The sequence below is a fragment of the Aquirhabdus parva genome (assembly GCF_003351745.1).
GTDB classification, from domain to species: Bacteria; Pseudomonadota; Gammaproteobacteria; order Pseudomonadales; family Moraxellaceae; genus Aquirhabdus; species Aquirhabdus parva.
On the sequence record NZ_CP031222.1, the window covers coordinates 1,440,290 to 1,901,662 of the forward strand.

405 protein-coding genes, 4 tRNA genes and 5 pseudogenes (1 of these 414 running past the window's edge) are annotated in these 461,373 nt (G+C 43.1%); 187 read left to right on the forward strand and 227 right to left on the reverse strand.

Translation table 11 applies throughout. The features are described from left to right. Both purL and HYN46_RS06470 read left to right on the forward strand, forming a co-directional pair. Positions 1-1,140, forward strand: the 3' end of a protein-coding gene (gene purL / locus HYN46_RS06465) for a phosphoribosylformylglycinamidine synthase (protein WP_114898611.1). The gene continues 2,706 nt to the left of window position 1, outside the view; the window shows 1,140 of its 3,846 coding nt (coding positions 2,707-3,846); the start codon falls outside the window, past its left edge; the stop codon is at positions 1,138-1,140. Between the two features lie 22 nt (positions 1,141-1,162). Beyond that, complete coding sequence (locus HYN46_RS06470; RefSeq protein ID WP_114898612.1) at positions 1,163-1,477, forward strand: NGG1p interacting factor NIF3; 315 nt, start codon at positions 1,163-1,165, stop codon at positions 1,475-1,477. A gap of 66 nt (positions 1,478-1,543) precedes the next feature. Here HYN46_RS06470 and HYN46_RS06475 read toward each other — a convergent pair whose 3' ends face one another. The 8 genes and pseudogenes from HYN46_RS06475 to HYN46_RS06510 form a co-directional block, all read right to left on the reverse strand. Next, positions 1,544-2,332, reverse strand: a complete 789-nt coding sequence (locus HYN46_RS06475) for an enoyl-CoA hydratase-related protein (protein ID WP_114898613.1) — start codon at positions 2,330-2,332, stop codon at positions 1,544-1,546. Between the two features lie 83 nt (positions 2,333-2,415). Continuing rightward, on the reverse strand, positions 2,416-3,153 hold the full coding sequence (locus HYN46_RS06480) for a tetratricopeptide repeat protein (RefSeq protein WP_162818103.1): 738 nt from the start codon (positions 3,151-3,153) through the stop codon (positions 2,416-2,418). Positions 3,154-3,334: 181 nt separating this feature from the next. Further along, the gene (cysE, locus tag HYN46_RS06485; protein WP_407640794.1) at positions 3,335-4,210 is read right to left on the reverse strand and encodes a serine O-acetyltransferase; all 876 of its coding nucleotides are present in this window, start codon (positions 4,208-4,210) and stop codon (positions 3,335-3,337) included. 60 nt (positions 4,211-4,270) lie between these two features. Next, the gene (locus HYN46_RS06490; RefSeq protein WP_228254911.1) at positions 4,271-5,131 is read right to left on the reverse strand and encodes an RNA methyltransferase; all 861 of its coding nucleotides are present in this window, start codon (positions 5,129-5,131) and stop codon (positions 4,271-4,273) included. Positions 5,132-5,202: 71 nt separating this feature from the next. Continuing rightward, complete coding sequence (locus tag HYN46_RS06495) at positions 5,203-5,538, reverse strand: Hpt domain-containing protein (RefSeq protein ID WP_114898616.1); 336 nt, start codon at positions 5,536-5,538, stop codon at positions 5,203-5,205. Between the two features lie 297 nt (positions 5,539-5,835). Further along, positions 5,836-9,330, reverse strand: a pseudogene (dnaE, locus tag HYN46_RS06500) (DNA polymerase III subunit alpha); the annotation flags it as partial. A 565-nt stretch (positions 9,331-9,895) separates the two neighbouring features. Further along, entirely contained in the window at positions 9,896-10,444 is a 549-nt protein-coding gene (locus HYN46_RS06505; RefSeq protein WP_114898618.1) for an Lcl C-terminal domain-containing protein, read from the reverse strand. A 205-nt stretch (positions 10,445-10,649) separates the two neighbouring features. After that, positions 10,650-11,867, reverse strand: a complete 1,218-nt coding sequence (locus HYN46_RS06510; RefSeq protein ID WP_114900656.1) for a pyridoxal phosphate-dependent aminotransferase — start codon at positions 11,865-11,867, stop codon at positions 10,650-10,652. Between the two features lie 617 nt (positions 11,868-12,484). Here HYN46_RS06510 and msrB point away from each other — a divergent pair. The 6 genes from msrB (at position 12,485) to HYN46_RS06540 (ending at position 20,751) form a co-directional block, all read left to right on the forward strand. After that, entirely contained in the window at positions 12,485-12,880 is a 396-nt protein-coding gene (gene msrB / locus HYN46_RS06515; protein WP_114898619.1) for a peptide-methionine (R)-S-oxide reductase MsrB, read from the forward strand. A gap of 61 nt (positions 12,881-12,941) precedes the next feature. Beyond that, the gene (locus HYN46_RS06520; protein ID WP_114898620.1) at positions 12,942-13,427 is read left to right on the forward strand and encodes a glutathione peroxidase; all 486 of its coding nucleotides are present in this window, start codon (positions 12,942-12,944) and stop codon (positions 13,425-13,427) included. 241 nt (positions 13,428-13,668) lie between these two features. Beyond that, complete coding sequence (gene lysS / locus HYN46_RS06525; protein WP_114898621.1) at positions 13,669-15,231, forward strand: lysine--tRNA ligase; 1,563 nt, start codon at positions 13,669-13,671, stop codon at positions 15,229-15,231. A 6-nt stretch (positions 15,232-15,237) separates the two neighbouring features. After that, positions 15,238-18,699 carry a transcription-repair coupling factor gene (gene mfd / locus HYN46_RS06530; protein ID WP_114898622.1) on the forward strand — a complete coding sequence of 1,154 codons (3,462 nt, stop codon included), beginning with the start codon at positions 15,238-15,240 and terminating at the stop codon, positions 18,697-18,699. Between the two features lie 305 nt (positions 18,700-19,004). Next, a complete protein-coding gene (locus HYN46_RS06535; protein ID WP_114898623.1) occupies positions 19,005-20,195 on the forward strand; it encodes an ammonium transporter in 1,191 nt (396 codons plus the stop codon). 211 nt (positions 20,196-20,406) lie between these two features. After that, positions 20,407-20,751 carry a DUF805 domain-containing protein gene (locus HYN46_RS06540; protein ID WP_114898624.1) on the forward strand — a complete coding sequence of 115 codons (345 nt, stop codon included), beginning with the start codon at positions 20,407-20,409 and terminating at the stop codon, positions 20,749-20,751. An 85-nt stretch (positions 20,752-20,836) separates the two neighbouring features. On the opposite strand, the gene HYN46_RS06545 is transcribed toward HYN46_RS06540, so the two are convergent. Continuing rightward, positions 20,837-22,162: an NAD(P)/FAD-dependent oxidoreductase gene (locus HYN46_RS06545; RefSeq protein ID WP_114898625.1), complete on the reverse strand. Its 1,326-nt coding sequence runs from the start codon at positions 22,160-22,162 to the stop codon at positions 20,837-20,839. Between the two features lie 255 nt (positions 22,163-22,417). Between HYN46_RS06545 and HYN46_RS06550 the strand changes: the two genes are divergently transcribed. From HYN46_RS06550 to HYN46_RS06560, 3 genes are all read left to right on the forward strand, one after another. Further along, a complete protein-coding gene (locus HYN46_RS06550; protein ID WP_114898626.1) occupies positions 22,418-24,280 on the forward strand; it encodes a M61 family metallopeptidase in 1,863 nt (620 codons plus the stop codon). A 150-nt stretch (positions 24,281-24,430) separates the two neighbouring features. After that, positions 24,431-26,221, forward strand: a complete 1,791-nt coding sequence (locus HYN46_RS06555; RefSeq protein ID WP_114898627.1) for an AMP-binding protein — start codon at positions 24,431-24,433, stop codon at positions 26,219-26,221. Between the two features lie 58 nt (positions 26,222-26,279). Beyond that, a complete protein-coding gene (locus tag HYN46_RS06560) occupies positions 26,280-27,725 on the forward strand; it encodes a cryptochrome/photolyase family protein (RefSeq protein WP_114898628.1) in 1,446 nt (481 codons plus the stop codon). A 42-nt stretch (positions 27,726-27,767) separates the two neighbouring features. On the opposite strand, the pseudogene HYN46_RS06565 reads toward HYN46_RS06560, so the two are convergent. Further along, a pseudogene (locus HYN46_RS06565) lies at positions 27,768-28,301 on the reverse strand (pseudouridine synthase); the annotation flags it as partial. A gap of 419 nt (positions 28,302-28,720) precedes the next feature. Between HYN46_RS06565 and icd the strand changes: the two are divergent. Further along, positions 28,721-29,977, forward strand: coding sequence for an NADP-dependent isocitrate dehydrogenase (icd, locus tag HYN46_RS06570; protein ID WP_114898630.1), 1,257 nt, complete (start codon positions 28,721-28,723; stop codon positions 29,975-29,977). Between the two features lie 74 nt (positions 29,978-30,051). On the opposite strand, the gene HYN46_RS06575 is transcribed toward icd, so the two are convergent. Further along, on the reverse strand, positions 30,052-30,396 hold the full coding sequence (locus HYN46_RS06575; protein ID WP_114898631.1) for a low molecular weight protein tyrosine phosphatase family protein: 345 nt from the start codon (positions 30,394-30,396) through the stop codon (positions 30,052-30,054). A gap of 26 nt (positions 30,397-30,422) precedes the next feature. Next, positions 30,423-30,986, reverse strand: a complete 564-nt coding sequence (locus HYN46_RS06580; RefSeq protein WP_210009435.1) for an NADPH-dependent FMN reductase — start codon at positions 30,984-30,986, stop codon at positions 30,423-30,425. Positions 30,987-31,171: 185 nt separating this feature from the next. On the opposite strand from HYN46_RS06580, the gene polA reads away from it, so the two are divergent. From polA to HYN46_RS06600, 4 genes are all read left to right on the forward strand, one after another. Beyond that, the gene (gene polA, locus HYN46_RS06585; RefSeq protein ID WP_114898633.1) at positions 31,172-33,964 is read left to right on the forward strand and encodes a DNA polymerase I; all 2,793 of its coding nucleotides are present in this window, start codon (positions 31,172-31,174) and stop codon (positions 33,962-33,964) included. 108 nt (positions 33,965-34,072) lie between these two features. Then, positions 34,073-34,621: a YcxB family protein gene (locus HYN46_RS06590; RefSeq protein ID WP_407640774.1), complete on the forward strand. Its 549-nt coding sequence runs from the start codon at positions 34,073-34,075 to the stop codon at positions 34,619-34,621. 361 nt (positions 34,622-34,982) lie between these two features. Then, on the forward strand, positions 34,983-37,004 hold the full coding sequence (locus HYN46_RS06595) for a reprolysin-like metallopeptidase (protein ID WP_114898634.1): 2,022 nt from the start codon (positions 34,983-34,985) through the stop codon (positions 37,002-37,004). Between the two features lie 289 nt (positions 37,005-37,293). Further along, entirely contained in the window at positions 37,294-39,315 is a 2,022-nt protein-coding gene (locus HYN46_RS06600) for a M12 family metallo-peptidase (protein WP_114898635.1), read from the forward strand. A gap of 83 nt (positions 39,316-39,398) precedes the next feature. Here HYN46_RS06600 and metK read toward each other — a convergent pair whose 3' ends face one another. Further along, a complete protein-coding gene (gene metK / locus HYN46_RS06605) occupies positions 39,399-40,559 on the reverse strand; it encodes a methionine adenosyltransferase (RefSeq protein ID WP_114898636.1) in 1,161 nt (386 codons plus the stop codon). Between the two features lie 224 nt (positions 40,560-40,783). Between metK and tkt the strand changes: the two genes are divergently transcribed. Together tkt and HYN46_RS06615 are read left to right on the forward strand one after the other, a co-directional pair. Continuing rightward, positions 40,784-42,808, forward strand: a complete 2,025-nt coding sequence (gene tkt, locus HYN46_RS06610; protein WP_114898637.1) for a transketolase — start codon at positions 40,784-40,786, stop codon at positions 42,806-42,808. A 190-nt stretch (positions 42,809-42,998) separates the two neighbouring features. Then, positions 42,999-44,006 carry a type I glyceraldehyde-3-phosphate dehydrogenase gene (locus HYN46_RS06615; RefSeq protein WP_114900658.1) on the forward strand — a complete coding sequence of 336 codons (1,008 nt, stop codon included), beginning with the start codon at positions 42,999-43,001 and terminating at the stop codon, positions 44,004-44,006. Between the two features lie 16 nt (positions 44,007-44,022). Here the strand turns inward: HYN46_RS06615 and HYN46_RS17410 are convergent, their stop codons facing one another. Next, a complete protein-coding gene (locus HYN46_RS17410; RefSeq protein ID WP_210009437.1) occupies positions 44,023-44,172 on the reverse strand; it encodes a hypothetical protein in 150 nt (49 codons plus the stop codon). Between the two features lie 81 nt (positions 44,173-44,253). After that, a complete protein-coding gene (locus HYN46_RS06620; protein ID WP_114898638.1) occupies positions 44,254-44,691 on the reverse strand; it encodes a PaaI family thioesterase in 438 nt (145 codons plus the stop codon). A gap of 169 nt (positions 44,692-44,860) precedes the next feature. Between HYN46_RS06620 and HYN46_RS06625 the strand changes: the two genes are divergently transcribed. Then, positions 44,861-45,286 (forward strand): organic hydroperoxide resistance protein, encoded by a 426-nt coding sequence (locus HYN46_RS06625; RefSeq protein ID WP_114898639.1) that lies wholly within the window; start codon positions 44,861-44,863, stop codon positions 45,284-45,286. Positions 45,287-45,362: 76 nt separating this feature from the next. Here HYN46_RS06625 and HYN46_RS06630 read toward each other — a convergent pair whose 3' ends face one another. Continuing rightward, positions 45,363-46,649: a cation:proton antiporter gene (locus HYN46_RS06630; protein ID WP_114898640.1), complete on the reverse strand. Its 1,287-nt coding sequence runs from the start codon at positions 46,647-46,649 to the stop codon at positions 45,363-45,365. A gap of 343 nt (positions 46,650-46,992) precedes the next feature. On the opposite strand from HYN46_RS06630, the gene miaE reads away from it, so the two are divergent. From miaE to HYN46_RS06665, 7 genes are all read left to right on the forward strand, one after another. Then, a complete protein-coding gene (miaE, locus tag HYN46_RS06635) occupies positions 46,993-47,625 on the forward strand; it encodes a tRNA-(ms[2]io[6]A)-hydroxylase (protein ID WP_114898641.1) in 633 nt (210 codons plus the stop codon). 163 nt (positions 47,626-47,788) lie between these two features. Next, entirely contained in the window at positions 47,789-48,856 is a 1,068-nt protein-coding gene (gene hemE / locus HYN46_RS06640; protein ID WP_228254930.1) for a uroporphyrinogen decarboxylase, read from the forward strand. 392 nt (positions 48,857-49,248) lie between these two features. Next, positions 49,249-50,598, forward strand: coding sequence for an ATP-binding protein (locus tag HYN46_RS06645; RefSeq protein ID WP_228254912.1), 1,350 nt, complete (start codon positions 49,249-49,251; stop codon positions 50,596-50,598). Positions 50,599-50,661: 63 nt separating this feature from the next. Then, entirely contained in the window at positions 50,662-51,618 is a 957-nt protein-coding gene (locus HYN46_RS06650; RefSeq protein WP_114898643.1) for a response regulator, read from the forward strand. Positions 51,619-51,826: 208 nt separating this feature from the next. Then, positions 51,827-52,495: a ribose-5-phosphate isomerase RpiA gene (gene rpiA, locus HYN46_RS06655; protein ID WP_114898644.1), complete on the forward strand. Its 669-nt coding sequence runs from the start codon at positions 51,827-51,829 to the stop codon at positions 52,493-52,495. Between the two features lie 16 nt (positions 52,496-52,511). After that, positions 52,512-53,252 carry a M48 family metallopeptidase gene (locus HYN46_RS06660; protein ID WP_114898645.1) on the forward strand — a complete coding sequence of 247 codons (741 nt, stop codon included), beginning with the start codon at positions 52,512-52,514 and terminating at the stop codon, positions 53,250-53,252. A 320-nt stretch (positions 53,253-53,572) separates the two neighbouring features. Beyond that, positions 53,573-53,959 carry an SCP2 sterol-binding domain-containing protein gene (locus HYN46_RS06665; protein WP_114898646.1) on the forward strand — a complete coding sequence of 129 codons (387 nt, stop codon included), beginning with the start codon at positions 53,573-53,575 and terminating at the stop codon, positions 53,957-53,959. Between the two features lie 96 nt (positions 53,960-54,055). On the opposite strand, the gene HYN46_RS06670 is transcribed toward HYN46_RS06665, so the two are convergent. Beyond that, positions 54,056-55,066, reverse strand: coding sequence for a hypothetical protein (locus HYN46_RS06670; RefSeq protein ID WP_114898647.1), 1,011 nt, complete (start codon positions 55,064-55,066; stop codon positions 54,056-54,058). Between the two features lie 216 nt (positions 55,067-55,282). On the opposite strand from HYN46_RS06670, the gene HYN46_RS06675 reads away from it, so the two are divergent. From HYN46_RS06675 to HYN46_RS06700, 6 genes are all read left to right on the forward strand, one after another. Next, positions 55,283-56,077, forward strand: coding sequence for a 3-hydroxyacyl-CoA dehydrogenase (locus tag HYN46_RS06675; RefSeq protein ID WP_114898648.1), 795 nt, complete (start codon positions 55,283-55,285; stop codon positions 56,075-56,077). 65 nt (positions 56,078-56,142) lie between these two features. After that, positions 56,143-56,652, forward strand: a complete 510-nt coding sequence (locus HYN46_RS06680) for a YaiI/YqxD family protein (RefSeq protein ID WP_114900660.1) — start codon at positions 56,143-56,145, stop codon at positions 56,650-56,652. A gap of 22 nt (positions 56,653-56,674) precedes the next feature. Continuing rightward, positions 56,675-58,306: a glycerol-3-phosphate dehydrogenase gene (gene glpD, locus HYN46_RS06685; RefSeq protein ID WP_114898649.1), complete on the forward strand. Its 1,632-nt coding sequence runs from the start codon at positions 56,675-56,677 to the stop codon at positions 58,304-58,306. 258 nt (positions 58,307-58,564) lie between these two features. Continuing rightward, on the forward strand, positions 58,565-59,227 hold the full coding sequence (gene nfuA, locus HYN46_RS06690) for a Fe-S biogenesis protein NfuA (protein ID WP_114898650.1): 663 nt from the start codon (positions 58,565-58,567) through the stop codon (positions 59,225-59,227). A 1,103-nt stretch (positions 59,228-60,330) separates the two neighbouring features. After that, the gene (locus HYN46_RS06695; RefSeq protein ID WP_114898651.1) at positions 60,331-60,765 is read left to right on the forward strand and encodes an HIT domain-containing protein; all 435 of its coding nucleotides are present in this window, start codon (positions 60,331-60,333) and stop codon (positions 60,763-60,765) included. Between the two features lie 218 nt (positions 60,766-60,983). Then, positions 60,984-62,450: an adenylate/guanylate cyclase domain-containing protein gene (locus HYN46_RS06700; RefSeq protein ID WP_162818104.1), complete on the forward strand. Its 1,467-nt coding sequence runs from the start codon at positions 60,984-60,986 to the stop codon at positions 62,448-62,450. A gap of 14 nt (positions 62,451-62,464) precedes the next feature. Here the strand turns inward: HYN46_RS06700 and fdx are convergent, their stop codons facing one another. From fdx to HYN46_RS06740, 8 genes are all read right to left on the reverse strand, one after another. Next, complete coding sequence (fdx, locus tag HYN46_RS06705; protein WP_114898653.1) at positions 62,465-62,803, reverse strand: ISC system 2Fe-2S type ferredoxin; 339 nt, start codon at positions 62,801-62,803, stop codon at positions 62,465-62,467. A 63-nt stretch (positions 62,804-62,866) separates the two neighbouring features. After that, positions 62,867-64,750 carry a Fe-S protein assembly chaperone HscA gene (gene hscA, locus HYN46_RS06710; RefSeq protein WP_114898654.1) on the reverse strand — a complete coding sequence of 628 codons (1,884 nt, stop codon included), beginning with the start codon at positions 64,748-64,750 and terminating at the stop codon, positions 62,867-62,869. Positions 64,751-64,828: 78 nt separating this feature from the next. Then, complete coding sequence (gene hscB, locus HYN46_RS06715; protein WP_114898655.1) at positions 64,829-65,359, reverse strand: Fe-S protein assembly co-chaperone HscB; 531 nt, start codon at positions 65,357-65,359, stop codon at positions 64,829-64,831. Positions 65,360-65,410: 51 nt separating this feature from the next. After that, positions 65,411-65,749: an iron-sulfur cluster assembly protein IscA gene (gene iscA / locus HYN46_RS06720; RefSeq protein WP_114900661.1), complete on the reverse strand. Its 339-nt coding sequence runs from the start codon at positions 65,747-65,749 to the stop codon at positions 65,411-65,413. A gap of 102 nt (positions 65,750-65,851) precedes the next feature. Beyond that, a complete protein-coding gene (gene iscU, locus HYN46_RS06725; protein WP_114898656.1) occupies positions 65,852-66,247 on the reverse strand; it encodes a Fe-S cluster assembly scaffold IscU in 396 nt (131 codons plus the stop codon). A gap of 176 nt (positions 66,248-66,423) precedes the next feature. Beyond that, the gene (locus HYN46_RS06730; RefSeq protein ID WP_114898657.1) at positions 66,424-67,641 is read right to left on the reverse strand and encodes an IscS subfamily cysteine desulfurase; all 1,218 of its coding nucleotides are present in this window, start codon (positions 67,639-67,641) and stop codon (positions 66,424-66,426) included. Positions 67,642-67,710: 69 nt separating this feature from the next. Continuing rightward, positions 67,711-68,202: an Rrf2 family transcriptional regulator gene (locus tag HYN46_RS06735; RefSeq protein ID WP_114898658.1), complete on the reverse strand. Its 492-nt coding sequence runs from the start codon at positions 68,200-68,202 to the stop codon at positions 67,711-67,713. 250 nt (positions 68,203-68,452) lie between these two features. After that, a complete protein-coding gene (locus HYN46_RS06740) occupies positions 68,453-69,145 on the reverse strand; it encodes a hypothetical protein (protein WP_114898659.1) in 693 nt (230 codons plus the stop codon). 433 nt (positions 69,146-69,578) lie between these two features. On the opposite strand from HYN46_RS06740, the gene HYN46_RS06745 reads away from it, so the two are divergent. From HYN46_RS06745 to HYN46_RS06790, 10 genes are all read left to right on the forward strand, one after another. Next, a complete protein-coding gene (locus HYN46_RS06745) occupies positions 69,579-70,067 on the forward strand; it encodes a phasin family protein (RefSeq protein ID WP_114898660.1) in 489 nt (162 codons plus the stop codon). Positions 70,068-70,230: 163 nt separating this feature from the next. Beyond that, positions 70,231-70,503 carry an HU family DNA-binding protein gene (locus tag HYN46_RS06750; protein WP_114898661.1) on the forward strand — a complete coding sequence of 91 codons (273 nt, stop codon included), beginning with the start codon at positions 70,231-70,233 and terminating at the stop codon, positions 70,501-70,503. Between the two features lie 133 nt (positions 70,504-70,636). Beyond that, a complete protein-coding gene (locus HYN46_RS06755; RefSeq protein WP_114898662.1) occupies positions 70,637-72,535 on the forward strand; it encodes a SurA N-terminal domain-containing protein in 1,899 nt (632 codons plus the stop codon). Positions 72,536-72,711: 176 nt separating this feature from the next. Next, the gene (locus tag HYN46_RS06760) at positions 72,712-73,875 is read left to right on the forward strand and encodes an alpha/beta fold hydrolase (protein WP_162818105.1); all 1,164 of its coding nucleotides are present in this window, start codon (positions 72,712-72,714) and stop codon (positions 73,873-73,875) included. Further along, the gene (locus HYN46_RS06765; RefSeq protein WP_114898664.1) at positions 73,872-74,441 is read left to right on the forward strand and encodes a nitroreductase family protein; all 570 of its coding nucleotides are present in this window, start codon (positions 73,872-73,874) and stop codon (positions 74,439-74,441) included. Before HYN46_RS06760 ends, HYN46_RS06765 begins: the two co-directional genes overlap by 4 nt. 70 nt (positions 74,442-74,511) lie before the next feature. After that, the gene (locus HYN46_RS06770) at positions 74,512-75,591 is read left to right on the forward strand and encodes an NAD(P)H-dependent glycerol-3-phosphate dehydrogenase (RefSeq protein WP_114898665.1); all 1,080 of its coding nucleotides are present in this window, start codon (positions 74,512-74,514) and stop codon (positions 75,589-75,591) included. A 52-nt stretch (positions 75,592-75,643) separates the two neighbouring features. Beyond that, a complete protein-coding gene (sixA, locus tag HYN46_RS06775; RefSeq protein WP_114898666.1) occupies positions 75,644-76,120 on the forward strand; it encodes a phosphohistidine phosphatase SixA in 477 nt (158 codons plus the stop codon). Between the two features lie 16 nt (positions 76,121-76,136). Next, complete coding sequence (gene gspL / locus HYN46_RS06780) at positions 76,137-77,408, forward strand: type II secretion system protein GspL (protein WP_114898667.1); 1,272 nt, start codon at positions 76,137-76,139, stop codon at positions 77,406-77,408. Beyond that, positions 77,405-77,923 (forward strand): type II secretion system protein GspM, encoded by a 519-nt coding sequence (gene gspM, locus HYN46_RS06785; RefSeq protein ID WP_114898668.1) that lies wholly within the window; start codon positions 77,405-77,407, stop codon positions 77,921-77,923. The genes gspL and gspM overlap by 4 nt, the downstream gene beginning before the upstream one ends. 42 nt (positions 77,924-77,965) lie before the next feature. Further along, positions 77,966-78,415, forward strand: a complete 450-nt coding sequence (locus HYN46_RS06790) for a DUF4870 family protein (RefSeq protein ID WP_114898669.1) — start codon at positions 77,966-77,968, stop codon at positions 78,413-78,415. 1 nt (position 78,416) lies between these two features. Here the strand turns inward: HYN46_RS06790 and HYN46_RS06795 are convergent, their stop codons facing one another. Next, positions 78,417-78,911, reverse strand: a complete 495-nt coding sequence (locus HYN46_RS06795) for a nuclear transport factor 2 family protein (RefSeq protein ID WP_114898670.1) — start codon at positions 78,909-78,911, stop codon at positions 78,417-78,419. A gap of 16 nt (positions 78,912-78,927) precedes the next feature. After that, positions 78,928-80,007, reverse strand: a complete 1,080-nt coding sequence (locus tag HYN46_RS06800) for a M14 family metallopeptidase (protein WP_162818106.1) — start codon at positions 80,005-80,007, stop codon at positions 78,928-78,930. 294 nt (positions 80,008-80,301) lie between these two features. On the opposite strand from HYN46_RS06800, the gene HYN46_RS06805 reads away from it, so the two are divergent. Genes HYN46_RS06805 through HYN46_RS06815 form a run of 3 tightly spaced genes read left to right on the forward strand, consistent with a single transcriptional unit; the run spans position 80,302 to position 83,227 of the window. After that, positions 80,302-81,423: a Re/Si-specific NAD(P)(+) transhydrogenase subunit alpha gene (locus tag HYN46_RS06805; RefSeq protein WP_114898672.1), complete on the forward strand. Its 1,122-nt coding sequence runs from the start codon at positions 80,302-80,304 to the stop codon at positions 81,421-81,423. Between the two features lie 40 nt (positions 81,424-81,463). Next, on the forward strand, positions 81,464-81,802 hold the full coding sequence (locus HYN46_RS06810) for a proton-translocating transhydrogenase family protein (protein ID WP_114900662.1): 339 nt from the start codon (positions 81,464-81,466) through the stop codon (positions 81,800-81,802). A 21-nt stretch (positions 81,803-81,823) separates the two neighbouring features. Next, a complete protein-coding gene (locus HYN46_RS06815; protein WP_114900663.1) occupies positions 81,824-83,227 on the forward strand; it encodes an NAD(P)(+) transhydrogenase (Re/Si-specific) subunit beta in 1,404 nt (467 codons plus the stop codon). Positions 83,228-83,284: 57 nt separating this feature from the next. Here the strand turns inward: HYN46_RS06815 and HYN46_RS06820 are convergent, their stop codons facing one another. Continuing rightward, positions 83,285-83,734, reverse strand: a complete 450-nt coding sequence (locus HYN46_RS06820) for a nucleoside deaminase (RefSeq protein ID WP_228254913.1) — start codon at positions 83,732-83,734, stop codon at positions 83,285-83,287. Between the two features lie 283 nt (positions 83,735-84,017). On the opposite strand from HYN46_RS06820, the gene HYN46_RS06825 reads away from it, so the two are divergent. Continuing rightward, a complete protein-coding gene (locus HYN46_RS06825) occupies positions 84,018-85,502 on the forward strand; it encodes a sodium:solute symporter family protein (protein WP_114898674.1) in 1,485 nt (494 codons plus the stop codon). An 82-nt stretch (positions 85,503-85,584) separates the two neighbouring features. Here HYN46_RS06825 and queE read toward each other — a convergent pair whose 3' ends face one another. The 4 genes from queE to aroQ all read right to left on the reverse strand — a co-directional run bounded on the left by queE (position 85,585) and on the right by aroQ (position 88,730). Next, positions 85,585-86,298, reverse strand: a complete 714-nt coding sequence (gene queE / locus HYN46_RS06830) for a 7-carboxy-7-deazaguanine synthase QueE (protein WP_114898675.1) — start codon at positions 86,296-86,298, stop codon at positions 85,585-85,587. 32 nt (positions 86,299-86,330) lie between these two features. Next, entirely contained in the window at positions 86,331-87,689 is a 1,359-nt protein-coding gene (gene accC, locus HYN46_RS06835; protein ID WP_114900664.1) for an acetyl-CoA carboxylase biotin carboxylase subunit, read from the reverse strand. Between the two features lie 52 nt (positions 87,690-87,741). Then, positions 87,742-88,167, reverse strand: coding sequence for an acetyl-CoA carboxylase biotin carboxyl carrier protein (gene accB / locus HYN46_RS06840; protein ID WP_114898676.1), 426 nt, complete (start codon positions 88,165-88,167; stop codon positions 87,742-87,744). A gap of 122 nt (positions 88,168-88,289) precedes the next feature. After that, positions 88,290-88,730 (reverse strand): type II 3-dehydroquinate dehydratase, encoded by a 441-nt coding sequence (gene aroQ, locus HYN46_RS06845; protein WP_114898677.1) that lies wholly within the window; start codon positions 88,728-88,730, stop codon positions 88,290-88,292. Positions 88,731-89,094: 364 nt separating this feature from the next. On the opposite strand from aroQ, the gene HYN46_RS06850 reads away from it, so the two are divergent. From HYN46_RS06850 to rhlB, 3 genes are all read left to right on the forward strand, one after another. Further along, positions 89,095-89,307 carry a hypothetical protein gene (locus HYN46_RS06850; RefSeq protein ID WP_162818107.1) on the forward strand — a complete coding sequence of 71 codons (213 nt, stop codon included), beginning with the start codon at positions 89,095-89,097 and terminating at the stop codon, positions 89,305-89,307. A 169-nt stretch (positions 89,308-89,476) separates the two neighbouring features. Further along, complete coding sequence (locus HYN46_RS06855) at positions 89,477-89,689, forward strand: cold-shock protein (RefSeq protein ID WP_114898679.1); 213 nt, start codon at positions 89,477-89,479, stop codon at positions 89,687-89,689. Positions 89,690-89,970: 281 nt separating this feature from the next. Beyond that, a complete protein-coding gene (gene rhlB / locus HYN46_RS06860; RefSeq protein ID WP_114898680.1) occupies positions 89,971-91,119 on the forward strand; it encodes an ATP-dependent RNA helicase RhlB in 1,149 nt (382 codons plus the stop codon). 62 nt (positions 91,120-91,181) lie between these two features. Here the strand turns inward: rhlB and HYN46_RS06865 are convergent, their stop codons facing one another. From HYN46_RS06865 to HYN46_RS06875, 3 genes are all read right to left on the reverse strand, one after another. Then, on the reverse strand, positions 91,182-91,667 hold the full coding sequence (locus tag HYN46_RS06865; RefSeq protein WP_114898681.1) for a winged helix-turn-helix transcriptional regulator: 486 nt from the start codon (positions 91,665-91,667) through the stop codon (positions 91,182-91,184). 306 nt (positions 91,668-91,973) lie between these two features. Further along, entirely contained in the window at positions 91,974-93,575 is a 1,602-nt protein-coding gene (locus HYN46_RS06870) for a rhodanese-related sulfurtransferase (protein ID WP_114898682.1), read from the reverse strand. Further along, the gene (locus tag HYN46_RS06875; protein ID WP_114898683.1) at positions 93,572-94,180 is read right to left on the reverse strand and encodes a cysteine dioxygenase family protein; all 609 of its coding nucleotides are present in this window, start codon (positions 94,178-94,180) and stop codon (positions 93,572-93,574) included. The genes HYN46_RS06870 and HYN46_RS06875 overlap by 4 nt, the downstream gene beginning before the upstream one ends. A gap of 108 nt (positions 94,181-94,288) precedes the next feature. On the opposite strand from HYN46_RS06875, the gene HYN46_RS06880 reads away from it, so the two are divergent. From HYN46_RS06880 to HYN46_RS06910, 7 genes are all read left to right on the forward strand, one after another. Next, positions 94,289-95,212, forward strand: a complete 924-nt coding sequence (locus HYN46_RS06880; protein ID WP_114898684.1) for a LysR family transcriptional regulator — start codon at positions 94,289-94,291, stop codon at positions 95,210-95,212. A gap of 343 nt (positions 95,213-95,555) precedes the next feature. Further along, positions 95,556-96,434 carry an ABC transporter permease gene (locus HYN46_RS06885; protein WP_114898685.1) on the forward strand — a complete coding sequence of 293 codons (879 nt, stop codon included), beginning with the start codon at positions 95,556-95,558 and terminating at the stop codon, positions 96,432-96,434. 6 nt (positions 96,435-96,440) lie between these two features. After that, complete coding sequence (locus HYN46_RS06890) at positions 96,441-97,217, forward strand: ABC transporter ATP-binding protein (protein ID WP_114898686.1); 777 nt, start codon at positions 96,441-96,443, stop codon at positions 97,215-97,217. Beyond that, positions 97,214-98,431 (forward strand): acyl-CoA dehydrogenase family protein, encoded by a 1,218-nt coding sequence (locus HYN46_RS06895; protein WP_114898687.1) that lies wholly within the window; start codon positions 97,214-97,216, stop codon positions 98,429-98,431. Before HYN46_RS06890 ends, HYN46_RS06895 begins: the two co-directional genes overlap by 4 nt. Beyond that, positions 98,428-99,387 carry a D-isomer specific 2-hydroxyacid dehydrogenase family protein gene (locus tag HYN46_RS06900; protein WP_114898688.1) on the forward strand — a complete coding sequence of 320 codons (960 nt, stop codon included), beginning with the start codon at positions 98,428-98,430 and terminating at the stop codon, positions 99,385-99,387. The genes HYN46_RS06895 and HYN46_RS06900 overlap by 4 nt, the downstream gene beginning before the upstream one ends. After that, positions 99,387-100,238, forward strand: coding sequence for a class II aldolase/adducin family protein (locus HYN46_RS06905; RefSeq protein WP_228254914.1), 852 nt, complete (start codon positions 99,387-99,389; stop codon positions 100,236-100,238). The genes HYN46_RS06900 and HYN46_RS06905 overlap by 1 nt, the downstream gene beginning before the upstream one ends. 32 nt (positions 100,239-100,270) lie before the next feature. Beyond that, positions 100,271-101,242 (forward strand): ABC transporter substrate-binding protein, encoded by a 972-nt coding sequence (locus HYN46_RS06910; RefSeq protein WP_114898689.1) that lies wholly within the window; start codon positions 100,271-100,273, stop codon positions 101,240-101,242. 4 nt (positions 101,243-101,246) lie between these two features. Here the strand turns inward: HYN46_RS06910 and HYN46_RS06915 are convergent, their stop codons facing one another. The 10 genes from HYN46_RS06915 to HYN46_RS06960 form a co-directional block, all read right to left on the reverse strand. Continuing rightward, positions 101,247-102,581, reverse strand: coding sequence for an LLM class flavin-dependent oxidoreductase (locus HYN46_RS06915; protein ID WP_210009442.1), 1,335 nt, complete (start codon positions 102,579-102,581; stop codon positions 101,247-101,249). Between the two features lie 108 nt (positions 102,582-102,689). Further along, on the reverse strand, positions 102,690-104,231 hold the full coding sequence (locus HYN46_RS06920) for a DHA2 family efflux MFS transporter permease subunit (protein ID WP_114898690.1): 1,542 nt from the start codon (positions 104,229-104,231) through the stop codon (positions 102,690-102,692). A 9-nt stretch (positions 104,232-104,240) separates the two neighbouring features. Next, positions 104,241-104,987 (reverse strand): tRNA-dependent cyclodipeptide synthase, encoded by a 747-nt coding sequence (locus tag HYN46_RS06925; protein WP_114898691.1) that lies wholly within the window; start codon positions 104,985-104,987, stop codon positions 104,241-104,243. A gap of 12 nt (positions 104,988-104,999) precedes the next feature. Further along, a complete protein-coding gene (locus HYN46_RS06930) occupies positions 105,000-105,779 on the reverse strand; it encodes a 2OG-Fe(II) oxygenase (RefSeq protein WP_114898692.1) in 780 nt (259 codons plus the stop codon). A gap of 11 nt (positions 105,780-105,790) precedes the next feature. Continuing rightward, on the reverse strand, positions 105,791-106,798 hold the full coding sequence (locus HYN46_RS06935; protein WP_114898693.1) for an aliphatic sulfonate ABC transporter substrate-binding protein: 1,008 nt from the start codon (positions 106,796-106,798) through the stop codon (positions 105,791-105,793). Between the two features lie 20 nt (positions 106,799-106,818). After that, entirely contained in the window at positions 106,819-109,341 is a 2,523-nt protein-coding gene (locus tag HYN46_RS06940; RefSeq protein ID WP_228254915.1) for a TonB-dependent receptor plug domain-containing protein, read from the reverse strand. 11 nt (positions 109,342-109,352) lie between these two features. Further along, positions 109,353-111,881, reverse strand: a complete 2,529-nt coding sequence (locus HYN46_RS06945; RefSeq protein WP_114898694.1) for a TonB-dependent receptor plug domain-containing protein — start codon at positions 111,879-111,881, stop codon at positions 109,353-109,355. Positions 111,882-111,883: 2 nt separating this feature from the next. Next, positions 111,884-112,408: a RidA family protein gene (locus HYN46_RS06950; protein WP_114898695.1), complete on the reverse strand. Its 525-nt coding sequence runs from the start codon at positions 112,406-112,408 to the stop codon at positions 111,884-111,886. Positions 112,409-112,541: 133 nt separating this feature from the next. After that, entirely contained in the window at positions 112,542-114,131 is a 1,590-nt protein-coding gene (locus HYN46_RS06955) for a flavin monoamine oxidase family protein (protein WP_114898696.1), read from the reverse strand. A 327-nt stretch (positions 114,132-114,458) separates the two neighbouring features. Continuing rightward, the gene (locus tag HYN46_RS06960) at positions 114,459-115,235 is read right to left on the reverse strand and encodes an aspartate/glutamate racemase family protein (protein WP_114898697.1); all 777 of its coding nucleotides are present in this window, start codon (positions 115,233-115,235) and stop codon (positions 114,459-114,461) included. A gap of 325 nt (positions 115,236-115,560) precedes the next feature. Here HYN46_RS06960 and HYN46_RS06965 point away from each other — a divergent pair, with 325 nt between their 5' ends. The 6 genes from HYN46_RS06965 (at position 115,561) to HYN46_RS06990 (ending at position 123,063) form a co-directional block, all read left to right on the forward strand. After that, positions 115,561-118,533: an insulinase family protein gene (locus HYN46_RS06965; RefSeq protein WP_114898698.1), complete on the forward strand. Its 2,973-nt coding sequence runs from the start codon at positions 115,561-115,563 to the stop codon at positions 118,531-118,533. 167 nt (positions 118,534-118,700) lie between these two features. Further along, entirely contained in the window at positions 118,701-119,393 is a 693-nt protein-coding gene (locus tag HYN46_RS06970; RefSeq protein ID WP_114898699.1) for a paraquat-inducible protein A, read from the forward strand. Further along, positions 119,380-120,114, forward strand: a complete 735-nt coding sequence (locus HYN46_RS06975; protein ID WP_114898700.1) for a paraquat-inducible protein A — start codon at positions 119,380-119,382, stop codon at positions 120,112-120,114. Before HYN46_RS06970 ends, HYN46_RS06975 begins: the two co-directional genes overlap by 14 nt. Before the next feature lie 19 nt (positions 120,115-120,133). Further along, positions 120,134-121,786, forward strand: coding sequence for a PqiB family protein (locus HYN46_RS06980; RefSeq protein ID WP_228254916.1), 1,653 nt, complete (start codon positions 120,134-120,136; stop codon positions 121,784-121,786). Next, entirely contained in the window at positions 121,783-122,463 is a 681-nt protein-coding gene (locus tag HYN46_RS06985) for a PqiC family protein (protein ID WP_114898702.1), read from the forward strand. Before HYN46_RS06980 ends, HYN46_RS06985 begins: the two co-directional genes overlap by 4 nt. A gap of 165 nt (positions 122,464-122,628) precedes the next feature. Then, complete coding sequence (locus HYN46_RS06990) at positions 122,629-123,063, forward strand: VOC family protein (RefSeq protein WP_114898703.1); 435 nt, start codon at positions 122,629-122,631, stop codon at positions 123,061-123,063. Between the two features lie 99 nt (positions 123,064-123,162). Here HYN46_RS06990 and rimO read toward each other — a convergent pair whose 3' ends face one another. Then, positions 123,163-124,509 (reverse strand): 30S ribosomal protein S12 methylthiotransferase RimO, encoded by a 1,347-nt coding sequence (gene rimO / locus HYN46_RS06995; protein WP_114898704.1) that lies wholly within the window; start codon positions 124,507-124,509, stop codon positions 123,163-123,165. Between the two features lie 495 nt (positions 124,510-125,004). On the opposite strand from rimO, the gene glnL reads away from it, so the two are divergent. Further along, positions 125,005-126,111: a nitrogen regulation protein NR(II) gene (glnL, locus tag HYN46_RS07005; RefSeq protein WP_114898706.1), complete on the forward strand. Its 1,107-nt coding sequence runs from the start codon at positions 125,005-125,007 to the stop codon at positions 126,109-126,111. 3 nt (positions 126,112-126,114) lie between these two features. Further along, positions 126,115-127,611 carry a nitrogen regulation protein NR(I) gene (gene glnG / locus HYN46_RS07010; RefSeq protein ID WP_114898707.1) on the forward strand — a complete coding sequence of 499 codons (1,497 nt, stop codon included), beginning with the start codon at positions 126,115-126,117 and terminating at the stop codon, positions 127,609-127,611. 212 nt (positions 127,612-127,823) lie between these two features. Here glnG and HYN46_RS07015 read toward each other — a convergent pair whose 3' ends face one another. The 14 genes from HYN46_RS07015 to HYN46_RS07080 all read right to left on the reverse strand — a co-directional run bounded on the left by HYN46_RS07015 (position 127,824) and on the right by HYN46_RS07080 (position 143,208). After that, positions 127,824-128,264: an RHS repeat domain-containing protein gene (locus tag HYN46_RS07015; RefSeq protein ID WP_322887821.1), complete on the reverse strand. Its 441-nt coding sequence runs from the start codon at positions 128,262-128,264 to the stop codon at positions 127,824-127,826. A 66-nt stretch (positions 128,265-128,330) separates the two neighbouring features. Beyond that, positions 128,331-128,780 carry a hypothetical protein gene (locus tag HYN46_RS07020; protein WP_114898709.1) on the reverse strand — a complete coding sequence of 150 codons (450 nt, stop codon included), beginning with the start codon at positions 128,778-128,780 and terminating at the stop codon, positions 128,331-128,333. Positions 128,781-128,782: 2 nt separating this feature from the next. Beyond that, positions 128,783-133,402 (reverse strand): RHS repeat-associated core domain-containing protein, encoded by a 4,620-nt coding sequence (locus HYN46_RS07025; protein WP_114898710.1) that lies wholly within the window; start codon positions 133,400-133,402, stop codon positions 128,783-128,785. 89 nt (positions 133,403-133,491) lie between these two features. Continuing rightward, positions 133,492-133,689 carry a hypothetical protein gene (locus HYN46_RS07030; RefSeq protein WP_114898711.1) on the reverse strand — a complete coding sequence of 66 codons (198 nt, stop codon included), beginning with the start codon at positions 133,687-133,689 and terminating at the stop codon, positions 133,492-133,494. A gap of 545 nt (positions 133,690-134,234) precedes the next feature. Continuing rightward, a complete protein-coding gene (locus HYN46_RS07035; RefSeq protein WP_114898712.1) occupies positions 134,235-134,450 on the reverse strand; it encodes a hypothetical protein in 216 nt (71 codons plus the stop codon). Beyond that, positions 134,447-135,010 carry a hypothetical protein gene (locus HYN46_RS07040; protein ID WP_114898713.1) on the reverse strand — a complete coding sequence of 188 codons (564 nt, stop codon included), beginning with the start codon at positions 135,008-135,010 and terminating at the stop codon, positions 134,447-134,449. Before HYN46_RS07040 ends, HYN46_RS07035 begins: the two co-directional genes overlap by 4 nt. 17 nt (positions 135,011-135,027) lie before the next feature. Then, complete coding sequence (locus HYN46_RS07045; protein ID WP_114898714.1) at positions 135,028-137,463, reverse strand: hypothetical protein; 2,436 nt, start codon at positions 137,461-137,463, stop codon at positions 135,028-135,030. Positions 137,464-137,466: 3 nt separating this feature from the next. Continuing rightward, positions 137,467-137,658 (reverse strand): helix-turn-helix transcriptional regulator, encoded by a 192-nt coding sequence (locus HYN46_RS07050; protein WP_114898715.1) that lies wholly within the window; start codon positions 137,656-137,658, stop codon positions 137,467-137,469. Positions 137,659-137,811: 153 nt separating this feature from the next. Beyond that, entirely contained in the window at positions 137,812-138,537 is a 726-nt protein-coding gene (locus tag HYN46_RS07055) for a hypothetical protein (protein WP_114898716.1), read from the reverse strand. Between the two features lie 125 nt (positions 138,538-138,662). Beyond that, a complete protein-coding gene (locus HYN46_RS07060) occupies positions 138,663-139,991 on the reverse strand; it encodes a tyrosine-type recombinase/integrase (RefSeq protein ID WP_114898717.1) in 1,329 nt (442 codons plus the stop codon). A 164-nt stretch (positions 139,992-140,155) separates the two neighbouring features. Further along, positions 140,156-140,240 (reverse strand) — tRNA-Leu (locus HYN46_RS07065). 87 nt (positions 140,241-140,327) lie between these two features. Next, a complete protein-coding gene (locus HYN46_RS07070) occupies positions 140,328-140,753 on the reverse strand; it encodes a hypothetical protein (protein WP_114898718.1) in 426 nt (141 codons plus the stop codon). A gap of 110 nt (positions 140,754-140,863) precedes the next feature. Continuing rightward, on the reverse strand, positions 140,864-141,688 hold the full coding sequence (gene dapD, locus HYN46_RS07075; RefSeq protein ID WP_114898719.1) for a 2,3,4,5-tetrahydropyridine-2,6-dicarboxylate N-succinyltransferase: 825 nt from the start codon (positions 141,686-141,688) through the stop codon (positions 140,864-140,866). A 203-nt stretch (positions 141,689-141,891) separates the two neighbouring features. After that, positions 141,892-143,208, reverse strand: a complete 1,317-nt coding sequence (locus tag HYN46_RS07080) for a cytochrome-c peroxidase (protein WP_114898720.1) — start codon at positions 143,206-143,208, stop codon at positions 141,892-141,894. A 269-nt stretch (positions 143,209-143,477) separates the two neighbouring features. On the opposite strand from HYN46_RS07080, the gene HYN46_RS07085 reads away from it, so the two are divergent. The 3 genes from HYN46_RS07085 (at position 143,478) to HYN46_RS07095 (ending at position 145,913) form a co-directional block, all read left to right on the forward strand. After that, positions 143,478-144,218, forward strand: a complete 741-nt coding sequence (locus tag HYN46_RS07085; RefSeq protein WP_114898721.1) for a hypothetical protein — start codon at positions 143,478-143,480, stop codon at positions 144,216-144,218. 18 nt (positions 144,219-144,236) lie between these two features. After that, positions 144,237-145,214 carry a metallophosphoesterase gene (locus tag HYN46_RS07090; RefSeq protein ID WP_114898722.1) on the forward strand — a complete coding sequence of 326 codons (978 nt, stop codon included), beginning with the start codon at positions 144,237-144,239 and terminating at the stop codon, positions 145,212-145,214. Between the two features lie 144 nt (positions 145,215-145,358). Next, positions 145,359-145,913 carry an NADAR family protein gene (locus tag HYN46_RS07095; protein WP_228254932.1) on the forward strand — a complete coding sequence of 185 codons (555 nt, stop codon included), beginning with the start codon at positions 145,359-145,361 and terminating at the stop codon, positions 145,911-145,913. A gap of 38 nt (positions 145,914-145,951) precedes the next feature. Here HYN46_RS07095 and lipA read toward each other — a convergent pair whose 3' ends face one another. Beyond that, positions 145,952-146,968 (reverse strand): lipoyl synthase, encoded by a 1,017-nt coding sequence (lipA, locus tag HYN46_RS07100; RefSeq protein WP_114900668.1) that lies wholly within the window; start codon positions 146,966-146,968, stop codon positions 145,952-145,954. Between the two features lie 273 nt (positions 146,969-147,241). Between lipA and sthA the strand changes: the two genes are divergently transcribed. Continuing rightward, positions 147,242-148,660: a Si-specific NAD(P)(+) transhydrogenase gene (sthA, locus tag HYN46_RS07105; protein WP_114898724.1), complete on the forward strand. Its 1,419-nt coding sequence runs from the start codon at positions 147,242-147,244 to the stop codon at positions 148,658-148,660. A 62-nt stretch (positions 148,661-148,722) separates the two neighbouring features. Here the strand turns inward: sthA and HYN46_RS07110 are convergent, their stop codons facing one another. The 3 genes from HYN46_RS07110 to HYN46_RS07120 all read right to left on the reverse strand — a co-directional run bounded on the left by HYN46_RS07110 (position 148,723) and on the right by HYN46_RS07120 (position 151,427). Further along, entirely contained in the window at positions 148,723-149,496 is a 774-nt protein-coding gene (locus HYN46_RS07110; RefSeq protein ID WP_114898725.1) for a lysophospholipid acyltransferase family protein, read from the reverse strand. A 68-nt stretch (positions 149,497-149,564) separates the two neighbouring features. Continuing rightward, positions 149,565-150,767, reverse strand: coding sequence for a formate-dependent phosphoribosylglycinamide formyltransferase (gene purT, locus HYN46_RS07115; protein ID WP_114898726.1), 1,203 nt, complete (start codon positions 150,765-150,767; stop codon positions 149,565-149,567). A 138-nt stretch (positions 150,768-150,905) separates the two neighbouring features. Further along, positions 150,906-151,427 (reverse strand): GNAT family N-acetyltransferase, encoded by a 522-nt coding sequence (locus HYN46_RS07120; protein ID WP_114898727.1) that lies wholly within the window; start codon positions 151,425-151,427, stop codon positions 150,906-150,908. A 124-nt stretch (positions 151,428-151,551) separates the two neighbouring features. Between HYN46_RS07120 and HYN46_RS07125 the strand changes: the two genes are divergently transcribed. Further along, positions 151,552-152,190, forward strand: coding sequence for an HD domain-containing protein (locus HYN46_RS07125; RefSeq protein ID WP_114898728.1), 639 nt, complete (start codon positions 151,552-151,554; stop codon positions 152,188-152,190). A gap of 189 nt (positions 152,191-152,379) precedes the next feature. Beyond that, positions 152,380-154,554 (forward strand): malate synthase G, encoded by a 2,175-nt coding sequence (locus tag HYN46_RS07130; RefSeq protein WP_114898729.1) that lies wholly within the window; start codon positions 152,380-152,382, stop codon positions 154,552-154,554. Positions 154,555-154,680: 126 nt separating this feature from the next. On the opposite strand, the gene HYN46_RS07135 is transcribed toward HYN46_RS07130, so the two are convergent. Further along, positions 154,681-156,009 (reverse strand): OmpP1/FadL family transporter, encoded by a 1,329-nt coding sequence (locus HYN46_RS07135; protein ID WP_114898730.1) that lies wholly within the window; start codon positions 156,007-156,009, stop codon positions 154,681-154,683. 561 nt (positions 156,010-156,570) lie between these two features. Here HYN46_RS07135 and HYN46_RS07140 point away from each other — a divergent pair. Then, complete coding sequence (locus HYN46_RS07140; protein WP_407640775.1) at positions 156,571-158,607, forward strand: oxidoreductase; 2,037 nt, start codon at positions 156,571-156,573, stop codon at positions 158,605-158,607. A gap of 98 nt (positions 158,608-158,705) precedes the next feature. On the opposite strand, the gene HYN46_RS07145 is transcribed toward HYN46_RS07140, so the two are convergent. Beyond that, complete coding sequence (locus tag HYN46_RS07145; RefSeq protein WP_114898731.1) at positions 158,706-159,218, reverse strand: OsmC family protein; 513 nt, start codon at positions 159,216-159,218, stop codon at positions 158,706-158,708. 533 nt (positions 159,219-159,751) lie between these two features. On the opposite strand from HYN46_RS07145, the gene HYN46_RS07150 reads away from it, so the two are divergent. Together HYN46_RS07150 and HYN46_RS07155 are read left to right on the forward strand one after the other, a co-directional pair. Continuing rightward, positions 159,752-159,958, forward strand: coding sequence for an antitoxin MazE family protein (locus HYN46_RS07150; protein WP_228254917.1), 207 nt, complete (start codon positions 159,752-159,754; stop codon positions 159,956-159,958). Continuing rightward, positions 159,955-160,305, forward strand: a complete 351-nt coding sequence (locus tag HYN46_RS07155) for a type II toxin-antitoxin system PemK/MazF family toxin (protein ID WP_114898733.1) — start codon at positions 159,955-159,957, stop codon at positions 160,303-160,305. Before HYN46_RS07150 ends, HYN46_RS07155 begins: the two co-directional genes overlap by 4 nt. Positions 160,306-160,375: 70 nt before the next feature. On the opposite strand, the gene HYN46_RS07160 is transcribed toward HYN46_RS07155, so the two are convergent. Then, complete coding sequence (locus HYN46_RS07160) at positions 160,376-161,116, reverse strand: phosphoadenylyl-sulfate reductase (protein WP_114898734.1); 741 nt, start codon at positions 161,114-161,116, stop codon at positions 160,376-160,378. 274 nt (positions 161,117-161,390) lie between these two features. Between HYN46_RS07160 and thrH the strand changes: the two genes are divergently transcribed. Both thrH and HYN46_RS07170 read left to right on the forward strand, forming a co-directional pair. Continuing rightward, a complete protein-coding gene (gene thrH / locus HYN46_RS07165; protein WP_114898735.1) occupies positions 161,391-162,008 on the forward strand; it encodes a bifunctional phosphoserine phosphatase/homoserine phosphotransferase ThrH in 618 nt (205 codons plus the stop codon). A 315-nt stretch (positions 162,009-162,323) separates the two neighbouring features. Then, positions 162,324-162,665, forward strand: coding sequence for a YXWGXW repeat-containing protein (locus HYN46_RS07170; protein ID WP_162818108.1), 342 nt, complete (start codon positions 162,324-162,326; stop codon positions 162,663-162,665). 84 nt (positions 162,666-162,749) lie between these two features. On the opposite strand, the gene HYN46_RS07175 is transcribed toward HYN46_RS07170, so the two are convergent. Further along, positions 162,750-164,456: an FMN-binding glutamate synthase family protein gene (locus HYN46_RS07175; RefSeq protein ID WP_114898737.1), complete on the reverse strand. Its 1,707-nt coding sequence runs from the start codon at positions 164,454-164,456 to the stop codon at positions 162,750-162,752. 325 nt (positions 164,457-164,781) lie between these two features. Between HYN46_RS07175 and argJ the strand changes: the two genes are divergently transcribed. After that, positions 164,782-166,002, forward strand: a complete 1,221-nt coding sequence (gene argJ / locus HYN46_RS07180) for a bifunctional glutamate N-acetyltransferase/amino-acid acetyltransferase ArgJ (protein ID WP_114898738.1) — start codon at positions 164,782-164,784, stop codon at positions 166,000-166,002. A gap of 65 nt (positions 166,003-166,067) precedes the next feature. Here the strand turns inward: argJ and HYN46_RS07185 are convergent, their stop codons facing one another. The 12 genes from HYN46_RS07185 to HYN46_RS07240 all read right to left on the reverse strand — a co-directional run bounded on the left by HYN46_RS07185 (position 166,068) and on the right by HYN46_RS07240 (position 180,637). Next, a complete protein-coding gene (locus HYN46_RS07185) occupies positions 166,068-166,961 on the reverse strand; it encodes an EamA family transporter (protein WP_114898739.1) in 894 nt (297 codons plus the stop codon). Beyond that, the gene (gene phnX, locus HYN46_RS07190; protein ID WP_114898740.1) at positions 166,962-167,792 is read right to left on the reverse strand and encodes a phosphonoacetaldehyde hydrolase; all 831 of its coding nucleotides are present in this window, start codon (positions 167,790-167,792) and stop codon (positions 166,962-166,964) included. 40 nt (positions 167,793-167,832) lie between these two features. After that, complete coding sequence (locus tag HYN46_RS07195; protein ID WP_162818109.1) at positions 167,833-168,423, reverse strand: HD domain-containing protein; 591 nt, start codon at positions 168,421-168,423, stop codon at positions 167,833-167,835. Then, positions 168,420-169,559, reverse strand: a complete 1,140-nt coding sequence (gene phnW / locus HYN46_RS07200) for a 2-aminoethylphosphonate--pyruvate transaminase (RefSeq protein ID WP_114898742.1) — start codon at positions 169,557-169,559, stop codon at positions 168,420-168,422. Before phnW ends, HYN46_RS07195 begins: the two co-directional genes overlap by 4 nt. A gap of 172 nt (positions 169,560-169,731) precedes the next feature. After that, entirely contained in the window at positions 169,732-170,895 is a 1,164-nt protein-coding gene (locus tag HYN46_RS07205) for a TIGR03364 family FAD-dependent oxidoreductase (RefSeq protein WP_114898743.1), read from the reverse strand. Positions 170,896-170,982: 87 nt separating this feature from the next. Further along, on the reverse strand, positions 170,983-172,155 hold the full coding sequence (locus HYN46_RS07210; RefSeq protein WP_114898744.1) for an OprO/OprP family phosphate-selective porin: 1,173 nt from the start codon (positions 172,153-172,155) through the stop codon (positions 170,983-170,985). 261 nt (positions 172,156-172,416) lie between these two features. After that, positions 172,417-174,126, reverse strand: a complete 1,710-nt coding sequence (locus HYN46_RS07215) for a putative 2-aminoethylphosphonate ABC transporter permease subunit (protein WP_114898745.1) — start codon at positions 174,124-174,126, stop codon at positions 172,417-172,419. Next, on the reverse strand, positions 174,120-175,373 hold the full coding sequence (locus HYN46_RS07220) for a putative 2-aminoethylphosphonate ABC transporter ATP-binding protein (protein WP_162818110.1): 1,254 nt from the start codon (positions 175,371-175,373) through the stop codon (positions 174,120-174,122). The genes HYN46_RS07215 and HYN46_RS07220 overlap by 7 nt, the downstream gene beginning before the upstream one ends. Before the next feature lie 176 nt (positions 175,374-175,549). Further along, complete coding sequence (locus tag HYN46_RS07225) at positions 175,550-176,575, reverse strand: putative 2-aminoethylphosphonate ABC transporter substrate-binding protein (protein ID WP_114898747.1); 1,026 nt, start codon at positions 176,573-176,575, stop codon at positions 175,550-175,552. 187 nt (positions 176,576-176,762) lie between these two features. After that, positions 176,763-177,509 carry a UTRA domain-containing protein gene (locus HYN46_RS07230; protein ID WP_228254918.1) on the reverse strand — a complete coding sequence of 249 codons (747 nt, stop codon included), beginning with the start codon at positions 177,507-177,509 and terminating at the stop codon, positions 176,763-176,765. Between the two features lie 305 nt (positions 177,510-177,814). After that, positions 177,815-178,999 (reverse strand): DUF1501 domain-containing protein, encoded by a 1,185-nt coding sequence (locus HYN46_RS07235; RefSeq protein ID WP_114898749.1) that lies wholly within the window; start codon positions 178,997-178,999, stop codon positions 177,815-177,817. 12 nt (positions 179,000-179,011) lie between these two features. Beyond that, positions 179,012-180,637, reverse strand: a complete 1,626-nt coding sequence (locus HYN46_RS07240; RefSeq protein ID WP_162818111.1) for a DUF1800 domain-containing protein — start codon at positions 180,635-180,637, stop codon at positions 179,012-179,014. 494 nt (positions 180,638-181,131) lie between these two features. Between HYN46_RS07240 and HYN46_RS07245 the strand changes: the two genes are divergently transcribed. After that, positions 181,132-183,336, forward strand: coding sequence for an OsmC domain/YcaO domain-containing protein (locus HYN46_RS07245; RefSeq protein WP_114898751.1), 2,205 nt, complete (start codon positions 181,132-181,134; stop codon positions 183,334-183,336). Positions 183,337-183,362: 26 nt separating this feature from the next. Beyond that, positions 183,363-183,779: a DUF2721 domain-containing protein gene (locus HYN46_RS07250; protein WP_114898752.1), complete on the forward strand. Its 417-nt coding sequence runs from the start codon at positions 183,363-183,365 to the stop codon at positions 183,777-183,779. A 167-nt stretch (positions 183,780-183,946) separates the two neighbouring features. Here the strand turns inward: HYN46_RS07250 and HYN46_RS07255 are convergent, their stop codons facing one another. From HYN46_RS07255 to HYN46_RS17235, 3 genes are all read right to left on the reverse strand, one after another. After that, positions 183,947-184,900 (reverse strand): lysozyme inhibitor LprI family protein, encoded by a 954-nt coding sequence (locus tag HYN46_RS07255; protein WP_114898753.1) that lies wholly within the window; start codon positions 184,898-184,900, stop codon positions 183,947-183,949. A 327-nt stretch (positions 184,901-185,227) separates the two neighbouring features. Then, the gene (locus HYN46_RS07260) at positions 185,228-185,881 is read right to left on the reverse strand and encodes a DUF4145 domain-containing protein (protein ID WP_114898754.1); all 654 of its coding nucleotides are present in this window, start codon (positions 185,879-185,881) and stop codon (positions 185,228-185,230) included. Next, entirely contained in the window at positions 185,878-186,045 is a 168-nt protein-coding gene (locus HYN46_RS17235) for a hypothetical protein (RefSeq protein WP_162818112.1), read from the reverse strand. The genes HYN46_RS07260 and HYN46_RS17235 overlap by 4 nt, the downstream gene beginning before the upstream one ends. 587 nt (positions 186,046-186,632) lie before the next feature. Between HYN46_RS17235 and HYN46_RS07265 the strand changes: the two genes are divergently transcribed. Continuing rightward, positions 186,633-188,102, forward strand: coding sequence for a hypothetical protein (locus HYN46_RS07265; protein ID WP_210009444.1), 1,470 nt, complete (start codon positions 186,633-186,635; stop codon positions 188,100-188,102). 458 nt (positions 188,103-188,560) lie between these two features. Here the strand turns inward: HYN46_RS07265 and HYN46_RS07270 are convergent, their stop codons facing one another. The 3 genes from HYN46_RS07270 to HYN46_RS07280 form a co-directional block, all read right to left on the reverse strand. Further along, a complete protein-coding gene (locus tag HYN46_RS07270) occupies positions 188,561-189,175 on the reverse strand; it encodes a hypothetical protein (RefSeq protein ID WP_114898755.1) in 615 nt (204 codons plus the stop codon). A 469-nt stretch (positions 189,176-189,644) separates the two neighbouring features. Continuing rightward, on the reverse strand, positions 189,645-190,055 hold the full coding sequence (locus tag HYN46_RS07275; RefSeq protein WP_162818113.1) for a VOC family protein: 411 nt from the start codon (positions 190,053-190,055) through the stop codon (positions 189,645-189,647). Between the two features lie 123 nt (positions 190,056-190,178). Continuing rightward, complete coding sequence (locus HYN46_RS07280; protein ID WP_114898757.1) at positions 190,179-190,838, reverse strand: haloacid dehalogenase-like hydrolase; 660 nt, start codon at positions 190,836-190,838, stop codon at positions 190,179-190,181. 277 nt (positions 190,839-191,115) lie between these two features. Here HYN46_RS07280 and HYN46_RS07285 point away from each other — a divergent pair, with 277 nt between their 5' ends. Further along, entirely contained in the window at positions 191,116-192,282 is a 1,167-nt protein-coding gene (locus HYN46_RS07285; RefSeq protein WP_114898758.1) for a lactonase family protein, read from the forward strand. A 65-nt stretch (positions 192,283-192,347) separates the two neighbouring features. On the opposite strand, the gene HYN46_RS07290 is transcribed toward HYN46_RS07285, so the two are convergent. Genes HYN46_RS07290 through HYN46_RS07300 form a run of 3 tightly spaced genes read right to left on the reverse strand, consistent with a single transcriptional unit; the run spans position 192,348 to position 196,194 of the window. Further along, positions 192,348-194,141, reverse strand: coding sequence for a GMC family oxidoreductase (locus HYN46_RS07290; RefSeq protein WP_114898759.1), 1,794 nt, complete (start codon positions 194,139-194,141; stop codon positions 192,348-192,350). Between the two features lies 1 nt (position 194,142). Beyond that, on the reverse strand, positions 194,143-194,850 hold the full coding sequence (locus HYN46_RS07295; protein WP_114898760.1) for a gluconate 2-dehydrogenase subunit 3 family protein: 708 nt from the start codon (positions 194,848-194,850) through the stop codon (positions 194,143-194,145). An 18-nt stretch (positions 194,851-194,868) separates the two neighbouring features. Continuing rightward, entirely contained in the window at positions 194,869-196,194 is a 1,326-nt protein-coding gene (locus tag HYN46_RS07300; RefSeq protein WP_114898761.1) for a cytochrome c, read from the reverse strand. Between the two features lie 489 nt (positions 196,195-196,683). On the opposite strand from HYN46_RS07300, the gene HYN46_RS07305 reads away from it, so the two are divergent. The 8 genes from HYN46_RS07305 to pal all read left to right on the forward strand — a co-directional run bounded on the left by HYN46_RS07305 (position 196,684) and on the right by pal (position 203,460). Next, positions 196,684-197,685 (forward strand): adenosine kinase, encoded by a 1,002-nt coding sequence (locus HYN46_RS07305; RefSeq protein WP_114898762.1) that lies wholly within the window; start codon positions 196,684-196,686, stop codon positions 197,683-197,685. 46 nt (positions 197,686-197,731) lie between these two features. Then, positions 197,732-198,046 carry a Rieske (2Fe-2S) protein gene (locus HYN46_RS07310; protein WP_407640795.1) on the forward strand — a complete coding sequence of 105 codons (315 nt, stop codon included), beginning with the start codon at positions 197,732-197,734 and terminating at the stop codon, positions 198,044-198,046. Between the two features lie 259 nt (positions 198,047-198,305). Then, positions 198,306-198,800 (forward strand): hotdog domain-containing protein, encoded by a 495-nt coding sequence (locus tag HYN46_RS07315; RefSeq protein WP_114898764.1) that lies wholly within the window; start codon positions 198,306-198,308, stop codon positions 198,798-198,800. A 118-nt stretch (positions 198,801-198,918) separates the two neighbouring features. Continuing rightward, positions 198,919-199,587 (forward strand): protein TolQ, encoded by a 669-nt coding sequence (tolQ, locus tag HYN46_RS07320; protein WP_114898765.1) that lies wholly within the window; start codon positions 198,919-198,921, stop codon positions 199,585-199,587. Next, the gene (gene tolR, locus HYN46_RS07325; RefSeq protein WP_114898766.1) at positions 199,588-200,037 is read left to right on the forward strand and encodes a protein TolR; all 450 of its coding nucleotides are present in this window, start codon (positions 199,588-199,590) and stop codon (positions 200,035-200,037) included. Between the two features lie 90 nt (positions 200,038-200,127). Continuing rightward, entirely contained in the window at positions 200,128-201,336 is a 1,209-nt protein-coding gene (gene tolA, locus HYN46_RS07330; protein ID WP_114898767.1) for a cell envelope integrity protein TolA, read from the forward strand. Between the two features lie 95 nt (positions 201,337-201,431). Continuing rightward, the gene (gene tolB / locus HYN46_RS07335; RefSeq protein ID WP_407640796.1) at positions 201,432-202,670 is read left to right on the forward strand and encodes a Tol-Pal system beta propeller repeat protein TolB; all 1,239 of its coding nucleotides are present in this window, start codon (positions 201,432-201,434) and stop codon (positions 202,668-202,670) included. 247 nt (positions 202,671-202,917) lie between these two features. After that, positions 202,918-203,460, forward strand: coding sequence for a peptidoglycan-associated lipoprotein Pal (gene pal, locus HYN46_RS07340; RefSeq protein WP_114898769.1), 543 nt, complete (start codon positions 202,918-202,920; stop codon positions 203,458-203,460). Between the two features lie 90 nt (positions 203,461-203,550). On the opposite strand, the gene HYN46_RS07345 is transcribed toward pal, so the two are convergent. Next, positions 203,551-204,693 (reverse strand): acyl-CoA dehydrogenase family protein, encoded by a 1,143-nt coding sequence (locus HYN46_RS07345; protein WP_114898770.1) that lies wholly within the window; start codon positions 204,691-204,693, stop codon positions 203,551-203,553. Between the two features lie 200 nt (positions 204,694-204,893). Here HYN46_RS07345 and HYN46_RS07350 point away from each other — a divergent pair, with 200 nt between their 5' ends. Then, positions 204,894-205,910, forward strand: a complete 1,017-nt coding sequence (locus HYN46_RS07350; protein WP_114898771.1) for a glycosyl transferase family protein — start codon at positions 204,894-204,896, stop codon at positions 205,908-205,910. A 143-nt stretch (positions 205,911-206,053) separates the two neighbouring features. On the opposite strand, the gene HYN46_RS07355 is transcribed toward HYN46_RS07350, so the two are convergent. Continuing rightward, the gene (locus HYN46_RS07355) at positions 206,054-206,926 is read right to left on the reverse strand and encodes an ATP-binding protein (protein ID WP_114898772.1); all 873 of its coding nucleotides are present in this window, start codon (positions 206,924-206,926) and stop codon (positions 206,054-206,056) included. A gap of 168 nt (positions 206,927-207,094) precedes the next feature. Between HYN46_RS07355 and HYN46_RS07360 the strand changes: the two genes are divergently transcribed. The 3 genes from HYN46_RS07360 to HYN46_RS07365 all read left to right on the forward strand — a co-directional run bounded on the left by HYN46_RS07360 (position 207,095) and on the right by HYN46_RS07365 (position 208,981). Next, positions 207,095-207,170: transfer RNA gene (locus tag HYN46_RS07360), tRNA-Thr, on the forward strand. A 165-nt stretch (positions 207,171-207,335) separates the two neighbouring features. Next, positions 207,336-207,473, forward strand: coding sequence for a hypothetical protein (locus tag HYN46_RS17240; protein WP_162818114.1), 138 nt, complete (start codon positions 207,336-207,338; stop codon positions 207,471-207,473). Positions 207,474-207,739: 266 nt separating this feature from the next. After that, positions 207,740-208,981 (forward strand): DUF1615 family protein, encoded by a 1,242-nt coding sequence (locus HYN46_RS07365; protein WP_114898773.1) that lies wholly within the window; start codon positions 207,740-207,742, stop codon positions 208,979-208,981. Positions 208,982-208,995: 14 nt separating this feature from the next. Here the strand turns inward: HYN46_RS07365 and proB are convergent, their stop codons facing one another. From proB to HYN46_RS07385, 4 genes are all read right to left on the reverse strand, one after another. Beyond that, positions 208,996-210,111, reverse strand: a complete 1,116-nt coding sequence (gene proB / locus HYN46_RS07370) for a glutamate 5-kinase (RefSeq protein ID WP_114898774.1) — start codon at positions 210,109-210,111, stop codon at positions 208,996-208,998. A gap of 179 nt (positions 210,112-210,290) precedes the next feature. Next, complete coding sequence (gene cgtA / locus HYN46_RS07375) at positions 210,291-211,502, reverse strand: Obg family GTPase CgtA (protein WP_114898775.1); 1,212 nt, start codon at positions 211,500-211,502, stop codon at positions 210,291-210,293. A gap of 161 nt (positions 211,503-211,663) precedes the next feature. Continuing rightward, positions 211,664-212,569 (reverse strand): ImmA/IrrE family metallo-endopeptidase, encoded by a 906-nt coding sequence (locus HYN46_RS07380; protein WP_114898776.1) that lies wholly within the window; start codon positions 212,567-212,569, stop codon positions 211,664-211,666. Positions 212,570-212,571: 2 nt separating this feature from the next. Beyond that, on the reverse strand, positions 212,572-212,889 hold the full coding sequence (locus HYN46_RS07385; protein ID WP_114898777.1) for a helix-turn-helix domain-containing protein: 318 nt from the start codon (positions 212,887-212,889) through the stop codon (positions 212,572-212,574). 237 nt (positions 212,890-213,126) lie between these two features. On the opposite strand from HYN46_RS07385, the gene HYN46_RS07390 reads away from it, so the two are divergent. Next, positions 213,127-213,855, forward strand: a complete 729-nt coding sequence (locus tag HYN46_RS07390) for an HORMA-1 domain-containing protein (protein WP_162818115.1) — start codon at positions 213,127-213,129, stop codon at positions 213,853-213,855. A gap of 56 nt (positions 213,856-213,911) precedes the next feature. Here the strand turns inward: HYN46_RS07390 and HYN46_RS07395 are convergent, their stop codons facing one another. Both HYN46_RS07395 and cysS read right to left on the reverse strand, forming a co-directional pair. Further along, positions 213,912-214,580, reverse strand: coding sequence for a class I SAM-dependent methyltransferase (locus HYN46_RS07395; RefSeq protein ID WP_114898779.1), 669 nt, complete (start codon positions 214,578-214,580; stop codon positions 213,912-213,914). 88 nt (positions 214,581-214,668) lie between these two features. Further along, complete coding sequence (gene cysS, locus HYN46_RS07400; protein ID WP_114898780.1) at positions 214,669-216,129, reverse strand: cysteine--tRNA ligase; 1,461 nt, start codon at positions 216,127-216,129, stop codon at positions 214,669-214,671. A gap of 321 nt (positions 216,130-216,450) precedes the next feature. On the opposite strand from cysS, the gene HYN46_RS07405 reads away from it, so the two are divergent. The 6 genes from HYN46_RS07405 to HYN46_RS07430 all read left to right on the forward strand — a co-directional run bounded on the left by HYN46_RS07405 (position 216,451) and on the right by HYN46_RS07430 (position 221,075). After that, positions 216,451-217,452, forward strand: a complete 1,002-nt coding sequence (locus HYN46_RS07405) for a KpsF/GutQ family sugar-phosphate isomerase (protein WP_114898781.1) — start codon at positions 216,451-216,453, stop codon at positions 217,450-217,452. Continuing rightward, complete coding sequence (gene kdsC, locus HYN46_RS07410; protein ID WP_114898782.1) at positions 217,453-218,034, forward strand: 3-deoxy-manno-octulosonate-8-phosphatase KdsC; 582 nt, start codon at positions 217,453-217,455, stop codon at positions 218,032-218,034. It abuts the gene before it with no gap. Then, the gene (lptC, locus tag HYN46_RS07415; RefSeq protein ID WP_114898783.1) at positions 218,031-218,588 is read left to right on the forward strand and encodes an LPS export ABC transporter periplasmic protein LptC; all 558 of its coding nucleotides are present in this window, start codon (positions 218,031-218,033) and stop codon (positions 218,586-218,588) included. The genes kdsC and lptC overlap by 4 nt, the downstream gene beginning before the upstream one ends. Beyond that, the gene (gene lptA / locus HYN46_RS07420; RefSeq protein WP_114898784.1) at positions 218,569-219,138 is read left to right on the forward strand and encodes a lipopolysaccharide transport periplasmic protein LptA; all 570 of its coding nucleotides are present in this window, start codon (positions 218,569-218,571) and stop codon (positions 219,136-219,138) included. Before lptC ends, lptA begins: the two co-directional genes overlap by 20 nt. Before the next feature lie 110 nt (positions 219,139-219,248). Then, a complete protein-coding gene (gene lptB, locus HYN46_RS07425; protein ID WP_407640776.1) occupies positions 219,249-220,022 on the forward strand; it encodes an LPS export ABC transporter ATP-binding protein in 774 nt (257 codons plus the stop codon). A gap of 210 nt (positions 220,023-220,232) precedes the next feature. Next, entirely contained in the window at positions 220,233-221,075 is an 843-nt protein-coding gene (locus HYN46_RS07430) for a hypothetical protein (RefSeq protein ID WP_114898786.1), read from the forward strand. Positions 221,076-221,121: 46 nt separating this feature from the next. On the opposite strand, the gene HYN46_RS07435 is transcribed toward HYN46_RS07430, so the two are convergent. Genes HYN46_RS07435 through HYN46_RS07445 form a run of 3 tightly spaced genes read right to left on the reverse strand, consistent with a single transcriptional unit; the run spans position 221,122 to position 227,079 of the window. Beyond that, positions 221,122-222,003 (reverse strand): crotonase/enoyl-CoA hydratase family protein, encoded by an 882-nt coding sequence (locus tag HYN46_RS07435; RefSeq protein WP_114898787.1) that lies wholly within the window; start codon positions 222,001-222,003, stop codon positions 221,122-221,124. A 35-nt stretch (positions 222,004-222,038) separates the two neighbouring features. Next, positions 222,039-225,788 carry an AAA family ATPase gene (locus tag HYN46_RS07440; RefSeq protein ID WP_114898788.1) on the reverse strand — a complete coding sequence of 1,250 codons (3,750 nt, stop codon included), beginning with the start codon at positions 225,786-225,788 and terminating at the stop codon, positions 222,039-222,041. A gap of 58 nt (positions 225,789-225,846) precedes the next feature. Continuing rightward, positions 225,847-227,079, reverse strand: a complete 1,233-nt coding sequence (locus tag HYN46_RS07445; protein WP_114898789.1) for an exonuclease SbcCD subunit D C-terminal domain-containing protein — start codon at positions 227,077-227,079, stop codon at positions 225,847-225,849. A gap of 302 nt (positions 227,080-227,381) precedes the next feature. Here HYN46_RS07445 and HYN46_RS07450 point away from each other — a divergent pair, with 302 nt between their 5' ends. Continuing rightward, positions 227,382-228,473 carry a YheT family hydrolase gene (locus HYN46_RS07450; protein ID WP_114898790.1) on the forward strand — a complete coding sequence of 364 codons (1,092 nt, stop codon included), beginning with the start codon at positions 227,382-227,384 and terminating at the stop codon, positions 228,471-228,473. Between the two features lie 25 nt (positions 228,474-228,498). Here HYN46_RS07450 and HYN46_RS07455 read toward each other — a convergent pair whose 3' ends face one another. The 9 genes from HYN46_RS07455 to HYN46_RS07495 all read right to left on the reverse strand — a co-directional run bounded on the left by HYN46_RS07455 (position 228,499) and on the right by HYN46_RS07495 (position 242,075). After that, positions 228,499-229,254, reverse strand: coding sequence for a tetratricopeptide repeat protein (locus HYN46_RS07455; RefSeq protein WP_114898791.1), 756 nt, complete (start codon positions 229,252-229,254; stop codon positions 228,499-228,501). Positions 229,255-229,417: 163 nt separating this feature from the next. Continuing rightward, complete coding sequence (locus tag HYN46_RS07460) at positions 229,418-231,193, reverse strand: alpha/beta hydrolase family protein (RefSeq protein ID WP_114898792.1); 1,776 nt, start codon at positions 231,191-231,193, stop codon at positions 229,418-229,420. A gap of 338 nt (positions 231,194-231,531) precedes the next feature. Continuing rightward, complete coding sequence (locus HYN46_RS07465; protein WP_114898793.1) at positions 231,532-233,169, reverse strand: alpha/beta hydrolase family protein; 1,638 nt, start codon at positions 233,167-233,169, stop codon at positions 231,532-231,534. Between the two features lie 75 nt (positions 233,170-233,244). Next, entirely contained in the window at positions 233,245-233,979 is a 735-nt protein-coding gene (cobB, locus tag HYN46_RS07470) for a Sir2 family NAD+-dependent deacetylase (RefSeq protein ID WP_114898794.1), read from the reverse strand. An 8-nt stretch (positions 233,980-233,987) separates the two neighbouring features. After that, positions 233,988-234,707, reverse strand: a complete 720-nt coding sequence (locus tag HYN46_RS07475; protein ID WP_114900671.1) for a pseudouridine synthase — start codon at positions 234,705-234,707, stop codon at positions 233,988-233,990. A 123-nt stretch (positions 234,708-234,830) separates the two neighbouring features. Next, entirely contained in the window at positions 234,831-236,642 is a 1,812-nt protein-coding gene (locus HYN46_RS07480; protein ID WP_114898795.1) for a DUF885 domain-containing protein, read from the reverse strand. A 120-nt stretch (positions 236,643-236,762) separates the two neighbouring features. Further along, positions 236,763-238,214, reverse strand: coding sequence for an amidase (locus tag HYN46_RS07485; RefSeq protein WP_114898796.1), 1,452 nt, complete (start codon positions 238,212-238,214; stop codon positions 236,763-236,765). 147 nt (positions 238,215-238,361) lie between these two features. Continuing rightward, positions 238,362-240,986 carry a bifunctional aconitate hydratase 2/2-methylisocitrate dehydratase gene (gene acnB / locus HYN46_RS07490; RefSeq protein ID WP_114898797.1) on the reverse strand — a complete coding sequence of 875 codons (2,625 nt, stop codon included), beginning with the start codon at positions 240,984-240,986 and terminating at the stop codon, positions 238,362-238,364. A 339-nt stretch (positions 240,987-241,325) separates the two neighbouring features. After that, positions 241,326-242,075, reverse strand: coding sequence for a 4'-phosphopantetheinyl transferase family protein (locus HYN46_RS07495; protein ID WP_114898798.1), 750 nt, complete (start codon positions 242,073-242,075; stop codon positions 241,326-241,328). 140 nt (positions 242,076-242,215) lie between these two features. Here HYN46_RS07495 and HYN46_RS07500 point away from each other — a divergent pair, with 140 nt between their 5' ends. After that, positions 242,216-246,286 (forward strand): Pls/PosA family non-ribosomal peptide synthetase, encoded by a 4,071-nt coding sequence (locus HYN46_RS07500; protein ID WP_114898799.1) that lies wholly within the window; start codon positions 242,216-242,218, stop codon positions 246,284-246,286. 66 nt (positions 246,287-246,352) lie between these two features. On the opposite strand, the gene HYN46_RS07505 is transcribed toward HYN46_RS07500, so the two are convergent. Both HYN46_RS07505 and HYN46_RS07510 read right to left on the reverse strand, forming a co-directional pair. Then, positions 246,353-247,774, reverse strand: a complete 1,422-nt coding sequence (locus tag HYN46_RS07505) for a glycosyltransferase (RefSeq protein ID WP_114898800.1) — start codon at positions 247,772-247,774, stop codon at positions 246,353-246,355. 240 nt (positions 247,775-248,014) lie between these two features. Next, entirely contained in the window at positions 248,015-249,472 is a 1,458-nt protein-coding gene (locus tag HYN46_RS07510) for a glycosyltransferase family 4 protein (protein WP_114898801.1), read from the reverse strand. A gap of 486 nt (positions 249,473-249,958) precedes the next feature. Between HYN46_RS07510 and HYN46_RS07515 the strand changes: the two genes are divergently transcribed. The 3 genes from HYN46_RS07515 (at position 249,959) to HYN46_RS07525 (ending at position 252,618) form a co-directional block, all read left to right on the forward strand. Continuing rightward, on the forward strand, positions 249,959-250,642 hold the full coding sequence (locus HYN46_RS07515; RefSeq protein ID WP_162818116.1) for a TetR/AcrR family transcriptional regulator: 684 nt from the start codon (positions 249,959-249,961) through the stop codon (positions 250,640-250,642). 340 nt (positions 250,643-250,982) lie between these two features. After that, entirely contained in the window at positions 250,983-251,912 is a 930-nt protein-coding gene (argF, locus tag HYN46_RS07520) for an ornithine carbamoyltransferase (RefSeq protein WP_114898803.1), read from the forward strand. A 67-nt stretch (positions 251,913-251,979) separates the two neighbouring features. After that, complete coding sequence (locus HYN46_RS07525; protein ID WP_114898804.1) at positions 251,980-252,618, forward strand: DedA family protein; 639 nt, start codon at positions 251,980-251,982, stop codon at positions 252,616-252,618. 173 nt (positions 252,619-252,791) lie between these two features. Here the strand turns inward: HYN46_RS07525 and HYN46_RS07530 are convergent, their stop codons facing one another. Together HYN46_RS07530 and HYN46_RS07535 are read right to left on the reverse strand one after the other, a co-directional pair. Continuing rightward, complete coding sequence (locus tag HYN46_RS07530) at positions 252,792-257,393, reverse strand: translocation/assembly module TamB domain-containing protein (protein ID WP_114898805.1); 4,602 nt, start codon at positions 257,391-257,393, stop codon at positions 252,792-252,794. Further along, positions 257,393-259,801 carry a BamA/TamA family outer membrane protein gene (locus HYN46_RS07535; RefSeq protein ID WP_114898806.1) on the reverse strand — a complete coding sequence of 803 codons (2,409 nt, stop codon included), beginning with the start codon at positions 259,799-259,801 and terminating at the stop codon, positions 257,393-257,395. The genes HYN46_RS07530 and HYN46_RS07535 overlap by 1 nt, the downstream gene beginning before the upstream one ends. 132 nt (positions 259,802-259,933) lie before the next feature. Between HYN46_RS07535 and HYN46_RS07540 the strand changes: the two genes are divergently transcribed. The 3 genes from HYN46_RS07540 (at position 259,934) to HYN46_RS07550 (ending at position 263,573) form a co-directional block, all read left to right on the forward strand. After that, positions 259,934-261,247: an MFS transporter gene (locus tag HYN46_RS07540; RefSeq protein WP_114898807.1), complete on the forward strand. Its 1,314-nt coding sequence runs from the start codon at positions 259,934-259,936 to the stop codon at positions 261,245-261,247. A 5-nt stretch (positions 261,248-261,252) separates the two neighbouring features. After that, complete coding sequence (coq7, locus tag HYN46_RS07545; protein WP_114898808.1) at positions 261,253-261,888, forward strand: 2-polyprenyl-3-methyl-6-methoxy-1,4-benzoquinone monooxygenase; 636 nt, start codon at positions 261,253-261,255, stop codon at positions 261,886-261,888. Between the two features lie 218 nt (positions 261,889-262,106). Next, positions 262,107-263,573, forward strand: a complete 1,467-nt coding sequence (locus tag HYN46_RS07550) for a mechanosensitive ion channel family protein (RefSeq protein ID WP_114898809.1) — start codon at positions 262,107-262,109, stop codon at positions 263,571-263,573. Positions 263,574-263,581: 8 nt separating this feature from the next. On the opposite strand, the gene HYN46_RS07555 is transcribed toward HYN46_RS07550, so the two are convergent. The 7 genes from HYN46_RS07555 to ppsR all read right to left on the reverse strand — a co-directional run bounded on the left by HYN46_RS07555 (position 263,582) and on the right by ppsR (position 269,563). Further along, positions 263,582-263,986 (reverse strand): 2-amino-4-hydroxy-6-hydroxymethyldihydropteridine diphosphokinase, encoded by a 405-nt coding sequence (locus tag HYN46_RS07555; protein ID WP_114898810.1) that lies wholly within the window; start codon positions 263,984-263,986, stop codon positions 263,582-263,584. Then, on the reverse strand, positions 263,958-264,338 hold the full coding sequence (folB, locus tag HYN46_RS07560; RefSeq protein WP_114898811.1) for a dihydroneopterin aldolase: 381 nt from the start codon (positions 264,336-264,338) through the stop codon (positions 263,958-263,960). Before folB ends, HYN46_RS07555 begins: the two co-directional genes overlap by 29 nt. Positions 264,339-264,383: 45 nt before the next feature. Further along, the gene (locus tag HYN46_RS07565; protein ID WP_228254919.1) at positions 264,384-265,682 is read right to left on the reverse strand and encodes an ABC1 kinase family protein; all 1,299 of its coding nucleotides are present in this window, start codon (positions 265,680-265,682) and stop codon (positions 264,384-264,386) included. 83 nt (positions 265,683-265,765) lie between these two features. Next, entirely contained in the window at positions 265,766-266,518 is a 753-nt protein-coding gene (locus HYN46_RS07570; protein WP_114898813.1) for a HesA/MoeB/ThiF family protein, read from the reverse strand. Continuing rightward, positions 266,512-267,390 carry a peptide chain release factor N(5)-glutamine methyltransferase gene (gene prmC, locus HYN46_RS07575; RefSeq protein WP_114900672.1) on the reverse strand — a complete coding sequence of 293 codons (879 nt, stop codon included), beginning with the start codon at positions 267,388-267,390 and terminating at the stop codon, positions 266,512-266,514. Before prmC ends, HYN46_RS07570 begins: the two co-directional genes overlap by 7 nt. 1 nt (position 267,391) lies before the next feature. Further along, positions 267,392-268,492 (reverse strand): peptide chain release factor 1, encoded by a 1,101-nt coding sequence (gene prfA / locus HYN46_RS07580; protein WP_114898814.1) that lies wholly within the window; start codon positions 268,490-268,492, stop codon positions 267,392-267,394. A gap of 210 nt (positions 268,493-268,702) precedes the next feature. Further along, positions 268,703-269,563 carry a posphoenolpyruvate synthetase regulatory kinase/phosphorylase PpsR gene (ppsR, locus tag HYN46_RS07585; protein WP_114898815.1) on the reverse strand — a complete coding sequence of 287 codons (861 nt, stop codon included), beginning with the start codon at positions 269,561-269,563 and terminating at the stop codon, positions 268,703-268,705. Between the two features lie 520 nt (positions 269,564-270,083). Between ppsR and ppsA the strand changes: the two genes are divergently transcribed. From ppsA to HYN46_RS07655, 14 genes are all read left to right on the forward strand, one after another. Further along, a complete protein-coding gene (gene ppsA, locus HYN46_RS07590; RefSeq protein ID WP_114898816.1) occupies positions 270,084-272,450 on the forward strand; it encodes a phosphoenolpyruvate synthase in 2,367 nt (788 codons plus the stop codon). A 209-nt stretch (positions 272,451-272,659) separates the two neighbouring features. Beyond that, positions 272,660-273,490, forward strand: coding sequence for an RDD family protein (locus HYN46_RS07595; RefSeq protein ID WP_114898817.1), 831 nt, complete (start codon positions 272,660-272,662; stop codon positions 273,488-273,490). Between the two features lie 127 nt (positions 273,491-273,617). Beyond that, positions 273,618-274,925: a hemolysin family protein gene (locus HYN46_RS07600; protein ID WP_114898818.1), complete on the forward strand. Its 1,308-nt coding sequence runs from the start codon at positions 273,618-273,620 to the stop codon at positions 274,923-274,925. Positions 274,926-274,936: 11 nt separating this feature from the next. Further along, the gene (locus HYN46_RS07605; RefSeq protein ID WP_114898819.1) at positions 274,937-275,605 is read left to right on the forward strand and encodes an RDD family protein; all 669 of its coding nucleotides are present in this window, start codon (positions 274,937-274,939) and stop codon (positions 275,603-275,605) included. Between the two features lie 43 nt (positions 275,606-275,648). Continuing rightward, on the forward strand, positions 275,649-276,782 hold the full coding sequence (locus HYN46_RS07610; protein WP_114898820.1) for a sterol desaturase family protein: 1,134 nt from the start codon (positions 275,649-275,651) through the stop codon (positions 276,780-276,782). Positions 276,783-277,039: 257 nt separating this feature from the next. Next, positions 277,040-277,432: a 30S ribosomal protein S6 gene (gene rpsF / locus HYN46_RS07615; RefSeq protein WP_114898821.1), complete on the forward strand. Its 393-nt coding sequence runs from the start codon at positions 277,040-277,042 to the stop codon at positions 277,430-277,432. Between the two features lie 13 nt (positions 277,433-277,445). Further along, entirely contained in the window at positions 277,446-277,673 is a 228-nt protein-coding gene (gene rpsR / locus HYN46_RS07620; RefSeq protein WP_114898822.1) for a 30S ribosomal protein S18, read from the forward strand. An 11-nt stretch (positions 277,674-277,684) separates the two neighbouring features. Next, entirely contained in the window at positions 277,685-278,131 is a 447-nt protein-coding gene (gene rplI / locus HYN46_RS07625) for a 50S ribosomal protein L9 (protein ID WP_114898823.1), read from the forward strand. Positions 278,132-278,407: 276 nt separating this feature from the next. Then, positions 278,408-279,901 (forward strand): replicative DNA helicase, encoded by a 1,494-nt coding sequence (gene dnaB / locus HYN46_RS07630; RefSeq protein WP_114898824.1) that lies wholly within the window; start codon positions 278,408-278,410, stop codon positions 279,899-279,901. A gap of 62 nt (positions 279,902-279,963) precedes the next feature. Then, positions 279,964-281,031 (forward strand): alanine racemase, encoded by a 1,068-nt coding sequence (gene alr, locus HYN46_RS07635; protein WP_114898825.1) that lies wholly within the window; start codon positions 279,964-279,966, stop codon positions 281,029-281,031. 197 nt (positions 281,032-281,228) lie between these two features. Further along, complete coding sequence (locus tag HYN46_RS07640; RefSeq protein WP_114898826.1) at positions 281,229-282,080, forward strand: lytic transglycosylase domain-containing protein; 852 nt, start codon at positions 281,229-281,231, stop codon at positions 282,078-282,080. Between the two features lie 3 nt (positions 282,081-282,083). Further along, the gene (locus HYN46_RS07645) at positions 282,084-282,446 is read left to right on the forward strand and encodes a hypothetical protein (protein ID WP_114898827.1); all 363 of its coding nucleotides are present in this window, start codon (positions 282,084-282,086) and stop codon (positions 282,444-282,446) included. Between the two features lie 131 nt (positions 282,447-282,577). After that, positions 282,578-283,753: a macrolide transporter subunit MacA gene (gene macA / locus HYN46_RS07650; RefSeq protein ID WP_114898828.1), complete on the forward strand. Its 1,176-nt coding sequence runs from the start codon at positions 282,578-282,580 to the stop codon at positions 283,751-283,753. Between the two features lie 3 nt (positions 283,754-283,756). Next, positions 283,757-285,784, forward strand: coding sequence for a MacB family efflux pump subunit (locus HYN46_RS07655; RefSeq protein WP_114898829.1), 2,028 nt, complete (start codon positions 283,757-283,759; stop codon positions 285,782-285,784). 11 nt (positions 285,785-285,795) lie between these two features. On the opposite strand, the gene HYN46_RS07660 is transcribed toward HYN46_RS07655, so the two are convergent. From HYN46_RS07660 to HYN46_RS07695, 8 genes are all read right to left on the reverse strand, one after another. After that, positions 285,796-287,034, reverse strand: a complete 1,239-nt coding sequence (locus tag HYN46_RS07660) for a methyltransferase domain-containing protein (RefSeq protein ID WP_114898830.1) — start codon at positions 287,032-287,034, stop codon at positions 285,796-285,798. A gap of 40 nt (positions 287,035-287,074) precedes the next feature. After that, the gene (locus HYN46_RS07665; protein ID WP_114898831.1) at positions 287,075-287,647 is read right to left on the reverse strand and encodes a hypothetical protein; all 573 of its coding nucleotides are present in this window, start codon (positions 287,645-287,647) and stop codon (positions 287,075-287,077) included. A gap of 102 nt (positions 287,648-287,749) precedes the next feature. Continuing rightward, positions 287,750-288,541, reverse strand: coding sequence for an enoyl-ACP reductase FabI (locus tag HYN46_RS07670; RefSeq protein ID WP_114898832.1), 792 nt, complete (start codon positions 288,539-288,541; stop codon positions 287,750-287,752). Positions 288,542-288,673: 132 nt separating this feature from the next. After that, on the reverse strand, positions 288,674-290,317 hold the full coding sequence (locus tag HYN46_RS07675) for a dipeptide ABC transporter ATP-binding protein (protein WP_114898833.1): 1,644 nt from the start codon (positions 290,315-290,317) through the stop codon (positions 288,674-288,676). Beyond that, complete coding sequence (locus HYN46_RS07680; protein ID WP_114898834.1) at positions 290,295-291,323, reverse strand: ABC transporter permease; 1,029 nt, start codon at positions 291,321-291,323, stop codon at positions 290,295-290,297. The genes HYN46_RS07675 and HYN46_RS07680 overlap by 23 nt, the downstream gene beginning before the upstream one ends. Next, positions 291,320-292,408 (reverse strand): microcin C ABC transporter permease YejB, encoded by a 1,089-nt coding sequence (yejB, locus tag HYN46_RS07685; protein WP_114898835.1) that lies wholly within the window; start codon positions 292,406-292,408, stop codon positions 291,320-291,322. Before yejB ends, HYN46_RS07680 begins: the two co-directional genes overlap by 4 nt. Before the next feature lies 1 nt (position 292,409). Further along, the gene (locus tag HYN46_RS07690; RefSeq protein WP_162818117.1) at positions 292,410-294,149 is read right to left on the reverse strand and encodes an extracellular solute-binding protein; all 1,740 of its coding nucleotides are present in this window, start codon (positions 294,147-294,149) and stop codon (positions 292,410-292,412) included. A gap of 113 nt (positions 294,150-294,262) precedes the next feature. Then, positions 294,263-297,115 (reverse strand): LysM peptidoglycan-binding domain-containing protein, encoded by a 2,853-nt coding sequence (locus HYN46_RS07695; RefSeq protein ID WP_114898837.1) that lies wholly within the window; start codon positions 297,113-297,115, stop codon positions 294,263-294,265. Positions 297,116-297,443: 328 nt separating this feature from the next. On the opposite strand from HYN46_RS07695, the gene dnaQ reads away from it, so the two are divergent. The 3 genes from dnaQ (at position 297,444) to nudC (ending at position 301,728) form a co-directional block, all read left to right on the forward strand. Next, entirely contained in the window at positions 297,444-298,955 is a 1,512-nt protein-coding gene (dnaQ, locus tag HYN46_RS07700; RefSeq protein ID WP_114898838.1) for a DNA polymerase III subunit epsilon, read from the forward strand. Between the two features lie 255 nt (positions 298,956-299,210). Next, positions 299,211-300,908 carry a hypothetical protein gene (locus HYN46_RS07705; RefSeq protein ID WP_114898839.1) on the forward strand — a complete coding sequence of 566 codons (1,698 nt, stop codon included), beginning with the start codon at positions 299,211-299,213 and terminating at the stop codon, positions 300,906-300,908. A 124-nt stretch (positions 300,909-301,032) separates the two neighbouring features. Continuing rightward, entirely contained in the window at positions 301,033-301,728 is a 696-nt protein-coding gene (gene nudC / locus HYN46_RS07710; protein WP_407640797.1) for an NAD(+) diphosphatase, read from the forward strand. Here the strand turns inward: nudC and galE are convergent. After that, positions 301,725-302,729 carry a UDP-glucose 4-epimerase GalE gene (gene galE, locus HYN46_RS07715; protein WP_114898840.1) on the reverse strand — a complete coding sequence of 335 codons (1,005 nt, stop codon included), beginning with the start codon at positions 302,727-302,729 and terminating at the stop codon, positions 301,725-301,727. The two genes, nudC and galE, sit on opposite strands and share 4 nt — an antisense overlap. A 90-nt stretch (positions 302,730-302,819) precedes the next feature. Here galE and tusD point away from each other — a divergent pair, with 90 nt between their 5' ends. The 4 genes from tusD to HYN46_RS07735 all read left to right on the forward strand — a co-directional run bounded on the left by tusD (position 302,820) and on the right by HYN46_RS07735 (position 304,349). Further along, positions 302,820-303,191 (forward strand): sulfurtransferase complex subunit TusD, encoded by a 372-nt coding sequence (gene tusD, locus HYN46_RS07720; protein ID WP_114898841.1) that lies wholly within the window; start codon positions 302,820-302,822, stop codon positions 303,189-303,191. 92 nt (positions 303,192-303,283) lie between these two features. Beyond that, the gene (locus HYN46_RS07725; RefSeq protein ID WP_114898842.1) at positions 303,284-303,643 is read left to right on the forward strand and encodes a DsrE family protein; all 360 of its coding nucleotides are present in this window, start codon (positions 303,284-303,286) and stop codon (positions 303,641-303,643) included. A gap of 5 nt (positions 303,644-303,648) precedes the next feature. Beyond that, positions 303,649-303,975: a hypothetical protein gene (locus HYN46_RS07730; RefSeq protein WP_162818118.1), complete on the forward strand. Its 327-nt coding sequence runs from the start codon at positions 303,649-303,651 to the stop codon at positions 303,973-303,975. After that, positions 303,963-304,349 carry a TusE/DsrC/DsvC family sulfur relay protein gene (locus HYN46_RS07735; RefSeq protein ID WP_407640777.1) on the forward strand — a complete coding sequence of 129 codons (387 nt, stop codon included), beginning with the start codon at positions 303,963-303,965 and terminating at the stop codon, positions 304,347-304,349. The genes HYN46_RS07730 and HYN46_RS07735 overlap by 13 nt, the downstream gene beginning before the upstream one ends. A gap of 74 nt (positions 304,350-304,423) precedes the next feature. On the opposite strand, the gene tsaD is transcribed toward HYN46_RS07735, so the two are convergent. Next, on the reverse strand, positions 304,424-305,440 hold the full coding sequence (tsaD, locus tag HYN46_RS07740; protein ID WP_114900675.1) for a tRNA (adenosine(37)-N6)-threonylcarbamoyltransferase complex transferase subunit TsaD: 1,017 nt from the start codon (positions 305,438-305,440) through the stop codon (positions 304,424-304,426). A 270-nt stretch (positions 305,441-305,710) separates the two neighbouring features. On the opposite strand from tsaD, the gene rpsU reads away from it, so the two are divergent. Both rpsU and HYN46_RS07750 read left to right on the forward strand, forming a co-directional pair. Beyond that, positions 305,711-305,926 (forward strand): 30S ribosomal protein S21, encoded by a 216-nt coding sequence (gene rpsU / locus HYN46_RS07745; RefSeq protein ID WP_114898844.1) that lies wholly within the window; start codon positions 305,711-305,713, stop codon positions 305,924-305,926. Between the two features lie 154 nt (positions 305,927-306,080). Beyond that, the gene (locus tag HYN46_RS07750; RefSeq protein ID WP_114898845.1) at positions 306,081-306,530 is read left to right on the forward strand and encodes a GatB/YqeY domain-containing protein; all 450 of its coding nucleotides are present in this window, start codon (positions 306,081-306,083) and stop codon (positions 306,528-306,530) included. A gap of 125 nt (positions 306,531-306,655) precedes the next feature. On the opposite strand, the gene HYN46_RS07755 is transcribed toward HYN46_RS07750, so the two are convergent. Then, positions 306,656-308,179, reverse strand: coding sequence for a M48 family metalloprotease (locus HYN46_RS07755; RefSeq protein WP_162818119.1), 1,524 nt, complete (start codon positions 308,177-308,179; stop codon positions 306,656-306,658). Between the two features lie 178 nt (positions 308,180-308,357). Between HYN46_RS07755 and HYN46_RS07760 the strand changes: the two genes are divergently transcribed. The 3 genes from HYN46_RS07760 to HYN46_RS07770 all read left to right on the forward strand — a co-directional run bounded on the left by HYN46_RS07760 (position 308,358) and on the right by HYN46_RS07770 (position 310,363). Continuing rightward, positions 308,358-308,594 carry a sulfurtransferase TusA family protein gene (locus tag HYN46_RS07760; RefSeq protein ID WP_114898847.1) on the forward strand — a complete coding sequence of 79 codons (237 nt, stop codon included), beginning with the start codon at positions 308,358-308,360 and terminating at the stop codon, positions 308,592-308,594. Positions 308,595-308,866: 272 nt separating this feature from the next. Beyond that, a complete protein-coding gene (locus HYN46_RS07765) occupies positions 308,867-309,694 on the forward strand; it encodes a mechanosensitive ion channel family protein (RefSeq protein ID WP_114898848.1) in 828 nt (275 codons plus the stop codon). A gap of 81 nt (positions 309,695-309,775) precedes the next feature. Further along, positions 309,776-310,363 (forward strand): GNAT family N-acetyltransferase, encoded by a 588-nt coding sequence (locus HYN46_RS07770; protein WP_114898849.1) that lies wholly within the window; start codon positions 309,776-309,778, stop codon positions 310,361-310,363. Here the strand turns inward: HYN46_RS07770 and HYN46_RS07775 are convergent. The 12 genes from HYN46_RS07775 to HYN46_RS07830 form a co-directional block, all read right to left on the reverse strand. Next, positions 310,340-310,765 (reverse strand): NfeD family protein, encoded by a 426-nt coding sequence (locus HYN46_RS07775; protein WP_114898850.1) that lies wholly within the window; start codon positions 310,763-310,765, stop codon positions 310,340-310,342. The two genes, HYN46_RS07770 and HYN46_RS07775, sit on opposite strands and share 24 nt — an antisense overlap. Continuing rightward, on the reverse strand, positions 310,762-311,727 hold the full coding sequence (locus HYN46_RS07780) for an SPFH domain-containing protein (protein WP_114898851.1): 966 nt from the start codon (positions 311,725-311,727) through the stop codon (positions 310,762-310,764). The genes HYN46_RS07775 and HYN46_RS07780 overlap by 4 nt, the downstream gene beginning before the upstream one ends. Before the next feature lie 166 nt (positions 311,728-311,893). After that, positions 311,894-312,634: a pyridoxine 5'-phosphate synthase gene (gene pdxJ / locus HYN46_RS07785; protein ID WP_114898852.1), complete on the reverse strand. Its 741-nt coding sequence runs from the start codon at positions 312,632-312,634 to the stop codon at positions 311,894-311,896. 234 nt (positions 312,635-312,868) lie between these two features. After that, a complete protein-coding gene (recO, locus tag HYN46_RS07790; protein WP_114898853.1) occupies positions 312,869-313,558 on the reverse strand; it encodes a DNA repair protein RecO in 690 nt (229 codons plus the stop codon). A 32-nt stretch (positions 313,559-313,590) separates the two neighbouring features. Next, the gene (locus HYN46_RS07795) at positions 313,591-313,818 is read right to left on the reverse strand and encodes an NF038104 family lipoprotein (RefSeq protein WP_114898854.1); all 228 of its coding nucleotides are present in this window, start codon (positions 313,816-313,818) and stop codon (positions 313,591-313,593) included. 32 nt (positions 313,819-313,850) lie between these two features. Next, the gene (era, locus tag HYN46_RS07800; protein ID WP_114898855.1) at positions 313,851-315,002 is read right to left on the reverse strand and encodes a GTPase Era; all 1,152 of its coding nucleotides are present in this window, start codon (positions 315,000-315,002) and stop codon (positions 313,851-313,853) included. 125 nt (positions 315,003-315,127) lie between these two features. Next, positions 315,128-315,835 carry a ribonuclease III gene (gene rnc / locus HYN46_RS07805; RefSeq protein WP_114898856.1) on the reverse strand — a complete coding sequence of 236 codons (708 nt, stop codon included), beginning with the start codon at positions 315,833-315,835 and terminating at the stop codon, positions 315,128-315,130. Between the two features lie 41 nt (positions 315,836-315,876). Next, on the reverse strand, positions 315,877-316,251 hold the full coding sequence (locus HYN46_RS07810; protein ID WP_114898857.1) for a DUF4845 domain-containing protein: 375 nt from the start codon (positions 316,249-316,251) through the stop codon (positions 315,877-315,879). 45 nt (positions 316,252-316,296) lie between these two features. Beyond that, positions 316,297-317,118 carry a signal peptidase I gene (gene lepB / locus HYN46_RS07815; protein WP_114898858.1) on the reverse strand — a complete coding sequence of 274 codons (822 nt, stop codon included), beginning with the start codon at positions 317,116-317,118 and terminating at the stop codon, positions 316,297-316,299. 89 nt (positions 317,119-317,207) lie between these two features. Further along, positions 317,208-319,028 (reverse strand): translation elongation factor 4, encoded by a 1,821-nt coding sequence (lepA, locus tag HYN46_RS07820; RefSeq protein WP_407640778.1) that lies wholly within the window; start codon positions 319,026-319,028, stop codon positions 317,208-317,210. Positions 319,029-319,193: 165 nt separating this feature from the next. Then, positions 319,194-319,637 (reverse strand): acyl-CoA thioesterase, encoded by a 444-nt coding sequence (locus tag HYN46_RS07825; protein WP_114898859.1) that lies wholly within the window; start codon positions 319,635-319,637, stop codon positions 319,194-319,196. A gap of 66 nt (positions 319,638-319,703) precedes the next feature. After that, on the reverse strand, positions 319,704-320,336 hold the full coding sequence (locus HYN46_RS07830; RefSeq protein WP_162818120.1) for a YceI family protein: 633 nt from the start codon (positions 320,334-320,336) through the stop codon (positions 319,704-319,706). A gap of 351 nt (positions 320,337-320,687) precedes the next feature. On the opposite strand from HYN46_RS07830, the gene HYN46_RS07835 reads away from it, so the two are divergent. The 7 genes from HYN46_RS07835 (at position 320,688) to HYN46_RS07865 (ending at position 326,620) form a co-directional block, all read left to right on the forward strand. Then, positions 320,688-321,176, forward strand: coding sequence for a rubrerythrin family protein (locus tag HYN46_RS07835; protein WP_114898861.1), 489 nt, complete (start codon positions 320,688-320,690; stop codon positions 321,174-321,176). Between the two features lie 207 nt (positions 321,177-321,383). Beyond that, complete coding sequence (rubA, locus tag HYN46_RS07840) at positions 321,384-321,548, forward strand: rubredoxin RubA (protein WP_114898862.1); 165 nt, start codon at positions 321,384-321,386, stop codon at positions 321,546-321,548. A 300-nt stretch (positions 321,549-321,848) separates the two neighbouring features. Beyond that, entirely contained in the window at positions 321,849-323,021 is a 1,173-nt protein-coding gene (locus HYN46_RS07845; RefSeq protein ID WP_114898863.1) for an NAD(P)/FAD-dependent oxidoreductase, read from the forward strand. 208 nt (positions 323,022-323,229) lie between these two features. Further along, complete coding sequence (locus tag HYN46_RS07850; RefSeq protein ID WP_114900677.1) at positions 323,230-324,177, forward strand: alpha/beta fold hydrolase; 948 nt, start codon at positions 323,230-323,232, stop codon at positions 324,175-324,177. 3 nt (positions 324,178-324,180) lie between these two features. After that, positions 324,181-325,077: a hydrogen peroxide-inducible genes activator gene (locus tag HYN46_RS07855; RefSeq protein ID WP_114898864.1), complete on the forward strand. Its 897-nt coding sequence runs from the start codon at positions 324,181-324,183 to the stop codon at positions 325,075-325,077. 260 nt (positions 325,078-325,337) lie between these two features. Then, a complete protein-coding gene (locus tag HYN46_RS07860) occupies positions 325,338-326,003 on the forward strand; it encodes a class I SAM-dependent methyltransferase (RefSeq protein WP_114898865.1) in 666 nt (221 codons plus the stop codon). A gap of 59 nt (positions 326,004-326,062) precedes the next feature. Continuing rightward, positions 326,063-326,620 carry a DUF3617 domain-containing protein gene (locus HYN46_RS07865; protein ID WP_228254934.1) on the forward strand — a complete coding sequence of 186 codons (558 nt, stop codon included), beginning with the start codon at positions 326,063-326,065 and terminating at the stop codon, positions 326,618-326,620. A 62-nt stretch (positions 326,621-326,682) separates the two neighbouring features. On the opposite strand, the gene ppk1 is transcribed toward HYN46_RS07865, so the two are convergent. After that, positions 326,683-328,764, reverse strand: a complete 2,082-nt coding sequence (ppk1, locus tag HYN46_RS07870; RefSeq protein WP_114898867.1) for a polyphosphate kinase 1 — start codon at positions 328,762-328,764, stop codon at positions 326,683-326,685. Between the two features lie 204 nt (positions 328,765-328,968). Further along, positions 328,969-329,646 carry a monofunctional biosynthetic peptidoglycan transglycosylase gene (mtgA, locus tag HYN46_RS07875; RefSeq protein ID WP_114898868.1) on the reverse strand — a complete coding sequence of 226 codons (678 nt, stop codon included), beginning with the start codon at positions 329,644-329,646 and terminating at the stop codon, positions 328,969-328,971. A 195-nt stretch (positions 329,647-329,841) separates the two neighbouring features. Here mtgA and HYN46_RS07880 point away from each other — a divergent pair, with 195 nt between their 5' ends. The 5 genes from HYN46_RS07880 (at position 329,842) to HYN46_RS07900 (ending at position 333,610) form a co-directional block, all read left to right on the forward strand. After that, entirely contained in the window at positions 329,842-330,126 is a 285-nt protein-coding gene (locus HYN46_RS07880; RefSeq protein ID WP_114898869.1) for a glutaredoxin family protein, read from the forward strand. A gap of 13 nt (positions 330,127-330,139) precedes the next feature. Continuing rightward, positions 330,140-330,916, forward strand: a complete 777-nt coding sequence (locus HYN46_RS07885; RefSeq protein WP_114898870.1) for a rhomboid family intramembrane serine protease — start codon at positions 330,140-330,142, stop codon at positions 330,914-330,916. Positions 330,917-331,148: 232 nt separating this feature from the next. Further along, positions 331,149-331,532: a DUF2237 family protein gene (locus HYN46_RS07890; protein ID WP_114898871.1), complete on the forward strand. Its 384-nt coding sequence runs from the start codon at positions 331,149-331,151 to the stop codon at positions 331,530-331,532. A gap of 188 nt (positions 331,533-331,720) precedes the next feature. Further along, complete coding sequence (locus HYN46_RS07895) at positions 331,721-332,749, forward strand: class 1 fructose-bisphosphatase (RefSeq protein WP_114898872.1); 1,029 nt, start codon at positions 331,721-331,723, stop codon at positions 332,747-332,749. A gap of 66 nt (positions 332,750-332,815) precedes the next feature. Continuing rightward, positions 332,816-333,610 (forward strand): TrmH family RNA methyltransferase, encoded by a 795-nt coding sequence (locus tag HYN46_RS07900; protein ID WP_114898873.1) that lies wholly within the window; start codon positions 332,816-332,818, stop codon positions 333,608-333,610. A 16-nt stretch (positions 333,611-333,626) separates the two neighbouring features. Here the strand turns inward: HYN46_RS07900 and HYN46_RS07905 are convergent, their stop codons facing one another. The 4 genes from HYN46_RS07905 to HYN46_RS07920 all read right to left on the reverse strand — a co-directional run bounded on the left by HYN46_RS07905 (position 333,627) and on the right by HYN46_RS07920 (position 338,161). Then, positions 333,627-334,139 carry a DNA-deoxyinosine glycosylase gene (locus HYN46_RS07905; RefSeq protein ID WP_114898874.1) on the reverse strand — a complete coding sequence of 171 codons (513 nt, stop codon included), beginning with the start codon at positions 334,137-334,139 and terminating at the stop codon, positions 333,627-333,629. A gap of 32 nt (positions 334,140-334,171) precedes the next feature. Continuing rightward, complete coding sequence (locus HYN46_RS07910) at positions 334,172-335,602, reverse strand: nicotinate phosphoribosyltransferase (RefSeq protein WP_114898875.1); 1,431 nt, start codon at positions 335,600-335,602, stop codon at positions 334,172-334,174. A gap of 100 nt (positions 335,603-335,702) precedes the next feature. Then, the gene (locus tag HYN46_RS07915) at positions 335,703-336,776 is read right to left on the reverse strand and encodes a bifunctional nicotinamide-nucleotide adenylyltransferase/Nudix hydroxylase (protein WP_114898876.1); all 1,074 of its coding nucleotides are present in this window, start codon (positions 336,774-336,776) and stop codon (positions 335,703-335,705) included. A gap of 116 nt (positions 336,777-336,892) precedes the next feature. Beyond that, positions 336,893-338,161 carry an O-succinylhomoserine sulfhydrylase gene (locus HYN46_RS07920; protein WP_114898877.1) on the reverse strand — a complete coding sequence of 423 codons (1,269 nt, stop codon included), beginning with the start codon at positions 338,159-338,161 and terminating at the stop codon, positions 336,893-336,895. 367 nt (positions 338,162-338,528) lie between these two features. On the opposite strand from HYN46_RS07920, the gene HYN46_RS07925 reads away from it, so the two are divergent. The 4 genes from HYN46_RS07925 (at position 338,529) to HYN46_RS07940 (ending at position 341,983) form a co-directional block, all read left to right on the forward strand. Then, a complete protein-coding gene (locus tag HYN46_RS07925) occupies positions 338,529-339,671 on the forward strand; it encodes an alpha/beta fold hydrolase (RefSeq protein ID WP_114898878.1) in 1,143 nt (380 codons plus the stop codon). Positions 339,672-339,732: 61 nt separating this feature from the next. Further along, positions 339,733-340,878, forward strand: a complete 1,146-nt coding sequence (gene earP, locus HYN46_RS07930) for an elongation factor P maturation arginine rhamnosyltransferase EarP (protein WP_162818122.1) — start codon at positions 339,733-339,735, stop codon at positions 340,876-340,878. A gap of 136 nt (positions 340,879-341,014) precedes the next feature. After that, positions 341,015-341,581 (forward strand): elongation factor P, encoded by a 567-nt coding sequence (gene efp, locus HYN46_RS07935; protein ID WP_114898880.1) that lies wholly within the window; start codon positions 341,015-341,017, stop codon positions 341,579-341,581. 99 nt (positions 341,582-341,680) lie between these two features. Then, positions 341,681-341,983 (forward strand): helix-hairpin-helix domain-containing protein, encoded by a 303-nt coding sequence (locus tag HYN46_RS07940; RefSeq protein WP_114898881.1) that lies wholly within the window; start codon positions 341,681-341,683, stop codon positions 341,981-341,983. On the opposite strand, the gene upp is transcribed toward HYN46_RS07940, so the two are convergent. From upp to HYN46_RS07965, 5 genes are all read right to left on the reverse strand, one after another. Next, complete coding sequence (gene upp, locus HYN46_RS07945; RefSeq protein WP_114898882.1) at positions 341,976-342,617, reverse strand: uracil phosphoribosyltransferase; 642 nt, start codon at positions 342,615-342,617, stop codon at positions 341,976-341,978. The genes HYN46_RS07940 and upp overlap by 8 nt on opposite strands. A 53-nt stretch (positions 342,618-342,670) precedes the next feature. After that, entirely contained in the window at positions 342,671-343,603 is a 933-nt protein-coding gene (locus tag HYN46_RS07950; RefSeq protein ID WP_114898883.1) for a DMT family transporter, read from the reverse strand. Positions 343,604-343,764: 161 nt separating this feature from the next. Next, entirely contained in the window at positions 343,765-344,502 is a 738-nt protein-coding gene (locus HYN46_RS07955; protein WP_114898884.1) for an amino acid ABC transporter ATP-binding protein, read from the reverse strand. Next, positions 344,499-345,287: an amino acid ABC transporter permease gene (locus tag HYN46_RS07960; protein ID WP_114898885.1), complete on the reverse strand. Its 789-nt coding sequence runs from the start codon at positions 345,285-345,287 to the stop codon at positions 344,499-344,501. The genes HYN46_RS07955 and HYN46_RS07960 overlap by 4 nt, the downstream gene beginning before the upstream one ends. Before the next feature lie 67 nt (positions 345,288-345,354). After that, a complete protein-coding gene (locus tag HYN46_RS07965; RefSeq protein WP_114898886.1) occupies positions 345,355-346,137 on the reverse strand; it encodes an ABC transporter substrate-binding protein in 783 nt (260 codons plus the stop codon). A gap of 488 nt (positions 346,138-346,625) precedes the next feature. Here HYN46_RS07965 and HYN46_RS07970 point away from each other — a divergent pair, with 488 nt between their 5' ends. From HYN46_RS07970 to HYN46_RS07980, 3 genes are all read left to right on the forward strand, one after another. Beyond that, positions 346,626-347,501, forward strand: coding sequence for an NAD(P)-dependent oxidoreductase (locus HYN46_RS07970; protein ID WP_114898887.1), 876 nt, complete (start codon positions 346,626-346,628; stop codon positions 347,499-347,501). Between the two features lie 67 nt (positions 347,502-347,568). Continuing rightward, positions 347,569-348,060, forward strand: coding sequence for a GNAT family N-acetyltransferase (locus tag HYN46_RS07975; RefSeq protein ID WP_114898888.1), 492 nt, complete (start codon positions 347,569-347,571; stop codon positions 348,058-348,060). Between the two features lie 36 nt (positions 348,061-348,096). After that, positions 348,097-348,798: an aspartate/glutamate racemase family protein gene (locus HYN46_RS07980; protein WP_114898889.1), complete on the forward strand. Its 702-nt coding sequence runs from the start codon at positions 348,097-348,099 to the stop codon at positions 348,796-348,798. Here HYN46_RS07980 and HYN46_RS07985 read toward each other — a convergent pair. The 25 genes and pseudogenes from HYN46_RS07985 to mnmG all read right to left on the reverse strand — a co-directional run bounded on the left by HYN46_RS07985 (position 348,795) and on the right by mnmG (position 375,320). Then, positions 348,795-349,424, reverse strand: coding sequence for a hypothetical protein (locus HYN46_RS07985; RefSeq protein ID WP_210009454.1), 630 nt, complete (start codon positions 349,422-349,424; stop codon positions 348,795-348,797). The two genes, HYN46_RS07980 and HYN46_RS07985, sit on opposite strands and share 4 nt — an antisense overlap. A gap of 107 nt (positions 349,425-349,531) precedes the next feature. Then, entirely contained in the window at positions 349,532-349,813 is a 282-nt protein-coding gene (locus HYN46_RS07990; protein WP_162818123.1) for a hypothetical protein, read from the reverse strand. A gap of 611 nt (positions 349,814-350,424) precedes the next feature. Next, positions 350,425-351,885, reverse strand: coding sequence for a threonine synthase (thrC, locus tag HYN46_RS07995; RefSeq protein WP_114898891.1), 1,461 nt, complete (start codon positions 351,883-351,885; stop codon positions 350,425-350,427). A gap of 99 nt (positions 351,886-351,984) precedes the next feature. Continuing rightward, complete coding sequence (locus HYN46_RS08000) at positions 351,985-352,581, reverse strand: GNAT family N-acetyltransferase (protein ID WP_114898892.1); 597 nt, start codon at positions 352,579-352,581, stop codon at positions 351,985-351,987. Positions 352,582-352,608: 27 nt separating this feature from the next. Beyond that, positions 352,609-353,754 carry a beta-ketoacyl-ACP synthase III gene (locus HYN46_RS08005; protein WP_114898893.1) on the reverse strand — a complete coding sequence of 382 codons (1,146 nt, stop codon included), beginning with the start codon at positions 353,752-353,754 and terminating at the stop codon, positions 352,609-352,611. Positions 353,755-353,825: 71 nt separating this feature from the next. Next, positions 353,826-357,716 (reverse strand): ATP-dependent RNA helicase HrpA, encoded by a 3,891-nt coding sequence (gene hrpA, locus HYN46_RS08010; protein WP_114900679.1) that lies wholly within the window; start codon positions 357,714-357,716, stop codon positions 353,826-353,828. Positions 357,717-357,811: 95 nt separating this feature from the next. Next, positions 357,812-358,414, reverse strand: coding sequence for a 6-pyruvoyl trahydropterin synthase family protein (locus tag HYN46_RS08015; protein WP_114898894.1), 603 nt, complete (start codon positions 358,412-358,414; stop codon positions 357,812-357,814). A gap of 196 nt (positions 358,415-358,610) precedes the next feature. Then, the gene (gene gspK / locus HYN46_RS08020) at positions 358,611-359,624 is read right to left on the reverse strand and encodes a type II secretion system minor pseudopilin GspK (protein WP_162818124.1); all 1,014 of its coding nucleotides are present in this window, start codon (positions 359,622-359,624) and stop codon (positions 358,611-358,613) included. Position 359,625: 1 nt separating this feature from the next. Then, entirely contained in the window at positions 359,626-360,507 is an 882-nt protein-coding gene (gspJ, locus tag HYN46_RS08025) for a type II secretion system minor pseudopilin GspJ (protein WP_114898896.1), read from the reverse strand. A gap of 7 nt (positions 360,508-360,514) precedes the next feature. Continuing rightward, the gene (gspI, locus tag HYN46_RS08030) at positions 360,515-360,928 is read right to left on the reverse strand and encodes a type II secretion system minor pseudopilin GspI (protein ID WP_114898897.1); all 414 of its coding nucleotides are present in this window, start codon (positions 360,926-360,928) and stop codon (positions 360,515-360,517) included. Then, positions 360,928-361,530: a pilus assembly FimT family protein gene (locus HYN46_RS08035; RefSeq protein WP_114898898.1), complete on the reverse strand. Its 603-nt coding sequence runs from the start codon at positions 361,528-361,530 to the stop codon at positions 360,928-360,930. Before HYN46_RS08035 ends, gspI begins: the two co-directional genes overlap by 1 nt. A gap of 3 nt (positions 361,531-361,533) precedes the next feature. Next, complete coding sequence (locus tag HYN46_RS08040) at positions 361,534-362,136, reverse strand: TetR/AcrR family transcriptional regulator (protein WP_114900680.1); 603 nt, start codon at positions 362,134-362,136, stop codon at positions 361,534-361,536. A 137-nt stretch (positions 362,137-362,273) separates the two neighbouring features. Further along, positions 362,274-363,050: pseudogene (locus HYN46_RS08045) on the reverse strand (TatD family hydrolase); the annotation flags it as partial. Between the two features lie 59 nt (positions 363,051-363,109). Continuing rightward, positions 363,110-363,454 (reverse strand): PilZ domain-containing protein, encoded by a 345-nt coding sequence (locus HYN46_RS08050; RefSeq protein WP_114898900.1) that lies wholly within the window; start codon positions 363,452-363,454, stop codon positions 363,110-363,112. Positions 363,455-363,612: 158 nt separating this feature from the next. Then, a complete protein-coding gene (locus HYN46_RS08055; protein ID WP_114898901.1) occupies positions 363,613-364,593 on the reverse strand; it encodes a VTT domain-containing protein in 981 nt (326 codons plus the stop codon). Positions 364,594-364,788: 195 nt separating this feature from the next. Next, positions 364,789-365,829 (reverse strand): DNA polymerase III subunit delta', encoded by a 1,041-nt coding sequence (holB, locus tag HYN46_RS08060; protein WP_114898902.1) that lies wholly within the window; start codon positions 365,827-365,829, stop codon positions 364,789-364,791. Between the two features lie 58 nt (positions 365,830-365,887). Then, positions 365,888-366,649, reverse strand: a complete 762-nt coding sequence (kdsB, locus tag HYN46_RS08065) for a 3-deoxy-manno-octulosonate cytidylyltransferase (protein WP_114898903.1) — start codon at positions 366,647-366,649, stop codon at positions 365,888-365,890. A 36-nt stretch (positions 366,650-366,685) separates the two neighbouring features. Beyond that, on the reverse strand, positions 366,686-367,735 hold the full coding sequence (lpxK, locus tag HYN46_RS08070; RefSeq protein WP_114898904.1) for a tetraacyldisaccharide 4'-kinase: 1,050 nt from the start codon (positions 367,733-367,735) through the stop codon (positions 366,686-366,688). Positions 367,736-367,792: 57 nt separating this feature from the next. Next, positions 367,793-369,535, reverse strand: a complete 1,743-nt coding sequence (msbA, locus tag HYN46_RS08075) for a lipid A export permease/ATP-binding protein MsbA (protein WP_114898905.1) — start codon at positions 369,533-369,535, stop codon at positions 367,793-367,795. Then, positions 369,536-369,958 carry an ExbD/TolR family protein gene (locus tag HYN46_RS08080; RefSeq protein ID WP_114898906.1) on the reverse strand — a complete coding sequence of 141 codons (423 nt, stop codon included), beginning with the start codon at positions 369,956-369,958 and terminating at the stop codon, positions 369,536-369,538. Then, on the reverse strand, positions 369,955-370,704 hold the full coding sequence (locus tag HYN46_RS08085) for a MotA/TolQ/ExbB proton channel family protein (RefSeq protein WP_114898907.1): 750 nt from the start codon (positions 370,702-370,704) through the stop codon (positions 369,955-369,957). The genes HYN46_RS08080 and HYN46_RS08085 overlap by 4 nt, the downstream gene beginning before the upstream one ends. A gap of 84 nt (positions 370,705-370,788) precedes the next feature. After that, a complete protein-coding gene (locus HYN46_RS08090; protein ID WP_114898908.1) occupies positions 370,789-371,691 on the reverse strand; it encodes a ParB/RepB/Spo0J family partition protein in 903 nt (300 codons plus the stop codon). Then, on the reverse strand, positions 371,688-372,494 hold the full coding sequence (locus tag HYN46_RS08095; RefSeq protein ID WP_114898909.1) for a ParA family protein: 807 nt from the start codon (positions 372,492-372,494) through the stop codon (positions 371,688-371,690). The genes HYN46_RS08090 and HYN46_RS08095 overlap by 4 nt, the downstream gene beginning before the upstream one ends. A 79-nt stretch (positions 372,495-372,573) precedes the next feature. Beyond that, positions 372,574-373,212 (reverse strand): 16S rRNA (guanine(527)-N(7))-methyltransferase RsmG, encoded by a 639-nt coding sequence (gene rsmG / locus HYN46_RS08100; RefSeq protein ID WP_114898910.1) that lies wholly within the window; start codon positions 373,210-373,212, stop codon positions 372,574-372,576. A gap of 230 nt (positions 373,213-373,442) precedes the next feature. Continuing rightward, the gene (gene mnmG, locus HYN46_RS08105; protein WP_114898911.1) at positions 373,443-375,320 is read right to left on the reverse strand and encodes a tRNA uridine-5-carboxymethylaminomethyl(34) synthesis enzyme MnmG; all 1,878 of its coding nucleotides are present in this window, start codon (positions 375,318-375,320) and stop codon (positions 373,443-373,445) included. Positions 375,321-375,996: 676 nt separating this feature from the next. Here mnmG and HYN46_RS08110 point away from each other — a divergent pair. Beyond that, the gene (locus HYN46_RS08110; protein WP_114898912.1) at positions 375,997-376,305 is read left to right on the forward strand and encodes a hypothetical protein; all 309 of its coding nucleotides are present in this window, start codon (positions 375,997-375,999) and stop codon (positions 376,303-376,305) included. A 488-nt stretch (positions 376,306-376,793) separates the two neighbouring features. Here the strand turns inward: HYN46_RS08110 and HYN46_RS08120 are convergent, their stop codons facing one another. Both HYN46_RS08120 and HYN46_RS08125 read right to left on the reverse strand, forming a co-directional pair. Further along, the gene (locus HYN46_RS08120) at positions 376,794-377,186 is read right to left on the reverse strand and encodes a YbaY family lipoprotein (protein WP_114898914.1); all 393 of its coding nucleotides are present in this window, start codon (positions 377,184-377,186) and stop codon (positions 376,794-376,796) included. Positions 377,187-377,713: 527 nt separating this feature from the next. Next, the gene (locus HYN46_RS08125; protein ID WP_407640779.1) at positions 377,714-379,750 is read right to left on the reverse strand and encodes an FAD-dependent oxidoreductase; all 2,037 of its coding nucleotides are present in this window, start codon (positions 379,748-379,750) and stop codon (positions 377,714-377,716) included. Positions 379,751-379,990: 240 nt separating this feature from the next. Between HYN46_RS08125 and HYN46_RS08130 the strand changes: the two genes are divergently transcribed. Beyond that, positions 379,991-380,644 carry a TetR/AcrR family transcriptional regulator gene (locus tag HYN46_RS08130; RefSeq protein WP_114898915.1) on the forward strand — a complete coding sequence of 218 codons (654 nt, stop codon included), beginning with the start codon at positions 379,991-379,993 and terminating at the stop codon, positions 380,642-380,644. A 37-nt stretch (positions 380,645-380,681) separates the two neighbouring features. Here HYN46_RS08130 and HYN46_RS17245 read toward each other — a convergent pair whose 3' ends face one another. Beyond that, the gene (locus HYN46_RS17245; RefSeq protein WP_162818125.1) at positions 380,682-380,837 is read right to left on the reverse strand and encodes a hypothetical protein; all 156 of its coding nucleotides are present in this window, start codon (positions 380,835-380,837) and stop codon (positions 380,682-380,684) included. Between the two features lie 277 nt (positions 380,838-381,114). Between HYN46_RS17245 and HYN46_RS08135 the strand changes: the two genes are divergently transcribed. Both HYN46_RS08135 and HYN46_RS08140 read left to right on the forward strand, forming a co-directional pair. Continuing rightward, entirely contained in the window at positions 381,115-381,873 is a 759-nt protein-coding gene (locus HYN46_RS08135) for an ion transporter (protein WP_114898916.1), read from the forward strand. 221 nt (positions 381,874-382,094) lie between these two features. After that, positions 382,095-382,171: transfer RNA gene (locus HYN46_RS08140), tRNA-Val, on the forward strand. 222 nt (positions 382,172-382,393) lie between these two features. On the opposite strand, the gene HYN46_RS08145 is transcribed toward HYN46_RS08140, so the two are convergent. Next, the gene (locus HYN46_RS08145; protein ID WP_114898917.1) at positions 382,394-382,954 is read right to left on the reverse strand and encodes a phage tail protein; all 561 of its coding nucleotides are present in this window, start codon (positions 382,952-382,954) and stop codon (positions 382,394-382,396) included. Between the two features lie 134 nt (positions 382,955-383,088). On the opposite strand from HYN46_RS08145, the gene HYN46_RS17605 reads away from it, so the two are divergent. The 6 genes and pseudogenes from HYN46_RS17605 to HYN46_RS08170 all read left to right on the forward strand — a co-directional run bounded on the left by HYN46_RS17605 (position 383,089) and on the right by HYN46_RS08170 (position 385,478). Continuing rightward, positions 383,089-383,562: an SOS response-associated peptidase family protein gene (locus tag HYN46_RS17605; RefSeq protein ID WP_114898918.1), complete on the forward strand. Its 474-nt coding sequence runs from the start codon at positions 383,089-383,091 to the stop codon at positions 383,560-383,562. Further along, positions 383,520-383,636: pseudogene (locus HYN46_RS17610) on the forward strand (hypothetical protein); the annotation flags it as partial. The gene HYN46_RS17605 and the pseudogene HYN46_RS17610, both read left to right, overlap by 43 nt. Before the next feature lie 102 nt (positions 383,637-383,738). After that, the gene (locus HYN46_RS17250) at positions 383,739-384,182 is read left to right on the forward strand and encodes a hypothetical protein (RefSeq protein ID WP_162818127.1); all 444 of its coding nucleotides are present in this window, start codon (positions 383,739-383,741) and stop codon (positions 384,180-384,182) included. A 263-nt stretch (positions 384,183-384,445) separates the two neighbouring features. Then, positions 384,446-384,583 carry a hypothetical protein gene (locus HYN46_RS17255; protein WP_162818128.1) on the forward strand — a complete coding sequence of 46 codons (138 nt, stop codon included), beginning with the start codon at positions 384,446-384,448 and terminating at the stop codon, positions 384,581-384,583. A 58-nt stretch (positions 384,584-384,641) separates the two neighbouring features. Beyond that, positions 384,642-385,229 carry a hypothetical protein gene (locus HYN46_RS08165; protein ID WP_114898921.1) on the forward strand — a complete coding sequence of 196 codons (588 nt, stop codon included), beginning with the start codon at positions 384,642-384,644 and terminating at the stop codon, positions 385,227-385,229. Positions 385,230-385,277: 48 nt separating this feature from the next. Continuing rightward, positions 385,278-385,478: a hypothetical protein gene (locus HYN46_RS08170; RefSeq protein WP_114898922.1), complete on the forward strand. Its 201-nt coding sequence runs from the start codon at positions 385,278-385,280 to the stop codon at positions 385,476-385,478. A gap of 2 nt (positions 385,479-385,480) precedes the next feature. Here the strand turns inward: HYN46_RS08170 and HYN46_RS08175 are convergent. Next, positions 385,481-385,681 (reverse strand): annotated as a pseudogene (locus tag HYN46_RS08175) (N-acetylmuramidase domain-containing protein); the annotation flags it as partial. A 269-nt stretch (positions 385,682-385,950) separates the two neighbouring features. Further along, positions 385,951-386,775, reverse strand: coding sequence for a DHHA1 domain-containing protein (locus HYN46_RS08180; RefSeq protein ID WP_114898924.1), 825 nt, complete (start codon positions 386,773-386,775; stop codon positions 385,951-385,953). Positions 386,776-387,163: 388 nt separating this feature from the next. On the opposite strand from HYN46_RS08180, the gene HYN46_RS08185 reads away from it, so the two are divergent. Continuing rightward, positions 387,164-387,364 (forward strand): hypothetical protein, encoded by a 201-nt coding sequence (locus HYN46_RS08185; RefSeq protein ID WP_114898925.1) that lies wholly within the window; start codon positions 387,164-387,166, stop codon positions 387,362-387,364. Between the two features lie 61 nt (positions 387,365-387,425). On the opposite strand, the gene HYN46_RS08190 is transcribed toward HYN46_RS08185, so the two are convergent. From HYN46_RS08190 to HYN46_RS08210, 5 genes are all read right to left on the reverse strand, one after another. Next, complete coding sequence (locus tag HYN46_RS08190; RefSeq protein WP_162818129.1) at positions 387,426-389,465, reverse strand: transglutaminase family protein; 2,040 nt, start codon at positions 389,463-389,465, stop codon at positions 387,426-387,428. Between the two features lie 5 nt (positions 389,466-389,470). After that, positions 389,471-390,415, reverse strand: a complete 945-nt coding sequence (locus tag HYN46_RS08195) for a DUF58 domain-containing protein (RefSeq protein ID WP_114898927.1) — start codon at positions 390,413-390,415, stop codon at positions 389,471-389,473. A gap of 103 nt (positions 390,416-390,518) precedes the next feature. Beyond that, complete coding sequence (locus HYN46_RS08200; RefSeq protein ID WP_114898928.1) at positions 390,519-391,451, reverse strand: DUF808 domain-containing protein; 933 nt, start codon at positions 391,449-391,451, stop codon at positions 390,519-390,521. Positions 391,452-391,498: 47 nt separating this feature from the next. Continuing rightward, a complete protein-coding gene (locus tag HYN46_RS08205) occupies positions 391,499-392,476 on the reverse strand; it encodes an AAA family ATPase (protein ID WP_407640780.1) in 978 nt (325 codons plus the stop codon). 189 nt (positions 392,477-392,665) lie between these two features. After that, a complete protein-coding gene (locus HYN46_RS08210) occupies positions 392,666-394,018 on the reverse strand; it encodes a Do family serine endopeptidase (protein WP_114900682.1) in 1,353 nt (450 codons plus the stop codon). A gap of 505 nt (positions 394,019-394,523) precedes the next feature. On the opposite strand from HYN46_RS08210, the gene nadB reads away from it, so the two are divergent. Then, complete coding sequence (gene nadB, locus HYN46_RS08215; RefSeq protein WP_114898930.1) at positions 394,524-396,197, forward strand: L-aspartate oxidase; 1,674 nt, start codon at positions 394,524-394,526, stop codon at positions 396,195-396,197. Between the two features lie 154 nt (positions 396,198-396,351). Continuing rightward, positions 396,352-397,353: an LLM class flavin-dependent oxidoreductase gene (locus tag HYN46_RS08220; RefSeq protein ID WP_114898931.1), complete on the forward strand. Its 1,002-nt coding sequence runs from the start codon at positions 396,352-396,354 to the stop codon at positions 397,351-397,353. Between the two features lie 89 nt (positions 397,354-397,442). Here the strand turns inward: HYN46_RS08220 and tuf are convergent, their stop codons facing one another. From tuf to HYN46_RS08245, 5 genes are all read right to left on the reverse strand, one after another. Then, the gene (gene tuf, locus HYN46_RS08225) at positions 397,443-398,633 is read right to left on the reverse strand and encodes an elongation factor Tu (RefSeq protein WP_114898932.1); all 1,191 of its coding nucleotides are present in this window, start codon (positions 398,631-398,633) and stop codon (positions 397,443-397,445) included. A 176-nt stretch (positions 398,634-398,809) separates the two neighbouring features. Continuing rightward, positions 398,810-400,948, reverse strand: coding sequence for an elongation factor G (fusA, locus tag HYN46_RS08230; RefSeq protein ID WP_114898933.1), 2,139 nt, complete (start codon positions 400,946-400,948; stop codon positions 398,810-398,812). A 379-nt stretch (positions 400,949-401,327) separates the two neighbouring features. Beyond that, positions 401,328-401,798, reverse strand: coding sequence for a 30S ribosomal protein S7 (rpsG, locus tag HYN46_RS08235; RefSeq protein WP_114898934.1), 471 nt, complete (start codon positions 401,796-401,798; stop codon positions 401,328-401,330). 199 nt (positions 401,799-401,997) lie between these two features. Beyond that, positions 401,998-402,372, reverse strand: a complete 375-nt coding sequence (rpsL, locus tag HYN46_RS08240) for a 30S ribosomal protein S12 (RefSeq protein WP_114898935.1) — start codon at positions 402,370-402,372, stop codon at positions 401,998-402,000. Positions 402,373-402,574: 202 nt separating this feature from the next. After that, entirely contained in the window at positions 402,575-403,564 is a 990-nt protein-coding gene (locus HYN46_RS08245) for an EcsC family protein (protein ID WP_114898936.1), read from the reverse strand. Between the two features lie 406 nt (positions 403,565-403,970). On the opposite strand from HYN46_RS08245, the gene fabA reads away from it, so the two are divergent. The 6 genes from fabA (at position 403,971) to HYN46_RS08275 (ending at position 408,447) form a co-directional block, all read left to right on the forward strand. Continuing rightward, entirely contained in the window at positions 403,971-404,483 is a 513-nt protein-coding gene (gene fabA, locus HYN46_RS08250; protein WP_114898937.1) for a bifunctional 3-hydroxydecanoyl-ACP dehydratase/trans-2-decenoyl-ACP isomerase, read from the forward strand. Between the two features lie 108 nt (positions 404,484-404,591). Next, positions 404,592-405,818: a beta-ketoacyl-ACP synthase I gene (gene fabB / locus HYN46_RS08255; protein WP_114898938.1), complete on the forward strand. Its 1,227-nt coding sequence runs from the start codon at positions 404,592-404,594 to the stop codon at positions 405,816-405,818. 66 nt (positions 405,819-405,884) lie between these two features. Further along, positions 405,885-406,256, forward strand: coding sequence for a CopD family protein (locus HYN46_RS08260; protein ID WP_456061860.1), 372 nt, complete (start codon positions 405,885-405,887; stop codon positions 406,254-406,256). A gap of 67 nt (positions 406,257-406,323) precedes the next feature. Continuing rightward, a complete protein-coding gene (locus tag HYN46_RS08265) occupies positions 406,324-407,010 on the forward strand; it encodes a CPBP family intramembrane glutamic endopeptidase (protein ID WP_162818130.1) in 687 nt (228 codons plus the stop codon). 99 nt (positions 407,011-407,109) lie between these two features. Then, positions 407,110-407,994 carry an AraC family transcriptional regulator gene (locus HYN46_RS08270; protein WP_114898941.1) on the forward strand — a complete coding sequence of 295 codons (885 nt, stop codon included), beginning with the start codon at positions 407,110-407,112 and terminating at the stop codon, positions 407,992-407,994. Between the two features lie 105 nt (positions 407,995-408,099). After that, complete coding sequence (locus tag HYN46_RS08275) at positions 408,100-408,447, forward strand: GFA family protein (protein ID WP_114898942.1); 348 nt, start codon at positions 408,100-408,102, stop codon at positions 408,445-408,447. A 5-nt stretch (positions 408,448-408,452) separates the two neighbouring features. Here HYN46_RS08275 and HYN46_RS08280 read toward each other — a convergent pair whose 3' ends face one another. From HYN46_RS08280 to HYN46_RS08335, 12 genes are all read right to left on the reverse strand, one after another. Next, positions 408,453-409,640 (reverse strand): vWA domain-containing protein, encoded by a 1,188-nt coding sequence (locus HYN46_RS08280; RefSeq protein WP_114898943.1) that lies wholly within the window; start codon positions 409,638-409,640, stop codon positions 408,453-408,455. Between the two features lie 114 nt (positions 409,641-409,754). After that, a complete protein-coding gene (locus tag HYN46_RS08285; RefSeq protein ID WP_114898944.1) occupies positions 409,755-410,627 on the reverse strand; it encodes an AAA family ATPase in 873 nt (290 codons plus the stop codon). A 70-nt stretch (positions 410,628-410,697) separates the two neighbouring features. Continuing rightward, on the reverse strand, positions 410,698-411,036 hold the full coding sequence (locus HYN46_RS08290; RefSeq protein ID WP_114898945.1) for a hypothetical protein: 339 nt from the start codon (positions 411,034-411,036) through the stop codon (positions 410,698-410,700). 31 nt (positions 411,037-411,067) lie between these two features. Next, entirely contained in the window at positions 411,068-411,388 is a 321-nt protein-coding gene (locus HYN46_RS08295; protein ID WP_114898946.1) for a YcgL domain-containing protein, read from the reverse strand. 123 nt (positions 411,389-411,511) lie between these two features. Then, a complete protein-coding gene (locus HYN46_RS08300; RefSeq protein ID WP_114898947.1) occupies positions 411,512-412,654 on the reverse strand; it encodes a ribonuclease D in 1,143 nt (380 codons plus the stop codon). A gap of 126 nt (positions 412,655-412,780) precedes the next feature. After that, on the reverse strand, positions 412,781-413,416 hold the full coding sequence (recR, locus tag HYN46_RS08305) for a recombination mediator RecR (protein WP_114898948.1): 636 nt from the start codon (positions 413,414-413,416) through the stop codon (positions 412,781-412,783). 39 nt (positions 413,417-413,455) lie between these two features. Then, positions 413,456-413,788: a YbaB/EbfC family nucleoid-associated protein gene (locus HYN46_RS08310; protein ID WP_114898949.1), complete on the reverse strand. Its 333-nt coding sequence runs from the start codon at positions 413,786-413,788 to the stop codon at positions 413,456-413,458. Between the two features lie 238 nt (positions 413,789-414,026). Then, positions 414,027-414,662: a DUF2057 family protein gene (locus HYN46_RS08315; RefSeq protein ID WP_162818131.1), complete on the reverse strand. Its 636-nt coding sequence runs from the start codon at positions 414,660-414,662 to the stop codon at positions 414,027-414,029. 105 nt (positions 414,663-414,767) lie between these two features. Then, the gene (locus HYN46_RS08320) at positions 414,768-417,176 is read right to left on the reverse strand and encodes a CSLREA domain-containing protein (protein WP_114898951.1); all 2,409 of its coding nucleotides are present in this window, start codon (positions 417,174-417,176) and stop codon (positions 414,768-414,770) included. After that, on the reverse strand, positions 417,173-419,044 hold the full coding sequence (gene rbtA / locus HYN46_RS08325) for a rhombotarget A (RefSeq protein WP_114898952.1): 1,872 nt from the start codon (positions 419,042-419,044) through the stop codon (positions 417,173-417,175). The genes HYN46_RS08320 and rbtA overlap by 4 nt, the downstream gene beginning before the upstream one ends. A gap of 217 nt (positions 419,045-419,261) precedes the next feature. After that, entirely contained in the window at positions 419,262-419,981 is a 720-nt protein-coding gene (locus HYN46_RS08330) for a DnaA regulatory inactivator Hda (protein ID WP_114898953.1), read from the reverse strand. Beyond that, the gene (locus HYN46_RS08335) at positions 419,982-421,265 is read right to left on the reverse strand and encodes an AI-2E family transporter (protein WP_114898954.1); all 1,284 of its coding nucleotides are present in this window, start codon (positions 421,263-421,265) and stop codon (positions 419,982-419,984) included. 449 nt (positions 421,266-421,714) lie between these two features. Between HYN46_RS08335 and purM the strand changes: the two genes are divergently transcribed. From purM to ggt, 3 genes are all read left to right on the forward strand, one after another. After that, complete coding sequence (gene purM, locus HYN46_RS08340; protein ID WP_114898955.1) at positions 421,715-422,809, forward strand: phosphoribosylformylglycinamidine cyclo-ligase; 1,095 nt, start codon at positions 421,715-421,717, stop codon at positions 422,807-422,809. Then, the gene (gene purN / locus HYN46_RS08345) at positions 422,806-423,447 is read left to right on the forward strand and encodes a phosphoribosylglycinamide formyltransferase (RefSeq protein ID WP_114898956.1); all 642 of its coding nucleotides are present in this window, start codon (positions 422,806-422,808) and stop codon (positions 423,445-423,447) included. The genes purM and purN overlap by 4 nt, the downstream gene beginning before the upstream one ends. A 140-nt stretch (positions 423,448-423,587) precedes the next feature. After that, on the forward strand, positions 423,588-425,303 hold the full coding sequence (gene ggt, locus HYN46_RS08350; protein ID WP_114898957.1) for a gamma-glutamyltransferase: 1,716 nt from the start codon (positions 423,588-423,590) through the stop codon (positions 425,301-425,303). Positions 425,304-425,460: 157 nt separating this feature from the next. Here the strand turns inward: ggt and HYN46_RS08355 are convergent, their stop codons facing one another. Then, the gene (locus tag HYN46_RS08355; protein ID WP_114898958.1) at positions 425,461-426,054 is read right to left on the reverse strand and encodes a GNAT family N-acetyltransferase; all 594 of its coding nucleotides are present in this window, start codon (positions 426,052-426,054) and stop codon (positions 425,461-425,463) included. Positions 426,055-426,154: 100 nt separating this feature from the next. Here HYN46_RS08355 and ilvA point away from each other — a divergent pair, with 100 nt between their 5' ends. Both ilvA and HYN46_RS08370 read left to right on the forward strand, forming a co-directional pair. Then, entirely contained in the window at positions 426,155-427,690 is a 1,536-nt protein-coding gene (gene ilvA, locus HYN46_RS08360; protein ID WP_114898959.1) for a threonine ammonia-lyase, biosynthetic, read from the forward strand. 691 nt (positions 427,691-428,381) lie between these two features. Beyond that, positions 428,382-428,864, forward strand: coding sequence for an FKBP-type peptidyl-prolyl cis-trans isomerase (locus HYN46_RS08370; protein ID WP_114898961.1), 483 nt, complete (start codon positions 428,382-428,384; stop codon positions 428,862-428,864). 81 nt (positions 428,865-428,945) lie between these two features. Here the strand turns inward: HYN46_RS08370 and HYN46_RS08375 are convergent, their stop codons facing one another. Both HYN46_RS08375 and HYN46_RS08380 read right to left on the reverse strand, forming a co-directional pair. Further along, the gene (locus HYN46_RS08375) at positions 428,946-429,806 is read right to left on the reverse strand and encodes a MaoC family dehydratase (protein ID WP_114898962.1); all 861 of its coding nucleotides are present in this window, start codon (positions 429,804-429,806) and stop codon (positions 428,946-428,948) included. Positions 429,807-429,964: 158 nt separating this feature from the next. Then, positions 429,965-431,356: a 3-oxoacyl-ACP reductase gene (locus tag HYN46_RS08380; protein ID WP_114898963.1), complete on the reverse strand. Its 1,392-nt coding sequence runs from the start codon at positions 431,354-431,356 to the stop codon at positions 429,965-429,967. A 523-nt stretch (positions 431,357-431,879) separates the two neighbouring features. On the opposite strand from HYN46_RS08380, the gene HYN46_RS08385 reads away from it, so the two are divergent. Both HYN46_RS08385 and hemP read left to right on the forward strand, forming a co-directional pair. Beyond that, positions 431,880-433,481 (forward strand): acetyl-CoA C-acetyltransferase, encoded by a 1,602-nt coding sequence (locus HYN46_RS08385; RefSeq protein WP_114898964.1) that lies wholly within the window; start codon positions 431,880-431,882, stop codon positions 433,479-433,481. A 262-nt stretch (positions 433,482-433,743) separates the two neighbouring features. After that, positions 433,744-433,905 carry a hemin uptake protein HemP gene (hemP, locus tag HYN46_RS08390; RefSeq protein ID WP_114898965.1) on the forward strand — a complete coding sequence of 54 codons (162 nt, stop codon included), beginning with the start codon at positions 433,744-433,746 and terminating at the stop codon, positions 433,903-433,905. A gap of 33 nt (positions 433,906-433,938) precedes the next feature. Here the strand turns inward: hemP and HYN46_RS08395 are convergent, their stop codons facing one another. The 6 genes from HYN46_RS08395 to HYN46_RS08420 form a co-directional block, all read right to left on the reverse strand. Next, entirely contained in the window at positions 433,939-434,544 is a 606-nt protein-coding gene (locus tag HYN46_RS08395) for a hypothetical protein (RefSeq protein ID WP_114898966.1), read from the reverse strand. A gap of 113 nt (positions 434,545-434,657) precedes the next feature. After that, the gene (locus tag HYN46_RS08400; RefSeq protein ID WP_210009458.1) at positions 434,658-435,821 is read right to left on the reverse strand and encodes an MFS transporter; all 1,164 of its coding nucleotides are present in this window, start codon (positions 435,819-435,821) and stop codon (positions 434,658-434,660) included. Positions 435,822-435,863: 42 nt separating this feature from the next. After that, positions 435,864-437,069 carry an acyltransferase family protein gene (locus tag HYN46_RS08405; protein WP_114898967.1) on the reverse strand — a complete coding sequence of 402 codons (1,206 nt, stop codon included), beginning with the start codon at positions 437,067-437,069 and terminating at the stop codon, positions 435,864-435,866. 86 nt (positions 437,070-437,155) lie between these two features. Further along, entirely contained in the window at positions 437,156-438,256 is a 1,101-nt protein-coding gene (gene aroC, locus HYN46_RS08410; RefSeq protein WP_114898968.1) for a chorismate synthase, read from the reverse strand. A gap of 76 nt (positions 438,257-438,332) precedes the next feature. Beyond that, the gene (gene prmB, locus HYN46_RS08415) at positions 438,333-439,352 is read right to left on the reverse strand and encodes a 50S ribosomal protein L3 N(5)-glutamine methyltransferase (RefSeq protein ID WP_114898969.1); all 1,020 of its coding nucleotides are present in this window, start codon (positions 439,350-439,352) and stop codon (positions 438,333-438,335) included. Positions 439,353-439,570: 218 nt separating this feature from the next. Then, positions 439,571-439,816, reverse strand: coding sequence for a hypothetical protein (locus HYN46_RS08420; RefSeq protein ID WP_114898970.1), 246 nt, complete (start codon positions 439,814-439,816; stop codon positions 439,571-439,573). Between the two features lie 231 nt (positions 439,817-440,047). Between HYN46_RS08420 and HYN46_RS08425 the strand changes: the two genes are divergently transcribed. Next, entirely contained in the window at positions 440,048-441,127 is a 1,080-nt protein-coding gene (locus tag HYN46_RS08425; protein WP_114900684.1) for a type II asparaginase, read from the forward strand. Positions 441,128-441,183: 56 nt separating this feature from the next. Here HYN46_RS08425 and HYN46_RS08430 read toward each other — a convergent pair whose 3' ends face one another. Further along, positions 441,184-441,975 carry a fatty acid desaturase CarF family protein gene (locus tag HYN46_RS08430; protein ID WP_114898971.1) on the reverse strand — a complete coding sequence of 264 codons (792 nt, stop codon included), beginning with the start codon at positions 441,973-441,975 and terminating at the stop codon, positions 441,184-441,186. A 223-nt stretch (positions 441,976-442,198) separates the two neighbouring features. On the opposite strand from HYN46_RS08430, the gene alaS reads away from it, so the two are divergent. The 4 genes from alaS (at position 442,199) to HYN46_RS08450 (ending at position 447,016) form a co-directional block, all read left to right on the forward strand. After that, a complete protein-coding gene (alaS, locus tag HYN46_RS08435) occupies positions 442,199-444,862 on the forward strand; it encodes an alanine--tRNA ligase (protein WP_114898972.1) in 2,664 nt (887 codons plus the stop codon). 104 nt (positions 444,863-444,966) lie between these two features. Continuing rightward, a complete protein-coding gene (locus tag HYN46_RS08440) occupies positions 444,967-446,247 on the forward strand; it encodes an aspartate kinase (protein WP_114898973.1) in 1,281 nt (426 codons plus the stop codon). A gap of 231 nt (positions 446,248-446,478) precedes the next feature. Continuing rightward, the gene (gene csrA, locus HYN46_RS08445) at positions 446,479-446,718 is read left to right on the forward strand and encodes a carbon storage regulator CsrA (protein WP_114898974.1); all 240 of its coding nucleotides are present in this window, start codon (positions 446,479-446,481) and stop codon (positions 446,716-446,718) included. A gap of 222 nt (positions 446,719-446,940) precedes the next feature. Continuing rightward, positions 446,941-447,016, forward strand: a tRNA-Arg gene (locus HYN46_RS08450). A 20-nt stretch (positions 447,017-447,036) separates the two neighbouring features. On the opposite strand, the gene HYN46_RS08455 is transcribed toward HYN46_RS08450, so the two are convergent. Next, complete coding sequence (locus HYN46_RS08455) at positions 447,037-447,360, reverse strand: hypothetical protein (protein ID WP_114898975.1); 324 nt, start codon at positions 447,358-447,360, stop codon at positions 447,037-447,039. Positions 447,361-447,783: 423 nt separating this feature from the next. Between HYN46_RS08455 and HYN46_RS08460 the strand changes: the two genes are divergently transcribed. Further along, entirely contained in the window at positions 447,784-449,490 is a 1,707-nt protein-coding gene (locus HYN46_RS08460) for a proline--tRNA ligase (protein WP_114898976.1), read from the forward strand. Between the two features lie 110 nt (positions 449,491-449,600). On the opposite strand, the gene HYN46_RS08465 is transcribed toward HYN46_RS08460, so the two are convergent. The 6 genes from HYN46_RS08465 to hpt form a co-directional block, all read right to left on the reverse strand. Further along, positions 449,601-449,990 (reverse strand): acyl-CoA thioesterase, encoded by a 390-nt coding sequence (locus HYN46_RS08465; protein WP_114898977.1) that lies wholly within the window; start codon positions 449,988-449,990, stop codon positions 449,601-449,603. Between the two features lie 68 nt (positions 449,991-450,058). After that, the gene (locus HYN46_RS08470) at positions 450,059-451,240 is read right to left on the reverse strand and encodes an alpha/beta hydrolase (RefSeq protein WP_228254776.1); all 1,182 of its coding nucleotides are present in this window, start codon (positions 451,238-451,240) and stop codon (positions 450,059-450,061) included. Positions 451,241-451,305: 65 nt separating this feature from the next. Further along, positions 451,306-452,358: a YdcF family protein gene (locus tag HYN46_RS08475; RefSeq protein WP_114898978.1), complete on the reverse strand. Its 1,053-nt coding sequence runs from the start codon at positions 452,356-452,358 to the stop codon at positions 451,306-451,308. Next, positions 452,345-453,391, reverse strand: a complete 1,047-nt coding sequence (gene murB / locus HYN46_RS08480; protein WP_114898979.1) for a UDP-N-acetylmuramate dehydrogenase — start codon at positions 453,389-453,391, stop codon at positions 452,345-452,347. Before murB ends, HYN46_RS08475 begins: the two co-directional genes overlap by 14 nt. After that, positions 453,388-453,888 (reverse strand): low molecular weight protein-tyrosine-phosphatase, encoded by a 501-nt coding sequence (locus HYN46_RS08485; RefSeq protein WP_114898980.1) that lies wholly within the window; start codon positions 453,886-453,888, stop codon positions 453,388-453,390. Before HYN46_RS08485 ends, murB begins: the two co-directional genes overlap by 4 nt. A 223-nt stretch (positions 453,889-454,111) precedes the next feature. Next, a complete protein-coding gene (hpt, locus tag HYN46_RS08490) occupies positions 454,112-454,675 on the reverse strand; it encodes a hypoxanthine phosphoribosyltransferase (RefSeq protein ID WP_228254777.1) in 564 nt (187 codons plus the stop codon). A 303-nt stretch (positions 454,676-454,978) separates the two neighbouring features. On the opposite strand from hpt, the gene HYN46_RS08495 reads away from it, so the two are divergent. The 3 genes from HYN46_RS08495 to HYN46_RS08505 all read left to right on the forward strand — a co-directional run bounded on the left by HYN46_RS08495 (position 454,979) and on the right by HYN46_RS08505 (position 457,232). Next, entirely contained in the window at positions 454,979-456,169 is a 1,191-nt protein-coding gene (locus HYN46_RS08495; protein WP_114898982.1) for an iron-containing alcohol dehydrogenase, read from the forward strand. Then, entirely contained in the window at positions 456,166-456,612 is a 447-nt protein-coding gene (locus HYN46_RS08500) for an acyl-CoA thioesterase (RefSeq protein ID WP_114898983.1), read from the forward strand. Before HYN46_RS08495 ends, HYN46_RS08500 begins: the two co-directional genes overlap by 4 nt. A 77-nt stretch (positions 456,613-456,689) precedes the next feature. Next, positions 456,690-457,232 (forward strand): GNAT family N-acetyltransferase, encoded by a 543-nt coding sequence (locus HYN46_RS08505; RefSeq protein WP_114898984.1) that lies wholly within the window; start codon positions 456,690-456,692, stop codon positions 457,230-457,232. On the opposite strand, the gene dnaX is transcribed toward HYN46_RS08505, so the two are convergent. The 3 genes from dnaX to HYN46_RS08520 form a co-directional block, all read right to left on the reverse strand. Next, positions 457,221-459,302 carry a DNA polymerase III subunit gamma/tau gene (dnaX, locus tag HYN46_RS08510; protein ID WP_114898985.1) on the reverse strand — a complete coding sequence of 694 codons (2,082 nt, stop codon included), beginning with the start codon at positions 459,300-459,302 and terminating at the stop codon, positions 457,221-457,223. The two genes, HYN46_RS08505 and dnaX, sit on opposite strands and share 12 nt — an antisense overlap. Before the next feature lie 203 nt (positions 459,303-459,505). After that, positions 459,506-460,054 carry a 3'-5' exonuclease family protein gene (locus tag HYN46_RS08515; protein ID WP_114898986.1) on the reverse strand — a complete coding sequence of 183 codons (549 nt, stop codon included), beginning with the start codon at positions 460,052-460,054 and terminating at the stop codon, positions 459,506-459,508. Beyond that, positions 460,051-461,325, reverse strand: a complete 1,275-nt coding sequence (locus tag HYN46_RS08520; protein ID WP_228254778.1) for a serine hydrolase domain-containing protein — start codon at positions 461,323-461,325, stop codon at positions 460,051-460,053. The genes HYN46_RS08515 and HYN46_RS08520 overlap by 4 nt, the downstream gene beginning before the upstream one ends. Positions 461,326-461,373: the final 48 nt, after the last annotated feature.

A 461,373-nucleotide genomic window follows, 5' to 3' on the forward strand; every position in this document is an offset into this window, starting at 1 on the left:
CTTAAGCTCGGTAGCAATCCAATCGCAGAGTTATTTGCTGAAGAAGTCGGCTGTGTTGTTCAAGTACGCACTCGTGATTGGGCTGAATTACAGTCTGCGCTGAGTGGTTCTCCACTAGCAACTGCAGTGAGCGTCATAGGCTCGGTGAATGATAGTGATACGTTAACTGTTGCTGGGTTGAGTTTGCCTCGTGCTGAGTTGCAATCGGCGTGGGCTAAGGTGAGTCATCAGATTCAACGCCAACGTGATAACAGTGAATGTGCTGATCAAGAGTATGCCCTGATCAGTGATGCCTCCCACCAAGGTTTGATTGCAAAAGCAACCTTTGATCTCAATGAACCTGTTGAAGCTCCCTTTTTGAATCTCAGCCAACCTAAAGTGGCGATCTTGCGTGAGCAAGGTGTCAACGGTCAGCTTGAAATGGCCGCTGCTTTTGATCGTGTTGGCTTTGAGACTTATGATGTTCACATGAGTGATTTGTTAGCTGGACGCGTGCGCTTAGATGATTTCCAAGGCTTAGTAGCGTGTGGCGGTTTCAGCTATGGTGATGTCCTAGGTGCAGGGGGTGGTTGGGCAAAATCTGTTATGTATCATGCAAAACTTCGTGATCAGTTTGAGAGTTTCTTTCATCGTAGTGAAACGTTTACGCTTGGTGTTTGTAATGGTTGTCAAATGTTATCGCAGTTGAAAACGTTGATTCCTCAAGCAGAGCTTTTCCCGCGTTTTCGCCGTAATACTAGTGAATCATTTGAAGCACGTGCGGTTAACGTTCGTGTTGAAAAATCTCGTTCAGTTTTACTGGAAGGCATGGCTGGTTCGATTCTACCGATTGCGATTGCACATGGTGAAGGTCGTGTTGATGCAACAGCAGATCAATTGGCGGCATTAAATGCACATGAACAAGTGACTATGCGTTTTGTTGATAGTCATGGAGCACCTACTCAAATCTATCCTTTGAATCCTAACGGCTCTCCTGAAGCAATCACTGGAGTGACATCCGGTGATGGACGGGCAACATTAGTGATGCCTCATCCTGAGCGTAACTTCCGTGCATTGCAACATAGCTGGAAGCCAGAGGATTGGACTGAAGATGGTGCATGGCTACGTTTATTTAGAAATGCTCGTAGTTTTGCTGGTTAAGTCTTAAAACAGTGCAAAGTTAATGTATAAATTGACCTTTTATGTTCCGGACACTCATGTTGAAGTCGTTAAAAGTGCGATTTTTGCTGTGGGTGCTGGACGGTGTGGGTCATATGATTGTTGTTGTTGGCAAGTACAAGGCCAAGGTCAGTTCAGAGCATTAGCAAGCTCAAATCCTTTTCTGGGTGAAGTTGGTAAACTTGAAACTGTAACTGAGTGGCGTGTGGAAACGATTGTCGAAGACCATGATATCCATGTTGTTATCGGGGCACTCAAAACATCACATCCATATGAAATGCCCGCATTTGATGTCGTGAAAATCGAGTTTTATCAGTAAAGTGATATCGTTAGAAAATAAAAAAGACACGTAATGACGTGTCTTTTTTATTTTCTAACGATATTCTTAATCAAACTGTCTAAAGTTTGGGGCGCGTTTTTCTTTAAAAGCCGTTAGGGCTTCTTTCATCTCTGGTGTTTTGACGCGCTGAACAAATTCAATGGCTTCTGAGTTAATACGTTCGACAACGGTTGTAGGAGCTGTATCACGCAGCATCGCCTTAGTAAGCTTGATTGAAGCAAGCGGCAATTGAGTAATGCGTACAGCTTTTTCACGTGCATATGCATAAACATCATCAGGAATGATTTGATTGACGAGTTTTGCATTTAGTGCAGCTTCTGCATTAAACGGTTCAGCCAAAAGTAAAAATTCAGCCGCTTTTAAATAGCCCGCGCGCTGAGGAAGCAGCAATGTTGAAGCGCCTTCAGGCGATAGCCCTAAACTTAAAAATGGCATTTGAAAGCGGGCAGTTGCATCGCAATAGACCAGATCTGCATGAAGCAATAACGTGGTACCAATCCCAACAGCAACGCCACGAACTGCAATGATCAAAGGCTTAGTCAACGATGTCGCTGCGCGAAGAACGCGGAACGGTGGCGCATCAATTCCTGAAGCAGGTGAGTTTGCAAAATCCTGTAGATCATTCCCTGCACTAAAATCCTGCTCCCCCCGGAGTAAGACGACACGTACAGCTGGATTTTGATCAGCCTCAAGAATCGCTTGTTCCAATGCTAAATAAAACTCACCGAAGAGCGCATTCTTTCGCTCTGGACGATTAAGGACGAGCTCTAGTATTCCATCTTGTATGGTTGCGTTGAGGTTTGGATGGGGTTGGGTGATACAAGTCAGGGACATAAAGCTTTCTCAATGAATAGTATAGAATTTCATATCTGGTATTGTACTACGCGTCTATCCAAAAACGCGTAGTACGGATCATTTTACCAAATTGAAGCTTTATCCGTTTTCACGGCATCTACCATCTCAGGTATACGTGCATCATCAGGTACTAGACGTTTATAGCTTTCTAATGCACTTAATGCTTTTGCTTTTTTATTGAGAGATAGATAAGCATTGGCGATAGACAGATAGGCTTCAGAGTAGCCACCCTTTGCTGCTTTGTTCAAATAAGGAATACCCTCATTCATACCGCCGCCTTCTGACAACAGAACACCAAACCAAAAATTTGTTTCAGGATCATTAGGCTTCATTTTCAGAGCGCGGCGCATAAAATTATTGGCGTTAGTGGTCGTGTCTTTGCCTACATCTAAATTACGTGCAAGTCCATTGGCTTTGAATCCTTGCAATAATTGTGCATGGGTCGCTTGGGGGTTATTTGCGATAACGTTGAGCGTTTCTGCCAGATCTTTTGCTTCAACTTCAGCGGCACGTCGTGCACGCTTATTGTCAAAGTGCGGTGGATAATGCTTTGCATATTTAGCAAGTAGCGCGATGCGACCATCATAATCGCTGCGATCAATCGCTTTAATTTGGAGTGCGAGCGGATCTTCATCAACAACCGGTGCTGCCGGGGGAATAAGTAGGTTACGATTATATTCGGCCGAAAGCGGGACATTATTTACAGGAATTGGCGGAGGGGTTTGCTGGCACGCACCCAGTGCAAATGCGGCAAGAATAGAGACACTAAGTAGGTGAGGTTTCAAAGTAAGTGGTCGCATATTTTCTAAGATCATCCCAATCAGAATTGAATTTATATAAGGGACTCTAAGCCCTGTAAAACTGTACGCACAGTTTGCATTTCACCCTGAAGACTATAGCGAAAAAAATCCAAATAACAACTTAAAAACCGTATCTAATGCGTATTAATTACAGCTATTTAGAATGTTGAACTGGTTATCTTTATGAGGATTTTTGTCTTCTTTTCATGGGTTTGGTTTGTGAAGTTGCACTGATATCTTGGATAATAGGCAAGTCATCAGCTTGGATGGGGTGATTCTTTTTATCACAGAAAGAAGGATTCAGTTCTTGCATCGTCTGACACATGGTATCGATTCTACGATCGGTTGACTGCATATGATTCAGTAATATGCGAAAGGCTTCAGCGACCGGGTCTGGTAGATTTGGAGCAATTGCATAGGGTTGGAAACCAATAGACTTTGCATAATCTATAATCGTATTTGGGTTTGCTTCTTGATCGGTATTGCCAAGTAAGGGGGAGGGTGACTTAGTCATTTTTTTTTCGACATAACGAGCTGGATTGCCTACGACCGTCACATCCGAAGGGACTGCTTTAGTAACCACGGCATTAGAGCCAATTTTAGCATTTTTACCTACAATGAACGGTCCTAAAATTTTAGCGCCAGCACCCACAACCACGCCATCCTCTAAAGTTGGATGACGTTTGCCTTTTTGCCAAGTGGTACCGCCAAGTGTTACACCATGATACAGCGTTACATCGTTACCAATTTCAGCGGTTTCTCCGATGACAACACCCATGCCGTGATCAATGAATAATCGACGGCCTATTTTTGCAGCAGGATGAATCTCGATACCAGTAAGAAAACGGTTGAAGAGGGATAGCCCTCGAGCCGTCGTTTTGAACTGATGCTGCCAAAGTTGATGCGCAGCACGGTGCATAAGAACCGCATGGATACCTGGATAGGTGAGCAAGACCTCAAGTGTATTACGAGCTGCGGGATCGCGATCAAATACGGCTTGAATGTCTTCTTGAAGCTGCTTAAACATCACGGGATGCCTGTGGGAATTGATCATTATCAATTCTAATATTTCTGCTATCGATATTGTTAATTTTTATATCGATATTTCGTTTTTTAATTAATGATCTGAAGTCTTCTCAGTTTTTTGTGCATCCGTCAACGATTGCGGAGGCCATGTTCCTTTACTGAGTGCTTGCACTCGACCAAAAATACCTCGAAGTAAATTATATTCCATCCGATCCAGTCGAATACGTCCAAATAAACGGCGTAAGCGTAAAGGGAGTAAGCGAGGATTGTTGGGATCCAGGAAGTCAATATTGGTCAGCATGGCCTCAAGGTGACTGTAAAATTGCTGCATCATGCTTTGATCGACTAGGGGTTCATCCCACGCCATATGGCCTAAGAGCGGCATCATATCTGTCGTGGTTTGCTGATCTATTTCAGGTAGGTTTTCTAAACTCAAGGCATGCATGCGCAATTCATAACAGATCACTTGAATGGCGGCAGCCACATTCAGTACGCCATATTCCTCATTAACTGGAATCGTCAAATGATATTGAGCTTGCGCTAGCTCCTCATTGGTTAACCCCCGATCTTCTCGGCCAAAAACAATCGCAATATTGCCGTTGACGGTTTCATCAATTGCAAGCTTAGTTGCAGCTCTAGCTTCAAGCAAAGGCCAAGGAATGGTACGACTTCGGGCACTGGTACCAAACACCAATACACAGTCTGAAAGTGCTTGTTCGAGTGTATCTACGATGGTTGCATTTTCAACAACATCTGCCGCCCCTGAAGCGAGTGCTATCGCATCGGGACTTGGAAAAATTTTGGGATTAACTAAGGTGAGTTGAGAGAGTCCCATGGTTTTCATGGCTCTAGCCGCTGCCCCAATGTTAGCGGGCAGGGTGGTGTTAACCATGACAATGCGAATACGATTTAATACTAAACGATGATCAATAACATTTTTTTCAGAAACCAAAACACAAACTCACTCAAAATCAAGGGAAATGGTTTTAATCGACTCGCATTTAAAACCATCGGAATAAGCTTTTATAGTAACTCACGCAGAGAACTATTTACTTTTTGCAACTCATCTTGAATTGCTTGAATAATAACATCACTATTTTTTAATTGACCGGCTTTGAATTCAATTTCTAGTTTTTGACAAAGTGTTCCGAGCTCTGTTGCACCGATATTTGCGATTTCACCTTTGAGTGAGTGAACTGCGGTTAAGCCCAATGCATTGTCATTTTGCTCATAAGCGGATTGAATTGTTTTCATATAGCTTTGGCTATCGTTGAGGTAACTACTTAAGAAGCCCTGAAAACCATCTTTTCCAAGTAAACTTTGAAGTTCATTAATTTGTGCGTTATTTGATATTGACATCACAGTTCTCGATTTATTGTCTATGAAATGATAAGTGTTCTTTGGGACGCACTAAATTAAAAAATTATTAATGACGTGTCTGCACACGAAAAAGACTTCGTGTGAAACTCCAGTTTTCATATGACATCCTGTCATTTTTAGATTATTTACTTGCTGTAAACTATACTCAAACTAATGCTTTTTTTAATTAAGGTAAATACTATCATCTGTTGATGACATAATTATTTACAATGTAAGAATTGGAATATGTCTACAGGGTATCACTTTATCTTAATTTGAATGTGCAGTGATTGTATTCTCAGTCGCATGTGTTTTACGTTGATAAACAATACTGACGGCATGCTTACCGAAGTGCTCACGGAGATGCTTCAGTAACTCATCTTCTGGTCGTACGTACCAGCGTTCACCTACACTGAGGGTGGCTTTCGCATAGGTATGATCAATCTGAAAATGAATGGGAATTCGTCTTTGTTCAGTGTTTTCTTGATTGAAAAGCGGCAATGTTTTCTGTAATTGTTGTACGAGGTCTTGATTCAAGCCTTTTGAAACGAGATCTAATACAATGGCCTCTGCACGTCTTGAGCGGATATCGTTCATTGTAAAGACTTTGCGCAAGCGTCCGATTGGGCGATCATATCCCTCCCGTTCACTGATTTCTCCCTCAATAACAACAATCGTTTCAGGTTTTAATATTTCTTTATAACGCATGAAATTTTCATGCTGACAATTAACATCAATACGTGCCGTACCATCATCTAAAGTAATGACAACTCGGTTTGGAAAATTTGCAACATCAATAACCAATCCTGCAAATATCGTTGTTACGCCGCGCTTAGTTGCTTCAATGTCTGCAAGTTTACATTTAATGAAATTTTTAAGTTCAGGATTATAGACGTCGATGGGATGTCCCGTGAGATAAAGACCTAAGGTATCTTTCTCACCTTTTAAGCGAACCTCATCAGACCATATGATTGATTTCGGTGGAGCTTTACGCGCAGGAACTTCAATTTCACCAAACAAATCAAAAATGCCGCTATCGAGATTTTGACGATTTTGTTCTGCTGCTTGCACTGCCTCTTCTAGTTGATCAGCAAGCACCGCACGATATTCACCTTTACTATTTTCGATTTTATTGGATGGGCATAAGCAATCTAATGCGCCTGATCGAATCAATGCCTCGAGTGTACGCTTATTGGCTTTTTTGAGGTCAATACGTTGGCAAAAGTCGAAAATATCTTTAAATTCGCCACCTTCTTTTCGCGCTTGCATGACTGATTCCATCGCAGCCTCACCAACACCCTTAATCGCGCCCAAACCATAAATGATCGTGCCTGAGTCCGATGCTCTGAAACGGTAATCAGACCAGTTTACCGAAGGAGGCAGGATCTTTAATCCGAGCTCGCGACAATCGCTGATCATGAAAACGATCGTATCGGTATTTTGCATTTCAGATGTGAGAACCGCAGCCATAAACTCGGCTGGATAGTGTGCTTTCAGCCATGCAGTATGATAGGAGAGGAGTGCATAGGCGGCGGCGTGAGATTTATTAAAGCCATAGCCCGCAAACTTCTCAATATAGTCAAATATTTCGTTTGCTTTTGCTTCATCAATCCCTTTGGTTGCAGCGCCTTCGACAAAGGTGACACGTTGCTTCACCATTTCTTCGGGTTTCTTCTTACCCATTGCTCGGCGCAGCAAATCTGCACCACCCAAAGAGTAACCCGCGCAAACCTGCGCGGCTTGCATAACCTGCTCTTGGTAGACCATCACGCCATAAGTAGGCTTGAGGACATCGGTGAGGAGCGGGTGCAGATATTCGAATTGTCCACCATGCATACGGTAGATAAAGTCTGGAATCAGGTCCATGGGACCTGGACGATAAAGTGCAACAAATGCAATAATTTCTTCAAATTTACTGGGTTTTGCTTCTTTGAGCATCCGTTTCATGCCACTACTTTCAAGCTGGAATACTGCGGTTGTTTTTGCATCCTGAAGAATTTTAAAGGCTTTTTTATCATCAAGCGCGATATGTTTGAGATCGAGTATCGGCTCATTGTTTTGTTGATTGCGTAAGTTGATCGCTTCAACGGCCTGGTCAATCACCGTTAAATTCCGCAGTCCCAAAAAGTCGAACTTAACAAGCCCTACTTTTTCAACGTCATCTTTATCAAACTGACTGACCCGTGAGCCTTCTTCATCACAATAGACTGCGGAGAAGTCGCTGATTTTGCTCGGTGCAATGAGCACGCCACCGGCATGCTTACCGACATTACGTGTAATGCCTTCCAGCTTGGTTGCCATTTCCCAGATTTCAGTCACATCATCATAGTCATTACCTGTTGGATTGGTGACTAAGTCTTTGAGTTGAGGCTCAACTTCTAGCGCTTCAGAAAGTGTTATGCCTGGTGGTTTGGAAGGAATTAGCGCTGAAATACGATTACCTAGTCCAAAGGCTTTACCCAGTACTCGAGTGACATCTCGTACTGCGCCTTTAGCGGCCATAGTTCCAAACGTAATGATCTGAGATACTGCTTCACGACCGTATGCTTGGGCAACATACTCGATCACACGGTCCCGACCGGCAATACAAAAGTCAATATCAAAGTCGGGCATGGATACCCGCTCAGGATTTAAGAAGCGTTCGAAGAGAAGATCATATTTCAGCGGATCAAGATCAGTAATACCCAGACTATATGCGACCAGAGACCCTGCACCCGATCCACGACCTGGTCCTACTGGGACGCCGTTATTTTTAGACCATCGAATAAAGTCCATAACGATCAAGAAATAACCGGGGAAGCCCATATCGTTAATGGTCTTGATCTCGAAATTTAAACGATCATCATAGACTTTGCGACGCTCGAGCCAGTTTTCATCGCGTTCGGACTCTGGGTAGAGCTCACCTAGTCGAATATTGAGCCCCTCTTGAGAGGTTTCTGCAAAGAACCTTGCAATGTCATAGCCTTCAGGAACAGGGAAGTCAGGTAAATAGTTTTTACCGAGCTCAATAGTCACCGTACAGCGTTTCGCAATTTCAATCGTATTTGCGATAGCTTCGGGTACATCCGCAAATAATGCGACCATTTGCTCGGTATTTTTAAAATACTGCTCACTGGAGTATTCGCGCGGGCGGCGCTCATCGGCTAGAACGTGACCACTTGAAATACAAACTCGGGCTTCATGGGCATCAAAATCATCTGTATGCAAGAAACGAACATCATTATGGGCAACCACTGGAATCTGTAAACGTTCTGCTAACTCAAGCACCGCGTCAACATAAGCGGCTTCACCTGGGCGGTCCGTGCGGGTGATTGCAAGATAAACGCGATCGCCAAAATGTTCACGCCATGCTTCAATAAGAGTTTCTGCACGCTCTGGTGTTGCACTTCTAAGAGCCTGGCCGACATCACTATATTGTCCCAATATAGCAATCAATCCGTTATTTTTATGAAAAATCCAATCTGTTTTGATCAGCGGTAGACCTAGACTTAGGCCCTCAATAAATCCTTGAGAAACAATTTCGGTCAAGTGGCGCCAGCCCACTTGATTCATGGCCAATAGTGTTACACGGCCTTGTGCGTCTTCAAGGCGTAATTCACTGCCTAAAATGGGTTTAATGCCTTTGTTGCGACAGCCTGTATAAAACTTTACAGCAGCATATAAATTGGATAAATCTGTAAGTGCAAGCGCAGGCATATTAAAGGCTGCAGCTTGTTTGACCAAGTCGCCAACGCGTGCAATCGAGTCCGTTATCGAGAATTCGCTATGCACACCAAGATGAATAAAAGTCATAACCGCTCCACGCCAACCACTTAAGCTTCCTTGTTATTAAGGAAAGCGAGATGATAACACGAGAGAATTCATCTATCCGATAGGATGGTGGAATGATCGTAATAAATGCTGAAAAAATGAATGCAGATTGGTTGAATAAAACCTAAGAGTTATTGATTTTATTTCTAAATTTATCGCCAGTGATTCATCGCATGCGGCTTAAAGTTAAAGAAGCAAGACCTATACTTACAGATCCTGCTCCATACGAATGTTTTGTGATCATAATGTATGATGTTATTGGACTTTGGGTGACTAATCGTAATAGCCATGATGATGGTGTCCAGGCGGGACAATAATACAACCACTTAAGAATAAGACAACCAGCATCGGTATGAGAATTTTTTTCATAATACACCTCTAGATTACGCTATAAAAAAAGCGAACTGATGTTATCGGTTCGCTTTTGAGTATAGGCCTGAAAATAGAGAAACTACTTGTTCAGCACAACACCATCACTTCATTACAATCTAAACCACATAGTGTGGAGAACGTGTAGAAAAATGATGGAGAGGGCATGATCATTGATTTAATCACGGCGAACGAGGAATGTGCGCAGTTCCCGTGATTTGTCTAAAGAGTCCCATTTGTCTGAATCGAGATCAACACCCCAAGCTAAGCTTCCTCCAAAATAGCTATAAGGCGTGGATGACCAATTCCAGCCGTAACCTTCTGTAGATTTAAAAAACCACGGTGCGTTACAGGCTTTTGCGGGGTTAGACATTTCTCTAAGTTTTAATGCTTTTAGTTCATACAAGGTCGGTAAGCGCCAGCCATATTTTCCAGCATATTTAACTTTACTGACTTCGTCTTTAGCATCTTTCCAGCTTAATTTAACAGGTTCACCTGTACACACGTCTCCTGCCCATTCCTGACCCAGTGCACAACGAGACCAGATCAATTGAGTGTTAGGGTCTTTCCACATACCTTGTGACGCAAGAGTGGGTTCGGTGGTTTCTGTTGGTGCTGCAGGGGCAGGGCAGTTAGCAGGTAGCTGTGCATCATCGGCAAGCGCCAAATTATTGGCTGATCCCAATGACACTACAACGAATAAAGCGCTTAACAATTTATTATACATATCATGCCCCCATGCTGATTTTTTCAATGATTGAAAAAAGAAAATTAGAAAAAAAACTTTGGATATATACTGCTCTAATTTAGAGAAACTGGCAATACATAACGTGATGCAATACTCATTTTTTAGATGGAAAGCATGGATGTTCGGAGCAGCTCTTTGCTGTAACGTATCTGCCCTCGATTTTGAGGGCAGATTACTTTGTTGTTTATCTACGGGTGGCTAAAAAACGACTAATTCGATTCATGGCTTCTTTCAATTCACTTTCTGCGGGTAAAAACACCACGCGGAAGTGATCAGGTGTGGGCCAATTGAAACCGGTGCCTTGGACGAGCAATACTTTTTCAGCCTTTAATAAATCAAGCATAAAGGCGGTGTCATCTTCTATGGGGTAAACATTAGGATCCAAACGCGGGAAGCAATACAGTGCGCCTTCTGGTTTCACACAAGAAACACCAGGGATTTCATTCAGCATTTGCCAAGCAATATTGCGCTGCTCATAAAAACGTCCGCCAGGGCGAATTAAGTCGTTAATACTTTGATAACCACCCAAAGCGGTTTGGATTGCATATTGCGCTTGAACATTGGCACATAAGCGCATGGAGGCCAGCATGTCTAAGCCTTCAATGTAATCACCCGCTTTGGATTTATTCCCAGAAATCAGCATCCACCCAGAGCGAAAGCCAGCTACGCGATGTGATTTTGAGAGTCCATTGAACGTCACACAGAGCAAATCGGGTGCGAGGGTAGCAACAGAGACCTGCTCAATTCCATCGTAGATAATCTTGTCATAGATTTCGTCCGCGAAAAGAATCAAATCATGTTTCCGTGCGAGATCGACAATCTGCTGCAGAATGTGTCTTGGATATACCGAACCTGTTGGATTGTTTGGGTTGATGATGACAATACCGCGAGTATGTGCAGTAATCTTCGATTCCATATCCGCAATATCAGGATACCAGTGATTTTCTTCATCGCATTTGTAATGAACAGCCTGTCCACCTGCTAGATTGACTGACGCCGTCCACAGTGGATAATCCGGCATTGGAATCAACATTTCATCGCCACTATTCAGTAAGGCTTGCATGGACATGACGATTAATTCAGAAACACCATTACCAATATAGACGTCATTGACGTTGACGGCTTCGGTCATCCCTTTTTGTTGGTAATACTGTAAGACTGCCTTACGGGCAGAGAATATTCCCTTAGAGTCGCTATAGCCAACTGCATTCGGAAGATTAAATGCGATATCAGATAAGATTTCTTGTGGTGCTTCAAAGCCAAATGGGGCAGGGTTGCCAATATTCAGTTTAATAATTTTATGCCCTTGTTCCTCCATCGCATTCGCCGCTTTAAGCAAAGGTCCTCGAATGTCATAGCAAACTTTGTCTAGTTTTGAAGATTTATTAATAGAACGTGACATGGTTGGTCTCTTTGTGTCAGAGGTGATAGAGGTTGCAGTTATTGAATTTGAATGACTGATTGTTTGTGGTATTTTTTTTTGTTGCTTTAGCTCATCAAGTTTGATTTCTATTTTTTTTCTAAGTTGATGTTTGTATGTCTGTGTTTCAGCATCATCTTCAGGATGAGCTGTAATATTTTGCATTAATAAGGTAGATAGTTCTAGGCTATCTATCTTTATGGTTCCTAGATTTTTGGACTTCGTTCTTTTTTTATCTGCATCATATCCAGCATATACAAGAACTTGAATGTGATTTTTTTTGTTAACAAAATACATGAAGCCCTCCGTAGAGCCTAGTAAAGCATCTAATTTCAGATAAAGTATCACGGTAGATAGTTAATATCAATCTCTAAATAGTCGGGACGATGGTTGCAAGCACAAATAGACAACACTATTTTGGTAGTTTGGAAGGGTCACTATCTGTCTAATTTTCTTGCTATCTATCTTTTGCGGTTTGTTTTCAAGGAGGTTCTCTGAATTAACCGATTTAACACACGCTTAGATTTGAATTTATGGCAAAGTTAACCAAAGCAATCTGAGTGTTTAGGCAATAGTTTTAATTTAATAGAGGTGCCCGTATGGCAATCCAGAAAACAGAGCAGGAGTGGAAGCAAGAGCTTTCGCCTGAAGACTTTCATATCTTACGTGAAAAAGGTACTGAGCCTGCATTTACAGGGATTTATTGGGATAATCATGCCGCAGGGATTTATCGTTGCAAGGCATGCAATGTCGAGCTGTTTGAATCTACCAGTAAATACGATTCAGGCTGTGGTTGGCCGAGCTTTACTCGTCCGTTTGATGAGCATGTTATTGATGAGCACGAAGACTTAAGTTTTGGTCGTGTTCGCACTGAGGTTACTTGCCATAATTGCGGCGGGCATCTTGGTCATGTGTTTCCTGATGGTCCACAAGATCAGGGCGGCTTGCGATATTGTATAAATTCAGCATCCATAAAACTGGATGAGGAAAAGTAATCAAGGTAAACTCTATGTGGTTAAGCTATTTCATTTAATGAAGTGAACAAGGACATTAAAAATGACAACCGTATATGATTTTAGTGCTGAAAAACTTGAAGGTGGTGAGCAGAGTCTTGCAGATTACAGGGGTAAAGTTCTATTGATTGTAAATACCGCAAGTAAGTGTGGATTTACTCCGCAGTTTGAGGGGTTAGAGCACGTATTCAAAGAATACCAAGATCGTGGTTTAGTAGTTTTGGGTTTCCCATGTAATCAGTTTGCCTCTCAAGATCCAGGTTCAAACACTGAAATCGGAGAGTTCTGCCAACGCAATTATGGTGTCAGCTTCCCGATGTTTGCCAAAGTTGATGTGAATGGCGATGACGCGCATCCACTCTATAAATACCTGACAAAAGAAGCGAAGGGCATTTTGGGTACTGAAGCTGTGAAGTGGAATTTTACCAAGTTTTTGGTTGGTAAGGACGGTAATGTGATTGACCGTTATGCGTCTACCACTAAACCTGAATCTATGGTTGGTGATATCGAAAAGGCATTAAGAGCCTAATTTCGCAGTTTAGTTTTAGCAATATAAAAATACCTGTGTTTACTCACGGGTATTTTTATATCAATCTGTTTCACGCAAACATTGCAGCAAATCTTTCTAGCCACATGAACCAGAGTCTTAAATCTGCTATCCTTGCCGTTTCGTTTTTTAATGATTTTAGTTTTACAGCTTAGCTTTAACAGTTTGATGAGCAAGTCAGTTTTATTTTTTCCGATTCATATAGATCAACACGAGACACACCATGACGCAGCAAGGGCAATTTCCAGCTAATTCCGAAAAATCAGTAACTACCGAACCTCAAGTTTCAGAAAATGAACTGATTGCCCAGCGTCATGCCAAGTTAAAAGCAATTCAAGAAAAAACTGCGCTGTCTGGTGGCAATGCATTTCCAAATACTTTTCGCCGCAACCATTATGCGCAGGATTTGCATGAGCAGTATGCTGATGTGACTCAGGAGCAATTCGCAGAGCAAGATAAAGTTGTGGTGCAACTGGCTGGTCGTGTGATGCTCAAGCGCGTCATGGGTAAAGCAAGCTTCCTTACCATTCAAGATATGAGTGGCCGCATCCAGCTTTATGTCTCTAAAAATGAGATTGACGAAGCGACCTATGATGACTTTAAAACATGGGATTTAGGCGATATCGTGGGTGTAGAGGGCTATGTATTTCGCACTAAAATGGGCGAATTGTCTGTTCATGCAACCCGCATTGAGCTCCTGACCAAATCGTTGCGCCCATTACCCGATAAGTTTCATGGTTTGAGTGATACCGAAGCAAAATACCGTGCACGTCATTTAGATCTCATCACCAATGATGAGACACGCAAGACTTTTATGATTCGCGCGCAAGTTATTGCGGGTATTCGTCAATTCTTGCTGAATGAGCGTTTCATGGAAGTAGAAACGCCGATGATGCATATTATTCCTGGCGGTGCTGCTGCACGTCCATTTGCAACTCATCATAATGCACTTGATATGCCGCTGTACTTGCGTATTGCACCTGAGCTTTATTTAAAGCGCTTGGTTGTTGGTGGTTTTGAGCGCGTGTTTGAGATCAATCGTAACTTCCGGAATGAGGGTGTTTCTACCCGTCATAATCCCGAATTCACCATGATTGAGTTTTATCAGGCGTATGCAGATTATAAGGACTTGATGAAACTGACTGAAGATATGCTTGAGCATTTGGCACTGCAGATTTTGGGCACGACTGATGTGCCATATCAAGGTGAAGTGTTCAGTTTCAAAGGCGAATATAAAAAGATTTCGATGGCTAATGCGATTTTGGAACATAATCCTGAAATCAATGCAGAGCAAGTGAATGACCGTGAGTTCTTGGCAAATTTTGTACAAACTGTACTCAAAGAAAAAGTTAAAGATGGTTTTGGTCTAGGGAAACTGCAAACAATCGTTTTCGAAGAGACCGTTGAAACTAAACTGCGTCAACCCACTTTCATTACGGAATATCCTGCGGAAACTTCGCCGTTGGCTCGTCGTAATGACCATAACCCGCATATCACAGACCGCTTTGAATTCTTCATTGGTGGGCGTGAGCTTGCAAATGGTTTCAGCGAGTTGAATGATCCGATTGATCAAGCGGAACGCTTCCGTCAACAAGTGGCAGAGAAAGATGCAGGTGATGATGAGGCGATGCATTTCGATGCTGACTTTGTTGAGGCGCTGGAATATGGCTTACCACCGACTGCGGGGCAAGGGATTGGGATTGATCGTTTGGTGATGCTATTTGCAGACGCTGCAAGTATCCGGGATGTGATTTTGTTCCCTCATATGAGACGTAAAGAAGGCTAATTTCCGATGACGCTTGCGGTATTGTCTGACCTTAATCAAATCACAGAAACACTTATTCAAATTCCCGCTGGTGAACGTCGCTGGCTAGGTAATTTGACGGGTGCTTTACCGTCACTGGTTCTTGCTGAACTGGTTCAGCGGACTACGAGTCTGGTTGTGATGGTTGCAAAAGACAGTGCTCAAGTCAGTCTGATTGATGAAGAGTTACGTTTTTTTGGCGTGACACCATATATTTTCCCTGACTGGGAAACACTACCTTATGATCGTCTTTCAGTTCATCAAAGTATTATTTCTGAGCGTTTATCTTTGCTGTCGAATATGCCTCAGCAAGGTGTGGTTTTAGTTGCAGCCACAACTCTGGCTCAACGTATTGCACCGCCAAAATGGTTATTGGGTCAGCACTTTGATATTCGTAAAGGTCAGAAGCTTAATTTTGAAAGTCAGCGTCAGCGATTAAGCCGTGCAGGGTATCGCGCGGTTGAAACCGTCTTTGAACCCGGAGAATATGCACTTCGTGGTAGCCTCATGGATATTTTCCCGATGGGGCAGACTCAACCCATTCGCATCGAGCTTTTTGATGATGAAGTGGAGTCGCTGCGGTTATTTGATGCTGAGACACAACGTACAACGACACATATTGAAAATTTTAGACTTTTACCCGCACAAGAGTTTCCGCTGATTGATGGGCGCGGTATGTTTCGTGAGCGTTTTGGAGACTTATTCCCTGATGCGAGTCCGAAGCGTATTCCCTTTTATCAGGATGTTTTAAATGGAGTATCTGCCCAAGGACTGGAGTATTACCAGCCCCTATTCTTTGCACGTGACGAGTTTATTGAAGGCGGGACTTTATTTGATTACCTTCCGGAATCTTCGCTGATTGTTTCTGATCAAGAAGTTGATCAAGTATTAGATCATTTCTGGGTGGATATTAATCAACGCTATGAAGATCGTCGCCACAATGCCGAGCTTCCGATATTACCCCCCAATGAATTATTTTTAACGGTCAATGAACTATTTGGCCGGCTTAAAGCATTTGGCCGACTGGTGCTATCCGAGCAGCCATTTAGCCCACGTCAGGGCACGTATAATGTCGAAGCGCATGTTCCCCCGTTATTACCAATTGATCATAAGAGTCAGTATCCATTACAAGCCTTGTCGAGCTTTGTCGGGACTTTTAAGGGGCGAGTATTAATCATTGCCGAAAGTGCAGGCCGACGTGAGACGCTCAAAGAGCTGATTAGCCCAGCGCTGGGGAAAATGCCCGTTGTTGAGAGCTTGGACGAGTTCTTAAATGGCAAAATGCCTATTGCGCTTGGCACGGCAGCCCTTGAACGCGGATTGTTGCTCGATAATCAGCTTGCTGTTATTGTTGAAAATCAACTATTTGGTCAACGGGTCATTCAGCGCCGTCGTCGTAAGGTCTCCGAAGTCTCCGAAGAATTTCTGGTAAAAAGTTTATCAGAATTGTCTATTGGTGCGCCTGTAGTTCATATCGATCATGGAGTTGGACGTTACGGTGGGTTGGTTGCCCTAGAAATCGATAATCAAACGCATGAGTTTGTGCAACTTGATTATGCGGATAATGCTAAGGTTTATGTTCCCGTTGCCAACTTGCAACTGATTAGCCGTTATAGCGGTGGTGATCCCGATCATGCGCCACTGCACAAACTAGGCACGGATACTTGGAATAAAGCCAAGCGTAAGGCATTAGAAAAAATCCACGATGTTGCTGCCGAATTGCTCAATATTCAAGCGCGTCGGCAAGCGCGAGAGGGGCATGCCTTTGTGGTTGATGAGCATGCCTACGACATCTTTTGTAGCCAATTTTCGTTTGAAGAAACCCCAGATCAGGCCAATGCGATCACGGCAACGCTGCATGACATGGCACAATCAAAACCTATGGATCGTTTGGTGTGCGGGGATGTTGGATTTGGTAAAACTGAAGTCGCTATGCGTGCGGCATTTGTTGCAGTTCATGGTGGAAAACAAGTCGCTGTATTGGTTCCAACGACTTTGCTTGCACAACAGCACTATGAGAACTTCGTAGATCGTTTTGTCGATTGGCCAGTGCGCATCGAAGTTTTATCGCGTTTTGGCAGTAAGAAAGACCATAATAAGATCCTAGCAGATCTTGCGGCCGGTCAGGTGGATATCATTATTGGCACCCATAAGCTGATTCAAGAGGGGGTAGAATTCCACGATCTAGGACTCATGATTGTTGATGAAGAACATCGTTTTGGGGTCCGGGATAAAGAAAAAATTAAAGCAATTCGCGCTGATGTGGATATGCTGACATTGACGGCTACACCGATCCCGCGAACGTTAAATATGGCTTTTTCAGGCATCCGTGATCTGTCTATTATTGCGACGCCACCTGCGCGTCGTCTCGCGGTTAAAACTTTTGTGCTAGAGAAAACCAGCGCAGCGCTGAAAGAAGCAATTTTGCGTGAGCTACTCCGTGGTGGACAAGTTTATTTCTTGCACAATGATGTTGATAGTATCGAGCGCGCGGCAACAGAACTACGGACATTGATTCCTGAAGCGCGTGTTGCCGTTGCTCATGGCCAAATGCGTGAGCGTGAACTTGAGCAGGTTATGCAAGCGTTCTATCACAAGCAAGCCAATATCTTGGTCTGCTCAACGATTATTGAGACCGGGATTGATGTCCCTAATGCCAATACCATCATTATTGAACGCGCAGATAAATTGGGCTTAGCACAATTGCATCAATTACGTGGACGTGTAGGTCGATCTCATCATCAAGCTTATGCTTACCTTATGGTGCCTTCGGTTAAAAATCTGAAAGGGGATGCTGAAAAGCGCCTTGATGCAATTCAGCGTGCATCGACGCTTGGTGCGGGATTCATTTTAGCGACTGAGGACTTGGAAATTCGTGGGGCAGGAGAGCTTCTCGGCGAAGAGCAAAGCGGCAATATGCAAGCCATCGGTTTTAGTTTGTATATGGATATGCTCGAACGTGCAACGAAAGCCATTCAAAATGGTAAAGCCCCAAATCTCGATGCACCGTTATCGTTGACCAGTGATATTAATTTAAATTTACCGGCTTTAATTCCAGATCAATACTTAGGCGATGTGCATCAGCGACTATTATTTTATAAGCGTATCAGTCATGTTTCTGATTCCGAATCACTCAATGAAATTCGCGTCGAAATGATGGACCGGTTTGGCATGTTACCAAATCAGGCACAAAATTTATTTCATGTCCATCGCTTAAGGATTCAGGCAGAAAAGCTGGGTATTGAGAAAATGGATTTTAATGCGAAAGGCGGCATTATTGAGTTCTCAACGGAAACACCTGTTGAGGCGATGACCATCATTAAAATTATTCAAGCTAAACCGAAATTTTTTAAGATGGAAGGTGGTCGCCGTTTGCGCGTGACAGCGAATCTTATCGATGAAAAAGAACGTTTAAACTTTGCAAAAGAGCTCCTTGAGCAAATGGGTTAATTTTTTTTCATAGTTCAGAAGATCTATGCAGTGTAGCCAAATCGTTGAAGAGAAAGTTTGAAGCCCCTCCTTTTTTAAGTAGGGGCTTTGCTTTATTCCATCATCAAGAAAAGCATCACTATTTTGACTAGCCTATCACTTAATAAAAAAAACTGTAAAAGTTTCTTGTCGAATTGCACAGCTTTGGGGCAATATGACGCTCTTTTTTGGGGAACATCTGAGGGTCTTAAATTGCATAGTTTTGGTGCGGTTAAGGTGCTCTGAAGTCTTTTCCTACAATATTGATTGAGCAATGAGGGGGTGAAATGAATAGCAGTAGTGATGTGCTGTTTATACTGTTAGGCGCTGTGATGATTTTGGCCATGCATGCAGGCTTCGCTTTTCTTGAATTAGGGACGGTGAGAGTCAAGAATCAAGTGAATGCATTGGGTAAAATCATGACCGATTTTTCAATCTCAGCAATTGCTTATTTCTTTGTCGGATATTGGTTGGCATACGGTATCACCTTCTTTGATTCTGCAACGATTTTGACGGCGGACAAAGGGTATGGATTAGTTAAGTTTTTCTTTCTATTGACGTTTGCTGCTGCTATTCCAGCGATTATCTCCGGTGGTATTGCTGAGCGCGCAAAATTCCATCCGCAATCTATTGCGACTCTACTGTTAGTTGCTTTTGTTTATCCATTTTTTGAAGGTATTAGCTGGAATAATAACTTTGGTGTGCAACAGTGGCTTACAGATACCTTTGGTGCACCATTTCATGATTTTGCTGGCTCAGTGGTTGTGCATGCCGTTGGCGGCTGGATTGCACTCGTTGCTGTACTGCTACTGGGTGCTCGTCGAGGTCGCTATGGAAAAGATGGGCGTGTTGCGGCGCATCCGCCGTCATCCATTCCTTTCCTTGCACTGGGTTCATGGATTTTAATTGTGGGCTGGTTTGGATTTAACGTGATGAGTGCACAACGTTTAGATGCCATTTCAGGTTTGGTTGCGATTAACTCATTGATGGCGATGGTCGGTGGTACTTTAGCAGCCAACCTTGCTGGCAAGAATGATCCAGGTTTCATGCATAATGGTCCATTAGCAGGTTTAGTTGCAATTTGTGCAGGATCCAATATTGTGCATCCTTTAGGCGCACTTGTGATCGGCGCAATCGCAGGTGGTTTATTTGTTTATCTTTTTACCTTCACTCAAAATCGCCTAAAAATAGATGATGTGCTTGGTGTATGGCCATTGCACGGTGTATGTGGTGCTTGGGGAGGCATTGCTGCCGGTATATTTGGTATTCAAGCCCTAGGTGGTTTAGGCGGCGTCTCCATCTTCTCGCAAATCATTGGCACTGTTTTAGGTATCGTGATTGCATTGGCTGGAGGCTTTGTTGTCTATGGTGTGCTGAAGGTGACCATGGGATTACGCTTAACCCCAGAGGAAGAATACGAAGGCGCTGATCTGACGATTCACAAAGTTTCTTCGACTTTTGAGCGTGAGACTTTTTAAGAAACTCTTATCAATAAAAAACGCATCTTCAAGGGTGCGTTTTTTTATGGCTTAAATATTTCAAGAAAATTATGTCCACTCTATATTGAAATCTCTTTATTTGCTGTATAAACGAGAATACGGTGCTGGGTGTTTTTTGGCCATTTATTTCATGTTTTAATGCTAACCGTATCATTGATCTTAAATAGTAGAATTTATAAAGGATAGAAAAATGAACTGGTATCTCGATGTGTTAAAAAATCGATATGCACAATTTGAAGGGCGTGCACGTCGTGAAGAGTTCTGGATGTTTATACTGGTCTATATTCTGATCAGTATCGCCGTAAATGTCGTTGATGCAATTTTGGGAACACGGATTTTAGGAGCCATTTATTGGCTAGCGCTTTTGGTTCCTTGTATCGCTTTAAGCGCACGCAGACTGCATGACACGAATCGAAGTGGATGGTGGCAGTTAATTGGCCTTATCCCCATTATTGGTACCATTATTCTTATTGTCTGGTTTGCAACCGAAGGTCAATCCGAAAGTAATCAGTATGGGATGAACCCTAAAGCTTAGTAGCAGTCGACCAATCAACTATCGGATTTTAGAAATTAAAAAGCCATTGGGATATCCCAATGGCTTTTTGACAATTCTATCAATTTTAATGTAACTTCAGGGTGGGTCCAGAATTACGGGAAAGTAAATCTTTGAACATCAGTACACCGGTTTTGAAAACGCCGTGCAGTGCGACCTGATGTAAACGATATAAAGACAAGTACATGATGCGTGCAAAGAAGCCTTGAACGTTAATCTTTCCAATCAAGTTACCGACAGTATTAGTCTCACCCAAAGAAATGAGCGATCCTTTATCACTGAAGCTGAAGGTGGGTAGAGGTTTACCTTGAAGTTTTGCTTTGAGTATTTTTGCCAATACAATCGCTTCTTGATTAGCCACCTGCGCGCGCGGAGGTACTGCACGCTCTGCACCTTCGGGGGTAAAGCTCGCACAATCTCCAAATGCAAAGATCGAGTCATCACGCGTTGTTTGAAGTGTAGCGCGGACAACAAGTTGATTAATACGGTTGGTCTCAAGCCCTGCGATATCTTTTAAAACATCTGGTGCTTTGATGCCTGCTGACCAGACTTTCAGCGTAGCGGGTATAAAAATGTCGCCGTCACATTCGACAGAGTCTTTATGAATCGCGGTCACACGACGGCTAGTCAGTACCTGTATATTAAAATCCACCAATTGATCCGTTGCTGTGGATGAGGTATGTTTTGACAGGACAGGGAGAATACGATCTGCGGCTTCAATTAGGGTGATTCTGACATTACCTGGATCAATGCTATTGAGCCCATATCGAGTAAATTCATGCGCAGCATGGTGTAGCTCCGCAGCCAGTTCTACGCCCGTCGCGCCAGCCCCAATAATGGCAATATTGAGATCTTGAGGACTAGGATTCTCAATTGCACGTGCTTGAGCTTGTAAGTAGAGATTTAGAAATTCACGCTGGAAGCGGTCCGCTTGGGCACGTGAATCGAGAAAAATGCAATTCTCTTTTGCCCCAGGAGTACCGAAATCATTGGATGTTGAACCGATAGCGATCACCAAACTGTCATAACGTAGACTGCGTTCAGGAGCAATCTCATGACCCGTCTCATCAGTTAGAGGCTCTAAAATTAGCCGCTTATCTACACGATTAATATCTTTCATTCGTCCTAGATGAAACTCGAAATAATTTTTTGAAGCATGTGCAAAGTAATTTAGTTCGTCTTCAAAGGAATTAATCGTCCCGGCCGCAACTTCGTGCAATAAGGGCTTCCAGATGTGAGTTAATGTAGCATCAACAAGGATAATCTTTGCTTTACCTTGTTTCCCTAAGCTTTTTCCAAGCCGTGTTGCTAGTTCTAAACCACCTGCACCACCTCCAACAATAACAATGCGATGCTGTGAGTTCGAAGATTTTGTTTTAGTGGATTGCGTCATGTTAAAACACCTAGTTTTGAGAAAGCTTTAATATTTACGGAGGCTCAAAAATGAAAGTAGCCCAAAAAGATAATTGTGATCAGTATGCCTATCGCTAAAATAATATGACAGTTATAGGGTTAAATAAATTTGCCAATTGTTCTACAATTAGCGCATGATTCCCGCCATTATTGCGCTAATGGCTTAAGACTAAAAATGAATCATAATCATCGTCGTATAGCAAAGAAGCTGACTGGCGAATGGAGTAAAGCATAAATGATGGCAGATGATGCGATGAATACCCAGCAGAATTCAGAAGTAGATACTCTGATTAAAGATCATATCGCTAAACATGCAGTACAGCCAACCATTGCTTATGCATTGTCTTTTGAAAACGTTGGGCAACATTTGATTGATGTTGTGATGACGTTTACCGCGCAAGCACACCAAGAGTTATGGCTACCGGCATGGGTGCCTGGAAGCTATTTAATTCGTGAATTCTCGCGTCATGTCAGTACACCCGTTGCAAAGTCCATTCGGAATAATCTTTCAGTTACGAAGTCGATTTTTATCGAGAAAATCAGTAAAAACCATTGGCGTCTTGATACTGCTGCGGGTGAACACATTGAAATACGCTATCAAGTATATGCTTTTGATTTATCTGTACGTGGAGCTTATCTCGACCAAACGCGGGCTTATGCCAATCCAGCCTGCATATGTCTTGCTGTCGCAGGGCAGGAGCATCAGTCTATTTTACTGACGATTGATCCTGGTAGCGCATTTGCCAACTTGCCAATAGCATGCTCTTTAGATCCGCTAAATGTTAAAGATAAAACAAGTCAGCAGAATCATGAGACTCATCATAAGTTCCATTTTGAAGCACTAAATTACACTCACCTGATTGATCATCCATTTGAAATTGCTGCGCAGACACTCGCTCAATTCGAAGTCAGCGGGATCCCACATCAGATCGCAATCTCTGGTCGACATCGTACTAACATTAAACGTCTGACAGAGGATCTGTTAAAAATTTGTCGTTATGAGATTGAGTTTTTTGGCAGTGCACCGTTTCCTCATTATTTATTTATGGTCATGGCGACGGGGTCCAGTTATGGAGGGCTTGAGCATCAAGATTGTACGAGTCTGATCACACCTCGTGAAGATTTACCACAGCCTAATGAGCCAGAACAACCATCTGCTTCTTACCGCCGTTTTCTAGGATTATGCAGCCATGAATATTTTCATTCGTGGTTAGTCAAATTTATTCGCCCGCAAGAGTTTGCGGTGTTGGATCTGGGGCGGGAAGTTTATACGCGGATGCTTTGGGTCTTTGAAGGGTTTACCTCTTATTATGATGATTTGATTCTTTATCGCAGTGGTGTTATTGATCAGAAATCTTATTTAGAGTTGTTGGCAGAGCAATTGACTCGTTATTTACAGAATACAGGACGAGCGCATCAGAGTGTGAGTGACTCAAGTTTTGATGCTTGGATCAAGTATTATCGACCTGATGAAAACTCTCAGAATGCAAGTACAAGCTATTACAATAAAGGTGCATTAATCGCGTTATGCTTAGACTTGAAATTACGTGCAAATGGCAGTTCTCTTGATGTCATTATGGTCAAACTTTATGAACTTGCACAGCAAGGACTTTATCTCAATACAAACACTCTTCCTGATTTATGTGAGGCTTTGATTGGTGATCGCCTAACGGATTTTTGGTCTGATTTTGTTGATGGGACCGTAGAGCTGCCCGTTGTCGAATTATTAAGTGAAGTCGGTGTTAAAACTCACCTAGAGAATAAAACATGGCCGCTGGGACTTAAAGTAGTGGATTCGTCACATGGGCTTTTGATTCAACAGGTTTTGCGTAATTCAGTCGGTGCTCAAGCTGGATTATCTGCACAGGATGTACTGATTGCGATTGAAGGAATACGTGCATCCTCAACTTTATTAAACCATTGGGCAGATGTCTCGGGCTTTAATGCTGAAGCAACTCTATCCACTGGCGAGTCCATAACATGCCATGTATTTCGACGGGATGAGTTAATGGCGATTCAAGTGAAGCCTGTTGCATCTGTAATTCCTCATGTCTCTTTTACTGTTGAGGATACAGAGCGTTCAGCGAAGTGGTTATAAGGTATTCGTTGCGTGTAAGTTTTAGCATTGAAGGGGCGTTGATCAATGGAATATCTAGGATAATCATTCAAGGCGAAATCCTATGAGAGCAGTTTTTAGATCATTTATTGTCTCGGTAACCTTCAGTGATTTATTGCGTGAGGGTATCTAGTGGCGCAAGCAAAAAAAAATGCTCCATCTGTAGTTGCCCGCTCTAATCGGGATGTGGCGTTATACGTTGGTCGTGGGCGAATTGCATTCAATGGGCAAAAAACTTTACTTGATCTATTCTCAAAAGCCATTGAGGAAACCTTAGATTCACCTGCGATAACCTTTGAAAAAGACACGCTCAGTTATCGTGAGCTTTCTATGAGTGCCAAGACACTTGCAGCCTGGATGATTCACGAAGCACATATTAAGCCCGGTGATCGGATTGCCATTTATTTACCCAATAGTTTGTCCTATGGTGTTGCGCTCTATGCAGCATGGTTAGCTCGTGCTGTGGTGGTGAATCTTGGTGTTGCTGTGGTCCATCACGATGTTTTGTTCCAATTACAAGATTCCAGTGCCAAACTTCTGATTACCACACCCAATTTATTAGCCGATATCCAAACCACGCTTTTGCAAACAGGTGTGCGCCATATCGTTACAACGCGTAGGAATGATTATTCGAGCGTGCAATCTATTTTGCGTGAGCTTGTATCTCCCAAGCGCTGGCTGCAACTCATCCAAAGTAAAGAAACATTGCTAACGCATACGCGATTACGTGAAATTTTGTCAAAACGTAGCCATCGTGTTGAGTGGCCTGTGGTCGAATCTGAAGATTTGGCGGTATTACAATATACAAGTGGAACGACAGGACGAGCTAAAGGAGCATTGTTAACGCATGGCAGTTTGCTTGCTAGCCTTCGTCAAGGACAGCATGTTTTAGGTAAAAGTCTAGAGTCGGGTAGTGTCATTTTATGCCCCGTAACACTGCAGCATATTCTTGGATTAAGTACGTTCTTATTGACGGTGAGCGTGCGAGGTACATTGGTTTTGTCCACGATCAGTGCATTAATGGATAATCCTAAGGTTTTATTAGAAAAGCCTTACGATGTGATGTTAGGCATCCCATTACTTTACGATCAACTGTTAAAGGTATCGACTAATTTTAAAGTTAACCCGAAGCTTAGATTGTTTATTTGCGGTGGTGGGTCAGCCAGTCTAAGCTTGCAAAAACAATGGCATGAACATACTGGTAATTACATTATTGAAGGCTATGGGTTGAGTGAAGCTTCTCCGCTCATATCTGCGACACCTCCACATCGTGTACGCATTGGTACTTCGGGTGTTATTACGCCAGAAACAGAAGTTCGAATCGTATCCAATCAAGGTGATCCGCTAGGTTTCAACCAAGCCGGAGAGCTATGGGTCCGTGGTCCACAGCTTATGCGTGGCTATTGGCAGCTTCCCCAAGCAACGAGTGAAGTGCTTACGCATGATGGTTGGCTTCGGACAGGCGATATTGCCTCCTTAGATGAAGATGGTTACCTTAGGGTACTTGAACGAAAAAAAGATGTATTTTGGGTACATAATGAACTTGTTTTTCCACAAGAAATTGAAAGTGCGGTTGCAGAGCATGAAGATGTTGTGGATTGTGTCGCAGTACAAGAAATACTGAAAAATGAGCAAGGCGATGATGCGACACAGCGAATTATTAAGTTGTTTGTGGTTGCCCGAAATGGCCTGACACCAGAACGCTTATCTGCTTATCTACAAAGTCATCTTAAAACGAATGAAATTCCCGATAAAATCGTATTTGTCGATAAAGTCCCGCGTGGCCCAATGGGAAAAGTTCTACGTCGCCTTTTTCAGGAGTTACCTGCATCAGTCGTTTCAAAAGTAGGGAGTGTATTGAAAATGGACGAAATTGTTGCAAAAACGGCAGATGATAAACCAGATCCAGATAAAGAGAAGTAATCAGTTACCTCCCAATTCTGAAAAAACATAATTTACTCAAGTCTCTCGGATAATCTTTATGCGGCGTGCACTGTTTTGGTTTCGTCGTGATCTACGTTTAGAGGATAATTGTGCACTTTATCATTGCTTAAAAGAGAATGATCAGGTCATTCCTATCTTCATTTTTGATCAAGAAATTCTCAGCGGTTTACCCAAGCAAGATAAACGTGTCGAGTTCATCTGGTATTGTGTCCAAAATATAAAGAAACAATTGAATGAACAAGGTTCAGACTTAGTTGTAAATTATGGTACGGCTCTTGATGTTGTCGAGCTGGCAAAACGATTTAATGTCAATGCGGTCTATTGTAATGAGGATTATGAACCTTCTAGTATCAATCGGGATGACAATATTAAAAGTGCGTTAGGGCAACTGAAGATTGCTTTCTATTCTTATAAAGACACTGTGATCTTCGCAAAAAAAGAAATATTGACGCAACAAGATGAACCCTATCATGTCTATACCCATTATAAAAACGCATGGCGTAAGCGGCTTGAGTCTGCAGATTATTTATCTTATCCCAGCTTAAAACTGTTGGGTAACTTTGAAAGACTTGATCCGGCACCTATGCGGGCTCTAGACCATTTTGGTTTTGTCGAGGCTGGTATTGCTGATGCTAAAATCTCAAAGGCGACACGACATGCCGAATTCCTTTTTGAACAATTCAAAGCGCATAAGATTCTTCTTTATAAAAATGACCGCGAGTTTCCGAGTCTCAATGGCACATCATTTCTATCGGTACATTTACGCTTTGGGACCATTTCCATTCGCAAAATTGTTCGTGATGTGGTCCGGCTTTCTCAAGCACTAACCGGGGATCAAAAAGAGAGTTGTGAGGTATGGTTAAATGAGTTGATCTGGCGAGATTTTTACTTTCAGATACTGTTCAATTATCCTCATGTTGTTACTTTACCTTTTAAAAAACAATATATCGATTTCCCTTGGGGCGATAATCCTGCGGGCTTCGAGGCTTGGTGTAATGGGCAAACAGGCTACCCCTTAGTCGATGCCGCTATGATGCAGCTTAATACCTTAGGTTTTATGCATAATCGCTTGCGCATGGTGACGGCTTCATTCCTGATCAAACTCATGCTGATAGATTATCGTTTGGGTGAACGCTATTTTGCTTTAAAATTATTAGATTTTGATCTGTCAGCAAATAACGGAGGGTGGCAGTGGTCAGCATCGACAGGCTGTGATGCGCAGCCTTTTTTTAGGATATTTAATCCTATGACCCAAAGTCAGAAATTTGATCCCATGGGGATATTTATCAAAAAGTATCTGCCTGTATTTGCAGATGTTCCTGCAAAATTCCTGCATGCACCTTGGCAGTATCAAGCAGAATTACTCCATTATGGTATTGAGTTGGGTCGAGACTATCCATTACCAATCGTAGACTATGTACACGCACGAAAACATGCGTTAGCGGTATTCGAACATTTCATGATGGTTAAAAAATCAAGGTAAGACCTGATTAAGGGAATTTGTTCAAACTCAAACCGCAATATAATCGACAATTCGCCATTCACCCGGTGCAATATCATCAAGTTGATAAGGTCCAATCTGTGCACGAATCAGACGTAGTGTAGGATGTCCGACGGCTGCAGTCATACGTCTTACTTGACGATTCCGACCTTCACAAATTTGAATCTCAAGCCATGTTGTCGGAATCTGAGCCCGAAAACGTACGGGTGGATTCCGAGGCCAGATAGTTGGTGTATCCATCCTTTTGATTTTTGCTGGGAGAGTCATACCATCATTGAGCCTAACACCAAGCCTGAGTGCAGCTAGAGATTCTTCGGTAGGGTCACCATCAACTTGTACCCAATAGGTCTTGAATTGTTTTTGTTTGGGCTGTGTCAGTCTTGCGTTGACTACACCATCATTAGTTAATAGCAATAAACCCTCGGAGTCCCGATCTAAACGACCCGCAACCCGTAAAGTGGGATCATGAATAAAATCAGCAAGTGTTCTACGTTCCCCTTCGGCACGAAACTGAGTGAGAACATCATAAGGTTTGTTAAAAAGCACGATTTTAGGCATGGGATTTTTTTCAGCAATTGGTTTTAGCGGTATTACACACTGAGGGTTTTGTATCGTTGAATTTTAAAATATGCAACTATTGAGAATAGTTTAACGATATTTAGTGAAAAATTCTTGTATTAGCACTTTTTTTGATCGAATTGGGGTTGACTATCATCTTTGAAAATATCTCTATTTGTTATCTAAATTCCGAATGACCGTGACTTTGTTTACCATAGCTCGTGGCTGGAAAGAGGATTAAAGATCATTGGTTTTAATCTACTGACCGCGAAAAGTTCTCGTAAAGTATGACTTAAAAAATTAAGTTATAGCGTCTAAAAGTTTTGCTGTAGTTGTTTTTTACTGTGCTATAGATATTCAAACATCTGTGTCATGGTTATAAATCTAAGCTTGTATCTGAAAAAGGGAGCGCCTCTATAATGGGTTATCAGAAGATCGTGGTTCCAACTGATGGTGACAAAATCACCGTAAACGCCGACCTATCCCTGAATGTCCCCAATCACCCGATTATCCCTTTCATTGAAGGTGATGGTATTGGTGTCGACATCACTCCCGTTATGATCAAAGTCGTTGATGCGGCAGTACAGAAAGCCTATAGCGGCAAACGTGCGATTGTGTGGATGGAAGTCTATTGTGGCGAAAAAGCCAATAAAGTATATGGCACCTACATGCCAGAAGAAACATTTGAAGCACTTCGCGAATTTATTATTTCGATTAAAGGTCCTTTGACAACGCCAGTTGGTGGCGGTATGCGCTCTTTGAACGTTGCGATGCGTCAAGAATTGGATTTATACGTTTGTGTGCGCCCAGTACGTTGGTTTGAAGGGGTTCCAAGCCCAGTTCAACACCCTGAATTAACCGATATGGTGATCTTCCGTGAAAATTCAGAAGACATTTATGCGGGTATCGAGTGGAAAGCGGATTCTCCTGAAGCGATTAAAGTTATCAAGTTCTTAAAAGAAGAAATGGGCGTGACTAAAATTCGTTTCGATCAGAACTGCGGTATCGGTATTAAGCCTGTTTCAAAAGAAGGTACACAGCGTTTAGTACGCAAAGCGATTCAGTTCGCGATCGACAATGATAAGCCAAGTGTGACACTCGTTCACAAAGGCAACATCATGAAATATACCGAAGGGGCATTTAAAGAGTGGGGCTATGAGCTCGCTCGTGAGCGTTTTGGCGGAGAGCTGATCGATGGCGGTCCTTGGGTCAAAATTGTGAATCCAAGAACAGGTAAAGACATCATCATCAAAGATGTAATCGCTGATGCGTTCTTGCAACAAATTCTAATGCGTCCAGCAGATTACTCTGTGATTGCAACATTGAATTTGAATGGCGACTATATTTCTGATGCCTTGGCCGCTGAAGTTGGTGGTATCGGCATCGCGCCAGGGGCAAATATTGGTGGTGCGATTGCTGTTTATGAAGCAACGCACGGTACGGCACCGAAATATGCAGGCCAAGATAAAGTTAACCCAGGCTCAATCATTCTTTCTGCTGAAATGATGCTGCGTGATATGGGCTGGACTGAAGCAGCTGACTTGGTTATCAAAGGAATTTCGAATGCCATTGCTGCAAAGACAGTGACGTATGACTTTGAGCGTTTAATGCCTGGTGCGACATTGATGCGTAGTTCTGAATTTGGTGATGCTATAATCGAGCATATGGATGACTGATTTTTCAGTGATCTGAATATAAAAAACCAGCGCAAGCTGGTTTTTTATTGGATGAATCATGGGCATACAATTATCTAGGGTAATTCTAGAATACCGTTGACAGATTGTTTGAGCAGTTCAATTAATTCAGAATCCATGAATTGATATTCATCAGGAATATCGAGGACATAAACTTTTTTACTGTTTAAGAGTGTACGAAAAGAAGCAGTAAGCCTTACCTTATGTGTTTCCTCCATGACCCATATTATGTCTGCCCATCGGATGTCATTGACTGAGACGACGTGTCTTGCACTGCGACTTGTGCCGCCCGAACGTACTGAGTAATTCGGATGGTTATACCAAATTTGCTCAGCGGTTGGGCTACGCCATTGATTTCGGCTACAGACAAAAAGAATATTTTTTCGGGCGAAACTTGGCAAATGGATACCTCTATCAATATTTGAAACTAATTTTGAACCCACTCCGCGAGTCCTGCACCTAGAGCGAAAACTTGTTGTTCTAAGCGTTCATCCGTAATTTTGCCTTCATGCACTTTCTGTCCAGTTACAGCCACCTGCTCAGGCAAAACAAGAAAGTTTAGGTTGCTTAGATACATACGGACCATCATTAAACTGCGAAGACCGCCGACAATTCCTGGACTTGAAGAAAGCAATGCAACAGGGTAGCGTTTAAAAACTCGCATACCATTTCGTCCATCGGGTTCATTACGCGTCATCCAGTCAAAGGTATTTTTAATCAATGGGGTAAAGAAACCATTATATTCTGGTGATGCAAGCAGTAAGCCGTCATGCTCCTCAAATAAGCGCAGTAGTTTTTGAGTGGTCTCAGGCATACCGTGGGCCTGTTCATCATCTCCGTTATAGAGCGGCATAGGGTAGTCGTTCAAATTAATGAGCGTCACGGTACATCCTGCAATGGATTCTGCACCTGCAATTGCAGTCTGTAGCACTTGGCTGTTTAATGAGCCGTGACGGGTGCTGCCTGAAAAAGCGAGAAGACGTGTAGTCATCAAATTCTCCTAAAATTATTTTAATCACCTAAAACTGCATTGAGTCTAACCACTTATTACATCAATACAAGAAGAAACCGCAATAAACAACAGCAGTATTTTGATTTCTACTTTAAAATCTATTCATTCAAATTTATCCTGTCATTTATTTTTATCTTATAAAGACATCGCATCTGGAGAGCCCAATGCCCCCGTTTATTTTAGTCGATGGCTCATATTATTTATTCCGTGCATTTCATGCCTTACCACCATTAACAACATCGCAAGGTCAAACAACCAATGCGATTAAAGGGGCTTTGTCTGCGCTACAGAAATTGATGCGCCGTATGCAACCGACCCATATGGCTGTGGTGTTTGATACGCCTGAACCGACATTTCGTCATCAGCTTTCCCCCGAGTACAAAGCCCATCGACCAGCAATGCCATCAGAGCTGTCGACACAGATTCCTTACCTCCATGCAATTATTAAAGGTTTAGGGATTCCATTATTATTGCTGCCGGGTGCAGAAGCTGATGATTTGATTGGTACTTTGGCTAAACGTGCTGTGACTGAAGGTCATCACGTGTTGATTTCAACAGGTGATAAAGATATGGCGCAGTTGGTCAATGACCATATCAAACTAGAAGACAGTTTTCGTGATCAGGTACTGGATCATGATGGCGTTATCGCAAAATTTGGGGTGCGTCCAGATCAAATCATCGATTACTTAACATTGATGGGCGATGCCTCTGATGGTATCGCAGGCGTACCGGGTGTGGGCAAGGTCACAGCGGCTAAGCTCTTAAATCAATATCAAACGATTGGTGGCATTTTAGAAAATGCCCATCTCATTAAGGGTAAAGTCGGTGAGAGCATTCGTGAGAATGCCGACAAAATTCCCTTGAATCATCAACTGGCCAGTATCGTCTGTGATTTACCTCTGGCATTAGATTGGCATGAATTAAAACTGGGTAAACCTGATGTACCAGCACTGAAGAAGCTTTATGCCGAGCTTGAGTTCAGAGCTTTATTACAATCGTTAGAGCATCCCAATAATCCTGATAATCAACCAGACTACACACAGCGTAATGAGTCTTCAGTACCATCTCAGACAAAAGAAAAAGAGGATATCCCGCAGGTTTTAAATGTTGAATCAATGGCTGTATTGGAAAGCAGTACACCGATTACTGAAGCGAAATACCATACCATCTTGGATCAGTCAGCGTTTTTGGCTTTGGTTGAGCGTCTAAAGATAGCACCTCGTTTTGCAGTCGATACTGAAACGACGAGTCTGGATTATCGCCTTGCTCGAATTGTGGGGATCTCCGTAGCGCTAAAAGCAGGGGAGGCCTATTACATTCCCATTGGGCACGATTATATGGGTGCGCCAGAGCAATTGGATGCAACCTTCGTGTTCGAGACATTAAAGCCAATTTTAGAAAATCCAGCAATTGGTAAAATAGGTCAACATATGAAATATGATGCTCACCTATTTAACAATCATGGGATTAGCTTACAGGGCTGGGCCTTTGACACAATGCTCGCATCCTACGTCTTAAATCCTACTGCAACACGCCACGGCATGGATGATTTGGCGCAATATTATTTAGATTATAAAACAACGACATTTGAAGAGATTGCGGGTAAGGGCGTCAAGCAGCTCACTTTTAATCAAATTGAATTAGAGCGTGCTGCTCCCTATGCAGCAGAAGACGCTGATATCACTTGGCGGCTCTATGAGCATTTCTCTAAAGAGCTGGCAAAGATCCCGAAACTCCAGCGTTTGCTACTCGATGTTGAAATGCCTACAGCGCAAGTGTTGTATGAGATGGAAAATAATGGTATTCGCTTAGATATAGGTTTCTTGGCGGAATTAGGGCAAAAATTTGGTGAGCAAATTCATGGCCTTGAAGCTCAAGCAATAGAAATTGCTGGGCAACCTTTTAATGTGTCATCTCCAAAGCAACTTGGTGAAATTTTATTTGATAAGCTGGGGATCGCTGGCGGCAAAAAAACTGCTAGTGGGCAGTATGCAACTGGAGAGGCAATTTTAGAGAAAATTGATCATCCAATGATTGCGACGATTTTAGAGTATCGTTCATTGTCTAAGCTAAAGAGCACTTACACCGATAGCTTAATTGCACAAAGTGATCCAGTCTCACATCGTGTGCATACCAGTTATCACCAAGCAATTGCTGCGACAGGGCGTTTATCTTCTACAGATCCTAACTTACAGAATATTCCGATTCGAGGTGAGGTTGGGCGTCAGATTCGCCAAGCTTTTATTGCGCCTCCGGGTCGGATTATTTTAGCTGCCGATTACTCACAAATTGAGTTGCGTTTAATGGCACATTTTTCACAAGATGCTGCATTACTGACAGCCTTCCGTGAAGGGCGTGACATCCATCAGGCAACAGCTGCTGAAGTAATGGGTATTGATCTTGCTGACGTCACTTCAGATCAACGCCGTCAAGCAAAAGCCATTAATTTCGGGCTGTTATATGGCATGTCTGCATTTGGTTTGGCTAAGCAATTGAATCTATCACGCGCAGAAGCTCAGGAATACATCACGCTTTATTTCTCTCGCTATCCCAGTGTGCACGACTATATGGAAAATACGCGTACGCTTGCAGCCGAGCAGGGATATGTTGAAACGGTTTTAGGTCGCCGCTTGTATATGGAAAATATCCGTGCAGGGAATGCGATGGTTCGTCAAGCCGCAGAGCGCGCTGCAATCAATGCGCCTTTACAAGGTTCAGCAGCTGATATTATTAAGCTCGCAATGATTTCTGTAGATCAAGCTTTACCTAAACAATATGCTAAAATGCTACTGCAAGTGCACGATGAATTGGTCTTCGAAGTGGATGAGGACAAAGCGGATGAAGTCACTGCGTTGTTAAAAAAGTTGATGCCTGCAGTCTTAAAAGGACGAGCTGAGATTGATGTGCCTCTTGAAATTGAAGTTGGACGCGGCATTAATTGGGGCGTTGCACATTAAACCATTTAACCGCTAAGTTACCCGCATGAGGATAATTTGGTGATTTGATTTCAAAGCTATAATGGTTTGGATTTTTTAGTTATTTTAAATTTTAGGTGCTTTATCGTTATGTCGTCACCCTATGCTTACACGCTACAACCCATTCCCTATGAGATTACTGCTGCTGAGCAACGCGAGGCTCAATTCGCAGCTTGGAAAAAGAACAATCGCATTAGTACCAAAGTCTGGGCTATTCTCGCTGCGATTTGTGTAGCTGCAATCGCAGGAATTGGATTTTTAAGAGGCTATTCCACGGTGTTTTTTTGGATACTATTAGTGGGTGTGGCACTATATTTAATTTTGCGTGTTTACGGCATGGCGTGGTATGTCAAACGTGAAATTGCAAAATATTCAGTGCAAGACATTAAAGGCATTAAAATTGGTGTGCAGCCTCAAGGGCTGATTATGATTCAAAAAATGGGCTTGCAAGAAGGCCGTGGAATCATCGAATGGAAGCAAGTCACGGAGTGGCAGGAAACGGATAAGTTCATATTTATCACTGCAAGTCAAAAGGGGCAGACGAGTGCGCAGATTTTGCCTAAGCGTTTAGCGGCCCAAAAATTTCCGTTTGATACCGTGCGTAAGCATTTGATAGAAGTGGTCGGGCAGGCGAAGTAACCTTGGTGTCTGACCTCCCCAGTAATGCTACTGTGATTTATCCAGTAGCATTATTTTTATTAAATGGTAAAATGTGATGTATTGTGCATTATTTACATGTGAAGTGAAAAATATATTCGTTTTTTTATTATATTTACTAAATGTTGATCAGTTAAATTTCTAATTTAATATGCCTACTTGATCTCAAAAAGGCTAACTTTTCTATTTCATTTTTATTTATAGTATTGATAATAAATAACTTTTTATTTTTTTTAATTCGATTGCTGATATTGGGAAAATTTCAAAAAATATGCTAAGTTGCTAAAGTTATCAATGTAATAACAACATTGATACTAAATTAGGCTTTAGGGATGCATAAGGAATGAAAAAATCCACTTTTATTTTAACGTCGTTATTGTGCAGTATAACGACTAGTCTATATGCGGCACCGCTTTTTTCACCTGCTTTTTCTAGTAATAGTGATGCCCTTCTTCAGCCTTCCCAATCTAAGCAGTTGGCCACGGTATTAAATGATCCTGCTGTAAAAAACTATAGCTTGGTTCGAACCGACCTTAATGCGCTGACTCAACCCAATGTTGGTGTAAATCTTACCGCTAGTGATGCTTCAACGACAACGAGTCAAACGACGATTAAGCGGTCGGCTAACAATTATTCATGGTTTGGTAAAACGGTAGATGGTAATACCATCATCAGTGTGAATGGTTCTGCTGTTGAAGGCATTATTCATAAAGGATCTAAAGTATTTCGACTCCGTACTTTAGGGGATGGGTTACAAGCCCTGACAGAGATAGACCAGTCCAAATTTCCAAGTGATGAGCCGCTCGGCATTAAGATGCCCTCTGGCAAAGTCGCTAAATCAGCCGCCTCGCAATCATCAGATGCGACAAGCCGCTCTTCAGATGCAGTTGTAACGCCTACTGTTGCGGCTGATCCTAATCCTGTCGTAGATGTGCTTGTGGGTTATACAGCTGCGGTCAAGGCATTGTATAACAACAGTGATGCGGACGTTTTAGCACATATTCAGTTAGCCATTGATGATGCAAACCAAACATATATTAATAGTGCCGTGAACTCTCAACTCCGCTTAGTCGACACCCAAGCAGTTGATTATGTCGAAACGACAGATCTGGGTGTCAGCTTGGCTGCTTGGAAGGGTACGACTGATGGTCAAATGGACAACATCCATGCTCGTTTAAATACGGTGGGTGCTGATATTGCGATCTTAATTACCAGTAAGTCGGGTGCAAATTCTTGTGGTCTGGCATACGTTGGTGCAAACTCTACAGCGTATGCATTTGGCATCGTTGAGGATTCTTGCGCGATTGGTAATCACTCATTTGCCCATGAGATTGGACATCTCTATGGTGCTTTACATGATGTTGCCAATTCTAGTGCAGGAGGGATACCTTATGCGCATGGTTTCCATTATAAGAGTGAGTGGCGTACGGTTATGGCGTATCCTGCTGCATGCCCAGGACAATATAGCTGCCCGCGTATTCCTTATTGGTCTAGTCCAGATATCCTCCACTCGACCATTGCTGATGGGAATGTTCCCATGGGAACAGTCGCCGTTGAGAATAATGCTAAGGTTTTGACTGATAATGCAGGTGTTCTGCAAGGTTTGCGTGCGCATAAGAATTGGAACTGTTTTAATACGCCAAATATCAATCAGCCTTACTTCTTGATCCAAGGCACGACCTTATGTCCATTGGATACGATGACCTCACCGAATGGTCAATATAAACTGACGGTCCAAGAGAACGGCAACTTAGTGATCAAGAATAGTTCGAATGTCCAAATTTGGACCTCGAATACCACGCCGATTGATCCACTGGTTCCAAAAACAGAAATACGTGCAGTACTTGAGCCGACAGGAAATTTTGCAATTTATGATCGTTCCGATGCTACCAAATGGGCAGCTGGAACATCAGTAACCACACCATTGTTATTGCTCCAAGACGATGGCAATCTAGCGGTTTACTCCGTACTCGTACCATTTAGTGCAGGCTTCTCAGACCCATCTGCAGGCACCAGTGCCACAGGTCCTTACGTGATCGCTCCGGGTCAAACATTGACATCAGGTCAAAGTGGAACTTCAGGAAATGGTAAATTCAAGATTACCATGCAAGCAGGTGGGAATCTTGTTGTTACTCGTGTATCCAACTCGGCGGTAATCTTCAGTAGTGGTACATCAGGTGCAGGGAATCGTGCAGTGATGCAGCAGGATGGGAATTTTGTAGTTTACTCACCGAAAAATGTGCCGCTATGGAATACGAAAACTGCTGGCAAAAAAGGAGCGTACGCGCTGCTTCAAGATGATGGTAACTTTGTCGTTTACTCTTTAACTCCTAAATGGAGTTGGAAAACTGGGGCAATTAATTAATTTTGTTTTTGTTATAAAAACACCCTCTATTTAGAGGGTGTTTTTATACGTCTCGTTGTCCATCGTGGTATAGGGTGACCTAGGTTTTTTTTATCGGTTTGACAATCGGATTATTTGTGTCAATTGGTTCGCGTATTTAAAAAAATAATATAAATAAGTTAGTTATAAAGAATTAATGATATATTTTTGATTGAGTTTTTGCCATAATCTTCATACATGCGCTACTGATTGGTCAAAGGAAGACATCGCGATTTATCAGTGTTTTGAGCTAACGTGGAGATATTCAAGGATGACAAAGATCAAATTTTTACTTACCGCATTTGCTTGTTGTTTTGCAACAGGGGTGTATGCGGCACCATTATTTTCCCCCGCCTTTCCAAGTAATGCGGATGCATTACTGATACCCAGTCAAAAAGCACAGTTGGCGAAGGTTCTAGGTGATCCTGGGGTTAAGAGTTATCAGTTCGTTAAAATGAATCTCAAAACATTAGACCAAGCAAGTGTGGACATCAATCCAACCCAAGCTGATGTCTTGCCTGCAACCAACTACATGACAGTCAAACGCTCACAAACAAACTATTCATGGTTTGCAAAGACAAGTGAGGGCAGTACGATACTCAGTGTAAATGGCGATGCTGTCGAGGGCATTATTCATCAAGGCCCTAACGTCTATCGTGTTCAATCACTCGGCAAAGATTTACAGGTCATTACGGAGATTGATCAATCGAAATTTCCTGAACGCTATGATCGACCTGATACCGTTCAACCTGATAAAGCACTCAATCAAAAATTAGTGTCCTCTCCCAGTACCTCATTAGATGTTTTGCCAGCAAGTTCAAAAGACACCAAGCCTGCTACTGCGCAAGATTCCGTGCCGATAGTAGATGCAACACTCGTTTATACTCCAGAAGTTGAAGCGCGTTACACTGATAAAGCTGCGTTGATGGCACATCTACAACTAATGATCGACGATGCCAATCAGCATTATGCTAACAGTGTTATTAATGCACAAATGCGTTTAGTGGATGTCATTCGTGTTGATTATGTTGGCACAACGGATCTGGGGCAAAGTTTAAATGATCTCAGAGGCACCACAGATGGTAGCTTAGATGATATTCATGCAAGAGTCAGTAAAACAGGGACGGATATCACGGTTTTGATCACCAGTAAAGTGGGATCAAATCTTTGTGGTATTGCGTATGTGGGTGTTAAAAATACTGCGTATGCATTTGGTGTTGTTGATGATGGTTGTTCTATATCCAATCATACATTTGCTCACGAAACAGGACACATCTATGGCGCAGGACATGATATCGCAAACAATTCTGCTGCAGGGGTTGCGCATGGCTTATTAGTCCCTGGTAACTGGCGTACTGTGATGGCTTATGCATGTACTTCAGGTGTCTGTCCAAAAATCCCTTACTATTCAAATCCAGATATTACGCACTCTGCTACCATTGATGGTGTCAAAAAGGATATTCCGATTGGAACTGTCGCTCAGGAAAATAACGCAAAAATTCTGAATGACAATGCGGCGACTTTAGCGGGTTTGCGTGCGCATAAGAATTGGAACTGTTTTAATACGCCAAATATCAATCAGCCTTACTTCTTGATCCAAGGCACGACCTTATGTCCATTGGATACGATGACCTCACCGAATGGTCAATATAAACTGACGGTCCAAGAGAACGGCAACTTAGTGATCAAGAATAGTTCGAATGTCCAAATTTGGACCTCGAATACCACGCCGATTGATCCACTGGTTCCAAAAACAGAAATACGTGCAGTACTTGAGCCGACAGGAAATTTTGCAATTTATGATCGTTCCGATGCTACCAAATGGGCAGCTGGAACATCAGTAACCACACCATTGTTATTGCTCCAAGACGATGGCAATCTAGCGGTTTACTCCGTACTCGTACCATTTAGTGCAGGCTTCTCAGACCCATCTGCAGGCACCAGTGCCACAGGTCCTTACGTGATCGCTCCGGGTCAAACATTGACATCAGGTCAAAGTGGAACTTCAGGAAATGGTAAATTCAAGATTACCATGCAAGCAGGTGGGAATCTTGTTGTTACTCGTGTATCCAACTCGGCGGTAATCTTCAGTAGTGGTACATCAGGTGCAGGGAATCGTGCAGTGATGCAGCAGGATGGGAATTTTGTAGTTTACTCACCGAAAAATGTGCCGCTATGGAATACGAAAACTGCTGGCAAAAAAGGAGCGTACGCGCTGCTTCAAGATGATGGTAACTTTGTCGTTTACTCTTTAACTCCTAAATGGAGTTGGAAAACTGGGACAATTAATTAATTTTGTTTTTGTTATAAAAACACCCTCTATTTAGAGGGTGTTTTTGCAAGATAGAAGCTTGGGGGGGAGATAGCGTCAGATTTTTACAGTGCTGCTTTCAGATCCGCAGCTTTATCAGTACGTTCCCAACTGAAGTGCAAACCATTAGCCTGACGACCAAAGTGACCATAGCTCGCTGTTTCTTGATAAATGGGGTGAAGCAAATCAAGCATACGGCTGATACCGTATGGACGCAGATCGAAGTGTTCACGGACTAGCGCGATGATGATCTCATCACTGACCTTTCCAGTTCCAAAAGTATTGATTGAAATGGAGGTGGGTTCTGCAACACCAATAGCATAGCTGACTTGGATTTCGCATTTATCAGCAAGTCCTGCCGCAACGATATTCTTCGCAACATAACGGCCAGCGTAAGCTGCAGAGCGGTCTACTTTAGATGGGTCTTTACCAGAGAATGCGCCGCCGCCATGACGCGACATACCGCCATAAGTATCTACGATAATTTTACGACCTGTTAGTCCGCAATCGCCTACAGGACCACCGATCACAAAAATGCCTGTCGGATTAATGTGGTATTGGGTTTTGGCATGAAGCATTTCGCTAGGGAAGATTGATTTAACGATCTCTTCCATAACGGCCTCTTTTAATGCCGTTTGAGAAATTGAAGGATCATGCTGTGTCGAGAGTACAATCGCATCAACGTATTTAGGCACACCATTTTCATAGTGAAAGGTCACCTGGCTTTTTGCATCGGGTCTTAACCAAGGCAAGGTTCCATTTTTACGCAGTTCGGCTTGTTTCTCGACAAGACGGTGTGCGAAGCAAATCGGAGCTGGCATCAGAGAGTCTGTTTCGTTAGATGCATAGCCAAACATGAGTCCTTGGTCACCTGCACCTTGGTCTTCCGGTTTTTGACGATCAACGCCTTGTGCAATATCTGGTGACTGTTTGCCTAAAATGTTTAGGACGGCACATGTCGAACCATCAAAACCTAAGTCTGAATGGTTGTAGCCGATACTATTTACGGTATCACGTGCAATTTTTTCAAAATCGACGTTGGCGGTAGTTGTGACTTCCCCAGCTAAAACGACAACACCGGTTTTTACCAATGTTTCACAGGCCACACGTGCATGTTTATCTTGGGCTAAAATTGCATCAAGGATAGCATCGCTGATTTGGTCAGCCATTTTATCAGGGTGGCCTTCACTGACCGATTCAGAAGTAAAAACAGAGTATTCACGCATGTAAAAACCACTTGCTTATCAAAAGTATTATCCGAGTCATGATAACGCGATTTTTTACGAGCGACTAGCATTGATCATGTAAAAACGCACTACAAACGACCGATATCGCATGTACACTCATACTAAATGTGTTTCTTTATCAAGAATGCTTTACCCACTATGCCAATTCAACGACAATAGCCCATCATATTTTTGCGCAACGATCTGCCCCCTAGGTGTTTGTTATGAATCAATCAACCCACTCTCATAGTCAGCCAGTTTTTAACCCACCTTTGAATCAGCGCCCTCTTGCAAATGCTATTCGTGCACTTGCTATGGATGCCGTTCAAAAGGCTAATTCAGGTCATCCTGGTGCGCCCATGGGCATGGCAGATATTGCTGAGGTGCTTTGGCGTCAGATTTTACGTCATAACCCCAGTAACCCAGATTGGGTGAACCGTGATCGTTTTGTGTTATCCAATGGTCATGGCTCCATGCTGCAATATGCACTGCTACATTTGACAGGCTATGATGTGTCCATTGAGGACATCAAACAATTTCGTCAACTACATAGCAAGACGCCAGGTCACCCTGAGTATGGTTATACCGTTGGGGTTGAAACAACGACAGGCCCATTGGGTCAAGGTATTGCAAATGCCGTAGGTTTTGCTGTAGCAGAGAAAACCTTAGCAGCACAATTTAATCGTGATGGTTTAGCTGTTGTTGATCACTTCACTTATTGCTTCTTAGGCGATGGCTGTTTGATGGAAGGCATCTCACATGAAGTATGTTCCCTGGCAGGCACATTGCAATTAGGCAAGCTGATCGCATTCTACGACGATAATGGCATTTCTATTGATGGCGAAGTTGAAGGCTGGTTCAGTGATGATACACAAAAGCGTTTTGAGTCATATGGCTGGCATGTCATCAAGGTTGATGGTCACGATGCACATGCAATTCGTGAAGCAACACTTGCTGCTCAAGCAGAAAGCGCTAAACCATCATTGATCATTTGTAAAACGATCATTGGCCTAGGCTCACCCAATAAACAAGGTAAAGAAGAGTCTCATGGTGCACCTTTGGGTGCTGCTGAAATTTTACTGGCCCGTGAAGAACTCGGTTGGACCGATGATGCTTTTGTGATCAGCGATGAAATCTATGAAGCATGGGATGGCAAGGCCAAAGGTGCTGCACTTGAGCAGCATTGGGATTCTGTGTTTGATATTTATCAATCACGTTATCCAGAACTGGCAGCAGAATTAAAACGCCGCTTGAGTGGTACTTTACCCGCTGATTTTGAAGAAAAAGCAAATGCCTTTATCGCAGACTGCAATGAAAAAGCAGAGACCATCGCAAGCCGTAAGGCAAGTTTAAATACACTCAGTGCTTTGGGTCCAATTTTGCCGGAGTTATTGGGTGGTTCTGCAGATTTGGCAGGTTCAAACTTTACGATCTGGAAAGGCTGCGAAGGTATTCAGGATAATCCCGCGGGAAATTACATCCATTACGGTGTCCGCGAGTTTGGTATGACAGCCATGGCTAACGGCATTGCACTGCATGGTGGGTTTATTCCCTATGTCGCAACTTTCCTGATTTTTATGGAATATGCACGCAATGCGGTCCGCATGTCGGCACTGATGAAACAACGCGTCATTCATGTTTATACGCATGATTCGATAGGCTTGGGTGAGGATGGTCCAACCCATCAACCTATTGAACAAATTGCATCTTTGCGTGGTACACCAAATCTGCATCTCTGGCGTCCTGCAGATACTGTTGAATCAGCAGTTGCTTGGAAACTTGCACTCCAGCGTCAAGATGGTCCAACTGCACTGATTTTCTCACGTCAAAACCTCCCTTTTCAAACTCGATCAGTGGCCCAATTGGCGGATGTCGCTAAAGGTGGTTATGTGCTTGCTGCAGAGAAAGGGGTACTTAAAGCGATCATCATTGCAACGGGTTCTGAGATTGCTTTGGCGATGGAGGCTCATGCTCAGCTTGACGGCGTACGCGTCGTATCCATGCCGTCATGTGAAGTCTTCATTGAGCAATCTGCAGAATACCGCGAGTCGGTATTACCAAGTGCTGTTCGTGCTCGTGTTGCTGTTGAAGCTGCGCATGTGGATTACTGGTGGAAGTTTGTAGGGTTAGATGGTCGTGTAATTGGTATGCGCTCATTCGGTGAGTCTGCACCCGCAGGAAAACTATACGAACATTTTGGCATCACAACTCAGGCCGTTGTTGATGCTGTTAATGAGTTGGTGGGCTAATCGTTTAATTTTGCCTAATTTTTATAATTAGGCTTTAGATTAATGAATACAGACAATATAAATGAGAGTAGGGAAGGCAGTTAACATTTATTGCACTTCCTGATCTCATTTTTTATTTGTATCTCAATTTTTTGGCATCTTAAAGGAATTAAACTTGAAACCCGCTATAGATCAAATTACTCCAAGACCTTTGCGCGTCGCAATTAATGGCTTTGGTCGGATCGGTCGCAATGTCTTGCGGGCATGGTTTGAAAACAATTGCATTCCTGATATTGAAATCGTTGCCATCAATGATATTGCCTCATTTGATATCTTGGCGCATCTCTTGCGTTTTGACAGTGCGCATGGACGGTTTCAAGGCACTGTTGGGCTAGAAGGCTCGGAATTGATTGTAGCAAGTTCACAGCAAATTCGGCGAATTCAACTATTACAGCAAGCCGATCCTTCATTGTTACCTTGGGCTGATTTGGAAATCGATTTAGTTCTAGAGTGCAGTGGTCACTTTCGGTCCCGAATTGATGCATCAAGGCATTTATCTGCCGGTGCTAAGCGCGTGATTATCAGTGCGGCACCTTTTGATACGGTAGATGCTGCCATTGTATTTGGGGTGAATGAGACGCTGCTAAAACCGTCAGATAAAGTGATTTCGAGTGTATCGTGCACGACACAGGCTCTCGTTCCCTTGGTCAAGATATTGGATGATGCCTTTGGTATAGAGTCCGCATTGATGACTGAAATTCATGCTATGACGGCGGATCAATCGGTACTCGATCATGCGCATCGTGATCCCCGTCGTGCGCGCGCGTCTGCTCAAAATATCATTCCCACGACATCCAGTGCACTCGGGGCTTTAAAGCGTGTCTTACCGCATATGGAGCACCGTATCGAAGGCTATTCCATTCGGGTACCGACATTAAATGTCGCTGCGATTGATCTTTCTTTTGTGATGGAGCGTCCAGCGACGATTGAGCAAATCAATCAGACTTTAATCGACGCGGCGCAAGGTCATTATCGACATATTATGGATGTGACCGACCAGCCTTTGGTTTCGAGTGACTTTAACCATCAGTCGTTTTCGCTGGTGGTGGATAGTTTGCAGACGATGGTTGCAGGGCGACAAGCCAAAGTATTGGCTTGGTATGATAATGAGTGGGGTTATGCAAATCGGTTATTGGATTTATGTGGGGTGATGGGATAAAGACCAGTTTCTTCTTTTAATGTTTTAAGATAACAAAATAATAGATGATATAAAGCCAGCTTAAAAAGCCATGAATAATAGCCCATAGAATGGAGTGGTTAGCACTCCATGATAAGGCAACTGCAATCACCACACCTAAGCTAAAGCCCGTGCTACTTTTATTCATCGAAGGCTCCTCAAACTCTACATAGCTAACCGTTTTATATTATCAGTTTGGCATCGTTCGCATCGCATTTGTATCGTAATCTTAAATCACCAACGCATAAGTCCCCGTTGCAAATGCAACTAACTTCTTCTCACTCTCACTGGCCACACTATAAATATCTACCCGCATTACGACACTGCGTCGACCTTGTTTAACCAATGTCACAATCGCTTGTAAATCCTGCGCTGCTGCAGGGCGCGCCAAGAAGTGAATATGCAAATCCTGCGTTACAGACATGCGCTGCGTATCATCTAAAGCCAAAATTAATGCATACATTGCTGCATCGGCAAGCATCATCATCGTTGGACCAGATATTGTATTACCGGGACGGATCTGCTTTGCGTGAAAAGGCAAGATACAGGTTACTGTTGGTAAATCCACTTGATCCACGCGAAAGCCACTGGCGTTCGATGCAGGTATTCCTTCTAAAATCAGTTGATTAATATGAGCAGCCCGGTTATTGGGTCGGTTTTCTTCCATAGTGTTCATTTTCCAAATTACGAATGTGTTTTGTCGTTGGGCTTAAGTATGATTGTGTTATCGAGTGCATTGCAATCGCAAAAACTATGACATGTTATGGCACAGTTTGCATGGAATATGAGTTATTGACGTTTAATTCGTTTAACTATTCATCAAAGGAAGTCGCATCATGTCTCTAGATAAAACGCTCTATACTGCCGTCGCAACCGCTACTGGTGGTCGTGATGGAACCGTACGCTCAAATGATGGTGTGATTGATTTTAAGTTGACCATTCCAGAAGAAATGGGAGGCAATGGTGCTGTAGGTACCAATCCCGAGCAGCTCTTTGCTGCAGGGTATTCCGCGTGCTTTATTGGCGCTTTGAAAGTGGTCGCAGGGCGCGAAAAAGTAAAGCTACCGCAAGACGTTTCCATAGAGGGTCATGTGGGTATTGGTCCAGTTGGGCAAGCCTTTAGCATAGAGGCGACACTTAATATTTCGATTCCCGGTGTGGAGCGCGCTATTGCAGAAGACTTAGTGGCAAAGGCTCATCAAGTTTGTCCTTATTCCAATGCCACACGTGGCAATATTGATGTCACACTTAATGTCGTCTAAGAAGTGAGCCTGATCAAATAAAAAAGACACGCATCGGCGTGTCTTTTTTATGAACTTGATCTTGCGGATCAAGCGATCAGATCCCTTTGCCATCGGAAGTACCCAGCGCATCCGCTTCTTTTAAACGTGGGGCAACCACAGGTTTAATGATCATTCGCAATACCACCGGTGCAAAGACGGTCGTAGCAATAATCATCACAACGATTTCGGCAAACAATTTATTATCAATCAATTGCGTGCTAAGCCCGATACCTACCACAATCAATCCGACTTCACCGCGAGGCACCATGCCGATACCTACTTTATTGGCAACCTCAAAGCCTTGCTGAGGTGCAATCGCCAGTCCGCCCAACCATTTTCCAAGGATGGCAATGATGGTCAGAACTGCACCATTCCAAAGCACTTCACTATCGGCAAGGAGCGCGAGCGGCAATTGCACACCAACCATAGCAAAGAAGACAGGTGCAAGAAAACTCTCGAGAGCATGAACTTTGTCCTGGAAATCATAATTGTCGCTGACTTCGGCAAGTACCATCCCGATCAGGAATGCACCTATAATCGGTGCCAGTCCGACGACACCAGATAATGCGGCAAAGCCTAGACTCAGAGAAATAATGAGACCAAAGCCACCGGAAATTTTTTGCGGGTTTAAGTGAGATTGAATACGACGAATCAGTGGAACACCAACCAGAAGAACGGCAAAAACGAATCCTAGTGAAATGCCTAGTGTAGTCGCTACGCCAATGGCTGAAACTTCCTCACCGCTAGCCATACCCGATACAACACCGAGAATTGCTAGACCTAAGATATCGTCAATCACTGCAGCACCGAGGATAATTCGGGCATATTTACTGTTAATCACGCCAAGATCATTTAAGACCTGAGCGGTAATTCCAACACTGGTTGCAACCATAGCCGTACCGATGAAGATACTTTGGATCTGCGATAAATCGTGAAAGAAGCCAAAGCAATAGCCCCCAAGCATGGGCAAACTAATGCCGAGAATCGCCACGATCACGGCTTCTTTGCCTACAGCAAGTAGGTCGCGTAGGCGATTCTCAAGGCCTACGGCGAACATCAAAAAGATCGCACCAAATTCAGCCAAGGCTTGCAAGGTGAGATTGACATGTACAAACCCTAGTAAGCTAGGACCTACGAGAACACCGGCCAAGACTTGTCCAATCACACGAGGTTGGCCTAATCGTGAGGCAAGCCAACCGAGTACTTGTGCGGAGAAGACCAAACAGAATAGTGAGAATAGAATCCCACCTAGTTCACCATGCGCATCTGCTGCGGCATAACTGATCGAGGGCACGAGCAATCCACTCAAAAGAATATAGAAAGCGAGATAGAGTTTTTTCATGCGTAAGTTCCCTGCTAAAGTAAATGCCTTGTCTTATTTCAATACGATTGAATGATTCTGTTCATGATCAGACAATATGATATGCAAATAAATAGTTCTAGTTAATTGATGCATCAAGAATAATACGCGAACTGTGAAGCTTTTAGTATTTTCATATGGTTAAAATGATCATAGCATTAGAAGTGCTCAAGCAACCTTGAGCATTTCTAATGCTGTTCGAACTGCTAAGCTTAGTTGCTTGTTGATGTTATCGTATTCAGTATGAATAAATCTCAATAATGACTCCACATTGATGTCAGTTTTTTTTACCATAGCGTCCTTTTATAAATATCGAGCAAGTTGCATGAGTTTTCAGGTTGATTTATTAAAGCCTATATATGATTTTCTGGCGTGCCGTACACCGCAAGCATGGGTAGATGCTGCTTGTCAAAATATCCCTCTATTGCTACAAGACCATGCAAATTGTGAAAAAAAAGCTGCTGGTACGGCAATGAATTTGATGTTTCGCTACGGAGCTCACACTGAATTACAAGTCAAACTGGCACAGCTGGTTCGTGAAGAAATGTTGCATTATGAACAAGTCATAGAAATCATGCGTCAGCGTGGTCAAGTATGGGAGGCGGTTAGTGCGAGTCGATATGCGTTGGGTCTGCGTAAACATATTCGTACCCATGAGCCTGCTGCATTAGTTGATGTACTGATCGTCGGGGCTTTTGTGGAAGCACGTTCTTGTGAACGTTTTGCAGCGTTGGCACCATACGTCGATGAGGAGTTGGCAAAATTCTATCGCTATCTATTAAAGTCTGAGTCGCGGCATTTTGAGGATTATCTGACTTTAGCCCGTACTTTGGTTGCAGATTCGGAGCGTATTTCGATTGATGAACGTATTGCGTTGTTTCGCGATGTTGAGCGAGAGCTGATTGAATCAACAGATAACGAGATTCGATTTCATAGTGGCGTACCCCTTTTAAATTAATCCATATGGATCAATTCACATTTTACGTATTAACCATAATATGTGAATCAATGATTTGCTATGATTATGCACGCCTTTTGAGTCTGATAACGGGCTAACAATTTTGAACGTATAACAGTAGAGTGTGATGATGAGTGATGTGAGCACAGCCGAAAAGCCAGCGCTGAAAAATGATCGTTTTATTCGCGCATTATTACGCCAGCCTGTTGATACAACACCCGTGTGGATGATGCGTCAAGCAGGTCGTTATCTACCTGAATATAAGGCAACGCGAAGTCAAGCTGGTGATTTTCTTTCATTGTGTAAAAACACAGACCTGGCTTGTGAAGTAACGTTACAGCCTTTACGTCGTTTTGCTCTTGATGCTGCGATTTTATTTAGTGATATTCTGACAGTACCTGATGCAATGGGCCTTGGACTTTATTTCGAAGAGGGTGAAGGTCCAAAGTTTAAAAAGACTGTACGAACCGAAGCCGATATTGTCGCATTACCGAAAATTAACCCTAATGATTCCTTGCAATACGTCATGGATGCGGTCAGTACTATCCGCTCTGCACTAGGTGGTAGCGTGCCATTGATTGGCTTTTCGGGAAGCCCTTGGACACTTGCAACATATATGGTGGAAGGAGGAAGTTCTCGCGAATTCCGTCATACTAAGGAAATGCTATATCGCACACCGGAATTGTTGCATGCCTTGCTAGAAAAACTTGCAGTTGCAGTCACAGACTATTTAAATGCCCAGATTCTGGCGGGTGCTCAGGTTGTGCAGATTTTCGACAGCTGGGGTGGGGCACTTGCACATCGCGAGTATGTTGAGTTCTCACTGAAGTATATGACAAAAATCATTTCGGGTCTGATCCGAGTGCATGAAGGACGCTCAGTCCCTGTCATAGTATTTACCAAAGGTGGGGGGCAATGGATACCACAAATGATCGACAGTGGTGCCGATGCACTAGGTCTAGATTGGACGACATCGCTTGCTGATGCACGCAAGATTGCTGCATCTAGGGTAGCGCTTCAAGGGAATCTAGATCCAAATACGTTATATGGCTCTCCTGAGCAAATTCGCAAATCTGTTGCAGCAATGCTGGCTGATGCATATGCGAGCAATCAAGAACGCACGGGATATGTTGCTAATTTAGGTCATGGGATAACACAGTGGGTTGATCCGAATCATGCAGGTGTCTTTGTTGATGCCGTTCATGAACTAAGTGCGATTTATTTTAAATAAGACTTTTTTGAAGACCTTCTTTTAAATATAAAAGAGGGTCAATGTGTGTGCTGGTTATCATTTTTGTTCTTTTTAAATCAATAATTTACAATACTATTAATAATTAATACGAAAGCCTTGAGTTGTAACTAAATTGTCATATTGACGTTTTATGATCCTCGTTGAAATTTTATTTTGAAATTTTCATATCCTCATTTTGCCTTACTTTCTGTAAGTCAAAACGTTTTGTCTTCGCAGTTATTATTTTGTTGATGATTGACTCATCTGAAAAGATATAGCCAAAGCAGACTCATTTCGACCACATGTGTAACCGCTCCAACATCAATGCATGTGTAGTCAGTCGTTGCAAGAAAGGATGTGAAGCCAGAACATGGAAATGGAAGAGCACGTTTATGAGTAATATGATGACCAATACTGGTAAAGCTGGGTCAAATAATGCTGCGGATATATACTCGCTTGCTTTGCATATTCCTCCATTTTCTCCAACCGATACCGTGAATGATGTGGCTGCACAATTTATGCAGCCAGATTATCAGGTAATTCTTTCTGCGCCTATCGTACATGATGGTATTCCTGTTGGTGTCATTACACGTTACCAACTGCATAACATCTTTATGAAAAACTTTGGTCGCGAGCTATTTGGCCGCAAGCCAATTGCTGAGTTTATGCAAAAAAACTTTTTGGTCGTCGATGTTCATATGCCAGTTGCTGATGCCGCCAGTTATATCTCTGCAAACATCCAGCAGCCGCTATCGGAAGATTTTGTCATAACGGAGCAGGGGCGCTATCTCGGACTAGGTTCTGTAATTGCGCTTCTAGGTGCCATGGAGCGCCAAGTCACCCAGAATGCTCATGAACTTTCAAATGCTTATCGTGAATTAAAGTCCTCTCAAGCCCAATTGGTACAGTCTGAGAAAATGGCGTCACTCGGGCAGATGGTTGCTGGTGTAGCTCATGAGATTAATACGCCTCTAGGTTACGTCAAAAATAATGTTGAGATTGTTCAAGAATTCATTGAACAGCTACGCCAAATGAATGGCATGCATCAGGATTTAGTTGGCGTGATTCTATCCCCAGAAGGCAATGACGTTGCGATTGCTGAGAAGTTAGCTGAACTTGATGACTTACAAAGCATGATTCAACCGGAGTTACTTTTTGAGGATATGCTGGCGATCTTTAATGATACCAACTATGGTTTAGAGCAGATCAATGAGTTAGTTTTAGGACTTAAAAACTTTAGCCGACTTGATCAGGCGATGACAGATAGCGTATCGCTTAATGATTGTGTGAATTCATCACTGCTCATTGCTAAAAATACTTTGAAAAATGGAATTCAAGTGATCAAGCAATTTGGCGATTTGCCTAAAATTTCTTGTGCACCGTCGCAAATTAATCAGGTGTTATTAAATCTCTTGACCAATGCGGCTCAAGCCATGAACGGTAATGGCAAAATTTTGATCAAGACGTGGTCAGATGAGAGCAATGTTTATATTTCTGTCCAGGATACGGGAAAAGGGATGCCACCCGAAGTACTTGCCAAAATTTTTGACCCGTTCTACACCACCAAACCGGTGGGAGAAGGGACGGGTCTGGGTTTGTCAATTTCATACCAAATTATTGAACAACACGGCGGTCGTATTCGAGTTGCATCAGAAGTAGGACGTGGCACACGTTTTGGAATTACGTTACCAAGAAAGCAGAAAGCGGTCCCCGTTATCCAAGCCGTTTTAGCCGAAGTCTAATGAGCCAACTAAAATTAAGCGTCATGACTAGTCACAAGCCAATACATCGGCAGGAGTAATAAGATGCAAGAAAAACCAAAGATTTTGCTGGTGGATGATGAAGAGCGTATCTTACGTTCACTCAGTATGCTACTCCGTACACAATATCAAATCTTTGCAACGAGCGATGGTCACGAAGCGCTACGAATTTTGGGCCAAGAAAAAATTCACGTGATTATTTCCGATCAGCGTATGCCAATCATGACCGGCACAGAGCTGCTCAGTAAAGCGAAAGAGATTGCACCGGATACCATTCGCATTTTATTGACGGGTTATTCTGATGCTGATGCTGCATTAGATGCACTGAATGATGGTGAGATTTTCCGCTATATCAATAAGCCTTGGGGACCTAAAGAGTTGCGAGAAACGATTGCGCAGGCTGCAAATATTGCTGGAAAACTTGAAGCCTTACCGAGTGAGCCTTTATTACAGCAAGTTCCGATATTGCGAGCAGAAATTATAAGCAATCAGGGATTGGTTTGCTTGGTTTTAGATCGTGATGAAAATACTTATCTCGTCGTGAAAGAAATATTGGGAAACTCCCACGAAGTGGTCTGGAGTCAAGATGTCAATTCTGCTTTATCCGTTTTGACCAGCCGCTCCGTGGCTATTATGGTGACCGAACTGAGTTTAGGGGATGTGGATCTGAGCACAATGATCAAGACGCTCAAGCAAGAACATCCTGAATTATTGACCATTATTCTGACCAATTTTAAAGATACTGCGCGACTCGTTGAGTTGATCAATCAAGCTCAAGTGTTTCGTTATTTGCCAAAACCAGTTCGGAAGGGTCTACTCGGTAAGAGTATTGAATCGTCGATCGTACGTTATCGTACGTTAAATGCCCAGCCAGAACGCCTTGAAACACAAGTTGTAGAGAGCATTCAAGATCCGTTACAAAAGGCGGAGTCGAATAAGGTAGCAGACTTTCTTGCTCAGTTACGTGCGAAAATTAATCGTAGCTTAACTGCGGGGCTTTAAGCGTTTAAAATAGTGCACTCCTTCAAGACAACATGTTTGTTCCTGTGGAGGGGTGTCATTTCCAACTGAAGCTAATCCTATAATACTTTCTACAGCAGCACATTTTTCACGGATTAAAACTGTGTAATCCTTTAGCCTGAACACGAATTCATATAAACTATCGTATATTCAAAACATGTCATGTTTCAATATTTTCGAGTACCTTTGTATGTCCGATACCAACCAACAAAATTTATTAAAACAAGCTGTTGCACAAGCGGCGTTGGCTCATTTGCCCAAAGGGGGAGTGATTGGTGTTGGTACAGGAAGTACGGTTAATTTTCTCATTGATTTGCTCCCTCAGCTTAAACTAGCTGGCGCTGTTGCGAGCTCTAAAGCCACAGAAGATCGCTTAAAGGCTGTTGGTATTGAGGTTGTTGAGTTAAATCAAGTGGGTAGTTTGGATGTTTATATCGATGGTGCTGACGAAATTGATCGTCATTTGCATATGATTAAAGGTGGCGGCGGCGCACTAACACGTGAAAAAATTGTCGCATCAGTCGCTAAACGATTCATCTGTATTGCGGATGAATCTAAATGGGTCGAACAATTGGGTCGAGCTTTTCCCTTACCTATAGAAGTGATCCCGATGGCGCGTTCGGCGGTAGGTCGTAAGCTTGTCACCTTGGGTGGATCCCCTGCTTATCGTCAAGGCTTCGTGACCGATAACGGCAATTTGATTTTGGATGTTCATAATTTGAATATCTTAAATGCGATTGCTTTAGAGAGTGAGCTGAATGATATTGCTGGCGTGGTATGCAATGGGCTGTTCGCGAAGCAAGGCGCAGATTTGGCATTACTCGCAGGACCCAATGGGGTGCGCGAAGTCTCTCGTTAAGTGGTAGGTTAAAACATTGGTTTTTTGGGGTCGCAAAGCGGCAGATGATGAGACTGATTTACCTGAGATTGAGTGGCGGGTAAACTCAAGGGCTAAACGTTTACGCTTAACCCTCAAATCTGGTCGAGTATGGGTCACGATACCACCGCGTACATCAGACACAACTGTCAGAAAATTTTTGAAAGAAACCCAGCTTTGGCTTAAAGAGAATTGGGCAAAGCAACTGCAAATCAAAAGACAACATGAGCAGCATTTGGCTGATCATCCTCAAGATGTCAGTCAATCGATTACCAATAATACGGAGCTTAGTCTTCCTGCGCTTAATCAAACTTGGCGTTTGGAAATTTCAGATGCACATAAAAGAGTAACAGTACGCGGCGAAACGATTTTTATCCCAGAAGTCAATGCGTCAGCTTCTTTAAAGCAATGGGTAAAGCACCAAGCACAGTCTTATCTCCCTCTTCGTTTGGCAGAGCTTGCTACAATTCACCATTTTCAATATACGGGCTGCACGATACGTCATGCTCGTACGCGTTGGGGAAGTTGTACACGTCAAGGTAAGATCAACTTGAATGCGTCATTGATCCTACTTGCTCCGGAGCTTCTGGATTATGTGTTACTGCATGAACTTTGCCACACCCGACAATTTAATCATTCACCGTTATTTTGGGCTGAGATGATGGCAGTTTGCCCAACTTTTGCGAACGATCGGCAATTGTTGAAGAAAACGGTGCTACCGCAGTGGTGGAGTGCCTGATCTCTCAGTTTATTTAAAATAGGTATTCCTGATCGAAGTTTAAGTCATGAAGAAGCATATTGTTTTGCACATCTCATATCCATTTATATCTTCAACCCCTCACGAATGACTAAATTGATCATTCTTCCCTATAAAAACAACAGATGTGCTATATCGCTTATTCAATGATTTTGTTATAAAGCCATGTGCATTTTAGTAAGGGCAGGATTGTCCTGCATTATGGCAATGATAGACTCGATGATGTTCATGCAATTTTAGGATAGCGTGGTAAATTGGGTTTATTAAATACTATTTAACGACATATAAAACGAGGAATGGACATGGCAACTTTTTTGACAAATGAATGGTTTGACAAAGTTGATCAACTGACTCAGGCAGCTGGCGATCTTAACCTCCCACCTGCACTTGCCAATTTGGCATTGAATATGAACGTCAGCGGTGGTGCTGATGGTGATGTTGATCTGGCACTTGATGGTGGAAAAATTGTCAAAGGTCTGTCCCCAAATGCAAAAGCAACATTGCAATTAGATGCAGCAACTTTGCGTAAAGTATTTTTGGAGTTTGATATGGCTGCAGCAATGCAAGCGTTCATGTCAGGTAAAATCAAAGTACAAGGCGACATGACTCAATTGATGGCGTTGCAAACTGCTCGTCCAAGCCAAGAACAAAAAGACTTGTTCAAAAGCGTATTGGCAGAAACTGAATAATTGAGAGGAAGATTCTCTAGCAAATGCTGATGGGATACTCTCTAAAAATAAACCCGCTTCTTCAAGCGGGTTTATTTTTTCTCAAAGATGCTTTATTTACATTCTTTCTATTGGGGCATAGACTGCAGCTTGCAGCCAGATGTTACCGCGGATAAATTCACCCGCTTGAATGTTTGCAGGTGCCTCACCACGCGGGAAATAAGCAATTTGAATGATCAAAGGTTTCGCATCAGGCTCGCGTAGAATAACGACATCAAGTAGCTGTCCAGCTTCTGACATGAAGTTCAGGGGTTGTACACCTAACACTTCTCCTTGGAACCATGCTTCATCTTCCTGACCGAAATTCTCACCGAATAAATAAGCCACCATATTGGATAAATCTAAGGTGACTGGTGCTTCATCATCGGGTGTTTTGGCTTGCCATGCGGCTAGTTTTTCTTGGAGATCATCAGGCGCAACACCGTTGTTATTCGCGAGAATTTCATTGAGTGCGCGGTGGTGACGTATCGCAGCTGGATCGTCGACAACGATGGTCTCCCCACTACCAACGCGTTCAATCTCATAAGCAAAAGCCCCTAGATACGCGTGATAAATGACTTTGCTCTGGTAGCGATGTTGATTGACTGCATAGAGTGCATCGAATGCATAGAGTGTGGCACCATCAGACGTTTCTAAGGTCAATACAGCCTCAAGAGAATGCTCACAATGTAGTACGCGACTTACGCGGACTTCGGTATACCACTTACTGTCCAAGAAAGGATAGGCGCTGCGAACTGCGGTAGGACGACCATCCTTGACATCTAATATCTGTGCGACTTGAATTGTGCCTTCTGGACCTGTAATCAGCCAGTGTGCGGCTTGATCATCTGTATTGGGATCAACATCAAAAGCTAAACCTCGAGGCATCACCGCATCATCAATGGAGTGTTCCAACCATTTAGGCACGACGACGTTTATGTTATCGGTCAGGATTTCCCAGTGTGCACCATGATCGCCTAATGTTGCACAATCGACTTTTAAAAGTTCTGGCGGGGAGTTATGTGATCTAGATTGCTTTGATTCCGATTGTGCTAAGTGATTTATAGTTTGATTCAGCTGTTCGGTCATTCTTAGCTCCAAGCGGGGTTATGTAGTGCAATGTATCAAGGCCTATGTACTGATGATCAGGTCAATAACGGTTTAAACAATCTTATCCATCAGACTGACAAAAATAGACAAAATCACCTAAGCTACTATAGTCATAATCAGTATTCATTTAATATCAATGATTCTTGCAATAGATATATGCAAAGTCATCACACATTGTTAATAGGGATAGTCCAGATGGATTTCAACGATACATTACAACAGAAAGTTGCGCTGGTCACGGGTGGTGCATCAGGTTTAGGTCTAGCAACTGTAAAGCAACTGGCTGCTAAGGGCGCCAAAGTGGCTATTTTTGACCTCAACCGTGATCAAGCCGATCAGGTTGCGTCTGAATTGGGGACAAATGTCCGTGCTTATACTGTGAATGTCAGTGATGAAGTCTCTGTTAAAACTGCAATTGATCAAGTTGTAGAGGATTTTGGTGGCCTGCACATTGCGGTGAATTGCGCTGGAATCGGATCGGCGAGTCGCACAGTGGGAAAAAATGGACCGCATTCATTAGAGCTTTTTAGCAAAGTAATTACCATCAATTTGATTGGTACCTTTAATGTAACTCGTCTTGCAGCTGAAGCCATGCAGCATAATACGCCAGACAGTACAGATGAGAATACGGACTATGAGCGCGGTGTGATTATTAACACAGCCTCAGTTGCAGCATTTGATGGTCAGATTGGGCAGGTTGCCTATGCCGCTTCTAAAGGAGGAGTAGTCGGGATGACTCTGCCTCTCGCTCGGGATCTTGCCGTGATCGGAATTCGCGTAAATACCATTGCACCGGGTATTTTTAATACCCCTTTGATGAATGCATCGCCTGATAGTGTGAAATTACCGTTGATAGAAATGACTCAATTTCCAAAGCGTTTAGGTTATCCAGAAGAGTATGCGAAGCTTGCTTTGCATATCATTGAAAATCGTTTTATGAATGGTGAGACGATTCGTTTAGACGGTGCCATCAGGATGCAACCACGCTAATGAGCCATACACCAGTTAATCCATCCCCTCAACCTTCAGTTGAATCGTCGAGTATTTCGCCGACGATGACATTATGGATTGATGCGGATGCGTGCCCCCGAATCCTACGCGAAGTGATTTTTCGTGCAGCGGATCGCCACCGATTACCGACGATTTTTGTAGCGAATCAACCTGTAGGTATTACACCTTCGACATTGATCAGATCAATTCAGGTTTCTGGCGGTGCAGATATGGCGGATCAAGAAATCGTATCGCGTATGAAAGCCGGTGATTTAGTGATGACTCAGGATATTCCTTTAGCAGCACAAGTGATTGAGAAGGGGGGTACAGCTTTACATCCTAGGGGGGAGGTGTTCACCACAGAGAATGTTCGTGCTCGACTGCATTTACGTGATTTTATGGATAGTCTTCGTGGTGCTGGGGTTCAGACTGGTGGGCCGCCCCCACTCAATGATCGTGACAAAAAACAGTTTGCTGATGGCTTAGAAAAAACCATTGTTCGTTTAAAGCGTATCGCACAGCAGCAATTGCTTGCGGAACAAGCAAAGCTTGCAAATAGTGACTCAAAGGATTAAACACGGAAAATACATATCCATTATGACAAACGATAGCTTGGCAGCAGAACCTGATTTGAATGATTCAATCTACGATTTGGTCGTTATTGGAGGTGGTATTAATGGCGTGGGAATAGCACGCGATGCAGCAGGTCGTGGTTTACGTGTATTGTTGGTTGAAAAAGGGGATTTTGCTGGAGCGACATCGAGTGCATCCAGTAAGCTTATTCATGGTGGTTTACGTTACCTTGAATATTATGAGTTCCGTTTAGTTCGCGAAGCCTTGGCTGAACGTGAGCGACTCCTTGCCATTGCCCCTCATATCGCATGGCCGATGAGTTTTGTTATGCCGCATATCGCAGGTTTACGTCCGCGTTGGATGATCCGTACAGGGCTTTTTTTGTATGATCGATTGGGTGGTCGCATTTCCTTGGCAAAATCTAAAGCGGTCACCTTGACGAATACCCTTTTGGGAAAGCCGCTTAAAGCCTTATTCAGTCAAGGGTTCACATATTCAGATGCATGGGTTGATGACGCGCGACTTGTTGTATTAAACGCGCTATCTGCGCAGCAGCATGGTGCGCAATTGTTGCCGCGAGTGAGTTTTGAGCAAGCCAAGCGGGTAGGTCATTTTTGGCATATCGAGGTTAAGCCGACAGAAATTCATCCATCACCAGAACAGATACCCACCCATATCCGAGCTCGAATGCTGGTCAACGCCAGTGGTCCGTGGGTAGAAAGCGTGAGAGCTCGTATTGAGCTGAATGATTCTATTCTTGATGAAGGGATTCTTGAATCGAACATCAAGACTCAAAAGCAGGCGGGGCTTGGCCAATTACGATTAGTACAAGGTTCGCATATGGTTGTTGCACAATGTTATGAAGGAAATCATGCTTATATCCTTCAGCATACTGATCGACGAGTTATTTTTATGCTGCCCTATGAGCATGATTATACCTTGATCGGAACGACTGATTTACCGCTTACTGATCCAAATCAACAGCCAACAATGACGGATGCTGAAGTTGAATATCTGTGTGATGCAGTTAATCAATATCTAGAGCACCCTGTCAAACCACAAGATGTCATCTGGCGCTATAGTGGCGTGCGTCCACTCATGGATCAAGGGGATACGGATAATCCATCCGCAGTTTCTCGTGATTATGAACTTAAAATCGAGGCATTAAATGAGGTAGTGCCGTTACTGACGGTGTTAGGCGGGAAACTGACAACCTATCGTAAACTCGCAGAACATGCGCTGGATGACTTATCTGACTTCTGTATAGATTTGCCTAAAGGTTGGACAGATCAGGAAGTCTTACCTGGTGGGGATATTCCTGATGGTTGGCATGGTTTTGAGGCTTGGCAGACTCAATTTATCGCGCAGTATCCAGATCTCGATTCGGAGTGGCTTGCCAGTATAACTCGGCGGTATGGTACGTTGATACCTCAAGTTCTCAGTAGCCTTAAATCACAGTCAGCGCCCTTTGGTGTAAGTGATTTAGGCTTGCACTTTGGTGGTGGCTTATATGAATGTGAAGTTCGTTATTTAAGACAAAACGAATGGGCTTGGCAAGCAGAAGATATTCTTTGGCGTAGAACGAAATGCGGTTTACACATGACCGTTGATGAGCGCATTTCCTTTGAAAAATGGTTTAAGCAACACAATCTTTAAAGCGTGGATGATTTAGAAGTCATTTGTTTCTGCAACAGTAGCATTTTGATAACGCTCATATGATATCGCGGGAATTAATATCACATCATCACGAAAATGCACCTTGCCAAATCCCCAGTGAATCCCCATAAATGTTATAATAGAAAGCATTGATGGATACTGCTGAGATTAGGTGATTGATAATCTAGCGTGTAGAGATCACCAAATACGTTTCAATTCAGTTTGCACAGTGCAAACTAAATATTGCGAGGAATCAAAATGTCAGATGTAGAAAGCGAAACTGCTATTTTAGATGCTCTAGAGACGATTACGGTAGACACGACCCCTAATATGGTCATCACCCCATCGGCGCAGGAATATCTAAAAGATCTACTCGCCAAACAAAATACGCCTGGCATTGGTGTACGTATTTTTGTTGAAAATGCAGGTACACCACGTGCGGAATGCTGCATGGCATACAGCACACCAGGTGAGGAAGATTTTAATGATGCCAAGATTGATTATGCCGATTTTTCTGCATATCTTGATAACCCAAGCATCCCGTATCTTAAGGATGCAGTGATTGATTACAACAAAGATCGTTTTGGTGGTCAGCTCACATTTAAAGCACCGAATTCAAAGATTCCTCGTATCGGTGCAGATGCATCTATTGAAGAGCGTATTGGTTATGTTTTGCAAGCCGAAATTAATCCGGGCTTAGCGGCACATGGCGGGAATGTTTCATTGGTTGAATTGTTTGATGATCCTGCCGATGGGCTAACGGCTGTACTGCAATTTGGCGGTGGATGCCAAGGGTGTTCTGCTGTAGATATGACCTTAAAGCAAGGTGTTGAGACATCCCTGAAAGAACATATACCAGAGCTTGGCAGAGTTATTGATAAAACGGATCATACCAAACGTGAAGGTGCATATTTTAAATAATGCCCTGATTGCCATCGGGATGGCTGCTTTATCAATGTCGCTTAAGAACAGACCAACTGTAGTGATTTCGCAGTTGGTTTTTTTTATGGGAAAATGATTTGAATCTTCCATGTATGTGGCATCAAAAATATTCCTTTTTAGAAATATTTGGTATAAATATTGCTGATAAATTTATAGTGTTTATACGTTGTTGCGCTTGACCCGTCATTACAATCGACGGTATAAATATAAAAGGTTGGCGTTGTTTGGTGAGAAGAAGTTACCAAACTACTGAAATGCAAAGAACTAGATATTGTTATCCTTCCGAGATTGGATTGCAGCCAGCTTTATACAAGATATAAGACCTACATGCCTAGATAGCGATGAGTTGTTTTCATTCAATTGCAATGAATATGTCACATTAATATCATGCAAGTATGGTTTTATGGGACCGTACCTTTTTGGTGCTTGGCAATGACAACACAGTTAACGTGTTGTGTCGTATATGCTGTAAGTGGTGGTTAAACCCCTTCGTAAGATCTATACGACAAAAAATAATGAATCGGTTGATATTTTGACACCTGATTAAATGTTTGATTTTGATTGGTTATATTGATAACTAAATGGTGGTAAATACCCCTCGTGGCACTGGTCAGGAGGATCTCGATACAGAATATCGAGACCTATCATCATTAAGTTCATCTCAAGAGCTTCGATTCATTCATTTTAGTGATCAACGTACGACCGTCACTTTAAAATAGAAATAGTGAGGAATATGGACTATGTTAAAAATGAATATCAATGCCGCATTCGAATATGAAGTTGAAGAGCTAGATTTGGAGTTTGAAAATGGCGGTTATGACGTGGCTGATGATGCCGTAGAGCTGTAATCAACGTATAGACGCTTTTGTAAGGTTGCAACAAAAGCGTCAATCTTCAAGATCATGTTTATTTAAAGTATTTTTATTTTTTGGATAATTTCTTTTATTAAAGAAACATGAATACAACATATAAGTTCATCTAATTGTATAGATAAAGTACTCCTTTGTAGGGTCTTACTTACACGATAGTATGAGAGCTGTGGTAACATTACTGACTTTGAAATTCTTGACTTTGGTTTGTTTATGTTTAGTTTGCATCCAAAACTCGCACAGGATACATTCCTGATCGGCGACTTTCCGTTATCAACCTGTCGTTTGATGAATGACATGCAGTTCCCTTGGCTGATTCTGGTTCCACGAGTACCTCAGATCACCGAGCTTTACGAATTGTCTCAGCAAGATCAAGCTCAATTTTTGCGCGAATCAAGCTGGCTATCAAGTCAGTTGGCGCGTATTTTTCGTGCAGACAAAATGAATGTTGCTGCCTTGGGTAATCAAGTCTCTCAATTGCATTTCCACCATATAGTTCGTTATCAGAATGACCAAGCTTGGCCAAATCCAGTTTGGGGCAATCGTTCTGTCGATTATACAGTGGAGGCATTGGCAAGAATGCGTCAGACATTGATGCTCGCGTTAAGAGGGCAAAGTGAAATGCCTTTTGATTGGAAGATGGATTAAGGATTATCGAAAATGTGACAGAATTCTGTTACATTTGGGGTGGATATAATTCTTAATGATTTGTTTCTTACAGTTTGCCAGCAGCTGTAAAACAAAGCTCTTTGATTTTTTCTATTTTGAATGAGCGACAATCAGCATTTCATGATAAGAATCTTCATAATGCAAATAAAAATAGCGTTATCGCAGATATCATTTAAACTAACACGAGCATGACGACGATGGCATCTGATACTCCAATCAGCTTCTTACAGCGGTTTGGCCAACAACGCCGTATCGTCGCATATTTGGTATTCGTAGTAGTTTTCTTAATCAGTTTAAATGACCGCACTGATATTTCACTTTTAAGTTTTAAGTCTATTTTTTTTCTAGTACTGATGCTTGCAATGCCTTATTTGCAGTTCAAACTGGCAAATTATCTGCTCAAGCGGCATGGTAAAAATCATCAAATCGTCGCATCGACAACCTATACCGAATTTGATCACTCTAAAAACATTCAACTGATGTGGCCAATCGTTTGCATTGATGCGATTTGTGTCGGTTTGGCGATAGGCTATTTGCAGTTCTCTCTGACCCCTTCGATGATCTTTATGGTGATGTTGATTGTCAGATTGGTTGAATTGAATAGTCTGTTATTTTCTATCGTGAGCGTCTTGGTATGCATTTTGAGCGCCTATATCTCTGCATATGTTTTGGGGGTAAATACCCATACATTTGCTCTGCATGAAGGGGTGTCTGATGGGTCTGCGCTATTGCGCGTAGGGAGTATCGTCTGTTTCGCCACTTATATCGTTTTTGCGTTGAATTATGCTGAAAAGCATGTGGCGGTTTTGAAGAAAAAATTCATTGAGTCTGAAAAGAAAAACCATCAATACATTAAGATGGCCAATAAAATTGCTCGCTATGCCCCAAGTCAGGTGTGGCAAGCCATAGTGAATGGAACATTTGAGTCTAGAATTTACAACAAGCGTAAAAAGCTCACCATATTTTTCTCCGATATTGAGGGGTTTACTGAGTTATCGGATCGCCTTTCTTCCGACGATCTAGCTGCTTTGCTCAATACTTATTTTGAGAAGATGTCCAATATTGCACGTAAATATGGCGGCACCATTGATAAGTTTGTTGGTGATGCTTTGGTTATCTTTTTTGGTGATCCAACCAGTAGTGGTACCAAAAATGATGCGATTGCATGTATCGATATGGCCATTGCGATGCAGCAAGAAATGAAGCGTTTACGACAGAAAAGTAATAATTCAGAGTTAGGTCAACTACACGTTCGGATGGGCGTCACAACGGGGTATTGTCACGTTGGCAACTTTGGTAGCGCGTCTAGAATGAGTTATACCGTGATAGGTCGGGAAGCAAATCTTGCCGCACGTTTGCAAGCAGCAGCTGCGCCAAATGAAATTTTGATGTCACAAGAGACCTATGAACAAGTTCGGGATCAGGTCAACTGTATCGATCAAGGGGAAATCATGCTTCGTGGTATTGCTCAACCTGTGCAGGCTTGGCAAGTAGCGGGTCGGTACGAGAATGTACCGACGCATCAGCGACGCTGGAGCGAATACGAGCTAGAAGGATTTAACCTACAGTTGGATATGGATCTGGTGAAATCTTATGATCGAGATCGGATCAAACGTGCGTTACAGCATGCGATCGAGAATCTCGACCGCCCTGGTCTTAATTAGAACGGTTTATATTTTTAATGACGTTCTGATGCGTGATTAATGGTATAGCGTGGGATCTCAATCAACAGATCCGTATCATTGACTTCGACTTGGCAGGATAGGCGAGAGTCTGGCTCTAAACCCCAAGCACGATCGAGTAAATCGGCCTCAACATCATCCATCTCTTCTAGCGCATTAAATCCTTTACGAACGACCACATGGCATGTCGTACAAGCGGCTGACATATCGCAGGCGTGTTCGATTGAAACACCATTATCGAGTAATAACTGACATAAATTTTGCCCAGCTTTCGCTTCAAATTCTGCACCCTCTGGGCAGAATTGAGCATGTGGCATTACTTTGATACGCGTCATAATCGCAAGCTTCCAATTCGTTTTCGTTTAATATCTACAATCTATTGCTTATTGAGCCGACGTTTAACGCCAATCACTTAAAGAAGTACCCTTCAAGGCCTGACTCACACTTCGATTCATTCGATGTGCTGCAAACTCATCGCTATACCGTTTTAGAGCATCTATTGCATTTTGAATTGCAGGTAAATCGTCTGTCTTCAGTACTTCTTTAAGCGCTGTAATCGCATGTTTCAATGCGGTGAGTTCATCGTTTGTCAGTAGTGCACTATCTTGATGTATTGCTTGCTCAAGCGCGAGAAGCTCACGTTCAGCCTCCACTTTGGTCTCAGAAAGGCTGCGTAAGTCCTTATCTCTTTGCGCATTCTGGAATCCCTCCGTAAGAAAGCGTTCCGCATCTTCGTGAGATAGGCCGTAAGATGGCTTGATCACAATCTCACTTTGGATGCCTGTTGTCATTTCTTTCGCTGAGACTGAGAGTAAACCATCTGCATCAATTTGAAAGCTGACTTGGATGCGTGCAGCACCAGCCATCATCGGTGGGATTCCACGGAGTTCAAAGCGACCTAAAGAGCGATTGTGTTCAACTGTTTCTCGCTCACCCTGTAACACGTGAATGAGCATTGCACTTTGACCATCTTTATAGGTTGTAAACTCTTGTTGACGTGTAATGGGGATGGGGGAGTTCCGTGGGATTAATCGCTCAACTAATCCCCCCATGGTTTCTAAGCCGAGTGATAGAGGCGTTACGTCGAGTAGGAGTGCGCCATCTTTACCATTACCAACCAATTGATCTGCCGATATCGCAGCACCTAATGCAACGACTTGATCAGGATCAAGCGTACAGAGTGGTTCTCGTTTGAAGAAATGAGCGACAGCGCGTTGAACGAGTGGAATTCGAGTAGAACCGCCAACCAATACAACTGCATCTACTTCATTTATAGAGTGTTTGGAGTCACGAAGTGCACGTTTACATACAGCGATCGTACGTTCGATGAGCGGGCTAATCAGTGTTTCAAGAATCGTTACAGTTAACACTATTGATTTGTTTTTAATGGTTACAGTAACGTTTTCTTGACGACTTAATGACTCTTTCGCATGCCGCGCAGCTTTAAGCAGGGCTTGTTGATCTGAGCGGGATGGATTGGTTAATCCGATTTCTTTACTTAACCAAGTTACGATCAAACGATCAATGTCGTCACCACCCAGCGCAGTATGCCCACCCGTTGCCAGCACTTCATAAACACCCTTACTTAAGCGTAATATGGACACATCAAATGTGCCACCGCCAAAATCATAGACGACTTGAATGCGCTCACTTTGAGCATCGGTGGTATCGAGTACTTGATCGAGTCCGTAGGCAATCGCAGCGGCTGTGGGCTCATTTAAAAGACGGAGAACATTGATTCCTGAGAGTTCAGCAGCATCGCGTGTGGCTTGGCGCTGCGCTTCATCAAAATAAGCCGGAACAGTGATGACTGCACCTATAAGCGCACCACCTAAGGCGAGTTCGGCACGTATTTTTAGTGTTTTTAGAATTTCAGCAGAGATCTCAATGGGAGTTTTCCTGCCCTGTACAGTGATGAAAGCTGGCATTTCATCATCTTGGCCTATGAGTTCGTATGGATGCTCAAACTGGATATCATTTTTCGAACGCCCCATAAAGCGTTTGATTGAGATCAGCGTATTTGTTGGATCAAGGACTGCGGCATCAAGTGCTTTATGCCCAACAGAGATTTTGGACGCTAAATGTTCATCTGAACCACTGAGTTCATAGCGAACAACAGAAGGCAGCAACAAGTCGCCTTGTTCATCGGCTAGAATCACGGGTCGGCCAGAGCGTACGCTTGCCACCAAAGAGTGAGTTGTTCCCAAGTCGATACCCACCGCAAGACGATGTTGGTGTGGGGCTGTCGTTTGACCGGGTTCTGCAATCTGAAGCAAAGCCATGGCGCGGTTAAATCCTAAATATATAATGGGGAGTCGGGTGACTATTAGTTTGCGAATAATTAATGAAAATGTAGTGGCTTAGTATAAGTCATCAAGATCATCAAATCGGTCTTCAGCAGAATCAATATCGTTTAAAATACGCTGCATGAAGGCTAGCTTTCTACTGGTATCCCGTGCTTCTGGCCAGTCTTCTGCGGCGTAATCGATCTTGAATTCATTCGATAGTGCACTGATCCATTGGTTGATCTCTAAGCGTAAACTTTCGAGTGCATCCGCAGAGTCTGCTTCATCTAATTGTTCTCGTACTTCCAGAGCATTGGATAGAAAGTCCACATCACCAATGGATTGCTCTAATGCGGTGGCTTGTCCTTTCAGGTCAAGTAGATAAGCTGCGCGTTTGGCTGCGATGCGGAGTGTATCGTATGCATCATTGACTAAAGCGGAATTAAGAGCATCGGATAGGACTGCGGAGGAGTCAGTATCTTGAGATTGCGTATGTTGGATTTGATCGGGATGATGCTGGCGTTGTAGTTCGCGGTAGCGCGCCGTAAGATGACCCGCGTCGAGATCAAATGCCGGCGTTAAATTGAAGAGTTCAAAAAAATTCAAAGCAAATACCTATTGTTTTCGCACAGGTTTTTCGGAGGTGAAGACTGTGTCTTAAACCGTAAATGATTCGCCGCAGCCACACTCGCCTTTTTTATTTGGATTCTCGAAACGAAAACCTTCATTCAAACCATCTTTCACATAATCCATTTCTAATCCATCCAAATAAACCATGCTTTTTGGATCGATAAAAACGTTGACACCATGTGCTTCAAATTTCTGATCATGTGGGTCAACCTGATCAACAAACTCAAGTACATAAGCGAGTCCAGAGCAGCCAGATGTTTTTACACCGACACGGATACCTTCACCTTTACCGCGATGGGTCAGGTAGTCACGTACATGTGCGGCTGCGCGTTCGCTTAGGCTAATGCCTGAAGTCGCTGTTACCATTGATGTCATCTGGGTTACTCCTACATTCTCATAACACCTTACCCAATCAAGGGTAAGATTATTGATCTAATCGCGCTGTAATGATGATCCAGCAAAATATAATCAAACAACTTCTTTGATCTGCTTTTTGCTGCGATAGTCTTCAATTGCAGCTTTGATCGCATCTTCTGCCAGTACTGAGCAATGAATTTTCACTGGCGGGAGTGCTAATTCTTCAGCAATCGCAGAGTTTTTAATTTGACTGGCCTCATCCAGATTTTTGCCCTTTAACCACTCTGTAACGAGTGAGCTTGAAGCAATTGCTGAACCACAGCCGTAAGTTTTAAAACGAGCATCTTCGATAATGCCAGCATCATTGACTTGGATTTGTAAGCGCATTACATCGCCACAAGCAGGGGCGCCAACCATACCTGTACCAACATCCGCTGAGTTTTTATCCAACACGCCAACATTGCGTGGGTTTTCGTAGTGGTCGATGACCTTGTCACTATAAGCCATGATACGTCTCCTGTTTTCCCATAAAGGGATGAGTAGCGTCTATCTAATTACTATATGGGGCGTATTATGCAAAAATGCATGTGTAATACGCCCCGCTCAATTGTATTTCTACCGCATTTATTCAAAAATTTCTGTTACATGTATCTTGGATTGTGATACATGTAACGTGCAAGTGATTAATGTGCAGCCCACTCAACTGTTGATAAATCAATACCTTCCTGATGCATATCCCAAAGTGGGGATAATGCGCGGAGTTTATCAACTGCGAAACGTGCAAAATCGAGGACTTGATCGATTTCTTCTTGAGTGGTGAAGCGACCTATGCTGAAGCGTATTGAACTGTGAGCCATTTCATCTGAAAGACCTAAGGCGCGTAACACGTAAGAAGGTTCAAGCGTTGCTGAGGTACAGGCCGATCCGCTGGAAACAGCGAGATCTTTCAGTGCCATCATTAGTGACTCACCTTCAACAAAATTAAAGCTTACATTCAAATTATTGGCAACGCGTGCTGTTGCGTCACCATTTAAATAGACTTCTTCCAGTGTTTTGAAGCCGTTCCATAGTTGGTCGCGTAAAACTTTTAGGCGTGCTTGCTCAGCAACCATTTCTTGCCCAGCAATTTCAAAGGCCTCGCCCATACCAACAATCTGATGAGTCGGGAGTGTACCTGAACGCATACCGCGTTCATGACCGCCGCCATGCATTTGTGCTTGTAAACGTACGCGTGGTGAGCGGCGTACGAAGAGCGCACCGATGCCTTTTGGACCATACGTTTTATGTGCAGAAAAACTCATGAGATCGACTTTCAGTTTCGATAAATCAATCTCAACTTTACCTGTCGCTTGTGCAGCATCAACATGGAGGTAGATACCACGTGCACGGGTCAATTCACCAATTGCTGCAATATCGGTAATAGTTCCAATTTCGTTGTTCACCATCATCAATGAAACCAAGATGGTGTCTTCGCGGAAAGCTGCGGCTACAGCACTGGGGTGGATTAAACCGGTAGTAGGTTCTGGATCCAGATAAGTAACGTCGTAGCCTTCATCTTCAAGCTGGCGGCATGGATCAAGAACAGCCTTATGCTCGATCTTGCTGGTAATTATATGCTTGCCTTTTTTAGCATAAAAATGCGCAACACCTTTGATTGCTAGATTATTTGATTCCGTTGCGCCAGAAGTCCACACGATTTCTCGCGGATCAGCTTTGACCAAATTTGCGACCTGATCACGAGCGTGTTCAACTGCTTCTTCTGCTTGCCAGCCGTAGCCATGCGAACGTGACGCTGGATTACCAAAATCGCCATCTAAGGTCAGAAATTGCATCATACGCTTAGCGACTCGTGGATCAACAGGGGTAGTCGCAGCATAATCAAGATAAATTGGGCGTTTCATATCAAGCACTCGTTGGGTGTTCAAGCAATTATTAATCAATGACAATTATTTCAAACAATATATTCAAAATCACAAACTGGGAACGCTGGACTGTTGAGCATGAGGAATCAGCCCAGTAATCACATGAACACTACCTTTGAGGTCATTCGCAGAGTCGGCCTGATCAACAAGATCAGCAAGTGTGACACCTGCAAGGTAGTTTTCGATTTGCATGGATAATTGGTGCCAGAGATCGTGAGTCAAGCATTTCGCACCTTTGCGACAATTACCTTGACCTTCACAAGCCGTAGCGTCAACCGACTCATTAACAGCTTCAATGATATCTAGAATGGCAATTTCATGACTGGGTTTAGCGAGTCGATAACCACCCAAAGCTCCGCGACTACTTGCAACTAGACCTTGGCGTTTCAGCTTGCCAAAAAGCTGTTCTAGATAAGCAATAGATATCGACTGACGATCCGCAATTTCAGCAAGCGTTATAGGCTGCTGTTCGGAAGATTGCTGGAGCGTTAAGTCAAGCATGGCGGTCACAGCGTAACGACCGCGAGTGGTCAGGCGCATAAGCTTAAATTCCAGACCTAAAGATCTGTTTTGAGTGAGACTATGCTTATTTTAGTTAATTCCGACTAAATTAGTCAAGATTAAAATAGAAGATAATTGTGACAGGTGGGTAGGCTCTGAATAGTCATCCACACGCTAGATATGGGCATACTATTCTTTACATAAGTTCTGGTGCGGCGCAGATGATACAAGAAATTGATACTAAATAAAATCATTAGCAAGGCGATTGTGGTTTAAGTTGATGGGTAGCTTAAGTTAAGAAGTAAATCAGAGTACCGATCAGACTAGCAATTAAGCAGCCCATTAAGACTATGCCGGCAATGATGAGCATTTTAATTTGTCGATTCAATTGATGAATAACGAAAGCATTTTCTTTGGCTTGTAAGCTCATCTGATCAACTAAGATCTGTTGTTCATTGAGTTTTTTGAGTAGCTGTCTATGGCGGTTTGAGGCGCGACCATGATGGGCAATAGGCTCGCCATTTTCATCAATATCTTTAGTTGGCAGAAGTAAAGACTTAAACCAGTCTGATTGAATCCAGTGGTTAATAATTTGCTGTAAGTTAAAGCTACCCATGAGTACCCTCAAATCATCAATAAGTTCAATCGGACCATCAATATCAATTTTTTTTAGTGATGAAGCTGGCGCAGTCATAAAGCTATGTAGTAAATCTTTAAATGAAGCTGAAATAACGGCATCAATGGGCCGCGCGGGTTTTTTTGCATCAAGCAGAACGCCACGTGAAGTAAATGTCACAAATATGATCATCGAAGGCAAAGATGTTCTGAGCTCTACTAGCGCTTGCTGTTTGATGAGATTTTGCGCAAGTTTCTTTGATTCTTGATCGGATTTCAGTAAAAAAGTTAATAATGCTTCCAAAACGATCAGCACAATTGATTGCACTAAATCCACAAGACTTATGTGCTCTGATCGATCTACCATGAACATCCAGCTCCATCAACAAAGTCAGCTAGCATACAAGCTTAGTAGGCTGATCAAATTCTAATTTTTGATGTGACATAGTTGTACTTTTGTCAAACAATCTCACGAGTGTGCCAAAGATATCACAAGCCCTCTCTTGACGCTAACATAAGTTAGCGGGTTTTTTTAGTAGCTTCAATTTAAGCGCAAGGGATTGCGGGTATCAGACTCATATTGTTGCAAATAAAAATGATCCTTTTTTTGCACGACTCACCAAGAGAAATGGTCTATGCTACAATTGAGCGAGCCAATACTGTTTATTGAACGTTTGAAGTTGTTGTAAAGGCTTGCCAATCTTGGTGGACCCATCAATTTCATGCCGTGCTTTATTGAACTGTAAATGTGACATGCGCCTCTAATCAGCACGATTCATGCAAAGGATAGATTTGTAATTATGAACCAAAAATCTTCAAAAGACCAAAATCTACAAATAGAAAATGATCAAAGCATTACTGAGACAGATGCGTCTGTTCAGGATGAGCCGCCGCGTCGCAAAGCTGGTCTTGATTTTAGAAAATACACCCAGCAAATTTGGTTGGCGGGCTTAGGTGCTTTCTCGCGTGCAGAGGAGGAGGGGACTCGTCTTTTTGATTCTTTGGTCAAAGTTGGTGAAGAGTTAGAATCAAAAACTACAGAAATTGTTGATACAACAACAGAAGCGGTTGATGAAGTGCGTGAAAAAGTGAATGAGCGTGTGACTGGAACACGAAATAAAGTTGAAAAAGCTTTAGATGACAGTATTAATCAGGCTATTTCTCGTTTAGGATTTGCTTCACATCGTGAAATTAATGAGTTGACAGCCAATATTCAAAATTTGACTGCTCAAGTTGAAAATTTAACGAAGGATATTAATGCATTACAAGATTCATTTAGGAAAAAATGATTTTGCATATGATTCTATACTTCTAATCAGTATGTAATAATATTCATCTTATTTCTAACGTTCTGCTCAGGTATTGCTTGCCAAGCCTTAAACTCATTGATATAAAGGGCGCACGTCCCTTGTAGGACACAATTTTTTAACAACGATATAGGATATTTTTTTTATGAACAAATCTGAACTGATTGACGCGATTGCCTCTACAGCTTCTCTTTCTAAAGCGGACGCGACTAAAGCATTGGATGCTGTAATCTCTTCTGTAGGTGAAGCGCTAAAGAAAGGTGATACTGTGACACTCGTAGGCTTTGGTACTTTCAGTGTTAAAGAACGTGCGGCACGCACAGGCCGTAATCCTAAAACTGGCGCTGCAATTCAAATTGCTGCAAGCAAAGTTCCAGGCTTTAAAGCGGGTAAAGGTTTAAAAGATATCGTTGCTTAAGAAACAATTCACTCTTATGGATTAAGAGTAGAATATCTTGAGGCTACGCTTTCTCAGTTGTTGTGTTTCAAGAGGCGCGCCCATTGGCGCGTTTTTCATTTTTTAATTGCCTGCTGAACTGGAAATAGGATTTATGGAAGGCTTTAGAACATTAGTACGAGGTTGGCTGGGCAAAGTGCTCATGGTAATTCTAGCTTTACCATTCGTATTATTCGGCGTTGAAAGTTACTTCAGTGGCGGTAGTACCAATAGTGAAATTGCCGCGACCGTTGATAAAACTAAGATCACAAGACTTGAGCTTGAGCAGGGTGTCAGCAATGAACGCAAATCCTTGCTGGCTAAAGTGGGTGGTAATGACGATTTGATCGATGAGACTGTGTTGAATCAGCAAATCTTAGATAAAATGATTGCACAGAATGTGGTTCTTGCCAAAGCGCAGCGCTTAGGCTTTACCATGAGTGATAATCAGATTATTGGTGTAATCCATAAGGTACCAAATTTTCAGCAGGACGGTAAGTTTTCTGAAGAGCTATTTCAAGCGTATTTAAAAAATAGTGGAAATGACCGTAATTCACTTTTTAAAATGATTCGTGATCAGTCTGCTCAGAATTTGTTGATTGAAGGGATCTCGCATTCTAGCTTGATTAGCGGCCCTGAGACTGATCGTATTTTGGCATTAGAGTCTGAAAAGCGTGATGTTGAGCTTGCTACAGTCTTGGCCTCTCCCTATCTTCCTCAAGTGAATGTTACTGATGCGCAAATTGCGAGTTATTACAATACGCATAAAACTGAGCTGAAGAGTACGGAGCAAGTCAATCTGGATTATTTGGCTTTAGATAGCAGTAGCTTAAATGAACAAGTGAAAGTGACTGATGCTGACTTGCAAGCACGTTATCAAGATATGATTAAGGCTTCGGCAGGTGACGAGCAACGCCGTGCTCAGCATATCTTGGTTTCAACCGATAAGCTAAGTGCGGATGCAGCCAAAAAGAAAATCGATGGTATCGCTGCTCAGCTTAAAGCTGGCGCAGATTTTGGTGCTCTGGCAAAAGCAAATTCGGATGATCCAGGTTCAGCGGCAAACAATGGTGATTTGGGTTTCGCTGGTCACGGGATGTATGTTCCCGAGTTTGAGAAAACTTTGTTTGCTTTGCAGCCAAATCAGGTTTCTGAACCGATTAAAACTCAATTTGGTTACCACATTATTAAGTTGCTTGAAATTAAAAAGGGCAATGCCCCTTCGTTCGATAGTGTGAAAGCGCAACTTGCAACTGAGGTGCATCAAGCCAAATTAGATGCAATTTATGCGGACACGCTCAGTCAGATTAATGAGCAAGCCGCAAGTTCAGATTCACTTGTCGATTTGGCTAAAGCGCATAATCTTTCAATTTCTCATTCTGGGTTGATTGGTCGTGTCGGTGGTAGTGGTGATTTTGCAAACAAAGATTTACTGAGTACTGCATTCAGTGATGAAACCGTTAAGGATCGTAAAGTAACGAGTGGTATTACTGTTTCTCCTACGCGCACTGTCTGGTTGCAAGCGACCCAATACTTACCTGTGAAGCCGTTAACGCTAGTAGAAGCATCGCCGAAAATTCGCACGATATTGCAATTGCAAGGTGCTTTAGCAATTGCGAAAGCAAAAGCTCAGGAGATTGCAGCAGCTTTAAATTCTGGAAAGTCGCTGGCTGAAACTGCACAAACGTTTGCGACAACCTTTCAGAATATGACTGGGGTAGGACGCCAAGGGGGGTTACCAACCAAGGCGTTGTCGCAAGCGGCGTTTAGTTTGGCTGCACCTGTGGATGGTCGCGTGAATGCAACTGTTGTTGAAGCGCCTAGCGGTGTGACAGTTGTCGCCGTGAGTAAAGTGACTAGTGGAGTTTCTCCTGAGATGCTTCAGCAACGTCCGCAACTACAGAAGTCTTTGAATAGCTTAAGTGGTCAGCTAGAACTTGATGATTATGTTGAATACTTGAAAGGTCACGCCAAAATTGAAAAATTCAGCGCGAAGAGTAAAAGTGGTTCTTAATCACTACTGATCTTTTGATTGATAAAAAAACCTATCTTGTGATGGGTTTTTTTATTTTTAAGGATTCGTTATTTCAATGATTTCATCTCACTAATTAACGCTTTGCATCTTGCACATGGTCTTAAATTCCCTACAATGAAAAAAGGAAATTAATGCATAAGTATAAGGCGAAACGAATGCCCTCCATATTGAAACCCATCACTTATATTTTTAGACAGACTCGCATGGGGCTGCGCAATTCAATCAATCGTCGTAGCCACCCTGAACGGTATTGGCTACAAGATAAGACAGAGCGGATTGAGCTTTTACGTGAGGGTTTATTTTCTGTTCATTATTATCCACCGTTACCAGAGAATCGCGTTGATATCGAGGGGGAAATCCTGCCTGTCAACAAAAAGCATTTTTCGATTCCCTTAATACTTGTTCCGCCATTGGGAGTATATGCGTGGATTTTTGATTTAATGGCTGAGCGTTCATTGGTACGGTATTTTCTAGTCCGTGGTTTTCAGGTTTATTTAATTGATTGGGGGAAACCGGGTCGGGGCGAAGCAGAATTGTCATTAGAAACCTATACACTGAACTGGTTTCCAAAAGCTGTTAAAGCCATACAAGCCCATAGTGGTCAAACTGAGGTATCCGTTTTAGGGTACTGTATGGGGGGATTGTTATCTTTGATGTATACCGCAGCTCGGGGTACGGATGTTGTGCGGAATCTCATTACGATTGCGTCACCTGTGAATCTGCATCAAATGGGAAATGGGATTGGGAAGTTATCGTTGTTAATTTCTGGGCCGACAGGGTTAATTAGACGGGTAACAGGGTCTCAGCTTTCTAAACTTGACCCAAATTTATTTCATGTGGACGGTAAGATTCTATCTGTTTTGTTTAAGGCCTCATCACCTGCTGCTACGGTATTAAGTTATATCGATTTAATTAAGAATTTAGCAGATGATGATTATGTCAGCCGTTATATGACGATGAATGAGTGGTTTAGCAATATGCCTGATTATCCGGGAGCGACAGTGCTTGAACTGATTCAAAAACTTGGTATTGCTAATCGTATGAATCGGGGACATTTTAATTTGGGTGGCCATGAGGTGAGCTTTAGCCGTATAAAAAGTGCTTTGTTGGCTTTCGCCGGAGATCGTGACGCTATTACCAGTATTTCTTCTGCTAGTGCGGTCATGAATGTTGTGGGTTCGTTAGACAAGACTTTTCAGGTCGTTTCTGGCGGCCATGCTGGGATTTTTACGGGAAGTCGCGCAGCACATTCCACATGGGTGATTGCCGCGGATTGGCTTGAGTTAAGGTCTGATCTTGCAGAAGTTGAACCCATATGAAAACAAAGGCCGATACGTTATTTGACATGATTAACGCGCGTCAATCCGATGGAATGTTGTCTGCACCTGCGCCAAGTTCGCATGAGTTGCAATTAGCTGTGCAGGCTGCATTGACCGCACCAGACCATCATCGACTGCAACCCTGGCGTTTTTTGACAGTCAGTGGGGATGCACGACTAAAAATGGGTGAGGTTTTAAGGCAAGCCTTAATTGCACGCGGTGAGACTGATGAAGCAGCTTTGAATAAGGTTCGTGGGCAACCCTTGCGTGCACCAATGATTTTGGTTTGTGTTGTTGATACGAAAGAACACCCTAAAGTTCCTCAAGTCGAGCAAGTTTTGAGTATGGGGGCAGCAATTCAAAATATATTGTTAATGTTAAAAGCATTAGGCTATGGTTCGATGTGGCGTACGGGGGCGATTACAGAGTCTCCAGTAGTGAAAGCCGCGTTTGGATTAAAAGAACATGATGTGATTGCGGGCTTTGTTTATATTGGTTCCTTATCGCGTGAGATTGCAGCACGTGAGCTACCTGATGTTAATCACTTTCTCCATGAGTGGATTTAATGCTGATTAAATGAAGAAATAATAGTATTTGCTTTAAATTTATTGATATTAAAATGGATATTTGAGATTTATGACTGATATTGCGATTGAGAAAAAACCTTCACCTGAGACTCCCAGTCTGAAAGTTCCGATGCGTGTTACGGTTCTGGGTGGTGGAAGCTTTGGAACAGCAATGGCAAATGTCGCATCACGCAATGGTTGTGATACGCGTATGTTCATTCGGGATCCGGCTATTGCCAAAGAAATGCAGGAGACTCGCCGTAATCAGCGTTATTTACCTGATTTTGTAATGGATGAGAACTTGTCGTTTACCAGCGATATTGAGTATGCCGTTCGGGATCGTGATCTCATTTTAGTTGCAATACCTAGTAGTTCATTTCGAGAGGTGTTGCGCCAAATCGCACCGTTTATTTCAGGACAAGCGATTGTTTCTCTGACTAAAGGTATAGAGCCCGATAGTTTTGCGTTGATGAGTGATATTATTCGGGAAGAGTTACCGCAAGTGGCTTATGGCGTATTGTCTGGTCCTAATCTTGCTAAAGAACTGATGGCCGGTATTCCTGCTGGAACTGTTATTGCAAGTCCGAGTGAGGCTGTACGCTTTGCTGTGCATCAAGCACTTGCAAGTGCTTTATTCCGTGTCTTTGCGAATACTGATGTACAAGGTGTAGAGCTTGGAGGCGCTTTAAAGAATATCTATGCTGTAGCGATGGGTATGGGAGCCGCATACCATGTGGGTGAAAATACGCGCAGCATGTTGTTGACACGTGCCTTGGCTGAAATGAGTCGTTTTGCCGTTCGACTCGGTGCAAATCCCTTAACCTTCTTGGGCTTATCCGGTGTCGGCGATTTAATCGCGACATGTAGTAGCCCTTTAAGCCGAAACTATCAGATTGGTTTGGCCCTTGGACAAGGGAAGACACTTGCTGAAGCAGTTGAAGCATTAGGGCAAACCGCAGAAGGGATTAATACGATTCGTCAAGTGCGTGCTCAGGCAGAAATTTTAGATGTGTATATGCCGATTACATGTGCATTATACGAAGTCATTTATGAAGGTAAGCCACCGCTTGGCATCGCGTTGGCGCTTATGCAAAATGGTCATAGAAGTGATGTTGAATTTGTGTTACCTAATACAACGCCAGCATCTTAATTTCAAGCTAGCGCTATTTATTGAAGTAACTCCCTAAGGATAATCATCGGTTATGCAGTTAATTTTAATCCGCCATGGTGAGGCGGAGCCCTATCAGGCTGACGATGCTGGACGAAATCTGACTGCACGTGGTATTAGCCAAGCCCAGTGGACAACCCAACAAATCTTGGCTCAATATTCGCCCGATTTATTGGTTGTCAGCCCGTATCGAAGAGCACAACAAACGCTCCTGTCTTTTCAGGACCAATTACCCACTGTTCCAGTCAAAATTTTGGACAGCATCACCCCAGATTCGGATCCTCGCTTAGCATTGGATCAATTGTCGATGCTGCCTTCCCAGTATGCAGCGCAGTGTATCGTTGTGGTTTGTCACATGAATGTTATTGCTTATATGGCGGGGCTATTGCTTGATGAAGATCCGGAAGGCTTTGATTTAGCAGAAGCTCGTGTATTTGAGCAATCTTTAATTTTGTTAGGATTTTCTGTTGAGCGTGCGCGTTTCGTGCCATCTGCGGATGTAGGCCGATGAGCCGGAGAGGAAAATAATGCTGTATTTATGGATGCCGGAACGCAGTGCTTTTCATCCGAGTGGTGATGGTGGGGGCGTACAAGATATATTTCGCTGGCGCGTTTCTCGCGAAGTGTCCAAGAGCAATGATTTAGTTGTCGGTTGGCAAACTGCCGTGGGGTGGGATGCTCTGCTGGCGGCCACAGCACCTGAAGCTCAATCTGAGGTCGTGGTGTTTTTCCCAACTTCAAGTGTTCAAATGCTAAATCAACCCATGACACGCCAACAATTACGTCAGATTGGAACGGAAGGGGTGCGCTATTTACTTGAAGAGTTTTCATTGACGCCTATTGATCAACTCGATGTGCGCTATCAGCTTCGCGATAATCTGCTGACGGTTCTTGCGAAACCCCAGCATGATGTGGCAACACTTTTATCAGCTTTAGGATTAATGCCTTGGCGGGTGGTTGGGTTGTTACCGGACTTTTTACTATTACCACTGACTCCCGGACGTGCGACTTTGTTTCTGGATGGACATAATCGTATTCTCAGACTAGATGAGTCCTATGCAGTATCTGCTGATCATTTAGATATTACGTTAGCGCGTCTTAGTCAAGTTAAAGAAATCCAGGTTATCGGGGAGCTAACAGAGGCTGATCGAGTTATTTTGGATGCACAGAAAAATATCAGTGGTTTGGACTGGAACTTGTTAGAAACGCCAATATCTGAAGTTTTCTCGGTCGATCAAAAGGTGACTAAGCACGCCTATAATTTAGTCACCAATGTGCAAGAGAGTAGTCTGTCGTCGTATTGGAAGGTGGTTATTGCAGTTTTTGTGGCCGTAATCGCCGTTCAGATGATCTATGACGCAGTACGAATCTGGCGTTACCACGCTGTGGAGATTGCGACGAAAGCCCAGATTGAACAACAGTATCGCCAATGGTTCCCTGATGAACATCGTATTTTAAATATTAAACGTCAAATGCAAGCTCATCTCGTCGGGGCTGGCGGTGTTGATATGACTGCATTGACATTGTTGAGTCAAGTGGGGCCTGTACTGAGTCAAGCGAATTTGCCTGCCAAGAAGATTCATTTTACAAGTTCAAGTGCTGAAGGTGCTAAAACAGGACAGTTGGAACTTCAAATCAACGCTTCAAGTCTACCGGCATTAGAGAGTCTCCGAACACAGATTGCTGCACAAGGGTTGGTCGCCGAGCTAGGCTCTGCCAACTCGGCTTCAGGTAAGTCCGCAGGCCCAAATCAAGCTACCTCTGGTCAGGTCTCAGGCATTATTCGGGTGAAACAATGAACAATATCTTTAAAACGTCGATAGCAAAGATCGAGACCAGTTCATTGGTTGTCTCAATGAATGCAAAGTTGGCACAATTACACGCAGCTTTTGAGCAATTGCCAAAGCGTGATCAACTGGCTTTAAAAATCCTAGGCGGTTTTTTGGCAATATTCATTGTTTTTGGCGGTGGGTATTGGTTACATCATAAGGCTGAAGTGACCAAAGAGAATGCAGATCAGGCTCGTCAACTATTATTATGGATGCGTGGCCAAGCTCCGCATCTGCAGGCGACCACGGGTGTTTCTCAACCGCTTTCAACAATTATTCAAGACGCTGCAGCCCAGCAAGGATTAACCGTGACTCAAACCGAAACTGCAGGGAAAATTGCAGTGAGTACGAGTCATCAAAGTTTTGCAGTATTGGGTAGCTGGCTGACCAGACTTGCACAATCAGGCATACAGGTCGATCAGTTAGATATTGAGCAACAAGCTGGCGGCGTCTTGCAGCTACAAGCGACTTTAACAAAGCCATAAAGCGCTTGAATTTGAGTTTTCATTCATTGATGAGAAGGGGAAATGATGATGAGTAATGTCACTACAAACCAGACACAGTTGTTATCCCCAAATGATGATGGCTTGGTCTTTATCAACCATATTACTTATGCACTTTACTTCTTGAGTTATTTTACTGCAGGGCTGACTTGGCTTGTTGCGATTATCATCAACTATGTTAAACGTAGTGAAGCACAAGGATCCTGGCTACAAAGTCATTTTGATTGGCAGATTCATACGTTTTGGTACAGTATTGTTTTTGCAGTCGTCGCGACTTTTCTATTGATTTTGGGGTTGCCCACAGGATTTGCCGCAGTGTTCTCTGATGATGCAGTGACAGGATTTAGTTTATTCTCTCTAAGTGGGATACTGGTGTTTGCGGGTGTTTTACTTTGGATATTTGTGATTTTTTGGCATCTTTATCGGATAGTGCGTGGATGGTTGGCCTTGGCTTCCAGAAAGAGCGTACCTTAAGCTAATTATTGGGGCGATGACCATAACTGATAACCCGGGTAATTTGCCATTGATCATTTTGATGACGCCAGATGATTATAAAGTTGGCGATACCATCACAGGTATGGGTTGCCAGTTGACAAAAACGATGCGTACCTTGTTCGATCGCGCCGAATCCTTTGATTGGAAAAACTTCTAAGCTATTGGCAATCAGTTCACGCTGAAACTTCCCACAGACATATTTTTCAGTATTCGCAAGCATCTCTTGGCGAGTCCATGTCACACCGCCAGTATCATGATAAAACTCAACGTCTGACGAAAAGTAGCTTGCATGTTTTTGGAGTTGTTCAGAAACTTCACAATGATTAAAGGTATCGAATACCTGCTGATCAAGACTTGAGATTGTTTTGAATAACGGCGCATCGTTTGGCAGAGAGCCTGATTGATGTCCGATAGAGGTACATCCGCTAAGCCAGGATAGGGCAGCAATCAAAATAAATAGGGTGGTTTTCTTCATATGACGCTCTTCATCATTAAGATTTTGTACTTAACCCATTAATCGCTTGCTCGACCAATGTAATGGCTTGTCTAATGCAGTCTTTGCGCCAACTTGCGGATTTTGGACAAAACAACTCGACTAAGCGTTGCCTAGTATATTCTGTTATGCGGCTATTTGGATTACCCCAAAAATAGCTTTGGTTTTCGGCTCGAAGTCCGGCAAGGACTTGTAATCCTTTGTAGGTTCCAAACTCTGCTAAAGCACATATATAGTCACGATCTTTTGCATGCGTCTTACAGAAATGCCCTAAACCGCCTTTCCATCCCGATTGTTCATCACTAATGGCTTCGACAGATTCGTTGCCAAAATAAGATTTTAACCATGCATATTGGTTATCACTGAGTGGATGGTCGAAGAGTAATTTATAAGTTGCCCAAGCCCCCAATCCTGTGTGAAAGTCCAGATGTATTACTTTTTGGCTTAAGCCTAACCAGCGGTCTAGATTGTCGCTTAGTATTTTACTTAAATGAGAAGGTTCTGTTCCTCCGTAAAAGAGTCCCTGAGGATAGTCATATTGACCAGCAGTGATTGCTTGCTCAAGAATCGCTTGTCCATGTTTAGCCGTAGGGCATATCAATCTAAAATTGATCCAATCCCAACGTGACGGCGGGCGTTTGGGATTCAAGATATGGTCTATATCTTTATAAATGGCTGGACTACCACGAAAGGATTCACAGGAGAGAATAAGATTTCGATTTAGATCGACATTATCCTCATTTGCACGGCGGCGCCATGCAAAACCATAAGGATTTAGGGCGTGGATTAAAATAAGTCGTTGTGTGGGGCGTAAGTGCGGATCATCTTGCCATTTTTTCATGACGGCTAATTGGACTGCAGAGCCAAAAAAACCTTCGACTCCATGTAATCCACTGGAAATAAGCAGAGCCTGATCAGGCATACTTCCGGATTGAATAGCGACATCAATGCTAAGCATTTCTCCATTGGGCCCGAATTGGCCGATAGGGATACTTTCCAGTGTCATTCCTAAATTTTTGGCTGATTGCTTAAAATGTTCGCGTGCAATTGCATAATTCTTAGAAAAGAAAGCGTCCACGACCATTGTCTTCCTGAATTCGAGTTCTTTGAAAAGTTATCACGGTTCTAAAAAGCATACAATTGATAGATTATTGCATGTTGATAGTTTCAATATTATTAAAATAAAACAAAAGGTTATTTTATTCATATAGACAATTTTGGTCACTACGTAAACATTTATAAAAAAATATCGTCATTCACTGGCAAAATAGGTAGTATTTTGCAGTACAATCACACGCCTTTGTGTAGGACTTAGCACGAAAGATTTTTATCAAAAGCTTTCATACCCACAATCATAGCTTGAGGAATACTCATGCAAATCGGAATACCAGCCGAAAGCGTTGCAGGCGAAACTCGCGTCGCTGCTACCCCTGAAACCGTTAAAAAGCTCATTGCAGCCGGTCATACCATTGTTGTCGAACGTGGTGCAGGCGTTAAAGCCTCATACATCGATAGCGCATTTGAACAAGCCGGTGCAAAGATTACGGATGATGCCTATCAAGGCAGCCAAATTATTTTGAAAGTTCGCGCGCCTAAAGCCGAAGAAATTCAAAAGATTAGTGCAAACACCATCGTGATTGGGATGTTTGATCCGTACCGCAATCCTGATTTGGATGCATTTGCGGCTCAAGGTGTCTCTGCGTTTGCACTAGAGTTGTTACCTCGCACATTGTCACGTGCACAGAATATGGACGTCTTGTCCTCGCAAGCCAACTTGGCTGGTTATAAATCAGTTCTATTGGCAGCAAATGAATACCAGCGTATGTTCCCTATGCTCATGACTGCAGCAGGTACTGTGAAACCTGCACGTATCGTCATCATGGGTGTCGGTGTTGCTGGTCTGCAAGCAATTGCAACCGCAAAACGTTTGGGTGCAGTGGTTGAAGCAACTGACTTGCGTCCAACCGCAAAAGAACAAGTCGAGTCGCTTGGTGCTAAATGGCTTGATGTACCTATGTCGGATGAAGAGAAAGCCAAAGCATTGGGTACAGGTGGTTATGCTTGGATTCCTTCTGAGCAATATGTACAAGATCAAGCGGTTATTGTTGATAAAGCGGTTTCTAATGCGGATATCGTTATTACAACAGCTTTGATCCCAGGCCGTAATGCACCACGTCTCATCAAAGCAGCTACCGTTGCTAAAATGAAACCCGGTTCTGTCATTCTCGATATGGCTGTTGAAACGGGTGGGAATGTTGAAGGTTCCGTTGTTGGCGAAACCGTAATGACTGAAAACGGCGTTAAAATTTTAGGGATTCCTAATATTCCTGCAACGCTTGCGACTGAGTCATCTGCGTTGTATGCGCGTAACGTTTTTAATTTTGTATCAACACTCTTTGATAAAGAAGGCAATCTGCAACTTAATCAAGAAGAAGAGATCCAAAAGGCATTGCTTGTCACTCATGGTGGTCAAGTACTACTGAAGCGCGGTTAAGGAGAAAGACATGAATCCTGAAGTTCTTCCTGTTGAAATCATGAATCAAGCCGTTGCTCATGCAGCCAGTGTTCCATTCGTGAGCATATTCACTATTTTTGTTATGGCAATCTTCGTGGGTTACTACGTGGTTTGGGGTGTTACACCTGCATTGCATACGCCTTTGATGGCAGTAACGAACGCACTTTCTGGTGTTGTTATTGTAGGTGCGATGCTGCAGGTTGTTAGCAGCGGTGCGGGCACTGATCCAGCAGCATTTAAAGATATTACCCCGACCAGCTTGCTGGGTGCATTTGCCGTATTCTTGGCTAGCATCAATATATTCGGGGGCTTTGCGGTCACCGAACGTATGCTTGCTATGTTTAAGAAAAAGAAATAAGGAGAATACGAATTGTCAGCACTGCATGATTTTGTATCGCAATACGCCGATTGGTTTTACCTCGTTGGTGCCGTATTGTTTATTCTGACCTTACGTGGTTTGTCTGGTCCAAAAACAGCGATTCAAGGTAATCGCTACGGTATGATCGGGATGACTATCGCGATTGTTACGACTTTCTTCGTTGTTCCTGCTCCTGCAAGTCCAGTTGTTTGGCTGATTATTGCTGCCATGGTTGCTGGTGGTGCGATTGGTTTTTATCGCGCGCGCACCGTAGCTATGACTCATATGCCTGAAACTGTGGCGATGATGCACTCTGCAGTGGGTCTGTCTGCGGTCTGTATCGCGATTGCTGCTGTTTTGCATGAAGGCGTTTACCACGATGGTATCCATCGCTTTGAATTGTTCATTGGTTGTTTTGTTGGTGCGATCACCTTTACCGCATCATTATTTGCTTACGGTAAATTAGCAGCTAAAAAATGGGCAAAAACCATCAAGGGTGGCTGGGTTAAACCTGTACAAGCGATCTTGTTTGTTGCCATGATTGGTTTTGGTATTCATTACTTCACCACTGAATCAATGACATCGTTCTACGCCATGACTGCATTTGCCTTGGCATTTGGTTATGTGTGGATCGCTCCTATTGGTGGCGGTGATATGCCCGTGGTTGTGTCTTTACTGAATTCATTTTCAGGTTGGGCAGCAGCAGGTATTGGTTTCACGCTGAACAACTCAATGTTGATCATTGCGGGTTCTCTTGTTGGTTCATCAGGTGCGATTTTGTCGTATGTGATGTGTCGTGCAATGAATCGTTCATTGTTCAACGTATTGTTTGGTGGCTTTGGTGCAGCAGCTGTTGCTGAAGTTGCTGAGGGTGAGCAAAAGCAAAAGAACTACCGTTCTGGTTCTGCAGAAGATGCTGGTTTCTTAATGTCTAATGCGGACAGCGTAGTGATTGTACCGGGTTATGGTATGGCCCAAGCACGTGCGCAGAATGCGGTTAAAGAACTTGCTGATACCTTGAAAGAAAAAGGCGTAAAAGTACGCTTTGCAATCCACCCTGTAGCTGGTCGTATGCCTGGTCATATGAACGTTCTATTGGCTGAAGCAGACGTACCTTATGAAGACATTCTTGAAATGGATGAGATCAACTCTGACTTTGCTGGAACTGATGTTGTACTCGTTATTGGCGCGAATGACGTCGTAAACCCTGCAGCAAAAGATGATCCAAGCTCACCAATCTATGGGATGCCGATCTTGGAAGCCAGCAAAGCCCGTACAGTCATGATCATTAAGCGTTCTATGGCGACAGGTTATGCAGGTCTGGACAATGATCTGTTCTATCTCGATAAATCAATGATGGTTTTCGGTGATGCGAAGAAAGTTATCGAAGACATGTATAAAGCAGTTAATGGCGGCGGTCATTAATTTCTAAGTCTGTCGAATGAAAACCGCTCTGATTAGAGCGGTTTTTTTATGCAGAGCCTATAACTCGCCAATGTCTTCATTCCAAATCTCAGGATGCTCATGAATGAACCCACTCAACAGCTGTTTACATTCTATGGAATCCATCTGAATAATTTTTACACCATGCTCTTTAAGCCAATCAATCCCGCCCTGAAATGTTTCAGATTCACCAACGATCACTGTTCCTATGCCGAATTGGATAATTAGTCCACTACAGTACCAACAAGGGGCAAGGGTAGTGACCATGATCGTATCTCGATAACTGCGTTGTCTGCCCGCATTACGAAAGGCATCGGTTTCACCATGAGATGAAGGGTCACCATCTTGAACACGTTTGTTATGCCCACGCCCTAGAAGATTTCCTGTGATACGATCAAAGAGGGCGGCACCGATAGGTACACCACCTTCCGCATGCCCAATTTTGGCTTCCTCGAGTGCGATTTCGAGCATAGCCTCGTAACTGATCATTTCTAGCATCCTTATTCTCAATTGTTACTTATATTGATGTTTTCCTATAAGCATTTGTCATGCCACCATTAAGTCTAGATAAAGTACTGTTTTATTTATAGTGTTAACCAAATTTGAATCTTCATGGTAAGCAAGACTAGGAGAGTAAGCAAAATTCTTTAATATTGCATGATTTGTGCATACTAGAAACAGATAAAAGCTGTGCAGTCAACGTTGTTCTTTAGTTCACTGTCAGTTATTCTCTGCCGTTTAAATTAATGACTGACTTGATGGGGGAAGGGGAATGTTATTTGGGTTTGTCATTGCTTACTGGGTAATTTCTGTTGCCATTGGTTTATGGGCTGGTCGTCTTGTTCATAATGCACGTGACTTTGCGATTGCTGGACGTAATTTGCCTTTTTATGTCGTCACAGCCACAGTTTTTGCAACGTGGTTTGGCTCGGAAACGGTATTAGGGATTCCCGCTACCTTTTTGCAAGGCGGTTTAAATAGTATTGTCGCTGATCCATTCGGTGCTTCTTTATGCTTGATTCTGGTGGGATTGTTTTTTGCAGCGCCGCTATACCGCATGAAGTTATTGACGATTGGTGATTTTTATAAACTCCGCTATGGTCGTAAAGTTGAATTTATGACGACGATTGCGATCGTCATCTCTTATCTGGGCTGGGTTGGTGCGCAAATTACCGCATTGGGTCTGGTTTTTAACCTCCTTTCCGATGGTGCCATTACCAATGTGCAAGGCATGTGGATCGGCTCAATCACTATTTTAATTTATACGTTCTTTGGTGGGATGTGGGCAGTTGCAATTACTGACTTTATTCAGATGATTGTGATTGTTTTGGGAATGCTATGGATTGGCGGGGAAATCTCTGGGCAGGTTGGTGGTGTGGGTGTTGTTGCAGAACATGCTTGGAATGCTGGGAAGTTTAATTTTTGGCCCGAACATAATTTTGCTGCAATAGCTGGCTTTATAGCAGCGTGGTGTACGATGATGTTTGGTTCAATACCACAGCAGGATGTTTTTCAGCGAGTTCAATCGGCTAAGACGATTAAAATCGCCGTATGGGCAACAGTGCTTGGCGGTGTCATGTATTTTGTATTTGCCTTTATTCCCATGTTTTTAGCTTATTCGGCAACGCTTCTTGATCCTCACATGGTCTCAAGTTTGATTGACTCAGAACCTCAAAAGATTTTACCGACCTTGGTGATGACTAAAGCACCCTTGATCGCACAGATATTATTTTTTGGTGCGCTGTTATCGGCCATCAAGAGTTGTGCTTCTGCAACTTTACTAGCGCCTTCAGTGACCTTTACTGAAAATATTTTAAAGCCAATGTTTCCGAAAATGACCGATAAGCAATTATTGCGCAATATGCGTATAGTGACTGTTTGTTTTACGATCATTGTGACGTTATACGCGATGCATTCTAAAGCCAGTATTTTTAAGATGGTTGAAAATGCTTATCAAGTAACTTTGGTTGCTGCATTTATTCCCTTGTTATGTGGTGTCTATTGGTCTAAAGCAACTAATCAAGGGGCTTTATTTGCGGTTGTTATGGGCTTAGTCACTTGGATTACGATGCTGATCGGTCCTGCTTTTGTTGAGCCGCTACAGGTTTTAACTCCGCAAGGCGTAGGCGTTATAGCGAGTGCTTTAGGGATGTTGATCGGATCCCTCATCCCTCAGTATGCATCGCATGACCCGCATATTCATCATAAGTTGCGGACCGGACAGCATCTGAAGGATCAAAATGTTTTAGGGGGCTAACGTTTTATTTACTCCAACAAAAAACCTCATTTTAGTACTTTAAAATGAGGTTTTTTTGGTAGATCCTTTGTTTATCAATAAACTATCGACCGGCCTCATCCTGCCAAAGTAACTTATGCAACTGGAGCTGGAAGCGAACGGGGAGTTTGTCTTCTACGATCCAATCGGCGAGTTCGCGTGCAAGTTTTGGGAGCTTAACTTGTCCAACTTCAATAGCAAAAGAAGGTGAAAACCAGACCTCGCCGACCAGCTTATCTAATTCATGCACTTTTAGCATGTCGCGTGACCATTCATAATCTGTACGACTGGTGATCACGAACTTGATTTGGTCGTGCTTAGTTAAGAGCGGTAAATTGGTCAGTAAATTACGCTTCATTTCGCCAGAATCTGGCGTCTTTAAATCAACAACACGAGAGACGCGTAGATCTACTGTAGAGACATCGATTGCACCTGAGGTTTCAAGTGATACAACATAACCAGCGTTACAAAGTGCATGTAATAACGGAATGCAGTTAGGCTGTGCCAACGGTTCACCGCCCGTCACGCAAACATGACGAACACCTTCATGCTGTGCGACTTCCGCTAAAATAGCATCCAGAGACCAGCGTATTCCACCTTCAAATGCATAGGCCGTATCACAGTAGGTACAGCGTAATGGGCAACCAGTTAAGCGCACAAAGACTGTTGGATAGCCCGAATCACGGGCTTCGCCTTGTAGTGAATAAAAAATTTCAGTGATGCGCAGCCCTGCGGCTGGATCAGTGACGGGAATTTGTGTAGAGCGCAATGGGTTAATTTGCCTTATTCAAGGTGAATTGGGTTTTGCCATTAATGCGATTCTTTTAACAAGCGTTTCTCTAAATCATGAATATCGACAGCATGTTGATTAAACGTTTCATCAGCTAAAATGACATCACGGTGTAGAGGAATATTGGTTTTCACGCCCTCAATGACCATTTCATCGAGTGCTTGTCGCGCTCGCGCAAGAGCAGTGGGACGATCTTTGCCGTGGACGATCAGCTTGCCAATCAATGAATCATAAAATGGTGGGATAGTATAGCCATTATAGAGATGTGAATCCATGCGTACTCCCGCACCGCCAGGGATGTGGAATTGCGTGACCTTACCGGGCGAGGGTGCAAAAGTTTTCGGATCTTCGGCATTAATACGACACTCGATGGCATGACCACGGGCAACGATGTCTTCCTGTTTAAGATTAAGTCCTAATCCTGAGGCAATGCGAAGTTGTTGTTCAATGATGTCCACTCCTGTAATCGCTTCTGTTACCGGATGTTCAACCTGCACGCGCGTATTCATCTCGATAAAGAAGTATTGACCATTTTCAAATAAAAATTCGAAAGTTCCTGCACCTCGATACTGCATTAGTTCACATGCGCGTACACAAGCGGCTAGGATATCTGCACGTGCTTGTTCTGGGATGTTTGGTGCAGGAGCTTCTTCGAGCACTTTTTGATGACGACGTTGTAAGGAGCAGTCGCGATCATAAAGATGAATGGCGCGACCTTCACCATCTCCTAATACTTGAACTTCAACATGACGGGGCGTTAACAGGAAACGTTCCATATATACTGTTTCATCGTTGAACCACATCGCTGCTTCATTTTGGGCGGCTTGTACGGATTCAATCAGTGTCTCGGTTGAATGCACGATACGCATACCACGACCACCACCGCCAGAGGCAGCTTTGACAATCAATGGAAAACCAATTTTTTCTGATTCAGATAATGCATTTTTTGCAGTAATAGCAATATTGCAGCCAGGAACCGTCGGAACCCCGCTTTTTTTCATGGCGTTAATGGCAGAGACTTTATTGCCCATCAAACGAATATGTTCTGGACGTGGACCGATGAAAACTATCCCCGCATTTTCAATGGCTTCAGCAAATTCGGCATTTTCAGATAAAAAACCGTAACCTGGATGGATTGCATCCGCGCCGGTGAGTTCGGCTGCAGTAAGGATTGCATTGATATTCAGGTAGCTTTGCTTACTTGAGCTGGGTCCTATACAGATCGCCTCATCAACGAAGCGTAAGTGCATAAGATCTTTGTCTGCGCTAGAGTAAACACCTACAGTTTTAATCCCTAAGGTGCGGCAAGCACGTGCGATGCGTAAGGCGATCTCACCGCGGTTGGCAATCAATACTTTACCGAGTAGCGGTTTTTCCATACTGGTCACGGGAGCTTTCCCTAAGTCTTTGGTTGGCTGTTGCGGCATCTGATTAATCCTGTAAACGAATTAAAGACTGACCAAATTGAACAACATCACCATTCTTAACCAAAATCTCCGCAACCGTGCCACTTTGAGAAGCTTGTATAGGGTTCATGATCTTCATGGCTTCAACGATACCAATGGTGTCACCTGCTTGAATTTTTTGTCCGACTTTAATGAAAGCGGGCTCACCTGGATTAGGGGCAGCATAATACACGCCGACCATAGGAGATGTTTCAAGTCGTCCTGAATTCGGTGCAGGGCTTACATCGGTATTTATTTTTAATGGTGCGGATGCAGGGGCATAGGACTCAGTCGTGCTAACAACTCGGCGACGTGTCAATGCAATGGATTGATCGCCTTCTTTCACCTCAATTGCCTCTAAATCGGATTCAATCATAAGGTCGATGAGTTTTTTAATTTTACGAATATCCATGTGTTCAGTCTCTTTAAAAATCAAAACGTTGATATAAAAATGCGGTCAAGATTCAGCTTTTATGTTCTAGGTTCTTCCACGTGGAGTTAAACCGTGGATATGTATGTCCTTAGTTTTTTTGATTACAAATTCAATTGTGCAATGGCGTATTCTAGCGCGGCGCGATAACCTGCTGCGCCTAAACCACTGATGACAGCAACGGCTTTATCTGCCAAATAAGAATGATGGCGGAATGATTCCCGAGCATAGACATTCGATAAGTGAACTTCTATAAATGGTTTTTCTGCGGCGAGGAGGGCATCTCTGATTCCGATGGAGGTATGAGTCAGTGCACCAGCGTTAATAATGATAAAGCGAGTCCCATCTGTGCGGGCTAAATGAATTCTGTCAATTAAGGCGCCTTCCCAGTTACTTTGAAGGCTTTCAAGTTGAAGGCTTGATTTCTCTGCAAGGATAGCTAGTGAGGCATTAATGTCATTTAATGTGGTATGTCCATAAAGGGTTGTTTCGCGTTGCCCTAAAAGATTTAGGTTCGGACCATGCAATACCAAAACATCGACCATCTAAAGCGCTCCTGCTAAATCGCGATAAAAAACCCTTCTCAACTATATACAGGGTAGATGTATACAAATTTTTAACAGAATAGGATATAAAATGTTAAAAATAGAGAATAATGCAACTAAATGTTTCTTTACAACGCAAACAGTAGTGTGCTTGGAAATCCTTCGAAGTAAAAACTCCTTCGAAATATGCCGTTTTATACCATACTTTGTAAGTAAGATACGCAAAATTGTAGAACGATGCAATGGCTTAAGTAGCCATTTGCAGGTTTAAATGTCATATATATTGAAATATTCAGATACATTTTTATGTTTAACCATCGCTTAAGAGGGAAAATTAGTGAAAGAAATGGTGCAAGGGGGTGCAATGAGTGCATTTACTGCCGATTCAATAGAAATAGTGAATAATATCTGGCATAAACAAAGCATATTACTCATTATTTTGCTATTAACTGGGCTAGGATTAGGCCTGTTGTGGCGTAAAGGATTACGTATTGAAGATATAAGCTGGATTATTGTAGTGATAATACTCACGACGGGGTTTGCATGTGTGCTACTTCGTGTTAAGCTGGGCTTGTAAATCGACCTTAATTCTTAGGTCCTTTTATCTTTTTAATAGGTTTGAACCGGAACTGCTGAATGATTCACAGAATGACAACGGAAATGAGCCCAGCTTTTGCTTCGTGTTTTCTTTGCTGTATTCAACACCGGACAAGCTTTTCTAGTTGTCTCGATAGAGGATTGCAAACATGACGACACGTGAACAAGGCGTAGTAAAGTGGTTTAACGATACCAAAGGTTTTGGTTTCATTCAACGCAATGGCGGCGACGATGTATTCGTACATTTCCGCGCTATTCAAGGCGACGGCCACCGCACTCTGCGTGACGGCCAACGCGTTGAGTTCACAGTTGTGAAAGGCCAAAAGGGCTTTCAAGCTGAAGAAGTTCGCGCAGTTGACTAATTGATGATTGGTAGCTGAGTCCTTTAAGACTTTTCTACCAGCATCAACTATCGCTTCTAAATCGGCATTGCCAAAGGGCAGTGTCGATTTGGGCGTTTCAATGAACCGAAGTTTGGCTTGCCATGCTTCGGTTTTTTGTTTTGTGGCATTTGAAATTGATGTAAATTTGATTTTAACGATATTATTTTTAAATCTCTAAAATGATATGAGCGTAAAATTTTGCGCAACAATAATTTAAATTTATTGCGTATTTAACGTGGTGTATTGGAGTATCAAATATAATGAGTTCGAGTTTCGACTCAGTCGCGTTACACCCTGAATTACAGCAGGGAATTGCTGATCTTGGTTTTACCCAGATGACACCGATACAGCAACAAGTTTTACGTTTTACTCTGGCAGGACATGATGCCATTGGTCGTGCACAGACTGGTACAGGTAAAACTGCTGCATTTTTAATTAGTATTATTAATGATTTATTAGAAAATCCTGTTGCAGATGAACGATTTCGTGGTGAGCCGCGTGCACTCATTTTAGCACCAACGCGCGAGCTTGCATTGCAGATCGAAAGTGACGCAATTGCACTGCTCAAGCATACCAAACTCAGTGTTGTTACCCTTCTTGGCGGGGTTGATTATGATAAACAACGTAAAGCACTTGATAAGCGATTCGTCGATATTATCGTAGCCACGCCGGGCCGTTTGATTGATTTTTTAGAACAAAAAGAAATATGGCTTGACCGCCTTGAGTTTTTAGTGATTGATGAAGCAGATCGTTTGTTGGATATGGGATTCATTCCCTCAGTAAAACGCATTGTTCGTTTGGCTCCGCCCAAAGCAGATCGTCAAACGCTAATGTTCTCTGCGACTTTTAGTTATGACGTTCTGAACTTAGCTCAGCAATGGCTGTTTGAGCCTGTCACAGTAGAAATTGAACCTGAACAAAAAACAAGTGATCGCGTTAAGCAGCGTGTATTTATAGTCGGTCGTCGTGACAAAGAGCGACTGCTTAAAGAATTACTTGAGTCTGAGACTATAGATAAAGTGATGGTTTTTGCAAATCGTCGCGATCAGGTGCGTAAGCTGTTTGATCGATTAAAGGCGCAAGGTTATAAAGTTGGCATGCTCTCAGGCGAAATTCCGCAAGATAAACGTATTAAAATGCTGGATCAATTTAAGTCTGGTAAAACACAGATTATGATCGCTACGGATGTCGCAGGGCGGGGTATTCATGTTGATGGTGTTAGCCATGTAATTAACTATACCTTGCCAGAGCAGGCTGATGATTACGTGCACCGCATTGGTCGGACTGGGCGTGCCGGAGCCTTAGGGGTTAGTATTAGTTTTGCTTGTGAAGACGATTCTTTTTTATTAGCAGATCTTGAGAAAGCCATTGGGCAAAAGCTGCCATTAGAGCGCCCTGAAGGTTACTAAACCCTCCTAGAGCTAAATAAAAAAAGGCTGATTAATTAATCAGCTTTTTTTATTTAGCTCTATTATGCCGACTTAACGGGATCTACATCCGCATAACCTGGGAGCCCAGGACCAATCATGGGTGTCACATTTTTTGCGTGAACGGGTTCGCCGCATTCTGAGCATACCATCGTTGGGGTAAATTTATGGCCACATTGCTGATGAAAATATTCTATAGGAGCACCTTTACCCTGATCCATCCATTTATCACCCCAAGTAGTTAGAGCGAGTAAGATGGGATAAAGATCCATTCCTTTCTTAGTTAAGCGATATTCGTAACGTGGAGGCTTTTCTAGATAAGGAACTTTCTTCAGAATATCGGACTCTACCAGTCTATTCAGACGGTCCGCTAAAACATGACGTGTCATCCCCAAAATTGATTGGAAATCGTCAAAGCGACGTATGCCGATGAATGCGTTACGTACAATCATCATAGTCCACCGATCACCGATTACCGACAAGGCGCGAGCAACCGAGCATGGCATTTCGCCTACATCTTGCCATTTCATAAATGCACTCCTGTCTGATTTATCATATTTTAGTCGAATAATCCAATTCTGACCAGTTCTCATATTTACCAATAACTAGAGACATATTCTTACGATTGTTCTGATACGTTTTTATGAATAATAGCCAGAGACTGATAAAGTTTGCGTGAGATTTATTGACTATGCGGTCTAGTATAGCTTGTCTTTATTATATTGGTTCTTTTTAGGAACTTAAAGTTTGATAATTTATTAAAAGATATTTTTAGGAAATAACAATGATGAGGCTTTGCCCCATCATTGTTAGAATTTACGTATAGGATCTATGAATCATAAAACAAAGAAACCATGCGTCCCATCTCGTTTTAACTGTTCTACGAGACCATATTCCCAATCCAAATAGCCTTGCATCGCTTCAATTGGATTGTCCGTGCCTTCATAGGGGCGGCGATAACGATCAATTCGCGGTGAGGCGAGAAGTGTTTCGCCAGATTCTAGCGGTAAGCCTGCAGCAACCCATGCTTGAGTTCCACCTGTAAGTAGGTAGACCGGTTTATCGGTCAATGCCTGTAGTTCGGATACCGCTAGCCGAGCTAAGAGCCCACTTCCGCAAGTTAATACATAGCGCTCTGCTGGTGGAAGTATTTTCAAAATTTGGGGTAGGTCACCACGCAAAGTGAACCATGCGCTTGGAATATGTTGCTTGACATAATTAGCGCTGGAGGTGAAATCTAGGACAATTGTCGAAAGTCTGGTTGTTGCCGTATCGTGTAATAGCCATTCGTGTAATGTTATTGGACTGATTTCTTGAGTTGAATTTTGCAGTGGTAGAGGTGCTTTCCATGGACCAGATTCAGTGAAATGGTCTACAGTAATATTATCAATAATATAGGCGTCCCATCCCATCTGCCTTAGCCACGATGCACTCATATTGGCACGTACGCCATCATCATCAATAAGAACTATTCTGGCCCCTCGTACCGAAGCATAGTGATCTGTCTCTTGCACAAGTTGCCCTCCTGCAACATGACGAGCATGAGGCAAGTGGGCATGTTCATATTCTTCAGCTGTGCGGACGTCGAATACATAGGTTGTTCGCGTAGGATCATTTTGCCATTGATCCAAGGTTTGTAATGAGATTTTGCCAACACCCGCTTGATTTGCAATGTGGTTGGCTTGTTGGCTTGCTTCATACTTCGTCGTGTCTTTGACGGGATTAAATGTACGATTCTGTTGGTGTTGTAATGTTAAGCCTGCCAATGTCCAACCAATCGTCCCATTTTGAAGGGCTGCTACCGGATTTGGAATGCCAGCATTGAGCAAGGATTGGGCGCCGATGATACTCCGAGTGCGCCCAGCGCAATTTACGATAATCTGGGTATGAGGATTTGGCGCTAATTCTCGCGCACGCAGGACGAGTTCTGCTCCTGGGACACTGATACTACCTGGGATATTCATCGTCTGGTATTCATCGAAACGTCTAGCATCCAGTACCACAATATCAGCTTGTTGATCGATCAGTGTTTTGACTTGGTTTGCAGTAAGAAAGGGCGTCTGGCGAATGCTCTCGACGAGCTCTCCGAAAGACTTACTCGGTACATTGACGTCTTCAAATAACTCTCCGCCAGCATTGCGCCAGCCCGCTAGGCCTCCCTCTAATAATGCAACATCTTGATAGCCCAGCCGAATCAGACGTTCAACTGCAATCTCTGCTCGTCCTTCACCATCATCATAGACCGTGATGGGGGTGCTGAGCCGTGGAACGCGCGCATAGATCTCTAATTCTAACCGTGATAATGAGATATTTACTGCAAAAAGTGGGTGATTTTTGGCAAAGGGCGCCTCTTCGCGTACATCAATTAATGCGAGTTCTTCTTTGTTCAGTAGAGCGTGGCGTATATCGGTGAATTGACGTGTTTTAATTTGACTCATGATGTAGCAGGCTCCTTGGACAAATCCCAAATATTGGGTAATAGGGTGTTTGAATATCCTGATATAAATGATTTTTCTGTGCCATCAGGTTGATAAGTCGCACGTTTGACGGCCCCGATATTGGCACCATAAACATGAATGCTGATTGACGTTTGATCACTATAGGCATTGCTGACTTGGTGAATATCTTGTGTGCTTGGTGAGACCGTTTCGACTTGTCCAACCTGTAGTTGATGTGCTGGTCCTATAGGAATTAGCGATTGATTCACTGATCTTTGATAATGCTGAGAAAGCTCTGAGCCACGGAGCATACCAATCAGCCCCCAAGTTCGATGGTCGTGGATTGGAGTTTTTTGTCCTGCACCCCAGACAAAACTGACGATCGAAAAGCGCTGTGCAGAGTCAACATGTAGTAAATACTGTTGATAGCGATCAGGATGCGGTTGGGCAAATGCATCGGGAAGCCAATCGTCATGCTCGATAAGCTGTTTGAGAAGCTGACTACCTTGTTCTAGTACAATAGGTTCTGCAGACTCTTTAGTCAAAAGTTCAGCAAAGTCAGTAATAAACTGGCGTAACCGGTAATTTAGAGCAGGATTAGACATTGAAATTTGCTCCTATAGTTCGATGAAAAAGTTGGTTGACTGTCCTAGTGCGCTAACGATAATATTTGTTATATGCATTTTTCAACCAACCTATTATGATTATTTCTCATGAAGATAGATGATATTGAGGCATTCGTTGCCGTGATCCGCTGCCAATCCATCAGTCTTGCTGCTGAATCCCTGCAATTGACCCAGCCTGCAATTACACGACGTGTACAGAACTTTGAGGAGGGTTTGGGTGTTGAATTGTTGGATCGAAATACCAAGCCGCTGAAGCCGACATCCATGGGGTTACGTGTTTATGAAAAGTGTCGAGCCGTATTGCGTGAGATTGATACTTTGCGTGATTTAGTGACTCAACATGCTTTACCCAGTGGAGCACTACGACTTGGCGTACCTCAAACCATTGGTGATGCAGTACTGTTAGATGCTTTGAGCGAGCTTCGTCAGCGTTATCCTGATCTGCAAGCTAAAGTCGCGACAGGCTGGGGGAGTAACCTGCTCTCAAAAGTCGAGCATGGTGAGCTAGACGCTGCAGCAGTATTATTTCCGGCAGGTAAGGTCTTTCCTGAAGGTGTAGTTGGAGAGTCATTGGGTCGAATGAATTTGGTTGTCGTTGCAGCAAAGGGCGAATGGCCAAAGCGTTCTTATCGTTTGACAGACTGTTATGAGCGTGGCTGGGTACTTAATCCAGATGGATGCGGTTTTAGAGCGGGTCTACAGCGTGCCCTGATTGCAGAAGGGCTCAGTCTACAAATTAATATGGAAACTTTTGGCACCGAATTACAGTTAGGTTTGGTTGCTAATGGTCAAGGACTAGGTCTAGTCCCTCAGCCGCTGCTCGAGGGCAGTCGCTATCGCAACCAACTTGAAATTGTACCTGTGTCTGATTTTAAGCCGATCATTGATTTATGGTTGATTCATCCCCGATTCACTGGAAATTTATACGCGCCTATCAGCACCTTTGGACAATTAGTCGTTGACCGTTTAGGAGAGCGGTTGATTCGGACTACTGCAGCTGTAGCTGTTTAACCCTAATTGATTTCCATAACCTCCCTTTGGGAGGTTTTTTTATGACCGAAATAATTGCATTGGGTTGAATAAAAGAGATCATTTGTTTTTTAAGAATATTTTGGTAAAAACGCTGTTTCAATCTTCATCGATTGTCTTCATAGTTCTTGCTGTAATATAAATAAAATTAATAGTAAAAATATTTAAATGAATCATTAATGTTAATTTTGCATATTAAGATAGCATAAATACGAATTTAGTTTGAGGCAAATCAACCGTTACTATGCTTATAGTCCAATAGGGTGAGTTATTTCTATGCCTGCCTACTGGTCTTTAATTGTTTTGATTTGGAGCAGCGTACGGCATGAGTCAGCCTAAAACAACAGATTTACATTATCCCTCTGCTTTACAGTCCTTGCCATTAAACAAGCCACTGAAGCGACGGCGCTCATTTAAGTTCCGTATCTGGATTGCCAAGCAGTCATGGGTAGATGGTTTATTGCGTTTGATTAGTCCGCTGGTTTTGCTGGTGCTGTGGGAAGGTGCTTCACGGATTGGCTGGCTTCCCACACAGATCATTGCCGCCCCAAGCTCTATTGGTGGAACGCTTTGGAAGATGATTACGGATGGTTCTCTTGCTGGTCATCTTTGGATTTCTCTCCAGCGGGCGATGTTGGGTTTAAGTATTGGTGTATCGATTGGAACAATCTTGGCATTAGTGGCTGGTTTATCACGCCGTGGTGAACTTGTCGTTGATTCTCCGATGCAGATGCTCAGGACACTCCCATTCCTGGCGGTGGTCCCTCTTTTTATTTTATGGTTTGGCGTAGGAGAAACACCCAAAATTGCATTGATTGCTCTTGGGACAACTTTTCCTATTTATCTGTCTTTATTTTCGGGGATCCGTAATCTGGACTACAAATTAATAGAAGCAGCTAAAACGCTGGAGCTTAATCGGCGTGAGACCATTTGGCATGTCATTTTGCCCGGAGCCTTACCGTCTTTTTTTGTTGGATTGCGTTATTCCTTTGGTATTAGTTGGCTTGGACTTGTTGTGGTGGAGCAAATCAATGCGACCTCAGGAATCGGCTATCTTGTCAATGATGCGCGTGACTTTATGCGTACCGATGTGATCGTCATTTGTTTATTGGTATATAGCGTTCTGGGCTTAACCATTGATGCATTGGTCCGCTGGCTTGAGCGACGTGCTTTGGTATGGCGCACTACTTTTGTAGGAAATTAACTCTCGATGACTACTATACAAATTGATCAGAACAATCCAATAGCCGTGCAACTGAAAGACGTCAGTCGTTACTTTGGGGCGAATACCGTTATCGATGGGTTGAATTTGAGTATTGCTGCAGGCGAGTTTGTTGCTTTGCTAGGCCGAAGTGGGTCGGGTAAAACGACATTACTTCGAGCACTGGCAGGTTTGGACCAAGTTGATGAGGGCTCATTAAAAATTCCTCAAGCACGTGCGGCAGTCTTTCAGGAACCAAGGCTCATGCCGTGGAAGCGAGCATGGCGGAATGTAGCTTTGGGGGTACGCCATCCTGATGCGATAGAGAAAGCACATGCTGCACTGGCTGAAGTTGGTTTAACCCATCGAGCCGATGCGTGGCCTAGTACCTTATCAGGTGGAGAGGCGCAGCGCGTTGCATTAGCACGTGCTTTAGTCCGTGAGCCTGAGCTATTACTGCTTGACGAACCATTCGCAGCTTTAGATGCATTAACCCGAATTCGTATGCATCAATTGATTATCCAGTTATGGCAGACCCATGCTCCTGCAGTGTTACTTGTAACACATGATGTGGATGAAGCTATATTGCTCGCTGATCGAGTTCTTGTCTTGGCCGATGGTCGTATTGCTGAAGAGTTAGTGATCAATTTACCGCGTGCCAGAGACGTAGCGACCCCAGAGTTCCAGCAACTGCGTCGTAAATTATTATCACGATTGGGTGTAGAACTACAGCCGGTCCATACAGAAATACAAGAAAAATTGCATTTAGGAGCAAATTTGGTATGACAAATTTAACTGATATTCAATCGAATAACGCCGCACCACTTATTCCTGAGCCAGTAAGTTATTTAGATTCCAGCGAATTTGCAGCTTTGCTTAGTCAATTGACGAAAGATTTTGCAGAAACTGCGGCTGATTTTGATCGCAATAGCGAATTTCCACATGCTAACTTCACACGCTTACATCAGCATGGCCTTCTAGCACTTACTGTACCGACTGAATTAGGAGGCTATGGCGCGACACTATCCCAAACGAGACGCGTGGTGAGTGCTGTTGCCAAAGGTGAGCCATCCACCGCTTTGGTTTTAGTTATGCAGTATTTACAACATTCCCGCTTGCAGCAGAATCAAGCATGGCCTTTATCTTTGCGTGAGCAAGTGGCTCTGGATGCGGTGAAAAACGGTGCGTTAACCAATGCACTTCGTGTTGAGCCAGAGTTGGGGACTCCCGCACGCGGTGGCTTGCCTAAAACCGTCGCAAAACGTCATGCAGATGGCTGGCTGATTAATGGCCATAAGATCTATTCAACGGGGATCGCTGGGCTCACGTGGTTAACCGTTTGGGCACACTCAGATGAAGCAGAGCCGAAAGTAGGTTCGTGGCTTGTGCATCGTGATACGCCTGGCATTAAGGTTGTTGAGACATGGGATCACTTAGGCATGCGCGCAACCAGTAGCCATGACGTGATTTTTGAAGATGTATTTGTTCCTGAGCAATATGCAGTTGATGTTCGTCCTGTTGGTCATGATCGTACCTCGGAGCTGGATACCAAGGGTGTGCTATGGCTGAGTGTTTTGTTGTCTTCTATTTATGATGCAGTTGCGCAAGCGGCTAGGGATTGGCTTGTCCAGTGGCTGCATGGACGCGTACCTGCAAATCTAGGTGCTTCTTTGGCAACATTACCTCGTTTCCAAGAAATTGTTGGTCGTATTGATGCTTTATTATTAAATAATAAGATATTACTTGATTCGGCTGCTGGAGGTCATGTTCCTCTTGAGTCCGCCGCTCAAATCAAATACATCGTTACAAGTAACGCTATCAAGGCGGTTGAGGAGGCCATTGCAGCGACTGGAAATCCCGGGTTATCACGTCACCATGCGTTAGAGAGACATTATCGAGATGTTCTTTGTAGCCGTATCCATACCCCACAGAATGATGCGATTTTATTGGCTGCAGGACGTGCAGCACTGAGTGGTAAACCTCGTGGTGCAGCAGTATGAGTGAGTCAACTGCAATCAAAATTGCAAGTCAATTAGACATTGAGTTCTCTGAACTCTTGTTGAATACGTTGAGTGCTTCTGAAACGCAAAGGAATGTCTCCATAGAAACTATTGCAAGGGGGTCATATCACCAAGATGTCAATGCAAGAGTGCTTCTTGCAGCGCCTGCTGCGTGGTCACTTGAGCCACCGCAAGGCTGGCCTTTTGATTTAAAGTGGATTCATTTGATTTCATCAGGAATAGATGCTTATCCACGGTGGCTATTCGATGGGCCTATCGTCACCTCTTCGCGTGGAACGACGGCTATCGCGCTTGCAGAGTTTGCTCTGGGATTGATTTTTGCTGCGGCGAAGAATATGCCGGAAATTTGGATTCGTGAGCCAACCCAGTGGCAACGTCAACCTATGCAAACCGTCGCGGGTCAAACACTAGGTATTTTTGGCTATGGTGCGATCGGTCAACAGCTTGCAAAAAATGCAGTAGCCTTAGGTATGAAAGTCCTTGTTGTACGAAAGACCAACCAGCCGATTGATATACTCGGTGTACAAGTCGTTCCAGATATCAAGGCACTATTTGCTGAATCCGATCACGTCGTCTTGGCCGCGCCAGCGACTCCAGATACACAACATATCGTCAATCAAGAAGTGCTCACTGCGGCCAAGTCCAATCTGCATTTAGTGAATATCGCCCGTGGTTCATTGATTGATCAAGAAGCGTTGCTGAAATCACTGAATGAGGGAAAAATTGCGCGAGCAAGTTTAGACGTTGCTACCCCAGAACCGTTGCCGGCCGGACATCCTTTATACAGTCACCCTCGCGTTTTTTTATCTCCGCACACATCCGCCTCAGTGGTTGGAATTTATCAGCGTGTTGCGCAGCAATTTGCCGAGAACTTTCATAAATTTAAATTAGATCAACCATTAGACAATGTCGTTGATATAACACGAGGGTATTAATGATGGGCTCAGTTATCTCCACTTTATCAACCAGTGCATCATCACAGGCCCGTTTACAGCCGCAGGCTTATAGTCTGGCTCGTGATGGTGATCATGTCATTCGTTGGGAGCATCCACCCCAACAAGCTAGTGTTGAATTAGAGCGTTTGTATCGCAAGCAGCGTTTGGCGGCTTCTTTTCGCCTATTTGCACGCTATGGTTTTGATATGGGGGGTGCAGGCCATATCACGGTACGAGATCCTGAGTTGAAAGACTACTTTTGGGTAAACCCTGTAGGGGTGCATTTTTCTCAAATTAGGGTATCTGATCTGTTGCTGGTCAACGATCAAGGAAAAATTGTCGAAGGTCAGGGGCTGTTGAATCAAGCTGCCTTTACGATTCACGCCGCGCTTCACGCCGAGCGGCCAGATGTCATTGCGGCAGCGCATGCGCACTCTCTATATGGCAAAGCATGGTCTAGTCTTGGTCGTTTATTGGATCCACTCACACAAGATGCCTGTGCTTTTTATGAAAATCATGCGCTCTTTAATGACTATACCGGCGTTGTATTAGATCTCAATGAAGGACAGCGTATCGCGCAAACATTGGGCTCACACAAAGCGTTGATTCTACAAAATCATGGCTTACTCACTGTTGGGCGTACCGTTGAAGCAGCAGTTTGGCGTTTTATTGCCCTCGATAATGCGGCACATACCCAACTGCTTGCAGAGGCTGCGGGTAAGCCGATTCCCATTCCAGAAGAGGTTGCCAAATTGACTGCACGTCAAGTGGGTACGGAATTTGGTGGATGGTTTAGTTTTCAGCCTCTTTGGGATCGTGTAGTGGCTGAAGAACCCGATTTTTTACTGTAATCAGCATAATTTTATTGATGGAAAGATAACAAATGAACCGACGGGAAATTTTAGGCGGATTTGCAGCACTGAGTTTATTTGGTGTAGCCAGTTGCTCCAAATCATCAGATTCGAAGACACCATCTGATTGGGATAATCTCACTTTAAATGTAGCGACTTATAAAGGCGCTGCGCGTGATTACATGACAGAGGCTGGCGTCAAGCCACCCCCTTATACGGTGAAATATGCAGAGCTTGGTGGGGGAAACCTCACCTACGAAGCCATCGCCAGTGGAACAGTCGATGTCGGTCCCATGAGTGAGATTCCACCGATTTTTGGCATTGAACGTCATATGCCTGTAAAAATCATTGGCGTTCTACGCGGGGATGTCAATAATCAGGCGATTATTGTGCCTGAGCACTCGACTATTCGATCTATTGAAGACTTAAAGGGAAAACGTGTAGGCTACGTACGTTCTACGACCTCGCATTATTTGTTGCTGAAGGTCTTGAAAGAAAAAGGCTTAAGTTTTGATGACATTATTCCTGTGGCATTAACGCCGCAAGATGGTTCAGCTGCATTTCAAAGTGGGAAGCTTGATGCTTGGTCTAGTATTGGTTACTACATTCAGCTCGCCCAGCAAAAGTCCCATGCTCGTATTTTGAAAACTGGGCTTGGCTATTTATCCGGTAACTTTGTGATTGCCGCGAATGCCAAGTCGATTGCTGACCCGCGTAAACATGCGGCTATTACCGATTATATTCTACGCGAGTATCAGGTTTGGAACTGGATCCAAAAGCATCCAGAAGAGTGGGCGGCCAAGACTGAGCAGATTATGGGGGTACCAAAGGCATTATTCCTTGAGCAATTCAAGCATCAAAGCCAACCGCGAGTCCTTGTTCCTGTTGATGACGCAGCCATCCAGTCTCAACAGGAGGTCGCTGATGTCTTCTTTCAAGCAGGGTTATTAAAACAGCATGTCGATGTGAGTGGCATTTGGGATCGAAGTTTTAAATGGGGCTAGTTAGCTACCCCCGTTTATTTTCAACTCGCTTTAATCCTAAGTGATCTCTCAGTGTTTTTCCTTCATAGGCTGTTCTTAATAACCCTCGACGCTGTAGTTCAGGAACAACCAAGTTTACAAAGTCATCTGCCGCAGTGGGTAGATGGGTGAACATAATATTGAAGCCATCCGCCCCATAATGATGGAACCAGTGCTCAAAGTCATCTGCAATATCACTCGCCGTACCAACGATAGTACGATGACCTCCAGAGGCTAGCTTACGTAAAAGCTCTCGAACTGTAGGGCGATCTCGATGGATCAAGTCAATCACCAGTTGCTGACGACTCTGATGACCTTGTGTCAGTGGTGGGTTCTTTGGGAGGGGAACTTTGGCATCCAAAGGCAAACTCGTCAAATCTACGCCCAAATCCAAGAAATCAATGATGCTGCTAAAGATCATGACAGGATCAAGCAGTGCTTGTAACTCTTCATATTTTTCTTCTGCTTGCACTCGACTATGCGCGACAACTGTCGCTACACCGGGCAAAATCAATACATCATTAGCGGAGCGTCCCAGTGCTATCGCTTGATCTTTTAATTTTTGATAAAAAGCTTGAGCCGCAGGTAGGGTTTGCTGAGCAGTGAAAATTAATTCTCCTGCACGTGCCGCAAGTGCGAGACCCTCTCCAGATGAACCCGCTTGAGCAATGACTGGCCAACCCTGAGGAGGGCGTGGGGTATTTAATGGTCCACGTACGGAGAAGCATTCTCCTTGATGTTGAGCCAAATGAAGTTTAGCTGGATCAACCCATTGACCAGAAACAGGGTCTCTTAAAAATGCATTATCATCCCAGCTATCCCAAAGTTTGGTGACTACATCGAAAAACTCTTCTGCCCTGGCATAACGCTCCTGATGGGGCAGATGATCAGTGCGATTAAAATTTTCACCACCCCCTAAGGATGTAACTAGATTCCATCCTGCACGACCACCGCTGAGTTGATCAAGCGAAGCAAATCGTCTGGCGACATTAAAGGGCTCGTTATAGCTAGTATTAACCGTTGCCACTAAGCCAATATGGTTCGTCACCATGGAGAGAGCAGTCAATAGCGTCATGGGATCCCATCGTGATGTATGGGTATTTCTGGAAAATCCCTTCGCGCCCAGATCCCCTAGTTCAAAATTATCATTGAGAAATAACGCATCGAAACAGCCGCGCTCTAAGGTTTTTGCATAGTTGACGTAACGCTGGATATTAAAAGCGGCATCACGATCTGCACTGGGATGTCGCCAGCCCGCAAAATGACTGCCCGCACCAGATAAAAAACCACCTAGTCGGATGTGATCCTGTCGTTGGCCCATAAAAGATTTCCTTAATCGAGGTTTTTTTAAATGCAAAAAAGTGAAACATAAGCATCAAAAAAACCTTCTCATTCAAGATGAGAAGGCGTGCATGCGAGGACTAAAAATTTATTCCGTTGCCGACTCTACGGTCTGAGCAATCTCGACAGTCTTTGGCTGTCGCAAAGCAATCGTAACGATTGCAAGAGAGATCAATGTAGTCGCCACCAAGAACAACATCACTGTTTGATATCCTTGTACAAAAGACGTTTCCACCCAGTGTCGAAGAGTATCTTGTGCAATGCCCAAGTGGCTGGAGAAAAGCTGAACTGCATGTTCAGGATTAGAAATCGCATCCTGTAGCCAAGGGGTCTGCGCTGCGGTGTTACTGAGTCCTGCAAACTCTTCTGCCGCAAAATAGCGATAAATTCCGACACCTACTGCGATTCCAATACCACCACCGATATTATGCAGAGTCATGACCGAACCAATAGCCAGTGAACTAGAATCAGCAGGTACTGAGCTCATGGCTTGCACTGTAGATGGCCCTAATATGGCTGCCCATGCGATACCCATCAGGACAAATGCCGTCAAAATGATGAGGATGCTGGTACTGGCTGAGAAAGTGGCTTGAATGGCTGCGGAGACAACAAATAAGGATAGTCCTGCTTTAAGTAGAGGTGCTGGACCATGACGATCAACTAATCGGCCAACGACTGGAGACAGTAGCGCAACACCGAGTGTGGTGGGAAGTAATAGCCAGCCAATCGCTGCAGCACTCTCATGACGCACGACAGAAAGATAAAGCGGCATGACAAAAAAAGCTATACAGTAAAAAACAGCAAGGCCGGCACTGGCAGTGGCACTGGCGACAAAAGCGCGATTTGCAAATAAACGAAGATCTACAATCGGTGAAGAAACACGAAGTTCTACAACGATAAATGCGATCAATGCAATGACTGATAGACTTAAGGCACCCAGAATTGCAGGAGATATCCAACCCCAAGTAGCCCCTTGCACGATCACCAGAATCAGGCTCGGTAGGCCGATAAGTAGCAATGCGCTACCCAGCCAATCTAAGCGGCCTACAGTTTCTGCACGCGACTCGCTTACACTAATACGCATGAGTCCCAAACTTAAGAGTACAAAGGGAATATTCACTAAAAATATCCACTGCCAACCAAAAGCATTGGTAATCAGTCCACCTGCAACTGGACCGACGGCAAGCCCGATACCATTCACCCCGAACAGAATTCCAAAGGCGCGACCCTGTTCTTCAGGTGCAAAGGTATTAGCAACAATGGCACCTGATGCGGTATAGAGTACAGAGCAGGCGAGCCCCTGAATGACTCGTGCAATGATCAGCTCATTGACACCTCCGGCTAAACCCGCCCACAGCGATGCTGCACCAAAGCCAATTAAACCTAAATAAAGCACTTTACGCCTGCCAAATAAATCAGCAAGGCGCCCAAATAAAACTGCTGTACTGGATAGCGCCAGTATAAAACCATTGATGACCCACTGAAGGTCACGCACAGATACGCCGAAATGCTGCTGCAATGCAGGAAGAGCGGTATTGACTACCGTAAAGTCAACACACCCTAAAAAACTAGCAATACTGACCGCGGCGAGTGCGAGCCATCGACGGTTAGCGAGAGTTGATGTCGTCATAAGTAGTTCCTAAATGGCAATAGCAAAACGCGGTAAACGCGATACGAAGGTGCGATGAATGAAAGGGATGGGGTTACCACGTTTTTTAAATTTGATGGGGAGCCAACGTGCACGATCAGGTAAAAATGGCTCGACAAAATGCACACGACTTGCAGCCATAGCATCAGTCATTTTTTGCGGATAGATGATGTAGTCATACCCTTGCTCAGCCCATAGCGGCATAATGACGGGGATTTCCTCAAAGATATATTCACGGCAATTGGCTGCAGCTGCTTCAAAGTCTGCATCAGGATCACGAAGTTTTAATCGATCAATAAAGACGTTGATGGTGGATTCTACGGCACTGCGAAAGTCTTCAGACTGCTCAAAAGTATGTTCAATTTTTTTGCGCCATTCGCTATAACTTTCAGAGGAGAGCTCATCCGTCCAGCGCTTAATTTCCACATTCATTTTTAATGCAGACAATGCAGGTTGATTACGTTTAATCCATGCTTCGCCAGCTTGGATAGAGCGAGTGAGTGCTTCTGCGGTGTTATTCGCATTGATATTATGGCGTTGTAAGGTGTCAGCAACCACGACCTTGCAGTGTGAGAATCCCGATTCATTGAGTAAGTGAATCGCTGAATAAAAATGCTGGTCTTCGTGATAGTCCTGACCGACACTAATGGCAAGTACACAGCGTTTGCCAGTAAAGTCATGCTCTTCACCGCCTTTGTTAAAGTAGGCTTTTAAATTGATCTCATAAATTGTAGTCATGATTTTTCTCCTTTAGCTCCAATAAGCCAGTGGTTGGTTTTCGCCGAAATATCCGACAAAGGCACTCAATGCAACACGCACACTATCGCTTGAGGGCCTTACTGCATGGATTAAGCGAGGGTTAAGAAGTATCAAGTCTCCCGGTTGCGGTTTGATTGAGGTTGCTGGCGGGGGAAGCGTTTCTCGATCAAGGCCGTATTTGCGGTCTCCCTGAAGCTTTTGATATTCTTCTTCAGAGGGCTCGATATCCCACATTTCGAGCTCTCCGCCGTGTTCAGGAATTTCTAAATAGATATTCACGGAAAGCTGCTTAAGCAGCTCGGATTGATCATGTGAAGGCGTATTCCGTTCTAATTTATCGGTATGAGGGATGAGATCCATACCAGCCCGTTGAAAACGACAAATCCCGACAAAGCATTTTTTGCCATTAACCTGAAGAAGCTTTGCACCTGTCGGCCAAACTTCATCCAGCAATAAACGCAATTGGTCTATCGGAGAGGCATAGGGCTTAAATGAGTTGCGAATTAAGCGAATGTTATCCAGAGCGACTTCGTGATAGTGTGCACGGTCGGTTTCACTCTTGATTTCAATCAGTCCCTTGCCAATACGAACATAGGGTGTTGATGCATCAAGCATTGTTTGAGATTGATGCTGATAGAGCACATCCTTGGCATGCTCAACAGTTTCAATGGGACAAAAATTCTTAATATGAATTCCAAAAGATTGTCCATTGACCACGTTTAAAATGTGCTCATGATTGAGCTCTGACAACGATGACAGCGATTGAAACATGCTGATAACTCCTATTTTGATTGTTCACTTTGCGTATGATTAAAACTGGGATCAAAAATGCTCTTTGAGATGATGCTCTGAGGAAGCAGTCCTTCTTTGACATAAAGATTAATGCTGGTCTGCATGTCATCAATCACACCTTGATCGATAGCAATGACATGTGGGTGACCATGGGTGTTAGATAGATAGTGCACTCGGACTGGAAGGCCGGTTGCTTTGGCTTGAAGCTTTGCAAATTCTTCCTGATGTTGATTGGCCCACTGGTAAGCATGGGTTACGCGTTGAATAAAATCGGCGAGTTGCGCACGTTTAGTATCGATCGCTTGTTGATTGGCCGTGAGCATGATGTTGCCTGCAAAGAGTTTTTCCCCACTGGCAATGACTCGAACGTTGCCTTCAAGCTCAGCCATGCTGGTATAGGGGTCCCAAGTGGACCATGCATCAGCCCCACCATTGGACAGTAAAGTCCGGGCTTCGCCGGGCTGCAGGAAAATAAATTCTACATCACGACCGCTGTGACCCAGTTGGTCGAGAACCGCCAAAGCGAGGTAGTGACCGACGGAACCTTTAGTGGTGGTAATGCGTTTACCAATGAGGTCTTCAGGCTTTTGCAGCGGTGAGTTTTTATTGACCACGACGGCGACGGCAGTTGGTGTGACTCGAGTACGGACGACTGAAATGACCTTCAGTGGTGCATGGCCTGCAAGTGCAAATGCCAATGAGGCATCGCCGAGTACCCCGATATCGATAGCATGGCTGCTTAAGGCTTGTGCAGTTTGTCCAGCAGAGGGGAATGACGCAAACTCAATGGGGTAGGGCAAATTTTTAAGTTCGCCAGATGCTTCTAACAAGATTTTTAGGGAGTTTTTTTGACTGCCGACATGCAGTCCAATTGCTTTTTGTTTGTGATTGATGCTTATGAGTAGGTAGACAATCACCAAGCTCAACACGATGACCAACCCAAGAATGAAATACCTTGAGATTTTCGGTTGTTTTGGTTGTGGCTTGGCGATTGTCATATTGCTCTAACCCTTCTTGTTTAAAACTTCAGAGACAAACGGCTGTAATAGAACCCACCGGCAAAGCCATATGGTGAGAACATGCCGTATTGATAAGTGCCAGCCCATGCCTTGATACCGACTTCACTCGGATAGATGTTGAAGAGGTTATTGGCACCAATTGCGAAAGTCGCTTTTTCAGAGAATTTGTAGGCGACATCGAGATCTGTAATCCATTTCGGGGCATAGGTACGGTCATCCACAGCATTCACTGCGCCTTCGGTATATTTGCCATAGCGTGAAAACGCTAAATTCACCGCCCAATCTCCAATGCTGTAGTTACCCGAGACGATGAGTTTGTTTTTTGGTGTCGCTTTGGTCAGATCAAGTTGCTGCTGACGATCGAATAAACTGTATCCACTGCCCAGACTTGCAAGAGCCGCAGGTGTTTTTTTGAGATCAAGGATTTCAGTCGTATTTTGATTAAATGCGAGGCTCCATTTGACTTGACCATATTCATCAAGTGGTTGGAGGTATTCCGCAACGACATCGATGCCTTTGGTTCGAGTGTTGACGGCATTGGTGTAGTACTGTCCAGCCAGATTGGGCTGCAGTCCATTGGCTTGCAGAATTTTGGACACGGCCGCACCTTTTAAGATGCCTGTTTGTACGATGCGATCATCAATATCAATTTGATATAAATCCGCAGTCAGTTTGAGACGCTTAATGGGTTCCGCAGTTAAGCCCAAGCTATAGTTGACTGAGGTTTCAGGTTTAAGCGGTGTTGCCCCCAGTGCTTTTGCTTCCGGAGAGTCGACACGTAAAAGCTTGGTCAGGTTACGAACCTGATTGCCATTAACCACACTGGTAATGGTACTGGTGCTGGAGAACGCAGTTTCGGCGAGTGAGGGAGCATGAAAACCATTGCTAATGGCGCCACGCACCGCCCAGCCATCGATAAATTCATATCGCGTACTCAGCTTGCCACTGGTCGTGCTACCGACATCGCCATCATAGTGTTCATAACGGCCTGCTACTCCTAGATCCCAGCGTGAGGTCAGCGGTAGGTTTAAATCCAGATAGGTCGCTAGAACATTACGATCAGCTGTACTGGCATCGGCAGGTGTGATACCAGACACAGAAATCAGACCCGGTTGTGGTTGTTGTCCTTTAAATGGGCCAGATGGAACAACCCAAGTTCCTTGGTTATAGGAAAGTGGTTCTCCTGCAGTAATTTCAAACTGCTCCCAGCGGTGTTCAAAGCCAAAGGAGGCTTGAATTGGCTTTTGCAAACCGATGTTGATTGCGCGGGTAAAATCAAGATTGTTGGTCCATTGACTAAAAAACTGCTCACCGAGCAAAAATTGACTCGGACCATTTAATCCTTGCGATAAATTTGCATTATTGGAAGATTCTAGTTTGTTCTGATCACGACCATAGGTCGTACTAACATCCCAGTTCCACCCCAGAGTTTGCCCTTTGAGTCCGACCGCGCTTTGATAGTCTATTTCGGTTAATAAGCGTCTGGCTTGTGGTCCATCTGGAAATGGGCTCCCAGCGACTCCAGATAGTGCAGTTAAGTCAGTTGGTAAGCGATGCGCTAAATCTTTAAACGCTTCTCTATAACTTAATGTCGAAAAGGAATAGAAAGTTTTATCGTCTATGGGCAGCTCAAGGTTATAAGCGGTACTAAAAGTACGGTCACCTCCTAATCCATATTCTTTGCCCCAGCCTGAGCGATTGGCTTCACGAGGGTCAGGTTGACCATTAGGCAGTCTGAAATAGAGTTGACCTGTCGCATCTCCTGCTCGAGTCCATGCTTGTTGAGTACGGGCATTTAAAGAAAAGTGTGCAAATCCGCCATCAGACCCTACTTTAATACCGCCATCAATTCCTTCAGATGCCGTTGCACCATCGCCTTTGTAATATTGCCCCAGTGATGATTCGCTGTTAATCCCGCTATCATCTTTTTTTAAGATGATGTTAATGACACCAGCGATGGCATCGGAACCATATTGTGCAGCAGCACCATCTCGCAGAACTTCAATACGTGCAATCGCTGATAATGGAATTAAATCGAGATCCACGGGAACAGAAGCGGCACCGACCCGTGCTAAGTTATTGAGCAACGCTGTGTTATGTCTGCGTTTACCATTAACCAAGACCAGTACTTGATCGCCACTGAGACCGCGCATGCTGGGGCCACGTACCAGATACGATGAACCGCCGCCATTAATCGTAGGGACATTGAACGAAGGTAAAACCGCACCTAGCGCTTCTTTGAGACTACTTTTACCTGTTAGTAGCAATTGCTTATTGGAGATGACGTCAATAGGAACTGTACTTTTAGTGACCGTCCGAGGCGTTCCACCACGAACACCTGTGACTACGACATTGGTAATTGCATCAGGGCTATCCGAAGAACTATCCGATTTTTCTTTTGTACTCTGTAGAACTGGTGACTCGTTTTGTGGAGTTGCAATGCCTTCATTTGCATAGGTGGTCCCCGTCATCAAGCAAAGAATACTGACTGCGAGTAGCGTTGGATTTGTTTTAATATTCATTATTATCCCCCTTAGAATTTATAACTTAAGCGGCCGTAGTAAAAGCCACCATTGAAGCCAAATGGAGAATAGAGACCGTATTGGCCAAAGCCTGAGGCTGAGATAAAGCCATTCTTGTCTGGGAAAATATTGAAGATGTTTTTGGCACCCAGAGCGAGTGTGAGTTTAGGGTTAAAGCGATAGCTGCCTTCGAGGTCGCTGATCCATTTGGCGCCAAAGGTACTGTCTTTCTTCGGATCGGCGGGATCGTACACGAAGGTATATTTGTCATAGCGTGTTAAACGCAGCAGGAAAGACCAGTCTTGGTAAGCCCAGTCAGCACTTAAAATGAGTTTGCTTGCTGGAATCGCGGTCGTCAGTAGATTACGGGCCTGACGATCAATCAACTGATAGCCACCCCCTAAGTTGGAGAGTACTGCGGGGTTATCTTTGACATTGGTGATCTCGGTTTTGCCGTAGTTATAGGCTGCGGTCCAATTCACACTTCCCCAAGTACCAAGGTCTTGCTTATAGTCGGTGACGAGATCGATACCGCGGGTTTGGGTATCGACAGCATTGGTAAAATACTGCCCCCCATCTGCAGCAAGTACGCCCTGCTTCTCAAGAATCTGACGGACTTCCGTACCGCGTAGGGTGCCACTCAGCGAAATGCGATCTTTAATATCAATTTGGAACGCATCTAAACTGATATTGAGTTTTCGAATGGGATTCCATGTCAGACCCAGACTATAGTTGTTGGAGTGTTCCGGTTTAAGTGGTGTTGCACCCAATGCTTTCGCCGCGGCTGAATTGACTGGAAGCACCCCGTAGTTATAAGACTGATAGACGCCGTTGATAAACGTAAAGGCAGTTGAGCGCGTGGTATAGATTTCATTGGCTAACTGTGGGGCTCTAAAACCGTTGCTCAGAGTCCCGCGCAGTGCAAAACTGGGGGTAAATTCATAGCGTGTGCTGAGCTTGCCACTGACGGTTGAGCCGACATTACGTGTGTATTCCTCAGCCCGCCCTGCAAGATTAATGCTCCATGCTGAGGTCGGTTGTAGCCCTAGCTCAAGATAGCCCGCATAGTTATTGCGGCTAATTTTGGCGGCATCGGTAGGCGTAATTCCGGCAGTCACTTGTGAACCAGCATCAGGTTTTTGTCCTGCGAGTGGACTCCCTTTGGGGTAGATATATCCTCCATCGGCATAAGAGGCATATTCTCCTGCAACAGTTTCATAGCTGTCGTAGCGATGCTCAAGTCCTATGGATAAAGAGGTGGGTTTTGCAAGTCCCCAATCCAATGCGCGTGAAAGATCGAAGTTGTTGACCCACTGACGAGAAACCCAGCCTCCTGCATCAAACTCATTTTGCGTTGCAGGGCCAAATGAGGCGTTTTGATTATCGCGTGTGGATTGATCTGCATGGCTTTCGCCAAGCGTACTGCTAAGGTCCCAGTTCCAGTCTGCCCATTGACCTTTAAGCCCAATCGCAGTCTGAAAATCACGTTCTTCAATCCGCCACACAGGGGAGTAGCCATCTGGGTAGCCATGAGGACCCTCAGTAATCGTATTACGACCATTCGGGACACGGTAATTCATGGTCAATTCACCTTGGCGAAAGCCCAGTGTTGAAAATGAATACAGGTTTAATTGATCATTAATCGGTAAATTAAAGTTATAGGCGAGATTAGTCGACTTGATTTGCGGTAGACCATAACCTAAATAGGTTACTTGATGCGTTTTTGGTTCGCGAGGGTCTGGACTTCCATTTGCTAATGGGAAGTAAAGATTTTTATAAGTGTTTGGGCTGGCTTGGTTGGTATTGTCTTGATAGCGTGCTTCTAAAGCCAGTTGTAAAATGCCACCTTGCCCGACTTCAAAGCCATAGTTAATAGCTTGTTGAACTGTATCGCGTTGACCATCAAAATCTTGCCCGACCGTCGTTGTTGCCGTACCACCAGTCTTTTGTTTGAGGATAATGTTAATGACGCCTGCAATGGCATCCGAACCATACTGTGCGGCAGCACCATCGCGCAGAATTTCAACCCGTTCAATGAGTGATGTTGGGATATAGTCGAGATCCGCAGGTGCGGTCCCACTGTTTAAACCAGTGATACCAAGTACAGCACTGGTGTGACGGCGTTTACCATTGACCAGTACCAGAATCTGACCGGCACTGAGACCCCGTAGAGTTGGTGTACGAACAATGGCCTCTTTATCACCTCCAGAGAGGTCTGGTAAGTTGAATGAAGGAACATAGTTAGCTATCGCTTCAAGTAGCCCAACTTTGCCGACAGCTTCTAATTGCTTGCCTGTGATGACATCAATGGGAGACAGGCTTTTGGTGACTGTGCGCTGGGTCGTGCCTCTATTACCCGTCACAATGACCGAGTCAACAGGGGATGATGCATCACTCGTGCTTTGTACACTTTCTAGATTTGCGGAGTCCGCATAAGATTGGTGACTTAATCCTGTTGTGATCAAGAGCGTGAGTAACGATAGACGGAACGTCGGTCGAGATGAAGTATTTGACTTTGTTGATTGAGAATTTAAGATCATGATCAGTCTGCCTTTTTCACTGCTGAAGACGCGCGCGCAGCGACAGCTTCGATTTCAATCAGGGCGTGTGGCAATACTAGACTGGCAACACCGACCGTCGTCCGAGTGGGAACGTTCGGTTGGTCTTTAGTGGCAAAAAATTGGGTATAGGATTTTTGCAATCCTGAAAAGTCGAGTTTGTTCCCTTTATCGGGATCAGCCACCAAGAAAATGCGCAGCTGAACCACATCACCAAAGCCAAGCCCTTGACGCTTAAGCGCTGCATCTAGTTTTTTTAGGACGGCTTCAGTTTGCGATGCGGTATCTCCACTGGCATGCAGCTCCTCGGCTGGTGCACCAGCATTGGCAGGATCGGGCAATAGCCCACTGAAATAAGTGAGTTCAGTACCAGCCCCAAGTGTCACGGATTGCAAAATTGGGAAGCTTGAGTGTGGCAATGGTGTGCGTTGAATCGTGTCTGCGTGGGATTGGCTATTAAGGAGTGCCAAACCAAACAGACTACTGCTAAAAAATCGTTTAATGCTCATTGAAAAAATACCCCGTTGGTTAAATCGTGGTTGTGAACCCACAACCGAAAAGAAAACTTAAAACTGTCTAAAATCAGTGATATTGCATATCAGAACTTGTGTTTAGACTTAAATTTCAGAAAAATCGGTGATGTCATGCAGCAGCCTCCTGAGTCACTGAACCTGTTTGGGTTGCTTGTTGTAAAATTACATGTGCAACTCGACGAGCAGATGCCGCGGCGGACTCTTGCCATATCCCAATGCCGCTATGGGCGAGACTGTCACTGCTTAGATGGACCCGACCTTGTGGTTGATTGAGAAGGTCGTAGGCAGGTTGTTTTACTTCATGAGATGACCATGGCCCTAGGCTGTAAGGAATTCTGCTCCATGAGATGGCTACAGGATTTTTGAGTAATTGACTGCGATTAGGGTGCAGTAGTTCTACAGCTTGTTTAGATAACGCGATCTGTTCTTGATGGCTTTTTTCACCAAAGCGGCGCGCTACCTCGCCATTGTTATAGGCACCGATCAGCACGCCTTCAGGCTGCTGGAATCCACCGCTGGGATACCAAAAGCTGTAGGCATCGTGATTAAGAAATGATAATCCACCATAAATTTGTAGATCAGTCTCCCAGAAACGCGGTGATTGCCACGCGACTTTATTGGCAAAACCAAATTCAGTCGCCGCGATAGCATCTTTGACAGGCTGGCTGAAGTTGGTCTGTAGTTTTGCGAGTAATGGCAAAGGTAGCGTGACTACAACGTAATCTGCCGTGAGGGTAGATGTCTGACCTGTTAAACGATCTTTTACGACCACAGATGCTGATGCTTCTTGATTTTCGATAACTTGAACTTCGCTATTGAAGCGGACGCGTTGCCCAAGTCGTTTATGAAATGCTTTGGGAATTTGGTCCATGCCACCAACCGGTTGAAACATGGTTGGGGAGAACTCTGGATATTCATCAATGACTAAAGCAGTCCAGAGTGCTGGGTTCAACAATGATTTGAGCGGTAGTGGGGCACGTTTCACAGGAAGTTGATCCCCAGCCCCAGGAAGTACTTTATAGCCAGAGCGTGCAGATCCTTCATAGGTTTGCTTGTCTGAAAGATCGCCCCAGATTTTTAGAAAGTCTTGTAGGTTTTTACGGTCCGCTTTAGACAGTGTTTGAGGTACTGAATCGTTTCTAACGGATTGGGTGAGTAGTTCAGCAATATAACCTCGTGCGTCATTCACTGCTTGACGCAATTGAAAGGGAGGTTCTGTGAGATCAGGTCTGACCAAAGCATTGCGGCTCGTGTTAACGACCACTTCGAGCGCTACACCCAGTTCTCGGCAATAACCCAGCATGATTTGATGGTGACTTGGAATACGTGCTGGCCCAGCGTTGAAATAAAAGCCTTGATCAAACTGTACCGTTTGGGTTGTGCCATCCGTGTATTCGACTTTATCACCACGTCTTAGTGTCCAATTACGTCCTCCAACACGATCACGTGCCTCAACTACGGTTACATCGAATCCAGCGCGCTGTAACTCGTAGGCAGAGACCAGACCACCAATCCCTGCACCAACGACGATGACCTTCTTACCTGAAGCTTGTGTTGTTGATTGGGGAAGGGATGTTGTGGTTGTGGACGAATCAGCAATGCTACTTGCGGAAGTGGAAGCCGCAGCACGTGTACCGAGGAATGGGTAGCTTCCAAGGGTAGATAATCCAATCAGCAGTTCACGTCTGTTTAAAGCCATAGCATCACCATCGTTATGATCAAAAATGCAAATTTGTGTACAAAACGAGTCACAAATTGCGTGTTAGGCTGATCATAGGGATAGTGTTAAAATAATGGAAATACATTTTAATGATAGGTTTATATAAAAAACTTTTATTTTAATTTTGAGCTGTTGTTCTAAATATTTATTTTAAATATATGATATTTATATTCATTATTGTTATAAGTTGCTAGTTAAGTCATTGTTGGTAGACTTTCACGGTTTTAGAATGAGAACACCCAGGGTGCGCGCATTTAAGAGCTCGCACCAAGCAGGGTGATCCTCTAGAGATTGCTATGTGATTGATTATTTAAACTGACGATTACCTAGGGTTTCGGCAAGCGAGTCGTAACCTTTGGTGGGTTTGCTGGCGTTGAACTTGTAGACCCGTTCACTATGTTTTAATCCCAGATTGCATATGGCTTGCGCTATTGCGATGGTTACTGGCGCAGGGTCAATCACAGGGACATAAATGCCTTGGGCTCTCAGTTGAGCTGTGACCGCTTCCGCGCTACCCAAAAAACCAGTACATCCGAGGACTATCACATCAGCACGGTCTTCAGTGACAGCTGCAGCTGCCTCTACAGCTAAAGCATTGTGCAGAGCTGAGGTATCAGTTAAAAGGTTTAAAACGGGAATATTAATGACGCGAATCGATGCTAGCTTATCGATCACGGCGTACTGGCGGGCGAGGTTTTCAATCATGGGTCGAACTGATTCAACAACGGTCACAATCGAAAACTTATGTCCGAGGAGCGATGCCACATGCATTGATGTTTGCCCTGGACCAAAGACTGGGATATTGGTTGCCTCGCGCGCTGCTGCAAGGCCAGGATCTCCAAAGCAGGAAATAATTGCAGCATCTATACCTTCATTTTCTGCACGAGCGACTTCTTGAACGATACCCGGTGTAGCCAATGCCCGGTCTAATTCGCATTCTATTGAAGAAGGCCCTGTAACCAATGTGGAGTATGAAACTTCTAAATCGTCTTTTTGCAAACTTTTAATATAATTCTTCAGATCTGCAGCGATTTCGCTGGATTCATTGGTAAAGTGGGGTGAGATAATGCGAAGCTTCACCATCAGTTTTCTCCGTAATAGTTTTCCAACACGTGTAAATATGGAATCGATGTTTCATCTTAGAGAGAAAGAATTGATGATAGAAATACATTTTAGTGATAGGTTTATATAGAAAAAATTTATATTAAGTTGAATTTAAGGTGTCTCCTGTTGTATTTCAAAACCTTCAATCTCGTTTGATCGTGTTTTAAAAGATCGAAATCAGGAAATCCTTTGACAAATAACACGATTTTGCACTTGTTATCTGCGTGCCAAAGCCCAAATAATTATCCATTGATCGATCAAACAAATTAATTGGACGAAGTGTTATTTCGCCTTTGGAGTCTCCATGACCGCTGCATTGCCTACCGAACCATCTAAAACGTCACCTGCTGATCTCCAGACAGTCAACGCCTTTGAAACTTTTGACTTATTAAGACGAGAGCCAGTTGAAGCTCTATCTGCGGAGTTATTTGAGTTTCGTCATAAGGTGACGGGTGCCGTGCATTATCATTTGGCTGCGGATAATGATGAGAATGTTTTCATGGTTGCCTTTCGCACGCAGCCTATGGATTCAACAGGCATTGCGCATGTGCTCGAGCATACAGCTCTATGTGGGTCTAAGCGCTACCCAGTCAGAGATCCATTCTTTTCAATGATTAAACGTTCACTGAATACCTTTATGAACGCGTTCACATCTGCGGACTGGACGGCTTATCCATTTGCTTCACAAAATGAAACGGATTTTTTTAACTTATTATCGGTGTATTTGGATGCAGCATTTTTTGCCAATCTGGATCCATTAGACTTTGCTCAAGAGGGCATTCGCATTGAACTGGAAGCTGGGAAACCAGTCTATAAAGGTATTGTATTCAATGAAATGAAAGGTGCAATGAGCTCGCCAACAGATCAGCTTTATCACCAGCTTGCCCACACGCTCTATCCAACCACGACTTATCACTATAATTCAGGCGGAGATCCTGCGGATATTCCGAAGCTAACGCATCAGACTTTGGTTGACTTCTACCGTTCTCACTATCACCCGAGTAATGCGGTATTTATGACATATGGAAATTTGTCGCCAGCGGTTTTACAGCAGTACTTTGAAGAACAAGCGCTGAGTCAATTCCAAATGGGAGAGAAGCGAGTATCAGTTCCTGAGGTGCGCTATACAGAGCCACAACGTGTTGAGGCGACATATGCTGTTGATATCAGTGAAGGTGAGACGCTTGAAAATCGCACGCATCTCGTGTTGGCTTGGTTATTGCCAAAAACAACGGATATTCAAGCGAGATTTGCGCTTCGCTTAGTGGAGGGTGTACTGCTTGAAGATTCTGCATCGCCTTTGCGTCATTATGTAGAGACCTGTGGGCTCGGGGAGTCACCCTCACCACTGCTTGGATTGGATGACAGCAATTTTGAGATGAGCTTCTTTTGCGGTCTTCAAGGATCAAATGCTGAGCAAGCTGATGCTTTTGAGCAAGGTGTCTTGGCTGTGCTTGAACGTATTGCTGCGGGTGAAGTCAATGTTGAGCAGGTCGAAGCGGTTCTGCACCAGATTGAACTACAGCAACGTGAAATCGGCGGAGGCAGTTATCCTTACGGGCTGCAATTATTGCTGAATGGCTTAGGTAGTGCTATTCATGGTGGTGATCCACTTGCGGTGTGGCAACTTGAGCCTTTGTTGGCGGAGTTGCGAGAAAACTTAAAAGATGCTCATTATCTTCCTAATCTGGTTCGTCAATATCTATTAGAGAATCCGCATCGCGTTCGTCTCATCTTGAGTCCCGATAGTGAGAAAACAGCTCATGACCAACAGCTTGAGCAAGAAAAACTAGATCAAATCGAAGCCCATTTAACTGCTGAAGATCGTATCAAATTGGAGCGTGATGCTTTGGCACTGGCCGAGCGTCAAGCGACTATTGATGATTTATCCATTTTGCCTAAAGTTGGACTAGAAGATATTCCCGTTGACTTGAAGATCCAGACTGGTGAAACAAAGACGCTGAATGTGGCGAATACGACTGCACCGATCCATAGTTATGCTGCAGGTACCAATGGTTTGTATTATCAGCAAGTGCTGATAGAAGTCCCTCAATCGTTGTTGAATGGGAAGCTATTGTCGCTATACGTGTCTTTGGTTGGTTCAGTCGGTGCAGGTGAGCTGGATTATCTTGAAATTCAACAACGCCAAACTGCCGTTAGTGGTGGCATTAATCTCGGAGCAAGTCTAAGGACTTCGATTAATGATCAAGGACGGATTAGTTCTTTCTTGGTGTTATCAACAAAATCTTTGGCACATAAAGTTGAAGCAATATCACTTCTACACGATGCATTTATCAAGCTACGTTTAGATGAGGAGGATCGAATCCTTGAGCTACTTCAGCAGCGTAAATCACGTTGGCAGTCGCGGATCAGTGGTTCAGGTCATGCTTATGCGATGCAAACATCTGCACGTGATCTTAGTGCGTTAACGCATTATGAATATGAAAATACCGGATTGCCGGCGCTGCAATGGCTTCGAGATCTACTGACTCAAATTGAACAGGATGATGCGGTTAAAACACAGCTACTGAGTGATTTATCTGCATTGCATCAACAGATTATTGGATTACCCCGCCAATTCTTGTTGGTCGCGGAAGAAAATAAACTGACTGACCTCACATCTGTAATTGAGCATGTTTGGAAAAATACGGCATTCGCACCAACGACAGAAACAGTGACGACAATATCTCATGAAGAGAAAGCGGTAGATGTAGCATGGTTGATTCAGGCCAATGTACAGTTCTGTGCTGCCGCATATCCTGCACCAGTCGTTGATCATCCAGATACGGCGCCACTCATGGTGCTAGGTCCTTATTTACGCAATGGTTTTCTACATCGTGCGCTGCGTGAGCAGGGTGGTGCATACGGTGGTGGTGCGGGTTATGACGGTAATGCGTGTGCATTTCGCTTCCATAGTTATCGCGATCCACGTTTAGCGGAAACTTTTGTGGATTTTGAAGCAAGTATTCAATGGTTGTTTGATACACCACAAGAATCCTATCAACTGGAAGAGGCAATTCTGGGGTTGATGGGTGCTATGGATAAACCCAGCTCTCCAGCAGGAGAGGCGGTATCCAGTTGCCATTCGTTACTTCATGGCCGCACGCCAGAACAACGCCGTGCACTGCGTAAAGCATTGTTGGCCGTGACCTTGAGTGATTTGCAACGGGTAGCACAGACCTATTTGAAACCAGAATTACGACGTCGCTCGGTTGTTGCACCTTATGCGAAAGAGGCTGAGTTAATTACACTTGGATTTTCGATTGATCGTGTTTAATGAAATAGGCATCTGATTTACTTCGCCAATTCATACATTTTGCATGAATTTGTGATAGGTTAATGTTTATACCTTTTAATCATTCTGGCCAGTCTCTTTTTTTGCGTATTCGGCAACGATTAGACTGGCTTCGGTTCAGATAAACATTAAAGGCGAAATCGGGCACAATGCAACAAGAACACACAACCTCACTGCCTCAATCACACTCTTCATTGACGCCATTGCAACATGGCGTGCGATTTGATGTCCGTGACACAAGCAATCTTGCATGCTGTGAAGAGTGTGATGTGGTCTATCAACGTGTCGAACTCAAAAAAGGCGATAAAGCGTATTGCGTTTGTTGTGGTGCAGAATTATACCGACGCGGACGTACGCTTAGTGAGTTGCTGCCTTTAGTTTTGACCAGTTTAATCTTCTTTATCATTAGCAATGCTTTTCCGATTGTTGAAGTTGATCTGCAAGGTAATCTTTCCGAAACGACTTTACTCGGTGCTGCAATGGCCATGTTCCATGCTGGTCGAGCGCCAGTCGGGATACTCGTACTTTTAACTACGTTCGTTTTTCCTTTATTTGAACTCCTTCTACTATTGTATGTATTAATCCCCATTAATCTTTTCAAAACCAAGCCTCAAGGCATGGCTTTTGCACTCAGAGTGATTAGGGTCTTCCGAAATTGGGGAATGATTGAGGTGTTCTTAATCGGTGTGCTCGTCACTTTAGTCAAACTTGCCGGTATGGTTGTGGTCATTCCGGGTATTGCCTTATGGTCTTTTGCGGTATTAAGTATTTTTCTGGTTTTGGTAACCTCAGTTAAAGTGACAGATATCTGGGATGAGGTTGAAAAAAATGATTACCGCTAAGCCAGATCTTAAGTCATCGGATGATTCAAGCCCAGAGCAAATAGATTTTGAGCGTCAGCACTTTTATACCGCAAAAGATTTGTCGCTCATCTCTTGCCATAGTTGTGGGCATTTGAATGCCTTGACCGAGGATGGGAAGCATTGTGAGCGATGCCATGCGGTTTTACATATTCGTAAACCTGCAAGCTTGGACCGAACTTGGGCACTTATGCTTGCCGCTGTCATTATGTATATCCCAGCAAACTTGCTTCCGATGACTAGAACGGATTCTCTTTTAGGAAGTCAGGAAGATACGATCATGAGTGGGGTGATTTACTTTTGGCAAAGTAATGATTACCTCGTTGCTAGCGTGATCTTTATTGCCAGTATCTTTGTGCCGATGTTGAAGCTCATGATTCTTACTTTCCTGCTTATTGCTGTACGGCGTCAATCCTCAAACAAAAAGCGTTGGCGTCCTGAGCAGTGTGCAGTTCTATATCGGATTGTTGAATTCATTGGTCGTTGGTCAATGATTGACGTGTTCGTCGTCTCATTGCTCACCGCATTGATTCAAATGCAATCCCTTGCTACGATTTCTGCGGGTCCTGGGGCAGTGGCCTTTGGGGCTGTTGTTGTTTTGACCATGCTGGCATCACTAAGTTTTGATCCTCGAATTATCTGGGATAACTATTATCGTTATGCGACACCAGTAGCACTTCCTAATTCCACAAGCCAAGATTGATATGACTGAAGACAATAAAATGAGTGATGATCAAAATAAAGCCGCAGAGACTCCTGAAAATAGAAGTGGTTCTGTTGAGTTTCCTGAGCCACGTACTGCAAAGCCTAAACGTTGGAAGTTGTCATTGGTTTGGCTCATTCCTTTAGTTGCCCTGGCGATTGGTTTATCGCTGGTTGCCAAAAGCTTACTAGAAAAGGGACCGACCATTGATGTGACTTTTCGTACAGCGGATGGTCTTACTGCAGGTAAAACAACGGTACGGTTTAAGCAGGTTAATATTGGCTTGGTAAGAAACATTGCGCTTGCTAAAGATCGCTCTCATGTCATTGTCGCAATTGAATTAAAAAAAGAAGCGAGTAGCTTTGCTGCAAAAGATACACGATTTTGGGTGGTTACCCCGCGTGTTGGCGCAAGTGGGATTTCAGGAATTGATACTCTGCTTTCTGGGGCATATATCGGTGTTGATGGCGGTAAGTCAGATATTTTGAAAGAGCATTTTACAGGGCTTGAGTCGCCGCCGGTTATTGCGGCTGATGTGCCTGGAAAAAGCTTTTTATTACAGTCGAATGATCTTGGGTCATTAGATGCAGGTTCACCCATATATTATCGCCGAATTAAAGTGGGTCAAGTGAGTGGCTATAATCTTGCAGGTGATGGTAAAAGTGTTGAAGTTCAAGTTTTTATCCAAAGCCCTTATGACAAATATGTGACCAAAGATACGCGTTTTTGGCATGCTAGTGGTATAGATGTATCGCTCAATGCATCAGGTTTCCAATTGAATACCCAATCCTTGGCAAGTATTGCGGCGGGTGGTGTAGCATTTGGTTTTCCTGAAGGTTCGGATGCTCCAATTGCGCCTACGAATACTGTCTTTACTTTGTCGACCAATCAAGCTGAAGCATTGAAAGAAAATGACGGTACCCCGCAACAGATTCTTATGTATTTCGATCAGTCGATCAGAGGTCTGGCTAAAGGTGCACCAATTGATTTCCGCGGCATTGAACTTGGAACAGTTAAATCCGTGGGTATTGAATTCGATCCAAACTTCAAACAGATTCGATTGCCTGTGATCGCTGAAGTCTTTCCTTCAAGGCTTTCAAAAGGGCATGAGTTTGATCCTGATCGTGAAATTCTAAGAACATTTATCGCACGTGGCTTACGTGCTCAAATGCGTCCTGGAAATATTCTGACTGGACAAAACTACGTTGCACTGGATTTCTTTCCGAAAGCCAAGCCTGCGGAATATCATAAAGTAAATGGTATTGATGAAATTCCGACGATTCCAACAGAGCTGAGTGGTCTACAAGCACAAGTTTCGCAAATCGCTGATAAACTGACTAAGTTCCCATTAAATGAAATTGGTCAGGACGTTCGAAAGACATTGGCGACGATGAATACGACCATTGAGTCTACGGATAAATTGGTCAAACAAATGGATGGTAAGGTCGCACCAGCGATGCAGGCAACCCTTGATGATGCTCGCAAAACAATGAAATCGACAGAGACAATTCTGTCCAGCGATGCACCTTTGCAACAAGACGTTCGCCGTGCTGTTCAACAAATGACACGGGCCGCAGCTTCATTGCAAATCATGTCCGATTATATTCAAGAGCATCCAGAGTCGTTGATTCGTGGGAAAGCAACATCTAATAACAAGGAGCAGCAACCATGATGCATCTTAACCAGTCGTTGCTGCAGCGATCTATCGCAGTATTGAGTATTGGCGCTGTGGCACTTTTAACTGCTTGCAGCTTTTCATCGACACCAACGTATTACACACTGGCTTCAACAGCAAAGGCGTTGCCGGGTTCGACCATACGCTCAATTGAAGTTTTACCCATAGGTTTGCCTGACCGTTTAGATCGCACACAATTGATTTTGCAAGACGACTCTGGCAAATCAAAAATATTGGATCTACAACGCTGGACATCTGCCTTAAGTTCAGAGTTACGTGATGGTTTGTCCTCGAATCTTCAGCAGCGCTTAGGGGCCGTTGATCGTTATCATAGCGGCATGGTGACTACGCAGCCGACTTATCGTATTGCGGCAGATTTTGCACATTTTGATATTTTAGGGCAGCGCGTAGTGGATGGAAAGTCGGTATCCAATAGTATCGATGTATCTGTCACATGGAGTATTAAGAAGGTTGAAATTACGGATACTCATCCAGATCGTCAAATTGCATGTCGAATGGATTTTAATACGCCTGTAGACAGTAGTTTCGGAACAGGGGTTAATGCGATTGTGATTGCCTCTCGTCAGTCTTTAGATAAGGTCTCTGCGGCCGTTGCATCTTCCATCTTAGCTTTTGATCATGGTACTCCATCAACAGATGTTGTTTGTTCTTAAGTAACCATTTCAAATTATTATGACCATCAAAATGAGCGACTTAAGTGTGACTTAAGTCGCTTTTTAATGCACAAAACCTATACAGTGATCTGCAGGCATCTAATGCCATGATTATACCTCGGCGTAAAAATCTAATTTTTAAATACGCAAAATAAGGGGGGAATCATGGCAGTTCATTATTTGCCTGAGGGTTACAACACAGTTAATCCATATCTAATAATTCAGAAAGTAGATCAAGTTATTGATTTTTTGATACAAGTTTTCGATGCAGTGGAAGTTGGTCGGCTTAAATATCCTGATGGAAAGGTCTCTCATGCAGAACTGCAATTGGGGACATCTCGTATTATGCTGAGTGAAGCGATTGGAGACATGCCGGTAACACCTGCTGTCTTGGTTGTCTATGTGCCAGATGCAGATAAGGCCTATCAGCGTGCACTTATGGCAGGGGCTAAATCTGTTAGACCGCCTACTGACCAACTCTATGGTGATCGTTCAGGAGGTGTGACTGATCTGAGTGGCAATCAATGGTGGATTCATACGCATATCGAAGATGTTTCATTTGAAGAGATAGAGAGGCGTATGGCCTTAGAGCCAAAATAGTACTTTAATTTTAATTACTCCAAACGGCGTTTTATGTAGCCTAATGTCAGCTATATAAAACGCGCTTTGAGTTTGCTGTAGTCAAATAGTGATCACAAATTAATTTGTGGTTACTAAATTAGCATAGAGATCATATTCATCCGCATCAGTGATGGTCACAGTGACCTTGTCGCCAGATTTTAAACGGGATAGGTCTTCAGTGGTCAAGTCTTCAATATAAACATGGCCGTCGATTTCTGGTGCATCTGCATAAGAACGGGCGATCGCAACAGAGTGTTCTAAATCGAACTCATCAATCAAAACTGTTAATGTGCGACCAATACGTTCCTGAAGTTTTTGAGCCGAAATAATTTGCTGGGCTTCCATGAAGCGTTCATATCGAGATTGTTGAACATCGACTGGCACATGGTCAGGCAAATCATTAGCCACAGCACCTTCAACAGGAGAGTAGGTGAAGCAGCCGACACGATCGAGACGGGCTTCTTTAAGCCAGTTCAGCAAGTATTCAAAGTCTTCTTCGGTTTCACCTGGGAAGCCCACAACAAAAGTTGAGCGAATAACGATATCTGGGCATTTAGAACGCCATACCGCCAAACGCTCAAGCGTATTTTCGCTATGCGCAGGGCGCTTCATTAATTGTAATATCCGCGGACTTGCGTGCTGGAAAGGGATATCCAGATATGGCAGGATTTTACCTTCCGCCATCAAGTCAATGACTGCATCAACATGTGGATACGGATAAACATAGTGCAGACGCACCCAAACACCCATTTGCCCTAGTGCTGCACATAAGTCGATGAACTTACTTTTCAGCGGTTGGCCATTCCAAAAATCGAGTTTATATTTTAAATCTACACCATAAGCGGAGGTATCCTGAGAGATCACCAGAATTTCTTTGACGCCAGCATTGACCAGATTTTGTGCTTCTTCCATCACATTGCCGATTGGGCGGGAAACTAAGTCGCCGCGTAATGATGGAATAATGCAGAATGTACAGCGATGATTACAACCTTCTGAAATCTTGAGGTATGCATAATGCTTAGGTGTCAGGCGTATCCCTTGTGGTGGGACCAAATCAAGATAAGGATTGTGTTCTGGGGGCTGAGGAACATATTCATGTACTGCATTCATCACATCTTGATAGGCTTGCGGGCCTGTCACTTTCAAGACGCTGGGATGCATCGAACGAATTTTTGCTTCGTCTTTGCCTAAACAACCAGTTACGATCACTTTACCATTTTCACTGATGGCTTCGCCGATCGCATCAAGGGATTCTTGTACTGCCGATTCAATAAAACCGCAGGTATTAACAACGACTAAATCTGCACCTGAGTAGTCTGCAGCAACTTCATAGCCTTCAATACGTAACTGGGTCAAAATTCTTTCAGAATCGACCAGCGCTTTAGGACATCCCAATGAAACAAAACCAACTTTTGGCGAACTCATACGACATTTCTACTTAACAAGCATTTGACTTGTATATTGTATGCGCTTTGTGGCGCTGACGTAAGCATTGATGCTATTTATTCCTTATATTCAGCATAATTTCAAAATTATTGCCCTATTTTGGTGCTATATTAATTCATGTTTTATTTTGGTGCGCATGGGCGATTTTGTGGATGATTCATGGATAAATGGTTGTATTTTGTATCATTATGATAAATTTTCCTTACAAATCAAAGATTATTGCGCTGGTTAATTACTAATACAGTAGAAGGTCTTAACTTGACCTTTCAGTTTCAGACTTCAAAAAGTTGGCTTGTAGTTTGCTTAGAGGAACTATAGAACATGAAATCAAGTTTGTTCCATCATGATGCAATAGGCGCGTTTTTAGGCATCGGAACGAAGAGTCTCATTACAAATGACAACTTTAAAGTGCACTTTTATCCAGTGGAAGGCTCATTGAATGATCATATTACGCATAATCAATAACGGTTACTTATGAATATTGAACAATATCAAAGAATAACAGATCACATGCTGACTGCTATTATTCTGGTGCGTTCAGACCTGAGTATTGAGTATCTTAATCCAGCTTGTGAGGCACTTTTAGAGCTCAGCCAATTTCGAGCTTTGAAGCAGCCACTGTTATCCATCTTGATTGATCAGGATGATCAATTTGATGCACAAGTTGCCTTATCTCGCTTATTGGCAAATGGACAACCCTATACGCGTCGTGAAGCCGTTTTGAAAATTGGTTTACGGGATAAGGTTGTGGATTACACCGCTTCATTGATTGTTGATAACGATGCGCCTGACGATCGTGCACGGCATCGTATTTTATTTGAAATTCAACCGATGGATCGTTTACTGCGTATCAGTCGAGAAGAGCATCTCACTCAGCAACATGCGATTGCAAGACAGCTTGTACGCGGGGTTGCCCATGAAATCAAAAACCCTTTAGGAGGGATTCGAGGCGCAACGCAGCTTCTTGCTCGGACATTGCCAGAGGCTGGGGCTGAATACACCGATGTCATCATCAGTGAAGTAGATCGTTTGCGCCATTTGGCAGATACCATGTTGGGCTCCAGAAAGCCACCAGCCTTTGCACTGGTCAATGTGCATGAGCCATTGGAGCGAGTTCGGGCATTGATACTCAGTCAATTCTTAAGTCAGTTTCCAGCAGATCAATTACAAGTTATTCGTGATTATGATCTTTCACTGCCAGAAATTCGTGCTGACAAGGATCAGTTAATTCAAGTCATGCTTAATATCGCTGCCAATGCAGTGCAAGCCATGACTGAGAATAAAGACCATATGCAGGGGCGTACGCCTACGCTGATTTTTAGAAGTCGTATTTTACGGATGTTTACGATTCATAGTGTGCTGCATCGCAGCGTGATTCAGTTAGATATTGAAGACAATGGACCAGGCATTCCAGAAGAACTTATTGAGTCGGTGTTTTATCCAATGGTTACAGGACGTGCAAACGGGACTGGACTTGGCTTGAGCATTGCACAAGATATTATTCATCAACATGCTGGAATGATTGAATGTCATTCCATACCGGGCAAAACCGTGTTTAGTTTATTTTTACCTTGGGAGTAATTTATGTCGAACGAGACCATATGGATCATCGACGACGATCGAGCCATCCGTTGGGTGCTGGAAAAAACGTTCAAAGAAGAAGGGTTGAATGTTGTCAGTTTTGAGGAAAGTCAAAGCGCGCTGGATCGCCTAGAAACAGAACAGCCCGATGTAATTTTGACTGACATCCGTATGCCCGGCATGGATGGACTGACTTTTCTTTCTCGTGTTAAACATAAATTTGCGGATTTGCCAGTTATCATTATGACTGCGCACTCTGATCTGGAGTCTGCCGTATCCAGCTATCAAACAGGAGCTTTTGAGTATCTACCGAAGCCCTTTGATATTGATGAGGCATTAGCATTAGTACAGCGTGCAATACAGCATACTGCTCAAATCGCCGCAAAAAATAATGATGACTTGGCACCGACTAAACTTGTTCGTTCTGTTGATATCATCGGTGAATCCCCTGCGATGCAAGAAGTATTCCGTGCGATTGGACGTTTGGCTCAGTCGCATATTACCGTACTGATCAATGGGGAGTCTGGGACAGGGAAGGAGCTTGTTGCCCATGCCCTACATAGACATTCCCCGCGGACTGCAAAACCTTTTATTGCGCTGAATATGGCTGCAATTCCCAAAGACTTGATCGAAACCGAGTTGTTTGGACATGAGAAGGGTGCTTTCACAGGTGCCAATACTCAGCGCCAAGGACGTTTCGAGCAAACCAATGGAGGCACCCTGTTTCTTGATGAAATAGGTGATATGCCTTTTGAAACGCAAACTCGATTGCTTCGCGTATTGGCTGAAGGTGAGTTTTATCGTGTAGGCGGACATGTCCCTGTTCGAGTCGATGTACGGATTATTGCAGCAACGCATCAGAATCTTGAAAAACTAGTACTGGAAGGTAAGTTCCGTGAAGACTTATATCATCGTTTAAATGTGATTCGTATTCATATTCCTAAACTTAGTGAGCGTAGTGAAGACATCCCAATGCTTGCCGAGCATTTCTTACAGCGTGCCGGTCATGAGTTATCGGTAGAGCCAAAACAATTGCGTTCAGAAACAGCTGCGTATTTACAGCAACTGCCATGGCCGGGCAACGTGCGTCAGTTAGAGAATACTTGCCGCTGGTTGACGGTCATGGCGAGCAGTCGTGAGATTTTGCCGACAGACCTGCCACCAGAGCTGCGTGCACCTAGTGCCGCACCTTCATCGCCGTCAGTTAAACCTGTCGAGTTTAGTACGTCTCCAACAGTTTCAACGGCTACTGCAACTTCAGGGCAATGGGAAGAAATTCTTGGTGCGTGGGCGCGTCAGAAGCTCATGACAGGGGAGCAACAGATCCTTAATACCGCAACACCGATGTTTGAACGTGCCATGATTGATGCCGCACTTGAGCATAGTCAAGGGAAAAAACGTTTAGCGTCTGAGCTCTTAGGATGGGGGCGTAATACCTTGACTCGCAAGCTTAAAGAGCTTGGGATCTCAACGGTGGATGATGAGGATGATGCGGGATAAATAGTTTTTTAGTCGAGATGCATTGATGAGTTTCCCAATGCCTCTCGACACGGACAATTAATTTTTTACCAATAAAAAAGCAACCTAGAGAAGGTTGCTTTTTTATTAATGCAAATTAATGGTGGGATGGAGGCAATCGAACTTTATATTTAAAATACTGTTATATATTAATAAATTTTAATTATTGTTTTTTTGGGTGCTCACTGGGGTGCTCATTTTTCAAAGCACTTCCATATTGTTACTTTTTGTTGTAGTGCGAAGTATTTACTTATAAAGCCATCATGATCTTCATTGCCCACAATACCTTTTACTTCATCTTTGTAGGCTCTACTTAAGACGCACTCTGATATCTGTCTTTCGGGTTTCGATGCCAGCCCCAGTGCACTACTCATAGCACCTGCTGAAGAAGGAAGTAAGCTTTCAATGATCGTTGCCATACCAGGTGCATTTATATAAACATAATTCGCGCCTTGGACAACATAAGGAGTCGCTATCATAATCGCATATCGTGCAGCGATTATTTCACCAACACATAAATCTTCAATGCATAACCCTGTCGAATCAACTTGGTTAACAGGATTATTCCCCGTATATGCATAGGGATTTAACCCTGCTTTGAGTCCAAGGGGATCAGGCTCCATGTAGATACCCACGATAAAGTTGTACTACCAGTAAAATTGGTAGTACAACTTTATCGTGGCATCATAGTTATGATTCTGTTATGTCTTTTTTAGCTCAATGATCAGATTTGAAAAATCAATTTCACCAACACCATCACTACACTCTAAAATTATTGCATCATCAGTTTTCTTTATAACTATCCCAGCATTCCCGACCCAAGCTTGCATTAGGTCATCAATTTTCCATATATTCCAGACAATTAGTTCGCAGCCACTTTTTGCCTTAACTAATAACTCAACCTTATCTGGGCTAGTGTCAGCCCATAACACCGCATCTTGTATTTGCTGCTCATTTACAATGAGAACTCCTTTCTTAATCCCTATCCTGACACCCTGCAAGAAACGGGACTTTACTTGCAATCTACTCAATATAAAACGATGATTTCCTTTTTCCAACTGAATGCGAAAACTGGGGAAAACTTCAATCCCATTTACTTCAATTGCTCCACCTCTAGTTTTTTGAAATGAAGCTGAAAGTGTTTCTACCATATTTAGTATCCTGGGCGTCTATAAGTATCAACCGCAGCATGATCCTGAGGCCATCGAGGTATAAAATCTTTGCCTCCATCACGTTTAGGTATAGGTTCATGGCTTAACTCCATTGATTCCATATCTCCTTTCATATCATTGTATCGTTGTGGCGCAGAACCCTTGCTCATTCTTTCTGAATTTTCTGCACCATATTTCTCAGCCGAATTTGCAGTAGCATTTTCATTTTTCCAGAAACGAGAACGCACAGTAGACCATGCAGGTTCATTACCTTTAGCAGTAGCTTTGTAAACATCATCTCCGACCTTCCAGCCCTTACTAGCTACTACCCCCTCAACTTTCGCTGTAATTCCCCCCAATGCGCTACTCACAGCCCCTGCCGACGATGGCAGTAAGCCTTCAGCAGCAGCAGCTATACGCGGTGCATTCATATAAATATAATTGGCGCCTTGGACAACATAAGGAGTCGCTATCATAATCGCATATCGTGCAGCGATTATTTCACCAACACATAAATCTTCAATGCATAACCCTGTCGGATCAACTTGGTTAACAGGATTATTCCCCGTATAAGCATAGGGATTTAACCCTGCTTTGAGTCCAAGGGGATCAGGTTCCATATACCGACCCAACTCAGGGTTGTAGTAGCGATTCTGGTTATAGTATAGACCTGTCTGTTCATCATAGTACTGACCCGGAAAACGCAGATTCATTTGGATTGAACCCGTCGGCTGACGATTGCCAAATGCATCAGGGTCCCATGACCATACTACTTGCTGATTAGAGGCATCTACGCCACGACGTGGTTTATCTTGCTGATCGGTAATCAGATAGATAATACGATTATTGGGATACAGTGCGGCAATCGGTTTCTCACCCAGCCAAACGTATTCGACAATCATATTGCCTGTAAGACCATATTCACCGATTAGATGACTACTTTCATCATAGACATATTGACGATCAATATAGGAACCACCTCGGAAAGTGCGCTCATTCTTAAAGTTGTAGTCCATGTACATGCCAGTATATTGCGGCATACTGGGATTACTAGCTTCTTTACGTCGACGTCCCTGATAATCATAAGTAGAAGCACCATTGGTATAGTCGAGCATTTCTCCAGTTGGCAACCACCAAATGCTTTGAGACTGGCCATCTTTACTCCAAGAGGCCATTTTATTGCCTGTATAACCATAGGTGACATTATTTGATTTTAGACCGGTGTTGCCCGTACCCGTTAGGGTCTTACGGTTGCCGTTATCATCATAGCTGTAATTCACCCCATATCCAGGACCTGATTCACCCGTGATTTGAGCATTATTGTCATAGTAATAAATATAAGTGCCGACATTGGCGAGATCGATAGTCGATATACGACCATCTGCATCATAAGAGGGGATGGTATCAAACAACTGACCACCTGAGACATTCGAGCTACGTACACGTTTGATCTCATTAGCATCATTACGCTCAATCCAATAAATCGTGGCTCCATTTCCCCATTGCCAGCCTTGCAATTGGTTGCTGCCATCGTAAGCGATGGCATTGGCAATATATTGGTTGTTGACCTTGACACTGCTTATAAGTCCATTGGCATAGCTATAATCAATCTGATTACCTGATGGCAGTGTGATGTGAGTACGGCGACCTGCATTACTGTAGCTATATCCATTACTCAAGGCAGAGCTACTATAGCCCCATGTGACGGGTGTATTATTGTGCTGCGCCTTACTGATGATGCGCCCATACGTGTCGAAGCCATAGCCTGTGACACTACCATTACCTGTCCTAGAGAATACGTTATCTAAACGACCATAGCCGGTATTGTCATATGTATAGTTGTCTGCTACGAGTAATTGCTGATCGGTATTCCCCCCATTGAAGTAGCAAGTATTACCCTGCTTTCGACCAAGCTGATCAATGTTGTTATAGTCACAACGGCGAACATCGTGGACAGAAGTGGTGAGGTCATTGGCAAGGTTATAAGAGTAACTGGATGAGCCATAATCATTATTGCTCTCTGTACTTAAGATATTTTGATTGACGAACGTCCGGTTTGATCCTGCGTAATTCGCAGCCTTAGTCGAAAACTCATTATCTGCACTATCAAAATCTTTGGTATCGACTTTACCATTGCCATCCGTATGTGTAGCGACTCGATTTAAGGCGTCATATGTCCAATAGTTATTGATGCCATACGCGGTTTGCGTCCGATTGAGATTCCCATTCGGATCGTAATAAGTGATTACCCAACGCAGATTGTTTCCAGAACCTTGCTTGGTGTAACTAACTCGACCATTGCCATCAATTCCATACCATGTGCTTTCGGTCAAAGCGCCAGACGCATTAAAATGCACTAATCCATTGAGCACGTTATTGGGGAAGTAGGTACGGATTTCTGAGTTGCCATTGGCATAGGTTGTTTTGGTTAAACGTCCTAATGCATCATATTCAAACTTGGTGATGATTCCATCTTCATCAGTACTCTGATAAAGTTGATTCAAATCATTATAGTTATTGGTCGTAACTAAGCCTGTAACGCTAGTACCATTCCATTGCCCATGGATTTTTGTGGTGAGATTATAATGACCATCATAGATTAACTGATCACTCAGCCCATCAGGTGTAGTAATGACTTGAGGCTGACCCGCACTGTTGTAATTATAGTAGCTCGTCGTATAGCTCGTATCACCGCTCGCCCAAGTATGTCCAACCTTACTGGTTTTTGAAGCGATGTTACCAAATTGATCATAAGTATAGGATACGGTATCATCGACATCAGAACGTGGCCCATCAAATGTTTTCAGTAAGCCGTAATTTGATTGAGTAGGATCTTCATAGTAAGTATAGTCAAATGTTTGCGTTGCACTTCCTGACTGAGTATAACTTTTAACTGTTCTGGTGACTCGACCCGTTGGTGCAACGGTATTGGTAACCGTCATCAAAGGGATGTTGTTAGTAATATTATATTTAATCGTTGTTGGGATGTTATACGTGTTCGTGGAACCATCAGATAAAAGTCCATAGTCATAGGTCGTTGTTCTTGCCTTAGCAGTACCAACAGCTTCTTCAACTGTTGCGACACGATTCATACCATCATAGGTAAAGTGCGTATGGTTACCATTGTAATCGTAGATATCCTTGACATTATTAAAATGAATATCTATATCTTCTTGACTAACAGGAACTTTATTATAAGTAACGCATGGAAATCCTGTAAATTTGAAAGTAGTATAAGGGCTATTGCTATCTGCAAATGATGCAATTTGACCGGATGTGGTTTGAGATGACCCTGCCGAATTAAAGTCAGTCGTGAAAGTCGCATAACTTGTAAAAGAAGCCCCAGAGATAACACCATTTCCCCATGCAGTGCGTCCAACACTTTGCACATTCTTTGGTGACAGTGGTTGATAAGAATTAGTCAGCATTGTCCATTGGGCACCGGGACCATTGCCATAATCCCAATGCAACTGTGTTAAGCCCGCTGTATTCTTGACGTTGTTTAAGACTTGGACTTGGTACTGAGATCCAAAGTAATTTACTCCATTAAACTGTGCAGTAGACAAAGCTGCTGGAGTATAGGTGTAGGTTTCAGTCCCATATAAACTGGATGTAGCACTTGAAATAGTATAAAAACGTTGATTCTCTTCATTCTTAACTCTGAAATTTGCCCAATCAGAAGCTTGATATTGATAAGTTGCTGTTTGCTGATCAGGAAATGTGCTTCCGTTCGATGCAGTTAGGCTAACCTTCTGGACATAGCTTCGGATGGCCCAGCCGTCCATAAATTGTCCACGTGTAAACGTTAACAAATGACCTCGATTATCTGCAACTGACAGTAATCCTACACCACCCCAAGTTTCGTAACTTAAACCCAATCTGCGGCCATCAGGATAGGTGACACGAACCATCTTATAGACGGCCGTTCCATCATCCGCTGTTGATTTCTTATACTGAAAATCGTAAACAGTCCCGAGATTGTTGACTGAAAAAGAAAGGTTTGTGATTGTTGTTGAGCCACTATACATGATCAACTTACGATCACGATGGTCAGTTGATATAGAGCCGATATTATCCGCGCCGCCAGCATTACCATCGCCTCTAGCGATATAAGCCGCTTCAAAGATCAATGGTGTCGGAGAATATATTCTCTGAACACTCCTAGTGTTCAAGTTCACAATATAATATGTGTCATCTTTATCGCCAGGTAATCTCAGACGCATAATAGCTTGAACACCATCACCAGCAGGTGCTACTAATACATAATTGTTATAATTATCCGTCCAACCTCCTATGGATTTCAAACCATTGGTCATATCATCGGTACGATTCTGATTATAAGATAAGGTTGTTTCGTAGTGCCTTGAATACGTTAAAGGACCTGTAATATCTGTTTTATCGTATTCTGTCTCCTCACTAAGAAGATCACGACCTACAGTACAGCTCTGTGTATTAGGCATTTGTGCGGCTTTATATTGAGATTCCGCCATCGCAGCATATGCGGAACTATGCAAAATAATAAATAAAATACCCATCAAAATAGTGACAAACATCGAAAGCTTTCGGATTGATTCAGATTTGTTCTTTCCAACTTGCTTGTCGGCACTATTGAGTATCATCATTTTGATTATTCACATAAATTATAAAGTCGGATAAGAGGATCACTAGAGGACACTCTTGCAAAAAAAGGGAGGATCGTTATGAGTATGGGTTAACTTGCAGATTGCACAGGTCTAGGCAAGTCTTTGAAATCACCGGGTTGATTCGCTAGATCAATCGCTTCTTGCTGATGTTGTTTTGTGATCTTGTCGGCTTTACTTTCACAGCCAGCCAAATTCATCAATAATAGAATAGAGATCGTTGCCCAAGTGCAGCCAATCAATTTTATACTGGGTATATTGCTCAACATTCTGTTTTCCATGAATGAACCTGCCTCTTAATGCTGCTAATAGAATTTTATTGAATGGTTAAAATTACAATAACTATACCATAATTAGCATAAATTTGAACGAATTGCGGCATCGATAATGCAACAAAATCGGCATTGATACGATTAAGCGATTAACTGGTTCACCAAAAACAACAAACCCGCACAATGGCGGGTCTGGTGCTTAGAAATTTAGTTACACGCGCTCGAAAGCTATCGTCTAAATCTCCAATGCCTCATCAGATAGACGCCACACTATCATCTTAGTTGCAAGGAAAAATCCTTGATCACCTGGCAGGCTTTCCAGAGTTCGATAAGGTTGAATTATTTTACCGAAGCCTTAGGGAAATGACTACAATCTGTAAACAGCTAGAGCACTCACTATCCTAGTTTGTAAAGGTAACTTATTTCAGAGCAATAACATGATTAAATTAAATAAAACTATATTTTTCACTTAAGCCCAATTCAGTTCGTTCGGCAAGAAAAATATTTTTCTTGCGCGTGGGTACGACTCTGAAAATAACGACTCAAACCCGCTTGATTGCCTCCCGTTGTTCTTTCAGCATGTCATTAGATTCTTTAACCAGCCGCCGTAGCTCTTGACGCAAACCGCCTTTGTAGGCATTCATAGCGCTAATTGCTTTGCCCTCTGGAGTTTTTGCGCCTGTGGATTTAAGCCATGGTTTAACGCGGATGATGAGTTCACGCTGGGCTTGGCGTCGTTCCTCTGTCCATTCGCTCATGAGTTGACCTCTTGCTTGTTGCTAAGCTTGCTCGGTACTGATTCGCTTTGATTGTGAGCGAGTACATCATGAGCTTGCTGGGGTTGCGTTGCAGGAGCGCCATTGTTGATCTGCTGGTTCTGGGCAATATTGGCTGTCTTGGCATAGACCACTGGCGGGTTCTTGACGGCTGCAAGTGTTTCCAGTGTAGCGCGACATTGGCTCTGGGCTTTCAGCGCGAGGCGTAGAAAGGTTTCGTATTGCTTGACGTATTCTTGACTCGATGCCTTGCGTGCCAGACTGACAAATAGATTATTTAAGGCAATCGACTGACTCATGAGCAAACGCTCGGTATGTTCCATTGAATTGTCTTGTATGAGTTGTCGGGTGGCTTCTTTGCAGGCGTCAATCATGTGATTGAAGCTGACATCATTCCCCGTATAGTTTTTACTATACGCTTCAGTGACGGCGGCACTGCTGACTTCGGGGGATAATAGCCATCCAGCGGCTTTATCTTTCTTCTCTTTTTCGGTCAATTTTGAGTCCAGTTCGAGAATGGCTGTTTTGGTCTTTGTAGTCATGGATTTGCTCCTATGCGTCATGCATTATGTATTTCACGGTTTAAATCTGGCTTTCGATGTGCATCATGTACACCAAGTGCACTTTTTTCAGTGAATCGGGGCTGTTTTAGGCTGTCGGGTGTATGTGGTGTACTTGATGCACTTGGTTCGGTACTTTTAGGCTCGGTTTTGTATGTCGGTGTTTCATAGCGCAAGGTGCAGCCAAAACCATTTCTGCTACGTTTGGTGTCCTTGCTAAGATAGATGCCGATCTGTCGCATGGCAGGCTTGAGACGTTGGATCAAGTCGGCTAATCCCTTGGCAGATTTCACCCATGTGTCGTTATCCTCGCGGTAGTGTTCCAGCTCGTTGAGTAGCTGCTGCACCGTACCGACAAAGCCACTGGGTCTTTTTCTTAACAGTTCCTGCATGGCCATGGCGACGGGGGAAGCCTCTAACGTACGATAAATGCCATCTTTGCGCCGTTCTCGATAATCGTGAAGGAAAGTTTTGGCAGGTTGGCCGTGCGCCTGATAGACCGCTTCACCCAACAACGTAAAATCCGCCATACGGGGTAGGCGTTCGTCGGATAGGTCAACATGTGGTAGCTGGGCGAGTGCACTTACAAACACGTCCAGCAAGCTGCTAAAAATCCCTGAGTGATGGATTTGCCAATAGTCGTCGAGTTCTGATTCGGTCACGGTATTGGATAGCACGGGCAGGTCGATATGAATCGCACGGTCGAGTAAATCCTGCGCAGTGACGATGACAGAGATACCATTTAGGATGATGGGCTTTTTAAGGTCGATCACCGTTTCATCTGTATTGGTATATAGGGTGCGACTGGCAAAGCCGCCGCCAGTGGCAAGGGTACAGAGGGCGTCCTGATAGTCTGCCGATAGGTGAGACAGGTTTTCATAGCTGACCAAGTGACTATTACGGGCATTGATAAAAACGTCATCCTTGTTCTTAGGGGCGGTGCGTAGGTTGCTGCGATTAGGGTCAATCAGATTTCTAAGGGCGTCCTGTGTTGAGCTTTTGGCGCTGCCTTGTTCGCCTGATAGCTCCAGCACGACATAGGGTGTTTCGGGTCGTAGACATTCCAGTAGCCACGCCACAATCAAGAGGCGTTCCGATTCGGGGATGTTGGCGACTGCCCATAGGGCATTTAGATTGCCTGCGCCAGCGGTAGGCATTGGTAGCTGGCGCATTGAAGATGATCGGGTAAAAAGTACAGACGGCTGATCGATCACTTGCCAGCCTTGCGCACTGATCTTGACGGCTTGCCATGTGTCGTTGCATAAGTCTAGCCAGTACGCGCCGTCATGCTTGGCGGTACGGCAGTTGACACTGACTTGATCTCCGTCAAACTTGGCGCGGCCTGAAAGTGAGCTGATTGCGGCTTTGAGCGATAAATCGCTCGGGGCTGTGCCTTCGCTTTTGTAGTAGGCATAGGATAGCCATTCTTGAAACGACTTGCTGTTGAGATGCCAGCATTGCCGTACGTTGCCCACGGTTAATATCGCGTATGGTTCTGAGTCGGGATCGTGCACGAAGGTACACGCCGATGATGCCACGTCGATCAGCATTGAACAGGTATCGTTATAGCCACTTTCATCGGATTGACCGATAATCTCGCGTTCAATGTCTGCCAGCTTGACCGCTTTACACTGTTTAAGTCTGACCCGTAAACGCGCCCATTCAGGTTTGCTGGTCATGTAAATGTGCTGAAATGCTGCGAGGGTCTGCGCTTCCCACAGTGCACCGACGTTCGGATTGTCACGGTCATTGGCCTGTAGAAAGGCATATTCAATAGTGGCAAGTGCGTCGGTGGTCTGGGTGTGGTCTGCTGCATCTGTGAGTGCTGTTAGCTCGGCTGTTAACTCTGATGTGGGTTGATACTGATTTATTGGTGCGGTAAGCCCTAAAACTTGTATGGGTAAGTCTTTAAACCACGCTTGATAGGTCGTCGCTATATCACAACCTACAGGCGCGTAGAGCTGCGCATAGCCAGCCATAGACCATGACTTGATGACGTGGGTCATATTGCCGCCGTCTTTAGGCACAGGATCATGCTTGCCGCCATAGTCGCGGGGTGTGAACGTTAACAGGCAGGGTAGGCCAGTGCGTGAGATTGCAAAGGCTGCCTCTGGGCTGCTGACCACGAATAGCGGTTTATCTTTGGCGGGTGTGCCAAGGACTGTCGCGCCGACGGGGTAAGGCTCTGGATAGTACACGGGTTTATCGGCACGAAATGGCGATAGGAAGGCGATACCAACGATTGCGCGCTTACTGTCGTACATGGGCAATGCCAGCCAGCCGCCTACCGATTTGCCGCCTATGTCGCCGTCTGCGTGCGATGTATAGAACGGCGTAGCTGTCAAGCCGTATTGCCCGTAGACGTCGTGCTGGGCGTCGGCACGGGGAAATGTTGCTAATAACGTCTCTGGGGTGGATTGCTCTGGGGGCTTCATAGTTTATCCCCGTGCTGCTTTTTTTGACTCGATCCATGCGGTCAGTTCGTCTGCGTCGTAGTAGACGGGTGACTGTCGGGTCTCGCCTAGCTTGATGGGTTTCGGGAAAGTAGGGTCTTTGGCTGCGAGCTTGAATAGCCCGTTTCGGCTCATGGCGAGGTCTTTGCAGACGGTGGCTTGTTTTTTGAGTGGCATATCGTAATCCTCATAGTGCACCGTTCAGGGGGAAGCGGTGCGGTATGAGGGATCTAAGCAAATGCTTATGCTGTGAGAGCAAGCGTTAAAGGTGTAAGGGCATTCAATATTTTTGCTATCACACCATATTTAAAGTATTGTTTATGAATGTTTTTAATGGGTAATATCTTTAATTTGTCTTAACAGCTTTACCCCACCTTTCTTTGCGCTGGGGTGACGGCAAATTTTGTCGATAGCATCCTGTATCTGCTTTGCTTCTATATGTGGATGGTTCTCTCTGATCCAACTCGTAACAGTTTCTTGCTTTGGTGGGGGCATTGTTTCTGGATCAAAACCGACCCAAAAATGCTTGACAACTGCTTCCGCGACTTCAAGAGCTGGAGTTGAATATGACGATATCAGTACATGATTGTTGGCTTGGGGAGTGCTTATGGGCGCTGCGTAGTTGATGGCTGGTGTCATTGGTTCTATATAACCGTTTTTATTCAGCCATTTTTCTAACCCTTTTCTGCTGATTTTTGTTTGATGGACAACAATATTATCTAGATCTTCTAGCCCTAAATTTAAAGGAGTAATATTTTCAAACCATTGAGTATAGTCGTTTTCTCTGCTGACAAATGCTATCTTGCAATCAATTTCACTAGTACAGACAGCTTGCTTAATTGCCCTAATCATAATCGCCGCGTGTTTCCAATTGGATTGTTCATTCGTTTTAAGAGAACCAATCAAAATACTTTCATCTCGAATACATTCATAAATGAGAGGGTCAATTCCTGCTGTTAGCAATGCTGCCTCAACAATGCTAAACAACTGTATATCTTTCCAATGAGTCAAGTCTGGATTTCCAGCTTTGCCGTGCAACTCCCGTAATGTCGCCATTTTTCACCTCCAAAAATGCTATCTAGTAACTTTGCTAGATTGGTGGCATGAGCCTGCCATTTCATTTTTAGTTTATCATAAGATTTATCTTACGAAAACGTTTGGTGGCGTGTGGTGCAAAGTTTCTAGCTAGCGACTTTTGGAAATGGAACAATTTTAACGCCGTTTAGTCTTTCTTTGATGATCAATCCATAATCATGCGGGGTAGTGTGCTCTTGACGATTTTGGTCTAGATAGTCGCTCCACCAGTTCATCATGCTGCGTCGCTCTTCTAAAAACTCTGCCATGTGTGTATATGCCCCGCGTACTTCGTTGCGCTCCTTGTGGCTCATCTGGCGCTCAACTGCATCTTCACTGTAGAGTTTGGACTGAATCAAGGCACTACAGGCCATGCCTCTAAAACCGTGTCCACAGACATCTGTTTCAGTGTCATAGCCCATTCTCTGCAAAGCCTTGTTCACCGTATTTTCACTGATAAACTTTTTAGGGTCATCACGACCAGGGAACACGTTTTCATAGTTGCCGCTGTATTGCTGAATTTGTCGTAAAATTGCGATTGCTTGAGGGGACAGTGGAACAAGATGCTCCTCTGCCATCTTTGCGCCACGGTCAGAATAACGCACACCCTCTACAGCTTCACGACTTGCGGGGATTACCCATTGCTGCCGATCAAAATCTATTTCTGTCCAGCGTGCAAAGCGTATCTCGGATGATCTACTGAATACATGCAGTGCAAGTAGGGTGCAAAGGCGGGTAATTGGTGCGCCTCGTTGGTAAAGGTCAATGCGATGGAAAAACTCTGGCAGACGGTCATGTTTTAATTGTGGATAGTGCTTCTTTTTCTTGGCAATCAATAAGCCATCCATTTCACGGGCAGGATTATGTTTTACATATCCTTTCTGAATTGCATAGCTAAATATCCGCACAAGGTGAGCTTTCAAGTCACGCGCTACACGGTTGATGCCTTTATCGTCAATGGCGGTAATGGCTTGAGCAATGTCTTGCGGTTCAATGTTATCAATAGGCTTGTGACCTATGAGGGGAAATAAGTGATTTTCAAATTTCCGCATGGTCTTTAGAGCCGTATCATCTCCCCATGCTCCTTTGAGTGTTAGCTCGGCATGCCATGCGCGGGTAATTTTTTCTAATGAATGGGCGTTTTCTTTCTTTGTTAGCTGTAGTTCTATTTGTTCTTTGGGGTCTATGCCGTTAGCCAGCATAGATTCAAATTCACGCCGCTTGTCCCTTGCCATTGTCAAGGTAACGGCGGGGTAGTCGCCTATGGTGATGATCGGTGTCCCATTGTGGTTTTTATAGCGGTAGCGCCACGTTTTTGTACCCGACGGATTTACACGGAAGATCAGACCGTCACCATCGAATAGTTCATATCTACTTTGTTTTGCCTTTGCGGCAACACATTGAGCATCTGTTAGGGGCTTGGTGATTTTTGCCATGATAAAACCTCATGAAAGCGGGGTGCTCATTTGGGTGCTCATTATTCGTGGCTGTATTATGGCATATGGATTCGTATGGTGCATAAAAAAAGGCCTAAACCCTTACGGTTTAAGCCTTTAGTGATTCATATGGAGTCATGTTGCAACGTATGAAATCGTGTAAATGGTGGGGATGGAGAGACTCGAACTCTCACGTATTGCTACGCCAGAACCTAAATCTGGTGCGTCTACCAATTTCGCCACATCCCCAGCGGCGCGTATCATAACAAGATCGATGATAACTAGATAGCCTTAGTCTGATGGTTTTATGCATTTTTGTGATTGGAAGGCGAAGAATTAATCACTTGATGCTTGAGTTGTTGTTTCTATCTGATTGATAAACGACTTACCCTCTTTATAAAGGGTATAACACTGTCCAATTGGATCAAGATGATCATAAAGACGCAATGTAATGGTCTGCCTTCTTGAAAAGTCTCCGTAAGGATGGCCTTCAGGAAATCTCTGAGATATTCGTTCTTTAACCCGTTTTAAAATCCAAGGATGAGCCTCAATTTCAATATGGAGCAGATGTGCCTTACGTCCATTTTTTTGAACCCATATCGCTAGCTCATCACTCATACGCTGAAAATGATTGGAAAACTCTTCAAAATCGTCTGCACTAAATTGCACAGTTCTTATTATTTTTCTAAATAAAAATGAGCCCGTTTGCTCATCTGAAACAATATAAAAATGATGCTTCGGATCTTGTTGTAATGTTGACATTTGGCTTTCCAAATTTCAAATCAGGTTTCAAGTCAATTGAAATAACTGCACAAACAAGAATGACATCGCTGATAAAGTTCTTGTTTGTGCTATTGGTTTAATTCAGGTAATTAATCGACGCGAAGCAGTTCATTCAAACCAGTTTTTGAGCGGGTTTGGGCATCTACTTTCTTTACAATAACCGCAGCGTAGAGGCTATATTGACCATTCGCAGCGGGTAAATTACCTGCAACAACAACCGATCCAGCAGGAACGCGACCATATGTAACTTCACCAGTTTCACGGTCATAAATTTTAGTGGATTGACCGATATACACGCCCATAGAGATGACAGAGCCTTCTTCAACGATCACGCCTTCAACGATTTCTGAGCGTGCGCCGATGAAGCAATTATCTTCGATAATCGTTGGGTTTGCTTGCAGCGGCTCAAGTACTCCGCCAATACCAACTCCACCGGACAAATGGACATTTTTACCAATCTGCGCACATGACCCAACTGTTGCCCATGTATCGACCATAGTACCTTCATCAACATATGCACCGATATTGACATAAGAGGGCATCAAGATCACATTGCGAGCAATGAAACTACCTTTACGGGCTACAGCTGATGGCACAACTCGGATGCCGGCGGCTTGAAACTGTGCTTCATTCCAGTCGGCAAATTTAGTTGGTACTTTGTCATAGTATTGAATGGAATCACCGCCACTCATCGGGACGTTGTCATTCAGGCGGAATGAGAGTAATACGGCTTTTTTGAGCCATTGATTGACTTGCCATGCGCCATCGATCTTCTCAGCAACACGGAGTGAACCATTGTCTAATCCTGCAAGTGCTGCTGCAACGGCATCGCGCACATCTTGTGGTGCGTTGCTTGGAGAAAATTGGAGGCGATCTTCAAACGCTTGTTCGATGAGGCTGGCAAGTTGAGTCATAGGAGAGTCCATTTAATATCTGTAAAACAAGAGAGAAGCTAATAAATTCGTGAGGGATTGTAGCTTAAATTCGCGGAGGATTGTTAATCTACCGCGTGGCCACCTATGTTTTTCATGTGCTTTTCTTTCATCACCTTATCGACTGATCAATAGATAAGTCTCTAAAATCTATAAACTCTTTAAATTTACTTATTTCTAAAATGCTATGGATTAGCTTTGCTCTGATAACCATCAGTCAGTGTCCCCAAGAAGGTGATAAGGTCTTGAACGTCGGCATCAGACAAAACCGGTAAGCTGCCGACTGTTTTAGTGAATGGAGCATCACTAAAGTTAATATTATTTTGGTATTTGGCGGGTAGATCATTGAATTTATCGACTGTTCCATCCGCACGTTTGGGATAAACCCGTTCAGGGCGGGTATCTCGGTTAACGTAAAAATTAATGACGTCTTTTAGACTATGATATTTCCCGTTATGAAAGAAAGCCTTGCGTAATGCAACGTTGCGTAGAGTGGGCGTTCTAAATAGACCACAATTACTAGATTGTGTCACGTATATATCTGTTCGACCTGGACCGCATATCCCAAGATCGAAAAATGCTGGATTGTTATTTGCTTTGATTTCAAAGTTACGTGGAACACCAAGAGCGACATACTCATAATCAGTAAATAGAGGTGGTCTGCCATCTGCGCGAGGTTTATCGAGATGGCATGCTGCGCAGTTGCCTTTTTTCGGATCATCAAATAACGCCAATCCGCGCTTTTCTGCATCAGTTAGTTTTACTTTTTGTTGTAAATATAGATCGTATTTGCTGTTGTAGGCGGAAAATACTCGATCCTCTGACTGATAGCGAGCAATGAGAAACATGACTTCAGAAAGAAATAAGTCATCATTGGCAATTTTTTGAGGATCGATTAACTTTTTAAGATCATTGAAATAATTTAGTTTTTTTATGCTCTGGATGAGTTCTTTTTTTGAGGAGTTTGCCATTTCAAGTGGATTCATGAGTGGGCCGATGGCTTGCTGTTTCAGAGAGCTCGCCCGCCCATCCCAAAAAAGGCCTCCATGCGGTGTGAGGAGTTTGGAATGATTGTTATTGACCGTTATTACCCGTGGGTGGTCATCATCACTCGGTCCGATGGCAAATTGTGGAGCTTCTTTAGCATAGGTCAGATTAGGCGCAGCGCGGATTCCTTGTAAATGAAGATCTTTTCCACCCAGTTGTACTGCTAGAGCATTGGGTGGGCCAAATGCATAGGAGGGATTATGACAACTTGCACAAGAGATTTTTCCTGATGCGGACAGGGCAGGCTCAAAAAATAGTTTTCTCCCCATTTCTGCGCGAGTGCTTAAGGGAGTAGATGTATATGGATCGTAATTAACCTTAATCTTATTCTGTTGTGAATCTTCCTGTTTATTGGAGCCACAAGCACTGAGTAGGACAAGAATACATGCCATAGTGATGATTCTAATTCTCAATATCGGTTGTTTGATTGGATTAGAAAGGCTGTATTCAGGCATGCGTAATGAACTCGTATTACAAAGGTCAATTAGCCTATCGAAATATTATGACGATAATAATACGGCTTAGATTGGGTTTCTATTAAAAAAAGTTTAAATAATTATTATCATCCAATTTATTACTTTAAATTTATTATTAAATAAACCCTGGCTAGAAAGTGTATACAGCGTCTTCATTTTCTTAGGCTTGTCATCTCTTGGTAATTGATTTGTCACTATATCCGGTTAATTTATGCACTGTTTAAATTATCTGTGCAGAAGTAAATGCAATGCCGAAATCTCAGCCCCCAGAATCAAAGCCTCCCCAAAAGAATCGTAAAAAAATATTTATCATTTCTGGGAGCCTCATACTGATTGCAGCTTCGCTCACTGTATTCTTTTATTTTTATAGCCCTAAAACAACTCCACAAGTCTCTACAACGAACATTATTCCAGATGCTGAAGAGCAGACAGAAGATGCGCGTCTTGCAGATCCACGTATTGTAAAACTGGTGAACGAACACACTAAGAATACACCTTGGAAACTGAGTGAAACGCCTAAGCCTTCATTTAAAGAGAATCATGTGGTTCAGATCAATCATGAACTGACGATGACGAGCCCAGCTCAATCAGAAGACGAAACACAACAGTCCGCAAAGATAGCGCAAGCCAAATATGCTGCACAGTATATGTCGCCAGAACTGATTGACGTTTTATATCAAGAATATCATCAGAACGGTAAAGCCGTATTGGCAAGCTTTGGGATCAATCAAGTGTGCCAGATGGATGGCTGTAAATATCAGGTTTCACCAGAGTCATCACTGCTTCAGGCTTATCAAGGACAAGTCGAAAAAGGCGACACCATCGATAGTATCAATGGACAGTCTCTTACCAAAGTGACGGACTATCAAAGTGCCAAAAACCTCATTTTTCAAAATAACCCCACCATGATTCAACTGACATCAGCGCAGGGGAATCAACGCATTATTTACATTAATCACAGCAAGTCCTCACTCTCATCCAACTTATAATTTTTAGGATATAAAATCATGTATTTTAATACGTTAAAGACAGTTCTAAGTATTTCACTATTGGCAATCGCCTCTCAAGGGTACAGTGCTACGCCAGAAACCATGAACTTTATTGTCATGGGGGATACTGGTACTGGTGCAGACGCACAATACCAAGTTGCTCATGCTATTGAAAAAATATGTAAAGAGAAGACCTGTAACTTCGCGATAGGCATGGGTGACAATATCTATGAATATGGTGCAAATTCTGCGACAGACCCGCAGTTTCAAGACAAGTTTGAAAAACCTTACGCCAACCTAAACTTTCCATTCTTTATGGCGTTAGGAAATCATGATCAAAGCTTGGTCATGGCTGGTGATGGCGTTGCTTATTGGAAAGGCAGTGATGAGGTTAATTACTCTGCACATAGCTCTAAATGGAAAATGCCAACACGCTATTATTCAGTCAATGCGAAAAACTCAGTTGCTGATGCTTTACTCATTGCGTATGACTCCAATCCAATGAAAACCTACTTACCACAATTGAATCCATACTGGTGGCCTAAAGGTACCTATATGCAAAATCAAGCACAGTGGATCAAAACAACCTTAGCCGGATCAACAGCGACTTGGAAGTTTGCATTTGCACATCACCAATACAAATCAAATGGTTCAGAAATTATCACACCATACTGGTGGTCAAGTCAGGCCAGCTTTGCTGAATCAACATTATGTGGGAAAGTTGACTTTATTCTTGCAGGGCACGTACATGCGATGGAAGTATTAGATCAGAAGGAAAACTGCGGGAGCGGTGTCACGAATATGATCAACTCAGGCGCGGCCGCAAAAACGCAAACAGATCACAACAATGATTATAGTCTAGTCTTTGATACCTATAAAAATGGCGATCTAGGATTTATGCTATTTACCATCAACGGTAAACGTTTAGACGTTACTGCATATACCGTGAAAGGCGATCAAACAACACTTGCGTTTACTAAGACTTATACCAAATAAGCACCTTTTAAAAGTTCAAAAAAACCGCTTGAATCTTATGGTTCAAGCGGTTTTTCTATTTTTCCCATGAAAATGATGTATTACTGACAATTAAGTCCGTACAATTCTTGATTATTTTTCTCTTAGGGATTTATGGTCTTGGCAATTAATAGTGTCCGTAGTAAGGATGCCTTGATTGAAATAATTAATCGAGGAGAGCAGCCCAAATATATTTTTTTCTGGGGGCATCAGAAAAGTAAAGCTGAGAGCGTCACAAAAACATGCTTTAGCCAATGGTATGAAGCCTCATTTGATGTTGAAAGCGACCACTATTTAACGGCTGAGCATTTCATGATGGCAAAAAAAGCCGAACTTTTTGGTGATATAGAAATAAAAAATAAAATTTTAAAAGCAAAGGATCCTGGGAAAGCGAAGGCATTAGGTCGTTTGGTAGACGGATTTGATCATGAAGTTTGGTTAAAACATCGATGGGATATTGTTGTACAAGCAAATATTCATAAATTTCAACAAAATTTACGTTTGAAAGAGTATTTGCTCAGTACTCAAAGCCGAGTTTTAGTTGAAGCCAGCCCAGTAGACCAGATATGGGGAATTGGTCTTGACGCAGCATCACCTTTTGCTGAGTTACCTGAAAAGTGGCAAGGACTCAATTTACTAGGTTTTGCTTTAATGGAAGTTCGATCATTAGTGAGTGAGTAGCTATTTGATAGTCACTCACATCTAATTTCAACTTGCCATCATGCAACGACGGCTGCACTACGACGTACGGGAGGAACCGGCTCACCGCGGTACTGACGATCTGCAAAATAACTGGAACGAACCATCGGTGCCGCCCAAATATTTCTAAAACCTAAACTTTGACCATGAGCGGTATAGCGTTCAAACTCATCGGGATGGACGAAGCGCTCAACTGGTGCATGACTTTTTGAAGGTTGCAAATATTGGCCGATAGTGATGTAGTCAACATCATGCGCACGTAAATCATCTAAAAGCGCAAGGACTTCTTCTTCAGTTTCACCCAAACCGACCATTAACCCACACTTAGTTGGGATATCAGGGCAGACTTCTTTAAATTTTTTCAGAAGATTCAATGAATGTTGGTAATCTGATCCAGGACGCATGGCTTTATACAGGCGTGGAACAGTTTCAATATTATGGTTAAATACATCGGGAGGACACTCCGCCATAATGCGCAGAGCGATATCCATGCGACCACGGAAGTCAGGAACGAGTATCTCAAGCAATGTATCAGGACTAGTTTTACGTGTTTCCACGATACAGTCTACGAAGTGCTGGGCGCCACCATCAAGCAGATCATCACGATCAACAGAGGTAATGACCGCATATTTCAAACCTAGACCAGAAATCGTTTCTGCCATATGACGTGGTTCGTCTGGATCAAGTGCATTAGGACGACCATGTGCCACATCACAAAATGGACAGCGTCTGGTACAAATATCACCCATGATCATAAAAGTGGCAGTACCCCCACCAAAACACTCAGCAAGGTTTGGGCAGGCCGCTTCTTCGCAAACTGTATGTAACTTCTGAGCACGCAGTGTATCTTTGATACGTTGCACTTCTGCAGGCGCGGTCATCTTGACACGAATCCAATCAGGCTTACGAGGTAACTCCGTCGTTGGAATAATTTTGACAGGAATCCGAGCCATCTTCTCAGCACCACGCAGTTTTTCACCTTGGACAGCTCTTTGGGGCGCGGGGCGGGGTGTATCGGTGGATGTAGTGATGTTCATTGCATTTGTTGCGAGGGGTGTTGTAGACATGGAAAGCCGTAGCCTCTGCTGATTCAAGCAATATTATGTAGTATGTCTTTATTATAGGTCATTCGTCGTTTTTTCAACATTGGATAATGTTGTTTTTTCTTCAAGCAAGGAGTCGCGTGATGCAGAACCTATGCTTATTCATTTTTGTTGATTTTTGATTAATACATTCATATTTCAATGTATTATATCTTTGATAAAAGAAGTCATTTGCTATCGTCCCTTGTAGAGAAACCGAGAACTGCTATGCCACGCAAAAAAAAGTCTGAAGAACAACCTCAATATCAATTTGACGCCATCGTTCTCGGTGCAGGGCCAGCAGGTGAAGGCGCAGCAATGAAGCTTGCCAAAAGTGGGCGAAACGTTGCGATGGTTGATTTGCGCGATGTGGTTGGAGGGAATTGTGCGCACGTCGGTACAATCCCAAGTAAGACCTTACGTCAGACTGTATTTAACATCATGCGTTATCAGCGTGATCCGTTATTCCAAAAAGTCGGTGAGTGGAAGCATGTCCCGTTAAACAAAATTTTGAGCAGCGCACGTAAAGTTATCAATCAGCAGGTTGAAACCCACACACGTTTTTATGAACGTAATCAGATTGAAATTTATCATGGTCATGCCATCATTAATGGTCCACACTCGCTCACTGTGCATTTGCGTGATGGTGGGCAAGAAACATTAACGTTTGATCAACTTATGATTGCGACAGGTAGTCGCCCTTACCAGCCTAAGAATATCGATTTTAATCATCCTCGCGTATTTGATAGCGATAAAATTTTAACGCTCGACTATCCAATTCAGAAAATTATTATCTATGGTGCTGGGGTCATTGGTTGTGAATATGCATCCATTTTTATTGGTTTAGGCTATAAGGTTGAATTGATTAATACTCAAGCACAATTATTGAGCTATCTGGATGATGAAATTGCGGATGCGCTGTCTTACTACCTGCGCGAATTGGGTGTTCTTATTCGTCATAACGAAACCATCGAATCCTTAGAGACTGATGATGACTATGTCATTCTTAAGCTGTTAAGCGGCAAAAAAATCAAAGCTGATGCGATACTCTGGTGTAATGGCCGCTCTGGGAATACAGATGGTATGGGACTAGAAAATTTGGGATTAACTACCAATAGTCGTGGCCAACTATCCGTCAATGATCAGTATCAAACAAGTGTTCCGCATGTCCATGCAGCAGGGGATGTGATTGGCTGGCCGTCATTGGCTTCAGCCGCCTACGATCAAGGACGTTGCGCAGGTGCGCATATGGTGGGTGAGGAGAATGTGCCCCCAGTTACGAGTATTCCCACCGGTATTTATACCATTCCAGAAATCTCATCAATTGGCAAAACTGAACAACAACTCACCGAAGAAAAAGTACCCTACGAAGTCGGGCAGGCTTCTTTTAAACATCTTGCACGTGCACAAATTACTGGTGATACGGTTGGCGTACTGAAGTTATTATTCCACCGTGAAACTTTAGAAATTTTAGGGATCCATTGTTTTGGCAATAATGCCGCGGAAATTGTTCATATTGGTCAGGCCGTGATGCTGAATCAAACAAATAACAGTCTGCATTATTTTACCCAGACGACATTTAATTATCCTACGATGGCAGAGGCATATCGCGTAGCGGCGTTAAATGGTATGAATCGGTTGTTCTAATTTTTAAATATTTTCAGTTTTCTAGAAAATGCCTAGGTTATAAATACTAGGCATTTTTCTTTTTATAGATGTGTTTTTTGAGAAAGTGCTTCTTCAATTGCGGTGGCGACCCGTGTCCTTAATTCAGCTTTGACCGCCTCATGCTGTTCAATTGGGATCTGATAGGTTTCAATCCGTGGACAAAATTTGAAGTGTAGAGCATGACGTTTCGGTATAAATGGAATTCCTAAAAATCCGGTCGTAATTGGAATAAAGGCCTCTCCATTACGCATCCGCTGGAGTATTCCAACGCGTTGTAATCCTTTACCCAGCAGTGATTTTCTAAAATCATTAGAGTCGTATTTGATATCGACTAACTCTTCACCACCAATCGCGGCAAAAGGAATGATGTCATATCCATGGGCCAGTGCCAGCTCGATAAAACCATAACGACTCTTCCACACAAGTTGATAGGCTTCACCTTTATTTTTAAGTACCTCACGGCCTCCACCAGGATAAAGTAAAATATGCTCACCCATCTGCATCAGTTCATGAATGGATTCCCGAGTGCCTTCAAAAGCCCCATAGCGCTGTAAGAAGTTTCCCCAAAAAGGGATTTGGAAATGGATTCGGTCGCCTACGCCCCGCAAATAGATATTCTTTTTGAGATATAGACCCGTGATCAGTGAAGATACATCGTAACCCATAATTGTATGGTTTCCGATATAGAGAGCAGGTCTCATCCGATCCAGATGTTCAAGTCCACTGAATGTCGTTGCAAACCATGCGTTCAGCGGACGAGAGAGTCGCTTTATTTTTGAAGGAGATGGCGGCGTGAAGCTGAGCAAATTATCCATTTCTTGCGCCTTATCATGTTTTAATGACAAATACCTTTAATCATCTTCACGCCAATTTTCAACAAGGCTTAATTAGCAACCTTGACAGAGTCAGCAGATTGTTTTGCAAGTAGACGAGCCGTATCGGTATCTTTAGCACGAACCGTCGCGACACCAACTCGACGACGCGCAAAACCTTCAGGCTTACCAAATAAACGTAAATCACTACCAGCAATGCTCAGCGCTTTTTCGACTCCAGTGAAAGTTAGATTTTTACCTTCAAGCCCTGCATAAATAACAGCACTAGCCGCAGCACTATGGCGTGTGGTGTCAACTGGCAAACCTAAAATTGCACGGGCATGCAACTCAAACTCACTTTGAAATTGACTGGCTAATGTGACGAGGCCAGTATCGTGTGGGCGTGGTGATACTTCGCTGAACCAAACCATGTCGCCACGGACAAAAAGTTCAACACCAAACAAACCACAGCCACCGAGTGCAGTTGTTACAACATCTGCGATACGCTTGGCTTCAATGAGCGCCTTTTCAGTCATGGGTTGTGGCTGCCAGCTTTCGACATAATCGCCTGCATCTTGACGGTGACCGATAGCATCACAAAAATGGGTTTCAATAGTGCCTGTTTCAGGATTTTTTGCACGTACTGTGAGAAGGGTGATCTCAAAGTCAAAATTGATTTGGCCTTCAACAATCACTTTACCAGAGTTAACGCGACCACCTTCCATTGCATAAGCCCATGCTGCTTCAACTTGATCGTAACTCGTTACACGTGATTGACCTTTCCCACTAGAAGACATAACAGGCTTAACAAAACAGGGGTAGCCAATATTGTCACACGCCGCTTTGAAGCTTTCTAGGCTATCAGCAAAACGGTAAGACGAGGTTGGTAGACTTAAGTTTTCTGCTGCCAGTTTACGAATCCCTTCGCGATTCATCGTCAGATTTGCGGCTTTTGCCGAAGGGATGACAGTTGCCGTCCCAGCGGCTTCAACTTCTAATAAAACTTCAGTAGCAATGGCTTCAATCTCTGGAACGATGAGATTGGGTTTGACCTTTTCGATTAAAGCTTTCAATGCTACGGCATCTGTCATCGTCAGAACATGAGACTGATGTGCAACTTGCATGGCCGGAGCATCGGCATATCGATCTGCAGCATGAACTTCCACACCAAGACGCTGTAAAGAAATTGCAACTTCTTTGCCCAGCTCACCAGAACCTAACAGCAATACACGAAAAGCAGAAGATTGAAGAGGGGTTCCTAGGGTAACGGTCATGGCAAGTCTCATTTAAAAATCGAAAATCTAAACATAAGAATAGCAGATTATCATTTTTTGAAACATTACAGATTTTGCTAGAATGGTTTTTTATATTGTAAGTAGATAATAATATTAACTATATTCTAATCACGCTTTTTAAAGCGTCTTGTAGTAAAAAGCAGTTGCACGTAGTTGACCATTTGGATCAGCCGCAAAACCAGGAATTTCACCCACACGCTTCCAGCCCAAGCACTGATAGACCTTCTCCGCATCTGAACCCAATTGTGTGTCTAAAACTAATAATGTTCGAGCGTGTTCTTTTGCTGTATTTTCTAATGCTTGCATCAGTTGATTAGCAATGCCTTGACCTCTATATGCCTTGAGCACAAATAACTTTTGCACTTCAGCACGATGTTGCCCATTTTCTTTAGTTGATAATGAAAGCTGTACGGAACCAACGACTTGATCATCACTCATCGCTACCCATAACATTAAATCAGACCCTAGCCCTTTCAGTGTATTTTGCCAATAGAAGCGTGCGGTATCTGGTGATAGAGGGGAAAGAAAACCAACAGAGGCACCGTTTTCAACACTGTTAATGAGCAAAACCGAAAGTTGCTCAGTTAGTTCTGGCGTACCGTGCGTTATTTGAAGAATTGTTTTATGTTGAACAGTCATGATCTTATTTCTTTGAGCTAAATCGATGTGTATAAATTGTAGACCAGTTAATATGAACTCACTGTTATTAATCCGTGATTCAGTTTAAACCTTCACTCAAGTACGAAAGGCATCAGGAGCTGTCATGATTGATGAGCAAAATTTGCAACTGTTAGAGCGGTCATGGCGACGTTCTTTTCAGACTTATCCGTTTAGCCAGAACCAATCTGACTCCTTGTTTACTCAACTTTTAAAGGCATATAGCGAAAGTCAGCGTAGTTATCATACGCTTCAACATTTAATGGAGTGTTTAACTAAGTTTGAACGCGTGTTTGAACTAAGTGACCATCCAAGAGAAATCGAAGTTGCACTTTGGTTTCACGATGCCATCTATGATGTGAAAGGCCATGATAATGAACGTATGAGTGCAGATTGGGCGAAAAAGAGTGTTTTAGATGCAGGTGGTACTGTAGATGAAGGTAATCGAATTTATGATTTGATCATGATAACCCAGCATTCTGCGCTCCCTCAAACGCACGATGAGAAAGTACTGGTGGATATTGATTTATCCATTCTTGGTGAGAGCATGGAACGTTTTGATGAATATGATCGACAAGTTCGACAGGAATACGCATGGGTTGCAGATGATATTTTTAAGGAAAAACGTCGAGAGGTCTTAGGAGGTTTTTTGGCTCGATCACAAATATTTAATTCGGAATATTTCTTTACTCATTTTGAACATTTTGCTCGAGAAAATTTAAAACGGGCGTTATCGCAACTATAAGGTTCATAGCGCCAGCATATGAATAGTAATGTGAACAACTCACTAATCTTCACAGAGGACTAACACTTGTATAAGCTGCAAATTCCCTCATAACAAAGTATAATTACAGCCTTTCTTTTCTGCTGCGTTCAAAAAAACGACGCGGCTTGATGCTCAATCGCAACCACTGAAGCAAAATTAGGACAGACCATGACATATGTTCAAAAAGGCAAACTTGAAGTTGCCCAAGAGTTATACGACTTTATCGAACAGGACGCATTGCCAAATACCGGCGTGACCAGCGAAGGATTCTGGACAGGTCTAGAACAAATTGTCGCGGATTTGACTCCAAAAAATAAAGCATTACTTGCAAAACGTGATGATCTGCAAGCAAAGATCGATGCCTATTATCAAAATGGTGGCAAAGACAAACCATTCGCAGAATATAAACAATTCCTACAAGACATTGGCTACCTCGTGCCTGTTGGCGAAGATTTCACAGTTAACCCACAAAATATTGACTCAGAGATTGCAACACTTGCAGGTCCACAATTGGTTGTCCCTGTTAAGAATGCGCGTTATGCCCTGAATGCTGCTAACTCACGTTGGGGTAGCTTGTATGATGCGTTATACGGTACAGATGCAATTCCATCTGATAATGGCGCGGAAAAAGGCAAAGGCTATAATCCAGTTCGTGGCAACTTGGTCATTGCATTTGCACGTAACTTTTTAGATAAAGCTGCGGCACTTGTCACTGGCAGCCATGTTGATGCGGTGAAATACAGCTTGGTTGATGGCGCATTGCAAGTCACTCTTAAAGATGGCTCAACGACCACATTGAAAGATCCAGCTAAATATGTTGGTTTTGCTGGTGATATCGCCGCGCCAAGCAGCATTTTATTAAAAAATAACGGACTTCATATTGAAATCCAGTTCGATCCAGCAAGCCCAATCGGCAAAACCGATCCGGCAGGCATTAAAAATGTTGAGCTTGAAGCCGCTCTAACCACCATTCAAGACTGTGAAGACTCTGTTGCCGCTGTAGATGCTGAAGACAAGGTTGAAGTTTACAAAAACTGGCTAGGTTTGATGAAGGGTGACCTTGCGGATACCTTTGAAAAAGATGGTAAGCCACATACACGCACAATGCATGGTGACAAAGTATTTAAAGACCCAAGTGGTAAAGACTTTAGCTTGCACGGTCGTTCGTTGCTATTAAATCGCAACGTAGGTCATTTAATGACCAACCCTGCTGCACGTTTTGATGGCGAAGATGTATTTGAAGGTATCTTGGATGCCGCAATTACCAGCTTGATCGCTATCCATGATTTGAAAGGCAATGGTCGTTTAAAAAATTCACGCACTGGTTCGGTCTATATCGTTAAGCCTAAAATGCACGGTCCTGAAGAAGTTGCATTCACCGTTGAACTGTTTGAACGTGTAGAAAAAGTACTTGGTCTTGCCCCATTGACGCTGAAGGTAGGCATCATGGACGAAGAGCGCCGCACTTCAGTTAACTTGAAAGAATCGATCCGTATTGCAAAAGATCGCGTGATGTTCATCAACACAGGCTTCATGGATCGTACTGGTGATGAAATTCACACCTCGATGCTTGCTGGTCCAATGATTCGTAAAAACAGCATGAAAACATCGACATGGATTGCCGCTTACGAAAACCAAAACGTTGATGTAGGTCTTGCAACGGGTCTGTCTGGTAAAGCACAAATTGGTAAAGGCATGTGGGCAATGCCAGACTTAATGGCTGAGATGATTAAACAAAAAATCGCTCATCCTAAATCAGGGGCCAATACTGCATGGGTTCCATCGCCAACTGGCGCAACCTTACATGCGCTGCACTATCATGAAGTTGATGTGTTCGCGACACAAAAAGAATTGCTGAAACGCGTTCCTGCAAATGTCGATGATATCCTGACAATCCCATTGGCTCCAGATACAAATTGGTCTGCAGAAGACATCAAGCAAGAGCTTGATAATAACTGTCAAGGTATCTTGGGCTATGTCGTGCGTTGGGTAGACCAAGGTGTTGGTTGCTCTAAAGTTCCAGACTTGCATGACATCGGTCTGATGGAAGATCGTGCAACTCTGCGTATTTCAAGCCAACACGTTGCAAACTGGTTGAAACACGGCATCATCACAACTGCTCAAGTTGAAGAAACATTACAACGTATGGCTGCTGTTGTTGATAAGCAAAATGCGGGTGACAAACTGTATAGCAATATGGCTGGCAACTTTGATACTTCCATTGCCTACCAAGCTGCGCGTGAGTTAATCCTTGAAGGATGTGCTCAACCTAATGGTTATACTGAGCCTGTTTTGCACCGTAGTCGTTTAGCTGCCAAAGCTGCACAACGCGCTGGAAAATAAACTCAGCGGATCGGATATCTAAAAAAAAGCCCATTCTTTTGAATGGGCTTTTTTTAACATGAATATTAATTTACGAGACATAAAAAAAGGGCATTCATTGCCCTTTTTTATGTCTCGTTCAATCCATTAAAATTGATGATTGAGCTGTAATGCGACTAAGTTTCCTGAGTTTTGGAAAGTCGCTTGGTAGATACCTTTGGTCGCATCTGCGCGATTAATCTTAGCGTCTTGTTCCATCAGATAGTTATAGCCAAAGTCGACATTGGTTTTATCTGTGATTTTATAATTTGCACCAACCGCAAAGATTGTACGATCACCCAATGGCAAACGCACATTACGGTATTTGTCTTGAATTGGGGTTTCATCGAAAGCCACACCAGCACGTAAAGTCACTTTGGGATGAACTTGCCATGCAGCACCAAGGCTATACATGTTGGTATCTTTAAAGTTCAGCTCTTCGGCTGATGCGTTACTGCCATTTAAGGTTGCGGCAATTTGGGCGCTATAAACAGCCGGTAGGGGAACAGAAGGTGTGATACCAGCAGAAGTGAAATGACTTGATGGTGTTAAAGTCTTGATGGTGCTCCACCATGTACGGGTATAGCCAAATTTAACATCCAGCGTTGGGATCAGTTTAAACGATGCACCAAACTCTAAGCTATCAGGTGTAGTCAGTTTTAAGCTTCCATCACCGCGCGCCATGAACGTATAAGGCGTATTGGTAATGGGTAAGTTTAACGCTTCAGATGAACCTGTTAATTTATAGTCGACCTTAGAGTGATAAGTTAAACCCAGATCAAAATCTTTAATCGGAGAGAACATCACACCAACATTATAACCAAGTGCATTGTCACTTCCTGCAAGTTCTGTCGATGCATTAGGCACTGCAGGACTCACGCCACTGGAGAGTAGACCATTAATATGATTGATGGTTAAACCCGCACCAACGGAGAGGTTTGGTGCAAAGGCATATGCAACAGTAGGCTGGAATGTCGCAACGGTAACAACACTCTTATCGCCAAAAGAGCGACCCTGGAAGGTATCTTCATAGTTGGTTTTTAAACCAAAAGGCGCATAAACGCCAAAACCTAGTGATAAATTTTCTAAACCAACATGGGGAACCGTGACGAAAGTCGAACCAACTATAATTTGGGGAACCATATCACCTTTGTTAGTCCCTGGAGCAGAACCAACCGGGTTCTTGATATCTGAATTTGCCAAAATCAAAGTAGCATTAGTAGATGCTTGGATACCTTCAAGACGAGAAATTGCTGCTGGATTGGTTTGGACCACTGTTGCGTTTTCACTGTTTGAGGCACTACCTGCATAGGCAGATCCCATAGTCGCAACATCAGAATTATACAGTCCGAATCCTTGGGCCATGACTTGCGTGCTGCCAGTGGCCAGTATGACACCAATAGAAGCGGCGAGTGCGGTTAGTGATTTTGTACGCATAGTAATTTCCTTTTATTACTGGATGTGATTCGTCTTTGGTGCGCATCATGCGACTTAACCAAGATTGTTAGACAAAATAACACAATTTGAAATAAATCGACAGCCATTTGTCGGATGACTAGAATTGTTTAAATTATTAAATAAATTTACAATATATTGTTTTATTTAAATAAATTTTTTAAAAAAAAGAGTATGACTATCGACATCCACAATCCGATATAAATTCGACAAAAAACATACAATTGTTAGATCAAAATGAGGGATTTAATTTGCGGAAGTTTTTTGTTTAAAATTTATTCTCAATTGACCTGAAATGTCCAAAAAACAAAGTACAAAGCCACTGGCAATTCAAGTGATAGATGCCTAAACTTGCCAGATATAATGATAGCTCTATAAGGTTAAATTTTTCGCAGACCAACAACGCGGATAACTATATAGATGTCAATGAATTCAGTGGTAAAGCCAGGTTTAAATTTCGATGAACGACAGAGATTCTGTATAGAAGTTTTGATCTAAGCATTGATAAATATTCGATTCTGAATTTTTTTAAGAGTTTTAAATATGAAAGTGAATGCGTTTCCTCATTTGTTGCAACCGCTTGATCTCGGTTTTACTCAACTTAGAAACCGTGTAGTGATGGGGTCGATGCACACCGGGCTTGAGGATCGTTTTTACCAATATCCTAAACTAGCTGCTTATTTTGGAGAGCGTGCCAAAGGCGGCGTTGGGCTAATTATCACCGGTGGGATCTCCCCTAATCGCCAAGGTTGGTTATTGCCATTTGGCGGTAGTATGAACTCACCGACCGATGCATTGAATCATCGCTTGGTCACTCATGCAGTGCATAAACATGGCGGCAAAATTTTAATGCAGATTTTGCACTCTGGACGCTACGGCTATCAACCTTTCGTGGTGTCATCCAGTCCGATCAAATCACCCATCTCGATGTTTAAACCACGTGAGATGAGCGATAGCAATATTTTGTCTACCATTCATGACTACGCTTACTGTGCCAAGCTTGCCAAGCTTGCAGGTTATGACGGTGTAGAAATCATGGGATCAGAAGGGTATCTGATCAATCAATTTTTAAGTCGCCATGTAAATCAACGCACCGATCAATGGGGCGGCGATATTGAGAATCGGATGCGTTTTCCTATTGAAATTGTCAAAGCCATCCGTGAAAAAGTTGGTGAAAAATTTATTATTTGCTTCCGATTATCATTGATCGACTTTGTTCAAGATGGTAATACCATGGATGAAGTGGTTCAAGTTGCTCAGGCATTGGAAAAAGCTGGAATCACATTGCTCAACAGCGGCATTGGCTGGCATGAAGCACGTGTTCCGACAATCGTGACTTCTGTTCCTCGTGCAGCTTTTGTTGATGTGACTGCGAATGTGCGTAAGCATGTCGGTATTCCCGTCATCGCTTCTAACCGGATTAATATGCCGGATGTTGCCGAGGAAATTTTAGCCAGCGGCAAAGCAGATATGGTACAAATGGCGCGTCCATTTTTGGCAGATCCGGATTGGGTTAATAAAGCGGCAACGAATCGTGTTGATGAGATCAACACTTGTATCGCTTGTAATCAAGCCTGCTTGGATCACTCATTTTCCAATAAACGCGCCTCATGCCTAGTTAACCCACAAGCGTGCTATGAAACTGAACTCGTTTATATTAAAACTAAACGCCCACGTCGAATTGCAGTAGTCGGTGGTGGTGTTGCAGGTATGTCTGCCGCAACAGTTGCCGCGAGTCGTGGTCATGCCGTGACATTATTTGAGGCACAGGCGGATGTTGGTGGTCAATTTAATTTGGCAAAAGTTGTGCCGGGTAAGGAAGAGTTCCATGAGACGATTCGTTACTTTAAAAAGCGTTTGAGCAAAACTGGTGTTGAACTGCGATTAAATACTCAGGTGAATCGTGAGCAATTGGAGCGTGAGGGTTATGATGATGTCATTATTGCCACTGGCGTTATCCCACGTCCGTTAAAGTTGGATGGTAGTGACATGCCACAAGTGCTGAGCTATGCAGATGTCTTGCGAGGCGCGCCAGTTGGGATGCGTGTAGCTGTGATTGGAGCCGGTGGTATCGGATTCGACGTAAGTGAGTTTTTATTGCGTAATCCAGAAACCCCGCAACCTCAGCCCCTAGCAGATTGGCAGCAGGAATGGGGGGTGGATAGTGACGCTAACTATGCGACCGAAGGTGGACTGGTTCGACCTCAATTGCACACACCCTATCGCCAGATTTATTTGCTGCAACGTAAAACTACAAGTGTTGGTGCTGGATTGGGTAAAACATCAGGCTGGGTTCATCGTGCTGCAGTGAAAAAAGGCGGTGTGCGGATGATGCGCGGTGTGTCATATGATCGGATTACGACTGAAGGTCTTTGGGTTACTGTTGATGGTCAACAGCAATTATTGCGCGTTGATACTGTGGTTGTCTGTGCGGGCCAAGAGTCCGTGCGAGGACTATATCCTGAAGAAGGGGTTGTCACTGGCGCAAAGTATCACATCATTGGTGGTGCAAAACTTGCAGCAGAGCTTGATGCAAAACGTGCGATTCGAGATGGCGCAGAATTAGCTGCTATTCTCTGACGTACTGACTGAACTGATCCAATTAAACGCCATCTTAGGATGGCGTTTTTATTTATAAAAATTGAACAGCCTCATATTTTTTAGAAAATAAATCCGTTTCATTGCAATTGCACGTCAGAGATCAAATGGTGTTCAATGGGAACCTGATTCGCAAAAAGATCCAAAACGGGACAGTGGGCATTAACTGCAGCGGTCAATTCAGTATAACGATCTTGAGTCTCTGGACCGCTCAATCTAACTTGAACACGAATGGCGCCGAAACCTGGACGTACATTTTCATCGACACCAAAGAATCCCCGCAAATCAATATCTCCCTTTACAGAAACTTCAACTTTGTCGATTTGAATTCCAAGTTTGGTTGCCCAAATTCGATAAGTAATCGCCTGACATGAACCGAGTGCAGCAAGTGCATGTTCAACCGGATTAGCGCCATGATTTTGTCCCCCTAAAACCTCGGGCTCATCAACCGTAAATTTATGACCGGATCCTACCTGTACAGAAACTTCGGTTACTCCGACTAATGCATGACTGGCATCGAAGGTTGCTTTGGCTGCATTCGGATTCTGAGATAGCGTGCGGGTGGTATTCGAAATGATGTCTCGTAGTGACATTACATATGATCCTTAGTTGATGGCTAGAACTTAACCGAAATCCTACTCGGATTAAGGGCAGCTACGAACCATCAAAAATCGATAAGTAAATCTAAAATCATCCTCTATGTTTTTTGACTTAAAACCAGATCTTAAATATGCACATAAAATTAATTTCTAATCTCTAGAACCATCGGTTTAACCACAAAGGACAAAGCATTTGTTCATCTAGTTTCCAAAATGTTTCCTAAAGAGAACCTTAACTCCCACTATCACTCCGATGAATGATCATTTAAATCTGTTACTATTGATATGATGAATAATGAGCTTAAAAATAGGCTTGGAATTAATGTATTTAATTTAAGCATATAAATTTATTGATTATTTTGAAATCATGTAACTGTGCTACTCAAATTATTTTTTAGTTTCATGAAACTTTTTTTTGATTTAGATACATGAAACATTGTGGTTTCGAGTGCAAATTTGTTGCATGCAACTTAAATTTGTTTTATAAATAGGATCTAAAGGATTCAAAGAGCGATGCGGTTATGCGCATGAGTGTTGCTGAAAGAGTGCAAAAACATCGGGAGGCTCTGCGTGCATCAGGGCTACGCCCCGTACAGATATGGGTGGCAGATACTCGGCAGAAAGGTTTTGCTGAGGAGTGTCGTCGTCAATCGCTGTCTATTCAGGGTGCCGCGCTTGAACGCGAGGTTGCAGGCTGGCTAGATGTGTTTGGTGATCAGGAGGGCTGGCATTGACCAGTGAACTAGTCGAATCGACTTTTAAGCGTGGTGATATCGTCACCGTAGCAGTACAAGGGGATTACCGAGTACGTCGCCCAGCGCTTGTCATACAGTCGAATTTGTTTTCTGTACACCCTTCAATCGTCATCTTACCGATTACTGACGAGCGACTTGAGGCTCCTTTGTTTCGCGTTCATGTTGAGCCGAGTGAGTTAAATGGCTTACTCCAAGCTTCGCAAGTTATGGTAGATAAGCCACAGACCCTTTCTCGAGATAAGATTGGAGAGGTTGTAGGGCAGTTGGATCCTGATATTCTACAAGCGGTCGATCGCGCGTTGATCGTTTTCTTAGGATTTGCTTGAAGCATTTTATAAGTTTCAAATTAAAAAACCGCATTATTTAAATGCGGCTTTTTTTGTTCTGCAAAGAATTTTATTTGCCTTCAATGTTCCCAGCATGCAGACCACATTCTTTTTTAGTTGCTTCTTCCCACCACCAGCGGCCTTCACGCTCATGCTGGTTTGGTAGCACTGGGCGCGTGCATGGTTCGCATCCGATAGAAATAAAACCACGTTCGTGCAATGGATTGTATGGAATTTCCATCATACGAATATAGTTCCACACTTCAGCACTGGTCCAGTTGGCAAGGGGATTATATTTAATCAGTGATTTACCTTCACCGCTAAAGCCTGGATCAGGTTGAATCACCGGAACTTCTGAACGTGTGCCAGGACTTTGATCTTTGCGCTGGCCTGTAATCCAACCATCTAGCGTTGCGAGTTTTTTACGCAAAGGCTGAATCTTACGTACGCCGCAGCATTCTTTATGGTCATCGACATAAAAACTAAATAAGCCTTTTGCATTCACCATGGCTTGGACGGGTCCAGGCTCAGGGAAGCAAATTTCAATGGTGATGCCGTAATGCTTACGCACAGTTTCGAGGTATTGGTAAGTTTCGACATGTAAGCGCCCGGTGTCCAAACTGAATACACGAAATGGCTTGCCCGAGCGATGTGCCATATCAATAAGCACCACATCTTCAGCACCGCTAAATGAAATCGCGATTTCACCTTCTTGGCTTAATGCGAGTTCTACGATTTTTTGTGGTGACTGATCATTGTATTCTTGAGCAAGTGCGGCCACTTGATCGATGGTTGGAATTACAGCACTCATGGAGGCTCCTAGCGGCTGGCTTGGGTGATAATTTTCAAGGCATATATTCTACTCAATCACAGGCAAAACTGACAGAGCTATCGTGAAGATCGTCTCGTAATGGGATGAGTTTGGTGTCCAAATCAATATATGAATATCCCTAATTACTACAGATGAGCGCTATTTTAATACGAATGTGCTGAGGTGCATGGACGAATGATTCAATCCATTGTAGAGTGCGCCCATATTTTACTTCATTCGATACATTCATCATTTGTTTAAAGGGGAGTGCGGCATGGAATTGGTCTGTTTAGATTTGGAAGGGGTGTTGGTTCCAGAAATTTGGATTAATTTCGCAAAAAAAGTTGGTATCAAGGAATTAGAAGCCACAACTCGTGATATTCCTGATTACGATGTATTGATGACTCAGCGCTTACGCATTCTGCGCGAACACAATTTGGGTTTACCTGATATCCAAGCTGTCATTGCAGATATGGGACCCTTTGAAGGCGCGCGTGAGTTTGTAGAATGGGTGCGTACTCATTTTCAATTGATTATCTTGTCTGATACCTTCTATGAGTTTGCGCATCCTTTAATGCGTCAATTGGGCTGGCCAACCATTTTCTGTCATAAATTAGAGTCTGATGCCAATGGCATGATTACCGACTATAAACTTCGTCAACCTGATCAGAAGCGCCAAGCCGTTAAAGCATTGCATGGCCTGAACTTTCGCGTGATTGCTGCGGGTGACTCGTACAATGATACAACAATGCTCGGTGAGGCTGACCATGGGTTCTTATTTGATGCACCCGCAAACGTGATTGCGGAATTTCCGCAATTTGAAGCGCTGCATGGTTATGAAGCCTTAAAACAAAAAATTCGTGAAGTTTCACAACGCGATATCCCAAATTAATTTCCCTTGTGTTTTTGATTTAAAAAGCCAGCATTTAAATGCTGGCTTTTTTATGATCGGTACTCATGGTGAGAGATCAAAATCAAGAAAAATGCATTACACAAAAGGGGAGTATTATTCACAATTGCAGTCTTTTCTTCACATTGCAGATATGTTGTTGCACAACATACAAATACAAGTTACAGCAATTCTTTTTATGAGGGTTCATACTTTTTTCAGGAACATTTGGCATTGCTCTAGCCATTCATTTGAATGAGTTAAAAATTAGTGCGGAACAATGTCGATGATGCATTTTCTAAAGTCGAGGGGCTTTATATGAACAATCTCAAATTAGTATTAATGGCCGCCAGTGCTGCCGGCGCGCTCAGCCTATCAGCCTGCGTTGTTGCTCCATATCCTAGGTACGCATACCAAACTACGGATGATATTGTTGTAGATGCAGCACCTCCACCCCCTTACACCGAAGTCATCCCTACGGTCCCTTATCCAGGCGCCATTTGGATTGGTGGATATTGGGGATGGTCGGGCGGGCGACATACTTGGATACCAGGCCGTTATGAGCATGGTCGTCCAGGCTATTTCTATCATCAGCCCAGTTGGGGACGTGATGGTGGCGGTCGATACCACTTCCACAGAGGCGGTTGGGCGAGACGCTAAACCTCTAAAGTTTTTCGGACTTAAAATAAAAAAGTGCATTTTGATAATGCACTTTTTTGATTGAGGGAGAGACTTAATAAGATTTTATGAATGACTAACCAACTCAACCCGCTGAGTTGCTGGCGATTCAGTACCATGAGGAATTAAATAGCCGGCATTGGGATTAAACGTGTCAGGATTGGCCATTGCCCACAATTGAGTATACACATCAGACTGCTCTTCACCAGTAATCAGGCTACTCTCTTTTAAGAAATAATAGTGCTTTGAGAACAGTCTAATCTGTCCATCGGGTCCACGCCTAATCACATGGTAAGGTTCCAAATCATCAGGATGAGTCACACCGACAGCGCCCATAATTTCTGCAAGTGCAGCAAGTGTGCCTTCATGGAAATTTTTGACACGCTGTGCTTTATCGGGAACAACCAATGCTTGTTGGCGATAAGGATCTTGGGTTGCCACGCCAGTGGGGCAGCGATCTGTATTACACGAGCGAGATTGAATACAGCCTAGAGCAAACATAAAGCCACGTGCGCTATTACACCAATCAGCACCAAGAGCCAGCATACGCGCAACGTCAAAACCGCTGATAATTTTGCCACTAACGCCGACCCGAATTTTGTCACGAATCCCTGCGCCTACTAGCGTGTTATGCACCATCAAAAAGCCATCACGCAGTGGCATACCGATATGATCCATGAATTCAACATCCGCGGCGCCAGTACCGCCTTCAGCACCATCTACAACAATAAAGTCTGGATAAGTATCGGTGAGCAGCATGGCTTTTACTATGGCCATAAATTCCCACGGATGTCCAATGCACAATTTAAAACCGACGGGTTTACCCCCTGAAAGATCGCGTAATTGTTTAATAAAAGTAATGAGCTCTCGAGGCGTGGTGAACGCGGTATGCGCTGGGGGCGAGACACAATCTTGTGCAACAGGAATCCCCCGCGTTCGTGCAATTTCTGGCGTGACTTTACCTGCGGGGAGAAGACCTCCAAGTCCAGGCTTCGCACCTTGACTGATTTTGATCTCAATCATTTTAACTTGTGGGTTGGTCGCTTTACTTTGGAATTCTTCAGGGTCAAATTTACCCTCTAAAGTTCGACAACCGAAATAGCCTGAGGCGATTTCCCAGACAATGTCACCTTTTGACTCAAGGTGATAAGGGCTCATCGAGCCCTCACCAGTGTCATGATAAAAGTTGCCAAGTTCGGCCCCTCGATTCAAAGCGCGAATAGCATTGGCTGAGAGAGCACCAAAGCTCATGGCTGATATATTGAACACAGAACAGGAGTAGGGTTGTAAGCAGTCTTTGCCGCCTATTACGATACGGAAATCATGATCTTTTAACGTCATGGCGCCAATAGATTGTGTCATCCATTCGCTGCCGCCTTCGTATAAGTTACTGATGGTGCCAAAAGCACGAGTATCATTTTCTTTCTTCGCGCGTTGATAGACGAGTGAGCGCTGATCACGGGAAAAGGGCAATTCGTCAGTATCACTCTCAATGAAATATTGACGAATTTCTGGTCGGAATTCTTCGAATAGAAATCGCATATGCCCAATTATCGGGTAATTACGCAAGATTGCGTGATGACTTTGAAAGCGATCACGAAATCCCAGTACAACAAATGCGCCTGTGATTAACGCTAACCACCAAACATGTTCATAAATGCATAGGATTGTGAAAAGGGTAAAAATAATCCAGACTGCATAGCGGGCGATGGGAGATGCTCTGGTTTTGTGTGTTGGAGAAATTTGATGCTCTGCGATTTTTTTGTCCGTCATAACTCTAATCCTGCATGTATTCTGGCAATAGTGTGGCTGGTGCTTTGGAGTAGTATCTTGACCGAGGAAAACGTGCCTAAGTATGCCAAACTAAAATGAAAAAGCGCTAGCAGAATTCAGTGACTTTATGCAACTGGAACGCTTTGCAAAACAACAGCGACAATCTATCTTTTTATTGTTTCATTCCTGTATTTAATTAATCATCAATGATATGAACCTCTGCCAGTGAAGTAAAATCTACTGCATAATATCAACACTTTTGAGAGATCGATTTTTTAAGGTCATATCTCTCTTTTTCATTGTTCAATACATAAAGGAAAATATCATGGCAGTTGGCGATTTACAGATGCCGGTAATGCAACCTGTTCAAGGTGTTCGCATCGGGATAGCTGAAAGCTATATCCGCTATCAAAACCGTCGCGATCTGGTTGTCTTTGAACTTGCAGAAGGCTCAACCACTGCTGCTGTGTTTACTCAAAACTCATTTTGTGCAGCCCCTGTACTCGTGGCTCGTGAGCATTTAGGTCTTAATAGTCCTCGTTATTTAGTGATTAATACTGGCAATGCCAATGCGGGAACGGGGCCACAGGGTCTAAAAAATGCAAATGCATCATGTGAAGCACTTGCGGCATTAACACAAACCCAAAGCAATCAAATCTTACCTTTTTCTACGGGCGTCATTGGAGAGCAACTTCCGATTGATCGTTTAGTTGCAGGCTTACCGGCTGCTTTGAAAGCCCTCGATGAAAATGCATGGACCGAAGCTGCACATGGCATCATGACGACGGATACCTTACCGAAAGGTGCCAGCGAAATTCTCATGCTAAATGGCGATACCTACACCATTACTGGTATTAGCAAAGGCGCAGGCATGATCCGCCCCAATATGGCAACGATGCTGAGCTTTGTCGCAACTGATGCACCGATTGCACGTGATGTATTACAAACACTCTTGACCAATGCAGTCAACCAGTCCTTTAACCGTATTACCATTGATGGTGATACATCAACCAATGATGCCTGTGTATTGGTCGCAACAGGGAAAGCTGGTGGCGATGTTTTGTCATCAGTGACTGATAACCGCTATAGTGACTTTGAGGCTGCCTTTAATCGTGTATTCTTACGCTTAGCACAACTGATTGTGCGCGATGGAGAGGGGGCAACCAAGTTCATGACTGTACGCGTTGAAGGCGGCGCGAATACTCAAGAGTGCTGTGATGTTGCATACCGTGTGGCGCATTCACCACTCATTAAAACAGCATTCTTTGCTTCTGACCCAAACTGGGGCCGCATTGTTTGTGCGATAGGTAATGCGGGTGTGAACAGTCTTGATGTATCCAATGTGCAAGTATTTTTGGATGATGTACAGATCGTGAAAGATGGCGGTGCAAACCCGGAGTACACCGAAGCAGCTGGAGCAGCCGTTATGGCTCAGCCTGAAATTGGCATCCGCATTAGCCTAGGTCGCGGAGAGGCTGTGGATACCGTGTGGACCTGTGATTTTTCATATGACTATGTGAAAATTAACGCTGATTACCGTTCTTAATCATCAGAAAAAAGCCCTCAATTGAGGGCTTTTTTTGTATATTAAATTTATTTTATGTCATCTTTTTAGCTATTTATAACAATCATGACAAGTCCAAGCAATAAGAATATATTCGAAAACACTCCCCTTAGACTGATTTTTTCGTGTAAGAAAACAACGCCCAAAAACACACCGATCGGAATGCTGAGCTGCCTAAAGGCTACCGCGTAGCTGACATTTGTCACGAGCATATAGCTCAAAAGGACTAAAGCATAAGTGATAAACATCATCACACCTGCCAAAAAAGCAGTTTTGGCATGGATTTGATAAGTGTTTCTAAGTTTAATGCGCTGAATTTTGGAAAAGAAGATACAGGCAAGAAAAATCATCGTTGCCCATGCTTCACAGCTTGCATAAAACAACATCAGATGCCACTTTGGCTCGTGCGGATACCAACCTTGTAGTCTTTGTAGGGCATGGTAATCAATTAATGAATATGCGACTGTACCCAATGCTGCGATTACTGCATAGACTATTGCGATCACTTGACTCGATTCCGAATGATGAATTCTGACGAGGCTCAGCATCGCAATAACCACGATCACCATACCGCAAATTGCAATAGAATCTGGTTCTCCGTTTAGAAATATGGCACTACCTAAGGGAACCAGTAATACAGGTAATGCACGAGCAAGCGGGTAACTTAGTCCAAATGCACCATGCTGATATGTTCCTGCTAATCCAATAAAATAGACACCTTGTGCAATTCCTGTCGCACAAACAAGTAGCCAAAAAAAAGATGGAAGCTCGATAAACCAACGGCCGAAATAAATCAAAAATGGCAGAGAAACCGTTGCTGTAGCAACAGTTGTCAGGGAGTAGAATGTAACCCCAGCTTGTCCAGCACGCTTACCAAAAAGATTCCAAGAAGCATGCGCTACTGCTGAAAGGGTGAGGAGCAATAGCGCTATTAATGACATTTATGGTTTCTCTCCAATCGCCAAACGACATTCAATATCATCTAATACGGGAATCAAATCAGCAATGCTATCGATAACGTAGTGGGCTCCGGAAGCTGCAAGCTTTTCATACGCTTTAGAGCGATATTGTTCTTGCTCTTCAGTGGGTAGGATTGACCATGCCTCTAAACTCAAACCGACCTCATTACCACTAATCGCCACACCGACGGTCCAACATCCTGCATTTAGACCTTCTTCAATACCGACAGGTGTATCATCCACTTTAACGACTGATGCAATATTCTGTACACCTAGTGCCATCAGATTTTTCCATAGCATATCTGGGTATGGGCGCCCCCTCTCAACATCGCTGGCAGTGACAGTTGCATCTGGGGTGAACCCTTGCTTACTGGCTTCTGGTAATAGCGCATCAAGCATAATCCGAGCGTACCCTGTATTACTGCCGATTTTATAGCCTCGTGTGCGAATTTCAGCAAAAGTTTCCAATGCGCCTGGTAATAACTGAGCACATCGGGGGATTGATTTTAATTGATAGGGAATGAAATCATGATAAAGACGATCGATATCTGTTGTTGTAGATGCTTGGTCATAATGCTTTTGCCACTCAGCAGCTATGCGCGGCATCGCCAGCAAAGCCGCAACATGTTCACGCTTTTCCAGACCCATTGGTGCACGCGCTTCTTGCTCAGTAATCGGTACAGCGTTTTCTTCAAATAACGCCATAAATGCGAGAATTGGGGCACGTGATCCAAAATCTACAGTCGTGCCGGCCCAATCAAAAACAATCGCTTGCAGCGAACCAGTGTACTGGCGGTGATAACGATAAGACATATAAACCTCAAGTTTATTAAGCGGTTGATTGAATTTAAATTCATTGATTCAGGATGATTTTCTTCAGAAGTAGTCGATAGCTCTGAAGATCAGAGGGTCTTGCATTGGTTTGCTTGGCATGATCATCAAGCGAGCGTAATGCCATCGCATCTTTAAACCAACGTGAGTTCTCAAATGCCTTCACCTGCTCTGAATTCATTGGTCCACCTTGGAGAGATAAACTTAGGCGAGATGCATGACTTAAGTTTGCGTGGTAATTGGAATCTACTGTGCAGAGATAGCGCTTGACTGCGACATGGAGTGCAATGGGGACATATACTGATTCAGGGAAAACTTGGGCTAACCATGCCGAACCACGTTGTTCATGTTTAGTATCAATACCTTGTGTGGCCGCATCTTCCGGTTCATCTCCCAATAAGTGACCGATATCATGGAGCAATGCGGCTGCAACCAAATGTTCGGAGTAGTCCCGATCCTTAGCGAGTTGGGCGCTTTGCAACATATGATCTAATTGGCTGACGCCCTCGCCATAGTGTGCAATTCCACGAGTTTGCATCAACAAGAAAAGCAGGTCGAGCCAAGCATCAATTAGCGCAGGCCTTGCAAACATTTGTTCAGATGTTGAGTTCATGCTGAAACAGGATCCATTTTGAATTCTAGGCATACTTTTTTCATTGCCACGAGCAAACGTTCTATGTCTGCGGCATAAACCTCACCAATATTACCAATACGGAAACAATCCAGATCCGTCACTTTGCCAGGATAAATGACAAAACCATGAGTCTTGAGCTGTTCATAGAGATGACTAAATGAAAAATTTTCAATCTCAGGATATCGAAACGTGGTGATGATCGGAGAGTGCCATGCTAGGTTTTCAACGACGAGTTTGAATCCTAAAGCCAGCATGCCATCAACAAGTAAGTGTTGATTTTCCTGATATCTAGTATGTCGAGCTGCAATACCACCTTCTTGCTCCAGTTCAAGCATCGCTTGATAAAAGGCATGTACCACGTGGGTTGGCGATGTGAAGCGCCACTTGCCATTCTGTTGTTCCATAGTTTGCCATTGATCAAAAAGGTCCAAACTGACTGAACGCGCAATGCCAGCACATTCTAGCAATGCAGTACGTTTTGCAATGACGAAACCAAAACCCGGCACCCCTTGAATGCATTTATTGGCACTAGAGATCAAAAAATCGATATCCCAATTGGCAACATCAATTGGCAGACCCGCAAATGAGCTCATTGCATCTACGATCCAAATTTTTCCTGCGTCTTTAACGACACTGCCAATTTCTTGCACAGGATTCAGCATTCCAGTTGTTGTCTCACAATGGACACAAGCAACATGTGTAATGTCTGATTCTTGCAATAAGCGTTCGGCAACTAATTCAGGCGTTGGACGATCAAGTTCAGACACGCGAAGTACCGAGATGGCGATTTGCATGCGGGTTGCCATTTGCACCATGCGTTCGCCATATGCGCCATTGGCAATAATCAATAGACGACCAGAATGGGGCACAACTGAACCTAGGACTGATTCCACAGAAAAGCTGCCACTACCTTGCATCAATACTGCTGTGTAGTCAGTAATTTTGGATGTTGCTAATGCGACAAGTCTGGTACGGATGTCTTGAATGAGGTTGTTATATTCAGCATCCCATGTGCACCAATCACGGCGCATGGCTGCTTTCACCGTTGCCGATGTTGATAACGGCCCTGGGGTAAGTAATAAATAAGGGTTTGTTGGTAAATCAAGAGTAGCCATAGATCAAAACACCTTAGAAATAAGCACGCTGTGTAAATCGAATAAAAAATACTTTTATTGGCATGATTGATTAACGTAATTTAGCACAAATTCAATCTGGTATAAACCAGATTGAATGAAATAGAGTATTAAATATTTATGAAAATTTGCATAAAAATTATTCAAATATCATTTATAAAATACTGTTTTTAATGAAATTAATCATAAAACCAGGTCCTGTTGTCATGCCTTTTCCAGCAATCGTACTAATGATGTGTATATTGGGGTCGGGTTCAGCTACGAATACCAGCTCTGTCGGATGTGTCAGATAATAGCCATTCCAGCGTTCTTGGATTGCTGGTAGTTTTATGCCTAATTGATCATGACAGTAGTCCAAAATGAATCTATTCAGTGTTTCTCGTTGATGGAATTGTGGAGGCTCATCTAACGAATGGTATTCATGGCTATCGCCAATGATTAAGCCGCCATCAGCAGTCTGCTTAATTAGAATATGAATGCCATAGGCATCCACGATTTCTGGTACTTGTGCCTTTGTTAGCGTGTTGAAACTAGGACAAATTTCAAATGCTGGATAACGGCGTATCGATAAGCCTGAATATAAAGAGGCATTTAATGATTGATGAAAGGGTAATGTCTTAGCCATTTGCAGCGTACATCGCTTCAAGCCTGCCTGCTTGAGCACATCCGGGTAAAGAATGTCGGTGACGTCACCATGGGTGATCAACATTTTTTTTGCAGAGAAATATTGCCCGTCTGCGAGTTTCAGCGAAACATGATTCTCAGCACTTTTTACTTGAGTGACACAGGATTGAGTTAAAACACGGATGTTGTGATGTGCACGTGCGACATTAAGAAGTGAATGACCGATCTGGCCTGGTTCAACTGAATAATCTTCAGACAGCAATAACCCACCTTTTAACCGATCTGCATCGAGATATTGATAATCTTCTGCAAGATGCTCATTGCTGAGTAATTGACTTGGAATCGCATGGTCTGGCGAGATATTCGCAAATTCTTGTAGGACTTGCCATTCTTCATCGGTATTGGCGAGGTATAAACCGTCGCGTTGCTGAAATGAAATATTGGTTTCAGCTTGAATCTCTTGATAAAACTTTCGCGATTCGAGAGCATATTGGCGCCAGATGCCACTGGGATGGGTGAGTGTGGACGTACCAATCATCCCAAAGTTACGCCTAGTCGCACCCACAGGCGAAACATTTCTTTCAAAGATGATGACACGTAAACCAGCATTTGCAGCTTGAATTGCTGCAGATAAACCTAAAATCCCAGCACCGACAATCAATAAATCGGCTAATCGTTCAGAAGGTGAACTCATTGCAAAAATACTCAAATATGATAAAAAATGCTGGGCAAATAGACATGTAATCATTTGCCCAGTGAAGGGGCTTACAAAGAGGATCTCTTAGAAGTTGTATTGCAGACGGAAGGCCGCAGATTTACCAGTTTCATCCATTCCTGGTTTTGCGATGTTGTCAGTAGTAATGTCCTGAATGTTAAACATCGCTTTGACGTTTTTATTGGCGTACCAATTGATCCCCAATAGGTATATATTGGCCTCTTTGCTGATCCCTTGATCACCAGTGACATGCTGATAACGTGCAACAAGTTCCCATGCACCATATGAGTTAACAGGGCTGATATTGGTAAACTTACCTGCTTTAGCCTTATAGCCACGGGACTCACCCGTGAGGGTGTATGTGCCCATGACATAGTATGACGATACTTTGGCATCAACAGTTTTAGCATCAGCACTGCCTAAGTTTCGACGCAGGTACTCGCTTTGAATAGAGAAAGGACCATTCATGTAAGCCGCTTCAAGTACGCCGGAACGATCTGAATCAAAGTTACCGGTGGCAAAAACCACACCATCAGATTTTTTGGCACCCAGTGTACTTTTTGCACTCAGACTACTGGTATTGATGTTGGCATCGTCGAGTGAAACGCCTAAATGTAATACTTCAGTTTTTTCTGCGATAGGCGCATAAGTGAAGCGGCCATCATAGCCATAGCGCGAGTTCTTGGATGGACTGGTATTACCGTTATCATAGATAGAAACACCCCAACTCATGTTTTTGTTGCCATTACTGAGTTCAAACTGTTGGCTAGACTCGGTATCACCGGCATTGGTCAGATCCCAGATTGCCGCACGTTCAATTGTAGAAATTGCCCCTGAACTAGTTGACTGCTCTAAGCCAAATGGGCGTACAGCACGACCCAAAGTAATATCGGCTAGATTCCATCCTGTATATTTCAAGTAGAAGGTATCCCACTCAAAATGCGCACCGTCACCTTGATCGCCAGTACCATTCATGACTGCTTCAAAGTACCAGTCCTTATACGCTGTTCCGGTCACACCAAAATAGCCTCGGCGGATGTATGTATCTGTACGTGATTTATTTTGAGTTGCATTATTGAGTACGCCATTTGAATAAGACGTATCTAAATTGAGGCGCCCCGTTACATCAAAGCTGAATTGACCATCTGCAGTTCTGGCTCCAAATCCACCATCTGTTTTAAGGATGATGTCTGGACCTTCGGTTGATACTACCCCCGCAGTAGCCGTAGAAACTGTCATCCCCAGACAGATCGATATTGCTAGCACGTTTAAATTAAAAAGTTTTTCCACAACATTCCCCTAAATTTTTGAATAAAAAAACATGGATCACTAAAAAACAAAAACAAATACAACATCTACAACACTGGATGCCCAAAACTTTCTTTTAGGCGTAAAAAACCACTTCTTTCGATGACTCGAAAAAATTGAATAAAACGAGGGTCTGGAAACTTAAATGACGCTAGATGTATGAAGCATCTTCATTAGAAACTGTTTAAAAACTTATCCATCCTCTTGACGCCAACGTTGGGTGCGTTTTAAGAGTTGACTCGTGATGAGCCAATGTAGAACTTTAACAACCAAAGATGTTGCTAGAATCAGCACACCCATTGCAGCAGCAGGCGCGGTATCACCGGCATCATCCATATTTAAAATAGCAACTGAGGCGAGAGTAGTATCGGGAGAGTATAAAAATATTGCAGCCGAAACAGTGGTCATGGCATTAACGAAGAAATAAACCGAAATATCCAGAATCGCAGGTAAACATACCGGTAAATAGACTCGCCAGAATGTGGTCGGGACGGAGACACCTAATGAAATTGCGGCACTATCCAACTGAATAGGCAACTGCTTTAGTGCTGTTAGCGCCGTCAAATGGGGAACCGTGTAATAATGAACAATGGTTGATAAAACTAATATAGTCAGAGTGCCATATAAGAAATTAAGCGGATTATTCGGATGATTAAAGAAGAAGATATAAGCAATACCTAATACTAATCCAGGAATTGCCATCGGCAATAATGCTAATCCTTGGAGCAAATTCTTCAGTAATACGAGCCCTTTTAATCGCTGACTACTAAACGCCGCGATAAAGACAAAGACTGTACCAATGATTGTCACTAAACAGGCGAGTTTGAGTGAGTTGAAATAGGACTTCCAACCACCACCATCAACAAACTCAAAATGGTAATGCATGAGGCCCATGCTCAAATCATAGGGCCAGTACTTGGCAAATGATGCAAATACTGCCGTACCTACGATCGCTAGTAGACATAGAGCTACACCAGAGCAAAAAACCAATAGGACTACTGTTTGCCACGGGTCTTTCTTAGCTTGATACGGACGTGCTTCTTGCTGTTGAAGACGTTCTTGGGATTGCTTTTGAACACGATCAATGACAAAAGCGAGCAGTGCAGGCACCAGCAGCATCAAGGATACGACGGCCCCCATACTAAAATTCTGCTGGCCAATAATCTGTTTGTACACATCCAAAGCCATCATGTTGTACGAACCACCAATGACTTTAGGAATACCGAAATCAGTCAAAACATAGGTAAATGCCACCATTGTTGCGCTGAGGAGTCCATAGCGAATGGCCGGAAACATGACTTTGATATGCGTTCGAATCGCTCCTGCACCCAAACTACGGCTGGCTTCAAATAAACGAGCATCTAGGCCGCGGAATGCTGGAACCATAATCATAAGTACGGATGGAAACAACCAGAAACAGTAGCCCATCAGAATTCCGATGGGACCATAAATCTCTGCAGTCCCAAGCCAAGATTTAAGCATGCCTTGGTGACCAAAGAGATAAACCAATGCTATTGCAGGTAATAACGATGGGGCAAGAATGGGTAAGAGTGCAATAAGCCGAAAGAAACCCTTAAAAGGAATACGACTAGTTGTAATTGCATAAGCGTAGATAGTTGCGATGATCAAGGTGATCATCGTTGCAGTCAATGCAATGACTAATGAATGAACAATCGAACTGGTCAATGCAGGATTAGAAAAATAAAGCGTAAAATTATTGAGTCCGACATACTCGTCATTTCTATCAAATAATGCTTTGAAAAAAAGCATAATTAATGGGAAAAGAACCAGTATGGTCAAGATCAGACATTGGCTCATCAATACCGCAGATGGTAATGACAGAGTAAATTTTCGTCTTTGCTTCAGCGTTTGATCGTTGGGTGACAAAGCAGGATTTAGCATAATGTTTTTCCTGCCTGATCAAAGACGTGGAGTTGGGTTTCATCAAGTGAAATGTGCACGAGATCGGAGAGACGACCGGCATGATGATGCGTTGTGTCTATCTGTATTAAATACTCCGTTGGCCTTGTGCCACCAGTTTGTTGACCCCGAATTGCCACCGTTAAACGTGTTTGGGCGCCTAAGAATTCTTTTGCAGTCAAATGTACCGATAAAATGATTGTTTGTTGTTCAACTGCGTTTGAATGAACCAGTGATGCGGCTTCAGGACGGAAGCCAATTTCGACTTCAGTATTGACAGGAAGATCAACCGACTGACGAAGTGATAGACGTAAGTGCCCTGCAACCAATAATTCCGTCCCAGATAATACTTTGGCGGGTAAAAAATTCATTTGCCCAATAAAATTTGCAACAAAGCGAGTTTTAGGATGATGATAAATATCTTCTGGTGTACCAACCTGTTCAATAACACCATGGTTCATCACCACAATGCGATCAGCCATCGTTAATGCTTCCTCTTGATCGTGTGTAACCAGAATCGTTGGCATGTGTAAACGTTGTTGTAATGAGCGAATTTCCTGACGCAAATGCAGTCGAACTCGTGCATCAAGTGCGGATAAAGGTTCATCCAGTAAGAGAATATCTGGCTCGGGTGCTATGGCACGAGCCAGGGCGACGCGTTGTTGTTGGCCACCAGACAACTGGAGTGGGTACTTTTGTTCCGATCCCGTTAGTCCGACTAAAGCGAGTAGTTCAGCCACACGGGATTGGCGCAACGACTTACTCCAACGCTTACCGATAAGTCCATAGGCGATATTTTCGGCTATGCTCAAATTAGGAAATAGCGCGTAATTCTGAAAGACTATTCCACAGCGCCGCTTTTCGGTTTTGAGGTAACTGATATCCTCACCATTTTTAAAGATTTGCCCCTGATCGATCTGATCAAGACCTGCTATCAGGCGGAGTAAGGTTGTTTTACCGCAACCCGAAGGACCCAGGAAGCAGAGCAGCTCACCTTTGCGAAGCTCTAAATCAATATGATTCAGCGCAGTAAAGTGTTTAAATCGCTTTTGTACACCACGGATTTCTAATGCAGCTTGATGGCGTTGTAGATTTGAGGGTATGGCATTGTGGTGAGAGACTAATGTGCTCAAATCAGGCATAGGGTGATCAAATAACCTGGCATGAATCTCTGTGGATTGGATCTCGGGCTGTGTTTGTTCCGGCTCACCCGTTGAGTTTTTTTTCATTGTGTCCACCATATTATCCACCCTTCGACCTTATGGTCTTACAAATAATGAGCCAACTATCTTCTAAAAAAGATTTAAAAAGAACACAGCTGAAAAAATGGACATACTCAACTGTGCTTTGAGTTTAAATATTCTCATTAAAACAACTAATGAGCTGGAGCATTCGCTATAAACGATTATTTTGGTTCAGATTTACTGTCGTACCGTTTAGACCATTCCGCCAAAATCTGGTCACGATTTTTGGCAGCCCAATCAAAATTATTTTTAATCATGAGTGCGTTAACATTTGCAGGACGGAACTTAATGGGTTTTGCGACGCCAGGATATGCAACTACTGCAAAGTTATCCGCATAGGCCTCATTAGCTTCTTTGCTGACACTCCAATCAATAAATTTTTGGGCATCGGATAGATTCTTGGTGCCTTTAACAATCGCTGAAGCTTCTAAATCCCAGCCTAAGCCCTCTTTAGGAAATACGATTTCTAAAGGTGCGCCTTTTTCTTTAAGCTGAGATGCACGATATCCGAATGAAATACCGATCACGGCTTCACCTTGAGCTGCCATTTTGCATGGCTTTGAGCCCGAGTGCGTATACTGGGTAATATTTTGATGTAGTGCATCCATATAGGCCCAGCCTTTCTTGTCACCGAGGGTCTGCAGCCATGCGGAAACATCCAAATAGCCAGTGCCACTTGATGCCGGATTTGGCATAACGACCAAACCTTTATAGATCGGCTTGGTCAAATCAGCCCAAGATGTTGGCAGTGGTAGCTTGCGTGCATTAAGTTCAACCGTATTCACACATACGGCTGACTCCCATGCATCCATTCCGGTCCATGTCGGTACTTTCTTTGGACTGACGTAGAGTTTATTGAGTTTCTCTACGCCTTTAGGCGCATAAGGCAAAAGCATGTTTTGCTGGTCCATGAGCATAAGACTTGTCACGGCCAGTCCGGTGATGACATCAGCTTGAGGATTTGCTTTCTCTGCCAGTAAGCGAGCAGTGATTACACCTGTAGAATCACGGACCCATTTAACGCTTAAATCAGGGTAGGCTTGTTTGAGCTTGGCCTCATAGGCGACAAGTTGATCAGCTTCAAGCGCTGTATAAACAGTAATTTGCCCAGCAGTAGCTAAGCTGCATGACAAGGCTATCGATGTAAAAGTTGTTGTTAGCATCAAGTGTTTAAATATTGAATTCATCATTGTACCCCCTAAAAAATGATCACTGGATTTCATTTCGAGAGGGCATTAAAACAACAAAATATGACAGACTGATGAATCTGGTATAAACCAGATTGGATTGATCGAGAAATTATTACCAATAAAAAAGAGAGTAAAAATTACTCTCTTTTAAAAATTAAATAATATAAATTACAATATATTAGATCTATTCTGATTGTTCTTTGTGGGCTTCTAGACTAATCTCGAGCACATCATGCAGCCAATATTCTTGGTCAACATCCGTAATTTTTCCGTGTTGATCATGATTGCTGCGGCAGATATATAATCCAGAAGTTCCGGGCGATACAAGGAGATGACGAGCTTGTGATGCAGATAACGATGACGGATAAAGATTCATTTTCACCCGTGTTAGTTCAACAGAGTAAAACTTACTCATCGCTTCGGTAATAGAGTTATTAAGAGGAATCTCTAGAAAATCTGGAAACGATTCAGCATTCATCCGTATATGTTCAACCATGACTGGTCGACCATCAATGAATCGACGCCTCCAAATAGAATACACAGGATCACCGACATTAATGCCTAAGTGTTTGGCCGCCCATTCCGAAGCACCGATTTGCTCTGCCGAAATAAGTTCAGTCGTTGGAATACGTCCTTGAGCTGTGACGTACTGCATAAAGCTCTTGGTACTTCTTGGGTTGTAAACAACACGGGGAGGGCTAACAAACCAGCCGCGACGATCTAGCCGATATATTAAGCCTTCGGTTTCTAGTGCCAGCAGGGCTTCTCGTGCTGCGACCCGAGTTGTATTAAAACTCTCTGACAGTTCACGTTCGGAAGGTAACTTGGCGCTAGCGATCAATTCACCTGTCTCGATACGGGCCGCCAAAGAGTCGCGGATATGCACATATTGTGGCGCGCGGGGTAGGGTAGATACAGGATCTAATTGCATCTTTATACTCATAAATTAACAACTTCAGATTTTTAAGACTTTTACGCAGTTAAGCACGTTAACTGATTGTGTCCTCATGGTAAATATTAAAATGGTTTAAGGGATGCTCCGTCACTAAAAGTTCACATTTTCACTGCTATATAGCTCTCTAAAATGATGTAAACCTCTAGGCTAACTTCAGCGTTCGAAGTAAGTGATGATAGCGATTGACCGTTAAGGTAAGGATGAAGAAATAGTTGATTTGTGGCTTATTGAGCAAGTTCTGAACTGGCAAATATTATGGGTTCAAGTTTGATTATGGGTGGCTAAGTGATATTTCGGAAACCATGTTCAGGAAAGATGTGACTTAGCTGCTGTTGATTAAGCCCATAAATATGTCGCATGGAATGCCCTAGTAAATCACGCCAATCCACCAATACGGGTAAATCGCGATTTTCATTTAACGCTTGATCTGAAAGACCATGAAACCCTCCAAGCATTTTTCCGCCCTGAATATTCCCACCTAGGAGTAATGCAAGCCCTCCATGCCCATGATCCGTGCCTTGAGTGCCATTCTCCCGCACCGTACGACCAAATTCGGTCATCACGATTACATGGGTACGATTCCATTCCTCTGCCCCTAAAGACTCTTTTAATGCGATTAAGCCTTCAGAGAAATTATCAAGCGAACGCGTTAAGATACCGTCCTCTGAAACATGAGTGTCAAATCCGCCTAAATCTATAAAAGCCAGTGATAACTTCTGGTTCGCTCGTAGCAAACGTCCCATCTGCCCAGCAATCTTTGGAAAGCCATTGACCGCAGCAGCACCTCGTGCCGCAGTTACATCCATACCCATACTGGATTCAATCTCTGCTTCAGTCGTGATTGCTTGCTGTAGCGCTTGACCAGTCTTGGCATTTTGATTGGCAAGAAGAATGGCCTCTCGGAGGCGACCAGAAGGTAGCTTGAGCCCAGTACCGGTCAGCGGTGCAATTTCTGGAGGAGTCTCTAAGCCTTGAAAACTAAGCGGGACTTGCTGAGTGAAACTGATCGCTTCATCCGATCCACCGAGTATTCTTGCGGTACGTGCCATGAAGCCACTATTGCCATGAGCTTGCCCTGTTCCTAATTCGAAGAAGTCTTGAGCCTGAAAATGACTACGGCTTTTATCCGTAGTGCCTGCACACGGAGCGAAAGATAATTCACCTGCATTAAACAATTCAGCAAGCCGAGTACATGATGGATGAGCCGCGAAGCCTGTCTGACCTAATCGAATGCCACTTGCAAGTACAGTTTTAGCCAGAGTAGGGCGTAGGATAGGGAGCTGAGGATCATCGATAGGAGCAATGGCGAATAGTCCATCTAAGCCACCACGTTGAAAAATAACAATGACTCGGCCATTCGATGAGCCCGAAGGACTTTCGAATCCGAAGGCTTGATGGACACTTAAACTGAGCGATGTGGCACTGGCTGCCAGCGCAAGCTTTAGGAATTCTCGACGGTGAATCATTGATCTATTCTCCTATCTCTTCATGAATTCTGGGCTGGTCAATAGCAATACGATTTTCTCAGGATCTGATAGTCCATTTTCAGCAGTTTTCGTATTACTTGAGATTGGCCCAACGAGTTGAGTGACGGTATTCAAGTCAGGCTGACAAGAAATCCCTTTTGCAAGATTTGGGGTGGCTGTTGCCTGAGTCATGGACATAGGTGAAGGCATGGCGGAAGTTGCAGTGGGGGGACTCAAATTATTCTCCGCTTTACTCACTAGAGGCACTTTACCCATTGCGATGGCTACTGCAAAACGCGTGCGCTCCGCCATCGCAGCTGGCGAGAGCCAATCGGATTCTGTCGCGCCATAGCCATCAGGCGTACTATGCATAAAAGGTGCTTCTCCCATATCCTTGGCATTAAAAACGAGAATGGATGGATTCCCGATAGGCATACCAGAGCAAGTCGTACGAGCGGCAGATAAAATAAAATCTAAAGGTTCTTTAAATTTCAATGGGTTTGACAAGGATGCTGCAAATTCAGGGGATGTCATGAGTGGTATTAACGTTGCTGAGATTCGACCATTACTCTGAAGGTAAGCGTTCGTCATCGCATTGACGAGAGCAGGCGGTGGATTATCTGATAGAAACTGACGTGCCAGCTTGAATGCAATATGATGTGCTGTCGCAGGATGCATCGCAAGAATGTGCAATGCGCGGTCGATTTCATCTAGACCGTGACCTGCAGGAAAAGTATTGCCAAGGAAAGTTTTAGAACCGAAATCGTGCCTTCGTGGATCAAAGAGAAAAATTCCTTTGCGTATAGCACCTGCTTTAGATAAAGCCTGATCCTGCATTTTGGGTGTGTAAATACCTGCACCGGTAATAATACGTGCTAATTCCTGCACATCTTTCTGACTATATCCAGCGTCTACGCCTAGTGTATGCAACTCCATCAACTCGCGTGCTAAATTTTCATTGATGCCAGTTGGTTTTCCACGTGCTGCAACAATGGTACCCGTAATAGAAGTGGGCGCTGTAGATTGGAAATTATCGAGATAAATTTGCATAGCCGCGTGGTAAAAGCTTGCACGTAACAACGACTCAAATGAGTCGCCACGCATGGCCCATTCAAGCGCATTGCTATAGTCCCAAGCCAGTAATTTGTCATAATCCTTGGGACCATAGATCGAAAAGTGATTCAGCCAAAATGAAAGTAATGCTTCATGGCCTTGATTATCCGAATTGGCCATAGTTAATAATCTGGCTTGGATTGTTGCATCCATATATTGGTTTTCAGTCTGCTGTACCAGTTTGCGGGCTTCAGGATCTTGCTGTTTATCACTTAATGTACCGCCCGGCCCGTATTGACTCCACATGGCTATAGTTGAACCGCTGATAGGCAAAGATTGAATTTGAGTGACAATTGGAACGGGTAGGTGAGACACTCCCTGGATGGAGTGCATGAGATATTGACGCGGCGTTTGATGCATAGCGACTTTTAGACTTGACTCATCCGCACCATAGCCGAATCGACTCAACATTGCCCTTGCGCTGAGTTCATCCATTTTCTGATCAATATCAAAATTTGCCCACGCAGAATTTCCCTGAGACATCGAGAGAAGCAGTGCCAAAATTGCAAATCGCCGTTTGATCATGCCCATGCATCCAGAAAAATTTTCAATTGCAATGATTGTAGCGCCGAAGCTAGACACTATAGTGCGAGTGATTATGTGGTGAAATGAAATGGAATGTAGTGATTTGAGATAAATTGTGGAGGATTGAATTGTCTATGGAGTCGCTAATACAAGCTTTAGTCGGACTAGTAGCCGACTTGAAAGGTTATTATCAGGGGAAAGATGCTCCCGATTAATTAATTTGAAATAGATCGATCAAAATCTTTATTTAAGTCATTCTTATTTTTATCATTTTCTATAAATAATCTGTAAATACAGACAAAAATTACTAATTAGGCAAAATAATTCTGTAAAATCCCACATCATTGCAAGAACCACGCACTCAGTGAGAATACTGAAGCTGTGGCTCTGCACATTCTTTTTCAAGTCAATTTCTTATCCGTGATTCGGCTTATATATCAATATTTGGATTTCTTTGTGCCAGTGGCGACATAGAGAAATAGTTAGGTGCCCGCATGGAAATCAAAGTCAATTTTCTAGACAAACTTCGACTTGAAGCCAAGTTTGATGACTTCACAGTGGTGGCTGATCAACCCATTCGCTATAAGGGCGATGGTTCAGCACCGGGACCGTTTGACTATTTTTTAGCTTCGTCAGCCTTATGCGCGGCGTACTTTGTAAAGTTGTACTGCGAAACGCGTAATATTCCCACCGACAACATTCGCTTGTCACAAAACAACATTGTTGATCCAGAAAACCGCTACAAACAGATTATTAAAATTCAGGTTGAGCTGCCACCCGATATTTCAGACAAAGATCGCCAAGGGATTGTGCGCTGGATTGATCGCTGTACTGTGAAGAAAGTGGTGCAAGCCGGCCCAGAGTTTGTGATTGAACACGTTGAGAATATTGATGCCGACGCACAAGCACTGTTGATGCCCGGCTTAGCTTCAGAAAGTAGTACTTATATTCCGGGTAAAGACCTGCCGTTAGAAGAAACCATTGCCAATATGTCTGGCATTTTGGCAGGTTTGGGCATGAAGATTGAAATCGCTTCGTGGCGAAACATTGTTCCGAATGTATGGTCTTTAAACATTCGCGATGCGCAATCTCCCATGTGCTTTACCAATGGCAAGGGTTCAACCAAGGAAAGTGCGTTGGCATCGGCTTTGGGGGAGTTCATTGAGCGTTTAAACTGTAACTTTTTCTATAACGATCAGTTCTGGGGCGAAGACATCGCTAATGCTGATTTTGTGCATTATCCCGATGAAAAATGGTTCAAACCGGGCCCTAAAGATGCCCTGCCAAAAGAAATTCTCGATGAGTACTGCCTAGAGATTTACAACCCAGATGATGAACTACGTGGCTCACATTTGTACGATACCAACTCAGGTAATGTAGAGCGCGGCATTTGTTCACTGCCGTTTGTACGTCAGTCGGATGGCGAGGTGGTGTATTTCCCATCGAACCTGATCGAAAATCTTTTTCTCAGCAATGGCATGAGTGCCGGTAATACGTTGGTAGAAGCTCAAGTACAGTGCTTATCGGAAATTTTTGAACGTGCGGTGAAGCGTCAGATTCTGGAAGGCGAAATGACGCTTCCCGATGTACCGCAGGCAGTTTTGGACAAATATCCTAGTATTCTGGCTGGTATTAAGGCATTGGAAGAGCAGGGCTTTCCAGTATTGGTGAAGGATGCCTCGCTGGGTGGAAAGTATCCAGTGATGTGCGTCACCTTGATGAACCCGCGTACGGGCGGTGTATTTGCTTCTTTCGGGGCACACCCAAATTTTGAGGTGGCGCTGGAACGCAGTCTTACGGAGCTACTGCAAGGCCGCAGTTTTGAAGGCTTGAACGATTTACCTCAGCCTACCTTTGAAAGTAACGCTGTAACTGAGCCAAACAACTTTGTTGAACACTTTATTGATTCCAGCGGTGTGGTGTCGTGGCGCTTTTTCAGTGCCAAAGCCGATTTTGATTTTGTGGAGTGGGATTTTTCGGGCTGGGGAGGCGATCCCAATGCAGAGGAGGCTGAAGCGCTATTCGGCATACTCGAAGAGATGGGCAAAGAAGTATATATGGCCGTGTATGAGCATTTAGGCGCGACGGCCTGCCGAATTTTGGTCCCCGATTATTCAGAGATATATCTGGTAGAGGATTTAATCTGGGATAACACCAATAAAGCGCTATTGTTCCGCGCCGATATTTTAAACTTGCATCGCTTGGATGATGCGAGCCTAAAAGCCCTGCTTGAACGTTTAGAAGACAGTGAACTCGATGATTACACTGAAATAACCACATTGATCGGTATAGAATTTGACGACAACACCGTATGGGGTCAATTAACGATTCTAGAGTTAAAGTTGCTAATTCATCTTGCGTTAAAGCAGTTCGAAGAAGCCAAAGAGCTAGTGGAAACCTTCTTGCAGTACAACACCAATACGGTTGAGCGCGGATTGTTTTATCAGTGCTTGAACGTGGTGCTAGAAGTTCAACTTGACGATGAGCTTGAGCTGGATGATTACATGGTCAATTTCCGACGGATGTTTGGCAACGCGCGGATGGATACTGTGTTGGGATCTTTGGACGGTAGCGTGCGCTTTTTTGGTTTAACACCTACAAGTATGAAACTTGAGGGTCTTGATCGACATCTGCGATTAATCGACAGTTATAAAAAACTGCATACGGCGCGGGCTAAAATGGCGGCTTTATCGGGTTAGGCTTACGATTACAAGAGATAAAATAAATGACAGGATTTAACTATGGCATTCCAGGTCTGCTGTTTCCTGCAATTTCTTTATTGATGCTGGCTTATACAAATCGATTTTTTGGTCTTGCGACTCTTGTACGTCAACTTGTAGACAGATACAAGAAGCAACCAGACCCCAAAATACATGCACAAATTAATAATTTGAAAGTTCGAATTGCACTTATTCAGTACAGCCAAGCAATGGGTGTTTTGAGTTTATTGATGTGCACGTGCAGTATGTTCTCACTATTTATTGAGTGGCAATACACGGCAAGTATTTTGTTTGGATGTGCAATGATTTTCATGCTGGCTTCTTTAATCCTCGCTCTAAGAGAGATACATCTATCAGTAAGAGCATTGAACCTAGAAATTGATGAAGTTTTAGATTCTGAAAAAAATATTAATCGAAAGTGAATGTCTTAAAGGCGAGAGCATATTTCGAACACTGGGGATGCTTCTACATAAATACTATTTAACATAATATACATTATACGACATCAATCACTACTGGCATGAGCCTATTATTTTGATTGTTTTCACTTTAATTTGACCTACCTCACAGCAGGTCTTCATGTTTCAGCTTAGCGATCATCTAAGGTTGCAATGAAACCTTTAATCTCATCATTCCTATCTTTTACAATGTTTTTTTCTGCGCTAGCAACAATTGTTGGCCAAATTGAGCCACCCTCGTAATCGGAAGCTTTAAACCTTGACCATTCTTCGCAATATTGTTCCCATTTTTCTTGAGCCGAATTAAAGGAACTATACTTATTTGATTCAAGACGAGAATACAATTTCTTAATTAGCTCAGAAAGTTCATTTCGGCTTTCCTCAAGAGCCTTGTAGGCAGCGATATTCATGTCCACTTGAGTTAATGCCGCATCTGGATAAAGTAGATTGGAAATTAACTCATCCGTTGCTCTTAAGAACTGTACACAACTTTCAAAGCACCTAGAAACTTCATCGTATTTGATCTCATATGCACTTGCCAGCTCATGGCACACTATATGCCTAAGTTCAAAAGTTCTAGAAACGTCAGCAAAAATTTGGTCAGAATTAACGATCATTGGGGTGTTTGGTTTGCCTAAAACTTCGTGATCCCAACGATTTGTAACGCTACTAAGCTTTGTTAGAAACTTCTCTCCAATCAGACAAGTCAGTGTCGTATCAAGGTTCTCAATCCGGCTGAGCGGAATTACATGAGCAATAAGTTCTCCAAAAGTAATCGATTTACCATGCATTGCCTTAAAAATGGAAAAATCAAGTTTAACTGTCGATGCTAACCGTTCTGCATTTGAAAAGTAAGGTTCCCCATGATCAACAATATCTTTAATTACTAGTCGAAAATAACCTTCAACTGTTGCAATCAGAGCAACGGGGAAATAACGCGTAAGTTCATGATTATCAGGAGTATGGATGCTAAATGCTCTTTCGAGTTCAGATAGTCTTGAAGGTAGTTCTGCCATTGCTGAGCCAAACTGTCGACGATGTCTAACTTCTTTTATTTCTTGTATAAGATCACGCGTTTTTGACATATGTGAGTTAACCTCTTAATCTACAATGATTAATCTTTGATATTGCATTACGATTAAAAATAGCATTCCCAAATAATGACTATTCTTAATTTTGATCAATAGATTATTTGAAACTTTATCCTGATTATTTCCACGCTAGATTTGTAATCAATGATGGGATCAGGATTCATGCCCCTATTTTAGGCATCATTTAGCATAAATATAAACATTATGCGACATCAATCACTACTGGCATGAGCCTATCATTCTGATTATGTTGACTTTATTCTATTGTGTATTGGACCTTATTTAACTTCTTACCTTCAAGCTGCATCGGAAAAGATATCTTCAAGAAAGATATTTAGTCAAAAACCGTTCAACCTCACTGATCATATAAGCAACATCATTGGCATTATATTCATCAGACTTGCCATGAGCCGCACTATTTCTTATAGCAGCTAAAGCGGTGATTTGCTTTTGTTGAAGTACGTTATATACACCAGCTTTAACTAAATCCGCATTCATAATCTCTAGCTTAATTTTTACAGTATTAATGCCATTATCATTACAAAGTTGTCTAATCGTCGTCTCAAGTACGACACCCGCAATAACAGCTGCCGCAGATACATAGCTACTTTTCAAAAGCTCTTTTGCTTGCTCTAATTCATCATCAAATACTTCTGCCTGAACTAACTGCTTAAACGAAGTTATATAACCATTTTTTAGGTCATCATATGCAGCTTTGAGAATTGGCTGCACACGCTTAATAGTTTTTAATCTTGAATCCTGCATCCTTGGTTTAGTTTCAACAATAAACCACTCTAAATGAACAGATTTTTCTCCGCAGGCCAAAATAAGTAAATGTTTGGTTTTAATTATCCATTCTGAAAATAAAGCAATTCCTTCATCATTTAATGTTTCAGAGCCCTTATTTACCATTGATTGAATAGAATCAGCTTCGGTAATTAATTGCTCAAAACGTACTAAAAGTTTTTTACTCATTTTGTCAGCACCGCTTCAGATACAATGGACACATTATCATGATCAATTTCAATCCATCCTAAAAACTCATCAAATGTAATATTGCGTGGCACAGAGTAGGATTTTACGCCAATACATTCTTTTATTTTAAGTAAATCAAAATTAAATTTTGAAGTAGTTTGCATAATATGATGACTCACTACACTAGGTTTTTCGACTCTCAAAACCTGCGTTCTGTAAGTTTCTTTGGGAATTCTCGGGAGCCGTCAAGAGTGGGAAATTCAAAAGCGAAAATCATGAACACGGATGTACTTTGTTGCATACAACATGATTGCGATCAACCATCACCGCATTATGTGCCCTCGCCTTTGCTTTTTCTTCCTGCGATTGACCACAGCCAGAAATAAATACGGAAGACATAACTACACTTAATTAGACTAAACAACGGTTTAAGTGATACATTTTGACTATCTGAATTTTCAGATTCACACTATCACATAGTCGAATAAATATGTGTCACGCGCGACGCGCTGGTGGCCGCCAGCATCAGTCTAGCGCATCTTTAAGAGGACCGAACATCTGGACTGTTTCGGCTTGGGCATGACCTACGCCAACTGGTCAACACCATGGATGACCTGACAGGGCATCAAGCGGCAAATTTTGTACCATTATATTCACCCAGAGTAGAATTGCGGCAAGGTGGAATAAAATTGTTGACGGGTACTAGGAATAATAAATAGTGAGCACGCTCACTAACGATGAGAGGGAGTGTATGGGTGAGGCAAAACGCAGGGGTACAAAAGCGCAACGGATAGCCACCCTGCTAAATGAGAGCGGCGTAATTCCGATGACAGCCGAACGATACAACGCATATATAGCTTGGACACGCTCCCCGATCGCTGATGCTGTTGGCATTGAATTAGAGTTCTTTTCAGATACGGCTGAGACATTGATTGGCGTTCTAATAAAGGATCAATTTGATCGGGATTTTGGCTTTGTGATGCTTGGTCGAGACCTCAAGGGTCGATTCCGTTGTATCGACGTGAATTGCAGCATGACTAGAACGAACGCGCGACACGCTCTGTTCGCATCGTTTAGAAAGCATCTCTCACGTGGGGAAAAGGTCTTTTCCCAAGGCGATGAGAAGACTGACAAAGGAGGTGTTGACCTCTTCAACTCAAAGCTTCCCGTCAACCAACAGCACCAAGCTTTTAAAAGGCTATGTTCAGAGCCGCATTGGGTGCCAGCACGGGGGATCATGTCTGAAATGATGCGCCACTTTGTTGACGTTGACGGCAACTTCGTAGAGCAGTTTCAGACGACCGCATTCGACTCAAGAATTTGGGAGCTATATCTCTATGCTGCGCTACTGGAACTTGACCTCTTCGTGAACAAGGAACACGAGGCACCTGACTTCGAAGTTAGCGATGGGCAAAGCAAGGTATTCATCGAAGCCGTTATCGTCGGTCCATCTCCGAATGATCCCCCTCTTCATCCAACTGATAATGGCATGCCTAGAATGCGTAGCCCTGAAGAGATCAAGGAGCTATTGAAGACCCGTGCACCTATTCGATTCGGCAGCGCACTGTATTCCAAGCTCAACCGGAAAATCAAATATTGGGATTTACGGCACGTTAAAGGACATCCGCTGGTCTTTGCAGTCGCTGATTTTCACGAGAACCAGTCCATGACTTGGACTTCACCGGCGCTTCTTGAATACCTCTACGGTGTCACGCACGATTTCATATTTGACGACTCGGGTCAGTTAGTCATTACGCCACTAAAGATTGAAACACATGAGTACCGCGGTAAGACTATTCCATCTGGCTACTTCCTGCTACCGGGAGCGGAGAACATAAGTGCAGTGTTGTTCTCATCGTCTGGTACAATTTCAAAGTTCAATCGCATGGGGCTGCTTGCAGGCTTTGGCCTCCCAAACCAGAAAATCTTCCGATGTGGTGTAAAGCATCGCCACGATCCAAACGCTGCGCTGCCTGACCCCTTCTTACATGAAGTAAAGCAGGGGGTTGTGACTGAGACTTGGGCAGAAGGACTTTCGATGTTCCACAACCCAAATGCGAAACACAAGATTGATCCCGATATGTTTCCTGGTATTGCCCACCATTGGTTTGAGGACAGGAAAGTAAAGAGCTGGCTGCCTGAGTTTCACGTTTATAACTCATTCACCTGGAACGTGATTATTACCGATAAAGATGATCCAGACGAAGAGTTAGCGATATGATTTCCCTCATGGATTTCAGCGGTTGTGCCGCTTAGTCTACTCATTTGGATAGCGTGAATTCTCCCCTACCAATCCAGAATATCAGGATGCAACAACGGAGGAAGCTGGGTAATGAAAATAATGTCATGCCCAATGTGACGCTGAATTTGGAGCTTTTCCCGCATATTCTCATATTTAAGCCTTAGTTCATGTTCATGATTTTAAAATCTTTCTTTTTATGCATTGGAAGCATCTAGGCTTCGTCAACAAACACCACAGAGCCTTCAGGCGTGTCACGCCAATCCTCAGGAAAAGGAAAAATACCTGGTACATCAATACCTGCAGTGTTGGAGTACTGGAACAACCATGGTTATAGGTCTTGACAGCCTTAGAGATGAAGCATATGGAAATTTTTATCTTAAAGCATTGATTCATATTTAATATGAATCAATGCTTGGTTTGCGAGGTATAAAGCACAACTAGATAATTATACTTGCTATGAATGAAATTAGTACGATCAAGAAAGCAACTAGTCTGAGTTTAATATCTATTCCATTAATATTGGTAAGGAATATTATTTCTGCGCTTTGATTTCTAATAGTTGTTAATTTGCTGCAGTACCATAAAATAAAGTTGGCCGAGAAAATGTAAATACTACCAAAAAATGTTAACGCAAACAGTGTAAATAGCTGATTACTACTAATATTTTGCATTTTCATGAGCGCTGTTAATACTTGCCCAATTATTACACCCAATGATAGAGCGCCAACTGCAAGTGCATTGTCAAGAGTAAATTTTGTGAGTCCGGCCAGACGAACAGATCTCGGAAATAAGAAGAGTGCGGCAAAGAGCAGGAAACCAGCAGAGGCTGCAATGTTCCAGAGGTGGGGTCCGTTTGCCTCAGCAATAGCATTATCAAAATATTCCTTTGTAACTCCTACGCTTAGTTCATTGCTGAATAAGACAACAGGAATGGGGACAAGCGTAAAAAAAGAAATAAATTTTACGCCTCTTTTCCATATCCTAGGAGCCCATAGAGATCCAAAATCTATGTAATTCAATTGTTTTTTGAGATAGCTGTTAACTGTTGTCATAGCAAACACTCCATCAAGGGCAGATTGAACGAATATAGATCTTTTTTGATGAGTTTTTGATATGAAATTGTTTTATAATTGTTTGTTTTTATTTAATTTATCATGTATGGCTGTCTTTTGTATTTGATGATATTGATCTTTCAAGTGATAGTTGTGCCTGGAGATCATCTAATTAGGTGCGACAACACTCACATCATAATAAGCTTTATTGTCTTATTTCGATTGGAATAACTGTTGCCTGAAACGAAATGCTTGAAAACAACATTAGTAACACAAGAGTATAAGCAACACAGTTTTATTACTATTTAACACAAGTATTTGTCATATTTACTAATTATAAGACAACATTTAATAGAGATTACTTAGTTTACGCAATCAATCACTACTGGCATGAGCCTATTTGTTTGAATCAATTTGGGTTAATTTCATTGCCCTAGGCTTTCTTTCACTTCTAAAGACCTCATCGTTATTATCTACTACTATAGATTGCTTGCTTTACCTGATCATACTCATAACAGGTTATCTCAAATGGGTTGCCATCTGGATCAGTGAAATACATTGACCAACTCACATCGTGATCGACAAATTTTACTTGCTGTTCGAGCTCATCGCTTAGATGGACATGCCATCCAAGAAATTCTTGGGCTGAAGTATCGAATGCAATTGTTGAACTAATTTTTTTCTTTGTATTCTCAAACAACGCTAAATGGACAGAATTTGATTCATTGCCAATTGTCAGCGGTCCGCCATTAGTTGACCAAAAAACAAGGCTCTCAATTCTCTTTAAGCCCAGAACTCGTTCATACCATTTTTCTGATACGCTGCGATCAATTACAGCAATGTGTATATGATCAATTGATTTAAGATTCGGTATCATCATTACACACATAAATGAGGCTATTCTGTAGCACAGTACATGAGTATGCCTCCAATTAAAAATAGCACTCCCAAATAATGACTATTCGTAATTTTGATCAATATATTATTTGAAAATTTATCCTGACTATTTCCACACTAGATTTTCAATCAATGATGGAATTTTACGCTGAACTCTTTTCGTCGTTTTTCTTGATGCATTGATAAGATATGCTTTTTCTGCTGCGGCTAATATTGGTATATCATCCTCACTATCACTATAAGCAAAATCCCAATTAACCCCAAAACCATTTTCCATAAGGAAATTACATTTTTCTGAGTGCCGACAAAGCCTATCGCTAATCCAGCCACCCCATAAGGCGCGCACTGTAGAACCAATAACGGCAACTTCGTCTTTCCAGGGTTCAAACAATTTTTCTGCAAGTAATTTCGGTGCAGCAGTAACGATAATGACTTTATGACCGTTTTGAATATGCTCTTCAAGCACGGCAATACCGTCTTTAAACCAATAGGATTTGGTTAGCCCGGCATGAAATCTTTGGTTAAACTGCTCAATACTTTCCATCTTTTGAGATTCATTTAAGCCAACCGTCGCAATCCAAAGAAAAATAGATGCACCGAACTTACGTTTCTCTGGAAAATGCATGAGCATCAGACCTAACGGTGCACTGACTACCCCCATGGCAAAGCGATATGGCGAACCAAAGATCTGCTCACGTATCCACGTTTCGGTAGAATCAACCGCCAATAACGTTTTATCTAAATCAAAAACGACTATTTTAGACATTAAAATTTCACTAGTTATTTGATATCAGAAGCTTAAGAGTATAAAAAAGATATCTTACGGGATCAGTAATTAATTAACAGCATCAATGCCCCTATTTACTTGTAATTTAGTGCTAGGTTTAAACATTATACGACATCCATAATGATCATTTAATCACCTAAAAATAAACACGTTTAGCCTATAAATTATGGTAGCTTCTATTTCTAAATATCCAGATACTGCACATAAATCATTCGAAACGACAATGTAAGCCCGTCACTGTACTAGGAGCTATTACATGTATAAAAATCAAAAGTTTCTGCTATTGGGATTAAGTCTAGCGCTATCGGCTTTGTCATCTGCATCGCCATTTCATGAACAAACACGACTACTCGTAGGTGGCTATAACAATGCAATCGCAAGTTATGTGTTTAATCAAAGCAATGGTCAAATTGAACAAAGCACGATTGTTCGAACACCTGCCCATAATGCATCTTGGTTTACCGTTGACGCAGAGCGAAATCGATTGTTTGCCGTTGATGAGATTGGCTCAAAATCGACGAAACCTGTAGGAAAAGTCAGTGGCTTTAAGCTACTAGATCCAGCCAAGCCACTTGATAAAATCAATACTCAGCCGACATTAGGCGATGAGCCGACTTTTGTTGTGCATAGCCCAGATGGACATTATGTATTTGTAGCAAACTACGCCGTGAATCCAAATACAGGTGCAAGTCTTGTTGTTCTACCCATTGATCAAAATGGTCAATTAGGTGCAGTGACGCAACAACTCGTTCATCAGGCCAGTCATGTTAATCTTGAACGTCAGGCGTCATCGCATATACACCGCGTAACCTTAACACCTGATGGGCAATACGTTTTTATGATGGATTTAGGAGGTGATCGCGTTTATGCCTACCGTTATGATGCTAAATCCGATCCTAAACATCCGCTCACTCCGGCAAAAGTACCTTACACCGCCCTTCCCCCAGGCTCTGGCCCACGTCATTTGATCTTCTCTGCCGATGGTCATCATGCTTACCTTACACTTGAAATGGCTGGGAAGCTTGCCGTTTTTGATGTACTTGATGGCGAGCTCAAACAACGTGCAATCATATCTTTGACACCTAGTGACTTTAAAGGCAAGTTAGGAGCTGGTGCTTTGCATCTTTCAGCAGATGGACAATTTCTGTATGTGAGTGATCGCGGTAAAGATAATAAAATATTGGTTTATAGCGTGGATCCGACTACTGGTCTCCTCAGTCAAATACAACGCCGCTCTACGGAAGGTCAAGAACCCAGAGAGTTCGCTATATCTCCTGATGGGCACTACTTGTTGGTAACGAATCAATTTTCGAATGAGATTGTTACGTTTAAACGTGATCCCTCAAATGGAAAGCTGGGTGCATCAATCCAGAAAGTGAATGTCAAGGCACCTTCGATGCTTCAGTTTGTTCCTGAAAAATAGCAAGAAGTAAACGATAAAATCTTTTAGTAATCAATAGGTTTTATCGTTTCAAGCACGTACTAACCTTAAACTAGCGGTCCGGGATTTTTTAGATATTTATCTCGGATCGTGTGAGCGGACCAATACGACAATGCGGCAATAAGCCCTGTGGGGTTATAACCCAGTCCTTGAGGAAAAGCCGACGCACCCGGAACAAACACATTGTGTACATCCCAGCTTTGTAAATATCGATTCAGTGCACTGGTTTGACGATCAGTCCCCATAATGGCTCCGCCATTCATATGGGTGGTTTGATAGCTCACCGTATCAAAATGATCACCGACTTTCTTACCTGAGATGCTAATGGATTTAGGGTTCATGGCTTGGGCGATGCCTTGCATTTTTCCTACCATGAATTGATTCATCTTGATGTCGTTATCTTGCCAATCAAATGTCATGCGTAATAATGGTTGCCCATAAGCATCACGATACGTGGGATCAAGATCAAGGTAATTATCGCGATAAGATTGATGGGCACCATGACAATCCATGGAGATTGTATGAGCGTAATAGTCAGCAACACCTTTCTTCCATGCACTTCCCCATGCTGGAATTCCTGCGGGTAATGAGATTCCACTCACTGGCTTGACCCCAGCTTGGTTGACCCAAAAAGGCGAACCACCCACGAATCCTACTTGGCTATGGTCAAAGTTATCGGCATTAAAATCATCAATCGCTATGCCGTTTCCTCCTGCACCGATAAAGGGGTTGGCATGTACATCTTTATCAAAGTAAGCCTTAATGGTCGCCATATTCTGATAGGCAAAGTTCTTCCCGACCACACCTGTATTCGTAACTGGGTCATAAGGCTGACCTATACCCGAGAGCAGCATCATGCGGACATTATTGAATTGAAACATCGAGATAATGACAATATCTGCGGGTTGAAAAACCTCTTGGCCTTTGGGGTCGATATAAGTGACGCCCGTTGCAGTCTTTTTATCTTCGCTGAGATTCACCTTGAGCACATGACACTGAGGTCTTAACTCAAAGTTAGGCAATAGACGCAGCGCTGGGAGAATATTGACGTTAGGAGATGCTTTTGAGTAGTTATAACAGGCATAGCCGCTACAAAAACCGCAAAAGTTACAAGGACCCATTTGGCAACCATACGGATTGGTGTAGGGTCCAGATGTATTCGCGGAAGGCATGTTATAGGGGTGATAACCAAGACTTTCAGCGGCTTTCCCCCATAGCTGAGCGGAAACCGTATTTTTTTGCGCAGCAAGTGGAAACTCACTAGAACGATCTGGTGAGAAAAAGTTACCACCAAAGCTGCCCTCTATACGCTGATTTCCGACCACTTGTCCTTTGACTGACCATGCCGAACCTGATGTACCAAAGACTTTCTCAGCAAAATCAAAATACGGCTCTAGCTCTTCATAGGAAACTCCGAAGTCTTGAATGGTCATGCCATTTGGAATGATCTGAGCCCCATATTTTTCGGTATAGTGGCTTTTTAAGCGGAGCTCGATAGGATCGACACGAAAGTGTACTCCAGACCAATGCAAACCTGCACCGCCCACCCCCTCACCTGGTAAGAACGCACCCAAGACGCGATAAGGAGAGGCTGTATCAGTGATGGTATGGCGAATACTGACGGTTTCTCGAGATAAATTCAGGAAGAGTTTCTTGCGGACATTGTAAGTTAATTCATCAATGGAGGTTGGATACGCCCCATCGGTCGCAGTATCGCGCATTACGCCTCGTTCTAAGGCAACGACATTCAAACCGGCATCAGCCAGTTCTTTAGCCATGATGGCCCCAGCCCAACCGAAGCCGACGACGACAACATTTGTTTTTTTCAGACTAGCAACCATACTAACCTCGTTGTCCATTGATCGACACTGGGGGCAAAGGATAGGCTTCATTGCGATCAACCCAATCCATAAAGTCAGCTCGAGCTCCGGGAAATCCAATCAATGTCCAGCCTACAAGCCCTTTATTTCCCCCATGTACAGGATCAGAAAAGAAGCCTTCACGTGTGTTTTGTAATAAAAAGGAAAAAAACGTTTTGGAGGGAACATCATTGAATTGTGCATGCCCGGATTCAAAGTCTTTCAGCATTAGATCCTGTAGGTCAGCAGATAACTGATCGAATGATTTATGGTGGATTTGCTGGACATATTGGTTTGCTGCTTTAATGCCTAAACGATAGATATCACGAGGCACTAGGCGTAATTGATAGCCCAGTGTTGACGGTGCATCTGGCTGAAAAGGTGCTTGCATATACCACAGCGCTCCCCTTGCATATTCACTATTCATTTGCCGATCAATGAATTCTGGAACGCCTGCCTCTAAGGCACCATGGCCCAACTCATCGTGTGGGATTAACCGTGCGGTTGCGGCTTGTATAAAAGTCCATTCATTTTGAGTGAAAAATGTCGGTTTATATTCTTTAGCTGCAGATTGGCTGCTATCACTTTGCACACATTGCGGTAAAACTGCTGCGGTTATCGCAACGGCACCAAGCCCTTGAAACAGCTTGCGCCGTGAGAGTGATCGATCCTGTGGTTTATCCGCCATCATCTATACCTCTTACAAAGTTTATTGCTTTAAAGTTTTACGCACGCTATGGACTTGAGATGAATCAACACTGGATGCATGGTTACCAAAATTCTGTCTGATAAACGTCGCCAATTGAGCAACGTCATCATCTGACAGCCGTTGAGCAAATCCGGGCATAGACAAATCTGATGGCGCCGTATGGGTTTGCGGCAAGGTACTGCCCGTTAGAATTAAACGAATCATTGAAATTGGGTTGTCTGATAATACGGAAGGATTATTGGCAATACTCGGAAATACGCGAGCATATCCTTGACCATCACTACGATGACAGCCTGCACAGTTATCGACATATAACGCAGCACCATGGGTAGGGTTTTTTCCTGCATAGAGTGCTTTTGCCATTGCGTCATCCGCTGTGTAGGAGGCTTTACTCTCTTTACTCGGAGTCAATGTTTTTAAGTAAGCGGCAATTGCTTTTAGATCTGCATCGGACATGTTTTGCGTACTGTGAATGACGACATCATTCATAGGACTACCGATCACTGTGTGATGCTGGTTTCTGCCTGTTTTTAATGTGTCGACGATATCTTTTTCGGACCAACTTCCTAAACCTGTGGCTAAATCCGCACGGAGATTAGAGGTAAACCAGCCATCGATCACTTGTCCGCCGGCTAAATAATGCGCACCATTTGATCCGTAATCGGTTAAAGTTTTTTCTTGCATTGTCAGTAGTCTAGGGGTGTGACAACTGCCGCAGTGTCCGGATGCTTGAACCAGATATGCACCCCGCGCAATTTCTGGTGAGGGGTATTGTTTGGCATCAAACTTAACATCCACGCTTGGAGCGAATAGTTTGCGCCATATGTTTAGAGGCCAGCGTATTGATAATGGCCAAGGAATACCAGTTGCGCGGTTTTCAGCCTGAACAGGGCTAACTCCCTGCATAAAGTAGGCATACAAAGCCCGTACGTCTTCATCAGACAGACGCACATAGGATGGATATGGCATGGCGGGATATAGCGTTAAGCCATCAGGGCGGATCCCATGTCGAACAGCGCGATCAAAATCAGACAGCGTATAGTGTCCTATTCCTGTCTGTTTATCAGGGGTGATGTTGGTGCTGTAGATAGTGCCGATTGGTGAGGCCATACCTAGACCACCAGCAAACAGCTTGCCTTGGGGCGCTGTATGGCACGCTGTGCAATCACTGGCAACGGCAATGTATTGACCACGTGCGACGAGTGCCGAGTTAATTGGCTCAGTTGCTATAGGAGGTGTTTTGGTTGGCCAGAAGGCAAAAGCAAGCACGATAATAAATAATATTATCGCCAGAATAAACAAACCCAGCAGTGTTTTCTTCATCATCTAATCACTCTCATTGCTGGGCAGTGGATGTAATTAAAATCTCATTCTTTATAATTCATCAATTTGATTCAATGATCAATCTGTAAAAATCATTAAATGTAGAAGATTACAAATAACCCTAAGAGTAATTAAATATCAAGTCAATGATTATTTAAATTTGAAAGTTTTATTATTCGAGCTCAATATTAAAATGGCGTATGGAAATTTCGCTCTTCCTCACGCCTCTCCTGATCACAATAGTGCAAGAGCATGCGTTTTGTGTTTCAATATTACAGTGTCTAAGTCAAGTCTTAACATCATACAAGCAGCTAATTTCATTGATCTTGTATGCATTTTTGGCTAGTTTTAGCATATAATTAAGCGCATTTATAAGCAAATTTAACGTATTGACTCACCACGCGGGATCAATCTTACTTCGTTGAATCACTTTTCATCAGTAAAAATGATCGCCTCTCTTTAAATTTAAATCGTACTTTGGAAACTCCCGATATGTCAGTTGAACTTTATGGAATTGGTAATGCGCTTGTCGATCAAGAATACGCAATTCAGGATGACTTTTTGAGTTCAACGGGTTTAACCAAAGGTACCATGCAATTAGCCGAGAGTGATGCTCAGTATGCACTTATCAGCGCTTTGAACAATCACACTACAAGTGCTGGCCAAGTCAGTGGCGGTTCAGGCGCAAACTCCATTTATGCCTTCAGTGCATTAGGCGGCCAAGCCTTCTATGCTTGCCGTGTAGGAAATGATGATTTAGGTCAGTTTTATTTAAAAGATTTGGCTGCAGCGAATGTGCATGTCTCACCAATTTCTGAAGGTACTGGAACCACGGGCACTTGCTTGGTATTGATTACGCCAGATGGTGAACGCACCATGCATACCCATTTAGGCATCACGACCGACTTATCTATTGATCAAGTCGATTTAAAACCCCTAGAGAGTGCGCAGTATCTCTATATCGAAGGGTATCTGGCCACCAGTCAAACTGCCCGTGAAGCCGTTCGTCATGCCCGTGCTCAGGCACGTGCACAAAAAACAAAAATCGCAATCAGCTTATCAGACCCAGCGATGGTTCAATATGCGCGAGAAGGTTTAGTGGACTTAATTGACGATGGCGTAGATATTTTATTTTGCAATGAGTTAGAAGCTCAGATGTTTACTGGTGAATCTGCGCTTGAGCAAGCGCTATCTGCACTGCTTACGCACAGTAAATTAGTCGTGATTACTCGCGGTGCTGAAGGGGCACTGATTGGGTATGATGATGTCATTATCCCTGTCCCTCCCCAAGTTGCACCTCAAGTATTGGATACCAATGGTGCTGGCGATGCGTTTTCGGGCGCATTCTTGTTTGGCTTAAGCCGCGGCTTCACCCTGAGTGATTGCGGCTTTTTAGCAACGGCAATTTCATCGACTCTGGTGGGACAGTTTGGTGCACGTCTACGTCGTGAACAATATGCTGAGATTTTAGATAAGACCATCTCTAAAGCGTAATTTTAAGAAAAGTGATAGATCCATCAATGCGGGGTGTGCCGTGGAAATGATATGTAAAACTGAACAGGTCGATGAACGTGATGCCCGGAGCTTTGATACACCGAAAGGCGAAGTGATCGTCACTCAGCGGGATGGAATGTTTTATGCCTATTTGAACCATTGCCCGCATTTAGGGGTCAGTCTTGAGTTCCAAGAAAATCAATTTATGGATATGGATCGTGAGTTCCTCATCTGCGCAAATCATGGTGCACTATTTCAAGTTGAAGATGGACTGTGTGTGTTTGGCCCATGTAAAGGCCAAGCTTTGACCAAAATTGATATTGAAGTGCATTCTGATGGTGGTGTCTTTTTTAGAGCCTAACCTCATGTTTTCACCGACTGAGTTTTTGATGCCTAACAAAACAGTGTGTTTCATATAAATCACTCCAGCTTGTATGACAACAAGATGGTTTTCGAATAGCCATTTAAGCTACGATCAAGGTGTAAACAGCGGATTCGAATCGTGCTGTTACCAAAATCTATCGTGAGTTAAACGGATGGTCTGTTTAATATTTTTCTTATGCTCTTTATGATGAACGGCTTATTACTCCCCGATTCTTTATTTACAGTGCGTCAATCTTATGCCACATAGAAAGTTTTTTTCTTACCCATTTCGCGTTTATATAGAAGATACGGATGCAGGCGGCATTGTTTATCACGCTAATCATCTGAAATATATGGAGCGAACCCGTACCGAATGGCTACGGGCACAAGGGATAGATCATTATCTTTTTAGTGGTGAAAACAATGCATTAGACACAAGTCAACTCACAAATGATCAAGAAAGTTTACTGAAGTCATCTTTTTCTTTTGTGGTGCATCAGTTACAAATCACGTATCACCAACCTGCAATCATGGATGACCTGCTCATTGTAACCATTGAGGCAGTATCCTGTGGTGCAGCATCTTTTGTGCTTAAACAACGAATCGAACGTGATGACACCATTAATGGCGTGGTAAAGCGCGTTATTATTGCGACGGCTGCGGTGACCTTGGCGTGTTTGAATGGCAAATTAAAGCCTCGTCGCCTGCCCGATAATATTCGTGATCTGGTCCAGCTTGCATTACAAGATTAGATGACTCAAAGCTAAGAAGGTAAACGCCTTTAAAAGTTTTTTATATTGATTTATTGATGTTTTTATTTGCTTTATATGATTTTTTGAACCTTTTTTCTTATTTAGATAGTGATAACCAATGGCCGCTCCTACTCTTAGTTTTATTGATTTAGTCACTCATGCGAGTGTTATTGTTAAATTTGTGATGATTCTGCTTTTTGCAGCATCTGTTTATGGCTGGTATCTGATTGCTAAACTTGAACTTTTACACAGTAAAGTGACTAAAGAAGATCATCATTTCGAACAAGTTTTCTGGTCTGGTGCGGAGCTAAAAACCTTATTCCAAAAAGCGCAAGTGAATCCCAAAAAACAAGGCTATGAAGCTGTTTTTTATGAGGGTTTCTCTGAGTTCGTGAAGTTACGCCAAAAGGGTGTAAGCCGTGAAGAACGCTTAGCAGGCACTGAGCGTATGCTCCGTGTGTCACTAGCACGTCAGCAAACGCCACTCGAACAAGGTCTACCACTGCTTGCAAGTATTGGTTCTGTCGCGCCCTATATCGGTTTGTTTGGTACCGTTTGGGGGATTATGAATGCCTTTATGGGGCTATCCCAAGTTCAACAAGCGACTTTGGCGGCCGTTGCACCCGGTATTGCTGAGGCGCTGATTGCGACGGCGATCGGTCTATTTGCGGCAATCCCTGCGGTACTCGCTTTTAACCGTTATAGCGCAAAAAGTGAAGCTGTCTATCAACAGCGTGTTCTTTTTGCAGAAGAGCTGACTGGTTTATTGCAGCGTGAGGCAAGCTAAATGGCATTATCTGGCAGCCCATTTGCACGGGTAAAAAAACCGCTTAAAAGCGATATGAACGTCGTACCTTATATCGATGTTATGTTGGTATTGCTGGTGATCTTTATGGTCACAGCACCAATGATTACAGCGGGTTTGACTGTTGATTTACCAAAAGCGGTTAGTGATCCCTTGTCTGTATCTAAAGATCGTCCTGCAATAGTGACCGTTGAAGCCGATGGCAAACTCTCGGTTCGTTTTGGTGAAGAGAAAGATCAGACGGTGACTCAATCAGAGCTTAGCGATCAATTGGCTCAAGCCCAATTGAAAAACCCTAATCTTGCTGTATTGGTTCAAGGGGACAGAAAGGTGCCTTATGGGGATGTAGTCACGTTGATGGCAACGCTACAAGCCAGTGGTCTACCTCAAGTGGGTTTGATGACAGAGCAATTGTCACCGTCTAAACCTTAACGTGTCACCCAAGATTGCTTAGACTTAATTTATGTTGATAACTAAACTGTGAATTCAATTAACGTAACGCCTGAAAGACAACGACATGGGATGACGCAGGATAATAATTCTGCGACTGGTCCTCTAGTGTTTACTGTGTTGCTGCATATTGTTGTGCTTTCAGCATTCATTTGGTTTGGGCGAAATCTGGTGCCACTACCTGAGCCAAAGCATATCAAAGCAGTGATGGTATCAGCACCAGCAACCGATAGTAATGTACCGGTTACACCGGAGCAGACCTCTACTCCTACCCCATCTAACCCGACAGCGAAGGCAGCAGTAAAGCAGGAACAATTAAAAGCGCAACGCGAAGAAGCGAAAGCGGAAGCTGCGGAAACTGCTCGTGCAGAGAAACGGGCTATCGAAGTTGCAGCAGCAGCGGTAGCAGCTCAAAAAGCAGAAGCTTTAGCTGCCGAACACCGACAAAAGCAAATTGAACGTACTCAAGCTCAAGAAAAAGTTTTACAGGAAAAGCAAGCTGCAGCTAAGGCTGCAGCCAAACAAGCAGAGATTGAGCAAGCCTATGCGCTTAAGCAAGCTGAGCAAAAAGCTGAAAAACTTAAAGCAGAACGTTTGAATGCCTTGGCTCAACAAGAGGAAGCCAAGAAAGCTCAATTAAAGGCAGATGAAAAAGCGCGCGCTCATGCTGAAAAACTTGCTCAGCAAAAAGCCGATGCGGAATTGGCAAAGAAGCAAGCCGCAAAAGAAGCAGCTGAAAACGCCAAACTATTGAAAGAAAATGCGAATAAAGAAGCTAAAGCTGCACAGGAAAAAGCAGCCAAGCTTGAAAAAGCAAAAGCTGCAAAAGAACAGGCATTGAGTGACGCTAAAGAGGCCAAAGAAAAAGCGGCCAAAGAAGCGAAGGATAAAGCCAATGCTGCGAAGGCTTCCGCTGAAGCGAGACGTAAACTACTGACGCAGTCTTTAGGTGATGATGATGCTGAAGTGAGCAACCTCAAAGGTCAGGTTGCGGCGCAGGCCAAAGCTAATAGCATTGGTAAATATAAATCTCAGATTGAGTCGCGTATTAAAAATGCTTGGAAAGTTCCATCTGCAAGTTCGGGTCTTAAGGCAACTGCTCGGATTACATTGACACCTGATGGCTCTATAGCAAGTATCGTGATTACTTCTTCAAGTGGGAATGATGACTTTGATACCAGTATTAAAGCGCTACGCAGCCATGGCGGATTACCCGTTCCCGATGATTCAGATACGTTTAGACAAGTAAATCCATTGGTGATCACTTTTAGAGCACCTTAATGAGACAATTTCATATTTCATCAGATACATATGCCGGAGTAAGACCAATGCACAGTAAAATACTGTCGACAAAAAAAGGTGTTTTTGCAATCCTCATGTTTGGCTTGCTTCCTTTAAGTGCAAGCCATGCGGAGTTGCAACTTGAAATCGTGAAAGCACCAGATCAAGCACCACAGATTGCGATCGTGCCTTTTGAGTCGGATTCAACCTTGCAACCGATTATTCAGAGTGATTTGCAACGTTCAGGTAAATTTGCCAGCAGCGCTAACTTGCCAGCAGCACCGACCAAAAGTCAGGATATCGTCCCGGCTGTTTGGCAGAATGCTCAGATTCCTTATGTTGTCGTTGGGCAAGTCCATCCAGCGGGTGCAAATTTTAATGTGCAATACGAGCTGGTTGATATCCAAAAAGGGACTCGAATTCTCGGCGAAAATATCGTGGTTCCCGCAAATCGTATGCGTGAAGCAGCACATTTGATCGCAGATAAAATTTATCAAGCTTTAACTGGTATTAAAGGCGATTTCTCAGGCCGTATCGCTTACGTGCTCTTGGATAAAGCCAATGGAAAACGTACCTACACCCTTCAGGTAGCGGATACTGATGGTCAACAACCACGTACAGTATTGTCATCCCATGAGCCATTGCTATCACCGACATGGACGCCAGATGGCAAAAAAATTGCTTATGTTTCGTTCGAAACTGGGCGCCCAGCCATTTATTTACAGGATTTGGCTTCAGGTGGTCGTGAAGTCCTTGCACAATTTAAGGGTCTAAACGGTGCTCCGAGTTTTTCACCTGATGGGCAAAGTATGTTGTTTACCAGCTCAAAAGATGGCGAGCCTGATATTTATCAGATGAATCTTGCAACAAAACAACTACGTAGAATCACCAATGATAGTGCTATAGATACCGAAGCACGCTATGCACCTGATGGTAAAAGCTTTATTTTCACGTCTGATCGTGGCGGCACACCGCAAATTTATCGTTATAACTTAGAAGATGGGTCTTCTCGTCGTCTAACCTTCAAAGGGACGTTCAATGCGCGCGGTAGTATCAGTCGTGACGGACAAAGTATGGCATTGGTTCATCGCCAAAGTGGACAAAATTATCAAATTGCAATTCAAGACTTAAACTCTGGAATTATCAATATTTTGACTCAAACACCTTTGGATGAATCACCTAGCTTCTCTCCGAATGGTCAAATGGTTGTATATGCAACACGTGAAGGCGGCCGTGGTCTATTGTCGATTATCTCAACCGATGGTCGCTTTAGAATGCGTCTACCTAGCCAAAGTGGCGAGGTCCGTGAAGCCGCTTGGGCACCTTCAAACTAAAACTTTGGATGAAGATGTGATATTTAATCACATCTTCATCAAGTCAATTTAGTGTAGTAAGTAGTGACGTTTGCGTGAAATTGGTAAAGATTTAGTTTTTGATTTTATAGCGATAATTTTATATCTAGTGGTAAAAATGCAGTTCGTAATTTGAGTCTTGTTTTTTGAAATTGAAACGATCAGTTATTTAAGTCATTTATTGATGTAGAAAGATGCTCCCCCCCTATTTAAACGAAGGAAATTGATTATGAAAAACGTTCATATTTTAGCGGTATCTGCATTGCTTGCGACTTTGGCAATCACTGGCTGTACTTCCAAGCCAACCAAAACGACTGGTACACCGACTGCGACTGTTGGTGATGGCGCAAATACTTCTGGTCTCGGTAACGATGGTGGCTTAAATGGTCAAGCACTCAGCCCAGAAGAAGCAGCACGTCGCGCGCTCTTAGGTCGTGTTGTTCACTTCGAACTTGATAGCAGTGAAATTGCTCAAAATGATTTTGCCGTACTAAATGCCCATGCAAAATACCTTGCAAGCTCAAGTGCAGCACATGTCACATTGACAGGTCATACCGATGAACGTGGTACCCGTGAATACAACTTGGCACTGGGCGAACGTCGCGCTAAATCTGTACAAACCTACTTGGTGACTAACGGCGCACAACCAAGCCAAATCGAAGTGGTAAGCTATGGTAAAGAAAAACCAGTAAACGAAGGTCATAACGAAGCAGCATGGGCAGAAAACCGCCGTGTAGAAATTGGTTATGACAAACAAGATCCAAGCAAATAATTTGCTCTGAGATGTAAAAAGCCCAGATCGATAATCTGGGCTTTTTTATGTACATCTACAAAACTTTAAAAAGCCTAGTATGCGAAGTATTTAACGACCCAACAATTCACGTGCAACCACTTCTTTCATAATCTCATTGGTTCCACCATAGATGCGTTGAATACGTGCATCGACATAGAAACGAGAGATTGGATATTCGGTCATATAGCCATATCCACCAAATAATTGCAGTAAGTTATCAGCAATTTTACATTGCACATCGGATGCATAAGCCTTCACAGCTGCTGCTGTTGGCACATCTAATTTAGATTCCATATACTGTTCAATGCTTTGGCGAACAAAGGCTTCAGTTGCCAATGCATCAATTTTGGCTTGAGCCAAAGTAAAACGCGTGTTTTGGAATTTACCAATCGCTTGACCAAAAGCTTGGCGATCATTGACATATTTTACGGTTACATCGATACAGCCAAATATTGCACCTAGTGCTGTAACGGCAATGCCCAGACGCTCACGAGGTAAGTTCTGCATCAAATATGCAAAACCTTGCCCTGCTGCACCCAATAACTGATCTGCAGGTACTTTGACGTTGTCATAAAATAGCTCAGAGGTATCTTGGCTATGCATCCCAATTTTTTCTAAGTTAGTCCCTTTTTTGAAGCCTTCTAGATGGGTATCTACCAACAGTAAAGAAACCCCTTTTGCGCGTGCAGCAGGGTCTGTCTTAGCGGCAAGAATGACCAAATCTGCATGCTGACCGTTGGAGATAAAGGTTTTCGAACCATTTAAAACATAGTGATCGCCATTCAAAATTGCGCTACTGCGTATAGCTTGCAAATCAGAACCTGCTCCAGGTTCTGTCATACCAATGGCGCCAACGGCTTCACCACTCACCAGCTTTGGAATCCATTGCAGTTTCTGAGCTTCAGTACCAATGTGTAGAATGTATGGTGCCGTAATTTCAGAATGTACAGAGATCGCCGTAGACAATGCGCCGTAACCTGCACGAGCAGCTTCTTCAACCAGCATCAAGGAGTAATTTGTCGGTACGCCATAACCACCGTACTGTTCAGGCATGTCCACGCATAAATAGCCGTTTTCACCCAGCTGGTTCCAGACTTCACGCGGCATGATGCCAGCTTTTTCCCATGCTGCATAATAGGGTTCAATGTTATCGAGCATGAAACGACGGAAATTATCACGGAAGAGTTCAAGATCTGAATCATGAGCCAGCATAGGACGTCCTTACGTTGTATTTTGAAAAAAAGTGCAAGAGAAAATTAAAAATCACATGCAACAAAACACTGATTATAAGCTAAAGCCACGCTATGATGGACTGATAAATTAATGCAAAACTGGATTGCACAATTTGCCAATCATTAAGGCTATTTTAATTGGCGGTGAAGCTCAGTTTTAGTCACTTTTGGAAATAATGCATGAATACCCCCAGACCTCGCCCACAACCCAATCAATACAAGGATGTTGAGCATCCATTTGCTCAATATGTCCGTATATTAGGCAAGGGAAAGCGCGGTAGCCGCTCACTCACATTTGAAGAGGCAACAGACGCCTTTGGTCAAATTCTAGATGACCAAGTCTTGGATGTGCAGTTAGGTGCATTTTTAATGCTGCTACGCGTTAAAGAGGAATCCGTAGATGAGTTGGCTGGATTTGTGACGGCTACACGTGAACGTTTAAATCTCCCTGCCCTTTCCGTCGATTTAGATTGGTCAAGCTATGCGGGTAAGCGTAAGCATTATCCTTGGTTCTTATTGGCAGCATTGACTCTGGCACAATCTGGTATTCGTGTCTTTATGCACGGTGCAGCGGGTCACACCATCAACCGCCTTTATACTGAAAACGTGCTTCCAGTGCTAGGTTTCCCTATTTGCCAATCTGCCGATGAAGTTCAAGCGGCAATTGAGCAATATCATTTTGCCTATCTACCCTTGTCGGTATTTTCTCCCAAACTTGGCGAGTTAATTGAGCTACGGAATGTGATGGGTTTGCGTTCTCCCGTACATACGCTGGCCCGACTTATCAACCCTTTTGATGCCCCAGTAACCTTGCAATCCATTTTTCACCCTGCATATCGGGTTTCACATCAACAAACCGCACTCCGCTTAGGATATGCCAATGCAGCAGTCATTAAGGGTGAAGGGGGCGAGTTTGAGCGTAATCCTGATGCACGGACCTTGGTACTAGGCATCAAGGATGGTATTAGTTATGAAACAGAATGGGAAATGTTGAATGAGGCACGCAGTGATGTTGAAGAGAATTTCGATCTAGATCACTTTATCTCGGTATGGAAAGGAAAATCACAGCATACTTATGGTGAAAAAGCTGTGGTTGGAACGCTTGCTTTAGCACTGATGGCACTTCAAAAAGCACAAACCATGGAAGCTGCGATGCATCTGGCTCAAAATATGTGGGATAGCAGACCAAGGATCTAATATTTTGATTTGGTAAATGAGCAGATGATGCCGGAAACAGGAGTCGAACCTACACCTCTTATGATGGGCTTGATCTTTAAATAATTGAAGTTTTAATCTCAAACGAACTCCTCTTTGTTCAGGAGGAGTTCGTCTCATCTTCATTACTTTAACCCGCTATTCTCAAGTAACTTTAAACCGGACCAATGTCGTGCAAATTGGGCGGCTGCACGGCCTGAACGCTGGCCTCGTGCCAGTGACCATTTTAAAGCTTCGGCACGTGCAATTTCATCCAGTGGGATATTCTGCTTATTGAGCCAATGGGTCACGATATCTAAGTAGGTATCTTGATCCATCGGATGAAACGCAAGCCATAAGCCAAAACGATCAGATAAAGAGACCTTCTCTTCCACCGATTCCTGCGGATGAATCTCTCCTTGGAATGCAGCATCTGTACGTGTTACGGGCTGATTCTCATGCATAAACTCAGGTAGCAAGTGGCGACGATTGCTGGTTGCATAAATCAGTACATTGCCAGAATTGGATTGAACCGAGCCATCAAGAGCACTCTTGAGCGCTCTATAATTCTCATCTTCGGCGTTAAATGCCAAATCATCACAATAGACAATAAACTTCTCTGGCCGCCCGCTGATCATCGAACGAATTTGCGATAGGTGTGCTAAATCGTCGCGTGCAACTTCAATGACACGTAAACCTTGCTGCTGATAGTCGGTTAAAAGACCACGAATCAAAGATGACTTCCCCGTTCCCCGGGCACCGGTGAGCAGCACATCATTGGCAGGAAAACCCGCCAGAAACTGTTGTGTATTTTGGATGATGCGCTGTTTTTGACGCTCAATCCCAAGTAAATCACTTAAAGCTACAGGCTGTTTAGAGTAAACAGAAATTAAGCTTTTGTTTTGCCAAATAAATGCGGGTGCATCGAAATCAGGAGGCGTCGGTAATGGTGGTAGTACACGATGGGCCTGTTCAACGAGTTGTTCTAAACGCGCAATGAGGGATTCGGATAAATTCATGGTAGATCACGGTTCCATTCTTCAAAATCTATAACTGCCAAAGAGGCATAGCGTGTGTCTTAAGAGGATTCTATAATAGATCGAGTATAGGGAGTATTTTATAAGAAACCTATGCGAGTAAACCTTGCTACAAAAAAACTTTTTAAGTATGATTCCATGCGTTTTTTAGCCGGTATAGCTCAGTCGGTAGAGCAGCTCATTCGTAATGAGAAGGTCGTAGGTTCGATTCCTATTTCCGGCACCATCTGCAATTTACATCTCTAAGCACTTCTTAATACTCAAACAGGGTGATGTAAGCCCCTGGGTAAAGATCTGTACGACTTCCTTGAGTAAACCTTAATTTATGCCATAAAGGGTCTAGAATTAAAGATACTTAATTACTAAGCACTCATGGCACAAGGAGTCAATTATGAAACCCCTCTATATCGCTGCTTTAGCAACATTAGGCGTAGTCGCTTATAAAAAGATGAAGCCTAGCAAGAAGTCTAAAGTTTCTCATGTTCCCGAACACACATACCCTACTGCCCCGCCAACTGATGTCGAGTAAGTGAAAAAGCCCACTATTTAAGTGGGCTTTTTATGAGCTTTAAATATGATCTTTACATGATCGTTAAATTCGTTTTGATATGTATATTGCCGTTGTGGAAAGGCTCTACAAGAATTAGTCGCAGTGCAATGCTAACAAATAATATCTTGGCTTGAAAAATAATTTTCCATAATGTATGACATACTCAAGTGATGCAGAATCCTACTGCAAATGCTAAATAATGGCTGTCTTATCAGCCTGTATTCATACGGATTATGAGGTCATAAATGTCAAAAAAAATTCTACACTCAAATCGTCAATCCGTACTTCATCTATCCAAGTTACCTGTAGTTCTTGCTGTAATAGCATCGTTAACAATCGCCAGTTGTGACAAAAAAAATGACGAGGAACCAATTACACGCTTTGCTGAGAGTGACAAAGTTGTTCGTCTGATTCCTGCACGTGTCAAAGATCGCAAAGGTTGGGCCAAGGATATGCTTTCCATTATGGATGAAGCAAAAGTTCCTCATACGCTTGAAAATATTTGCAGCATTGTGGCGATTGTCGATCAAGAATCCAATTTTCATGCTGATCCCGCAGTTGCCGGTCTATCGCGAGATGCCAAAGAAGCACTGTTTGAACGTATTCAAGACAAACTTGGGGATACTGGTGTTGATAAGTTCAAAGCAATGTTGAAGAGTAAGCCTGCGCCTGACGAAAATTTTATGATGCAAATCGATAAAATCAAAACGGAGAGAGATTTAGATCTGTTATATCGACAAATGTTCGATTATTTCCGAGATCACTACAACCTTTCCTTATTAACAGGTGCCGCAAGCTTGATTTCTGGGCATGATATGAAAGAGTATTTGAACCCGATTAAGACCTTAGGATCGATGCAAGTTCATGTCAATTTTGCATTTAGCCACCCTCACAATTCAAAAAAGACTGATGACATCCGTGATGAAATGTATACCCAGTATGGTGGTATGTATTACGGTATATTAAGACTTATGGATTATGACGCGGCTTACGATAAGCCGATCTATCGCTTTGCAGACTATAATTCTGGGATGTACTCCAGTCGGAATGCGGCTTTTCAGCAGGCAATTAGTAAGTTATCGGATATTCCGCTTGCCTATGATGGTGATCTTCTTTCTTATGACAAAGATGAAAATGCGTTATCCCAACGCTCTAATACCGAGATCCAAATTGCGATGATTGCTCGTGAAAATAATTTAGGATTATCAGCAGCGAATATTCGTGGTGATTTATTAAAAGAAAAAGAAAAGAATCTTGAAGAAACTGAAACGTATAAAAAAATAAATGAAATCTATCTCAACGAATTCAATAAACAAGCTCCTTACGCCATCATGCCTCAGGTGGTTATTTCTGGACCTAAGCTAAGCCGCGATTACAATACAAATTGGTACGCAAGTCGAGTGAATGGTCGTTACCTACACTGCGTTAGTGTAGGTAAAAGACTACGCTTCACATCTGAAAAATTAAGCGATAATGACGATGAGTAGACTGTTTTCTGAAATTAAAAAACTGCCATCTGATCGCGATGAATCATTTCAATCGAATTCTGCTCACCCAATAGTGCGGTAATTTTTGAAGACGGCTGTCGTGCAACAAGCGCTGCTGATGCTGAGTCAAAGTTGACGATTCCAACAGCTATACGCTGCCCTTGTTGGCTGACACATTCCACCACATCGCCACGCTCAAACGCCCCTTCTACAGCTTGTACACCAACAGGTAATAGACTTCGTTTATCAATTTTTAAGGCACGTATCGCGCCATCATCCAGAATCAAACGCCCTGCGGTCTGTAAATGTGCAGCTAGCCACTGCTTGCGTGCAGTTAGACGGTCTGCATCAGGCGTGAGTAATGTACCTAACTCCTCACCATCGATGAGACGCAATAAGACTTGCTCTGCTTGACCGCTGGCAATGAGTGTAGGGCAACCTGATTTAGCAGCTAAACGCGCTGCGCGTACTTTAGTGACCATCCCGCCACGACCGAGTACACCGCCACCACCGGCCATTTCGAATAAGGTTTCATCCATTGCGCGCACGCTGGAAAGTAATGTCGCGTTACTATCTTTACGTGGGTCTCGATCAAACATGCCTTGTTGATCCGTTAAAATGATGAGTAAATCAGCACCGACCAGCGCTGCGACTAATGCCCCTAGCGTGTCATTATCTCCAAAACGAATTTCGTCAGTTGCGACAGTGTCATTTTCATTAATCACAGGAATTACGCGCCAGTCGATAAGTTGGCGTAAGGTGTTGCCACCATTAAGATAACGTTGACGATCTGACAAATCATCATGTGTAAGCAAAACTTGTGCAGTCTGGATGTCATGATCAAGTAATGCAGAGGACCAAGCTTCGACCAGACCCATTTGCCCAATTGCTGCACAGGCTTGTAATGCAGGTAAATTATCAGGACGTCCTGACAGTTTCATACGAACCATGCCTTCAGCAACAGCCCCTGAAGATACCAGAATGACTTCACAGCCTTGTGCATGTAGAGTTGCCAACTGCTTGGCCCAGCTAGTAATCGCTTGACGATCCAACCCAAGGCCATTGGCAGTCAGTAAGGCTGAACCAATCTTGACGACAATACGTTTACAGGCAAGTTGACGCTTTTTCATGTATGGCTCTAAATGTGATGCTTTAAAAAACGCAGTACTCATTGCGGAGTTGTGCAGCGAGGAATTATAGGGGATTCTTGAAGCTCTGTCCTAACCTTGCTATGAGAAGTCCATTTTTTTCAAAAAAAATAGGGAAGATAATGACTCATTACCTTCCCTATGCATGTGGCTAAATTGGATTAGCGAACATACTCATATTCAACATCATAGTCATCTTCATTCCAATCGTCATCATCGTCTTCGCCTGCGGCTTCACGTTCAGCGCGTCGTGCCGCACGCAGTGCGTCACGTTGAGCAATCGCATTTTCACGGGTTTCTTGTTCAAGACGTTGGCGACGTTGGCGCTGAGCTTCAGCAAAGTCTGGTTCCTCAGCTTCACGTTCACGCTCAAGATCAATTTGGTCCATCAGGTAATAGACCACAGCTTTTGTTCCTTCACCCGTGAGGCCTGAAGTACGGAATACGGGTCCAGTCCAGCCTAATTCTGCGACGATATGAGTACAAATCGCATTGTGTTCTTCTTCTGGGACTTGATCGAGTTTATTCAAGACCAGAACCATTGGAAGTTCAGCAAGTGCAGGAGAGAATCGAGCCAGTTCGTCGATAATGACTTTGGCATTATGCGCAGGATCCGACTGATCAACAGGTTGTACATCAATGAGATGCAGTAAGATTCGAGTACGGGCTAGATGTTTCAGAAAGCGAATGCCTAGTCCAGCGCCTTCAGCAGCCCCTTCAATCAGTCCAGGAATATCAGCCATCACAAATGAGCGATAGCGATCTGCGTCGACCACACCAAGGTTTGGAACCAGCGTGGTAAATGGATAATCAGCAACCTTAGGTTTAGCTGCGCTCACAGCGCGGATAAACGTTGATTTGCCGGCATTGGGCAAACCCAAGAGCCCAACATCAGCAATGACTTTAAGTTCCAAGCGGATATCACGTGCTTCACCAGCAAATCCGGGCAATGCTTTACGTGGTGCACGATTTGTTGAGGTTTTAAAGTGAGTATTCCCAAGTCCGCCTCCGCCACCAGCGGCTACCAACAAGCGATCTCCGCCTTGAGTTAAATCACCGATCACATCACCAGTAGCGACATCAACGACCGTTGTTCCAACAGGTACTTTAAGAATGACATCATCAGCGCCACGTCCCGAGCAGTTTGCACCGCGGCCATTATTACCGCGATTAGCACGAAACTTACGAGTGTAACGATAGTCAACTAAGGTATTGGCGTCTACATCAGCTTCAATAATGATATCACCGCCTTTTCCACCATCACCGCCATCTGGGCCGCCAAACGGAATATATTTCTCACGTCGAAAGCTGGCCACGCCATTGCCACCCGCGCCTGCTTCGACATAAATCACTGCTTCATCGACAAAGCGCATGGCATTGCTCCCGCGTTATTGATATATGGTTGGTAAATATTTGATACGTGTTTTTCACGACCGCATATTATGCCACAACTATGTCTAAAAGTCTGGCGTGATTTAGCACGATCATTCGTGACGTCGATTTTAAATGAATTAGATTGAATGGTTAAGTGGTTTTAATCGTAGTACGGTTCGATAGTGTATTGCGGTTCATCAGGCTCGATATCATTATCTTTCTCAAGTCCGGCTAGACTTTCTACATAAAGCATGGTGACTTTATAACCTGCGGATTGATAAATAGTTTGTTCTAAAATCTTATTGGGGAAATCAAACTCATTGTGAGGTTCAAGCCAGATATGCGCTGGGATTGCTTCCCAATCAGAAATGTACTCACCCGCCTGTCTACTGGGTGAGCGAAGCGGTAGTGGTTGATCTTTTCTCACTTTTAAAGAATATGGCATAACCCCGCTTTTAACCCAGTAGCGTACGGTGTTTTGATGTGAGAAAACAAATGCAAGTGGGTAGTCAGTAAGTACTTTATAACGATGAATAACAGCCTCAAAACTCACATCAAAAAAATCACTTAAATCAGATATGTCTATAAGTTCTGGCGTTCCATACTCATCTAAAATGCGCTTAAATTCAGACTGAGGCATGAGAAGCTCAGAAGCAAAATTATTGGCTTCGATCTCTATCGTCATTAAACTATGAGTAGTAGATGTCGAACGATTTTCTGTATTATCTTTAATATCAGAGGATTTACAGCGAAAGCTTTCTTGTCTATGCCATGGCAGCAAATAGTGCCCTAATTCATGTGCAATAGTAAAACGTCTTCTGCGATACGATGTTCCTGCTTTAATCATGATCGCACCGCGTGATTTCTCAGGGTTGGTAATCAGCATCCCCTCAAAACCATCGGTTGTAAGTTCACTGATAGACTCAATTCCGGCGAGTGTCGCAAACGCTTCGAGTGGAAATGGGTAAGACAGATTGGGATTCTGCTTGAGAATCTCATTTACCACATCGGATGGTGTTTTCTTGTCATCCAGTTCCATCAAATCAAGCGTTAATGCACTCGTCACCGCTACCCCTTTCCACGTAATGTTTTCATCACATTAAGTATCACTTCTTGATCCTTCTGGTCAAGCGATTTCAAATCACGATAGAACACCATCGCCTCATCATTCAATCCAGGTTCTGATTGATTCGGATCGATCAAAAAATCAACGGTTACTTTATAGTAGTCCGCCAATTTCTTGAGCAATTCGGCTGTAGGGTTAGCACTTTTACCTTTTTCAAGTTCCCAAATATGGGTCTTAGTAATGCCTAAGCTATCAGCTGCTTGCTGCAAAGACTCCCCTTTTTTGGCGCGTAGCTCATTTAGCTTTGAACCTAAAGACATTTTTAACTCTCCAAAAAAAATAAAATTTCTAAAATATAAGGGTGTTAGACGCTATGTATAAGATACACCCGAACATATATGTATGTCACTAGTTGACAGATAAAATCGTTAGATGTATCTTACAAAAAACGTTAGCTACATGCGCTAGCTTCAATCCATTAATCAACGATGATTTAAAGAGGCAATGTTATGAACAAGCACACTCAAACTGCCGTTTTTCATGATGAAAAATGGAACATGATGCTAGAGCATTCAACACGCACATTCGGCCAAGGCTTTAATCAATACAGTAGTCATGCATATACACAGCCACAAACGAATATTTATGTACACGATATTCATACACCATTTGCAACACCCAGAAAAGAACAAAGTCGTTGGCAGGCACTCCGACTGAGTATCCATGCTCGTCGAAAGATGAAAACGATTCAGGCTGAAAATGTGGTTGATAAGACATATCCAGTTCAGGATGTACAATATGTCGTGCAACGTATGATTCATGATCTAAAATCAATTGTGAATCAACAAGGTATTCGTGAGATGTATGAGTTGACGGATAAGAAAATCGAGCAATACTGCCATGATATTGAACTTTTAGCTGAGCAAGGCTATCTACAATATGTTGATTTTAGTTTTTTGGTACCCGATTCCATGAGTCATGTGCAGCAGAAATATGTTGAACGAAAAGCTTATCGCTTTGAACTTAATACATCATCTAAAAAGCATCTATCTATGCGGCCAAATGGTGTTTGCGTTTCTTCAAAGGCATCAGACCAGCCGATACTGCGTATTGTTTTAAAGTATACAACTGCTTATACCCTTGCTGCTCAAACAGATATCGAAAATCAGCTTATCGCTTCATGGCAAACATCGTATAGTGATATTAGTCATCAGCAGCTAAAAGCAGATATTGATCGTGATTACTCCTGTAATGGCTATGCGATCCAACGCAAGATTTTTTCTTAATGTAAGATTAGAACTATGCGATCTGGATGTAAAAAGAGCCATTATTTGGCTCTTTTTTATTGATATTTTTTTGCCGAGAATAAGGCAACACATCCTTCGACTTTTACTGAGACATCTGTAAAGCGATCGTTTAATGCTTGCTTTAGATCATTTAGTTGATCATGTTGATTCGAAAAAATGCCCTTTTTATTATAGAAAGCCATTAGCTTTTTTGCACCCCAGTTGCGTGGAAGATCACCTTGAAGAATTGTGGAGCCAAAAACTACTCCTTCAGGCTTCATCAGAGGCTTGATGTAATCAAAGACAACTGCTTTGGATGCAATATTACCTGGTAAACAATGAAGCAGATAGTTTATGGCAATTGAATCAAATGGCTTAGCATCAATTTCTATCGTTTTCAGCACATTGCGTTGATAAATTTCAGGGGAATATCTTGCAATACGCTTCGAACAGAAAGCTAAAGTTTGTGGATTGAGGTCCATCAATGCTATGCGAGGTGCTGATGCGAACGGACTATGATCAAGAAAATACCCCGTTCCAACACCAATATCTAAATGATTTGAAGTGATATGCTTTCTGTAGAGCTGTTCAATATGCGTAGTTGGGCATCGCCAGAGATATCGATTAGAAAATCCCAGAACAAATGCATCGTAAGCCATAAGCGTATATTTTGAATAAACAGCTTGACCTGCTTCGACTTCGCTTTGACTGGCTGATTCATTCATGATGATTACTTCTTATTTTAAATATCTAAAGATTTATACTTAATAGACGACATTTTTCTGAATGTCGCCTACTCAGAATGATTTACGCTTATTCACCACGGCGCCAGGTTGTCCCCCCTTTACCATCTTCTAAAACCACACCTGCATCTAACAGTTCTTTGCGAATCTGGTCAGCCTTCGCAAAGTCGCGTGCAGCTTTTGCTACTTGCCGTGCTTCAATTTGCTGCTCAATTTGTTCACTCGTGAGACCTTGCCCCGCATCAGCTTCACCTTGTAAGAAGTCTACCGGATTGCTGTTCAATAATCCGAGAATTCCAGCCAGATCGCGTAGATGCTGCGTTAACGGTAACGCTTGTGTGCGTTCTTCGATGGTTTCAAGTCGCAATACTCTATTGATTTCACGTGTTAACTCAAATAATACTGCCAAAGCTTCAGGTGTATTAAAGTCATCATTCATGGCAGCATTAAAACGCTCCAAAGTGTTACCGATAACTTTTTCATATGTTTCATGTAATTTAATTTCAGTTACATGTAGCTCTTTGGTCGCTTTTAGCGTTTGATAAAACCGCGAAAGTGCTTGCTTTGCATCCTTTAATGCACTGTCCGAGAAATTGAGTGGACTACGGTAATGACTTCCAACAATGAAGTAACGAATGACCTCTGGTGCAAACTGTCGCATCACATCACGAATAGTGAAAAAGTTGCCTAATGACTTCGACATTTTTTCACCATCGACATTAACAAAGCCAACGTGTAGCCATGTATTGACATATGTCTCGCCTGTGGCTCCTTCGCTCTGCGCGATCTCATTTTCATGGTGAGGAAACAATAGATCTCCGCCACCACCATGAATATCAAAATGATTTCCTAAATTGCAAGTCGACATGGCTGAGCACTCAATGTGCCAGCCTGGACGCCCAATTCCCCATGGAGATTGCCAAGAAGGCTCGTGAGGTTTAGCCGCTTTCCAAAGGACAAAGTCGGCAGGATTTTTCTTATCGCTATCGACATCAACTCGGGCACCTGCTTGTAAATCTTCCTGCGCACGACCAGACAAACGTCCATAACGTGGGAATGAATTAACTGCATAATAGACATCCCCCCCCTCAACGGCATAGGCATGATCTTTTTTTATCAAAGTGCTAATCATGCCCTGCATTTCGTCAATATATTCGGTTGCAAGTGGCGATTGATCTGGACGTGCGCAACCTAAACGATCAGCATCCTCGTTCATTGCGTCGATGAAACGTGTTGTTAATGATTGGATGGATTCATTGTTTTCATTTGCCCGAGCAATGATTTTGTCATCAATATCCGTAATGTTACGCACATATTTGACCCGCCAACCTTGCGCACGCAAGAAACGAACCATGTAATCAAAAGAGACCATGACGCGAGCGTGTCCGATATGGCAATAGTCATAAACGGTCATACCACAAACATACAACCCAATCTCGCCTGAAACACGCGGTACAAATACTTCTTTGCGTCGTGTTTCTGAGTTATGGAGAACTAACGAGGTTAAGGGCTGAGCAGTTGCGGTGGTCATGAAACATCCTTTAAAGAATAAAAAGAAAAAAACAGGGGGCAAGCTACAAGATAAAGGCTTTAAATAAAAGCTCTTGTAATAAAGTAACATATCTTAAAGTATGAAGGTACGTGTAAAACAGCACGATTTGCCACGAAATGGCACCAAAAAATAAAGCCAACAAATTCTGGCTTTATTAAAAGTATGAACACGTTGACAATTAAGGTATAAGCGCTGCGTAAATGACTGTAGAATCACTTTGCGTGCACGGCACTGTTTTTGCCATAATGGCGTATATCTATATCAATCATCTGGAACTTGTTTGTGAACTCGGTTAACCCAATGCCTATTACATTAAAACCAGCACCTAAAAGTTTATTGGATTCTGCATTTGCAACGATTGCAACAGAACAACATGCGATTGATGTTCTTAAAGGCGAGTTAGATGAGCGCTTTGAAAAAGCGTGTCATGTTCTATTAGCATGTACAGGTAAAGTGGTCGTGACCGGCATGGGCAAGTCTGGCCATATCGCACGAAAAATCGCGGCAACATTTGCATCAACAGGAACCCCCGCATTTTTTATGCATCCTGGCGAAGCCAGTCACGGCGATCTGGGTATGTTAACCAAAAATGATGTCTTAATCGCCATTTCAAATTCTGGTGAAAGCACTGAGATTTTAACGCTACTTCCTGTTGTAAAGCGTCATCAAATTACCTTAATTACCATCACCCGTAATCAAAAATCAACCATGGCACGTTTAGCCGATATTGCTCTAACATCTGGCGAAAGCAATGAGGCGTGCCCACTCGGTCTTGCTCCGACCTCAAGTACAACCACAGCGCTAGTTTTAGGTGATGCCTTAGCCGTTGCGCTTCTTGATATTCGCGGTTTTACTGCAGATGATTTTGCACTATCTCATCCAGGCGGTGCATTAGGACGCCGACTGTTAACACGGGTCTCCGATATCATGCATCACGGCGATATGATACCCATGGTGACGACAGGAACCTCCCTTGCAGACTCTCTGCTTGAGATGACCAAAAAGGGGCTAGGAATGACTGCGGTTGTTGACGAGACATCTAAACACCTACTTGGATTATTCACTGACGGTGATTTACGCCGTGTACTTAAGCAGTCCGCATTGTCACATGATTTATTAGATCAGCCGATCGAAAAGCTCATGACTAAAAACCCCATTACCGTAACTGCCCAAATTCTTGCTGCTGAAGCGCTTGCTATCATGGAGAAGCGTAAAATTAACAGTATCCTTGTGCTCGATGATGATCGCCAATTGGTCGGTGCACTCAATATGCATGATTTGCTGCAAGCTGGGGTAATGTAAATGGCATCGTATAGTGTCCAAGAGCGTGCAAAACAAATTCGTTTATTTGTCCTTGATGTTGATGGTATTTTTAGTGATGGGCGGTTAACGTTCACCAATAGTGGCGAAGAGCTCAAATCTTTTGATGTTCAGGATGGCTTTGGGATCAAATGTATTCAGGATGCTGGCATCATTGTTGGCGTTATCACTGGGCGTTCGAGCAATATTGTCCAAAATCGTATGCAAGCTTTAGGCATTACCCATATTATTCAAGGCCGAGAGGATAAAGGCGTTGCTCTACGCACACTTTGCCAAGAACTAAATATTGACTTACTTGAGACGGCTTATATGGGTGATGACTGGCCCGATTTAACGGCGCTCGGTTTAGTCGGTTTAGCTTTAACTGCTCCAAATGCACATGCCGAAGTTCGAAAACGTGCACATTTCGTGACACAAAACCGAGGTGGTCAAGGAGCTGTACGTGAAGTTTGTGATTTACTACTTCAAGCTCAAGGTCATTACGACGATTTACTGACGCACTACACACGCTCATTTGCGATCCATCATACTTCCAAGCACTCACTCGCTAAGAGTAAATCATGAGTACTCGAATTCTTTACTTGATTGCATTGATTTTTATGGCTGCATCCGTACTTTTTTATTCATTAAATCGCGAAAAAGTACAAAAGCAAGTAGCGACACATTCTGACATCGACTTTTCAGCCAGTACCATCAATGCACGTCAAACTGATGAGCAAGGTCAAATACAGAATCAATTACAAGCGGATGCTTTAAGACACTACCCTGATGGCGATCGCATGGAACTCGATCAAATTACGTCGACTTGGTATAAGGGCGGCTTACCACAAACCACCTTAAATGCGGATAAAGGCGTGAGCTTTCAAAATAATGACAAAGTCGTACTCACCGGTAATGTACATGTGCAACAATTGGCAAAAGACGGTAAAGCGCCTACTGATTTGTATACCACAGTCATGAATGGTTACCCAAAGACCAAGCAAGTAGATACGGATCAAGTCGTCACGATAAAAAGTGCTCAATCTAATCTCGTCTCACAAGGCGTTCGCGCTGACCTCAATATAGGTCAATACGAATTTTTCAAATTAAGAGGAATTTATGCAACTCCCCGTCCGTAGATTTGTATCCGAAGTTCAGTTAACAATACCGCGCATATTGCTGAGCAGTGTTGGCATATTTGCGTCATTTTTAATCAGTCAATATGTTTATGCTCTTGAAAGTGACCATGATCAACCTGTCCACCTTGAGGCGGATCGTGCGGTGTATAACCAACAAACAGGCGTGACTGTTTATACTGGTAATGTCGTGATCACTCAAGGGACCATTCGCTTACAAGCTGATTCAGTAATTGCAAATCTTGATCAAAATAAGTCCATCAAAGATGTCACCGCGACTGGAAAGCCAGCTAAATTCCAACAAAAAATTAATCCTGATAAGGGGATCGTGTATGGAGAAGGCGATCAGGTGTTTTATGATGCAAAATCTTCTCAAGTCACATTAACTGGAAATGCCAAATTGAATCAAGATGGTTCAAGCTTTGTTGGCAATACTTTACGCTACGGTATGACTCAAGGGGATATCGAAGGGAATGGTAATGCACAACAGCGAGTCCAAATGGTCATTCCTCCTAGTGCGACACGGACCCCCTCCAGTGTGAAATCAAAATAAGACCTTCTCAATCATGTTTTGAGAGGTTTATAATTTATTTATGAAAATAGATGCTTACATTTTTTTACTGTAAGCCATTAGGCACAGAGCTCTTACTATAGGTTTTAATCATGCCCTCCGAAATGGAAACAAAGCAGCCTGCATCAGCAATCGTGCATAAAGTATTAACGATTGAAAATCTCGCTAAAAGCTATGATAAACGTCAGGTTGTGCGTGATGTTTCTTTTCAACTGACCAGTGGTCAAATTGTTGGGCTTTTGGGACCGAATGGTGCTGGCAAAACAACCAGTTTCTATATGCTGGTTGGTCTCGTGCAAATGGATCGCGGACGCATCTTCCTCGATGATAAAGATTTATCTTCTTTAGCCATGCATGAACGTGCTAGGCGCGGTATTGGCTACCTGCCCCAAGAACCTTCAATTTTTCGCAAGCTGTCAATTGCTGATAACATCATGGCAGTTCTGGAAACCCGTGATGAATTGAGTAAAGCCCAGCGTAAGGAACGTTTAGAGGCTCTTCTTGAAGAGTTCCACATTACGCATATACGCAACTCACTGGGCATGAGTGTTTCTGGTGGTGAGCGTCGACGTGCAGAAATTGCACGGGCTTTGGCTTTGGATCCTACATTTATTTTGTTGGATGAACCTTTTGCTGGGGTTGACCCTATTTCAGTTGCCGACATTAAAAAGATTATTCAGGGTCTGAAGTGCCGTGGCATCGGTGTACTTATAACTGACCATAACGTACGGGATACGCTTGCGATTTGCGAAAAAGCATATATCGTTAGTGAAGGCGCAGTGATTGCCGAAGGCTCTCCGGAAGAAGTCTTATCCAATGAGCTTGTTCGTCAAGTTTATCTGGGTGATGACTTTAAGCTGGTCTGACTATGGATAGTTTTAATCACTAGACATAAATACATCTCATTACAAAATATCAATTGAATCATGACGGTAAAGGTCATGATTTTTTTATTGTTTATGGCTATTCTGTTTAATTAATTTCAATAGATGTTTTAAAATTATTGAAGCATTAATACGTTATATTTTTCGCAAGTTTCAAAATAATTTTCATTATTCAAAAATATGGATGATCACATGGGCGCACTCACTATGACTTTTAAATCAAATACTCTCCTCATGACTCGCATAACGCTGCTTGCTGGTCTATGTGTAATAACGGCTCCAGTATTTGCAGATAACACTGAAACCATCAATGCCATTGGACAAGTTGCAACGGCAATGGGTGCTCAAGGCGGAAACAATAGTGGAACCTATAATCAGATTGGGCAAATTGCTGGTGCATTCGGTGGACAACAAGGTGCAGCAAATTCGACATCCCCATCTAATAGCGGTGGGCTTGGTCAGCTTGGACAATATGCCGGTGCATTAGGTCTTGGCGGAGCAGCAACTACAAATACAAGTCTGACGACTCAACCTGTACTGTATTCTGATAATGATCTCAAAGGTATGGATTGTTTAGGGTTAGAGCTGGCTTCAACACGAACTAATAATGCAATCAATAAAACCAAAGCTAATGCTACTGACTTACTTGCGACAGTAAAACAGGAACAAGGTCAGCAAAAAAGCCAAGCCAGTGCTGCCGCTGATATTGGTGCATTGATACTTGCTCAGCGCGGTGGAAAGACTGGCGAATATGCCAAGCTTTATCAGAATATGAAAGGTGATCCCAATGCAAATAGCAACGCATTAGACATCGAGATCAAAAATCTTGAAAAAATGAATGAACAAACGGCTGAGATCAAGGTTTATCAAAAATACAAAAACTGCCCCGGTTCAACAACCGTAACGCCGACTCCAGCTCCGGCACAAATTGCAGCCCCTGTTGCAGCAGCAGCGACTACTGCTGCAGTTGCTACAACAACCACTAAAGCGACTAAGAAGAAAACAAAGAAAAAAGTGGTCAAGAAAACCAGCTAATTAGGTTGGTGACCAAGGATGGATAACCATTCTTGGTCACATTCTACTACTCCCACCATGGGTAAAATGACGGCATCGCTGAAGCCTTACCAGTAAATTGCGTTTCACGTTTCTCTAAAAATGCTGCTACACCTTCTTTTCCATCACCGATACTGCTATAAAACATGGCTAATGAGTCCACGTTATGTGCATCACGGGGATGGGGTGCCGCGCTATTTCGATACATCATCTGACGTACAAGTGCGGTTGCAATTTGAGATTTTCCAGAAACGATACGACGTGCCAGAGCTTGTGCCTCAATCAACAATTGATCTGCAGGATAAACCGCTTTAACCAAGCGTCCTGCTAATGCCTCGTGAGCACCAAAAATATCGGCTGTATAAACCCACTCTAAAGCTTGCTGAATACCAACAATGCGCGGTAAGAACCAACTTGAACAGGCTTCTGAACAAATCCCTAGTTTTCCAAAAACAAAACCAATTTTAGCCTTCTCTGATGCTAAGCGAATATCCATGGCTAAGGTCATGGTCACCCCGACCCCAACGGCCGCGCCATTGATTGCCGCAATGACTGGTTTTTTACAGTCATAAATAGACAGTACCACTCTTCCACCCGTATCACGTACACCGTGTTTGATCATGGGATCTTCACCGCGTTGTTGTAGTTCTTGTAAACTAGGCTGTAGCGATTCATCCAACCCAAAAACATTGCCTTCACGAGTCAGATCCATACCCGCACAAAAAGCTCGCCCAGAGCCTGTCACTATGACTGCGCCAACCTTATCGTCATCATTGATCCGGGTGAAAAAGTCGATTAACTCATTCGCCATCTCAACTGTGAAAGAGTTCATTTCCTCAGGACGATTTAAAGTGAGCGTTAAAACTCCCTGATCCAATGCGGTATGTAAGGTGTTGTATTGATAGTCCATATCATCCTCTAAATCGTTATCAGGGTTGAGTGTGATTAAATCACTGTTAATTGGCTTTGGCCATTTCCGAGTTTTTCTACGCGAATTTGTGTAGGGATACGTTCATGCATTTCTTGTACATGGGTAATCACGGTTACAACTCGACCCTGACCTTGCAAACGGTCTAGGGCATCCATGACAACTTGTAGCGACTCTGGGTCAAGTGTACCAAATCCCTCATCAATAAAGAGTGACTCAATACGTAACCGTCCAGAGGCCATTGCCGCCAGTCCAAGTGCCAAAGCTAATGAGACAAGAAAAGACTCGCCACCTGAAAGAGAATGCACTGAGCGGCGTTCATCCCCCATATCCATGTCAATGACCAACAGCCCCAAAGAATCTGCAGCACGAATAAGCTGATAACGACGACTAAGCTGTTCAAGTTGCTGGTTAGCTTCTTCAAGTAATAAGTCTAAATAATAACCTTGGGCGATTTTCTGAAAAACTTTGCCATCTGCATTCGCGATGGGACTGGCCATACGATCAACACGTAAATATGCTGCGTAGGCATGATCTAATTCTTGCTGTAAATCCAGAGCTTTTTCTTTGCGCTCATTGTCTTGAGAGATCTGAAGTTGGAGTGAGATCCAGTCATTTTGCACTTGCTCAAGCTGGTGACTATTGTCTGAAATCTTTAGACTGATCTCAGACGCCAATATCATAGTCGATGCTGGTTTTATAACGTTAGATGAATCCACATGAGATACTTGAGATCTTTGATCATCGGGACTAGGTGGTATCTGCAATTGATGATGTTCAAGTTGTGTCTGATGTTCAGTTAGACGCGTTTGGGCTTCAATCAGTTGATGTTGCACCTGTTCAATTTGTTGTTTGATTAACTGCTCGTCATCATTTGAAACCGCCAGCAATTCATGTAGCAGCTCTTCAGAGTGAATGGGCTGAGATTGGTACCACAAATTAATTTTTGTGGTTAATTCGGTATTTTCGTGCTCTTCCAAGCTTTGTTGTTGTTCTGCATGCTCAATAGTGCTTGTGAGTTTATGCAGTTCGGGATTAATGAGATCAATTTGATCTTGCATAGACCGCAGGGTATTTTGCGCATTTGTGAGCTGGCTATCAAAGCAGGTTTGCCAATCCAGTGAACTCTTAATGACATCTCCAAAAGTTGAAGTCGCTTCAGACAGCAGGTCTTTGAACTGTGATTGGATCGCTGTGAGTGCGTGAGAAAGCTTTTGTAATGAAACTTCTAATTCATGGTGTTTAGCTTGCTCTTGAGATTGTTTGAGCTTCAGAAGCTGATCCGCCTGCTGTAAAGCCATGATTTCATTTTGCAAACGTTGTTGAGTCGCCAATTGGTTTAGACGATTAGTCATGTGCCTTTCTAGAAAAAGCAGCGTTTCACTTTTGTTTTCCTGCCACTTGTTCTGTATATCGGGATCAAAACAAGGTAAGAAGTATTGCTCAGTTTTATCAAGTATTGATTTTAATTGATTTTGTTGATCGACCGCACTCTGCCAAACCTGCTGAAGTTGAGATTGCCGATGACGTGCTTGATCGATTTGTTTAATCAGATTTTGTTCAATCTCTTGCAACGCTTCAAGCCCGGTAATGCTAGTTTGTATCGTTTTTTCACTCGTCTGATTTTCCGTAATTTTCTGTACGAGCCACGCCTGACGAGCGGAGTCGTCTTGTGAGAATGAGCGCAGTTCAGTTGCAAAAGGCAGTTGAAGCATCACCCCCTTTATTGATCTTTCTTCAGCGACGCGTTGCTGTAATTCGACTGAGCGTAGATCAATTTCTTGATTCAATAATTTCAGTTCCGTTGTCGTCGCTTGATGGAGACTCTGAGCATCAAGAAGCGCAGTTCTGGCCATTTTTTCTTGTTGCTCATCATCATGCTTTAATGCATCAAACAGGTGTTCAGCTATAGAAAAAGGATGCTCTGTACTCCCGCAAACAGGACAGGGATGATCAGGAAGGAGTTGATTGCGTAATGTTTCGACATTTTTATGGCGCAATAAACGCTGATTAGAGAGTACTTTCAGCAAGGCATTTAGCTCAAGTTCTGCGTGCTGTACACTTTTCTGTGTATGAACAAGATTCTGTGTTAATCCGGTTTGATGCTCAAGGGCTGTTTTCTGCTTTAAATTTAAGTCCGTGACGATTTTTAAAATGTGCCGATAATCTTGATACTTTTGCGCAAGAACATGGAGCTCAGAGTCGGTCTGACGACATATCATCAGATCCTTCTTAAGTGATTGCAATTTATCGCTTTTATTAGTTGCATTTCCATAATGCTGCTGATGCTGCTCTAAATCTGATGAAAGCACTTGAAGTAAAGAGGTCGCTTCGCTGAGTTCGTGATGCTGTTTAGGGATATGACTTTCTAATTGGTTTAACTGTTGCGTATAGCGCTCTGCATCACGCATACGATCGAGTTGTGATAGCCATTGATCTTCAAGTGCTGCTAAATATTGAGTAGTTTGTAATTGCAGACCAATTTTTTGTAATTGATCTAAAGTATTATTTTGTTGCTGAGTATTGTTCAGGAGCGCAAGGGTGGTTATTTGAGCTTGGGTATGATGTTGCTTGATATGCGCTAGCTGTTGAGCTTGTTCTTCGGAAATGCGTGCAATTTCATGTTCTAAACGCTGTGCATTCATGATCTTTGGCAATGCAAGGGCATGTTTCTGTTGTAGCTCTTGTAAGTGAAGCGCTGCATCACGTTGCTGGGGTTGCAAGTGTGCAAGTTTTTCCTGTAGAACCTGTACTTGTATTTTTTGTTTTGCCAGGCTTTGGTTCCGTATAGTCATTCGCTCAATCAAAGTGTTTTTCTGATGAATAAGCGGACGAATTTCCCGAATCTGATCAAGCTGCGTTGCTTTTAGGCGGAGAGGCTCAAGGTTAAGCCAGTTTTGGGTATGGGTAGCTAAAGACTGCTGACTTTCGTGGATTTGTGTGTCTAACCGAGTTTGAGTCTGATACCACGCTTGTGTTGCATTCAAATAGTTTTGAACTTTCTGTAGTTGGGATCTGAGTTGTCCCATTGTCACGAGGCTATTTTCTAATGCTTGTCGTGCATCAGAATCAAGAGGCTCAATTCCCCCGATTTGATTTTTGATAAGTTGATAGGCGTCCTGATATTTTTTACGTTTTTCGTGTGCAAAAATACCAATCCGACGATAAATTTCTGTCTCAAGTAAGCGCTCAAGAAGTTGGGCTCGCTCAACATCGCTGGCTTTGAGAAACGCCCCAAATTCCGATTGAGCGAGCATTACAGCCCGAGTAAATTGTTCAAAATTAAGCCCAATGACTTCCGAAACCCGCAGGTCACATTCACGTACTTGGCTAGCCAGCGTTTGTCCTGTTCCGACATCAATCAGAATTCTTTCTGCAGCCAGTAATTTTCCCGTAGACTTGTTTCTTGCGCGTCTGACTTGCCAGCGAGCCAGATAAATACGTCCATCGCGCCCCAGAAATTCAATTTCGGCATAGCCTTCGGCCGTACCACGCCTTAGTAGGGTGCGTGGATCGTGCATAGATAATTGGTCATTCTCCACCCCATCTGGTACTTTACCCTCTTGTCCTTTTGAAGCAGCACGTAAACGTGGTACTTGTCCAAATAAAGCTAGGCACATTGCATCCAATATCGTGCTTTTTCCAGAGCCAGTCGGTCCGGTAATAGCCATGAGACCTGCACTTGCAAGGGGTTCAGTACGGTAATCAAGTTCTTGCTCACCTGCGAGGGATGCTAAGTTACAGAGTTTAAGGCGTAAAATTTTCATATCTGTCTATTTCTACTCTGTACTTTTGCCATCAAACGAGCTTTTATGACGTGTTGATTCAACTGATGATATCCTGTTCGCTTTGGTTTAATTCATCAATGAGTGCCGCAAAATCTGCAAAGACTTCAGAATCTGGGCTATGCCCGAGTTCACTCCATACTTTCTCATACAATGATTGTGGTGTTTGCTCTTTGACCATTTGCTTATGATCTCGAGCGTCGCCATCACCTTCACGTGCCCATGATTCTTTACGAAAACGTATTAATCGTACCGCCTGCGCAGGAAGTGCGGCTTCAATTTGTTGTCTTGTATCCGGCGGAAATGGCGCATTGTCTGGATAAACGCGCACTTCTAAAAACGGTTGCTCGCTGATAACGCGCGGTGTTGGGTCCAATTGAGCCAACTGCGCTAGCACATCTGCTAATACACCAGATATTCGAATCATAGCGACTGCGCGTGGGATCACTAATGATTCAATCTTTGCTGGCTGATCAGGATGTAACTCAACATGAAGCACTTGATGTTGATAGCCTTCCTCACTGAATGACATGGGAATAGGCGATCCTGAATAACGTATTCGATCCTGCCCAACCGATTGAGGTCGATGCAAATGGCCCAATGCGACATAACTAATATCAGATGGAAATAAATCCGTTGATAGAGCTTCTGCAGTTCCAATCACAATAGATCGTTCAGACTCTTCTGAAGTTGCACCACCTACCAAATGCGCGTGACTCATGAGGACTAATGGCAATCCTTTCGCTTGTTCTTTTGCAGTTGTAATTAACTGTTGATAAACATGAGTAACCGCTTCCATTGTGGGTAAGCCCTGCCCACCTGCAGTCACTTCGGCAGGTCGCAAAAAAGGCATCGCTAAGCACCAGCTATCAATCTCGTTGTGCTGATTCGTCATCGGGATGAGTAATTGCTTGGTATCTAAAACGCCCGCAGACAACCACCTGACACGACCTATAACGTGAGTTCTCAGCGCTTTAAGTAGAGGTGCCGGTAGTTCAATTCGCCCCCCAGAATCATGGTTGCCTGCGATCATGATGATTTGCAGACTAGGTAGGCGTGTATGCGCTTCCGCCAGAAAGCGATAAAGTTGCTCTTGTGCCGAGATTGGGGGATTGACTGTGTCAAAGATATCACCAGCAATGAGCAATGCATCAGGTTGATATATTGTAATTTGATCTAATAACCAAGATAGAAATGCTGCATGCTCATGTTCACGCGATTGACCATAAAGACTTTGCCCTAAATGCCAGTCTGAAGTGTGAAAAAAATGCATGGCTCATCCAAGAATATACGAGCTTAAGCTCAAAAGTAATGCCAAAAAAGAATGATACGCTCTTTGTCAGATGGGTAAAACCTTTGCATGCTTTCTTATTGTGGGCTTTTTTCAACTTTATCCATCTTTGTCGCCCCTCGATGCACCGTTGCAATGTCTCATTGCTTTCGTTATATTTATGCAACTAATTGCATATTTATCATCATTGAAAGATATCATAAACCGCTTTATTTATCGTTGATCCTGATCCAATCACTACTCTATACGTCCATACACTCAAGACCTAATGAGAGGTACTTTTAATGTTTAGAATTGCAGCTACAGTAACGACAATGCTTGGTTTGAATTACTGGTTTCGCGCTGCGAAAAAACCTAAATTATTTTCGGTAAAGTGTGAGGATAATCAATATATTATTCAAAATATTGATCAGTTAAATAAAAAGTACTATCCAACACCATGGATGTATAACACGCATTTACAACTTATCGCATTGGGCCTGACGAAAAAATTCGCACCTGCTTTGCGCTATGACAAAGTGGAAACTTTAAATATGGCGGACGGCGGCCATACCGCTCTAGCATGGTTAGGGTATGATCGTGCACCCACTACACCAACCATAGTCGTTTTGCATACGATTACGGGTAGTCCACAAAGCATGCGGGGTTTCATGAAAGATCTAGCACAGATGACCGGATGGCGAGTAGTGATGTGCGTTCGTCGAGGTCATGCTGATCTAAAGCTCGAGGTACCAAAAATCAATACAATGGGTTCAACAGACGATCTCCGTGAGCAATTAAACCTGATACAACAACGTTTTCCTCAGTCACCACTTTATGGCGTAGGTATTTCTGCAGGATCGGGTTTGCTCGTGCGATATTTGGGAGAGGAAGCTGAAAAATCTGTCTTTCGCGCCGGGTTTGCTTATTGTCCTGGCTACAATATGGATGAAGCCTTTCAATACACACAACCCTTCTATAGCCGCTTAATGACTAAGAAACTGATCAAGCAGTTTATTACGCCAAATCGTCATCAGTTTAAACACTTGAATACCCTCAACCAACTTGAGCAATCAAGAAATTTAGATGATTTTCATAAGCATATCTATGAAGTCTCAGGTCATGGTAGTCGGCAGGAATATTTCAGTTTATCGAATCCTTTCCATGTTTTTAGTCAAGTCAAAACACCTCTGATGATTTTAAATGCTGAAGACGATCCCATTTGTAAAAAAGAAAATGTGGATGCGTATATTCGCTCCAACAATTTAATCCCCAGTTCAATTCTGGTGACAACTGAACGAGGTAGCCACTGTGCCTACTACGAAGGTTGGCAAGCCAAATCTTGGGCCAATCGTTTAATTGCAAATTACTTTTTGACCATAGATAGCAAAAAATGACGTTAAGTTTATTCAAACGATAGGATTAGTTTTCAACGCCATGACCAGCCAAAATTTCGGCTGCGATTTTAACAAAAGGTGCCTTTCCTGATTTCAGCAAGGTCTGAGCCATTTTTTGTTTGAAGCCCAATGTCGCAGTGCTTGCACATTGTCGCAGCCAAGCCGCAGCTTCTATATCTTTCCCCTGCTCTGCAAGCCTAGAAGCGTGGTTAAATTGCCCGCGAAAATCACCAGCTTCTGCTGATCGTCGATACCAATCAACTGCCAATGCTGAATCTTGTTTAGCCTCCCACCCTTCTTCAATGAAACGGCCAATAACATTCATGGATTTGGCATGACCTTGAGAAGCAGCCTTGTTATAAAGCTCAAATGCTAATTTTCGATTTAGTGGGATGGCCTGACCACGCGCAAGTAAATTGGCATAATTATACATACCCCAATCAAGGTCTAAATTTGCTGCACGCTTATACCATTCGGCGGCGCTACTGGGGTCTGCTGCCACTCCCCATCCATTTTCTATACATCGACCCACCATATTAATGGCCATAGCATGATTTGCTAAACTTGCGGTCTTAAACCAATGCAAAGCCTGAACTTGGTCAATATCGACACCTTGGCCATCTAATAATAACTGAGCATATAATGCTTGTGCTTCGGGATAGCCTTGTTTCGCCGCAGCGAGAAGACCCAGTGCCACTTGTTCTGGCGTTCCTGTGAGTTGACTAATGATTTCTTGCTCAGTTTTTGCAGGATCGAGAATACCCGAAGCTTCGATAGACATATTAAAATCGTCTTTTTTGCTAAAAATAATTGTGAAGCAGTATCTAAATGCAAACTGCAATTGTCAATGAGAATCATTTATTTTAATCAATTTTCTAAAAAAAACGGTATAAAGCACCTGCTTTATACCGCCTTTAAAACTGTTTCAGATGGAGTGCATCAACTTAGTATTGCTGGAAGAATGCACGCGCTGCTGAAGTACAGAATGGTGGAACCAAGCTGCCATGATAACTACTCGCAACTGCTGCAGTCGCTGCGCTTGTCGCTGCGGCGGTCACAACAGCAGTACCTGCAGCTTTCGCAGCAGCAGCAGCATCGGCTTGACTACCTCCTGCAGTCAGTACCTTAACATAAGCTGCTTGCCCTGCAGCATTTGCAGCGGCAACAACTTTTGGATCAACCTTCGCGGCTTCAATTGCTGCATCTTTTGTAGCACCTAGAATAGTGCCAAATCCAGTCTGTGCTTGTTGTGCAACAGCCTTCATGTTTGTGGTGACAGACGTGTTTAACCCAGCACTACTAAATCCGACCGGTGCTTTTGATGTGGTATCAACATCAAGTAAAGCAAAGGCCACAGGAGCGCCAGCACCAGCGATATTACCCAAGATCCCTGCCATAAGTTGTGCGTTAGGTGCAAAAAATACTGTCGGATCTTGATTACCTCCACACATCAGCACTGGCATGGATGGAACATAGCCGCGAAGATCATTGAGAGCAAAAGCTTTCCTCAGTGGATGCTGTGGCGCTGTCGCTGGTAATGGGCTTGCGGTGAGAGCAGGTACAGCACCATCTGGGTTTGCAGCAGCGTCTTTTAAGTATGCAGCACGATAGCTCGTATTAATTAAATAGCTGCTTGGATCAAATCCAAAACTAAATTGGCTGGTCGATAGATCTGCTCCCGTTATAGGGTCAACTTGACCGCCACTTGAACCCGCCACACTTTGGAATAATGCCAGTTGTGGTAATTTTCCTGTGGTAAACAAAACGTTCTGTGAGAGTGTGGTTGGTAATAGGGTATCAATATTGGCAGCATAAGCTGATGTATAGGCGTCAGAAGTTATATTGTAGATATTGCCATAGGCCTTCTGATAACTTGTGGTGAGTAATGGTGCAAACACAGTGCCGCCAATAGGAGTATTTCCGTAGAAAATCGCATCGCCATAAGCTTCTAATGAGTATGGTCCAGACATTGGTGCACCCGCAGTTACAGGGATATGAGCGGCATCCATGGCTTTTAATGCAGCCATTGCGACATAGCCGCCTTCAGAGTAACCGGTAACAAAAAGCTTACCAGAGTCCGTCGTTGTAGTCCCCGCAGCATCTTTTGGTAAAGCTGCTCGCCCAGCTTTCAACGCATCAATCATTTCTTGAGATTGTTGTTTGTAGTTGACATAGGGATGATACGCTAAAGTTGAGGTGTCATAGCCTGCATAGTTCGGTGCAACAACGATATAACCTTGCGCAGCAAATGTAGCAGCGACTAATGTGGACTCACCTGCTGCGGCATTGGTTGGATCTGTAGTCAACGCAGCCATGTTAAAGCCTTTGCTTGTTGTCGTGCCGTGGGCATATAAGACCACAGGACGTTTACCCGTACAGGATGGATCGCTGCCTGTAGGCACCATGAGTGCGCCAGAAGCTGTTGTCGCCTCACCCGCACCGCCAATCGTTGAGTACTCTATATGGCTGATGCTGACATCACATTTCGGCTGACCTGCTACGCTAAGAATTAGTTTACCACTTGCTGAAGCACCGAGACTTGCATTGAAATTTGCTGCTGAGAGCGCTGGTTTTTGCTCTGAGCCTAATAGAGTTGTTGTTGGTGTTGTACCCCCTCCAACCACTGCACCATTGTTATTGCCATTGCTGTCACCGCATGCAACAAGTAATACGCTCGTCGCGATTGTGATAGCCGCAGCCATTGTTGTTTTTTGAAACATTACAGCACTCCTTGCCAAAATTAGCTAATCAGAAATAGCATATAATTGTCCTACAATCAAGACAATCATAGCAACCCTGTAGACTGTTTGGTACATCATCAGACCTTGATTTTATTAGTTCTTAAAAACATTGCATAGGTTGTTTCTAAATATATGAAAAGATCTTATTCAAAGTAAATTTTGTCTAACAATTTCATGGGATTCGTAATAAAAGCTTAGGATCAGCAACTTCACAACATCAAATTTGACAGACTAATGCGTGCCCTTCCTTCCAGATGTCATGAGAGCAATCAAGTCTTATAGCGTAGATAGTTTAATTATTCGCAACAATACAAGGATTAATATTGTTTAAAAAACTCTCTGGCTGCCGCAGAACAATAACCAGCAACTAAGACACCGTGGTAGTTAGCAGTAAGGGCATCCGGAGTCATGGTACTAATGTCATTGAGAAACTTTGTTTGGAGGCTTAACGCTGATTTCGCCATGTTTTGAGCAATAGAAGAAGAAAGACCGATGCTGCTCATCAAACCAAGTTGACCTACACCGTACTTCGTTGCAGTCGATGATAGAAAGCTTTGCATTCCTGCATTTAGCCCTGTCAGGGTAAATGTTTGTGGAATGATTGATGCTGCATCAATATCGAGTTGAACGAAGGTCACAGGAATACCCGCTGCAGATGCTGCAGCAAAGGTACTGCTCATTAACACCGTATTGGCAAAGAATACGGTTGAGTCCCGCCCCCCGCCACACATCAGCACCGGCATAGTAGGCGTCATTCCGCGTAAATCATTGGTCTTTAGCGCCTGACGCAATGTGCTCTGGGGGGATGCTGCTGGAAAAGTATTACTGCCAGACATGACACCATCTGGATGTAGCCCCATATCAGCCAGATAAGCGAGTCTATAGCTCGTATTGATAAGGTAGTTATTGCTTGAAAATCCAAAGGTATAGGCAGGGTTGACTGGTGATAGCGCATCCAGTTGTGTATTGCCAGTTGGGGTAGCTTGAAATAATACATTGGTACTAGGCGTAGTCGTTTCTACCGTCCATGAATAATTGGGGGTATATATATCGGCTGGTGTTTGATAAATATTGCCATAGGCTTTTTGATATCCCGTCGTGAGTAGCGGGATAAATGTTGTTGAATTTCGATTTAAATATCCCATAAATACAGCATCACCAAAGGCTTCAAGTGCATAGGGACCCGATATCGGTGCAGCTGCTGCAACAGGAATATGCGCTGTAGTCATGGCTTTCAATGCCGCCATGGCTACATATCCACCTTCTGAAATCCCTGTGACATAGAGTTTACCAGAGTCGCTTATCAGGCCCGATGAAACCTGAGGAAGTCCTAGCCGCCCTGCATTGAGTGCGTCGATCATTTCTTGGGATTGTTGCTTGTAGTTGAGATAAGGGTGATAAGACAACGTTGAGGAGTCGTATCCTGCATAATTGGGTGCAATAACGGTGTACCCTTGTGCCGCAAACATTGCGGCTATAAACATGGACTCTGAAGCCGCGGGATTATTGATGTTCGTTGCGTCAGCGATATTATAACTGTGATTTGTCTGTGTGCCGTGAGCATAGATAACGATAGGCCGTTGCCCAGTGCATCCTGGACCACCTGTTGGTGTCATTAAAGCACCGGACGCCGTAGTCGATTCATTGGCAGCCCCAATAGTATTGTATTTAATGTAATTAAAATCGACGCCGCAAACAGGGCTGCCCGTCACTTTTAAGATTTGTTGCCCTGATGGAGATGCATTCAATGTACTGGCTAACTGTGCCGCCGACATGGATGCGAGTAACTGAGGTGAGCTGGAAGAAGTGGTGGCTAAATTTTGATTGTTAAGTGCAGCAGCGGCAATAGGAGTAGAACGACTGCTATCGGTATTTGCAATGCTGTTGTCATCGCCGCAAGCAGATAACAGTATGATACTACTTAGTGTTATCCCAACTCTGGATATCGCAAACATGAAAGCACCTCTTCCCTAGATATCACTGCGATTAAAATATAACAGAATTTATTTAAATAAGTTTTTTAAACATCATTATTTTATAGGGGATATAGAACGCTCATTTTGAGCCAAAAACTTTGCGACCCATTGAGGCACAATCTGAGTTGCTGCGCCGTAGATATGGTGCGCAAACGCACTTTTGTTCGCTGCCGGCTCTAAGTTGATTTCAATGGTTTCTGCACCGACATGTTTGGCCAGTCTTACAAATCCAGCAGCCGGATAAACAGATCCACTGGTGCCGATGCTGAGAAAAACATCACATTGGCTCAATGCATTTTCAATGTCATCCATATATAAAGGCATTTCACCAAACCAGACAATATGAGGTCGTAAAGTACCAGTTAAATCACAGCACAAACAGCGTGTATCTGATTCAATTTTATCCTCAAAGTTAAAAACTTGCTCTGTATGCCTGCAATGAACTTTGAGCAACTCACCATGCATGTGTAATAATCGTTTTGAGCCTGCACGCTCATGTAAATTATCTACATTTTGGGTAATCAATAAAAAATTATCCCCTAACGCTTCTTCCAGTTCTGCAAGAGCTATATGCGCTGCATTGGGTTGTATTGTCGATTCAAATAACTGTTCCCGCCTCTTATTATAAAAATGTTGCACTAATGACGGGTTTCGCTTGAAGCCCTCAGGGCTTGCGACATCTTCGATGCGATGGTTCTCCCACAGCCCATCGCTAGCCCGAAAGGTACGAATCCCTGATTCGGCAGAAATACCTGCACCCGTCAAAACAACAATACGAGGTTGCTTCATAAGTTTCCTTAGACACTGTTTGGGTCCAAAATCTGTTTTGCAGCTTGCTGTTGCAATAGATCTAGATAAATCCACTGCCCTTCCTCTACATCCGTTAATTTGAACTGTCCAATTTGCTCACGATGCAAGGCTATCACATGATTCCCTACCGCAGCGATCATACGCTTCACTTGATGGTAGATGCCTTGATGTATCGTCAGGCTGAGGATATGACTATCTTCTAATTCGCAATGATCTGCCAGCAACAATGATTTTTCACCCATGAGCTCAACGCCTGACTGTAACTGTGCAATTTGCTCAGGCGTTATCGGTTCACTGGTGGTGACACGATAACGCTTAGGCACATGCCGGCGTGGATGTGTCAATGCATGTAGATACGCGCCATCATCCGTTAATAATAATAGCCCTGTTGTATCCTGATCCAGACGCCCAACGCACTGTAAACCTCGTTCAATAAGCTGCGGAGGAAATAAGCTAAAAACGCTGCGGTGATGCTGTGGTGTGTGTGAACATTCGAAACCTTGAGGCTTATTGATCGCGATATAAACTTTCTCTCGATATTGCCATGTTTTTCCCATGACTGAAAACTCAAAATGATCTATCGGAAAGTTGGCTTTCGGATCAAAACAAGGCGTATTTTCCACGTTGACTTTACCGCTTTCGATTAATAAGCGGCATTGCTTTCGACTGCCAAAACCTTGGGATTGAATAATTTTTTCGAGTTGCATAGTCTTTTTCATGGTTTTTAAATTCATGGGAATTTTACGCTATTTTAAAGACCGCCTTAAAATAAAAATCCCCTGTTTATAACAAGGGATTTTTTTGATTAAGCGAGATTAAAAAAACATGATTTAGTGACCCTTGGTCTTTGCTTTGGTCGCGACAATCCACGCTTTGGTTCGGGTTTCCAATACATCCAAGGGTAATGCGCCACCATCCAAAATCACGTCATGGAACGCACGGATATCAAATGCATCTCCTAACTCTTTTTTGGCAAGAGCTCGTAGTTCAAGGATTTTTAACTGTCCCATCTTATAGGCTAATGCCTGACCCGGCCATGTAATATAACGATCAGTTTCCGCCTGCAGATCAGGTTCATCCTCACTGGAATGGGCATGGAAAAAATCGACCATTTGCTGGCGTGTCCAATGCTTGTAATGCACACCAGTATCCAGCACTAAACGATCTGCCCTTAGCAGCTCACTTGAAAGACGTCCATAGTCTGATAAAGGATCTTTATAAAAACCAATATCTTTCCCCAGTTGTTCAGAATAGAGAGCCCAGCCTTCAATGTAAGCCGTATAACCTGCTTGCTGACGGAACGGTGGTAATGCGGGTAAGGTTTGTGCAATGGATATCTGCATATGATGACCAGGAATTGCTTCATGATAAGCAGTCGATTCAAACGTTGTTGAAGAGCGATTCGCAAAATCTCCAGTATTCACAAAAACCTGACCGGGTCTTGAACCATCGGGAGTGCCCTGTTGGTACTCTGCACCAGCAGCTTCTTTTTCACGGTATTCTTGGACAGGGACAACTTCGACTTTAGTTTTTGGCAATAAACCAAATAACTTAGGTAACTCCGGTTGCATTCCCGCAATAAAGCCGCGATAGGCTTCAAGAATTTCTTCACGGGACTTTGGATGGACTTTCGGATCTGTTTTTAAAGCTGCGCGGAAGCTAGCCAAATCCTTATAGCCTTGAGCTTTAGCAATTTCCGTCATGGCTGTTTCAATGCGTTTTACTTCAGCAAGACCAAGCTCATGGATATGCTCAGGGCTTTCTTTGGTTGTCGTCATTTGCTCGACTTGATAACGATAGATCGCATCTCCATTCGGAAGCTGCCACACACCAGGTTGACTACGACCATGCGGTGCGTAATCTTTTGCGATGAATTTACCCAGTTTGCTATACGCAGGACGAACATCATGATCAATAGCATCAATAATCGCCGCGCTTAAACGCTTACGATCCGCTTCTGAAATACTCTCTGGAAAGTGTTTTAAAGGATCGGCAAACGCACTGTCTTTACCAGCGGGCTTAGCAATACTGTCAATCTGCACAACTACTTTTTCAAGCAAGTATTTTGGTGGCATCATGCCATCCTGCAAGCCCTGCTTAGCCACTCCCATAGATTGATCAAGCAATTTTGGAATCGCTTTTAAGCGTTTGATGTAATCTTCATATTCCTTAGTCGTTGTAAACGGGATTGAGCTGACAAATCCCGGAAGCTGTAAATGGATGCCACTCATTTGATCAAAGGGCATTTCATACAATTTCAAATCATATCCACGCAAGCTATCTTTCAGTTGTCTGACCATTAGCTCTTGGTTAAGTTTATCCTCTGCTGAGAAACCACTGGTATCGATGGATTCAAAGCGTTTTAGAAAGCTTTCTGTAACTTTATGCTCGCTTTTGATATGTGCCAAAGACATATCCGACCACTTGTCGTTATAGCGTAAGTCTCCAAGAGTCGTTGCAAACTCTGGCGTATTTTCTAAATTGTACTGCCATTGCTCTGAGAGTAAATCGTTCAAGGCTTTTACACGTGATGTCACATCGGTCTGCTGAGTCGCAGTATTTGTCTCTGTTGCTTGGGCGATATTAATCATGCCCATGCTTAAACCTATGCTAAGACTTAAGCTCAAAATTCTACTTTTCATAAACTTGCCTTCGATGCCTGATTAATTTTTCCAAACAGTCCGATATTACAATTATTGTGCCAAGTTAAGCATCTAAATTGTGTATTTTCAGTATCTTTAGCGCAGAAAAAGCTGATTTATTTATGCAGCAGGTATCCGTGATTTCGCCCAAGGTTGCGCTAGTTCTAACTCGTACGCCAATTCTATGAGTGTGCGTTCATCACCATATTTACCACAGAAATGCACACCAATAGGTAGACCAACTTGAGACACGCCCATGGGCAAGGAGATAGCTGGGGTTCCTGTGATGTTTTGAATCGGTGTGAATGCCACATAATCGAGCAATCGTTCAAGTAATTTGTCAAAAGGCACATCTGGACCGAGATAGCCTATTTTTGGCGTCGTATGTGCAAGTACAGGGGTCATGATGACGTCGAATTGATCAAAAGACTTTTCATAATCTCGAGCACTTTGCTTCAGACGTGATATCGCCTTAGGAGTATGAAAAAAGTTCTTTTTGAAATGTTGCATTAAACCAAAAGTCAAAGGTTCAAGCTTTTGACTGTCAAAATCTTTATTAAAAGCTACGCGCCCTAACTTCGATACTAAAAATGACAACATGGCCCAATACTGTAGAAAATCGTCGGTAAACGTCGATGCCACAGGCATGGAAATCTCAGTGACATGATGCCCTAAGCCCTCTAGAAGCTTTGCTGTACTACTTAACGTATGACGAGTCTCAGCATCAGTTTTTGAGCGAATTGAATCGAATAAAATTCCAATGCGTAGGCGCTTAGAATTGGGTCGCTCAATTAGACCTAGAGCCGGTAGTTTCTTATTTTGATAATACTGTTCCGCACTGGCATAGAAATGTGCGGTATCGCGTACAGAGCGCGTCACTACCCCTTCACTGATAATATTAATCGGAAAAATAGCGGCTTGAGGTGGGGACATCAGTCGTCCGCGTGAGGGTTTTAGACCCACCAGACCACAACACGCTGCAGGAATACGAATTGAGCCGCCACCATCATTGGCATGGGCAATCGGCACTACACCTGAAGCCACAAGCGCTGCCGAACCGCCTGACGATGCGCCTGAGGAATAGTCCAAATTCCAAGGATTGCGCGTTGCTGGTTGACCCACAAATTCAGTTGAGGCATTTAAACCAAATTCAGGCAAAGTACTTTTACCCAGAATATTAAAACCTTGATCGATGAATAATTGCGTTAACGGCGAGTGTTGAGAGGCTATTTTTGGCGTAAATGCGTGTGAACCTTGAGTTGTTTTCATCCCAAGTACGTCAGTATTGTCCTTGACAAAAAAGGGGATACCAGCAAAGATGGAATACAGATTCGTTGAATTCTGGCATATTAAATTTTGTTGTGATTTCGCTTGAATAATTGCAAGATCAAAAGCTTCTTCTTGAATGGCATGAATATAGGGTTCCGCAGCTTTCGCACGTTCAATCGCAGCACGTGTCAACTCAAGTGGGCTTATCTCGCCTTTAAGAAGTAGTTCGGATAAAGCAACGGCATCATGGTCTCCCATAACATCTGATTTCTGATCTTGTTTTGCACTAACAATATTCTTCATATCAAGACTGTCCTTATCTTTGTAAATTTTTTACTGTGTGAATCATTTAGAAGCATCAACACTATATTAGACAATCAAGATTTTCAACAATAAAAAAAGCCCCTACTACTAAAGTAAGGGCTTTTTCAATTCAACTCAATGGAACCATTAAGTCAACTGAGCAACATTGATCTTACCAGTTTCGATTTTGTCTGCCTGAGTGGTGTATTCAGACATTTTGTCGAAGTTCAGGTATTGGTAGATGTCCGCTGACATGCTGTTGATGGTATTGGCATACGTCATATACTCTTCAACTGTTGGCAGCTTGCCCATGACAGCTGCAACTGAAGCCAATTCAGCAGAAGCCAGATACACATTGGCACCTTGACCCAAACGGTTCGGGAAGTTACGGGTAGAAGTTGATACACAGGTGGTGTTCGGTGCTACACGAGCTTGGTTACCCATACACAGTGAACAACCTGGCATTTCAGTACGCGCACCAGCACGACCATAAATGTTGTAGTAACCTTCTTCCATCAGTTGATGTTCATCCATACGTGTAGGCGGAGCAAGCCATAGACGTGTTGCGAGTGAACCACCCTCAACTTTATCCAACAGCTTACCAGCAGCACGGAAGTGACCGATGTTGGTCATACATGAACCAATGAACACTTCATCAATCTTGGTGCCAGCAACTTGTGACAATGGTTTCGCATCATCTGGGTCGTTCGGGCAGCACAGGATCGGTTCTTTGATTTCGTTCAGGTCTATTTCATAAACTGCAGCGTATTCCGCATCGGCATCAGCACGCAGTAAGCTTGGGTTAGCCAACCATTTTTCCATCGCTTCAACACGACGTGCCATAGTACGAGCATCGCCGTAACCTTGAGAAATCATCCACTTCAACATGGTGATGTTGGAGTTTAGGTATTCAGCAACGGATGCTTCAGACAATGTAATAGAACAACCAGCCGCTGAACGTTCTGCAGACGCATCCGACAATTCAAAAGCTTGTTCTACGGTCAGATCTTCCAGACCTTCAATCTCAAGTACACGACCGTTGAATACGTTCTTTTTGCCTTTCTTCTCGATGGTCAATTCACCGCGTTGAATCGCTGCGTAAGGAATCGCATGTACGAGGTCACGTAAAGTGATACCAGGTTGCATTTTGCCTTTGAAACGAACCAATACTGATTCAGGCATATCGAGTGGCATAACACCTGTCGCAGCAGCAAACGCGACCAGACCAGAACCCGCTGGGAAAGAAATACCGATTGGGAAACGGGTATGTGAGTCACCACCAGTACCAACAGTATCTGGCAACAGCATACGGTTCAACCAGCTATGGATGATACCGTCGCCTGGGCGCAGTGATACACCACCACGGTTCATGATGAAGTCAGGCAGGGTGTGATGAGTCGTTACGTCTACTGGTTTTGGATATGCAGCGGTATGACAGAACGATTGCATGACGAGGTCAGCTGAGAAGCCCAAACATGCCAAGTCTTTCAACTCATCACGGGTCATTGGACCAGTGGTGTCTTGTGAACCGACAGTGGTCATTTTTGGTTCGCAGTAAGTACCTGGACGGATACCGGTACCTTCTGGCAAGCCACATGCACGGCCAACCATTTTCTGTGCTTGGGTGTAACCTTTACCAGTGTCGGCTGGTTGTACTGGAGTGCGGAACAAGGTTGAAACTGGCAGGCCAAGCGCTTCACGTGCTTTACCAGTCAAACCGCGACCGATGATCAAATTGATACGACCACCTGCACGAACTTCATCCAGCAATACTTGTGATTTCAGTTCAAAAGTCGACAGTACTTCATCAGTACCGTTTTTGGTGATTTTGCCTTCGTATGGGAAAATGTCGATAACATCACCCATGTTCAAGTTAGCAACATCTGCTTCAAATGGCAGTGCGCCAGCATCTTCCATAGTGTTGAAGAAAATCGGAGCAATTTTAGAGCCGATACACACACCGCCATCGCGTTTGTTTGGGATGTGCGGCAAATCATCGCCAGTAAACCAAAGGACAGAGTTGGTTGCTGATTTACGGCTTGAGCCCGTACCAACCACGTCACCCACATAAGCAACTGTATGACCTTTCGCTTTTAATGCTTCGATTTGTTTGATTGGACCAATTTCACCTGGTTTCTCAGGAGTAATACCATCACGCGCGTTTTTCAGCATTGCATTGGCGTGAAGTGGGATATCTGGACGTGACCATGCGTCTTGAGCAGGTGACAAGTCGTCAGTGTTGGTTTCGCCGGTAACTTTGAACACGGTTACAGTAATTTTTTGTGCAACTTCTGGACGGCTGGTGAACCACTCTGCGTTTGCCCATGATTCAAGTACGGCTTTAGCGTGTGCATTGCCCGCTTGTGCTTTTTCTTGCACATCATGAAATGCATCAAATACTAATAAGGTTTTTTTCAATGCTTCAGCAGCACCAGCAGCAAGTTCTGGGTTATCCAGTGCAGAAACCAATGGCTCGACGTTGTAGCCACCCAGCATGGTGCCTAACAGGTATACAGCGCGCTCTTTGGTCACGAGTGGTGATGTTGCCTCACCTTTGGTGATTGCGGCTAAGAATGCAGCTTTCACATAAGCAGCTTGGTCTACGCCTGGTGGAATACGGTTTTCCAGTAAATCAACCAAAAAAGCTTCTTCGCCTGCTGGAGGATTTTTTAGGAGTTCAACAAGGCTTGCAACTTGAGTTTCATCAAGTGCTTTTGGTGGGACACCAAGTAGGGCACGTTCTGCAACGTGTTGGCGATAGGCTTCTAGCATGGTTTTGTCCTTTAGTAATATTAAGGGAAAAATTTGATAGGCAGCGATCCTTACAGAAAACTACAGCGTAAAGAGACTTTATTCAGCCCTGCTCTTCGCTCAACAATTAAAGCGGTTATTGCCTGAATGATCTCATCGAATCATCCCATGCAAATCGAGACGCTGCCTAGGTGTGGGAATGGTACTTGAATTTCCACTAAATGTTAATCAGATAAAGGCATAACGCCAGTGTAATGGCGCAATGATGAATATTTTTTTTGGAAATGGTGGCCAATTGAGCATTTATTATATTTTGTGTTGCAAATTTCTTTAATGCCAATACAGAGTTGAAAGCGCCACTTAATCTTCAATATTAGTCCTTTCTAATGTACCGAAACACACGATTTGTTCACCTAATGACTTTAGTCCAATCTTTTCTACGTTTAACCAAAAACGCTGCCCAGCAGACAAGTCTCCCCAATCTACAGTTAACATCAAACATGCTAGTTCTAGGGCTTCATCAACCGATAAAACCTCAACAGCTTCAAACGGCATAAACCGATTTACTTTGAAAAACAAAAGTTTGAAAAGTGTTTCTTTTAATGAGTAAATCATGGTGAGCCATTTTTCTCGCTCAATTGCCATTCTCTCTCCCAATCGCAGTTCATTTTCTGAAGCTATTAATTTAACGATGTCGTTTGCATGGTCGATCGAAAAAATGGTTTCGCAATCTATAGCAACCGAAGCGTATTGATTTTTTTGAGCAATGATCGCAATAGCTAAACCATTTTTTTCAAGCATGTTATGTGTAATTGATCCTATAAACTCGACAGGCCAAATAGGTAGACCTTGAGCGGTGCGTCCCATAACAGATTTTAATTGTTCCTCAGGACACAAAAATCTCTGTAAGGCGTGTATGGCGCTTAAGCGACCAGCTAGAAAGCTTGCTTTGCGCTGAGGAGAGGCCGTGCTGAGTTCTTGAGCCAAATTTCTGGCTAATTCACGAATAGACTCAGGGAAAAGATGCACAATTTCTGCATATTCATCGCTACGAAATACATGGCTTTCACAATGAATCCCTTCGGGTAACTTTAGTTTGACGATAGACACTATTGATTACTCAAATTTACTTGCACGCCATCGTAGGATAGCGCTAAATACTTGTCATAGCGCTCTTTAGTTGTCGGAGCGACACTTTTAATCGACAATACTTTCTTTATTAAATTTATTCTATTGTAATTGGATATTTTGTGAACTCTGCATCTCAAGAAAATCAAAACAACACTGATCACTCAGACATACGAGCTATTGTTCGTGGCGAAAACCGTCCAGATTTACTCAAGCATGAAGTTCTTGCTGATTTGTTCGAGGAGACCGTCTCTCGAGTACCAGAAAAAATTGCGCTCATTTTCAATGATGAAAATTTAGGGCAGCGGTCTGTGACTTATGCAGAACTGAATCATCAAGCGGATCTGGTGGCTCATCATTTAATCCAAAACGGTGTTGTTTCAGGCCAGATCGTGGGTCTTTGGCTGCCGCGCGGTATTGAGTTATTAGTGGCCCAACTTGGTATAGCCAAAGCAGGCGCAGCATGGCTTCCGTTTGATACAGAAACCCCTGTAGATCGTATTATGGTCTGCCTAGAAGATGCCAGTGCTGCGGGTTTAATCAGTGATGCAAATTGGCATTCTCGATTAGCACCTATTGAGCAACCTGTTTGGACAATAGAAGCCTTACTTGCCCCAGTTAGCGGTGTTTTAAGTCATCGGCAAAATTTTTTACCGAGTCATCCTGCTTATGTCATTTATACCTCGGGTTCTACAGGAAAGCCTAAAGGGATTGTGATTAACCAAGGTAGTATTTGTCATTTCTTACGTAGTGAAAATGCGGTTTTGGGCGTGCAAGAAAGTGATAAGGTTTATCAGGGCTTTTCAACAGCATTTGACATGTCTTTTGAAGAAATCTGGATTTCTTATTTGGTCGGTGCAACCTTATGGATTGCCCCGAAATCATTAACAACAGATCCCGATGCCTTACCTCTTGCATTGATCGAGAACCAGATTACGGTATTACATGCTGTCCCTACGCTACTGGCACTTTTCAGCATTGATGTCCCGAATTTGCGCATTATCAATCTTGGCGGGGAAATGTGCCCAGATTCGTTGGTTGAGCGATGGGCACTAGCCCATCATCAAATTTTTAATACTTATGGCCCGACAGAAGCGACTGTTTCCGCCAGTTTAGCGAATCTACATCGTGGACATCCGGTGACCATAGGTAAACCATTACCAAATTATGGTCTGCTGGTGGTCGATGACCAATTTAATTTGCTCAATATCGGTGAAACCGGTGAGCTCTGTATTTTCGGTATGGGCGTTGCTGATGGTTATTTAGGTCGTCCCGATCTCACCGCTGAGAAGTTTCTAAATAATCCATGGGCCCAGACACCAGAAGAATCTAAATTATATAAAACGGGTGACCTCGCGATTTTGGATGAAACTGGTCAGATTGCACTGCTGGGCCGTGCTGATGATCAAATCAAAATTCGTGGTTTCCGCGTAGAACTTGGCGAGATAGAAGCAATACTCACCGAACAAACAGGGATAGGTACCGCTGCAGTGCTACTGCGAAATGAAGATGGCATGGATCAGTTGATCGCATTTATCGTCCCCGATGGATCACAAGAACACGACTTACAAGCCAAGACGGAAAGTCTGAGTAGCACTCACTTACGGGCAAAGTTACGTGAAAAACTACCGCCTTATATGGTTCCCAATCGTTTTGAGGTCATCGAACAAGTTCCGCGGTTACTCTCTGGTAAAATTGATCGCAAAGCGCTACGTGTATTGCCACTGACGACAATCGTCGATCGTGCTGCTTCCGACGAACCAACCAATCCAGCCGAAGTTGCACTTTTCGGCGTACTGAATAAGTTATTTCCGAATGCTCCAATTCAACTGAGTGCCGATTTTTTTGATGATCTAGGTGGCCATTCATTACTGGCTGCACGTTTAGTTTCAGGCTTACGTGCTTTTCCAGAATACAGCCACATTACGATTCATGATCTTTATCAGAAACGTCGTGTTGGGGCAATTGCAGAGAAAATGGCTGAGCAATCCGCCCAACAAGATAATATTGCGGCGTGGCAACCGGAAGAATTACAAGATCATACAGCACGCCGTTTCTTCTGCGGGCTGGCTCAAATCATTTTGTTGCCTTTCCTCATCAGTCTGCATATTCTGCAGTGGCTTGCACCCTTCTTCACCTACCACTTTTTGACAGGTAGCCCTGACGATAATATTTGGTATGCAATCGGTGTTTCACTTGCCGTATTTTTATTGACACAAATTACTGGTTTTGCAGTTTCGATCTTCGGCAAACGCTTATTGCTTCTAAATATCAAAGCGGGAAGGTACCCACTTTGGGGCGTTGTTTATTTACGTTGGTGGCTTGCTGATCGTCTTTCTGACGTTGCACCAGTGCATTTGCTATCGGGCTCTTCTTTATATCACTGGTATTTACGAGGTATGGGGGCAAAGGTAGGGCACGATGTTTCCATTGGCTCTATTCATGTACGCATGCCTTCCCTTGTTAATATTGGTGATGGTGTTAGCATTGGTTCATCGGTGAATCTGGAGAATGCTCGCGTTGAACGCGGCTGGTTGGTTCTAGGCAGTATTAATCTCGAAAAGGAAAGTTATATTGGATCTTATGCAATCTTAGAAAGTGATACTACGATCAAAACTTATGGGCGTTTGAATGGTTTATCCGCACTCTCCCATGGACAGACAATCAATGAATATGAAGTTTGGGATGGTGCACCGGCTAAGAAAGTCGAAATTTTTGATCCCGCTAGCTACCCGCCACGTCCAGCTGTATCAAATACACGATTGATTGGAGAGTTTGTATTTTTCTTAGCCAGCGTCATGGTTGTGGCCTGTCTATTCTTTATCCCGATTTTCCCAACGTTTATTATTGTTGACTGGTTTGATGCACATTGGTTAAGTCCACTTCTTGCTGCTGACAATATTACGTTAACTGCGGTGCATTATTTCATCTTAGCAATCCCTGCTAGCGCCGTTATGATTATTGTGACTGCTTTATTGTCTGTGGCAATTCGATGGATTGCGTTACCACGTCTAAAACCGGGAATCTCATCAGTTCATAGTGAAACGTATTATCGCAAATGGTTTGCAAACCAGATTCAGGAATCCAGCCTGCAAATCCTACGTGGGGTTTATGCCACCGTTTATGCACCAACGTGGTATCGAATGCTGGGTGCTAAAGTAGGTCGTGATGCTGAGATTTCAACGGCTATGGGCGTTGTGCCAGACATGCTAACTCTTGGCGATGAGAGCTTTATTGCCGATGCAGTGATGCTCGGTGATGAGGAAATCAGTGGAGGATGGATGATTCTAAAACCCACTGTTGTTGGCAACCGCAGTTTTGTCGGTAATGGCGCGTATGTCCCAGATGGTACGACAATTCCTGATGGGGTCTTGATTGGTGTGCAGTCTAAAGCGCCAGAGCATGCGATTAACGAAGGGGAAACATGGTTTGGATCACCGCCAATACGCCTCCCTGCTCGCGAGAAGATGACGGGTTTTACCGAAGGGTTAACATTTAAGCCGACCATATTGCGCCGTATTGCGCGGGGCTTCATCGAAGCAATGCGTATAGTGCTACCACTTGCGCTTACGATTGGTGTGGGTTACATGGTCGTACTCTCAGTCATTGAAACGACAGAAAATCAAGGGTGGACTGCTGGGTTTGCTATGCTGATTTTATGTGGACTGCTTTATGGGGTTGGCTGTTTTATTTTTGTTGGCTTGCTCAAATGGATTTTGATCGGGCGCTACAAACCTAAGTCTGTGCCGATGTGGACACTCTTTGTTTGGCTCAGTGAAGCGGTAACCAGTCTCCATGAGTCTGTCTCAGTCCCAAACTTCCTAAACTATTTACGCGGTACACCACTGTTGCCTTGGATGTTCCGCTTGATGGGTACAAAAATTGGTAAACAGGTCTATCTAGATACCACAGATATCACTGAATATGATTGCGTACAAATTGGTGATCATGTAGAAATGAATAGTTTCTGTGGACCACAGACGCATCTATTTGAAGACCGAATCATGAAGATTGGGCACGTCATCATCGGTGATCGGGTTTCGGTGAGTGCGCGTAGTATTATTCTATATCATGCAGAAGTGGGCCATGATGCCTACCTCGGGCCTTTGACCTTGGTAATGAAGGGTGAGCAAATTCCGCCATCAAGCGCATGGACTGGGTCGCCTGCCGTACCATGGAGAAAGGCAGACTGACCATACTTTTGTATATCTGAAGCCGTATGAGCAATCTCATACGGCTCTTCAAGATTTAAGGAAATGCTATTCTTTTTCTTCAACTGCTATTATTTCTAATAAATTCACGTCCAGACTTGAATCTGCGTAGACCCAGACGCGTACCTCCAACTCAGAAACTGCGTCATCGAGTAAAAGTGGCATATCCAGAATTAAGTTACTGTCTTCAATTTTAATCAATGGGTAACTGTCAATAATAACGACCCTATCTTTGTTAATTGTCACTTGTGCGAAAGCATGAAATTCACCGCCTAATGACCTAATTTCACCATAAAGTTTAACGCGATATTGCCCAGCCTCAAGGGGGGTATATGGGCCATGAACAAGGAATCCTTGTACGCCAGTTGTACGAATGGCTGTACCGGACTTTTTGCCAACCTGAGTCGCCAAGCGAATATCTGCACCATCAAAGCGAGAAATCGAATTTGAGTTATCGTATGTCTCATAGAGTGTCATCGTTGCCTCTGAAACAGTCGCTGCAAGCAGCGCATCATCATGTGCCGAGTCGATAAGCTCAGGTTTCCACGCTTGAATGACATCGTTATATAATCCTTCCCACTGCTGAATGACCGAATCCAGTCCGACTTTTTTTCGCAATGTCGATGATACTTCCGTAATAGTCTTAGCATCATATTGTTCAAGCGCATGCAGCATCGATTCCGTACGAATGGTGTGCTCAACAACTTTACGACATCCCATAAAACTGTCTGGCCAATCTTGAAGCAGCTCAGATGACAGTATCCCACCAAAGCCATTATGGTCGGTTAAAATGACCATTGCTCCTGTGGCAGATGCTTCAATGGCACTGCGTGAAAAAGCAAATACGACATCTGCTTCCAGAAACCTTTCGGGCAAATTGGTGGCTATTTTTCCGACTCCACTGCCTACAGCATCAACTTCAATTCCCCGAAGTTTGCATGCTTTTTCAATCTCAGGCACAAAGTCTGCGATATGTTTTGTCACGATCAATGCTTTAGAGGGTTTTTTTGCGATCTTCTGTCGTAAGGGAAATTTTGTGAGATCGACACCATTAGCAATGATTTGAATTTTTGATTCGGGCACACCATCTACGATCATTCGGTCACGGCATACGGCATCAATAGCAACGTACCCTCCTATCCGATTTAAGAGCGGTGGTGGCGAATCGTATGGAGAAACGGAGTCATGGCAAACAAAAACTGCTGGAGTTTTTGGAAAACGGATTAAAGCGGCGATCAAAGCGACATTATGATGACCATGAATAATATCGGGAACAAAACCGATTTTCCCGATTTGGTTTGTGACGGGGATGCCCAGCGTTCTGGCAATTCTTGCGGTTGCACCGAGCATAGGACTAAAGATTGCAACACGATGTCCCCTAGATTTTAGGGCATATGCAAGTTCGACCGTCGCAACTTCCGTACCGGAGCGCCCAGATAAAATGATGTTTGTAATTAAAATCGAAAGCATAGGTCTTATTCCCCCAAGTTTTATTATATAAAGCTGAGTTTTAGATGATGATTATTAGAAATAAAACAAAACTTTATAGGTTTTATAACTCTAGACTATTGGAAAAGCAACTGAATACACTGAAAATTTGTAGCTATTACTTTTAATTTTCCATGAAGGTGTCATGGAAAATTAAAATCGAATAATTATTAAAAGGTGGATATTATGATGTAGAAAATAAACTACGGAGAATTTTTGTAGTTAGGCAATATATTGATTTAAATTGAATTCGCTTTCCTGTAACTCATGATCAACAGGAGAAATTTCTATTGAGTACACTTCTAGGCGAGAATCAGCTGAAACATTGATTCTAATTTCGATATCAGTCGCAGATTCATTCAAATAAAGTGGGATATCTACAATTAGATCACTACTCGGTACATGACTAAGCGGAACTTTTATTAATTTTTTCATCCCTCTTTCTATCGTAACATCAACATAGTCCTGTTCATTTAAAAAGGTTATATTGCCGAAAATTTTAACTCGGTAATAACCATTTTTTAGAGGGATGTACGGACCAAATAAAAGAAAACCTGCTACCCCAGTTGTTGTAAGGGCTGATTTGGTTTTTTTTCCAACTAAGGTTTTCAAGCGAGGATTGGCTGCATCAAAACGATAAACTGCGTAACGCTCCATATCATCATCAGAATACTTCTCAGCTACGTTGAATGTCATGTGTGCAACATAAGATGCAAGCAAGGCATCGTCATGTGCAGGATTGACAAGACGTTTAGGTGAAGAAATTACCTCCTCATATAATGTTTCCCATTTTAGTGCTAATGCATTAAGGTCAACTTTTTCTCGCACTATATATGATATTTTTTTGAGCTCTTCGACGTTATAACTATCTAACGCTGTAAGGATATCTTCAGAACTAACATGTTTATTTAAAAAGTGTCGGCGACCTAAATTACAATTTGGCCATTCTTCAATCATGTTCGATGAGAGAATGCCCCCATAACCGCTTCCATCAGTCATGATAACCATTGCGCCTGTTGCAGCCGCCTCAATTGCACTTCTTGAGTAGCCGAAGACAACATCAGCTTTTTGAAATCGAATCGCTAAATCATCAACAACTTTTCCGACACCAACACCGACAACACTAAGCTCAATCCCTCTAAGATCACATGCTTTTTTTATTTCAGCAACATAATCGGTATTCAGTTTGGTTACAACTAATGCTGATTTGGGGGTGATCGCATAATCTATTCGAGGCTTAAATAAGTCTAGATTTACTGCATTAGCTATAATTTGAATTTTTGTGTCAGGAACACCGTCTAATACCATTCGATCGCGGCATGCATGGTCGATAGCTATATAAGCACCAATTCGGCTTACTAACGGGGGGGCAGCATCATAAGGGGTTGATGAATCATGGCACACAAATATGGCCGGGGTTTTTGGAAAGCGGATCAATGCAACTGTTAATGCTGTATTATGATGTCCATGAATAATATCTGGTACGAAGCCGATCGACTCAATTCGATTAGTAACAGGTATCCCTAGAACTCTTGCCCTATGTGCAGTAGGTCCTAGTGATGGACTATATATCGCTACACGATGCCCTCGACCCTTTAAGGCATATGCTAGCTCTACTGTAGCAATCTCCGTCCCGGACCTCTCTGCTAAAATGAGATTTGTCATCAAAATAGATGCCATGAAATCCTTCCCTGTTTTATATTACTCAATCCACTAAGCCAAGCATGCTAAGTTTTAATCTACTTAGGTACAACTCAGACTGTTTATTATAGATTCGAATAAAAGTGTGCACGTTTTTTTGTTTGCGTACTGGCTCACATAAATTCGGGTATTTACTATCTAATTAGTGACCTAAACACACAATTTGTTCATAGCGAAACAATTATTGCTTATCAACGACCCATCAATTTATTAAGTTCATATGTATTCATAAAAGCGTTGCTACAACCAATCTGAATAAATCAGTTGCATTTTGATACGACTCTGTATTGAGTGAGAATGATGATGTATGGTACTGTACTGTACAGTACGATAATGAGTGTATTAAGGGAGCACATTCAAAATATACTCATTCATGCTTTATCAATACACGAAATTCAGCAAAATACTGCAAGTTTTGAGATGACTAGGCTGGACATTTTTTGTCAATAACCCATGGAATTCATAATGCCCGATACAATCGAAAACACGCAAATCCACTCTATCGCAGATACGATGCCTAATTTACCGCAGACAAAACGTGGGATTGATCGACGCGAGGCATTACTGGCAGCGGCAGATGAGTTGTTTTTGCAGCATGGTTTTGACGGTGTCAGTTTAGACAGTTTAGTTGCGCATGTTGGTGGCTCTAAAGCATCGATTTATCAGTATTTTGGTTGCAAAAAAGGTTTATTAGTTGCTCTGGTTCAACGGCGGCATGAACGTTTCTTCGGTGAAAATGCCTTACCTACAGAACTTGGTACATCAAGTGTGCGCGAAGTTCTTATAGATACCGCGCTGAAGCTATACAATGCTGTTATTCAGCCAGATAAAATCGCATTCATGCGTTTAATTGTTCGTGAATCACAGCGCGATCCAGAAATTGGTCGTATTGCTTATGAACTTGGACCTGCACGCGGACAGTCCACAATGGCTAAGATATTAATGGATGCTGATGCACGTGGAGATATTTATTGTCCACACCCTTTTGAATCGACTGTTATGTTTGGCGGTTTCTTGCAGCATATTAAGTGGCGAATACTGATCGGGCTCCCACCATTAGAAGAAAATGTAAGTGTTGATGATTTTTTTGAATTTTTTATTGATCGTTTTTTGGCAGCACATCACCCTAGCCATAGACCAGTTCATTAACAATTCACGTTATTTATCTCATTTTGCAGCTAAGAGGTAATTGACACCCGTTCAAAAAGCCTCACTTTGTGTCCCCATATTTAAAAATATCTGTCATGGCTTCTATGACTAAATCAATAAGATGAACTTGCGCGTAGGTCGTAAGCGCAAGTATTTCTCCCTGCCCTTCATATTTATCAAGTATAATCTCTGGTTTTTCTAATCTTTGGCGTATGGAAGTGCGGTTATTGCTTACATATATGCTTAAGTGAAGATTGGATTAGGCCATCTCACGTTTTTAGAAAATGAACGAATAATAGAATTGCGAGAAGTTTTTTTTGCAACAATTCGCGGAGTTAGCATGTTGCGGTTAGCCAGTCAGCCTCCACGGCACTTTTTAAGTTTACTCGATACTACACCCGAGGAACTGCATAATATTTTAGATCGGGCAATCGAGCTTAAAGCATTGCATCGTCAGGGTTTATTGCATCAGCCCTTTCATGGTCGTGTACTTGGGATGATTTTTGAAAAATCCAGTACACGCACACGGATATCTTTTGAAGCTGGCATGAGTCAGCTTGGAGGAAGTGCGATTTTTTTGTCACCACGTGATACTCAACTGGGCCGTGGTGAACCGATCGAAGACTCTGCACGGGTTATTTCGCGGATGGTTGATATCGTGATGATTCGTACTTTTGCGCATGAAACCGTTGAACGTTTTGCCGCCTATTCACGTGTGCCTGTGATCAATGGACTCACTGATGATCACCACCCGTGTCAGCTTTTGGCCGACTTGCAAACCTATAAAGAAATGCGTGGTGACTTTGCTGGGAAGACCTTCGCCTGGATCGGTGATGGTAACAACATGTGTAACTCTTATATCCATGCGGCACATCAATTAGGATTCAAGTTAAAGATTGCTTCGCCATACGGGTTTGAACCGGATCCTGCACTGTTATTTGAATACGCACATTGTGCCGAGCTAGTCTCGTCGAGTGAAGCTGCAGCTGAAGGCGCACATCTCGTTGCAACCGACGTCTGGACCAGTATGGGGCAAGAAGCTGAACAAAATATTCGTAAGCGTCGATTTGCAACTTATCAAATCACTCCTCGATTACTCGATTTAGCGGCAGATGATGTCCTGTTTATGCATTGTTTACCAGCGCATCGCGGTGAAGAGATTTCCGAAGATATGCTTGATGATCCGCGTGCGGTCGTATGGGATGAGGCTGAAAATCGTTTACACGCCCAAAAAGCGCTTATGGAGTTTTTATTAAGACCGGCTGTTTAATGCACTCAATACTGTCATTAAAGACAGGTTATTGTGTGTAAATAAGAACAACTGGAAAAACTAAATTATGATAATTCCTTCTTTTATCAATGAAATCATCAATCATGGTGCTTTAGGCGCGACGATTGGGATTATCTTTTTTTGTTATATTCAGGAGGATGCGGGTCTCATTTTGTCAGCAACACTTGCTTCAACAGGTGTTGTTCCGCCTTTCTATGCGTGGGCTGGTGCATTCTTTGGAATCTGCACCGGTGATCTGACAATATATTTGATTGCCAGAATACTGCGCAAACCCATGGGAAATATACAATTTAATAGTGATGCTGCAATTTCAAACAAAGAATTGTTTATGTGTCGCTTTGTCCCTGGTTTGCGCACTGTGGCATATGCTTGGTGTGGAATCAATCGCATGCCAATTTGGCGTTTTGGCCAAGTCATTTTTTGGTCGGGTATCGTATGGACGGGTACCGTTTTCAGCTTAATTTACTGGGTAGGTGTACAACTAGGTGATCTTCCGATTTATTGGAAGCTTTTACCCGTTGCGTTGGTTATTGGTTTAATTTTATGGTGGCGACGTCATTGGCATCCAGCTTTCTTAAATAAAAAAATAGATGAAGATGTTCAAAAGACTATTCATGACAGTAGCGATATTATTTTACCGACTCGTGAACAAAATAATCTCGCAAAAAATGAGCCGAAAGAATAAGGGAAACAATTTTAAGAGTGCTAATTAAAGTACCAAACATTGAACATTTAGCCTTAGTAATAAAAAACGAGTTCCTTTCGATTATAGCTCAATCAAAAATCTAGATTGAGTTGCCTTTCCCCAATCTAGATTTTGATTCATAATTTTTTTGTCTCGCAAATCAGATGTAACATCTAGAAACGCCAGTTATAGAAGAAATCGATTGCACGATCCAGAGAGGAACTCGCCTCCATATATAGCCGTTGCGTCATTTGATAGCGAAGTGTCAGCTTGTTGATCGGTGTAAATACGCCAACCCCATAACGCAGATAGAGATCAGGTGAAATATAGCCAGTGACATTGACTGTAGTTCCATCGCCACTTCCCTCTGCATCAAAAGTCAGATTACTTAAACCAAAAGCACTACCCAGTTTATTGGTAAAACCACGAGAGCCACTTAGCCCCGCACTAATACCTGCTGCGGCTATGGCATTGTTTACATCTGAACGGAAACCCGCGGTGTTGTTAATCGTTGAGCTCGTCGAGTTGATATGTCCCGATAAAATCGCACTGTAGGTTTCTTGATCGGTTAACCCAGCATCATTAAATGTGGTGATCTTAGGATTACTTGCACGACCTGTGATTCGGAGCCCTACAGTATGGCTATCAATAATCTTAAATGCCTCGATATCCAATTGTGGCTGCAGCATAGGTCCACTGAAAATGACATTGCTCTTACTCAACGTCAGCGCTTGACCATAAGCTTCAACCCGTGCGTTACGCTGCAATGCAATTTGTCCTACGGCAGTCATACCACCTTGTCCGCGCTGGCGTATATGCAATTGACCAAGGAGTTTCGCATTAGAACCAAAGCCCCTAAAATAAACAGCATCGCCCAAAGCCGCATCGATATCCGCATTGATTGTCCATGCTTTTACATTTTGAAGTACGGTATCGACATTTTGATCCAAGCGCACGACACGGACGTCTGCAGATTTTGAGATTGCATTGCTTCCTGTGCTTGCGCCAGGAGTGATAGAGCCTCGAGGGACATCAATACGACCATTAATTGTTACTTGCTTGTCTATAGGTAAGACCTGAACATCTATTGAAGGACTAACCCATACAGCGACCATCGGCGGTTGACGTATTTCTAATTCTTTTGCGACTAATTTTAAGTTAATTTCAGGCTTATCAACCCATGTTGCTAATCCAGTCAAAGTTCCCTTTCCGTCTCCACTCATAAATTGCCCATTGATACTGGCTTGAGTCCCGCGGATACTGGATGAAAAATTGATGTCATGCAGATTCAACGGTAGATTTGTCGCAACAATGCGACCATTATTAAGCTTAAATTCACCATAGAATGCAGGATTTGTAAGTGGACCACTCATCCCGCCTGCAAGTGATGCAACACCTGAAAGATCGCGAATACCGGGTAAAAACGGTTTCAAGACTTGCAGTTGTACATCATCTAAAACCAACGCACCATTAATGGTTTTTGTTTCAGGTTTTGGATCAATCAGTGCATCAACATACCCTGTACCGATACTGGGAGTTTTAGCATCAAAACGGAGTTTTATACCATCACTTTCAGTTGCCAGTAGTAGACTTAAGCGTTGATATGGCATGGTACTTGGTGGGTCTTGTGGATCATCCGCAGCCAAACCAATAAAACCATTGTCTGTTGAGATTTGGGCGTTGATTTGCGGCGATGTGTTGGCTTGCCAACTGGCCGTTGCATGACCTTGTAATTTTCCAGTCCAGACCATGCCACTTGGCATCACGTCATTGAAACCGGCTAGATCTAATGCATCAAGTGCAATTGCGACATGACCAGCTTGCGCACTGGCAATCAAAGGTTCCGTAATGCATAATTTACCTGCACCAGACCAGCAATGTGCGGCTAATGTGACTGCTTGTGTTTGATGTAAATATTGTAGTGCCGCAGCTTGCTCTTGTTTTAAGGTGAGCTGCTTCGTACTTAAGGCGCCTTGGCGTATCTGACCAATCCAATCCATTTGCTCGTTCAAGCCACCAGCTAATTGCACCGAAAATTGTGTTTTCGGTGTTTTAATTGCCATATCTAAAGCATGAGATTTTTGTGTGCCTGTAAGCTTGGCATTAACATTGTTTATAACTTGCTTCCCTCGACGCAAGTCATTCACGTTGAGTGTCAATTGACTCGGTTGGAGCCCTAGTTGAGGAATATCACCAATAAGAGTGGCATTTTTGATGGTCAGCTCAGGCATTTTTAATTGTTCTACCGACAAATTAATATGCGCATCAGGTGACTGGCTTTGGCCAGAGAGAGAAACTGTTCCATAGACTCGACCATTTAAATTTGGGCTAATCTGCCCTAAATTCCGGGCATCAATATTCATCAAGAAATTACCAACAGGAGCACCTGTACCACTCGCACTGGCACCACCATTTGCAGTAACACGGTTACCAGCCCAATCAACCATAAAGTTGTTGGCAATTAAACGTTCTGGTAGCGGCGATACTGCTTTGGGATTGAAAATGGCACTCAAAGAGCCCTTTGCCAGTAAAGGTTGTTTTTTCAATGATCCTGCTAAATCTAATTGTGAAATTTGAACATTGCGTACCAAAGCATCCCATTGTCCTGTTGTGTTAAAGGCACCGCTGAGTGCGCTTGGATAAGTTGGGACAAAGAAACCTAAATTAAAATTATTGAGTCGACCTGTCGCTTGCCATTGAAGACCAGCTTTGGTCATAATTTGACCTGTTGCACTGATCTGACCTGCTGCGCCGTTATGTTCAAAACGCTCGATTCGGGTGAGGTCTGGTGTACCTGAAACCTGAATATTCAGATTCCCGGTGGGCGCTTCACTACCTTTTAAATCACCATCAAATTTTGCGGAGTATGATTTCAAACCGCTTGTATTCTTAGCGGTATTCATCAGCAAAATTGCTTGTCCCTTTCCTGTAAGAGAAATATTTCGTGATGGAGTACTAGCTCCTTTTTGTACGGATTCTGATTGAAGGATTCCCGTTAGTTCAGGCTGTACAGAAATGGTTTGTTGTGCTTGCGTACTGATTCCCGAAGCTGTAATTGCACCCTGTAAGCGTTGTATTGGTGAAGAGACAATAGAAGTAAGGTCTAAACCTTTGGTTGCAACTGAAGCAGCCCAAGTCATCGGTTTGGCGGCTTTCTTCTTCTCTGCTTTGGTAGCAAAACTAATATTTGCTGCAGCACCTAAAGACCCAGCATCTCCTTTGAACGTCAAAATCGGAATCTTCACACCCGTTGGCTGACTGATAATGGTGGCTGCATAATGCCCAGATGGCACATGCTGGCTGGGAAGCATTTCAATCGTTGTATTAATGGTTGTAAGACCTTGGTGCATTCCGATTTTTGCAGTACCGCTTCCAGTATTAATCTGTCCAGCCCCAGCTAATGTACGACTCAGGTTTTGCCATCGTGCATCTACGGCAAGTGGAAGGCTATTATTTCCCATGCTTCCTGCACGCCCCACGCCCACAATCCATTGTTCACCTACAGAACTAATTAATCTGACCCCCAATTGGGTATGGTGTTTCCCCATCAATGCGGTATGACGAAATGGTCCAGTTAATGTTTCAGGTAGGTACGTAGAATAAGGTTTTATATTTTCTGGTAGTAAATTGGCGACTTTGACACCTGTAAATTGCCCTTGGATAAACCAACGTAAATCACCCTGCCAATCCAAACGCCCAAAACCAGTTGCTGTCCCTTGTGCAATTTTTGCATTTAAAGATTGGATATCCAGACCCTTGTAGTCCGTAAACAACTTAACATCGTATTGTCCAGCAGGAACGCTGCTACCCATGAAGTCAGTGACGATATGAATATCTATACCATGAGGGAGGCTTGAAATTTCAGCTTGCCCCGTTTTTGAGTAGAAATTTTGGTCCGTGACAATGGGCCAATGGAAATCATTCCAATTTAACTTACCTTTCAACGATAAAATATGATCCATGGGACGTACAATAAGATTGCCACCCATCACATCCTTTGTTTGTGCAACAAGACCTGCATGTATTTCTTCTAAATCACCAGTAACATTGACTTGGAATGGTGGAAAGCCTTCTTTATGCAACAAAGGGATTGCTAAGCGACCAGTAAGTTTGATGGGATAATGACGATTAAACTCCATGTCACCAGTAACTTGATCTGCTTCAAATTCTGCGCTCTTAATACTGGAATCTTTTAAAGTAAGTAAATCCTCTTTCCAGCGCGCTTCTCTCAAATGGACTTGAGTAAAAACAATGTCAACTCTAGGTTCAAGTTGATGGGAAACGGGATCAAGAACCACTTGACTAATAGTTAGACCATTAATAATGCCTTCATTCACACGAAGTACGACCGGCAGTTTAATCGGGGTATAGGTAAAAGGCTTGCCGTTGGAGAGGGTTTTTGAATGGATAACCAAATCATCTATAACGGCATGACTTAAATGCACTTCTCCTGCAAGTACTGAACGCCAGCCAATTCGAGCAACTATCTTCTTTGCAGTAATATCGGTCTTTTCTAAATTGACTCGAAATTGATCTAATGTCACGCCATTTTGCAAGTTACCGCCTACATAATGATAGGTAACTAGATGCTGAAGCGTGCCAGCCTTGTCGAGTAGAAATTTTGTCCCAGAATCCGATCCTGCAAGAGCAAAGAGACCAATAACTAAAAGGGCAAGCAGACCAAAAATTAGACTAAAGACACCAACTAATACACGTCGCAATGTCTTTTTTTTAGGTAATGTTGGTTGAGTTGTTGATTGTTCAGGAGCAGTCATTAAAGTGGCGCTCCTATGTAGAATACCAAACGAACAGGTACACTTCTTTCAGAAACACCAGCAGCGATATCCACTCGAACCGGCCCTACCGGAGAAGCCCAACGTACACCAAAACCAGCACCAACCTTAACAGGATCCGTAAATCGTTTATCGAAAGCATTACCCGCATCAACAAATACCGCCCCGCGCCATTTGGGTTTAAATAAATAATTATATTCAAAGGATCCTACGGCAAGGTTCTGACCACCAATATTATAGCCATTGCGCTGAGTCGATAAACTCTTATAGTCAAACCCCCGAATACTCTGATCTCCACCGGCAAAAAAGCGCAGATTATAAGGAACATCATCAAAATTAGTGGTGATAATGGATCCTAGATCCGCACTGGCAACAATCTGATGCTTAACTGCAAAGGTCTGTAATCCGCGAAATCCAGCACGTAAAATCACCATATTGGCATCAGAAAACGCGGTTTTAGCACCAGTGTCGATTTGATAAAATTGACGAAAACCTGAAGTCGGATTAATTCCTCCTTTAGAGGTGACTTTATTGAGTCCAAATCCAAAGAGCAGCGCTTGTTGATTGGTACTAATCCCTGCAACGTTAAATGGCGGAGGTAATGTTGAGGGGTCAACATTATCAAGAGCATTGTTTTCAAGCTGATCTAAACGATAACGTATCGAGTATGTGCGTTGCCAATCCCCAGCAGGTTTAACAGCACGTTGTGCCCCCACCGTTATAGTTTTAGTATTAACATCCAATCCACTGGTTTCATTTAATTTTTCATCTTCAAACCCACCGAACACACTAAACACGTCTTCAAGTGGGCTTCCCAATGGGATGTTATATTTCACATCCAAGGCTTTACGAATTTTTGATGCTTCAGCATTGGCATCGAAACTATGTCCTGAGTCATTTATCAATGCACGGCGGTATTGAGTCCGAATTCGAGGTCCAGTATCGGTTCCAAAGCCCAGTCCGACCTCAGCGCTGTTAGGATGATCCGCATTCAGTAAAACAATGACGGGAATGCTATATTTCGCATTGTTAGTAGCTGGTGAGTGATCATCTTTGATGTCAACAGCTTTGACAGTAGCGAGGCCAGTATTTTGATCATTTAAGATTGAGGAATCGATAGCCCCTTGTAAGGCTGTCTTGGCCTGAGCTGCCGGCGTAGCATCTTTACTAGCTGTCGGAGATTCAGTTTCATTAGTCTTTGGTGGAGAGGCACCATCTTTCGCAGCCGAGTTGCTGTCTGTCGGCGGCTTAATCTCAGCTGTACTTGATACTGTTGCAACTGCTGGGGTACTTGTTGCCTCGTCAACTAACGCATCTGGCGTTGGCGCATCAACTTGAACATTATTAAAATAACGCGTATCTAATAAATTGCGAGATAATTTTGCAAGTGCGTTTGCACTATAAGGGTCACCGGGTTTGAACGGTTGTAATGTAGCAAGTACCTCAGGCTTAATGGGTAGTTTAGTGCTGCCATTGGTATTTTTATAAATCACATCACCAAACTTATACCGTACTCCGCTCTCATATGCCAAAACAATATCTGCTGTTTTGGTTGGAAGCGTCACTTGTACATCATGGGCAAGAAAATGCCCTAAAAAATACCCTCGATCTGTTGCCATATTAATAATTCTATTTTTTGTTTTTTCATATTCACCATGGTTGAAAATATCACCAACTTGTAAATCTGGCGAGCTTTGCAGACGTATAAAGGGTTTATCTTTTGCAGCTTCACCAGTAATTTCGATTTTTTGACTTGCAACTTTCACTGGATCACCAGGTACGACATCAATAATTAAGGTATCCGTGCCATTTTTGCTGAATCTGAAATTGGCATCGTAATAGCCCACTGCCTGTGCAGCATCTGTTGCTAGGCTTCTAAAACGAGGAAGACCAAACTGGAAATCTTCGAAATCAGAAATCGTTACCTGTTTTAAAGTTTCGATTAAATTTGTCTCAAGTTCTTCAGGGGCGCCATTGACCTTAACTGAAATGGTAGGCTCAGCGGGCATTGCTACGTATTCTTCCGTTGTATCCGGTTTCCGCCAAAAAAATATGGTATTTCGCACGCGTTTGAAGAAGCCGGGCTTGGCTTTTGGTGTAGCGACAGGAGTATCTGTATTGGCTGTTGACGGCGTGGGTTGACGAGCTACTGCTGATGAGGCTCCTGCTTCAGTTGAAGTCACAGCCGATACTTTGGTTGTAGTGGTTTCATCGCTAGCAGTGGATGAGTTGTTGGATGCATCCGCGTTTACTTGAGTGTTCGTATCATTAGTATTTTGAGTCGAATCAATAGGTGGTGATTGTACCGGCTCGGCGGCTTGAATCGCTGTTGATGTCAAACTAGCACCAACGACCATCCACACAAATGATGAAAAACGCGAAATTGGCATGCAAAAGAACCTGTTTGACTACCGAATAGGATGAGTGGTGACCAGATGAATAATAACGTGTTGTCCTAAAGCTTGCTAGTGAACTCAGAGATCGTTATGGTAGCAGTCGCCTGTATTCTAGCTGAGCGGTTCATGCCTAACCAATTTTCACTTCTAAAAACACGACGTTTTTTACCAATTTTTATCACCCAATTTTTGGGTGCATTAAATGACAATACATTTAAGCAAGCTTTAGTGATCTTGTTCACATTTCATGCTGCTGAAATCATGCATATTCAGCCGACTATTTTAAATAACCTTGCTGCAGGCTTATTTATTTTGCCGTATTTCTTATTTTCCTCTACGGCTGGGCAAATCGCAGATAAGTTTGAGAAATCGAAGCTTACTCAATATATCAAAATCTTTGAAATTTGCATTATGTTGTTGGCAACAATAGGTTTTTTTACACATAATTTTTGGCTGCTGATGTTTGCTTTATTCCTCATGGGAACGCATTCGACTTTTTTTGGCCCTATAAAATACAGCATATTACCCCAGCTTCTTGCGAAGAAAGAGCTGGTGGGTGGCAATGGCATGTTTGAAACAGGAACCTCTCTTGCAATCCTCGCTGGCATGATTTTGGGTGGTGCAATTATGGCCAATGCGGGTGGAAATTTTGCGTGGATCAGTGGAACTTTATTGGCAATTGCAGTGATTGGATATTTGTTTTCTCATGAAATTCCTGCGCAATCTGTTGGACATGCTCAATTAAAAATAAATTGGAATGTTTTTGTAACTACTAAAGAAACATTAGTTTATGCCAGTAAATTAGGTGATGTTTTTTACACAATCATTGGAATCTCTTGGTTTTGGTATTACGGCGCTACCTTTTTGACTCAAATTCCAGAATTTACCCGTGTTGTGCTACATGGATCGGAAAGTGTGGTCACCTTTTTATTGACTATTTTCTCCATCGGAATTGCATTGGGTTCTTTGCTGTGTGAGCGTTTTACAGGGCATACCGCTAGCTTAAAATTAGTGCCTGTGGGTGCCGTAGGTCTTGCGGTATTCTCAGCAATACTTTATCTCTCCACCCAAAATCTCGTCCATGTAACCCATCATCAAAATATTGTAGAAGTGGTCCACCAATCCCAATATTGGCCCGCATTATTTTCATTGTTCGGTATTGGAGTCTTTGGCGGTTTTTATATTGTGCCGTTGTATGCGCATTTGCAGTCTGACGCACCAGAATGTTTTAGAGCACGCGTGATTGCAGCAAATAGCATTATGAATGCACTATTTATGGTGATTTCAAGTCTAGTGTCTGTCGCGATCTTGTCAGGGTTACATCGTACAATTCCAGAATTGTTTTTAATCACAGCCATATTGAGTACCTTAGTTTCATTGATTGTTATCCGTCATTTACGAAATAATGGTCAAGAAGACTCAACAAAAAACTTGGAGTAATTGCAATGCGCCGCCAGACTTTAGCCGATCGGATTATCAGCTCCTTTGATCAAGCTTTACGGAGTGTGGTGCCTCATAGCACACAAGCGGATCGTCCTCTTCCACATCCTGAAGCAACCAGTGCACTGAATGTCAGTGATGCACGCCATGTCGCTGGATTGATGCGTGTAAATCATAGTGGTGAGGTCGCGGCTCAAGCGCTTTACCATGGACAAGCATTGACAGCCAAACTTCCCCATGTTCGCGAAGCAATGAAACAGGCCGCTCGTGAAGAGCAAGATCACCTCGTTTGGTGTGAGACGCGCTTAAAGGAACTTGATAGCCATACGAGTCTACTCAACCCACTCTGGTACGCCATGTCCTTTGGAATTGGAGCTATTGCAGGCTTAGCTGGGGATCAATACAGCTTGGGCTTTGTAGCTGAGACAGAGCGTCAGGTTGGATCACATCTTGATGAACATTTGCAAGCTTTACCTGAAAATGATGAGCGTAGCCGTGCAATCCTAGAGCAAATGCATGAAGATGAACTTCATCACCGTGCACAAGCTTTGGAGGCGGGTGGTAAAGAGCCTCCTGAATCTGTGAAGAAAGTCATGGGAGTCGTATCTAAAGTGATGACAAAAAGCAGTTATTTTGTTTAAAAAACCGCTGTGAACGATCGACTTTAACTTTTATTTAGCTTTCTCGCAGAGCAAAAGACGATTCTAAGGATTAAAAATCAGTTTTTACTTAAAGATATTGAACTATTTTTAGCTCAATATCCAATGACCTTTAGGATCAATTCCGAGTAAAAAAATATTTGTACTTCAATGTTCGACGCGCGATACTCAAACCTTAACACTCTCTTAAGATTTGAGTTATGCCAGCCATTTTTCTTTCCCACCCCTTAGAGTGCGCAGTTACGCTTTTATTATTGGATGTCGCGTTTTGGCGATTTATTCCAGAGACTCTTAAGTATTGGCGATTGGCAGGAAGACTCATCGTTTTCTTGCTTTACAGTACCATTTTGTTAAAAGCAGGAATGAGTCCTCTTAAAGCAGCACCGTGGTCAGAAGAACCCCTTCTCCATCTGGTTTCCATGGGACTTGAAATAATTTGGTGGCTTTTGGGAGCGCGAACATTAACGATATTAATTAACACTTTATTTATTCCCGAGGTCGGTAAAAAAAGTCGATTATTAACAGACGTGCTTGGGGCAGTAATTTTTCTCATCGCGGTGATTGCAGCAACAGCGTACGTAATGGGATTACCTGTAAAAGGTCTACTTGCGACCTCTGGTGCAGTCGCAATTATTATGGGTTTGGCATTACAAAGTACCTTGAGCGATGTGTTCTCTGGAATCGTGCTCAATACTACAAAACCTTATCAACTGAATGATTGGATTGTCGTTGAATCGACCGAAGGTAAAGTTGTCGAGATCAATTGGCGTTCCACACATCTGTTGAACGGTGTAGGTAGTCTCGTCATTTTGCCCAACTCACTAATCGCAAAAACAAAAATTATTAATTTAAGTCGCCCCAGTAATGTTCACGGCATTTCAATCATCATTGAAGTCACTCCTGAAGCACGCCCTCGTACTGTGCTTGAAGCCCTTGATCGAGCGATTAAGGGGTGCAGCGAATTGCTCACAACACCTGGAGCCAGTGCAAAGCTTAAGCATGCAAAAGCAATTTCTATTGAATACGAGATTAATGGTTTTGTGCGCTCAATGGACCAAAAGACGCGTGTTTGTAATTTACTATATGACCTTGCCTATCGACATCTTGCGGCTACAGGTGTCCTGTTGCATAACTTATCCCTCCCGATGGTGATCCCGCCTCAAGCGACGCATCAAAAGATATTACTGGATGGAATTAGCATTTTCAGGACATTAACCGATGATGAGAAATTAAGTTTAAGCACAAAAATGGTCGGGCACGAATACCCTGTAGGTGAAGAAATCATTACTTTTGGTGAGGTGACGAACTATTTGCTTATTATCGAATCGGGGGTTATTTCTGTATGTCTAGCAACCCAAGATGGCTCGGTAATCGAAGCAGGTAGAATGGGTCCTCGGGAGGTTATCGGTGAATCAGGCATTTTGAAAAATACGCCTATGCGGGCGCACTTTAGAACGTTAACACCGACTATGGTTTATCGCATAGAAAAGGATGATTTGATGCCGTTTATCCAAGCTCGTGCGGAAGTTGGCGATGCACTTTCGAATTTATTAAGCCTTCGTGAGCATACTGGACAGACATTATTGGCTGAACATGAATCTTTGCCCGTTGCTCAGCATGGTTTTAGGCAGTGGATTCGTAGAACATCGACGTGGTTAAAGAAATAATCCGACAATTAAGTTCGTGCGAATTGTTGTAAAGAAATGGTGCACTCTTGCCAGATTTCCTGCATAGGCAAAACAACATCTTGTGGAAGTGGAAACCGGTTTGGGTCGAAAACGACAGCCTGCCCTTCCTCCTGCCATGCGATTAGATCGATATCTAAACGTACCGTATTTGACCGCCGAATACGACCGGCGGTCGTTTCAAGCTCAAAAATATGTTGTCGAAGGCGGTCGATACCCATCGCAGAATCAAGCTGCACAGCCATGTTGATGTAGTCCACCCCGATACCACTACGTGGTGGAAACTCATAACGCGAGGAAACGTGAACAGCGCCCAGTCTCTCCAGAGAAGCACAAGCAAAATCTAATGCTGGTTGAGGTTGATCGTTACTTCCCAGAGCGAGCCAATAGCGCATGTCGCTCCCGTATAATTTCTATGCCGACAGCCTGAGCACTTTTGACTGCCAAAGGTTTCTTGACGCGAACTTGTACACTTTCAACAGTTGGATAATTATTTAATAACATCTCAGCCAATCTATCGGCAAGGGTCTCAAGTAACTGAGGTTGTAGAGATTGGGTAAGCTCCGTGATTTGTTCTGAAGCCAAAGCGTAATTGACAGCATCGTTTAGATCATCGCTCACAGCTGCAGCACGTGTATCAACAAGCATTACGATGTCGATCAATATGGGTTGTTCAATTTGCCGCTCCCAATCAAATACACCGATAACTGCATTAACACGCAGTCCTTCAATCAGAACCTTATCCATTGCTTACCTTATTTTCTTATGAGCATTTTAAAAATACTCATGTCATCAATGAATTAACTTTGATACAGGTTCAACATCAGCCACAAGTTGTAAACGTGCATCGCCAAATAGATCCATATGAGGAGTCAGCACTTGCATGAAACGATCAAAATACAACATTTGCTTCATGAGTAGCGCGAAATCACTGGGGAAACGAATCCCGTGACGTTCGCCAACCTGAACCATATCCATAAGTAATGTGTTCAAATCGCCAGTCTCACCAGAAATAATCTTTTGCGGATCCGCCATGAGTAGCGTCTGGAACATTTTTTCAATGTCAGCTTGTAAAACCTTCAGATCAACTTTGGCGTGAGTCATACCCATGCTAACCATGTTTTCGGCCATCAATGCATAATTGGTTGTTTGCAATGCTTGCATAAAGCTGATGGAAGCCTGCCATACTTCAGGCTTTAGCTGTCCAACGATCCCAAAATCAATAAAACCGACACGACCATCTGTGAGTAACATAAGATTGCCTGCATGCAAATCTGCGTGAAAACTTTTACATAGCATCAATGATGCAAACCAGGTGTTCATTGCAGTGATCAATGCTTGTGCGGGATCCTTGGTATATTGTTTCATTGCATCAATATTAGTCATTGAAACGCCATAAAAGCGCTCCATGGTTAATACGCGACGTGTTGATGCTTTAGCATAAACTTTGGGAACGACGACTTGAGTGTTATTTGTTTTTTCTAAAAAGTGCTGAAAATCTAGAATATTTTGTGCTTCTTCAATAAAGTCTACTTCACGAACCATGCGGATTTTAATTTCATTGACGATCGCCGCTAATGATGCAAATTTAAGCTTTGGCACAAAGCGCTCAAGCAGTTTCGTTGCAAAATGAACAAAACCAAGGTCCGTATGCAAAATAGTTTCGACACCAGGTTTCTGAACCTTGATGACAACGTCTTCACCTGTAACCAGTGTCGCAGCATGCACTTGTGCAATGGAAGCTGATGCCAGAGGTTTTTGCTCAATATGACTAAAAATTTCAGTCAAAGGACGATCAAACTCATCAACGAGTAATGCCTGAATCTCAGAAAAAGGAATAGGTGTTGTTTGATCCAGACACCCCTGAAACTCTTCAACATACTCACGAGGAAATAGTGATGGTGAACTGGCAATAAACTGCCCCAGTTTAATATAAGTCGCACCGAGCTTCTCAAAGGTTTCACGAACCAATAGGGATGTCGGAGGCTTCTGATTGGCATAGCGAATGCCTGCTGCTGCCAAAACGAGCGTGGTTTCACCGATACGAGCGATGCTGCGCAAGCTATTGAGTAACAGATGATTTTCTGACATTCGCATCAATCCTAAAGAAAGTTTTTTTAAAGACCGTAACCTTAAAGCGACAACATAATAATAATTCTAAGCCACACCATTCATCATATTGAGTTTGTCGATGCGCATACTGAGCAATGCGGATCTTTATGGTAGCGTATTTGGCGTTGATTTAGATTTAAACCGTCCCATAGTAACAAACGCTCAGCTAAAGGGGTTAATCCCATGCCTAAAAACAAAAGTGCAGCATGAGCTTGCATGGCTCCAATTGTTGCCGTCGTTGTAGCCAACACACCAGTATCTGCACAACGTCGTGCATCATCATCAGGTGCATCTTGGAATAAGCAACGATAACATGCCTTCGATGGCATGATCAGCGTCATTTGACCTTCAAAGCCGATTGCCGCTGCTGACAATAACGGAATCTTAGCTCCTACACACGCTTTATTTACAGCATCTCTAGTCGCAAAGTTATCTGAGCCATCAAGTACTAAATCAACACTTTCTAATAATGATGGTAGGTTTTGCTCAGAAACTCGATCTTGAATGGCGTCGATTTCAAGCCATGGATTGATCGCGTGTAGACTACGCTTAGCCGCTGTGACTTTAGGCTGACCGAGATCCTGAGTTATAAAAAGAGTTTGACGCTGAAGATTGCTTTCGTCAACCGTATCAAAATCTACAATCCTTAAATAACCCAATCCGGCACGTGCTAGACCTGTTGCTGCTGGGCAACCGAGCCCTCCCATTCCAATCATCAATACACGTGCTTGCGATAACTTGAGCTGGGCGTCAATGTCCCAATCAGGCAATAAGATTTGCCGACTAAAACGCAATAGCTGCGCATCATCTAGCATGACGGTAAGCCTGCTTTACGGCCGACACTGACCCGATCATTGCCACCATAATCACGCACAGTGCGCACATTATTAAATCCCGCGTTGACCAGTAGGTGACGCACCGTATCTGCTTGGTCGTACCCATGCTCTAAAACCAGCCAGCCATTCAAACTCAAGCGATTAAGAGATTGCTCAATAATGATCTTTAAATCTGCCAAACCGCTATCTTTAGCCACTAAAGCACTGATTGGCTCATGAGTGAGGTTAGCAAGATGTGCATCGCTAGAGTCGATATAGGGGGGATTGCTGACAATGAGATCGAAGCTTTCACGATGATTAGAGCCCTGCAAATCGTAGGAGAGTGTGTCTGGTAGTGCTTCAAACCAGTTGCCTTGAAAGAATCGAACATGATCTAAATGATGGCTATGGGCATTATCCATCGCAACCGCTAATGCATCGGATGAGAAATCCGTGGCAGTAATGCTCCATGATGGTCGCTCACTGGCCAAAGACAATGCGATAGCCCCCGTGCCTGTTCCCAAATCCAACACACTGATTTTTTGATCTTTGTCGAATAGCTCTAGGCTAGTCACAATAACCATCTCGGTATCTGGGCGAGGTATCAACGTTGCAGATGTCACTTTTAGATTCAATGTCCAAAATGCCTGTGTGCCGAGGACGTATGCTAAGGGAATTCCTTCTACAAGCTGTTGTTGAAACTCTTGAAATAAATCTGTTTGTTCTGTCGTGAGCAAACGTTCAGGGTGCGTACGCAAAAATGCATGATTTTGTTTTAAAACATGCATTAGAACCTGTTCAAGCTCACGTTGAAGAACCGCCGGCCCTGTCATTTGTAGAGCCTGAGCAATCGTGAGATTGAGGGAAGCCATATTATCCACCATTTTCTTGAGCCAACATTGCGAGTTGGTCAGCCTGATGTTCGCGATGTAGTGCGTCTAATAGCTCATTCATATCGCCCTGCATAATGGCATCAAGCTTATATAAAGTCAGATTAATACGATGATCGGTCATACGCCCTTGAGGGAAATTATACGTCCGAATTCGCTCAGAGCGATCCCCCGTACCAACCAGATCGCGACGCATGCTGGCTGTTGCAGCATCGGCCACGTCACGCTTTGCTTGCTCCAATCGAGCTGCTAGCCATGACATTGCACGAGCTTTATTCTTATGTTGGCTACGCTCCTCTTGACACTCAACAACAGTACCCGTTGGAATATGGGTGATGCGAACTGCGGAGTCGGTTTTATTGATGTGCTGACCACCCGCACCGCTTGCTCGGTAAGTATCAATTCGAAGATCGGCAGGATTAATTTCAACGGTATGATCTGTATCTACTTCGGGTAAAATTGCAACAGTACATGCGGAAGTATGGACTCGACCTTGAGTTTCAGTCGTGGGAACACGTTGAACGCGATGAGCACCACTCTCAAATTTCAACCGACCATAAACACCTTCGCCCTCAATCCGAGCAATAATTTCCTTGTAGCCCCCATGCTCCCCTGGGCTTTCAGAGAGAACTTCCAAATTCCAGCGCATTTTTTCAGCAAAACGAGAATACATGCGGAACAAATCCCCTGAAAAAATAGCGGCCTCATCTCCCCCTGTCCCCGCACGAACTTCAAGGAATGCCGAGTTTTGATCGCTTGGGTCTTTGGGGATCATCAGAATGTTAAGTTGATTGGTGTAATCCACTATTCGAGCCTGAGCATCACGCTTTTCTTCATCCGCCATATCGCGCATATCTTTGTCAGCACTCGGATCGCTCGCCATTTCCTCAGCTGTTTTGATATCTGCTTCAGCTTGAGTAAATTGGCCCCAGACTTTTACTAATTCCTCTAAGTCGCGATGTTCGCGCGATAAGGCCCGAAAGCGATTATTATCGCTAATCACACTGCTATCCGACAGCAATGCATTTAACTCTTCAAAACGATCGGTCAGTTGGTCTAAACGTTGGCGAAGCGACGGCTTCATGTGCAGGCATCCAATTCAGGCAAGTACTTAACAGAACAGAAATTCAAAAAAATATTAGACTCTATATATAAAATCTAATTCAACCAGAAGAATTCCTTTCGGTTCAGTAAATAAAAAATATTAAGGGCGCATAGTCTGACAGCATCAGCGTTTGGGTGCAAATGGGGCTTCTGCTTAAACACTCATTTATAAATTGAATTCTTTAATGAACTAACCAATACGGCGCTTTAGCCCTTTAGTTTGAATTACGCGCGTTGCGATTTCTTCAATCGACATCTCAGAAATATTCAGACTTGGAATACCTTCACTGATATAAATGCCTTGAATCGCTCGTAACTCCATTTGGCATTGCTGGAAACTCGCATAACGGCTTCCGGCTTTGCGTTCGCTACGAATAGCAACTAAACGCTCCGGATCAATCATTAATCCAAATAATTTATGACGATATTCTTTTAGAACCTTGGGCAAACGATTGTCATCTAAATCATCTTCAGTTATGGGATAGTTTGCCGCTCGGATACCAAATTGAAGTGCCATATAAATACAGGTCGGGGTCTTACCCGAGCGGGAAACCCCAATCAGAATGATATCGGCTAGGTCATACTGCCTCGTACGTGCCCCGTCATCATTATCCAGTGCGAAATGCACGGCATCAATGCGCGACTTATAATCCTGTGAGTCCACCATACCGTGAGAACTACCAACGATAGGTTCTGGTGGAACACCAAGTTCAGTAGAAATTTTACTAAGAATTCCTTCGAATACATCTAGGTTCAGAGCGGAAGCGGTATTGATAATGTCACGAACAGCGGGATCAACTAATGTATCAAAAACCAGTGGGCGCATTTGGTCATCGTGTGCGGCTTGATTGATCACTCCAACTGCATCAAATGCACTGGCCTCATTATCCACATAAGGCAGAATTCGCATATCAAACTCTACCTGTGGAAATTGAGAGAGTAACGAATGCCCTAATGTTTCCGCCGTAATCGCTGTCCCGTCAGAAACAAAAAAAACAGTCCGATGTAGTTTTTTGGATTTATTTGATGTAGTGGAAGATGATTCAGTCATGGCAGATGTGATCAGCAGATAATTTACTTACTATAGCCTGACCATTGTTATTTTTTCCATGCTTAATTTTTGAAGGCAGAGCTATACACGCGCTTAGAGTCGAGATACGGGTTATTGTTCTCACTCTATTGATGAGCATTAATACAATAACAACAACATCCTTCACCACAACGTCATCTTTTCGAATTAAAGTATCGACTTACAAATAAAGACTTACTTGCTCATAATTCAAACAACAATAAGCGATTCATACGGATGATGCGTTTGTCTTGCAGCCATAGAGTCTTTATAGTAGTCAGTATATTGTTAGATTGTTTTTTGCTAATGTTTTTTTGAGAAAAACGGTCAGATTTGAAGTGCAAAAATACACATTGAAGTGATGAGATCTGCCCCAATCAAAAACATGGTAAATACTATCAAAACCTGCGAATTTTCTGCGTTAACATGTTATTCGTTTGTCTCATAGACGAATTTCAACCTAGCAGCTTAAGCCTGCTAATACTATCTTGGGAGTTGCATCTTGGAACCACGTGTAATAGACCTCGCCAAACTCGGCAAAAATGATATCGACCGCGTCGGCGGAAAAAATGCATCCCTAGGTGAAATGATTAGCCATCTTGCCGGTGCTGGTGTAAGCGTCCCAGGTGGTTTTGCAACAACTGCGCAAGCATTCCGCGATTTCTTAGAGCAAAGCGGATTGAATGCACGCATTCAGAGTGCACTGCAAAATTTAAATGTAGATGATGTTCAAGCCTTGATCAAAACTGGTGCGCAAATTCGTCAGTGGATTATAGAAACACCACTAACGGCTGAACTGGAACAAGATGTTCGTACTGCTTTTGCTACCCTCTCGGAAGGTAATCCTGATGTAGCTGTTGCCGTTCGTTCAAGCGCTACAGCAGAAGATTTACCGGATGCGTCTTTTGCAGGTCAACAAGAAACTTTTTTGAATATTCGTGGCATCGACAATGTTTTGATCGCAATTAAAGAAGTATTTGCCTCATTGTTTAATGATCGTGCGATTGCTTACCGTGTGCATCAAGGATATGCCCACCAAGGCGTTGCATTGTCTGCCGGTATCCAACGTATGGTCCGCAGTGAAACTGGCGCAGCAGGCGTGATGTTCACTCTGGATACTGAGTCAGGTTTCCGCGATGTCGTGTTTATCACGGCGGCTTATGGTTTGGGTGAAACCGTGGTCCAAGGCGCAGTCAATCCCGATGAATTTTATGTGTCCAAGCCGCTGCTTGAAAGTGGCAAACACGCTATTGTTCGTCGCAACTTGGGCAGTAAGCATCAGAAAATGGTTTATGGCGACAGTGGTGTGACAGGCCATTCAACCGTTATTGTTGATGTCGATAAAGCTGATCGCCAAAAATTTGCGTTAAATGATCAGGAGTTGGTTGAGCTCTCCAAGCAAGCTTTGATCATCGAAAAGCATTATGGTTCACCCATGGACATTGAGTGGGCGAAAGATGGCGATGACGGTAAGCTTTACATTGTCCAAGCACGTCCAGAAACCGTAAAAAGTCGTCAAAACGTCGGCACCATGGAACGCTACTTGCTCAAACAGAAAGGAACAGTTCTTTGCGAAGGACGCTCCATTGGCCAACGTATTGGTTCTGGTAAAGTTCGTATTATCAATTCCATCAAAGAAATGGATCTACTCCAACCTGGTGATGTACTGGTCTCTGACATGACTGATCCAGATTGGGAGCCCGTCATGAAGCGTGCTTCTGCGATCATCACTAATCGCGGCGGTCGTACTTGCCATGCTGCAATTATTGCGCGTGAGTTAGGCGTTCCAGCTATCGTCGGTTGTGGTAATGCGACTGAAGTATTGGTTGACGGTACTGAAGTTACAGCATCATGCGCAGAGGGTGATACTGGCTATATCTATGAGGGTGCGCTTGATTTCGAGGTTCAAAAGAACTCCATCGATTCCATGCCTCCCCTCGCATTCAAAATTATGATGAATGTGGGCAATCCAGATCGCGCCTTCGATTTCGCGCAGATTCCTAATCAAGGTGTGGGATTGGCTCGTCTGGAATTCATTATTAATCGTATGATCGGCGTACATCCAAAAGCATTGATCAACATTGATAGCTTACCGCGTGAAACCCGTGCTGCAGTGCTTGCTCGTACTGCGGGTTATGCAACGCCGGTTGAATTTTTTGTTGAGAAATTGGTTGAAGGTATCTCAACACTTGCTGTTTCTTTCGCAGGTAAACCTGTCATTGTGCGGATGTCTGACTTTAAGTCAAATGAATATGCAAATCTGATTGGTGGAAAACTCTACGAGCCTGAAGAAGAAAACCCAATGCTCGGTTTCCGTGGAGCGAGTCGCTATGTTTCTGACAACTTCCGCGATTGTTTTGAGCTTGAATGTCGTGCGCTGAAAAAAGTTCGTGATGAAATGGGTCTAACTAACGTAGAAATCATGATCCCATTTGTGCGTACTGTGGGCGAAGCGGCTCGTGTGATTGAGCTACTCGCACAAAATGGTTTGGTTCGAGGTGAAAATGGTTTACGCGTTATTATGATGTGCGAGTTACCAACCAATGCATTGCTTGCCGACAAATTTCTCGAACACTTTGATGGTTTCTCAATTGGTTCAAACGACTTAACACAACTCACGTTGGGTTTAGATCGTGACTCTGGTATCGTCTCCCACTTGTTTGATGAGCGTGATGACGCGGTTAAGGCCTTACTTTCAATGGCCATTTCTGCATGCCGTAAAGCTAATAAATATATTGGGATTTGTGGTCAAGGCCCATCTGATCACCCTGACTTAGCATTGTGGCTCATGGAGCAAGGGATTGATTCTGTCTCTTTGAATCCAGACTCGGTTCTCGATACCTGGTTCTTTTTGGCTCAAAGCCAATAATAGTACCTATGCTTATTCGTGTTATAGATTGTTAGTATGATCTTCAATTACAAAAGGCTCGTTTTACACGAGCTTTTTGTTGATTACAATTTTTGATATTGTGTTTAATTCCATTTTTTGTCCAAAGAAAAATCTTCTTCAGATTCATATCTCAATAGAGAGAACTTCAGTTTAAACTTTCACATTTATATGCGCAGGCGTTCTTAAACATGCAAATTTACCTAGCTCGGAATAATCAACAAGCGGGTCCCTACACTCTTGAACAAGTCAATGCGATGTTGGCAAATACTCAAATTGTTTTGACCGATCTCGCATGGCATGAAGGCATGGAAACCTGGCTACCGTTAGGTCAATTGACTGGCGGTAAGATGGTTTATATTCCATCTTCAGATAAAAGCGCTGTCATTTCTCCATTTTCAACACCAACTACACCCAGTGCTAATAAGACTGCAGGTGTTTATTCGAGAACGACATCAACAAAAATTGATGCAAATCATTTTTTTGCTAATGGTTCAACAATTGCAAATGTTGGTACGCGGATTGGGGCAGCGGTCGTTGATCTATTAACACTACTCGTTATCACTACGATTGCGATGTATCAAATCTTGCCGCAAGATACGATCGCAAAAATTAGTGCGATTATGGAAAAAGCATCATCGGAGACGACGTTGCAGTTGCAACAGCAAGTTTATGCGCTAATTCCGCCACAAGTGCAGGTTCAAGTGTTACTGATTGCTGCTGTTGTGGCCTTCGTGCAAATTCTTCTGATCATTTGGCGTGGTCAGAGTATCGGCAAAATCTTATTCAAAATTAGAATTGTAGATGAAAAAAGCGGCTTAAAAGCAGGATTCATGCAAGGAGCAGTACTCAGAACATTATTGTTCAATCTTGCTTATAATTTACCTTTAGTGGGCTCTCTCATTTTTATGGTTGATTTTATCTCTTTATTTACAGAAAAGAATCGCACCCTTCATGACCGTCTGGCTAAAACCTTGGTCGTGAATGCGTTGCCTGTACAATTAGAAAAACCTAAATCTTAAGTAAATTTTATAAAAATGTGTGGTATTGGCACAATAATCGCTTGATATCACACATAGAATTTGCAATAAAAACGTGTTAGAAACCTTAAAGAAAGTAAAGGATAAATACTAAAATGGTAGCGGTCGTATGACGATTCTGATTCTATTTCTCTTAATCGTCTTAAATGGCGTATTCGCAATGTCGGAGATGGCATTGGTTAGCGCACGTAAAGCTCGCCTGCAAAAAAGAATCGATGACGGGGATAAAGGCTCCATTGCTGCTGCCAAATTGGCTGAAGACCCCGCTGATTTTATGTCTACCATGCAAATTGGTATTTCAACGATTACGATCTTAAGTGGTATTTTAGGTGAGGCTGCCCTATCTGAACCACTTGAGAAGTTTTTACTCGACTTTGGCATGCGCGATGCGATTGCAAGGCCACTATCGATTGTCTTTGTTGTCGCCATCATTACCTATGTCAATATTGTTGTTGGTGAATTGGCCCCCAAACGACTGGGGCAGATTGCTCCTGAGAATGTGGCACGCATCGTGTCTAGACCCGTGCTATGGCTAACTGCGGTCATGTTGCCTATTGTGCGGTTTCTCTCGGGATCAACTTATTTAGTTCTACGATTGATAGGGATTAAAAATACCCAAGGTCCTAAAATGACCTCTGATGAGATTCATGCGATTCTCGTTGAAGGCTCACAGAGTGGATTGATTGATGAGCAAGAGCATCAAATGGTGCGCAACGTTTTTCGATTGGACGATCGAAAAATTGCCAGTCTGATGGTTCCTCGTTTGGATGTCACCTGGTTATCCGTTAATGACGATCTTGAAAAGATTTTAGATGTTATTGAAAAAAGTGAATTTTCGCGCTTCCCTGTTTGCCGTGACAGTATCAATGATGTGATGGGTGTGGTGATGGCAAAAAATGTGCTCACCCAAGCCCTCAATAAAGAGCTCCTCAATCTTGAGTCGATTATGGAACCGCCTCTCTATGTGCCAGAGTCGTTGAATGGAATGGAGTTACTGAACCTGCTCCGTAGTTCTCAGACTGAGATGGCTTTGGTGGTTGATGAATATGGTGATATTCAAGGTATCGTGACCGTGCAAGATTTACTTGAGGCCATCACTGGGGAATTTCAGACGGATGACGAAGAGGATTCCTATGCCATTGAACGTGATGATGGATCTTGGTTACTTGACGGCTTAATTCCAAGTCACGATCTTAAAGACCGATTAAAAATAAAAAGCTTACCAGAAGAAGAGCGTGGGTTGTATAACACACTTTCAGGGCTAATGATGATGCAGCTTGGGCGCATTCCAAAAACGGCAGACAAAATTGAGTGGTCTGGTTGGGTGCTTGAGATTGTCGATATGGATGGTAAGCGTATTGATAAAGTGCTTGCTACACCGCTCATTTGCCATGATGATCTTGACGAACAAGACTAAGTGACATCGCTATGGACAAGCCATCAGCACAAAGCCCTCCACCTATTCCTCCTGAAGTCGCCTATCGCGTAGTTTATGCTGCCAGCCGAGATCAACGCATACGGGCTGGCATTATCGATCATACAATCGATAGCACCATCTGGCTTTGGCTAATGGCGATGGCGTTGTGGTCTGTCTTTCATTTAGAAACTGCAAGTGATGCCCGCTCTATAATCGCCTCATTGGCTTCTCAGTTTTCATTTTCTATCAGTTTTATTGTTGCACTTTCATCGTTTGATTTATTCCTCTGTGTCAGGCGTGGACAAAGCATAGGGCAGTTATTCAATAGAATTTACAAAAAACCATTTCAATCATCGCCTAATAATCTAATCAGTGTTATTAAAGTTTGGGGGCATGGCTTGGTCAGTCGCTGTCTTGGCTTGCCGCTGCTCCACGTCTTTCTGGTATTCATTATTTTCTTTAATCCGACAATACAGCCGATGTCACTCTCCGACTTCTCATTGATTGAGCCTGAGGGAAGTCTAACTTTGCTTATTTTTCTATTCAAAATCGTCCTTGCTTCATGCGTGCTATTTGGCGTATTTTTACCTTTTGGACTAGGGTTTCTTCGTCAGCCGTTGCCAACATGGTATGACCGTGTATTAGGTGTAGATGTACTGCAGTGCAAGGATTTTCTCTAGATCAAATCACCCATAACGATATTTATTCAAATAGGAATAACAAATGACGGAGCTACTAAGGCGAAATCTAGAAAACCGCGAGTTGACGCGAGGAGCCGGTAAAGTCTCGGCTTTTATCTCTATCGCGCTGGGTATATTGGCGATATTGGCTGCGCTATGTTTTTTATTTCCTAATTTGCTAACAACTCCAGAATTTCGTCCTCTTTATAATGCCCACCTTTTACGCCAACTTTTAATTCTGGGTATCGCTATTGGTTTTATTTCTGGTGTGATTAGTGCATTTCGTAATCTCAATCGTCGTTGGGGATTATCTGGGATGTTATTGAATGCTTTGGCAGCACTGCTTGCATCTGGCCAGATTGAACCTGTTTATCATGGTCGCAGTGTATATGCGGGTTTGGATTATTTTGTTCTGACTTTGCTCATTGCAGCGTTAATCTTTATTCCGATGGAGCGTTTTTTTGCTAAATACCAAGAGCAGAAACTATTGCGGACAGGATGGGTTACCGATCTAAAATATTTTATGTTTAGTCATATCGGATTGCAGCTCATTAGTTTTTTTACCATCATCCCTGCTCAAATTATGTTTAACCGCTGGTTAAATCCAACATGGCAGCAGCTGGTCAGTAGTCAGCCCTTAGTTTTACAGTTTATTGAAATTCTCATTGTTGTCGATTTTTTCAGCTATTGGATACACCGCTCGATGCATAAAGTGCCGAGATTGTGGCGTATTCATGCAGTACATCACTCCTCGCATCATATGGATTGGCTAGCGGCAAGCCGGGTTCATGTAATTGAGATTATCACTAACCGATTTATTGGATATATTCCTTTACTATTTATGGGCTTCTCCCCTGCTGCAACTTACGCCTACTTAGTCTTTATTTCTTTTCATGCAATTTTTATCCATGCCAATGTCCGCTTTCGCTTTCCAGGTTTCCGTTGGGTGCTCGCAACTCCAGAATTTCATCATTGGCATCACTCTTCTGAAAAAGAAGCTTTAGATATCAACTTTGCCGCATTTCTACCCGTTTATGATGTGATTTTTAAAACCGCTCATATGCCCGCCCATTTACCTACACGTTATGGCACGACTGCTGAAACAAAAGTTCCCGAGGGGTTTGTTGGGCAATTCCTCTATCCTTTAAAGCGCCGTAAGCGCAAGAAGAAGCTTTAATTTCCGTAATAGTTAAGGCGATAAACCTATATTTGTTGATAAAGTGATAAATAAAGGGAAGGTATTGATTACCTTTCTCTTGTATAAAAATAAGACTGGTATTATAATCCGCGCTTCGCTTTTGCGATCACGCATAGATTTTTGTTTATAAGCTATTTATAAAAAAATGTTTCTAAATAACATTTTCTGCGTGCCTCCTTGCTTCTATCGCGTCGAAAGACTCTGATGGGGGCTGCCCAAACCGTAAGGAGCTATACATGCGTCACTACGAAATCGTACTTCTGGTTCATCCAGACCAGAGCGATCAGGTTGTTGGCATGGTTGAACGCTACTTGACTCAAATCAAAGATGCAGGTGGTCAAGTCCATCGCCTCGAAGATTGGGGTCGTCGTCAACTTGCTTACCCGATCAACAAGATCCACAAAGCACACTACATTTTGATGAACATCGAATGTGGCCAAACAACTCTTGATGAACTTGAAGAGCTGTTCCGCTACAACGACGCCATCATCCGTAATCTCATCATCCGTCGCGATGAAGCAATCACCGAAGAATCACTGCTCGCTAAGAGTGCTGAAGAAAAACGCGCGCGTAAAGCACAGCGTAACGATGATGTGTCTTCTTCTGACATGATCGCTGACGAAGCTTAAGGAGCAATCGACAATGGCACGTTTTTATCGTCGTCGCAAGTTCTGCCGCTTCACAGCTGAGAACACAAAATACATCGACTACAAAGATGTAGAAACACTGAAACAGTATGTGACTGAAAACGGCAAGATCGTTCCTTCACGCATCACTGGTACTAAAGCCCGTTATCAACGTCAATTGGCACTTGCGATCAAGCAATCACGCTACTTGGCATTGATTCCGTATACCGATAACCATCAATAAGGAGATGAATTGTGGACGTTATTCTACTGCAACGCATCGCTAATTTGGGTCAACTCGGTGACAAGGTTTCTGTAAAGTCAGGCTATGGCCGTAACTTTCTGATTCCTCAAGGCAAAGCTGTTTCTGCAACTGCAGCAAACACTGCATCATTTGAAGCACGTCGTGCTGAACTTGAGCGCATTGAAGCCGAATCGCTTGGCAAAGCACAAGAGCGTGCTGCTCAATTGAACGAATTGAATGTAGTTATCACCTCGAAAGCTGGTGATGAAGGCAAACTGTTTGGTTCTGTTGGCACACGTGACATCTCTGATGCACTCTCTGCTGCTGGTCATCCAGTTGAAAAAGCTGAAGTTCGTTTACCAAATGGCGCATTGCGTCACACTGGTGAATTCCATGTTGCAATTCAAGTCCATCACGATGTGACGGCTGAAGTTTTGGTTACGATTATTGCTGAATAATCGTTTCTGAACAGGCAATATGAACTAAAAAAGCACGCGAAAGCGTGCTTTTTTTGTCTGGGTGAATACGATATTTAAAAAACAGAAATAATGACTGGATGATATTGACCGCTGTCGCTTTATCTTCCTCATAAAATAACCATAAAAATGGTGACGTCAGTTTATTATGATTTTACTACTGCCCACGTCTGTCAATTAAGGTATCCTAAGCAACTCATTTTTTAGTTTGTTGTACCTGCTTCACGTTCCACTACACACTTAAGTACAGGTTTGATCATGCCAGACGCACCAGCTTCGCCAAATCGTGTCGCGACGCTATCGACTCACTCTGCAGAGAGTAATACCAAAGTCGCTCGTAAATCGAATAAAAAAAATGATGCTGAAAAAAGCACTGAGTTGACGCGTGAATTACGTGTGCCACCGCATAGTATTCAGATGGAGCAAGCCGTACTTGCCGCACTCATGACGATCAGCGAATCATGGGAGCAGGTCAGTGAAACCATTAATGAAAACTCATTTTATGCGATACGCCATCGTTTAATTTTTAAAGCTATTGGTCATTTGTCTACTGCCAATATGCCCTATGACGCGGTCATGGTCAGTGATTGGTTAAGTGGTCAACATCTGCTTGATGACATTGGTGGTGAAGAATATCTGATGCAGTTACTTGCTGAAAGCCCAGCGAGTTTATTCAACCTCCCAGCTTATGCCGAAAAAGTCCGTGAACATGCAGTACTTCGCGATTTAATTGCTGTTGGTAATGAAGTTCTGCAAATTTCTTACGACCCTAAAGGGCAGCCGGTCAGTGAAATTTTAGATGCCGTTGAAAGTAAGGTGTTTTCGATTAGTGAACAACATAATAATCGAACGGCTGAGAGTGGCCCTAAAGCCATCAATGCGGTATTGAAAACTGTACTGAACAAGGTTGAAGAGTTGCAAAATGCCGACAGCGCAATTACCGGTTTAACAACAGGTTTTGTTGAGCTAGACAATAAAACGTTAGGAATGCAAAAAGGCGATCTGATTATTGTCGCAGCACGTCCGAGTATGGGTAAAACCACATTTGCAATGAACTTGATCGAGAATGTTTTGTTTGGTAGCGACCTTCCCGCTTTGGTGTTCTCCATGGAAATGCCTGCTGACTCCATTGCAGTACGTTTGCTCTCTTCGTTCGGTTCAATTGACCAGAGCCGCTTACGCTCAGGGCGCTTAGAAGAAGGTGATTGGGTCCGTTTAACCAGCACTATGAGTCAGTTACAAAGTAAACATTTATATATCGATGATTCTTCTGCACTACCACCCAATGAATTGCGTTCTCGAGCTAGACGTATTGCCAAGATGCACAATGGTAAAATTGGCGCAATTATGATCGACTATTTACAGCTCATGAAAGTGCCAGGTATGGGCGATAACCGAGTTGGTGAGATTTCTGAAATCTCACGAAGCCTAAAAGCCCTAGCCAAAGAGATGAACTGTCCCGTCATAGCACTATCACAGTTAAACCGCTCTTTGGAAAATCGCCCCAACAAACGGCCGATCATGTCTGACCTTCGTGAGTCTGGCGCGATTGAGCAGGATGCTGACTTAATTATGTTTATTTACCGAGACGAGGTCTATAACAAAGAGTCTAAAGAGCAAGGTACAGCTGAAATCATTATTGGTAAACAACGTAATGGTCCGATTGGGACCGTACGTCTTGCCTTTCAAGGACAATTTACGCGATTTACCAATTTGTCTCCTGAATATTATCGTCCAGAGGATGATGAATAAGTTGACTCAAGCTGCATCTGCTTGAGTGCGCTCAGTTAATTATAGATATAGGATTTTTTAACATGCGGGATGCCCGCGTTCTTTTAAACGCCAAAGCTTTAACTCACAATCTTCACCGTGTTCGTGAATACGCCCCTCACAGTCATGTTTTAGCCATGGTCAAAGCGGATGCTTACGGACATGGTCTCGCATTCGCATTAAGTGCATTACAGGACGCTGATGCACTAGGCGTTGCATTTTTTCAGGAGGCACGGGATATTCGTGCACTGGGCAATACGCAGCCTATCGTAGTCATCGAAGGTGCTTTTAGCTTAGAAGAATGGATTGAGTCCTCAAAGATCGGTACCCAATGTGCGATTCATCAAGAGCGCCAGTTAGAGTGGGCACTTCAGCATATCATCCCTAATGCAACGATCTGGCTTAAAGTGAATACAGGGATGAATCGCCTCGGGTTAACACCAGAACAAACGATTACCGCAGCAGAACAATTACGTGCGGCCGGTTATCAGCTCATCCTAACCACTCACTTTGCCAATGCTGATGAGCCTGATCATCCGATCAATCAACAACAGATTGATACTTTTTTAACTCTAAAAGCCCAGCTTGAGCCAATCCAAGTTTCCATGTGCAATTCGGCAGCCATCATGCAATGGCCTGAGCTTCACTTGGATTGGGTGCGTCCGGGCATCATGCTGTATGGTAGCTCTCCTTTTGCTGATCACACCGCTCAACAATTGAATTTACAACCTGTGATGAGCCTAAAAACACGCTTGATCGCGATGCATCAGATTGCTGCAGGCGTGACAGTTGGCTATGGTGCACGCTACACCACGACACGGCCTACACACCTCGGTGTCGTTGCTATGGGTTATGGCGATGGTTATCCACGGGTTGTTGATCATGCACAGGTAAGTATCAATGGCCAGCTGATTCCAATCATTGGCCGTATTAGTATGGATATGCTCACCGTAGATTTAACGGATCTATCGACTTCTCCGAATCTTGATGATGAGGTCGTGATGTGGGGGGGCGAGATCAGCGTGGACCAAATCGCAGCGGCCGCGGGGACCATTGGTTATGAGTTATTCACACGACTTTCCATGCGACCTGTGCGCTACATCACGCAATAGGGTATTTCTACATGATGCATATCTATCGCGCATCCTACAAAAGACTGCTAAAATCAAGACAAATGGATACAGGCATTTAATCATGCGTTATAAAAGGAATTCTGCTCAGGATGAGCTGATGACTAGTTTTTATGCTTACAAAGATTCTTTAGCATTTGTGGCTAAACAAGATCAAAATTTTCAGGTTGGCTATTGATATGCGTATGATTAGTCAGATCATTCACTTTGCTTTGACTAAGGCTCTGCCGCTCAGTCTGCTCTTTCATATCCCACATGCTTCAGCTGCCAACCTTTATATTTTCAAAGACAAGGATGGTAATGCCTTGCTGACTAATGTGGTTGGTCGTGATAAAAAACCAAAGGGTGAACTCAGCCAATACAGTAGCCAAGTGAAGGTGACATGGTATCCAGATACTAACGTCCACGCCTATCGAAACTGGGGTGGTAGTGAAGCGTCGGTTCTCCCCAGCTATAGCCGCAACCGCAATGCTTATGATGACCTGATTACCAATGCTGCAAGCACGTTTGGCGTGGATCAAGGCCTTGTTAAAGCCATCATGCATACCGAATCGGGGTTTAATCCCAGTGCGCGTTCACCTGTTGGTGCACAAGGTCTTATGCAGCTTATGCCTGCAACAGCGCGGCGCTTCTTTGTTAATGATTCTTTTGATCCTGCCCAAAATATTTCTGGTGGTGTGAAGTACTTAAATTTCCTGCTTAAACGTTATAATAATAATCACGAACTGGCGATTGCCGCATACAACGCTGGAGAAGGAAACGTCGATAAATACCATGGTATTCCGCCATTTCGGGAAACTCAGGATTATGTGAAACGCGTGATGAGCCGTTTTAATAACTTATACAGTAATGGCATTAAAGTAAGTGCGAGTTCTACTTCCTCAAATAACGGCAGTGAATCAAATTTAGGTGCGCGATCACGTCCTATTATTACCTATACGAATGCTGATGGCTCAGCCAGTGCAACGTTCACTCCGACCAGCCCTGCGAATACCAGCGCATTTGGTGCGTTGCGTAGCTCAGCAAATTAAAAAATGGCAATCAACCATATTACACGCGCCCAAGCAGCATGGCCTATTCTCATACGAACAGCTAGAAGAAGAGCGCGTATCAGTTATAGTGAACTGTGTGGTGCAATTGGTCTACATCCACGCGCTGCGACTCATTTACTTAACGTAATCTATCAGTACTGCTTGATTTATGAGCTTCCCCCTATTGTTGCTTTGGCTGTGAGTAAATCGAGCCAGCTACCCGGTGTTGGCTATACAATTACTGGTCGAGGAGGTTTTGATTACGAAGCCCTTTTAGAAGAGATCTATGATTTTGATTGGCCAGATCGAGTTCCTAATTTTGCATTAATTGACCCAAAGCGTAAAATAACTAAAAATATTGATTAACAAAAATATAGAAAATTTCAGCCCTTAGCACAGACTTGGCACAATAATATTCCCTGCAATTGGGTTATTCTTTCTTCAATTATTTTTTCTATTTCGTTCAGAAACCTTTTGAACTATTCGAGTTTCTTTTTATGTTGCCACGCTCACGCCCACTGCGATTCGTCATCATCACAGTCATAGTGCTTATCAGTATTGCCTTAGTGTGGTATGTGTTGAAGCCCCAAAATACAACTCCAGAATATATCACTGCCGCGGTAGTGACTGGAAATATTGAGGACAATGTGCTGGCTTCAGGGACCTTGCAGGCAGCCCAGCAAGTCAGTGTCGGTGCACAAGTCTCTGGACAAGTGAAAAAACTATCGGTCAAACTCGGCGACGATGTTAAAAAAGGGCAATTGATTGCACAAATTGATTCGACTACTCAACAAATTACACTTAAAAATAATCAAGCTGCAGTGGCAAATTTAGAAGCGCAGAAACTGGTGAATCAAGCCAATCTTGAACTTGCTCAAGTGCAGGCAGATCGCATGAAGGTCTTGCTGCATGATCAGGCTGTATCTAAAACAGAAGCCGATACCGCTACATCAACTTTAAAAGTCTCTAAGGCGAATATCGCGGCGATTGATGCTCAAATTGAGCAAGCCCAACTTCAGGTGAATAATGCGCAGGAGTATCTGGGCTACACCCGAATAACGGCGCCTATGGATGGGACTGTTGTTGCCATCGTCACTGAACAAGGGCAGACCGTAAACGCCAATCAAACGGCACCCACCATTATCAAGCTTGCAAAGCTTGATACATTGACTGTCCGTGCGCAAATTTCTGAAGCGGATGTTGTCAAAGTTAAATCAGGACAAACCGTTTATTTTACGATTTTAGGGAATCCTGATAAACGATACTATGCAAAGCTGCGGAGTATCGAGCCTGCACCCGAGTCAATTGCAACAGATACAACTACATCGAGCTCAAGCACTACAGCGGTTTATTACATCGGTTTATTTGATGTGCCGAACCCTGATGGCGAATTAAGAATCAAGATGACTGCTCAAGTTTATATTGTAGTGGCAGATGCAAAAAATGCCCTCCTTATACCTTCTGCGGCATTAGAAAAGGCGGCCGATGGGACACAAAGCGTTCGAATCTTAGATGCGACTGGGCAAGCGCAAAAACGTACGGTCAAAATTGGTCTAAATAATCGTGTCAATGCACAAGTTCTATCTGGCCTTAAAGCAGGGGAAAAAGTAATTATCGGGAATGCTTCTGATACTACGGATGCAAAAAAAGCAAAACGTGATCGGGAAATGTAAATTATGAATTTTCCGGTTCTCACTACTGATAATATAGAACATGTAACAAATCCAAAATTAAAACCATTGTTACAAGTAACAAATCTTGTTCGGGAATTCCCCGCGGGTGAGAGCGTTGTGCGTGTTTTAGATGATGTCAACCTGAGCATCTATGCAGGTGAAATGGTTGCTATTATCGGACAGTCGGGTTCGGGGAAATCTACCCTTATGAACATTTTAGGGTGTTTGGATCGGCCAAGTGCGGGTAGCTATCGCGTTAAGTCTCAGGAAACAAGGAGTTTAGAACCTGATGATTTAGCTCAGCTACGTCGGCTTAATTTTGGATTCATTTTCCAACGTTATCATCTTTTAGGTGATTTAAGTGCACTGGGTAATGTCGAGGTTCCTGCTATCTATGCAGGACTCAGTGGTCAGAAAAGACATGAACGTGCAAGCATGTTACTGAAACGTTTAGGACTCGAACAACGTCTTCACAACCGACCCAGTCAGCTTTCTGGAGGTCAACAACAACGTGTCAGTATAGCTCGAGCACTCATGAATGGTGGTGATGTCATTCTAGCAGACGAACCGACAGGTGCACTGGATCGACACAGTGGCGTTGAGGTGATGAATATCTTGCGGGAGTTAAATAGCGAAGGTCATACCGTTATTATTGTGACCCATGATCCCAATATTGCTTCACAAACGGGTCGAATTATTGAAATCAGTGATGGTCGAATTATCTCTGATCGACCTAATACCCCCACGCCCCCACTCGATCAAAAAAAATCCTTAGTACGACCATCCATTTCAGACCGATCTTCTTTTAATGCGTTATTTGGTCGGTTGACTGAAGCATTTCGTATGGCGCTTCTTGCCATGAATGCACATCGTATGCGCACTTTTCTGACGATGCTCGGGATTATTATCGGGATTGCATCGGTAGTTTCTGTTGTTGCTTTGGGTAATGGCTCCCAAAAACAGATTCTGAGCAACATCAGTGGACTGGGTACCAATACGATTAGTATTTACTCCGGTAAAGACTTTGGTGATATGCAGAGCAGCAAAATTCAAACATTGCGAGCCAGCGATGCTGCTGCCCTGGCCGATCAGCCCTATATTGATAGCGTGAGCCCTATTGTTAATAGCGCTGGAACACTTCGCTTCCGTAATGTTGAGTCCAAAGCGACCATAAATGGTGTCGGAGAAAGTTATTTTAGAGTCGATGGATTAACAATTGCGCAGGGCCAAAGTTTTGACAGCAATGGGGTTCGTGAACAGAATCAAGACGTAGTAATTGATCCGAATACACGAAAAGCCTTGTTTGGTGCAGAAGGAACTCCTGGAAGCATAAATCCCATCGGTCAGGTCATCTTACTCAATAATTTACCGAGCAGAGTCATTGGTGTCACGGCACCTCAAGATAGCGTATTTGGAAAAAGTGACCGACTGAATGTCTGGCTCCCCTATAGTACGGTCATGAGCCGTATCTCTGGACAAGGATACTTAAGTGGTATCGTTGTTCGTTTAAAAGATAGCACACCCAGCAGTGCGGCTGAGGCTGCCATTACGACGTTATTGACACTAAGACATGGTGCCGAAGATACATTTACTCAAAGTAGTGACTCGATACGAACCATGATAAAGAAAACAACGTCGACAATGACGCTCTTGGTCTCTGCAATTGCCTTGATTTCATTGATGGTTGGAGGAATTGGGGTCATGAACATTATGCTGGTCTCTGTGACTGAGCGTACTCAAGAGATTGGCGTACGCATGGCAGTTGGTGCGAGACAAAGTGATATTCTGCAACAATTTCTGATTGAAGCCGTCCTAGTCTGTTTAGTCGGTGGGCTATTAGGTATTGGTATTGCCTTATTAGTAGGTGCTGTCTTTAGCCACTTTGCAGCAGGGACGTTGCAAATGAGTTTTTCTACAGTCTCGATGGTGGGTGCATGCGTTTCTTCATCACTCATCGGTATTGTTTTTGGTTTTGTACCGGCTCGCAACGCCGCACGCTTAGATCCTGTTGTGGCATTAGCGCGGGAGTAGGTTAAAAACCACTATGCTGGATTTGGATAAATTTCAGAGCAAACCGTTGCAATGGGTAGATATTTTGTCCAGCGATTACGAATGTAACTCATCCCTTCATAATAGGCTTCGGGAACTTCTGAGCTTCCTAAGCTATTATGAAAACATAAAGCCTCGATCACTACAGTCTCTTTCCCCTGCTCTAAGAGTCGATAAGGAATGTCTGTGCCGTAGAGATGCCACCCTAGTTCTGCAGCGCTACCCACATAGTCTTGTTTAAAAAAACCAAATAAGAACTCATCAAGCGTACTGACAACACTGGGAGATACTCCTCCTTTTAACAGCTTATGTCGATCGGCAACTATGCCTGTTGCATAATTTTGATCTCCATTAAAACCTGCGCCATATAAACCAAATAATGAAGCATTTACAAACTTCTGCTTGGCATTAATGACATGTTGGCAAAATGTTGCGTCCCACGAGTGTGGTAAATAGACATCTTGATGAGCGTAAACGACAAAATCGTGCTGTGCATAGGAGATCCCAATTTCCAATGCCTCGGCTGCACTATTGGCTGTCACAGGGATGATTTGATGAAGATGTCCATCATGGAAAATGGGGGACTTTAAAAAATTGTCCATCATTACTCGTTGATCATTCATTGGGACGATGAAAGATATTGGAAAAATGGCCATCTTAGACATTGCATAATAGGGGTTGATAATGGCTTTAAAGACGTATTGACTCGTCGATAAAAATAGTTTGCTTCGTTCATCATCCAAATTTAAGGAGGTCAATAATGGTTTCATAGCCTGAAAGCTTGCTTCAGGTATTGGTGGATCGAGTAAAAAAAGAGGAATAGTTGGCTCATACCCTGTATCTAAGAGCAATTTAATAAAACTGGCATAGGTATGTAAATACTGGTTTCTCTGGATATCACCAACCAGCAAATTATTCAGTTCCAACCAGTGTTGGGCATTCGGAACGCTGAATAAGATACAGCCATCTGGTTTTAATAATTCCCGCAGTCTGATCAATGTATTAAAGGGTGACCGAGATAACGGCATGATGTCATCACAGCAAATGCAATCAAAAAGTTTACCCGGAGGGAGTCCTACACCTTTTTGAAGATTACCAATAGAGTCAATGCTTACATGCCAAAGATTATAGACCCTCTCACTTTCTTCAAGCAGAGCCGAGAGTGTATTTGTATGTACTTCAAGAAAATCAACTGCACTATTGGGGATTTGCGCTACGAAATTCATATCCATATGATAGACCTCGGTTTTTATATAAAATAATTTATAGGGGTCAAATCACTCTTTTACGTTTACCCACACCAAACTTAGGCAGCATCCAATGCATAAATGCAGTCAGTATAGCCACAATCACAACGACCCAAATCACCCATGTTGAGAGTCCAAACCGCACTGGATAGAGTACATAAAAAGCCGATAGGCCAATGCTATTACAAGCTAAAATTAAAATCGCACAGGCATAGTCATGAAAACGTCTGGCATGAGCTGAATTGATCATCCATTCGATATCTGAGTTATAGCTCGGTAAAGTTAAGTGAGCGTCATTGAGTTGCTCTAGTTGCGCTAAATAGGCACGAATATTGGCAATAATCAACTCGTACTTATAATTTAAGAAGGCAAAGCTTGCTGAAGCAACCGGAAAACCCAGCAAAATCCACTCAATATGAGCATTATCCAGACCCGATGCACTATGGGATGCAATCAGCGCGGCAAGTAACCCAACAAAAAAACTGATAAAAATGGTGAGCGCTTGTTGACGCTGGGAAGTACGTGCATTTAACTCGTTATAGGCCGAAATATAGCGATAGTTTGAAGTGACGTATTCATTCTCGAAACGATGGGTCATGATAAACCTTATAAACTATTAGATAGACGGCTCTAAATAAATAGGCCTCATCATGAGTACACATTTCGTACTCATGATGTTGATGCAACATAAGACTTGAAATTAGTCCGCCATCATCCGTTCACTCATTGCCACGGTGTTAAAACCACCATCGACATAAAGAATCTCGCCCGTAATTGCCGAAGCCCATGGCGAGCAAAGAAATAATGCTGCATTGCCGACTTCTTCGATAGTTACATTACGCTGTAAAGGGGCGATTTGTGCATTCACATCAAGCATTTTGCGGAAGCTTTTGATACCACTGGCGGCTAATGTCCGGATCGGACCTGCAGAGATGCCATTGACCCGTATTCCCTCGCTGCCCAAGCTCGTCGCAAGATAGCGAACACTGGATTCCAGAGATGCTTTCGCCAGACCCATGACATTGTAGTTCGGTAAAACACGCTCACTGCCTTGGTAGGTTAAAGTCAGCAAACAACCTTGGCGGACACTGAGTAACGGTCTCGCTGCGCGTGCGAGTGCAATAAAACTATATGAGCTGATGTCATGGGCGATTCGGAATCCTTCTCGATTGGTGACCGTTGTGAAGTCCCCTTCTAATTGATCACCCGGAGCAAAACCAATAGCATGTACTAAGCCATCCAAGCCATCCCAATGTTTCGCCAGATCAATAAAGGTTTGCTCAATCTCAGTGTCACTGGCAACATCACAAGCAAATACCAGTGTTGAACCAAATGATGCAGCAAATTCATCTACACGTTTTTTTAGTTTTTCATTTGGATAGGTGAATGCCAGCTCTGCACCTTCACGATGCAAGGCTTGGGCAATGCCATAGGCAATGGATAATTTACTAGCAATTCCTGTCACGAGGAAACGTTTACCTTGTAATAGCATATTCACTCTCTTTATTTAGAACTTAAATCAAAACTGTGAAATTAAAAAATCTTCAATCTGCTCATCCTAACAGATTTTTGATATCGTCCAGAACAGCAAAAATTGACATAAAGCACTCCTACGACATCGCCCCTAAAATAATGAGGCAGTGATCAAGCGTTTGGTGTACTCCATTTGAGGGTTGGCAAACAAATCTGCAGTCGATTGTAGCTCAATCATATGACCGTCCTGCAAGACTAAAACGTGTTGGCATAATGCGCGGACGACCGCTAAATCATGACTGATAAATAGATAACTGAGTTTTTCTTCTTGTTGTAATTTCCGTAGTAGTCGGACTAAAGCGCGCTGCGTTGTTCGATCGAGTGCCGAGGTTGGCTCATCTAAAATGAGTAGCTCCGGCTGCATGATCAGGGCACGCGCAAGTGCAACACGCTGCCTTTGTCCACCAGATAGCTCATGGGGGTAGCGGTGCATAAAGTCTATGGGTAACTCAACTTTCCGTAAGGCCGATGCCACCGCCTGACGACGTTCACTGGCTGATGTAATCTGTGCCTCTATGCCCTCTTCGATGATACTTTCGATGTTGAATCGTGGGTTTAGACTTGCGAAAGGGTCTTGAAATACCATTTGAAAACGATGGCGAAATGGTCGCAATGCAGACTGCTTTAAGCCATGTAAGGCGTCATCACCGAGCCAAATCTCGCCTGAACTTGATATTAAACGTGCAATCGCAAGTGCCAAAGAGGTTTTCCCCGATCCGCTTTCGCCGACCACTCCTAAAGCGGTTCCTTGTTGTAAGGAAAAACTTAGGGACTTTAAGGATTCAAAACTGAGATGAGATTTATGTTGTCGAAAGTAACTCAACACTCCCAATGATTGAGAGTTGAATCGGACACTTAAATCTCGAATCTTAAGAATCTGTGCATATTTATCTGAAGGAATTTGCAATGGATCGCCAAAATGATAGTTCAATAAACTTCGCGTATACTCATGCTGAGGTTGCTTAAAAATTTGATCCGTACGGCCTTGTTCAATGACACGCCCTTCCTGAAGGACTATGACATCGTCACTGTATTGGCTCACTAGGCTCAAATCATGACTAATCAGGAGTAACGCCATCTGTCGTTTGAGCTGAATCTCCTTGATGAGCTCTAGAATTTGCGTTTGCATGGTGACATCAAGTGCTGTTGTAGGCTCATCCGCAATCAAAATGTCTGGATTACCCACCAGCGCCATCGCAATCATGACTCGCTGTCTTTGACCACCAGACAACTGATGCGGGTAACGTTTTAGATATTGTTCGGGCTCTGTCATACCCACTTGAATTAATAGCTCAATGACTTGTTGTCTTTTTTTTACTTCAGGTAATCCTGATAAAAGTATCCGTTCGCCAATTTGATCTTCAACAGTATGTAGCGGATTGAGCGCAGTCATCGGCTCTTGGAAAATAATAGCAATCTTTCGACCCCGAATATGGCATAACGCCTTCTCGGATAAAGTTAAAATGTTATCACCATTCAGCATCACCTGCCCTACAACACTGATGGTATCAGGCAATAACCCCATCAGTGCGAGCGCTGATAACGATTTTCCTGAGCCACTTTGGCCGACCAGTGCAAGAGTGCGTCCAGGATACAAATCGAAAGACAGCGAGTCTATTAAGGTTTTGTGTTGCACTTTTAAAGAAAGCGTTAGATTTCTAACCGCTAAAGAGATTGGTACAGAATCGCTTAGCAGATTACTTTGTTTTATATTAACGCTTGGGGTCGAATGCATCACGAGCAGCCTCCCCGATAAAGACTAATATGGTGAGTAGAATGAGAAAAGTAAAAAATGCAGATAGAGCTAACCAAGGAGAATCCAAGTTATTACGTGCTTGCGTAAAAAGTTCGCCTAGAGAGGGTGACCCGAGCGGTAGGCCATAACCGAGGAAATCCAAGGTGGATAGCGCGGTAATATTTGCAGTTAATATAAAAGGGATCTGCGATAAACTTGAGCTAAAAACATTAGGCAAGATATGTTTGTATATGATTTTAAATGGACTTACCCCCATACCTTGCGCAGCACGAACATAGTCTAAATGCCGCGCTCTTAAAAACTCTGCACGGACTAAGCCGACTAAACTCATCCAGCCAAACAACAACATAATGGCAAATAACCAGTAAACACTGGGTGAGAAAATGCTTACCAAGATCATTGTTAAAAAGAGCTGAGGCATCCCTCCCCAGACCTCTACTAATCTTTGACCGATTAAATCGATTAAACCACCAAAATATCCTTGCACTGCACCTACAACAATAGCGAGCAACGTACCTGCAAACGTTAATGCAATTCCAAATAAAATTGATACACGCAAACCATATAAAATTCTTGCAGAGACATCCCTACCCTGATCATCAGTACCCAACCAGTTTTGGCTAGATGGTGCAGAGGGGACAGAAACGTTGAGTTCTAAATTAGGAGTCTGGTCTGAAAAAGGAATTAGTGGCCAAATCATCCAGCCTTTTTTATTAATCAATTCTTTGACCACAGGATCACGATAGTCTGTTTCGGTTTCAAAAGTACCGCCAAACATCGTTTCGGGATATTGCTTGAATATAGGGGTATACAGATGATCTTTATAAGAAAGCAAGAGGGGGCGATCATTTGCAATCAAGTTAGCGAACAAGGATATGATCAATACGAAGATAAATATCCAAAGAGACACATAACCAAACTGATGTTGCTTAAATCGTTGAATGCGCCCTTGCAACAGCGGACTTAATTGAGTCAAATCGATCATTGAATCCCTCTTTGATTAAAATCAATTCGTGGGTCGATCCAGCGATATAAAAGATCACTCATCAATCGGAGCAGCAGTTGAACAAGCGTATAAATAAATAAGATGCCGAAAATAACGGGATAATCACGTTGTTGTATCGCCTCAAAACCCAGCAAGCCGATTCCATCTAAATTAAAGACGATCTCAATCAGTAGGTTCCCGGTGAGCACGATCCCAAGCAGGGTCTCAGGCAATCTTGCAATCAGCACCAGCATCGCATTTTGAAAGATATGCCTGTAGAGCACACGACCCATGGTCAAACCTTTGGCACGCGCAGTGAGCACATAAGGTTTACTTAGCTCTTCTACGAATGAGAATTTAACGAGATAGGTCACCGCAGCAAAACCACCGATAGTCATAGCGATCAATGGCAATGTCATATGCCATAAATAATCTCTTATCTGTCCAAAAAAACTTAACTGATCAAAGTTTTCAGACATCAGTCCCTGAAGAGGAAACCAATGCAAATACGAGCCCCCAGCAAAAAAGACAATCAATAAAATTGCAAAGATAAACATGGGAATTGCATTGCCAACGACCAGCAATAAGGCCGTCCATTGATCAAATTGACCACCATGACCCAAGGCTTTTTTTATGCCCAATGGAATCGACACTGCATAAATCAGCAATGTACTCCACAAACCTAATGAGATTGTAACGGGTAGCTTGTCAATAATCAGTTGAATCACAGGTTTGTCTTTAAAAAAACTAGTGCCAAAGTTTAACGACGCATATTGTTTAATCATCATCCAAAAACGCTCAGTGGCACTTTGATCAAAACCATATTGAACTTTAATTTGTTGAATGATTTCTGGTGATAATCCCCTCGCACCTAAATACAGAGCTTGATTGGATTGCGCAAGCTTACCCACTTCACCCGATGACTCACCTACATGACCTAAACCTGGTGCTCCGAATTTTGCACGCTCAATAGCTTGCTCGACTGGGCCACCTGGTGCCGTCTGTACAATGATGAAGTTCGTCAGCAGAATTAAAAACAAGGTTGGAATAATTAATAGAAGACGTTTAAATATATAGGCAGTCATTTTATTGGCTGCCTATATACTGATTAATTTTTTGCTCCGCTTTGGCATCAATCCACCAGTAATCCACGCCGATATCATAGAGGGGGCGCTGTTTGGGCATTTGATATTGATTCCAATACGCGACTCGATTTCCCACGAAGCCATATAGAGGGATCATATAGAATTCTGCGCGAAGTACGCGATCTAATGCGCGACTCAAATCGATAATAGAGCGTCGATCTTTAGCAACCACCAATTGCTTCAGCAACATATCAACTACGGGATTTTGAATGCCTGCCGTATTGAGACTGCCTGGTTGCTCTGCGACCTGACTTCCCCAATAGCCTTGTTGTTCGCTTGACGGTGTTAAGGTTTGTGGAAATGTATCCATGATCATGTCGTAATCAAAGCGCCGTGTTCGCTCTATATATTGTGGGATATCGACAACACGAAGGCTTGCGCTGATACCTAGTTTTCCGAGATTGCGAATGAATGGCAGAATAATACGCTGCTGACTCTCATCATTACTTAAGAATCCAATCTTAAAAGGCTGACCATGGGCATCAAATAAATGACCATTCACATAACGATAGCCCGCATTTAACAATAACTGCCGTGCTTTTAATAGGTTGTCGCGGTTAAAGCCTTGTCCATCGCTCATCGGTGCTTGCCAAGCGGTCAATATGCCTTGCTGTACTGCATTGGGTAAATGGGGTAATAATGGTCTTAGATAGACGAGCTCGGCTTCAGTGGGTAGACCTTTTGCTTCAAGTTCACTATTAAAAAAATAACTTTGAAGCCGTGTGTATTGTCCATTTAAAACAGATTTGTTTAGCCACTCAAAATCAAAGGCAAGCGTCAAGGCTTGACGTACGTTGATATCTTGAAATTTCGATTGACGTAGATTAAAAACGAGTCCACTCATCGTAACGGGATTGCGATTCGGCAAAACTTGTTTAATAACCAAACCATTTTTAATGGCAGGAAAATCATAACCACGAACCCAAGATCGTTCGGATTTTTCTAATCGAAAGGTATATTGCCCGACTTTGAAACCCTGAAAGGCAGTATCTAAATCTCGGTAATAGAGATATTTGATTCGATCAAAATTATATTTACCTTGATTAACGGGCAAATCACGTCCCCAATATTGAGGATTGCGTTTGTAGATAATGCTCCGACCGGCATCAATACTTTCGACAATATAGGGTCCACTGCCCAATGGTGGAGTCATCGTCACTTGATCAAAGGAACGATTCTTCCAATCTTGACGGGATAAAATAGACATTTGACCAATCGCAAATGGAATTTTACGATTCTGCTTGTTTTTAAAATCAAAACGTACCGTGTTCTGATCAAGCGCAGTGATTTTTTTGATATCCCCGTAATAAGATCGAAGACCTGGAACAGCTTGAGTCAGGATCGTCTCGAACGTAAAAACTACATCATCGGCGGTGACAGGTAGTTGATTAGAAAATCGAGCATTGGGATGAATATGGAAAATGATCCACGAGGGATCTTCAGTATCTTGTGTGATTTTATCTGCAAGCAAACCATAAGCGACAGAAGGTTCATCCAATGAGCTTACGAGTAAAGAATCCGATAAATAGGCTGTTCCATTCACAGCAGTCCCTTTGCTGATCAGTGCATTGAGACTGTCAAAGGTGCCCTGTGCCATCGTTGAAAAAGTCCCACCCTTGGGGGCATTGGGATTGGCATAAGGGAAAAATGATTCTTTAGCATGTAACGGTGTTCCATTCAATGCTATGGCATTGCTTGTAGTTACGATGGCAGATGCTGGTGTGATTAGAAAAAATACCAGACTAACTATAATAACCTGAATACTGCCCATCCTTGGGCGGTTGCAGCACATGACTAGCGATGACTCTTTTTCTTCGCTACTGGTTTTTCAGGTTCGGGGATGCTGATGGTATCACCGGCTTGGATTCGTGTATCTGCGGGGATATCATTTAAATCGGCTAAAGCCACGACTGTTAGCCCATGTTTGGCTGCTATACGGGCCAATGTCTCTCCACTTCTAACCTTATAGTCACTTGTTGGTGTTTTATCAGCAGATGACTTGTCATCTTTAGCAGATGATTTTTTATTCGGCAACTCAATTGCAGGAACACTGATCGTATCGCCTACCAATAATGAGGTTGTTGCTGGGATATCATTGAGTTTCGCTAAGCTACCAACACTTAAATTATAACGACTAGCAATCTTGGCTAAGGTATCGCCACGTTTTATCGTATAGTCATCTGTTTTTATCGTGCTGGATTTTGCATTAGTTGCTGCTGAATCACTCGCCTTGTCGGCGAGTTTACCAGCAGAATCTTTGGAAGAAGAACTATCAGCGTTTGCCACAAGATTCAAGCGAGTTCCTGTGATCAAATTACTCGTGACTTTTAAATTATTACGATCTGCAAGCTCTCGATTCGTTAGGTTGAACTGTGCGGCAACGTCCGTCAATGTATCTCCTGCCTGAACTACATAAGTCGTAGGCGCCTCAACAATTTTTTTCGCACCATATAGATACAGAGGTGTTCCTGTGATCAAATTCGCATTGGCATCCATCTGATTCCATTTAGCGATGTCACGCCATGCTAGTCCTGCTTTCGTTGCCACATTCGCTAAGGTATCACCGGCTTTAACGATATAAATTGTCCGCACGCCTTTAGGCTTATCCGTTACTTTGACATCGGCTACAACTTTGGTTTCAACAGGTGTCAACTTATGGGTCTTGATATCTGTTGCGGTAGGTGATTTTAAATAAGGTTGGTCATAACTTAATGAACGAGTTTCACCTTGCTTATCTAGCACGGACTGCTGAGTCTGAATAGCCGTCAGCTGAATTTTGCCGTCCAATGGATCAACAACTGGGGTGTTGGATGATGTAATCGATCTAATTTCAGTGACAACTTTACTTTTATCATCCGCACTCAAATTTGGTAATGAGCCGTTTTTGATATCAGCACTCTTCGGATCAATAGCCACAGCGACTATTGGAGCCGAATTCGACGTTGTTGCAGGAGCCACAATAATCGGTGATTGAGTCACTGGCGCAGAACTGTCTGTAGGTGTTGAGGTATTATTTGCAGTAATGTTAGTTGCTGAGATATTCGGATTACTCACAATGGGCTGCACTGTTGATGAAGGCCGTGTCGTAATCGTCATTGTAGTTGCATCGGTTTTAGCGACAATTGGGGCTGGAATATTGCTAACAATCGTTTGAGCTGCGGTACTTTGACTTTGTACAGCATTCGCACTGTTGTTAACATTTGCAACAGCTTTTTGAACATTCGCTTGAGATGGTACGCTGGCTTGATTGGCCATGGCTGCTAGTGCATCGGCATTGCTTGGAATTCGCTGATTACTACGAACCGTCACAGATTCAGTGATGTTCGCTGTCTTACTGCTACTCACCACGTTACCGGTTGCCATAATTGCTGCAGCTTGAGGCGTACTGACTGAAGTAGAGGTTTTACCATCTGAACGCGTTATGGTTTGAGTAATCGTCTGGGTGATAGGCTGGTTCATCGCGAGCAGACTACCTGTATCGGTCACACCAAATCGACTCGGATCTACAGTAGGCAGATTTTTAAGTCGTGCGTCCACCGAAGCAGAAAGACTGGTCGGAATCAAAACGCGATAAGGACCATTCGGTGCAGTAACACCCTGTAAGAAGGCTGGATTGAGTTCGAAGATTTCCTTACTGGTCAAGCCGGTTGTTTCAACAATTTTCGCGAGATCAACAGGTCCTTGCAAGGTCACTGCACGGAAGTGTGGACGGTTTGCAATACTATTTAGTTGAATACCGTAACTTTCTGGATTTTTGATAATTTGAGCAACCGCAATAAAACGCGGCACATAATTCATGGTTTCTTCAGGTAACTTCAGTGACCAGTAATCGGTTGGCAACCCTTGCGCAATATTGCGATTGATCGCTTGTTGGATACGGCCTGGTCCGGCATTGTAGGACGCTAATGCGAGTTCCCATGAACCAAATTTCTGATAAAGGCTGGTGAGAAAATCATAAGCTGCGCGGGTAGATTCAACAACATCTCTGCGTCCATCGTAGTAAGCATCTTGGCGTAGACCATAGATACGCCCCGTACTTGGGATAAATTGCCACATCCCTGCTGCCGAGGCGTTACTTGTTGCAAAAGGATCATAGGAGCTTTCAATAACTGGCAATAAGGCAAGCTCAGTTGGAATACCACGACGCTCTGCTTCAGTCACGGTATAGTAAAAATAACGGCTGGCTCGAGCTGACAAGCGGTCAATATAAGGCTGGCGGCTGACAAACCAGTTACGTTGCGCACTAATTCTCGGATTTTCAACTGATAAATCCAAGCGATAACCCACTCGTATACGGTTCCATAAATTACCATAGCGTAGAACGGCAAGACGATCGCCTTCTACCGCTTCCATATCTGTTGCTTGTAGTAACTCCTCTAAGGAGTCTGCACTTTCGAGATCAAGATTATCCTGTGGATTGCTACGTGATTGTGTTGAGTGATTTTTTTTATTCGGAATCTTATGTGCAGAATTCTGCGGTGGCGTTGAGCTACAGCCAGCCATAATTCCGGCAATGGCAAGGACTAATGCATGAGGGGTATAACGGTATAGCATTGGTAAGGTACCAACGCGACCATCTTGTTTAGGTGTTTGTGCAAGTATTGCATCAGGACCGACTTGCGCAGGCAGCAAAAACGACGACATCATGTATTATTCCAAGTCAAACGCATATGTAATTAACATTGTAGACCGATAATGCATGCTCTACCAATACTCATAAAGTGTTTGGACGTAAGCGAATGTTGCGTTTGTGGTATCTTGTCCTACACTTTATAAAGTTATGTGAACTGTTACACACGAATACTCCAAAACCTTGACGAAAAATTACGGCATAATGGCCTTAAATAGTTCTTTATTCGCTGTGTATCTGCAATATTTTCTATCTTTCTAGTGCTGAAAGCTCAGAAAATATTCCGAATTCAATTTAGTACTCTTTCTATCGTTTTAATTTTAATCAGTAAACTCGGATATCACCATGTCGCTACTCACAACCTCATCCCAAATGATTACGCTTTATGTCGATGGCGCATGTCGGGGTAATCCTGGTAAAGGCGGTTGGGGTGTTTATGTGGAGTATGCGGATGGCAAAAAAGCAGAGTTTTGTGGCGGAGAACCACATACCACCAATAATCGCATGGAGCTTATGGCTGCAATAGAAGGATTAGCGCGTACAGACCCTACGCTTGCGGCAACGGTATGGACAGACTCGAATTATGTTCAAAAAGGGATTAGCGAGTGGATCCATAATTGGAAGAAAAAAAACTGGAAGAAGAGTGATGGCGGTGCCGTCATCAATGCAGATTTATGGAAAATTCTCGACAAGCTCAGCCAAAATCGAAAAATAGACTGGCGCTGGATTAAAGGTCATGCGGGACATGCTGGCAATGAAAAAGCAGATCAACTGGCAAATCAGGGCTTAGAAACTCAAGGACCGTCTATAGCATTAGCCAATGATAAAAAACAGACACTTGCCGCACATATGGATTCTCCTGAAGATAAGCCACTTATCATTAAAGCCAAAAATACCGAGTCAACTTCGCTGATGGATTTGTTATTGCCACCAGATGAGTTTGATGATTATCAAGAACCAAATTGGTTAAATGAAGAAGATCAAGATCTGTCAGAGTCATATGAACGTTTCGATGAAGCTGAAGAGACATTGGCAACCCAAGGTTCTTTGACACCTACCCTACCTGATGATGCTTATACCGAAGAGTCACAAGGGATAGTTCGCACTCACAATACAGCGCGATTAGATGCATTTACCAGTAGTGGTAAACGTCAGCTCATCTTAGATACAGAAACCACAGGTTTTGATCCCAAAACAGGCGATCGAATTGTCGAAATTGGCGTTATTGAGTTGATTAATCGCAAATTGACTGGAAACTCACTGCATGTTTATCTAAATCCGCAACGGTTAGTTGGTGAGTCGGAAAACATCCATGGTCTCAGCGATGCTTTTTTGAGTGATAAGCCTTTATTTGCTGATATCGCCGATGAGCTTGAGGCATTTTTGGTGGGTGCGGAAGTGATTGCTCATAATGCAAGCTTCGACATGCGCTTCTTGGAAGCCGAAATGGAAATGGCTGGGCGTCGGCCTCTTTCTGAGCAAATCACAGTCACTGATACATTGGCCATTGCGAAGCGCAAACATCCAGGGCAAAAAAACTCGCTGGATGCATTAGCTAAACGTTATGAAATCAAAGAGCGTGATCGTACCTTTCATGGCGCATTACTAGACGCTGAGATTCTAGCGGACGTATATCTGCTGTTGACTGGTGGTCAAGTTACATTGGATATGGATACTCAGGAGGAACGCAGCAATCAAATCAATGAAAGCCGTCCGCGTATTCAGCGTAAACTCGCTGTTGTAAAAGCCCATACAGACGAACTCAATCTTCATCAAGCATGGATAGCGGAAATGGATAGTGGTCGGGATGGCGCTATTTCTATTTGGCATAAATGGGAACAAAGTCAAACTTCATAGCATCATGGATACATCAAGCTGATGTCTAGAACGCGAATCAGTTGGCATTAATGGTTTCTCTTGATTAGCATGCTTATCGAAAGATGAATAAAAAGTGATTAAGCGATCAGCACATTTGGTTTATAGAATAACTTAATTTATGCTTAACCATATATTTCTATTCATATTTAGTGTTTAGTCATGAAACATGATTGAGTTAAATCAGTGATCGTGACATCATTGGATATAGCACGGATTCAACAACAGGAAAGGAACATGCCTGCATCACTCGTCTCAAATCCAAAATCATATTTTGATGTCCAGCACTTTGATATCTCTTCTCTTTATATTGTCAAATCGGAAATCAATGCATCCTTGAATCAGGTCGAGTCTGCATTAAGCTTATTTATTTCAGATCAAAGTGTCACTGTTGGCTTATTTGATGCGGCAGATGCGATGCATCAAGTCACGGGTATTCTCAAATTGTTACGCATGGATGGCGCTATTGAGCTATCAGATGGAATCCGTTTGCTGTTGATTAATATTTCAGAGAATCCGGATACAACAGATGACAGCAAAATCACTGCGCTCAGTGAAGGATTGATGACGCTAACCCGTTATCTTGAATTTGTATTGTTGAATGAAACGTTATCTGCCCAGTTGTTATTACCAATTACCAACCTAATCCGTAATTTATTAGGTCTTCCTTTCCTTTCGGAAGGTTATTATTTACAGCCTTACCTTGATGAGGATGCGATACAAAAAAATGCATCGGCTGCTACAACATCCCCCCTTGCACTACAAGAAAATCAGAAACAAGTCATTAAAGACCAACTTGTACAAATGTTTCAAACAGGCCTACGGGCTGTGTTGCAAAAAAAATCCCAAGCACGTGATTTTGCATTAATGCATAAAGCGACCACATTAATGACGTCTTTGAGCGTCCAACCAGAGGCGCTTTACTGGCAGGTTGCCGCTCAAGTGATTGCAACGCTTAAGCCGAGTAGCCTATTAACGGATAGTCGTAAACGTGTATTGATCCATATTGAGCGACGCATTACTCAGCAAAATACCCCCCTCACACGCGATTCTATTGCGGACCTTCTCGCCATGACTGCGATTATGGATGATGCAAATCCACTATTGGCAAAATTTGGTTTAACTGATTTGGTGAAACCAGATCAAGAAACTCTAAATCATAAGCAGTTTCTATTTGGGCCTGACCAAGAGATGATTCATACGGTTAGTCAATTAGTACATCAAGATATTGCCAAAATTAAAGAGCTTGTGGATCTGATTGTGAATAATCAACAACCCGATGATGCTTTAAACACGTTGAGTAATTCTTTAAAGGAGCTTGGACAGACTTTGGAAGTACTCACTTTAAACTACGCTGGTAAAGGGCTCGTTGATCAAGCAAATCGGGTTAAAGAATGGGTAAGTCTTCCTGATGAAAACCAAATTAACGCATTGATGGATCATCTACTTGATAGTGAAAATGCCATTATTCTTATGGAACAGACCCATACTCCAGGGTTAGTCATGCTACCTTTTACAAATTTACGTATCTCGCTGCATCAGTTGGTCGATGCACGTAGCTTAATCGTTGCAGAAAGCAGAACAAGCTTAGCGGGTGCGATGGACGTTATTCTTTCATATCTCGATAACAATGCAGATGCGACGCAGATACAAAGTATTGCAGAGGCTTGTGAGTCTGTGAGTGGCGCCATGGCGTTTTTAAATGCACCACGCGGACAAGCTATTCTTCGTGCAGCGGCTCAATATGTGCACGAATCATTTGAAATCACACAACCCAGCCTGCAATCCATTGAGTATCTGACGGATGCTATAGCATGTGTTGATTACGTTCTGGAAGGCATGGAGAAGAAAAAACCAGCAGGTGAAAATCCTTACCATTTTGGTGAGCGCAGTTTGGCCAAATTAGGCTATCCTGTTGATCAAATTGCGGCTTAGAAGTTAAAGGATTACCGTGTTGAGTACTTTGCCACCAACTCAAACCAATAATTTTGACGTAAGAACCTACGGACTCCTCATTGATGGCAATGCAATTGCTGTCAATGAAGACGGGCAACTCCCTATCCTTTCAGAAAGCTATCCAACTGATATTGTTATTGCTGTGACAAGTGATGCCACTTTTGTAGCTAGGGCAATGGAGCCTGGACAGGAGTTGGTGGGTTACCCGCTTACACCATTACGTCAGCTTCTGACCCGCTGGTCTACTGCTGAGTTTGAGCGAGCCTCACGTGGTATCCAATTATTAGAGTGGCGCCGGAATCATGGTTACTGTAGCCGCTGTGGCACAGCAACTGTTGCCCATGCCAATGAGTATGCAATGGTTTGTCCTAATTGTGAGTATACGCAGTACCCAAGATTACAGCCTTGCGTTATTGTTGCCATTACACGTAATGATTCTAGTCACCAACATAGTTTACTACTTGCGCGTTCATCCCGATCTAATATGCCGATGTTTAGTTTAATTGCTGGCTTTGTTGAGGTTGGAGAAACACTAGAACAAGCAGTCGCAAGAGAGGTTAAAGAAGAGGTGGGGCTTGATGTCAAAAACATCAGCTACTTGGGTAGTCAACCTTGGCCATTCCCCTCCAATATTATGATTGGATTTCATGCAGAGTACGCAGGTGGTGAATTAGTCTTACAAGAGGATGAAATTGCCGAAGCGGCATTCTATGCCTTCGATCAACTCCCTCTTGTTCCCCCCACTGGGTCTATTGCACACCGAATGATCCAGCAAATCATCAGTCAATATAATCATTAGTCGGCATTTAAACCTTGATAAAAGCGCCACATATCAATCGCCATATCATCTACCGTTCGCACAGCTTCCCACCCTAGTAACCGCTTGGCATGTGTAACATCAGCATAAACACTTGCAGAATCACCCTGACGGCGCGGAACCACCTGATAAGGTAAATCATGCCCGACAGCTTTTGAAAAAGCATTAAGCATCTGCATGACGGAGATCCCTTCCCCGCGGCCCAAATTTAATATTTCAAAAGCCTCAGTTTGCTCGGAGAGCCAAGTAATAGCTTGTGAATGACCACTAATAAGATCCTGGACATGGATATAATCGCGCACTCCAGTACCATCAATGGTTGCGTAATCGTTGCCAAATACCTGTAGATAGGGACGCTCCGCTCTTGCGACTTGAGCAATATAAGGCATTAAGTTATTTGGTATGCCATGCGGTATTTCACCAATCAAACCACTTTCATGAGCACCTGCAGGGTTAAAATACCGTAAAACTGCAATTCGCCAATTTCGTTCAGCGCGTGATAAGTCTTGTAAGATGAATTCGCACATCTGCTTACTACGACCATAGGGTGTGATCGGTGCTTGCTTTGCATCCTCAGCAATCGGGAGTGACTCAGGTTCACCATAGACAGCGGCAGTTGAACTAAAAACAATAGTTTTAACGTTTGTAGATTTCATCACCTGTAAAAGCGAAATGAGACCATTAACATTATTATCATAATAATCTAAAGGCTGGGAAATTGACTCATTGACAGACTTTGATCCAGCAAAGTGCACGACACTGGTCACCGAAAATTTTTCAAATATTTGCTGCAACTGTTTTTTTGCTCTGACATCCATCTGAACAAATGGAATCTCACGCCCGACTAATTGTTTCAAGCGATGCAAGACCGAAATATTTGAATTTGAAAGGTTATCGAGCAAGACAACATCATGGCCCTCTTCAACGAGTCGTGCAGCCATATGCGAACCTAAATAACCAAGTCCGCCTGTGAGTAAAATCATCTACTTTCCTTACGCAATATCTTTGACTATGAATTCTTGATAACTGCTATTATGCCCATGAATTCAATCTTGCTAATCCTATACTTTTTTATGAGCAGCGTCTTACTTTTATTGACAGAACCCATGACCTCTCCACTGGCATGGTATAGTGTCGAGCTAGCAAAATCACTACTTCAACAAGGCGCACAGGTTAAATTATTTTTCTACCAAGATGCTGCAAGCATTGCCAATCGCCTGAATTGGCGGCCAAGTGATGAACCTAATTTGGCGCAATTATGGCATCAACTTGATTTAGACTGTGCCGTTTGTGTTAGTGCTGCTTTACTCCGCGGTGTTACCGATAAAGATAATGCAACACGTCACCAGTTAGAAGGTGAAAACATTGCTGAAGGATTTCGTTTAGTGGGTTTGGGTGATCTTGCCGATTCAATGTTGCAGGTCGACCGCGTTATTCACCTTTAATCTGATAAATTTACTGGCTTATTCTTTGCGAAAAGTAGTGTTATAAACCGCTCTATGCAGAGCATTTTTTATGCAGTACGTCCAATACTTATATGAAAACACTCCTCATCATCATTAGTCAGAGTCCACTTCAAGGACAATTACTACTAGAATCGCTTTCCGCAGTGATGGTGCTGGCGACGTATGGTATCCAAATTAAAATAGTGCTGACTGGTGATGGGATTGGCTTATTAAGAGTACCTCTCATTAACGAAGAAAATACGCTACACCCTTTTAAGTCTGCTCACGCCTTAATCGAAAGTTTTGAATTCTATGATTTACTTCCGATATGGGTAGACCAAACCAACGCAGAACAACATCAATCAACACTCAGTGAGACCATGATCGAGTATGAACTCGTTGAATTAAACTCAGCAGTATTGGGATCATATGACGGGGTGCTGAGATGGTAAATATCGTGCAAAATAATACAGAGACACTAAAAATAGAATCTTGCAATAATACTTTACATCTGCTCACTGCAGCCCCACGTTACTGGCCAGTACTATTGCCACAGCTTCAGTCGGTGTGGCAATGGGGTGATTTACTGCTTTTGATAGCAGAAGCGGCGCAGGGTTATCATTCGATAAAATTAGCATCATTTGATCATACTGCAATTCTGCAGTCAGACATGCAACTGTTGGGTATCGCTCCAAACGATGCTAACCCCATACAAATTGTGACTATAGATCAGTGGGCCGAATGGACCCTCGTATTTCAACGAACCTTGACATGGCGCTGTTAAATCGAATGAAAGACAAAGGCATCTCAAAAGATCAATTGACCCAAGAACTGATATTGCCCATCGAAATACCTACAGTAGACTCAGATGGTCATTTAATCAATCACCTAGAATGGACACCCGAAGTTGCGCATTTGTTGGCAGCACATGACGATCTTGTCTTGACGGAGGTACATTTACAGGTACTTTTCGCAATGCGGATTTTTTATCAACGATTTGAACATGCGCCAGCAACTCGCCCCTTGATCAAGTTTTTGTTGCAATCAATCGGTCCTGAAATGACAAACGCTCATCTCATGGCACTCTTCAACACGGGCCTCGTTGCACGCACTCTGGCGCGTTTGTCTGGATTACCAAAACCAGCGAATTGCTTATAAGATTCACCCCATCAAGTTACATGTTATCTTTAACTAATAACATGTAACAATTATTATTCAATAATATTAGGGGATTATTCTTGTCTCGGTATGTCGAGTTCTGTCATCGGCCAACGTGGTGTCGTCGTCACGGCAAGTTCATCATGCTGCCCGGCTTTTAGTCGTTGCCACCCAGCAAAAGCAATCATGGCACCATTATCAGTACAGAGGGCGGGTTCAGCGTAATAAACTTTTGCAGCAATCCGCTTGAGCTCCTCCTGTAATCGTGTTCTAAGCGCCTGATTTGCACTGACACCCCCTGCAATAACCAAGCGTTTAAGACCAGTTTGCTTAAGTGCACGAACACATTTTTTGACTAAGGTATCTACCATCGCTTCTTGAAAACTCGCTGCCAAATCGGCATCGCGTCCTTGGCCTTCAATTTTTTTATATTGATTCAGAACAGCAGTTTTCATACCACTAAACGAGAAATCTAGACCTTGATGCAACATGGGGCGCGGTAAATTAAATGCTTGTGGGTCACCTGATTCAGCCAATTTCGCTACATTGGGTCCACCGGGGTATGGCAAGTTCATCATTTTTGCAACCTTGTCGAATGCCTCACCTGCTGCATCATCAATCGACTCACCCAATAATTCATATTGACCAATGCCATAGGCAGCCATAAGCTGACTATGCCCCCCTGACACAAGCAATGCAACAAAAGGAAACTCTGGGGGCGCCTCAGATAACAAAGGGGCTAACAAATGCCCTTCCATGTGGTGTACGCCGATCGCTGGAATGTCTAATGCAAAAGCCAGCGTACGCCCAAATAATGCGCCAGTCATCAGCGCACCCATGAGGCCAGGGCCTCGCGTAAATGCGATTGCATCAAGATCAGACTTCTTAGTTTGGGTTTGTGATAGAAGCGTTTCTAATAAAGGAATCATTTTGCGGACATGATCACGCGATGCCAGTTCGGGTACGACACCGCCATACTCAGCATGTAATGCGATTTGACTATGTAGAACTTGTCCAAGCAAACCTTTTTCGCTATCAAATAAAGCCAAACCGGTCTCATCACATGATGTTTCCAAACCCAAAACCAGCATAAAATCAACCTTTACAATAATCAGAAGACCACCTAAGGTGCGCATTATAGAGTTTTCATTGTGATTTAATGAAAAAAATTTGCAAAAAACCTGTATATATCTACGTTTCATGGTTGTCACCCATAAAACTTCACGGTAGAATAGCCGCCTTCGTCTAACCAAGACGGATGTTTATTGATCACGGCGAAAATTGTGTTAAAATGAGCATCTGTAGACCAACCGATATTGAATCACTGAACCTAAACTGAACAATAAGTTCGAGGAAGTTACATGCCACAAGTTAAGCTTAAAGAAGGCGAACCAGTTGACGTCGCAATCCGCCGTTTCAAACGTTCATGCGAAAAAGCAGGCGTTTTGGCTGATGTACGTAAACGTGAGTTCTATGAAAAGCCGACTCAAGAGCGTAAACGTAAAAAAGCAGCGGCTGTGAAACGCCACGCTAAAAAACTGTCACGTGAATCTGTACGTACAACTCGCTTGTACTAAGATGATTTTCACACATTGGTGAATTCATTAATGTGTCAGTAAATGCGTTATCAGATTTAAAGCCGAGCTCAATGTCTCGGCTTTTATCTTTTTAGCTACATGTTTAACGCCTCTTTTAAATTTATTGTCATTCCAAATAAGGATATTTCATTTCATGTCCGAGCTAAAACTCCGTTTAACCGAATCAGTCAAGTCTGCAATGCGCGAGCGTTTATCTGATCGCTTATCCGTACTTCGTGGTGTACAAGCAGCAATCAAACAAATTGAAGTTGATACGCGCGAGGAGTTAGATGATGCCCGTGTTTTAGCATTGCTGGAAAAACAACTCAAACAACGTAAAGAGTCCATTAGTGCATACACGAATGCAGGACGTGATGATCTTGCGCAAAAAGAGCAATTTGAACTGGAAGTGATCAGTGAGTTTTTGCCGGTTGCGATGACGAGTGAAGAACTTGAAGCACTCATTGCAAATGAAATCACTGCCCAAGGCGCAACCAGTATCCGTGATATGGGAAAAGTTATGAATGCACTGCGGCCTTTGATAGCTGGTCGTGCTGATGCTAGTGATGTCTCTGCGCGTATCAAAGCAAAATTATCGGTTTAATTGAAATATTGGGTATATTTGGTTGTTTTAAAACTTAATAAAAAAAGCCAAATATACCTCAAATATTGATTGCAGACTTGCGAACTCTAAGGCTTTCCATTCTTCAGAGTTAATAATACCCAAAACTATAAGTCTTTCAGCTTCTCTTTCATTTTTTGCTCCATATATTTAGTGCGCTGCGCAATGAGTTCAAACTCAACCGATTTTTTATCTGCAAGCGCTTCTGCTCGATCAAGTGAACGTAAAGCAGAGTCTATATTACCTTGCCAAAATAGCATTTCAGCACGATATCTCAGGACAGTAATCGCATTTTTATTTGTGGCGGGAAGTTTTTCTGCAGCCTCCTTCATCAATTGCCAGAGCTGAATATCTTGAGGTCGTTTAAGTGTCCAGGGACGCAGTAACTCAATTGCAGTTTGCCCTTGACCTAAAAGCACATAGCCCCGTGCTAAAGTCATGATGATTGGGCGGCTTTCAGGCATAACTCGCGATAAAGGTTCAAGCAGTTTGATTGCTATAGCAGACTTATTATCAGCGATCTCAATTTCAGCTGCAGTGATTGTTACATAAGCCGAATCTGGATAGCGTGTGAGTAAGGGGGTGACAAGTTTTCTGGCTTCAACAATTCTTCCTGCTTTTTGGTATAAATACGCTAAAGCAAGTGCAGCTGCATCATCTGTTTTTGCTTGTGGAATCAATGCCGCAATATTAGTTGTATTCGTTACAGCGGCAACACGCAATTGCATTACATGAAATGCATCAAGCTGTGCAGAACCTAATATGCTATTACTCTGATTCATTATAGAAGAAGCTGATCTGACTTGATCCAAACTATATTGGTTTGCTCTGAGCCTTGCTTCGCTAATACGTTCACTTGTTAAGGGGTGAGTTAATATAAATGACGGGACAAAGCCGACCATTCTGGTTTTCTTCTGCATAATCTCAAAAAAATCAGGCATTGCTCTAGGATCATAACCCGCACTTTGCATGAGCTGCATCCCGACTCGATCAGCTTCCCGCTCATTATCCCTACTGTATGCAAGTTGTTGACTCATCAATGAAGCTTGCGTTCCCATAAAAAGTGCGGATGAAGTATCTCCATCTTTTTTTGCCAAGGCAATTGCAGCAATGGCTCCACCTAATGCCCACCATTTTTGATTTTTCATCGCATCAGTCTGGCGACTATAGTGACGCTGACTCACATGCGCGATTTCATGTGAAAGTACTCCTGCAACCTCATCTGCATTATCCGCACTGAGCAGTAATCCCGTGTTCATTGCAACTAAGCCTCCCGGTACAGCAAAGGCATTAATTTCCTCATCTTGGATGAGTAATAGTGCAGTTGGTGTTCCCAGCAAGGTTTGAGCATAAATCCGCCGATACATCCGCTCCAAGTCATCCTGAATCAAGGGATCATCGACCACAGGCACTTCTTTATTAATTTCTCGTAATACTGCTTCGCCAATAGCCTTATCCCGCGCTTGATCAATTAATCCAGGCTGGGAACCTAAAGTGGGTAAAATGTAGCTTTCACTTGAGGAGTGGACCTGCGTATCCCAAACATCTGACTCTATCTTGGCATGAGTGAGCATTGGACATATTGCGGAGATGCCCAGTGTCCATAGAATAAGATTACATCTTATTAGCATGCTAAAATAACTCATCATGATCAATATTCATCAATTATCAAGTGGTAATCTTCAGAGCGATAGTATGATTTTGCAACGAAAATCATCTCTTTATGAAACATTTCTAGCCTAGCCGATAAAGATGAATCTATACTGACACACTTGAAAGTTTTAGATATGGAAGTGAGTCCTAAGCACCATGATATTTGAAATTGATACCAGTGGTTTACACTGCCCTATGCCATTACTCAAACTTAAAATGACTTTACGTCAACAAGCTGATCAAGCTGATGATGTGCATATTCGCCTTATTTCGACAGATCCAATGAGTCAACAAGATATCAAGCGATATTGTGATATTGCAGACTTAGTCTGTATTCAACATCCTAACGACGATAAACAAAATAAGTTTATTTTTGATATTCATAAAAAATGATACAACAAACAACCACTCTTTATACACTCTGGTTAGCTTACATTCTTGTTTAAACAATTTAAATCCGAAACTAAACTTAGATAAACAAAGCTTTGAATAACTTATACAAAGTACCAACGCATACAAACTATAATAGCCCCTCTTCCTTGCATTCTCTCTGATTTTTCTCAGAAATTTTCGAATTGCAGATTTACGTCATTCTATTTATTAAGCCTTCAAAAATAAAATTTTATTTTTAATAATCTTTTTCATCTTATATTTAAGGAGCTCTTATGCAATTGAGTATCGATGAGCTTACAAGGTCAACACAGACTTGGCTTCCAGTCATCATGCAATACAGTGGTAAGTTACTTTTAGCACTCATTACACTGATTATCGGTTGGTGGCTAATCAACAAACTGACTCAAAAGATTGGATGGATCTTACGCACAAAAAACGTCGATCCGGCATTGCACAGTTTTATTTGTACGATAGCAAACATCCTCCTTAAAGTTCCTTTAATGATCAGTGTCGCATCAATGATCGGTATAGAAACCAGTTCATTTATTGCTGCGCTTGGCGCTATTGGACTAGCGATTGGACTGGCATTGCAAGGAAGTTTGGCCAACTTTGCAGGTGGCGTATTAATTCTATTATTCCGTCCTTTTCGTATCGGAGACTGGATAGAAGCGCAAAGTGGGGTGAGTGGTAATGTCGATAGCATCCAGATTTTTCATACAACGTTGAAAACAGCAGACCATAAGGTTGTGATCGTACCCAATGGCAGCCTATCAAATGGAAATATTACTAATTACTCACGTGAGCCCATGCGTCGTATCGATATTAACCTAGGGATCGACTACGATAGTGATATTAAACGTGCTCGTGAGGTATTACTGAATATAGCCCGTGATCAACGCGTTTTTGCAACGCCAGAAGCAGCAGTTCATGTGACGGGACTAGGTGATAATGCCATCAATATTACGTTACGAATTTGGGTAGCCAATGCAGATTATTGGCCTGTCACTTTCGACTTCATGGAGCAAGCTAAAGAACAATTAACCGATGCAGGTATTGGCATCCCCTTTCCTCAGCGAGTCGTTCATTTGGTTCAAAGTTGAATTAATTAAGCCATCGTTGGGGTTATTAGGGCTGCTATATTACAGTTTGTGGCAGCCCCCAATTATCATGATTTATCCAATATGCCTCCAATCATTCAATTTGAAACAAAGCGCCTGTTACTTCGTCAATGGCAACTTTCGGATTACCCGTTATTTTCGGAATTAAATGCTGATCCAGTGGTAATGGCACACTTTCCTTCTACATTGAGCGTCAGTGAAAGTGATGCCATGGCAACGCGCTGTCAATCTTTGATTGCGGAGCGAGGTTGGGGATTATGGGCTGTAGAGGTTAAGACATCGCAGCAATTCATTGGTTTTGTGGGGTTGCATATTCCGACCGCGACACTACCCTTTTCTCCATGTGTAGAAATAGGCTGGCGCCTAGCAGCTGAGTTCTGGGGACAAGGGTTTGCGACGGAAGCAGCCTGCCATGTTTTACAGATTGGGTTTGAAGTCCTTCATTTATCAGAGATTGTTTCTTTTACTGCTTTATTAAATCAGAAATCGCAAAGGGTCATGGAGCGAATTGGGATGCGTCATATACAGGAAAATTTCGAGCATCCCTCAGTTGCAATAGGCAGCCCGCTTCGAGCACACTGCCTATATAGGCTTTCATATCATCAGTGGAAACACCAGCAAAATAATCTAATCGATCGCTCGGACAACTAATACAGTGCCTTCTATTGCGATGACTTTTACCTTGGTTCCTTCTGCTAGTGATAGCCCATCTTCTGTTCGTGCTAGCCAGAAACTATCCCCTACGCGGACTTGAGCCGTCGGCTCAAGCGCACGCGAAAGAATCAATACATGATCAATGAGATGATGCTGAATTTCCGAAATCACAGGTTTTTCTAAAGCTGTTTGTTGCTGGCGCCAGCGCGCCCAAATGATCAAAAATATCGTTGATAGAATGGCAAAAACGATACCCTGACCAAATGGCGGCAGGATCCATGTCACAGCAACAGTGATCAGTGCAGCCAGACTTAAACATAGACAGAATAGAATTCCTGTCATTAGTTCAGCAATAAGCATAATGCTGGAAATGATCAGCCAAAATACCCAAGCACTCATGTGCGATCCTGTGGCGGTGTGAATCGTGATGGTTTAGGGGGAGCGACAGAGGTCGCTTGCCCAGTACGTTCAGACAAGAGTTCAGCAACGCCCCCGACAGCGCCTACTAACGCAGAAGCATCAAGCGGCATAAATATAACCTTACTATTTGTGCTTTTCGCCATGTCCTTGAGGGATTCAACATATTTTTGTGCAATGAAATAGTTCAAGGCTTGAACGTTACCATTGGTCAATGCCTCACTAACTTGGCGTGTTGCAGTGGCTTCAGCTTCAGCGAGTCGCTCACGGGCCTCGGCTTGTAAAAAAGCTGCTTGTCTTTCACCCTCAGCTTTAAGGATCTGAGCCTGTTTTTCACCTTCTGCAGTCAGAATTTCAGCTTGGCGACGACCTTCCGCCTCAAGTACATAGGCACGTTTAGTTCGCTCAGCTTTCATCTGAGAAGCCATCGCGTTGACCAAATCAGCGGGTGGATTAATATCTTTAATCTCAATCCGCGTCATTTTTACTCCCCAAGGCGATGTTGCATGGTCAATCGAAGACAATAACTGACCATTAATCTGATCACGCTGCGATAACATGGCATCCAATTCCATTGAACCGATGACGGTACGAATATTGGTCATGACAAGATTGTTAAGGGCTATGGGGAGATTACTAACTTCGTAAGATGCCTTATAAGCATCCATGATTTGATAAAAACAGACGGCATCAATCGTAACACCAGCGTTATCACGTGAGATGACTTGTTGTGGAGGAACATTTAATAACTGCTCCATCACATTGACCCGCTTTCCAACTTTTTCAATAAAAGGAGTAATAAAAGCCAAGCCAGGCTCAAGCGTGCGACTATATTTACCAAAACGCTCAATGGTATATAGAAAACCCTGAGGGACTATCTTAATAGCCTGTAGCCCGATAAATACCACCAAAACCAAAAGAACAATCAAAAAACTTCCAAGCATATCATTACTTCCCTAGATAATCTGACGCTAAGATTAAGTTCTGACGTCAGTATTAGAATTACATCTCAAATATAACTGATTCAGATCAGCATATTCTGTCCATGATGTAACTTAATATGCATGGTTTGATGAGTCAAAATCATGTCACCATACATTTTGCATCAATTTATCGTATACGCGCAGCGGATCTTGCATCGAGCATTGCGGCCCTCATGTCTCGAATCGCAGCTTCAAGACCAATGAAAATACTATCTGCAATTAATGCATGACCAATATTTAACTCATGGATCGTTGGAATTGCTGCAATTGCTGCGACATTACTGATATTTAGACCATGACCTGCATTAACAATCAAATCTAAATCCACAGCATAAGCCGTTACATCGGTAATCCGCTCTAGTTCTAATAACTGATGGTCACCAACTGCTTCTGCATATGAGCCCGTATGGAGCTCTACTACAGGAGCACCGCAGGCAATCGCAGCATCAATTTGCTGTACGCAAGGATCAATAAACAATGACACCTCACACCCCGCCTTGGTAAGTACTTCCACAGCATGTTGAATTTTTTTATGTTGGCGGACCACATCAAGCCCGCCCTCGGTCGTAAGCTCATTGCGTTTCTCTGGGACTAGGCAAACATGTTGAGGTCGAATTTCACATGCAAAATCAATCATAAAATCTGTAACAGCAATTTCCAGATTCATTCGTGTTTGTAAGAGAGGGCGCATACGACGGACATCGTCATCTTGTATATGCCGACGGTCTTCTCGTAAATGTAAAGTGATGCCGTCGGCTCCAACACGTTCACATAGGAGTGCTGCTGCCACTGGATCAGGGTATGCGGTGCCACGTGCTTGACGCAAAGTGGCGACATGGTCGATATTTACCCCAAGTAAAAGCGACATTTTTAAGCTCCTATAATTTGTGTTAGATCATGATATTAATAAGCATATAACGATTATGGTTTAATGCTGTTGATATACGTCAAAAGATAACCTAATTCCCTATTCTTCGTTCAAAGCTTTAATATACGCTTGATGGATAGGACACACTGTTTATCTTTTTATATAGCGTAAACGAACTATCGTAAGGTATGCACAATTTTTAAGCTTGTCTCTAGTCTGCATAAACGCATAATATTATTTCGAAATATTTGTCTTACTGGATATCCAAAGAGCCCGACTTTTTAAAGGTTTATCACCTAATTGTGCCGCCAACGCATTACGCAAAATTCGCGTTAACATGGGAAGAGACTCTTCGGCAAGTATGAGTGGAACCTCATCACTTAGATCACCCATTGCTAATAATGACATACCGGTTTCACCCGAGGTATGAAGCGCAAAACCCTCATCTCTCTGATAACGGTATAGCAAATGAGGTTGAATGGGTACACCTAAACGATCATTTTTAAAGTCTATGGCATACCCCAGCTGTGACAAAAGAACGAGTTCAAAACGCCTTAAGGTTGCGATTAAAGATTGCTGGTCAGCAAGAGCCTGCAAAGCATGGGTATAGGCAGTCACGACGATAGGCAAAGGCTCTTGATGAGGCAGTAGCCTCACTAATAATTCATTTAAGTAGAATCCAGCAAATAGCGCGTCTCCGGAGAGTACGTTCGCAGTCCCCACCGTTTCAGCTTTAGCAAAAGTTTTAAGGGTTGATTTTCCTGTTGCGAATAGGAGTGTCGGCTGATAAAGCGAAGGGATACTCTGCCGAGCAATCCCATCTACCCGTCCGGCTTCAAATGATAAGAAGTTTACAAGCTTACTATTTTCACGATAAGCACGCTGATGTAGAACATAACCGTGAAGCGGTTCGTTACGCATCATAAATTCCGTTTAGCTGATTGATTAAACTTATATCAACTCGCAGCGTCACTTTTACTCGTATCTTTTTTATCATCATCTTTCTTGTCTTTGCTATCGGGCGTTAAAAGGTCAACTGTTCCCCCGACTACGGCTGCCGTTCCTTTAACTGCAACTTTAGTGACGTCATAAGCGATGCCAAGTGGAACAGTCACAATATCCGTAATACAACCTGATAATAAGAGGCTCGATGATGCGATACAGGCCAATAAAACTTTCTTCATTACACTTCCCTTTCCTTGAAATAAAATACTTGTTAGATATCACCGTAACCGAGACTTTTTAATGCTCGCTCATCATCAGACCAGCCCCCTTTTACTTTAACCCACAGCGTCAGCATGATCTTCTGCTCAAGTAGCTTTTCCATATCTTGCCTTGCTTCTACACCAATCTGCTTTAAACGTGAACCTTTATCACCGATCACAATGGCTTTTTGGCCCTGACGTTCAACGAGAATCGTGGCATCAATGAAAGTACAAGCGGCTTTCTTCTGCCCATTTGCTTTAACCGCTTCGGGCTCTTGTTTAAAACTTTCAATTTGTACCGTCAGGTCATAAGGAATTTCCTCGCCCAATTGACGCATAATTTTTTCGCGAATTATTTCAGAAACTAAGAATCGTGCAGGACGATCCGTAATTTGATCTAATCCGTAAAGGGGGGGAGAAAAAGGAAGATGTTGTCCAATAACTTCATGTAAACGATCTAAATTAGAACCTCGTAAAGCAGATACCGGTACAATTTCGCTAAACTTCATCCGTGTAGATAAACGTTCGATATGCGGTAGAAGTGTATTTTTATTGTCCAGCGTATCGGACTTATTAATCACTAGCACGACTGGCATTTCAGCATGAATCAGCTTCTCAAGGACTAATTCATCGTCTGGAACCCATTTCAAAGCATCTACGACGAATAAAACAAGGTTCACGTCCCGTAGCGCAGATGTAGCCGCTTTGTTCATCATGCGATTGATTGCACGTACTTCTTTCTTATGCATGCCTGGCGTATCAACATAAACCGCTTGTACATTATCACGGGTATCAATTCCAACGATTTTATGACGGGTTGTTTGCGGTTTACGCGAAGTAATCGAAAGTTTTTGTCCGAGTAGATGATTCATCAAAGTCGACTTTCCAACATTAGGACGTCCGACAATCGCGACAAACCCTGCCCGAAAATCAGCGGGAACGACGGGAGAGTCTTTAAAAAATTGACTAATAAGGTCATCTGCAACAGCTTTGTTCTGTTGTTTTGGTTGATTTGCAGAACTAGCGGAGCTTTCTTCAGTGATGTCAATTTTATGATAAGTCAACGTGTCAAGCTCTTCACTGGTGAGTTGAGACGCGTCATTATCCAGAAAGTGTTCAGGCAAGTCGTATTTGTTCGAAGGATTGCTGTTTGAATTAGTCATTGTATTATCGCTTAAATAAAGAAGAGGTGATCTCGAAGGCTTTAAAAAAACCATCGAACAAATAAATCTACATATCAAATATACGTTGATTACGGGTCATTGTTGGAGATGTCTTGGTAATTATATTACGAAGACTTTATCTTAGGGGAAAGCGATTCCAAAAACTGTAATAGTTCACTTGCTGCACTTTGTTCCGCATAACGTCGACTTTGTCCATGTCCGACAGTCACGGGAGCACCTTCGACATGGCATTCCACCGTAAAGGTTTGGTTATGTGCTTCACCTTGAGTGGCAGTCAAAGTATATGCAGGCAAAGGTAAGTGCTTAGCTTGCAGTAACTCTTGCAACCTTGTCTTAGGATCTTTTAAGGTATCCTTAGGAACTAGTGTTGTCAGGTAAGGCTCATACCATTGCAGCACAACATCTCGTACAATATTTAAATCGGATGAATCTAAATACATTGCACCGATCAAAGCCTCAACTGCATCAGCTAAAATAGACTCACGGCGATGACCACCACTTTTCATCTCCCCGCTACCTAAAATAAGATACTCTCCCAGCTTTAAATCCTTGGCAATCGCGGCCAGTGAGTCTTGCCTCACTAATGTCGAACGCAGACGTGTCAGACGTCCTTCATCCTCGCTTGGAAAGCGATCATAGAGATAGCAGGCAATAATGACGCCCAATAGTGCATCACCCATGAACTCAAGCCGCTCGTAATTGGATTTTGAACTCACCGAGCGATGGGTCAGTGCTTGTTGGCATAGTTCAAGCTTACTGAAACGATAGCCTAAAGCCTTTTGTAATCGAACAACTTTTAAGGACTCAGTCATGAAAAAAACGCACTGCTATTTATACTAACCTGTTGGTACAATTAATTTCCCGCCTGAATTGACTTTTGATCAAATATCTTTTTGAAATGAATGACCAAATCAATATTTGCAATAAAGTTTTTGCGGACTTCATATTGCTTAACCACCTCAATACCACCATCGGTAGTTACCGTTAAATAATCGCTAACCTTAACATCGCGAATGCCATTCATATCAAACTGTTGACTAAATTCGCGCATAAGTGCTTCTGGATTACTATCGGTCGGTGCTGCTTTTAGGCGCTCGGTTATAATCTTATTCATCGTGAAATCATCGAGATAGACACCGCCTACAGCTAAAGTAAATTGAACGCTTATAAATGCAATAAATAAAATTGCAACAATACCCCAGTATGACATCCCTTTTTGTCCACGCATGTTACGCCCCTGTCTGCGCTATTAAATAGAAAAAATCTTAAGTCTTTAGTTAATCACACCATTACGACTAAAGCTAGGTAAATGCCAGCCCGGTTCTTTATGCATCCACACATAAACTGCACGACCAGCTAAATTTTCTTCAGGGACAAAACCCCAAAAGCGGCTATCTGCACTGCGATCACGATTATCACCCATCATGAAATAATGCTTAGCAGGAACTGTTACCTCCCAGTGGTGACCATTACTCGCAACAAATGCGCCATTATTAAGCGAATTGACAAATGGTGCTTGTGATGCCGACCATACGCCAGAAAGTTCGCGAGTGATATGGCTGTGTGTTCCCATTTGTTCACGGGAGAACTGCTCATAAGCTGGGTCACCCATATCTGGTAATGCAACTTTTGCAACCTTCTCACCATTAATGGTCAAATTTCCTTCGTCATAAACAATTTTGTCACCAGGTAATCCTACTAGGCGTTTAATGTAATTTGTCGAAGGGTTGAGCGGATAGCGAAATACGACTACCTCTCCCCGTTTAGGTTCACCGCTGTCTAAAATTTTGGTATTTGTGATAGGCAAACGGACGCCATAATCAAATTTATTAACGAGAATAAAATCTCCAGTCAACAACGTCGGGTTCATTGATTCAGATGGAATATTAAAGGGTTCAAATATGAATGAACGGACAATCAAGACGAGTGCAAGAATTGGGAAAAAATCATAACCCCAACTCACCCACATGCTTTCTGTGGCAATTTCACCCGATTTAACGCGCTTGCGCTGTTTGAGTACTAATTTATCCAGCAACCAGATTGCAAAAAAAATCAGTGTTGCAGGAACCAGTATCAGATTAAAGTCAAAATCCATTGCAGCACAACCTTCTTTTAAAAGCCCATTTTCATCGATGAATTAAAACCAAAGGATTTTGTTGCAATCGTACCCTTGGCTCAATTAACTTATTTCTTGTCGACTTGCAATACAGCAAGGAACGCCTCTTGTGGAATTTCAACACTGCCCACCTGCTTCATGCGTTTCTTGCCTTCTTTTTGCTTATTTAACAGTTTTTTCTTACGTGACACGTCACCGCCATAACACTTGGCCAAAACGTTTTTACGCATGGCTTTCACGGTAGAGCGCGCAATAATCTGGCTACCGATTGCCGCTTGAATAGCGACATCAAACATTTGACGAGGAATCAAATCCTTCATCTTCTCTACCAAGGAGTTTCCACGGAAACGTGCATCTTCCATGTGAGAAATCATGGCTAATGCATCCACTTTTTCGCCATTGATAAGCACGTCAACTTTAACCAAACGTGCAGGCTGAAAGCGTACAAAATTGTAATCCAATGAAGCAAAACCACGTGATACTGATTTCAAGCGATCAAAGAAATCGAGTACAACTTCGGCCAAAGGTACTTCAAAAGTCAGGGAGACTTGATTACCTAAAAACTTCAAGTCTTTTTGCACTCCGCGGCGTTCAATACACAGGGTCATCACATTGCCCAAATAGTCTTGAGGAACAAGAATATGACACTCTGCAATCGGCTCGCGTAATTCTTCTGTAGTACTTCCATCGGGCATTTTTGATGGATTATCCACCAGAATGACATCACCATTTTTCTGCACCGCTTCGTAAATAACGGTAGGTGCAGAAGTAATCAGATCAAGATTGTATTCACGCTCTAAACGTTCTTGAACGATCTCCATGTGCAGCATACCTAAGAATCCACAGCGGAATCCGAAGCCCAGTGCATCAGAAGATTCTGGTTCAAAAAAGAGTGCAGAATCATTAATTTTAAGTTTCTGTAGGGCATCTCGAAACGCTTCAAAATCGCTGGAATCAATTGGAAACAAACCTGCATACACTTGAGGCTTAACTTTCTTGAATCCTGGCAGCATTTCAACATCAGGGGTGCCGTGCAGAGTGATCGTGTCACCCACGGGAGCGCCAAAAATATCCTTAATACCTGCGATGACAAAACCCACTTCACCAGCTTGGAGATATGGTGTTTCTGAATGCTTAGGGTTAAATACCCCTACTGAAGAAACGGGATGACTTTGTCCCGTAGATTTCACCAGCATTTTGTCGCCTTTTTTAATGCGACCATGACGCACTCGTACCAACGAGACAACACCTAAATAGTTGTCAAACCAAGAGTCAATAATTAATGCTTGTAAAGGCGCCTCAGGATCTCCTGTCGGCGCAGGAATGCGCTCGACCAAAGCAACGAGTAGATCATCAATACCGATCCCCGTTTTCGCTGAAACACGTGGAGCATCATCTGCTGCGATTCCGATGATTTCTTCAATTTCTTTGATTACACGTTCTGGTTCAACTTGAGGCAAATCAATTTTATTTAAGACAGGAACAACTTCTAAACCTTGCTCAATTGCGGTATAGCAGTTTGCAACCGACTGTGCTTCGACGCCTTGGGCAGCATCGACAACCAACAATGCACCTTCACAGGCAGCTAAGCTACGAGACACTTCATATGAGAAGTCGACATGACCCGGTGTATCAATAAAATTTAACTGATAACGCTCACCATTAGGGTGATTAAAATATAATGTCACCGAGTGCGCTTTAATTGTAATTCCACGCTCACGCTCTAAGTCCATAGAGTCAAGGACTTGCGCCTGCATTTCACGATCTTGCAAGCCGCCACAGCGCTGAATGAAACGGTCAGCGAGTGTTGATTTGCCATGGTCAATATGGGCGATAATTGAAAAATTTCGAATATGCGTAATGTCAGTCACGGTATGCTTATCAGTCACGGTAGGCTTATAGGGTTCAAAAGAAAATAGTGCCGCATTCTAGCGCATTTTCTTGCAAGATGCTTCGCTTACGAAAGCGATATCGCTTTAATTCACGAGGTCTTATCTGAGTTGGTGTAGCTTTTTAATATGTATCATTTAAAAAAAAGAATCCATTAAATGCACTTACTTGACGCCATAAGCTACTTTAAATTCTGGGGGCATACGATGTGGGCGTCCAGTATCAATCGCAATACAGACCCAGTGGGTATGCCCTTCAAAAGCAAGTTTTTGATCAGATAATCGAGTAAATCGATAATAACGATGTAAGTTCAAGGCATTGTTATTATCTAGCCAAGTTTCCATCTGAACCTTTTCGTCAGGAAACAGAGCTGCTAAATAGGTCATATGATGCTCTCGGGCCACCATTGCATATCCTAAACGCTGAAAATCTTCGACGGTTATCCCTAACACATTCGAGTGGCTCCAGGCCATATCTTCCATAAGCTTTAAATAGACAGTGTTATTCATGTGTCCAAGCCCGTCGATATCTGCGGGTTGGACGGTATAGATTTTTTGAAATACAGCGGATTGAGTAGTGGTTGGTTGATGAGAGGATTGATTATTCATTCGTAGCCTACTGAGTTATATCCGAGTTAATTCATGCTGTTTTGATTAACGTTCCCTGCACGTTAATCACTGGGCAGCGATTTTGCTCAGTGTCACGGGAGAGACATTACTTGATACTAAGGCACTTTCTACATGAACCGAAATATTTTTATCAACCATGGCCGAATAACTGTCCATGCCCCAATCATTACGATTCACTGTTAGATTAGCTTTGGTATTAATCGTCACGATTTTAGATGTGGCATCAAACTTCGGCTTTTCTAATGCCATGGTAAACTCAATAGACTTGGTAACCCCAATCATTGTTAAGTCGCCGCGTACCAATGCATGTGCAGGATCAATTAAAGTGACCAGCGTACTTTTAAACCTGATCACTGGGTACTTTTCGACATTAAAGAAAGAGCTACCTTTGAGGATGTCATCACGCATCCCCGATCCAGTAGATATACTATTCGCTTGAACAGAAATAGTGGTTTCCATATGTGTAGGATCAAATGCATCACCTTTAATCTGACCATCAAGGCGATCAAATCCACCATCGACCTTCATGATCCCAGCCGTAGCAAAACGAATCAGCGTTTTACTGGTATCAATCTGCCAGTCCGCTGCGAATGCTAAAACAGGACTTAGCATAAAGAGCGCAATAAAACTCATTTTTAGCGTTAATCGCTTTGAAAATATTTTTTTAAAATTTTTCATTATTCTCCGCTCCGTTTTTTTGACATTAATGACAATCCGCTTCTGAAAACACTGATTAAAACATGGAGCCATCATTTCTCACAGCATTCACAATCGAAAAAATATTAAAAAGCTACCTCTTACAGTTTTAAATCGTTTTTTTCGATCAAAAGTATAAGAATTAACGGTTAGACAAATAACTCCTCCAATTGTATCTTTGCTTCATCGAGACGACAGCATGTTTTAGTCGATTAAAACTTGGATTGTCATCGATCAAACAATTTTCTTTAACTCGATCTTTTCATCAAGACTTTAATAGACACTTTATAGAGTCGAGATTGCAAGATTACTGAAGTTCATAGCGAGGATGTCATGACAAACCCAGCAGCAACACAATCAATCACCATCAAAAATCTTGAATCGGCTTTTGCCGGTGAGTCGATGGCACATATCAAATACCGTTATTTCGCCAAGCTTGCCCGCGAAATGGGTGACGAAGAAACGGCCAAAATTTTTGAAGAGACCGCGTCTCAAGAAGTCATGCATGCTTTCGGTCATTTAGATCTACTTTATCCTAAAGCAGAAATGACATCAGCAAAAGCATTGCAAATAGCTATTGAAGGCGAAACATACGAATACACTGAAATGTATCCCCAATTTCGTCACTTGGCAATTGAAGAAGGAAACACCGCAGCTGTTGCCGAATACGATGAGCAGATTGAAGAATCGAAGGTACATGCTAGCCAGTTTAAAGCTGTGCTTGAAAAGGCAGCAAAGCGCTTTGCAGCGCTTGCAAAAGTTGAGGAGCGTCATGCCAATCACTATCAACATGCACTTGATGAATTGCTTGCACGGGGATAATGACGCTTTTTTGGTTGAATTTTTCGCCCAACAGGTCTGGTTTAAAAGACATTTTGGGGTTTTATATGGGAAATTTAGACGCTCAATGAATACCTTGGGTTTTAGATATTTAACAATCGCTGTATAATCGCGGCAAATTTGACGTACTGGCAGGACTCAAGATGTCACGATGACATCACTCCCACCGTGCGCCCTTCGGAGAAAGTAATGAAAAAGTATCAATGTATCGTTTGTGGTTGGATCTATGATGAAGCAATCGGCTGGCCAGATGATGGCATCCCAGCAGGCACTCTGTGGGATGACATTCCAGACAGCTGGGTTTGCCCTGACTGCGGTGTGGGCAAAGCTGATTTTGAAATGATCGAAGTATAATTTCTCATTATTGACCAGCCATGCTGATATTTTTTAAATCAGTACAGCCAAACGCTTTGAATTTAAGATTAAAGGCACTTGTTGCGTAAAATCTTGAAACAAAGCGTTTTTTATATCTAAATGATATATGTGCAATCTTTTTTGGTTCTATTTGCGGAAATAGCATATGGCTTTGTATTAGGAATGATATTGATCTTTTTTAATACATCGATTCCAAGCACTTAGTTTTATACTGCAAAGATGTCCCTATATTTATAGAATCAATCAAATTTAAGTAGTTGCCTTCACATGGATAATATTATGAATCCCATCGTTGTCGTTGGTTCCGGAATGGCTGGTTATACTCTCGCTCGCGAGCTACGTAAAGCCAGTGCAGAAGCACCGCTTTTGATCATCACTGCTGATGATGCTATCAACTATTCAAAACCCGTATTATCAAATGCATTAAGTGGTGGAAAGCTACCTGAACAAATTGGTATGGGCGATCACGCTAAAATGACTGAGCAACTCAAAGCGTCAATCATGGCACATACCCAAGTTTTAGAAATTGATAAAGAAAATAAAACCTTAACACTAAGAACAGATGCAGGTATCGTCACCCAACCCTATGCAAAACTGGTTTTAGCTGTTGGTGCAAGCCCAATCCGTATTCCGATTGAAGGCGATGGTACTTCGGAAGTCTATGCGATTAACTCATTAATCGACTACAAAACCTTCCATGCCTCGTTAGCACAAAAGAAAAGTAAACGAGTTCTGCTGCTAGGTGCCGGTTTGATTGGTTGTGAGTTTGCCAATGACTTATTAACCACTGAGCACGACGTCACTGTCGTCGATCTTGCGCCACGCCCTTTAGGCCGTTTATTGCCTCAGGAGGTTGCAATTGCGTTTCAAAAGCAATTAGAAGCCAAAGGGATACGCTTCGAACTTGCAACAACGGTTAAGCATATAGCGCATACAGATACTGGGCTGAGTGTGACACTTGCTAATGGCCAAACTTTTGAAGTTGATATTGTGCTTTCTGCAATTGGTTTGAAACCCAATACCGAACTTGCACATGCAGCTGAATTGGCGATTAATCGCGGTATTCAAGTCAATCAATCGTTGCAAACCAGCCATGCTGATATTTATGCAATGGGCGATTGCGCTGAAGTTGAAGGTCACTTATTACCCTATGTGATGCCATTAATGCAGCAAGCGCGTGCTTTAGCGCAAACACTAACGGGTAATCCTAGCTTGGTGCATTATCCTGCTATGCCAGTCAGTGTTAAAACGCCTGCCGCGCCCTTAGTTGTACTTCCTCCAGCTCCCCATCTTGAGGTGACTTGGAATTTTGAAGAACTCGAAGACGGTATGATCGCTAAAGCAACAATTGGTGATGTACTGCAAGGCTTTATTCTGCTTGGCCCAACAGCGACTAAGCAACGTATGGCATTGACGAAGTTGGTCCCTGACTTATTAGGTTTGCCCGCTTAATTCAATGCGAATACCAGAAAACGCCTGTACTATGCAGGCGTTTTTTTTGCTTTTTTATTCTCAATCTATACTGGGTTTAATGCATTCGCTTGACATTTAATAATCTTCTGACAATACAAATTGTCAGAAGATTATGTTAGGCTAAGTCAATACTAAGTACCTTAATACTTTAAACAACGCGTACTACACGGAAAAAATTATGTCTTCATTGCAAACGCCTATTATTTTTAGCCCATCACCTTATGCTGACTTCATGCAACAAACTACGGTAAAGGTTGGGGATCTAGATTTTCATGTTGAAATTGGTGGTAAAGAGGATGCGCCAGTCATTTTGCTAATTATGGGCCTTGGAGCGCAAATGCTGTTGTGGCGTGATTTTTTCTGTAAAGGGTTGATTGATGCAGGTTATCGCGTTGTGCGCTTTGATAATCGCGACATTGGTTTATCTAGCAAAATGCGTGAGAAATCTCCTCGTTTCAGTCAGGCTCAATTAATGGCCCGCTTCACCTTTGGTTTAAAAACAGATGGGGCGCTTTATACGCTATACGACATGGCAAACGACACCAAAGGTTTGTTGGATGCTCTGGGCATTGAAAAAGCACATGTAATTGGGGGTTCTATGGGGGGGATGATTGCGCAAATTTTGGCAGCAAATTATCCTGAAAAAGTTGCAACTTTGGGGCTATTATTCAGTAGTAATAATCGCGCCTTCCTCCCCCCACCTTATCCAAAACAGTTTAATGCTTTAACTGGTCGTCCTGATTCGCAAGATGAAGCCGGGCTAGTTAAACATTCATTGAAGTTATTTGCTGCCATTGGTACGCCGGATCAAAGTACTGAAGAAGAAAAAATAGAATTTGCGCGTACACTGTATCGACGTAGTTATTCACCAGCAGGGGTAATGCGTCAATATCTCGCAGTACTCACAACGGGTTCCCTTCGTGCGGAAGGTGAGAAAATTACTGCACCAACAATCGTTCTTCATGGTAGCGAGGACAGACTATTACCCGTTGCACATGGACGTGCGGCGGCTAAAGCGATTAAGGGTGCAAAATTTCATTTGATTAGCGGCATGGCACACGATATCCCTAAAGGCTATACTCCACTCTTAGTTAAGCTCTTTACCCAACACATTAAATCTCACTCAAAGCCATAATCTATGTCTGCTCTTCCTTCGCTCCGCCAATTGTCGTATCTGGTGACACTTGCGGAAACCTTGCACTTCACTGAAGCGGCAAAGCGCTCCTTTGTCACGCAATCTACACTGTCAGGTGGGATTATTGAGTTAGAACGTGTTTTAGGGGGCGCTTTGGTAGAGCGTAGCCGTCAAACGGTTCGCCTTACGCCTTTAGGTGAGCAAGTGGTTGAACGAGCCAGATTAATGCTTGCTGATGCAGGGGACTTGCTTAAACTTAGTCGCGAACTTGGTGAACCTTTGACGGGTGATTTGCATCTTGGTGTTATTCCAACCATTGCTCCTTTTGTCCTTGCCAAGCTATTACACGCCGTACGCACACAATATCCCAAATTAAACTTACGCATACATGAAGCTCAAAGCCAAATTCTAGTCCAAGACTTAGAAAACGGTGATTTGGATATGGTACTGCTTGCATTACCCTATCCGACTGAAAATCTTCAAGTCACTTCACTACAGACAGAGCCGCTTCTACTTGTTTGCCATGAGGATGACCTTTTAGCACAAAAAAATAATCAACGCGTTAGTCAATTACCACTCGAAGAACTCCTGCTCTTAGAGGAGGGACATTGTCTAAGAGAACATGCACTAAGTGTGTGTAGTCTAGGTGATCGCGCAAATTTAGGGGATCTAGAAGCAACGAGCTTGCCTACTTTAATCGAAATGGTTGCCGCTCAACTCGGTTTTACACTAATGCCCCAAATGGCAATTGATTCAGGTTTTTTACAAGGCTATCCGATGCTTGTGTGTCAACCTTTAATCGAACCGCCTACCCGGACTTTAGCTTTATTAGCCCGTAAAAGCACAACTCAGCAGGTTGAACTTGACGCATTAGCGAAGCTAATCCGCCAACTCCAGTAATTTTTTATGTCCATAAATATCTAATATACTTATATTAATGATCTAAAATTAAATATTAGAGTCTCCTAATGTCGCTAAGCGCTTGACGGACTATAACTTTGCGAGTAACTTCCATAAACACGCTGTAAAAAACAACAAGATTTCACATAAACTTTAATAAAGATTGTAATACAACTCAATAAAAAGACCGCCATAACATAATTATCAGTATCAGATATGGCTTAAGACGTTGAATAGTGCTCATCCAAAGGGGTTACACGATGTCGATTCATAAACTATCCATTCAATCTTATTATACTCAAGCCACGGCTCTTGCCGCTGAATATGACCACGGATACCTTAAGCCCGAGCGACAGGAAAATCTAAGAATCGTTGAAGACTGGTTACCTGATTTCTTTTCAAAAGCCAAAGTCCTTGAAGTTGCTTGCGGGACTGGATATTGGACACAATTCATTGCTCCGGCAGCCGAGCATATAGTCGCGATAGACACCGCTCCAGAAACCATACGTATGGCTCGTAAGCGCATAACCAATAGTAAAGTCTCTTTTATCGACGGGGATGCGTATGAACTTGAACATGATATCGGAAAATTCAACGCGGCCTTCGCAGGGTTCTGGTTTTCCCATATCCCCAAAGCAAGGCGTCGTGAGTTTATACTCGGACTAAATGCGTTGCTTGAACCGGGTTCAAAAGTTATTTTGATCGATAATCGGTACGTTGAAGGGAGTAGTTCTCCACTAACTCAATACGATGCTCACGGTAATACTTACCAAACTCGAATTCTTGAAGATGGTACAGCTCACCGAATTTTAAAAAATTTCCCTTGCGCTTCTGAATTCAAATCATTAATGATTGATTTGGGTCAACAATGTAAATTTACGAGTTGGGAATATTTTTGGGCATTTGAGTATAAAACTCCGTCCTAATGATGTGAAAAATCATCATTTCCAAAATGGGATCTGATGCTACATTGAGAGTCTAGATGATGAATATCTTTAAAACATGTTCTATCTGGTCTATCGTTTTTATCCCACTCATTTGCCAGGCCGCTACACTCAACGTTAAGGCTGGAGCTTGGGAGGTGACTACGTCAAGTTCAGCCAAAGGTATGACTCTTCCCGCTGAAACGCTTGCGAAGATTCCTCCAGCAATGCGTGCAAAAATTGAAGCAGGAATTAAAGCCAATCAAAAACCCCATGTGAATAAAAGTTGCATCACGCAGGCAGATCTTGATCAAAATAAAATGCTGAGCGCCAATGAGTTTGGCTCATGTACAAGGAAAGTGATTTCCAGCTCTTCAACTAAAATGACTTTAGAGAGTACCTGCCCAGCACCCCACGCCTCAACTGCACTAATCACCGTCGAGGCATTAAACCCAGAGAATATGATCGGAACGATTGATATCACCGCAGCATCAGTAAAGACACATATTGATATTAAAGGGCATTGGTTGACATCCAATTGCTCAGGTATAGAGGAGCGACCAAACTGGAAAGCGAAAATGGAGTCTTATCGTCAACAGTTGCCACAAAACAGCAAGTAATTTTTATTTTAGAAAGATGAAGCTGAATAAATATCCAGCTTCATACGCTGCATCCTCTAGGACTAGCGTGCTAATTTCTCAAGCAGTATTGATTGAGCCATATGTAATGGCTCCCCTTCTTTAGGGACGACACGCTCCCATATACCTTCTTTGGTGAGATTCCAAGCTTGTTGATTATCTTCAAGATAGTTCTGCAGACCTTGTTGAATAATCCGACGACGCAGATGCCCATTGTCTATAGGGAAACACACCTCGACGCGAGAGAATAAATTACGATCCATCCAATCGGCACTGGCACAATAGACCTTCGGTTCTCCACCACTTCCGAAGTAATAAACACGGGTATGCTCTAGAAAGCGACCGACAATTGAACGTACGTTAATATTATCAGACAATCCTGGAACACCTGGGCGTAAACAGCAGGTAGAACGAATAATCAGCTCAACTTTTACACCGGCTTGCGAGGCTTTATAAAGCGCGTCAATCAATTGGCGCTCAGTCAAAGCATTTACTTTAACAATGATGTGCCCACCTTTGCCAGATTTGGCAAAGCCAATTTCTTCATCAATATATGCAAGAAGTTGCGGATGTAGAGTGAACGGTGCATGTAATAATTTCTGTAATTTTGCAGCCTTCCCCATGCCTGTAAGTTCTTGGAAAATTTTATGGACATCTTCAGATAACTGCGGATTTGCCGATAGTAAACCGTAATCGGTATACATCCGGGCATTGCCAGCGTGGTAGTTTCCTGTTCCCAAGTGTACATAACGGGTCAGTTTGTCACCTTCGCGACGCACAACTAAAATCATTTTAGCATGGGTTTTATAACCAACAATTCCATAAACGACGACAGCTCCTGCTTCTTGCAAGATGTTGGCGACTTCCATATTAGACTCTTCATCGAAGCGTGCACGAAGTTCAATAATAGCGGTTACTTCTTTGCCTTGACGTGCGGCATCAGCCAAAATTTGTACAATCTCAGAGTCAGCACCGCTGCGGTACAGCGTTTGCTTGATTGCCAAGACCTGTGGGTCACGCGCGGCTTCACGGAGAAAATTGATAACTGGTGCAAAAGATTCAAAAGGGTGATGAATTAAAATATCTTGCTTTTTAATTGCGGCAAAAATGTCTTCAGAGCTTTTTAACGCCGCAGGCATTGCCGGTGTGAAGGATTTATAGCGCATTTTAGGTCGATTAAAGTTCGACAATAGACGTGCTAAATTTACGGGACCGTTCACTTTATATAATTGAGTTTGATTCAAACCAAAACGACGTAGTAAATATTCAACGATATTTTCAGGGCAATGGCTAGTGACCTCAAGACGTACAGCCCGTCCAAAGCGGCGAGAACTCAGTCCGCCTTTCAATGCTTTGGCAACGTCTTCAGCTTCTTCATCAAACTCTAAGTCAGCATTTCGCGTGACACGGAATTGATGACAACCAGTGGCTGACATTCCTGGGAATAACTCACTCACATGTTCATGAATAATTGCCGACAGCATTACATGATGTTCAAATCCGCCGGTTAAATGATCTGGCAAACGAACTACACGTGGAAGTGAGCGTGGTGCCGGAACAATTGCAAATTTTATATCGCGGCCAAAAGCATCTTTACCATCTAAGGTAACGATGAAGTTCAAGCTTTTATTGACCAAGCGAGGAAATGGATGCGCAGGATCCAAGCTAATTGGTGTTAGTACAGGTAAAACTTGTTCGCGAAAATATTGATGAACCCAAGTCGCTTGGTCATTAGTTAGCTCTTCGCGGCGCAAGAAGCGAATATTTTCTTCGGCAAGTGCGGGTAATACTTCTTCATTTAAAATTCGGTATTGACGATCAATTGCGGCATGTGCTGTTTCTGAAATTTTTGCAAGGATCTCCGATGGATGCATGCCATCAGGAGTCGTTGTATCATCACTATAACTCAACTGCTGCATCAAGCCTGCAACGCGCACTTCAAAAAATTCATCCATATTACGTGAGAAAATGAGCAGGAAAACCAAGCGCTCAATGACCGGGTGTAATGGATCAACAGCCTGCTCAAGTACGCGTAAATGAAAGTCTAATAAGGACAGATCGCGATTCAGATAGCGAACGCTTTGATCGTATTCAATCGCTTCAGAAGTTTGGACGGCCTGATTCATGATATTCCTAGCTTTTCAAATAAGTATGGTCAAAATGGGGTGAGTATATGCAGGTTGCTGGTATCGAAATCTGTTTGAAATAGTGTTTTAACAATCATTTGCATGTTTCCTCTCTATTGTGGAGATGGAATATGACAGTTTATTGACAGATACTGAGCCGTAGCTTTTTCAACACTATCTCAAATTACATTCGCCGCATCAACTCTATTCAGGGGTGCGAGAATACTCCATGTAGCGCCTAATGAGCCCAACACGACGTAGCATTTTACGATCTTTGGGATTCACTTGATAATACACAGGATTCGGCACAAGTCCTGCTAGCTTTGCTGCTTCGGCAGCATTAATTTGCGATGCAGATTTGCCATAGTAATATTGAGCTGCAGCCTCTATCCCATAAATACCACGTCCAAACTCAATCACATTCAGATACACTTCTAAGATACGCTGTTTGCTCCACATTCGCTCCATCATCCACGTGATAATAGCCTCTTCACCCTTACGAATATAAGAACGCTGATTAGTCAGGAATAGATTTTTGGCCAATTGTTGGCTGATCGTCGAGCCCCCTGCTACGACATGCCCTTTTTTATCATTTTTTTGCAGTGCGGCACGGATACCATCCCAATCAAATCCATGATGGTATATAAACTTGGCATCTTCGCCTGCGATCAATGCACGTTTTACATGGATACTAATATTTGCATCATCGACCCATTGTTGATCAAGCGGCTTTCCTTCGGAGCTCCAACTATAAGCACGCATAAACATGGAGTGATGAACAGGAAAGTGCTGCCACCATAATAAACATGCAAATACCCAGAGCTGAACGGCAAGGAATAATGACACTAGAACCAACAGGCTGCGAATCAATAGAGCTTTCATGTACGCCTAAGCATCAAAAAAAGTTAAGATGACTTAAGCATAGCCGATTTAACGATGATTCATGTTCGGAAACAGCACCTCTTGAAAATTAAATGAATACTTTTTGATTCTATTTTCAACAAATACATTGAATACTAGGATATTTCTTTGAATTCGCATCAATCACTTCTTTTAACCAAGGTCTATTAGATATCGATGACATGGATTCTATACGCCACACAAGGCTGTCATTTATGCGAAAACGCAACACTTTTATTGCAGCAGCTAGCAATGGCTCGTTTTGTTGATTGGTACCATCAAGATATTATTGATTTAGCACAAGAGGAAACGGAACGATTAGGCTTATTTATTCCCGTTCTCAAGATCAAGCATGAAGAACATCATTGGCCCTTTTCATTGGTTGAACTTATACAGTGGCATCAGGAACAACATCAGACTGCAGTCCAAATCCCATCTGAAATTTTAAAATCAACAGACTAGGAGTTGATTGAGCATGTTTTTATCTAACGTGAAGACTTTGAGATTAACGGGATTTTTTCTTTTAATAAACATCTTAGTTTTTACTATTGAAACATTGAATGGCGTCAATGTTTTTAGTCCATCAACTGTCGATTTACTTCGCTGGGGTGCTAACTTTGCACCACTGACATTGACTGGGGATAGCTGGCGGTTACTCAGTAATATGTTTTTGCATATAGGAATTATCCATTTGGCTGTGAATTGCTGGGCACTCTATGCATTTGGTATTTATACAGAATTTTATTATGGCAGACTCTACTATTTAGGCTTGTATTTAAGTGCAGGTCTAGTTGGAAGCTTAGTGAGCCTTATGCATAATCAGGCTAGCGTAGAGATGATGTTTAAGGGTGATATTCCCCCTATTAGTGCTGGTGCATCTGGTGCCATCATGGGTTTAGGAGGTGCTTTAATTATTGCAGCATGGCGTCCAAAAAGTGGGCTGCATGTTAATCAGACGTTGAAACTAAAACCGCTATTGGCCATTATGGCGATCAATTTTGCATTTGGCTTAAGTGTCCAAGGGATTGATAATGCGGCGCATTTTGGTGGTTTATTGACTGGGGCACTGGTTGGATTGGTTTTCTCTCTTACTGACCAACGATCTCCTACTGTTAAAAAGTTATTCAGAGTCAGCATTTTTTTTCTTTTACTCCTAGTCAGTTGGATCATATTAAAACAGCTTCAAGAACAAGCTGCTGAGCTCTTGCCTATACGTGCAGATATATTGTCAGAGTTGAAACTTCATCCATAATCAAGAATTGAGTCTGTGACAAACTCAAGGGGATAAGCGGCTCTTTACACGAGGATGTTATATCCTGTAGATGAAAAGTAGCTTTTTGCTTTATAGTCTTAGGGTTGCCGTATTTGGGAGCTATACTCATTGAATAAGTATTTTTTTTGATTTCTTTCATTACGTATAAAAACAGCCTCAAAAGCGGCGTTAGTTTAATTGCTATACTTTATGCTAAAAACAGGATTTTTGAATGTCTATACACCCCGATCCATCCATTAATACACGCAATGTTTTGGGTGAACCTTTGGCAAGCTGTTGTTTTAGCCCAATAACGGGTTATTACCGCGACGGATTCTGTCATACCGGATTACAGGATTTCGGTTTGCATACGGTTTGCGTACAAGTGACTGCAGAGTTTTTAAGTTTTTCGATGCAAATGGGAAATGATTTGGTTACACCAATCCCCCAATTTGATTTTCAGGGTTTGGTACCAGGTGACTATTGGTGCTTATGTGTCACACGTTGGAAAGAAGCTCTGGATGCTGGTGTTGCACCAAAGGTCAAATTAGAAGCATGCCATGCTGCGGCATTGTCGGTGGTTACCCTAGAAGAACTTCGTGAGTACGCTATTTAGGAAATGGATAGTGATTTAGCACTCCCCGAAAAGAGTCTATAAATTTTGATTAAAGATAATTAATTTTTTTGGGATAATTCGCGCTAAAATAACCTTCTGCCCAATTCGCTGTCTGTAACCCTTTAATCACGACGCTCATGTTCGTGAAAAAAGCTATTTATATCAATTCATCTACACAGAGTGACTCTATGTCTGCGATTACACTTAATCAATATCTTTTGACTCGTCAAGCCAATAGCCATTCTCCAAGACGTATTAATCACTTATCCGTAGACCTGACACAATTGATTTTGCAAACAGCAATCGCATGTAAAGGGATCAGTGCTGCGTTACATAAAGGCGCGTTGGCAGGGATTTTGGGTAGTGCCAATACAGACAATGTTCAGGGTGAAACACAAAAGAAACTGGACATTATTTCTAATGTTTTAATGGTTGATACATTACTTGGGGGTGGACAGGCTGCAGCGATTGCTTCTGAAGAAATGGATGAAATGATTGTGGCGAGTGATTCTGGTCGCTATCTGATTTTGTTTGACCCTTTAGATGGCTCAAGCAATATTGATGTGAACATGAGTGTAGGAACGATCTTCTCGATTTTAGAGCGTCCAAACAGCAATGCAGTCACGACTGAAGATTTCTTTCAGGCGGGTCAACATCAAGTTGCCGCGGGTTATGCACTTTACGGCCCTTCAACACTGCTTGTTTTAACATTGGGTGATGGCGTCGACGTCTTTACACTAGATCGTGATCTCGGTGAGTTTATTCTCACCTCCGAGAAGTTGACGATTCCTGAAGATACTCAAGAATTTGCAATTAACATGTCAAACCAGCGTCATTGGGAGCCCCCAATGCAGCGCTATATTAGCGAATGCTTAGAAGGTAAGACGGGTGTGCGTGGTAAGGATTTCAATATGCGTTGGGTTGCATCTATGGTTGGAGATGTACATCGTATTTTGATTCGTGGCGGCATATTTATGTATCCATACGATCTTAAAGACCCGAAAAAAGCGGGAAAGTTGCGTTTGATGTACGAAGCTAACCCGATGAGCTTTTTAATCGAGCAAGCAGGTGGTGCCTCTACGACAGGTCGCCAACGTATTATGGATGTCAATCCTGATGGGCTACATCAACGTGTTCCTGTGGTATTGGGTTCGCGCAATGAGGTGTTACGTGTAACACATTATCATTTATCGCCTAATTCCGAATTTCAAGAGTAATCTTCGATATTTCAAAGTATTAAGCGTCTAGCTCTCTTGGTTTCATATTAAGGTATTGTTTGTTTTATGCTTCCCGAAAAACCCTTTTTGCCGATCACGTCTCGTGACAATCCACGTTTAAAACATTTACGTGGTTTGCTTGAGCATGCAAGTGTTCGACGAAAATCGAGCCAAACGGTACTTGAAGGCATTCATTTATTGGATGCTTATCAACGCGCGGGAAAGATCCCAGATAGTATCTTTATTGCAGAAAGCGCACAAACACATCCTGAAGCAAATGATCTGTTGGATGCATGGCCTAGCGTCGCGCGTTTTATTCTTCCTGATGCGCTATACAAAGAAATGCGTACCTTGGGTCAGGGCATCGATATTATGGCTTTGATTGATACTGCATTTGTAGCATTGCCTGAGCAATTGAATACGGATGTTTTGATTCTTGAAGATGTTCAAGATGCGGGTAATGTGGGCACACTTTTACGTACCGCTGCAGCTGCAGGGATTAAACAAGTTATTTGTACAAAAGGTACTGCCCTCGTCTGGTCTCCTCGCGTTTTGCGCGCGGGTATGGGAGCTCAATTTGGCATACAAGTTATTGAGCATGCTGATATTAAAGAGATTCTTGAGCGTTTAACGATACCGTTACATGCAACAAGTTCACATGCAAATCAGAGTTTATATGCGCTGAATCTTAAAACCCCAATTGCATGGCTTATGGGCAATGAGGGTCAAGGTGCAAGTCAAATTGCTTTAGAGAATGCAATTTCAGTCAGTATCCCACAGCCTGGTGGCCAAGAGTCACTTAATGTTGCGGTTGCAGGGGCGGTATGTATGTTTGAAATGGTTCGGCAAAGACTGATTTAGTCCTCCCCCTTTTTTATCATTTCAGAGTATCCAGTACAATACGCCATGCATCCAACTTCGCCTCAAATGACATCCCTGCATGTGCGGGACTGGTTGATGGCAATCGTAGATATTCAATATTGAAACTCTTAACTTTAGCTAAAGCATGGCGTTTAAATGATGCTTCAGCTTTTGCACCATTGAAGAAAACGTGCCTAATCTTTGGATAATTTTGGAATAAAGTTTTAAAGTCGTTCTCAGTTTCTGTCTCCGGCACAATACTTGAATCTAAACTGCCATGACGTTGACAGGTTCGGAGTACATCCCAAAGCGCTATGCCTGAGGACTTTAAATGCATAAGCTTTTCTGGATAAGATGCATCTTGATCAATATCCAAAAGTAGTGACATCACGCGCCAAAATGCATTCTGTGGATGTGCATAGTACTGCTCTTCAGTCAAAGATTTAACGCCAGGCATACTTCCTAAAATCAAAACACGGGCTGAATCAGAGATCACAGGTTCAAAGCTACGGATCAATACACCACTCATGATTCAGCTCGTATTATCAAAATCATCGACATTTAATCGCCCCAACCGGCGCGTTTACGAATTTCAGTCAAGGTGACTTCATGTAATAGCTTGCCATTCTCAAAGATGGGTTGGAGGAGATTTTTTCTTCCTACAAGCTCATCTAAACGAATTGTTTCAATGCCATGTTCAGTTTCAATTACGGCTAATCGTCCGCGCTTACTGCGTTTGGCTTGGCTGGTGATAGGGTCTTTATAAACATCACGCCATATCCCTCCGACATCCGCTGCGCTCGCTTTCATCGCCCAGCCCAGTGTGTCGCGATCGACTTGCTGTAATAAACCACCGCCCATGCCGAATGCCAAGTTATCGACGCTAAACCCTGCAACGATAATTGCATCTAAAATTGTCTGCAAACTTACAGCGTTGATGCCATCTCCTTGGATAATGCGGACATAATCTGGTAGGACCTTATAGCCTTTTTCATTGATACGATAACCAAAGCGTACGGCCAAGCGTTCTAGTGACTCGCGTACAATCTTGACTGGGTCTCCACTGTCAGGGCGAATCACTAAGACACCGCCTTGCTGCTTGACTTCCTCGCGTAGCTCCCCCCCCCACAGATTATCAATGGCATTCCACAAATCATAGCTATCACTGACTACTGCTAGGATTTTTCCGGGACCACCAAATTGACGGAGCATATTACGATAGGCATCTACCTCTCCCTCTCGCCCCCATGAGGTAATCGTACTGTGCTCTGCAGCAGGAATTGAAAATCCTGCGATTTGTTCTGGAGTCGTCATTCCGTACCAACGTGTGGCGGCAATTAAACTACTGACAGTGTCAGTGCCCATGAAATTCACTAGATGCCCTAAACCACCCAGTGCTGCACTTTCTAAGCTTGAGACACCACGCGCGCCAAAGTCATGGAGTTTGAATGGCAGCCCACTTAGTGATTCACAGGTTTTTTCCATCGCGCGGTGAATGATCTGGCGACAGGCATAACTTTGACTCGCCACTGTCGATGGATACCAAATAGCGCGCAACAATGCCGTTTCAAGAAAACTCGTCAGCCAATAGCATTTCGGATCAGTATTGACGATCTGTAGCACGGCATTTTTTGCAGGAAGAACAGTACCTTCAGCAAGCGCTTCAATTGCAATCGGCAAGAATCCATGATGTTGATCAACAATATATTGCCAACCGTCACGGTGAAAGGGTACGCCATGAGCATTTAATAGTAATGCAGCCTCTTCAACATCTGTAGATGTGATCGGATGCGATAGATATTCAATTAAAAATGCCTGTAAACCAAAAAATACCACTTCAGAAAACAAACCACCACGCGGTTCGATATAGCTTGAGATAAAACGTGTGTCCGGGGGATATTGCAACCAATGCGAGTATTTGTAGCTATCGCTATTCAGCAGCATGTTGCTAAGACGGTTCGTTAGTTGACCGATTTTATTTGCGGATGCCATGCCAGAACTCCTCTGTCGGGCAGTGAATAATAAGAGTCAGCCGTCTATCGGCTCGCCTCCTTTTGAACATCTTAAAATTGATCTAAAACAATAAGGACAATCACAATCCGATCATTTCATTCATGATGGCATAGTGATCTTCGTATAATAAATCTGGTGTTACATTTGCTAAGGGAACCCAAAAAGCACTTTTGGCGTCATCGCCCCCTTTTACGCGAGGCAATCCTTCTGGGTCGTTTTTTAATGCAAAGTAAAATGCATGGGTAATCGTGCGACCCCGAGCTGAACGATAGGGATCATCAAAACTACGCTCACCATGCAGCGATCCACGTAGCACAGGATCAGGCACTTTAAGTCGTGTTTCTTCACGGAGCTCGCGGATACAAGCATCTACCAATGTTTCACGCTCACCAATAAACCCACCCGGCAATGCCCACAAGCCACGCCCTGGCATTGCTTTGCGTTCTACAAGTAAAATATGACCCGACTGGACAACAACAGCATCAACAGTCACAAATGTTGGTGGATACGGCGAGCGCTCCCATTGCTTGCGATAGGTATCGATAAACCATGCTTCTTCTTGTAGAAGTGCATAAGCAGATGTTTTCTTAAACTCCGCAAGCAATTTAGATGTACTTTCAGGTACGCGATCTGGTTGAGGCATCGCACCGAGTAAATAACTCTCCCGAATTGGCGTTGCAGAAATGCCTTGATAGTTTTCGACCGGAACAGACGGCCAATGGGGAAACAGGGAGAGGTAGTAGGATGTCTTATCTTTGCTATGACCAATTAAACCAATCCGTGCCTTGGCATTTTTTTTAGACTCGATATCCACAACCGATGCAACGGATTGTTGAACATGTACTACCCAACGCGTATCGTTATATAGACAGTCGTTCAAAGGAACACAGTGGATCCGTTTTGCATCATCGGCATTGAAAGCAGCTAGAATCATTCGTACACGCTCGTCATAACTAAATGCATTACGTGTACTACGCGGTAAGAATGCGGAGCCAATCAACACGATCACTTGACGACTACGTGCTAGAGCTGCACTGATTACGGACTCATGTCCGAAATGGAAGGGTTGAAAGCGACCAATAAACACGAGGTAATCGAAGTCAAATACATCATTTGATGAGTGATCTAATCGAGATTCAGAATCGTTATTCACGCGCAAGCTCCTTGGCGTTGATAAGTGCACTATCGTCTATCGAAGTGCACGTCTTGAATCTAATAGACGACAATGCTGACTGTCAATACGGTTTTGTAGCGGCTAAGAGGTTGGAACTATCCAACCAATGCATTCAACCCGCGTGCTAAATCCTGTTGGATATCTTCGATATCTTCTAACCCTACCGCGATCCGAATGAGTCCTTCAGTCACACCGGCCAGTTGCTTAGCTTCAGCAGATAAACGACCATGTGTAGTTGTCGCTGGATGAGTGATCGTGGTTTTGGTATCACCTAGATTTCCCGTTATGGAAAGCATTTTAGTTGAATCAATGACCTGCCAAGCCGCTGCACGGCTCTGCTCTGGCGTATCCCCTTTTACCTCAAAGGAAACAATTCCACCAAATGCGCGCTGCTGGTTTTTTGCCAATTCATGGCCCGCATGGCTTGGCAAACCACTGTAATACACTTGCTTTACAGCAGGATGTGCTTCTAACCAAAGTGCTAATTTCAACGCACTGGCTGAATGGGCTTCCATACGTAAACGCAAAGTCTCTAAGCCCTTTAGAAAAACCCATGCATTAAATGGACTCATTGATGGTCCAAGTGTGCGAGTCACAAGAAAAACCTCTTCCAGCAACTTAGCACTACCTACGACTGCTCCACCCAATGCTCGCCCTTGCCCATCCAGATATTTCGTTGCCGAATGGATAATTAAATCGGCGCCAAACTTGAGAGGCTGTTGCAGGGCTGGCGTACAAAAACAGTTATCTACGGCAAGTAGAATATCGTGCTCATGTGCAAGCGTTGCCAAGGCTTTCAGATCCGCTACTTGCGACAAAGGATTACTTGGAGTTTCACAAAAAAACAACTTGGTTTTGCCATCCTTAATTGCATCTTTCCACTGGGCCAAATCAGTCAAGTCAACGAATGTTGTGCTTACCCCGAACTTACGCATGTATTTATCAAATAATGCTGTCGTTGTTCCAAACACAGCACGCGAACAAACAACATGATCACCAGCAGCAAGATAAGCCATCGCAACAGACAGAATGGCTGCCATGCCTGATGCGGTAGCAACGCAGCGCTCTCCACCTTCCAAGGCAGCTAAGCGTTGCTCAAAAATACGTACCGTTGGGTTAGTAAACCGAGAGTAAATGTTGCCAGTTTTTTCGCCTCCAAATACCTGTGCAGCTTCGGCTGCACTGCCATAGACAAATGAAGAGGTGAGAAAAATTGGCTCGCTGTGTTCTGCCTCATGGGTTGGAGTATGGCCCGCACGAACAGCTAAGGTATCAAAAGAAAATTGTGGTTCTGCAAGACCATCATTATCTTGGTTAAGTTCGTATTGCAAACCACGGGGTAAACGCTCAGGTAAATCAGTCATGACACTACTCATTGAGATAAAGCAAAAAAACAAATTGGAAAAAACTAACATTCTTCACAAATGCATATATTCTTTAAAGCTTATTATTCAGCATTCAATCAAACATTGTGAAAGCCACTAGGCAGTACGTCAAGCACAAAATCATGTGCTTGAGCATCTCGAAGTCACTAACAAAAAGTTTGAAGCATCATTGACCTCATGCACTTTAATTTTGAGCGGCATGCCAACAGATAAACACCATGTTTATTGTTAAAATAAACAAATTGATCAGGCTTTGCTAAAGCATAAGTGCTGCATTAGAATTCATCGCTCTTTTTCTCATCACTACATTCTAAAAATTACTGTATTCAGGTTTGGAGTCACGTTCATGTCGTCTGTTAAGCGTTCTTCCTTAAAGCGACCACGCTTTAACGTCCCTTCTATTAAGAAACTAACAGAGTCTGCTCGATTTATTAATTTACATGACCGGATGTTTGATAGTGAGAGTCTTGTTCAAGCAGGTAAAACCCCTTTTAATGTCGTTTCCGATAATGTTCAAGAACAAGGTCTCATCAAGTTACGTCATTATCCAGCACTTGAAGGCTTCCCAACCCGTCACCGTGTGCCTGTTGTCATCGTTGCGCCACTCGCTATCAACATGCTAGTTTACGACTTGTTTGAAGATCGCTCTCTGGTTCGCTACTTATTAGAGCAAGGCTTCTCTGTTTATATGACCGACTGGGGAAGCCCAACACGAGAGCACTCACGCTACAACTTTGAAGAATATGTATTGAATTTTTTGCCAAAACTGCTTGAGCAAGTAAGACAACACAGTGGACAGCAGGAACTATCATTGCATAGCTGGAGTATGTCTGGAGTTTTCACGCTTCTCTACGCAGCAGCAACTAAAGATCCTAATATTCGAAATATTATCGTCTTAGGAACACCCGTCAGTGCTTACCTATCCGGTACCAATGGTGCATTCTTTCAACGTGCAGGCAAAGCCATGAATTGGATTGAACAGCATACCGGCTTCCACCCTCGCACACTCCCTGCTGGTTTATTGCATTCTTATGGGTGGACCAATGCTCTCGGTTTTAAGCTCTTAGATATTCAAGGCACCTTGAAAGGTCATCTGTCGATGTTACGTCAACTTGATAATCGAACTGCAGTAGAAAGTCATGCAACACACGGAGCATTTCTCAATCATATGGTTGATTATCCAGGTGGAATCAACCGCGATATGCTCATTAAAGTCTGGATGGACAATGGTCTGGCCCATGGCGAGTTTAAAATTGGTGGCAAGACTGTTTATCTAAAAGACATTCATGCTGCTTTGCTTGCAGGTGGCGGTCGATCCGACACCATGGTGACCATTGATGCAGTAAGACCACTGGTTGATCTTGTCGGCAGTCGTGATACTACCTTTGCCACATTACCCGGTGGTCATGTGAGTATGATTGCGAGTGAAGCGGCCGCCAAAGAATTTTGGCCTGTTCTTGGCGAGTGGCTAGCAAAGCGCTCGGATTAATTTTTAACAATCAAATTTTAGCCACACATTTTGAAAAAGAATGTGTGTTGAGGATCTGCTTTTGACTCTAAGATGCGCCATATATTGCACGGTTATCGATAACTTCGGCGACGTTGGCGTGTGTTGGCGTCTTGCACGACAGTTAGCCCATGAATATGAGATGGATGTTGTGTTGTGGGTTGATGATCTCGCCAGTTTTTCCAAACTTGCGCCAACTTTAGAAGTTGGCTTAGCTCAGCAGAAGTTAGACCAGATCACTGTTTGCTTATGGCAAGAGAATGATCTCATTGATATTCGTGAACACTTTGATCTCGTAATTGAAGGGTTTGGTTGTCGTTTGCCCGATGTCATGATCAATAGGATGGCCAAGCAATCCGCAGATGGACAGCCTCCTGTATGGATCAATTTAGAGTATCTCAGTGCCGAAGCTTGGGTTGTTGACTGCCATGCTATGCCGTCAACTCACCCGCAAACGGGTTTGATTCAATACTTTTGGTTTCCAAGTTTCTATGCAGAAAGTGGTGGTTTAATTCGAGAGGCTTCGTTACTCAATAGAAGTCTCGATCATTCAAGCATTCAATCCGATTTTTGGACAGAATTGGGCATTGGTAATGCGCTGAACTTTGATCGACGTATTTCACTCTTTGCTTATGAGAACGAAGTCATTACCCATTTGTTGTCTGATTTAGTATCCGACCATCTTTCAACACTTTTATTAATCCCTATGAGTAAAGCACTCACGATCGTGAGTGAGTGGGCGGGTCGTGATTTAGAGGTTGGTGATCGAATCACACAGGGAGCATTAACTGTTGTTGTTCTCCCCTTTATGAATCATACAGATTATGACCAGTTACTTTGGGCATGTGATTTAAATATTGTCCGTGGGGAAGACTCTTTTATTCGCGCACAATGGTCAGGGAAGCCATTACTTTGGCAAATCTATCCGCAAGAAGATGATGCTCATCTTTTAAAACTTGATGCATTCGTAGACTATGTTGCATCTAGCGTTGATACCCATCCTTCTTGGCTTCAAGCAATGAACGCTTGGAATAGTACAAGTACCCAAGATCATTCATGGGCATCTTATCTGGCTCACTTATCCTGTTGGACCATCTCTGCACTGGATTGGCAGAAACATCTAACCATGCAGTCAGATCTTGCGAAGCGGTTAATGCATTTCTATGACCAAATGGCTGCTAAAAATTGAACATTTTATCAATAAGCAGTAAATAACCTTCAAATAATCATAAAACCGGATAACAACACACATAACAGTCATGAATTTGGTTAAAAAATCGGGTAGAATCGCGCCTTACCGAAACGCTCCATAGGATTCACCCCACATGAAAACCGCACAAGAAGTCAAATCTGGCAACGTAATTATGGTCAACGGCAACCCTATGGTTGTTTTGAAAACCGAATTCAACAAATCAGGCCGTAACTCAGCCGTTGTCAAAATGAAAATGAAGAACTTGTTGAATGAACAGGCTCAAGAGTCTGTATATAAAGCTGATGAAAAGTTTGATCAAATCATTCTTGAAACACGTGATGTGACTTACTCTTATTTCGCTGATCCAATGTACATTTTCATGGACGACGAATTCAACCAGTACGAAGTTGAAGAAGAAAACTTAGGCGATACCAAGAACTTCATCGAAGATGGCATGACTGATGTTTGTGAAGTCACCATGTATGAAGGTAAAGCAATCTCTGTAGAGTTACCAACGATCATCGTACGTGAAGTTGAATACACAGAACCTGCAGCTAAAGGTGATACCTCAGGTAAAGTCACCAAAATTGCAAGATTGAAATCGGGTTATGAGTTGCAAGTTGCATCATTCATCGAAATCGGTGAGCGTATTGAAATTGACTCACGCGATGGTTCATTCCGCGCACGCGCTAAAGGCTAATTTTGTTTTTTTAGTAATACTTTGAAAACTGAATGTCTACATGTTAAAAAGAGAGCCTAGGCTCTCTTTTTTTATATGGTATGCGTTATAGGAGTGTTTATGCATCCTAGCAAAGTGGATCGAAATCTTCTCACTCAACTAACAGATCTTCCAAATATTGGTAAGGCTTGTGCAGCATATCTACATTTGCTCGGATTTTTTAAACCCCAGCAATTGATCGGTGTCGATCCTTATGTCTTATACGAATCTATTTGTTTAAAGACAGGTGTTAAGCATGACCCATGTATGATTGATACCTTTATTTCAATTACTCGGTTTATGGATGGCGAGGAAGCAAAACCATGGTGGGCGTATACTGCTGAGAGAAAACAAAAAATAAGTTTAAATACTAAAATTAAATAATAATCTTCTGGATACTACCAAAAATCTTATCGCCCGCATCGCCTAATCCAGGCACGATATAGCCTTGTTCATTTAGCCCTTGATCAACAGAAGCAGTATAAATTTCAACATCAGGATGAGCATCCGCAACGCGTTTTATCCCCTCTGGTGCGGCGACGAGGACCATAACGCGAATATCTTTACAACCAGATGTTTTTAGTACATCAATCGCCGCAACGAGTGAGCTTCCCGTCGCAAGCATTGGGTCGATGATTAGTCCTAAACGATTAGCAATATCAGGAACCATTTTCGAATAATAGGTCCGAGCTTTAAGTGTTTCCTCATCCCGTTCTAATCCGAGCACGCTTACTTTTGCACTGGGGACCAGGTTTAAAACACCATCAAGCATGCCGATTCCTGCCCTTAAAATCGGTACTACGGTTATTTTCTTGCCTGCAATTCTCTGCACAGTCACAGGACCTGCCCATCCTACAATCTCTTGATCTTCAAGTACTAGGTCTTTAGTCGCCTCATAGGTCAAGAGCATCGTCACTTCTTGTGCAAGCTCACGAAAGTTCTTAGTGCTGATATCTGCGCGGCGCATTAAACCTAATTTATGCCGAATCAGCGGATGACGAATTTCGTGAGTAGGCATAATCTAAAACTCCAAAATTTGTGAGTGAATCATTTTGTGGTCAAGCAAAAATATTAACCATCAAGAACATTTGATGGTATTTTTCTATTCGAAAATAAAGGCAATAACTGTATTAAAACAATACACAGTAAAATTAAAATACAGCCCAATATGCCTTCAAAGTCCAAGATTTCGCCGAGTAGTAAAAAACCAAAGAAGGATGCAAATAAAGTTTCAGATGACATGACTATTGCCGCGTCAGCAGCTTGAGTATAACGCTGCGCAATCACCTGCCCCGTATAAGCAATACCAACTGATATTAAACCTGCATAGAGAATAGCAGCGGATGCTTGCTCCATGCCTGCAAGAGAAAAGGGTTCTTTTATTAAGCCCCAAACGAGCCCTAAAGCACCTGCGACAAAGAACTGTGAAAATGCGACGAGAAAAGGAGAATTCAGTCGCTCAGCGATGCGTCCAACAAATACGATCTGTAGCGCCCAAAATGGACAACTTGCCAGTACCCAGCTGTCCCCAGAACCAAAAGTGAGTGAATCAATGCCAGAAAGCAACCCTATGCCGATCACGCAACCGATGGATAAGGGCCATACAGACCAATGGGGCCGCTGACGTAGAATTAACCAAGACAATAAGGGCACCATAGGCACATAGAAGCCGGTGAGGAAACCCGCATTAGTCACGCTCGTACTGGCAATACCGACTTGCTGCAAGAGTGCTGCAACAAACAAAAAAACACCTAACATTGCCAATTGAAAAAAATCATTTTTTTTATAAAGATAGGTATTTGGTTGAGCACTGAGCTGTATGGCTCGTTGCCGTTTTTTGTATTCTCGGTATACCAGTGGTGAAATCGCGAGCGTACCAAGCAAAAAACGTAACCCTGTAAAGGTGATTGCACCAACCCCTTCAAGATTTTTTTGCACAACAAATGTGGTTCCCCAGATTAGAGAAACCACCAGAAGCAATAAATTTGCCTGTAAACGACTCATATTAGGGCAACGTAATTTATAAGAAGAGTAAGCAAAAAAACTTTAAAAAACAATTTGGATCAAGACTTGACCATGGCTTAATTAAAATTCAAGTTGATGCAAAATTATACCAATATTTGACTCATTGGTATAATTTTTATTTGACGAATAACCAGACTAAATCAATGATTTATTTGACCAAGAAACGTGCGAATACGAGGGTTTTCTTGTGCAGAAAAAAACTGCTCTGGTGGTGCATCTTGTGCGATACAGCCTTGGTCAAAAAATAGAATCCGGTCACCGACTTCTCGTGCAAAGCCCATTTCATGAGTAACAACAATCATCGTCATGCCCGATTTTGCAAGTTCCTTCATGACGTCAAGAACCTCTTTAACCATTTCTGGATCAAGCGCAGATGTTGGCTCATCAAACAGCAGTACCTCTGGCTTCATGGCGAGTGCACGGGCGATTGCGACACGTTGCTGCTGCCCTCCAGACAATGCAAAGGGATATTTTGAAGCATGATCTAACATCCCTACTCGTTCAAGGAGTTGTAATGCTTCGATATTTGCTTGCTCTTTGGATAACTTACGAACCCGTCTTGGTGCAAGTGTAATGTTTTCAAGGACGGTCATATGTGGGAATAGATTGAACTGCTGGAAAACCATACCTACTTCGGCGCGCAAAGCACTTAAGTGACGTAAATCATCGTCAACTTCGATGTCGTTGATAATAATCGTCCCACTATCATGGCGTTCCATACGATTCAGCATACGTAATAGCGTGCTTTTTCCTGATCCGGATGCGCCTATAATGACGGCGACTTCACCAGCATTAAAATGCGTACTGATATTTTGCAGTACATGAGCACTGCCAAAATATTTATTAACGTGATCAATGGTAATTAATGGCTTAATCATGATTGTCGTCCCTCGACATCAAATCGACGTTCAACTGCATTTGAAATTTGCGTCAGGATGGTAGTCAGCAATAGGTAAATGACCGCGGTCGTCATCAACGTTGGAATGGGCTGAAATGTCTCGGCTTGAATACGGTTGCCGACATTAGTGAGCTCCACCACACCTATCGCATAGGCTAACGAGGTGTCTTTAAGCAATGCGATAAAATTATTAACCAGAGGAGGTAATGCGACTTTGAATGCTTGTGGAAAAACAATGTCAGTTGCTGTATGCCAAGCAGATAATCCTAATGATTGTGCAGCTTCGACTTGTCCCTTGGGTACGGCAAGTAGGCCTGAACGAATTGCTTCGGCATTATAGGCACCTGCATTCAACGCTAAAGCGATTGCAGCGGAAGTGAAATCGGAAAACTGGAGTGATGGGATAAAAATAGGCAATGCCAGATATACAAATAAAATCTGGACTAGAAGTGGTGTCCCACGGATAACCCAAATATAAAACCCTGAAATCAAGCGAATAATACCAAAACGGGATAATTTACCTAATGCAGCTATCACCCCCAACACGACGCCGATTACCCCTGCAATAATTGCCAATTCCACTGTTATACGCGTGGCTTTAGCAAACTCCTGAGCGTTTTCTCCGATGGGTGATGGGATATGCGCTAGGGGAATCGCAAGAAGCCATAGGAATAGCAGCAAAATGACGATGGCGATCGCAATCGTCGCAGAACTTTTGCTCTGTCGTCCCCAACTGGCAGGCCAGCTTAAAAATTTTAATGACACTAATTTTCTCAACTACTTAAATATCATAAACAATACAACAAGAACACAACGTCCATACTGTCAAATTCTATTTACAACGAATATCTTCTTTAAAATATTTATTAGAAATTGCGGCATAGGTGCCATCTGCAAGGATCTGATTAAAGGCTTTGTTATAAGCGTCTGCTAATGGAATATTTCCTTTGGATACAAGGGCGCCTACTTTTTCAACAAAAACAAAATCACCAATCTTAAGTCCAGATGAGGGATTCGCTGCAATTGCAGCCTTAGCTAAAAATTTGTCCGAAACCCACGCGTCGGCACGTCCCATTGTCACTGCAGCTTGAGCATCAGTATCTTTAGGGAAGGTTTTGATATCTTTAATATTGGGAACTTTTTTAAGATTTTCGAGATAAGATGTCCCAACCTGAACAACCACATTTTTTCCTGCTAGATTTGCCACACTACGTATTGCAGGGTCTTTAGACACAATGACCCCTCCAGTACAATAATGAGGCGTTGTAAACGTAACGACTTTAGCACGTGATTCAGTAATTCCGTGCGATGCGATAACCAGATCCCATCGATCTTGTTGTAGACCAGCTATGAGCGCATCAAAGCCTACACTTTTCCACTCAACAGTAAGTCCCATTTTTTGAGCAACCGCATTAGCGATGTCGATCTCAAAACCAGTGAGCTTACCTGCTTGAAAATAATTAAAGGGGCTAAACTGCCCTTCGGTCGCAATGATGATTTTATGATCTTTTTCTATGGCAGATAGTGAGCGCGCATCGACCCTTTGTAAAGGCAGCAATGCAAGCCCTGCCAAAATGCCAGTTATACTTAAAGATACGATATTTTTTGCTTTCATACTCACTTCCTGCTTAATCAATCATTGCAATCTATCAATCATGGGAATCATTATTTGTCATCGTGTCGGATCATTTCATTCTTCGACACTCAGCAATGTTCAGCAATATATATACCAAGACTGACCTACATGTTCATCGTTGGGTGATCTTATATATCTTTGTTATGATAATAAAATCTTATTCCTAGCGCAGTATCACTTTTGATACGAATGACGTCATCTGTGAACCATTGGAATTCACCATTGCTATAAAAAAATTATTTGAATCAGTCCATCAAACGTGTTTAACGGGATGACCAATCTTCAGAAGCTTCATTCATATTTTGCAAAGGGTGCGATTGTAAGGTCTCTTTTATAGTTGTGGTTAATTTATTTTCTGAATGGTAAAATTTAAAAATGTCAAAAAACAAAATAACTACCCTCAAAATCGACATAGACATTTAATCTATAGGCATATTTTACAACGTTATATCGACGGAACCTGAAAAATGACTCAATCAATCGCATTTCTTGGACTTGGTGCTATGGGCTGGCGTATGGCTGCGCACTTACCGAAAGCATTCTCGGATGTACGGGTTTGGAATCGTACATTTAGCAAGGCAGAAGCCCATGCACTACAGTTCGGTACACAGGCCAGCTCTATTGAGAATGCTGTTCAGGCTGATATTATTTTTTCATGTTTACCGACTAGTGCTGAAGTTGAAGCTTTAATTGCCACCTATCCACCTAAAGCAGGAAGCATCTGGGTAGATTGTACCAGTGGTGAGCCAACCTCCGCTCAGCGCGTTTCTGCAAAGCTTGCAGAAAATAACGTTCACTTCTTAGATGCGCCTGTTTCGGGTCAAACCATTGGTGCTGAAAAGGGGATTTTGACAGTGATGGTGGGTGGTGATGTGGTTGCACTTGAACGTGCACGCTCTGCAATTGAGCCTTTTGCAGGGCTGATTGAACATGTTGGAGGGAGCGGAGCAGGTTTTGCTGTTAAGGCCGTCAATAACATGTTATTGGCCGTAAATCTTTGGTCAGTTGCTGAAGGTTTTAGTGCCCTAAAAGCACATGGTGTTAATCTTGAAAGCGCGCTCACTTGCATCAATGCTTCAAGCGGTCGTAGTTTGGCTTCAGAAAACACGTTTCCTCAACGCGTATTAAATCGTGAGTTTCCCTTAACGTTTGCATTGAATCTACTCGCAAAAGATACAGGTATTGCGATTGATCTGGCGCACAGTGCGAAACTCCCCTCTCCTTTACTTGCACTGACCCAAAGCTTATACCGTGCAGCGAGCAATAGTCTGCCTGAAGACAGCGACTTTTCTGCAGTGGTGAAGTTGTTAGAAAGCTGGACAGGACAAGTCTTAGAAGTTTAAGTCCACACATTCGCGATTATTCATCAGCATACATACCTGAGAAAATCGATTGAACGAGCCATCTCAAATGTTAAGTCTGCGTCAGTTAAGCGCATCAAATCCACAGGACATTGACGCGCTTCTTCTATTATTTGAGCAAGCATCTGACTACTTCCACATCATTGAAGATCGACCACCTGAATACAATGATGCCTATCTTACGCTGACTGAGCTTCCCCTACTAAAAGGCATCGAAGATAAGCGATGCATGGGATTTTATCTAGACCACCTATTGGTTGGATGTATAGATATGATTAGGGGATATCCTGAGACTCATATTGCCTATCTTGGTTTGATACTTTTTTCTGAAAATTATCAAAGGCAAGGTTTGGGAAAGAAGGGCGTGGAGTATGCAACTCAAATGTCAAAATCCTGGGGCTGTACTATGCTCCGTTTAGCGGTAATTGAAACCAATCAACTTGCATTTTCCTTCTGGCAACGACAAGGTTTTAAAGAAATTTATCGTAAATCCCTCCTCCAATATACAGGTCAGGCGATTGTGATGGAGCGTCATATCTAGAGTTTATGATGGTATACCCTATTTAGGAGTTTTCACTTGAGAACAATTGGTTTGATCGGTGGCATGAGCTGGGAGTCTACGATTCCTTACTATCGAATGATCAATGAAACAATTAAAGATCATTTAGGTGGATTACATTCAGCAAAAATAATTCTTTATAGTGTTGATTTACAGCCTATCGTAGAGCTTCAGCACACAGCGAATTGGTTAGAAGCCGGTCGGCAACTTGCAGAGATCGCTTTGTTACTTGAAGGCGCGGGTGCTGAAAGCATCGTGCTCTGTACCAATACGATGCATAAAGTTGCGCCTGCAATTGAAAGCGCCGTGAATATCCCTCTACTCCACGTCGTAGACGTCACAGCTGAGGCTATAAAACAATCCAAGTTTAAAACCGTGGGGCTACTTGGCACACGCTTTACAATGGAGCAGGATTTTTATCGAAAAAGATTTGAGAATGGTCACGATATAAACATTGTGATCCCCGATGAAAGAGATCGTGAAACAGTCCATCAAGTGATTTATCAAGAACTGTGTTTAGGGCAAATTCTTGATTCTTCACTTAGGGAATATCGCAGGATAATGCAGCGATTAATAGATAACGGCGCTGAAGCAATTATTTTAGGCTGCACTGAGATCTCAATGCTTGTGCATCAGGTGGATTGTTCCGTTCCACTTTTTGATACGACAGCACTGCACGCAAAGTTTGCTGCGGAATGGGCCTTGTCTGAATCGAGTTAATCATCACTAACAAAGACTTGTTTAACCCAGATCAGTTCACATGCACCAGCACCGCTATCTTCGCGAGTAAGAGAGCTTTTCCATTTCCAACGTTTATGTTGATCAGTAATTTCTACCAATTGACCTGATAGGTGTAGTATCTGTCCAACGCGAACATTTTCTAACTGTTTAGCAATAAGATCATTGGCTGGGATCATGTGCATATTCGCACTATGAGAAATAATGTCTCCTATTGGAATCGGTGGAGCGTTTTTATAAGAGTAACGGTAAAATCGACCACTTTGAGAGATATTCAACTGTTCGATTACTGCGCTATCTGACATACGCCCCCAGCCTAAAGCAATATCAATAGGAACAATATCTGCTCCTGTATCAAAACGATAGCGTTCTGTAGATAAAACACGTGCTTCGATCGAAAAATCCTTCAGAGGCTGAATAACATATCCCTTAAATAATGCCATTGGTTCGTTTGTATCCAACTGCACCGGATCGTTTGGTGCAACGATAGACCCTTCTGGATGCTTAATAGCACGAAAACGGTAATGATCATAAGCCGCGTATATCGCTAGACATCCTATCAATACTTTGAGCCAACGCATAAAGTGACCTAAAATCGTTTTTGTCATGTAAGTGATAAGTTTAAGTGATAAAAGCTTTTAATTATGATCGACCATGAAAAAAAGGCACGCATTGCGTACCTTTTTTGAAATGACTTTCTAAATTTATTTAAACACTAGTCGATGAGTAGATGCTGAAGTTGCAGTAGTAAACCTGCACCCCCTAGATACAGTGCCCCAACACCCAATGCTAGAGGATTGGTCAATGCTGTAGATTTGGTGTTAGCTCCGATTGCATTAATCGCAGTCAAACCAGCCACTGCTAGCGCGTTGATGCCGATATCAACTTGTTTGACAACATTAAGGCTAACTGGATAAACGACAGGTAGTTTAATTCCCAAAAGACCACCTGATACTTGATCGATTTCTTGTACATTAAGTTCGCGAAGTGTTGACATTTCATTCACCATTATTAATTAAACTTATATGGAAAAACAGGATTATCATTACGAAACACAGTCACTACATTATTACAATTTAGCGTTTCATTGCTCTCACAGGGATGAGAGCAATGAACCAACAGTACGCTTTATCTATAGAATATTCAATATCAAAATAATGCTTAATTGAGACATAATATACATTTTATAAAAGTGATATTTTTAGATAAAAATATAATATATTAATTATTCAATGATTTATGGTATACCAAATGATCAATTCACCTTTGCGAACAATCACTGCGGGTAATAAGGTGCAAATGCTTACGTAAGATGATATTTTGGCTTACAACATCTTCTTTTTGTTGAGCATTTGGATAAAAGTTGATGTATTAAATATATTCTGCTTATAAATACATTATCGATTCTAAATGTGTGCTATATGATTGTTTAAGTTAACATTTATTGGGTATATTTCTTATCGGGTAGTCATTTATTATTATTTTAATTATTTCTTATAAAATATTTGTTTAATGTGAATGAAAAATTGTGGATGATTGCCTGATAGTGGCATCGAAGAAAGTTGGCGTGAATATTTCTGATGAATTTCCACGCCAACTTGTGAGATTTTATAGCCCAGTATGTTGAGCTATAAACGCTTTCATATCATCAACATTTGATGTCATGACTTTGACGCGTTGCGGCAATGCTTCAATATTTTCAAATCCTGCAGGACGCTCAGCATCACGACCTAATGCTTCTTGGATTGTCTCATTAAATTTTGCAGCAAGAGCCGTTTCGAGCACAATCATCGGTACATTTTGTTCGATATGCTCAAGCGCAACTTTGATACCATCTGCAGTATGCGTATCAATTGTAATGCCGTAATTCTGCTCAACCTGACGGATCGTGTTTAAACGATCGCTATGTGTAGATTTGCCGGATTGAAAACCAAATGCTGCGATTTTTTTGAATTCATCCCCATCACTGCCCGTTTGACCAGATAGGTCGAAGCCACCTTCAGTCTCTACTTTACGGAAAAGTGCGGCAACCCGCACAGCATCGCGATCAAGTAGATCGTAAATAAAACGTTCAAAATTTGATGCTTTTGAGATATCCATGGAGGGACTTGATGTATGCCAAGTTTCAGCTGACTTGCGCACGCGGTAGATGCCTGTACGGAAGAACTCATCAAGCACATCATTTTCATTGGTTGCGACAACAAGCTTTGCGATCGGTAGTCCCATCATACGCGCAATATGGCCCGCACAAATATTGCCAAAATTTCCCGAAGGAACGGTGAACGATACTTTTTCAGTATTTTGGGTTGTTGCTCGCAAATAACCACGGAAATAATAAATAACTTGAGCAATGACACGTGCCCAGTTTATCGAATTGACCGTCCCGATTTTTTGCTTTGCTTTATAGGTTAAATCATTTGATACGGCCTTGACCATGTCTTGACAATCATCAAAAACGCCTTCAACCGCAATGTTGAAAATATTGTCATCCAATAAGCTAAACATTTGCGCCGTTTGAAAAGCACTCATTTTTTTATGGGGGGATAACATAAATACGCGAACCCCTTTTTTGCCACGCATAGCATATTCTGCTGCGCTACCGGTATCCCCAGATGTCGCTCCAAGAATGTTCAGCTCTTCATGTTGTTTACTGAGCGTGTACTCAAACAAATTACCGAGTAACTGCATAGCCATATCTTTGAATGCCAAGGTGGGGCCATTCGATAGGGCTTGTAGAATCAGTTTACGGCCGGATTGGTCCTCAAGGATGCGAAGTGGTGTGATTTCAGATGCGTTTTCACCTGCACGCGCATTTTTATATACTTCAGCCGTATAGGTTTTTGTTACTAAAGCTTTGATGTCATCTTCGGGAATGTCGGTAATAAATTTCTTGAGTACTTCAAAAGCCAGATCAGCATAAGAGAGCCCGCGCCAAGCATTTAGCTCATCATGACTCACTTGTGGGTAGACTTCAGGCAAGTAGAGACCGCCATCTGGCGCTAAACCACCTAAAAGGATTTCTGAAAAATTTTGAGCTGCGGTATAGCCGCGAGTTGAAACGTATTGCATAAGAGATATGGAATAGTGGCTGTTATTGACCGCAGATTATCGGCTATTCCAGCGCCTTTAGTCGAGTAAAATCTGTAGCTAATCTCCGCGCACCCGACTCTAGAAAGGTTTTATTGCCAAACGTTCAAGAAGTTTCGCCTTTACTTGAGCCCATTCATCATCAATGATGCTGAAATAAACGGTATCCCGCTGAAAATCATTTTGGACACACTTGTGTTTACGTAATATCCCTTCACGGATGGCTCCGAGTCGTTCAATCGCCTTCTGTGAACGTAGATTACGTAAGTCAGTTTTTAGTTCAACACGGCGCATCTGCATCTGTTCAAACGCATATTGAAGCAACAAAAATTTGGCCTCAGTATTAACCATTGTCCGCTGGGCTATTGATGCTAACCATGTATAACCGATTTCAATAACATGATCACGGGGACGTATATCAAGGTATCGAGTACTTCCAACGATTTGATTTGAAAATCTATTAATAATGATAAAAGGGATTTGCTCACCTTGTGCAAGAAGGCGATGTGCAGACTGAATCCAGCTATGCACATCGTTTAAATCTGTAAAGCAAGATCTGGGTAAATACAACCAATCTTCATGCTTTTGTCCGATGCTCAATAACGCATGTGCATGAGCCAGAGTTAATGGCTCAAGACGTATGTATTGACCTTCAAGTGCAATGATATTGGGTGACATACTACTCTTTGACTACAAAGTATGAGGTTAGTTCACTTTTTTGACGATGACAGAGCCGATTGAATAGCCTGCACCAAAAGAACAGATCACACCAACATCCCCTATCGCAAAATCTTGAGAATTTCTGTGGAAAGCAATGATTGAGCCCGCAGAACTGGTGTTGGCAAACTCATCCAGAATAATCGGAGCGAGATCTGCGCCATGCTCTATATCTTCAGTGGCTTCGGCCGCGGATTCTTTGCCGAGGATCATTTTTAGAATAAATTTATTCATGGTGCCGTTAGCTTGATGCAACCAGAAACGACGTACTTGATGCACATTAAGGCCATTCGCAGCGACATGGTCAGTAATCATTTGTGCGACGAGTGGAGAAACTTCACGGAATACCCGACGACCATCCTGACGGAATAATTTATCAGGTTGACCAATACCAGATTCATCGCCACGATTTAAGAATCCAAAGTTATTGCGAATGGCATTAGAAAACTGTGTAAACAGTTTGGTACTGATGATTTCAAAACCTGGCTTAGAATCCGTTTCTTCGACGATAACCGCTGTACAAACATCACCAAAGATGAAATGACTATCACGTGTACTAAAGTTATTGTGCCCTGATGTGATTTCGGGGTTGACCATCAGCACACGTTTTGCTGAACCGGCTTTAATTGCATTTGCCGCTTGCTCTAAGCCGAATGTTGCAGCACTACATGCAACGTTCATATCGAACCCGAAGCCATGTGTCATTCCTAGCGCGCCTTGGACTTCTATTGCAATCGCAGGATATGCACGTTGCATATTTGAACAAGCCACCAAGACCATATCGATGTCATTTGCTGTTAAATTTGCTGCTTTCAGCGCTTCATTAGCAGCGACAACGGCAATTTCAGCTTGAATAGAAATCTCATCATCTGGACGCTCTGGGATGATGGGCGCGAGGCGACGAGGATCGAGTACCCCTTCTTTATTCATGACATAACGAGCCTTAACACCTGACGCTTTTTCAATAAATTCAGCCGAGGTACTGAGTTTTGCCGCAATTGTGCCCGCTGCAATTTCCGCTGCATGTTCAGCATTATAAAGTTCAACGTGTGTATTTAGACTTGTAGCAAGCTCTTCATTACTAATCGAAAATGGCGGTATGTACAATCCTGTACCTGTAATGCGAATACTCATATCAACCTCGTCATCAAACCATTTAAAAGATAAACTTAATGTTTTTGTAAAAAACTATTTCAAAAAAGAGATCAGCTAGTTTCAACTGCTTGCCAGAGTTTGTCCAGTCTCGTTGGTGACACGGGCGTTCTCGTTTTCATAGGCTGGGCAAATAATGAAATGCGTAGCTCTTCCAATAACCAGCGATATTCTGACAATTTTGTTTCACTATCACGACCCTGTATTCTTGCCATCAGTGGGCGCAATGTTTTAACAGCATCAGTATCTTTGCTTAAGCTGTTTGAAAGGCGCTCTATACGCATGGCAAGTGCTTTTAAATAGCGAGGATACTGTCGCCAGTGTTCATTATCGATACGATACACAAAATCATTCAAGTGCAATGCATCCAATTGATCTTCTATATCGTCCATATTAATGCCAAAAATTGTCTGATCGAGTGTCATCATTTTGCGACGTATCGCTTGCCACTCTACAAAAATCTCTGTCAATTCTTTAAGAACCTGTTGCCCAACGGATAAGAATTTTGCTTTGTTCTTAGTGATCATTACTGAAAATTCTTCACTTGTCAGTGGCAATTCCGCAAATGTCACATCCAGCGTGGCTCGAATCAGCATATTCTCAAGTTGCGTTTGATTGCCTAGAGGCGCAAAAGTTAATATTAAGGCTTTGGGCAGTTGTTTTTTAAGCTGCTTGGCTTGTTCTACAACTTGCAACGACAATAAGTGGAGTACGCCGCGTCTATGAGCTTCTCTTGCCGCTTTTTCATCAGTGAATATCTGAATCTTAATTTGGTCAGTTTTTTCATCGACAACCAATGCTTGAAATTGACTTACTTGTAGGCCAGATATTGTCCGATTACTTTCAAAATGGAAACGCTCAGGGAACGTGGTGATTAATCCATTTTTCTCGGTCTGATCGCTATTCTGATGGAGCGGTGATATGGTTAGTAATTTACATTTAGCTTGTAATTCAGGTAAGTCTCGGCCTTTTGCGACAACGTGTTTGCGTTCATTAATGACTTCAATCAAGGGGCGCAAGTACAGCGGGATGTTTGAGACCTCAAAACTACTTTGCTTAATATCCTGCATGTTTAGTACGCGGACTATTTCAGCGGTAATGCTTTGACCTGAATCCATATCAAGTCGATCATAGATTTCATCTGCGGTATCTGGAATAGGAACAAGTTTACGTCGCTGTTCTTTCGGCAATGACTTGAGCAATGCTTCAACTAACTCCAAACGCCAGCCTTGGATTCCCCATGACAAAGCGTTCGCATTCAGCTGTGGCAAAGCTTGAACAGGAATCGTGACAATGGCGCCATCATCGTCTCCAGCTGGATCAAAAATGTAACGTGTAGGGAGAGTGAGCTTACCGACCTGCCATTTTTCAGGGAAATCATTGGTGTCAGGTACAGAGCCAGCTAAAATATCGGCTTCTGTTAAACATAAGAATTTAGGATTGGTTTTTTCAACCTCACCACGCCAATCTTCAAAAGCGCGACGACTAGCGATCGTTTCAGGCACTTTTGCTTGATAAAACTCAAACAGCGCTTCTTCGTCAACCAACAAATCACGACGCCGTAATTTATCTTCAACGCGCTGTACATCTTCAAGCATTTTTAAATTGTGCTTTAAGAATGGCGGCGTTATTCCCAGCTCCCCAGTAACTAGACCATCACGCAGAAATATCTCATGCGATTCTGTTTGATTAATTTTTTCGTAATTAATCAGTTGTCTGGCTTGAATGATCAAACCAAATAGTGAAATTTGGGCATAAGCATTGACGAGCCCTGGTTTTTTCGCCCAGTGCGGTTCGAAATAATGATACTTAAGCAACCCACGCGCTGCTGAAATAATCCATTCTGGCTCAATTTTGGCCAGTGTGCGCATAAATACTTGGCTAGTTTCTACAATTTCGAAAGACATGACCCATGCTGCATTGGCACGATTTAAAGTGCTGGCAGGAAAAATACGTGTCTTTTGCTGGCGTACTGCCATATATTCATTTTTTTGGTCCGTCTTTTGAGCAACAAAAGACAGCAAACCCGTGAGCAAAGCGCGGTGAAGGTTTTCATAGTTCGCTGGACGAACATATCCATCTTCATCTGGAGCTTCAATCACCTTAGCTTTGATCTTTTGATCAATCAGCTTATTAGTAGTTACCGTTTCATTGAATGAAAGCTTGAGCTGCTCTGCTAGTTCAAGAAGCTGCTTGTGTGTTTGCTTCCACTCTCGAATACGCAGCCAACTTAAATAATGCTGCTTTGCAAAGTTACGGCGTTGATTCTCAGTCAACTCCCCTTTTTGCTCAGCCAGCACTTTCCATAGTTTGGTATAGAACAAAAAATCCGAGTCTTTCTCTTTAAATAGCGCATGCTTTTGATCCGCTTGAGTTTGTTTGTCTGCGGGTCTTTCACGCGGGTCTTGCACCGATAATGCACTCACCACGATCAGTGTGTCATGCAAGACCCCAAAATGTGAACCTGCCAGAATCATACGAGATAAACGCGGATCAATTGGCATCTTGGCCATCTGCTGGCCAATAGTGGTGAGTGTCGTCTCACCTTCATTCAGCGCACCAAGTTCTACCAGTAACTTTGTTCCATCGTTGACCAAGCGGTAATCTGGGGGCTCGATAAACTCAAACTCATCAAACGTTCCCAGACCTAAGTTTGCCATTTGTAGAATAACGGAAGCTAAATTAGTCCGTCTAATCTCAGGTTCTGTAAACTCAGGACGTCCTAGAAAATCAGCCTCACTATACAATCTGATGCAAACCCCTGCCGCAATACGCCCACAGCGACCTTTACGCTGATTTGCCGCCGCTTGGCTAATCGCTTCAATAGGTAAGCGCTGCACACGAGAGCGATAGGAATAACGCGAAATTCGTGCAAAACCTGAGTCAATGACATAGCGAATATTAGGAACCGTCAATGCCGTTTCGGCGACGTTTGTGGCTATGATAATGCGCCGACCTTTGCCTGATGGATTAAAAATTCTTTGCTGTTCATTTAAGGCTAAACGTGCGAACAAAGGCAATATCTCGGTATGCTTTGGCCCATAACGCGTGAGTGCCTCTTGCAACTCACGGATTTCAGATTCCGTACTGGCGAAAATAAGAATATCGGCTTGCTGAGGATTACCTTTGGTGGTGGCATCTTGATAGCATTCTTCTACGGCTGCAACAACGGCTCGAGGAAGATTTTCTTCAAAATCATCGAATGCGTCATCATCACTGCCGCCCACCGCAAGCTCTGAAATTGGGCGATAACGAAGCTCAACAGGGAAACTTCGTCCTTCTACTGAAAAGATCGGCGCATCATTAAAATAACGACTAAAGCGATTCACATCCAATGTTGCAGAGGTAATAATCACTTTAAGGTCTGGACGTTTAGGCAGAATCTTGCGCACGTAGCCTAAGATGAAATCGATATTTAAGCTACGCTCATGCGCTTCATCGATAATCAGCGTATCGTATTTGGTCAGAAAACGATCATGCGCCAGCTCTGCCAGTAGAATTCCATCGGTCATCAGACGAATAAAGGCATCGTTATCACCGGTTTCATTAAAGCGAACTTTAAATCCGACAGATTTACCCAAAGGCTCACCAAGCTCTTCGGCAATGCGCTGCGAGACACTTCGTGCCGCTAAACGTCTGGGCTGAGTATGCCCAATGAGACCCGTTAGTCCCCTGCCAGCTAACAATGCAAGTTTAGGGAGCTGTGTTGTTTTTCCAGATCCAGTCTCACCTGCAACAATAATCACCTGATTTTTTTGTATGGCTTCAACCAGCTCATCACCGGATTGACTCACGGGTAAATCTGGATTTAAGGTGATTTTAGGTAAGCGGCTATAGCGTGCTAAGACTTCGGTATTTGACTTTTTTAGTAACTCAGCATGACGCACTGCATCTTGATGTTTCCCTCGTAATAGCATCAATAAACGATGACGATCACGGGCCATAGGAAGATGACGGATTGCAGAAAAATCTGGCGTAGTAGATGTCTCAAACGAGTTTGTCGTGGGTTGCGTTATTGTTGTATTCATTTCAGCTGACATTAACCATCTACTCTTACACTATGCTCAACCAATGGGTTTTCAAATGTAAGACCTTGCTTCATTTTTTCAAACATTTGCGGGTCTGCCCACTCAATTTGCACTTGTTCAGAGAATTCAAAATCCTGTAGCTTGAGCAAACCCATTTGTTCATTTTCCACGTCTGCGCGAAAACATTGGGCATAGCCAGTAGCAGTTTCGTGAACAATCACTGAATGGACCGTCACATCGCCTTCACCATTATGCGTAATAGTCTGACGCAAAATGGTATCGGCTAAAAAGAAGAAGAATCTTGAGAATTGCTCAGCCGAAGGAGAAACCGGTAGCGATATCCAACGTGCACTATATTGCTTACATGATGCGATATATCCCTCATCATCCTGATTCCAAAAACAAATGGCGTGATCGAAGCTATCAATGATGTCGCGAATCTGGCCTTTTAATAATCCAAAGTCATAGACCATTTGTCCATGATCCAATCGATGTGCCTCTAGGATCAATTCCACCTGATAACTATGCCCGTGGATTGACCGGCGGCAACGATCACTGGTGCAATTACGCACGATATGAGCGTTTTCAAATTTAAATAACTTGCGAATCAACATAATCTTTTACAGCTTAAATTTTGAGGGTCATACGATTAGAGAATAGGAATGCGACTGATATAACAATGTTCAAAGGCAGCGCCATGAGGTTGATTATACGTCCTTCAGAACACTTTACGAAGAGGCCGATTAGATTAAGTGATGCGATGTCGTAACCATACAGAAAAATCCATAGACTGGGCTGGTGTATTGACAACTATGATCCACCTGGTTTTACAGAAAAATAAGGGATTGGTGCAAAGCTACGTTGCCATGCCGTGACACTTTGAGATGTTCGTACTAAATCACTGGTGAGAAAGCGCTCTCGTCCATTTGAGTTGACATTGATCCAAGCTTGGAAATAATTGCTTTTTACATCAATAAGTTTCTGTATGTTGTTACGTTGTTCCGGCGGTGTTAATGGGATTTTTGAAAAAGACGAATCATTTAGAAAAGCAGCTGCACTCTTTATGATCGGTGTTGTTGCACCCGCACGCTGGGTCACAAATGCAGTCATATCATTGACAGTCAAACTATCATCCAATGCTGCCAAGACTACGGCAGGTGCGGTATTGACATTAATTTTTGAAGCACTTGGCAAAGCCGTTATATAAGGAGCAATCAAATTATATTTTGCACCCTCAAAGCCGCGCACCTTCCGTAATTCCTCAGGTTGTCCAAATAACCTATTCGCTGCAAGGTAAGGCGGATTTTGTCCAAGGTAAAAACTACTTTCTGCACCCAATGATCCCGTGGGTTCATCATTGGCGTCTTCCCAATCAAGCACAGCGCTTGCAGCCTCAGGATCAATCCCAACCTCTTTTAAGAGACGCTTAAAATATGCCAAGTTCGCAGCTTTATCTGTATCCGCGGCTAAATATAAATTATTGAGATTAAACTTGCCGGATTGATCAATGATCCGTACGTTAATTACGGCATCTTCAATCGGAATCGGCGGCCTGGGTTTTGCCCATTCATCCTTTAGACTATCTGCTCCCGTATTAAGTTTCGCACTCTGCATTAAACCTGCCCCTACTACACTTTCCCCAGCAAGTGCGTATTGTAGAGACTGGTCTTGGCGTAAAAGTACGCTGGTTTCACGGAGCATACGATCTTGGCGTGTCAATAAACCGACGGCCAAGATCGTTGCAGTGACCACCATCAGTAGAATGGTGAGCAATGCAACCCCTTGTTGGTTACCCTTTAAGTGAAGGCGAGTTGAGTGTTTCATTTTAATCTCGCCCTCCGCCTGTTGTTGGTACGGCATTATCCGCTACGGGATTTTGAGGGGCGGTCTGTGCAGTGTTTTGATTATCTTCTGGCTGATTAATATTTGTAGTCGGCGCTTGATTGGCATTAGTATCATTCTGTGGATTTGTTGGAGCCACGGCACTTGCACCTGCACCATTTGTATTTTGAGTGGCTTGCATTGAGGATGGTAGGTTTTTAACTAAAGGAAATAACCACTTCAGTTGCTGACCATGGGATGTCAGTGTAATTTGCACTGCCAAAGGTAATTTGATGAATGCTTGCGACTCGGGTTCTGAGGAGGTGGGAATCGTTCCATCCGTACCAACTGGCCAGCTTGTTGTCGAGGCTCTATCCGCACTGTCATCGATTGCGCTCACGGCCCAGTCGGAAACATCATCTAACATCACTGTTTTGATCGGAATCAGGTTGCCCGTTTGATCAACTTGTGCAAAGGATTGGCGAATCAGTTGTCCTTGTTGGACTGAATAGATTACCCGTTCTAATGGCGATACGCCTATTTGTAGTGGGTCTATGACACCTGTTCGGGTCAAGTGGAGCTCATTGTCCCGGATAAGCAATGCGGACTCTTTATTGCTTGCTATCGTTGCTGATCGCGGGATTGCTTGCGTGAAGTCGCGTGACAGTTGCTCATAAGTGGCTTGAATACCATTAATCTGTTCGGCTTTGATCGCAGTCCTTTCACGCATTTGAATTAGATTTTCAAAGACTTGCCAACCAGCTAACGTTAATACCGCAAATATTGCCATGGCAACAATGAGCTCAATGAGCGTAAAACCCTTTTCGAAATACATTGCTGGATGGGTACGATGACGTCGATTTTGAGTTTGATAATCAGGGAACATGAGACTTCTACTGCCCTGCTGGACGTTGAATGAAAATAACCAAAGACGTCACAGCATTACCCGATTTGTCTGCGCCTGATTCCACGGGTGCAACGGTGATGAGAACACGGCGTACATCTTGTGAAAATGGTAAGGTCGATGCTTCGGTTCTTACAAGCCAATGCTGCCCTTGCTCCTCAATGTTATCCTCACCGCTCCCTTCAAGCCATGTTTGATTAATATTAATGTTGGCTGCTTTATTCATAGCCACGAAATGTGCCAGTGTTCGAGTCTCCAGTCTTTTGACGGTATTCACATAGCCCATACCCGCCTGCGTTAATGCGACGGCTGCAACGGCAAAGATGGCTAAAGCGACCATGACTTCAAGCAATGTAAAACCTGCTTGCAGCGGTTCTGCTTTAACAATCGAAACAGAAGACATTATTGATCACCATGTATTGAACTATTGGATCCCGATGAGTCGTTATTGACCCTGCCTAATGCTGTTACTTCAATAGCATCGCCCACAGGTTTGGCATCTTGAAGAATTTGTAAGCGAGCGGCAGTTGCTTCACCATTACCGAACCAAATAAGCTGAGGGTTCAAAGCTGAGTCAACCTTAAATTTTTCAAGCGCTGTATTCTGATTACGCGGCGCATTGTCCTGTGATAACGTGATGTTTAGCTCTGATCCAGGAGGTAAATCATGAATCTTGAAATCTTCAGCAAGTTTCCACCGTTTATCTTTATTGGATTCATTGGGATCGAATTGAACAACGGCATAACGTGGTGGATCTGTCGCGGTCTGGTAAAATGGCACTAAACCGAGCATCCGTCCTTGATCTTGTGCTTCTAAACGAATGATCGCGATAGAATCAATCAACTCTTCACGCTCTTGCAGTAGTTTACGGGTTTCGGACCCACCAAGTGATAAACTCACCATCGTGGTCAGTATCCCTGCGATCAAGATAACCAGCATCACTTCAATCAGAGTAAAACCTGACTCTTTTGATGTGTACCCCTGATGTTTATCAAAATTAGGCATTGATTAGTGAGATGCTTGCGGAAATGGAAGAGTAATCATTTGCTCAATTAATACTAACTTCAAGCTTTCACGTTCACCTAAATAGCGTTGGTAAAAACTAGAGTTTAAAATTGCGGCCCCGCCTTGCGTGACGGCCCAGACTGCTGCCAAGTAATCACGTGTCGTTAAGCGACTATTGATACTCTCTAAATAAGAACCTGTTAAGGGTACGATGCGGCGTAAACGTTGCTTTCTGATTCGATATAAATCGGAGAATAGGCTGCCCAAGCCCACACCACCTGCCGCGAGACGCTCCTCAAGCTGATGCAAAAGTGCTGTACGTTGTGGTTGATCCAAGTGATGGCGCATATAGGTGATGAGCAACTCTTGAAATTCTGCTGTCGATTCTAGCAATAAATCAAGGAGAGCCTGTTCATGGCGAATAATAAGATGCAAGTACAGCTCGTCTTTACTCTGGAAGTGTTTATACAACGTCCCTTTAGCCAGATCCAGATGTAGCGCTAGCGTATCGAGCGTCATTCCACCTTCACCGGAGTCCAGTAAAAGTTGCTCGGCCATATCAAAAATCTGCGCTTCACGCGCTCTGAACTGAGCGTGACGATCTATTTGACGATCAGTAGTCATCCAGTCAATCCTTTATCTCGTACGATTGATATGTCTAGTGTACTTTGATTTAAATGATGATTATTCATTTGTAGTGCTGCATGAATTTTATCTAAACGTTGCAGGGATTCCTGAGCATCCTGCAGCATCCGATCAAAATTGTCAGATGTGATCTGAGCTAATTTTTCTACAGAAATTTGGTGCAAGTCTGCAAGGACTCGCGCGACATGTGGTAAATAGAGAGGTTCGTTGGATTTACCTCGATATGGCATGGGTGCCAAATAAGGGCTATCTGTCTCAATCAGTAAACGATCAAGGGGAACTCGAATGGCTACATCTCTTAAGTCTTGAGCATTCTTGAAACTGATAATACCCGAAAATGACACATAATAACCTAGGGCTAAAGCACCTTCAGCCGTTGCCCAATCTTCTGTAAAACAATGCAGAACACCGTGGATTTTTCCAAAAAGAGCATGTTGTTCACGCAAAACACCCAATGTATCAGCCCGTGCTGCACGCGTATGGACGATCACTGGTTTCCCCGTCAATTGACCTGCTGCAATATGTCTTGAAAATGATTCACGCTGGACTTCTGCATTTTCAGTACTATAGTGATAGTCGAGTCCAGTCTCGCCAATTGCCCATACTTTAGGGTCTTGAGCCAATGAAACTAACGTATCGACCGTTGCTAAAGTGAGCATCTCAGCAGACTCACAAGGATGAGCACCTACACTGATTCCGATATCCGTATGATGATTCGCAATATCAAGCAAAATCTCATAGTCATCTAAATCAACCGCCACGGCTAAAAAGCGTGTAACACCCGCTAAACGTGCGGCGTCTAAGGCGCGCTCTAACGAACCATTATAGGGTGTCAAATCAAGTCGGTTTAGATGACAATGTGAATCGGTAAACACGAAAAATACCCTATCTAAAAAAGACTACTTTAAACCCAACATGAAGCAAAAATACAATACTACAAAGTATATGTTGGACGATCAGAGTTCAGCAGGCCAGCGAGCGCCTTTTCAATCAAAATTTTGAGTTTCTGGCCTTCTTCACCCGCTAATTGCAAGGCAAAACCCGCAGGACGTGTTCCTTGTGTGCGATGTGTGACCCAGACTACTTTACCAGTCAGAGGTGTGCGCTCTGTCGATTCTGGTAGTGTAACGACTACAAAAACCTCCTCGCCCAGAGGAAAGGTTCGATTACTGGGAACAAATAAAGCCCCACCCTGCACAAACGGCATGTAGCTACTATATAGCGTTTGCAAATCCCGAATGGGATAATTGATGATTCCCCCTGCACGTGTGGGCAGCATATACACTCCTTTGTGTTAAAACTTTGAACATGCACCAAAATACCATGAATGCATGACTGCGTGCTAAGAATTGAGTATAAAAAAATGAGCTTTTAATTCATTTTCAGTAGGATGAGAGATGAATTCTAGCTTAATCGACATCTCTTGCGATTTTAGTTCTACAACGTATCCTGATTTAAGAGATGTCCCATTTGATGCTCGTGACTTTCATAGTATTCAACGGAAAATCCTTCGGCGCGCCAAGCGTCAATCCCGCCATACAGGGATTTGACTTGAGTATAGCCGCGGCGTTTGAGTTCCCGAGCAACTTGAACGGCACTAGCATCATTAGGGCAAGAACAATAAATAACCATCACCTGATCAAAAGGAATATCTGTAATAGTTTCAGCCAATGCTTTAGGGTCTAAAGCCCGAGCTCCTGTAATACGCGCTAAGTCTAGGCTTTTCACCAAAGACGAACGGGCATCAAAGATGAGCGGCAATTGCTCCTGGTTAAGAAGTTCAGCAAGTTCTTTAGGTGTAATACGCGTTTGCAGGGCAAAGCGCTTAATTCGATAGCGTTGCCACCAACGAAAAATGACATAAGTGATTAATAAGAGAAATATAACGAATATGGCGATTTTGCCAAACTGAGTCATAGTGACCAAGACGATATTAATTTGCTTATAAAAAATTGCACCGACGACCAGCCATGTCCCTGCCCAAAGTGCGGCTCCTGCTGTACTGAAGATGAAAAAGCTAGACCGACGTAAACCAAGTGCTCCCGCCAAAGGAGGTGCAAGGGTGGCTAAGCCAGGTATAAATTTGGAAATCACCAGTGTCGCAACGCCCCAACGATTAAAATTGGTTTCTGACTGACGTACACAAGAATCAGGGGAAAGCGAAATACGACACAGCAGATGCAATATTCGATGTCCGTAGCGACGCCCTGCGGAGTACCAGACAAAATCACCCAGTAAAGAGGCAACAATGGCAAGTAACAAAGCGGCTAAACCTAATTGTGGATCAGCCATCGCTAATGAACCCATTAATAGCAATAACGGCAATACAGGGATGGGTAATCCAAGCTGCACAAGGAGTACCACAAGGAAAACACCCAGCGCACCGTATTCGGTTAAAAGTGCAAACAATGTGGTCATTGCAAAATTCCTCACGCAGGAGTAATAAGATTACAGCTTGAATTCTCAATCATAGTGAAGGGGATTATCATGTTGTCAAATTAGTGGAATAAACAAGATGTGATCTGGATCGTATTGTCCTCTTTTTTTAACATTTTAAAAGAGTTCAGAACTTGTAAAAAATATAAAACATTGATAAGCACAGCTTAAGTATTTTTATTGCATCGCCAGACGTTGCATCATATTTTCCATCACTAACTGTGCATTCACATTTTGTGTTTGTCCTGCAATGAGACTGACTGCACAACGATCGAGATCCAGTAAGTTGTCGAGAGAGACCAATTTCTCAAGCTGATTAAACTGTGCTGCATCTAAATCGGTTTGAATTCTTCCTTGTCCCACATGTTCAGCAATCACATCACGCAGCAGTTGGCGAACTAAATCAAGCCAATTTTGAATCGGTAATTGTTTTTGCCAATAAGCAGCAGCATCAAGCACAGACCGTCGACCAGTTAATATTGCAAGCCATGTCGCTAACCATTGCCCGCGTAATTTAAACGAATCAGTATTCGCAAGTGCAGTTGCTGCTAAAGGTGCACCACCGGCCAGACCTAATAACAATGCTGCTTGTTCCTTGGAAACAGCTACCTCATCACGCACATATTCGATTGCAATCTCTGATTCTATACGTCCCAATGGAATTTGTTGCACGCGACTACGAATGGTTGCAGGTAATTGCAACGGCTGATCAGCAACAAGAATCAGTAAAACACGTGGGGCTGGTTCTTCAAGTGTTTTAAGTAGTGCGTTGGCTGCAGCCGTATTTAAGCTTTCTGCGGGTTCAAAAATAACGACCCTCCACCCCTGCCCAGTTTGTTGAACGAATGGCATTAGATCACGAATCTGATCAATTTTAATTTGGCGACTTTGTTTGCCTTTAGCATCTACTTCGCGAGAAATACGTAATAAGCTGGGATGATTACCGACTTTCAGCCATGTACAGCTTGCACAATGCCCGCAAGCCCCATCACCTGTTGGCGTATCACACAATAACCAACCTGCGACATGCTCAGCGAAACGACGCTTTCCTGTTCCTGCAGCTCCAGTCAACAGGATGCCATGCGGTAAATTCGGCATACGCCCTGTCAAGCGATGCCATGCCTCACGTTGCCATGGCAACAAAGGCAAAAAATGTAATTGCTCGTGTGCGACTTGAGCAATCTCTTCATCTTTCGCTTTAGCGGGGGCTTTCGCCATGATTGTTTAACCTGTCATAAAGTAATTAATAAGAAAAGAGTGGAGCAATAAAACGATATTAAAGGTAAACCGAAGCGCCCAGTGCGCGTATACGATCCAAATCATCAGGAGTATCTACACCACCTGGCATCGAGACCACAGCGTCCGCTATCGCGATCCTTCGTCCATGTTCAAGAACACGTAATTGCTCCAGACTCTCAAGCTGCTCTAGGACACCGACAGGCCAGCTCACGTAATCCTGAAGTAGCGATACACGATAAGCATAAAGTCCTAAATGTCTACGTGCTGAAGCAGGCACATGGTTCACTCCTTCTTTAAAGCCATCCCGATCATAAGGAACAGTAGCACGGCTAAAATAGAGGGCCTCTCCAGTCAGACTGCGGGCTACTTTCACGATACTGCTACGTAGGTATTCATCGACATGGAGTATAGGCTCACATAAGGTCGCCATTGCGCATTGTGGCTGTGCATCAAGTAGTGCTGCCACCTGCTCAATCAGTACAGGTGGTAGTAATGGCTCATCCCCTTGTACATTGACGATGAGATCATTGGCATCCCATCCTTGTATTCGAGCCACCTCAGCAAGACGATCTGTTCCAGAGGGGTGATCCGCTGAAGTCATCACAACATCAACGCCTGCATCTCGACAGACCTGTGCTATTCGTTCATCATCTGTCGCCACACACAGGCTATCCATCCCTTGAACTTTGCGTGCCTGATCAACAACGCGGAGAACCATTGGTTTACCCCACAAGTCCAATAAAGGCTTACCAGGTAAGCGGCTACTCGCAAAGCGAGTTGGGATGACAATATGACGCATAATTTTTCCTAAAACTCGCAAAGAAAATTTTAAATATTAACGCTGAATTTGTCGTCGATCTGGTAGAACGCCAATTTCTAAGAGTTGACGATACAGCAGGGAGTAGCAAGCTGGAGATAGCCATGCTTTTACCGGTAGTATCCAGGCTTGCTGAATAAGCCCTTGTAGACGCTGGGCATCTTTAGCCGTGGTAATGATTGGAAGAGTATCTTTAAACTGAACATCACTGAGTTGATAAGGGTGATGATCGGCAAAAGCATGCTCAATTACGTCAAATCCAAGGTGCCTCAAACTGGTAAAGAATCGAGCCGGATTACCAATACCTGCGACGGCATGAACACGCTGCGGTGGCTGAGGCGCGGCCCTTGGATCCATTGATTGATCCAAGGGTAGCAAATCTCCTGGAATTAAACGCATCTGATAAATGGACTGACCTGCCTCTGGATCATCGGTCAGTGGGAAGTCGCTATGCTCTATCACAGTGGCTGTATTTAGTCGATCTGGACTTTCACGAAGAAAGCCTGCTGGGAGTAACCAACCCTTCCCTATTCCACGATTGGCATCTAAAACAATCCACTCCAGCTTTCTACCTAGAGCTAGATGTTGTAAACCGTCATCACTCAAAATCAAGTTGAGGGACGAGCCTTCCGCGGCAACGTGTGCTAATAGGCATTCAATTGCCGCCTGCCGATTCGCACCAACTGCCATTGGTACCCCAGTTTGTTGAACAATGAGTAGCGGCTCATCACCGACAACTTTTGCTGAATCATCAGCATGTACGATGCGGGGGAACGTACTCGCTTCTCCCCCATAACCGCGACTGATGACACCAACACCCAACTTTTGTTCTTGTTGTAAATAACGAACAAGCTCTATCAATAATGGCGTTTTACCGCTGCCACCCACGGTAATATTACCGATAACCATAACGGGTACGGGTGATTCATAAGCTTTTTTGATGTCTAAACGATAGAGCAATCTTTGAAACCCCGTTACAGCGGCATAGAGTGCAGATAATGGACGGAGCCAAAACAGCCACGGTGCTTGATTAGCCCATGCTCTTGGTAATGCCGTGCGCAGACTCATCACACCCATCCTTGATACGAGGTAACATCAAGAATCAATAATATCTTGAAAAATGTCCTAGTCATTGCTTGTGACAACATCTACGAACTCGCGTTGATGGAGCTGCGCATATAAGCCATTTTGAGCTAAGAGATCTGCGTGGGTCCCTTGCTCCACGATGCGACCTTTGTCCATGACAACGATTCGATCAGCTTGTTCTATGGTCGATAAACGATGCGCAATCACAAGAGTCGTCCGACCATGCATGGCATGTGTCAAGGCTTGTTGAATATAATGCTCTGATTCATTATCCAGCGCACTGGTCGCCTCATCTAAAATGAGTATAGGCGCGTCTTTGAGCAGCGCTCGCGCGATTGCCAATCTTTGACGCTGACCACCAGATAAAGACATACCGCTTGCGCCAATCAGCGTATCAAAGCCCTGAGGAAGTGCATCGATAAACTGATCTGCAAATGCATCCTTAGCCGCTGCACGCACTTCTGCATCGGACTTATTGGAAAGCTGCCCATAGGCGATATTTTCACGCACGGTTTGATCAAATAAAATGACTTGCTGTCCGACAGTCGCAATCTGGCTACGCAGACTTTCAAGCGTGAAGTCTTTAATTGGTACTCCGTCTAAGAGTAATTGACCGCTGCTAATATTTTGAAAACGCATGAGTAGATTGATCAGTGTGGTTTTTCCTGCACCTGAGCGCCCTACAAGTGCGACAGTTTCCCCAGCATTAATGGTTAGATTAATATCTGTCAGAGCGGCAGTATTATCCGAATATGAAAAACCAACATGTTCAAAAGTGATCTGACCGACTAATGGTTTTACCAGCTTGCCTTGATCTTCTTCAGGAGGTGTATCTATCATCTCAAACACGGAATGCGCAGCGGAGATCCCACGCTGAATTTTTTCATTTACATCAGTTAAGGCACGCAGTGGTTTGCTCAGCATTGCGGCCGCACCGATGAAAGAAACGAATGCTCCTGCACTGGTCGTCGCTCCCAAGATTTCAGGTCTTAGTGCTATCCAGACCACAGCTGCCATTACGAATGCCATGAGGAGCTGAATAATCGGTGAGTTTAGGCCGCTTGTAACGACCATCTTTAAACCTCTTTTCAGATTCTCAGCTGAGGCGCGACGAAACCGTTCGCGTTCATAGGCTTGTCCACCGTAGTTTTTGACAACGGTGTAGCCATTAATTGATTCATTGACAATATGACTGACTTCACCCATCGCATTTTGCATTTGATGTGCCAGTTTTCGCATTCTTTTACTGGCTTTGCGCACAAGGAAACCAACTAGCGGTGCGATGATAATCAGCATTAAAGACAAGCGCCAGTTAATCCAGAACATATAGCCGAGTAAGCCAATGACGGTTAAACCTTCTTTTAAGATGGTCTTAGCTGCTTCAGTCGATGCAAACGCGACCTGCTCTACATCATAAATAATTTTTGACGACAGATAACCACTGGCATGTGCCAGATAGTATTCAGGGGAGAGTGTCAGTAAGCGATCAAAGACCTCCACACGTAGGTTATGCACCACGCTACGCGCTATGACGGAAATATAATATCCACCGACAAATGAACCAACCCCACGGAAGAAAATCAGGATAATGATGAGAAGTGGAAACAGGTTTTTTGCATGTTGATCCTGCTGATTAATCGCATCAATAATATATTGGATAAGTCTGGCACTGCTGACTTCTGTCGCTGCAGCAATGATATTGCCGAGCAACGCCAAAAGACCGGCCCACCAATAGGGTTTTAAATACGTCAATAGCCGATGATAAACTGCAAAACCTGACAATTACTTACTCCCCATCGGAATTCGCGTACTGATATTTAAATTAACGAACCCTAGTTTGCCAGAAACATCCATAACTCTCACCACAGACTGATGAGAAGCGCGACCATCTGCAGCAATAACAAGTGGTCGAGTACGATCACCGTGACTTGCGGTATCAATTGCTGTACGCAGCTCATCTTCGCTATCTGTGACTAATGGCTTCCCGTTTACAGTATAAGCACCTTTTGCATCAACACCCACTTCAATTTTCTGAGGGCGTTTTACTTCAGGCACACCTGTGGCCTGAGGCAGTACGAGATTCAAACGACTATATTTATTAAAACTTGTCGAAACCAATAAAAAAACAACGAGAAACAACAAGCAATCAATCATAGGCGTTAAATTAATCGAGATTTCCTCAACCTGAGGTTTCCGGAATTTCATGATTGACTCTGTTTCACAGCTGTAGGTGTTGGTGCAATTTTTTGAGCAAATACCGATCCAGCAGTATCCGCAGAATGAGGATGCGAGGGAGCGTGATGAATGTTCTCAGTAGGCAACGACACAACAGCAATACTCGCTTGCTGAGGAACCCCATGAATAAGATGGAGCAAAATACCCGACTGCTCTTCCATTTCCACGGCAAGATCTGCAACTTTTCGTTGATAGTAACGATAAGCAATCAAGGCAGGAATAGCGACGAACATGCCTGCCGCTGTAGACATCAGCGCTTGAGAAATCCCTGCCGCAAGCATCGCTGGATCTGTATTTCCGCCGACATTAACTGCTAAGAAGGATTCAATAATACCCAAAACAGTCCCAAGCAAGCCCAGCAAAGGGGCAATATTACCAATGGTGCCCAGCAGATTAAGATGCTTCTCTAAACGATGGATGAGCGTACTGGCACGGTTTTGTATCTGCAAGGTCATGTACTCAAGTCCACCACTTGAATACTGAATGCCTGTTGCCAACAAATCACCGAGTGGTGAACTGAGCCGTAAAGCGGCTAACTCTTCCGTAGTTAATGTGCCTTGTTTGAGCTTTGGTTCCAATGATTGAACGAGGCCGTTTGGTGCGACTTTTTTGTGCTGTAAACGGATTCCGCGTTCTATGATAATTGCAAGTGCAGCAATTGAGCAGATGACTAACGGAAACATCAGCCAGCCGCCAGCCTTAATTAACTCCCACATCTTAAATCTTCCTAATTTTGGTTAAATTATCCATAGACATCAACAACTGTAAACAACAAGGTCAACCTAGCAAATAATGTCGGATCAAGGTTGAACCGACATTACAGCCAAAATACCGTCAAGCTCATCTAATGAGTGATAGCGAATGACCAATTTTCCTTTTCCCTTAGGATTGTGACTTAACTCAACACGAGCGCCTAATCGCTCAGCAAGACGTCGTTCCAAATCCCCGATATCTGCAGGCGCCACACGAACTGGTTTTGCTGCAGGTGGATTTAATCGCTCACGAATTAACTGCTCAGTTTGACGAACTGATAAACCACGACCTACCACTACACGAGCAATAATACTTTGATCTTCGAGAGTCAACGCAAGCAGTGCACGCGCATGTCCCATATCCAGATCACCGTGATCCAGCATGGTCTTCACTTCTTCATTCAAACTCATTAAACGTAGCAAATTACTAACTGTCGCACGCGCCTTTCCGACTGTTTCAGCTATTTCCTGATGACTCATACCAAATTCATCATGGAAGCGTTGAAGTGCAAACGCCTGTTCCATTGGACTTAAATCTTCACGTTGAATGTTTTCAATCAACGCCAAGGCAATCGCTAATTCGTCCGGCAGGTCACGAATGATCGCAGGAATAACGCTAAGACCCGCTATTCGGGCTGCACGCCAACGACGCTCACCGGCGATGATTTCATATTGTGCTTCATCATCAGAGCCGCCAATACGCCGTACTACAATCGGTTGCATGACACCATGACGCTTAATCGAATCAGCAAGATCCGTTAGACTTTCTGGTGCAATTTCACGACGGGGTTGATAGACCCCACGCTGCAACTGATCCAACGATATCTCAAGTAACGCTGCATTCGCAGGTGTTAGAGTATGAGTTTCCGCTACTTCCTCTCGAACCTGTTTAATTGAACCCAACAATGCATCAAGACCACGCCCTTGCGCAAGGCCACGCTTACGAATCATAGAGACTTTCCTTTTTTAAGCTTACCCGTGCGCACAAGTTCAGCCGCTGCACTCAAATAAGATAAAGCTCCCCGCGAACCTTTTTCATAAAACATGACAGGCATCCCATGTGCAGGCGCTTCAGCTAAACGCACATTACGAGGAATAATCGTTTCCAGCATTAAATTACCAAAATGCACTGACAATTCTTGAGACACGTCATTTGCAAGGGTATTACGCGGATCAAACATGGTGCGTAAAACGCCACGAATTTTTAGCTCAGGATTTAAGGCGTCACGTATGCGATCTATCGTGGCAGATAGGTCCGCCAGGCCCTCTAGTGCATAATACTCACACTGCATAGGAATAATCACCCCTGTTGCAGCACTTAATGCATTAATAGTCAGCAAATTGAGACTTGGTGCGCAATCAATTAAAATAAAATCGTACTGATCTTCGACTTTTGCTAATGCCGTCTTTAAAATAAATTCTCGTTCTGTTCGTTCAAACAATGAAATCTCAACACCAGCCAAATCACGGTTTGAGCCCATTAACCGATAACCCACTTGAGTTGGCTGAATAACCGCTTCAATTGGCGCAACTTCGAGTAAGACATCGGTCACACTATAAGGCAGTTCTGTTTTCTGTAACCCAGACCCCATTGTGGCATTGCCTTGTGGATCCAAATCGATAAGTAAAACTCTTTTTTTCAGTACACCCAATGATGCGGCTAAATTGACAGCCGTCGTTGTTTTTCCGACCCCGCCCTTTTGGTTTGCCACAGCCCAAATTTCAGGTCTCTTTCGAGGAGATATGTCGGTCATGTTCATTCAATTCCGAAAGGTTACACATAGTAAAGTTGAGATATATTAAAGGATGTTCGCAATTGCGTTTGTCACTTTTTTAGGCAGTCATTTTTTTAGTCAGTAAAATCAAATGCCTTTGTTCATCTAGAGCTGGAACTGTAAGCGTAATAGTCTGCTGATCCCAGCTATCCATATCTGCCATTTCTTCCCTAGGGATCAGGCCTTTCATCGCAGCAAGTACGGCATTTGGCTTTAAATACACAGCACAGTCGCGCACAAAATCAGACAGTGCAGCAAATGCGCGGCTGGTGACCACATTGAATTGACCTAAATCAGCTAATGTTTGCGGTTCTTCAATACGGGCTTGTACTGGCAATACATTTGGCATTTTCATATCTGCAGTCATTTGGCGCAAGAAACGAATTTTTTTGCCATTACTATCCAAAAGAACACAGTCTCTCTCTGGTTGAACAATGGCAATAACGAAACCTGGTAACCCCCCACCAGTCCCGACATCCAATAATCGCCCTTCAGGTAAATGAGGAATAATACTTAAACTATCAAGCAGGTGCTTGACTAGCATCTCCTTAGGATCACGAATTGCTGTTAAGTTATAAGCTTTATTCCACAACGATAGATTATCTTGATACTGCAGTAATTTACTCAGTGTATCGTCGGACAATTCCAAACCGAGTTTAAGTGAGCCATCTTTGAGCTTGGAAAATAAAGGATGCATAGTCTTTTTTTGCTTTGAAAAATCTAGGGGTGAATGATAGCAGGATGTAAGGCATGCGAATATTTTGATAAAGAAAATATTAAGACTTTCTCAATAAATTTTTTAAATATCAATCAAATATTTTTTTTCGAATGCGTCAAACTGATATGGTGTTAGCACATTTTTTGAGTTGAGCTAAACGAGGGCTACAAGAGCCATTCTTCAAAATGGCTCTTGTAAGTTTAGCACGCTCAACCAGCCTGTTTGATACCTTGGCGTTTGATCATGATCAGCAGTAATTGTACCGCTGCTGGGGTCACACCCTGAATACGTCCTGCCTGTGCGAGTGTCGCTGGACGAACAGCTTTAAGTTTCATGGTAATTTCGCGTGACAACCCAGATACCGCATCGTAATCAAAATCAACAGGTAGGGCTGTTTCTTCATAACGTTTTAGATGTGCCACATCATCTTGCTGACGATCGATATAACCTGAATATTTCACGGCAATTTCGATTTGTTCACCAACCATTGGAGCAACATTAGAACCGGTCAATTCAGCAATCTGCGCAAAAGTGACATCAGGGCGCTTTAACAAGTCGTAAGCATTATTTTCACGATTCAAGACTTCACCAGTTTGCGCGATGAATGCCATGCCTAACTTGTTATTTGGGGTGGCCCACAGCCCTTTTAAGCGTGCAGATTCGCGCTCAATCGATTCAACTTTTTCACAGTATGCCGCCCAGCGCTCATCACTGACCAAGCCCAGCTTACGACCTGCTTCAGTGAGACGTTGATCGGCATTATCTTCACGCAGCATTAGACGATATTCAGCACGGCTTGTAAACATACGGTAGGGTTCTTTGGTTCCATGGGTGATCAGGTCATCAACCATAACGCCCAAATAAGCTTGGTCACGGCTTGGTGTCCAGCTTTCTTCATCAACTGCACGGCGTGCAGCATTGAGCCCAGCAAGTAGACCCTGAGCTCCTGCCTCCTCATACCCTGTAGTGCCATTAATCTGACCCGCAAAGTACAAATTATTGATCGATTTGGTCTCAAGGGTTGGTTTTAAGTTTTGAGGGTTGAAGTAGTCATATTCGATTGCATAGCCGGGACGCGTGATATGAGCATTTTCAAGCCCTTTCATTGAACGAACCAGACGCAGTTGAATATCAAACGGTAAGCTGGTTGAAATGCCGTTAGGATATAACTCGTGCGTATTTAAGCCTTCAGGTTCAATAAAAATCTGGTGACTGTCTTTATCTGCAAAGCGATGAATCTTATCCTCAATCGATGGACAGTAACGTGGGCCTACCCCTTCGATCACACCTGTATACATCGGCGAACGATCCAAACCACTGCGGATAATATCGTGTGTTTCTAGGTTAGTGTGTGTCATCCAGCAGTTCACTTGGCGTGGATGCATGGATACATCACCCATAAAAGACATCACCGGCAATGGTGTATCACCTGGCTGTGGAATCATCACTGAAAAATCGACACTCTTTGCATCGATTCGTGGCGGCGTTCCCGTTTTTAAACGCCCTACAGGCAGTTTAAGTTCACGTAAACGGTCTGCAAGTGCAATAGAGGGAGGGTCTCCTGCACGCCCACCGCGGGATTGTTGCATACCAATATGGATAATACCGCCTAAGAAGGTGCCGCTAGTCAGCACGACAGTCCGAGCATCAAAGCGAATACCAGATTGAGTAACCACCCCTTTTACTGTATCGCCTTCCACAATGAGATCATCTGCAGCTTGTTGGAAAATATCAAGGTTCGGTTGATTTTCGAGCATTGAACGAATCGCAGCTTTGTACAAAATACGATCCGCCTGTGCGCGAGTGGCGCGAACAGCTGCACCCTTGCGGCTATTTAACACACGGAACTGAATGCCAGCGTGATCGGTTGCAAGCGCCATAGCGCCGCCCATTGCATCAATTTCTCGAACTAGATGGGACTTGCCAATCCCACCTATCGCTGGATTACAGCTCATTTGTCCCAATGTTTCGATATTATGGGTCAGCAGTAGCGTCTGACGCCCCATCCGCGCTGCAGCAAGCGCAGCCTCAGTACCCGCGTGTCCACCGCCAATGACGATGACATCGTATGATTTTGGGTAATGCATGATGGTGACCTCAGGTGTTCAATCAGTATTTAAAGAGTGGAAGTAGGCAAAATGGCCATATGGGGTGATAATCTTGAAGATTATACCAAAAACATAAAAAGCCGTGCTAGTTCTTCGGTAGCGATATTCTTATGTCATTATTTTAATTAAAAATTAATAATTCATGTGTGTAAAGTTAGGTTGGCTATGGCTAAAAATGCGGCCTTAAGGCTTCAATGTATAACTTTATTAATTTATTCTTTATTTTTGATCTCTTCATTGACCTGCGGTCTTTTAGGTTTATTTTTTCACCAAAGCATGGTGATAATTGGTATTGAACTTGCTAGAGTTCATAGCAAAGCACTAAGCTTGTGTTGCAACTATTCACAGTTTTCAGATGTAAAAGCGTGCTGATGTAAAACTTAATATACGATTTTTTTATATTCATGAATTAATCTTTTCACTTCATATCTACATAATAATATTTAAAAACAATGAAGTGACAATGCCGTAAAAGACGGTTTAGATAAGGTGTTATATTACAGACATACTATAAGGGTATCCTATTACGATGTGGAGTGCTTCGGATATCTGATTCATGAAGCTCTGGATAGGCTTGGATGGGGAAATGATAATCGACTTGCATGACAGACTATATTTTAGCTTAAGACTGACTTTGACTACAGGGGATTGACCTATGCCAACCAAACCGATTACCAACAAGTATATGAAGCTTCCTTGGTTATTTGTTCTTCTGATCGCAGGATTACTTGCATATTTCGGTGGTGAACAATTCGGTTCTAAAATTATCCAATTTATTACCCAGGATCTCATTTTTCCAGTTTTGGGTTTCTTTTTTTCGATCTACACTGCACTTCGTATTGTTGACCATACTCCTGTCGGGGTGAAAATTCCTGGTGAAAATAAGAGTTTAGTCGCAATCATAATCATGCTTGTTTTGCTGGCTATTTATCTTATTGTCCCGTATCTGATTTTATCATTGTAAATCTTTAATTAATTTGCAAGAAAAACCCGCATTGTTTGCGGGTTTTTCTTGGGTGCTTAACTCACATGTTAGGTCTGTCGTTAGGCCGAGCCGGTAAGCTAGTTGTTCTATGATGGCTATCTTTGTAAGCATGATGGTGATGCTTAGCGCGATGGTGGTGCTTATAAGAATGGTGTTTGGAATGTTTATAAGAATGATGCTTGTGAACATGATGATGGGTTGGTCGAGTGGTAGTTTTGTCAATAAGTTCTGCTTGCGCAGCTATTGGCGCAGTCATGACTCCAGCCAAAATCACAATCGATAATATTTGCTTGAACATTTTTCCTTTTCCTTAAGATAAAAGATTAGAAAACTACAGCACAATAAATATATATTAAAACTTTCAAATTGATCATTTAAGCATCAAAAAATAACAAATCGAATATCGCTCAAACTTAAGAGGCCGCTAAATTCACCATCACTTACCTCTTAAGTTTGATCGAATGCATTTATTTGACGCGGATCACTGGCAATAGCACTTTTTTCCCAGTTTCAGCAGGAATAGTCGTATCGTTGATAAAAAGTAAGCGGGAGTCTTTTCGTATGGATGCCGATACTGCGGGCATATGCATGCAATGATTGGACCCTATTTTGAATCGAATCGGGAATTTACCATGTACTGTTCGTTTGATGGATGCTGAAGTGGTTATTGAAGCTGGAGCATCTGCTATGCCGGAATCATACAGTGAAAGTTCAAGTACTGAGCCTGTGGGTATTTTGGCTGACTTAGGACCCTGTACAAGACCTGAGACCAGCAATTTGCAGTCTTTTTCCGCATATGCTGGCGCTGCTAATGCAGTAAACATTGCGATCACTACCAAAGCTTTAATAGGTAACTTCATAAAACTCCTGAACACAATTTACAATCATAATAAAGAGCCTATCCTACTTGTTTATCATGCGTTAATGCTTTGTAAAAGATAAGTCGGAAACAGATCCGTAATTATTTTAATACATGAACTGACAGTCGATGCTACAGGCTATGGCTGTTTTAGCATTAGAAGATATGCTATAAACAATGTTCATTATTTGAACGATAGTGGCGATTATCATGGATAGATGCGATATTCAATGTCCCAAATGCGGTAAACATGAATTCAAGGCAGTTCCAAATCGAGAAAGAAAAGATCGAATCGATGGCTGTGTATGCAGCAGCTGTAATTATTTTATAAGTACGCCAAAATTAATCGAAAAGATCGAATCAGAAAAGAACAGTTATGCCGTCAGTAAGTAATGCTGACAACGCTATGTGTTGAAGCATAAATTTTGTTTCAATCAAATGGTGCTTATATTTTTAAAGTCGCATGAGATTGCCTTGGAGATATTGCTCTCATTGAAGCAATGAGAGCAATATTTGTTATCTAATAAACTACAATAAAGCCGCTAATTCAGCGCCATCACGAATAGCCCGTTTTGCATCCAGCTCTGCAGCCAACTTTGCACCACCGATAATGTGATATTTGGCACGAGTCACTATATCATCAGTTGGATAGAGCGCCCTTACGGACTCTTGACCTGCACATACAACGATGGTATCAACACGCAATAATTGTTGCTGTCCATCCACAGTAATCCAAAGGCCCTCACTACTAACGCGGTCATAACTGACGCCACGCATCATTTTTACCCCACCCTTTTTGACCGCTGCACGATGAACCCAACCAGATGTTTTGCCGAGTCCCGCTCCAACGCTCGTAGTTTTTCTTTGTAACAAGTAAATTTGACGATAAGGCGGGTGCAGTTGTGGACGTACTAAGCCTCCTTCACTGTCGTAATTAGCTTGGCTATCGACTCCCCACTCTTGTTGCCAATCCGCCAATGGTTGTGGCTGAGGGGTCTCTGGATGTCGTAAGAGAAACTCACTCACATCAAAACCAATACCACCAGCTCCGATCACAGCAACACGAGAGCCTACCGCTGCCCCTCTTAATACTTCGGCATAACTCAGAACCTGTGGTAATTCACTACCTTCTAATTTAAGTGGTCGTGGTACCACGCCTGTTGCCACAATCACGTCGTCATAACCTTCGCGTTCAAGCTGCTCACGACTAACTTGCGTATTTAAACGAAGGTCTACACCAGTCTTGTGGATCATTTTTTTGAAATAGCGAATCGTTTCGTGAAACTCTTCTTTTCCAGGAACGACCTTGGCGAGGTTAAATTGCCCACCTATGTCATCCTGAGCTTCAAATAACGTGACCTGATGCCCGCGACTCGCTGCAACGGTTGCTGCTGACATGCCTGCCACACCACCACCTACCACAGCGATACGCCGAGGTTTCTTTGCTTTGACGTAGAGTAGTTCAGTTTCATAGCATGCTTGTGGGTTAACTAAGCATGATGCACGTTTATTGGCAAACGAATGATCAAGGCAAGCTTGATTGCAGGCGATACAGGTGTTGATTTCATCGACACGATTTGTGGCCGCTTTATTGACCCATTCTGGATCAGCAAGAAGTGGACGGGCCATTTGTACCATATCGGCCTTGCCACTGGCCAGAACCTCTTCGGCAACATCAGGCATGTTAATACGATTGCTGGCAATAATTGGAACCTGAATATGCTGACGTACCGCAGCAGTGACGTCAACAAATGCAGCTCGGGGTACTGAAGTGACGATAGTCGGCACGCGCGCCTCATGCCAACCAATTCCAGTATTAAGCAGTGTGATACCAGCACTTTCAAGCGCTTTAGCAACCTGAATCACCTCACTCATGGTATTGCCGTTATGGACAAAATCAATCAATGACAAACGGAAACAGATGATAAATTTTTCACCTACTTTTGCCCTGATGGCTTTAACGATTTCAACTGCAAAACGCATGCGGTTTTCGATATCTCCACCCCAGCGATCTGTACGCTGATTGACATGGCGGCTTAAGAATTGGTTAATTAAGTATCCTTCCGACCCCATGATTTCTACGCCGTCATATCCAGCGAGTTTCGCGATCCTTGCACAATTCGCATAGTCCTGAATCGTCGACAAAATGTTGCGCTCACTCATTTCGCGCGGTTTAAACACGGAAATAGGAGATTTAATAGGGCTAGAAGAAACAACCAGAGGCTGATAGCCATAGCGGCCTGCATGCAAAATTTGCATTAGAATTTTTCCACCATGCTTATGCACTGCACGAGTAACAAGGCGGTGATTCAACGCATCTGTTGGCGAGTTCATACTTCCACCAAAAGGTAATAACCATCCTTGACGATTCGGAGAAATCCCCCCAGTAATCATCAAACCCACTCCCCCTTTCGCACGTTCACCAAAATATGCGGCAAGTTTCGGATATTGGTAAAAACGATCCTCTAAACCTGTGTGCATGGATCCCATGACAACACGGTTTTTGAGTTGAGTGAATCCAAGGTCGAGCGGTTGGAATAAATGGGGGAATTTTTCAATTGACATGGGTCATCTACACTCTTTAAAAGACATCGACTTATCACTTTCTACATTAGTTGCTTAAATTATTTTCATTGAGCATGCTAATGTGTACACTGACAACATTAGATTAGAAAATTGAAATTGTCAATATCGAATTAGGCTATTTAAGTGTTGGTGCGAATCAGCATAGGATAGATAAAATGGACAACTGCTATAATGCCTGTAAGCGTGATGGCTAAATATTAATGTGAAGGATAATTTAAGGTGACAAACAGCACATCCGAACTTGAGCCTCTAGTAGCTCACTCACAATCAGCGCCAAGAAATTACGCAAATAATTATCACCATGGCAACTTAAGACGATCGCTGATTGATAAAGGGCTTGAATTATTAGAGAGTCGTGAAAATGCTGAAATCAGTCTGCGGGAGCTTGCCAGAGAAGTTGGTGTATCAACCAATGCGGCATATCGACATTTTGAAAATAAAGATGCGTTAATGGTTGCCTTGGCTGTAGAGGGTTGTCAAATTCTCATGCGTGATCAATTGATTGTAGCGGAACAAGATCAAAATCCTGAGCGCCAATTCCGAAATACGGGTCGCGCTTATGTTAATTTTGCAATTAAAAACCCTGCGCTATTTCAACTGATGTTTGGACGTTTTACCGCTGGAAATCATAGCCCCGAGCTCAACGCCGCCGCCGATCAAATCTATAAAAATTTGATCGAAATCGTCTCATCCGCCATCAAGCTTGAACCGAAAGATCCGCGCGTCATCGTCTTTGCTTCTCAAGCATGGAGTCTGGTGCATGGCTTAAGTGTTTTGATCTTAAATGGCCAGTTCAAACGTCTGACTGATGATATTGATGGCTTGATTGATGCGATATTTAAAAATCAGATGTCGCTAGCTCAAAAAAGTTAAAAACCTGCCATATAGACAGGTTTTTATTTTAATCAATTTAAATAGCCAGAGGGATTTCAGGCTTAGTCTCAATAGGCTTAACGAATTCAAATTTATCCTTACTCTCCCCTTGCACGGGCTTGTTCTCCGCTTCAGATGGTAGCTTGGAGGTAGATGTAGGTACCGGTGGTTTGTCGCCTGGGATTGTTGACATAACTGTAACCTCAATATAGAGCCAAAATTGACACTATGTTTTATAGTCTACGCCTATACTCTTTCTGCAATACCCAAGTCACGTTTGCAAGTTGTCATCCCTTTATATTTTTACAGAGACTTCGTGTAATCTTCAGGTTTAAATTTTAATATTAAAAGCAGATTACACCCGTTTTGATTTATGTTCACAGTGCAAATCATCACTATATTTTTCAATAAAAAAAACAGTATAAACTTCAAACATTAGGATCTTATCTAGACAAGGGAAATTCAACATAATGATCGAAACGCAAAGTACAGAGCCCAAAGCCCCGTTGATTAATGGCCGAGCTATAGACTGGATATTATTCCTGCTTGCAATGATTTCATTAGGTCTACTCATTTGGCAAAATTTCGCACATGTGAGCCAATTTGAACTTATGATCATTAGGTTGACTGATTATTCAGTGTGTTCAATTTTTGCCGCTGAATTTTTTTGGCGCTGGTTAAAGGATGGCTGGACTCTTAAGTACCTCGGTCGTAATTGGTATGCCATCTTGGGGATGATCCCCATTTCTAACTCTATAATGCACCCTTACCCTTGGTTACGTGCATTGCTCATTCTTGCACGATTTGGACGTGCGATTGATCGTATTCTTGGAGAGGGTTTCACATATCGTTTAGTGAATCGTCTAAAGAATACCGTGGTTAATGCGATTAGTGGTCTAGTCACTATTGCGGTACTGGATCGGGTCGCAGATGTTCTAGTCAAGGGCACTTATACTGACAATATTGCACGTGCCCTTGCCGAAGATGAAGGACTATTGCGAGCAATGGTCTTGGAAAAGTTGAAGTCAGATCCGCAAACGGGTCGTTTATCTTGGCTACCCTACCATGATGAAATTGTTGAAAGCGTGATCAATGCGGTTTTGAGAGTTACAGAAAGCATTTTAAAAGATTCACGTACTGATGCACTGGTGTCAAACATGCTCCGTGTAAATGTTGAACAACTTCGAGCTGCGATTGATGCACAAGAACAGGAGAAGGAAAGTGATTAACCTATAATGATTAAAATTTATAATTAGACCCACTTCCAATGGGTCATCTTAAAAATTATAAAACTAGTGACTGATACCTAAAGTCAGAACAAATTGCTTGTAAAATAAACTCAACGGAATGAAAATTAAGCAAAAGATCAATAAAGACCAAAGATTTATCAAATTAGTTCTTTTTTCTGTTGCGTCTGGCGTATATTTTCCCTAGAATCTCGCACCACGACAGGCGTATAGCTCAGCTGGTTAGAGCACCACCTTGACATGGTGGGGGTCGCTGGTTCGAGTCCAGTTACGCCTACCAAATTTGGTAGATAAAATAGTCACTTAGTGTTAATTCGCTAAGTGGCTTTTTTGTTTTCTGCGTATTTTCTGCGAATTAATTATTTGTTATATCCCTTTCTAAAAGTTAGAAATCATGGATAATCTAAACAAACTCTGCTCAAATACCACCCATGATCTCTACACGCTTGGATAAAAAAGCTCCTATCTAAGAATAAGAGCTCTCGGCTAGGCTTGGACTATTTTATTTCACCTTGATTATGTAATAGACATAAGCATTTACTGGACGGGATTCAGTTCCGCCTGCTTCAGCGGTATGAGATGCCCCAAACTTATTGTTATATGCCGCATCCCAATGAGTATCAATAGAGATAGCCTCTCGGGGGCCGTTAGATCCACCGCCAACAATAAGGCCATGGTAATGTGTTAAGTTCGCAGAAGTTTGGAATGTACCCGGTCTGTTTAAGGTATTCGTGGTATCAGAATTCACTCTTATTCTATTTGCTACGTCTGGATCTCGAAACGCATCAGCTCTTTCTGCGTTCACGCCTCGTAAGAAAACTCCTCTTAAATCTGGAAGGTTAAAGTAATCACTTGAGTCACCTGAATCTTTGTTCCAATATTTTCCAAGTCTGGATTGCAATACAGAATAATCGCGTTTTAGTAATGATTTGCCATCACAAATCATCCAGTTACTAGGTAGCTGGTTGTCAATGCCTGGCCACATCATGATTGCACCTATAGGGATATTTTCTGGGCTGTCGCGATTGGTGTCGGTCGGAGCTGTTCTATTTGTATTTGGCATATTTTTATCCTTTTATTTTGTCACTCACACATCAAAATTAATGTGTAATGCCTATATAATCTTTGAATAAATATTGGTCAATATTTTTTTTGATATATTATTAGAAAGATATTATCGGGTATAGTGACAAAATAATGTGCGCAAACTACGAACCTATCCGTCCTTCAGAAATCATAAATCTAGGTTTGGTTCAACCAAGGTTTGACTTCGTCAAAGAAGCCTACCCCGCTGATCTATGCCCTATTCTCATATCCGGGCTTCAAGATGATTTCGAATGGCGACAAGCTCTGTTTGGCTTAGTACCGGAATGGGCAGAGACAATAAGTTTTTCTAAACATACCTACAATGCCCAGCTTGAAACAGTAGCGACAAAACCTAGCTATCGTACAGCATGGAGAGAGAATCAATATGCACTGGTTCCAATGCATTCATTTTTTGAACCATCTTACGAGACTGGCAAAGCTGTTCGGACACGGATTGAGCGCCAAGACCATGAGCCCTTTACTGTTGCCGCTATATGGGATCATTGGTCAGATCACTTTAGAGCGTATGCAGTAAATATGGAAAAACTGCAGTTTGCATTGGTATCGTGGCACGTCCACAGATGAAAACGAACATGAAGCAGGGCAACCGCTCTCCTAACTACCTATCAAATATTAATGAAGTACCTCGAGCGAATTAATGAGAAAGCGGAAATACTCCTACGGTCAATGGATGAAATTACCAACAGTCGTGCTACATTAGGAATATTGAGAATAACCAAAGCTTTAAAAGGGATTACATTGTGCCATTAACAATTTCAACTGCAATAACAACACATTCACCTAATTTTGATTGGACAATATTAATTCAACCTACCGCTACAATAATAACAGGTTGCCTCGCCATCTATGCTGTTGTTTGCAGTCAATGGCGGTTAGATGATCGACAAAGAGTAGATCACCAACAAGATGAAATGATAAAGTCCAGAGAACGCTTCTATGATAAAAAAGAAGAACTTGTTTCTGAACTGAGTAATTTACAATTTGTAGTGACCAATCTCACTAATGCTTGTTCAAAGTGGATTCGAGGAAGCGGAAAATTTGAAGTTGTTCATCAAACATATCTAGATTCAGTCAGAATCAATGCAAAAATATCTTTGCTTGTGAAAATTTATTTTGAACACCTTTTAACAGCTCAAACTAACCTAATAAATAGCCCTTTTTCCAAACTTGCTGGTCAATTTTGAAAAATAATGGAAGGAATAGATCCTACCTCAGCAAAACCATATTTATCTGATTTCCATAAATATTGTAGACTAACCGTTGAAGGCGGTGTTGAATTCGAAAATACAGTCTTAAAGGACAATACTACTCAAGACTCTCTTTTTAGTGAAATTTCTAAGAAAAATGGAGGATGACTTTGATATATCGAATCATCTCATTAAGCTGCGAAGCTTTCCAATTGTAAAACTTGTTAATAAAAGCTCATAAGGATGGAGATATATTCTTGATGGAAAACCAAGATATGCCGATCAAGGATCAGGCAAAGAGACTGCAGCGCACCGAGGATGAGATCACCGATCGGTGCGCTACATTGGGTATCTTAAGAAGGGCTAAAGCTGTTATTCGTCTTTCAGAAAAACATTGATTTATTAATATAATTTTATTCTAATTGAATTCTCGAATTCTCCTAACACAGCATAAAAATGTCTCCCACACTATCGCATACAATTACTCATACAACGACGACATCTATCTCTTCCTTCGATTGGACCATTTTTGTAGGTTTGGCTGCAGTAATCGCTGTTTTTTACACTCAATGGCGATTTGACGCACGTCAAAAAAAGGATCACAAGAAAGAATTGCTACTCAAGAGGTATGAAATATTAGTACTAAAACGACACAATATATTGGAACATATTGTCAATTCAACTAAATCAATTTTACTCATAACATCATTAATTGATAGTTTAAATGATTCTGAAAACGAATCAGAAATTAGAAAAACTATTGAATCAGAATTATCCATTCATGTTATTACTTATTTTGAATTACTTTATTTAATTAACATGTATCTTCCTGATATTAATATTGAAAATCTAAAAGATTCTCGAAGAAATTTTGAAAATTCATTTAGAGTATTTATGAATTCTGATAAAAAATTAAACGCAAAAGATAAATTTGAAGACGTAGCAATCACATGTATAAATGAACACCATATGATCGCATCAAAAGTTATTGAAGCAAGTAGATCTAATGATCTAAAATTATTAAAGGAAAATAATTTAGATTAGTCTAAATAAAAGTTGATGGGTAGGCTAACAATAATTGGAGCGTAAACTATGGGCGAATGGTCAGAATACTTTGAGGATTTTCCAGAAGAGAATCCTGCGAACCAACAACTTAAAGATGCAAGAAGTCCAATATCGAATTTGGCAACCGCGATCAAACAGCCTAAAGGACAAAATCAGAGTGAACTAGATGCTTTAATTAAGGCTAATAAAGCATCTTTTATAAAACCTAAAGTTAAAAATAAAAGATAAAACTATTTAATGAATTTATAAGCCTGCAACAGCTTTAAATCATATTGATTCTTGGCAAAATCTGGTCCGTTGTATGAACGAGCAAACCCAGCCCAGTCATGACGATTCAATGAAGAAACCAACTTATTCACCTTGATATATCTAATCATCGCATCAAGTTGGCTCGCTTCATCTTTGTACATTGCGTTAATAAATACCTGCAATTATATATATTCAGCTAGTGCCTCATTGACATTGTGGGGGGCGCTGGTTCGAGTCCAGTTACGCCTACCAAATTGGGTAGATAAAATAGTCACTTAGTGTTAATTCACTAAGTGGCTTTTTTGTTTTCGGGGTTCATCGGAGGTATTTTCTGGGAATTAATTGTTAAACTTACATGGGGTGTAAGAGGTAGAGGGTTCGAATGCTTTCATATACTCACCCCCGCTCGAAGCCTTATTCGCCTTCCACTAGGATCACTCAATTTACTGAGTTAGAGCATCGCTAACGGATGATTCCGTGGCACCTTAAACCCTGCTGCATTTCGATGACCGCCGCCACCAAACTCAGCGGCAATCACTGCCACATCAAGACCGGCATCATTTGATCGCAAACTAAACGCACGATGATCCTTTGTATCGGTATAGCAGGCGGCAAATGGATGCCCTTCTGACAAAATGTGACCTGCGTCGCTGCTAAAGGTAAACGGAACATTAGCCGTAGGCACGAGATGACCAGCAATCTCCATTGTGCGAGTAACTTGATCAAGTATGTCCCGTAGATCCTTACGCTGCTTCAATGCCATCGCATTACCGGCCTGAATAGCCACATTTAAGTCTTTGCTAATGACCTGATCCAATTTATCCCAATTTTCAAAAGTTTGATCGAAGGCAAACACATAAGAAGTAATTTCGCGGGTGTGATCTAGTTGGAACTGCCACAAATCGCGGTCTTGAACGTATTTAACCAACAATGGCGAATCTTCTAATGGGTATAAATAATCCCAAGCCAATTGTGCTCCACTGCGGTTATTGTCTGTGAACCACTCTAGATCTTCTAAACCTGCCAAATCTTCAAGAGCAGTCTTATGATGGTCAATCAGCACAACTTTCGTAGCAATGCTGATCATGGCCTCGACAACTGCACGTTTATAGCTAAAATCGACAAGGTAAACGATACGATCAGTTGCATCAGGTGGTGCTTCCGAAAACACACCCGGATGAAAATCAACGCTATTTCCGAACTTCTTATAAAACACCCATGCAGCTGTAAAGCCGTCGGCACATTTGCCATGGTAAATAACTAGTGGTTTGGTCAATTCAATTCCCCTCAATCTTATTTCGATTGTACTGGTAAGGGGGCTTGATGAATACACTAGCGGTTTAATAATCAAAAGTACCCCATTTAAAATTGTTAAATGGTTTTTTTATTACGAATTGTAAAGCCAGCATCAGTTCTGAATAAAACCATTTAAGTGACAAAATTTGTTATTTGTTGACATTTGCAAGATTCGGTTTAGCCCGTTCTAAACCTCATTGATTTCTGTGAAAGATGTTACTTCATCTAAAAAATTAGAAAATAATTTACAAAAACAACGTTCGTCACTCATAACATACCGCTCACCCAAATTTTCAAAAGATAGGCATGGTTTATGCTTCTGCTGAGTGTATTTTAATCAAAACTCATCCAATTTAAGGATTAACCTGATGGCTAAAACGATACAGACAGACTTTGACCCCATAGACCGAAACTCAACCATGGACCAGTTTCTGAAAGACAACCAAGATCTTTCGTTAGAAATTCTGGCAGAGATGCTACAAAGACCAACATCCGAGATCCGCCGTAGACGCCAAAATCTAGGCATATTTCGTAATACGCGGATTATGAACTTGCTTCCTTCTCTCTGAGCTGAGAGACCATATTCAACAATGGCTTTAAGCAATGTAATATCAAAGAGTCACACGGACGTTACTCTTTACGCCATCTTCTCACGATCATCATCATCTCTTTTATCGATTCTTTTTCAGAAAATAAATCTGGGCTATAGCGCGCGGTACGATAAATAGAGGCTATTTTTTTAGCCTGGTGTTCATATCCTGCAAGCTCAACACGCTTTAACCATTGCAACATGCCTTCATGATCATTTCGAGCCAATCCTTGCTTGTTCAGGCGACGCGATAAGTTGATCAAGGGGATATCGAGTGGATGCCACTTTGGTCGTTTGCGACGCAATTGCACGAAAACCACAATAGCTAATACCAAAGCAAAAATCATAAACATCACAAAGATCTGCATCACTTGTGAACGCAAGCCTAAAAATTTAAATAAAAAATCGTTCTGACGTGTTTGATCAAAACCGACGACATCTCGTTGCCATAAGTATTTTGCATAGTCCACCCACTGACGTGCCTGCCCAAAAAACTTAAATTGGTTATAGCGAAGTGTCCCTGCAAGCCCATCTCCGAACATGGTCGGGTTTTGTGAGGTCAGCGCGCCCATACCGCGTTCAATGCGATCAGGAGCAATCGCTGCAGTTGGGTCATAACGAACCCAGCCTCGCCCGGTAAGCCATATTTCACTCCAAGCATGAGCATCCATCTGCCGGATCTCTAGGCTATGGCCATCCCGACCTAGCTGGCCGCCCTGATAACCCACTACCACTCGCGCAGGAATGCCTGCTGCACGCATTAGAAAAGTAAATGCCGAGGAGTAATGCTCGCAAAAACCACGTCTAGTTTTAAATAAAAATTCATCAATTCGATCACCACTTAGTGGTGGTGGTTGTAAGGTATAAACAAAATTCTCATGCCTTATCCAATTTGTCACATAACTGGCATAGAGTTCTGGGTTTCCATTAGCTTGTTTAAATAAATTGTGTGCAAAAGTACGGCTTTGTGGATTCCCATTTTCTGGAAGCTGCAAAGTATCTTGTGCTAACCACGCCGGCAAGTCTGCATCTATTGTCTGTGTATTAAAACGCAAAAGTTTGTAAGTTGTTCTTTGTCTGATGTCATCGGATGCTTGAACCGTATATTCACGCGTTAAGCCGACATCCGAATCTTCTCCAACAGGAAAATTCAGTGCAAAAAGCCAAGGCTGTTGCGTTGGTTCTACAGTAATAGAATATTTTGTTGGTTCACGAGTCTTTAAAGTTACCCCGTGGGCAAGCCAAGGAGGAATCGACTGAGTCCCCCATTGGGTCGCTTTTAACCGTGCATCTTTCGTCGGACTCCATGTTCTTCCATCAAAAGTACCTAGTACAAGACCACGCCAATAAAGCTCAGCATTAGCGGGGATAGGACCTTGGAATACCGCACGAAATGCGAGTTCAGTGGATTGACTTAAATTTGCAATGTCACCAGGTGACATGCTGTCACTCATTCCCGTCTTAGCCTGATCTTGGTTCAAATGAATGGACCAGATTGGGGATATCCTAGGGAAAAAAATGAACAAAATAACCATGAGCGGTACGGCAATGCTTACTATAAAAAAAATAGTTTTAAGCGCATGGTAATGGCTAACGCCGCTCACATCCGTTCGAATAACTTGTATTGATTGTGACTCATTAACGACGATATTCTGCATCATCATCGCATAGAATATGCTGCAGGTTGCCAATACGACCAAAACTGTGGTCATAAGCCCTTGATCAAATAAAAATAACCCAGCAGTAACAAACAATCCTAACGTCAATACAACATAGGCATCACGGCGCGTATTCACCTCAAATAGCTTGCCCAACAAACAAATTATTAAAAACGCAGTGCCGGCTTCTAGTCCAAGTATCGTATGAAAAGTCTGAAAAATTCCAAACAACCCTGACAAGAAAACAACCCCTTGCAGTATCTTCTGCATGCGCAGAGATAGTGTAAAAAGACGCTGATGAACAAAAGACAATTGTATAAGAATAGAAAAAATAGCGATCAGTAAAAGCCAATAAGGTAAATGTTCTGCGTGTGGCAAAACCACAAGAAGTTGAACAAGCATGACAATATCTTTGGCGTTCAATCGCATCACTGAATCTCCGCGAGCAAACGTAATGCCATAGCTTGGTGAGCGAGCCCCTGCCCCAGAGGAAGTGAGCGACCTAAGACTTTTAATTCAAAAGCGATCTGCTCATCAGTCATCTTCTTAACCCAATATGCGAGTTTTGACAATCGTAGCTCATGTCCCCCGTACATATCCTTATAATCAAGTATTTGCTCTCGACTATGTGCATCCGAGAATTGTTTGGTATAAGTTCCTTGGCCACGTGCAACGTGTGTCCATGAAACTCTAGATAGCGATTCACCGGGCACAAACTCTCTGAGATCATCAAACTCGCTGGATCCTGCTACACGCATAACGGCTTCATCATCCTCGTCTGCCATCGCGCTTTCGCCATGCAGAATTCCTGCAATTGGTTTAGGGGATACCCAAGCCGCCAGATTGAAGCGGACATAGGTCCATGCCCTTAAAATCCCTAGTGGATAGACGGTTGCGACGCGCAGTCGTGGTGGTAAGAAACGTCCACGATCAGGCGTTGATAGTGTGAAGCTTAATAAAACTGGACGATCCAAGTGTTCGATGATTTGATGCTGATTATCCCAAACCAGTTGGATTTGGTAAGGAAACTTTCGACCATGGGGAGTCAAACGAATTCGATACTCCGTATACCCACCTGCTTCACTGTCAGTTGCATCGACGGCTTCAAGAAGTAAACCAGATAAGTTATTGAACGTATAATGGATGGTTACAATGACAGTGCTGCCGAGGAAGAAGCATAATCCTAAAACAAGATTGTTCGCATAATTGACACCCGCGATAAAGATAGCCAGCATCATGAGAGTAAGCAAACCGCCTTCTTTAGTTAAAAAGATAAAAATTTGCTTTTGAGTCAGTTTGATTTGCTGAATAGCCGGCAAACGTCTGTTTTGCCAAGCTTGAGTTTTTTGTTGAAACCATCCCTGAACAGCCATGAATCATCCATAATGTTTAATTATTCGATTTAAATAGTCGATGCATCCGCATAATAAGGTGCATCAACTTTAACGTTCCTCTCGATATTTAGAGCAATTGGGCTTAATGCGTTGCCTGTCCTCGTATTTTTTGTATTAACGCCACGATGGCTAATACAATAGCGCCTGCGATCACCCCAAATAAACCATTTAATCCAGCCTCAACAATACTTTTCACAGGTCCACTAATCTCTCCAATATGCTCAATCCATGTGGGTATGGCATGGAGATTTAGACTATGCATGCCGTGAACAAGGATGCCTCCTCCCACTAAAAACATTGCAATAGTTCCCGCGACAGATAAGAATTTCATCAGTTTGGGTGCTGCAGCGATAAGGACATGACCTACGGCTTGCAGTGATTGGTTTTTCTTTTTCTCAAGGTAAAACCCAAGATCGTCCAATTTAACAATTCCTGCGACAATGCCATAAACCCCAATCGTCATCACTATAGCCACCAGTGACAGTACCAAAGCTTGCTGCAACAGTGTTGCACCAACTGCCATCGTCCCTAGTGCAATCACTATAATTTCTGCTGATAAGATAAAATCTGTACGAATGGCACCTTTGATCTTATCTTTTTCATAAGCAACCATATCTACATTTTTATCGAGAAAAGCTTCGACCAAGGCTTCCTTTTCTTGCTCGGGGTGATCTGAAGTATGCAGTAATTTATGGGCAAGCTTCTCTACGCCCTCAAAACACAAATACAAGCCACCGAGCATCAGGAGCGGAGTAATCAATACCGGTAACAAAGCACTAATCACGAGTGCCATCGGAACGAGAATAAGTTTATTAAGCGCTGAGCCCTTAGCAACAGCAAACACGACAGGTAATTCCCGCTCTGCTCGAATACCGTGCACTTGCTGAGCATTTAATGCCAGATCATCTCCTAAGACACCCGCAGTCTTTTTTGCGGCGACTTTGGTCATCAAAGCAACATCATCTAAGATTGTTGCGATATCATCAATTAATGCAAATAAACTACTGCCCGCCATGTTCTTTCCTAATAAAGTTTAAAGTTTATCTAAATTTTAGTTATTTCTTAAACAACTACTGCGACTTGTTTTAAAGTCTGACCCGCAGGTGATACACCCGCAACTATGCCACCCAAACGATGATCTGCGACGGCCACAAAAACAGCTTGAATATCCTCGGGTACCGTATAACTTCGGCCAGCAACAAATGCATATGCCTGTGCTGCGCGTTTTAATGCAAGGACGCCCCGCGTCGATAGACCAGCATGTTGACGTGACTCTCGTGTTTTTAGCACTAAACGCTGGAGATAATCTAAAACGGGAGTGGCGACATGAACCTGCAATACCGCCTGCTGCCAATTGATCAATGTCACTTGCTCTAGCAAAGGTTGCATCTGGGCAAGTAGCTTTCTTCGATCTACACCGAGGAGTAAATCACGCTCTGCTTGTTCCGATGGATAGCCTAAAGACAAACACATCAAAAAACGATCCAGTTGCGACTCTGGTAATGGATAGGTTCCTGCTTGCTGCATTGGATTTTGTGTTGCAATGACAAAAAAAGGTTCTGGCAATAGTCTTGTCTGCCCATCTTGCGATACTTGACGCTCTTCCATTGCCTCAAGCAGTGCGCTTTGTGTTTTTGGACTCGTACGATTGATTTCGTCAGCAAGTAAAACCTGAGTGAAAATTGGGCCTGGGCGAAACTCAAAGGCCTGCTTTTCTGGATTAAACATTGAAAAACCAAGAATATCCGTCGGAAGCATGTCACTTGTGAACTGTACACGACGGTAATTCAAGCCTAATCCTCGAGCTAAACTTTCAGCGAGCGTCGTTTTCCCCATACCGGGTAAATCTTGCAGGAGTAAATGGCCGCCAGCAAGTAAGCAGGTCAGAGACAGTCTAATTTGTTCAGGTTTATCTAGAATAATATGACCCAAAGCGGTGAGCACTGACTCTATCAATGGTTTAGCTTGTTGAATGATCGTGTGAGCACTTTGATCTGCCGTTGCGGACGGGTGCTTTTGGACAAATTGATCGACTGTCACGAAGTGGATATCCTTATGATTACGTGAATAGTATGACTCTAGTCTAACTGAATCTACGCCTTTCATATATCCATTAAATCCCCTTAGCTTGTAAAAATAAAAGAAGGCACTCTACTTTCCAAAGTAGAGTGCCTTCTTAAAAATTTACCCAAGATACGAACTGTTAGGAGTTCGAATCTTTAATGGAAGTTATTGCTTGTCGATTCGCAATCCTAGCATGCGTGGTGAATTGCCACGCAAAATTAGCACACCCACTACGCCTTGTTTTGGGAGCGCACGTTGCGCTTCAATAAATGCCGAGAGATTAGAGGTCGGACGGTTATTTAAACGTACGATCACATCTCCCGGTTGTAACTGTGCACGATCAGCGAGACTGTCTGGCTCAATGGCATCAATCACAACACCTTTAGCTGGAGCATCCGTTCTTTCCTTATCATTCATTTCCCGGACCTTTAGACCCAATGAACCTGCACTGCTTGCCGCATTAGCGACCTTCTCTGGAGAGTCATCGTCTTCGGTTGCAGCTTTTAATTTTGCATTCAAGGTCAATGGATTGCCATCACGTTGTATGCCTATCGCTACAGTTGCACCAGGACGAGTACGATTAATACGATTTACCAGATCAGAAGCTCGGCTAATCGGTTGATTATTATAGGTGAGGATAATATCCCCATCTTTAATTCCCGCTTCGCTTGCCGCAGATTTGGGTGATACCTTGGTCACTAACGCGCCTTCCGGTTTAGGGAGGTGATAAACCTCCGCAAGGTTACGATCGATATCTTGCGGATAGACACCTAAGTAAGCACGAGAAACCTTACCGCCGCCTTTCAACTGATCGGCAATATCAATGGCAACATCAATCGGGATTGAGAACGATAGCCCCATATAACCGCCAGTACCACTAAAAATCCGAGAGTTAATCCCAACGACTTCGCCTTTTTGGTTAAACAGTGGTCCTCCAGAGTTTCCTGGATTTAAGGCCACATCTGATTGGATAAATGGCACCGCACTATCCGCAGTCATTGAGCGCGATGTGGCACTGACAATACCAGCAGATGCTGAATAATCAAATCCAAAAGGCGATCCAATCGCGAGTACCGGCTCACCAACACGGAGGGCATCGGAATTACCAATTTTTAAGGACGGGAAATTTGTGCCTTTCACCTTTAAAACGGCAACGTCAGTGCGTTCATCACTACCCACAACCTCGGCATCGATTTCGCGACGATCACTCAAAGTGATAGTGACTTTCTTCGCATCATCGACTACATGACGATTCGTCAATAAATATCCATCTGGGCTGATGAAAAAAGCACTGCCATAAGATTTTTGTTCTGTTTGAGGTTTAGGTTGATTTGGGATTACGATCTGATTGCCGAAAAAACGCTTCAGCATCTCGGGTAACTGCTGCTGCATCTGCTCTTCTTGAGTTAATTTTTTTGCGACTGTTACTCGAACTACTGCGGGTGCCACATTCGCGACTAAATCAGAGAAATCAATGGGCGCAGCTGCTTGTGTTGTTTGTAAAAGCACCCCACCCATGGCACTCGTCAATACAAGCCCTTGAAATAAACGATACCCCATTTTTTTTGAACCTTGACTTTCCATTACTTCCTCACCTGACTGAACCAAATATTAAGCTAATCTTCAATCGAAAACATGGGCTTTGGGCATCCATTGCCGCAAATTCCTTTGAATAAATGACGTTAAAAACAACATATTGCAGTTTGTTTTTTACCATAGCTGCTTTGCTTTATCTGTTAGCAATCGTTGCTTCCTGTGGTATTAATTTCAATGCAATACATGCAAAATGTAAAATACTCCTAAACTTGGTCAAAATTCATCAACATTCTGATCTATACTTTTGTTTGATTAGGTCCAGAATGACAGCCTCATGATTGAGCATATCTGCTAAAAATGTGCCCCAACTGACAAAAAATACCAATTATTGCAATGACTCAAACGTTTCCCCCCTTGCACAGAGGCCTTAATTCTTCGATACTCGCGCTCTTCTTTAGAATTTTAAAGGTAATTGTCGTCCGTGAGCATGACTAAAACCAATAGTGCCGCTAACTCAGCCCCTGCAGCGGATACATCTGCACCTATCAGTCAATCAACAGATCTCAATTTTGATGTCATCATTGTTGGTAGTGGTGCGGCTGGGCTCACGCTTGCACTTTCTTTACCTAGTCATCTGCACGTCGCCGTCATGGCAAAAGCGCCGCTCACAGAAGCAAGCACTTATTACGCACAAGGTGGTGTCGCTGCGGTTTTAGATGAAACTGATTCAACGGAAAATCATATTGAAGATACATTGATCGCAGGCGCAGGATTATGCCACCGCGACGCTGTAGCATTTACCGTTGAAGGCGGTCGCGCAGCTGTTGATTTCTTATTAAAACAAGGCGTTCGTTTTACTTTAGATGAAGAAGAACAACTCCATCTCACCCGCGAAGGTGGACATTCACATCGTCGAATCATTCATGCTGCAGATGCAACCGGAATAGCCATTTCAACGACTCTGATTCGTCAGGTGAAGAAGCGTACCAATGTAACGATATTGACAAACCATGCTGCAGTAGATGTGATTACCAGTGATAAGCTTGGCTTAGGTGGTAAAAATCATGTAGTTGGTCTCTATGCCCTAGACATGACCACCAATAAAGTTAAAAGTTTTCAAACCCGCTTTATTGCCTTAGCCTGCGGTGGTGCAAGCAAATCTTATCTTTATACCAGTAATCCAGATATCGCAACCGGCGATGGAATTGCAATGGCATGGCGTGCGGGATGTCGTGTTGCCAATATGGAGTTTAATCAATTCCATCCAACTTGTTTATACCATCCTGAAGCCCGTTCTTTCCTAATCACTGAAGCAATGCGCGGTGAAGGCGCTTATTTGCGCTTACCGAATGGCGAACGCTTTATGCCCCGGTTTGACGAGCGTGCTGAGCTTGCACCTCGTGATATTGTTGCTCGCGCAATTGACTATGAGATGAAGCGTCTAGGTGCACGCCATTTGTACTTAGATATCAGCCATCGTCCCGCTGACTTTGTTAAAGGTCACTTTCCGATGCTCTATGAGCGTTTGTTAGAACTCGGTATCGATATCACGAAAGATCAAATTCCTGTGGTTCCTGCTGCACACTATACCTGTGGCGGAGTGATGGTGGATCTGAATAGTGAAACTGATATCTCAGGTCTTTACGCGATTGGTGAAACCTCTTTCACTGGGCTACACGGTGCAAATCGTATGGCCAGTAATTCATTGCTGGAATGTTTTGTATTTGGTGCAAGCGCAGCACGCCATATCACTCAAAAGCTCTTAGAGCAGGATGTTGAGCCGAATCTTGTCGAAGTCCCGCGCTGGGATGATTCTCGTGTACAAAATCCTGATGAAGACGTTGTCATTTTGCACAACTGGGAAGAATTGCGTCACTTCATGTGGAACTATGTGGGTATCGTACGCACGACAAAACGTTTAGAACGTGCACTGAATCGTATTCAAATGCTCAAGCATGAGATTGAAGAGTACTACTCTAGTTATATCATGAGTAAAAATTTGATTGAACTGCGTAACCTTGCATTAGTCAGTGAAATGATTGTGCGCTGTGCATTACAGCGTAAAGAATCTCGTGGTTTGCATTACACCTTGGACTATCCTGAGCTTTCGACTGAGATTAAGGACTCTATTCTTATCCCCCCTGATTTTACTGCAGGCTAAAGTTGATGCTCAGTATCTCTGGTATCAAAAATGAGATACCAAATACTGAGCATTTCGACTCATTTTCAATCATTCATTCTGTTACCCAAAAGCACATTATTTTCTTCGCTTAATATTGTATCATTCACTATATTATTAATAGTTGAAGCGAACTATGAGCACTCTTGCAGATGTAGCATTCTCAATGTTGGACTTGGTTCCGATTCAGGATCACGGCACCGTCAAACAAGCTATCGATAACTCCCTTAATCTTGCACAGCACCTTGAAAGTTTGAACTTTAAGCGTTTTTGGCTCGCAGAACATCATAATATGGATGGCATTGCCAGTTCTGCCACAGCGGTGCTCATTGGGCATATTGCGGGGGGGACTAAAACCATTCGTGTGGGTTCTGGTGGTGTCATGCTACCTAATCATGCCCCTCTTATTGTCGCTGAAAATTTTGGTACGCTTGCTGCACTCTACCCTGATCGGATCGACTTAGGGATAGGTAGAGCCCCTGGTGCCGATCAAATAACGATGCGCGCCCTACGCCGTGGATTGGTAGACGCAGATGACTTTCCAAACCAACTGAGCGAACTGCGGGCTCTACTGGCGCCTGTGCAGCCGAATCAACGGCTTATTGCCACACCGGGAGCCAATAGCAATGTGCCGATATGGCTACTCGGTTCTAGTCTTTTCAGCGCACAACTTGCAGGCCAATTAGGACTACCCTATGCCTTTGCTTCGCACTTTGCGCCGCGTATGTTACACGAGGCCATTCATATCTATAGATCTCACTTTACGCCATCAGAGACATTAAGTAAGCCGTATCTATCTTTAGGCGTACCATTGATTGCCGCTCCCACTGATCAAGAGGCGGAGTTCTTAGCAACCACCAGTAAACAACGTATTCAAGCACTCTTCAGCGGTAAAAGCTTGAGATTAAAGCCACCGATTGAAAACATGGGTCAAATTTGGAATTCGCATCAAGAACAAATTGCGGTTGAATCATTTTTAGCGGCAGCAGTGATTGGAGGACCGTTAACGGTCAAAACCAAACTGGAGAAGTTCCTCGCAGAAACGGGAGCTGATGAGCTCATGTTTGTCAGTGATATCTATGATTTTGAATTACGGAAAAGATCTTTTGATATCGTGAATGCGTTGAAACAGGCTTAACGACCTATTTATCATCTTTTTTAGCAGTCTTAAAACATAAAAAAAGACACCCGAAGGTGTCTTTTTTTGAACTTACAATCTACAAGAGATTAAGCAAGAACGTTAGCAACTACACCCGCACCAACAGTACGACCACCTTCACGGATCGCGAAACGTAGACCTGGGTCCATCGCGATTGGGTGAATCAGTTCTACTGTCATTTGGATGTTGTCACCTGGCATAACCATTTCTACGCCGTCTGGCAAGCTGATTGCACCAGTTACGTCCGTTGTACGGAAGTAGAACTGTGGACGATAGCCTTTCAGGAACGGTGTATGACGACCACCTTCATCTTTAGACAGAACATAAACTTCTGCTTCAAATTTGGTATGTGGTTTGATTGAACCTGGTTTCGCCAATACTTGACCACGTTGTACGTCTTCACGCTTGGTACCACGGAGCAATACACCACAGTTCTCGCCTGCACGACCTTCGTCGAGCAATTTACGGAACATTTCAACACCAGTACAGGTCGTTTTTACGGTGTCTTTGATACCAACGATTTCAATTTCTTCACCAACTTTGATGATACCTGACTCTACGCGACCGGTTACAACGGTACCGCGACCAGAGATCGAGAATACGTCTTCGATTGGCAACAGGAATGATTTGTCGATTGCGCGTTCTGGTTCTGGGATGTAGCTGTCCAGAGTTTCAACCAGTTTAAGAACTGATGCAACGCCGTAAGGACCTTCACCACCGTTCAACGCTTCGAGTGCTGAACCACGGATGATTGGGGTGTCATCACCTGGGAAGTCGTATTTAGACAACAGGTCACGCACTTCCATTTCAACGAGTTCAAGCAACTCTTCGTCGTCTACCATGTCACACTTGTTCAAGAATACAACGATGTATGGCACACCAACTTGGCGTGACAACAGGATGTGTTCACGAGTTTGTGGCATTGGACCATCAGTTGCTGAACATACAAGAATCGCGCCGTCCATCTGAGCAGCACCAGTGATCATGTTTTTAACATAGTCAGCGTGGCCTGGGCAGTCAACGTGTGCGTAGTGACGGATTGGGCTGTCATATTCTACGTGTGCAGTGTTAATGGTAATACCACGTGCTTTTTCTTCTGGTGCTGAGTCGATTTCGCTCAATGCTTTGACGTCACCGCCGTAAGCTTTTGCACAGTTCAAGCTGATCGCAGCAGTCAGAGTGGTTTTACCATGGTCAACGTGACCGATGGTGCCGACGTTAACGTGCGGCTTGTTACGTTCAAACTTGGCCTTGGCCATAATATTCTTCCTTTTTTCATTAACTCATCAAAAATGATTCGTTAAGCAATTTAACTATTAGATAAATAATCAGGTTAAGCTGACGTGAGTCAGAGCATGCCGTAGTGTAACGCGGCTTTCTAACATTTCAATAGAAACATGCTATCGAACACTAGAAAGCCACATCACAATCCAACTTACTCTTCGTCGTCTGCACCTTTCTTACCGCCCGACGCAAATTTCGCGATGATGGCATCAGCAACGTTACGTGGGGTTTCGGCGTATTTAACAAACTCCATTGAGTATGTTGCACGACCTTGCGACATAGAACGCATCGCTGTCGCATAACCAAACATTTCCGACAGTGGCACTTCCACGCGAATTTGCTTAGTACCGCCAGGAAGATCATCCATACCTTGGATCACACCGCGGCGACGGTTTAAGTCACCCATGATGTCACCCATGTAGTCCTCTGGGGTTTCAACTTCAACTTTCATGATTGGCTCAAGCAGTACTGGATCCGCTTTCATGAAACCTTGGCGGAACGCCATCGAACCTGCCATTTTAAACGACAACTCGTCAGAGTCGACATCATGGTATGAACCGTCGAACAATACCGCTTTAACACCAACAACTGGATAGCCTGCAAGAACACCATTCTTCATGCGTTCTTGAATACCTTTATCAACTGCACCAAAGAATTCTTTTGGTACAGTACCACCAACAACTTCTACCGCATACTCATAGTTTGCGACTTCGGTATCAAGTGGTTCAAGACGCAAGTAAACGTGACCAAACTTACCACGACCACCGGTTTGACGAACAAACTTGCCTTCTTGTTCTACGGTCTTGCGGATCGTTTCACGATAAGCAACCTGTGGTTTACCGATGTTTGCTTCAACACCAAATTCACGCTTCATACGGTCAACGAGAATTTCCAAGTGAAGCTCACCCATACCCGCGATGATGGTTTGGCTTGATTCTTCATCAGTCCATACGCGGAATGATGGATCTTCTTTTGCCAAGCGACCCAGAGCGATACCCATTTTTTCTTGGTCAGCCTTAGTTTTAGGCTCAACAGCAAGAGAAATAACTGGCTCAGGGAACACCATACGCTCAAGGGTGATGATGTGGTTTTCATCACACAAGGTATCACCAGTGGTTACGTCTTTCAGACCTGCAACCGCAGCGATATCACCTGCACGGATTTCTTCAACATCTTCGCGATCATTAGCATGCATCAATACGATACGGCCAACACGCTCTTTCTTCATTTTTACAGGGTTCCAAACAGCAGAACCTGCTTTTAGAACACCAGAGTAAACACGAATAAAGGTTAAAGAACCCACGAACTTATCGTTCATGATTTTGAACGCAAGTGCTGCAAATGGTTCATCATCAGATGCAATACGCTCACCAATGGTTTCGTCTTTGTCATCAAGGATACCTTTGATGGCTTCAACGTCGCCTGGTGCTGGCAAATAACGAATAACTGCGTCAAGCATCGCTTGAACACCTTTGTTCTTAAATGCAGAACCGCAAAGCATTGGCTGAATTTCACAGTTGATGGTACGAATACGCAGTGCTTCATGAATTTGGTCTTCGGTTAGATCACCGTTTTCCAAATATTCATTCATCAACTCTTCAGACGCTTCAGCGGCTGATTCAACCATTTTTTCGCGCCATTCAGTTGCAACATCAACCAGATCTGCTGGGATATCGCCATATTCAAACTTCATACCTTGTGAAGCTTCGTCCCAGATGATCGCTTTCATCTTGACCAAGTCAACGATACCTTCAAAGGTGTCTTCTGCGCCAATTGGAATCGCGATAGGTACTGGATTTGCACCCAAACGCGTTCTCATTTGTTCAACAGCACGGAAGAAGTTCGCGCCAGTACGGTCCATTTTATTTACGAACGCAATACGTGGAACTTTATACTTGTTCGCTTGACGCCAAACAGTTTCAGACTGTGGTTGTACGCCGCCAACTGCGCAATACACCATACATGCGCCATCCAACACACGCATTGAACGTTCAACTTCGATCGTGAAGTCAACGTGTCCTGGTGTATCGATGATGTTGATACGGTGTTTAGCAAAGTTGTTTGCCATACCAGACCAGAAACAAGTTGTTGCTGCAGAAGTGATGGTAATACCACGTTCTTGCTCTTGTTCCATCCAGTCCATGGTTGCTGCACCTTCGTGCACTTCACCAATCTTGTGGCTTACACCTGTGTAATACAACACACGTTCAGTCGTGGTTGTTTTACCCGCGTCAATGTGCGCGGAAATACCGATATTACGGTAGTGTTCTAGGGGGGTTACGCGTGCCATGATGTGTTCCTAAGTGCTTTCTTAATGATTCAATTTGATTCGATTGTACAAAAAAGTATAAACAGGCTGCAGTGATCTGCAGCAAAACTAATCCTTATGAATTAGTTTAGGCACGCTGAATACCCGCAAATCTCCCACTGGCTAACAGTGCAACGTTTATGACAAAACGTAAGCAAGCTACACGCATCATATTCTCCTGCTTTGGCCTCTAAACCAATGGAAGTTAATTGGGGGCTATCTGGAAAATTAACAGTCTTGGAAGACTAAAATTTTCTCAACAACCTGTTTAATCCACTTAAAAAATAAACGCTGCGGAGAGCAACGTTTACTTGAAAAGCGGCGGTTCTTTAAAATGCAAACCTTAAAAGCAACGCACCCGTTAGAAACGATAGTGCGAGAAAGCCTTGTTCGCTTCTGCCATGCGATGCACGTCGTCGCGTTTTTTCATAGCAGTGCCTTTGCCTTCAGCAGCATCCAACAGCTCGCCTGCAAGGCGCAGAGCCATGGTTTTTTCTGAACGCTTAACAGCAGCTTCAACCAACCAGCGCATTGCTAGGGCTGTACGACGGGAGGGACGTACTTCCATAGGTACTTGGTAAGTTGCACCACCAACACGGCGTGCTTTTACTTCGACCATTGGGCGAACTTTTTCAAGGGTATTCTCAAAAAATTCAACCGGATCGGTCTTTGCTTTTTCGTTGATACGCAGCAATGCACCGTAAACGATACCTTCTGCTACTGATTTTTTACCATCTTCCATTACATGGTTGATGAATTTTGCCACTGTCTGGCTGCCGAATTTAGGATCAGGCAGAATTTGACGGGCAACGACGGAACGACGTCTTGGCATGATACAAACCTTTTATGACACTTCAGGGATACCCAGCAGATTGCGCATGGTGTCTTGCTGCGCGGTTCGCTGGCCTTACTACATGCTCTGTCACAACCTTTAACTTTCAAAAAACACTCAAAAAGCATTTACATCAAAAATCAAATTCGTAAAAACAGCGCTTCATTACTTAACTATTGCTGATTAATCAGCATATAGCTTATTTCTTAGGACGTTTCGCGCCGTATTTAGAGCGTGATTGCATACGACCTTTTACGCCAGCACAGTCTAGTGAGCCGCGTACGGTGTGATAACGCACACCTGGTAAGTCTTTAACACGACCACCACGGATCAGTACAACACTATGCTCTTGCAGGTTGTGACCTTCACCACCGATATAGCTTGATACTTCAAAACCTGAAGTCAAACGTACACGGCAAACTTTACGCATTGCTGAGTTAGGTTTTTTTGGTGTAGTGGTATAAACACGTGTACAAACGCCGCGACGTTGTGGACACGCTTTAAGTGCCGGCACTTTAGACTTTTCAGTCAAACTGCTACGACCCTTGCGAATCAATTGGTTAGTGGTTGCCACTCAAACTCTCCCGTGAATAAAAAACCTCAAAAAGGACATACCCCTTTTTGAGGGCTACATATTCTAAATCAACGAAAGGAAATGGTCAAGAAAGTGAGGCGCTTTGTTGTAAAAACCGACTCTTTATTTGTATGAATTATTTTTAGAAAATTGAGAAGTAGGCGCATCGATGATTGATGCGCCGGAGGACTTCACTTGATGATCAATCCAGATCGTTATTTTCTGCACGATCTTCCGCTAAACTTGCTGCGATGCGCTGAACTCGAGCTGACTTTTCTCCACTCGTCCGCGCCGCTCGGAATGTCTTTTGCGCACTCAATGCCACACTTGCAACCAAACGCGCATTATAAGTTGCACCAGCCGCACCGGTCACAACAGGCATTGTTCTTGATAACCAGCGGGCAGGCACTCGCAGATTAAGATTTTTAGTAAATTCACCTATAAACCCACCTGCTGCCTCAATTTCAGGACCACCACCTACAAGTTTTTCAACACCACGTAGATCACCGGATTCTAAAATTGTCCGCATACCAGCCAAAGCTAAGAGCACACCTTGTTTATCCGCTAAAAGTTCAAGATCAGACTGCTTTAAGGCTTCATAAGCAAGTGTACGACCCTGCTCACCTTGCATGTCAAATCCATAGCAATGGGCGATTTGATAAACCGTCCTTAGAGACAGTAATAGTGCTAAAGGTAAATCGATCACGGCGCCGAGTACTCCCGTAGCACCCGTAACTCCCCCTTCAGCCAAAGCAACGATACGATTCTCTTCGAGCACCGATTGCACCAATGCATCGCACCGAGCGACATCACCAGTCCTCAGTTCAAAGATATCATCGACACCTGCACGCTTTGCAATGCGCTGTACTCCACTGGTATGACTCGTGAAAGTAGCCGCTTGCTCAAACACTTGATCTGCAAAAGACTCCAATGAGTCAATAGGAATCAATGGGGCAATGTATTTAGCAATACCATTAAAACGCGAGCCTACGAGCTGCCTTGTAAGCGCTGGCAATTGTTGCTTAAAAACATCACGGGCATCCGTTTCTACCGGAGGAAGCTCACCATTAAAACGCTGACGACGCTGACTTTCAGAAAGCTGATTTAAAAGACGATCACCGCTTTCAGCAACTTTTTTGGCTTGATTTGTGATCCGATCTTTCAATGTATTGGAATACCATGCTTTATCCATTAAAAATATTCCTTCTCTAGCTTGATCATTTTTAGTTGTTGAACTCGTATTGTACCCAAAATATATGACTTAGGCTTTGAATTAACGCGCGCTATACAGCTTGATTAAACAAACTTTACAAGACTTAGCAACGCCATCATGCTGCCAATAAATCATGTCGTTACAAAACATCTACCAAACTGAGGGGTCATTTTCAGGCATTTCTAGCCACTATTTCTATGTCATAAATGTGCTATAAATACTGTCATAATTAGATTTATTTGAGCTAGAACATATATTTTATTGCAGCATGAATGGATACGAACGTCCTTAACATGATGTTCATCTTTTCATGCCATACTTGAAAGTTAATGATAGATTAAAAATATCACCGACAAAAGAATGATGTTTCACCACTCATGGAGCAATGATGCGCCGCGCCTCGTATGATAAAGCAGACCTGATCGACTGCGCAGAAGGAAAGTTGTTTGGAGTTACCAACGCACGACTTCCTATGCCACCTATGCTGATGTTAGATCGCATAACTCATATCGCTGATATTGGTGGATCCTATGATAAAGGTGAGTTGATCGCAGAGCTCGACATTAATCCTGAACTATGGTTTTTCCAATGTCACTTTCCCACTGACCCTGTGATGCCGGGTTGTTTAGGTCTTGATGCAATGTGGCAACTTTTAGGTTTTTACTTGGGCTGGCGTGGCAACTTAGGTCGTGGGCGTGCATTAGGTGTCGGTGAGGTCAAGTTCACAGGTCAAGTACTGCCGAAGCATCACAAGGTGCGCTATCATTTACACATGAAGCGGGTTATTGAGCGCAGTTTATGCTTGGCCATTGCAGATGGTGAAATGTATGTTGATGATAAACTGATTTATACTGCTAAAGATTTACGCTGTGGTGTATTTGTTAATACTGATTTTTGAACGGTTTTAATAGATATTTTTTCGTTGGCAGATGTCGAAGTAAAAACAAAATGCCGCACTCATGTGGGCAAGTTGTTTTAGATATAATGCATAGTTTGGGGAATATACATGCGTCGTGTAGTGATTACTGGAATGGGAATAGTATCGTGTCTGGGTAATGATCGTGCAACGGTAACAGATTCGCTACGAACAGGAAAATCAGGCATTCGCTTCAACCAAAGCTATGTTGATATCGGAATGAAATGTCATGTCAGTGGCAAACCCGAATACGATGATTCAATTATTGAAAGAAAGTTAAAACGTTTCTTAGCTGAGGCTTCAACGTTTGGTTTCCTGTCTGCACTATCTGCTGTTGAAGACGCAGGTCTTACACTTGAAGATGTTGCTGGGAATCCTCGTTGTGGTGTACTCGCTGGGTCAGGAGGATCATCCACTGCATCTATTGTTGCTGCAGCCGATAACGTTCGTGAAGGTGGTCTGCGTAAAGTAGGTCCGTATAATGTTCCTCGTACTATGACCAGTACTGTTTCTGCCGCTATTGCAACCGGACTCAAATTAAAAGGTGTCAATTACGCGATTTGCTCAGCCTGCGCGACTTCTGCACACTGTATTGGTCACGCAATGGAGCTGATACAGCTAGGCAAACAAGATATTGTGTTTGCTGGCGGTGGTGAGGAAGAACATTGGTCACAATCTATTTTGTTTGACGCCATGGGTGCCATGAGCACCAAGTACAACGATACACCGGAAAAAGCCTCACGCCCCTACTCTGTTGATCATGATGGGTTTGTCAGTGCTGGTGGTGGTGGCGTAGTTGTTGTAGAAGCGCTTGATCATGCTAAAGCACGCGGTGCCAAGATTCTTGCTGAAATTGTTGGCTATGGCGCAACGTCAGATGGGCTTGATATGGTTGCCCCAAGTGGCGAAGGTGCTGTGCGTTGTATGCAAATGGCGCTTGATATGGCTGCCCAACACGATGTTACACAGATTGATTACTTAAATACGCACGGTACATCAACTCCTGCGGGTGATGGCGCAGAACTCAAAGCCATTCGTGAAGTATTTGGCGATAAGGCACCCCCGATCAGTTCAACCAAATCGATGAGCGGTCATAGTCTTGGCGCTGCTGGCGTGCAAGAAGCCATCTATTGTCTGCTGATGATGGAAAATGATTTTATTGCACCTTCCATCAATATCACAGAGTTAATTCCGGAAGCAGAAGGCATTGATATTGTGCAAACTGCGCGTCCAGCAAAGCTGAACGCCATTTTGTCCAATAGCTTTGGTTTTGGTGGTACAAATGCCAGTCTCATTCTGAAACGCTACGAGGAATAAACCTCCGTGTTGTTATTGTGGATTAAAGCTTTTCACATCGTCGCAGTTGTTTGCTGGTTTGCGGCGATGTTTTATCTGCCCCGCCTCTTTGTTTATCATGCTCAAAGTACAGATGAAATCAGCATCAAGCGTTTTGAGGTAATGGAGCGCAAACTTTATCGTGGCATCATGACTCCCTCCATGATCGCGACATGGGGGCTTGGCTTATGGATGTTATGGCTGGGGCGTGATTACTACCTTAGTCAGCACTGGATGCATGCCAAATTGACCTTAGTTTTACTTTTGACTGGTTATCACTTTGCTTGTGGTTATTTTAGAAAGGCATTGATTGGTAACCCTCACATTAAATCACACGTCTATTTTCGCTGGTTCAACGAGTTACCTGTCTTCGCATTGATCGCTATTGTTATTCTCGTTGTGGTTAAGCCCTCTTTTTAATGAATATCTTGATATGACTCCATTCGTGAGTCTCGGTTTTGGACTAATTCTCGTTCTGGCCATATGCGTGAGTGGTCAATGGAGAAACTTAAGGGTTTGGCTTTTATCCTTATTGGCCTTTGCCATATTGTCGATCTATTTCACTGTACTTCTTCATACGCCAACTTGGTCTGCGTTGTTTTTAAAGCTGGAGTGGAATTGGCTAGGCAAAATTACGTCTATCACTACACTATGCCTCATCTACTTAGCATTACCTCAGCAGATCAAAAACAATGTAGGACTTAGCCAATGGCCACATCCTCAAAAATGGCGTTCAACCCTTCTGGTTTCGATATTTACATTACTTTTTTTTGTATCTTGCAGCGCACTGATCCCACTGATTATCTCCCACCAATGTGCTAAACCATCCCTTGAAACAATCCTTTTTGAAGCGACATTGCCAGGGATTGATGAAGAACTTCTTTTTCGCGGAATTTTACTTGCGATACTCACCGTTGCCTTTGGTAAGCCATGGAAAATAGCAGGGATCACTATCGGCTGGGGGGCTATCCCTCTTGTGATTGTTTTTGGTTTAGCACATGGTGTGGAAGTCGCACACTCAGGAGCACCTTTCCTACTCAGTGCTTTGGTTAGCGTCATAACAGGTATTATGGGTGCATTGTTATTATGGATCAAAGAACGCACTGGTTCGATTTGGGTTGCAGTTATTGTTCATAATCTTGCAAATGTATTGTCGCACTGGGTATGTGGATAGGCCTTCTATCGGACTACCTTGGCCATCTGTAAAGCAACTTCTATCAAGTATTCATTATCTCATCTTGGTAATCTCAGTATCACCAATGAGGATATTTTAATGACGCCACCCCCTGAAGAAAATTATCTCTCCCGATTCCAAAAAGTACTCGACTACATCGATACCCACTTAGATAACGACTTGACGGTAGATTTGCTGAGTCAGGTCGCGTCTTTTTCAAAATTTCATTTTCATCGGCAGTTTTCTGAGTTATTTGGAATCAATGTATACAAATATATTCAACTGACAAGGCTTAAAAGAGCATCGTACCAGCTTGCGTTCCGTACCCAAAATCCCGTGACTCATATTGCATTGGAAAGCGGCTATGAGGGACCTGAATCATTCTCTCGCGCCTTTAAAAAAATATTGGGACAATCCCCTACTGAGTTTCGTAAGCAACCCCATTGGCATGATTGGCACGCTACCTTCAAATCTTTAGACGATATCAGGATTACACGTATGACAACTTTGGAATCAGTTAAACAAGTCCAAATTATCAATTTTCCAGAAACTCAAATCGCCGCTCTTGAACATCGAGGCGATCCGCAATTACTTGGCCAATCGATAAGACGTTTCATTGAATGGCGGAAGCAACATCAGTTAACGCCAAGTCTCAGTAAAACTTTTAATATTCTGTATGAGGATCCTGAAAATATCGATCCTGAACAATATCGTATAGATATCGGTGTTGAAACAAATATGCTCATTAAGGATGACTCTATAGGCATGGTAAGCAAAACAATCCCTAGCGGACGATGTGCTGTATTACGCCATATAGGTTCAGATGACTTATTGAGAAAAGCGATTCATAATCTCTATGCCATCTGGTTACCGAGTAGCGGTGAGGAGTTAAGAGACTTTCCCGTCTTTCTTCAACGCATCAAATTCTTTCCTGATGTGCCTAAAAGTGAGGCTGTGATCGATATATTTTTACCATTGAAGTAATGACCTTCATCCAAAGGGATCCAGACTAAATTGCATGCTTTATATATTTACTTTTGTGCTGTAGAGTCTTTGATATTGCCCTAAACTCTCCAAAGGGGATTTAAGATGAAGTACGCGGGAAGCTGCCATTGTGGCAAAGTCGCCTTTGAGGTAGAAGGTGAAATTAAAGGCGTTATCGCTTGTAATTGCTCCATATGCTCTCGCAAGGGATCTTTATTATGGTTTGTACCGAGAGAGCAGCTAAAATTACTGACTCCGGAACAAGACATCAGCACTTATCTTTTTAACAAGCACGTGATCAAGCATCAATTTTGCGCAGTATGCGGGATTCACCCTTTTGGTGAAGGGAGTGACCCTAACGGAGATGCGATGGCAGCGATTAATATTCGCTGCTTAGAAGGGCTCGACTTAGACTCTATCCCAGTACAGCACTACAATGGACGATCACATTAGGGGAATCAACGCGCTAAAAAGCGAGTCATATCCTCAATCCCTTTTAAGGTCATCGGATACATTTTATCTTCAAATGTTTGCTTAATTGCAGCGACGGTTTGGGTGTAATGCCAATAGCTATCGTCTTCAGGATTTAGCCACGCAGTTTTGCTGAAATGCTGACGTACTCGTTGTAACCACGTAATACCGGCTTCACTATTGGTATACTCAACCGAGCCGCCTTCGCTCATTAGCTCATAGGGTGCCATACTCGCATCACCCACAAATATTACGCGGTAATCTTTGCCATACGTGCGTAACAGTTCCCAAGTTTCCATACGACTGGTTGATCGGCGCACATTATCCTTCCAAACATAATCATATAAACAATTATGAAAGTAGAAAAATTCGAGAGTTTTAAATTCCGACTTAGCCGCACTAAATAACTTTTCACACTGCTCAATATAGGCATCCATGGAACCGCCGATATCAAATAGCATGAGTACTTTAACTCGATTACGCCGTTCAGGAATGAGCTGAATATCAAGCATACCCTGACGTGCAGTGGAATCGATGGTTCCACGGATATCTAGTTCCTCTGCCGCACCTTGACGAGCAAAACGTCGCAAGCGACGTAGGGCAATTTGCATCTGCCGAGTACCTAAAATTTGTTGATCGTCAAGATTCTGGTACTGGCGTTGTTCCCAGACTTTAACTGCCGATTTTTTACGAGATGGACCACCAATGCGTACGCCTTCAGGATGGTCTCCGAATGCGCCAAATGGCGAAGTGCCACCCGTGCCTATCATCTTATTGCCGCCCTGATGCTTCTTATGTTGCTCGCGCAATCGTTCTTCGAGCTTTTTCATAAGCTCTTCCAAAGAACCTGCTTTTTCAAGTTCTACACGTTGTTCAGGGGTTAGATTTTTTTCCAGAAGCTCTAGGTTCAGCCACTCTTTAGGAATATTTGCTAAATTGCCAAGCACACTTTCAATGTCGTAGGAATCAATGCCGTCAAAATATGCCTTCATTGCTCGGTCAAACTTATCAAAATGACGCTCGTCTTTCACCATGCATAGACGAATTAAACGATAGAGTTCTTCACGGTCAGCAAATACAACCCCTGCTTGTAAGGCTGCATTCAAGTCTAGTAATTCAGTTGTACTGACTGGAACGCCATATTTTTTTAGGGTAAAGAATAAATTGACAAACATGGAGATGAATCCTTGAAACTCCCTTTGTCAAAGGGGAAGCTTATTGATAATAAGACAACAACGTCATACGATTTGCCGTCCCTCCCTAGAAGAAGGACGGGTCCAACCTTAGACTTAACGACGAGTCATAAATGCCAATCGTTCAAGCAAACGGACATCTTGTTCATTTTTAATCAACGCACCATGCAACGGTGGAATCGCAGTTTTTGGATCACGATTTCGTAAAACTTCTTCTGGTAAATCATCCGCCATCAACAGCGTCAACCAATCAATCAATTCACTTGTTGAAGGCGGCTTCTTCAGCCCAGCGACTTGCCGTAATTTAAAGAAAATTTGTAATGCTTCGCTGACCAGCGTTTCACGAATTTCAGGAAAATGCACATCAATAATCTGACGCATGGTTTTTTCATCTGGAAAATCAATGTAATGAAAGAAACAGCGACGTAAGAATGCATCGGGCAATTCTTTTTCATTATTGGAGGTAATAATGACTACAGGACGATTAACCGCGTGGATGGTTTCGCCGGTTTCATAGACATAAAATGACATGCGATCAAGTTCATGCAAAAGGTCATTTGGGAATTCGATATCCGCTTTATCAATTTCATCAATCAATAAAACAACCCGCTCTGGCGCAGTAAATGCTTCCCACAGTTTTCCAGGCTTAATGTAGTTTTTGATATCGTAGACTTTGTCATCACCTAATTGGCTATCGCGTAAACGTGAAACTGCGTCATACTCATATAAGCCTTGTTGTGCTTTAGTCGTGGATTTGATATTCCAGGTGATGAGTTTCATTCCAAGACTTGTTGAAACCTGCTCTGCTAGCAGTGTTTTACCCGTACCAGGTTCACCCTTAATCAATAATGGCTTTTGTAACATACGTGCCGCATTGACCGCCTGCTTTAAGGCTTCTGTTGCTATATAGCTTGATGTACTTTCAAAAGACTGACTTTGCGCATCATGAAACTGACTTAACTGTGTCATAAAAATATTCCGTACTTACTCAATATGTAAAAACAATTCGACAGGTCAGATGTATCAATTACCGTGTCGCTCAATTAATATCTGGTCGCATACTACGCAAACGCTGAATTAAGAAGCCAATCAAAAATCCTAAACCTAGAACCAATAACATCGGCAATAAACTCGATAGAATCAACTCACGACTTTTACTAATCACCCCAAAAATAAGACCAATTATGGCGGGTGCAATTTGGCCATTTGCGCCTTCGGTCACTGTGGGTGATAGCAACAACGCAAATAGGATCATCCAGCTCATGCCCGCGATCGGACGAGGCAATGGCCTAACAACTTTATGCCATAACCACAAGGCCAATACGCTACCAACTAAGTAAACGGTGACTGCTAACCAATATTCTGCGTTACTATTCATACGTAAGCCCTAAGTTTTTAAAAAAACAATATTACGCGCCACGTAGACCTTCAGGCTCTACTGCATTGGGTGAAATTAGACCTTCAGGAGGAAGCTGTAAATAATAACCCTGACGCGCCAATGACTCGATAACATCCTGAACAGGCACTCTTGCAAGTTTACGTTCGGGTGTTAAATGTAGTCGCATCACAAAGGTGGGACGCCCAAATGCACGCTTCAACGAATCTGATACTTGCGCGAATGGATCCTCTTTCGGTTCCACACGTGGCTCAATCAAAGCTTCGGTTGGATCAACGGCAATGTACAAGTACATCCCTTCGCGTGTACTGGCTCTATAAATATCACAATGCATGGCAGTTACGGGTCTATCTTGAAATTAAAGGCTAAGAATACACTAACAATGCAACTTCGAGGTTGACTGTTCAGTTTAGAAATCGTTTTTAAAACACCATATGAGATGAGAGGTTCACAGACATCAATCAATTGGTGCCATTTCTACGGCTATAATTTCTTTTTGCTGATGAAGTAACTCTAAAATCGGACGTGTTAGGACCTCATAGCGCCACCCGAGCAAATGATTGGGCAAGTCAGCTTCATTCCCATTTTTGGCAATATGACTAAACAATGTCGACAGCCATTTTTTGCGTAAAAGCACATCAACAGGCACTTGAGTCTCAACACTGATCTGTGCTGTGAAGGCATTAATCTGATCAATGAGATCCGTGTCTTTTTGACGATAGGCGCGATGAATTCGCATAGGCCAAAGCGATTCATCAGGCAAGAATCGAATCAAATCTAAAATAGTTTTACCATGCTCACGAATCACATTCGGCTTCATGTCTTTAATTTTACCAAACTGAAACATACTGGTCGGTTGTTGATCAACTAAATCTAGCAAAGTACTATTTTTTAGAATAAAACTACGTGGTTGATTTGTCGCACGTGCAATTTGCTCTCGCCATACACAAAGCTGTTGCAACTGCACCAATTGTCGGCGATTGTGTCTAAAGGTCGCGACATCCAGATAGATCTGCGACAGTTCGGTATCGGTCGCTACTTCACGAGCATAGTTCACACAGTCTTCTATCGCAGCATCAAGTAATCCACGCTGATTTAAATCAGATTGAATCTGTTTTGCCAATGCAGATAAGTGAATGACATCATTTGCCGCATACTGTAATTGCTCTGGACGCAGTGGTCGTGCTAACCAATCGGAGCGGGTTTCGCCTTTATCAACATGGATACCCAAGATTTGCTGTAACGCTTGTTGGTAGCCCAACTGCAAACCAAAACCGAGAAATGATAATCCAACTTGAGTATCAAAAATATTATCCAAAGGTTTTTGATTTGCATAATGATGTATGAGATCAAGATCCTCACCGCATGCATGAAAAATATTCTGACGAGCATTAAAGACCAAAAGCCATAGATCGGTGAGATCTAAACTTTGTCCATCAAGCAAATAGATTTTCTCATTGACATTGATTTGCAATAGACCGAGGTAAGGCCAGAGCGTATTCGTCTTAATAAACTCTGTATCAAGCGCATACGTATCGGTATGTGCCATTTGAGTATATAGCTCACCCAACTGACTTTGTTCAGTCAAATATTCAAACATAGCGTTTACCCAAAATGACTACAGACAACAAAAACCAAATTCGGACACTTGAATAGCATCGTGCCCAACTAAATTAAAATATTATAATACAATTATTTAAAACAAAATACTTTAAAAAATAATCTATTAACGTACCGTTAAGCGATATTGCAATGCTTGGCTAAGAGTATGGCTATCTACGTATTCCAGCTCTCCACCTTGCGGCACCCCCTGAGCAATGCGTGTAATTTTAAGCGGCATTTTTCGCCCATTTACAGCGGTCGATTCGAGTTGACTTAAGGACTGCCAGGCGGCCTGTAAGTAATGTGCAGTGGCCTGCCCTTCAACGGTTGCATTCGTCGCAAGGATCAACTCCTCTATAGGCTCTGCTTTTAGGCGTGACATCAATAGAGGGATACCTATCTCGTCTGGACCAATACCATCTAATGGAGACAAATGTCCACCCAAAACAAAATAACGTCCGCGGAAACCACCGCTATGTTCAATCGCTGCAACATCTGCAGCAGACTCCACAACACATAATAATGTCTGATCACGCTGAGGTGATGCACAAATATCACAGATATCAGATTCAGCCAAAGATCGACAAACGGTACAGTGTTGAATATGGAGCACCGCATCATTTAATGCATGTGCTAATGCCTGCGCTCCAGTACGATTTCTCGCCAGCAATTGCAATGCGATCCGTTGTGCAGATTTAGGCCCTACACCTGGGAGAATACGTAAACGCTGAACCAGTTCATCAAACTTTGGACTAAACATATATGCGTCTTAAACTACTCTTTAATGACCAGCGTCGAATTAACCAAACATACCACCCAGACCTGGTGGTAAACCAGTGCCTGCAGTGGTCGCATTTAATTTTGCTTCTGAAATAGCCTCTGCTTGGCGAACTGCATCATTGATTGCAGCAGCAATCAAATCTTCGATCATGTCTGCATCATCTTTAAGCAGTTCTGGGTCAATTTGGATTCGCTTAACCACAAAGCGTGCTGTCATGGTGACTTTGACTAGACCACCACCGGACTCAGCCTGGACTTCTGTTTTAGCTAATTCTTCTTTGGTCTTCTTGACCTTCGCTTCCATATCTTTTTGCATTTTCTGTGCTTGCTGCATCAGCATGTTAATGTTCATTCATCTCTCCACTAGAAGCTAATCAAAAAAGGCGTAAGCCCCATGTATTTCAAACAATCATATGAGAATGTCATGATTATATCTGTTCTTATCTGTACGATGATCATAAACCGCTAGACAAGGTAAAAAAACTTTCCAATACGTTACTTTATGCATATCCAGATACAAACTTTCTTACGATAGCAATAAAAAAAACTTCCACTATAGGAAGTCTTTTTTATTCAAAGATTAAAATAATCTATTTATTGCCTTGTTGATCAATCCACGTTTTAAACTGCTTACGCTGTTCTGTTGTCGCCTGATCCCACAATGTTTGTAAACGATCTAATGTTGTACCTGCAGGTGCACTTGAACCTGTCGTCAAATTATTCACGCCCTGCATCACACTTGCAATCACAGACGTACTTTGCATCTTCAAACCTTTCTGAGATGCAATGACTTGGCCATTTGAGGCTTTAATAATGAGTGTCGGCTGTTTTACAAATGCCAATGCTTCTTCATGTGTATCGGGTTCGGGTTGCCAACCTAATGTGTATACTTGCTGGTCAGCCAAGACTGTACGAATGGTCACGCCTTTTGAGCGAACAACATCATGATCTTCACCCAAGGGAAACAAACGATCATAGCGTGCTGTGATCGTATGCTCACCTGCGGGCAAACGATAACTTGTATGTTTGGTACCAAAGAAACCAGTATTCCCTGTTTCCTGACCATCGATTCCTAGAACAATGACATTTTCAGGTACTGAAACCTCAGCGTCAGCCCACACTAATGGCGTAGAAACTAATCCAACAGTACCTAGACATAGCACAAGCATATGATGTTTGAGTTGTTTAGAGGGAAAACGAGGGGATAATCGATTTAGAAACAACATAAATATACCTAAAAGTCCAAAGAACGAAGGGGATATAACCATACTATCAGCTCTGGTTATATCCCCCAAGTACGCGCAATAAATTACAACAATAGTCTTAGTCTTTTAATCTCCATGCGCCAATAAGCGGCGACGCATCAAGACTAATGACAGCATACCGAATATTGCACCGAATCCAATACTACCACCGCCAGACTTCGTGACATCCGTAGTCGTTGCGGTATTGGTGATGGTCACCAAAGCTGTATTTGATGCCGTAAGATCAGAATCTAACACTTGATATGTGAAGCTATCATTAAATGGTGAAAATAGATTGTTATTCACATAGGTCAATGTCCCACCGTAACACGTCGTTTGAGCAGTGTTGACGTTGTTATCTGGACATGGACCTTGAAACTCAGGCACGATGGTTCCTTGAGTGGGTTGTGTCACAACTCGGATGTTAAGCGGCGTGTATTTAATATTATTAATACTTCCGTTACTACCATCTGTTGCTGGCTTAGAGGGATCAATCACGGTTTTTAGGAGATACCACCATGGTTTACCTGCTTTACCATTAGGACTCAGTGCATAAGGACCATCACCATCATCACTATCGTTTGCTAGAATATCTAAGGGGATACTTTTAGTACCAAACGTTAAAGTATATTTATCATCCTTCGCGATGGGCGCAATATTTGAAACGGTAAAACTAACCGTTGCAGGCTCTGCTGGCGTAGCTCCGGTCAAATTATTCTTCGCCGTATATTGGCATTCATCTTTACTACCACCAGGTGTCGTGGTGCCATCAATGCGACTCGCAATGAGTTGCTTCATTGTCGGTTCCCACGTACACAAGATATTAGGATCAGTACTAAATGGAGTGATCGTGTATAAATCTGAATCACTCAATAACCCCAAAGTGCTCGTATTACCGCTTAATGTTTCTTGACCACTGTCATTTGCGACAACATCCATAACAACTTCACGATAACGATAGCTCGCCTTATAAGCATCTAGGTAAGATTTAATTTGAGCATTGGCTTTATCGATTTGAGCTTGGGTTAATCCTGTCGTATTCACCGTTTGACTGATCACAACGTTGTAAGAGGTATTCGCTCCATTCTGGTCATCATTTACCGTTAAAATTGAATATTCTAATGCACCTACATCACATTTAATATTTTGGGAGCTTAAGGACTGATTCAATCGGGTACCACTGCCGCGCTTTAAGCCACGCTGATCGGTACTGCCACAGTTAGCAACAAGCGCACCCGCATGCATGATTAAAGGATTACTAACAGGGATTGGTAAGTAACCTGGTAAATCAGAACCACCATAAAGACCTAGCGGATATAAAAAGTTAGTCCGAGACTGCCCCCCACTTGCATAAAGATTGGTCTCAGTATTACTGGTTGTTGTCGCAGCAGCACGATAAAGCTGACAGCTATTCGTTGTGCTCGTAGTAGAACTGCCAGTAAACAAGTTATATGTCACAGATGAATTGGTTGTTGGATCTGGTAAGCCCACGTATTGACAATCTAATGCATCGTTATATGCCAAGAAGTTGTTTGTTAGTGACAAACCACCGGGGTAATTATATGCAAGAGCAACTGGAGTATGGTTTTCAGTAATCGTATTACTGACTAAACTCATTGTACTCGCAGGAGAAAGACGTGTGTTTTGACCGCCAATCATGCGCAGCACGGCTGGCTCTAATGATGCGTCAACACTGGTATTCGATGCTGTATTTTGCGAAATCGTGGATGCTGAAATGGCAACTGTCGGCTGACCACAGAAATCCATCGTATTCGCACTGCTGCTTGATCCATTGCCTGTAATACTTACCTGATTCAATGTTACTGTACGAACAGCATAACCGAGGTTATCCATACAACTCATACTAAAAACAGCCCCTTGCGGTGCATTATTTCCAGTAAATGAGGAAGATGTTGCGGTTACAGTAGCTTGAACACCGGATAAATAAATTGCGCCGCCCTGTTTGGTCGCATTAGCGCCGCTAATGTTGACACGATACAAGCCCACCGTGCCACCAGCCAATATCGCTCCACCAAGATCAGCAGTGCCACCTTTAAGGTTGAGATTGTTTAAATTAATCGGACTTGCACTGACCAAAGAATTGAATATCCGTTGACCGTTCGCTGCGACAATCGTGGTCGTCACGGGTAAACGTTTCGGTGAAAGACCGGAGATCGGGTCTTGTGAATAAGGATCTGTCGCTGGATCGCCATTGATATTCATATCGCTGGCAATCACAAGCTCCCCTTGTGTCAGAGTATAGGTAGCATTTGCAGCCAGCTGAATCGTATCGGTATAGTACAACTGTCCTGCAGTACAGCCACCGTAAGCTTGTTTCAGTGTACTGGCCTTTATTGCTTCACGAAGCGAACATGCATTTGGATTTTCACCATTTTCATCGCTAGTCGTATTCACAACAATCGTCGCAGCCTGAGCAGCTCCACAAGCCAAGCTCAACAATAATCCCAATATTGGCAATGATATACGACGAATCATAGCTGACCTCCTGTCAGACGACGGCGAATTGCAAGCCCCATCAAAGCAAATACTCCAAACACCCCTAGGCTGCCACCACCGCCAACCGTTTTACTTTCAATTCCTGTCGGTGGTGATTGGACGATCGTCGTTGTTAAGGTGATAATTTTATTATTTGCAGCTTCGGAGAAGTAGCTGGTTGTCGTTGTGATATCAAACGTGAACTTATCATAGCCATGATAGTCACTCGTTGGTTGATAGATCTCATTACTGTCTTGCGCTGAGAAACTGACATTACCTTTTGCGGGTAATGCACTGTAACGCACGCAGCCGTCTAGCCACTGACCATTGGGGGTCGCAGGTGTTACACCTGGATACAAGCCAGAACAAAGCGACGCCGGAATTAATTGACCATCGCCCAATACTGAGCTGAGATCTATTGTTGCTTTCTGACCATAGACAATATCTTGACCATTGGTTTGCGCATTACCTGCAGGGATAACCAGCTCAATCGCTCCAATGTCACATAGGCTACGTGTTTGGCCACGTTGATCCATACCACTACAGTTAGAACTGCCTTTATTTACGATGGGTGAATCTGCGAGTGACTTATAGGACAATAATAAACGCGGTAGTAAAAATCCATTGAACTGACCTGCAGGCGTTCTAAATGCACACAACAAACCTGGATTTGGTGGTAGAGAACATACAGAACCTTCAGCGCCAGGTGCCATCAACGTTTCATCGCCCTGATTAGATAACTTCTTGCTGGTATCTCCAGGATCTTTTTTGCCTGTTGGTTTTCCATCACTACCAACCGCATTACCAATTGTCCCATTAGCATCACAGGTGTTGGTATAAAGCGTATAAGTAATCGGCGTTATATCTCCAGGTACAAAAGTACAATCCGCTCCTCCACGGTTACCGCCAATAATACTATTGACTACAGCACTGTATGCTGCCGCATTTAAGGTAATGCCGCCTTGGTTATTCACAATCGTGACGTTGTAAAGTCCTAAGCCTGAAACCACATTGGCCGCATTGGCGTTGTTATTATAAATTGTAGAGCTTGATACTGATGCGGCGTTATTGCCCGACTTGGGATCTGAAATTTCAGTATAAAGGGCAAAACCAGAACTTGGATTCGTGGTATTGGCACGGATCAATGATTGTGCAATAGCAAAACTGGGTGATACGCTATAAAAAGCAGCGCCTTGTTGAGCCGTATTATCATGGAACTCAACAGTCGTGGCAGATACTGTACCCACGTTTTCGTTATAAATTGCACCGCCTAAAGTCGCACCACCATTGTATAAGCGTGAATTTTGCAGTGTGAGCTTCGCTTGGTTGTAGATAATACCGCCTTTGGTATCACAGATATTAGTATTGCCACACCCTTTTAAGTCTACATCGCTGATGGCAATAGTGATCGGTGTTGTCGATGCGGATACAGGGGTGTCAGTATCACATCCCACGGTACTAGGAGTATTTTTGATACATAAAATACGATGATTGCCAACCGCTTGAATAATAGGGTTACTTGTACCTGCTGAATTATTAACATCTCCAGTCATCGTACTTTGCAGCGTTACTGGCTTACTGATGATTAATGCGTCGTTTAAGGTATAGGTATTTTTTGCAGTTAAGATGATGACAGATGTTGTGTCGGAATTTGTACATCCACCAATCCCCTTACTAGGATCAGCGCTATTAGTCATTGTGATCGCTTCTCTAAGCGAACAGGCACTGGTGTTGGTATTGTTTTCATCGACTGTCGTTGTGACATTGATACTAGCGTGCGCTTCAAAAGCAAAGCATAGTAAACCGATACTTATTAAACGTTTAATCATAAAACGCGCACTCCAGATTTGCGTATTTTGTGTATCCATATAACACTTTTCTTGTGATACTCATTACTGCTTCACGCAGTCATTTCAACAACAATACTCTATATAACAGTATTATTTTTTATCAGCATCCTATACAGAAAGCCAACCCTGTTGCAATCCGGCTCATCTTACTACATAGCACATCATGTCTAACAAGTGTTTTTCGGTAAACTTCGCCGTAACGCCTATACAACCCGATAGACGTGGCGTATTCACATTATGCTTCGCTATTTTGGTCAATTAGGTCTTGATCAATCATTGCCATCGTCTGACGAATTAAAGCCAAACTGGGTTTTCGTCTCTGAGCTTGGAAAAGAGGTTTAAATTTTGCAAGTGTTTTGAGCATCAGACCAGGGCGATGTGAACCATGTTCAATTAAATGTTCGGTAATTGCGGGATCGAACTGCCAGCCATTGCGTTTTAGTACTGCAAATAATAATGCTCGACGATCATCGACATTATCGCCTACTGGCAACCCAAAACTTGCAGCCTGTGCCAAACGCGACTGTAAGTCCGGCAAGCCAATTGGTAAATGCGTAGCAGGGCTTCGTGCAACGAAAACCAACTGACGCTGCTCGCTACGATTGATTAAATGATAGATGGCTTCTTCCCAGTGAGGCATACCGACTACAGCATCTAAATCATCAAGTGCGACCAAGTCAAATGACTCAAGTGCTTGTAACACTTCAGTTGGCGCATGGACCAGCTCGATCAGTGACACCTGAATTGCTGTACGCCCCACATCTAAGTAGGACTCACAAATGGCTGAAAGTAAGTGAGTTTTACCTGTGTCAGCCACACCGTGAATGAAGCATCTGGAAAGTAAACCAGCGTGGAGTTGACGCGTAGCGTCGATTACACTCGCCCACCCTGGCCCCGCAAAATCACTAATCCGTGCATCGGAACGTACATCTATAGCAAGATTCAACTGACGCATTTAATCTTTCCGCGGTGAAGCAGTGGACTGACTTGTTGCCGGTTCATCAGTTTGACTACTTGCGGTTGTTGTTGACAGATTTACGGTCGTGTTTTGCGGTGATTGTTGATCAGAGTTCAAGTTAGAGACATCGTTAGTTTCAGTAGGTAAATCATAACGCACTGTAGAGGGTTCGGTAAAACTATCTGCAAGCGTTATTGGGTAGGATGCTGAATAAAACTCCGTCGTTTCATAAAATTCATGCAAATGACGCATTAATACGACTAGTAGTGCCGCCACAGGCAATGCGATCAACATGCCTATAACACCGCCCAACTGCGCACCAGCAAGAACCGCAAAAATAACGGCGACTGGGGAGAGACCAATTCGATCACCCAGTAGAAAAGGCTGTAAAATATAACCCTCTATCACTTGCCCGACCATGAATACGATACCGACCAAGGCTAAGTTTTGCCATGCAAAGCCATACTGAAATAAACATGCAATCGCCGCAGAAAAAATACCTACGGCAAAACCCATATACGGAATAATACTTAAAAGACCTGCAACAATACCAATGATCAAGCCAACAGAAATGCCGATCAATTGTAGACCTACCGCATAGACAATGCCCAATAAGATCATGACAAGTAGCTGGCCTTTAACAAAAGATCCGAGAACCTGATCGCATTCATGTAAAATCTGAACGGTTCTAGGCTCAATACGGCGCGGTATTAAGCGGTGTAACCGCTCTAACATAGCCTTCCAGTCCAGCAAAAGATAAAACGTCACGATCGGCACAAGTACAATGAGGCTGAGTACGCTAATAATGCTCATACCAGACTGTGCGATTCGAGTCAGCATTTGCTGGGTATCATCAAAACTATAATGCGTTTGTAAATAATTCGTCATCCATGCGGTAACAACATTCAAGTTGATGCGACTCGTTTCAATATGAAAGGTATGTTGTATCCATGGACGTAGAGTGAAATTAAGCCATTGAATTGCATTTGGTATATTGGCCCTTGCATATAAAACCTGTTCCCAAACCAAAGGAACCAAAAACCACAGTACGACCACCGCAGTAATCGTAATGGTCAAAAAAACTAATGCAATTGCAAGCCAACGTGGAATATGAATCCAACGTGTGAGCAGCTCCACCAAAGGGTTAAATAGATAGGCAATGACTATAGCCGCAAGAAACGGCATCAGAATGGGAAATAATTGTGCAATTAACAACCCTAAAACATAAAACAACCCAACAATACTAACGAGCGATAAGCCACGCCGCACAAATAAATCCATCGTTAATTCCTCTATTGTTGAGCATAGTTGTTTATGTTTAATGCAGATTGATTGTTTACAGCAAACCACTCTCTAAGTGATCAGCTTAGCGACCAGAGCCATCTATCTCAGATAAATGGACTTTACCACTGAGAGATCAGAATTCTGCGTAAATTTTTGAAATTTTATAATAATATGATAAAAAAAAAGAAGTTTTTAAGAAAAAATATCGTTTTTAATACCAAGATTTTTGGGTAAAGAACCGACCACAATGCGCCAGAAGTGGGCGATTTCGCATTAATAATAGAAGGCTTTTAACTTCGCCCTGGATCATAAAATAGGAGCGTCAAATACACGAGAGATTATGCATTGAACAAAGTTCAAGCAGTTATATGCAAAAAACTCATCCTAATGACGTAATCTGACTCACATTCACAGTATAATCTGCGGGCTTATGTGGAGAGCTTGCTATGACAACATCAACCCCTATTTTACCTCAAGATACATCAACAACAGGCTCTACGTCATTGAGCTACAAAGATGCGGGGGTCGATATTGAAGCAGGCGACCATCTGGTCGATCGCATCAAATCCGTGGCAAAGCGGACCATGCGCCCTGAAGTCATGGGTGGTCTAGGTGGTTTTGGTGCATTATGCCGCATTCCTAAAGGCTATAACGAACCCGTGCTTGTTTCAGGTACTGATGGTGTAGGTACAAAACTCCGCCTCGCATTACAATTAAATCGTCACGATACCATTGGTATCGACTTAGTTGCGATGTGCGTTAACGACCTTCTCGTATGTGGTGCTGAGCCTCTTTTCTTCTTAGACTATTATGCAACTGGACATTTGAATGTCGATGTCGCCGCAAATGTGGTGACCGGAATTGGCGAAGGGTGTCTACAAGCTGGCTGCGCACTTGTAGGCGGAGAAACAGCCGAAATGCCTGGCATGTACGAAGGTGAAGATTACGACTTGGCTGGATTTTCAGTGGGTGTAGTCGAGCATGACAACATCATTGATGGCAAAAAGGTTCAAGCAGGCGATGTATTGATTGGTTTAGCCTCAAGTGGTGCACATTCAAACGGTTACTCGTTAATTCGTAAAATTATCGAATTTAGCGGTGCCGCATTAGATGAATCTGTCGGAGGAAAACCCCTTGCAGATGTTGTCATGACCCCTACCCGCATCTATGTTAAAAATCTATTGCAACTGGCAAAAAACGTCGATATTCATGCGATGGCGCATATTACTGGTGGCGGTTTGCCAGGTAACCTCCCCCGCGTATTGCCAAATGGTACGCGTGCTGTCGTTAATACCAAGTCTTGGGAGTGGCCAGCGTTGTTTAACTGGTTACAAGCCAAAGGCAACGTCGATACTTACGAAATGTATCGCACATTCAATTGTGGCGTTGGGATGATTGTTGTTGTTGCAGAAACCGATGTTCAGACCACCCTTGATCAACTAACTGCTGCAGGTGAAAAAGCTTGGGTCATGGGTCACATTGAAGCGGATGCTGCATCAACTGTCGATGCCAGCGATCAAATTCGAGTGAACCTCATTTGACCAACAGGATCGTCGTACTCGTTTCTGGAAATGGCAGTAATCTGCAGGCCCTGATCGACTCCTGTCAAACAGGGCGGATTCGTGCAGAAATTGTTGGTGTGATTAGCAATGTCCCGCATGCTTATGCACTTGAGCGTGCACGTTTAGCCAATATTCCAACGCAAGTGATTGACCATCGAAAATATCCAGACCGCGCTGCATTTGAAGCAGAGATGAGTCGTGTTCTGCAAGAATGGCAGGTGGGGCTAATTGTGCTGGCTGGTTTTATGCGGGTTCTCACGCCTGCATTTGTTAATCGCTTCAGTGGTCAAATGATTAACATTCACCCATCTTTGCTTCCAGCTTATCGCGGGTTGCATACCCATGCTCGAGTGCTTGCCACTGGTGATAAAATGCATGGATGTTCCATACACTTTGTCACCGCTGAGCTTGATGCGGGTGCGATCATTGCCCAAGCCATAACCCATGTGATGCCAAATGATACTCTTGAGACTTTGACTCAAGAAGTACAAGAACTTGAGCACCATCTCTATCCATTAGTCGTAGCCTGGATTGCTGCAGGACGCATTGCGTTACTGGGCAATAAAGTCTATCTGGATGGTCAAGAACTCCAAGATCCAATTCGAATCTGTCTTTAACTTCTAGTCATCACCATCCATCAACACTCTTTGATCGAGTACTGACTTGTAGTAGAAATGTCTCTATACAAGTCAGTACTCGCATCCGCGGCACTTCTTCAGTTAATCTTAAGTAATCCCCGTGCTTTAGATTAACTTTTATGAAAAAACTTCTTTTCGTACTCCCATTATTTTTCGTTTATCACACTAGTCAAGCCTACAGTAATGACGCACCACCACCTGAAGCCAGTAGCGGCCTAAAACCTGCACAATCCATCACAACGACACAGGGTGTATGCGTTACAGCACACCCACTTGCGACACAGGCTTGTCAGACTGTTCTAAATCAAGGCGGCAGTGCTGCTGATGGTGCAATGGCGGCAGCATGGATGCTTGGATTAGTTGAGCCACAATCTTCTGGTCTTGGTGGCGGCGGTTATCTTGTGTATTTTGATGGGCATAAAACCATTGCACTGGATGGACGAGAAACTGCTCCAAAATCCGCCAAAGAAAATCGCTTCCTTGATAGCAACGGCGCTCCTTTGCCTTTTCGCCAAGCTGTAACGAATGGACTTTCTGTTGGTACGCCGGGCATGGTTCGATTGATGCAACAGATTTCCAAACAGTATGGTCAAGTTAAATGGCAAACTACCCTGAAGCCGGCGATTTTGGCCGCTCAAAATGGGTTTCATGTAACTCCTCGACTTCATCTTCTGCTGAGCGTTGATCCTAGTCTGCGGCAATCCAATGCAGCCTCTATTTTTTATCCTGAAGGGCAGCCACTCGCTGTTGGAACACTATATAAAAATCCTGCATATGCTCAAACTTTACAAACTATTAGCAAAAAAGGCCCTGAGTATTTTTATAAAGGCACATTGCGCACGGCCATTCTTGCTGCGGCAAACACGCAAGGTAGTGACCTTACCCCTCAGGATTTTGATCAATATAAAGTTGTTACAAGTAACGCTATTTGTAAAGTCATTACGACATACCAAGTATGCAGTGCTCCACCTTCATCATCTGGCGGCATCACCGTTTTACAAATCCTCAGTTTGCTGCAGGGTGAACTGCCTAAAGACCCCATTTCCGCAGTGACTTACCTCACCAATGCATCTCGTCTAGCCTTTGCAGACCGTGATGAATACATTGCCGATCCAGCATTTGAAAAAGTTCCAGTCACTCAACTATTAGATTCCAGCTATCTGCAAAAGCGGTCAGCGCTTGCTACTGGAGAGCACCTGAATCAAGTCACTGCCGGTTTAGGTAGCCGCCAACCCTCTTTGGAGGGCGTTGATGCACCGAATACGAGTCATATCAGCGTTGTAGACTCCAAAGGTCGTGCTGCTAGCATGACTATGTCTATTGAGAGTGCCTTTGGCTCCAACATTTGGGTAAAAGAAGGAGGGTTCTTTCTTAATAATGAACTCACTGATTTTTCATTTGCGCCAACCAATAAAGGTATTCCAGTGGCGAATCGTGTACAAGGCGGAAAGCGACCCCGTTCCAGCATGGCGCCGACTCTATTATTAAATGCTCAAGGTACTCAAGTTCAAGGCGTATTGGGTTCACCCGGTGGCAGTCAGATCATCGGCTATGTTGCGCAGGCCACTCTAGATTTATTAGGCGGGAAAACCGTGCAACAAACGCTGGATACACCTCACATTCTACGCCGTGGTGATAGCACTGAACTGGAGCAAGGTCGCTTTGATGATGCCTTTAAACAATCATTGGTAAAAGCAGGCCATCTCATAAAAGAAGGCGATATGACCAGTGGCCTGGCAATTATCTGGCGGACTAATGAGGGCTGGGTCGCTGGAGCAGACCCTAGACGTGAAGGGATTGCGCTGGCTCAGAAAGATAGCGTGAAGGCGCATTAGTGTGATACTCATCTGAATTAGTTTTCTTGAGGTTCGCATTTTCAATCGACAGAATCAACAATAGTAGCAAGATGGCTCACCTCAAATGAAATGAGCTTTTTACCTCTAGTGCTCTTGTTAGTTCACTGAGAACAATTATCTAAATGGGAATTCTTATTTAACGATACCTTCTTAACAGATACTCTAAGTGCGCCTTCACTTCCCGCCACTCTCCTTGAGTCACGCTATACATCACGGTATCGCGAATGGTTCCATCTCGGCGCAGTGCATGTCCGCGAATCACGCCATCACGTTTTGCCCCTAAGCGTTCAATTGCTCGCTGTGAGGCATAATTATATTGATCGGTACGCCAACCAATGACATTGCAATTTAAAATTTCAAAAGCATGCGTCATCAGCAGAAGTTTACATGTGGTATTCACATGAGTACGTTGAGTAGATTTGGCATACCACGTATATCCGATCTCAACACGCCGGATATCAGCAAGAATATCGTGGTAACTGGTTGTCCCTAATACCTGACCACTCGATGCATCAGTTACAGCGAAAGCAAATCGCTTTCCCTCTCGTCTCTGTGCTAAAGCAGCCTCGATATAAGCAAGTGTTTGGTCTGGTTCTGGTACGGAAGTCACGCGGATATTCCACAGCTCGCCATCGGACGCTGCTGCGCGCAGGGCACTTTCATGCTCAACACCTAAAGGGATAAGCTTGATCCCATTTGCCTCAAGGGTCACTTCTGAAACGAATGACATTTCTAAATCCTTTGCAATTTAACGTACTAACCTTAGCACATCCACTGCAAAATCAGATTACAATAGTCGATTGACTGATTTAATTCGAAACAGGTTTGACATGCTGGCACACTGGGTAAGACGCATCCTCCAAGCAACCGTATATGATGTTGCAATCGAATCACCGCTCGACGCTGCACCACGACTTTCAGCTCGCTTCAATAATAATATTTTACTGAAACGCGAAGATCTGCAGCCGGTTTTTTCTTTTAAGTTGCGCGGTGCCTACAACCGAATTAGTCAACTCAGTCCCGCTGAACGTGCTCGCGGTGTGATTACTGCATCAGCTGGAAATCATGCGCAGGGTGTCGCATTCTCAGGCCAAAAGCTTGGTATTGATACGCTGATCGTCATGCCTCAGACCACACCAGACATTAAAGTCAGCGCTGTTAAACGTTTAGGTGGCAACGTCATCCTACACGGTGATAGCTTTGACGTTGCCTATCGTTATGCACTTCTTCGTGCTGAGCAGGATAATCGTGTTTACATTCCGCCATATGATGACGAACTTGTCATTGCGGGCCAAGGCACCATTGCGATGGAAATGCTTCGCCAATATCGCAATCTCGACTATGTATTCGTCGCGGTTGGTGGTGGTGGCTTAATCGCAGGTATTGCAGCTTATCTAGGTGAAGTCGCTCCACATGTCAAAGTCATTGCTGTTGAGTCTAATGAGTCAGCTTGTTTAAAACTTGCACTGGATACGGGTGAGCGCGGAACCTTACCATTGGTGGGTTTATTTGCCGATGGTGTGGCTGTGGCTCAAATTGGTGAACTGCCGTTTGATGTTGTACGCCTGCCTAAATCTGATGGTTCAGGCCCAGTGGTTGAATCCGATGTTGTTACATGTAGCACTGATGAGATTTGTGCGGCAATCAAAGATGTGTTTGAGGAAAACCGAAGCATTGTTGAGCCTGCTGGAGCTTTGGCCGTTGCCGGAATGAAAAAATTCATAGAGCAACATGGCATCACCAATAAGAATATGGCTGCCATTGTTTGTGGCGCCAATATGAATTTTGATCGTCTGCGCTATATCTCTGAACGTACCGAACTTGGTGAAGGCCGCGAAGCTATCTTTGCCGTAAGCATTCCAGAAACTATCGGTGCATTCCTAGAGTTCTGTCGCACCTTACAGGGCCGGTCTATCACAGAGTTCAACTACCGCTATAACGGCAATGCCCTCGCCCAAGTCTTTGTGGGCATTGGCTTAAAAAATGGTGTAGTTGAACGTCAAGAAATTAACGATATTTTGACGAAAAAATCCTATACCGTGGATGATTTGTCTGATGATGAAATTGCAAAGCTGCATATCCGTCATCTCATCGGTGGCCATGCGGGATTGTCTGATGAACGCCTATTCCGATTTGAGTTCCCAGAGCGCCCCAATGCGTTCCTCTCCTTCTTGGAAAAACTTGGGCAGGATTTGAATATTTCACTATTCCATTATCGCAATCATGGTGCTGCCGATGGACGTGTTTTGGTCGGTTTACAGACTGGCACGCGTACACCAGAGCAACTGACTCATATCCTAGATGCAATTGGTTATCCGTATAGTGATATCACTGACAATGTTGGGTATCGCTTGTTTTTGAAGTGATTTATTATTTTGGTCTGATTAAATATCTTATGAGTCAATATTGATTCATAAGATATACTGGGTACAATTAAATATGCCCCACTTTATGCTCAATCGTGAAGTTCTTAAACCAGAAGCTTATACCGAACGTTCATGCCTTCTCGTTAAATATCGGTTACCACTACTGCCATATTGCTTTGTTCTTTGCCATGAGGCATCTGTAGAAAATTTGGAGTTCTCACCTTCCCACTTAATGGAATTTTTCATGTTAGAGGCTGAACGTCTTGCATTCAACTCCGTTGGAGATTCGCAAGCATTTATGCTTATCCATAGCGGAAGATCGATCCGAAAACGATTAAACTGGCATCTACATGTGTTTGTTGTTCAGTATCGTTGGCAAAAGGCATGGGTCTACTCTATCCTAGGAATCAAGAACGCTTCACTTGCGCTGTATTACGCGATACGCAAAATACTTGTTTTACTAATACCGTGATCTCTGCGAAACACTGATAAGATTACCCGGCTGAATTTCAACCGATTAAGTTCGCCCGTTAACACATCTATCAAAACGAAAAATTCAACTCCCTTAACTGAAATGCCGGTTATATAATTTTTTTCAGCAGAACTGTAGCTTTTTTATTGGCAAGTAAAGAGATTTTAATCAAAACCAGTTATTATATGCGCTTCTATTTCTCAGCTTGGATTGACTTGCATGTCCACCATTCAAAATGACTCCGTAGTGACGTTTCACTATACACTTACAAACGCCGCTGGTGATGTACTCGACAAGTCAGAAGGCGAGCCACTGGTTTACCTGCATGGCGCACATAACATCGTTCCTGGTTTAGAGAACGAACTGGCAGGTAAGACTATTGGTGACAAATTCAAAGTAACTGTTGAGCCAGAACTCGGCTATGGCGATTACCAAGCAGAATTGGTACAAGAAGTTCCACGCAATATGTTCCAAGGCGTTGATGACATCCAAGTTGGTATGCAATTCCAAGCACAAACTGATGATGGCGTTCAAGTCGTGACTGTTAAAGACGTTACACCAGAACTGGTTATCGTTGATGCGAACCATCCTCTGGCTGGTCAAGCACTGACATTTGATGTTGAAGTTGTCGGCATTCGTGCTGCATCTGCAGAAGAACTGGAACATGGCCATGCACACGGTGCAGGTGGTCATCACCACTAAACAATGATTGCAAAATCATCGTAAAAAAAACCGCTGATCATATCAGCGGTTTTTTTATATCGAGTATTGGACAAAGACTACTTAGCGTGCAGACAATGTACCAACCAGATGCGGTTTTCCATCTTTAGCATCAGTCAATTCAAATGTAGTCACTTTCGCCTTCTTCTGAGCGTGCAAATGGACTTTGCCTGGCAAAAAGACTGGTAATTTAAACTGTACATCCAAGAAATAAGCAGGCGGTAACTCACCCAAAGCCGCTACTGAGCGAGCCTTAGTCCACATACCATGGGCAATTGCACGCTTAAAGCCAAATGCTTGGGCTGTGAATTTATGGATATGAATGAAGTTAAAGTCACCACTGACTTTGGCATAACGACGACCTAGGTCTTCAGGCAAATCAAAGTCCACATTAATATCACCGGCTTTCTGGGTTAGACGCGCCTCTTTAGGCTTGGTTTTATCAGCAACAACATCAGATTTACCACGTGCTAAATAGTATGCAACACTTTCCCATACCACTTCGTTATTTACTTTTGCCGTTGAAATAAAGGTAAATAACTTACCCTTTTCATGCGGGGTAATTTCGCCGAAACGTGTAGACAGTTGAATCGTGTCATTCACATTGACTGGCTTAAATTGTTCAACCGTATTACGGATATGCACGATACCGAGGATTGGAAATGGGAATGCCTCATTAACCATGAGCGCTAATTGTAGGGTCATTGCACGAATGCCGAGATATAACGGCGGCAAGGTATCCAAATTTGGATAACCACAAATTTTGTTATAAGCATTCAAATGTTCGCGATCGATTTTAAGTTTCGTAACTGTGTATTCTGCTTCTGGCAACGTCTTGTAGGGATTCTTTTTAATTGTACTGAGCGCAACTTTAGCGAATAAACCGATGGGATTTGGAATGCTTTCAAAAGTACGATTTGGCATAATAATGCTCGTTCATGAAGTGAATGTTAAAAGTAAAACTACTGAGAAATCTTTATCCAACTAAAAAAAACGCCGTACATTTTTTCAAAAAAAGCACGGCGTCTCGATAGTTATTGGCTTGAATTCTTTAGAGCAATCAAGTCAATGGACATAACCAATTATGCACCGAGTAAGCTCTGACCACAAACACGGACCACGTTGCCATTCAAACCACCTGATGCAGGATTTGCGAACCAAGCGATCGCTTCTGCTACATCTACGGGTTGCCCACCTTGCGCCATTGAGTTCATGCGACGACCTGCTTCGCGGATCTGCAGCGGAATTGCCGCAGTCATGGCTGTTTCGATAAAGCCTGGTGCTACTGCATTGATCGTGATGCCGCCTTTAAGGGTTGGCGCAACAGACTGCACTAACCCGATCACGCCAGCTTTTGATGCACCGTAGTTGGTTTGACCCAAGTTACCTGCAATACCACTAATCGATGAAACACAGATGATGCGTGCGTTATCATTGAATGCTTTGTTTTCTAACAAGTAATCATTGATACGCTCTTCGCTTGATAGATTGATGTTCAACACCAAATTCCACTGCGAATCTTTCATATTAGCCAGCATTTTGTCACGTGTTACACCGGCATTGTGTACAAGAACATCTAAGCCACCGCGGTTTTGTGCGAATGCTGCAATTTTTTCACCAGCATCAGGCGCTGTAATGTCTTCAGTCAATACGCTACCACCGATCTCACCGGCTACACGCTGTAGGTCAGCTTCTTGTTGTGGTACATCTAAGCAGATTACATGTGCGCCATCACGTGCCAACGTACGTGCAATCGCTTCACCAATACCACGGCTTGCGCCAGTTACCAGTGCTGTTTTACCCGTTAAAGGCTTTGCCCAGTTCACTTGAATGACTTTGCCTTTGGTCACACGAGCAACTTGGCCTGAAACATAAGCAGATTTTGCAGACAAGAAGAAACGTAATGTCGATTCAAGGTTTGCTTCAGCACCCTTTCCAACATAGACGAGCTGTGCAGCAACACCTTTTTTGAATTCTTTACCCACTGATTTTACAAAACCTTCAAGCGCGCGCTGTGCAGTCGCTTCTTTGGTTGTTGCTGTATCTGATGGAGTACGACCAACAACAACAACACGACCTGATGGAAGCAATTGGCGAGCGATTGGGCTAAAGAAATTAAACAGTTCAATAAGCTCATCAGAGCTTTTGATGCCTGAAGCATCAAAAACAAATGCTTTAAAACGGGCTTCTTTATCACCGCTGTTGAAAGCACGGACATTCAAACCTGACTTTGCGGCTGCTTGTTGCAATTCGGCATTGTTACCGGCATAGGTATCGGCATGAATGCTGGCAAGTGTATCGCTAATTGCACCTGACAATGTTGAACCTGGTGCCGCACCAAACAGTACCGCACCATTAATCAACGGTTTAGAGGCATCAAAACGATCTAAAACTAATGGCGCTGGTAAGCCAAGATTTTTAACAAGGATTTGACCCAATGCGGAATTTGCAAAAGATTGATAGTGGTCACTCATAGCAGCTCTCGATCAAGGCGTAAAATAAAAAAGCGGGTTAATAATAAGGATGAAATCAGCACATCATACGCCATACGATCCACAATATTTTATTGAGTGTTAAACAACTCACAGAATGAATACGTCTAAGCACATCAGGAAAATTGCAAAACACATGCATGGTCGTAGAAAAGCAATTTCAACAGGCGAAACAGTATTGTAATTAGCGTCAATAAGCAATTTATCAGACATAAAAATAGCGTTTTTTGTCAAAAAAACACCAAAATAATGCTGAAAACATGTTCAAAACAACGCCACTGCAACAAATTAGTCGCTAGAATTGACTAATGCAGTTGGTAGTAGACTATTATTTTGCGTCAGCACGATGATTACTCATGCAATGCTAGCAAAACTATACGGTTTCTACAGTTGCTATCTTGAAAGAAGTGTTCGGCAATCCAGCCAATTCATCTAGATGAGATTATGTTAAAGTTAGCCACTTTTTGAGATTACAATCCTTTTTTAAAATGTACCGGAGTGAACCATGAGTCAACCTCCTAAGACGACTGCCGCAACGAAAGCGACAGCGCCGCAAACAGAAAATAGCGCAACAACAACCGTGACAAAAGAAACTACTGCAGCCCCAAAAACTCCAGCAAAGCCTGCAGTCCGCAAACCAGCAGCGCCAAAAGCAGCTGCAGCGGCCACAACACCGACCGAAGCAGCTCCTGCTGCAGCACCAAAAAAAACTGTAACCCGTAAACCTGCAGCTCCTAAAGCTGCAACTGCTGCGAGCAAAACATCTGCTGGCACAGTGAAAACTAGCTCTGTAAAACCCAAGGAACCTGCTATGAGCAATACCCCTGCTGTTCGCCGCGTCGCCATTTTAGGCGGTAATCGTATTCCTTTCGCGCGTTCGAACGGTGCTTATTTCAATGCATCAAATAGCGATATGCTGACTGCTGCTCTAAACGGCCTGATTGAACGCTTTAACCTTCAAGGCAAACGCCTCGGTGAAGTTGTTGCTGGTGCCGTATTAAAACACAGCCGTGATTTCAATATGACTCGCGAATGTGTATTGAGCACTACTCTTTCTGCTCAAACGCCTGCGACCGACCTGCAACAAGCATGTGGCACTGGTCTGCAATCTGCATTCACCGTCGCCAACAAAATTGCCTTAGGTCAAATCGATGTAGGTATCGCAGGTGGTGTTGATACGACATCTGATGCACCAATTTCCTTCGGTGATGGCTTACGTAAAGCAATGCTTGAAGCAAACAATGCTAAAAAGAATTCTGATTATGTAAAAGCACTGAAAAAGTTAGATTTCAAAAAACTGCTTGATGCTCCTAAAAATGGTGAGCCACGCACTGGCTTATCCATGGGTGACCATGCCGCGATCACAGCTCTTGAGTGGGGTATCACCCGCGAAGCGCAAGACGAATTAACCGCAGCAAGTCACAAAAACATGGCTGCTGCTTATGATCGCGGTTTCTTTGATGATTTGATTACTCCATTCCTCACACTGACCCGTGACAATAACTTGCGTCCTGGTAGTACAGTTGAGAAATTAGCAACGCTTAAACCTGTATTTGGTAAAGGTGAAAGCGCGACAATGACCGCAGGTAATTCAACACCATTGACCGACGGCGCATCTGTTGTATTGCTTGCTTCTGAAGAATGGGCAAAAGCAAATGGCCATGAAGTTTTGGCTTATTTGACTTTCTCTGAAACTGCTGCTGTTGATTTCATTGGTAAAGAAGGCCCTAAAGAAGGCTTGCTCATGGCACCTGCTTACGCAGTACCACGCATGTTGGCTCGTGCAGGCCTCACACTTCAAGACTTCGATTTCTACGAAATCCATGAAGCTTTCGCATCACAAGTACTCGCAACTTTGAAAGCTTGGGAAGATCCAACATTCTGTAAAGAACGTTTGGGCTTAAGCAAGCCATTGGGCTCAATCGACCGTAGCAAATTAAATGTGAACGGTTCATCACTGGCTGCTGGTCATCCATTTGCGGCTACTGGTGGACGTATCCTTGCTACCGCAGCTAAGATACTGAACCAAAATGGCAAAGGTCGTGCACTGATTTCAATTTGTGCTGCTGGTGGTCAGGGTGTAGTCGCTATCGTTGAAAAACCATAAGACCCAATTTGGGTTTTATAAAGCTACACACTTAACCTATCGATAAAAAAATCCCTGCACTATGCAGGGATTTTTTTATGTCATTCTATTTAATCTTAGTATGCTAATGTTTTATTTAATTTTATTTGTAGATCGTTTTTTTAAAAGAATATGAAGAATTACAAGAAAACCTCTTGTCTTATCAAATGATAATAATTATCATTACTTAATCGAAGTGAGTTTCACTTCCTATCAGTACTCTCTACTTTGCAGGATATCTATCATGAACGCACCGTTTCGATTTTTAGGTCCAAGCCAATCTGCACTACCTGTATTACAATCCAATAATCTTTTTGCTTTGGGTCGTGAAATACGCATCCTGCATGAAGGGGAAGAATATCGCTTACGTCTTACGCGCAATAATCGCCTAATACTCACCAAATAATAAAAAAGCATGGAGCAGTACACGCAAGATGCATCAAGGCAATATCTTGCGTAAGCCAAGCTCACATTGTTGCCCGTCTTCCGTTGCGCAAAATTTAATGTGCGCAGAATCTACCCATTTCACATATTGGCGCTGGACTTCACCGCTTTGATCGACATTATTGCCTGAGCAATCAGGAACATTACTATCATACTGAATAGCCATAGTGAGCAGTGGTAGCGTTGTAGCCATTGCTTCAGCATCAGGAAGTTGATAAACATACTTACCTAAGCTCCACTCTTCAGCACTTTTAACGACAAATAGTCCGTCTTCCCTAAAGTTATAATATTCGACACAAGAAACCTGTGGAATGGTCATCGCCCATAAACCTGCGATAAGCGGACGACTGACTAGCTCAATATTGTTTTTAACGGTTGGACGTTGGGCCTTTGGCGCAGCAGCGATATCATTTAAATTGGTTGTTGTGGGCATTGCTACCGGTGCTTTGTCTGCGGCATAAACGGCAGAGCTGAGTAATACCCCACTAAACAATAACGCATGCATCAAACCAAGCTTAGGTCTCTGTACAGAGTGACCAAAAAATACAGATTGAGCAGGAAGGTGTTGTACAGATGAATAAGGTCGCATATCTTGTGGCATCGCAATAATTTTCAGGTGGATGGAATACGATTTTCTCTTGGATCAAGAGTGCAGTGTAGACCCTATCGACGTCAAGTAGATTTTGTTGGTGACATGTGTGTATTGTTTTGTCATCACAGCATTTTTTTTGGAATATTACGAATCCCAAGCAGACCACTAAGCACAATCGCAGATGCCATTGCAAAAACCCATTGCCCACCGAATCGATCCCAAACCTGTCCAGCCAGAATTGAGCCAATGGCAACACCTAGCCCCCAGAGCATACTATAAAGTGCTTGTGCTCTTCCCTGTTGATCCGCTTTAAACTCACTAAAGATTAATCGCATTGCTATCGATTGAAATAAAGCAAAACTAAAAGCATGGACTGATTGTGCAAGCAGTTGAATAGATAAAAAAGTCGGGAATGCTGCGACTAGTACCCACCGAAAAGATGTCAGTGATAAACAGATTGCAATCGCACTCCGCCCATTTAAGTATGCAAGTACCTTTGCACTTTGGGTAAACATCAATACTTCAGCAAAGACGCCCACAGACCACAGCAATCCAATCGTTGAAGTACTGTACCCATAAGCTTTTAAGTAATTCGAATAAAAACTATAAAAAGGTGCATGCGACAATAACAGCAGAAAATGAATGACAAGAAAGCCCCAAACCATTGGCTTTTTAAACACTGGAATCAACGAAGAGGGATGCTCTGTTTTTGGAGCGGCTTGAGGCGGCTCAGCAATTATCCATGCATTGATAACAGCAATAATGGCCAATACAATCATTACAATCGGTAGGGTCGTAATAACATGCCACTTAAACCACCATCCTAAACCTAAGACTGCTGCAATAAATCCTAATGATCCCCACAAGCGGATGATTCCGTATTGATCCCTCTGCTTTCCCAGATAAAATAACGTCACCGCTTCGTATTGCGCCAAAATTGCATTTTGAAAAAAACTATAAAAAAATAACACTAGGATTAACCAGAACATCGTATGAGGAATAAATAGAATTGCAATCCATGCAATCAGTTCAGCCACAATACCGAGGCGCACCCAACGCATCCGTAGTCCGGAACGATCCGCACAATAACCCCACACGCTGGGTGCAATAATCCGTGAGATGACCGTGATCGCCGCAAGCCAACCGATCTGCTCTTTATTAAACCCCCGTCCTTCTAAATATAAGCTCCAGTAAGGCATAAATGCGCCTACCACCGCAAAGTAGAAAAAATAGAAGCCGGATAAACGCGCTTTTATAGGGATATTCACCTTAGATGCTTGCTGCATACGAATATGCCCCTTTATGCCCTTCAATTATTTTTTTAAGTTCTAATGTGGTTTCAGTAGCTTCTTATCGCTCTTTAGAGAGATCCTTGATCGAAGCAGGTTAGAAAAATATTTGACTCGCTGCATAGCAGGCGCCTCTATCCATGTGTAAGTGAAAAATGAACATACGACAAGAATAAAGGCACAGATAGAAACAACTCCCCAATGCTCGATTGGGGAAAAAGCTGAAGCATACTCAAAACCTAGCAAGAGTTTAAATAGAATAAAGAAAATTATGCCATGCAATAAATATAAGCTATAGCTCATTTCGCCTAAAAAAATAGACAACTTATGGGTTAAAATTCCGAATAAAGTATTTCCATTGGTGATCGCCACAAAGAAAACAAATAAAGCAATCGATAAGATATTAATATCTTGTTGGGTAAATAAGAAAAAGGTGACTAAAAGTAATATCACTAAGAAATAATCAGTAAGCTTATGATTCGCAAAAGCTGTGAGATATTTATTTCCGGTTAAAAGAGCTGAAGCAATGCCTACGCTAAAATAATAAACATATACCATGTCAAAAGGCAGGGTATAGAATAAATAGACGATTCCTAAACTCAATAACACATACAACGCAGAGACTCGTAATCCAATCAAAAAGCCAAAGAGTGGTAAGGTAAAATAGTAAAACCACTCATAAGGTAGCGACCACGCAACCCCTGCCATAATGACCCAGGTACTCTCTACGCCATTAAGATCAGGATGACCAAAAACAGTAAAACCTAGCCAATACATAAGATGATGAACAAATACGGAAAAACTTGTTATCAAACTAAAATTTGTCAAAATAAAAACAATCAACACTAAAATAAGCATCACAAAAAAATACAGCGGAACTAAACGCAGTACTCTTGAAATAAATAACTGAGTCCAATCAAAACGATTTTTTTTCTTTCTAGCATCAATCAGTTTGAATGAGAATAAAAAACCTGTGATAATAAAAAATAAAGCCACACCTATCTGACCGAAATTGGTATATAGCATTGATGGTGGAGCCTCCCAGCGACCAATCTTCAAGTATAAATACCAAATCATGCCGTGATGAAGAAAAACGCAGAGTGCCAAATAACCTCGGAGCCCATCGATAGATGGGAACTGACTAGAACGACTCGGTTGCAGATTGAAATGTTTAAACAGCTTAGATGCTGTCAATATTGCAACAAGTATTGGAAAAAATGCGAATATTGGGCTAAACGCACTCATTGGATCACCATCTGACTATATTCCATTATTGTAGTAACCCGCATCCCTTAGCCTATTTCTATTACACTCCCCAAACCAGAAAAGCGTTAATCAACTCCCTTTGCAATCGCTGCCATAGGCGGGATGACATCGGCATTTTGTGCACGATGGCGTAAAAAATGATCCATCAAAGTAATTGCTAACATCGCTTCTGCGATCGGTGTCGCACGAACACCGACACAAGGGTCATGACGCCCTTTGGTGACCACTTCGATCGCCTCTCCAGCCAGATTTACACTATGGCCAGCAGTTGTGATGCTAGCTGTTGGTTTTAATGCAATAGAAACACGAATATTTTGTCCACTTGAAATACCGCCTAATACCCCACCTGCATGATTTGCAGTAAAGCCATCAGGAGTCATTTCATCACGGGTTTCATGTCCAAACTGGCCTGCGACAGCAAACCCATCGCCAATTTCGACACCTTTTACCGCATTTATGCTCATCATGGCGTGGGCTATATCTGCATCTAGACGATCAAAAACAGGCTCGCCCCAGCCCACAGGTACATTCTCAGCAATAACCTCCAAACGTGCCCCACAGCTCGTTCCTTGGCGACGAAGATCGGTCACTAATGCTTCAAAACGCGGAATTGCCTCAGCATCACCACAGAAAAAGGGATTTTGATTAACGATAGACCAGTCAAGATGTTTGGCAACTTCATTACCAATCTGAGTAACATGGCCTCGAATCAAGATACCGAACTTCTCAGCAAGATATTTTTTTGCAATGCTTCCTGCTGCGACACGCATTGCCGTTTCACGTGCGCTAGAGCGCCCTCCACCGCGATAATCACGAAAACCATATTTCATGGTGTAGGTATAGTCGGCGTGGCCAGGGCGAAAAGTTTCCGCGATATTGCCGTAGTCTTTAGACTTTTGATCGGTATTGGCAATATATAAGCCAATTGGGGTGCCAGTGGTTTTACCTTCAAACACACCAGAAATAATCTTGACCAAGTCTTCTTCTTTACGCTGCGTTGCAAAGCTTGATGTACCCGGCTTACGACGATCTAAATCAATCTGTAAATCTGCTTCAGTCAAACTTAAGTTAGGTGGAACGCCATCTACGATGGCCATTAAGCCCACGCCATGCGACTCTCCGCATGTCGTTACTCGAAATAACTGCCCAATGGTATTACCGGCCATACATCTACCTGCTACATTAATTTTTTAAATTCAAATACTTTACGACTTATCATCTCAATTGCAAAACTTGCAATGATTACTCAGACAGCGCCAAAGCCGCTACGAATTGTGCGTGGTATTGACGACATTCGCTCGCCGTCAATGCAAAAACACCTGTGCCGCCTTGTGTGAAATGCAGCCAGTGGAATGGCACTTTAGGGAATAGTTGACGTAATGCCCATTCACTATTACCCACTTCAACAACAAGTAAGCCACGTGAGGATAGATACTCTGGTGCTTTGACCAATATATGTTTTACCAAATCTAATCCATCACGTCCGGCAGCCAAGGCCATTTCTGGCTCATGTAAAAACTCTTGAGGCAAATCAGCCATGTCAGAAGCATCGACATAAGGAGGGTTGGACACGATAAGATCGTATTGTTGCTGAGCTGGGATTTTTTCAAAAAGATTAGATTGAATCAGCGAGACTTGATTGTCTTTATTGTGGTGCTCAACATTGATTGACGCAACTTCTAACGCATCCCGTGATAAATCAGCACCGTCTACTTGTGCATCCTCAAACGCATAAGCACAAGCAATTGCAATACAACCAGAACCAGTACACAAGTCCAAAATGCGTTCAGGCACAAAAGCTGCATCGACGACAGGAGGCAAACGATTTACACCATCAACTGCGACGCCTAAACCATCTGTTAAAACGGGAGCAAAGCGATTTTGAATCAATTCAGCAATCGGCGAACGTGGAATTAGCACCCGCTCATCTACATAATAAGGTTGATTGCAGAAATAAGAAACGTTCAGCAAATATCCCAGTGGAACACGATCATTAATACGTTTAGCCAATAAATCAACAATTTGCTTTTTCTCAGACGGCAATAAGCGACTATCCAGAATCTGCTCATCCGCCGACCAATCTAAAGATAAAGTCTGTAATACAAGAGCAGAACTCTCGGCAAAAAAATCCTCCGTGCCTTGACCCAAATGCACCTCATATGCACGTAATGCGGTTACACCAAAGCGAATGAAATCCCGAATGGTATGCAAATTTTCGACTGCTTCGTCCAGGATTTCACGTTCAATATTTAGCGTTTCCACACAACTCTCCTCAGATTTTGCGCAAGACTTTTATTCAAGACTTGTGACCCAAGTATTTGGGCGGCATTAAGATGGGCTAGATTGTACCGTGAATTGCTTTCACAAGGCAGTTTTTTGGCTATTTTCATGATGCGATTTAGACCAAATGTTCACTTCCAATATGATTATTTGGTCTAAATAAAGACAGCTTAACTAGAGAATGGGGGCCTATAAGGAACTCAACCCGTTTGATCTGAAAGATTGTTTGTTCGTTGTACCTCAAATCCCTTTTGTTTTTCTACTGCCTCAGCATAGCTATTGGCATAATCCAAAGCGATAAAGTCCCCTTCAGGTTTACCTAATTTGAAAATACGTCGATTGCGTCGAAGCCGATCGTCTACGGTTTCAATATGAAACTGTTTCCGATGTGGACTCCATAAAATGACATATGATTCACTCGTAATCGAAAAATGCTCAGTAGACATAGGAACTCCTTGTATCATCTTAATAACGACAACCTACCGTCTTAGTTGTAGAGGAAACCCTGAAGAAAGGCAACACCTTAGGCTAAGGAAAACAGCATTAATTGTTCTGCTTATTTTATCTTTAACAGTCCAGCATGAATGGCGTTAATATTGCATGCTGTACAAACCAAATGGTTAATGAAACAGACTGAACGTATTCGAACTATCGCATTTTTTAAAGATGGAGTCTTTATGATTTTTAAGTCAATCAAGCCAACATGGCTTCGCGCGCTGCCCTTAACTCTCATGCTCAGCTTATCGAGCTTTAGCGCATGGGCAAAGCCACATGTAGTTTTGGTTGCTACAGGGGGAACAATTGCGGGTGCAGGCGCATCTGCAACCAATAGTGCCACCTATCAAGCTGCCAAAGTTCCCGTTGACGATCTGATTAATGCCGTGCCTCAAATGAAGGATATTGCAGATGTCGAAGGTGTTCAGGCCTTTCAAATGGCTTCTGAAAGTTTTACTGACAAAGAATTGCTCAGTCTCGCCCGTCAAGTCTCTGCGCTGGTCAAACGTGATGATGTGAACGGTATTGTAATCACCCATGGTACAGATACTTTGGAAGAAACAGCATTCTTCTTAAATCTTGTCGTGCACACGAACAAACCTATTGTTGTTGTCGGATCAATGCGACCCAGTACAGCCTTGTCTGCAGATGGTGCCCTCAATCTTTACGATGCTGTCGTTGTCGCTGCAGGTAAAGACTCTGCAGGAAAAGGGGTTTTAGTTGCGATGAATGATGAGATCCAATCCGGTCGCGATGTTAGTAAACGCATCAACATCCGTACTAATGCATTTGCAAGCCAATGGGGCGCACTAGGTATGGTTGTCGAAGGAAAAAGCTATTGGTTTAGACAACCGGTTAAACGCCATACTGGACAGTCTGAATTTAATATTGATGATATAAAGGGTGATGCACTGCCCCTTGTACAAATTGTTTATGGCTCCGACTCAATGATTGCAGCGCCTTATCTTGCAGTTGCAGATGCAGGCGCAAAGGCGATTATTCATGCAGGCACTGGAAACGGCTCAGTTGCCGGGTACTTGGTTGATACACTTAAAAAATTACGCAGCCAAGGCATCTTGATTGTACGTTCATCCCGAGTGCCTGATGGCTTTGTATTACGCAATGCTGAACAACCTGATGACAAATATGACTGGGTTGTTGCACATGACTTCAATCCCCAAAAGGCACGCTTGCTCACCTCTTTAGCACTGACTAAGACCAGTGACACAAAAGAGTTGCAACGGATTTTCTGGGAGTATTGATCCAAACCATGTAATTAAGCCTATCCCAAAGAGATAGGCTTAATTCGCTTGAAGCACTAACGCATAGTCAGCCCTTTGGCTTGCCTAGCTTTAATATACAATACGGTATGCTGGTCTGTCGTTTTTTGATAGCCATGAAAATAAACAGCCGCGATCCAATTAATCAATGGATCCGTCATGCCGTTCAAAAACGCATAATTCACATTATCCAAACGATGATGACGCATATGATGTTTTTTCGGCAAAAGTATCCAGCACGATTGTAAAAAACGAACCGATTTTGAGTCACTGTTATGGCACAAATAATGAGATACCTCGGCAATCGATGACCATATCGCAAAATAAACACCTAAACCAAAAATGACCGTTGGCAAAATGCCGAATAAAAATACAACAAGCCAAACGATTAAGAAAACCAATAGCCACACTTTAGAGCCGGATTCATCAATATAAATCTGCCATATCGGCTTATCTTCATAGCGCGGGATATCATGATGCAGATGAAAATTGGCAATAAATGGTCCAACAAGGGATGCGTAATGATCATTATGATCCATATAGAGGTGCACGAATCCGTTCACAAAGTCTGCTAAAACAAATGCGGCGACAAGACCAAAGATATGCCATGAAAAGCTCATACCGAGTTGAAAAAGAATAGCTAACAATCCAAGCTGAAGTGACACATTCAACCAAGCGACTATTTTATTGATATTTTTATAAATTGGTCGGGACTCGTAACGTTGCATTGCTGCAGAAAACTGAAGCTGTTTAAGGCTCCATTGTTTATCGTTCAAATATTGAGCGGATTGCTCAACATTTGGCAGAAGGAATTGTTGGATGATAGACATGACCAAATCCGCTTAGAGTTTTTATGCATAAGATCACTGATGATGACAATCAGTTTAATCTCAATATAACTTTAAAATGTGACTAATCTGTATATGAATCCGTTCAAGTAATTTAATCATTCAACATAAGCCAACAGCAAAAAATCGGCTATACTATTCCGCTTTTAATTTCACCCTTTTTACATTTAGCCAGAATCTCAATCAAACTTAAGGAGTCTCACCCATGACAGTTAAGCCGCAAGTCCCTACTGCCGCTGACATTCGTGAGGCATTCTTACGCTTTTTTGAAAGCAAAGGGCATACTCGCGTCCCGTCCAGCAGCCTGATTCCCGCCAATGACCCAACTTTGCTATTTACCAATGCTGGGATGAATCAGTTTAAAGATACCTTTTTGGGTCTAGATCCTCGTGATTATGTCCGTGCGACCTCTAGTCAAAAGTGCGTACGCGCTGGCGGAAAACATAACGACCTTGATAATGTCGGTTACACCGCACGCCACCATACCTTCTTCGAAATGCTGGGAAACTTTTCTTTCGGAGATTATTTCAAAAAAGAAGCGATTGCCTTTGCTTGGGAATTTCTGACCAGTCCCAACTGGATGAACATCCCTACAGATCGCCTCTATGTGACAATCTATGCAACTGACGATGAAGCATTTGGATTTTGGCAAAACGATATTGGTTTAGATGCTTCACGGATCATTCGTATTGGTGATAATAAAGGTGCTGCTTATGCGTCGGATAACTTCTGGGCCATGGGCGATACGGGCCCTTGTGGTCCTTGTACAGAAATTTTCTACGACCATGGTGCTGAGATAGCCGGCGGTTTACCCGGTACACCTGAAGAAGATGGTGACCGCTTTATTGAAATCTGGAACTGCGTGTTTATGCAGTTTAACCGCCAGAAAGATGGAACCTTACAACCTCTACCCGCCCCAAGTGTTGATACGGGTATGGGGTTAGAGCGTATCAGTGCAGTCATGCAACATGTACATGCTAACTATGAAATCGATTTATTCCAGCATCTGATTCAATCCGCGTGCAAGATTATTGGTATTGAAGATGTGGGACAACCCTCTTTACGCGTTGTTGCAGATCACGCTCGCTCATGTTCCTTTCTGATTGCCGATGGTGTTATTCCGAGCAATGAAGGCCGCGGTTATGTATTACGTCGTATCATTCGCCGTGCAGTTCGTCATGGGAATAAACTCGGGGCAACCGGCGCTTTCTTCTATCAAATGGTACAACCTTTAATTGATGTGATGGGCGCAGCTTATCCGGAGCTAATTGCACGTCGTGATGTCATCGAAGCAGCTCTACGTAAAGAAGAAGAACAATTTGCACGTACACTTGAACAAGGCTTAAAACTGCTTGAAGCTGAATTACCCAACCTAAAAGGTACGGTTATTGATGGCGAAACTGCATTTAAACTCTATGATACCTATGGTTTCCCCGTCGATTTAACTGCAGATATTGCACGTGAACGTGGCTTAACCGTGGATCAAGAAGGCTTTGAGTCCGCAATGAACGAACAGCGGCGTCGAGCACGTGAGGCAGGAAAATTTACTGTTGACTACAATAGCTTTATTAAAGTGGATAGTCAGACTCGATTTGACGGTTATGACGCGACCACGGGCTCAGGTCAAATCATTGCGCTTTATAAAGACAATCAACCTGTTGATACGCTCAGTGAAGGTGATGAGGGTTTCATTATCCTTAATCAAACGCCTTTTTATGCGGAATCCGGCGGTCAGGTAGGTGATACGGGGACACTAACGGGTTTGGATGGAATCTTTGAAGTACAGGATACCAAAAAATCTGGTAATGCGATTGTGCATCAAGGTGTGGTTACGATGGGTAGAATACAATCGAACCAGACTGTTGAAGCCGAGGTTAAACAGGACTTACGCGCAGCAATCTCACGCAATCACTCAGCAACTCACCTCCTCCATGCTGCGCTGCGCCAAGTTTTAGGTGAGCACGTCACTCAGAAAGGTTCGTTGGTCAGTGCCGACTTGCTGCGTTTCGATTTCTCCAATGATCAGGCTGTCACGCCAGAACAAATCGCTGCAGTTGAACGTCTCGTTGCTGAAGAAATCATAGGTAACTATGCAGTTGAAACTGAAGAAATGAGTATGGCCGATGCCAAGACTAAAGGTGCGATGATGCTCTTTGGTGAAAAATACGGCGATGAGGTTCGCGTATTGGCCATGGGTAATAAAGCTAATGATCAATATTTCTCTGTTGAACTCTGCGGTGGCATCCACGTGGATCGTACGGGTGACATTGGCCTATTAAAAATTACCAGTGAAGGGGGTATCGCCGCAGGTATTCGTCGCATCGAAGCGGTTACAGGTTTAAATGCTTTGAATTTCGTGCAAACTGGCGAGCGTCAGCTTTCACAAATTGCAGGTTTAACCAAAACAACCCGTGGTCAAACCTTCGAGAAAGTGAGTGCACTTGCTGATCGTAATCGTGATCTGGAAAAACAGATTGAGCGCTTAAATCAAAAGCTTGCGAATGCTGAGAGTGTGGAGCTTGCCGCGGCTGCACGTTGGGTTGGGGACGTTAAACTTCTTGTTTCTACACTTGAGCAAGTTGATGGTAAGTCGCTCCGTACGCTGCTTGATAGTGTGAAATCACGCTTACCTGAAAGTGTCATCGTACTCAGCGCAACGGATGGTGACAAAGTCAGTCTACTTGCTTCGGTAGCCTCCTCCCATACCCATAAAATCAAGGCCGGTGAGATTATTAGTCATCTAGCAGGCTTATTGGGCGGTAAAGGTGGTGGCAAACCAGATCTGGCTCAAGGTGGTGCACCGCTTACACCTGAATTTGTCCAAGTCATGCAAGATTTACCCGCATGGATTGAAGCAAAATTAGTTTAATGGCATTACCGTTTCATCGTTTAACGTTTATCAATTTTTAAGCAATTGCTCGACTTTACAATTAAGTCTGGCTTTTTTTGAAGAACAAAGGAATAACGGAGCACATGGCACTTATCGTCCAAAAATACGGCGGCACTTCAATGGGCACGCCTGAACGCATTTTGAATGTCTCACGTCGTGTCAAGCGTTGGCATGATCACGGTCATCAAGTTGTTGTTGTCGTTTCCGCTATGAGCGGCGAAACTAATCGTTTGATTGGTCTTGCCAAAGCCATTAGTGAGACACCGGATCCACGCGAACTTGATCAGATGCTTGCTACTGGTGAACAAGTTACGATAGCAATGCTAGCGATGTCTCTAAAAAGCATCGGCTTAAATGCAAAATCATACACGGGTGGCCAAGTCGTTATCCGGACAGATAGTTCATTTAATAAAGCTCGGATTCAATCAATCGATGAATCAGCAGTACGTAAAGATCTTGACGCAGGCTCAGTGGTTATCGTTGCTGGCTTTCAAGGAATCGATGATGATGGCAATGTCACGACCTTGGGTCGCGGCGGCTCTGATACGACGGGTGTTGCGATGGCTGCTGCACTCAAAGCCGATGAATGCCAAATTTATACTGACGTAGATGGGGTCTATACAACCGACCCTCGCGTCGCGCCTAAAGCCAAGAAACTAGATCGCATTACTTTTGAAGAAATGCTTGAAATGGCAAGCCTTGGCTCAAAAGTATTACAAATTCGCTCTGTTGAATTTGCAGGAAAATATCAAGTGCCGCTACGGGTTCTGTCAAGTTTTGACAATGAAAACGATGGCGCATACGACGATGACTTTAAACACAACGTCGGGACATTAATTACGACTGAATCGGAAACGACTATGGAACAACCCATTATCTCTGGTATCGCGTTTAACCGTGACGAAGCTAAACTTATTGTACGCGGCGTACCCGATCAACCTGGTATTGCCTCACGAATCCTCTCCCCAGTCGGCGATGCAAATATTGAAATCGATATGATCGTGCAAAATGTCGCTGCGGACGGAACAACGGACTTTACGTTTACTGTGAATCGTTCAGACTATAAAAAGACCCTTGATTTGATGCAACAAATTGGTCGAGATGTTGGCGCGCGTGAAGTCACAGGCGATGATACGATTGTTAAAGTATCGATCGTTGGTGTTGGAATGCGTTCGCATGCGGGTGTCGCTAGCCAGATGTTCCGTACATTGGGTGCGGAAGGCATTAATATCCAAATGATCTCAACTTCAGAAATTAAAATTTCCGTCGTAGTCAATGAAAAGTACTTGGAACTGGCTGTCCGTGCACTGCATACCGCATTTGAATTGGACCGCGTAACAGGTGAAAGTCGCGCTCAAGCGTAATCAGAAGATTAAAACTTCAAATCCAGCAGCTTAGGAATAGACTGCTGGATGATACTTATTGTATCTTACGGTAACAAAGAACGCTAAAACGCGAACTATACTGCAATTTTTTTAATAAAAATGGTCTTAGGGTCTGTTAAGGCGGATTGCTTTACGCCATACTGCATACAGTAAAGAGGCAACTGATGGCAAGCCCATCAATGCTGACACAATGAAACAAGGAGAGTAAATATGCTGATTCTGACTCGTAGAGTGGGCGAAACGTTAATGGTTGGCGATGAAGTCAGCGTCACCGTATTAGGCGTTAAGGGTAATCAAGTTCGTATTGGTGTGAATGCACCTAAAGAAGTATCGGTTCACCGTGAGGAAATTTATCAACGCATTCAACATGAGCGTGCGATGCATGAGCACCTGCAGCATTTAGAGCAGGATTATCAACCCTCATTTGATGATGAACCATTTAATCGTTGATCTTTTTCATATCAATGAATAAATACGCATTGATATGAAGTAAATTGCTCATCCTCGTCATGCATTATTTTGAATAGACCTTTCCTCAAATTTAAAATAAGCTTTGATGAATATCATGGCTTATTTTTTTATTGAGCGTTGTTTATCATATTTAATTTTTTATGACTTAAAATTAGAAAAAAATATATAGATCGAATGATTTTATGATTTAATTCGCACCCTACGCCTTTAGCTCAACTGGATAGAGCACCTGCCTCCTAAGCGGAAGAAGTGGGTTCGAGTCCCGCAGGGCGTACCATTTTTTTGCTTTATTTTTGTTTACGATTGATGAGTGATTCTCGCACGAATTTCGGTATATTCGGTTTCACTCGCATTCACCCACCCTGTAAATTCGACACGAAAACTCCGACCAGACATCCGCAACAAAGAAATCGCTTTTAATCCATAATCTTTTTGGCTTTCATCAGCGACATACCAGTTAATGCTCGGAAATCCTCGTACACCGTACAACCCTTTTACGAGAAACTCTACAGTCTTACAAATTCGGGCTTCAAAATTTTTATCATGAGGTGAATAAAAAATAATGACACAATCTGTTTCTCCACCCAGAACAAAAGAGAATGTTTTATAAATTAAATCCATGATAAAAAAACTTTGTTCCTGAGCAGGTACCCGCTAAAAATTGTTAAACTTTTAAAATTGAAAACTCACCAAATCCTTTATTTTTTCACCTCAATGTCAAACGTATAAACAGTTCCAGCCTTCTTAAATATTTTTGATCGATGACCTAATTAACACACCAAGCAAAAGCACTACTCGCTCATACTTAAAAATGTATGAATTAGAATGAAATTCGACTGCAACCTATATTAACAATAAAATGATAACTAGTTAACACTTTGTTTGAGTATTTTTAAGCTCAACGACATTTCTCGTGTCTTCAATGATTCAAAATTCGCTTTAGTGCCTAAAAATCATAAATCCTCTTTTATTCGCTTTCGATTGCCCCTAACATAGCCACTTGAATTTAAATGCTCTATTGAAATCGGTTTGAAGGATTGTTTTATGCGCGCCAGTCAGTTTTTTTTCTCCACATTGCGCGATACGCCAAGTGATGCAGAGGTCATTAGCCATCAACTGATGCTCCGTGCAGGTTTGATTCGTAGACTCGCATCTGGCTTATACACGTGGATGCCGCTGGGCTTACGTGTATTGCAAAAAGTAGAAAACATAGTGCGTGAAGAAATGAACGCAAGTCATGCACTTGAGTTAAAAATGCCAGTCACTCAACCCGCTGAACTCTGGCAAGAATCTGGGCGCTACCAAGCTTATGGTCCAGAGCTTTTGCGCTTTAAAGATCGTCATGACCGCCCATTTGTACTCGGACCTACACACGAAGAAGTGATTACAGATATTGCCCGTGAAACACTAAAAAGCTATAAGCAGTTGCCCGTTAATTTTTATCAAATTCAGACCAAGTTTCGTGATGAAATTCGCCCACGCTTTGGTGTGATGCGTTCTCGCGAATTTTTGATGAAAGACGCCTACTCGTTTCATACCACACGTGAATCTTTAGCTGAAACATATCAAGTCATGTATGACACCTACAGCCGAATCTTTACCAGATTAGGTTTGAACTTTCGTGCAGTTCAGGCCGATACGGGCTCTATTGGTGGTTTTGCATCTCATGAGTTCCACGTTCTTGCGGATAGTGGTGAAGATGATATCGTCTTTTCTAATCTCTCAAGCTTTGCAGCCAACATCGAGAAAGCTGAAGCTATCAGTACGGGTGAACGCCCAGCAGCCAGCGTTGCGCTAACATTGGTTGATACGCCGAATCAAAAGACCATTGATGAAGTAAGCCAATTTTTAAATGTGACTAAGGACAAAACGGTTAAAACCCTCATTGTTCATGGCATTGCAGATGAAACAGGCAAGCATACTTTCGTTGCACTGGCACTGCGCGGTGATCACACCCTCAATGATATTAAAGCAGAGAAGATTGATGAAGTAGCTTCTCCTCTCACTTTCGCAAGTGATGAAGAAATTAAGGCACTTGGGCTAAGCATTGGTTATATCGGTGTACACGGTTTACCTATTCCGCTCTTTGTTGACCGTGCAGCGGCAGTGCTTGCTGATTTTGTTGCGGGTGCAAATGCGGAAAATCAGCACGCAACAGGTGTCAATTGGGACCGTGATGCGCAGATTACGCGTATCGTTGATATTCGTAATGTTGTTGAAGGTGATCCCTCACCTGATGGTCAAGGCACACTTACCATTAAGCGCGGCATTGAAGTGGGTCATATTTTCCAACTTGGACAGAAGTATTCTGAAGCCTTAAACTGCAAGGTTTTAGGTGAAGATGGTAAACCTTTGGTCGTGACCATGGGTTGCTATGGGATTGGTGTAACACGTGTGGTTGCAGCGGCAATAGAACAAAACTACGATGATAGCGGGATCTTATGGCCACAAGCGATTGCGCCGTTTACTGTCGCGATTGTCGCTATGAATCCAGCAAAATCTCCTCGAGCGGTTGCTGCCAGTGAAGAGCTCTATGCTGAACTGACTGCCCTTGGGCTCGACGTACTTCTCGATGATCGTAATGAGCGCCCAGGCGTTAAATTCGCTGATCTTGAGCTGATTGGTATTCCACATCGCGTTGTTATTGGTGAGCGTGGGCTTGATGCTGGAACATTTGAATACCGCGGACGTCGTGATAGCGAAGCACGTGAATTAACGAAAGATGAGCTATTCGCCTTATTAAAAGCTTAATTCGCATATACCCTATTGACCAAAACTGAGAAATGCGAGGCTAGTGAAGGCTGGCCTCGCATCTTTAGAAACTCACTGTCCCAATACGAAAGCTTTTATAACGTACAATATTAAGGAATTAAAGCCTCCAACTTTTGACGATATGCATCAGGAATTCGATCAGATTTCTGTGTATCAAAATCAAAATAAACCTGTACGGCCTTTCCTTTTGCGACTAAAACATCACTCTGCCATGCCTCTTGAACGACTACAAATGAGGAGTTTCCTACACGTTCAATCCCTGTTTTTAAAATCACCTCTTGCCCATAGTGTGTTTGAGCAACAAAATCAATTTCAATACGAGCCAAAATCAAAGTCAGTTTCTTGATATCCAGCTCAGGGGTAAAAATTCGAAAAACAGGTTCACGTGCCGCCTCAAACCACCCTGCAATCACTGTATTATTGATATGACCAAACGCATCAGTTTCATAGAAGCGTGGTAAAACCGTCATATTAAACATAAATATTCCTAAATAGTATAAACGAACAAAAACAGCACCTAGTCGATGCTGAATGTTACTTTCTTAAGCTAACCTTTCAAAAAAACAGGAATTAATGAGGTTAAGGGTGCACGAATCTCAGCACATTCATTTATGAGTTGATGAGAGGCATCTTCAATTAAGAGGGTCACTTTCGTACGAAATTTTCGATGCACGTATTTATTATTATATCGCCAATCTACCGTCTGATCACGTGCCCCTTGAACCAACCATACTGGAAAACGACTGGCTGGTAACTGCTCCATATACGGCATCCAGCGACTCAATGCCAATATCCAACTCATCGCCATTGCACGTGGTTGTAGTGGATCTTGCAGGCGAACAAACCGCAGGAACTCAGGGTTGCTATTATTGCGTCTAAAACTGCGTGGGATATTACGCTTCACTTTGCGAATTAAAGATAAACCAACTGGATTATGCCACCATGCACTTTTTGCAGGACGTACTAAGGGAGACATTAACAACAGACGATCAACAATTGGGGGCTGCTTTCTAGCACACGACTTAAGGACATGATCCATCCAAATCGCACAGCCTGTGCTCTGACCAGCTCCTAGCCAAGGTTTTGGCAGTTCATTAGTACCCTGATCAGTAACCCATTGATGAATATCTTTTAACACAGATTGATAGACTGAAAAATCAGTTATACCCGTCTCTTCACCAGAGGAAAGGCCATGACCAGGAAGATCAAATGACAGCACTGCATAGTTCTGCGAAAGTAACTCTGAAATCATCGGTTGATAAAGTGCCGAGTGCTCTAAATAACCATGCAGTAACCATAGGGTTCCGATCGCTTTGCCGAGTGGTTTAAAAATCTGAACATGAATTCTATGATCACCCGCACGAAGATAGCCTTGATGATGAATCGCAGAAAGCTGATCTAATGCATATAAAGCACGATAGCCGCGTAGCGAATCCGAGTCTTCGTTAAGATCGAGCGATAATGGCGGTAATTCTCGCGCGGTTTTTATACGGTCTGGAGCCGGTAACTGGCGCTCGCTAAAAGCTTCCGGTAAAACAACCGTACTCCCCACCTTAGCTTTAGTTTTTTTGAGTTTTGATATTTTAATGCGGGGGGTCTTTATATTCTGAACCTGAGTTTTAGATTCAATTCCACGCAAACGATCCATAATATTTTTCGTAGTGGGACGGTTTAAGGATGCAGCGTTTTCTTCATTTATTTGATTAACTGATTTTGCGATCTCAGCCATGATATCCATCCAGTTTTACACGTCATCTCAAGCCTAGCATACATGAAAGTACCGTACGACATCCACTAAGGCACCTCTCGGCACCCAACAACACCAAACCAACGATCACGGGTAAATGCAACAAGCTCATGTAGTGCTCGACGTGTATGGGTCAAGTTCCGAGCATCAGGCCACCATGGTGCAGGATCACCCGGTAAAGGTGCAGGCACCGCAACAGTTTCAATCCCATTCATAGCGAAGAGCCAACGTGCTCGGGGAATATGCCACTCATCGGTGACCAACTCCACACGCGGAGCTCCACCTAATTTCTGCAGCATTAATGCACTAAACCGGGCATTCTCACAGGTATTCATGCTGCGGGCCTCAAGCCATTGAGCTGTGACTCCCTTACTTTTAAGCCACGCTTGCATGTAAGGCGCTTCTACACCACTTAAAAATATCGGCAACTGAGTTGCTTGATGCTGACTTATAGCTTGTAATAACCGGAGTTGGCTAAAGATATTGGGAATAATATTACCTTGATCATCACGGGTAAGCCCTCCGCCCAGCACAACGATTGCTTGAGCCGTATTTTTTGATCCATCTAGAACAGGTTGAGGAGGCAAGTTTGTCAGATCAATCTTTGTTTCTGGATGATCGGCCCCCTTCTCAAGTATTGACTCATCGGCCAATTGCTGAATCTTACGTTTTTCATCTAATGTTCTTGCGTGGCTGAGCTCTTTAGCCAAATCTGTTTTAGATTGAGGCTTTTTGTCAGGAGTCAGTTCTTTAGAATTTGCAAGAATAGCGTTTTGTTTCGTTGATGTGAGCAGTAATGTCTTAGATTGAACCTGATCTTTTGTTTCATTTACGTCGGATGCAGATGCATCATCTGAAATAGCAACACTGGTTTGATGACTTGCTGCTGCAATAGGATTGACCTTGATATCAATTTTATTCAGATTTTTTAAAATAAAATCAGATAAGAAGGATGTCGTTGATAATAAAGTCAGGATCACAATCAGTAATATGAGCCACGCAACCATTTTTCCAAATCCATGTAGGAATAATCGACCATGCCGCTTTTTAGCTGGCGCTGACGAAACTTCTGTAGGCTTAGAAATTTCAGGCTGACTCATCGTATGCTCCGATTGGTACAACAGGTTCACGCTCAAGCTTGACAGAAAAGCGTGACCAAACGTCTGCCTGAACTGCCATCGACAATGCCAATACATCATGAGATGTGGCACCACCATAGTTCACAAGTACCAGAGCTTGCTTTTCATACATTCCTACACAACCAGCGATCCCGCCCAATCTTCGTCCTTTCCAACCCACCTGATCAATAAGCCAGCCAGCGGCCAGTTTCACCTGACCATCGGACTGCGGATAACCAGAAATCTGCGGCCACTCAGCTTTAAGACGCTCAAATTGACTTTTTGAGACGCATGGATTTTTAAAGAAACTTCCTGCATTCGCGATTTTATTTGGGTCTGGCAGTTTTTGACTACGGATATGAATAATTGCATTTGCAACTGATAACGGTGTTGGATGTTCACCAGCGGCTTGAATGACATCTCCATACCCTAGCACTAATTGTGGCTTCTTGCTGAGTGCAAAACGTACTGAAACGATGACCCATTCGCCGTCTTGTTGCTTGAACAGACTATCTCTATATGCAAACTGACACTCTTCAGGGCGTAAATCATGCAACTGCCCAGCGCGATCCATTGCTTGAACAGAATACAATCGATCAACGATCTCAACCCCGTATGCCCCAATATTTTGAACTGGCGCCGCACCGACAGTGCCTGGAATGAGTGCCAAGTTTTCGAGTCCAAACCAACCTCGTGCAATCGTTTCCATCACCAACTGATGCCACGATTCCCCTGCCATAACCTCAATAATGACTCTGTCACCATCGGTACGTAATAGTCGAATTCCTTTAAGCATTGGACGAATAACCAAGGCATTCAATGTATTTGGCAATAATAAATTACTGCCACCACCTAAAATTAACCGGGGTAAACGCTTAGCGGTTACGGATTGCAAAATATTTGAAAGGGCACGGATACTATAAACTTCTGCGACAAAGCGCGCCGTACAAGGTAAACGTAAAGTATTTAAACGATCTAGCGGTGAGTTCTCATTCAACGTTATCTGTTGGATCATGTTTGTTTTTTCCAATGGCGGACCCAAGCGGATGCACTGCTTTCAATATGATGAATCACCCGTTCAAAATCATGTGCTTCACCATAGTAGGGATCTGGAACTGACTGCAAAGGATATATGGGATCATGCTCACTCATCAGGGCTAACTTAGCAATAGAGTGTCCTTTGTTGATTTGCGGTGCTATCCGTAAGAGCCAATTCTGAAGATCTGACAAATTGGCATGATCCATGGCTAGAATCAAATCAAATTCGAAGAAATCCTGATCGCGAACTTGTCTGGCTTTCAGTGCAGACAAATCATAACCATGCTGCAAAGCATGGTGTTGGCTACGTCGATCAGGTGACACACTGGGGTGATAATTACTCGTGCCCGCAGAATCCACCGCTAATTGAAGCCCGTTCCTCTTAGCAATCGTTTTTAAAATCACTTCAGCCGTCGGTGAACGGCAGATATTTCCCAGACAGACACACAGCACGCGACTTGGAATAACCGTCATCCATTGCAACCCTATTAATAATATTTAAAAACGTATGCTATTGAAAATAATGGATAACAGAATCAGACAATAGGAAGAATTTCATCACAAAAATTGATCACCAACGACGAGATCAAAGCCAATATATCTTATAACGATGATCAGTTAAATTCGGTGACTATATTGCTTCAGCTTGTCCTGAATTGTGTGCTTAATCGTTATTTAGCTGATTAAGCACGCAGTTTTATAGGCTGGGATTCTTCACTACACCAATGAAAGGTAGATTTCTATAACGTCCTGCCGCATCTAAACCACAGCCCACCACAAATTTATTGGGGACTTGGAAACCGCAGTAATCAATTTTGATTTCTTTTTTCCGCGTTTCGGGCTTATCAAGCAGTGTCGCGACACGAATGCTATTAGCACCGCGCGAACCCAAAATTTCAGTTAGACGAAATAACGTTAACCCAGTATCAACGATGTCTTCACAAATAATGACATCTTTACCACGGATAGGATGAGTTAAATCTTTAAGAATTTCAATATCACCCGATGATACAGTGCCATCTTTATAACTAGATACTGCCATGAAATCGATGATCAACTCCAAGTCCACGGCCCTCATCAGGTCTGCCATAAAGATACACGAACCTTTTAAAATACCGATTAATACGAGATTTTTATTTCCAGCGTAGTCTTGGCTAATTTGCTGACCCAGTTGAATAACTCGCTGCTTAATTTGTTCAGCGGTATATAAGACTTCTAGATTAGGGTTCGTAAACTCGGATGGAATGATAGATGCGTTCAAGGAAGAGGATTGATTTGACATAGTTTGCAATGGTTTGCTTGGGGAATAAGAAATACTATTAGATTGGGCCCTATCAGTCAAACAGCTAACGTCCTCATTTCACAGTATCAAACTTCAAACCGTTCTTATATACATGCCATGGTGAGCTTTGATGAGGTGCGTAGCTCTGCTTATTGATGATGAGAATATACAACAAAAAGTGATCAAATTTCATTGTAAAATCAATAACACATTAGACCAATAATTTTCAGTCAGTCATGAATAGAAAATACTCTGAATATAACCAGTTGCAGGAATTATATAATGCAAGGATTTAGCTTCGATACGGTTCGTAAAATCGTCTGTGCAGCAGCTAGCAGACATACACTTGGGTCGATCTGTCTTGAGCTCGGCATCAAGCATGTGCTTTTCGTGACTGACCCTGGCATCATCAAATTTAATCTGCACTTAGATGCCCTTAAAAGCCTTGAACAAGCAGGCCTTCAAGTCACAATCTGTGCAGATGTCCAGGCCGATCCACCAGAACATATTGTTGTCCACGCAACTGAGTCCGCTAAAGTACAAGGCATTGATGGTGTCATTGGTTATGGCGGTGGTAGCTCCATGGATGTTGCAAAACTTATTGCACTCCTCGCAAACCCTGCACAATCTCAAAATATTTCAGAGATTTATGGTGTTAACAACATCATCGGTAAACGCCTCCCTCTCATTCAAATTCCGACTACAGCCGGTACAGGTTCAGAAGTCACCGCTGTTGCAATCGTGACGACAGGCGAAACAACTAAAATGGGGGTGGTTTCACCCACTCTATTTGCGGATGTTGCAATACTTGATGCAGAGCTCACACTCGACCTTCCCGCTGCGGTAACAGCCGCTACGGGTATAGATGCCATGGTTCATGCCATTGAAGCTTTTACTAGTCAACATAAAAAAAATCCCTATTCAGATATGCTTGCACGTGAAGCGTTGAAACTCTTAGATCAACATCTACAAACTGCTGTACATCATGGTCACGACATCAACGCTCGTGAAAAAATGTTGTTGGGTGCCATGATGGCTGGACAAGCTTTTGCGAACTCACCGGTCGCAGCGGTTCACGCATTAGCGTATCCATTAGGTGGGCACTATCACATACCACATGGATTATCGAATGCATTAGTCCTCATTCCTGTGCTAAGATTCAACTTGTTACATGCAACAGATTTATATGCAGAGCTCTATCGCACGCTTGAGCCTGCGGTAACCGGCAATAGCGATGAACTTGCAGAGAAATTAATCCAAAGACTGGAACAACATATTAAACACAGTGGATTACCAAAGAACTTAAGCGAAATGCGAATTAAAGACGCTCATGGTGATATTCATGCGATTCCACCTGAACACTTACCCATACTTGCTGCAGATGCCATGAAACAAACCAGACTACTTATCAATAACCCGCGTCCGCTGGTTGAAGCTGATGCCCTTGCGATCTATCAGGCAGCCTATTCATGACCCGTGCCACTCCCCACATCCGTGCAGACTACATCTGGTACACCGATATTCCCACCCGTTGGGCGGATAACGATATCTATGGACACGTCAACAATGTCATGTATTACAGTTACTTTGATACTATTGTTAATCGTTACCTGATTGAACTTGGTGGTCTTGATATCCAACACGGTCATGTCATTGGTTTAGTCGTCGACTCTGGTTGCAGCTACTTTTCACCTGTGGCATTTCCCGATCGGCTTGAAGGCGGCCTGCGCGTTGCTCATCTTGGACACTCATCAGTTTATTATGAAATTGGCATCTTTCATGAAGGTGCAGATGCAACCACAGCGCAAGGTCGCTTTGTGCATGTTTTTGTTGATCGCGAGTCGCGTAAGCCTGTAGCCATCCCAGCCGATTTGCGAGAAAAGCTAGCGTTGCTTCTAAAGATGGAAAGTGAGTGATTTAAGGATATGCCGATCATTTTTTGGAAATTACAGACAGAGGATAAAGAGCATTATCGTCAAGGTTTAGCATATTTATGAAATTGGATAAAATTCGCATTGCTACTCTTGCCGATGCTTTTGAAATCGCCACTCTCGTCAATGCAGCCTATCGCCCCAAGTCTGATCAAGCAGGTTGGACACATGAATCTAACCTTATTTCAGGTTCTCGCACAAGCTATGACCAGATTATTGAAATCATACAAAAAAATGATTCGATTATTTTAGTTGGCATTCATGATACAAAAATTTATGCCTGTGTACATATCGAAAAAACAGATGATCATTGCTATATCGGCATGCTGGCAGTGGCTCCAGCATCACAAGATTCAGGGTTAGGCAAAGAAATGCTCAACCGTGCTGAACAGTTTGCTATCGACTACTTCTCAGCTGAAAAATTTGTAATGATAGTCTTATCCGCGCGCCATGAATTAATCTCTTTTTATATTAGACGCGGATATCAAAAGACAGGTACGAGTATGGACTATCCCTTATCTGCAGGTGTTGGTTTGCCTAAACAAAATAACCTGAGGATAGAAGTACTCGAAAAAGTCGTGGCCCTGAGAACATTATCCAGCTAAACCCTCTTTCATCACCAGCTCAATAATCTCGCCCTCAAACTCAGTTAGAAGTGGCGCAACAACTGGGTCAATGACAAGCAGCTCGCGTGCTTTAATTTGCGCTTGTTTAATTCGTAATTCTTTACGCTGTACAGGGGTAATCTCATCTGGAGTAACATTGGTAATTTCAAGCTGAGTTTGTGGCCAGTCTTCTTTCAATGCTTCGAGCAGTCCATGACGCATTTCAGCGGTTAAAACACGATGTTCAGCTGCGATTACAAACTCAATAGCGCCGCCAATTGCACCCCGCATCAATCCGTGCTGACCTAGACTTAAGACCCCGCCAAACAACTTTCCAACAAGCGCTCGTTCGCGAAGCCAATATTCCCATTTTTCAGCTGTCCACTCACCAGATAACTCAGCAACGGGATGAGCCAGAATTTCAAAAGGATTCAAATCACCTGACTGGTAAATGGTTGTTGCAGCCTGTACCGAAGTGGTACTCTCCTCAAGTGGTACATGGAGCAGCTCATCGACAACGATACTCTTTCCACGCTCAACAAACTCAATTTGATCGTCGACTGATGTATCTGTTGTTAGGATCTCATGGGCAGAATTTAAAATCTGTTCATCATCAACCCTATCTTCGACATGATCATCTTGGCTTGCTAAAAACGATTGATCGGCATATTCAGCATCATGTGCATCAATCCTCTCAGCAGATAGCTCAACTTGCTCTTCATGATCAATGCTATCTGAGCTCACTGATGCAGGCAACTCATGCACCTGAAGAAATGTTTCTTCAGCGGGTTCAACAATGACAGGACTGGATTCCGCAATAGGGTGATGAATAACACTCGATGGAATTACTTCACTGTTTTTTTTTAGTTCAACATCATCATTTGACTCTAAACGCTCTGGTTGAGTGGTTTGATGCGCATGAATATGATCAGACCCAAGACCAGAAGACTCGTGGTTTTGCTTTATGACTACGGTCTCGGTCACAGCCAATGGTCTAAAAGCAAGTAAACGCAAAACACACATCTCAAAGCCTTGTTGAGCCGTCACTGCGAGCTTCAAATCCGCACGCCCTTGCAGTGCAATCTGATAATACAATTGCACATCTTGACGATCTAGACTCGAAGCCAATTGATGCAGAATTTCTGCTTCAAGTGGTGTTCCGATATCGGCTTGTTTAGGCAATAACTGAGCAAGTGCAACTTGATGCAAGAGAGTGATCAACTGATCAAGTACAGCACTCACATCCACAGCTTGTTGGGTTAGATCAAATAGTATCTTTGCAACGCGATCACCCTGCCCTTGATGAATGGCCTGTAATAAATGTGCAACTTGGCTACGATCGAGCAGACCCAGCATGGTTTGCACATCAGCGCCCTGTACACTGCCTTGTCCATAAGCAATCGCTTGATCGGTCAACGACATGGCATCACGAAGTGACCCTTGTGCGGATTCTGCCAACAACCAAAGTGCAGCATCATCAAATGCAATTTGCTCTTTACCCAGTACCTGTGCCAGGTGATCATGAATTTCCTGTCGTGGCAGTGGTCTCAACGTAAATTGCAAACAACGGGATAAAACCGTCACCGGCAATTTCTGGGGATCCGTTGTCGCCAACAAAAACTTAACGTGCTCAGGGGGCTCCTCTAGTGTTTTAAGCAGGGCATTAAAACTATGTGTCGACAGCATATGAACTTCGTCGATCAAATAAACCTTATAACGCCCCTGAGTGGGTGCATAAGGGACATTATCCAGTAGCTCACGTGTATCTTCGACTTTAGTACGAGATGCAGCATCAATTTCAATCAGATCAATAAATCGACCTTCATCGATTGCCCGGCAAGTTCCACATACACCACAGGGTGTCGCAGTAATGCCCGTCTCACAATTTAGGCATTTCGATAAAATACGTGCAATCGTTGTTTTACCAACCCCCCGTGTACCCGTAAATAAGTAAGCATGATGTAATCGACCACGCTCAAGTGCGCTGCCTAGTGCACGCGATACATGCGTCTGCCCTACCAATTCCGCAAAATTGCGAGGACGATACTTACGCGCTAAAACTTGATACATGCAGACTTCCAACTAAAAACACGGGGGAGAATAATAAAAAACGATCATCAAATCGATTCAGGTGGATGCTTGTCGCACCGTAAATTTTAACATAAGTCTAGGATAACTAATTTAACAAGGGTAAACACGCACGTTTTAATTTTTGACACAACAAAAGCAATGTCCAAAATCCGTTTTAAACGTCTTAATGCTCAATCATAAATTCATTCTGCTGTTGCTGCATTCACCTTTTCCCAGCAATGCAATAAATATTCAACATCCCAGGCAGCACGATGTTGTCGTCCTAACTCTTTTTTTGTTGTCTCTAAAATATCGAATAAGGGCTCATCAAATACATCTGGAGCGGCTAAAACATCTTGCGACATCAAACGGATCATGAGCCATATGGCATCCCCAACCACAAAGGTCATGCTTTGACCACACGCCGTGAATAAAGCTTGTATCCAGCGCAAATCATAACGAGGAACATCACTATAAAGCACCTGACCCGCAAGACTTTCATTCATGCGTTGGCATAACCAATGGGGGTCAACACCATCTTCAAATAGTTGCTTAAGACTAATACCATGGATTCTTTGCGAATCTTCACTCCAATCCACCCATTCTTTAATATCACTCGGATTAATTAAGTAACTTTCTATTTTCCCTAATTCTGAGCCCCATGCCACCTCGATCGGAAATGATCGTGCCGATAGACTTGAAGCTTCACAATCAATAAAAATAGGTCGATGAGGGATATTTTCTAAACTCATAACCAACCTCGACGACCATTAATCACTTTATCTGCCAATTGCAATGTCCGTTGACTGAGCCACCAGAATCGAGGGTCTCCACCCATAGAATCCATGCTATAACTTGTGACAAATGCAATACTCAGCTCTCGATCAGGATCGCACCATGCACCTGAACCGTTATACCCCATATGACCAAAACCATTCGGAACACGTTTGCCCATCGTGATTACACGATGGTACCCGAGACGCCAACTCATCGAAATTGGCATGACGCGATCACGACGGCGATGTTGAATCGTTGCTAGTTGACTCATCGTTTTTTGCGAAAGATAGGATTTGCCTTCAAACTCACCACCCGCGGCAAGCACTGCATATATCTTTGCTAATGCTCGAGCGCTGAATACGCCATTGAACGCAGGCATACAGGCTTGCAGGGCATCATCACTAAACAAATCAAATTGCCCCATCTTTTTGGGAACCAGTGCATCTCTGACATCTAAAGGATCTTGTCCAAAGAATTTTAAGATACTCTGTGTTGCTGTCAGCGTTGGCGGTGCCTTAGAACGCGGCTTGGAATTTTCTGGGGGATTTGAGTGTGTTGCTGGCGGCTTGCGATATGGTCGCGCAACCCGCTCAAGCTCCGTATCCGGCGTACCGAAATACGCTTCTCCAGTCAGTCCAAGGGGTTCAACCAGTTCTCGCTCGAAAGTCACTGCGAGCGGCTCTTGCATTACTTTTTCAATGACACCACCCACTAACCAGCCGAAACTCAATGCTTGATATGCGCTTGCAGAGTTAGGCTCAAATCGGGGTATCGCTTGTTCATAGGCTTTAAGCATCGCATCCCAATCCAGCATCATTTCAGCAGAATGGATGACGTGGCGGATATCATAAAGTCCTGAGGAATGAGACAATAAATGGCGTAAGGTAATATTTTCCTTACCTAAAATTCCAAATTCTGGCCAATACTCACGAACAGGACGATCGTAATCCAGATAGCCTTTATCAACGAGGATATGAACAAGCGTTGCGAGCACTCCTTTGCCCGTTGAATATGAAAGACTTAAGGTATCCTCTTGCCACAATGTCGCACCTTGCTGTAATCCCATCCATAAATCAGCAACCAACTCCCCACGAAAATAGACGGCTAATGCCACACCGCCTTTGCGATTCAGAGGGATGACCTGACGCAACGCTTGCATCAACGGTTCAAATTCTGGCGTACACGATCCATTAACCACATATTCGGTTTGTCCGCGTAACTGCTGAATGAGGTTAAGGATCTCCATGGATTATTATTCCTGTATTAAATATCTTTGCGATCTAACGTCTTTATT

Excerpts from the sequence above, each read along its gene's own strand:
- HYN46_RS07835 (WP_114898861.1), top strand. The coding sequence starts at position 320,688 with ATGACAAACCCAGCAGCAACACAATCAATCACCATCAAAAATCTTGAA.
- iscU (WP_114898656.1), bottom strand. The coding sequence starts at position 66,247 with ATGGCTTATAGTGACAAGGTCATCGACCACTACGAAAACCCACGCAAT.
- HYN46_RS06750 (WP_114898661.1), top strand. The coding sequence starts at position 70,231 with ATGAACAAATCTGAACTGATTGACGCGATTGCCTCTACAGCTTCTCTT.
- HYN46_RS06810 (WP_114900662.1), top strand. The coding sequence starts at position 81,464 with ATGAATCAAGCCGTTGCTCATGCAGCCAGTGTTCCATTCGTGAGCATA.
- HYN46_RS07130 (WP_114898729.1), top strand. The coding sequence starts at position 152,380 with ATGACATATGTTCAAAAAGGCAAACTTGAAGTTGCCCAAGAGTTATAC.
- HYN46_RS08050 (WP_114898900.1), bottom strand. The coding sequence starts at position 363,454 with ATGCTGCCCACACGTGCAGGGGGAATCATCAATTATCCCATTCGGGAT.
- gspI (WP_114898897.1), bottom strand. The coding sequence starts at position 360,928 with ATGTCTTCTGTTTCGATTGTTAAAGCAGAACCGCTGCAAGCAGGTTTT.
- HYN46_RS08120 (WP_114898914.1), bottom strand. The coding sequence starts at position 377,186 with ATGAAGTTACCTATTAAAGCTTTGGTAGTGATCGCAATGTTTACTGCA.
- HYN46_RS07550 (WP_114898809.1), top strand. The coding sequence starts at position 262,107 with ATGCCAGCCATTTTTCTTTCCCACCCCTTAGAGTGCGCAGTTACGCTT.
- HYN46_RS07885 (WP_114898870.1), top strand. The coding sequence starts at position 330,140 with ATGTTTTTATCTAACGTGAAGACTTTGAGATTAACGGGATTTTTTCTT.
- HYN46_RS08370 (WP_114898961.1), top strand. The coding sequence starts at position 428,382 with ATGTCCACCATTCAAAATGACTCCGTAGTGACGTTTCACTATACACTT.
- HYN46_RS08380 (WP_114898963.1), bottom strand. The coding sequence starts at position 431,356 with ATGAGTGACCACTATCAATCTTTTGCAAATTCCGCATTGGGTCAAATC.
- HYN46_RS07515 (WP_162818116.1), top strand. The coding sequence starts at position 249,959 with ATGCCCGATACAATCGAAAACACGCAAATCCACTCTATCGCAGATACG.
- HYN46_RS17255 (WP_162818128.1), top strand. The coding sequence starts at position 384,446 with ATGGAAAACCAAGATATGCCGATCAAGGATCAGGCAAAGAGACTGCAG.
- mfd (WP_114898622.1), top strand. The coding sequence starts at position 15,238 with ATGACGCTTGCGGTATTGTCTGACCTTAATCAAATCACAGAAACACTT.
- rubA (WP_114898862.1), top strand. The coding sequence starts at position 321,384 with ATGAAAAAGTATCAATGTATCGTTTGTGGTTGGATCTATGATGAAGCA.
- HYN46_RS08195 (WP_114898927.1), bottom strand. The coding sequence starts at position 390,415 with ATGGCTGTTCAGGGATGGTTTCAACAAAAAACTCAAGCTTGGCAAAAC.
- HYN46_RS06730 (WP_114898657.1), bottom strand. The coding sequence starts at position 67,641 with ATGAAACGCCCAATTTATCTTGATTATGCTGCGACTACCCCTGTTGAT.
- HYN46_RS07530 (WP_114898805.1), bottom strand. The coding sequence starts at position 257,393 with ATGACTGCTCCTGAACAATCAACAACTCAACCAACATTACCTAAAAAA.
- HYN46_RS07665 (WP_114898831.1), bottom strand. The coding sequence starts at position 287,647 with ATGACCCATCGTTTCGAGAATGAATACGTCACTTCAAACTATCGCTAT.
- HYN46_RS06650 (WP_114898643.1), top strand. The coding sequence starts at position 50,662 with ATGCAAGAAAAACCAAAGATTTTGCTGGTGGATGATGAAGAGCGTATC.
- HYN46_RS07645 (WP_114898827.1), top strand. The coding sequence starts at position 282,084 with ATGGCAATCAACCATATTACACGCGCCCAAGCAGCATGGCCTATTCTC.
- argF (WP_114898803.1), top strand. The coding sequence starts at position 250,983 with ATGTTGCGGTTAGCCAGTCAGCCTCCACGGCACTTTTTAAGTTTACTC.
- HYN46_RS06945 (WP_114898694.1), bottom strand. The coding sequence starts at position 111,881 with ATGATCTTAAATTCTCAATCAACAAAGTCAAATACTTCATCTCGACCG.
- HYN46_RS08330 (WP_114898953.1), bottom strand. The coding sequence starts at position 419,981 with ATGCGTCAGTTGAATCTTGCTATAGATGTACGTTCCGATGCACGGATT.
- HYN46_RS08285 (WP_114898944.1), bottom strand. The coding sequence starts at position 410,627 with ATGACACAGTTAAGTCAGTTTCATGATGCGCAAAGTCAGTCTTTTGAA.
- HYN46_RS07525 (WP_114898804.1), top strand. The coding sequence starts at position 251,980 with ATGATAATTCCTTCTTTTATCAATGAAATCATCAATCATGGTGCTTTA.
- HYN46_RS07020 (WP_114898709.1), bottom strand. The coding sequence starts at position 128,780 with ATGGTAGAAACACTTTCAGCTTCATTTCAAAAAACTAGAGGTGGAGCA.
- HYN46_RS06790 (WP_114898669.1), top strand. The coding sequence starts at position 77,966 with ATGATGATGAGTAATGTCACTACAAACCAGACACAGTTGTTATCCCCA.
- HYN46_RS07965 (WP_114898886.1), bottom strand. The coding sequence starts at position 346,137 with ATGAAAGCAAAAAATATCGTATCTTTAAGTATAACTGGCATTTTGGCA.
- HYN46_RS07310 (WP_407640795.1), top strand. The coding sequence starts at position 197,732 with ATGATATGTAAAACTGAACAGGTCGATGAACGTGATGCCCGGAGCTTT.
- HYN46_RS07300 (WP_114898761.1), bottom strand. The coding sequence starts at position 196,194 with ATGATGAAGAAAACACTGCTGGGTTTGTTTATTCTGGCGATAATATTA.
- HYN46_RS07085 (WP_114898721.1), top strand. The coding sequence starts at position 143,478 with ATGCCGAAATCTCAGCCCCCAGAATCAAAGCCTCCCCAAAAGAATCGT.
- HYN46_RS06935 (WP_114898693.1), bottom strand. The coding sequence starts at position 106,798 with ATGACAATCGCCAAGCCACAACCAAAACAACCGAAAATCTCAAGGTAT.
- lptB (WP_407640776.1), top strand. The coding sequence starts at position 219,249 with ATGCCCTCCGAAATGGAAACAAAGCAGCCTGCATCAGCAATCGTGCAT.
- aroC (WP_114898968.1), bottom strand. The coding sequence starts at position 438,256 with ATGGCCGGTAATACCATTGGGCAGTTATTTCGAGTAACGACATGCGGA.
- HYN46_RS08245 (WP_114898936.1), bottom strand. The coding sequence starts at position 403,564 with ATGGATAAAGCATGGTATTCCAATACATTGAAAGATCGGATCACAAAT.
- HYN46_RS06665 (WP_114898646.1), top strand. The coding sequence starts at position 53,573 with ATGGCAACTTTTTTGACAAATGAATGGTTTGACAAAGTTGATCAACTG.
- HYN46_RS06960 (WP_114898697.1), bottom strand. The coding sequence starts at position 115,235 with ATGGTGAAGCTTCGCATTATCTCACCCCACTTTACCAATGAATCCAGC.
- rpsG (WP_114898934.1), bottom strand. The coding sequence starts at position 401,798 with ATGCCAAGACGTCGTTCCGTCGTTGCCCGTCAAATTCTGCCTGATCCT.
- HYN46_RS07355 (WP_114898772.1), bottom strand. The coding sequence starts at position 206,926 with ATGAATTTATCCGAATCCCTCATTGCGCGTTTAGAACAACTCGTTGAA.
- cysS (WP_114898780.1), bottom strand. The coding sequence starts at position 216,129 with ATGACCACCGCAACTGCTCAGCCCTTAACCTCGTTAGTTCTCCATAAC.
- HYN46_RS07385 (WP_114898777.1), bottom strand. The coding sequence starts at position 212,889 with ATGTCTTTAGGTTCAAAGCTAAATGAGCTACGCGCCAAAAAAGGGGAG.
- alaS (WP_114898972.1), top strand. The coding sequence starts at position 442,199 with ATGACAGTTAAGCCGCAAGTCCCTACTGCCGCTGACATTCGTGAGGCA.
- tolA (WP_114898767.1), top strand. The coding sequence starts at position 200,128 with ATGACGCAGGATAATAATTCTGCGACTGGTCCTCTAGTGTTTACTGTG.
- HYN46_RS07175 (WP_114898737.1), bottom strand. The coding sequence starts at position 164,456 with ATGACGGACAAAAAAATCGCAGAGCATCAAATTTCTCCAACACACAAA.
- HYN46_RS07940 (WP_114898881.1), top strand. The coding sequence starts at position 341,681 with ATGCATCCTAGCAAAGTGGATCGAAATCTTCTCACTCAACTAACAGAT.
- HYN46_RS08505 (WP_114898984.1), top strand. The coding sequence starts at position 456,690 with ATGAAATTGGATAAAATTCGCATTGCTACTCTTGCCGATGCTTTTGAA.
- HYN46_RS07540 (WP_114898807.1), top strand. The coding sequence starts at position 259,934 with ATGCCTAACCAATTTTCACTTCTAAAAACACGACGTTTTTTACCAATT.
- holB (WP_114898902.1), bottom strand. The coding sequence starts at position 365,829 with ATGGCGAAAGCCCCCGCTAAAGCGAAAGATGAAGAGATTGCTCAAGTC.
- HYN46_RS08470 (WP_228254776.1), bottom strand. The coding sequence starts at position 451,240 with ATGGCTGAGATCGCAAAATCAGTTAATCAAATAAATGAAGAAAACGCT.
- HYN46_RS06560 (WP_114898628.1), top strand. The coding sequence starts at position 26,280 with ATGCGGCGTGCACTGTTTTGGTTTCGTCGTGATCTACGTTTAGAGGAT.
- HYN46_RS07775 (WP_114898850.1), bottom strand. The coding sequence starts at position 310,765 with ATGAGTGCTTGGGTATTTTGGCTGATCATTTCCAGCATTATGCTTATT.
- HYN46_RS07605 (WP_114898819.1), top strand. The coding sequence starts at position 274,937 with ATGGACAAGCCATCAGCACAAAGCCCTCCACCTATTCCTCCTGAAGTC.
- HYN46_RS08495 (WP_114898982.1), top strand. The coding sequence starts at position 454,979 with ATGCAAGGATTTAGCTTCGATACGGTTCGTAAAATCGTCTGTGCAGCA.
- HYN46_RS08145 (WP_114898917.1), bottom strand. The coding sequence starts at position 382,954 with ATGCCAAATACAAATAGAACAGCTCCGACCGACACCAATCGCGACAGC.
- HYN46_RS07725 (WP_114898842.1), top strand. The coding sequence starts at position 303,284 with ATGAAAACACTCCTCATCATCATTAGTCAGAGTCCACTTCAAGGACAA.
- HYN46_RS08295 (WP_114898946.1), bottom strand. The coding sequence starts at position 411,388 with ATGCATTGTGATATTTATAGAGCCAGTACACGCGAAGGGATGTACTTG.
- HYN46_RS06475 (WP_114898613.1), bottom strand. The coding sequence starts at position 2,332 with ATGTCCCTGACTTGTATCACCCAACCCCATCCAAACCTCAACGCAACC.
- HYN46_RS07235 (WP_114898749.1), bottom strand. The coding sequence starts at position 178,999 with ATGATTCACCGTCGAGAATTCCTAAAGCTTGCGCTGGCAGCCAGTGCC.
- HYN46_RS08520 (WP_228254778.1), bottom strand. The coding sequence starts at position 461,325 with ATGGAGATCCTTAACCTCATTCAGCAGTTACGCGGACAAACCGAATAT.
- HYN46_RS07120 (WP_114898727.1), bottom strand. The coding sequence starts at position 151,427 with ATGACTGTTCAACATAAAACAATTCTTCAAATAACGCACGGTACGCCA.
- HYN46_RS07280 (WP_114898757.1), bottom strand. The coding sequence starts at position 190,838 with ATGTCTAAAATAGTCGTTTTTGATTTAGATAAAACGTTATTGGCGGTT.
- cobB (WP_114898794.1), bottom strand. The coding sequence starts at position 233,979 with ATGAAGCAACCTCGTATTGTTGTTTTGACGGGTGCAGGTATTTCTGCC.
- rbtA (WP_114898952.1), bottom strand. The coding sequence starts at position 419,044 with ATGGATACACAAAATACGCAAATCTGGAGTGCGCGTTTTATGATTAAA.
- HYN46_RS06735 (WP_114898658.1), bottom strand. The coding sequence starts at position 68,202 with ATGCGCCTGACCACTCGCGGTCGTTACGCTGTGACCGCCATGCTTGAC.
- pdxJ (WP_114898852.1), bottom strand. The coding sequence starts at position 312,634 with ATGTCGCTTTTACTTGGGGTAAATATCGACCATGTCGCCACTTTGCGT.
- HYN46_RS07465 (WP_114898793.1), bottom strand. The coding sequence starts at position 233,169 with ATGTTTGCGATATCCAGAGTTGGGATAACACTAAGTAGTATCATACTG.
- prmC (WP_114900672.1), bottom strand. The coding sequence starts at position 267,390 with ATGGCTTCCCTCAATCTCACGATTGCTCAGGCTCTACAAATGACAGGG.
- HYN46_RS08400 (WP_210009458.1), bottom strand. The coding sequence starts at position 435,821 with ATGCAGCAAGCATCTAAGGTGAATATCCCTATAAAAGCGCGTTTATCC.
- HYN46_RS06770 (WP_114898665.1), top strand. The coding sequence starts at position 74,512 with ATGACTGATATTGCGATTGAGAAAAAACCTTCACCTGAGACTCCCAGT.
- HYN46_RS07270 (WP_114898755.1), bottom strand. The coding sequence starts at position 189,175 with ATGACAACAGTTAACAGCTATCTCAAAAAACAATTGAATTACATAGAT.
- HYN46_RS07455 (WP_114898791.1), bottom strand. The coding sequence starts at position 229,254 with ATGTCTATCGAAGCTTCGGGTATTCTCGATCCTGCAAAAACTGAGCAA.
- HYN46_RS06600 (WP_114898635.1), top strand. The coding sequence starts at position 37,294 with ATGACAAAGATCAAATTTTTACTTACCGCATTTGCTTGTTGTTTTGCA.
- HYN46_RS07070 (WP_114898718.1), bottom strand. The coding sequence starts at position 140,753 with ATGTCAACATTACAACAAGATCCGAAGCATCATTTTTATATTGTTTCA.
- tusD (WP_114898841.1), top strand. The coding sequence starts at position 302,820 with ATGAGCAGCGTCTTACTTTTATTGACAGAACCCATGACCTCTCCACTG.
- HYN46_RS08300 (WP_114898947.1), bottom strand. The coding sequence starts at position 412,654 with ATGTTTGAATATTTGACTGAACAAAGTCAGTTGGGTGAGCTATATACT.
- HYN46_RS17605 (WP_114898918.1), top strand. The coding sequence starts at position 383,089 with ATGTGCGCAAACTACGAACCTATCCGTCCTTCAGAAATCATAAATCTA.
- HYN46_RS06865 (WP_114898681.1), bottom strand. The coding sequence starts at position 91,667 with ATGAAATGGCAAGATGTAGGCGAAATGCCATGCTCGGTTGCTCGCGCC.
- HYN46_RS06985 (WP_114898702.1), top strand. The coding sequence starts at position 121,783 with ATGATGCATCTTAACCAGTCGTTGCTGCAGCGATCTATCGCAGTATTG.
- proB (WP_114898774.1), bottom strand. The coding sequence starts at position 210,111 with ATGAAAAAGCGTCAACTTGCCTGTAAACGTATTGTCGTCAAGATTGGT.
- HYN46_RS08000 (WP_114898892.1), bottom strand. The coding sequence starts at position 352,581 with ATGTCACCCAATATCATTGCACTTGAAGGTCAATACATACGTCTTGAG.
- HYN46_RS07595 (WP_114898817.1), top strand. The coding sequence starts at position 272,660 with ATGCAAATTTACCTAGCTCGGAATAATCAACAAGCGGGTCCCTACACT.
- HYN46_RS08485 (WP_114898980.1), bottom strand. The coding sequence starts at position 453,888 with ATGACGGTTATTCCAAGTCGCGTGCTGTGTGTCTGTCTGGGAAATATC.
- phnX (WP_114898740.1), bottom strand. The coding sequence starts at position 167,792 with ATGTCTTATCGTTATCACCGCCAGTACACTGGTTCGCTGCAAGCGATT.
- HYN46_RS07660 (WP_114898830.1), bottom strand. The coding sequence starts at position 287,034 with ATGGATATGAATTTCGTAGCGCAAATCCCCAATAGTGCAGTTGATTTT.
- HYN46_RS08275 (WP_114898942.1), top strand. The coding sequence starts at position 408,100 with ATGAAGTACGCGGGAAGCTGCCATTGTGGCAAAGTCGCCTTTGAGGTA.
- HYN46_RS07405 (WP_114898781.1), top strand. The coding sequence starts at position 216,451 with ATGCCTATTACATTAAAACCAGCACCTAAAAGTTTATTGGATTCTGCA.
- HYN46_RS06745 (WP_114898660.1), top strand. The coding sequence starts at position 69,579 with ATGAACCAAAAATCTTCAAAAGACCAAAATCTACAAATAGAAAATGAT.
- HYN46_RS08440 (WP_114898973.1), top strand. The coding sequence starts at position 444,967 with ATGGCACTTATCGTCCAAAAATACGGCGGCACTTCAATGGGCACGCCT.
- lptC (WP_114898783.1), top strand. The coding sequence starts at position 218,031 with ATGAGTACTCGAATTCTTTACTTGATTGCATTGATTTTTATGGCTGCA.
- HYN46_RS07755 (WP_162818119.1), bottom strand. The coding sequence starts at position 308,179 with ATGCTAATAAGATGTAATCTTATTCTATGGACACTGGGCATCTCCGCA.
- HYN46_RS07735 (WP_407640777.1), top strand. The coding sequence starts at position 303,963 with ATGGCGCTGTTAAATCGAATGAAAGACAAAGGCATCTCAAAAGATCAA.
- miaE (WP_114898641.1), top strand. The coding sequence starts at position 46,993 with ATGAGTTTTCAGGTTGATTTATTAAAGCCTATATATGATTTTCTGGCG.
- HYN46_RS08210 (WP_114900682.1), bottom strand. The coding sequence starts at position 394,018 with ATGGGTGGGGTGCTTTTACAAACAACACAAGCAGCTGCGCCCATTGAT.
- era (WP_114898855.1), bottom strand. The coding sequence starts at position 315,002 with ATGACTAATTCAAACAGCAATCCTTCGAACAAATACGACTTGCCTGAA.
- efp (WP_114898880.1), top strand. The coding sequence starts at position 341,015 with ATGAAAACCGCACAAGAAGTCAAATCTGGCAACGTAATTATGGTCAAC.
- HYN46_RS07315 (WP_114898764.1), top strand. The coding sequence starts at position 198,306 with ATGCCACATAGAAAGTTTTTTTCTTACCCATTTCGCGTTTATATAGAA.
- HYN46_RS08475 (WP_114898978.1), bottom strand. The coding sequence starts at position 452,358 with ATGAGTCAGCCTGAAATTTCTAAGCCTACAGAAGTTTCGTCAGCGCCA.
- HYN46_RS08165 (WP_114898921.1), top strand. The coding sequence starts at position 384,642 with ATGTCTCCCACACTATCGCATACAATTACTCATACAACGACGACATCT.
- hrpA (WP_114900679.1), bottom strand. The coding sequence starts at position 357,716 with ATGGCCCGTGATCGTCATCGTTTATTGATGCTATTACGAGGGAAACAT.
- HYN46_RS06820 (WP_228254913.1), bottom strand. The coding sequence starts at position 83,734 with ATGATCAGTTACGAGGCTATGCTCGAAATCGCACTCGAGGAAGCCAAA.
- mnmG (WP_114898911.1), bottom strand. The coding sequence starts at position 375,320 with ATGCATTACCCAAAATCATACGATGTCATCGTCATTGGCGGTGGACAC.
- yejB (WP_114898835.1), bottom strand. The coding sequence starts at position 292,408 with ATGACTGCCTATATATTTAAACGTCTTCTATTAATTATTCCAACCTTG.
- HYN46_RS08090 (WP_114898908.1), bottom strand. The coding sequence starts at position 371,691 with ATGATTCGTAAGCGTGGCCTTGCGCAAGGGCGTGGTCTTGATGCATTG.
- purT (WP_114898726.1), bottom strand. The coding sequence starts at position 150,767 with ATGACCGTTACCCTAGGAACCCCTCTTCAATCTTCTGCTTTTCGTGTA.
- HYN46_RS07185 (WP_114898739.1), bottom strand. The coding sequence starts at position 166,961 with ATGTCATTAATAGCGCTATTGCTCCTCACCCTTTCAGCAGTAGCGCAT.
- HYN46_RS08455 (WP_114898975.1), bottom strand. The coding sequence starts at position 447,360 with ATGGATTTAATTTATAAAACATTCTCTTTTGTTCTGGGTGGAGAAACA.
- HYN46_RS07090 (WP_114898722.1), top strand. The coding sequence starts at position 144,237 with ATGTATTTTAATACGTTAAAGACAGTTCTAAGTATTTCACTATTGGCA.
- HYN46_RS07240 (WP_162818111.1), bottom strand. The coding sequence starts at position 180,637 with ATGATCAAACGGCGATTTGCAATTTTGGCACTGCTTCTCTCGATGTCT.
- HYN46_RS06850 (WP_162818107.1), top strand. The coding sequence starts at position 89,095 with ATGAGTGCATTTACTGCCGATTCAATAGAAATAGTGAATAATATCTGG.
- HYN46_RS07670 (WP_114898832.1), bottom strand. The coding sequence starts at position 288,541 with ATGCTATTACAAGGTAAACGTTTCCTCGTGACAGGAATTGCTAGTAAA.
- HYN46_RS08425 (WP_114900684.1), top strand. The coding sequence starts at position 440,048 with ATGATTTTTAAGTCAATCAAGCCAACATGGCTTCGCGCGCTGCCCTTA.
- HYN46_RS07900 (WP_114898873.1), top strand. The coding sequence starts at position 332,816 with ATGCTTCCCGAAAAACCCTTTTTGCCGATCACGTCTCGTGACAATCCA.
- HYN46_RS08125 (WP_407640779.1), bottom strand. The coding sequence starts at position 379,750 with ATGTCAATTGAAAAATTCCCCCATTTATTCCAACCGCTCGACCTTGGA.
- HYN46_RS07845 (WP_114898863.1), top strand. The coding sequence starts at position 321,849 with ATGAATCCCATCGTTGTCGTTGGTTCCGGAATGGCTGGTTATACTCTC.
- HYN46_RS07895 (WP_114898872.1), top strand. The coding sequence starts at position 331,721 with ATGTCTGCGATTACACTTAATCAATATCTTTTGACTCGTCAAGCCAAT.
- HYN46_RS17245 (WP_162818125.1), bottom strand. The coding sequence starts at position 380,837 with ATGTCAACAATCCCAGGCGACAAACCACCGGTACCTACATCTACCTCC.
- HYN46_RS07230 (WP_228254918.1), bottom strand. The coding sequence starts at position 177,509 with ATGCAATTAGATCCTGTATCTACCCTACCCCGCGCGCCACAATATGTG.
- HYN46_RS06590 (WP_407640774.1), top strand. The coding sequence starts at position 34,073 with ATGTCGTCACCCTATGCTTACACGCTACAACCCATTCCCTATGAGATT.
- HYN46_RS07210 (WP_114898744.1), bottom strand. The coding sequence starts at position 172,155 with ATGACAGTTTCTACGGCTACTGCGGGGGTAGTATCAACCGAAGGTCCA.
- rimO (WP_114898704.1), bottom strand. The coding sequence starts at position 124,509 with ATGAGTTCGCCAAAAGTTGGTTTTGTTTCATTGGGATGTCCTAAAGCG.
- HYN46_RS07610 (WP_114898820.1), top strand. The coding sequence starts at position 275,649 with ATGACGGAGCTACTAAGGCGAAATCTAGAAAACCGCGAGTTGACGCGA.
- HYN46_RS06760 (WP_162818105.1), top strand. The coding sequence starts at position 72,712 with ATGCCCTCCATATTGAAACCCATCACTTATATTTTTAGACAGACTCGC.
- dnaQ (WP_114898838.1), top strand. The coding sequence starts at position 297,444 with ATGTCGCTACTCACAACCTCATCCCAAATGATTACGCTTTATGTCGAT.
- gspJ (WP_114898896.1), bottom strand. The coding sequence starts at position 360,507 with ATGTTCCCTGATTATCAAACTCAAAATCGACGTCATCGTACCCATCCA.
- HYN46_RS06910 (WP_114898689.1), top strand. The coding sequence starts at position 100,271 with ATGAACCGACGGGAAATTTTAGGCGGATTTGCAGCACTGAGTTTATTT.
- HYN46_RS07390 (WP_162818115.1), top strand. The coding sequence starts at position 213,127 with ATGATGCTAGAGCATTCAACACGCACATTCGGCCAAGGCTTTAATCAA.
- HYN46_RS06870 (WP_114898682.1), bottom strand. The coding sequence starts at position 93,575 with ATGAGTCAAATTAAAACACGTCAATTCACCGATATACGCCACGCTCTA.
- HYN46_RS07275 (WP_162818113.1), bottom strand. The coding sequence starts at position 190,055 with ATGATGATACCGAATCTTAAATCAATTGATCATATACACATTGCTGTA.
- HYN46_RS06880 (WP_114898684.1), top strand. The coding sequence starts at position 94,289 with ATGAAGATAGATGATATTGAGGCATTCGTTGCCGTGATCCGCTGCCAA.
- HYN46_RS08085 (WP_114898907.1), bottom strand. The coding sequence starts at position 370,704 with ATGTGGGAGTTAATTAAGGCTGGCGGCTGGCTGATGTTTCCGTTAGTC.
- metK (WP_114898636.1), bottom strand. The coding sequence starts at position 40,559 with ATGCGTGAATACTCTGTTTTTACTTCTGAATCGGTCAGTGAAGGCCAC.
- HYN46_RS07780 (WP_114898851.1), bottom strand. The coding sequence starts at position 311,727 with ATGCTTGGAAGTTTTTTGATTGTTCTTTTGGTTTTGGTGGTATTTATC.
- HYN46_RS07680 (WP_114898834.1), bottom strand. The coding sequence starts at position 291,323 with ATGATCGATTTGACTCAATTAAGTCCGCTGTTGCAAGGGCGCATTCAA.
- HYN46_RS06805 (WP_114898672.1), top strand. The coding sequence starts at position 80,302 with ATGCAAATCGGAATACCAGCCGAAAGCGTTGCAGGCGAAACTCGCGTC.
- HYN46_RS07475 (WP_114900671.1), bottom strand. The coding sequence starts at position 234,707 with ATGCAACTCGAAAAAATTATTCAATCCCAAGGTTTTGGCAGTCGAAAG.
- tsaD (WP_114900675.1), bottom strand. The coding sequence starts at position 305,440 with ATGCTGGTTTTGGGTTTGGAAACATCATGTGATGAGACCGGTTTGGCT.
- HYN46_RS07460 (WP_114898792.1), bottom strand. The coding sequence starts at position 231,193 with ATGTTTCAAAAAACAACAATGGCTGCGGCTATCACAATCGCGACGAGC.
- ilvA (WP_114898959.1), top strand. The coding sequence starts at position 426,155 with ATGCTGGCACACTGGGTAAGACGCATCCTCCAAGCAACCGTATATGAT.
- HYN46_RS07145 (WP_114898731.1), bottom strand. The coding sequence starts at position 159,218 with ATGTCACTACGAGACATCATTTCGAATACCACCCGCACGCTATCTCAG.
- fusA (WP_114898933.1), bottom strand. The coding sequence starts at position 400,948 with ATGGCACGCGTAACCCCCCTAGAACACTACCGTAATATCGGTATTTCC.
- HYN46_RS06480 (WP_162818103.1), bottom strand. The coding sequence starts at position 3,153 with ATGCGACCACTTACTTTGAAACCTCACCTACTTAGTGTCTCTATTCTT.
- HYN46_RS06900 (WP_114898688.1), top strand. The coding sequence starts at position 98,428 with ATGAGTGAGTCAACTGCAATCAAAATTGCAAGTCAATTAGACATTGAG.
- HYN46_RS08420 (WP_114898970.1), bottom strand. The coding sequence starts at position 439,816 with ATGTCTACTGAGCATTTTTCGATTACGAGTGAATCATATGTCATTTTA.
- HYN46_RS07865 (WP_228254934.1), top strand. The coding sequence starts at position 326,063 with ATGAATATCTTTAAAACATGTTCTATCTGGTCTATCGTTTTTATCCCA.
- accB (WP_114898676.1), bottom strand. The coding sequence starts at position 88,167 with ATGGATATTCGTAAAATTAAAAAACTCATCGACCTTATGATTGAATCC.
- HYN46_RS06990 (WP_114898703.1), top strand. The coding sequence starts at position 122,629 with ATGGCAGTTCATTATTTGCCTGAGGGTTACAACACAGTTAATCCATAT.
- HYN46_RS06765 (WP_114898664.1), top strand. The coding sequence starts at position 73,872 with ATGAAAACAAAGGCCGATACGTTATTTGACATGATTAACGCGCGTCAA.
- HYN46_RS06630 (WP_114898640.1), bottom strand. The coding sequence starts at position 46,649 with ATGAAAAAACTCTATCTCGCTTTCTATATTCTTTTGAGTGGATTGCTC.
- HYN46_RS08200 (WP_114898928.1), bottom strand. The coding sequence starts at position 391,451 with ATGGCGGGCAGTAGTTTATTTGCATTAATTGATGATATCGCAACAATC.
- HYN46_RS07970 (WP_114898887.1), top strand. The coding sequence starts at position 346,626 with ATGACTCAATCAATCGCATTTCTTGGACTTGGTGCTATGGGCTGGCGT.
- HYN46_RS06675 (WP_114898648.1), top strand. The coding sequence starts at position 55,283 with ATGGATTTCAACGATACATTACAACAGAAAGTTGCGCTGGTCACGGGT.
- HYN46_RS07250 (WP_114898752.1), top strand. The coding sequence starts at position 183,363 with ATGACAGGATTTAACTATGGCATTCCAGGTCTGCTGTTTCCTGCAATT.
- HYN46_RS06950 (WP_114898695.1), bottom strand. The coding sequence starts at position 112,408 with ATGAGCATTAAACGATTTTTTAGCAGTAGTCTGTTTGGTTTGGCACTC.
- HYN46_RS17240 (WP_162818114.1), top strand. The coding sequence starts at position 207,336 with ATGAAACCCCTCTATATCGCTGCTTTAGCAACATTAGGCGTAGTCGCT.
- HYN46_RS07080 (WP_114898720.1), bottom strand. The coding sequence starts at position 143,208 with ATGCCTGAATACAGCCTTTCTAATCCAATCAAACAACCGATATTGAGA.
- HYN46_RS07910 (WP_114898875.1), bottom strand. The coding sequence starts at position 335,602 with ATGGCATCCGCAAATAAAATCGGTCAACTAACGAACCGTCTTAGCAAC.
- rpiA (WP_114898644.1), top strand. The coding sequence starts at position 51,827 with ATGTCCGATACCAACCAACAAAATTTATTAAAACAAGCTGTTGCACAA.
- HYN46_RS07195 (WP_162818109.1), bottom strand. The coding sequence starts at position 168,423 with ATGAACTCAACATCTGAACAAATGTTTGCAAGGCCTGCGCTAATTGAT.
- csrA (WP_114898974.1), top strand. The coding sequence starts at position 446,479 with ATGCTGATTCTGACTCGTAGAGTGGGCGAAACGTTAATGGTTGGCGAT.
- alr (WP_114898825.1), top strand. The coding sequence starts at position 279,964 with ATGCGGGATGCCCGCGTTCTTTTAAACGCCAAAGCTTTAACTCACAAT.
- HYN46_RS07555 (WP_114898810.1), bottom strand. The coding sequence starts at position 263,986 with ATGCGCTATTGGCTCGCTCTGGGAAGTAACGATCAACCTCAACCAGCA.
- tkt (WP_114898637.1), top strand. The coding sequence starts at position 40,784 with ATGAATCAATCAACCCACTCTCATAGTCAGCCAGTTTTTAACCCACCT.
- cgtA (WP_114898775.1), bottom strand. The coding sequence starts at position 211,502 with ATGCGCTTTGTCGATGAAGCAGTGATTTATGTCGAAGCAGGCGCGGGT.
- rnc (WP_114898856.1), bottom strand. The coding sequence starts at position 315,835 with ATGACTGAGTCCTTAAAAGTTGTTCGATTACAAAAGGCTTTAGGCTAT.
- HYN46_RS06595 (WP_114898634.1), top strand. The coding sequence starts at position 34,983 with ATGAAAAAATCCACTTTTATTTTAACGTCGTTATTGTGCAGTATAACG.
- HYN46_RS07675 (WP_114898833.1), bottom strand. The coding sequence starts at position 290,317 with ATGCATTCGACCCCAAGCGTTAATATAAAACAAAGTAATCTGCTAAGC.
- HYN46_RS06505 (WP_114898618.1), bottom strand. The coding sequence starts at position 10,444 with ATGTATAATAAATTGTTAAGCGCTTTATTCGTTGTAGTGTCATTGGGA.
- HYN46_RS08310 (WP_114898949.1), bottom strand. The coding sequence starts at position 413,788 with ATGAACATTAACATGCTGATGCAGCAAGCACAGAAAATGCAAAAAGAT.
- HYN46_RS07695 (WP_114898837.1), bottom strand. The coding sequence starts at position 297,115 with ATGATGTCGTCGTTTTTGCTGCCTGCGCAAGTCGGTCCTGATGCAATA.
- HYN46_RS07035 (WP_114898712.1), bottom strand. The coding sequence starts at position 134,450 with ATGAGCGAATGGACAGAGGAACGACGCCAAGCCCAGCGTGAACTCATC.
- rpsR (WP_114898822.1), top strand. The coding sequence starts at position 277,446 with ATGGCACGTTTTTATCGTCGTCGCAAGTTCTGCCGCTTCACAGCTGAG.
- nfuA (WP_114898650.1), top strand. The coding sequence starts at position 58,565 with ATGTCAGATGTAGAAAGCGAAACTGCTATTTTAGATGCTCTAGAGACG.
- HYN46_RS07225 (WP_114898747.1), bottom strand. The coding sequence starts at position 176,575 with ATGAATTCAATATTTAAACACTTGATGCTAACAACAACTTTTACATCG.
- HYN46_RS08095 (WP_114898909.1), bottom strand. The coding sequence starts at position 372,494 with ATGACCGACATATCTCCTCGAAAGAGACCTGAAATTTGGGCTGTGGCA.
- HYN46_RS06540 (WP_114898624.1), top strand. The coding sequence starts at position 20,407 with ATGAACTGGTATCTCGATGTGTTAAAAAATCGATATGCACAATTTGAA.
- HYN46_RS06955 (WP_114898696.1), bottom strand. The coding sequence starts at position 114,131 with ATGGCTTTAAACAGACGTGAACTGCTGATTGGATTATCTACCCTTGGA.
- HYN46_RS08055 (WP_114898901.1), bottom strand. The coding sequence starts at position 364,593 with ATGACCACATTGTTTGCACTTTTAACCGAATACGGTGCGCTGGGTGTT.
- HYN46_RS07445 (WP_114898789.1), bottom strand. The coding sequence starts at position 227,079 with ATGCATTTTTTTCACACTTCAGACTGGCATTTAGGGCAAAGTCTTTAT.
- HYN46_RS06890 (WP_114898686.1), top strand. The coding sequence starts at position 96,441 with ATGACTACTATACAAATTGATCAGAACAATCCAATAGCCGTGCAACTG.
- HYN46_RS07505 (WP_114898800.1), bottom strand. The coding sequence starts at position 247,774 with ATGCTTTCGATTTTAATTACAAACATCATTTTATCTGGGCGCTCCGGT.
- HYN46_RS06670 (WP_114898647.1), bottom strand. The coding sequence starts at position 55,066 with ATGACCGAACAGCTGAATCAAACTATAAATCACTTAGCACAATCGGAA.
- HYN46_RS08220 (WP_114898931.1), top strand. The coding sequence starts at position 396,352 with ATGAGCACTCTTGCAGATGTAGCATTCTCAATGTTGGACTTGGTTCCG.
- HYN46_RS07160 (WP_114898734.1), bottom strand. The coding sequence starts at position 161,116 with ATGAGTGCTGTAATTCCAACCATCGATCAAGTGGCCGCACTTGCTCAA.
- tolB (WP_407640796.1), top strand. The coding sequence starts at position 201,432 with ATGTTTGGCTTGCTTCCTTTAAGTGCAAGCCATGCGGAGTTGCAACTT.
- gspL (WP_114898667.1), top strand. The coding sequence starts at position 76,137 with ATGCTGTATTTATGGATGCCGGAACGCAGTGCTTTTCATCCGAGTGGT.
- HYN46_RS06495 (WP_114898616.1), bottom strand. The coding sequence starts at position 5,538 with ATGTCAATATCAAATAACGCACAAATTAATGAACTTCAAAGTTTACTT.
- HYN46_RS07350 (WP_114898771.1), top strand. The coding sequence starts at position 204,894 with ATGAATACCCCCAGACCTCGCCCACAACCCAATCAATACAAGGATGTT.
- rpsF (WP_114898821.1), top strand. The coding sequence starts at position 277,040 with ATGCGTCACTACGAAATCGTACTTCTGGTTCATCCAGACCAGAGCGAT.
- hemP (WP_114898965.1), top strand. The coding sequence starts at position 433,744 with ATGAACGCACCGTTTCGATTTTTAGGTCCAAGCCAATCTGCACTACCT.
- hscA (WP_114898654.1), bottom strand. The coding sequence starts at position 64,750 with ATGGCTTTGCTTCAGATTGCAGAACCCGGTCAAACGACAGCCCCACAC.
- HYN46_RS06970 (WP_114898699.1), top strand. The coding sequence starts at position 118,701 with ATGCAACAAGAACACACAACCTCACTGCCTCAATCACACTCTTCATTG.
- HYN46_RS06875 (WP_114898683.1), bottom strand. The coding sequence starts at position 94,180 with ATGTCTAATCCTGCTCTAAATTACCGGTTACGCCAGTTTATTACTGAC.
- HYN46_RS08015 (WP_114898894.1), bottom strand. The coding sequence starts at position 358,414 with ATGTTGATTCGCAAGTTATTTAAATTTGAAAACGCTCATATCGTGCGT.
- recR (WP_114898948.1), bottom strand. The coding sequence starts at position 413,416 with ATGTTTAGTCCAAAGTTTGATGAACTGGTTCAGCGTTTACGTATTCTC.
- sixA (WP_114898666.1), top strand. The coding sequence starts at position 75,644 with ATGCAGTTAATTTTAATCCGCCATGGTGAGGCGGAGCCCTATCAGGCT.
- HYN46_RS07025 (WP_114898710.1), bottom strand. The coding sequence starts at position 133,402 with ATGATGATACTCAATAGTGCCGACAAGCAAGTTGGAAAGAACAAATCT.
- HYN46_RS07045 (WP_114898714.1), bottom strand. The coding sequence starts at position 137,463 with ATGAAGCCCCCAGAGCAATCCACCCCAGAGACGTTATTAGCAACATTT.
- pal (WP_114898769.1), top strand. The coding sequence starts at position 202,918 with ATGAAAAACGTTCATATTTTAGCGGTATCTGCATTGCTTGCGACTTTG.
- HYN46_RS07795 (WP_114898854.1), bottom strand. The coding sequence starts at position 313,818 with ATGAAGAAAGTTTTATTGGCCTGTATCGCATCATCGAGCCTCTTATTA.
- HYN46_RS07510 (WP_114898801.1), bottom strand. The coding sequence starts at position 249,472 with ATGGCATCTATTTTGATGACAAATCTCATTTTAGCAGAGAGGTCCGGG.
- HYN46_RS08110 (WP_114898912.1), top strand. The coding sequence starts at position 375,997 with ATGCCAACCAAACCGATTACCAACAAGTATATGAAGCTTCCTTGGTTA.
- HYN46_RS07810 (WP_114898857.1), bottom strand. The coding sequence starts at position 316,251 with ATGCGTGGACAAAAAGGGATGTCATACTGGGGTATTGTTGCAATTTTA.
- ppk1 (WP_114898867.1), bottom strand. The coding sequence starts at position 328,764 with ATGAATCAGGCCGTCCAAACTTCTGAAGCGATTGAATACGATCAAAGC.
- thrH (WP_114898735.1), top strand. The coding sequence starts at position 161,391 with ATGGAATTGGTCTGTTTAGATTTGGAAGGGGTGTTGGTTCCAGAAATT.
- HYN46_RS08260 (WP_456061860.1), top strand. The coding sequence starts at position 405,885 with ATGTTTTATCTGCCCCGCCTCTTTGTTTATCATGCTCAAAGTACAGAT.
- HYN46_RS07955 (WP_114898884.1), bottom strand. The coding sequence starts at position 344,502 with ATGATTAAGCCATTAATTACCATTGATCACGTTAATAAATATTTTGGC.
- HYN46_RS07125 (WP_114898728.1), top strand. The coding sequence starts at position 151,552 with ATGATTGATGAGCAAAATTTGCAACTGTTAGAGCGGTCATGGCGACGT.
- HYN46_RS07770 (WP_114898849.1), top strand. The coding sequence starts at position 309,776 with ATGCCTCCAATCATTCAATTTGAAACAAAGCGCCTGTTACTTCGTCAA.
- HYN46_RS07450 (WP_114898790.1), top strand. The coding sequence starts at position 227,382 with ATGTTTAGAATTGCAGCTACAGTAACGACAATGCTTGGTTTGAATTAC.
- HYN46_RS07860 (WP_114898865.1), top strand. The coding sequence starts at position 325,338 with ATGTCGATTCATAAACTATCCATTCAATCTTATTATACTCAAGCCACG.
- HYN46_RS07140 (WP_407640775.1), top strand. The coding sequence starts at position 156,571 with ATGAAAGTGAATGCGTTTCCTCATTTGTTGCAACCGCTTGATCTCGGT.
- HYN46_RS08355 (WP_114898958.1), bottom strand. The coding sequence starts at position 426,054 with ATGTCATTCGTTTCAGAAGTGACCCTTGAGGCAAATGGGATCAAGCTT.
- thrC (WP_114898891.1), bottom strand. The coding sequence starts at position 351,885 with ATGCAATACGTTTCAACTCGCGGCTATACCGCAGCTCAAAATTTTTCA.
- glnG (WP_114898707.1), top strand. The coding sequence starts at position 126,115 with ATGTCGAACGAGACCATATGGATCATCGACGACGATCGAGCCATCCGT.
- sthA (WP_114898724.1), top strand. The coding sequence starts at position 147,242 with ATGCCACGCAAAAAAAAGTCTGAAGAACAACCTCAATATCAATTTGAC.
- fdx (WP_114898653.1), bottom strand. The coding sequence starts at position 62,803 with ATGACGCGTATCAAAGTAATGCCACATGCTCAATTCTGCCCAGAGGGT.
- HYN46_RS07950 (WP_114898883.1), bottom strand. The coding sequence starts at position 343,603 with ATGAGTCGTTTACAGGCAAATTTATTGCTTCTGGTGGTTTCTCTAATC.
- msrB (WP_114898619.1), top strand. The coding sequence starts at position 12,485 with ATGGCAATCCAGAAAACAGAGCAGGAGTGGAAGCAAGAGCTTTCGCCT.
- gspK (WP_162818124.1), bottom strand. The coding sequence starts at position 359,624 with ATGAAACACTCAACTCGCCTTCACTTAAAGGGTAACCAACAAGGGGTT.
- prfA (WP_114898814.1), bottom strand. The coding sequence starts at position 268,492 with ATGAAGCCGTCGCTTCGCCAACGTTTAGACCAACTGACCGATCGTTTT.
- HYN46_RS07905 (WP_114898874.1), bottom strand. The coding sequence starts at position 334,139 with ATGAGTGGTGTATTGATCCGTAGCTTTGAACCTGTGATCTCTGATTCA.
- HYN46_RS17410 (WP_210009437.1), bottom strand. The coding sequence starts at position 44,172 with ATGAATAAAAGTAGCACGGGCTTTAGCTTAGGTGTGGTGATTGCAGTT.
- HYN46_RS07265 (WP_210009444.1), top strand. The coding sequence starts at position 186,633 with ATGGGTGAGGCAAAACGCAGGGGTACAAAAGCGCAACGGATAGCCACC.
- upp (WP_114898882.1), bottom strand. The coding sequence starts at position 342,617 with ATGCCTACTCACGAAATTCGTCATCCGCTGATTCGGCATAAATTAGGT.
- HYN46_RS08135 (WP_114898916.1), top strand. The coding sequence starts at position 381,115 with ATGATCGAAACGCAAAGTACAGAGCCCAAAGCCCCGTTGATTAATGGC.
- galE (WP_114898840.1), bottom strand. The coding sequence starts at position 302,729 with ATGATTTTACTCACAGGCGGACTTGGTTATTTAGGTTCGCATATGGCT.
- HYN46_RS07890 (WP_114898871.1), top strand. The coding sequence starts at position 331,149 with ATGTCTATACACCCCGATCCATCCATTAATACACGCAATGTTTTGGGT.
- HYN46_RS06915 (WP_210009442.1), bottom strand. The coding sequence starts at position 102,581 with ATGGGCCAACGACAGGATCACATCCGACTAGGTGGTTTTTTATCTGGT.
- HYN46_RS07640 (WP_114898826.1), top strand. The coding sequence starts at position 281,229 with ATGCGTATGATTAGTCAGATCATTCACTTTGCTTTGACTAAGGCTCTG.
- HYN46_RS07345 (WP_114898770.1), bottom strand. The coding sequence starts at position 204,693 with ATGCTGGCTCATGATTCAGATCTTGAACTCTTCCGTGATAATTTCCGT.
- lptA (WP_114898784.1), top strand. The coding sequence starts at position 218,569 with ATGCAACTCCCCGTCCGTAGATTTGTATCCGAAGTTCAGTTAACAATA.
- macA (WP_114898828.1), top strand. The coding sequence starts at position 282,578 with ATGTTGCCACGCTCACGCCCACTGCGATTCGTCATCATCACAGTCATA.
- HYN46_RS07220 (WP_162818110.1), bottom strand. The coding sequence starts at position 175,373 with ATGAAAAAAAACTCAACGGGTGAGCCGGAACAAACACAGCCCGAGATC.
- tuf (WP_114898932.1), bottom strand. The coding sequence starts at position 398,633 with ATGGCCAAGGCCAAGTTTGAACGTAACAAGCCGCACGTTAACGTCGGC.
- iscA (WP_114900661.1), bottom strand. The coding sequence starts at position 65,749 with ATGGTAACAGCGACTTCAGGCATTAGCCTAAGCGAACGCGCAGCCGCA.
- HYN46_RS07750 (WP_114898845.1), top strand. The coding sequence starts at position 306,081 with ATGTCCGAGCTAAAACTCCGTTTAACCGAATCAGTCAAGTCTGCAATG.
- HYN46_RS08035 (WP_114898898.1), bottom strand. The coding sequence starts at position 361,530 with ATGCCTAATTTTGATAAACATCAGGGGTACACATCAAAAGAGTCAGGT.
- rhlB (WP_114898680.1), top strand. The coding sequence starts at position 89,971 with ATGAGTTCGAGTTTCGACTCAGTCGCGTTACACCCTGAATTACAGCAG.
- HYN46_RS07920 (WP_114898877.1), bottom strand. The coding sequence starts at position 338,161 with ATGACTGATTTACCTGAGCGTTTACCCCGTGGTTTGCAATACGAACTT.
- HYN46_RS07975 (WP_114898888.1), top strand. The coding sequence starts at position 347,569 with ATGTTAAGTCTGCGTCAGTTAAGCGCATCAAATCCACAGGACATTGAC.
- HYN46_RS06645 (WP_228254912.1), top strand. The coding sequence starts at position 49,249 with ATGAGTAATATGATGACCAATACTGGTAAAGCTGGGTCAAATAATGCT.
- HYN46_RS06885 (WP_114898685.1), top strand. The coding sequence starts at position 95,556 with ATGAGTCAGCCTAAAACAACAGATTTACATTATCCCTCTGCTTTACAG.
- HYN46_RS07135 (WP_114898730.1), bottom strand. The coding sequence starts at position 156,009 with ATGCGTACAAAATCACTAACCGCACTCGCCGCTTCTATTGGTGTCATA.
- HYN46_RS06925 (WP_114898691.1), bottom strand. The coding sequence starts at position 104,987 with ATGACTACAATTTATGAGATCAATTTAAAAGCCTACTTTAACAAAGGC.
- HYN46_RS08270 (WP_114898941.1), top strand. The coding sequence starts at position 407,110 with ATGACGCCACCCCCTGAAGAAAATTATCTCTCCCGATTCCAAAAAGTA.
- HYN46_RS08405 (WP_114898967.1), bottom strand. The coding sequence starts at position 437,069 with ATGAGTGCGTTTAGCCCAATATTCGCATTTTTTCCAATACTTGTTGCA.
- HYN46_RS07110 (WP_114898725.1), bottom strand. The coding sequence starts at position 149,496 with ATGGATAATTTGCTCAGCTTCACGCCGCCATCTCCTTCAAAAATAAAG.
- HYN46_RS06980 (WP_228254916.1), top strand. The coding sequence starts at position 120,134 with ATGAGTGATGATCAAAATAAAGCCGCAGAGACTCCTGAAAATAGAAGT.
- HYN46_RS08170 (WP_114898922.1), top strand. The coding sequence starts at position 385,278 with ATGGGCGAATGGTCAGAATACTTTGAGGATTTTCCAGAAGAGAATCCT.
- lpxK (WP_114898904.1), bottom strand. The coding sequence starts at position 367,735 with ATGAGTCTGCGCACGGCATTACCAAGAGCATGGGCTAATCAAGCACCG.
- HYN46_RS07600 (WP_114898818.1), top strand. The coding sequence starts at position 273,618 with ATGACGATTCTGATTCTATTTCTCTTAATCGTCTTAAATGGCGTATTC.
- HYN46_RS07830 (WP_162818120.1), bottom strand. The coding sequence starts at position 320,336 with ATGAAAAATTTTAAAAAAATATTTTCAAAGCGATTAACGCTAAAAATG.
- HYN46_RS06700 (WP_162818104.1), top strand. The coding sequence starts at position 60,984 with ATGGCATCTGATACTCCAATCAGCTTCTTACAGCGGTTTGGCCAACAA.
- HYN46_RS07295 (WP_114898760.1), bottom strand. The coding sequence starts at position 194,850 with ATGATGGCGGATAAACCACAGGATCGATCACTCTCACGGCGCAAGCTG.
- HYN46_RS08465 (WP_114898977.1), bottom strand. The coding sequence starts at position 449,990 with ATGTTTAATATGACGGTTTTACCACGCTTCTATGAAACTGATGCGTTT.
- HYN46_RS07760 (WP_114898847.1), top strand. The coding sequence starts at position 308,358 with ATGATATTTGAAATTGATACCAGTGGTTTACACTGCCCTATGCCATTA.
- HYN46_RS06740 (WP_114898659.1), bottom strand. The coding sequence starts at position 69,145 with ATGGTAGATCGATCAGAGCACATAAGTCTTGTGGATTTAGTGCAATCA.
- HYN46_RS07440 (WP_114898788.1), bottom strand. The coding sequence starts at position 225,788 with ATGAAAATTTTACGCCTTAAACTCTGTAACTTAGCATCCCTCGCAGGT.
- kdsB (WP_114898903.1), bottom strand. The coding sequence starts at position 366,649 with ATGCGTCATATTGTCATCCCAACTCGCTTTGCGAGTAGCCGCTTACCT.
- HYN46_RS08430 (WP_114898971.1), bottom strand. The coding sequence starts at position 441,975 with ATGTCTATCATCCAACAATTCCTTCTGCCAAATGTTGAGCAATCCGCT.
- HYN46_RS08375 (WP_114898962.1), bottom strand. The coding sequence starts at position 429,806 with ATGCCAAATCGTACTTTTGAAAGCATTCCAAATCCCATCGGTTTATTC.
- HYN46_RS06905 (WP_228254914.1), top strand. The coding sequence starts at position 99,387 with ATGATGGGCTCAGTTATCTCCACTTTATCAACCAGTGCATCATCACAG.
- rsmG (WP_114898910.1), bottom strand. The coding sequence starts at position 373,212 with ATGCATCCTTTATTTTCCAAGCTCAAAGATGGCTCACTTAAACTCGGT.
- coq7 (WP_114898808.1), top strand. The coding sequence starts at position 261,253 with ATGCGCCGCCAGACTTTAGCCGATCGGATTATCAGCTCCTTTGATCAA.
- kdsC (WP_114898782.1), top strand. The coding sequence starts at position 217,453 with ATGGCATCGTATAGTGTCCAAGAGCGTGCAAAACAAATTCGTTTATTT.
- HYN46_RS06470 (WP_114898612.1), top strand. The coding sequence starts at position 1,163 with ATGTATAAATTGACCTTTTATGTTCCGGACACTCATGTTGAAGTCGTT.
- HYN46_RS06620 (WP_114898638.1), bottom strand. The coding sequence starts at position 44,691 with ATGGAAGAAAACCGACCCAATAACCGGGCTGCTCATATTAATCAACTG.
- HYN46_RS06695 (WP_114898651.1), top strand. The coding sequence starts at position 60,331 with ATGTTTAGTTTGCATCCAAAACTCGCACAGGATACATTCCTGATCGGC.
- HYN46_RS08005 (WP_114898893.1), bottom strand. The coding sequence starts at position 353,754 with ATGAGTATTCGCATTACAGGTACAGGATTGTACATACCGCCATTTTCG.
- HYN46_RS08080 (WP_114898906.1), bottom strand. The coding sequence starts at position 369,958 with ATGAAATTCCGGAAACCTCAGGTTGAGGAAATCTCGATTAATTTAACG.
- recO (WP_114898853.1), bottom strand. The coding sequence starts at position 313,558 with ATGATGCGTAACGAACCGCTTCACGGTTATGTTCTACATCAGCGTGCT.
- glnL (WP_114898706.1), top strand. The coding sequence starts at position 125,005 with ATGAATATTGAACAATATCAAAGAATAACAGATCACATGCTGACTGCT.
- HYN46_RS07170 (WP_162818108.1), top strand. The coding sequence starts at position 162,324 with ATGAACAATCTCAAATTAGTATTAATGGCCGCCAGTGCTGCCGGCGCG.
- ppsR (WP_114898815.1), bottom strand. The coding sequence starts at position 269,563 with ATGACTGAATCATCTTCCACTACATCAAATAAATCCAAAAAACTACAT.
- acnB (WP_114898797.1), bottom strand. The coding sequence starts at position 240,986 with ATGCTAGAAGCCTATCGCCAACACGTTGCAGAACGTGCCCTACTTGGT.
- HYN46_RS07985 (WP_210009454.1), bottom strand. The coding sequence starts at position 349,424 with ATGACAAAAACGATTTTAGGTCACTTTATGCGTTGGCTCAAAGTATTG.
- lysS (WP_114898621.1), top strand. The coding sequence starts at position 13,669 with ATGACGCAGCAAGGGCAATTTCCAGCTAATTCCGAAAAATCAGTAACT.
- HYN46_RS07855 (WP_114898864.1), top strand. The coding sequence starts at position 324,181 with ATGTCTGCTCTTCCTTCGCTCCGCCAATTGTCGTATCTGGTGACACTT.
- polA (WP_114898633.1), top strand. The coding sequence starts at position 31,172 with ATGCCCCCGTTTATTTTAGTCGATGGCTCATATTATTTATTCCGTGCA.
- HYN46_RS06920 (WP_114898690.1), bottom strand. The coding sequence starts at position 104,231 with ATGACGACATCAACTCTCGCTAACCGTCGATGGCTCGCACTCGCCGCG.
- HYN46_RS06930 (WP_114898692.1), bottom strand. The coding sequence starts at position 105,779 with ATGTTTCAATCGCTGTCATCGTTGTCAGAGCTCAATCATGAGCACATT.
- HYN46_RS06975 (WP_114898700.1), top strand. The coding sequence starts at position 119,380 with ATGATTACCGCTAAGCCAGATCTTAAGTCATCGGATGATTCAAGCCCA.
- HYN46_RS07205 (WP_114898743.1), bottom strand. The coding sequence starts at position 170,895 with ATGAGTTCACCTTCTGAACGATTAGCCGATTTATTGATTGTCGGTGCT.
- tolQ (WP_114898765.1), top strand. The coding sequence starts at position 198,919 with ATGGCCGCTCCTACTCTTAGTTTTATTGATTTAGTCACTCATGCGAGT.
- HYN46_RS07570 (WP_114898813.1), bottom strand. The coding sequence starts at position 266,518 with ATGCTAGATGATGCGCAGCTATTGCGTTTTAGTCGGCAAATCTTATTG.
- rpsU (WP_114898844.1), top strand. The coding sequence starts at position 305,711 with ATGCCACAAGTTAAGCTTAAAGAAGGCGAACCAGTTGACGTCGCAATC.
- HYN46_RS08395 (WP_114898966.1), bottom strand. The coding sequence starts at position 434,544 with ATGCCACAAGATATGCGACCTTATTCATCTGTACAACACCTTCCTGCT.
- HYN46_RS06510 (WP_114900656.1), bottom strand. The coding sequence starts at position 11,867 with ATGTCACGTTCTATTAATAAATCTTCAAAACTAGACAAAGTTTGCTAT.
- phnW (WP_114898742.1), bottom strand. The coding sequence starts at position 169,559 with ATGGCTACTCTTGATTTACCAACAAACCCTTATTTATTACTTACCCCA.
- HYN46_RS07880 (WP_114898869.1), top strand. The coding sequence starts at position 329,842 with ATGACATGGATTCTATACGCCACACAAGGCTGTCATTTATGCGAAAAC.
- HYN46_RS07030 (WP_114898711.1), bottom strand. The coding sequence starts at position 133,689 with ATGTTGAGCAATATACCCAGTATAAAATTGATTGGCTGCACTTGGGCA.
- HYN46_RS06940 (WP_228254915.1), bottom strand. The coding sequence starts at position 109,341 with ATGAATATTAAAACAAATCCAACGCTACTCGCAGTCAGTATTCTTTGC.
- HYN46_RS07055 (WP_114898716.1), bottom strand. The coding sequence starts at position 138,537 with ATGGCGACATTACGGGAGTTGCACGGCAAAGCTGGAAATCCAGACTTG.
- HYN46_RS07305 (WP_114898762.1), top strand. The coding sequence starts at position 196,684 with ATGTCAGTTGAACTTTATGGAATTGGTAATGCGCTTGTCGATCAAGAA.
- HYN46_RS07060 (WP_114898717.1), bottom strand. The coding sequence starts at position 139,991 with ATGGCAAAAATCACCAAGCCCCTAACAGATGCTCAATGTGTTGCCGCA.
- mtgA (WP_114898868.1), bottom strand. The coding sequence starts at position 329,646 with ATGAAAGCTCTATTGATTCGCAGCCTGTTGGTTCTAGTGTCATTATTC.
- tolR (WP_114898766.1), top strand. The coding sequence starts at position 199,588 with ATGGCATTATCTGGCAGCCCATTTGCACGGGTAAAAAAACCGCTTAAA.
- HYN46_RS08460 (WP_114898976.1), top strand. The coding sequence starts at position 447,784 with ATGCGCGCCAGTCAGTTTTTTTTCTCCACATTGCGCGATACGCCAAGT.
- HYN46_RS06535 (WP_114898623.1), top strand. The coding sequence starts at position 19,005 with ATGAATAGCAGTAGTGATGTGCTGTTTATACTGTTAGGCGCTGTGATG.
- dnaX (WP_114898985.1), bottom strand. The coding sequence starts at position 459,302 with ATGTATCAAGTTTTAGCGCGTAAGTATCGTCCTCGCAATTTTGCGGAA.
- glpD (WP_114898649.1), top strand. The coding sequence starts at position 56,675 with ATGACAAACGATAGCTTGGCAGCAGAACCTGATTTGAATGATTCAATC.
- HYN46_RS08385 (WP_114898964.1), top strand. The coding sequence starts at position 431,880 with ATGAGTCAACCTCCTAAGACGACTGCCGCAACGAAAGCGACAGCGCCG.
- HYN46_RS06520 (WP_114898620.1), top strand. The coding sequence starts at position 12,942 with ATGACAACCGTATATGATTTTAGTGCTGAAAAACTTGAAGGTGGTGAG.
- lepB (WP_114898858.1), bottom strand. The coding sequence starts at position 317,118 with ATGGATTTTGACTTTAATCTGATACTGGTTCCTGCAACACTGATTTTT.
- purM (WP_114898955.1), top strand. The coding sequence starts at position 421,715 with ATGACAACATCAACCCCTATTTTACCTCAAGATACATCAACAACAGGC.
- HYN46_RS07050 (WP_114898715.1), bottom strand. The coding sequence starts at position 137,658 with ATGCCACTCAAAAAACAAGCCACCGTCTGCAAAGACCTCGCCATGAGC.
- HYN46_RS06625 (WP_114898639.1), top strand. The coding sequence starts at position 44,861 with ATGTCTCTAGATAAAACGCTCTATACTGCCGTCGCAACCGCTACTGGT.
- icd (WP_114898630.1), top strand. The coding sequence starts at position 28,721 with ATGGGTTATCAGAAGATCGTGGTTCCAACTGATGGTGACAAAATCACC.
- HYN46_RS07480 (WP_114898795.1), bottom strand. The coding sequence starts at position 236,642 with ATGAAAAGTAGAATTTTGAGCTTAAGTCTTAGCATAGGTTTAAGCATG.
- HYN46_RS06550 (WP_114898626.1), top strand. The coding sequence starts at position 22,418 with ATGATGGCAGATGATGCGATGAATACCCAGCAGAATTCAGAAGTAGAT.
- HYN46_RS06680 (WP_114900660.1), top strand. The coding sequence starts at position 56,143 with ATGACATTATGGATTGATGCGGATGCGTGCCCCCGAATCCTACGCGAA.
- HYN46_RS07925 (WP_114898878.1), top strand. The coding sequence starts at position 338,529 with ATGTCGTCTGTTAAGCGTTCTTCCTTAAAGCGACCACGCTTTAACGTC.
- HYN46_RS17235 (WP_162818112.1), bottom strand. The coding sequence starts at position 186,045 with ATGCAAACTACTTCAAAATTTAATTTTGATTTACTTAAAATAAAAGAA.
- HYN46_RS07365 (WP_114898773.1), top strand. The coding sequence starts at position 207,740 with ATGTCAAAAAAAATTCTACACTCAAATCGTCAATCCGTACTTCATCTA.
- HYN46_RS07485 (WP_114898796.1), bottom strand. The coding sequence starts at position 238,214 with ATGAAGAATATTGTTAGTGCAAAACAAGATCAGAAATCAGATGTTATG.
- HYN46_RS07215 (WP_114898745.1), bottom strand. The coding sequence starts at position 174,126 with ATGCTAAATCCTGCTTTGTCACCCAACGATCAAACGCTGAAGCAAAGA.
- HYN46_RS07260 (WP_114898754.1), bottom strand. The coding sequence starts at position 185,881 with ATGAGTAAAAAACTTTTAGTACGTTTTGAGCAATTAATTACCGAAGCT.
- gspM (WP_114898668.1), top strand. The coding sequence starts at position 77,405 with ATGAACAATATCTTTAAAACGTCGATAGCAAAGATCGAGACCAGTTCA.
- HYN46_RS07825 (WP_114898859.1), bottom strand. The coding sequence starts at position 319,637 with ATGAATAATCAATCCTCTCATCAACCAACCACTACTCAATCCGCTGTA.
- HYN46_RS08320 (WP_114898951.1), bottom strand. The coding sequence starts at position 417,176 with ATGATTCGTCGTATATCATTGCCAATATTGGGATTATTGTTGAGCTTG.
- HYN46_RS07255 (WP_114898753.1), bottom strand. The coding sequence starts at position 184,900 with ATGTCAAAAACGCGTGATCTTATACAAGAAATAAAAGAAGTTAGACAT.
- murB (WP_114898979.1), bottom strand. The coding sequence starts at position 453,391 with ATGATCCAACAGATAACGTTGAATGAGAACTCACCGCTAGATCGTTTA.
- HYN46_RS07535 (WP_114898806.1), bottom strand. The coding sequence starts at position 259,801 with ATGCCAATTTCGCGTTTTTCATCATTTGTGTGGATGGTCGTTGGTGCT.
- HYN46_RS07290 (WP_114898759.1), bottom strand. The coding sequence starts at position 194,141 with ATGGTTGCTAGTCTGAAAAAAACAAATGTTGTCGTCGTCGGCTTCGGT.
- HYN46_RS07285 (WP_114898758.1), top strand. The coding sequence starts at position 191,116 with ATGTATAAAAATCAAAAGTTTCTGCTATTGGGATTAAGTCTAGCGCTA.
- nadB (WP_114898930.1), top strand. The coding sequence starts at position 394,524 with ATGACTAAAACCAATAGTGCCGCTAACTCAGCCCCTGCAGCGGATACA.
- ggt (WP_114898957.1), top strand. The coding sequence starts at position 423,588 with ATGAAAAAACTTCTTTTCGTACTCCCATTATTTTTCGTTTATCACACT.
- HYN46_RS07435 (WP_114898787.1), bottom strand. The coding sequence starts at position 222,003 with ATGGACTATCAATACAACACCTTACATACCGCATTGGATCAGGGAGTT.
- HYN46_RS07990 (WP_162818123.1), bottom strand. The coding sequence starts at position 349,813 with ATGTCAACACTTCGCGAACTTAATGTACAAGAAATCGATCAAGTATCA.
- HYN46_RS08280 (WP_114898943.1), bottom strand. The coding sequence starts at position 409,640 with ATGTTTGTCAATTTATTCTTTACCCTAAAAAAATATGGCGTTCCAGTC.
- HYN46_RS07655 (WP_114898829.1), top strand. The coding sequence starts at position 283,757 with ATGAATTTTCCGGTTCTCACTACTGATAATATAGAACATGTAACAAAT.
- lipA (WP_114900668.1), bottom strand. The coding sequence starts at position 146,968 with ATGAACATCACTACATCCACCGATACACCCCGCCCCGCGCCCCAAAGA.
- HYN46_RS06825 (WP_114898674.1), top strand. The coding sequence starts at position 84,018 with ATGTTATTTGGGTTTGTCATTGCTTACTGGGTAATTTCTGTTGCCATT.
- HYN46_RS08500 (WP_114898983.1), top strand. The coding sequence starts at position 456,166 with ATGACCCGTGCCACTCCCCACATCCGTGCAGACTACATCTGGTACACC.
- accC (WP_114900664.1), bottom strand. The coding sequence starts at position 87,689 with ATGGAAAAACCGCTACTCGGTAAAGTATTGATTGCCAACCGCGGTGAG.
- HYN46_RS06795 (WP_114898670.1), bottom strand. The coding sequence starts at position 78,911 with ATGAAGAAAACCACCCTATTTATTTTGATTGCTGCCCTATCCTGGCTT.
- HYN46_RS07430 (WP_114898786.1), top strand. The coding sequence starts at position 220,233 with ATGGGCGCACTCACTATGACTTTTAAATCAAATACTCTCCTCATGACT.
- HYN46_RS06545 (WP_114898625.1), bottom strand. The coding sequence starts at position 22,162 with ATGACGCAATCCACTAAAACAAAATCTTCGAACTCACAGCATCGCATT.
- HYN46_RS07395 (WP_114898779.1), bottom strand. The coding sequence starts at position 214,580 with ATGAATGAATCAGCCAGTCAAAGCGAAGTCGAAGCAGGTCAAGCTGTT.
- HYN46_RS07150 (WP_228254917.1), top strand. The coding sequence starts at position 159,752 with ATGAGTGTTGCTGAAAGAGTGCAAAAACATCGGGAGGCTCTGCGTGCA.
- argJ (WP_114898738.1), top strand. The coding sequence starts at position 164,782 with ATGGCAGTTGGCGATTTACAGATGCCGGTAATGCAACCTGTTCAAGGT.
- HYN46_RS07040 (WP_114898713.1), bottom strand. The coding sequence starts at position 135,010 with ATGACTACAAAGACCAAAACAGCCATTCTCGAACTGGACTCAAAATTG.
- HYN46_RS06965 (WP_114898698.1), top strand. The coding sequence starts at position 115,561 with ATGACCGCTGCATTGCCTACCGAACCATCTAAAACGTCACCTGCTGAT.
- aroQ (WP_114898677.1), bottom strand. The coding sequence starts at position 88,730 with ATGGTCGATGTTTTGGTATTGCATGGTCCGAACCTAAATCTTTTAGGG.
- HYN46_RS06755 (WP_114898662.1), top strand. The coding sequence starts at position 70,637 with ATGGAAGGCTTTAGAACATTAGTACGAGGTTGGCTGGGCAAAGTGCTC.
- HYN46_RS08290 (WP_114898945.1), bottom strand. The coding sequence starts at position 411,036 with ATGAATAGTAACGCAGAATATTGGTTAGCAGTCACCGTTTACTTAGTT.
- fabB (WP_114898938.1), top strand. The coding sequence starts at position 404,592 with ATGCGTCGTGTAGTGATTACTGGAATGGGAATAGTATCGTGTCTGGGT.
- HYN46_RS06580 (WP_210009435.1), bottom strand. The coding sequence starts at position 30,986 with ATGACTACACGTCTTCTCGCTTTTTCAGGCAGCACCCGTCACGGCTCA.
- HYN46_RS07765 (WP_114898848.1), top strand. The coding sequence starts at position 308,867 with ATGCAATTGAGTATCGATGAGCTTACAAGGTCAACACAGACTTGGCTT.
- dnaB (WP_114898824.1), top strand. The coding sequence starts at position 278,408 with ATGCCAGACGCACCAGCTTCGCCAAATCGTGTCGCGACGCTATCGACT.
- folB (WP_114898811.1), bottom strand. The coding sequence starts at position 264,338 with ATGGATAAGGTTCTGATTGAAGGACTGCGTGTTAATGCAGTTATCGGT.
- dapD (WP_114898719.1), bottom strand. The coding sequence starts at position 141,688 with ATGACTCAACTTGCCAGCCTCATCGAACAAGCGTTTGAAGATCGCCTC.
- HYN46_RS08335 (WP_114898954.1), bottom strand. The coding sequence starts at position 421,265 with ATGGATTTATTTGTGCGGCGTGGCTTATCGCTCGTTAGTATTGTTGGG.
- HYN46_RS06895 (WP_114898687.1), top strand. The coding sequence starts at position 97,214 with ATGACAAATTTAACTGATATTCAATCGAATAACGCCGCACCACTTATT.
- HYN46_RS08515 (WP_114898986.1), bottom strand. The coding sequence starts at position 460,054 with ATGAGTTTAGAAAATATCCCTCATCGACCTATTTTTATTGATTGTGAA.
- HYN46_RS08315 (WP_162818131.1), bottom strand. The coding sequence starts at position 414,662 with ATGTTGTTTCTAAATCGATTATCCCCTCGTTTTCCCTCTAAACAACTC.
- HYN46_RS07245 (WP_114898751.1), top strand. The coding sequence starts at position 181,132 with ATGGAAATCAAAGTCAATTTTCTAGACAAACTTCGACTTGAAGCCAAG.
- HYN46_RS07565 (WP_228254919.1), bottom strand. The coding sequence starts at position 265,682 with ATGTCAGAAAATCATCTGTTACTCAATAGCTTGCGCAGCATCGCTCGT.
- fabA (WP_114898937.1), top strand. The coding sequence starts at position 403,971 with ATGATGCGCCGCGCCTCGTATGATAAAGCAGACCTGATCGACTGCGCA.
- HYN46_RS07705 (WP_114898839.1), top strand. The coding sequence starts at position 299,211 with ATGCCTGCATCACTCGTCTCAAATCCAAAATCATATTTTGATGTCCAG.
- HYN46_RS06855 (WP_114898679.1), top strand. The coding sequence starts at position 89,477 with ATGACGACACGTGAACAAGGCGTAGTAAAGTGGTTTAACGATACCAAA.
- HYN46_RS08185 (WP_114898925.1), top strand. The coding sequence starts at position 387,164 with ATGGCTAAAACGATACAGACAGACTTTGACCCCATAGACCGAAACTCA.